This is a genomic window from Enterobacter vonholyi (assembly GCF_040834095.1).
GTDB lineage: Bacteria > Pseudomonadota > Gammaproteobacteria > Enterobacterales > Enterobacteriaceae > Enterobacter > Enterobacter vonholyi.
Genome location: NZ_CP162152.1, coordinates 1,544,921 through 1,991,431 on the forward strand (window position 1 = coordinate 1,544,921; position 446,511 = coordinate 1,991,431).

Below are 446,511 nucleotides of genomic sequence, written 5' to 3' on the forward strand. Positions count from 1 at the left end.
AGGGATGCAGCTCTACTTCGAGCGTCATGACGGCAGCGCGGCCACCTGCGACGATTTCGTGCAGGCGATGGAAGATGCCTCTAATGTCGATCTTTCCCACTTCCGCCGCTGGTACAGCCAGGCCGGTACGCCAATTGTTACCGTCAAAGACGACTACAATCCGGAAACCGAGCAGTACACGCTGACCATCAGTCAGCGCACGCCGCCGACGGCAGAGCAGGAAGAGAAATACCCGCTGCATATTCCGTTCAGCATTGAGCTGTACGATAACGAAGGCAAAGTCATCCCACTGCAGAAGGGCGGCCACCCGGTACACCACGTATTGAACGTGACCCAGGCCGAGCAGACCTTTATCTTTGATAACGTCTACTTCCAGCCGGTGCCTGCTCTGCTCTGCGAATTCTCCGCGCCGGTGAAGCTGGAGTACAAGTGGAGCGATCAGCAGCTGACGTTCCTGATGCGTCACGCGCGCAACGATTTCTCCCGCTGGGATGCGGCGCAAAGCCTGCTGGCGACCTACATCAAGATCAACGTAAACCGTCACCAGCAGGGCCAGCCGCTGTCGCTGCCTGTGCACGTGGCTGACGCGTTCCGCGCGATCCTGCTGGATGAGAAGATTGACCCGGCGCTCGCCGCTGAAATTCTGACCCTGCCGTCAGCAACGGAAATCGCCGAGTTGTTCGAGATTATCGATCCGATCGCGATCGTGGCGGTGCGTGAAGCGCTGACCCGTACGCTGGCTGCTGAACTGGCGGACGAGTTCCTCGCCATTTATAACGCCAACAAGCTTGACGCTTATCGCGTTGAGCACGCGGACATTGGTAAACGTTCTCTGCGTAATACCTGTCTGCGCTACCTGGCGTTTGGTGAAACCGAGCTGGCGAACACCCTTGTGAGCAAGCAGTATCATGAAGCGGATAACATGACCGACGCGCTGGCCGCGCTGGGTGCAAGCGTTGCCGCTGAGCTGCCGTGCCGCGACGCGCTGATGCAGGAGTACGACGACAAGTGGCATCAGGATGGCCTGGTGATGGACAAGTGGTTCATCCTGCAGGCGACCAGCCCGGCGGCCGATGCGCTCAGCAACGTGCGCAGCCTTCTGAAGCATCGTTCCTTTACACTGAGCAACCCAAACCGCGTGCGTTCGCTGATTGGCGCGTTTGCAAGCAGCAACCCGGCCGCGTTCCACGCCGAAGACGGCAGCGGTTATCAGTTCATGGTGGAAATGCTGACCGAGCTGAACAGCCGTAACCCGCAGGTGGCGTCGCGCCTGATTGAGCCGCTGATCCGTCTGAAACGCTACGATGCGAAGCGTCAGGCGAAAATGCGTGCCGCGCTTGAGCAGCTGAAAGGGCTGGAAAACCTGTCTGGCGATCTGTACGAGAAGATTGCTAAAGCCTTAGCGTAATAAAAGTTAACCCGGCCCTCTCCCTGTGGGAGAGGGCCGGGGTGAGGGCATCAGGCATTAGCCTTAGCTCGCTGTAACTCCGTACCTCCACGCTTCATCACCCGATCCAGCACTTCCGCTTCCAGCTCCGCCAGTCTTGCCGAGCCCACGCGACGAGGCCGCGGAAGATCTACCGTCAGATCCAGACCTATTTTGCCATCTTCTATTAACAGCACCCGGTCGGCCATTGCGACGGCTTCGCTCACGTCATGCGTCACCAGCAGTACCGTAAAGCCGTGTGCCTGCCAGAGAGATCCAATCAAATCCTGCATTTCGATTCGCGTCAGGGCGTCGAGCGCGCCCAGCGGTTCATCAAGCAACAGCAGGCCCGGACGGTGAATTAACGCGCGCGCCAGCGCCACGCGCTGCTTCTGCCCACCCGAAAGGGCTGCAGGCCATTCATCGGCTCGATTTTCCAGCCCAACGGCGGCCAGCGCCTGGCGGGCTTCATCCCGCCAGTTGCCCTTAAGACCGAGCCCGACATTATCGATAACCGATTTCCACGGCAGCAGGCGCGCGTCCTGGAACATCATGCGGGTATCGTCCTGGATATTCGAAAGCGGCGTTGTCCCTGCCAGAATATCGCCGCCGTTGGGGGCTTCCAGTCCGGCCAGAAGCCGTAGCAGGGTACTCTTTCCGCCGCCGCTGCGCCCGACAACTGCCACAAACTGTCCGGCGGGAATATGCAGATCCAGCCCGTTAAGAATGGTGTTATCGCCGTAGCGTTTGGTGACGCCGTTCAGCAGTAGCGGTGTCCCCTGATTCAGTCGTGCAGTATTCATGCTTTCGCCTCCTGAAGGGTATAGGCCGGGTTCCAGCGCAGCCAGCTGCGCTCCAGCCACTGGGCGCTAACGTCAGCGAGTTTGCCGAGCAGGGCATAAAGGATAATGGCAACCACCACCACGTCCGTTTGCAGGAATTCGCGGGCGTTCATCGCCAGGTAGCCAATCCCGGAGTTGGCCGAGATGGTTTCCGCCACAATCAGCGTTAGCCACATCAGGCCGAGCGCGAAACGCACCCCGACCATAATGGAGGGCAGGGCGCCCGGCAGGATCACGTGAATAAACAGGGAAAAACCGGACAAGCCGTAGCTGCGTGCCATCTCGACCAGACCGCGATCGATATTGCGGATGCCGTGCCAGGTGTTGATGTAAATGGGGAAAAGCGTGCCCAGCGCCACGAGGAAAATCTTGGCGCTCTCATCAATCCCAAACCACAGGATGACCAGCGGGATCAGCGCCAGATGCGGCACGTTGCGCAGCATCTGGATGGAGGTATCCAGCAGCCGCTCGCCCCAGCGTGAAAGACCGCTGATCAGGCCCAGAACCAGACCGATGCTGCCGCCGATGGAAAACCCGATCGCCGCGCGCCAGGAGCTGATCGCCAGGTGCTGCCACAGCTCACCGCTGACGCTCAGCGACCAGAACGCTTCTACAACACCCTCCGGAGAGGGCAGAATGCGGCTCGACAGCCAGCCGGTGGACGACGCGAGCTGCCAGAGAGCCACAATGCCGACGGGTAAAAACCACGGCGCGGCGCGCAGCAGCCATTTTTGTGAGGTGGCAGACATGGTCGCTCCTTAGCTCTGTGCGGCTTTACGTGGAATGAATTCGTTCGCCACGGCTTCGCCCTGCAGCTGGAGCTGCTGCGGCTGCGGAATTTCCGGAATGGCGACATCCAGGTGCGGGAATAACAGCTCGCCCACCTTGTAGGCCTCTTCCAGGTGCGGATAACCGGAGAGAATGAAGCTGTCGATACCCAGCTCGGCGTATTCGTTGATGCGCGCGGCCACGGTCGGTCCGTCGCCGACCAGCGCCGTGCCCGCACCGCCGCGCACCAGACCAACGCCCGCCCACAGGTTCGGGCTGATCTCCAGATTCTCGCGCTTGCCGTTGTGCAGGGATGCCATCCGGTGCTGCCCGACGGAGTCGGTTTTGGCAAATGCGGCCTGGGCTCTGGCGATCGTTTCATCATCCAGATGCGAGATCAGGCGGTCCGCCGCCTGCCAGGCTTCTTCACTGGTTTCGCGCACAATCACATGCAGGCGAATGCCGAAGCGCACCTTGCGGCCATGGGCGGCCGCCTTAGCGCGGACCTGGGCAATTTTTTCTTTCACCAGCGCAGGCGGTTCGCCCCAGGTCAGATAGAGATCGACCTGCTCTGCCGCCAGATCCTGAGCCACATCCGACGATCCGCCAAAATAGAGCGGCGGGCGCGGCTGCTGCACCGGCGGGAAGTAGAGTTTCGCGTCACGAACGTGGATATGCTTGCCTTTGAAGGTAACGGTTTCACCTTCCAGCAGGCGTCGCCAGACGCGGGTGAACTCGGCGGAAGCTTCATAGCGTTCGGTATGGTCAAGGAACACCCCATCGCCTGCCAGCTCCTGCGGATCGCTGCCCGTCACCAGGTTAAACAGGGCGCGGCCGTTGGATAGTCTGTCCAGCGTTGCCGCCTGACGTGCCGCCACGGTAGGGGAGACGACGCTAGGACGTAACGCAACCAGGAACTTCAGACGCTGGGTGACCGGAATCATTGATGCGGCGACCAGCCAGGCATCTTCACATGAACGTCCGGTCGGGATGAGCACCCCAGTGAAACCGATTCGGTCCGCCGCCTGCGCAATCTGCTGCAGGTAGCCGTGGTCAACCGGGCGCGAGCCCTCTTCTGTACCAAGATAGTGTCCATCACCGTGGGTGGGTAAAAACCAGAAAAGATTCAGACTCATGATTTAGCTCCTTCTTTGCCTGCAGGCTGCCAGATGCGTTCGCGAATAGTGACCTGTTTTGGCACGAGGTGGTTTTGATAGAAAAGGTCAGCCGTTTGTTGCTGAAGTGCGGCGACGTGTGCGTCCACCGGGGTAATGGTGGTCGGCGGACGGTGGTTGAGATAGCTCGCGATCACCGGCTCAGGTAAGCCCATGGTTTTCGCCAGCAGGGAAATGCTCTCCTGACGCTGGGTCTGGGTCAGGGCATCGGCCTGGGTAAAGGTATCCAGCACGCCCTGAATAAATGCGCCGTTCTTTTCCGCATAAGGACGCGCGGCCAGATAGAACGAGCCGGTCTGCTTCAGCGTGGTACCGTCTTTCAGCACGCGAACGCCGCCCTGCAGCAATGCGGCGGAGTAGTACGGGTCCCAGATGGCCCAGGCATCAACGTTCTTCTGCTGGAACGCGGCGCGCGCGTCAGCGGGAGTCAGGTAGACGGGCTGAATGTCGGTGAACTTGAGTCCGGCCTCTTGCAGAGCTCGCAGCAAAAGGTTGTGTGAGCTGGAACCTTTCTGGAAAGCAACTTTATGTCCTCTAAGGTCGGCGACGCTTTTAATGTCGCTGTTTTCAGGCACCAGGATCACCTCGGCCTTCGGCTTGGGCGGCTCAACGCCTACATAGACGAGGTCCGCTCCCGCGGCCTGTGCGAAGATCGGCGGAATATCGCCCGTGCTGCCAAGATCGATACTGCCCACGTTAAGGGCCTCCAGCATCTGCGGGCCGGCAGGGAACTCCACCCAGGAGAATTTGGTGTCCGGGAAGTGTTTTTCCAGAAGCTGGTGGCTTTTCGCCAGCACCATGCTGACGCTGCCTTTCTGATACCCGATGCGTAAACTTTCCGGAGCCGTTTCTGCGGCATGGGCCAGCGAGGTAAGGGCCATCAGACCTGCCAGACCGATACGGGTGAACGTTTTAAACATGTGCGACTCCTTGAGGCTGACCAAACGCCGGGGCCTGGATATCTCTGCGGTGAAGGGCATGCCAGAACGTCTCCAGGGCGTTATCGAGGCGGGTTTGCAGGTTGGGCGTAAAGTGTGGTTTGTGTTGATAATCGATAACCTGGGAGTCATCGGCGAAAACGCCGTGGAGGATCTCCTGCGCTTTCAGCGCGTTCAGTACCGGCTTCAGGGCGTAATCCACGGCCAGTAAATGGGCAACCGTACCGCCCGTTGCCAGCGGCAGTACGACTTTGCCGTCCAGGGCGCGTTCCGGAAGCAGATCGAGCAGGGTTTTCAGCGCGCCGGAAAAAGAGGCTTTATAAATGGGCGTTGCCACTATTAAGCCGTCAGCGCCGTTAAGCTGCTCAATGAGGGTTTTCAGCGCGGGGCTGTCGAAACGGGCGTAGAGCAAATCTTCAGGTTCGAAGTTATGCAGGTTCCAGTGGCACACTTCCACATCCAGAGCATTCAGTTTTTCACGGGCATATTCCAGCAGGGCGCTGGAGCGCGACGGGAATCGTGGACTTCCGGCCAGGGTAATGACGCGCATACTTCCTCCTTATAACTAATTGTTTGCTTTTATCTAACATTCATAACAATTTTCAGGAGTGTGACACCGCACGGTTATTCCACTAAATGATTTATCTGCAATTAAAATGCGAAAAAGTGCATAAGAAATAGACGGGAAGGTAAACGATTGCGTTTTGCGCTGATTTTTTGCCGCAGGTCAATTCCCTTTCGCGCCTGGATCGCCCATAATCCCCTCCCGGTTTGCACACCGGGAATCCAGGAGAGTTCATGTACTACCCCTTCGTTCGTAAAGCCCTTTTCCAGCTCGACCCTGAGCGCGCTCATGAATTTACATTCCAGCAATTACGTCGTATTACCGGAACGCCGCTGGCCGCTCTGGTACGTCAGAATGTGCCGGTAAAACCTGTGCAGTGCATGGGGCTGACCTTTAAAAATCCGCTGGGTCTGGCGGCCGGTCTGGACAAAAATGGCGAGTGCATTGATGCCCTGGGCGCGATGGGCTTTGGCTCCATTGAAATCGGTACCGTCACCCCGCGCCCGCAGCCGGGAAATGACAAGCCGCGCCTGTTCCGACTGGTGGAAGCCGAAGGGCTGATCAACCGCATGGGCTTTAATAACCTCGGTGTTGATCACCTGGTTGAGAATGTAAAAAAAGCCCATTTTGACGGGATATTAGGCATCAATATCGGCAAAAATAAAGACACGCCGGTAGAGCAGGGTAAAGATGACTATCTGATTTGTATGGAAAAAGTCTACGCCTATGCCGGTTATATTGCGGTGAATATTTCTTCACCCAATACCCCAGGGCTGCGCTCTTTACAATATGGCGAAGCGCTGGACGATCTTCTGAGTGCCATTAAAAATAAGCAAAATGAACTTCAGTCGATCCACCATAAATATGTTCCGGTCGCGGTTAAGATCGCCCCGGATCTTTCTCCCGAAGAATTGATCCAGGTTGCCGACAGTTTGGTTCGCCATAATATTGATGGTGTGATTGCAACCAATACCACCCTCGATCGTTCCCTCGTGCAGGGAATGAAAAACTGTGACGAAGCGGGTGGGTTAAGTGGCCGTCCGGTACAATTAAAAAGCACCGAAATTATTCGCGCCCTGTCTGCGGAATTAAAAGGTCGTCTGCCGATTATTGGCGTCGGCGGCATTGACTCCGTGATTGCTGCGCGCGAGAAAATGGCGGCGGGTGCGTCGCTGGTGCAGATCTATTCCGGCTTTATATTTAAAGGACCGCCGCTGATTAAAGAAATCGTTACTCATATCTAATCTTTTCTCTTAATCAGACAACCAGGGCTTTATTTCCAGCCCTGGTTGTTTTATATTCCGTCACTGTTGCTTATTTAGTCATTATAGTCTTTTATTAATGGTGTTATAAACGAGGCGGCAAACAGGACATTTTTAGTACAGGACGTTTGGGGACGGGAGAGACACATGCGAATTAAACCTGACGATAACTGGCGCTGGTATTTTTGCGACGAGCATGACCGAATGATGCTCGACTTAGCCAATGGCATGTTGTTTCGTTCTCGTTTTGCCCGCCGAATGTTAACCCCGGATGCGTTTTCCCCGTCGGGCTTTTGCGTTGACGATGCTGCGCTTTATTTCTCCTTTGAGGAAAAATGCCGCGATCTGGTGCTCTCTAAAGAGCAGCGCGCCGAGCTGGTATTAAATGCGCTGGTGGCTATCCGTTTCCTGAAACCGCAAATGCCAAAGAGCTGGCATTTCCTGCCCCACGGCATGAACTGGACCCCGGCAACGGGCGATGCGGCGAGCGTAAATCTGAGTGATACCGCAGAAGAGGTGAGCCTGCTGGTGGTTGAGCCTGGCGAAAATGCTGCACTCTGTCTGCTGGCGCAGCCCGGCGTAACGATTGCCGGGCGGACGATGCAGCTTGGGGATGCGATTAAGGTCATGAACGACAGGCTGAAGCCCCAGCTTCGCGTGGATGCCTTCAGCCTCGAGCAGGCGGTTTAAGCTTCCAGCTGTACGGACGTTTTCGGGACGCAGCTACAGCACAGAATTGTGCCGTCACTTCCAATTGCTGATTTTTTCAGCGCACTGACCTCTCCATCCACCAGCCTGATTCGGCAGCATCCGCAAATTCCGGCGCGACAGGAATAGGGGATGCGGATCCCTGCTTGTTCCAGCTGTTCAAGCAAAACCTGCTGGTTATTACCTCGGATCACGTTGCCCTGCCAGTGAATCTCTACCGCAGCGGCGACGTTTGTCTCAACGTCGACAAACTCCTCTTCCTGACCCGAGCCGTAAACCCTTGCTGGCCCACGGGCGAGCACTTCTACCTCATCACCGACGCGGATCGCGCCGCTGGAGCGCGGGATCAGGTTCTGGCCGAAATCGACATCGCCGTTGTCCTGCGCGGTGCGGAATGACTGCAATGTCTTCAACGGTTCGCCGGAAGGGTGCTTCTGGCCTTTCTCTGGGCTAACCGTCGTGAAAATGCAGCGGCTGCACGGCTTCACCACGTCAAAAATGACGCTGCCAATGCGGATCACTTTCCAGGTGTCTTCATCCCAGGCGTCGGCACCCGTCACTACCAGGTTCGGACGGAACTGTTCCATCTTAACGCTGGCTTTGCAGCGGCCTTGCAAATCACGCAGTGAAGCTTCGTTAGTCAGCAGGAACGGGAAGCCATCGGCGAAGGAGAGGGGAACGGCGTCGTGGCGCTTCACGCGACGCGTCAGTTCAGGCCCAACCCAGCGCAGCTGCACGTCGCGGGAGAAGAAGCCGCTCAGCCAGCGGTTGATCTCATCCGGGGCGATGCGCGCGGTAAAATGATTGCCCCACACTTCCGTCGGCGCATCGACGGGCGCAAAATCAGCAAAGCGAATCACCGCGCTGGAACCGTCCGGCGCGGTAAGGTGCAAACCGTCATGAAGCGGGGAAGGGGTAAAGCGAACCATCTGAGGGAACTGGCGTGCGGTAATGAACGTTCCGTCAGGCTCGGTGACCATAAAAATACGATCGAAGGCAAATCCGCTCATATCGGCCAGCGCGTGAGAGACGCCGATGCCGCGCATGGATTTCACCGGATGAATAAAAAGCCTGGATAACGTCGCCACTGCACACTCCCTCGAATGAAAATAAGCCTTCAACTTTATGACATACACGCCATATTAGCTATAATGCGCGACAATTTTCTAAGAGTAAAAGTGACGATATGAATTCTCTGTTTGCCAGTACGGCCCGTGGGCTGGAAGAGCTGTTAAAAACTGAACTGGAAAGCCTGGGCGCGCAAGAGTGCCAGGTGGTTCAGGGTGGTGTCCATTTTGAGGGCGACACGCGGCTTATTTACCAGAGCCTGATGTGGAGCCGCCTGGCGTCGCGCATCATGCTGCCGATGAAGGAGTGCAAGGTCTATAGCGACCTTGATCTCTATACCGGCGTACAGATGATCGACTGGACAGAGATCTTCACCCCGAATGCTACCTTTGCGGTACATTTCAACGGCGTGAACGACGAGATCCGCAACAGCCAGTACGGTGCCCTGCGCGTAAAAGACGCCATTGTGGACTGCTTTACCCGTAAAAATAAGGAACGTCCTAACGTCGATCGTGAAAACCCCGATCTGCGTATTAACGTCTGGCTGAACGGCGACACGGCGAGTATCTCCCTCGATCTGAGCGGCGCGGGCCTGCACCTGCGCGGCTACCGCGATCGTACCGGTATGGCACCCATCAAAGAGACCCTGGCGGCCGCGATTGTGATGCGCTCCGGCTGGCAGCCGGGCACGCCGCTGCTCGATCCGATGTGCGGTTCCGGTACGTTGCTGATTGAAGCGGCCATGCTGGCCACCGACCGCGCGCCGGGACTGCACCGCGGCCAGTGGGGCTTCAAAGGCTGGGCGCAGCACGATGAAGCGCTCTGGAAAGAGGTCAAAGACGACGCGCAGACCCGCGCACGTAAGGGGCTGGCGGAATATACCTCTCATTTCTACGGCTCCGATAGCGACCCGCGCGTCATTGAGCGCGCGCGCAGCAACGCCCGCCGTGCCGGTATCGGCGAGCTGGTCACCTTCGAAGTAAAAGACGTGGCAAACCTGACCAACCCGCTGCCAAAAGGCCCGTACGGTACCGTGATCAGCAACCCGCCATATGGCGAACGTCTCGATAGTGAACCGGCGCTGATTGCCCTGCACAGCCTGCTGGGCCGTAATATGAAGGACCACTTCGGCGGCTGGAACCTGTCTCTGTTTAGCGCCTCGCCGGAGCTGCTGAGCTGCCTGCAGCTGCGTGCCGATCGCCAGTTTAAGGCGAAAAACGGCCCGCTGGACTGCGTGCAGAAAAACTACCATCTGGCGGAGAAGGCGGCCGACAGCAAGCCGTCCGGCGTGGCGGAAGATTACGCTAACCGTCTGCGCAAGAATCTGAAGAAATTTGAGAAGTGGGCGAAGCAGGAGGGCATTGAATGCTACCGCCTGTATGATGCCGACCTGCCGGAGTACAACGTGGCGGTTGACCGCTACGCGGACTGGGTGGTGATTCAGGAATATGCGCCGCCGAAAACCATTGATGCGCAAAAAGCGCGTCAGCGCATGCTGGACGTCATTGCCGCCACCATCGCCGTGCTGGGTATTGCGCCAAACAAGCTGGTGCTGAAAACGCGTGAACGTCAGAAAGGCAAAAACCAGTATCAGAAGATGGGCGAGAAGGGCGACTTTATCGAAGTGGGCGAATACAACGCGCGCCTGTGGGTCAACCTGACCGACTATCTGGATACCGGTCTGTTCCTCGATCACCGTATCGCCCGCCGCATGCTGGGCCAGATGAGTAAAGGCAAGGACTTCCTGAATCTCTTCTCCTACACCGGCAGCGCCAGCGTGCATGCCGGTCTGGGCGGCGCGCGCAGCACTACCACGGTAGATATGTCCCGCACCTATCTGGAGTGGGCGGAGCGCAACCTGCGCCTTAACGGCTTAACCGGACGTCAGCATCGCCTGATGCAGGCCGACGTGCTGGGCTGGCTGCGCGATACCGATGAGCAGTTCGACCTGATCTTTATCGATCCTCCGACCTTCTCCAACTCCAAGCGTATGGAAGATAGCTTTGACGTTCAACGCGATCACCTGCGCCTGATGACCGACCTGAAGCGCCTGCTGCGCAAAGGCGGCACCATTATGTTCTCGAACAACAAACGCGGCTTCCGTATGGATCATGACGGCTTAGCAGCCCTGGGACTGAAAGCACAAGAAATCAGCCAAAAAACGCTGTCTCAGGACTTTGCCCGTAACCGTCAAATCCATAACTGCTGGTTGATTACCGCGGTCTGAAAGGAAAAATAAATGTCTTTAATTAGTATGCACGGCGCGTGGCTCTCTTTCAGCGACTCACCGCTTCTCGATAATGCAGAGCTGCACATCGAAGATAACGAGCGCGTCTGTCTGGTGGGCCGTAACGGCGCGGGTAAATCCACGCTGATGAAAATCCTTAACCGTGAACAGGGCCTGGATGACGGACGCATTGTTTACGAACAGGATCTGATCGTCTCCCGCCTCCAGCAGGACCCGCCGCGTCACGTGACCGGCAGCGTTTACGATTTCGTTGCGGAAGGGATCTCCGAACAGGCCGAATACCTGAAGCGCTATCACGAGATTTCGCATCTGGTGATGACCGATCCGAGCGACAAAAACCTCAACGAACTTGCAAAAGTGCAGGAGATGCTCGATCACCACGGTCTGTGGCAGCTTGAAAACCGTATTAATGAAGTGCTGGCACAGCTCGGTCTGGAACCCGATATGGAGCTGTCGGCGCTCTCCGGCGGCTGGCTGCGTAAGGCGGCCCTGGGCCGCGCGCTTGTTAGCGGGCCGAAGGTGCTGCTGCTGGACGAACCGACTAACCACCTGGATATCGAAGCGATCGACTGGCTGGAAGGCTTCCTGAAAACCTTCAGCGGCACCATTATTTTCATCTCACACGACCGTTCGTTTATCCGCAATATGGCGACGCGTATTGTCGATCTCGACCGCGGCAAGCTGGTCACCTATCCCGGCGATTACGACACCTATCTGCTGGAGAAAGAAGAAAACCTGCGCGTGGAAGAGCTGCAGAATGCCGAGTTCGACCGCAAGCTGGCGCAGGAAGAGGTCTGGATCCGCCAGGGCATCAAAGCCCGCCGTACCCGTAACGAAGGCCGCGTGCGCGCCCTGAAGGCGATGCGTCGCGAGCGCAGCGAACGTCGCGAAGTGATGGGCAGCGCCAAAATGCAGGTGGAAGAGGCGTCCCGCTCCGGCAAGATTGTCTTCGAAATGGAAAACGTCAACTACCAGGTTGACGGTAAAGTGCTGGTGAAAGACTTCTCCGCACAGGTCCAGCGCGGCGACAAAATCGCCCTGATTGGCCCGAACGGCTGCGGTAAAACCACGCTGCTGAAGCTGATGCTGGGCCAGCTGCAGGCCGACAGCGGCCGCATTCACTGCGGGACCAAGCTGGAGGTCGCCTACTTCGACCAGCACCGCGCGGAGCTGGATCCGGACCGTACGGTGATGGATAACCTCGCTGAAGGTAAGCAGGAGGTGATGGTAAACGGCAAGCCGCGCCACGTGCTGGGCTACCTGCAGGACTTCCTGTTCCATCCGAAGCGCGCCATGACGCCGGTGCGCGCGCTGTCAGGCGGTGAGCGCAACCGTCTTCTGCTGGCGCGCCTGTTCCTGAAGCCAAGTAACTTGTTGATTCTCGATGAACCAACGAACGACCTTGATGTCGAAACGCTGGAACTACTCGAAGAGCTGATCGACGGCTATCAGGGTACCGTGATGCTGGTTAGCCACGATCGTCAGTTCGTTGACAACACCGTGACCGAGTGCTGGATCTTCGAAGGTGAAGGGCGAATTGGTCAATACGTAGGCGGTTATCACGACGCAAAAGGGCAGCAGGCACAGTCGCTGGCGACGAAGCAGTCAAAGTCCAAAATTGGTCCTGAAGCTACTGTAACAAAAGCAGAAACTGTCAAGAAAACCTCGGCTAAACTAAGCTATAACCTGCAGCGCGAACTGGAGGGACTGCCGCAGCGTCTTGAAGAGCTGGAGGCCGCGCTTGAGGATCTGCAAAAACAGGTTACTGATGCGTCATTCTTTACCCAATCGCATGACTATACTCAGAAAGTACTATCAGAACTGTCCGCGGCTGAAAAAGCCCTGGAAGAAGCATTTGAGCGCTGGGAGTACCTTGAGTCTCTGAAAAACGGCGCATAAACAGGGATAACATATGTGTGACCAGCACCATGCCGACAGGCATATTTTATGCTCGCAATGCGATATGCTCGTGGCGTTGCCAGAGCTTGGTCACGGACATAAAGCCCTGTGTCCACGTTGCGGTGCGACGTTGACAACCGAGTGGGACGCGCCGCGGCAGCGTCCCACTGCTTACGCTCTTGCAGCACTTTTTATGCTGCTGCTCTCCAATCTCTTCCCCTTCATCTATATGAAGGTGGGTGGGATAACCAGCCAGGTGGATTTGCTTGAGATCCCGGGCGTGATGTTCTCAGAAGATTACGCCAGCCTCGGCACCTTTTTTCTCCTGTTTGTCCAGATAGTCCCGGCTTTTTGCCTGGTCGTAATCCTTTTGCTGGTCAACCGCGTCAGGATGCCCGCATCACTGAAAATCCGACTTGCGCGTATCCTTTTTCAGCTCAAAAGCTGGGGCATGGCCGAGATCTTTCTGGCGGGCATTCTGGTCAGTTTCGTGAAGCTGATGGCGTACGGCGACGTGGGGATCGGCAGCAGCTTTATTCCCTGGTGTCTGTACTGCGTCCTCCAGCTGCGTGCATTCCAGTGCGTTGACAGGCGCTGGGCGTGGGATGATATCGCCCCGGCACCGACGCTTGCGCAGACGGTAAAGGTCGGCGTACCCGGAATTCGTCAGGGGCTGCGTTCCTGCCCATGCTGTACCGCCGTGCTGCCCGCCGATCTCGACGTTTGTCCGCGCTGCGAAACGAAAGGGCACGTGCGGCGTAAAAATAGTCTTCAGTGGACGATGGCGCTGCTGGTCACGTCCATCATGCTGTATCTGCCTGCCAATATTCTGCCAATCATGATCACCGATTTGCTCGGTGACAAAATGCCCTCGACGATCCTGGCCGGGGTGATACTGCTTTGGGGCGAGGGTTCCTATCCGGTCGCTGGCGTTATCTTTATCGCCAGTATTATGGTGCCAACCTTAAAAATGATCGCCATCGCCTGGCTCTGTTGGGATGCGAAGGGCCATGGAAAACGCGACAGCGAACGTATGCACCTGATTTATGAAGTGGTCGAGTTTGTTGGACGCTGGTCAATGATAGACGTGTTTGTCATCGCCGTTCTCTCTGCGCTGGTGCGGATGGGCGGTTTGATGAGTATTTATCCCGCGATGGGGGCTTTAATGTTTGCACTGGTCGTGATCATGACCATGTTTGCGGCCATGACCTTCGACCCTCGTTTATCGTGGGATCGTGAGCCTGAATCAAGCCATGAGGAAGAGTAAGAGCATGGAAAATAAGAGTGGAGAGGCGAAAGTGCAGAAGGTCAAAAACTGGTCACCGGTGTGGATTTTTCCCATCGTGACCGCGCTGATCGGTGCATGGATCCTGTTTTATCATTACAGCCATCAGGGACCGGAAGTCACGCTGATAACCACCAATGCCGAGGGGATTGAGGGCGGTAAAACGACCATCAAAAGCCGTAGCGTGGATGTGGGCGTGGTCGAAAGCGCAACCCTGACCGACGATTTAACCCATGTGGAGATTAAGGCGCGCCTTAATGCCGGCATGGAGAAATTGTTGCATGGCGATTCCGTTTTCTGGGTCGTTAAACCGCAGGTGGGGCGTGAAGGGATCAGCGGCTTAGGAACGCTGCTTTCGGGCGCCTACATAGAGCTGCAGCCCGGCGCTAAGGGTAACCAGCCTGCCAAATACCAGCTTCTGGATTCACCGCCGCTTGCGCCGCCTGATGCCAAGGGCATCCGCGTGATCCTCGACAGCAAAAAAGCAGGTCAGCTCACGGCCGGCGACCCGGTCCTGTTCCGCGGCTACCGCGTCGGGTCAGTTGAGAAAAGCACGTTCGATCCGCAGAAACGCGCAATTAGCTATCAGCTCTTCATTAATGCGCCAAACGATCGCCTGGTCACCAGCAACGTCCGTTTCTGGAAAGACAGCGGGATCGCGGTGGATCTGACCTCGGCAGGCATGCGCGTTGAAATGGGTTCGCTGACCACGCTGTTTGGCGGCGGCGTGAGTTTTGACGTGCCGGAAGGCCTGGATTTGGGGCAGCCGGTTGCAGAGAACACCGCTTTCCGCCTCTTTGACGATCAAAAAAGCATTCAGGATGCACTCTATACCGATCACGTTGACTTCCTGATGTTCTTCAAAGACTCCGTTCGCGGCCTGCAGCCGGGGGCGCCCGTTGAGTTCCGCGGTATTCGCCTCGGTACGGTTGGGCAAGTGCCGTTCTTCGTCCCGGGTCTGAGCCAGATGCTGGATGATGACTATCGCATTCCGGTGCTGATCCGCATTGAACCAGAGCGTCTGCTTAACCAGATTGGTGAAAATCAGGATATCGCTACCCATATCACCCAACTGATGGAACGCGGTCTTCGCGGATCGCTGAAAACCGGCAACCTGGTAACCGGCGCGCTGTATGTGGATATGGACTTCTACCCGAAAGCACCGCCGATTACCGGTATCCGTGAATTCGGCGGCTACAAGATCATCCCAACGGTGAGCAGCGGTCTGGCGCAGATCCAGCAGCGTCTGATGGAGACGCTGGACAAGATCAACAATCTGCCACTGAATCCGATGATTGAAGCGGCGACAAACTCGCTAAGCGAAAGCCAGGCAACGATGCGCCGTCTGCAAACCACGCTGGATAACATCAACAAGATCACGGCGAGCCAGAGCATGCAGCAGCTGCCGCAGGACATGCAGAAAACGCTGCGTGAGCTGAACCGCAGTATGCAGGGCTTCCAGCCGGGATCTGCGGCCTATAACAAGATGGTGGCAGATATGCAGCGTCTTGATCAGGTCCTGCGTGAACTGCAGCCGGTGCTGAAAACGCTCAACGAGAAGAGCAATGCGCTGGTGTTCGAAGCGAAAGATAAAAAGGATCCTGAGCCGAAGAGGGCAAAAGAATGAAAAAATGGCTATTGATGGTTGGCGCTCTGCTGTTAACGGCGTGCAGTTCAGGGGGAGATAATAAAAGTTATTATCAGCTGCCTGTGGCAACCCACAGCGGTGGGCAAAGCACGGCGAGTCAGGGAAACCGCCAGCTGTGGGTTGAGCAGGTCGCCGTGCCGGATTATCTGGCAGGAAACGGCGTGGTCTATCAGACCAGCGACGTTAAATACGTGATTGCGACCAACAACCTGTGGGCCAGCCCGCTGGATCAGCAGCTGCGCAACACGCTGGTGGCTAACCTGGGCAGCCAGCTTCCGGGCTGGGTAGTCGCGTCGCAGCCGCTGGGTAACGATCAGGATACGCTGAACGTCACAGTAACGGGCTTCCACGGCCGCTATGACGGTGCGGTGGTGATCAGCGGGGAGTGGTTGCTGAACCATCAGGGGCAGCTGATTAAGCGTCCTTTCCATCTGGAGCTGAAGCAGCAGAAGGATGGCTATGACGAAATGGTGAAAGTCCTGGCTCAGGGTTGGGCGCAGGAGTCGGCCAGTATCGCGAGGGAGATTTCCCGGCTGCCATAAGTAAAATTCATCATTAAAACCGCAGTTGGCCTGTCGCTGATTGCGGTTTTTTTTTCGTTTTCAACTCAGGTTGTTACTTGTGCCACGTCACAATTTTTGTACAAATGAACTTCCATGTAGCTCACAGATATGACACCCGTATGAATTTTGAACATTGACGATGCGACTAATTCGGGGTATTCGTTATCTGTGCCTGTGCAGATAGTGCAGACACTGTTTTCTTTCCACCAGACAAAAGAATGAGGGAAACGAGGCATGAAGAGACAGAAACGAGATCGCCTGGAACGGGCTCATCAACGTGGTTATCAGGCCGGCATCGCTGGACGTTCTAAAGAAATGTGTCCTTATCAGACGATAAATCAAAGGTCACAATGGCTTGGAGGCTGGCGAGAAGCCATCGGCGACAGGGCACTCATAGCCTGATAACGTCTCTTTCAAAAAAGAAACCTCCGCATTGCGGAGGTTTCGCCTTTCCGGGGTTCGAAAAGCACGATCAGAACGCAGAAGTGTCCTGGAACAGGCCAACCTTCAGGTCGCTTGCGCTATAGATCAGACGACCGTCGACCAGTACTTCACCATCTGCCAGGCCCATAATCAGGCGGCGGTTTACGATGCGCTTGAAGTGAATACGATAGGTCACTTTCTTCGCTGTAGGCAGAACCTGGCCTGTGAATTTCACTTCGCCCACGCCCAGTGCGCGGCCTTTACCTTCGCCACCCAGCCAGCCCAGATAGAAGCCAACCAGCTGCCACATCGCATCCAGACCCAGACAGCCAGGCATTACCGGATCGCCAATAAAGTGGCAACCGAAGAACCACAGGTCCGGGTTGATATCGAGTTCTGCTTCTACGTAACCCTTATCGAAGTTGCCGCCGGTTTCGGTCATTTTCACGACACGGTCCATCATCAGCATGTTCGGGGCCGGCAACTGTGGGCCTTTTGCGCCAAACAGTTCGCCGCGACCAGAGGCAAGAAGATCTTCTTTTGTATAGGATTCGCGTTTATCTACCATGTTCTCAGTAAGCCTTATTTTAGTGAAGGACGCAGGATAGCTAACACGTGTACGCTGAACAAGTCCGATCAGTTCGAACTAAACCAGCCCAGCCAGCGTAACGGCCATGGATAACGGTGACGAGCATCCTGCTGTGTTGCCTGAGCAATGCGCTCCTGGATAGTCTGCATCAGGGTGGTTTGCCCTTCGCCATCCCATACCAGGTTTGTCAGTAAGGGTAGTGCATCCTCAATCCCTTCGATGGCCCAGATGGCGAACTGCTCTTGTTCAACCGCATCCAGAATCTCCTGGCTAAGGCTTAAATGGCGTGCGTTAGGAGCAGGAATAATTACACCCTGCTTGCCGTTTAAACCGCGCTGCTGGCAGATAGAGAAGAAGCCTTCAATTTTTTCGTTGAGGCCGCCGACAGGCTGGGCACGACCGAATTGGTCCACCGAGCCGGTGATCGCGATGTTCTGATTGATGGGGACTTCCGCCAGGGCGCTGATTAAGGCGCACAGTTCAGCCATAGAGGCGCTATCACCATCCACTTCGCTGTAGGACTGCTCAAACGTCAGCGAGGCCGAGAAGGGGATCTGCTGCTCAAGCTGCAGCTCAGACATCAAAAACGCCTGCATGATCATCATGCCTTTGGCGTGAATGTTTCCACCCAGCTCGGCTTTGCGTTCGATGTCGGTAAATTCGCCATCGCCAATATGCACAACGCAGCTGATACGGGACGGTTCCCCGAATGCGCGCGGATGGCCAGGAAATTCAATCACCGACAGGGCGTTGATCTGCCCGACGCGTTCGCCTTCGGTTTCCACCAGAATTTGTTCCAGCAGAATTTCATCCTGCATACGGTCAGCAAGATAGCCTTCTCGCCATTCTCGCTGAGCCAGCATCTGGGTGAGCTGCTCTCCGGTGAACGCACCGTTACCGCTAATCACACCCACTTCACGCAGCTGTTTACCTATCCAGAGCGGGCAGAGTGGCAGCGTTTCCTGGTCACCGGTATAGCGCACCGCTTCGCGTATCAGGCCTGGCCACGCGTCAGCCGCAGGCGTTGGCAGCGCAAAACGTTCTGCAACGGTCATCACCCACTGGCACCACTGCGCCATATCGTCGGCATCGGCAATCTGGATATTATCTTCGTATTCGCTATATACCGCCTGCTCAGCCAGTTCGGGCTCCATTTCCTGGAAGTCCGCCAGCGACTCACGGTCGCCCGTCAGCACGACGGTTAACGACAGCGGCATAGACGGAATCGAGACAGGCAGGGGACGAGACTCATCGTAGCCGACCCAGTCGAAACGCTGCTGATGCACGATGGTTTTCAGACGCATCCACAGCAGCGGCTGCGAGAGCAGGGTACGCAGTGAGATGATGAGAACACCGCCATTTGCGCGATGTACCAGCCCCGGCTGCAGCGAAAGTTCGCCGTTAAACTGGCGCAGACAACCAAAGAGTTGTTCCGCCTCGACCCAGTTAGCGGTAACCACTTCGCCCTTAGCGGCAAAAGCGCCATCGGCCTGCGCCGCAGGTTCGAAAGTGACATCATGTCCCGCAATACGATACTGCCCGCCAAAAACGGCGTTCGCTTCCGGCTTCAGCTGACGCACAGCATCACCGAGCAGCGTCAGGTATTCCGCTTCTTCCGGGGCTTTGAGCAGCATGAAGGGCGCAGTTGCCCAGGGGCTTAACACCTGCTCCAGCGCGTAATGCAAACGGGGCTGCGTATCGCTAAGGATGAATTCGTGTTCTTTTGCGAGATCTGGCTGTGCAAACAGTTCCTGATAACTTTCGGTATCCGGAACAAGGTCACGCCATGCAAGTTTCGTAATGGTCAAAGTTGATGTTTTTTAGTCAGATGTAAAAGCGTGGAGTATACCGTAAGCGGGGGGCTGTACCCAAGCAGGATTGGGGATTTCGACAGGGCGAATGGCTGCATTCACTCACAGGATATGATTTCTTTTCAGCAGATTGCTAAAAAACTGATATTCTGAACAGAGTTACGTGGTAACACTGAGATCGCAATGAAATATCAACAACTGGAAAATCTCGAAAGCGGCTGGAAATGGAAATACCTGGTCAAAAAGCACCGTGAAGGGGAGCTGATCACCTGCTACATCGAAGCCAGCGCTGCGCAAGAAGCCGTGGATATTTTGCTGACCCTCGAAAATGAACCGGTACAGGTTAACGGGTGGATTGAGAAACACATCAATCCTGCGTTGTTAAACCGGATGAAGCAAACTATCCGCGCGCGACGCAAACGGCATTTTAATGCTGAGCATCAGCACACTCGCAAAAAATCAATCGACCTTGAGTTCGTTGTCTGGCAGCGCCTGGCCGGGCTGGCACAACGACGGGGAAAAACGCTGTCGGAAACCATCGTGCAGCTGATTGAGGATGCAGAACATAAAGAGAAGTACGCCAACCAGATGTCGACGCTGAAGAACGACCTTCAGGCTCTGTTGGGTAAAAAGTAGATTTTTTACTTTTCTTCAGACAATAAAAAACCCCGCATGGCGGGGTTTTTTTATAAGGCGATAACTTATGCCGCTGGCTGAGTTACAACGTCTTTGATGCCTTTAACTTCGATCTCTACGCGACGATCTGGAGCCAGGCAGTCGATCAGTGCAGCGCGAGCTTTCACGTTGTCACAGGTGTTGCCAGTAACTGGGTTAGATTCGCCCATACCACGTGGGGAGATCTTGTTAGCTGGGATACCTTTAGAGATCAGGTAATCAACAACAGACTGAGCACGTTTCTCAGACAGTTTCTGGTTGTAAGCGTCAGAACCGATACGGTCGGTGAAGCCCAGAACCACTACAGAACCGTCTTTAGGATCCAGGTTGCTCAGCTGGGTGTACAGCTGATCCAGTGCCTGCTGACCTTCTGGTTTCAGAGTCGCTTTGTTGAAGTTGAACAGAACGTCAGACTTCAGAGTGAAGTGCTTGGTCTGTACTTCTGGAGCTGGAGCCGGCGCTGGAGCAACAACTGGTGCTGCTTCTTCCTGCTGGCCGAAACGGTAGGAAACACCTACGCTCAGCATGCCGTTGTCTGGACGAACACCAACGGTGTTGCCGTCGCCGATGTTGTTAACCCACTGGTATTCCAGACGGGTAGCGATGTCACGGGTCATAGCCCACTCAACGCCACCAGCGAATACTGGGGAAACACCGGTGTCATGGTTGTCGCCAGAAATGTTGTTGCTGGAGTCAGCACGCCATACCATGCCGCCCAGACGGGTGTACACGTCCAGATCGTCAGTGATTGGGTAGCCCAGTTTAGCGGTCAGTTGAACGCCCTGTGCTTTGAAAGCGCCGTTGATGGTGTCGCCTTTGTATGGCATACGACCTAACCAGTCGTAACCCATTTCAAAACCAACATACGGGTTAACCTGATAGCCACCGAACGCACCTGCACCAAGCTGGCTCTCGTGAGTTGGGCCATCATTGTTCAGGCTGCTGTTGTACCAGCCAGTGTCGTGGAACTGAGACCAGCCCAGTTTACCACCTGCATACCAGGTATTATCTTTCGGAGCGGCCTGCGCTACGGTAGCGAAGCCAGCCAGTGCCACTGCAATCGCGATAGCTGTCTTTTTCATTTTTTGCGCCTCGTTATCATCCAAAATTCGCCATGAAAGTCTCAAGAGAGAATCACGGTTAAATCCTTCACCGGGGGGCGTGGTCAAATATAAATCTACCGATATCTTCGGCTTAGGCCGAGCACCCCTGGCGATGTAAAGTCTACAACGTAGCTGAAAACTTACAAGTGTGAAGTCCGTCAGGCATATGAAAAAAAAAGTTCCGTATACCGATTATTTAACATTTTTCGAACGAATTTTGTGCAATAAAATTAAGGAGAACCGCACCAGACAAGCCTTGCCGCAATTTTTAGGTCGGGAACTTAAATCCCATCTTGCGGTCAAAAAAAATTCCAGGAAAAATCTTAATTTCACTCAATGATACAAATTTGAGTGAATTTTTAGCCCAGAAAGTTGTCCTCTGCGGTAAGAATCCGATCGAACCGGACGCATAATGAACCCGATCGCATTCCCTTCTTCAGCGGCTTCAGTCAGACGGAAATGTTCTTCTTCAGTCAATTCTTCCGGTAACCATCCAATCACCACGCTGTAATTCCCTGTGCGTAACGCGCGGATCATCGACTCAACGGTATCGCAAGGCGAGAGTTGATTAATTTGCATGACTTTCGTCAGCGGCAGGCCGGCGGACTGAACCCACTCACGGCTCAGCTTTTGCTGAGGCGTGAGCCAAAGCTGCCAGCGCGATTGCTGACCGAGCTGTTGTAATAACGGCAGTAACAGAAGTTGCGTTAACAAGGGCTGGTCTTCACGATAAACCACTTCACTGATAAGCCCCGTGGAAACACGCTCGATGGAATTCTGCGAGACATTGCCTGCAGCAGAAGAGAGAGAGGTAGCGCGATTTGCATAGCCTGAAGTGTGCATATTCATTCCAGCCCTGTAGTTACTGTATGGATATACAGTAACCCCTGTATGCCCAAAGATCAACCTCATTTTCGGAAAGCGACTCGCAAAATTCATTCAATCTTGATGCTCCTCGAAAAATCATCTTGCTCAACGACGTTAAGTTGCCTATTTTCCTGCTAACGGATCCGCTAGTAAGAAATTTAGTTGTTACTTTATGATTTTGAAGGGAAATATCATGAAAAAGATATCTTATGAACGGATTTATAAATCTCAGGAATACCTCTCCCCGTTGGGCGAGATTCATCACCGCGCGTTGTTTGGCGGCTATACCCTTGCGGTGGATGATGCTGTTTTTGCCATGGTCTCAGATGGCGAGCTTTACCTTCGCGCCTGTGAGGAGAGTGCCAAATACTGTGTAAAAAATGCCTCCTCTTTTTTGACGTTGATGAAGCGAGGCCGTCCGGTGCTGCTCAACTATTATCGTGTTGATGACGGATTATGGCAGGACAGGGAGCGGTTACTTCAGCTCTCCTCGTTTGCGCTCAGTGCGGCAAGAAAAGAGCGTTATCAGCGCCATCAACGAAACCGACTCAAGGATCTGCCAAACCTGACCTTTCAGCTTGAAGTCTTGCTCTTTGAAGCTGGCATCACCAATGAGGAAATGTTGCGGGAGCTTGGTGCAAGGGCGTGCTGGCTAAAGATGCGGGCAAAAAATAAAGCGCTGAGTATTAAAGTTCTCTTCGCGCTGGAAGGGGCTATCGAGGGGCTGCATGAAGCGGCACTCCCGGCAGACATTCGCCGGGAGCTCACGGAGTGGTTTAATGCGTTGACTGAGCCACAGGAGAATCACTCCTCCAGGTAGCGATGTGCTGTTGCAGCCGGCAAATTTCAGGCAGCAGAGCGATAAGCAGGCCTATCTGCTGAAGCACCAGAGGTGCTTTACTGTCGTTTCCCGGGTCTAGATGCGCAATGCGTTGAGCCAGTTCATCCAGCGCCTGTTCAACGCGCGGCTCATCGGCTGGTCGATGATGAAGCGCGTCATCGACATAACAGACGGCGTCATCGAGCAGGTTGAGAATACCCGGGTTGGTGAGTTTCTCACGGTGAGCGCCCAGCGTCGAAATATAGCTGGTGAACGTATGGTTCAGGCAGAGCAGGCGGAACGCGGTCTCACGAATATCCGCCGTGGCGCGAGGCTCCGTCGACATGTTAGAGACTACGGAGGCCAGTTCCGCATCACTGTTGTGCGCGTCGCGGCGGGCTATCCGGTAAGCCAGGCGGTTATCGCGGCCCTGATGATACTGCTCCAGGATCGCGTCAAGGTATCGACAGTTGGCGTTCATCGCCCTGTCTACCACGCGCGGCAAATTTCGGAAACGCCAGTCCGGCCAGATAAAGCTGACCGCGGCCCAGGCAATCGCACAGCCAATCAGGGTATCGATCACTCGGGGCAGGGCGACTTCAAACCCTTCACCCAGCAGGTTAAAGCAGAGCAGCACCAGCAGCGTGATGAACATGGTGGCATGGGCGTACTGCACGTTGCGAAACGCGAAGAACAACACGCCGGTGATCACGATCAGGATCAATTGACCTTCAACGGAGGGCACGAAATAGAGCACCGGAAGGCCAATCGCGACGCCAACCAGCGTGCCGATAATACGCAGCGCAAGACGATGTCGGGTGGCATTATAGTTCGGCTGGCAGACGAACAGGCTGGTCAGCAGGATCCAGTAGCCGTGATGCAGCCCGGTAATCTGGATAAAGGCATACCCCACGCACAGCACCAGCGACATTCGCACGGCGTGCCGAAAGAGAGCCGACTCCGGAGTAAAGTTGCGGCTCAGCCGTAGCCACATATCGCTAACGCTGTGTACGCTGTCATCAGCAAGCTGGTTTTCCACCTCACTGCCTGGCAGCGCCATCGCTTGTTCGGACTCAATGGTTGCCAGCTGGGCATCAATCGCACGCAGGTTGTTAAGCAGAAAACCCAGCGCTTTGATGTGTTCCGGTGACGTTCCGCTGGCCTGAACGCGGTCGAGTGCCGCATCAAGATGGCTGAATACGCGTTCAAAGCGGGGGTCATGCTGATAGGGCGTGCGCAGCAGAATGGAGTGAGAGAGCTGTTGGCACGCCTGGGATTGCATGGACAGCAGACGCTGGAAGCGGAACATCACGTCGCTGTAGCGGAACTTCTCGCGCAGGGCGGCATACTGAACGTGCGAGGAGCTGGCGCGTTCATGAATGTCCTGGGCTGCAAAATAGTAGTGAAGCGTCCGTCGTGTTCCGCGCTGACCGCGATCGCCGCGCAGACGGGTAAGCAGGGAAGCTTTTGTCTGATTAAGAGTGGCGACCAGCTGGCCATTTGCCAGGGCCAGATCGTAGAGCGGCGCCTGGCTTTCTTCCTCGATGTCCGGGTCGAACAGCCGGGATTTCAGTTCCAGATAGCGGGCTAGCTGCTCAAAGCTGCGGGCAAGGTTATCCTGCAGCGGGCGAACCGGGAAAATCAGATGACCGGTTAGCGTCAGCAGGTTATACCAGATGGCACCGAGCAACAGCAGAACCGGCTGCTGGTACCACTGGTCGTACAGGGAAACGCCCAGCATGGTGTAGATAGCGATCAGCAATGCACCAAACGCGATGGTGGCATAGCGCTGCCCAAGCCCGCCCAGCAAAATAAACCCGCTGGTTGAGAGCGTAAGGCCCAGGGCAAACAGCCAGGGCCACGGGAAAAGCAGCTCAACGGAAGCTGACGCAATAAAAAAGCAGACAAGCGTAATGACCAGGTTACGTAAGCGCCCGGCCAGACGGTCGTCCAGATCCGCCAGCGCCCCGGCGACCACCCCCAGCGTGAGCGGAATGGTGAGCTTGACATCATTCAGCCACCAGGGCAGGGCAACCGTGCCGCAAAGCGCGATAAATATCCTGACGTTATAAAGCCAGGTGCTGTTCCAGGTATAACGGCGAAGCAGTGGGCTTAGCATAAACGCGGCCAGTCCTTATTTACTGAAAACGACGGCGAGCGTTTGCTTCGCGCGCCGCTCTGGCCACTTCTACCGGAACAACCCTGCGACCAACGGGCCAAAGGGCGATAGCGGCGATCTTAAAGTTTGCGATCCCCACAGGAATACCAATAATCGTGATGCACTGTGCAATACCGGCAAAAATATGCATGATGCACAGCCACCAGCCAAAGAAAATCAGCCACAGAATGTTAAGCAGGGTTCCGCCCGTATTCATCAGGGCGTTTTTGCTCTCCGGATTCAGCTCGTCAACGTGGATGGCTTCATTCCCGTAGGGGATTAAGGAGAGTTTTGTGATTTCCCAGCAGGAACGGGTCAGGGGAAGCGTGAAAATCAGGACGATGCTCACCAGCGTGGCAAAAAGCCAGGAAAGGGTGGTGGCAAAACCGCCCAGCACAAAATTCAACACATTCAGAACGGTACGCATAAACGCTCACTTCCTTTCGATATAATTAACGCCCAATGATTGTAACGTTTTTTTAGGCTGGAGCACCTTAAAACTGGCAGTTAAACTGTCAGGTAAATTATCTCTTCGTGGATTTGGCGGAACATGGAACTGAAAGCAACGTCGCTGGGCAAACGCCTGGCACAACACCCTTACGACAGGGTTGTTCTCCTCAATGCCGGGGTGAAAGTCTCCGGGGAACGCCACGAATACCTTATTCCGTTTAATCAGCTTCTGGCTATTCATTGCAAACGCGGTCTGGTGTGGGGCGAGCTGGAGTTCGTTCTGCCTGACGATAAAGTCGTGCGCCTTCATGGCACCGAGTGGGCGGAAACCCAGCGTTTCCATCATCACCTGAACGCACTCTGGCAGCAGTGGAGCCAGGATATGAGCGTGATTGCCGCCCAGGTGCTGCAGCAGGTGCTGGACGATATCGCCCAGAGCAACGCGCAGCACGCGTGGCTGACCCGTCAGCAGACTGCCGGCCTGCAGCAAAAGATCCGGCAGGCACTCTCGGCGCTGCCGCTCTCCGTGACGCGTCTCGACGAGTTTGACAACTGTCGCGACGCCTGGCGCCAGTGTCAGGCCTGGCTGAATGAAAAGGATAAAAGCCGTCTCGCCCATAACCAGGCCTGGACGGATGCCATGCTTACCCAATACGCCGATTTTTTCAGTACGGTGGAATCTTCACCGCTCAATCCGGCTCAGGCGCGAGCGGTGGTCAACGGCGAGCAGTCGCTGCTGGTGCTGGCGGGAGCCGGTAGCGGTAAAACGTCGGTGCTGGTCGCGCGTGCCGGCTGGCTGCTGACGACCGGGGAAGCGGTCGCCGATCAAATTCTGCTTCTGGCCTTTGGCCGTAAGGCCGCGCAGGAAATGGACGAACGGGTCCAGGAGCGCCTGCACACCCGGGATATCACGGCCAGAACATTCCATGCTCTTGCGCTGCATATTATTCAGCAGGGCAGTAAAAAAGTGCCTTCCATCAGTAAGCTGGAAAACGACGCGCAGGCGCGTCAGGCGCTGTTCATCAAAACGTGGCGCCAGCAGTGCAGTGAGAAAAAGGCGCAGGCGAAAGGGTGGCGTCAGTGGCTGGAAGAGGAACTCAACTGGGAGGTGCCTGAGGGCAGCTTCTGGCAGGATGACAAACTGGCGCGTCGGCTGGGTTCGCGACTTGACCGTTGGGTCAGCCTGATGCGAATGCACGGTGGATCGCAGGCAGAGATGATTGAAAGCGCGCCGGAGGCAATCCGCGAGCTGTTTTCGAAGCGGGTCAAGCTGATGGCGCCGCTGCTGAAGGCCTGGAAAACAGCATTGAAAGAAGAAAATGCGGTCGATTTCTCCGGTTTGATCCATCAAGCCATCATCATTCTTGAAAAGGGACGTTTTGTCAGCCCGTGGAAACATATTCTGGTGGATGAGTTCCAGGATATTTCTCCACAGCGTGCGGCTCTGCTCTCGGCGCTGCGGGCACAAAATAAACATACCTCTCTGTTTGCGGTGGGGGATGACTGGCAGGCCATCTATCGCTTCAGCGGGGCACAGCTTTCGCTGACGACCGCATTCCACCACTATTTTGGCGAAGGCGATCGCAGCGATCTGGATACGACCTACCGCTTCAATTCACGGATTGGTGAAATCGCCAACCGCTTTATCCAGCAGAACCCGCATCAGCTGGCAAAACCGCTCAATAGCCTGCGGCCTGGGGATAAAAAAGCAGTGACCCTGCTGGCGGACGATCAGCTGGAACCGCTGCTGGACAAGCTCAGCGGCTACGCTAAGCCCGATGAGCGTATCCTGGTGCTGGCACGCTACCATCACATTAAACCTGAGGCGCTGGAAAAAGCCGCCACCCGCTGGCCGAAACTGCAGCTTGAATTTATGACGATTCATGCCAGCAAAGGGCAGCAGGCCGATTATGTGATCGTGGTGGGGCTGAAAGAGGGGAGCGACGGTTTCCCGGCCCCGGCCCGCGAGTCGGTGATGGAACAGGCCCTGCTGCCGGAGCCGGAAGATTTCCCGGATGCCGAAGAGCGGCGTTTGCTGTATGTGGCAATGACCCGCGCGCGCCATCGCGTGTGGCTGCTGTTCAATAAAGAGGAGCCATCCGTGTTTGTCGATATATTGAAGAGTATAGATGTGCCGGTGGCGCGGAAGCCATAACGCCGCCGGGCAAGGATGGGTAGGCCGGGTAAGGCGTAGCCGCCACCCGGCAAAAAAAAGCTACTTCAATCTCTCTGAAAGATAACGCTGATAGTCCGGAATAAGGATATCTACCGGTGAGTTAAACTGCGGCGATTCGATGATGAAATCCGCCGTCGAGAGGTTTGTCGCCACTGGAATATTCCACACCGTCGCCAGGCGCAGCAGCGCTTTGACATCCGGATCGTGCGGAACCGCGTTCAGCGGGTCCCAGAAGAAGATCAGCACATCAATTTTCCCTTCGGAAATCTGCGCGCCGACCTGCTGATCGCCGCCCATCGGGCCGCTCAGCATGGCATTCACCTGCAGACCCGTTTCGCGCTGGATCAGGTTACCGGTGGTGCCGGTCGCCGACAGGGCGTGCTTTTCCAGCGAAGACTGATGGCGGCGAACCCAGTTAAGCAGCATTTGTTTACAGTGATCGTGCGCCACAAGAGCAATGTGTTTGCGCTCAGGCAGCGTGCGTGTTGTCAATTCCATAATCATATCCATCAGGTTAACTGACTACACGATGACGGGAACCGTCTGACGCTGCAAGAGAAAGGCGTAAAAAATGTGGCTTATGATGAAGGTTGTTGTTTTGCCCACTGTAAAAATCGGGCCCGCGTGTCGGGATCGGCCTGCTGGAACCAGAATTTAAGGCGCTGTTCCGTCAGGGTCTGGGACTGGGGAGGAATGACATCCAGTTCGGAGACGCCGGACAAAAGCGTACTGTCGTCCGCCATCATGGTCGCAAACTGCGGAAGAGAGGCGCGTTTACCCGCTTTGTTATAGGTCTGGGTCGCTGCCTCGTAATCCGGGCCTTTCGGTGAGGTCGTCAACGCCAGAATATCCAGCTTCACCGGAATCGGCATCGCATCCCCGTCCAGCAGTTCAACGCGGGGTGAAGCGTCGAAGGCCGCAGACTCTTTCTCCGTTTCAAGGCGAGGCAGAGTGATGTTCACCTGACTGATTTGCCGGGTGTTAAAGCTGACGATCAGCGGCGGCGAGATGTACATCCTTTGCTCGTGATTCGCAAGCCCGATCGATTTTTCCACCCGGAAGACCAGCTGATGCGGCCCGTTATCCAATTCGATGCTGTCCGCACCCCGCAATAACGAGCTGGAGACCTTTTTTCCGTCCAGAACAAGGAGATCAATGTCGGTAGAGAGCCGGAGCGTGGTAGCAAAAACCCAGACCGGCATCACTAACGCAATCAGAGCCGTGGCAATACCGGTTTTCATAGAAGGCTCCCGTCAGAAATCCTGTCGCCGCATTAATGTATCTAAATTTTTCGATAATCACGTTTACTAACATATAGACATATTTCGCCGTTTTGCCCTCATGCATCTGTATGGGATGGATGGTTGAGATGTGCGGTTTGGCGTACACTTTTAAAAAAGCCAGGAGAAAAACCATGAAAGAGAACGATATTGCCGAGATTCTGACATCTACGCGTACCATTGCGCTGGTGGGCGCGAGCGATAAACCCGATCGCCCAAGCTATCGGGTGATGAAATACCTTCTCGATCAGGGCTATCACGTTATCCCGGTCTCGCCAAAAGTGGCGGGGAAAACCTTACTCGGTCAGCAGGGGTATGCCACGCTCGCTGACGTGCCGGAAAAAATTGATATGGTTGATGTCTTCCGAAACTCCGAGGCAGCGTGGGAAGTGGCGCAGGACGCTATCGCCGTAGGGGCGAAAACGCTGTGGATGCAGCTGGGTGTGATTAACGAGCAGGCAGCGGTACTGGCGCGGGATGCGGGGCTGAACGTCGTCATGGACCGCTGTCCGGCGATCGATATCCCCCGTCTGGGGCTGGCGAAGTAATAAAAAAAAGCCCGTTCATCGGGCTTTTTTACACGCTTAGTTCCGCAGGCGCGGAGCCTGTAACTGTTTGCGGATAGTCTGAGCAAGTTCATCCATAGTGGGTTGCTCCGGATGCTCTTCCTGCAGCTCGCTACTCAGCTGCGCTTCGGCAAGGTAGGTGTGGACGGGTTGCCCGTCATCACCTTCCATCACCACATGGTACCAGGGCGCGGCGCGAAGCTCTGCGTTCACCGCCAGCTCGTCTGCTGACGGTTCATCAAGGGAATACTCCGGGTCGATATCCACGACCACACCCAAATACCCGAGCAAAGTGTGGCGGACCTGCTGGCCGATACCGAATTTGCTGGCAATCATAGTCACCTCCCGGGAAATACGACTTACACGTTATGTGCGGGCAATATTTCTCTTTTCAAGTTACATGACGCGACAGGCAAACCCTTTCAGATACAGTCCTTCCGGGTAGGTAGCAATCACGGGATGATCGGCTGCCTGACGGAACTGCTCTATAAATTGTACATCACGGCCAGCATCTATTGCGGCATCGGCGATGATTTTCTGAAATAAATCTGTGGTCATCAGGCCGGAGCAGGAGAAGGTGAGCAGAACCCCGCCCGGGTTCAGCAGCTGGATGGCCAGCATGTTGATATCTTTATACCCACGGCACGCGCCCATCAGCTGGCTTTTGTTTTCCACAAACTTTGGTGGATCCATCACGATGACGTCGAACTTCTCGCCCTGATCGCGATATTTACGCAGCAGCTTGAACACGTCATCGCGTACAAATTCCGCTTTGCTCAGATCCAGCTTGTTCAGCTCGACGTTCTGTTTTGCCACGTCCAGCGCTTCCTGCGAGGTATCCACGCTGACAACCTGGGCACAGCCGCCCATCAGAGCTGAAACGGCAAAACCGCCGGTATAGGAGAAGCAGTTCAGCACGCGTTTGTCGGCAACGTACTGACGCGTAGCCAGACGGCTGTCGCGCTGGTCGAGGTAGTAACCGGTTTTGTGCCCGCCCTGAATATCCACCAGCAGCTTCATGCCGTGCTCTTCAATCGGCAGCAGGGCCGGTGGTAGTTCGCCCGTTACGGGCCCCTGAGTCAGCTCCATGCCTTCTTTTTTGCGCACCGCCACATCGCTGCGGTCGTAAATGGCGCATTCCGGGAACAGCGTTTGCAGCGCGCTGATCAGCGCGGCACGCTGGTATTCCGCTCCGGCGCTCAGGAGCTGCAGTACCAGGAAGTCACCGAAGCGATCGATGGTCACGCCCGGCAGGCCGTCGGACTCACCGGCGATCAGGCGGTAGCTGTCCAGCCCGTCACGTTTTGCCAGCCAGTCGCGCCACTGCTGCGCCTGCTGCAGGCGGCGAACGAAGAAGTCGATGTCAATGGTTTCATCTTTATCAAACGTCCAGACGCGGGCACGGATCTGGGACGCTGGCGAGTAGGCGCCTCGCGCTAACCATTTCCCCTGATGGTCAACGATATCAATGGTTTCACCGAGGCTGGCTTTGCCTTCCATACGGGCAACCGCGCCGGAAAAGACCCAGGGATGACGGCGCAGTAATGATTTCTCGCGCCCTTTGGCTAACACTAAACGTACACTCATAATTTGCTGTTCTGTCGATTTCAGGAAATGGCGCGTAGATTACCACATTCAGCAAGGCGCAATCATCTGCGGATGCCGTTGAGCGTTTCGGCACAAAATCAAATCGCTTAGGCACATTGGGGCATTGTTGCGTGCTTTATCTTAGGGCTTCCGGTTCAGCAAAGGAAATACCCATGAAAAAGCACAGTGTAATAGCCATAGCCGCTCTGGCGGCAATGAGTTCTCAGGTTTTAGCGGCAACGCCTTTCGGCATCACCAGCCGGGATATTTCCGGCGAACGGCGGTTAGCGACACAGCAGGTGTTTGAGGGGTTCGGCTGCCACGGTGGAAATACTTCACCACGGCTGGCATGGAAGAATCCCCCTGCCGGTACGAAAAGTTTTGCCGTTACGGTATATGACCCGGATGCACCTACCGGCAGCGGCTGGTGGCACTGGACAGTAGCCAATATTCCGGCGAAGACAATGACGCTTCCTGCTGATGCCGGTAATCCGAACGGCGAGAAATTACCTGCCGGCGCTGTGCAGGGGCGTAATGATTTCGGCTATTCTGGATTCGGCGGCGTATGTCCACCCGCCGGGGATAAGCCGCACCGCTATCAGATTACCGTCTGGGCGCTCGACGTGGATAAACTGCCCGTCGACAACAATGCCAGCGGCGCGCTGGTCGGTTTTATGCTCAATAGTCACGTTCTGGCAAAGGCTCAGTTAACAGCAACCTACAGCAGATAAGGATGGCAGGGTGCAGGAGTTTCATTTTCGACATAAACATCTTACGGCGGGTGAAGTGACTGCCAGCAAAATGCATCGCCTGCACCAGGTTAAACTTTTTTTTCCGGCTATTTGTCATATCACTCACGGCAGTAAGGTGATTGTTCAGGATGATAACCGCCTGGAGGCGACACGGGATGAGCTCATTATTATCCCTGCCAATACGTCGATGGAAATTATCAATCAGCCTGTAAACGGGCTGTTTCACTCGGATTTGCTAATGTTATCGCCGGAAATTGTTGCCGAGTTTAAAGCGCATTACCTGAAATCCTGGCCGCGCACGACGCTGCATTCGCTCTGTGCTCCGCTGAGCGAGGGGCTGGCATTTATGTGGGACAACCTGCTGCACGCCGTGCGTCAGGCGTTACCGGAAGCGCTACAAAAGCATCAGGCCTTCGGTCTGTTGCTGGCCCTGCTGCATGACGGTGTGGCGGGTCCGCTGCTTGTTGAGCGAAACAGTAACCTAACCGAGCAGGTGCGGCAGTTCATTATGCTGTCGCCCGCCAGAGACTGGACTGCGCAGGACGTTGCCAGCCGTCTCGCATTAAGCGTGCCGACGCTGCGCAGGCGGTTGCGTGAAGAGTCGCAGAGTTTTCGCCAGATTGTGGAGGAGGTGAGGATGGCCGTGGCTTTGTCACAGCTACAGTCAACCCGATTACCGATCGGCGAAATCGCATTACAATGTGGGTATCTTTCCAGCTCTCGTTTCACTGCCCGTTTCCGGCAACACTACGGCTGCTTACCGAAAACGCTACGTTAAGGAGAAGAAGAATGTCTAAAGTCTGCACTATTGCCTGGGTTCACGGCGTTGTTCAGGGCGTCGGGTTCCGCTACAGCACCCAGCGCGAAGCGGTTGAGCTTGGGCTAACGGGATACGCGCGCAACATGGACGACGGAAGCGTCGAAGTGGTCGCCTGCGGCGAAGCGGAGCAGGTCGACAAGCTGGTGGCGTGGCTGAAAGCGGGTGGGCCGCGCAGCGCGCGGGTTGATAAGGTCTTAACGGAACCCCATCAACCGGGGCGCGAATACGTAAATTTCGGTATTCGGTATTAAATACACTTCACCGGCTTAGGCAGGCCAGCAATTTTGGTGGCCTGTTTTGCCGGGCCTTTCGGGAACAGACGATACAGATAGCGGCTGTTGCCTTTCTCTTCACCGAACTTATTGGCCATCGCCTTGACCAGCATGCGGATGGCCGGAGAGGTGTTGAATTCAAGATAGAACTCGCGAACAAAACGCACCACTTCCCAGTGTTCTGGAGAGAGGGTTATCCCTTCGTTTTCCGCAATTTTCTCCGCCAGCGGTTCGCTCCACTGGCCACTCTCTTTCAGATAACCGTCGTTATCGGTCTCGATCTCTTTGCCTTCAAAACTCAACATAGTCATTCACGCGTCAGTCAAAAACCGCAGCAGTGTACCAAAAAACAAAGCCCCGCATAAGCGGGGCCAGGTTCACAGCGCTGCGGTTTAATCCCGACTGGCGAAGCCCAGGATGCTCAACAGGCTGACGAAGATGTTATACAGCGACACGTACAGGCTCACGGTGGCGCGGATATAGTTCGTCTCACCGCCGCGAATGATGTTGCTGGTTTCAAACAGGATCGCGCCGGAAGAAATCAGAATAAACACGGAGCTGATCGCCAGGTGCAGGGCAGGCAGCTGCAGGAAGATGTTAGCCACCATGCCCACCAGCACCACAACAACACCCGCCATCAGCATACCGCCGAGGAAGGACATGTCCTTACGGGTGGTCAGCACGTAGGCCGAGCAGCAGAAGAATACCAGCGCGGTACCGCCCAGCGCCATGCCGATAAGGTCGCCCATACCGGCAGACAGATACGCGTTCAGCATCGGTCCCAGGATGTAGCCCAGGAAGCCGGTGAAGGCAAAGGCCGACAGAATACCGACCGGTTTGTCAGCGGTTTTGTAGGTCAGGAACATCAGACCATACATACCCACCAGCGTCAGGATCAGCCCCGGAGACGGCAGCATCAGCAGGGTGCTGGCGGTGGCGGTGATCGCCGAAAACGCCAGCGTCAGGCTGAGCATGAAATAGGTATTGCGCAGCACCTTGTGGGTGCTGAGTAGCGATGTGCGGTCGCGTGAGGAAGTAATTATACGATCCATGAGTCACTCTCTTATGACAGATGTAATTAACGGAAAGAATAGGAAACGGGGCGCCAGTCTCAAAGTGGTTTTACCCATCTTTACTCAGCAGGTTAGCGCTGGAGCTGGTTGTTTCTTCTGCATAAATACATTTCACCAGTATGAACAGCGGTTTGGCGCGATTAATCAGATCAACCTCTTATAGGTTACTGAAAATTATTGCGTTATTACCATAAGGCCGCTAAGAGTTATTTCCGGATCGTCACAAAAACAGACAATAAGGCGAAGGAAATGAAACCACAAACACGCACGCGCTTTACGCTCTCTTTACTTACCGCAGGGATCCTGTGCGCCAGCACGGCTACCTGGGCGGCTAACGTGCCGGCAGGAACGCAGCTGGCCGATAAGCAGGAACTGGTCAGGAACAACGGTAATGAGCCCGCTTCGCTCGACCCGCATAAAGTCGAAAGCGACGTCGAATTCAATATTATCAGTGATTTATTCGACGGGCTGGTCAGCGTTTCCCCGTCGGGTGAAGTTCAGCCCCGGCTGGCGGAAAAATGGGAGAACAAGGACAACACCGTCTGGACGTTCCATCTGCGCCCGGGCATCACCTGGAGCGACGGCACTGCCATCACCGCGGAAGATGTGGTCTGGAGCTGGCAGCGTCTGGTTGATCCTAAAACCGCTTCACCGTATGCCAGCTATCCAGGCAACATGCACATCGTAAATGGTGCGGATATCGCTCAAGGGAAAAAAGCCCCCGATACGCTGGGCGTGAAAGCCATTAACGACACCACGCTGGAAGTGACATTGACTCAGCCTAATGCGGCATTCCTGGCAATGCTGGCGCACCCGTCACTGGTGCCTGTGGATAAAGTGCTGATTGGCCGCTTTGGCGACAAGTGGACCAAGCCTGAACATATCGTCACCAGTGGGGCGTATAAGCTTTCACAGTGGGTGGTCAACGAACGCATTGTGGCGGAGCGCAACCCGCGCTACTGGGATAATGCTCATACCGTGATCAACAAGGTGACGTATCTGCCTATCACCTCCGAAGCCGCGGATGTGAACCGCTATAAAGCGGGTGAAATTGATATCGTGTACACGGTGCCGATCAACCAGTTTGCCCAGCTTAAGAAGACTCTGGGCAGCCAACTGGATGTCTCTCCGCAGCTGGCGACCTATTACTACGAATTCAATACCACCCGACCGCCGTTCAACGACGCCCGGGTGCGCAAGGCGCTGAACATGGCGCTCGATAAAGACATCATTGCCGGGAAAGTGTTAGGGCAGGGGCAGCGCCCGGCGTGGCTCATCAGCCAGCCGGATATCGGCGGCGTTAAGCTTCAGAATCCGGACTACGCCAGCTGGCCGCAGGACAAGCGCATCGCTGAGGCGAAAAAACTGCTCAACGAGGCCGGGTACAACGAAAGCCACCCTCTGAGCTTCAACCTGCTCTATAACACCTCTGAATCGCACCAGCGTATCGCGATTGCGGCCAGTTCCATGTGGAAAAAGAACCTCGGCGTGGAGGCGAAGCTGCAAAATCAGGAGTGGAAAACCATGCTGGATACCATGCACACCCACAACTTTGACGCGGTGCGGTACGCGTGGATTGCCGATTACGACGATGCGGCGACCTTCCTGAACACCTTCCGCACCGGCGACAGCGAAAACACCAGCCAGTACAGCAATCCGGAATACGACCAGGCGCTGGTGAATGCCGCAAAAGCCAAAACAACGGAAGAGCGGGGTAAGTTCTACCAGCAGGCGGAAGATCTGCTGGGTCGTGATGTGCCGGCCATTCCGGTTTATCACTACGTTCGCACGCACCTGGTGAAACCGTGGGTGGGCGGGTTTACGCCGGATAAGCTGGGGTACTATTACACCAAAGACATGTACATCAAAAAACACTAAGCCTGAGCGCGGGAGACTGTGCTGATAAAATCGTCGATGTGTCGTCAGTTCAACCGATTAAACACGTTTTGACTATTTTTACAGCGAACGAGTGCAGCCACTCTTTACAGCACGCGGTGAGGTGTTTATAGTTCGCCTCACTTAGGAAGTGTGGCCGAGCGGTTGAAGGCACCGGTCTTGAAAACCGGCGACCCGAAAGGGTTCCAGAGTTCGAATCTCTGCGCTTCCGCCAGATATAAACCCCAGGTTACTTGTGAACCTGGGGTTTTTGTTTTGGATTCACCGATCCGCCTCACACTTTCAAGACCCCGTTATTTCCCCGCAAAAATCAGGCGCTATTATTCACCCCCGTAAATACCTTTTCATCTCTCATCGAGGCTTTGATGCTGGAGAATGTTTTCATCAGATAATCAGCTTCCCGCCCTTTTCAGGACGGACTGGTTATCGCTGCGCTTAAACCTTACGCACGCACCTGCGGGTGTGGGCTCGTTTTTACGCATGATGATTACACAGGTTTTCCAGTATGAATTTATCCCGTCAGGAACAACGTACCTTACACGTTCTCGCCAAAGGTGGGCGTATTGTGCACGTCCGCGACAGTTCCGGCCGCGTTACGTCCGTAGAGTGCTATACCCGTGAAGGGCTGATACTGAGCGACTGCACGCTCAGCGTCTTCAAAAAACTCCGCACCAAAAAGCTAATCCGCTCCGTGAACGGGCAGCCGTACCGGATCAACACCACCGGGCTGAACAACGTTCGCGCCCAGCTGGATAATCGTTAAGCGGAATAAACAACGCCACCCTCGGGTGGCGTTCATGCATTGAATGGAATATCGTGGCGGAATGTAGGCCGGATAAGCGTAGCGCCACCCGGCAATAAACGCGGCGTTATGAGCGGATAAAGGCCAGAATGTCCGCATTGATAGTATCCGCATGGGTGGTATGCATCCCGTGCGGGAAGCCCGGATAAATTTTCAGTACGCTGTTCGCCAGCAGCTTGTCCTGCAGCAGGGCGGCATTCTTATACGGCACGACCTGATCGTCGTCGCCCTGCATCACCAGAACGGGAACCGTGATGGTTTTTAAATCTTCCGTCTGATCGGTTTCAGAAAATGCCTTAATCCCCTCATAGTGGGCCTTGGCGCTGCCGATCATGCCCTGACGCCACCAGTTCTGAATCGTACCGTGTGAAATCTCGGCTCCCTCACGGTTAAAACCATAGAAAGGACCGCTGGCGACGTCGAGGTAAAACTGGGCGCGGTTAGCCGCCAGCGCTTTGCGGAAGCCATCGAAAACCTCGATCGGCGTTCCGCCGGGGTTAGTCTCCGTTTTGACCATGAGAGGCGGAACAGAGCTGACGAGCACCGCTTTGGCAACGCGCCCCTGCGGTTGGCCGTACCGGGCAACATAGCGGGCGACCTGGCCGCCGCCTGTGGAGTGACCGACGTGCACGGCATTACGCAGATCCAGGCTTTCAACCACGGCTGACGCATCGGCCGCATAATGATCCATATCGTGTCCTTCACTCACCTGGTCCGAACGCCCATGACCGCGGCGATCGATAGCGATAACGCGATAGCCTTCAGCAAGGAAGAAGAGCATCTGGTTATCCCAGTCATCGGCACTCAACGGCCAACCGTGGTGGAAGACAATGGGCTGGGCCTCTTTGGGGCCCCAGTCTTTGTAGTAAATGTTGACGCCGTCTTTCGTGGTTACGAATGCCATACTGCAGACTCCTCTGTTAAAGGCAAAACGATCGCAACCCGGGTGGAGAGCGAATCATTAATGCCTTAATTAAGTTGGCTTTTTTCTATTTCCCGTACCGACAGTACCCCTAAAGTGTAGGTGAAATAGTAAAAGCAGTGGGTTTCATTCCTGTGAAAGGCAGCGTTTTGCTTTCAGGCGGGAGGGGGAACGAAAAAAGGCTCTGGGGAGATCCTCCAGAGCCTTCAGGGCAGCATTAACTGCAGGGGCGTTTAGCGGTTTTCTTCAATATAGCGGGCCAGGTCAGCCGGGGTTTTCAGCACCGTCGCTACGTCAGTTGGCGGGATCATACAGCCGTAAACGTCCTGCACTTCCAGCACCATATCGACCGCCAGGATGGAGTCGAGAATGTCGGATTCAATCAGTTCATCGTGAAAGCCCACCTTACGGGATAACACTTTTTCGAACAGGGCGAGAATTTCTTGTTCCATAATTTTTCCTGGAGTCATTAATTTGTGCGGGCGTAAGCGTCCAGCAGCTTGCGGTCAATTTTGCCGTTGGGATTCAGCGGCAAAGCGTCTTTTACGATAATTTGTGAAGGCACCATATAGTGCGGAACCACCTTAGAAAGCGACGTTTTGATGGTATCCGGCGCCATATCGGTCACGCAGAACGCGGCAATGCGCAGCACGCTGCCGCAGGATTTCATCAGCGGCAGAACCACCGCTTCGTTGATGCCGGACATGGCCAGCAGGCGGTTTTCAATCTCGTTAATTTCAATACGGTAGCCATTCAGTTTGACCTGGCTATCGTTGCGGCCCTGGCAGTAGATAAGTCCCGCTTCATAGCCCAGATCGCCGGTCCGGTAGCCGCGAAATGCTTCATTTTCCCGACGGAGTAATTTTTCTGCGTTCTCCTGCGGTAGGCCCAGGTAGCCGCGCATGACGTTTTTACCCCAGATAATCAGCTCGCCTTCAGCGGAAATTTCCATTCTGCTCTCTGGCATCATGACCCCCACCGGCAGCACGGCGCTGTCGCTGTTCAGGATCTCATCCGTGATTTCAACCACGGTGGTCGCGATGGTCGCTTCCGTTGGACCATAGGAGTTAATGATTTTTGCCTGCGGGAAGCGGCGGCGAAGCTGTTTAACCAGCGCTTTATTCAACACTTCACCAATGAAGATAAAGACGTTGAGTTCAGGTAAATACTCGCTGTTAAACTGCGGGGAAAGCAGCTGCTGGTAAGCAAAAGAGGGGGTGGAAATCCAGGCGGAGACGGCATTGCTTTTCAGTCGTTCCAGCCAGTTCTCTTTTTGAATGTCTTCTTTGGCGTTCAGCACGATGTGTCCACCCATCGCCAGATTCGCCAGCAAAGGGATCAGGGAGAGGTCAAAACTGAACACCGCGTGGTTCATCAGCACTGGTTTTTCCGGCAGCGAAAAGTCCTGGCTGACCCATTTCATGAAGTGCCATACGCTTTCACGTCCAATCTGCACCCCTTTAGGCTTGCCGGTGCTGCCTGAGGTAAACATGATATAGGCCAAATCCTGCTCCTCCAGCACCTTGCCCGGTTCACCGGTGGCGATAAACTGCCGGGTCGCGACGTCGTAATAGTAAGGGGCGCTGGCCAGATGGCAGATCTCCCGCAGGCGCTCCTGCGGGTAAATGCAGTCCACCGGAATGTACGGAATGTTGTGCAGCAGGCAGCTATAAATCGCCACGGCGAACTCGGCCTGCTGGTGTCCGTACAAGACGACCGGCGTACCGGCAACAAGCTGGCAACGCTGATAGCGCTGCGCCCAGTCCGTCACGGCCGCGGAAAGCTGCAGCCAGCTTAAGGCTTCGTCGCTGCCGCTGATGGCCGGCTGCTGCGGGGAGGCGGGATCGCATAATGCCGCACGCAAGAAATCGTGCATTTCCTGAAGATCGGAGTGATTTTTCATAGAGGTGACATTCCACTAAAGATGTAAAGGGAGCCCGCGGCGCTTCCCAGCGTCAGAATGCGTCCCAAAAATGCAACGGCCGGATACTGCAAGCCCCGGTGCAATGCCGGGCTGCGTTTGGCTAACCACAGCAGCATGTTATGAGTGACGGAAATCGCGCCAAACAGCGCGCCGCTGATGACGTAATGGCGTTCCAGGCCATTCCATGCCCCCATGCAGAACAGGGTGCAAAAAATACCGATATTTTGCGCCAGCGTTTTGTTCTGACGGAAAAAGTTGAACTTCATCAGGTTCATATAAACGGGCATAAAGACCACATCGCGCAGCCATTCAGACAGGCTGATGTGGAAGCGGCGCCAGAAATCCTGCGGGTTCTTTGCCAGAAGCGGCATATTGAAGTTTGCCGGAATGTTGAGTCCAAACAGGCGGCCTGCGCCGATGGCCATATTGCTGTAGCCCGCAAAATCAAAGTACAGATAGGCGCTATAGGCAATCGACATCACCACGCCCACGGTCAGCGTAAACGGCTTATGGCTCCAGGGCTGCACGACGAGTGAATCAACCAGCATCGCAAACAGGAACTTCTGGACAATGCCGGTAATGATTTGCTCCAGCGCCACTAAAAACTGTTCGCGAGTAAGGGCAAAGACGGGCTTGCTGACGTCGCTCATCCATGTCCGCCAGCGGTACATTGGGCCCGCCAGAATAATAAAGGGCATAAACAGATAGCAGAAATAGTGCAGGAAATTCTGCCCTTCTTTTTTACTGCGATAGAGCAGTACGTCTACCGCGCGGAACGTCATAAAAGAGAGGCCGATCATGCCGAGATGATGATTAACGTGCAGTTTCACCAAAAATAAAGGAAGCAGCGTTAACACAATCGCCTGCCAGGTTTTTAACCATCCTTTTTCTTTTAACGCGGCGACAAGGTAAAAACTAAAAAAAACGACCGCGGGAACACGGTAATCACCCTGAAAAATATAGCCCCAGCCTAATGCGGCCAGGACGGATAAGGCCGATAAATACGTCAGGCGATGGCGTAATACGCGATTGACCAGCGCAAACGCCAGGGCGGATGAAAACAAATAGACAAAAAACATTCCTGAGCTATACATCATTCGGCCTCAGAACTTTTGATATTCAAAATGCAGCTGCATACTCATGCTGTCATCGACAGAGGTCCACGCGACGACGGTAATCGCCAGCAGGAGATAAAGGAAAAAAAGACGGATCGCAATTTTCATCATTTAAAACTCTGTGCAATAAAGCGAATCATAGGAACCCAGGCCAGTTCGGAAGGGTGCAAACGATCCCAGTTCCAGCCATTCTGATAAGGCATGGCGTACATATCTAAATAGGGGATCTGGTTCTTTTCCAGAATGGTTTTAATTTGCTTATCAACCGGGCGGAAGGTATCGGTGTTGTAAAGCGCCCAGGGGTTAACCGGGTCGACGATAGCAATCACCTGCACGTGATGTTCTTTCAGCAGCTGGACGGTTTTACTGAAAGCGGCGATTTGCGCAGGCACGACCGGCGTGTCGTCCCACTGTTGCCGCGTACCGTCCTCTTCGTAAATCGTTTTGTCCATCCACAGGGTGGCCGCGCTCTGCTGGCGTTTTTTATTTAACTCGCGGGCATTCGCCAGCTCTTTATCCCAGTCAGGGATAATGTGGGTGGCTGGCTGCGGCGGCCAGGTCTGAACCGTCTGGGGCCTAATGTTGAGCAGCGACAGCCAGTCGTTTTTTATCATGGTACAGACGTTCGCAAACTGGAAGCTCAGCTCCTCCCAGATCAGATCGGGATGCCAGCCAAAGACGTGCATTTGGCCAAAGGTTAAATGGCTTATTTCTTTACTATCAATATGCTTTAAATAATTAACCAGCAGCGGGCGCGCCTGCGGATCCTTCATCAGTGGATTAAAAATAGAGCCGGGGAAATTATCGGCATAAATAGCCGGTGGCAGCCCTTTTGAGTAAAAGCTGTCAGGCGCCAGCAGCAAAACAACTTTACTGTTTGCGTTAAGGCTATTTTTAAAGCGTGAGAATAGTAAAAATTGCGTTTCATCATCGACAAACGCATCGCCATACGCCACGACGGGTTTGTGTAATTGCTTATTAAAGTAATTATATACAGCGTAATGTTCATCTTCTGAGGTGGCAACCTCAGACGCGCCAATGAAGAAAATAGCATTCCCTTCTAAGGCATGAGAAATAGTGGCAATTTTTTCCGCCTGTTCTTTAGGCGTGCCCGCCATTGATTTAATCAGCGGCTGGAAGGTGAGCGGCGGATCGAAACTCGTCACCAGCGGGTGAACACAGAGAAACAAAATGGCCAGCGTCGCCATCAGGATATGTAAGCAAAGCGAATTTTTGATTTTCATCATCAACCAGTAACACTGCATGGCAGTAATTTCTAAATCTGTGGCTACTCAGATTTATAACAATTACACAACAAATGACCGTTTATTTTTGTGGCATTCTATACCAGAGCGTTTTAAAACGATGAGCGTTGCTATGTTACGGTATGTACAAGGTCGCGGAGAGTGATGTGAAGTCAGCGTTTGGGTGACTTTTTGCGCAGTCAAACGCCTGTGGGGAAAAATAGAAAAATTCCTGCTTTACAAGGCGCTAATAGATGTTTATAGTGCGCCTCACTTTGGAAGCGTGGCCGAGCGGTTGAAGGCACCGGTCTTGAAAACCGGCGACCCGAAAGGGTTCTAGAGTTCGAATCTCTACGCTTCCGCCAAATTCGAAAACCCTGCGATAGCAATATCGCAGGGTTTTTTCGTTTTACAGCCCAATCACCAGCTCCCCGGAATGGCTTCGCGAACAGCACAGCGCCACCTGCTGGTTCGTCGCACTTTTTTCCGCCTCCGACTGCACGCTATCCCGGTGATCCACCACGCCGTCAATCACCGGCGTCAGGCACGCGCCGCAGATCCCCATTTCGCATGACAGCGGAACGTCCACCCCGTTTTCCTGTAATACCTGGGCGATGGTCTTATCCGCAGGCACCGGCCAGCGCTCACCCGTGGAGGCCAGTTTGACCGTGAAGATCTCCCCGGTTTCACCGCCTGCGGCGGGCGCAACGGGCTGAAACGCCTCGCTGTGAAGGTGGGCGTAATCCCACCCTTTTGCCGTCGCGACCTCACGCACTTTTTCCATAAACCCTGCCGGTCCGCATATCCAGGCGTGAAGCCCCGCCTCGGGCGCGGGGAGATGCTCTGCCAGCGTTGTGCGCGGGCTGGCGGTATGAACGAGGCACTCGTCGAACCGGGAGAGTTCACGCGTAAACGCCGCGCTTTCCCGGTTCCTGACGTAGTAGTGCAGCGTGAACGGCGTTCCGGTCGCCTTCAGCTGCAGGGCCATCGCGTACAGCGGCGTAATGCCAATTCCCGCCGCCAGGAGCAAAACCCGCTCAGCCTGCTGAAGCGGAAACAGGTTGCGCGGGGCCGATATCATCAGCTTCTGCCCGGGACGCAGCGTCTCGTGAACGTAGCGCGACCCGCCGCGCGAGGCGGTTTCACGCCCCACGCAAATAAGATAGCTCTCGTCCCCACATGCCCCGGTCAGTGAATACTGGCGCACCACGCCGCAGGGCAGGTGGACATCAACGTGCGCGCCGGCCTGCCACGCCGGGAGCGCTTCGCCGTTTTCAGCCACCAGCCTGACGGCGAGGCTTTTGTCGCCCTCGCGCCACAGCCCGTCAACAATTACGCTCAGCATATCGGCCTCCGTCATACCAGGAAAAATTCGCCAAAGCCCATCTTCTTCAGCCCCCGACGGTAGGCAATTGAGCTTTTATCTGCGGGAATATGGGCTTCCAGCGTCAGATCCAGCGGCAGGCTTTCCGGGCGCTGGGTTTCGACCATCAGGCGATCCTCTTCAAAAATGCGCAGGTTAAAGGCATGCACATCCTCCACCGGAATATGCAGGTCAAAGTTGCGGGCGATAGGGGCGAACATGCGGGTCACGCGCGACGACACGGGCGACGCGGCGTTCATGATCACCAGCCGCGATTCACCCGGAAAATGAATCGTCAGGGTAGCGGTAAACGGCAGGTGCATTTCAAAATGGCGCAGCCACTGGAACCCTTCTGGTGCCTGCACGGGTGAACTGGCGGGATAGTTGCTCACGGAGCTCCAGTAATCCGCCACGAAGCCGAACGGCGTCTCCTGCGGCTGATAGGCAGGTACAAGCTGATTATTGGGGTCGGCAAAGGTATCGGTGTGGATCCACGCAAAGTGCGCTACGTCCAGAAACCCCTCTACCTGACGTCCGGCAAAGCCGTTTACCTCAAACGCCGGGCAGTTAATCTGCTGAAATCCCTCGTCATCCCAGTGCGGCATGGTGGGCAGCGGCGCGGGGTTTTCCGGATCAAAGGCCAGGCAGGTCCAGATCAGCCCGAACCGCTCTTCCACGGCGTAGTTAATCAGGTTCAGCTTCGCCGGAACGGGCTGGTCGGGGCTGGACGGAATACGGTTGCAGCGCCCGTCCTCCCCAAAGCGTAAACCATGATAGGGGCAGATAATCCCGAGCTCATCGTGAAAGCCGAGCGTCAGCGGCACGCCGCGGTGCGGGCAAACGTCACGGGCGACCACAACCTGGTCGTTTATCCGGTAAATCACCAGCTGTTCATCCAGCAGCGTCGCTTTGACCGGCGCCGGACCGACGTCGCAGGCGCGCGCGACCGGATGCCAGCATTTCGCCAGGCGCAGCCAGTCCTCTGGCTCAAACGTGCAGTGGGCGGATGGAGTCGGTTCTCTTTTCATCGTTGTCCCTCTTGCGTTCAGCCTAACGGGCCGCCCTGAATGGTCTCGCACAGACCGTTGATGATGCGCTCGCCGGTCTCCTCTTTGAGCTCCTGATACCAGGCCTGCGTCAGCGCCATGTCTTTCCCGTGGGTGACGTCGCAGCGTTTACGCGCCTTCAGGACCAGGTCGCGCACCCGGTCGCAGCGCAGCGCCTCGTACTGCCGCAGCGCCAGCGTAATGCTGTGGTTTTCGCGCAGGCACTCCCCCAGCACGACGGCGTCTTCCATCGCCGCACAGCCGCCCTGGCCGATATCCGGCGTGGTGCTGTGCGCGGCGTCGCCGAGCAGCGCGACGTTGCCGCGCACCAGGCTGTCGAACGGCTCAATGTCGTGGATTTCAATGCGGTTGGTGGTTTCAGGATCCAGCGCCGCGATAAGCTTCTGCACCGGCGGCGCCCAGCCGCGGAAGTAGCCCGTGAGATCGGCGCGCAGGGTGGTGCGATCTTCCGCCAGGCCTGCGGGCAGCGGCACGTCAAAAAAGAAGTAGAAGCGTCCGCCGGAGACGGGCATCAGCGACACGCGTTTGCCTTCGCCAACGAAGGTGGTCCACTGGTGCGCCGGGGCAATCTCTTCGTCAATCTTCACCAGCCCGTTCCAGTTTACGTACCCGGCGTATCGGCGCTCCGGGGTAAACCCCAGCACATACGGGCGAACCGCCGAGTGGCTGCCGTCGGCGGCGATCAGAAAATCGCCGGTTGCCGTGGTGCCATCGGTGAAGGTGACGTTCACGCCCGCGTCGTCTTCATGGACGTGTTCCACGCGCTTGCCGAACTGCACCCTGTCGCGCCCCCAGAAGTCCAGCATTTCGCGCTGGAGTTCAGCGCGCGAGACGGGGCAGGGACGTCCGCCGGTACGCTCAACCAGCGGGGCAAGGCTAAAGCGGGTCAGAGTCTCGCCGCGCCGGTAATCCTTGTAGGCCATAAAACGCATCGGCCCGCCCCAGGTCTCGATGATGTCGCCCATGCCGAGGTGCTGCATGCATTTCACGCCGTTAGGCCAGATGGAGATGGCCGCCCCGACGGGCCTGATCTCCTTTACGGCTTCAAACACGGTACAGTCGATGCCCGCTTTCTTCAGCGCCACGGCAGCGCTCAGGCCGCCAATACCCGCGCCAATCACGATTGCTTTCATGCTTCTCTCCTTTTGCAGGGTGTAAAGACATTCAGCAATTTGCGTACCAGGCTGCAGAGTGGCGAAAACGGCGTTGTAAGGGAGACGTTTGCACTGCTAAGGTGCGTAAACGCGGTGGGCGTGCCTTTTTATGAATCAAAAATTTCCAGTTGAGCTATACGGAATCGACTGTTTCACGCCCGCGTTCAGGGTGGCGTGGTTTGTGCAATAGTCTGGAGAAGGATAATAAAGGAGACACTATGATCGCACTGCACGACTTCAATCAGCTTCCTGAGAAAGATGCTCTTACGCTGCTTCAGCCCTGCGTGGCGATACCCGGCTGGGCCGACGCGCTGGCTCTGGGGCGGCCATACGCCAGCCGGGACGAATTACTCAGTACGGCAAACGCGCTGACGCAAAACTGGGACGAAGCGGCGCTGGCGCAGGCCCTGAGCGCCCATCCGCGCATCGGGGAAAAGCCCGCGGGTTCAGCGGCGGAGGCGGCGCTGTCGCGTCAGGAGCAGGGCGCTGTGAACGATCGCGATGGCGCCCTTGCCCAGGCGCTGCGCGAGGGGAATGCCCGCTACGAGGCCCGCTTCGGACGCGTGTTTCTGATCCGCGCGAAGGGTCGCAGCGGCGAGGAGATATTGCGGGCCCTGCACGCGCGGCTGGAGAACAGCGACGCGCAGGAAATCCGTGCCGCGCTGGAACAGCTGCGGGAAATTACGCTGCTTCGGCTGGAAGGAGTTGTTAGCGAATGAGCACACTCAGCACCCATATTCTCGATATCTCAACGGGCAAGCCCGCGGAGGGCGTAACGGTTCATCTGCAACAGGACGGGAAGACGCTGGCCACGGGCGTGACCAACGCGCAGGGGCGCATCGCAGCGTTCGCTCCCTCTCTGCCCGCAGGTCGCTATCGGCTGGTGGCGGAGATCGGGGCGTGGTTTAGCGAAACCGGTCGCGACACGCTCTATCCCAGTGCGCAAATTGATTTTGTGACGGGAGAAATGGCAGACGAGCATTTCCATCTGCCGTTTGTGATTGCCCCCGGCGGGTGGTCAACCTACCGGGGCAGTTGACCACACCTGCTCGCCGTTGACCCAGGTCTCGCTGATGTTGCGCTCGTCGCCGAGGGTCATCAGCACAAAAAGCTGCTCGTAGATATCCTGACAGCGGCGATTGCGCAGGCGCTGCAGCGGCGTCACGTCGGGATCGATGACCACAAAATCCGCCTCTTTGCCGGTTGTGAAGTTGCCAATCTTATCGTCCAGTTGGAGGGCGTGCGCGCCGCCCAGCGTGGCGTGGTAAAACGCCTCGCTGGCGCGCAGGCGGTAGCTCTGAAGCTGGCCGACCTTGTAGGCTTCCCCCAGCGTGCGCAGCATGCTGAAGGTCGTGCCCGCCCCAACGTCGGTGCCGATGCCCATCCGCACCCTGTGCTGCCAGCAGGCGGGCAGGCGAAACAGCCCGCTGCCGAGAAACAGGTTAGAGGTGGGGCAAAACGCCACCGCCGAGCCGGTGTCATGCAGGCACTGCCACTCGCTGTGGTGCAGATGGATCGCGTGGGCAAACACGCTGCGCTCGCCGGTCAGGCCGTAGTGGTGATACACGTCCAGATAGCGCTCGTGCTCCGGCCAGAGGTCGCTTACCCAGGCCACTTCGTTGGGGTTTTCGCTCAGATGGGTCTGCAGCCAGGTGTCCGGGAACTCCTCTCTGAGCAGGCTGACCGCCGCAAGCAGCTCGGGGGATGACGTCGGGGCAAAGCGCGGCGTAATGGCATAGCCCAGCCGTCCCCGGTGGTGCCAGCGCTGGATTAGCGCCCGCGTCTGCCGGTAGCTCTGCTTCGCGTCTTCGCTCAGGTAGTCCGGCACGTGTCTGTCCATCATCACCTTTCCGGCGATAAGGCGCATGTTCAGGCGCAGGGCCTCGGTAAACAGCGCTTCGACCGATTCCGGATGCAGCGTGCAAAACACCAGCGCGGTGGTGGTGCCGTTGCTGACCAGCTGCTGTATGAAAAATTCGGCGATCTCTTTCGCGTAGGCCTCATCGGCAAACTGGCTTTCCACCGGGAAGGTGTAGGTGGTCAGCCACTCCAGCAGCTGTTCGCCAAAGGCGCCGATCATCTCCGTTTGCGGGTAATGGACGTGGGTGTCGACAAAACCGGGCAGCAGCAGCCTGCCGCGCAGGTCGGTGTAGCCCTTGTGGGGGTCAAGATACTGCTCGCCCTCCTGCCACGGCATCTGCGCCAGAATTTTTCCGCTCTGTATAAACAGCAGCCCGTCCTCAAGGTAGCGCGCGTGTTGAGCAATGGCGTCTGCGCTGTCGCAGACCCGGGCAATATCAAAAAATGCACCGCGTATCGCAGTCTGGTATTCCATCATGGTTCCTGCCTTCGAGTTTGCGTAGCGGGGGTGAGAAGGCTCAGCAAGAACGGTGCCAGAATGAAAGGGCCGCAGATAAGCTGCGGCCGGAGGACGAGGGTTACTCTTTTTGCGTTGCCACGCGGGAGCTGAACGACGTCGCGTCCGCCGTCTCACGATCTTCCCGCGCCAGCCAGCGGTAGGTCACGCCGCCGAGGAAGACGCCGATAAACCAGCTGAAGTTCGCCACCTCATGCAGGGCCGGGATAAAGCTAATCACCAGGCCCACGGCAACGGATGGGATCAGCGCGCCAATGGCTTTCGGGTTAAAGCCGTTGCGGTACCAGTATTTACCCTTTGGCGTGTCGTCGAACAGATCGTCAACCGACACCTTGCCGCGCTTAATCAGGTAGAAGTCGGCAATCAGAATGCCGAACAGCGGGCCGATGAACGCCCCGAGCACGTCCAGGGTGTAGTGGATAAGCTCCGGCGAGTTGAACAGGTTCCACGGGGTGAGCAGGATCGAGCCGACGGCGGCAATCATCCCTCCGGTGCGGAAGCTGATTTTCTGCGGCGAGCAGTTAGAGAAATCAAACGCCGGCGAGACGAAGTTTGCCACGATGTTGATCCCTATGGTGGCGGTGATCATCGTCAGCAGGCCAATCGCCACGGCCAGATCGTTGCCCACGCGGCTGACGGTCTCAATCGGGTCGGTGATCATGCGGCCAAACAGCGACTGGGTGCCGGAGACAATGACTACGGTGACGATGGAGAACAGCAGGAAGTTAAACGGCAGGCCCCAGCGGTTGCCGCGGCGGATCTCGCCCATGCTTTTTCCGTAGCGGGAGAAGTCGCCAAAGTTGAGCAGCGGGCCGGAGAAGTAAGACACCACCAGCGCGGTCGCGGTGATCATCTGCCAGGTCTGCTCGCCCGCGCTCAGGGATTTGCTGGCGAGGGTAAAGGAGATCCCGTCAAAACCGGTCTTGTATACAATCCAGCCTGCGAGGGCAAGCATCACCACGTAGACCGCTGGACCGGCGATATCAATAAAGCGCTTGATGGCGCTCATGCCGTGCCAGAAGACCATCGCCTGCAGGACCCACATAATAGCGAAGCAGATCCAGCCCAGATGAGACAGGCCCAGGAACGCGCCGGCGGTGAGCGAAGAGAGCGATGGCCAGAACTTCAGCGCCACCAGCATCAGGGCGTTGGCGGCAAGATAGGTCTGGATGCCGTACCACGCGAAGGCAATCAGCCCGCGGATCACCGCCGGAATATTGGCTCCGAAGACGCCGAACGCCTGACGGCTGATCACCGCATAGGGCACGCCAGCCATCTGGCTTGGTTTGGCCACCAGGTTGGCGCACAGCTGCACGATGCAAATCCCCACCAGCAGGCAGAGCAGCACCTGCCAGCTTGCCAGCCCGAGCGTAAAGAAGCTCGCGGCGACAACATAACCCCCCATGCTGTGAACGTCCGACATCCAGAACGAAAAGATATTGTACCAGCTCCAGTTCTGGTCACGCGTCGGTGCCAGATCCTCATTGCAAAGACGTGGGCTGTAAACCGCACCGGAATCAGCGGCCGTACCTTGCTGTGCGTTTTGACTGTTTGGCATGAAACCTGCTCCTGTGAATGAAAACCCGTTAAGCGGGAGTGCAAACGGTGTTGCAGGATCCAGGCCAAAATAATAAATCTTGTATGCAATATTTTATTTTTATGTATACGATTTGATAACGAAGAGTAAAAGACGGAGTGGTGAATGAACAACATAAACGCCCTGCAGACCGCGCCAGACCTGCATGACAAAGACGAATCGATCTTTCAGGCGCTGATGACCGCGATTGTCGAACATCAGCTGCTGCCGGGGAGCAAATTGCCGGAAGAGGCGCTGGCCGAGGTGTTTGGCGTAAGCCGCACGGGCATCCGCAAGGTGCTTCAACGACTCGCCGCTGTGCAAATGGTCACCCTGACGCCCAAGCGTGGTGCACACGTCGCCAGCCCGACGGTGGAAGAGGCGCGACACATCTTTCGCACCCGCGCGCTGCTGGAGGTCGCTAACCTTCCGGACGTGCTGGCGCACTGCCAGCCGCCGCACCTTGCCGCGCTGGAGACCATTATTCGCCAGGAGCAGCAGGCGCACGAGGCCTATGACGGCCCGGCGGCGATTCGCCACTCCGCCAATTTCCACATTCAGCTGCAGGCCATCTCCGGCAACCAGGTGCTCACTGAGATGGTGACCAGCCTGAGCCAGCGTTCTTCGCTGGTGATTGCCACCTGGGGCGCGCCGTGGCGTCAGGGCTGCCGCTGCAACGATCACGAACAGCTTGTGGATCTGCTGCGCCAGAAGGCGCTTGAGCCATTAAGCGATGCCCTCATGCTCCATTTTGAACATATCGTCGCCAGCCTCTGCTTCGAGCGGGCGGGCGAGTGCCTGCCTGATTTTGCCCGGCTGTTTGCCGGCCACAAGGAGTCGTAATGTCTGTCTGTATACAAGTGATCAACCCCAACACCAGCCTCGCCATGACGGAAACCATCGGCGCGGCGGCCCGCGCGGTGGCGGCGCCGGGGACGGAGATCCTCGCGGTCTGCCCGTGCGCGGGCGTACCGTCCATAGAAGGCCACTTTGATGAGGCCATCGCCGCCGTCGGTGTGCTGGAACAGATCAAAAAAGGCAGGGAACAGGGCGTGTCGGGTCACGTGATTGCCTGCTTTGGCGATCCGGGCCTGCTGGCGGCGCGCGAGCTGGCCCAGGGGCCGGTTATCGGCATTGCCGAAGCCGCGATGCACATGGCGACGCTGGTGGCGACGCGTTTTTCGGTGGTTACCACGCTGCCGCGCACGCTGATTATTGCCCGTCATCTGTTGCACCAGTATGGCTTTCAGGACCATTGCGCGGAGCTGCACGCCATCGACCTTCCGGTGCTCGCGCTGGAGGATGGCAGCGGTCTGGCGCAGGAAAAAGTGCGCGCGCGTTGTATACAGGCGCTGAAAGAGGATGGCTGTGGCGCCATCGTGCTGGGCTGCGGCGGCATGGCGACGCTGGCGCAGGAGCTGACCCGCGAGCTGCGCGTGCCGGTGATCGACGGCGTCAGCGCGGCGGTGAAGATGGTGGAATCGCTGGTGGCGCTGGGGCTGTCGACCAGCAAGCACGGGGATCTGGCATTCCCGGAGAACAAACCGTTAAGCGGGCATTTTCAGGCATTGAATCCATTTTAATTTTTGGGGGTGGCAATGGGGCTTTTTGAACAGGATTATCCGCGGGATTTGCGCGGCTACGCGGGCAACCCGCCGCACGCGCGGTGGCCGAATCAGGCGCGCATCGCCGTGCAGTTTGTGCTCAACTATGAGGAAGGGGCGGAAAACCACGTTCTGCACGGCGATGCCGGATCCGAGCAGTTCCTGTCGGACATTATCGGCGCGGCCAGCTACCCGGATAAGCACATGTCGATGGACTCCCTCTACGAATACGGCAGCCGCGCCGGGTTCTGGCGGATCCACAATGAATTTCAAAAGCGCGGCCTGCCGCTGACGGTCTTTGGCGTGGCGATGGCGCTGGCGCGACACCCGGAGATCGTTGAGGCGATCAAAGCCGCGGATTACGACGTGGTCAGCCACGGCTGGCGCTGGATCCATTATCAAAACATGGACATCAGTCAGGAGCGCGAACACCTGCATAAGGCGGTGCACGTTCTGACCGACCTGTTCGGCAAGCCGCCAGCGGGCTGGTACACCGGGCGCGACAGCCCCAACACGCGCCAGCTGGTGGTGGAGCACGGCGGTTTTGACTACGACAGCGACTACTACGGCGACGATTTGCCCTTCTGGACGGAAGTGGCCTGCAGCGACGGCACCCGCAAGCCGCACCTGATTGTGCCGTATACGCTGGATGCGAACGACATGCGCTTCGCGACCGCGCAGGGGTTTAACACGGCCGAGCAGTTCTATACCTACCTGAAGGACAGTTTTGACGTGCTGTACGAAGAGGGGGAAAGCGCGCCGAAGATGATGTCCATCGGCATGCACTGTCGCCTGCTGGGCAGACCGGGGCGTTTTCGCGCGCTGCAGAAGTTCCTGGATTATGTGCAGCAGCACGAGCGGGTGTGGGTCTGTACCCGCCAGCAGATTGCCGACCACTGGCGGGAGGTGCATCCGTTTCAGAAATAACTGAGCCGTCTTTAGCCGGGTGGCGGCTGCGCCTTACCCGGCCTACGACTACGACATCAAACTCACCTGCGCCGCCACGATCCGCCACCCGTAGGCAAACCGTACCCACGTCTGCTGCTGGCGGCCAATGCGTTCCGTCCCCGCGCGGGTAAACTCGGTGCTGCACACGGCATAATCCTCCCCAAAGGTGGTAATCACTGTGTGGCGCAGCGTCCGCTGCAATCCGGCGGACGGGCGCGCCGCCCGAAAGGCGCGGATTTCATCAATCCCGTACAGGTTTTCACCCGCTCCGAGACGCACCGTGTTTTTGTCGTGCCAGAACAGCTCGTCCAGCACCGCAACGTTGTTGCTTACCAGCGCGTCCTCATAGCGGTAAAACGCGGCGGTCACCTCGGCAACCACCCACGGGAGGTTAATGTCATCGTGATTCATCATGCTGCTATCTCCGCCGGACGGGCATCGGTGATGCCGCTCTCTTCCAGAACCCGCGCGACGCGCAGGCAGGCCTGCTCGTTAAACGGCGCGGCAATCAGCTGCAGGCCGATGGGCGCACCCTGCGCGGTGCGCAGGGGAACGGTGGTCACCGGCAGGCCCAAAAACGAAATCGGCTGGGTCAGCATCCCCATGCTGGCGCGAATGGGGAGCAGCTGACCGTTGATTTCCATGGTTTGCGCGCCCGCCAGCGTGGCGCTGCGCGGAGTGGCCGGGGCGATCAGCACGTCCGCCTGCGCAAATAAGGTTTTGAACGCCTGCCGGGCGTGAGCGCGAAACCGCTGGGCCTGAATATACCAGGCTGAGGGGATCATCGCCCCGGCGAGCAGCCGTTCGCGAGAGTGCGGCTCAAAACGCGCCGGTTCATGGCGAAGCGCGGGCAGGTATTGATTTCCCCCTTCGGAGGCGCTGATGATAAACGCCGCCGAACGCGCCAGCTCGGCGTCAGGGAACTGCAGCTCATCCTGCACGTCGAGCGCTTTCGCTACCCGCGCCACGGCGGCTCTGGCGTCTGCGTCGCACCAGGTGGTGAAATAGCCGCCGAGCACCGCGCAGCGCAGGCTATCAAGCCCACGATCGAGCAGGGGGCGCGTCTGTTCCCGGGAGCACTCGGCCTGAAAACCGTCGCTGGTATCCCGTCCCTGCAGCGCATCATACACGGACGCCAGGTCGCACACGCGGCGGGCGAAGGGGCCGATATGATCCAGGCTCGCGACAAACGGATGGCTGCCGGATCGCGACAGGCGGCCAAAGGTGGGCTTCAGGCCATAGATACCGCACAGGGAGGCCGGAACGCGAATCGAGCCGTTGGTGTCGGTGCCGAGCGAAAAGTGCACCAGCCCGGCGGCCACCGCGGCGGCTGAACCGCCGGACGACCCGCCCGCAATGCGCGCCAGGTCGTGCGGGTTACGCGTCGTGCCGTAGTGACTGTTCTCGGTGGTAAAGCCGTAGGCGTAGGCGTCCATATTGACCATCCCGGTCAGCAGCCCGCCCGCGCTGCGCAGCTGGCGCACCGCAAAACTGTCAGCGGCGGCGGCAGGGCGCTGGCTGAACAATTCGGCTCCTGCGAGGGTGGTGTGACCGGCAACGTCGAACAGATTTTTTACCGCGTAGGGCACGCCCGCCAGCGGCGGCAGGGGGCGCTTTTCCCGTCGCAGGGTATCGATATTGTCGGCCTCGGCGAGCATGCGTGCTTCCGTCACGGCTGTCCAGGCGCCGATCTGCGGGTTAACGCGCGCAATCCCCTCCAGCGTCTGTCGGGCGATCTCGCGAGCGCTCAGCTCCCCAGCGCTCAGCGCCTGCTGAATAGCGCTGATACTCATCTCGTGTAGCGTCATGCTTTATATACTCCTGCGATCTCAAGACGGTCGTCGAGCGGCAGCGCCATCAGCGGGGCGGCCATGGTGGCTATGCGGCTGAACTGCAGCTGCAGCTCGGCGCGGCGGGCGTCATCCAGCGTCACGCCGAGTACAGTTTCCATTTGCGCCAGGTATGCCTGCCAGTCGGGTTGGTGTGTCGTCATTTTTTTTCTCCTCAGAATCCGGCGGCCGCGCCGTTGCTGCGCGGGTCAAATGCCCCTTCGAACAGCCCGTTGGGGTGGCGGACAATCGCGCCCGCGTGGCCCATGGCTTCACTAAAGTCAGGGAAAAGCTCCACCTCGTGACCGAGTGCCCGCAGGCGCACGACCGTCTCGGGTGAAAAACGTCCTTCAAGCTTTAGGGTGTCCGAGGTTTGTCCCCAGGTGCGCCCCAGCAGCCAGCGCGGGCGGGAAATGCTCTCCTGTAAAGGCACGCCCTGAATCGCGTAGCGGGTAAAGATCGCGGCCTGGGTTTGCGGCTGTCCGTCGCCGCCCATCGATCCGTAGACCATCACGCGACCGTCCTTCAGACGCGCCGCCGCCGGGTTCAGGGTGTGGAACGGCTGTTTGCCCGGCGCGAGGGCCAGAAGATGGGCAGGATCGAGGCTGAAAGATGCGCCGCGGTTCTGCCAGACGATGCCGGTATCGGGCAGGACAACGCCGCTGCCGAACTCGTGATAAAGGCTCTGGATAAACGACACGGCAAGCCCGCTGCTGTCTATCACCCCCATCCACACCGTATCGCCGGGGCCTTTTCCGGTTCCCCACGGTGCGGCCCGGCCGTCGTCAACCCTGTCGGCAAGCGCCTGCAGAGCGGCGGGATCCAGCAGATCCTGAATATCGGTTTTCAGCTCGCGCGGGTCGGTGATGTGGGCATCGCGCAGGCCAAAGGCCAGCTTGGTGGCTTCAACGATGCGGTGAAGGGTTTCGGCGTCGTCGGCCTCCGCCATGTTCAGGCGGTCGGTGATGCCGAGTATCGCCAGCGAGACCAGCCCCTGCGTCGGCGGAGCGTGGTTAAAGATCTCTCCCTGCTGATGCTGCAGCTTAAGCGGCGCGGTGCGTCGGGCTGCGTGGGCGTGTAAATCGGCCAGCGTAACGGGCAGGCCCAGCGTCTCCATGCCGTGCGCCAGCACGTCCGCCAGCGGGCCGCGATAAAAACTGTCCAGACCGTCTTCCGCCAGGCGCCTCAGGGTTGCAGCCATGGCGGGCTGATAAAAGCGGCTCCCGGCCTGCGGCGGCTTGCCGTCGACCAGCCAGGTTTCCGCGAAGCCCGGCACATCCTTCAGCTCGTCGAACTTGCTGGCAGTGGCGTGAGCCTGAGAGGCCGTGACCGGCGTGCCGTTCTGCGCGTAGTCAATGGCGTCGGCCAGCAGGCGGGCCAGCGGCAGCGACTTGCCGGTCATCGCACGGGAAACCTTCAGCGCCTCGTCCCAGCCGCTGACCGTGCCGGCGACGGTTAGCGCCGCCTGCGGTCCGCGATGGGGGATCTGCGTGAGCCCGTCGTAGGCGGCCAGCGTCGCGTGCGATCCCGCCGCGCCGCTGGCGTCAATGGCGATGGGGTCGCCTTCCGGCGGTACGATAAGCCAGAAGCCATCGCCGCCCAGCCCGTTCATATGCGGGTAAACCACGGCGATGGTGGCCGCCGCCGCGACCATCGCTTCTATCGCGCTGCCGCCTTCGCGTAGCACCGTCAGCGCGCTCTGGCTGGCGAGGTGGTGGGGCGCAACCGCCATACCGTGTGTGGAGACATTACTTTGCATGAAGAGTCCTCGTAACCCTGAAAGTCACAAGGCGCTGCAAAAGCTGTTCCAGTTCTGAAAGAAAAGTTTCAGTAAACTGGCACGTATAATGAAAGGTAGAATGAAAACCAAAATGTGATGAAACAAAAGTTACAGAGGCGCTATGGAACAACTGGATGAACGTCTGAAAGCACAATACCCGTCGCTGTCGCCGCAGGAGCAGCGGGTGGCGGACTTTATTTTTGATCATTTTGACGATCTTATTAGCTACAACAGCGCCGAGCTGGCGCAGCTGAGCGGGGTATCGAAAGCCACGGTGAGCCGTCTGTTTAAGCGTCTGGGCTATGAGAAATATAAGGATATGCGCGAAGAGCTGCGCACCCTGCGCCAGAGCGGGATGCCGCTCACCGATAATCGCGACGCGGTGCAGGGCAACACGCTGCTGGCACGCCACTACAAGCAGGAGATGGCAAACCTGACCCAGTGGGTCAATGCCCTCGACGCGCAGCAGTTTGCCGACGCCATGGCCTGCATGGTGAAGGCGCGGCGCATCGTTATTATCGGCATGCGTAACGCCTATCCGGCGGCGCTCCACCTGCGCCAGCAGCTGCTGCAGGCGCGCGGTCAGGTGCTGGTCCTGCCGCAGCCGGGGCAGAGCCTGAGCGAGGAGCTGGTGGACTTAACGCCGGAGGATCTGGTGGTCATGATGGCCTTCCGCCGCCGTCCGCGCATTATCCGCCCGCTGATGCAGCAGCTTCAGAGCAGCGGTATTCCGGTGCTGCTGATGTGCGAGCCGCAGGCCCACAGCCTGTTTCCGTTCGCCAGCTGGCAGCTCTGCGCCCCGCTGGATAGCGTCTCGGCCTATGACAGCTATTCCTCGGTTAACAGTCTGATCAACCTGCTGGCGAACGCCTTCCTGCATGAGATCCTCGATAAAGGCCGTCCGCGCATTCACGAGATTGCCTCCCTCTATCAGCAGCTGGACGAGCTCGAACAACGATAATGGGGCATCAGGCTGGTGCTTTGCATTAAAATGGTGCGTAATGGCGGGGCGAAAATGGAGAGCATTTCCGCCCCGTCCGCATTTTATCAGGCTTTACAAGAATATTTCCCGCTTCGCCTTATCTGGCACATTAGTTGCAAAATCACATTCAAAGAATCTTTTGTTTCATGTTAACGTTACGGGGAAGCACCATGAAAAAATTGTTGATTGCACTGGCCGGGGCAGCATGCCTTTTCACGCAGCTGCCGGCAAAGGCTGACCAGCTACAGGATATCGAGAAGCGCGGTACTATCCGTATTGCCGTTCCGCAGGACTTCCCGCCGTTTGGCTCGGTGGGGACCGATCTGCAGCCCCAGGGGTACGACATCGATATGGCGCGCTATCTGGCTAAACAGATGAAGCTCAAACTGCAGCTGGTGCCGGTGACCAGCGCCAACCGCGTGCCGTACCTGCAAACCGATAAGGTGGACCTGGTCATTTCCAGCCTCGGTAAAAACCCGGAGCGCGAGAAGGTGATCGACTTCAGCCGCGCCTACGCGCCGTTCTTCCTTGGCGTGTTTGGTCCAAAAGGGGCCGAGCTGAAGGACGCCGCCGCGCTGAGCGGAAAAACCATCGGCGTGACGCGCGGGGCGGTGGAGGACATGGTGCTGACTGGACTGGCGCCGAAAGACGCGGACGTGAAGCGCTACGAAGACAATAACACCACGCTCTCCGCTTACCTGTCGGGGCAGGTGCAGTACGTGGCAACCGGTAACCTCGTGGTGGCGGCCATTTCGCGCCAGAACGCGGATAAAGCCCCGGTGCCGAGCTTTATGCTGAAAGATTCGCCGTGCTTTATTGGCCTGAAGAAAAACGAACCGGCCCTGAAGGCAAAAGTGGATGCGCTGATTGAGCAGGGCATCAAGGACGGCACGCTAAACGGCCTGTCTGAGCAATGGCTGAAGGCCCCGCTGCCGGCAAACCTTGGCGCCTGAGCCGATGACTGAGCAACTTGATTTCTCCGCGCTCTGGCCGCACTGGCCAGAGCTGCTTGCAGGGCTGTGGGTCACCGTTCAGCTGACGGTGATGGCGACCGTCGGCGGGCTGGCGATAGGGATTTTCGGGGCGGCGATCCGCAGCGGACGCACGACCTGGTTCAGCCGGATCTGGGGCGGCTACGTGGAGATCATCCGCAACACGCCGTTTGTGGTACAGCTGTTTTTCATTGTCTTCGGCCTGCCAAATCTTGGCCTGAAGATGACGGCGGGTGAAGCGGCGCTGCTGGCCATGGTGGTAAACCTGGGCGCCTACAGCACCGAGATTATCCGCGCGGGCATTCAGGTCACGCCGAAAGGGCAGTGGGAAGCCGGACGCGTGCTGGGGCTCACCCGCCTGCAGACCTTTATTCGCGTGGTGCTGCCGCCCGCGCTGCAGCGCATTTACCCGGCGCTGGTGAGCCAGTGCATCATCGTGATGCTCGGCTCCTCGGTGGTGTCGCAGGTCTCCTATGAAGAGCTGACCTTCGCCGCCAACCTGATCCAGTCCAGAACGTTTTTGAGCTTTGAGGTTTATCTGGTGACAACCGGGATTTACCTGGCGCTGTCGATTACCCTGCGCCAGCTGATGATGGCGGCAGGACGCAAATGGCTGGGGGTGCAGGCATGATGACCACCTTTACCGACTGGGACATTATTCGCAACCTGCTGCTGGCCGGACGCTGGACGGTGCTGCTGTCGCTGGTGGCGTTCGTCGGCGGGGCGGTGGTAACGCTGCCGCTCCTGCTGCTGCGCCTGACGGGCGGGCGCACGGTGAAGCGCATTATCCGCGGCTATATTGAGCTGTTTCAGGGCACGCCGCTGCTGATGCAGCTGTTCCTGGCCTTCTTCGGCGTGGCGCTGTTCGGCATCGACGTCTCGCCGTGGACCGCCGCCTCGCTGGCGCTGACGTTTTACACCAGCGCGTTTCTGCTCGATATCTGGAACGGCTGCATTCGCGCTTTACCGAAGGGGCAGTGGGAAGCGTCGCGCTGCCTGGGGCTGACCTTCGGCCAGACCCTGTTTCGCGTCGTTGCCCCGCAGGCGCTGCGCATCGGCATCGCGCCGACGGTCGGCTTTGCCGTGCAGGTGATCAAAGGCACCGCGCTGGCGTCGATTATCGGCTTTATCGAGCTTACCAAGGCCGGGACGATGCTGACCAACGTGACGTATCAGCCGTTTAAGGTCTTTGCGCTGGTGGCGCTCGGCTACTTTATTCTGTGTTATCCGCTGTCGCGCTACAGCCGCTATCTGGAGACGAAATTCAATGCCTCTCATCACCATTAATCAGGTGCAGAAGTACTACGGCGATAACCACGTGCTCAAGGGCGTCGATCTGGATATCGACATGGGCCAGGTGATCTCCATTATCGGGCGCAGCGGATCGGGCAAAAGCACGCTGCTGCGCTGCATTAACGGTCTGGAAGGCTATCAGGACGGCAGCATCAAGCTGGGCGGCATGACCATTACCGACCGGGATTCCCAGGCGCGTGAAATCAGCCGCTCGGTGGGGATGGTGTTCCAGAGCTTCAACCTGTTCCCGCACATGACGGCGCTGGAAAACGTGATGCTCGCCCCGCGTCGGGTGCTGAAGAAAAGCGCCGCCGAATGCCGCGAGCTGGCGCAGCGCATGCTGGAGAAGGTTGGCCTCGGCGATCGTCTGGATTACTACCCGTCGAGCCTCTCCGGCGGCCAGCAGCAGCGCGTGGCGATTGCCCGCGCGCTGGCCATGTCGCCGAAAGTATTGCTCTGCGACGAGATCACCTCCGCGCTCGACCCGGAGCTGGTGGGCGAAGTGCTCAAAGTGCTGGAGCAGCTGGCGGCCGAGGGGATGACGCTCATACTGGTTACCCATGAAATGAATTTTGCCCGCGAAGTGGGCGACCGCGTGGTGTTTATGCACCAGGGGAAAGTCTGGGAGCAGGGCGACAGCAAAACGCTGTTCGCCAACCCGCAGACCACGGAACTGAAGCAGTTCATCTCCTCCGTGCGCGGCCTCAACTGATAAGGACTTAACAATGGATATCGCACACTTTCCGCAAATCAACCCGCCGCAGCGCCTGCTGATGGGGCCGGGCCCGATCAACGCCGACCCGCGCGTGCTGCGCGCCATGTCGAGCCAGCTGATCGGGCAGTACGATCCGGCCATGACCCACTACATGAACGAGGTGATGGCGCTCTATCGCGGCGTATTCCGCACCGAAAACCGCTGGACGATGCTGGTGGACGGCACCTCCCGCGCGGGAATTGAAGCCATTCTGGTCTCCGCCATCCGCCCGGGAGATAAGGTGCTGGTGCCGGTCTTTGGCCGCTTTGGCCACCTGCTGTGCGAAATTGCCCGCCGCTGCCGCGCGGAGGTGCATACCATCGAGGTGCCGTGGGGCGAGGTGTTTACCCCGGACCAAGTCGAGGATGCGATTAAGCGTATTCGTCCGCGCCTGCTGCTGACCGTGCAGGGCGACACCTCCACCACCATGCTGCAGCCGCTCGCCGAGCTGGGCGCGATCTGCCGCCGCTACGACGTGCTGTTTTACACCGATGCCACCGCGTCGCTCGGCGGTAACGCGCTGGAGACCGATGCCTGGGGGCTGGATGCCGTCTCGGCCGGGATGCAGAAATGCCTCGGCGGCCCGTCTGGCACCTCGCCGATCACCCTGAGCGCGCGCATGGAGGAGGCGATCCGCCGCCGCAAATGCGTTGAGGAAGGCATACGCACCGACGCCCACCGCGACGGCGACGAGGAGATGATCTACTCCAACTACTTCGATCTCGGCATGGTGATGGACTACTGGGGGCCGGAACGTCTTAACCACCACACCGAAGCCACCACCGCGCTGTTTGGCGCCCGCGAGTGCGCGCGTCTGATCCTGCAGGAGGGGCTGGATAACGGCATCGCTCGCCACAGGCTGCACGGCGATGCGCTGCTGAAGGGCATTCAGGCGATGGGGCTGGAGACCTTCGGCGACCTGAAGCACAAGATGAACAACGTGCTGGGCGTGGTGATACCGCAGGGCGTCAACGGTGACCAAGTGCGTAAGCTGATGCTGGAGGATTTCGGGATTGAAATCGGCACCTCGTTTGGCCCGCTGCACGGCAAAGTTTGGCGCATTGGCACCATGGGCTACAACGCACGCAAGGACTGCGTGATGACCACCCTGAGCGCGCTGGAGTCGGTGCTCAACTACCTGAAATTCTCCACCACGCAGGGGGCCGCCATGCAGGCCGCGTGGGACCACTATCGCCGCGAGACGCCGCAATGAGCCCGGCGGCAGAGCGGGTGATGGCGCGCGCCGACGCGCTGGCCGCCATCAGCGAAACCCCGGACGGCCTGACGCGGGTCTATCTCTCCACGCAGCATCTGCAGGCTAACCAGCTGGTCGGAGAGTGGATGCGCCAGGCGGGCATGACCGTCTGGCAGGACAGCGTGGGCAACATCTGTGGACGCTATGAGGGCGCGCAGGAAGGGGCGCAGGCGGTGCTGCTCGGCTCGCATCTTGATACCGTGCGCAATGCCGGGCGCTACGACGGTATGCTCGGCGTGCTTGCCGCCATTGAGGTGGTGGACAGCCTGCACCAGCAGGGTGTGCATCTGGCGCAGGCCATCGAGATTGTCGGCTTTTGCGACGAAGAGGGGACCCGCTTCGGCATTACGCTGTTAGGCAGCCGGGGCATCACCGGCACCTGGCCGCAGGGCTGGCTGGAGAAAGCCGACGCCAGCGGAATCAGCGTGGCGCAGGCGATGACCCTGGTGGGGCTCGATCCTGCACGCGTGTTGCATGCCGCGCGCCGTCAGGAGGATTTCAGCGCCTATCTGGAGCTGCATATTGAGCAGGGGCCGTGCCTTGAGCAGGAGGCGCTCGCCCTGGGCGTGGTGCAAGCCATTAACGGCGCGCGTCGTCTGAACTGCCGCTTTACCGGCGAGGCCGGGCACGCGGGAACCGTGCCGATGCACCACCGCAGGGATGCGCTGGCCGCCGCCGCCGAGTGGATGGTCATCATTGAAAACGCTACACGACAGCAGGGCGGAAACCTGGTGGCGACGGTTGGCGAACTGCGCTGCCTGCCGGGGGCGGTGAACGTGATCCCCGGCGAGGTTCAGCTCTCGCTGGATATTCGCGGCCCGCAGGATGCGCCGCTGGATCGGTTGCTTAACGAGCTGCTGGAGCATGCGCAGGCGATCGCATCGCGCCGCAATCTGGACTTCAGCGCCGAGGAGTTTTACCGCATTGCCGCCACGCCGTGCGATACCCACCTGCAAAACGTGCTGGAGGAGGCGGTCAAATCGGTACAGGGTCGCTCGCTATCGCTACCCAGCGGTGCGGGCCACGATGCGATTGCCATCGCGGAACGCTGGCCGGTCGGCATGCTGTTTGTGCGCTGCAAAGGGGGCGTCAGCCACCATCCGGCGGAATCGGTGATGGCTGAAGATGTCGCCCTGGCGATTGAGGCGTTTTCGCGAGCGGTGATCCAGCTGGCGGACCGCGTTACTCCAGCCCCAGCGTATATTGCGCGATCTTAAAGTAGATAATCAGCCCGGTACCGTCGATAAGCGTCGCAATAAACGGCGCGGAGACGACAGCCGGGTCAATGCCGCAGCGCTTGAGCACCATCGGAATGACGGACGACACAATCGCACTCCAGAGCGTAATGCACACCAGCGTCAGGCTGACGATGAGCGTAATCTCCAGCCCAATCCCCATCATCCAGGCGCGGATACACCCGGCGATACCGAGCGTGGCGGCAATCATCAGCGAGGTGGTCATCTCTTTACGTAGTACGCGGCCAACGTCGCGCAGACGCACTTCCCCCAGCGCCATGGCGCGCACCAGGGTGGAGGTGATCTGCGTCCCGCTGTTGCCGCCCGTGCCGATCAGCAGCGGAATAAAAAACGCCAGCGCGATGGCGGACTCCAGCGCCTCTTCGAAATGCTGGATCACCGAGCTGGTGTAGGCTTCTGCGACAAAAAGCAGCAGCAGCCAGACGGAGCGTTTCTTCCACAGGCTATACGGACTGGTATCCAGATAGGGCTTCTCCAGCGGTAGCGTCGCCCCCTGAAGCTGGGCGTCTTCGGTGACGTCATCTTCCAGCAGATGGGCGATTTCGCGCTCCGTCAGGCAGCCGACTAGCTTGCCGTGGGTGACCACAGGCACCACATCCGCGCCGCCGTGCGCCAGCAGTCCGGCAACGTCGGCACGTTCATCCTCCGGTTTGACCTGCAAAAACTGCGAAATCATCAGCGATTTCACCGGCTGGACCGTGTCGGCGGTTTGCAGCAATTTACGCACGGCAATCATGCCCGCCAGGCGACCATTGTCTTCAATAAAAATATAAGACGGAATATCGTCGTCTTTTAATTTTTCGAAGAATTGCTCGCGCGCCAGCGCTACGCATAATGAAATATCGAGGACAATAAAATCGGTATTCATATATTGCGCGACAGCGCTGTCATTGAATGCCAGGTTTTGATTGTGAATAGCGTAAGACATAGTGAATTCCCTTTGAATAATAACATCTCTCAGGGGCGAGCAAGACAGGGCATGTCGAAGAGGAGATCCCCACGTCCTGGGTTCAGCACTGTACACCGTATCCCGTGAGGGAAGTTATACTGACAAAGCCTTGATTCGACAGTGCCTGTTTTACCCTGTGCCGGTTCTCTCGAACCTACCAGAGCGATAACGTGTATTTGTACAGGAGCCTCGCCATAACGAGATCGTTGTAAAACGAGGAAAATAATACGCCTGTTTAAATTTACCGCTCAGGAAATTAAATAATGTTTAAGAACGGTTTAGATAAATATTATTAATAAAGCGTTGAGGGTTTATTTAGGTTTATTCATTTTAAATGGAGGATTAAATAATTAACGGAGGAGAGAGAATGGCGTGGCTTGATAATCTGCTGAATCATTTTGCGCTGTATCCGGCACATCTTTTCGCGCTGTTATTTGTGATGGCGCTGAGTAAATCGACTGTGCTGATCTCCTCCGTGCTGCCGCCCGCCTCGGTGATGCTGCTGGCGGGCATTACCGTCAGCCAGGGAAGCATGCATCCTGCGTTGGCATGGCTGGCCGTAGTGATGGGGGCAACGGCGGGATCGGTGCTGAACTACCACTTAGGGCAGCTGATGGGGCACACCCGGCTGGTCGCGCGCTTTACGTCGAAGCATGCCGCTACGTTTTTTCGGGTACAGCATCAGCTGCAAAAGAACGGCGTCATCGCACTGTTTACGTCGCGCTTTCTGGCGGTGCTGCGTTACATCGTGCCGCTGGCAGCGGGTATGCTCAGGCTGAACGCAGTTAAGGTCTACCTCGTCAGCCTGCTTTCCGCCTGCGCGTGGGCGGCGCTGTATGTCGGCGCGGTCACCGGCATCAGCGCCTTTTGAGTTACAGGCTCCCCATTCCGCCGTCCACCAGCAGCTCGGTTCCCACCGTGTAGCTCGACTCGTCGGACGCCAGATAGAGCGCGGCTTTTGCCAGCTCCGCCGTTGAGCCCATTCTGCCGAGCGGCACCAGCTTGATGATTTCCGCCATCATCGCGTTAAGCGCCTCGTCGCTTAAGCCCGTTTTGGTAAACGCCGGGGTCTCCACCGGACCGGGGCTCATGCCGTTGACGCGTATCCCGCGCGGCAGCAGTTCCGCCGAGAGCGTGCGCGCCAGCGACAGCAGGGCGGCCTTGCTCGCGGCATACACGCTGCTGGTGGGCAGGCCGATGCGCGCGCTCACGGAGCCGCAGAGGATCACCGACGACGGGTTATTCAGCAGCGGTAGCAGCGCCTGAATCAAAAAGAACGGTCCCTTCAGGTTGATGCCCATCAGGCGATCCCAGGTCTCTTCCCGCCACTCTTCCAGCGGCGCGTGCGTTACGTCGCCGGCGTTGAGAAACACCGCGTCCAGGCGCGGCCAGCGGGCGGCGAGGGTTTCCGCCAGGGCTTTTTGCGACGAGATATCGCCCGCATCGGTTGGGATTACCCAGGCCTTATCGCCAAGAATGCGTTCTGCTTCGGCGAGGGTGTCCGGGTTACGCCCGGTCACGGCGACGCGCGCGCCTTCGGCGATAAACGCCTGCGCGGTGGCGAGACCGATGCCACTGGTGCCGCCGGTAATCAGCGTATATTTATCTGTTAAACGACCCATATTCTTCTCCTGAAATGTCACTGGAGAAAGCACTATAGAAACGTTAGTATCGAAAGGAAACCAGGTACCAAATGGATACTAAAGAGGCAAGAGGTGTGCTATGGCAGAAATGCTGGAGGTGTGCTGTGAAAAAAAATCTGAGGCCTATACCTGCCCGATGACGCAGTTTGTGAACCTGATTTCCGGTAAATGGGCGATCCCCATTCTCTATCGCCTGATTGTCTTTAATACGCCCGTACGCTTTGGCGATCTGCTGCGGGCCGCAGCCCCCATCACCCAGAAAGAGCTGACGAAGCAGCTGCGCCTGTTTGAGCAGCGCGGGCTGGTGACGCGGACGGTCTACCCGGAGATCCCGCCGCGCGTGGAGTATCAGATAACCGAGCTGGGGTTAACCCTGCAGGACGCACTCTCCCCGCTGGCCGCCTGGATGAGCGAGTACGGCGACCAGCTTGAGCGTTAGGCTACTGTTTTACGTAGCGCGGTGCCGGAATGCCGGTGCGCGCGCTGTTGAACAGCTCAAGGCGCGCCGCTTCGTAGCGATCCCACAGGCCAGCGTCATGCATCGGCGGGATGGTGATCGGTTCACCCTGATCCAGACCCGCCAGCGACGCATCCACCATATCGTCGGTGGTCATCACCGATCCTTCCGGCAGATCGTCCACCGTGACGCCTGAATGGCTCCAGATTTCAGTCGCCGTGGCGGCAGGCAGTACGGCCTGAATGCGCACGTTGCTGTCGGCAAATTCTTCCTGTAACCCACGTGTAAAGCTCAATACCCACGCCTTGGTGGCGCTGTAAAGCGCGCTGCCCGCCCGGACGTGCAGGGCCAGCACGGACGCGATATTGATCAGCGTGCCGCGATTGTTCTGCGCCAGGCGCGGCAGGATGGCGTAGGTCAGACGCATCAGCGCCGTGGTGTTCAGGGTATTGATGGCCTGATGCTGCGCCACCTCGCCCGCGAGGAACGGTGCCATCTGCGCGGTGCCCGCGTTGTTAACGAGCGTATCAATGGCGGTATTGCTGCGCAGCTCTTCTTCCACGGCGCGGATCCCGGCTTCATCGGTGAGATCGGCAACCAGAATATCGACGGCCACGCCATAGCGCGCGCGAAGGTCGGCGGCGAGGATTTTCAGGCGATCCTCGCGACGGGCGACCAGCACCAGGTTAGCGCCGCGCGCGGCAAGGCGGTCAGCATAGACGGCACCGATCCCGGAAGAGGCACCCGTAATCAGGGCTGTGGTGATTTGCGTAGTCATCGTGTGTTACCTCAAAGCAAAGTGGGTTATTTGGTTTCAATATGAAACTGAATAAACTCTCTGCTATTTGGTTTTATAATGCAACCATATTTGCGAGCAATTTGTGCTTTTGCCGTCGGGAACGGTCAGGAGGGGAGTTTAGCCACGATCTCTTCAGGCGTCAGTTCGCGCCCGTCGTCGGCGATAAGCGCCAGTTTACGCAGAGGTTTGCGCTGTTCGGTATCGACCAGCACGGTGCCGCATTCGTTTTCCGCGAACAAAAACTCGTTGCCCCACTGGGAGAGGGCAACCAGCACCGTTTGCAGGGCGCGCCCTTTATCGGTCAGGACATACTCCTGCCAGGCGCTGCCGTCAGACGCGGGCTGAAGCCGGAGGATGCCCTCGTCGACCAGCAGTTTTAGCCGCGTAGTCAGCATATTTTTTGCGATACCGAGGCTTTTCTGGAACTCGCCGAAGCGTTTAATCCCGCGTAGCGCGTCGCGAACAATCAGCAGCGACCACCAGTCGCCTATAATATCCAGCGAACGGGCGACGGGGCAGGTGCTCTCTTCAAGGCGGGTACGTTTCACAGCGAATTCTCCGGTGGGGTGTGGTTTTATTATAAAACTAATCTGCACGCGTCGTAAGCATGTTAATCATCAGTTTGAGAAATGCTTCCCGGAAAATTGTCACGAATCTGTCACACTGAACGCGACATTTTAAAACGAGTGAGGAATTAGGGATGAGAAAAGCACTACTCGCGCTGGCAGTCGCCGGTTCCATTTCAGCAACGTTTGGCGTGCAGGCGCAAGAGACGCCGGAAGGGTATCAGCTGGAGCAAGTTTTAATCATGAGTCGCCATAACCTGCGCGCGCCGCTCGCTAATAACGGCAGCGTGCTGGAGCAGTCCACGCCGAAGCAGTGGCCGGAGTGGGAGGTGCCGGGCGGTCAGCTCACCACCAAAGGTGGCGTGCTGGAACTCTATATGGGCCATTACATGCGCGAGTGGCTGGCGCAGCAGGGGATGGTGAAGACGGGAGAATGTCCAGCGGCGGATAGCGTTTATGCTTACGCCAACAGCCTGCAGCGTACCGTCGCCACCGCGCAGTTCTTCATTACCGGCGCGTTCCCGGGCTGCGATGTGCCCGTGCACCATCAGGAAAAAATGGGCACCATGGACCCGACGTTCAACCCGGTGATTACCGATAACTCGCCGGAATTCCGCGAAAAAGCGCTCAAGGCGATGGAGACCGAGCGGCAGAAAATGCAGCTTGGCGAAAGCTATAAGCTGCTTGAGCAGATGACTAACTACGCCGATTCGCCGTCCTGCAAAGAGAAAAAAGTCTGCTCTCTGGCGGACGCAAAAGATACCTTCAGCGCCGACTATGAAAAAGAGCCTGGCGTATCCGGGCCGCTGAAGGTGGGTAACTCGCTGGTGGACGCGTTTACGCTGCAGTATTACGAAGGCTTCCCGGCCGACCAGGTGGCCTGGGGAGAAATCAAAACCGACCAGCAGTGGCGCGTGCTGTCGAAGCTGAAGAACGGCTATCAGGACTCGCTGTTTACCTCAACCGAGGTGGCGCAAAACGTAGCGAAGCCGCTGGTGAAATATATCGATAAAACGCTGGTCACCGACCAGGCTAAAGCGCCTAAGATCACCCTGCTGGTGGGACATGATTCGAACATTGCTTCCCTGCTGACGGCCCTGGATTTCAAACCGTATCAGCTGCACGATCAGCAGGAACGTACCCCGATCGGCGGCAAGATTGTCTTCCAGCGCTGGCATGACAAAAATGCCAACCAGGAGCTGATGAAAATTGAGTATGTCTATCAGAGCTCAGAGCAGCTGCGCAACGCCAGCGTGCTGTCGCTGCAGTCGCCTGCACAGCGCGTGACGCTGGAGCTGAAAGGCTGCCCGGTAGATGCGAACGGCTTCTGTCCTGTTGATAAATTCAATGCGGTGATGAATAACGCGGCGAAGTAAGAGAGACCCCCCCGCTGCGGCGGGGGGAAACGCTTAGACGTTTTTACGTTCGATGGTTTGCTCGCCCCAGAAGAGCGAGTCTTTATCCGTTTTTTCGAAGGCGCGCACCAGCACCTCATCGTTACCTTCCTCCCAAATCTGCTCGGCCAGCTTTTCATCGTATTTCGCGACTTCAAAGATAGCTTCGGCAATCTCCGGAGAGGTGTTGCGTAAACTTGCCCATTCGCCCACGTGGTGAGCTTTGGATTCTTGAGTTGGCATGCTTGTCCTCCTGTTGGGTGTTAGCCGTTCAGTTTTTTGGCCAGACCCGCGACGTATTCACCCTGATAGCGGGCGATAGACAGTTCTTCATTGCTTGGCTGACGTGAGCCATCACCACCGGCAATGGTGGTTGCGCCGTACGGCGTACCGCCACGCACCTGGGAAATGTCAAACAGCTCCTGCGCGCCGTAGCCAATCGGCACAATCACCATCCCGTGATGAGCAAGGGTAGTCCAGGTTGAGGTAATCGTCTGCTCCTGACCGCCGCCGGTGCCGGTTGAGCTGAATACGCTGGCGAGTTTGCCGTAGAGCGCGCCGGATGCCCAAAGCCCGCCGGTTTGATCGAGGAAGGTGCGCATCTGGCCTGACATATTGCCGAAGCGGGTCGGGGTGCCGAAGATAATGGCATCATAATCCGCCAGCTCCTGCGGGGTGGCGACCGGGGCGTTTTGCGTTTTCCCCCCGGCTTTCAGGAAGGCTTCCGCCTGCATGGTTTCCGGTACGCGTTTCACCACAACCTCAACGCCGTCAACCCTGTTTGCACCTTCTGCTACCGCGTGAGCCATGGTTTCAATGTGTCCATACATGGAATAATAGAGCACCAGAACTTTTGCCATTTTGCTTCACTCCTCGTTGGTTTCTCTGACAGCGGATCGCTGCGCTCTTTTAAAGATATGCCATCACGGCCAGACTGCAAAAATGAACGCCATTTATTTGATTTATAACAACATGAGTAGAAAAATGGCTTTGTAGCAAAATGATACAACTTTCCCGGTGCGGATTTTTAAAATGATAAGAAAGGCTTATGCATCCCCGCCGCGTCATCTCACCTGAAAGACTGAGATCATGTTGCAGGATATTACCTGTGGCTTGCCGGACAGCCTCAGTCCACTAAGCTTAGTTTCACGCGGCACAGATTGAGGCGTCGTCCTTGCGCCGCGAGGTGAAAGAATCCTCTTTTACTGAATGCAATATGATGTCTAATGTTTCACACTCTGGAGGTTAGAGATGGCAAACCATCGTGGTGGTTCAGGTAATTTCGCTGAAGACCGTGAAAGAGCATCAGAAGCAGGTCGTAAAGGTGGCCAGCACAGCGGGGGCAATTTTAAAAATGACCCTCAGCGCGCATCAGAAGCTGGTAAAAAAGGGGGGAAAAACAGCCACGGCAGCAGTAAGTAATACGCCGGGTTGAACCTCTGCCGCCGGGGTCTCCCGGCGGTTTTTTTATTTCTGCAACATTGAACTGTAACCAAAGGCAACGCACACTACAGAATTGTTTTCTCTTTCTGGTGTCGCATGTCTGTCTCACGCTTCAAATTCTCCGTTAAACCGCAGGAAGCCATCCTCATTCTCATCACCATGTTCTGGGGCGGGACGTTTCTGGCCGTTCAGTACGCGGTGACCCTCAGCGATCCGTTCTTTTTTGTTGGCCTGCGCTTTGCGACGGCGGCGCTTGCCGTGGGGCTAATTTCGCTTAAAACGCTGAGGGGGCTGACGCTGAAAGAGCTTAAGGCCGGCGTGGCGATTGGGGTGGCGATAGCGATGGGCTACAGCCTCCAGACGTGGGGATTGCAGACCATCTCCAGCAGCAAATCCGCATTTATCACCGCCATGTATGTGCCCCTGGTGCCGCTGCTGCAGTGGCTGTGCCTGGGCCGGCTGCCGGGGCTGATGTCCTGTATTGGCATCGTGCTGGCGTTTATCGGTCTGATTTTGCTGGCCGGGCCGGAAAATAACCTGCTGGCGCTGGGGCCGGGCGAAATCATTACCCTGATTGGGGCGATCGCCATTGCGGCGGAAATTATTCTGATTAGCGCCTGGGCGGGCAAGGTCGACGTCAAACGCGTAACGGTGGTGCAGCTCGCCACGGCGTCGCTGGTGGCCTTTGCGACGATGGTTCCGGCAGGGGAGTCCGTGCCGCAGATGTCCACCGGTCTGGTAGTGGTCGCACTGGGGCTGGGTATCTTCAGCGCCATTATCCAGGTCACCATGAACTGGGCGCAGCGCAGTGTCTCGCCGACGCGGGCAACGGTGATCTACACCGGTGAGCCGGTCTGGGCAGGCATTTTCGGGCGACTCGCCGGCGAGCGTTTGCCGCTGCTGGCCCTGGTGGGCGCGGCGTTTATTGTCGCCGGGGTGCTGGTGAGCGAGCTGAAGCTCAAGCGGAAGAAAAACGCGCTGCCAGAAGATGACAGCGCGACGTTAAATCACGAATCCTGACGCACCACCTCGCCCTGCGGCGCAGCGGCCATCCGGCGGCTCAGCAGGGCGTTAAGCAGGATCGCGCCGAAGGTTGCCGTGCCAATCCCGCCGATCGTAAACCCGCCCAGCGTCAGGGCAAAATCGCCTGCGCCCAGCACCAGCGTGACGGCCACCATAATCAGGTTGCCGTTCTGGCTGAGATCGACCCGATGCTGCACCCAGATACGCGCGCCGGCCACCGCGATCAGCCCAAACACCACGATTGAGGCCCCGCCGATGACCGGTGACGGAATGGTGTGGATCAGCGCGCCGAACTTCGGCGAGAAGCCGAGCAGCATCGCCATCACCGCCGCCGCGACAAAGACCAGCGTCGAATAGACTTTGGTTACCGCCATCACGCCGATGTTTTCGGCATAGGTGGTAACGCCGCTGCCGCCGACGGAACCGGAGAGCATGGTCGCCAGCCCGTCGCCGACGAAAGCGCGGCCCATGTACGGGTCCATACTGCGCCCGGTCATCCCCGCGACCGCCTTCAGGTGACCCAGGTTTTCCGCCACCAGGATCACCGCCACCGGTGCGATAAGCATCATCGCCTGGGTGTTAAAGGTGGGCGAGGTGATTTTCGGCAGGCCGAACCAGGCGGCCTGATGCAGCAGGGTAAAATCAACCGGCTTGCCCAGACCAAAAACGTTCGCCAGCACGGCGTAGACCAGACAGGCGAAAATCAAACCGACCAGGATCAGCAGCCGCTGGATCATGCCTCGCGTAAACACCGCCACCAGGCCGATGCACAGCACGGTCACGACGGCCATCCAGCTTTCAAACGGCGAGCCGGAGACGCTTTTCACTGCAATCGGCGCAAGGTTCAGGCCAATCGCCATCACCACCGCGCCGGTGACAACTGGAGGCATCATGCGTTCGATCCACCGCGTGCCGATCTTCATTACCACCAGACCTATCAGGGTATATACCAGACCGCAGGCGATGATGCCGCCGAGGGCCACGCTCAGGTTGGGGTTGATTCCCTGGCCGTTAAACCCGGTGGTGGCGATCACCACGCCGACAAAGGCGGCGCTTGATCCCAGATAGCTGGGCACGCGCCCGCCGGTGACAAAAAAGAACAGCAGGGTACCGATACCCGACATCAGAATAGAGAGGTTGGGATCCAGTCCCATCAGCATCGGCATCAATACCGTGGCGCCAAACATGGCGACCGCGTGCTGGACGCCCATCACCATCGTCTGCCCGAGCGGGAGTCGTTCATCCGGCGCGACCACGCCAGCTTCTGTGGAGGTCGATTTCAACTGCCAGTGGGGAAATCCGAACATGATCTGTCTCCTTAAAGCGGGTTAACAGGCGGGTCGCATAAGCGCGTGGTAGCCGCGGTCAAACCACACCAGGCCTTGCGGCGCGGGGTGGCGAATAATCGAAACGATGTCGCAAAAAAGAATGTCGTGCGTACCGACGCTCACGACCTGGCTGATCCGGCAGTCAAACGAGGCCAGCGCCTCCTCCAGGCGCGGACAGCCCGTGTCGCCCGTTTGCCAGCGGGCGGCGGCGAAGCGTTCTTCCATCGGCGTTTTGCCGCCAAACAGGTTTGAGAGCGGCTCCTGTCCGGCGCTGAGGGTATTGACGCACAGGGTGCGGTTTTCGCTGAACGTCGGCCAGACGGACGCGCCGCGGTTCAGGCACACCAGCAGGGTGGGCGGTGAATCCGTGACGCTGCACACCGCGCTGGCGGTGAAGCCTGCCATCCCCGCCGGGCCGTCGGTGGTGATGATATTCACCGCCGCGCCAACGCAGGCCATAGCATCGCGAAAGGTTTGTTTATCCGGTGTCATCATCATCGCTCCTTACGCCAGCCCGCAGGCATCGTCGAAGGTCAGGCGCGGCAGGCGCCCGTAAAGTTTGCCCGGGTCGCCGTAGCCAATGTTGATCAGCAGGTTGCTTTTAAGCGTCGTGCCGGTGAAAAAAGCCTCGTCGACCTTTTGGCGGTCAAAGCCCGACATCGGGCCGGTATCCAGCCCCAGCGCGCGACAGGCGAAAATCATGTAGGCGGCCTGCAACGAGCTGTTGCGAAAGGCGGTCTCTTCCGCCAGCGCGGGGCTTGCGGTAAACCAGCTTCGGGCATCGCCGTGCGGGAACAGTTCAGGCAGGCGCTCGTAGAATTCACCGTCCCAGGCGACAATCGCCGTGACCGGAGCGGTAAGCGTTTTCTCCAGGTTGCCGCTGGAGAGCGCCGGGCGCAGCTTCTCTTTTCCCTCAGCGCTTCGCACAAACACAATCCGCGCCGGGGAGCAGTTGGCGGACGTGGGCCCCCATTTCATCAGGTCGTAGATTTCGCGCAGCGTCTCGTCGCTGACGGCAATATCCTGCCAGCCGTTATGGGTGCGGGCGCCGGTGAACAGCGTTTCCAGCGCGGCGGGGGTAATGGCTTCGCTCATTAAAGCTCCTTATAAAGCGGGTTCAGGGCTGTGCAGCAGGCTGGCCAGCCCGTTGAGCAGCAGGGTGTTAAAGGTGTCCGGCTCGGTGACGTTGCAGGCATGCCCGCCCTGGCGCATCACCGCGCTGTGGCCGTGCGGGATCGCAGCCTGCAGTTCAGACGAGCAGACAGAGGGCACCAGCATGTCGTCGGCGGAACAGATGATCTGGACCGGGCAGCGGATGCGCGCCGCATGGCGGCTGAAGTCGGCCTTTTTCAGGGCGCTGAGCCGGCGCAGCAGGTTGGCTTTTCCCTGAAAATGGGCCAGCGCCAGCGCTTCTTCGGCCTCCAGGCGGGGCGCGCGAGCGGCCATCCAGTCTGCCGGGTAGAGAAACAGCGGCTGCGCCTCAACCCACGCCTGTGGGCCACCGTAATGCAGCAGGCGCTCGCGGATCTGAAAGCAGCGGCGGGTGTGGGCGTTGAGGGTCAGCCAGCCGTTGACGCACACCAGCGCGGTGAGGGCGTCGGGCCTGTCGAGGGCCAGCTGCAGGCCGACCAGGGCCCCCAGCGCGTGGCCGACGACGCTGTAGCGTGCAATTCCGGCCTCAGCCAGCGCCTGGTCCAGTTCGTCCGCCATCTCTGCAAGGCTGTACCCTTCCGGCAGGACGTCGGGGTTATTGCCCGTTCCACGCTGGTCATAGCACACCACCTGATATTCCGGCTCCAGCGCGGCCAGCTGTGGCAGCCAGTAGCTGCCGCTGCCGCCGAGCCCGGCAATAAGGACCACCACGGGCGCACCCTCATACGGGGACGGTGAGACGGAAAGTTTCATGCCTGCCTCACTTCGCGATGTGCGCAACGGTGGCGATCTCAACCAGCGCCTCCGGCTTCACCAGACCGCACTGAATGCAGAACCGGGCCGGCTTATCGCCGGGGAAGAACTCGGCGTAGATTTCGTTAATCGCGGCGTAGTTTTTCCAGTCGGTGATAAAGATGCTGTTGAAGGTCACGTCCTCCATCGTGCCACCGGCCGTTTCGATCACGGTTTTGATCGTCTCCAGCACGTGGCGGGTTTGCGCCTTTGGGTCGTTGATAAATACCACGTTGTTGTCTTTATCAAACGGCAGCGTGCCGGAGACGTACACCACGCCGTCGGCAAGGGTGCCGGGGACAAACGGGGCGATGGGCGTGCTGGTGCCCGGCGGGATGATTACGGATTTCGGCATCAGATGTCTCCTCAGGCGATACGGGCGAGCGGGGGATTCAGGGCGTCGCAGAACTCGGCGACGCTGCTGACCCAGCCAAAAAAGGTTTCGATATTGAACAGGGCCGCCTTCTGGGCGAATTCCGGCCCGGCCTGATGGGTCGCGTCTTCCAGCACCACGCCAAAATACTCGAGGAAAAAGCCGTCGCGCAGGGTCGACTCCACGCAGACGTTGGTGGCAATGCCGGTGAAGACCAGGTGGCGAATGCCCCGGCTGCGCAGCAGGCTGTCGAGCGGCGTGTTGAAAAAGCCGCTGTAGCGCGGTTTGGGCAGGACGATATCACCCGCCAGCGGGACCAGCTCATCCACCAGCTGATAGTCCCAGCCGCCTTTCGCCAGCAGCTTGCCCTGCAGTTCGGGCCGTTTACGCATGGTTTTCAGGGCGTTCGACTTGTGGAAGTTGGGCGAGCCGGGGCCGCCGGCCTCGACGTACTGCTCGTCCCAGCCGTTCTGGAACCAGATGATGAGCATGCCCGCGGCGCGCGCGGCGGCGACGGCGGTTTTAATGTTCTCGATAACCGGTCTGGTCGCGGAGACGTCGAAGCCCGCCAGATCAAGATAACCACCGGGGCTGGCGTAGGCGTTTTGCATGTCCACCACGATCAGCGCGCTCTGCTGTGGCGCGAAGGTAATGGCTTCCGGGCGTGCGTTAAGGGTCGTCATTACGCCACCTCCTTCGTGACGGCAGGAACGTGGGCGCGGCACTGCATCAGCGGCTGGATGCGCTCGCCGAAGGTTTCCACGCCGGTGAGGAAGTCATCGAAGGTCAGCAGGACGCCTTCCGCGCCGGGGACGGCCGCCACTTCGTCGAGCATTCTGGCAACGCTGGCGTACGAGCCGACCAGCGTGCCCATGTTGATATTGACGGCGGAGGTCGGGTCGGCCATCTGACGAACGTTGGTATCCGCGCCGGAGCGGGTATCCTTCTGGCTCTGCTCGGTAAGCCAGCTCAGGGCCTCCTCGTCGGCGCCGTCCTTATAGCGCTCCCATTTCGCGCGCGCGGCGTCGTCGGTTTCGTCTGCTATCACCATGAACAGCACGTAGGAGCCCACGTCGCGCCCGGTTTTGTCGGCGGCCTCTTTCATGCGAGCGGCGGTCGGGGCGAAGGCGGCAGGCGTGTTAACGCCTTTACCGAAGCAGAAGTTGAAGTCGGCGTATTTGGCGGAGAATTCCATCCCCGCGTCGCTCTGTCCGGCGCAAATCACCTTCATCGGCACCGACGGCTGCGGGCTGACGCGACAGTCGTTCATGGTGAAGAAGTCACCCTTAAAATCGCTTTTGCCGGTACCCCACAGGTCGCGCAGAACCTGCACGTATTCGGTCAGGTAGTCGTAGCGACGCGAGAAGTAATCGTCACCCGGCCAGAGCCCCATCTGCTCGTACTCGGGTTTTTGCCAGCCGGTAACCAGGTTGACGCCAAAGCGTCCGCCTGAGATGGAGTCAATGGTGGAGGCCATGCGCGCGACGATGGCCGGGGGCAGGGTAAGCGTGGCGGCGGTGGCGTAGATCTGGATCCGCGAGGTGACTGCCGCCAGCCCAGCCATCAGGGTGAAGGACTCCAGGTTGTGATCCCAGAATTCGGTTTTGCCGCCAAAGCCGCGCAGCTTGATCATCGAAAGCGCAAAGTCGAAATGGTAGTGCTCCGCTTTCTGCACGATGGCTTTATTGAGCTCAAAGGTCGGCATGTATTGCGGTGCAGTGGTCGAGATAAGCCAGCCGTTGTTGCCGATGGGTACAAATACGCCAATTTTCATCACGAACCTCTCTTCATTACGTCGCAGGTGTAACGGTGTTTTTGCAAAGGCAGTGCCAGTTTTGAAAATGGCTGTGTTATTAATGTGTTAATCAGAAGTTGGTGGATTGATGCAGCTAAATGTGGACTAACTGGTCAAAAACATTGCACAGAAAACAGGCATTCATGCGCGATCGGAGTGCAGGATGTCGTGGTGAGACGGGGGTTTTGCTATGCTGAGGGCAACGCAGAATAAGGAGAGCGGGAATGACACAAGGCGCAGTGAAAACACCAGGTAAACGTTCGCAGGCGGTGAGCGCCAAGAAGCAGGCGATCCTCAGCGCGGCGCTGGAGACGTTTTCGCAGTTTGGCATTCACGGCACGCGCCTGGAGCAGGTGGCGGAGCAGTCCGGGGTATCCAAAACCAATCTGCTCTACTATTACCCATCGAAAGAGGCGCTGTATGTCGCGGTGATGCAGCAGATCCTCGATATCTGGCTGGCGCCGCTGAAAGCGTTTCGCGAAGAGCTGGCCCCGCTGGTAGCGATCAAGGAGTACATTCGCCTGAAGCTGGAGGTGTCGCGCGATTACCCGCAGGCATCAAGGCTGTTTTGTCTTGAGATGCTGCAGGGCGCGCCGCTGTTGCAGGCGGAGCTGACCGGAGATTTAAAACAGCTGGTGGACGACAAGTCGGCCATTATTGCCGGATGGGTTGCCAGCGGAAAGCTGGCCCCGGTCGATCCGCATCATTTGATCTTTATGATTTGGGCCTCCACCCAGCATTACGCTGACTTTGCGGCCCAGGTCGAGGCGGTGACCGGAAAAACGCTCCAGGACGAAGCGTTTTTCCACAGCACCCTGGAAAACGTGCAGCGGATGATTATTGAAGGGATCCGCTTACGTTAGTTTGCCGGCGGGAGAGGGCAGCTTAAGTCGCCCTCTTCACACTGCATCAGCGAGGCCAGAAACGCTTCGCGCTCCACGGTTTTTTCCGCCAGGCACTGGTTAACAATCATTGGCTGAACGCTCCCGCCTTCCGTACCCGAACCGATAAACGCGCAGTCCGCATCGCGCAGGGTAATCCACGCCTGCTGCGCTTTTTTCAGTAGATCTCGCTGAGGGTCTGCCGCACGCTTAACGGCCGCCTGGTACGTCTGGTTGAGCTTTTTATCGGCAGCCTGGTACTGCTGCGCGCTACAGGTATTCAGTTCAAGCTGGGTGGTCGCTTTGTCGCACTCGTCGGCCAGCGCGCTGGCGCTCAGCAGCAGCGCTGCACTGGCGATAAGATATCGTTTCATATATTCCCCAATAAAATAAGGCTCCGTCTCCGGAGCCTTATTAGCACAGCGTTAACCTATTGTCATCAGACTGGCGTTACCGCCCGCCGCCGCGGTGTTGACGCTGAGCGAGCGCTCCACGTACAGACGCTCCAGCAGCAGGTTGGTTTCCCCGCGCGCAAAGCCCTGCACCGAAACAATCGCCCCGCTGCGGGCCGCAACCTGCTCGCACAGCTCGCGCAGCTGATCGGAATCACCGTGGTAGATCACCGCATCAAACGGCTGGGTCAGCAGGATATCGGCTTTCGCAAAGCGAATGCGGGCCGAGACCGCCTTCGGCAGCTGTTTGGCGAGATCGCGATGCAGAGCATCTTCCGGCCACAGCACTTCACAGCCGGTGGCCATGGCGGCGGCCAGCTGTACCAGCGCGTCCTGCTCGTTATCCGCCACGCACAGCACGCGCTCGCGCGGCATCAGCGTCCAGGTGTTGCGCTCGCCGGTTGGTCCCGGAAGCAGACGCTGCGTACCGGCCTGCGCCAGCTCGCCGTACTGCTGTGCGACAGCACGCAGTTCAGGACGTTTTTCCGCCCAGGCGATCAGCGCCTCCAGCGGCTGGGTCAGCACGGCTTTCAGCTGCGCATCCACCGGATACTCCGCATCCTGACGCGCCAGGGTGACGCCCAGCGCGTTCTCCGGACGGTTCGCCAGCAGACGGTACAGGTAGAGCGGACCGCCCGCTTTCGGACCGGTGCCGGAGAGGCCTTCACCGCCGAACGGCTGCACGCCCACGACCGCACCCACCATGTTGCGGTTAACGTACAGGTTGCCCACTTTGGCGCTGCCGGTCACCTGCGCGATGGTCTCGTCGATACGGGTATGCACGCCGAGCGTCAGGCCATAGCCGGAGGCGTTGATCTGCTCAACCAGCTCGTTGAGGTTGTTACGGTTGTAGCGCACCACGTGCAGTACCGGACCGAAGACCTCTTTTTTCAGCTCGTCGAAGCTTGCCAGCTCGATAAGCGTAGGTGGCACAAAGGTGCCGGTCCGCCACTCGCGGGCGTCTTCGCTGTTGTCTCGCACCGCCTGGAACACCGGGCGGCCTTTCGCGCGCATGGTCTGAATGTGGTTTTCGATGTTGGCTTTGGCTTCCGCGTCGATCACCGGCCCGATGTCGGTGGTGAGACGGCCCGGGTTACCCATGCGGCATTCGGCCATCGCGCCGCGCAGCATCTTCAGCGTGTGGTCTGCCACGTCATCCTGCAGGCACAGCACGCGCAGGGCGGAGCAGCGCTGACCGGCGCTGTCGAAGGCGGAGGCCAGTACGTCAACCACCACCTGCTCGGTGAGGGCGGAGGAGTCAACGATCATGGCGTTCATGCCGCCGGTTTCCGCGATGAGCGGCGTAGGACGACCCTGCGCATCCAGACGGGTGGCAATGTTGCGCTGCAGCAGCGAGGCCACTTCGGTCGAGCCGGTAAACATCACGCCGCGCACGCGGTTATCGGAAGTCAGTTTGGCTCCGACCGTTTCACCGCGGCCCGGCAGCAGCTGAACCACGCCCGCCGGTACGCCGGCTTCCAGAAGAATATTGATGCCCTGCGCGGCAATCAGCGGGGTCTGCTCTGCCGGTTTTGCCAGCACGCTGTTGCCTGCGGCCAGGGCGGCGGCAATCTGGCCGGTGAAGATCGCCAGCGGGAAGTTCCACGGGCTGATACAGACGACCGGACCCAGCGGACGGTGGGTTTCGTTATCGAAATCATCGCGCACCTGACCGGCATAGTAGTGCAGGAAGTCGACGGCCTCGCGTACTTCGGCGATGGCGTTGCTGAAGGTTTTACCCGCTTCGCGTACCAGAATGCCGATGAGCGACTGCATCTGATCTTCCATCAGCACCGCCGCGCGTTCCAGAATGGCGGCGCGCTCCTGCGGCGGCGTGGCGAACCAGATAGGGGCGTTATTCACCGCGCTGTCCAGCGCCTGATCCACTTCCGCTTCTGTCGCTTCACGCACGTAGCCGACGATATCTTTTGGCTCTGCCGGGTTGATGACCGGCTGCATGTCGCCGTCAGCAACGGGCTGCTCCAGCATCGGTTTGGCCTGCCACTTCTGCAGCGCGCTGTTGAGCAGGGCAGAGGAGAGGGACGCCAGACGGTGTTCGTTGGCGAGATCCAGACCCGCCGAGTTGACGCGACCTTTGCCGTACAGCTCGCGCGGCAGGGCAATTTTTGGATGCGGCAGACCAATCTGGCCTTCCTGCGCTGCCATCTTCTCAACGGCCTGTACCGGGTCGGCCACCAGCTCGTCCAGCGGCAGCGTGGTGTCGGCGATGCGGTTAACGAAGGAGGTGTTCGCGCCGTTTTCCAGCAGACGACGAACCAGGTACGCCAGCAGGGTTTCGTGCGTGCCCACCGGAGCATAGATACGGCACGGGCGGTTTAGCTTGCCGTCCGCCACTTTACCTGTGACCTGCTCGTAAAGCGGTTCACCCATGCCGTGCAGGCACTGGAACTCGTACTGGCCTGGATAGTAGTTTTGCCCGGCCAGACTGTAGATCGCCGCCAGGGTGTGGGCGTTATGGGTAGCGAACTGCGGATAGATCAGGTTTGGCACGCCGAGCAGCTTTTTCGCACAGGCGAGGTAAGAGACGTCGGTGTAAACCTTGCGGGTATAGACCGGGTAGCCTTCCAGACCTTCCATCTGGGCGCGTTTGATTTCGCTGTCCCAGTAGGCGCCTTTCACCAGACGGATCATCAGGCGACGGCGGCTGCGGGTGGCAAGGTCAATCAGGTAATCAATGACGAACGGGCAGCGCTTCTGGTAGGCCTGGATAACGAAGCCAATCCCGTTCCAGCCTGCCAGCTCCGGCTCGAAGCACAGTTTTTCCAGCAGATCGAGGGAGATCTCCAGACGGTCGGCCTCTTCGGCGTCGATGTTAATGCCGATGTCATACTGGCGCGCCAGCAGGGTCAGTGACTTCAGGCGCGGATAGAGCTCTTCCATCACCCGGTCATACTGCGCGCGGCTGTAGCGCGGGTGCAGGGCGGAGAGCTTTATCGAGATGCCCGGGCCTTCATAAATACCGCGACCGTTGGACGCTTTACCGATGGCGTGGATCGCCTGCTGGTAAGAAACCATGTAGGCCTGCGCGTCGGCGGCGGTCAGGGCCGCTTCACCGAGCATGTCGTACGAATAGCGGAAACCTTTGTCTTCCAGCTTGCGGGCGTTCGCCAGCGCTTCGGCAATAGTTTCCCCGGTCACAAACTGTTCGCCCATCAGACGCATCGCCATGTCCACGCCTTTGCGGATCAGCGGCTCGCCGCTCTTGCCGATGATGCGGTTCAGGGAGCGTGACAGGTTGGCTTCGTTATGGGTCGAAACCAGTTTGCCGGTAAACAGCAGGCCCCAGGTTGCCGCGTTAACGAACAGCGACGGGCTGCGGCCAATGTGCGAATGCCAGTTGCCGTTGCTGATCTTGTCGCGGATCAGCGCGTCGCGGGTGGCTTTATCCGGAATACGCAGCAGCGCTTCCGCCAGGCACATCAGCGCCACGCCTTCCTGAGAGGAGAGGGAGAACTCCTGCAGCAAACCCTGAACCATTCCGGCGCGGCCGGTGGCGGTTTTCTGGTTACGCAGCTTGTCGGCTAACTGATACGCCAGGCTGTGCGCCTGTGCGGCAATGGCGTCAGGCAGGCGAGCCTGCTCCAGCAGCATCGGCACGGCGTCGGTTTCGGCGCGGCGGTAGGCGCCGGTAATGGCGGCGCGGCTGACGGACTGCGGCAGGATCTGCTCGGCAAACTCAAGGAACGGCTGATGGCTTTCGTCGCCAGCGGCCGGCGCCTCTTCGCTTTCATTGGCGGCGCCGACGAGCAGGGCAGGCAGCTCCGGCAGGCCCTCATCGCTCTCGAGTCTTTCGAGATAGTTAAAAATCGCCTGCTTAATTAACCAGTGCGGCGTGCGGTCAATGCGGGTTGCTGCGGTCTTAATCCGTTCGCGGGTCGCGTCATCCAGCTTAACCCCCATGGTGGTCATACCCATGCCAAAGCTCCTGTTGTTCTGTAATAGCATTCTGTAGATAGCGTGAAATATCCCCCATGTTGCAACTTTGTGCAACCGTGTTAAATGTGACCTGGTTTGCAACCCAGAAAATGAATGGATTGTTAACGAATGGTTAGCTGGAAAAACGTGCTGGCTTTGACGCGGAAAGCCTGGTTTTATGCGGAAGTTAACACTTTTAAAAGGTGCAACCCGTAAAAGCGTGAGCGAGTGCAACCTATAGGAAACTCGTATCAAACCGGGGATGAAATTGATGTAAATGCAGTGTTAAATCGTTTGTCAGCGGAGGGCGCATACGGCAGGATAGCGCGCCCAACCGAAACACAAGATACCGTCACCTCGTTCCGGTGATCATATAACAAGGCAACCCGGACGGTTGTCGCTCGACACTTTTGGAGAATTTGAATGGCTATTAGCACACCGATGCTGGTGACATTTCTCGTTTATATTTTTGGCATGATCCTGATAGGGTTTTTGGCGTGGCGTTCCACGAAAAACTTTGACGACTACATTCTGGGCGGACGCAGTTTAGGCCCGATGGTGACCGCACTCTCTGCGGGCGCATCGGACATGAGCGGATGGCTGCTGATGGGTCTGCCGGGTGCGATTTTTATCTCCGGTATCTCGGAAAGCTGGATCGCCATCGGTCTGACCGTGGGCGCGTGGATCAACTGGAAGCTGGTGGCAGGCCGTCTGCGCGTGCATACCGAAGCCAACAACAACGCCCTGACGCTGCCGGATTACTTCACCGGACGTTTTGAAGATAACAGCCGCATCCTGCGTATTATCTCTGCGGTGGTTATCCTGCTGTTCTTCACCATCTACTGCGCCTCCGGCATCGTGGCCGGCGCGCGCCTGTTCGAAAGCACCTTCGGCATGAGCTACGAAACCGCTCTGTGGGCCGGTGCCGCTGCGACCATTCTCTATACCTTCGTGGGCGGTTTCCTGGCGGTAAGCTGGACCGACACCGTGCAGGCGAGCCTGATGATCTTCGCCCTGATCCTGACCCCGGTGATTGTGATTTTCACCGTTGGCGGCTTTGGCGAATCGCTGGAAGTGATCAAGCAGAAGAGCATTGAAAACGTCGACATGCTGAAAGGGCTGAACTTCGTGGCCATCGTCTCTCTGATGGGCTGGGGTCTAGGCTACTTCGGTCAGCCGCACATTCTGGCGCGCTTTATGGCGGCGGATTCTCACCACACCATCGTACATGCCCGTCGCATCAGTATGACGTGGATGATCCTGTGTCTGGCGGGTGCGTGCGCTGTTGGCTTCTTCGGTATCGCCTACTTCAGCAACAACCCGGCGCAGGCGGGTGCGGTGAACCAGAACGCCGAACGCGTGTTTATCGAGCTGGCGCAAATTCTGTTTAACCCGTGGATTGCCGGTATTCTGCTCTCCGCGATCCTGGCGGCGGTGATGTCCACCCTGAGCTGCCAGCTGCTGGTCTGCTCCAGTGCGATCACCGAAGACCTCTATAAGGCCTTCCTGCGTAAAAACGCAAGCCAGAAAGAGCTGGTGTGGGTCGGGCGCTTCATGGTGCTGGCGGTTGCGCTGGTGGCGATTGCGCTGGCGGCTAACCCGGAGAACCGCGTGCTGGGTCTTGTTAGCTACGCGTGGGCGGGCTTCGGTGCGGCATTTGGTCCGGTCGTCCTGTTCTCCGTCATGTGGTCCCGTATGACCCGTAACGGCGCGCTGGCGGGGATGATTATCGGTGCGGTGACCGTTATCGTCTGGAAACAGTTCGCCTGGCTGGGCCTGTACGAAATCATTCCTGGCTTCATCTTCGGCAGCATCGGTATCGTGGTGTTTAGCCTGCTGGGTAAAGCGCCGTCTGCCTCCATGCAGAAACGCTTTGCGGAAGCCGACGCGCATTACCACACTGCGCCGCCGTCTAAGCTTCAGGCAGAATAATTTTTCTCGCTGCACAATACAGGCCGGGTGAGCGCAAGCGCCACCCGGCTTTTTTCTTGCCAAAATCCGTAATTTCCTGTGATATCCATGTGCTTATAACAATGAGGATAGCGAAGCATGACAATCAAAACAGGGTTAATGGCGGCGGCATTATTGATGCTGGCGGGCTGCAACGCGCCATCGCAGCATGCGGCGGTGGAGACCTGCAAAGCGGATAACCAGATGCAGCAAACCACGCTCTATTTCGGCTTAAACCGTCCTGCCGGGGCACAGATTACCAGCAACGAGTGGCAGCAGTTTGTTGACCAGGACGTGACGCCGCGTTTCCGCGATGGCTTAACGGTGTTTGACGCGCGCGGGCAGTGGCTGGGGAACGACGGGAAAGTGGCGCGCGAACCCAGCAAAGCATTAATGCTGATCCACGGTAAAGATGCGCAGAGCGAGAAGAACATCGAAGCGTTGCGCGGGATTTATAAATCACGCTTCGCGCAGGAGTCGGTGATGCGCGTCGACCAGCCGGTGTGCGTGCAGTTCTAATAAAAACGGCGGGAAATCCCGCCGTTGCTGTATCGTAGGCCCGTGCAAGCGAAGCGCCGCCGGGCAAAAACACTTACAACACCAGCCCCGCAAAGCTCGCCGACAGCAGGCTCACCAGCGTCGCGCCGTACACCAGACGCAGACCAAACCGCGACACCACGTTCCCCTGCTGCTCGTTCAGGCCCTTAATCGCCCCGGCCACAATGCCGATGGACGCGAAGTTCGCGAAGGACACCAGGAAGACGGATAAAATGCCCAGCCCGCGCGGGGACATCTGATGCGCGATTTTTTGCAGCTCAATCATCGCCACAAATTCATTCGCCACCAGCTTGGTCGCCATAATACTGCCCGCGTTCAGGGCGTCACCCAGCGGAATACCCACCAGCCACGCCAGGGGATAAAATACATAGCCCAGAATCTGCTGGAAACTCATGCCAAATACGCTGGAGAAGAGGGCGTTAACGGCGCTAATAAGCGCGATAAAGCCAATCAGCATGGCCAGAATAATCATCGCCACTTTAAAACCGGCCAGAATATACTCGCCGAGCATTTCGAAGAAGCTCTGCGATTCATGCAGTTTTTCCAGCTTGATATCCGGCTCCGCTTCCGGGCGTGCCGGGTTGATGACCGAAAGAATAATAAAGGTGCTAAACATGTTCAGAATCAGCGCGGCGACGACAAATTTAGCGTCGAGCATGGTCATATACGCGCCGACAATCGACAGGGAGACCGTCGACATCGCCGTGGCTGCCATGGTGAAGAGACGACGGGAAGAGAGATCCCCCAGCACGCCCTTGTAGGCAATGAAGTTTTCCGACTGGCCGAGAATCAGCGAGCTAACCGCGTTAAAGGATTCCAGCTTACCCATGCCGTTCAGTTTCGACAGCAGCGTACCGATCACCCGAATAAAAATCGGCAGGATCCGCCAGTGCTGAAGAATACCAATCAGCGCGGAAATAAAAATAATTGGGCAAAGCACGCCGAGGAAAATGAACGCCAGCCCTTTTTCACCCATACCGCCAAAGACGAAATTGGTGCCTTCGCCAGCAAATTTGAGCAGTGACTCAAAAAATCCCGAGACGTATTTAATCAGGAATAACCCGCTTTCGGCGTGCAGGAAAAAGAACGCCAGGGCAATTTCAATGACAATCAGCTGTAAAACAAAACGAATGCGAATTTTTCGGCGGTCGAAACTTACCAGCCAGGCAAGCGCGAGAATAATAACCAGCGCCAGCAGGAAATGGACAATTTTAAACATAATTTATTTTCACCAGGTGTTTGAGGCGGATATTTAGCCACAGCCCTGAATCAGCGTAAATGAGCATTTTCGTTATAACTTATAAACTTAACGATAACGTATGTAACTATTATCAGGCTGGGCGTTTACAACTCGTTATCAAAACACCGCACATTTCGCTTGTTTTTCTTTTCGTCGTAATGATAATCACTATCACAAGAATTTACCTTTCTTTGCATCAGTTGACCGCGATAAACATTTAAGGTGTCGGCATGTTTGTTCCATTTCTCATTATGTTACGTGAAGGGCTCGAAGCCGCCCTTATCGTGAGCCTCATCGCCAGTTATCTGAAGCGAACCCAGCGCGGACGCTGGATTGGCGTCATGTGGGTCGGGGTATTCCTTGCCGCGGCGCTCTGCCTGGGCTTAGGTGTCCTCATCAACGAAACCACCGGCGAGTTCCCGCAGAAAGAGCAGGAGCTGTTCGAAGGGATCGTCGCCGTGATTGCGGTGGTGATCCTCACCTGGATGGTGTTCTGGATGCGTAAGGTCTCCCGTAACGTGAAGGTGCAGCTGGAGCAGGCGGTGGATAACGCGCTGCAAAAGGGGAATAACCACGGCTGGGCGCTCATTATGATGGTCTTTTTCGCCGTCGCGCGCGAAGGGCTGGAGTCTGTTTTCTTCCTGCTGGCGGCGTTTCAGCAGGATGTGGGGATCTGGCCGCCGCTGGGGGCCATGCTGGGCCTCGCCACGGCCGTGGTGCTCGGTTTCCTGCTGTACTGGGGCGGTATCCGCCTGAACCTGGGCGCTTTCTTCAAGTGGACCAGCCTGTTTATTCTGCTGGTGGCGGCAGGGCTGGCGGCAGGGGCGATTCGCGCCTTCCATGAAGCGGGCCTGTGGAACCACTTCCAGGACGTCGCGTTCGACCTTAGCAACGTGCTCTCCACGCACTCTCTGACCGGCACTCTGCTTGAAGGTATCTTCGGCTATCAGGAAACGCCGAGCGTCAGCGAAGTGGCGATTTACTTTATCTATCTGGTTCCGGCGCTGGTGCTGTTCGCAATGCCGCCGCGTACCGGCACGCAGGCGTCTCGCGTTACGCCATAATAGTTGATTTAGTTACAACATACTTTTTAAAGGGAAGAGTCATGGCAATTCAGTTCCGTCGTAGTGCGTTATGCGCAGGCATTGCCGCGCTGTTCGCTTCTGCATTCTCCGCCTGGGGCGCGGATGTTCCTCAGGTTAAAGTCACCGTTAATGATAAGCAGTGTGAGCCGATGACCCTCACGGTGAACAGCGGCAAAACCCAGTTTATTATTCAGAACCACAGCCAGAAGGCGCTGGAATGGGAGATCCTGAAAGGGGTTCTGGTGGTGGAGGAGCGCGAAAATATCGCTCCTGGCTTTAGCCAGAAGATGACCGCCAACCTGCAGCCGGGCGAGTATGAGATGACCTGCGGTCTGCTGACCAACCCTAAAGGGAAGCTTATTGTCAAAGGCGAAGCGACGGCCGATGCGGCGAAAGGCGCTGCGGTGCTGAGCCTGGGCGATGCGATTACCGCGTATAAAACCTACGTCACGAAAGAGACGGCGAACCTGGCGACGGCAACCAAAGCCTTTACCGATGCGGTGAAGGCCGGTGACATCGAAAAAGCGAAATCCCTCTATGCGCCAACCCGTCAGCACTACGAGCGTATCGAGCCGATCGCCGAGCTGTTCTCTGACCTTGATGGCAGCATTGATGCCCGCGAAGATGATTTCGAGCAGAAGGCCGCCGATCCGAAATTCACCGGTTTCCACCGTCTGGAGAAAGCCCTGTTTGGCGACAATTCCACCAAAGGGATGGAGAAATACGCTGAGCAGCTGAACGGCGACGTGCTGGAGCTGCAAAAGCGCATCAGCGAGCTGGCCTTCCCGCCGTCAAAAGTGGTGGGCGGCGCGGCCGGCCTGATTGAAGAAGTGGCCGCGAGCAAAATCAGCGGCGAAGAAGATCGCTATAGCCATACCGATCTGTGGGACTTCCAGGCCAACGTCGACGGCGCGCAGAAAATCGTTAACCTGCTGCGTCCTCAGCTGCAGAAAGAGAACGGCGAGCTGCTGGGCAAGGTGGATGCCAACTTCAAAAAAGTCGACACCATCCTGGCGAAGTACCGCACCAAAGACGGGTTTGAGACCTACGATAAGCTGACCGACGCCGACCGTAACGCGCTGAAAGGCCCGATTACCGCCCTGGCGGAAGATCTCTCCCTGCTGCGTGGCGTACTGGGTCTGGACTAAGCACGATGAATAAGCATAGCGAGAACGACGTGGTTGAGCCTTCACGTCGTCGGTTGTTAAAAGGGGTAGGGGCGCTGGGGGGCGCGCTTGCTCTGGCTGGCGGGTGTCCGGTAGCGCATGCGGCAAAACCGCAAAGCGCGCCCGGCACGCTGTCACCCAATGCCCGCATGGAGACGCAGCCGTTTTATGGCGAGCATCAGTCGGGCATCCTGACGCCGCAGCAGGCGTCCATGATGCTGGTGGCCTTTGATTCGCTGGCCAGCGATAAAGCCGATCTGGAACGTCTGTTCCGCCTGCTGACGAAGCGCATTGCGTTTCTCACCGCCGGTGGACCGGCGCCCGATACGCCGAACCCGCGTCTGCCGCCAATGGACTCCGGCATTCTGGGGCCGTTTATCGCCCCTGACAACCTGACCATTACCGTTTCGCTGGGGGAATCGCTGTTTGATACACGCTATGGGCTGGCAAAACAGAAGCCGAAAGCGCTGCAGAAAATGACGCGTTTCCCGAATGACTCGTTGGACGCTGCGCTGTGTCATGGCGACCTGCTTCTGCAAATTTGTGCCAACACCCAGGATACGGTGATCCACGCCCTGCGCGACATCATCAAGCACACGCCGGATCTGCTGAGCGTGCGCTGGAAGCGGGAAGGGTTTATCTCGGACCACGCCGCCCGCAGCAAGGGGAAAGAGACTCCGGTGAACCTGCTGGGCTTCAAGGACGGCACTGCCAATCCGGACAGCCACGATGGTGCGCTCATGAAGGAGGTGGTGTGGGTCACTGCCGATCAGGGCGAACCGGCATGGGCGGTGGGCGGCAGCTATCAGGCGGTGCGCATTATTCAGTTCCACGTGGAGTTCTGGGACCGCACGCCGCTGAAAGAGCAGCAGACGATCTTCGGTCGCGATAAGCAAAGCGGCGCGCCGCTCGGCATGAAGAACGAGCATGACGTGCCCGACTACGCCAGCGATCCTAATGGCGATGTGATTGCGCTGGACAGCCACATTCGTCTGGCCAATCCGCGCACCAAAGAGACGCAGTCCAGCCTGATGATGCGTCGGGGATACAGCTACTCGCTCGGCGTGACTAACTCCGGTCAGCTCGATATGGGGCTGCTGTTCGTCTGCTACCAGCACGATCTGGAAAAGGGCTTCCTCACCGTGCAGAAGCGCTTAAACGGAGAGGCGCTGGAAGAGTACATTAAACCTATCGGCGGAGGCTATTTCTTTGCCCTGCCGGGCGTGCGCGACAGCAGCGTGTATCTCGCGCAGGGTCTTATTGAAGCCTGATAATTGTCCCTGCGACGATTCGCAGGGACATTATTTTTTCATATGACTATCCTCCTGTTATATTTCTGTAATATTTCTATATGAGACTGATTTCAACTGTAGGGACAGTCCTAAAAGTTGCATTCAGGTAAAATAAATGTTGCATTTATGATAACTCCTGATGTACTTAAGATAAGACAGCGGTAGTTCCCGGCAGTGATGCTGAATCACTATGGAGATCGCGAATGGTTGCGTCCTGTACTGGACAAGGTAAACATAACAACCGCAGCACCCGTCGCGGAGGCTCAGACTCCGGCAGCGATTTCCTCACCACTAAATTTTCCCCCCTCCCTCAAGAATCTGATTCGACCGACGTGCAGAACGGTGCGCGTAGCTGTTCCGTATCGTCATCCGATAGTGCAAGCAATGGCTTACAAGGAAGCCAACCCTCTGATGTTCGTGCGCATAATCGTGCCGACGCTGGCGCGTGTGATGAATACCAACAACTCAAGGTGCTATCCATGGGAAGACAAAAAGCAGTGATCAAAGCTCGTCGCGAAGCAAAACGTGTGCTGAGACGGGATTCACGTAGCCATAAACAGCGTGAAGAAGAATCGGTCACCTCGCTTGTGCAGATGAGTGGCGTAGAAGCAATTGGCATGGCCCGAGACAGCCGTGATAATTCTCCAATTGTGGCGCGCAATGAGGCTCAGGCGCACTACCTGAATGCTATCGAGAGTAAACAGCTCATCTTTGCAACCGGTGAAGCCGGATGCGGGAAAACCTGGATCAGTGCAGCCAAAGCGGCGGAAGCGCTGATCCATAAGGACGTGGAAAGAATCATTGTTACCCGTCCGGTACTGCAGGCTGATGAAGATCTCGGCTTCTTGCCCGGTGATATTTCGGAGAAGTTTGCCCCGTACTTCAGGCCCGTCTATGACGTGCTGGTGAAGCGGCTGGGTGCATCCTTCATGCAGTACTGCCTGCGGCCAGAGATTGGCAAGGTGGAAATCGCGCCGTTCGCCTATATGCGCGGACGTACCTTTGAAAATGCGGTCGTCATTCTTGACGAGGCTCAGAACGTGACCGCTGCGCAAATGAAGATGTTTTTAACGCGCCTCGGGGAGAACGTGACGGTTATCGTTAACGGCGATATTACCCAGTGTGACCTGCCGTCCGGCGTGAAATCCGGACTGAGCGACGCCATGTCACGTTTTGAGGAAGATGAGATGATTGGGGTGGTACGTTTCACCAAAGAGGACTGCGTGCGATCGGCGCTCTGCCAGCGCACGCTGCAAGCGTATTACTGAGTTTGCTGTTGCGTTCAAGGCCCGGGAAACCGGGCTTTGTTTTTTGTGCGGGCAGCCTGTTCGCTGCGCTCACGGTCTGTCCAACTGGCTGCGCCAGTTGTCGAACCCCGGTCGGGGATTCTCATCCCCCCTTTTCGGAGAATATAAAAGAAAAAAGCCCGTACTTTCGTACGAGCTCTCATCTTAAATATGGCGGTGAGGGGGGGATTGACTCGCTTTGCTCGCCCTGCGGGCAGCCTGTTCGCTGCACTCACAGTCTGTCCAACTGGCTGCGCCAGTTGTCGAACCCCGGTCGGGGATTCTCATCCCCCCTTTTCGGAGAATATAAAAGAAAAAAGCCCGTACTTTCGTACGAGCTCTCATCTCAAATATGGCGGTGAGGGGGGGATTCGAACCCCCGATACGTTGCCGTATACACACTTTCCAGGCGTGCTCCTTCAGCCACTCGGACACCTCACCATATTGTTTTGCTGCCTGACCGCTTGGGGGGCAACGGGGCGCTACTATAGGGAGTTGCGCTGACACGGTCAAGCAGATTTTCAGCTTTAGTGCCTGTTCGGTTAAGCAATAATCAGCTCCACGGTTTATCGCCGTGGAGCAGGGGATTAACGCTGCGAATCGAGAACTTCACGGTTTAAGCGGGCGCTGGATCTCGGAGATCACAGCGGCAGTCCTCCTTTATTATGTTCAGATCTGGCCGAAGTGGCCGGAATTGAAATCACGAATGGCTTCATTGATTTCACTCTTAGTGTTCATCACAAACGGGCCATAGCCCACGATCGGTTCATTCAGCGGCTCGCCGGCCATCAGCAGCACTTTTGCATCGCTGTTCGCCTCCAGGTGCAGTTTGTCACCTTCCTGACTCAATACGACCAGCTGGGCTTCACCCGCCTGAGTTGCACCGTTCACCGTGATGCTGCCTTCAAGCACGACCAGCGCCGTGCTCCAGCCTTCAGGCTGATTGAGCGTCAGATGGCTTCCCTGGTTCAGCGCGATGTCCCAGACGTTAAGCGGCGAGAAGGTGTGCGCCGGGCCTGTCACCGTGTCGTAGCGACCGGCAATAACTCGCAGCGAACCGCTGTTATCCGGCAGCGTCACCACCGGGATGTCGGCTTTCGTGATGCTCTGGTAGCCCGGGGCCGCCATCTTGTCTTTCGCCGGCAGATTGACCCAAAGCTGCATCATTTTCAGTTCCCCGCCTTTCTGCGAGAACGCGCTGGAGTGGAACTCCTCGTGCAAAATGCCTGCCCCTGCGGTCATCCACTGCACGTCGCCAGGGCCAATGACGCCGCCTTTACCCGTGGAGTCGCGATGCTCCACTTCACCGGCATAGACGATAGTGACCGTTTCAAAACCCCGGTGAGGGTGTTGGCCTACGCCGCGTTTCGCACCATCAGCAGGAAAGGTATACGGGCCCGCGTAGTCCAGCAGCAGGAACGGGCTGAGCGGCTCGCCGTGCATCTGATAAGAAAACATTGAACGGACCGGGAAACCATCTCCAACCCAGTGCTGGCGGGGAGCGGTATAAACGCCTGTTACGTTTTTCATGATTAACTCCTGATGTTCTGTTGATGTAATTAGCTTATATTCAGGGTCAATATCCCGGTAGATAGTGAAAATGGCATTCACTGTTCTGAAAATAGAACGATGAGGTTTTATGCAGGATCTCAATGACTTTGTCTGGTTTGTGAAGGTGGTGGACTACGGTGGCTTTGCTGCGGCGGGAAGGGCGCTTGACCTGCCAAAGTCCAAGCTAAGCCGCCGGATTGCGCAGCTGGAAGAGCGGCTTGGCGTACGGCTCATCCATAGAACAACCCGGCATTTTACGGTAACCGAGGTCGGCCAGACGTTCTATCAGCACTGCAAAGCGATGATGGTGGAGGCCGAGGCTGCCGAGGAAGCCGTGGCGGCACTGCAGGCCGAACCGCGCGGTATCGTCAGGATCACGTGCCCGATAACCTTACTGCATGTCCACGTTGGTCCGATGCTGGCAAGATTTATGGCGCGCTACCCCGGGATCAATCTTCAGCTTGAGGCGACTAACCGGCGGGTAGATCTGGTGGGAGAGGGCGTGGATATCGCGATCCGCGTACGCCCGCGTCCGTTTGATGACAGTGACCTGGTGTTAAGGGTGCTGGCTGACAGAGGGCATTGCCTGGTGGCAAGCCCGGCGTTGATTGCCCGTCTGGGGGAACCGTCAATGCCGTCTGAACTCAGCGCCTGGCCGGGATTAAGTATGGGAGAGGGAAAGCACAACCATAAGTGGGCACTTTCCGGACCCGACGGGGCGAAAGCGGAGATCCATTACCATCCCCGTTTGATCAGTACGGATATGCTCGCGCTGCGTGAAGCCGCCATGGCAGGCATTGGCGTGGTGCAGTTGCCGATTTTGATGGTGAAGGAGCAGCTTGCGTCCGGTGAGCTGGTTCGGGTGCTTGAGGCATGGGAACCCAGACGGGAAGTGATTCATGCCGTTTATCCTTCAAGACGCGGTTTGCTGCCCTCCGTTAGGGCGCTGGTGGATTTTCTGACCGAAGAGTATGCGAAGATGGTGGAAGACTAGTTTTTTCCATGTCGGGTAAGCGCAGCGCCACCCGACATGAGTTTCGCACAGAGCCACAAGGTTCGAATCCCCCCTGCATGCGTACAATATGCGAAAAAAAAGCCCGCATTTTCATGCGAGCTCTTCTTTAAATATGGCGGTGAGGGGGGGATTCGAACCCCCGATACGTTGCCGTATACACACTTTCCAGGCGTGCTCCTTCAGCCACTCGGACACCTCACCATATTGTCATCCAGTTGTTGACGGGACGGGCGCTAATGTAAGGAAAAGCCGAACTGCCGTCAACTCACTTTTTCAGTAATTTAGCGCGTTTAGACAAACTTCAGGCAACATGATTCTTAAATGTGCATAAAATGCCTCTTTTATCAGCAACGCGGTTTCCTGATAAATTTGTTATGCTGACAATCCACTTGAAAATGAAAGCAAAACAGCGCAATAAAAGGCAGGAATGACCATGGATATTCTCTTCTATCACCCTACATTTGATAACTCTTACTGGATTGACGCACTTTCGGCGGCGCTGCCCGGCGCACGCGTACGCGAGTGGAAGCGCGGCGATAATGAACATGCTGACTATGCGCTGGTCTGGCATCCTCCGGTAGAAATGCTCCAGGGACGCAAGCTGAAGGCCGTTTTTGCCCTTGGAGCCGGCGTGGATTCCATTCTGAGCAAACTTAAGGCACACCCTGAAATGCTGCCGGAAGACGTTCCACTGTTTCGCCTGGAAGATACCGGAATGGGCCAGCAGATGCAGGAATATGCCGTGAGCCAGGTTCTGCACTGGTTCCGCCGCTTTGATGACTATCAGGCATTTAAGCAGCAGGCCCGCTGGGAGCCGCTGCCGGATTACCGTCGTGAGGACTTTACCATCGGCATCCTCGGCGCGGGCGTGCTGGGCTCAAAAGTGGCTGAAGCCCTTGCTCCGTGGGGCTTTCCGCTGCGCTGCTGGAGTCGCAGCCGCAAAGATTATCCGGGCGTAGAGAGCTTTGCCGGGACGGATGAACTCCCGGCCTTTCTGAACGGGACGCGCGTGCTCATCAACCTGCTGCCCAATACGGCGGAAACGGTCGGTATCATCAATGAAGCGTTGCTCAATCAGCTCGTCGATCGGAGCTACCTGATGAACCTGGCGCGCGGGGTGCATCTGGTCGAGCCCGATCTGCTGAAGGCGCTGGACAGAGGAAAGCTTAAAGGTGCCATGCTGGATGTCTATAGCCGTGAGCCGCTACCCGCGGAAAGCCCGCTTTGGGCGCACCCGCGCGTCGCGATGACCCCTCACGTGGCCGCCGTGACGCGTCCGGCAGAAGCGGTGGCGTATATATCACATACCATCAGCGAAATGGAAAAGGGTAACCCGGTCACCGGCCAGGTCGACAGACAGCGCGGCTACTGAGATAAACCCGGCGTTCGCCGGGTTTTTGCTAATATTCGCCGCTGATAACTGCTATCCTTTGGAAAAACCGCAGAGGAGAGAGAGATGTATCCCGTTGACCTGCATATGCACACCGTCGCCAGTACCCACGCTTATAGCAACCTCCATGATTATATCGCCCAGGCGAAGCTTAAAGGCATCAAGCTGTTCGCGATCACCGATCATGGCCCGGATATGGCTGATGCGCCGCACTACTGGCATTTTGTGAATATGCGGATCTGGCCACGTCTGGTGGACGGCATTGGGATACTGCGCGGCATTGAGGCAAACATCAAAAATACCGACGGTGAGATCGACTGCACCGGCCCGATGCTGACGTCTCTTGACCTTGTCCTCGCCGGCTTCCATGAGCCGGTTTTTGCTCCTCAGGATAAAGAGACCAATACCGCGGCGATGATTGCCACCATTGCCAGCGGCAATGTGCACATTATCAGTCATCCCGGTAACCCAAAATATCCGATTGATATTCAGGCTGTCGCGCAGGCGGCAGCGAAGCACCGCGTGGCGCTGGAGATTAATAACTCCTCTTTTGTTCACTCGCGTAAGGGCAGTGAAGCCAACTGTCGCGAAGTGGCGGCCGCCGTGCGTGATGCGGGCGGCATGGTGGCGTTGGGCTCAGATTCTCATACCGCGTTTACGCTGGGTGATTTCAGCGAGTGCCTGAAAGTGCTGAATGATGTTAACTTCCCGGAAGCGCAAATCCTGAACGTGACCCCACGCCGCATGCTCGATTTCCTTGAGTCCCGCGGAATGGAGCCGATTGCCGAATTTGCCGATCTTTAATTGTGTAATGGAATAATAAAAATGAACGAGTTTTCCATCCTCTGCCGCGTGCTGGGTACGCTCTATTATCGCCAGCCGCAAGACCCGCTGTTGGTTCCGCTTTTTACGTTGATTCGTGAAGGTAAACTGGCGCAGAACTGGCCGCTGGAACAGGATGATTTACTGGAACGTCTGCAAAAAAGCTGCGATATGCAGCAGATTGCGACGGACTACAATGCACTGTTCGTCGGCGATGAGTGCCGCGTTTCGCCATACCGCTCAGCCTGGCAGGACGGGGCGACGGAAGCGGAAGTCCGCGCTTTCCTCTCCACCCGCGGTATGCCGCTGAGCGATACGCCGGCGGATCATATCGGTACGCTGCTGCTTGCTGCCTCCTGGATCGAAGACAACGCCGGGGATGATGAGAACGAAGCTATTGAAACCCTGTTCGAAACGTACCTGCTGCCGTGGGTCGGAACATTCCTTGGTAAAGTCGAAGCGCATGCCACCTCGCCATTCTGGAGAACGCTGGCACCGCTCACGCGCGACGCGATCGCGGCGATGTGGGATGAGCTGGAAGAAGAGAATGAATAGTGATTTAGATCACATAAATTCTGCAACTACGCATTTCAATTTGCACATAATGTGCTTCTGATCGCATTTCTATGGTGCGCTTCTGCTAAGATGCGCGCCATGAACATATTACTTTGTATCGCAATAACGACGGGCATTCTCTCCGGGCTTTGGGGATGGGTGGCCGTGTCTCTCGGATTACTCAGCTGGGCCGGATTCCTTGGCTGTACGGCCTATTTCGCCTGCCCGCAGGGGGGCGCCAAAGGGCTCTTTATCTCTGGCTGCACCCTGATGAGCGGTGTTATCTGGGCGCTGGTGATCATGAAAGGCAGCGCGCTGGCGCCGCATCTGGAGATGCTGGGATACGTGATGACGGGCGTTGTTGCCTTTTTAATGTGCATCCAGGCTAAGCATCTGCTGCTTTCATTTGTTCCTGGAACCTTTATTGGGGCGTGTGCGACCTTTGCAGGGCAGGGTGACTGGAAGCTGGTGGTCCCCTCCCTGGCGCTGGGGTTGCTGTTTGGCTATGCCATGAAAAACAGCGGTCTTTGGCTGGCGTCGCGGCGGGAAAAAGCGCAAAACGTCACGGCTGTGAGCGAATAAAAAAAGGCGAGATAATCATCTCGCCTTTTTTATGCGCTTCCTGTCAGGATTCCGGAGGGACTGACATATCGCGGTATTTCACCAGTATCGGGTTCTGCACGTCTGCTTTGTTTTGCAGATCCCACAGCCCGCGGTCAATACCGTCGTTGATTAAGAAGATCACGCCGGTTTCAATGGCTGACATCAGACACATCATGACCGGCTCGTTGGAGGTGTAGCCAATTTCACCCTCCAGCAAACGCTGGTAATCGATGAAGCGGAATACCCCTGCCTGAACTTCATAGGACAGTATGGTTTTGCTGGTGTTCACCGAAGAGAGCACTTCGCCTGTACTGACGTTGACCACACGCAGGTTAACGGCAATTTGGTCGAGCTGGTATTGGGTATCCGCGCCGATACCGAAATACCGCGCGCCCGCTCCACCCGATTTAACATTACTTTCGTAGCCAATAATCGATCCTTCAATCATCACGTTCGCTGCCGCCAGAGATTCCAGAGGCGTACGGTTATTGGCCGCGACGGTACCATTTTCCTGTGCTGCACGAATGATTTTACGTTCATTCAACAGGTTCTGAAGACCTTGACGTTCCAGGGGAATAAACCAGTGCGAATCCTTGAGCGCGGTAACCAGCATCGCGGTGGCGCTTTGCGGCACGGCCGTGGAGAAGTTACTTGCCGGGTAAGGTTTGAATTGCCCGGTTTCATCCTGAATGTTGTATACGGAGACAAATATTTTCCCCGTTGGAGCAGGTAAATGCGTTAAATCACGATAACTCTGGGCCCGAGGCATTAATGTAGGTTTTGCAGCTTCTTTAGGTGGAGCAGTTAAACAACCGCTCAATAAGCACACTGCAACAAAAATCAGGAAGCGCTGCATGATCGTTGTCCTTATTTAGCTATTGTTTAAAAGTCAGTTGAATTACTTTGTAGACCGGAAACCTGAATGGTGGAGATTCTTCCGGTTTTACGATCGGTCACGTTCAACTGAAGCTGTCCGTCAGTGTTGGCGATATCAACGATAAAGTCGTTGGTCACCATCCGGCCGGGTTTACCGGTATTAATGTTGGTCAGTAACCCACCTAAAATCTGCGACTGAATAGCTTGAGTGAAGTTGTCCAGTGCGGACGGGGTATCAATGCTAAAATCCTTTAAGCTGGGATCCTTATAGGAGTTTTGCGCCTGAGCTTCATTCAGCAGGAACGCGCCGTTGTTAGGGTTACCGCCAAAGTTAGGGTTACGGAACTGAAACGTCATGTTTCCGGCCCAGCTTATGGGTGTTATCAGCATTATCGAAACAACTGCATATGCAATACGCATGACAGCCTCCGCATATCGGTTCGCTAGAACTCGTCTTTTGCTAAATCGCTGGTGCTTAATAGGGCTTTATCTATTTGCAGGCGATTAATAGCGTCTTCTGATTGTGCCAGTGCCAGGGCTACGTTTTTATCGAAGTCCATTTTTGTGGGGAATAAAAACGTTTGATAAATAACGTACTGATTAGCCGTTATTGTTATCCAACTTCCCCATCGTGCACTGGGCCGCTCGTTGATCGTTATATTTCCGGTATAAGTACTGTCCCATTTATCACTAAAGGCACGGTAAAAACTGTGCCCGACCGATGAAACAGTGTGGTCTGTTAACAATCCGGGAACTTCGACCTCGACGGCCTTCAGATTCCCGGCAGCGAGCAGGAAACTCGCTGCGGCGATCCAACTCAACGTGCGCTTCATGTGATTAACGCCTGAGGTTATCGTTTGCCCACGAAACAGCCTGAGTTCTGTTTTTCACAGCTATCTTCTTGAAAAGATTATAAAGGTGCGTCTTTACCGTATTTTCGCTGATAAATAACGAACGGGCGATTTCAATATTTGAAGCACCAATGCGTAACTTATTCAGGATCTCTTTCTCACGGTGCGTGAGCAGTGCTGACTCTGAGCTGTTATAACGATAATTTCCCGAGTGCGTGATGAGATAACTGGCAAGCTTTTGCGAAAAATAACACTCTCCGCGCAATATACCTTGCAGACCCTCAACTACCCGGTCTTCTTCTTCTGTGACGTAGAACACGCCATTGATATGCGGCCAGTTTTCAATATCTCTGAAAGGATATTCATCAGGCGTATTCAACAATAGCACGCGGATATTGTTGTTTTTCCTGCTTAAAATATCTTGCCAGTAATGGATAAGTTTTTTATCCGCTTCCATCATATCGAAAAGAATGATGCTGCCAGGTGCAATATCATCAAAAGAACGTTGAATATTATGCAATTTCCCGTTCAGTGATAAAGATTGCTTTAAATGTTGTAATAATGCTGTCGCTTGCAGAGAAGGTTTTGTGATCAACAGTAATGTATGACCATGTAAACTATGGACTTCATTATACATGATGAAACCCCACTTTATTTGGCACCTGGCAGCTGTCCTCCTGTTTAAAAGAGGACACCAGAAGTACTGACAGATGTTGCACTGCTGTGTGTAGAATCAGACCATAACCTCCACAGGGAGGTAAATATAAAACCAATTTCGTACATCTAATTTCAATCTAGCTTTTACGAAGTTTAAAGCAAGTGTTAAACATGTAACATAATGTAAAAATCAATATTAATTTGTGAAATTGAGTTGTTTTGAATGGCGAGAATTGATGAGAAAGTTGTACACATAAATAGAGCTGCACAGATTTTAAAAATCATACAAATATTTTTAATTGCATGATTTAAAAGGATATTTATTATTTTTATAAAGCAATAATTTAGTATGAGTTACAGGTTTTTACTAAGCCATCGAATGAGCAGCAGTCTGGCTTAAGAAAAGAGGCCTCGTGTCACGTGCTGAGAAAAAATGTTCTCATGCCGTTACGTTTAAACACCCCGGGAGGAGGCGTGGACAGCTTTTGTCTTGCTGTACAACCCTTTCGATAAATGCATTTAATAAAATATATAAGCTGGCCTGAATAAAGTGGTTTTTGATGTAAATTACGACTTTGTGGTGATCTGAAAAATAAAAATAAGCCGCGCGGGTGAGATATTTAAAATGTTTCAGCGGACATACTCTTCACCGTAACGACGCGTTAACACAATACGAATCGTTTTTACATGTGACACTGTTATAGGGTTATGGAGTTATTCAATAACCAGGTCCAGGGTGACAACATGAAATATACATCGCTATTTATGATGTTTACATTACTGGGTGCGCCTGGATTTGTATCCGCAGCGAATTCAGATTTAGCAAATGCTGAATATAACTTTGCGGTTAACGAATTAAGTCTTTCATCACTCAATCAGGCAGCCATTATTGGTCAACAGGGTGTTTTCAATGACGCTCAGGTTCGCCAGGAAGGTTCGAAACTATTGTCCATTGTTTCCCAGGATGGGGCAGGCAACAGAGCGAGAGTTGATCAATCAGGGAGTTACAATATAGCCTGGATCGATCAGAGCGGAAACGCGAATGATGCAGGTATTACGCAAGATGGATACGGTAATAGCGCGAAAATTATCCAGAAAGGGTCGGGTAATAGAGCAAATATTACGCAGTACGGTACGCAGAAAACCGCAGTTGTAGTGCAGAAACAGTCGCAAATGGCGATTAACGTTATTCAACATTAGCGCTTTCGCGACGACTTTAATCAATCCGATGGGGGTTTACCATGAAATTTCTCAAAGTGGCAGCGCTTGCAGCAATCGTAGTTTCTGGTAGTGCTATGGCGGGTTCTATTAATCAGGGCGGCTGGGGTCATGGGCATGGTCATGGCGGATACAGTGGTCCAAATTCAACCCTGAATATTTATCAGGACGGTGGCGGTAACTCCGCGGTTGCTCTGCAGACAGACGCCAGAAATTCCGTGCTGAATATTACCCAGAAAGGTGGCGGTAACGGCGCTGACGTTGGTCAGGGTTCTGATGACAGTAAAATCAACCTGACCCAGAAAGGATTCGGCAACAGTGCAACACTTGATCAGTGGAACAGTAAAAAATCTGTTATGAACGTTAGCCAGTCCGGCGGCTTTAACGGCGCACTCGTTGACCAGACTGCCTCTAACTCTACTGTCAACGTTACCCAGATCGGTTTTGGTAACCACGCGACAGCTCATCAGTACTGATACTGAAATCTGTGCTACAAAAAAACAGGGCATCAGCCCTGTTTTTTTTTCGGGAGTTTATCATGAATACCTTAATTCTCCTGGCCGCGCTTTCCAGTCAGATCACCTTCAAAACGTCGCAGCAGGAAAATATGACCACCATTATTCCTCAGGTCACTCTTACGCAGTCGTGTGATTGTCAGGTTCAGATTGTTTCTTTACGAGAAGGGCAGGGGGGGCAAAGTTCTTCCCGGCAGCAAAACACACTTTTTATACCAGCTAATCAGACGATTGATTTAATGCGCCTGAGTTTAAATATTAATGCAGGAGACACGGTAAAAATCGTTGTCACCGTTACAGATGGAAAATCGCTTCATTTATCACAACAGTGGTCGCCAGCGGAACGCCCGCTATAAAAATGTATTAAATCAATATGTTGTGAATGTGGCGGGTCTGTGCCGTTGAGCTATGCTGATATCAGGGACCAGGTCGTTATGTTCCGTAACGTGAAACTTCGTTTGCCGTAATAAATGAAGCGCGTTTACCCCTCATGGACGATTTTCATTGAGGAGTACCTATAATGAACAACTATTTTGCTCGACTCGTAGCAGGTCTGGGTCTGGTCGTTTCTGCTTTGAGTATCCCGGCTTATTCGGCCACAGTTGTTGACGGCGGTGTCATACATTTTCGCGGTGCTATCGTCGCCGACCCTTGTGAAGTCACTCCGCAGAAGCAACAATTTGCAATGTCATGTCCAAATAATAACCGTATGCAAACGCGTATGGTCAGCTATGAAGAGGCGCTTAACGGGAAAGTGAGCGACTCAAACCTGGCAACGCTCAATATGAAATACCTTAATCCTGAAAAAACGCTTGCAGTTATTGAAATCCAGTATCGCTAATGCGCGTTCTCCCCGCCCTGCGGTGGAAGAGGATTTTTTCTGATAGTTTTTTCTCCCGGTCACCTCTGCGATACACTTAAGAAAAAGGCGGATTGCAGAGGGGCTTTATGAAACCGCAAATTGAAATTATTCAAGGCGATATTACGACAATGCACGTCGACGTCATCGTCAATGCGGCCAATCCTTCCCTGATGGGGGGAGGCGGTGTGGACGGGGCTATTCACCGTGCTGCCGGACCGCAGCTGCTCGAAGCCTGTAAAACCGTGCGGCAACAGCAGGGCGAATGTCCTCCCGGTCATGCGGTAATTACGCTGGCGGGCAATCTGCCCGCCAGAGCGGTTATTCATGCCGTTGGGCCCGTCTGGCACGGTGGCGATCGGCACGAGGCGAGTATTCTGGAAGAGGCTTACCGGAACTGTCTGCGACTGGCCGCCGACAACGGTTATAAAACGATGGCGTTCCCGGCTATCAGCACCGGCGTGTATGGTTATCCTAAGGCGGCAGCCGCAACGATCGCTGTAGAAACCGTTTACCGCTATCTGTCGTTAAAACCGCTGCCAGAGAAGGTGATTTTTGTCTGTTTTGACGACGACACCACGCATCTTTATCAGCGGCTTCTGACTCAGCGCAAACAAGAGCTGGAAAGCTGAAGCAAACGCGGCGCATCTGGTGCGCCGCGTGGTTTATGAGGCTTTTGCCTGCGGTTTTCCTGAAAAGAGGAAACGCAGGAGCGGGATCCGCAGATGGATTTCGTAAAGTACGATCGCCACCCCTACCACAAAAACCAGCCCGGTAAAGAAGCCCAGCGTGTTGGAGGCGATGTGCGGTGTGATGTAAGCCCCGAAGAAAAGCGTCAACGGATGATGCACCAGATAGATAAACAGTGATGCATTAACGAAGTAAGTCACGCGGCTGGACTTAAAGTTCAGCAAACGATGGCCCAGCGCGAATACCACGTTCACCATCCACAGGCCCAGCAGCATCGTGATCACGCTTTCCGTTTCATACATCCAGGCGTCGCCGCTGCCGTAGCGCTGATTCAGCAGATATGCAGCGAACGCGAAGGTTGCCCCCAGCGCGCACCACGGTGACGGGGTGACAAACAGCGATTTAAGCTTTGGATGAATAAAAGCCAGCGCGCCGATTAAAAAGAACGGAATGTAGAACAGTGACTGCATCACCACGAAATTGAATAACCCGTCGCTCAAAATAGGCGGGTAAACGATAAGCAGCGTCCGTCGCACGGCGGCATAAGCGATCCCCAACAGCAAGAAGAGCACTGACAGTTTGCCCATCGTAACGTTGGCGAAGAAGGTGTCGGCTTTTGTGCTCAGATGGTGGCGCAGGCGGCTAAAAATCAACAGACTTACCGTTGTGAGCACCACAAGGACCAGCAGGAACCACAGGTGAGACACCAGCTCCCAGACCAGCGTATTGTACTTTTCATACAGCGTCAGATTCGGCCAGTTCTCCGCTTTGCCTTTGACGTATTGCAGCATAATGAACTGAGGCAGCGTCAGCAGCGGAATTGCGGTCAGCATGGGGATGCCCACGCGCTCCACGCGTACTTTCCACCATCGCTTAAGCGGGTATCGCAGAAACAGCATGTAAGAAAAATAGCCGGATATGACGAAGAAAACCTGCATACGAAAGGCGTGAATAAAGTCATTAAACAGCGTCAGCCACCAGGAGGGCATCTGACTATTCACGTGCCAGGTGTGGCTGGAGTAAATCAGTGAAATGTGAAAGGGGATCCCCAATAGCATCAGCCAGGCCCTGATCGAGTCGAGGAAATATTCACGTTCTGTTGGTGTTGTGCTCATATAACGTTGTGCATTCTCAGACTTTTCGTCTTATCCCTAAGACTCATAATGGTTACATTCGAAGCCAACCCTACACCAAGACCGACACCCTGTCTCCAGGATAAGCACGCAAAGTGAATAGCGGGTTCTTTCATTTGCTTAATCCATGAGCCAGCAGCTGAACAAAGCAGTGATAATGTTGTCGGATTGCCTGAGTTTCCATTAAAATGGATCGGATCGATATAAGCACACAAAGGGGGAAGTGCTTACTTATTATGAAACATAAACCACAGATGATGAAAATGCGTTGGTTGGGTGCTGCAGTGGTGTTATCACTGTATACCTCATCGGCACTGGCCTTTAACATCGACGATGTCGCAAAACAGGCAAAATCGATGGCAGGCAAGAGCTACGAAGCGCCGAAAAGTAACTTGCCCTCCGTTTTCCGCGACATGAAGTATGCGGACTATCAGCAGATCCAGTTCAATCACGACAAAGCGTACTGGAGCAATATTAAAACCCCGTTCAAGCTTGAGTTTTATCATCAGGGTATGTACTTCGATACGCCTGTTGCCATCAATGAAGTGACGGCAACAGCGGTACGTAAGATCAAGTACAGCCCGGATTACTTCAATTTTGGCAATGTGCAACACGACAAAGATACGGTGAAAGACCTGGGCTTCGCAGGCTTTAAGGTGCTTTACCCGATCAACAGCAAAGATAAAAACGACGAAATCGTCAGTATGCTTGGTGCCAGCTACTTCCGCGTGATTGGCGCGGGGCAGGTATACGGGCTTTCTGCGCGCGGACTGGCTATTGATACCGCGCTACCATCAGGTGAAGAGTTCCCACGTTTCCGTGAGTTCTGGATTGAACGTCCAAAACCAACGGATAAACGTCTGACTATTTACGCGCTGCTGGATTCGCCGCGTGCGACCGGGGCCTACCGCTTTGTGATTATGCCGGGCCGCGACACGGTGGTTGACGTACAGTCTAAGGTTTACCTGCGTGATAAAGTGGGCAAACTGGGCGTTGCGCCGCTGACCAGCATGTTCCTGTTTGGGCCGAACCAGCCGTCACCGGCAACCAACTTCCGCCCGGAACTGCACGACTCCAACGGTCTGTCGATTCATGCCGGTAACGGTGAGTGGATCTGGCGTCCGCTGAATAACCCGAAACATCTGGCGGTGAGCAGCTTCGCGATGGAAAACCCACAAGGTTTTGGCCTGCTGCAGCGTGGTCGTCAGTTCTCCCGTTTTGAAGATTTGGACGATCGCTATGACCAGCGTCCAAGCGCCTGGGTCACGCCAAACGGTGACTGGGGTAAAGGTAAGGTCGAACTGGTAGAAATTCCAACCAACGACGAAACCAACGATAACATCGTTGCTTACTGGACGCCGGATCAGCTGCCGGAAGCCGGTAAAGAGATGAACTTCAAGTACACCATTACCTTCAGCCGCGACGAAGATAAGCTGCATGCGCCGGATAACGCGTATGTGATGCAGACTCGCCGCTCAACGGGTGATGTGAAGCAGTCTAATCTGATTCGTCAGCCTGACGGCACCGTGGCGTTTGTCGTGGACTTCACAGGCCAGGATATGAAGAAACTGGCACCGGATACCGCCGTTGCCGCTCAGGCCAGCATCGGTGATAACGGTGAAATCGTTGAGAATACCGTGCGTTACAACCCGGTAACCAAAGGCTGGCGTCTGACCCTGCGCGTGAAAGTGAAAGATCCGAAACAGACCACTGAAATGCGTGCAGCGCTGGTCAGTAACGATCAGCCGCTGAGTGAAACCTGGAGCTATCAGCTACCTGCCAATGAATAATACATCTGAATATATTGATGCTATGCCGCTGACGGATATCGAAAAAGCGGCACTGCCTAAGAGCGACATCCGCGCGGTTCACGCCGCGCTGGATGGTGAACATCGTCAGTTTTCCCGTGATGATGATACGCCGCTTGGGTCAGTCAAGGCGCGTCTGGAGCAGGCCTGGCCGGACTCGCTGGCGGAAGGGCAGTTGATTAAAGACGATGAAGGACGCGATCAGCTTCAGGCGATGCCGAAGGCCACGCGTTCCTCTATGTTCCCCGATCCGTGGCGCACCAACCCGGTGGGTCGCTTCTGGGATCGCCTGCGTGGACGTGATGTGACGCCGCGCTATCTGTCACGCCTGACGAAAGAAGAGCAGGCGTCTGAACAGAAATGGCGTACCGTGGGGACAATCCGTCGCTATATCCTGCTGCTTCTGACGCTTGCGCAGACGGTCGTCGCGACCTGGTATATGAAAACCATCCTGCCGTATCAGGGCTGGGCATTCATAAACCCGACGGACATGATGGGCCAGGATCTCTGGGTCTCCTTCATGCAGCTGCTGCCGTATATCCTGCAGAGCGGCATCCTTCTGCTGTTCGCGGTTCTCTTCTGCTGGGTTTCAGCCGGCTTCTGGACCGCGCTGATGGGCTTCCTGCAGCTGCTGATGGGGCGTGACAAATACAGCATTTCGGCGTCAACGGTCGGGGATGAACCCCTCAATCCTGAGCACCGTACCGCGCTGATTATGCCTATCTGTAACGAAGACGTTGACCGCGTATTCGCGGGCCTGCGTGCCACCTGGGAGTCCGTAAAGGCCACCGGCAACGCGGAGCATTTCGACGTTTACATCCTGAGCGACAGCTACAACCCCGATATCTGCGTGGCAGAACAAAAAGCGTGGATGGAGCTGATTGCAGAAGTGCAGGGCGAAGGCCAGATCTTCTACCGCCGCCGTCGTCGTCGTGTGAAGCGTAAAAGCGGTAACATTGATGACTTCTGCCGTCGCTGGGGTAACCAGTACAGCTACATGGTGGTGCTGGATGCTGACTCCGTCATGAGCGGAGATTGCCTGAGTGGTCTGGTGCGTCTGATGGAAGCCAACCCGAACGCGGGTATTATCCAGTCCTCACCAAAAGCGTCCGGAATGGACACCCTTTATGCACGCTGCCAGCAGTTCGCCACCCGTGTTTACGGGCCGCTGTTTACGGCAGGTCTGCACTTCTGGCAACTGGGTGAATCGCACTACTGGGGTCACAACGCCATTATCCGCGTGAAGCCGTTCATTGAGCACTGTGCGCTGGCGCCGCTGCCGGGCGAGGGTTCGTTTGCCGGCTCTATTCTGTCGCACGACTTCGTAGAAGCGGCGCTGATGCGTCGTGCTGGCTGGGGCGTCTGGATTGCCTACGACCTGCCGGGATCGTACGAAGAGCTGCCGCCGAACCTGCTGGACGAGCTCAAGCGTGACCGCCGCTGGTGTCATGGTAACCTGATGAACTTCCGCCTGTTCCTTGTAAAAGGAATGCACCCGGTTCACCGTGCGGTGTTCCTGACTGGCGTGATGTCTTATCTCTCCGCACCGCTGTGGTTTATGTTCCTTGCGCTCTCCACTGCGCTGCAGGTCGTCCATGCCCTGACGGAGCCGCAATACTTCCTCCAACCGCGGCAGCTGTTCCCGGTTTGGCCGCAGTGGCGTCCGGAGCTGGCAATCGCGCTGTTTGCCTCGACCATGGTGCTGCTGTTCTTGCCTAAGCTGCTCAGCATCATCCTGATCTGGTGCAAAGGCTCGAAAGAGTACGGCGGTTTCTTCCGCGTGACCCTTTCACTGCTGCTGGAAGTCCTGTTCTCCGTGCTGCTGGCGCCGGTGCGTATGCTGTTCCACACCGTGTTTGTGGTCAGTGCGTTCCTGGGCTGGGAGGTGGTCTGGAACTCACCGCAGCGTGATGACGACTCCACGCCGTGGAGCGAAGCCTTTATGCGCCATGGTTCTCAGCTGCTGCTGGGTCTGGTGTGGGCGGCCGGGATGGCGTGGCTGGATCTGCGTTTCCTGTTCTGGCTGGCGCCGATTGTCTTCTCGCTAATCCTGTCGCCGTTTGTCTCCGTGATCTCCAGCCGTTCGACGGTGGGGCTGCGGACCAAACGCTGGAAGCTGTTCCTGATCCCGGAAGAGTATTCCCCGCCGCAGGTGCTGGTGGATACCGATCGTTACCTGGAGCAGAACCGCAATCGCACGCTGGATGACGGCTTCATGCACGCCGTGTTTAACCCGTCATTCAACGCCCTGGCAACGGCTATGGCGACGGCGCGCCACCGCGCAAGCCAGGTGCTGGAGATTGCCCGTGATCGTCACGTAGAGCAGGCGCTTAACGAGACTCCGGAAAAACTCAACCGCGACCGTCGTCTGGTCCTGCTGAGCGACCCGGTCACGATGGCGCGTCTTCACTATCGCGTGTGGTCCGCTCCGGAGAGATACTCTTCGTGGGTAAACTACTATAAGGAACTGAAACTTAACCCGCTGGCGTTGAAGGCGAAGTAAGTTGTTAAGTAGGGTGGGCAAGCGAAGCGCCTCCCGCCAAATAAAATACCGGCTTAATCGCCGGTATTTTTTTAGAGGTTACTCATGAAAATAATCATCGTCGTACTGATGGCATGCCTGCTCAGCGGCTGCGGCAGTATCATCAGTCGCACCATTCCAGGGCAAGGCCACGGGAATCAGTATTACCCTGGCGTGAAATGGGATCTCCGTGATTCCGCATGGCGCTACCTGACCGTGCTCGATCTGCCGTTCTCGCTGATTTTCGACACGCTGCTGCTGCCGATTGATGCCAGCCACGGCCCTTACGAATAACCTACATTAACGTTCGTCCCACTCATCGGCTGCGGTTTGACCTTCTTCCGTATCAAGCGGCGGCTCGAGCTGAAACTCACCCTCATCCCACTCGTGCAGGGTGTTCTCTTCCAGCCATTCCTGCCGAAGTTCGATTTCTTCATAGTCGCCGTCAAAGACGGCCTGCGCACCTTCACCACTTAATATCGGCAAACATTCCCCTTCTTCACCTTCATCGGCAAAGAATTCGGCCTGCCACATAATATCCCCATCCTGCAGAACGTATTTCTGGATATTAAGCTGTTGCACGTCAGCATCTTCTTCTTCAACGCCGGGGTTGTCGGCGAGGAACTCTTCACGAGCGGCATCAATAGCTTCTTCCAGCGTGGCGTACATGGTCATTGGTGTCTCCCTGTTTTCCAGAAGGTTTCAGGGAAAGAATAGCTGAATATCCGATTCTGCAAGTATGAATACGAAAATAAGCTGTCAGGCGTTCGTCTTATTCCGTCACCGGCCGTAACGCGCGGGATAAACTAAACCATGAATAAATGGCATTGAACAACACGACGCCCGCCGTCACGATAAAGACGGCGCGAAAACCGAAGCTGGCGGAGACCCCAGCCCCGAGCAGCGGTCCGGTGACGTTACCGATGTCCCGGAACGACTGGTTATAGCTGAAAATACGCCCGGCAATCTGGTTCGTGGAGTTGTAAACCAGCAGGGTCTGTACGGCGGGCAGTAACGCGCCGTCGGCGGCTCCCAGTAAAAAGCGCAGGACGCCCAGCTGCCATGGCGTTTGCACCATCGACATCGGGATAAGCAGCAGGACGGAAATCACCAGCGCGCAGATCAGTATTTTTTCCGGACCCACCCGGTCCCCCAGTTTTCCGAGCCTCGGGGCGCTCAGCAGCGCCGCTACGCCGGGCACGGATGCAATGAGTCCGCTGATGAATGCAATGTTGCTGACGTTACCCGCCAGATCGCGAACGTAAAGCGTCAGAATAGGGGCAATCGACCCGGTAGCCACCTGGATAATCATTGTCGTCACGAACAGGCTCAGCACCAGTCTGGGATTTTTGAGCGAGGTCAGCACTTCCCTGGCGTGGAGCATCTCTTTTTTGGCGACTGGCGTGAAGTTTTCACGAATACAGAGCAAGGTGACGATGAAGCACAGGAACAACACGCTGGCGGTGATAAAGAAAACCGGCCGCAGTCCATAGCTATCGGCCAGGAGTCCGCCGGCCAGTGGCCCCAGCAGGGCACCGCTCACGCCGCCGGTTGAGAGCGTGCCCAGCGCCCAGCCGCTTTTATGGCGGGGAATTTGTGTGGCAATCAGGGCGTTCGCGTTGGGAATAAATCCTCCCAGCAGGCCCAGCAGCGCGCGCAAAATCAGGAACTGCCAGACGTTTTGCGCCACGCCCATCAGCGCCATGATGATGGCCATCCCCAGCGCCGAACGCAGCAGCATGATTTTTCGCCCCTTGCGGTCGGCAAGGCCGCCCCAGAAGGGTGAGGCTATCGCGGAAAACAGGAACGTGATGCTGAATACCAGGCCGGACCACATATTGAGCGCACTGTGGCCCGTCACGCCCAGCTGTTCGACGTAGAGCGGCTGGAAAGGCATAACCAGGCTAAACGCCGCGCCGGTGAGGAAACAGCCAAGCCACGCAACCGTGAGGTTACGCTTCCAGTTTATGGGGGCATCTGAGGGTGACATAACAATCCGCATAATGAGGTGCTGAGCACCTGAAGCATGAAGTAATAAGCCTGCTAATTATGCGCCTGGGTTATGAATGCCGCAATGAGAGGGAGCTTTTAAAGCTAAAACAGCATGCGGCCCTGAGGGCCGCATGAGGATTAATAGCGAGACGGCGTGCCTTGTGGCCGCGTTTTAAAGCGGCGGTGCAACCACATGTACTGCTCGGGCGCCAGCATAATGCACTTCTCCACAACGCTGTTCATCCAGCGCGCGGTAGTTTCCGCATCGTCGAGCGGCGGCGCGAGTTCCGGCTCCAGCATCATCAGCTCGTAGCCTGAACCATCCGGCTTACGGCGGGGAACAAAAGGCACGATGGCGGCTTTGGACATCCGCGCCAGCATCCAGGTTCCGGTCGTTGTGGCGGCCTCTTCAACGGCGAAGAAGGGGACAAATACGCTGGCCTGCGGGCCATAGTCGTGGTCGGGGGCGTACCAGACCACTTCACCGGATTTCAGCGCGCGGATCATTCCCTTCAGATCTTTACGGTCGATCATGCTTTTGTTGGAGCGCATGCGGCCGTTGGTCTGGATTAAATCGATGACCGGGTTATCGTTAGGGCGATAAACGCCAATGCCCGGCGCCTGCATGCCGAACATGCGCGCCCCGATTTCGAGCGTCAGGAAATGGACGCCAATCAGCAGAACGCCCGTCTGGTTGGCCTGAAGCGTATGCACCGGATCCATGCCGGTGCCCGTCACCTCGCTCCAGCGAGCCATGCGTTTGTCCGGCCAGAACCACGCCATGCCGGTTTCCATAAGGCCCATCCCGACGGATTCGAAATTCTTCGCGACCATATCGTGACGCTCTGACTCGCTCATCTGCGGAAAACACAGCTCAAGATTGCGGTACGCGATTCTGGCTCGACGTTTCATAAACAGTTGCGCGAAGCGGCCCAGAAATTTACCCAACCGAAAAATAACAGGGTAGGGAAGCTGTACCAGAAGCCATAAAAAGCCGATGCCAAGCCAGGTCAACCAATAGCGGGGATGCAAAAGGGCGGCAGTAAATTTTGGTAACTGGGTCATGTCTTTCCTGTGTTCAAACGTCCTGTTTTGCTAGTGTCTCATTTTTTGAGACGTAGCCAAAATATCTGCTTTCGAAGCGTGCACGAATACAGCAATTGTTAAGCCTGATTAATCAGGGTGTGTGAAATGTAGCGTAAATTGTGTGGATGTAAATTGGTTTTGTTTGCTATATGATGCCGACCGATTTTTCATTCTCTCTAACGAATCCAGGACTGTACACCATGCCAGTGTTACATAACCGCGTTTCGAATGAGATGTTAAAAGCGCGTATGTTGGCTGAAACCGAACCGCGCACAACCATCTCATTCTATAAATACTTCACGATCGACGATCCGCAGGCGACCCGCGATGCGCTTTATCAGGCGTTCACGGCGCTTAACGTCTTCGGCCGCGTCTACCTTGCCCGTGAAGGCATCAACGCGCAGATTAGCGTACCGGAAAGCAAAGTCAGCGCCTTCCGTGACGTACTTTATCAGTTTGACCCTGCACTCGACGGCTTACGCCTGAACATTGCCCTGGATGATGACGGGAAATCCTTCTGGGTGCTGCGAATGAAGGTGCGTGAACGCATCGTGGCGGACGGTATCGACGATCCCGAGTTTAATCCGTCGGACGTCGGTGAATACCTCAAGGCGGCGGAAGTGAATGCGATGCTGGACGATCCGGATGCCGTATTCATTGATATGCGTAACCACTATGAGTACGAAGTGGGGCATTTCGAGAACGCGATGGAAATCCCGGCTGATACCTTCCGCGAGCAATTGCCCAAAGCGGTTGAGATGATGCAGGAGCATAAAGATAAAAAGATCGTTATGTACTGCACCGGCGGTATCCGCTGCGAGAAAGCCAGCGCGTGGATGAAGCACAACGGCTTCAATAAGGTCTGGCACATTGAAGGCGGCATTATTGAGTACGCTCGTCGCGCCCGTGAGCAGGGGTTGCCGGTACGCTTTATCGGGAAAAACTTTGTCTTTGACGAGCGGATGGGTGAGCGTATCTCTGAAGACGTTATTGCCCAGTGCCACCAGTGCGGCGCGCCGTGCGATACCCACACCAACTGCAAAAACGACGGCTGCCATCTGCTGTTCATTCAGTGCCCGGCCTGTGCCGAGAAGTTTAACGGCTGCTGTAGCGAGCTGTGCAGTGAAGAGAGCATCCTGCCGGAAGAAGAGCAGCGTCGCCGTCGCGCAGGACGTGAAAACGGCAACAAGATTTTTAATAAATCACGCGGTCGTCTGAATACCAAACTGGGTATCCCTGACCCGGAATGATAAAAAAGCCCGGCACGGTGAAAGCCAGCCGGGCGAAGTTATTATGATTTCTGCTGTACCCCTTCAACGGAAATAATCAGCTCCACGTCCTGAGACGCCGGGCCTAAATCCGTTGTGATATTAAAATCTTTCAGGTGAATTTTCCCTGCCGCTTCAAAACCTGCGCGTTTACCGCCCCACGGATCGTCACCCTGACCCAGTAATTTAGCATCAAGCGTGACTGGTTTTGTTACGCCGTTAAGCGTCAGGTTGCCGGTAATATTCAGCTTATCACCGTCTTTCTTCACCTCAGTAGAAGTGAAGGTCGCCTGCGGGAATTTCGCGACGTTGAGGAACTCCCCACTGCGCAGGTGTTTATCGCGCTCTGCGTGGTTCGTGTCGACGCTGTTCGTATTAATCGTCACATTGACTTTATCGGCCGCGGGATTTTTCTCGTCAAAGGTGAACGTGCCGTCAAAATCCTTAAAGGTGCCGTACAGCCAGCTGTAGCCCAGGTGCTGAATACGGAAATTGACGAAAGCGTGCTGGCCCTCTTTATCAATTTTATAATCCGCCGCCACGGCATTACCGGCGGTGAATAACAGAGAACCCAGGGCGATACCCAGCAGGTGTTTTTTCATTTTATGCTCCAGAGTCAACTGACGAGCGGCCAAGCATGCGCTTTAGCGTATCGTCTTTATCAATAAAATGGTGTTTGAGGGCGGCAAGCCCGTGAAGTACGGACAGGATCACCACGCTCCAGGCAAGCCAGAGGTGAACGACGCCCGCCGTGTCGGCCTGAGCCCCGGCATCGCTGAGCGTTGCCGGAACCTCGAACAGGCCAAAAACGTTAATCGGCTTACCGTCAGCCGTCGAAATGAGATAGCCGCTAATCAGGATGGCAAACAGCAGCGCATAGAGGGCAATATGCGCGGCGACTGCACTAACGCGGGTAAATTTGCTGTGTGACGTTGGCGCGGCGGGCGGCGGGGAGATATGTCGCCAGATCACGCGGAAGACCAGCCCCAGCATCAGCAGGACACCAATACTTTTATGCAACTCTGGCGCCTGGTGATACCAGCCATCGTAATAGCTGAGCGTGACCATCCAGAGCCCAAGTCCAAACATACCGTAGACGGCAAGAGCAAATATCCAGTGCAAACTTATGGATATTATTCCGTAGCGCCGGGAGGAGTTACGCAATTGCATCAGAATGTCCATTTTCATATTAACCGAAAGGTAAAAATGAACGGGAAGAGGTGATATTGCAACTGAAATAATTGTCTATTGATTTTTATTTTATTTATTTCAGCGTTTTTGAACAGGATCAATAAATGTAATTCAATGTCTTCGTGCAAGATGAAATTGAGAGTTTCAGCAAAGCTAAATAAACGTCAATTATTGTCAATCATGGTTTTCAATAAAATACGATGTAAACAAAATCAATAATGGCCAGCAGCGCCCACAGTAAGATATAGAGCATAAAATGCTCGCGAATATTATTCATAAGAAAGTTAACGATCCTGCGCATAACGCCCCAACATGCAGTGTAAATGAAACGGGCTCCGGGACGTCCGGAGCCCGTGGCGGATTATCCGTTAAATCGCGAGAGGGAGAAGGGCGTCAGATCAAACTGCGGCGTGATGCCCTGGGCAAACTGTGCGGCGATCTCGCCCAGCACGGACGCGAACTTAAAGCCATGGCCGCTCAGCCCGGTAATCAGCAGGACGTTGTCATGCCCCGGCAGGGTGTCAATGATAAAGTCTTCATCCGGCGTGTTGTCGTAGGTACAGGCCGCGCCATACAGCAAGCCACCGACGCCTGGAAGAATATTGCGCAGGAACGAGAAGGCCTCTGAACCATCCTGTGGGAAGGCGCCGAAGGGCTTACGCTCGTCAGGAGAGGCGATAGCCTGGCCCCCGTTGTGTTTACCGATTTTCAGCGCGTCTTTCTCGGAAGGGAAACCGTAGAACTGATCGCCATTCGGCAATTCGCCGGTAAAGGCCGGGAATTTATTCTGCGCGCTGTAGCGCCCATCCGACTGGAACCAGGAGAAGACCTTACGCACCGGCTGGACAGGCAGTTCCGGCAGCAGGCGCGTGACCCAGGTTCCTGCGCTGACGAGCAGGCGGGACGCTGAATAGTCGCCGTCAATAGTCGTTACCGTGACGCCATTCTCGTCATGGGTGATAGCCTCTACCGGACAGTTAAACAGCTGCGCGCAGCCGGCTTTCGCGGCAAGATCGATCCAGGTTTTGATCGCCGTTTCACAGTGCAGCACGCCGGAGTGGGCTTCAAAGAGGCCAATGTAATCGTCGGGGACGGTAATTTCAGGCCAGCGCGCGGTAACGCCCGTCGCGTCCAGCTTCTCGACATCAAGATTAAAGGCTTTTGCGCTGCGCTCGACGCTGGCGAGAAAATCAGAATTAGCAGGGCCAAGGTTGATAACGCCGGTACGCTCGAAAATACGCTCTTCGGTCTGCTTCGCCAGCTCGTCCCACAGCGTCTGGGCGCGAAGCACCAGCGGTACATAGCGCTCGCCTTCTCCATACGCGTGGCGCATGAGGCGGGTATCGCCATGATGGCTGCCCTCTGAATGAGGAGGAAGGTGGGCATCGATCATCAGGACCTTCAGGCCTGCCTGTGTTGCGTAATAACCGGCGGCGGAACCCACGGAGCCGCTACCAATAATGATTAAGTCGTATTTCATATGCATCTCATAAACTGACGTTTTGTTAGCAGAGTAATTAACAACGCGGGGTTAGACAAGGGAGAAATAAATAAGGCACCGCGAGGGTGCCTGTAGAGAGAAAAGTGGGCATAAGCTTAGTGCCGTTTATACTCATTTTCCTGATAGTCGCCAGATTCTATTTTTGCAATACCTGCTTCTAAAATAGAAATAAACTGACGGGCGACGTCTGTTGTTAGCCACAGCGTCTGTCCAACTTCCGCTTCTTCACGGTTGAGTTGATTCGGGGTCTGGTAGTGCAAACGCAGCATCAGCGCATCGTAGCTATCTACGGTACTGATATCCCAGCCTACAAGTGGATGGGTCTGGATCACTTCACTATTCTTTTCCATTATAACCCCCTTAATGCGTGTTAGAAGACAACGGCTTTGAGGTTCAATGCATGTTTTTCTGAAAGCATCTTCAGTATACCAAGTAATAAGGGTTCCGACGGGAAAAATAAACAGCTGGCAACACATTTTTCTGCTTTTTAGGATTGTTCGAACAATAAAACACCATCTTGTTCACGATTCTTAAAGAAGATGCCGAATTAATTTGAACTTGCAGGATTTTTAGACAAAAAAAAGCCGGGGCGACCCGGCAAAAAACACAATGAGGGAGCAGTGTTAATCTGTGATAAACCAGTCGTCTGCGCTTTCCCACGTTTCCTGCAGGATTTCGCTGATGCGATCTTTATCTTCTTTCGCAGCACCAATGACGGAGAGGTTGTTCGCCGAGGCGTAACGCACCGTTACGGCACCCGCGTTATCGGGAAAGGTGTTGTTAATACGGCGGGATAATTCGCCTGCCAGTGCATCAAGCGCGCCGGCAGGCAGAACGGTAGTTTTGGCTATGGTGACTTCAATACGCATAAATGCCCCCTGTGTAATATACTGTTTATTTATACAGGTATATTATCTTTTTGACAACAAGGGGGATTGATTTTTTAACGTTTTACCGTCCAGTTAACGGTTTCACCCGCCAGGAATGGGATCAGCGTATCATCCGTCAGGGCAATGGACTCCTCAATGTGGCTCGCTTTCCGCTCCAGCTCGATGAAGGTGTCGTTGACCGGCAGGCCGTAGAAGCGCGGGCCGTTAAGGGAGCAGAATGCTTCGAAATGTTCCAGCGCGTTCATCTCTTCAAATACGGTTGCGTAGCTGGCAAGCGCCGTTGGGGCGTTGAAGCAGCCTGCGCAGCCGCAACTCGCCTCTTTACGATGGCGGGCGTGAGGTGCGGAGTCGGTACCGAGGAACGCGCGGGAGAACCCGCTGGCGACCAGCTCGCGCAGCGCCTGCTGGTGGATGTTGCGTTTGAGGATAGGCAGACAGTAGAGGTGAGGGCGCACCCCGCCCACCAGCATGTGGTTACGGTTAAACATCAGGTGCTGTGGCGTAATGGTGGCAGCGATAAGATCGTTGCCGTCACGCACGTACTCTGCCGCGTCTTTGGTGGTGATATGCTCAAATACCACCTTTAGCGCGGGCAGGCGCTGGCGCAAAGGCTCCATCACGGTCTCGATAAAACGGGCTTCACGGTCGAAGATATCAATCTCCGCGCGCGTGACTTCACCATGGACCAGCAGCGGCATACCCAGTTTCTGCATGCGTTCCAGAACCGGCATGATGGCATCAATGCTGGTGACGCCGTGGCTGGAGTTGGTGGTGGCATTCGCCGGGTAGAGTTTCGCTGCCGTAAAGACGCCTTCGTTAAACCCACGCTCCACTTCGTTCGGGTCCAGCGAGTCGGTCAGATAGCAGGTCATCAGCGGGGTAAAATCGTGTCCCGCAGGCACGGCATCCAGGATGCGCTGGCGATAGGCTATCGCGGCATCGACGGTGGTGACTGGTGGAACCAGGTTAGGCATGACAATCGCGCGGCCATAAATTTCGCTGGTATAAGGCACGACGGTTTTCAGCATATCGCCATCGCGCAGATGGATATGCCAGTCGTCAGGGCGGCGGATTTTAAGAACCTGGGGTTGTGCAGTCATGGAAGCTCCGGCTTGTCAGGAATCAGTCATAAGGATGGCTGTTTTTGCCGGGCACAAATCATAAGCGGAAACGTTTTCGTTTGCACACTTTTCCGTGAAAAAAAAGGGCGCCGCAGCGCCCTTCAGGTTAATCGGTGAAAGGAATGATAATTTCGCCCGGTTTCACCTCTATGCCCTTTGCGTATTTTTTCGCCAGGGCTTCACCCTTGCTTTTGTCTTCACTTAAGACGTACGCGGGCTGCTGGTTAAAATAATTACGCAGCGACTGGTTCAGATAGGGCATCAGGGTTTGCAGAACCGGTGCCATCTTGTCCGGAGACACCTGCGCATCGACCACTTCCATCTCCTGCAGGAAAATCGCCCCTTTCTCTTTGTTGAAAACAGGGAGTGCCTTCAGCTTGAGCTTGATGTTGGCTTTCTGATTGCCAAACAGGGAGGACATATCGAGGTCCGCATCACCGGCCAGGGTGACTTTGTTTGGCTCTTCACGTCCGATCTGGCTACTCAGGTTTGTAAGCACGATATGCGCGTCTGCCAGCCCCGGCACGCCAATGTCTTTCGAGAAATTGTTATGTTTTTCCAGCGCCTGATTAATTTCCTGTTCACTGACGGCATATTGCGTGAGCTGGTTACAGCCAACCAGCAGGCCGCTGACAACTAATGCAGCGGCAAAGACAATTTTCTTCATACTGTTCCTCAACGAAAAATCGGCGCTTCTGTCCTGTTACGCCAGTATGTCAGCGTGAATGGGCAGAAACCAGCAGAAAAAACTGAGAAGTGGGGCGGGAGAGGCTCCCGCCCGAGGGAAAGGCTATGCGCCAGGCTCGAGCATGCCGCTCGCGCTGCGTTTCTGGCTGAACTGCCACCACAGGGCAAGGAGCGTCATAAAGCCCACCGCGCCCAGCATCATCCACGGGAGTTCAGGTTGATTTAACGCTTTGCCGGCATCAAACAACCAGCCGCCACCGGCGTAACCTAATGCCCCGCCGAGCGCCAGCCCCAGGCGGCTGAACCCCATATAGCTGCCGCGCGCACGCGCATCCGCAAGCGAGGCGCTCAGCGTCTCACGGGCAGGCTCGGCGATGATTGAGCCAATATAGAACGTGCAAATCAGCGTAAACAGCTGCTGGAGCGTATTCACGAGGCCGATCGGCATCATGCTCAGCGTCATCAGGAGCAGCCCGGCCATCAGGCGATGCTCCAGACGAAAATGCCGTTCGCTCCAGCGGGCAATCGGATAAAGCAGCGTTAACGACAGGCAGGCTTCGATAGCGTACATCCATTTAACGGCTGCAGGCGTGCCCGCAATGTCGTTAACCATGATCGGCAGCATCAGCATGACCTGCACAGCCAGCATGTAATAGCCCGTCAGGGTCAACACATAGGTGACAAAACGCCTGTCGCGCAGGACCCGGCCAAGCCCCTCCCGGACCGGCGCTTTGACCGTCGACAGCTTCCAGGCGGGCAGGAACAGGCCATTAAACAGCGCGCATAGAATAAAGAGCACCGCCCCAGCCGCACAGACCAGACGGAAGTCATACTGCAGCAGCCAGCTTCCCAGCAGGGCGCCGATAACCGCCCCGGCACTGTCCTGCATCATCAGAATCGAGAAGAAACGGCCGCGGTGCTGAGGGCGAATCAGCTTCACCACCAGCGCGGTACGTGGCGGATCGAACAGCGTGCCCCCGATGCCGGAGAGAAAGCAGGAGAACCAGAGCAGCCAGGGCTCCTGGGCGACCGCCATCGTGGCAAACCCTGCCGCGCGCAGCAGCATACCGGTAACGATCATCGGTTTAGCGCCAAAGCGGTCGGCAATGGCCCCGCCAAAGACGCCCAGACCCTGCTGGACAAACTGGCGTAGCCCCAGGGCAATGCCGACCATTAATGCCGCCCAGCCCATTTGATCGACAAAGCGGATCGATATAAGGGGAAAAACGACAAAAAAGCCGAGCACGACCAGCATGTTATCGACGAGCAGGAAATATTTACCCAGGCTCCTGGCCTGTGATACGCGGGACATTTTCCCTCCAGGGAAAATAAGATGGTGAGCACGCTAACATTCTGCGTTGTCGCCGCGTTTTTTCCCACCCCCGGGCGTGACAATATTTTTTTATCAAAAGGCTGCTTTGATAGAGAGTTCTCATCGAAAATAGTGAAAAGCGAGAAAAATGGTATGTCACTGTTTTCACAGACGGCGCAGGCGCAGGTATAGTAAAGCTAATGGGTAAGCAGAAGTGACGGGAAGGAGTGGGATCGATGTTTGGCTATCGCAGTAATGTGCCAAAAGTGCGTCTGACAACGGACAGGCTGGTCGTTCGTCTGGTGCATGAGCGTGATGCCTGGCGTCTGGCGGATTATTACGCCGAGAATCGCCAGTTTTTAAAACCATGGGAACCCGTTCGGGATGAGAGCCATTGTTACCCTTCCGGCTGGCAGGCGCGCCTCAGCATGATTACGGAATTTCACAAGCAGGGCAGCGCGTTTTATTTCGCGCTGCTGGATCCCGAAGAGAAAGAGATTATCGGGATCGCCAATTTTTCAAACGTGGTGCGCGGGTCGTTTCACGCCTGCTACCTTGGCTACTCCATCGGCCAGAAATGGCAGGGACAGGGGCTGATGTACGAGGCGTTAACGGTGGCGATCCGCTATATGCAACGCACGCAGCATATCCATCGCATCATGGCGAACTATATGCCGCATAATCAGCGCAGCGGCAATTTGCTGGCGCGTTTAGGGTTCGAGAAAGAGGGTTACGCCAAAGACTATCTGTTGATAGACGGAGAGTGGCGCGACCACGTTCTGACGGCGTTAACCACCCGGGACTGGACCGCAGGTCGTTAAGGAGAAAAGATGAAGTATCAGCTAAACGGTACAGAAGCGCGCGTGATTGGGTGCTTACTCGAAAAACAGGTCACCACGCCGGAGCAGTATCCGCTCTCCGTCAACGCCGTGACCATGGCCTGCAACCAGAAAACCAACCGCGAGCCGGTGATGAACCTCAGCGAGCATGACGTTCAGGACGTGCTGGATGCGCTGGTAAAACGCCACTATTTGCGCACCGTCAGCGGCTTCGGCAACCGCGTGACCAAGTACGAACAGCGCTTTTGTAACTCCGAATTCGGTGACCTGAAGTTGAGCAGCGCGGAAGTGGCGGTCATCACCACGCTGCTGCTGCGCGGGGCGCAGACGCCGGGAGAACTGCGCACGCGCGCTTCCCGTATGCATGAGTTCAGCGATATGCAGGAAGTTGAGCAGACCCTGGAAGGGCTGGCTTCTCGCGAAGACGGCCCGTACGTGGTGCGTCTGGCGCGCGAGCCGGGCAAACGTGAAAGCCGCTATATGCATCTGTTCAGCGGCGACGTCGATGTCGCTACCGTGGAGAGCGACGCGATATCCTCAGCAGGCACAGACACTCTTGCCGCGCGCGTAGAAGCGCTGGAAGAAGAGGTCGCCGGGCTGAAACAGCGTCTGGATGCCTTGCTGGCACATCTGGGAGACTGACGGTGAAAAAATTACGCGTAGGCGTGGTGGGGCTGGGCGGCATCGCGCAAAAAGCCTGGCTGCCTGTTTTAGGTGCGGCGACGGACTGGACCTTGCAAGGGGCATGGTCACCCACGCGAGAAAAGGCAGAACGTATCTGCGAAACCTGGCGCATTCCGTACGCTGCCTCCCTGCAGGATCTGGCCCGCGAGTGTGATGCGGTTTTTGTGCATACCTCAACGGCAACTCACTATCAGGTGGTGAGCGAGCTGCTCAATGCGGGGGTTCACGTCTGCGTGGATAAACCGCTGGCGGAAAATGTTCCGGACGCGGAACGTCTGATCGAACTGGCGGCGCGCAAAAAACTGACGCTGATGGTGGGCTTCAACCGTCGCTTCGCGCCGCTTTACCAGCAGCTTAAGGCGCAGTCGGACACGCTTGCCTCGCTGCGAATGGATAAGCACCGTACCGACAGCATTGGGCCAAACGATCTGCGGTTTACCCTTCTGGATGATTACCTGCATGTGGTGGATACGGCGCTGTGGCTGACCAACGGTAATGCGCAGCTGAAAAGCGGCACCCTCGTGACAAACGATCAGGGGCAAATGGTCTACGCTGAACACCACTTTTCCGTTGAGCATCTTCAGATTACCACCAGCATGCACCGCCGGGCGGGTAGCCAGCGTGAATCCGTGCAGGCGGTGACCGACGGCGCGCTGTACGACATTACGGACATGCGCGAGTGGCAGGAAGAGAAGGGCAGCGGCGTGGTGACGCTCCCGGCGCCAGGCTGGCAGAGCACCCTCGAGCAGCGCGGTTTCGCAGGATGCGCCCGCCACTTTATCACCTGCGTGCATAATCAGACGGTTCCTGAAACGTCCGGCGAGCAGGCCATTATGGCGCAGCGCATTGTAGAAAGGCTCTGGCGCGATGCCATGAGTGAATAACTCGCTGTAACATCTGCGGATAGTAATTCGTTGAAATCCGGGTAGACTAAGCGCCGCTTGTAGGCTTTGCCGGGTGGCGCTTACGCTTGCCCGTCCTGGAAATCCGTATGGTTCTGGAAATTCACGTTAATGAACTTATTAAAATCGCTGGCGGCCGTCAGCTCGATGACCATGTTTTCCCGCGTGCTGGGTTTTGCACGCGACGCCATTGTGGCAAGGGTATTTGGTGCAGGGATGGCCACGGACGCCTTTTTCGTCGCCTTCAAATTGCCGAACCTGCTGCGTCGTATTTTTGCTGAAGGGGCGTTTTCCCAGGCATTCGTGCCCATTCTGGCGGAATATAAAAGCAAGCAGGGTGAAGACGCGACGCGCGTCTTTGTTTCTTATGTCTCCGGGTTGCTGACGCTGGCTTTAGCTGTGGTGACCGTACTCGGGATGCTGGCCGCGCCCTGGGTAATTATGGTGACCGCACCCGGGTTTGCCGATACGGCTGACAAATTTGCCCTGACCTCGCAGCTTTTGCGCATTACTTTCCCCTATATTCTGCTCATCTCGCTGGCTTCGCTGGTGGGGGCGATCCTGAATACCTGGAACCGCTTCTCTGTACCGGCGTTTGCGCCGACGTTTCTTAACGTCAGCATGATCGGTTTTGCCCTGTTCGCCGCGCCGCACTTCAACCCGCCGGTGCTGGCGCTGGCCTGGGCGGTCACCGTCGGCGGCGTGCTGCAGCTGGCGTATCAGCTGCCGCATCTGAAAAAAATCGGCATGCTGGTGCTGCCGCGCATCAATCTCAAAGATGCCGGGGCGATGCGCGTGATCAAGCAGATGGGGCCCGCCATTCTCGGCGTCTCAGTCAGCCAGATCTCGCTTATCATCAACACCATCTTTGCCTCTTTCCTCGTGTCCGGTTCGGTTTCCTGGATGTACTACGCCGACCGCCTCATGGAATTTCCGTCCGGGGTGCTGGGCGTGGCGCTGGGGACCATTCTGCTGCCGTCGCTGTCGAAAAGTTTTGCCAGCGGCAACCATGATGAATATTGCCGCCTGATGGACTGGGGATTACGTCTCTGTTTCCTGCTGGCCCTGCCAAGCGCGGTGGCGCTGGGTATTCTGGCTAAACCGTTAACGGTGTCGCTCTTCCAGTACGGAAAATTCACCGCTTTTGATGCTGCCATGACCCAGCGCGCGCTGATTGCCTACTCGGTCGGATTGATGGGGCTGATCGTCGTCAAGGTGCTGGCGCCAGGGTTCTACTCGCGTCAGGACATCAAAACGCCGGTGAAAATTGCTATCGTGACGCTGATTATGACGCAGCTGATGAACCTGGCGTTTATTGGGCCGCTGAAGCATGCGGGCCTATCATTATCGATTGGTCTGGCGGCCTGTCTGAATGCCGGGCTGTTATACTGGCAGCTGCGCAAGCAGGATATTTTCACGCCGCAGCCGGGCTGGGGGAGTTTCCTGGTGCGTCTGATCGTTGCGGTACTGGTGATGTCTGCCGCGCTGCTTGGCATGATGTACGTGATGCCGGAATGGTCCTTGGGCACCATGCCATACCGTTTGATGCGGCTGATGGCCGTGGTAGGCGTTGGGGTGGTGGCTTATTTTGCCACGCTCGCGGTGCTGGGGTTCAAAGTGAAAGAGTTTGCCCGCCGTACGGCATAAACGCCAAAAGGGGAGTTCACCTTATGGTGCTCCCCGCTGCATGATTTGTCGCTCAGGCGTCAAATCGAAATCTTTTTAACTCCCGCAATACGCGCAGTCGCTGTCTGACCATCCGCACCGTACAGTCCGGTTTCTTTATGCGGTTTCAATACCTCAAGCGCCTGCTGGTTACGCTCAATCTGACCTTCCAGTAGCCAGCCGTTGTGCTGATTAAGATCGCGCAGATGCTGGGTTTTTTCGGTAATGGTTTGCCAGCGCTCAATAATATCGTCATTGGCGCTACGCTTAGGATCCTGCTCAGCGCGGCGCTGCTGCTCCAGATAATCCAGCGTCGCCAGGAGTGAACTCTTATCTTCAGTAATACGCTGCAGCGCACTGCCGTTGATGTGACCGGAAGAGAGATGCTGTTGTTCAGCGTCCATTACCGTTTTCAGGTCGTTAAGAACAACCGTCATTTGATCCAGTATTTCTGACAGTCGACTCATACGGTTAGTTACTCTGTAAGAAACTCTGTGCTTCCTGAATCAGGGCGTCAGCGATTTTGCTGGTGTCCATTTTCAGCTCACCGTTACGAATAGCCGTTTTCAGCGCTTCAACACGTTCCATATTGATATCGTTGCTGCCTGGCTGCATCAGTTTTGCCTGCGCGTCGCTCAGGGTAACGCTGGTGCTGTTGGACGTTGACGGTTTTTCCAGACGCGTTTTCTGCGCAGGAGCGTCATTCGTTTCGCGAGGTTGTACAGCGCTTACCGGCTTCAGGGCTGATGTACGATCAATGCTCATAGTGTTGTCCTCATCGAGGGTTCGCGGCGTTTGCGCCTGATATCATCATTAGTGGAATATTTATCGGCACGCGCAGCGAAATCTTTAAAAAGATTATAGGTTAATCAGAATATTCCCATCAGCATCGACGGTTCCGCTCACCACCTGGCCTGAGGACATTCTGACGCGGGCGTTTTGCGCCACCGCGGCATTGTTTAACGCTTTCCCTTCACTGTTGATGCTAAAGCCATCTCCGTTGGCCACCACCATCACCTGTTGACCCGCTTTTACCCGCCATGCCTGACGCAGCATTGAGAGCTGTATCGGCTGGCCGGGGGCGACATCACGCAGGCTGACGGCGTCCTGTGCCTGGTTCATATCGAGCATGGTGCGTGGCGGAAGCTGATCCAGACGCCCGCGTTTTAACGTCACGCTGTTCGTCTGCAGCACGCTGCCGCGCGCAATGGGCACGGCGGCGACAACATAATTGCCCGTCGCCTGAACTGCAACCTGTAAATAGCGTTTTTCGTTGGCGCAGCGTGCCAGCACGTTCACATTCCCCCAGAGCTTTGTGAACCCTACCACGCTGAAGGACGGCTGGTCACACGTCGGGTACAGATTCGGTGGCGTGCGCACGGTAACGGTAACGTCATCGCTAAAGCCTGCCAGTTTTTCAGCAAAAAAAGCCGTCAGCCGATCCTGTAAGCCATCAGCCTGCACCAGAGGACTAAACAGCAAGAAAGCTGCCACCAGGCCACGTTTTAACGTTTGCATCGCAAGTTCCACCGTTTCCAGAGTTGAATGAATTTTACCTGCAGTGGTTTTGCATCAACGCAATAAATAGCGACGCATTTTGCGCTTATTCCGTCGATAGGGGAGACCGGGTGAGATTTAAGCTGTGAACTGAAATTTTGCCATCAGCGGAGGAGACATGCTCGATAAACTCGACGCCGCGTTACGTTTTCAGCAGGAAGCGCTCAACTTACGCGCCCAGCGGCAGGAGATTTTAGCCGCCAACATCGCTAACGCCGATACCCCAGGGTTTCAGGCGCGCGATATTGATTTTTCCAGTGAACTCAAAAAGGTGATGGAGCGTGGACGTGCCGAAGGAACGGGTGTTGCACTCGCCATGACATCCTCTCGCCATATTCCTGCTCAGGCGATGACCGCGCCAGCGACCGATTTACTTTACCGCATTCCCGATCAGCCCTCACTCGACGGTAACACCGTGGATATGGACCGGGAGCGTACGCAGTTTGCCGATAACAGCCTGAAATACCAGACGGGCCTGACCGTACTCGGCGGACAAATCAAAGGCATGATGAACGTCCTGCAGGGGGGGAACTGATAGATGGCCTTGTTGAATATTTTTGATATTGCCGGTTCGGCGTTAACCGCGCAGTCCAAACGCCTGAACGTGGCCGCCAGTAACCTGGCGAACGCCGACAGCGTAACCGGACCCGACGGCCAGCCTTATCGTGCCAAACAGGTTGTCTTTCAGGTCGATGCGGCGCCAGGCGCGGCGACGGGCGGTGTGAAGGTGTCTGATGTGGTAGAGAGCCAGGCGCCGGACAGGCTGGTGTATGAGCCGGGTAACCCGCTCGCGGATGCCAGCGGATACGTGAAAATGCCAAACGTGGATGTGGTGGGTGAGATGGTGAACTCCATGTCGGCTTCCCGTAGCTACCAGGCCAACGTCGAAGTGCTTAATACCGTGAAGAGCATGATGCTCAAAACACTCACTCTCGGCCAGTAAAGGAGACATGCATGTCCATCGCCGTAAATGTGAATGATCCTACGAACTCGGGTGTTAATAACACGAAGAGTACGACGGGTTCTAACTCCCTGACCGGGAGCAATGCCTCCGATCTTCAGGGCAGCTTTCTGACGCTGCTGGTGGCGCAGCTTAAGAACCAGGATCCCACCAACCCAATGCAGAATAACGAACTGACCACGCAGCTTGCGCAGATCAGCACCGTGAGCGGCATTGAGAAGCTCAACACTACCCTCGGTGCCGTTTCCGGCCAGATTGGCAGCAGCCAGTCTCTGCAGGCAGCGAGCCTGATTGGTCACGGGGTGATGATCCCTGGAACCACGATTCTGGCGGGCACCAGCACCACTGAAGGGAACACCACAACGACCACCACGCCGTTTGGCGTTGAGCTGCAGCAGGCGGCGGAGAAAGTTACCGCAACCATCACCGACAGCAACGGCACGGTCGTGCGCACCATTGATATCGGTGAGCTGAAGGCGGGCGTTCACACCTTTACGTGGGATGGCAGCCTGACCGACGGCACTAAAGCACCAAACGGTTCTTACAAAGTAGCGATCAGCGCCAGCAACGGGACGACCCAGCTGGTGGCGCAGCCGCTGCAGTTCGCGCTGGTCCAGGGCGTGATTAAAGGAAGCGACGGCAACAAACTGGATTTGGGAACCTCTGGTTCCACCACACTCGACGAAGTTCGGCATATTATCTAAGCCTTAACACTTATCAGGAGTAAGTCATGGCCTTTTCTCAAGCGGTCAGCGGCCTGAATGCTGCGGCCACCAACCTGGACGTCATTGGCAACAACATCGCCAACTCCGCGACCTATGGTTTTAAATCCGGTTCTGCTTCTTTTGCAGACATGTTTGCCGGTTCCAAAGTGGGTCTGGGCGTAAAAGTTGCAGGCATCACTCAGGACTTTAGCGACGGCACCACCACCAACACCGGCCGTGGCCTGGACGTTGCCATCAGCCAGAACGGGTTCTTCCGTATGGTCGATTCTAACGGTTCTGTGTTCTACAGCCGTAACGGCCAGTTCAAACTGGATGAAAACCGTACGCTGGTTAACATGCAGGGCATGCAGCTGACGGGCTACCCGGCAGCAGGAACGCCTCCAACCGTTCAGACCGGTGCGAATCCTCAGGCGATTACTATCCCGAATACCCTGATGGCGGCGAAATCAACCACCACCGCCACGCAGCAGATCAACCTGAACTCAACCGATCCTGTTCAAACCGCCCCCTTCGATGCGACCAACCCGGATACCTATAACAAAAAAGGTACCGTGACCGTATTCGACAGCCAGGGTAACGCCCATAACATGTACGTCTACTACGTTAAGACGGCCAACAATAAATGGGATCTTTACACTCAGGACGGCAGCGTTGCGGGTTCTGCTGCGACGAAAGCGGCGCAGATGAACTTTGATGCGAACGGTAACCTGGCGGGTGTGTATAACTACGACGCAGCGGGCGTGCTGAGCGCAGCGCCAAACGCCACGCCGGCCATTAACATCACCACGGGTTCTGTCAGCGGTGCGACGGCGGCGACCTTCTCCCTGAGTTTCCAGAACTCCATGCAGCAGAACACCGGTGCAAACAGCGTGGTGGCAACCAATCAGAACGGCTACAAGCCTGGCGACCTGGTGAGCTACCAGATCAACGACGATGGCACCGTGGTGGGAAGCTACTCTAACGAACAGTCTCAGGTTCTGGGTCAGATCGTGCTGGCAAACTTCGCCAACAACGAAGGCCTGAAGTCTGAAGGCGACAACGTCTGGTCTGCCACACAGTCTTCCGGCGTGGCGCTGCTGGGCACCGCAGGCACCGGTAACTTCGGCAAGCTGACCAACGGCGCGCTGGAAGCCTCCAACGTGGATATGAGTAAAGAACTGGTTAACATGATCGTCGCGCAGCGTAACTATCAGTCGAACGCGCAGACCATCAAAACCCAGGACCAGATCCTCAACACGCTGGTTAACCTGCGTTAAGCGGCTAACAGGAAAGCGCAATGGATCACGCAATATATACCGCGATGGGCGCGGCAAGTCAGACGCTCAATCAGCAGGCCGTTACCGCCAGCAACCTGGCAAACGCCTCAACGCCGGGCTTTCGCGCCCAGCTTAATGCGCTTCGCGCGGTGCCGGTAGAAGGGCTTTCCCTGCCGACCCGTACGCTGGTGACAGCATCAACCCCTGGCGCCGATATGACGCCTGGGCAGATGGATTACACCTCACGCCCGCTGGACGTTGCCTTGCAGCAGGACGGCTGGCTGGCGGTGCAAACCGCGGACGGCAGCGAAGGCTATACCCGTAACGGCAACATCCAGGTGAGCGCGACGGGCCAGCTGACGATTCAGGGGCATCCGGTGATGGGGGAAGCAGGTCCGCTGACCGTGCCGGAAGGCTCTGAGCTCACTATCGCTGCGGACGGCACCATTTCGGCGCTGAATCCGGGCGACCCGGCCAACACCGTTGCGCCCGTCGGACGTCTGAAGCTGGTGAAGGCGGAAGCCAAAGACGTGCAGCGTGGCGACGACGGCATGTTCCGCCTGACCCAGGCGGCTCAGGCGACGCGTGGCGCCACGTTACAGGCCGATCCGAGCATCCGCGTGATGTCCGGCGTTCTGGAAGGCAGTAACGTCAAGCCGGTCGAAGCCATGACCGACATGATCGCCAGCGCCCGTCGTTTTGAAATGCAGATGAAGATCATCAGCAGCGTGGATGAAAACGCGGGCAAGGCTAACCAACTTCTGGCTATGAGTTAACAGGACTCCTTATGATCAGTTCTTTATGGATCGCGAAAACTGGCCTGGACGCCCAGCAAACCAATATGGACGTGATTGCCAACAACCTGGCAAACGTGAGCACCAATGGTTTCAAGCGCCAGCGCGCCGTTTTCGAAGATTTGCTTTATCAAACCATCCGCCAGCCGGGGGCGCAGTCTTCTGAACAGACGACGCTGCCGTCGGGCCTGCAGATTGGTACCGGCGTTCGCCCGGTGGCTACCGAGCGTCTGCACAGCCAGGGCAACCTGTCTCAGACCAACAACAGTAAAGACGTGGCAATCAAAGGCCAGGGCTTCTTCCAGGTGCAGCTGCCTGACGGGACCTCTGCCTATACCCGCGACGGTTCGTTCCAGGTCGATCAGAACGGCCAGCTGGTGACGGCGGGCGGTTTCCAGGTTCAGCCTGCGATTACCATCCCGGCGAACGCCCTGAGCATCACCATCGGACGTGACGGTGTGGTCAGCGTGACCCAGCAGGGACAGGCCGCGCCGGTTCAGGTCGGGCAGCTCAACCTGACCACCTTCATGAACGATACCGGCCTGGAAAGCATTGGTGAGAACCTCTACACCGAAACGCAATCCTCCGGTACGCCGAATGAGAGCACCCCGGGCCTGAACGGCGCGGGTCTGCTGTACCAGGGTTATGTTGAAACGTCCAACGTGAACGTGGCGGAAGAGCTGGTGAATATGATCCAGGTCCAGCGCGCGTATGAAATTAACAGTAAAGCAGTGTCGACGACCGACCAGATGCTGCAGAAACTGACGCAACTCTAAGGTGTAGCCCGGTGCGGTAAACGCCGCGCCGGCTCCCTGTTTTCGAAGATGAAGGCAATGCAAAAAAACGCGGCGTTTCGTTATCCGATACTGACTGTTCTGGCTGTCACCCTTAGCGGGTGTGCTTTGATCCCGTCTAAACCATTGGTCCAGGGTGCGACGACTGCCCAACCCGTTCCTGGCCCCGCGCCAGTGGTAAACGGCTCCATTTTCCAGACCGCGCAGCCGATTAATTACGGCTATCAGCCGCTGTTTGAAGATCGCCGCCCGCGTAACGTCGGCGATACATTGACCATTGTGCTGCAGGAAAACGTCAGCGCGAGCAAGAGCTCGTCGGCGAACGCCAGCCGCGATGGCAAAACCAATTTTGGCTTCGATACCGTGCCACGCTATCTGCAGGGCCTGTTCGGCAATGCCCGTGCGGATGTTGAGGCCTCCGGCGGCAACACCTTTAACGGTAAAGGCGGCGCGAACGCCAGCAACACCTTCAGCGGCACGCTGACGGTCACGGTTGACCAGGTACTGGTTAACGGCAACCTGCACGTTGTGGGTGAAAAACAGATCGCCATCAACCAGGGCACTGAATTCATTCGCTTCTCGGGCGTGGTTAACCCTCGCACCATCAGCGGCACCAACACCGTTCCATCTACCCAGGTGGCGGATGCGCGCATTGAGTACGTCGGGAACGGCTATATCAATGAAGCGCAAAATATGGGTTGGCTGCAGCGCTTCTTCCTTAATTTATCGCCAATGTAAGCGAGGTGACCCATGTTTAAATCGATCTTCGCCGTGGCGCTCGCGCTGGTGGCAACATTTGCCCAGGCTGACCGTATTCGCGACCTCACCAGCGTTCAGGGAGTACGTGAAAACTCCCTGATTGGCTATGGCCTGGTGGTTGGTCTGGATGGTACCGGTGACCAGACCACCCAGACGCCGTTCACTACCCAAAGTCTGAACAACATGCTTTCCCAGCTAGGCATTACCGTGCCGGCGGGAACTAACATGCAGCTGAAAAACGTGGCCGCGGTAATGGTCACCGCGTCCTACCCGGCGTTTGCTCGTCAGGGGCAAACCATTGACGTGGTGGTCTCCTCAATGGGTAATGCCAAAAGCCTGCGCGGCGGTACGCTGCTGATGACCCCGCTGAAAGGCGTCGACAGCCAGGTCTATGCACTGGCGCAGGGGAACATTCTGGTTGGCGGTGCGGGCGCTTCCGCAGGCGGGAGCAGCGTGCAGGTGAACCAGCTTAACGGTGGACGTATCACCAACGGGGCGATCATTGAGCGTGAACTGCCGACCCAGTTTGGCGCGGGCAACACCATCAACCTGCAGCTCAATAATGAAGACTTCACCATGGCGCAGCAAATTGCCGATACCATCAACCGCAGCCGCGGCTACGGTAATGCAACGGCACTCGATGCGCGCACCGTGCAGATCCGTACCTCTACCGGCAGCAGCAACCAGGTGCGCATGCTGGCAGATATCCAGAATATGGAAGTGAACGTTCCGGTTCAGGATGCCAAGGTGATCATCAACTCCCGTACCGGCTCGGTGGTCATGAACCGGGAAGTGTCGCTGGACAGCTGTGCCGTAGCGCAGGGCAACCTCTCCGTAACGGTAAACCGCTCCGCGAACGTGAGCCAGCCGAATACGCCATTTGGTGGCGGTCAGACGGTGGTGACGCCGCAAACGCAGATTGATATGCGTCAGAGCGGCGGGTCGCTGCAGAGCGTTCGCTCCAGTGCCAACCTGAACAGCGTGGTGCGAGCCCTGAACGCCCTGGGTGCAACGCCGATGGACCTGATGTCCATTCTGCAATCCATGCAAAGCGCGGGCTGCCTGCGCGCCAAACTGGAAATCATCTAATGCTGACCGATAGCAAACTGTTGACCAGTGCAGCCTGGGATGCCCAGTCGCTCAACGAACTGAAAACCAAAGCAGGAAAAGACCCGGCGGCGAACATCCGCCCGGTCGCCCGCCAGGTGGAAGGGATGTTTGTACAGATGATGCTGAAAAGCATGCGTGAAACCCTGCCGAAAGACGGGATGTTCAGCAGTGATTCAACGCGTCTCTACACCAGCATGTATGACCAGCAGATTGCGCAGCAGATGACCGCCGGTAAAGGCCTCGGTCTGGCTGACATGATTGTGAAACAGACCGAAGCCGCGCAGGGCATTCAGCCTCAGGAACAGACGCAGCAGGTGCCGATGAAGTTCGACCTGGAAACGGTGACCAGTTATCAGAACCAGGCTCTGACGCAAATGGTGCGTAAAGCGATGCCAAAAGCCACGGGCAGTGGCGATGAGCCGCTCTCCGGTGACAGCAAAGACTTCCTGGCGCAGCTTTCTCTGCCCGCGCGCCTTGCCAGCGAACAGAGCGGCGTGCCGCATCATCTGATTCTGGCGCAGGCCGCGCTGGAGTCGGGCTGGGGCCAGCGCCAGATCCGCAAGGAAAACGGCGATCCGAGCTTCAACATCTTCGGCGTGAAGGCCACCTCCAGCTGGAAGGGGCCAACAACGGAGATCACGACCACCGAATACGAGAACGGTGCGGCGGTGAAGGTCAAAGCAAAATTCCGCGTCTACAGCTCTTATCTGGAAGCATTGTCCGACTACGTTGGCCTGCTGAGCCGAAATCCGCGTTATACCGCCGTTACGCAGGCGGCGACGGCGGAGCAGGGCGCTCAGGCCTTACAAAACGCGGGCTACGCGACTGACCCGAACTATGCACGCAAGCTCACCAGCATGATCCAGCAGCTGAAATCCATGGGGGAGAAGGTCAGCAAAGCCTATAGCACAGATATTGAAAATCTGTTCTGAAAGTTCTCAAGTCCCGGTGGAGGTTGCCGATAACCTTCATCAGGACTCGTGTCTGAACGTATAAAAGGAACCCCCATGTCCAGTTTGATTAACAGCGCCATGAGTGGCCTCAGTGCTGCGCAGTCGGCACTCAATACCGTCAGTAATAATATTTCAAGCTATAACGTGGCAGGTTACACCCGCCAGACCACGGTGCTGGGCGCATCTAACAGCACGCTGACCGGCGGTGGCTGGGTGGGTAACGGGGTGTATGTCTCCGGTGTCCAGCGTGAGTATGACGCCTTCATCACCAACCAGCTGCGCGCCGCGCAGACGCAGAGCAGCGGTCTGACGACGCGCTATCAGCAGATGTCAAAAATCGACGATGTGCTCTCTGATACCACCAACTCGCTTTCCACCACCCTGCAGGATTTCTTCAAAAGCCTGCAAACGCTGGTGAGCAACGCGGAAGACCCGGCTGCACGTCAGACGGTGCTGGGTAAAGCGGGTGGTCTGGTCAATCAGTTCAAAACCAACGATCAGTATCTGCGCGATCAGGATACGCAGGTCAATACCGCCATTGGGACCAGCGTGTCTCAGATCAACAACTATGCCAAACAGATTGCGAACCTGAACGATCAGATCTCTCGTCTGACCGGCGTCGGCGCGGGCGCATCGCCTAACGATCTGCTCGACCAGCGCGATCAGCTCGTCAATGAGCTGAACAAAATCGTCGGCGTGGAAGTGTCTGTTCAGGATAGCGGTACGTTTAACATCTCTTTCGGCAACGGTTACAGCCTGGTTCAGGGCAGCAAAGCTAACCAGCTGGCTGCCGTGAAGTCGAGTGCAGATCCGGCTCGTACCACCGTGGCCTATGTCGACGACGTAGCGGGTAATGTCGAGATCCCGGAGAAGATGATTACCACCGGTTCTTTGGGCGGTTTACTGACCTTCCGCACGGAAGATCTTGATAAAGCTCGTAACACCCTGAACCAGATGGCGCTGGCCTTTGCAGATTCAATGAACACGCAGCATGAAGCCGGCTTTGATGCGAACGGTGATGCGGGCGGTAAGCTGTTCAACTTCGGTTCTCCGGCGGTCCTGTCCAGCAGCAAGAACGGCGGTTCGGCGGTTGTTACGGCTTCTGTAGCGGACAGCAAGCAGGTCCAGGCGACAGACTATAAGCTGCAGTTTAACGGCACTGACTGGACGGTTACCCGTACTTCAGACAAAACCAGCTTTACGATGAGCCCGGATGCCAGCGGCAATCTGTCGTTTGATGGCCTTAACGTCAACGTGAGCGGTACGGCAAACACCAAAGACAGCTTTACCGTGAAGCCTGTTTCCAACGTCATCATGAACATGGAACTCGCGATCAGCGACGAGTCCAAGCTGGCGATGGCATCGGTGCAGAACGGCGGCGAGAGTGATAACCGTAACGGCCAAAAACTGCTCGATCTGCAAAACGGCAAAGTGGTGGGTGGAAACAAAACCTTCAACGATGCGTATGCCTCTCTCGTCAGTACCGTCGGTAGCTCAACGGCGTCACTGAAGGTGAGCAGCCAGACGAAAGCCAACGTGGAGACGCAGTTAATCAAGCAGCAGCAGACCATCTCTGGGGTAAACCTCGACGAAGAGTATGGCAATTTGCAGCGTTATCAGCAGTATTACCTGGCGAACGCCCAGGTTCTCCAGACTGCCAGTACGCTCTTCGATGCAATTATCAACATTCGTTAAGGTTGAGGTGAACAATGCGTATTAGCACCCAGATGATGTACGAGCAGAACATGCGTGGGATCACCGATTCCCAGAGCAGATGGCTGAGCTACGGTGAGCAGATGTCCACCGGCAAGCGCGTCAATCGTCCTTCGGACGATCCTATCGCCGCGTCGCAGGCCATCGTTCTGTCACAGTCTCAGTCGCAAAACAGCCAGTTTGCGCTCGCGCGCACCTTTGCTACACAGAAGGTCTCGCTGGAAGATAACGTGTTAACCCAGGTCAACACCGCGATCTCGAGCGTGCGCGAGAAGCTCGTTTATGCGTCGAACGGCACGTTAAGCGATGACGACCGTCTTTCTCTGGCGACCGATATTCAGGGGATCCGCGATCAGCTTATGAACCTGGCCAACACGACGGATGGTAATGGTCGCTTTATCTTTTCGGGATACAAAACCGAGAGCGCACCGTTTGATGCCGCGACCGGGGATTACAACGGCGGCGCAGAGGCCATCACGCAGCAGGTTGATACGGCGCGAAATATGACCATTAGTCATACCGGCCAGCAAATTTTCGAAAGCATTACCAGTAATGCAGAACAGCTGCCGGGCGGTGGATATGGCCAGACGAACATGTTCAAAATCCTGGATTCTGCGATTGCGTCGCTGAAGACGCCGATTGAAAACGATCCGGCTGCTGCCACGGCGCAAAGCCAGGTGATTGCCAATGCGCAAATCGGCATCAAAAACTCCCAGAACAATGTCCTGACGGTCGTTGCGGATGTGGGAACCAAGATGAACGAGCTGGAAAAACTCGATACGCTGGGTGATGACCGCGCGCTGGGTCAGACCAAGCAGATGAGCGACCTGGTGGATGTTGACTGGAACGAAGCGATTTCCTCTTACACCATGCAGCAGGCGGCCTTGCAGGCGTCTTATAAAGCGTTTAGCGATATGCAGGGCATGTCTCTGTTCCAGCTGAACAAATAACATCTTGACCTCTTGGAACATGTCTTGAAACTGGGCATGTTTTACTGCCCAATCTGCCTGGATTGGGCATTTTTTTTATGCAACTTCTGCTGATGCGGAGGCGACACGTGCGCTTTCAATCAGACGAATTGCCAGTGCAATGACGCCACAGACTGTCGCCAGCGCGACCACACCCGTCCAGCCAGCCAGCGAGTAGATATTGCTGCCTAACGCGGAACCCAGCGCCATTCCGATAAAGACCACCGTAAAGAGCAGGGCGTTGAGACGACCCCGAGCCTGCGGTTCAAGGCTGTATACCAGGTTCTGGTGAGCGACCAGGCTTGACTGCAGACCCAGGTCGAACCCGACGGCAGAGATGGCGATCAGAATCAGCTGTCCATGAACGCCCAGCGCGGGCATCAGGAACATCAGGGCAAATGAGACGGTCACCAGAACGGCACCAAGCTGCGTGACTTTTCCTGCGCCCAGTTTATCCGCCAGACCCCCTGCCAGCGGGGCAGCTAACGCACCGGCGGCACCTGCAATACCAAAACCACCCGCTACGGCACTGCCCAGGTGATAGTGCTCAAGCAGCATGACCGCAAGCGTAGACCAGAAGGCGCTAAAGGCAATCGACAGAAAGCCCTGAGCCAGCGCCGCACGGCGCAGCGCCGGATAGCGACGCCACAGGTGTTCCATTGAGCGCATCAGCGCGGGGTAGCTCAGCGTGGAGTGAATGGCAAAACGGGGAAGCACAAACCACATCATCACGCCGATGAACGCAATGCTCGCCGCCGCCAGCTGGTACATGACGCGCCAGCCAAACGCTTCACCCACCACGCCGCTCACGGTTCTTGATAATAAGATACCCATCAGCAGCCCGGTCATTACCGTGCCCACGGTTTTCCCCTGTTTACCTTCCGGCGCAAGGATGGCCGCGGCAGGGACGATATCCTGTGCCATGGTGGCGGCCATGCCGATGAGCAGGCTTGCCAGCAGCAGAGAGTGGATCTGCCCGGTCAGGCTACAGCCGAGAAGAAACAGCGCCAGCGCCGCACTCTTTATCAGGATTAACGTCCTGCGGTCGTGGCGATCGCCGAGCGGAAGCAGGAACAGGATCCCCAGGGCATATCCCGCCTGGGTGAGCGTCGGGACCATGCCCATTCCTTCGATGCTCAGGTGAAGGTCTGCGCCCATCAGCGGCAGCAGAGGCTGGGCATAATAGATTGATGCCACGCTGAAACCTGCACCGATCGCCAGCATTAAAATCACCCAGCGGCTCACGGCATGGGCGGCGGTTGTTGTGTTCATAAGAAGTTCCTCATTCGTCGTGTGAGGCTATTTTTTATCAGTACGCCTTGCGACGGTAGCGGGCCCGGTGGTAAAACGCTTATACGTTGAACGTATAAGTGAAAAGGCAATGAAAAGAGCTGAGCGTATAGACAGGGTGGAGTTAATGCGGACGTTTGTTCGCATCGTGGAGGCGGGTTCCCTCTCTGCGGCGGCACGGCAGCTGGCCACCACCCAGGCCACTGTGAGCAGACGGTTACAGTCGCTTGAGACCATGCTGGGCGTACGCCTGATATTGCGCACCACCCACACGACGCGGCTGACGGATGACGGCGAGCGCTGCTATCAGCACGCCCGTCGGGTGATTGACAGCTGGCTGGCGCTGGAAGATGAGGTGGGGCAGACGGAAGATGAGCCGGTAGGCGTGCTGCGGGTGCGCGCTCCCCACGCGTTTGGTCAGGATCAGCTTCTTAAACCCGTAACCGAATTTTTGCAACGCTATCCGCAGCTTTCGATTGAGTGGATGCTCAACGACAGGTCGGCGGATTTCCTCGGCGACAACCTGGACTGTGCTATTCGGGTAGGCGTGGAGGTCGATCCGGCGACCGTGTCCGTGCTGCTGGCGGAGGTGCCGCGCTCGGTGGTGGCTTCACCGGCACTGCTGGCCCGTTTTCCAACGGTTAACGCGCCGGAGGATTTGCAGCAGTTTCCCTGGATAGCCATCAGCTCTTTCTACCAGCGCCATGTGGAGCTTTTTCACGATACTTCGCCCGCCACCGCGCGGATTGCTATTACGCCACGGCTAAGTACCGACAGCCTGTATGTCGCACGTAACACTGCACTCACCGGGCTTGGCGTGGCGGTGGTCTCCAGCTGGACGGTACAGAACGATATTCAGGACGGACGGCTGGTGCATTTGCTGCCGGAGTGGCAGCCAGCGGCGCTACCGGTGCATCTGGTTTATCCCTGGTCCCGTTATTATCCGGCACGCTTGCGGCGTTTTCTGGAGTTGATGCGGCAGGTCATGCCGGAGGTGACCGGGATGAGGAAGCCCGTGCAGCAGCCATAAAAAAAGCCGACCCTCAGGTCGGCTTTTTACTTTCAGCGTTGTTTGTCGTTATTCGACAGACTGTGGACGCGTTGCCGGTGCAGTCGCCTGATGCGTTGCACTGTGGCCACCGGCTGCGCCTTTACCTTCGAAGCTGAATGCCGGGCGAACCCAGTCGCTGTGACGCGGTGCTTCAGGCACGTAATCCGGCGCCGGAGCGCGCGTCATTGGTGCTGTCGCCACGTGGGCAGCGGCTGGCGCAGAAACAACCGGCTCAGGTTTCACTTCAGGCGCTTTCGGTTCTTCAACAACCGGTTCAACCTCAATCTCAACGTCCTGAACGATTTCTTCAGCGGTCGTTTCGACGATGGCTTCAGCGGTGTCTTCCACTGCGGCTACAGGTTCAGCTTCTTCAGCGATTTCCTCAGCCACCACGACATCTTCTTCAGCAATAAGCTGCGGTGCGGCATCAACCGGCGCGGCAATCACTTCCGGATGCGTGGTTTCGACTTCAGCTGCCTGAGGGGCTGCAGTTTCAACAACCTGAGGTTCTACCACGGTTGCCGCTTCAGTCACGACCTCTTCTACCGCTGCCGCAGGTGCAATAACCTCTTCGGTTACTGGCTGTTCTTCAACAACCTGCTCCGGACGCGCTACCGGGTAGCGGATCCAGACTTTGCCGGAGGCCATTTCTGGTGAAGCACAGGCAATGGTCAGCGGCATTGGCGACTGAGTTGGGTAACGCTCGTCACGATAGCGACGACGGCGCTGGCCGCTGACGCGCAGATGACGTGGGGAACGACGTGAACGGCGCGGCATGCCGGCGTTATCACGGTTTTCACCGTTATCATCCTGCTCAACGTTGTTATCAACGACCGCTGGCAGGTCAACTTTTGCAAGCTGAGTACCGGCTGCGCTCTCGCGGGTTTCAACCGGGACAATTGCTGACTCTTCGGTTGCTTCGGAGGCGAAACGAACTTTCTGAGCAAGCTGGCGCTGCTTACGACGCGGCATGACCTGAGTACGTTCTTCCTGCTCGCCGTCCTGCTGTTCAACAGGCTCTTCGCGGTTCAGGTTTTTGACTTCCTGCTGTGCCTGACGCTTCTCGTCGTTACGGCGACGGTTGCGTTCACGGCGCGGCTGCTGGTCGTCACGCTGTTTGCTCTTCTCAGACTCATCGCCCGCCTGCTGGCGAATTTCACGATCTTCAACATTCTGCTGTTGTTTCTCGCGACGGTTGCGACGGTTGTCTTCGCGTTGCTCACGGCCTTCGTTATTCTCAGAGCGGTTATCACGGTTGTCACGACGCTCGCTGCGGTCATTGCGCTCGCTACGGTCGTTACGGTCGCGGCGGTTGTTCTGACGCTTACGGCGGTCCTGCTGACGCTCAGGCTTGGCCGCTTTTGGCTCTTCTTTCGGCTGCTCTGGCTGAACTTCCTCACCGGCAAACATCTTCTTAAGCGCGCCGAAGAAGCGGCTCAGCAGACCAGGCTGCGCCGGCTGGGCTTTCGCTGCCGTTGCTTCAGGTTTCTGCGCCGCAGGTTTGGCCGCCGGTTTTTCCAGGGCTGCTTCAGGCGGTGCTTCAGGCATAATGAAGGTCGCTAACGCAGGCTGCTCAGGCAGCTTGCGCTCGGCTGGCTCTTCATCTGAAGGCAGGGCCATCTCTTCTTCGTGCAGCTTCGGCAGCAGGTAGCTGAGCGTTGACGTCTCTTCGCCTTTACGGACACGCAGCACGTGATAGTGCGGGGTTTCCATCTGATCGTTTGGCACGATGATGCAGCGAACGCCACCCTGACGCGCTTCAATGGCACTGACCGCAGCACGTTTTTCGTTCAGCAGGTAAGAGGCAATTGGCACAGGGACAATCGCGTGAACCTCTTTGGTATTCTCTTTCAGCGCTTCTTCTTCAATCAGACGCAGAATCGAGAGGGACAGCGATTCGTTATCACGCACGGTACCGGTGCCGGAGCAGCGTGGGCAGACGTGATGGCTGGACTCACCCAGCGACGGGCTCAGACGCTGACGGGACATCTCCAGCAGGCCAAAGCGTGAGATATGGCTAATCTGAATACGCGCTCTGTCCTGACGCACCGCTTCGCGCAGACGGTTTTCAACCGCACGCTGGTGGCGAACAGGGGTCATGTCGATGAAGTCGATAACAATCAGACCACCCAAGTCGCGCAGGCGGAGCTGGCGGGCGATTTCATCAGCGGCTTCGAGGTTAGTGTTGAAAGCAGTCTCTTCGATATCGCCACCGCGAGTTGCACGCGCGGAGTTGATGTCGATAGCGGTCAGCGCTTCAGTGGTATCAATAACGATAGAACCGCCGGATGGCAGACGTACTTCACGCTGGAAGGCGGACTCAATCTGGGATTCGATCTGATAGTGGCTGAACAGCGGTATTTCACCGGTGTACAGTTTAATTTTGCTGGTGAAATCCGGACGACCCAGCGCGGCAATGTGCTGGCGCGCCAGCTCAAGTACTTTCGGGTTATCGATCAGAATTTCACCGATGTCCTGACGCAGGTAGTCACGGAAGGCACGCACGATAACGTTGCTTTCCTGGTGGATCAGGAACGGAGCAGGGCGGCTTTCCGCTGCTTTCTGGATGGCTTCCCAGTGCTTCAGACGGAAGCTCAGGTCCCACTGCAGCGCTTCGGCGGATTTGCCAACGCCTGCGGTACGCACGATAAGCCCCATGCCATCAGGCAGCTCGAGGCTTGCCAGCGCTTCTTTCAGCTCGGTACGGTCATCACCTTCGATACGGCGAGAGATGCCACCCGCACGCGGGTTGTTTGGCATCAGAACCAGATAGCTCCCTGCCAGGCTGATAAAGGTTGTTAGTGCGGCACCTTTGTTGCCGCGCTCTTCTTTATCAATCTGAACGATAACTTCCTGACCTTCACGCAGCACATCTTTGATGTTTGGGCGGCCATGGGCGTTGTAGTTTGCAGGGAAATATTCGCGGGCAATTTCTTTCAGAGGGAGGAAACCATGACGCTCAGCACCGTAATCGACAAATGCAGCTTCAAGGCTTGGTTCAATGCGGGTGATTTTACCTTTGTAAATGTTCGCTTTTTTCTGTTCGTGTCCAGGACTTTCGATATCCAGATCGTACAGGCGCTGCCCATCCACAAGGGCGACACGCAACTCTTCTTGCTGAGTTGCGTTGATTAACATTCTTTTCATCGTAACTTACTCGTTATTCTTACATTGACGACAAAGCTGCGGGCAAGGTGACGCTTTCCGGGGTATGAACCGATGGCCTCGTGTCTGTTCACGTCGCCAACCTCACGGTTGTCGCTCGCTTAAGAGGCGCAGAGTGTCGGTTGCCTGTATTTCATACGGAAACACAGCGCAATTATCAGGGGAATTGCCTGGGTAGAACTCTCCAGAGAACAATCCTTATACCGGGAAGTACTGCAACCCGCAGCCCGCTAACTGCCTGAAAGATCAATACGTCTTACGCCATTGCTGCGTGGATGATCGGTCAGACAAAATTGGTCATTCCGTCAACATCCTTACTTAACCAGGATTTAACACGGAAAACAGCCTCATTATTCCACTGCTCGCCGGGTTATAGCAAGATGACTTTTACCAATTATCACCCGGTTACTCACAGTTTCTTCACTTCAGAATGGCGATTGGTTTAATAACCACCAAATCGGTTGCGCGAAACGGGTAGCAGGCCGGATAAAAGTAAATATAAGCATAGAAAAATGAGTGGCGCTAATGGCTGACGATATTTAGAATCGCCAACCATGAAAACAGAGACTCCAGCCGTAAAAATGGTTGCCATTGCCGAAGATGAAGCGGGGCAGCGTATCGATAACTTTTTGCGCACCCAGCTAAAAGGGGTGCCAAAGAGCATGATTTACCGCATTCTGCGTAAGGGCGAGGTGCGGGTTAACAAAAAACGCGTGAAGCCCGAGTACAAACTCGAAGCCGGTGACGAAGTGCGTATTCCACCGGTGCGCGTGGCAGAGCGTGAAGAAGAGACCGTATCACCGAAGCTACAGAAAGTGGCGGCCCTGAGTGATGTGATCCTTTATGAAGACGACCACATTCTGGTGCTGAACAAACCGTCAGGGACGGCTGTTCATGGCGGTAGCGGTCTGAGCTTCGGGGTGATTGAAGGGCTGCGTGCCCTGCGCCCGGAAGCGCGCTTCCTTGAACTGGTGCATCGTCTTGACCGCGACACCTCTGGCGTTCTGCTGGTGGCGAAAAAGCGTTCCGCGCTGCGTTCTCTGCATGAACAGCTGCGTGAAAAAGGGATGCAGAAAGACTATCTGGCGCTGGTGCGCGGCCAGTGGCAGTCCCATGTTAAAGTGGTGCAGGCGCCGCTGCTGAAAAATATTCTGCAAAGCGGTGAGCGTATTGTCCGCGTGAGCCAGGAAGGGAAACCGTCTGAGACGCGCTTTAAGGTTGAAGAGCGGTATGAGTTTGCCACGCTGGTGCGCTGCAGTCCGGTGACCGGCCGCACCCACCAGATCCGCGTGCATACGCAGTTTGCAGGGCATCCCATCGCGTTTGATGACCGCTATGGCGACCGCGAGTTTGATAAGCAGCTGGCGGGAACGGGGCTGTCGCGTCTGTTCCTGCATGCGGCAGCGCTGAAGTTTACCCATCCGAATACCGGTGAAGTGATCCGTATTGAAGCGCCGCTGGATGAGCAGCTGAAACGCTGTCTTAAGGTTTTGCGCGGCTGATTTTGCCTTCCTCCCTCTCCCTGTGGGAGAGGGGCGGGTGAGGGCATCAGGCCGCAACGTCCCAGTCACATCGTCAGCGGATTACACTCTTCTCGTCTTAACATCTGACACAGGGCAATTAGCGGTAACCCCACCAGGGTGTTGGGATCCCGACCGTCCAGCTTGTCGAAAAGTGCAATCCCCAATCCTTCACTTTTAAAGCTCCCCGCGCAGTTCAGCGGTCGCTCACGGCGCACATAATCCATAATCTCCTGCTCGCTGAGATGGCGGAAGTGCACGTCGAACGGTTCGCATTCAGTTTGCAGATGACCGGAAGCGGAGTTGTAAAGCGCCAGGCCGGTATAAAAGGTCACGATACTGCCTCGTGCACATAGAAGCTGCTGGCAGGCGTTCTCCTCCGTATGGGGCTTGCCGGTGATTTCGCCGTCCAGTACGCAAACCTGATCGGAGCCTATAATCAAATGTGCGGGGTAACGTGCTGCCAGCGACTGCGCTTTCTCTTTAGCGAGACGCGTCACCAGATGACGCGGTGATTCACCCGGCTGTGGCGTCTCATCAACCTCTGGCGCGGCGCATTCAAACGGGATCCCGAGCTTTTCCAGCAGCATTCGGCGATAGGGAGACGTGGAAGCAAGGACGAGATTTGGCATATTTTTATCACCAGATATAGCGTATCGATGCCAGCCATTTTAAACTACAGGCCGCAATGTGTGCGAATAATTGGCAAAAGGCAGCTCTGGTTGCCTTTTTCTTTGACTCTATGACGTTACAAAGTTAATATGCGCGCCCTATGCAAAAGGTAAAATTACCCCTGACTCTTGATCCGGTTCGTACGGCTCAAAAACGCCTCGATTATGAAGGTATCTATACTTCCGATCAGGCTGAGCGTATTGCCGAATCCGTAGTCAGTGTGGACAGTGATGTAGAATGCTCCATGTCGTTCGCTATCGACAACCAGCGTCTCGCCGTATTAACCGGTGATGCGAAGGTAACGGTAACGCTCGAGTGTCAGCGTTGCGGGAAACCGTTTGTACAGCATGTTCACACAACGTATTGTTTCAGTCCGGTCCGTTCTGACGAACAGGCTGAAGCACTCCCGGAAGCGTATGAGCCGATTGAGGTTAACGAATTCGGTGAAATCGATCTTCTGGCTCTGGTTGAAGATGAAATCATCCTCACCTTGCCAGTAGTTCCGGTGCATGATTATGAACACTGTGAAGTGTCCGAGGCGGACATGGTCTTTGGGGAACTGCCTGATGAAGCGCAAAAACCAAACCCATTTGCCGTATTAGCCAGCTTAAAGCGTAAGTAATTGAGGAGTAAGGTCCATGGCCGTACAACAGAATAAACCAACCCGTTCCAAACGTGGCATGCGTCGTTCCCATGACGCGCTGACCGCAGTTACCAGCCTGTCTGTAGACAAGACTTCTGGTGAGAAACACCTGCGTCACCACATCACCGCTGACGGTTTCTACCGCGGCCGCAAGGTTATCACTAAGTAATCACGCGCAAGCGTGATTAGGCTTAGTGAGGATTTCCCCGTGTAAACGGGGAATTTACCGAACCAGGCTGCGACGATACCTTGACACGTCTAACCCTGGCGTTAGATGTCATGGGGGGAGATTTTGGCCCTTCCGTGACAGTGCCTGCAGCATTGCAGGCACTGAATTCTAATTCGCAACTCACACTTCTTTTAGTCGGCAATCCCGACGCAATCACGCCATTACTCGCAAAAGCTGACTTTGAACAACGTTCGCGTCTGCAGATTATTCCTGCGCAGTCAGTTATTGCCAGTGATGCCCGACCCTCGCAGGCTATTCGCAATAGTCGTGGCAGCTCTATGCGGATAGCGCTGGAGTTGGTGAAAGAAGGGCGAGCCCAGGCTTGCGTTAGCGCGGGGAATACTGGCGCGCTGATGGGGCTGTCGAAATTACTGCTCAAACCTATTGAAGGTATTGAGCGCCCGGCGCTGGTGACGGTATTACCGCATCAGCAGAAGGGCAAGACGGTGGTGCTCGATTTAGGCGCTAACGTCGACTGTGATAGTACTATGCTGGCACAGTTTGCCGTGATGGGATCGGTGCTGGCAGAAGAAGTTGTCGGGATCAACACTCCCCGTGTTGCGTTACTGAACATTGGTGAAGAAGAGACCAAAGGCCTGGACAGCATTCGCGAAGCGGCTGAATTGCTCAAACAGGTTCCCTCCATCAACTATATTGGTTATCTCGAAGCCAATGAGTTGTTGACGGGTAAAACGGATGTTCTGGTGTGCGATGGCTTCACCGGAAACGTCACGTTGAAGACCATGGAAGGGGTCGTGCGCATGTTTCTTTCTCTGCTGAAATCTCAGGGAGAAGGCAAAAAAAGCGCCTGGTGGCTGATTTTATTGAAGCGTTGGCTACAAAAGAGCCTGACGCGGCGATTCAGTCACCTCAACCCCGACCAGTATAATGGCGCCTGTCTGTTAGGATTGCGCGGCATCGTGATTAAGAGTCATGGCGCCGCCAATCAGCGAGCATTTGCTGTCGCGATTGAACAGGCAGTGCAGGCGGTGCAGCGACAAGTCCCTCAGCGGATTGCCGCTCGCCTGGAATCTGTATTAGCTAAAAGTGACTGAGCGTACATGTATACGAAGATTTTAGGTACCGGCAGCTACCTGCCAAAACAAGTGCGTACCAACGCCGATCTGGAAAAAATGGTAGATACGTCTGACGAGTGGATTGTCACGCGCACAGGTATCCGTGAACGTCGTATTGCCGCGCCAGACGAAACCGTGTCGACCATGGGTTACGAAGCCGCACAGCGTGCTATCGAAATGGCGGGCATTGATAAAGAACAGATTGGTTTGATCGTGGTCGCCACGACGTCTGCCACGCATGCATTCCCAAGTGCAGCGTGCCAGGTGCAAAACATGCTCGGCATTAAAGGCTGTCCGGCGTTTGACGTCGCTGCAGCGTGCGCAGGCTTCACCTATGCGCTGAGCGTTGCCGATCAGTACGTGAAATCTGGTGCCGTTAAATATGCGCTGGTGATCGGTGCTGACGTGCTGGCGCGCACCTGCGATCCAACCGATCGCGGAACGATCATTATTTTTGGTGATGGCGCAGGCGCGGTGCTGCTGGGGCAGTCCGAAGAGCCGGGTATCATCTCTACGCATCTGCATGCTGATGGCAGCTACGGCGAGCTGTTGACTCTGCCTAACGCCGATCGCGTTAATCCGGACAACTCGATTTACCTGACCATGGCAGGGAACGAGGTGTTCAAGGTGGCGGTGACTGAGCTGGCACACATCGTTGATGAAACGCTGGAAGCGAATAACCTTGAGCGTTCCTCGCTCGACTGGCTTGTGCCGCATCAGGCGAACCTGCGCATCATCAGCGCGACCGCGAAAAAGCTGGGCATGTCGATGGATAACGTTGTTGTGACCCTGGATCGTCACGGCAACACTTCTGCGGCGTCGGTACCGTGCGCATTTGATGAAGCGGTACGCGATGGACGAATCAAACGGGGCCAGCTGGTCTTGCTTGAAGCCTTCGGTGGCGGGTTCACCTGGGGTTCCGCGCTGGTTCGTTTCTAGGATAAGGAATAAAAAATGACGCAATTTGCTTTTGTGTTCCCGGGCCAGGGCTCTCAAACCGTTGGGATGTTGTCTGAAATGGCAGCAAACTATCCGGTCATTGAAGAGACTTTCCGTGAAGCTTCTGATGCACTGGGTTATGATTTATGGGCGCTGACCCAGCAGGGGCCGGCCGAAGAGCTGAACAAAACCTGGCAGACCCAGCCAGCGCTGCTGACCGCATCTGTTGCGCTGTGGCGCGTCTGGCAGCAGCAGGGCGGTAAAGCGCCAGCGCTGCTCGCAGGCCATAGCCTGGGTGAATACTCTGCGCTGGTGTGCGCCGGCGTGATCGCGTTTGCTGACGCGGTACGTCTGGTGGAACTGCGTGGTAAATTCATGCAGGAAGCGGTGCCGGAAGGCACGGGCGGCATGTCTGCCATTATCGGTCTGGATGATGCTGCAATTGCAAAAGCGTGTGAAGAATCTGCTGAAGGCCAGGTTGTCTCGCCGGTGAACTTCAACTCGCCCGGTCAGGTGGTTATCGCAGGTCATAAAGAAGCGGTTGAACGTGCCGGTGCGGCCTGTAAAGCAGCGGGCGCTAAGCGTGCGCTGCCGCTGCCTGTCAGCGTGCCGTCTCACTGCGCGCTGATGAAGCCTGCTGCCGAGAAGCTGGCGGTTGAGCTGGAAAAAATTACCTTTAACGCACCGACGATTTCTGTCGTGAACAACGTCGATGTGAAATGCGAAACCGCGCCGGAAGCTATCCGTGACGCGCTGGTTCGCCAGCTCTATAGCCCGGTACAGTGGACCAAAACCGTTGAGTTTATGGCCGCACAGGGCGTTGAGCATCTGTATGAAGTCGGCCCAGGTAAAGTCCTCACCGGTCTGACAAAACGTATTGTTGACACCCTGACAGCCTCGGCGATTAACGAGCCGGAAGCGATGTCAGCGGCACTCTCGCAATAAAAGAGGAATACCATGAGTTTTGAAGGAAAAATCGCCCTGGTCACTGGCGCAAGCCGCGGTATCGGGCGTGCAATTGCTGAAACACTGGTTGCGCGCGGCGCGAAGGTGATTGGTACAGCAACCAGCGAGAATGGCGCTCAGGCCATCAGCGAGTATCTGGGTGCAAACGGTAAAGGTCTGGTACTGAATGTGACTGAACCTGCATCTATCGAATCTGTTCTGGAAAATATTCGCGCAGAGTTTGGCGAAGTGGATATTCTGGTAAACAATGCCGGGATCACTCGCGATAACCTGTTAATGCGAATGAAAGACGACGAGTGGAACGATATTATCGAAACCAACCTGTCATCTGTATTCCGTCTGTCAAAAGCGGTAATGCGCGCTATGATGAAAAAGCGTCATGGTCGTATTATCACTGTCGGTTCTGTGGTAGGTACCATGGGAAATGCTGGTCAGGCTAACTACGCTGCGGCGAAAGCAGGTCTGATTGGTTTCAGTAAGTCGCTGGCGCGTGAAGTTGCGTCCCGCGGTATTACGGTAAACGTTGTTGCTCCGGGCTTTATTGAAACGGACATGACGCGTGCGCTGACTGATGAGCAGCGTGCGGGTACGCTGGCGGCAGTTCCGGCGGGTCGTCTTGGCGACCCTAAAGAAATCGCCAGTGCGGTTGCATTTTTAGCCTCTGACGAAGCGGGTTACATCACTGGTGAGACCCTCCACGTCAACGGCGGGATGTATATGGTTTAACCACGATAAAAAAATTTGCGTTATTTGGGTAAAAGGCCTCAAAATAACGTAAAATCGTGGTAAGAACTGCCGGGATTTAGTTGCAAATTTTTCAACATTTTATACACTACGAAAACCATCGCGAAAGCGAGTTTTGATAGGAAATTTAAGAGTATGAGCACTATCGAAGAACGCGTTAAGAAAATTATCGGCGAACAGCTGGGCGTTAAGCAGGAAGAAGTTGTGAACTCCGCTTCCTTCGTTGAAGACCTGGGCGCAGATTCTCTTGACACCGTTGAGCTGGTAATGGCTCTGGAAGAAGAGTTTGATACTGAGATTCCGGACGAAGAAGCTGAGAAGATCACCACCGTTCAGGCTGCCATTGATTACATCAACGGTCACCAGGCGTAAGTGAACATCTCCAGGCGGTCATTCGACCGCCTGAGTTTTATCTTTTTTAGTCCCACGAATCTCTTTTTTTATCCCTCCCTGGAGGACAAACGTGTCTAAGCGTCGTGTAGTTGTGACCGGACTTGGCATGTTGTCTCCTGTCGGCAATACCGTAGAGTCCACCTGGAAAGCTCTCCTTGCCGGTCAGAGCGGCATCAGCCTAATCGACCATTTCGATACTAGCGCCTATGCAACGAAATTTGCTGGCTTAGTAAAGGATTTTAACTGTGAAGAGATCATCTCGCGCAAAGAACAGCGCAAGATGGATGCCTTCATTCAATATGGAATTGTCGCTGGCGTTCAGGCCATGCAGGATTCTGGCCTTGAGATTACGGAAGAGAACGCAACCCGTATCGGCGCCGCTATCGGCTCTGGGATTGGCGGTCTTGGCCTGATCGAGGAAAACCATACATCTCTGATGAATGGCGGCCCGCGTAAGATCAGCCCGTTCTTCGTTCCGTCCACGATTGTTAATATGGTGGCAGGTCACCTGACCATCATGTTCGGCCTGCGTGGGCCAAGCATTTCTATCGCGACCGCCTGTACGTCTGGCGTACATAACATCGGCCAGGCCGCGCGCATTATTGCGTACGGCGATGCAGATGCTATGGTTGCCGGCGGTGCTGAAAAAGCCAGTACCCCGCTGGGTGTTGGCGGTTTCGGCGCAGCCCGTGCGCTGTCTACCCGTAATGATAACCCGCAGGCGGCAAGCCGTCCGTGGGATAAAGACCGTGACGGCTTCGTGCTGGGCGACGGGGCGGGCATGATTGTACTGGAAGAGTACGAACACGCGAAAAAACGCGGTGCGAAAATTTATGCTGAAGTCGTTGGCTTTGGTATGAGCAGCGATGCGTACCACATGACGTCTCCTCCGGAGAACGGTGCAGGTGCTGCGCTGGCGATGGAAAACGCAATCCGTGATGCGGGTATTACCCCGGCTCAGATTGGCTATGTTAACGCGCACGGCACGTCTACTCCTGCAGGCGATAAAGCTGAAGCTCAGGCGGTTAAATCTATCTTCGGCGAGTCTGCCAGCCGCGTACTGGTAAGTTCAACGAAATCCATGACCGGTCACCTGCTGGGCGCGGCGGGTGCAGTAGAGTCAATCTACTCCATCCTTGCGCTGCGCGATCAGGCTGTTCCGCCAACCATCAACCTGGATAACCCGGATGAAGGTTGCGATCTGGACTTCGTTCCTCACGAAGCGCGCCAGGTCAGCGGTATGGAGTATACCCTGTGTAACTCCTTCGGCTTTGGCGGTACCAACGGTTCTCTGATCTTCAAAAAGATCTGATCCTGACGTCCCGATAGCTTTTAAAAAGGTCCGCTTGCCGGGCCTTTTTTATTAAGGCTAATCTTCTTGTCGGCTGCATGACATCCTGCCAGACTAAACGCCCACGCATAAGGAGCCACCATGTTTTTAATCAATGGCCTTGAGCAGGACACGCTGCCTGCCAGCGACAGGGCGATACAGTTCGGTGATGGTTGCTTTACGACGGCGCGCATTCTGGATGGCGATGTCTGCCTGCTGGAGGCGCATATTCGACGCCTGCAGCATGGCTGTGAAAAGCTAATGATCCCTTTTACGCACTGGGACATGCTGCGCCAGGAAATGTGCCAGCTGGCTACGGGGAAGGACAGCGGCGTACTCAAAGTCATTATCAGCCGCGGTAGTGGTGGCCGGGGTTATAGCGCTGCATCGTGTCTCAACCCAACGCGAATCCTCTCCGTATCAGCTTATCCCGCGCATTACTCTCGCTGGCGAGAAGACGGCGTCACGCTGACGCTGAGCCCGGTGCGACTGGGACGAAACCCGATGCTGGCCGGGCTTAAGCATCTCAATCGCCTGGAGCAGGTGCTCATTCGTACTCATCTTGAACAGACGGACGCCGATGAGGCGCTGGTTCTTGACAGCGAAGGGTTCATTACGGAATGCTGTGCGGCTAATTTACTCTGGCGGCAGGGAGGAGAGGTGTTCACTCCGTCGCTGGAACACGCTGGCGTAAATGGGTTAATGCGTCAGTTTTGTCTGGAACAGTTGGCACGCTCTGGCTTTCGCGTTGTCGAAGTTAGTGCAGGAGAAACCGCGCTAAAGGCCGCAGATGAAGTCATCATCTGCAACGCGCTGATGCCTGTTGTACCCGTCCGTGCGTATGGCCAACAACGCTGGTCCTCGCGCGAGCTGTTTCAGTTTTTAGCCCCGATATGTGAGCAAATCAGATAGTCATGAAAAAAATGTTGCGCTTTGTCCTTATCCTCATCGTCGCGCTGGGCATCGCTGGCGGAGCAGGCGTATGGAAAGTTCGCCAGCTGGCTGACAGCAAGATCCTGGTTAAAGACGAAACGATCTTTACCCTGAAAGCGGGAACCGGCCGTCAGGCGCTTGGGGAACAGCTCTATGGCGACAAGATTATTAATCGTCCACGGGTCTTCCAGTGGTTATTGCGCGTGGAGCCTGAGCTGTCACATTTCAAAGCCGGGACCTATCGCTTTACGCCTGGAATGACCGTCAGAGAGATGCTGCAGCTGCTCGAAAGCGGCAAAGAAGCCCAGTTCCCTCTGCGGTTTGTGGAAGGGATGCGCCTGAGCGATTACCTTAAACAGCTGCGCGATGCGCCGTATATCAAACATACGTTAAAAGACGATAGCTATCAGACTGTAGCAGAAGCGCTGAAGCTTGAGCATCCGGAATGGGTGGAAGGCTGGTTCTGGCCAGACACCTGGATGTACACGGCAGGCACGACCGATGTGGCCATCCTTAAGCGGGCGCACAAAAAAATGGTCGCCGCAGTGGATGCCGCCTGGCAGGGGCGAATGGAAGGATTGCCTTACAGCGATCAGAACCAGTTCGTAACCATGGCCTCGATCATTGAGAAAGAGACCGCCGTTGCCGCCGAGCGCGATCGGGTGGCGTCGGTGTTTATCAACCGTCTGCGTATCGGCATGCGTCTGCAAACCGATCCTACCGTTATCTACGGCATGGGCGAGAGCTACGCCGGCAAGATCTCACGAAAAGATCTGGAGACGCCAACGGCGTATAATACCTACGTGATTAGCGGTTTACCGCCAGGCCCGATTGCCACGCCGAGCGAGGCGTCGCTAAAAGCAGCCGCGCATCCGGCTAAAACACCGTATCTCTATTTTGTGGCTGATGGAAAAGGGGGGCATACCTTTAACACCAACCTTGCCAGCCACAACCGCTCTGTTCAGGACTATCTGAAGGCACTTAAGGAAAAAAATGCGCAGTAAATACATTGTCATTGAGGGACTTGAAGGGGCGGGTAAAACCACTGCCCGCAACGTCGTAGTGGATACGCTCAAATCACTTGGCGTGGCGGACATGGTGTTTACCCGTGAGCCGGGCGGCACGCAGCTGGCTGAAAAGCTGCGCAGCCTGGTGCTGGATATTAAATCCGTCGGCGACGAAGTTATCACTGACAAAGCCGAAGTGCTGATGTTCTACGCGGCGCGCGTGCAGCTGGTTGAGACGGTGATCAAACCCGCCCTGGCCGAGGGTAAGTGGGTGATCGGTGACCGTCACGATCTGTCGACTCAGGCGTATCAGGGCGGCGGACGCGGCATCGACCAGACCATGCTGGCAACGCTGCGTAATGCCGTACTGGGAGATTTTCGCCCCGACCTGACGCTCTATCTGGATGTAACCCCGGAAGTGGGCCTCAAGCGTGCCCGCGCGCGCGGCGAGCTGGACCGCATAGAACAAGAGTCGTTTGATTTCTTTAACCGCACCCGTGCGCGCTATCTTGAACTGGCCGCACAGGACAGCTCAATTTGTACCATCGATGCGACGCAATCCCTGGACGACGTCACGCGTGACATTCAGCAAACCGTGACGCAGTGGGTGCAGGAGCAGCAGGCATGAAATGGTATCCATGGTTGCGCCCGCACTTTGAACAGCTGATCGGCAGCTATCAGGCGGGGCGGGGGCATCATGCGTTACTGATTCAGGCATTGCCGGGAATGGGCGATGACGCGTTGATTTATGCCATCACCCGTTTTCTGATGTGCCAGCAGCCGGAAGGGCATAAGAGCTGCGGCAAATGCCGCGGCTGCCAGCTGATGCAGGCGGGTACACATCCTGACTACTACACCCTTGAGCCTGAGAAGGGTAAAAGCGCGCTGGGTATCGATGCCGTGCGGGAAGTCAGTGAAAAATTGTATGAACACGCGCGGCTGGGCGGCGCTAAAGTGGTCTGGCTTAAAGACGCCACGCAGCTGACCGAGGCGGCCGCTAATGCCCTGCTGAAAACCCTGGAAGAGCCACCGGTGAAAACGTGGTTTTTCCTCTCGTGCCGCGATCCGGGACGATTACTGGCGACGCTGCGTAGCCGCTGTCGTCTTCATCACCTTGCGGTTCCTCATGAATCGTGGGCGCTGAGCTGGCTGGAACGAGAGGTGACAACGTCACCTGAGAGCGCGCTGTCCGCCTTGCGCCTGAGCAGCGGCGCGCCTGCGGCGGCGCTGGCATTACTGCAGCCTGACGTCTGGTCAGAGCGAGAAACGCTCTGCCGTGCCATCGAAACGGCACTGAATAACCACGACTGGCTAAGTTTACTGCCTGCGCTTAACAGCGATCGGGCCGTTGATCGGCTGCACTGGCTGGCCTCCTTGCTGCTGGATGCGCTCAAAATCCAGCAAGGGGCAACGCTTTTGACCAACCCGGACGCGTGGCCGCTGGTGAATACGCTGGCGAACCGCCTCTCAGGGACGGTTCTTCACGCTATGCTTCATGAAATTTGCCAAAGCCGTGAACAGCTTTTAACCGTGACGGGGCTTAATCGCGAGCTTTTACTGACCGACCAGTTACTGCGTATCGAACATTACCTGCAACCCGGCGTCACACCGCCTGTTTCCCATCTCTGAGAGAGACATTATGTTTTTAGTCGACTCACACTGCCATCTTGATGGCCTGGATTATCAATCCCTGCATAAAAACGTGGATGACGTGCTGGCAAAAGCCGCTGCCCGCGATGTGAAATTTTGCCTTGCGGTGGCGACGACGCTGCCGGGCTATCGCTCCATGCGTGAGCTGGTGGGCATTCGCGATAACGTGGTGTTCTCCTGCGGCGTGCACCCGCTGAATCAGGACGAGGCCTACGACGTTGAGGATCTTCGCCGCCTGGCAGCAGAAGAGGGCGTGGTGGCGATGGGCGAAACCGGTCTGGACTATTTTTACACGCCGGAAACCAAATCTCGCCAGCAGGAGTCCTTCCGCAACCATATTCGCATTGGCCGCGAACTGAATAAGCCGGTTATCGTCCACACTCGCGATGCACGTGCGGATACGCTGGCGATCCTCCGGGAAGAAAACGTGACGGATTGCGGTGGCGTACTACACTGTTTCACAGAAGACAGAGAAACGGCGGGTAAACTGCTTGATTTGGGGTTTTATATCTCGTTTTCGGGGATCGTGACGTTCCGTAACGCTGAGCAGCTGCGTGATGCTGCACGTTATGTTCCGCTCGATCGCATTCTGGTGGAGACAGATTCTCCGTACCTGGCACCGGTACCGCATCGCGGTAAAGAGAACCAGCCCGCAATGACCAGAGATGTGGCTGAGTATATGGCCGTTCTGAAGGGCGTCAGTATCGATGAGCTGGCCCGCGTGACGACGGAAAACTTCTCCGCGCTGTTCCATATTGACCCCGCCCGCCTGCAATCTGTCTGATACACCTGTTTTTTTTAGGCTCGTAATTAATAAGTAAAGCGAGTAAAGTTCACCGCCTCATTTGGGGCGGTGAGGGTGTTTTTAGACACATCCGGACATGCTTTTTGTAAATAACTGAAAGTTTTTCGACCGCCTTAAGCTGAAACGTGATAGCCGTCAAACAAACTCAGAGGGAATTATTTTACTCTGTGTAATAAATAAAGGGCGCTTAGATGTCCTGTCCACGGCACGGTACTCCCCCCGGGCCAATGCGTGAAAGCGTAAAAAAAGCACAAATACTCAGGAGCACTCTCAATTATGTTTAAGAATGCATTTGCTAACCTGCAAAAGGTCGGTAAATCGCTGATGCTGCCAGTATCCGTACTGCCTATCGCAGGTATCCTGCTGGGTGTCGGTTCTGCTAACTTCAGCTGGCTGCCAGCCGTAGTGTCCCACGTGATGGCCGAAGCAGGCGGTTCTGTCTTTGCTAACATGCCACTGATCTTCGCGATCGGTGTGGCTCTGGGCTTCACCAATAACGACGGCGTTTCTGCGCTGGCTGCAGTGGTTGCCTACGGCATCATGGTGAAAACCATGGCTGTTGTTGCGCCGCTGGTTCTGCATTTACCGGCAGAAGAGATCGCCGCGAAACACCTGGCAGACACCGGTGTTCTGGGCGGTATCATCTCCGGTGCGATTGCAGCGTATATGTTTAACCGCTTCTATCGCATCAAGCTGCCTGAGTATCTGGGCTTCTTTGCGGGCAAGCGTTTCGTTCCGATCATTTCTGGTCTGGCAGCGATTTTCACTGGCGTGATCCTGTCCTTCATCTGGCCACCAATCGGCTCTGCTATCCAGACCTTCTCTCAGTGGGCTGCTTACCAGAACCCGGTTGTGGCGTTTGGTATCTACGGCTTCATCGAGCGTTGCCTGGTGCCATTCGGTCTGCACCACATCTGGAACGTTCCTTTCCAGATGCAGATTGGTGAATTCACCAACGCGGCAGGCCAGGTATTCCACGGCGATATCCCACGTTACATGGCGGGCGACCCAACTGCAGGTAAACTGTCTGGTGGCTTCCTGTTCAAAATGTACGGTCTGCCAGCAGCGGCGATTGCTATCTGGCACTCTGCTAAGCCAGAGAACCGTGCAAAAGTGGGCGGTATTATGATCTCCGCAGCGCTGACCTCGTTCCTGACCGGTATCACCGAGCCGATCGAGTTCTCCTTCATGTTCGTTGCGCCGATCCTGTACGTTATCCACGCGATTCTGGCGGGCCTGGCGTTCCCAATCTGTATCCTGCTGGGTATGCGTGACGGTACGTCCTTCTCTCACGGCCTGATCGACTTCATCGTTCTGTCCGGTAACAGCAGCAAACTGTGGCTGTTCCCAATCGTGGGTGCGTGCTATGCCGTTGTTTACTACACCATCTTCCGCGTGCTGATTAAAGCACTGGACCTGAAAACTCCGGGTCGTGAAGATGCGACAGAAGACAGCAAAGCTGGCGCTACCAGCGAAATGGCTCCGGCACTGGTCGCAGCGTTCGGCGGTAAAGAGAACATCACTAACCTGGACGCGTGCATCACTCGTCTGCGTGTGAGCGTTGCCGACGTAGCGAAAGTAGACCAGCCGGGTCTGAAAAAACTGGGCGCAGCGGGCGTAGTTGTTGCAGGTTCTGGTGTACAGGCAATCTTCGGTACCAAATCCGATAACCTGAAAACCGAAATGGATGAGTACATCCGCAGCAACTAAGTTGTGACCTGGGGAGACTAAGGCAGCCGAATGGCTGCCTTTTTTATTTGTGTCTTAAAAACGCCACTGAGGCACAAGAGCGGTCACTCTTCAGTCAGCTGATGAACATTCAGGAAAGAAATCGAGGGAGGAGGTTGAAAGGACAGGATAAACTCGCTCATACTCTTGCATTGTGTCACACACCGATCCCGGGAGTGTGTTTACAGCGGACGCATTGCGCCAGATTAAACAAAAAAGGAAAAGGTCATGGCTGAAGAAACGATTTTCAGTAAAATTATCCGCCGCGAAATTCCGTCGGATATCGTCTATCAGGATGAACTGGTGACGGCTTTCCGGGACATTTCCCCTCAGGCCCCGACGCACATCCTTATTATTCCCAATATTCTGATTCCGACTGTAAACGACGTAAAAACCGAGCATGAAGTGGCGTTAGGTCGTATGCTGACGGTGGCCGCGAAAATCGCTGAACAGGAAGGCATTGCACAAGACGGTTATCGTCTGATCATGAACTGCAACCGTCACGGTGGTCAGGAAGTTTATCATATTCACATGCATCTGCTGGGTGGTCGTCCTCTGGGACCGATGCTGACACATAAAGGTCTTTGACATGCTTAAAGGGCGTATTGCAGCGCTGATAATGACGATGATGATTGTGGGGTGCAGCTCGCGCCCGGCGATCCCCGTGAATGATGAACAGACGCTGGTCATGGAATCCTCCGTGCTTGCCGCGGGCATCACGGCGCAACAGCCCGCGTTGACTATCAGTGAAATCAACTCATCTGCCTCCTCTACGCTCTTTAATGAAAGACATGAGCCCGTGACGGTCCACTACCGTTTTTTCTGGTATGACGTAAGAGGTCTTGAAATGCATCCGCTGGAGGCGCCTCGCAGCGTCACCATTCCGGCCAGGTCGTCGGTAACGCTCTATGGCAGCGCCAACTATCTGGGTGCACATAAGGTGAGACTTTATCTTTATCTCTGAGGGGTGAACCTTGATTAAAAATTTGAGCCGCTATGCGCTCGTGACAGCTTTCGCTCTGTTCCTGGCAGGGTGTGTGACCCGAACTGAACAGCCAGCGCCGGTGGAAGAGGCGAAACCGGGCACTGAACAGCCGACGCCGCCAACGCAGCAGCAGCCAACCGTGCCGTCTGTGCCGTCTATTCCGTCACAGCCAGGCCCGATTGAACATCCGGACCAGACGTCACAACCCACGCCGCGCGTGCGCCATTACGACTGGAACGGCGCAATGCAGCCCATGGTCGGCAAAATGCTGCAGGCACAGGGCGTGACGGCAGGGAGCGTGTTGCTGGTCGACAGCGTGAACAACCGTACCAACGGTTCGCTGAATGCGGGTGAAGCGACGGAAACTCTGCGCAATGCCCTGGCAAACAACGGTAAGTTTACGCTGGTCTCAGCTCAACAGCTCGCGGTAGCCAAACAGCAGCTGGGCCTTTCGCCGCAGGATAGCCTCGGTACCCGCAGCAAGGCGATCGGTATTGCCCGTAACGTTGGCGCACAGTATGTGCTTTACTCTAACGCCACCGGTAACGTGAATACACCAGCCCTGCAGATGCAGCTGATGCTGGTTCAGACAGGCGAAATTATCTGGTCAGGTAAAGGTGCGGTTACGCAACAATGACAGCACGCTTGAAGAGATTCTGACGCGCTATTTTCCTCAGTACCGCCTTATCGCGCCGCAGGCCCATTCCGGGCTTGGCGGCGCGAGTTGCATTATAGCGCAGGGCGAACAACGTCTGGTCTTGCGGCAAAACCATGACCCCGATGCGCCTGCCTCCCATTTCCGTCGTCAGTTTCGCGCCCTGAGGCGTCTACCGTCAGATCTCGTGCCTGCCCCTCGTTTTTTCAGACAGGGCTGGATGGCCGTCGACTATCTGGAAGGTGATGTTAAAAGCGCGCTGCCGGACACGCCTGTGCTCGCGGCGATGCTGTATCATCTGCACCAGCAGCCACGACTGGGATGGCGAATTACGTTATTCCCGCTGCTTGAACACTACTGGCAGCAGGCCCTGCCTGACAGGCGCACCCCAATGTGGCTGGCGCATCTCAAGCGGCTGCATAAAACGGGCGAGCCGCAGCCGATACGGCTCTCGCCGCTGCACATGGATGTTCATGCCGGAAATATTGTGCATACGTCAGCGGGCATCAGGCTTATCGACTGGGAATATGCCGGAGATGGCGATGTGGCGCTGGAGCTGGCGGCCGTCTGGACGGAGAGTGAAGCCGCGCGGCAGATGCTCATCATGGACTACGCCCAGGTAGCACACATTAACGCCGACGCGCTGAAGCGTCAGGTTAAACGCTGGCGACCCTGGGTCGTCATGTTAATGGCTGGCTGGTTTGAAATGCGCTATCGGCAGTCCAGAGACAAACAATTTATTGCGCTGGCAGACGATGCCTGGCGTCAGTTACAAACTAAAGGATAAGAGAGGTGGATGTGGGTCCAGTCATGTTGGATGTAGAAGGGTTTGAGCTGGATGCGGAGGAGCGTGAAATTCTGGCGCATCCGCTGGTGGGGGGGCTTATCCTGTTTACCCGCAACTATCACGATCCGGCGCAGCTGCGTGAGCTGGTGCGTCAGATCCGCGCCGCGTCGCGCAACCATCTGGTGGTCGCCGTCGATCAGGAAGGCGGACGCGTGCAGCGTTTTCGCGAAGGATTTACCCGCCTGCCGGCAGCCCAGTCTTTTGCCGCGCTGCTCGGCACGGAAGAGGGCGGGAAACTGGCGCAGGAGGCCGGCTGGCTGATGGCTAGCGAAATGATTGCCATGGATATCGACATCAGTTTTGCCCCGGTTCTGGACGTGGGGCATATCAGCGCCGCCATTGGCGAGCGCTCGTACCATGACGATCCGCGTATTGCGCTGACCATGGCGACCCGGTTCATTGACGGCATGCACGAAGCCGGAATGAAAACCACCGGCAAACACTTCCCGGGCCATGGGGCCGTGACGGCGGACTCGCATAAAGAGACCCCTCGCGATCCGCGCCCGGAAGCGGAAATTCGCGCCAAAGATATGTCGGTGTTCAGGTCGCTTATCACCGACAACAAGCTTGATGCCATCATGCCTGCGCACGTGATTTATAGCGACGTTGACCCGCGCCCTGCCAGCGGCTCTCCGCACTGGCTGAAAACCGTTTTGCGTCAGGAGCTGGGCTTCAATGGCGTGATCTTCTCTGATGATTTATCGATGGAAGGGGCGGCGATCATGGGCAGCTACGCTGAGCGCGGTCAGGCGTCGCTGGATGCAGGTTGCGATATGATCCTGGTCTGCAATAATCGTAAAGGTGCCGTTAGCGTGCTGGATAACCTGTCGCCGATCAAAGCTGAGCGTGTTACAAAATTGTATCATAAAGGTTCATTTAGCCGTCAGGAGCTGATGGATTCGGCGCGCTGGAAGACGGTCAACGCCCGGCTTGAAGACCTGAATGAGCGCTGGCAGGCACATAAAGCCAGCCTGTAAACCCTCCCGGAAGGCGTAGCGTGGTGAGAAGACGATGATCATCTATTTACACGGTTTTGACTCAAACAGCCCTGGTAATCATGAGAAGGTGCTGCAGCTGCAGTTTATCGATCCGGATGTACGGTTGATCAGCTACAGCACGCGCCATCCGAAGCACGATATGCAGCATCTGCTCAAAGAGGTAGACAAGATGTTGCAGCTCAACGTCGACGATCGCCCGTTGATCTGCGGCGTGGGGCTGGGCGGCTACTGGGCGGAGCGCATTGGCTTCCTGTGCGACATCCGTCAGGTAGTATTCAATCCTAACCTGTTCCCGAACGAGAACATGGAAGGCAAAATTGACCGCCCGGAAGAGTATGTCGATATTGCAACCAAGTGCGTGAGTAATTTTCGTGAGAAAAACCGTGACCGCTGTCTGGTGATCCTGTCGCGTAACGATGAGGCGCTCAACAGCCACCGGGCGGCAGAGCTGCTGCATCATTATTACGAAATTGTCTGGGACGAAGAACAGACCCACAAGTTCAAAAACATCTCCCCGCACCTGCAGCGTATCAAGGCATTTAAAACGCTGGGTTAATTCCTTGCCTGCAGGCGTCGAAGCCCGGCCGTGAAAGCGTGCCGGGCTTTCTTTTTGACCAGAATTGTCTACTTTTAAGCCATCAAAACTTGATGCATATCAATTTTGGTATGACCAATGCGCCTGACGTGGTATTCTCAATGCACCTGAATGGTTTCAGTGCTGTAACCTGTTGTTAATTAAGGGTTATTTTTATAACTTTTAATTAACAATTGGTTAATAATTTGAGGGGGTCACGTTGACTACGCCATTGAAAAAGATAGTGATTGTAGGCGGTGGTGCTGGCGGGCTGGAGCTGGCGACACAGTTGGGCAAGAAGCTGGGTCGCGGTAAAAAAGCCAAAATCACGCTCGTGGATCGTAACCACAGCCACCTGTGGAAACCGCTGCTGCACGAAGTGGCGACCGGCTCTCTGGACGAGGGCGTGGACGCGCTCAGCTATCTGGCGCACGCGCGCAACCACCATTTCCAGTTCCAGCTGGGCTCGGTGGTGGACATCAACCGTGAAAGCAAAACCATCACCCTGGCAGAGCTGCGCGATGAAAAAGGGGAGCTGCTGGTTCCCGAGCGTAAACTGGCGTATGACACGCTGGTCATGGCGCTGGGCAGTACCTCCAACGACTTCAACACGCCGGGCGTGAAAGAGCACTGTATCTTCCTCGATAACCCGCACCAGGCGCGTCGTTTCCATCAGGAAATGCTGAACCTGTTTCTGAAGTACACCAGCAATATGGGTGCGAATGGTAAGGTGAATATCGCCATTGTTGGCGGCGGTGCGACGGGCGTTGAGCTGTCTGCGGAGCTGCACAATGCGGTGAAGCAGCTGCACAGCTACGGTTACAAAGGATTAACGAATGAAGCGCTGAACGTCACGCTGGTCGAAGCCGGTGAACGCATTCTGCCTGCGCTGCCTCCGCGTATTTCCGGTGCGGCGCACAATGAACTCACCAAGCTGGGCGTGCGGGTGCTGACGCAGACCATGGTGACCAGCGCCGACGAAGGCGGCCTGCACACCAAAGACGGCGAGTATATCAAAGCGGATCTGATGGTCTGGGCGGCCGGCATCAAAGCGCCTGACTTTATGAAAGATATCGGCGGTCTGGAAACCAACCGCATTAACCAGCTGGTAACCGAGCCAACGCTGCAAACCACGCGTGATCCTGAAATCTTTGCTATCGGTGACTGCGCCTCCTGCGCGCGTCCTGAAGGTGGATTTGTGCCGCCGCGCGCGCAGGCCGCACACCAGATGGCAAGCCTGGTCCTGCACAACATTCTGGCGCAGTACAAAGGCAAGCCAATGAAGGCCTATGTCTACAAAGACCATGGTTCTCTGGTGTCTCTGTCAAACTTCTCTACCGTCGGCAGCCTGATGGGTAACCTGATGCGCGGCTCGATGATGGTAGAAGGGCGCATTGCCCGCTTCGTGTATATCTCCCTCTACCGTATGCACCAGATTGCGCTGCACGGCTATTTCAAAACCGGGCTGATGATGCTGGTCGGCAGAATCAACCGCGTGATCCGTCCGCGTCTGAAGCTGCACTAATCTTTCACTCCCTCCGGGCTCTCCGGAGGGAGTTTTTAGCATTTCATGCTGTAGATCACAGATTGAGTGCTTAAGAGTTCTCCTAAATACAATATATCTCCTCTGAACGCCCCTTTTTTGATCCTTTATCTGATTGGCGAAGCCGTGCCTCCATTGCAAAATTGTTACCAATAGCAACAAAGGAGGAAGTCCCGTGAATAAATCAATGTTGGCGGGTATAGGGATTGGCGTCGCGGCTGCGTTAGGTGTGGCTGCCGTTGCCAGTCTCAACGTATTAGATCGCGGCCCGCAGTATGCGCAGGTGGTTTCTGCTACACCGATTAAAGAAACGGTAAAAACGCCTCGTCAGGAGTGCCGTAACGTCTCCGTGACGCATCGTCGTCCGGTGCAGGATGAAAACCGTATCGCCGGTTCTGTTCTGGGCGCGGTAGCGGGTGGCGTGATTGGTCACCAGTTCGGCGGCGGCCGGGGTAAAGATGTGGCGACCGTGGTCGGCGCGCTGGGTGGCGGCTATGCCGGTAACCAGGTGCAGGGCGCGATGCAGGATAACGATACCTACACCACGACTCAGCAGCGCTGCAAAACCGTCTATGACAAGTCGGAAAAAATGCTGGGCTATGACGTGACGTACAAAATTGGCGATCAGCAGGGCAAAATCCGCATGGATAAAGACCCGGGCACGCAAATTCCACTGGATGGAAATGGCCAGCTGGTTCTGAATAACAAAGTGTAAAAAAGATGTTCTCTGAATTTAGCTCCTCATGCGCTCAGGCTGAGGAGCTTTTTTTGCTTCAGATTTTCAGTAGCTCAGGCCACAGCCGCAGCGTGGTTTCGCTTATATTCTGCAGTTTTTCCAGCGTAGCCCCTTCACGGGCGCTGATCGACATCCCCTGCAAAATACAGCTCAGGTATTGCGCCAGCAGCTGTGGGTTGCACTGGGCAGGGATTTCACCGCGCTGCTGGCGCTGAGCCAGAAATGCGCTAAGCGTCTCCTCCTGCATGGCATGCCGCGATTTCACCGTATTGGCAATCTCTTTAGAGGACGCCGCCAGGGTGGCAGAGGTATTAATCATAAAGCAGCCCGCAGGCGTCTCTTTACTGGTGAAGCAGGTCGCGACGGCGGTGAAATAATCCCGAAGCGCCTGTTCGACGCTTTTCTCTTCACAAAACAGCTGGGCTTCGTGTTTCGCCGCAAATCGCGAAATGTATCTGTCCAGCACCGCCCTGAACAGCCCCTCTTTATTGGTAAATTCGGCATACAGCGTCGGCGCTTTTGCTCCGGTAGCTTCTACCAGATCGGAAAGCGAGGTTGCTTCATACCCATGTTGCCAGAAGAGAGTCATGGCCTTATCAAGCGCTGCATCCCTGTCAAACACTTTTGGTCGGCCACGGCTTTTCTTCGCACAACTCGTGACGTCGGTTGTCATGTGCCGTTGGTCCTCTGTTGGTTTGTTGAATGACCATTATAAAAATAAACGCAAGTCACCACCAGCGCTGAATGCTTAAAAATAAATTAATCATATGAGTATGAAAAATAACGACTTTAAAATTAAGTTAATGGTCATTATAAAATTATGTTGACGCGTGATATGGATCACATTTATGATTTACCTATCGATCGTTAACTAAATGATTAACGACCTCCAAATTCATCTGCTAAAGGTAAACATCATGAAAAACGTAAAAACCCTCATCGCTGCCGCTGTTCTGAGTTCACTCTCTTTCGCAAGCTTTGCTGCTGTACAGGTGCAATCCACCCCTGCTGACCAGCATAAAGTCGGGACGATCTCTGCCTCTGCCGGGACTAACCTGGGTTCCCTGGAAGATCAGCTGGCGCAAAAAGCGCAAGAGATGGGCGCAAAATCTTACCGCATCACCTCTGTGACCGGTCCTAACACCCTGCACGGCACCGCCGTCATCTACAAATAAGCCGGGCATAAACCCTCATTTATGCCACTGCAATAGAAAACGCCCTGCTCAGCAGGGCGTTTTTTTATTTCTGATTTACATCGACTGCTGGACGACGCCGTGATGCCGGGTGACATCGGTCGGCATGCCTGAGCGGGCCTCCATTGCGCGCTCCATCACCTCGCTGTTGGTATTCGCATTCGTTTTGAAGCTTACCATCGCGGCATTCAGGTTAATGGGCAGCGTCTGCGGATCGTCGCCAATGTTTTTCGATAGCGGCTGATGAATTTCAACCAGCCGCACGCCGCCCGGCTCCTCAGAAACCTTAATCGGCGTATTGATAATATTCACTTTGGTACCCGGCGTAACGACGTTAAACAGCGTTTTGATATCGTCATCGCGCAGACGAATGCAGCCGGAGCTGACGCGCATGCCGATGCCAAAGTCCGCATTCGTTCCGTGCAGCAGGTAAACGCCGCCGTAGGCCGCCAGACGGATTGCGTGGTGACCCATCGGGTTATCCGGGCCTGCTGGCACCACGGCCGGAAGATCGATGCCCTGAGCTTTATAACGGGCACGAATATTGGCCGTCGGGGTCCAGGTTGGATTCGCGCGTTTATCCGAGACGGTGGTGACCATCGTCGGCGTCAGGGTGTCGCCGCCCAGCTGACCAATACCAATCGGGTAGACGGTCACCTCATTTTTACCCGGCGGATAATAGTACAGGCGTAGCTCCGCCAGGTTTATCACGATCCCCTCGCGCGGGGCGTCCGGAAGGATAGTCTGTAACGGGATTGTCAATACGCTGCCCGCGCGTGGGACGTACGGGTCGACGCCGGGGTTCGCCTGCAGCAGAGCCAGAAAACCGACATTATATTTTTTGGCAATGGCTTCCAGCGAACCGCCATTATTTTCAACCACATGAAAGCGGTTTTCCCCCACCACCTTGCTGCCGGGCGGAGGGAGGGGCCAGGTATTTGCGCGAGCGGGAAGCGCCACCGCGACGGTGGCTGCCAGCGCAATCAGGGTTAACCAGCGAGTAAAACGCGAAGAGGTCATCATCACCATAATCCATGCAAATGATAAGGTTATTGTTTTATAAGGCGTTACGATAATTATGGCGAATGGGTGTGTCGGGAAGATCGGGTGAAGTGCAAAGAGTTTGTAAATTGTCCCCCGTTAGCGCTGGGCTAACGGGGGAAGGGAGGTCAGGCGATCGCGTTCTCTTCCAGCTGGCGCATAAAGTTACGCACCCAGTCCATGCGGGTTTTGCGCTCCGTCAGCTCCTGGGTAAATTTCAGACGCGTTGGGCCATCCAGACGGAAATGCTGCGGCTGTTTTTGCAGCAGGCCGATCAGCCACATCGGGTTGACGTGGTTCTTCTCCGCGAACTCAATCACGCCGCCTTTTTCGTTGCCTTCGAGCTTACGAATGCCCAGCTTCTGCGCCTGCTGGCGCAGGCGCGCGATATCCAGCAGATTTCGCGCCGCATCGGGCAGCAGACCAAAGCGGTCGATCAGCTCAACCTTAATCTCTTCCAGCTCGTTTTCCGTCTTCGCACTGGCGATGCGCTTGTAGAACGACAGTCGGGTATTCACGTCCGGAATGAAATCGTCCGGCAGCAGGGAAGGCATACGCAGCTCGACCTCGGTCTGCTGGCTGGTGAGATCTTCCAGCGACGGCTCGCGACCGGCCTTCAGGGCATCAACCGCGTTCTCAAGCAGCTCCATATAGAGCGAGAAGCCGATGGTCTCCATGGAGCCGCTCTGGTCCTCACCCAGCAGCTCGCCGGCGCCGCGGATCTCGAGATCGTGCGTGGCCAGCGCGAAGCCTGCGCCGAGGTCTTCCAGCGAGGCGATGGCTTCCAGACGCTTTTGCGCGTCGGTGGTCATCGCTTTCGGATGCGGCGTCAGCAGCCAGGCGTAGGCCTGATGGTGCGAACGCCCGACGCGGCCGCGCAGCTGGTGAAGCTGCGCCAGACCAAAGTGATCCGCGCGTTCAATAATGATGGTGTTCGCCGTCGGAATGTCGATCCCCGTTTCGATGATAGTGGTGCACACCAGCACGTTAAAGCGCTGGTGGTGGAAGTCGTTCATCACCCGTTCCAGCTCGCGCTCGCGCATCTGCCCGTGACCGATAGCAATGCGCGCTTCCGGCACCAGCTCCGCCAGCCTGTCGGCCGCTTTCTGGATGTTTTCCACGTCGTTGTACAGGTAATAGACCTGACCCCCGCGCAGGACTTCACGCAGTATTGCCTCACGCACCACCAGATTATCGTACTCGCGGACGAAGGTTTTTACCGCCAGACGGCGCGCCGGCGGCGTGGCAATAATCGACAGATCGCGCATGCCGCTCATCGCCATGTTCAGGGTTCTCGGGATCGGCGTTGCGGTCAGGGTCAGGATGTCGACGTCGGCGCGCATCGCTTTGATGCGCTCTTTATGGCGCACCCCGAAGCGGTGCTCTTCGTCGACGATCAGCAGCCCCAGATCTTTCCACTTCACGTCGCTTTGCAGCAGCTTGTGGGTGCCGATCAGAATATCGATTTTGCCTTCGCTTGCCTGTTCGAGGATCTGCGTCTGTTCTTTGGTGCTGCGAAAACGCGACAGCATCTCGATGCGTACCGGCCAGTTGGCGAAGCGGTCGCGGAAGTTGTCGAAGTGCTGCTGAGCGAGCAGGGTGGTCGGCACCAGCACCGCCACCTGCTTGTTGTTTTCCACCGCAAGGAAGGCGGCGCGCATCGCCACTTCGGTTTTACCGAAGCCGACGTCGCCGCACACTAAACGGTCCATTGCCAGCGGCTGGCACATATCGCTCAGCACGGCGTTAATAGCCTGAGCCTGATCCGGCGTGGTTTCAAACGGGAAGCTGTCGCAGAACAGCTGATACTGTTCCTTATCATGCTTAAAGGCGAATCCCTCTTTGGCCGCGCGCTGGGCGTAGATATCCAGCAGCTCGGCGGCCACGTCGCGCACTTTTTCCGCGGCCTTCTGGCGCGCGCGCGCCCAGGCGTCGCCGCCCAGCTTATGCAGCGGCGCGTTCTCTTCGGCACCGCCCGCGTAGCGGCTGATCAGATGCAGGGACGACACCGGAACATACAGTTTGGCGTCGTTCGCGTAGGTGAGCATCAGGTATTCACCTTTAATACCGCCCGCTTCCAGCGTGGTCATCCCCTGATAGCGTCCAACGCCATGCTCCAGGTGAACAATCGGCTGGCCCGGATGCAGCTCGGCCAGGTTACGGATCAGCGTGTCCGGGTTGATGGTTCGACGGCTGTCCTGACGGCGGCGCGCGACGCGCTCGCCCAGCAGGTCGCTTTCGCAAATCAGCGCCAGGTTGTTGAGCGTGTCGATAAAACCGTGCTCGGCGGCGCCAATCATCAGGTAACGGCCGTTTCCGGTCGCTTCGCTCAGGCGCAGGATGCGCTTCGGCGCCACCTTAATGCGTCCCAGCAGCTCACCCAAAGCTTCGCGGCGGCCTTCACTCTCAACGGAGAACACCACCGGGCCGGTAAAGGACTCCAGGAACTTGCGCAGATTATCCAGCGGGGATTTCTGCTGCGCCTGGACGGCCAGGTCCGGCAGCGTCCGGAAGGCGAGGTTGGTGTTGGCGGCCTTGTCGGCAAGCGAATCGGTTTTCAGCTGCATGCGCGGCCAGCGCTTCAGCTCGGCGTTGAGCTCGTCGGTACGCAGCCACAGCGCTTCCGGCGGCAGCAGCGGACGCATCGGGTCAACGCCCCGGTTTTCAAAGCGGGCGCGGGTTTCGCTTTCAAAGCGGCTGGCGCTGGCGTCGATATCGCCGGTGTTAACAATCAGCGTATTCGCTGGGAAGTAGCTGAACAGGGCAGGCAGCGGCTCGTTAAAGAATAGCGGCTGCCAGTATTCGATCCCGGCAGGCAGCGTGCCTTTGCTGACCTGCTGATAAATATGTTCCGCGTCGCGCTTCACCTCGAACCTATCGCGCCACTGGCTGCGGAACAGTTCGATAGCGGTTTTGTCCGTGGGGAACTCATGCGCGGGCAGTAAATTGATGGACTCCACTTCCTCCAGCGTGCGCTGCGTGTCGGCGTCAAAGACGCGCAGGCTGTCGATTTCATCATCAAAGAAGTCCAGACGATACGGCTGGTCGCTGCCCATCGGGTAAAGGTCGAGCAGCGCGCCGCGGGTCGCGTATTCCCCATGTTCCATGACCTGATCGACGTGGCGATAGCCGGCCCCGTCAAGCTGCGCCCGCAGGGCATCACGGGACAGGCGCTGGCCTTTTTTCATCACCAGCGCGTGGCCGTGCAGGTAGCTGTGCGGACAGACGCGCTGCATCAGGGTGTTCACCGGTACAATCAGCACGCCGCGCTGCATGGTCGGAAGCTGGTAGAGCGTCGACAGGCGCGAGGAGATGATCTCCTGGTGCGGAGAGAAGCTGTCGTACGGCAGCGTTTCCCAGTCGGCCAGGCTGAACACCAGATTATCGGTGAACTGGCGAATTTCATCGTGCAGGCGCAGGGCGTTTTGCATATCCGGGGCAACCAGGATCACCGGCCCTTGATGACGCTCGGCGATTTCCGCCACCAGCGTGGCGCACGCCGCGCCCGTGAGTTCACCCAGCTGGCGCTGGTCGCCCGCTTTGACAGGCAAGGAATAACGATAGTGTTCAGGCATGGCTATGTCAGAGTCTCTTATGGATATACCAACAGTATTGGGGCATATCACTGATACGCAATGTCTTTATTATCCTCGATCGTTTTGCATAAGCAAATCGCAACCGCACGGCAGGGCTAAACGCCCCCGAAACGGGGGCGGAGAGGGCATTAACGCGTTGAGGGGGACAGGGTCAGCGTAGACGGAGGAGAGAAGAAAACGTCGCCAAACAGCGCGGTGGAAATTTTACGCACCCCGAGCCCGGCCAGGGTACAGATCAGCAGGCTGGCAAACGGGTAGACCAGAATTAAGGTGAGTTCAGCCCAGACCGGCCAGTAAGCGGCATTCATCTCGCCAATCAGGAACAGGCTGAAGGCCTCAATTAAGATGCGGTGGGTGGTATAAATCGCAATGGTATTGGAGCCAATCACGTTCAACAGGTTGTCAGGGTGAACGGCATAGCGCTGCTCAAAGCTGTAGAATAGCTTCATAATCAGCACAATCGACAGCAATGAGAGCAGCAGCGGAACGTTAGCAAACCACAGCACCACGGAGACGGCGGCGAAAGCGACGGTTGCCAGCCAGAGGCGGCGCAGGCTGACGCTTTTCATCCACGCCATCAGCGTCGCGCCATACCACGCCCCGAGGCTGTAGTAGATCATGTTGCGGACCACGCTGTTCATTCCCCACCACGGTAGCGGCAGGAAGTTGATCGCGATGCTTGCCAGCGCCAGCAGTCCCAGCATCGGCAGCTTCCAGCGGCTCAGCAGTTTACACAGCGTGAAGTACACGACCAGGGCATACAGATACCACAGGCTGGTACTGGCAGTGAGCATGCCTTGCACAAATCCCGAGAGCGAGTCGGCGTAGGCCGCGTTCGACGAGGTGACAAGCTCGCGATCGGGCGCCAGCCAGGCATTCAGGTGGGTCAGCGCCTGCCATTGCAAAATCCCCCACAGCGCCAGCACCCAGACAATGCTCCAGATTCGCTTGTCGAGACTGGTTCGCCAGTCCACCTCGTCAATATAACGACGGATCAGATAGCCGGAGATAAAGAAAAAGACCGGCATACGGAAGGGGGCAAGATAGAGATTAAAATAGACCCAGCATTTGGCGAGAAGGCCGGAGAGCGGGTGTTGCAGCCCGATCAGATGCGGATAAAACGTGATAACCGAATGATAGATAACCACCAGGCAGATACACAGCCCTTTTATCTGGTTAATCCATAATGCTTTTTGCTTCATTGTTCGCAACTACCTTATTGCCATAGACGAACGAGCAATTGTTGTTAAACGAAACCGTGCTGTAATGGGTAACAGTCTGTATCAGGAGGTTTTTCGGAAAAGGTGGAGGTTGCGAGGAGCGGTTTCAGATATTAGTATCCTGATTTATCTGAGTTTTTTGGAAAAATGATTACCAAAGCTTACGGTTTCAGTCATTTACGCTTAACGGATTCGCTTATATACTCGTGGGTCTGCTATCAGCAAACAGACGGACTTCATGTATCAACCTGTCGCACTCTTCATAGGCTTACGCTACATGCGTGGGCGCGCCGCGGACCGCTTCGGTCGCTTTGTCTCCTGGCTATCGACTATTGGCATTACGCTTGGCGTGATGGCTCTGGTGACGGTGCTTTCCGTCATGAATGGCTTTGAGCGCGAGCTGCAAAACAACATCCTGGGGCTGATGCCGCAGGCCGTACTCTCATCCACTAACGGCTCGGTTAACCCGCAGCAGCTGCCGGAAAGCGCGGCGAAGTTACAGGGCGTCACGCGCGTAGCGCCGTTGACCACCGGCGACGTGGTGCTGCAAAGCGCCCGCAGCGTGGCGGTCGGCGTGATGCTGGGTATCGACCCGGCGCAAAACGATCCGCTGACGCCGTATCTCGTTAACGTGAAGCAGACCGACCTGGAAGCCGGGAAATATAACGTGATTCTGGGCGAGCAGCTTGCCGGACAGCTTGGCGTTAACCGTGGCGATCAGCTGCGCGTAATGGTCCCTTCTGCCAGCCAGTTTACGCCGATGGGGCGCCTGCCAAGCCAGCGCCTGTTCAACGTGATTGGTACCTTTGCCGCCAACAGCGAAGTCGATGGCTACCAGATGCTGGTTAACATTCAGGACGCGTCACGCCTGATGCGCTACCCGGCAGGAAATATCACCGGCTGGCGCCTGTGGCTCGACGCGCCGCTGAAGGTCGATACTCTCAGCCAGCAAAAACTGCCGGACGGCACCAAATGGCAGGACTGGCGCGAGCGTAAAGGCGAGCTGTTCCAGGCTGTGCGGATGGAGAAAAACATGATGGGGCTGCTGCTGAGCCTGATCGTCGCCGTGGCGGCATTTAACATCATCACCTCGCTGGGTCTGATGGTGATGGAGAAGCAGGGCGAAGTCGCCATTCTGCAAACCCAGGGGCTCACGCCGCGCCAGATCATGGCGGTGTTTATGGTGCAGGGCGCCAGCGCCGGTATCATCGGCGCGCTGCTCGGCGCCGTGCTGGGTGCGCTGCTTGCCAGTCAGCTTAATAACTTAATGCCGATCATCGGCGCCCTGCTCGACGGCGCGGCGCTGCCGGTGGCTATCGAGCCGCTGCAGGTGGTCGGTATTGCGCTGGCCGCGATGGCCATTGCGCTGCTTTCTACGCTTTATCCTTCCTGGCGCGCCGCCGCCACTCAACCCGCTGAGGCTTTACGTTATGAATAAGATCCTGTTGCAATGCGACAACCTGTCCAAACGCTATCAGGAAGGCACTGTGCAAACCGACGTGCTGCACAATGTGAGCTTCAGCGTGGGCGAAGGCGAAATGATGGCGATTGTCGGCAGCTCCGGCTCGGGCAAAAGTACGCTGCTGCATCTGCTGGGCGGGCTGGATACGCCAACCAACGGCGACGTGATTTTCTCCGGCCAGCCGATGAGCAAAATGTCCTCGGCGGCGAAGGCCGAGCTGCGCAACCGCGAGCTGGGCTTTATCTACCAGTTCCACCATCTGCTGCCGGACTTCACGGCGCTGGAAAACGTCGCGATGCCGCTGCTGATTGGCAAAAAGAAACCGGCAGAGATTAACGCTCGCGCCAGCGACATGCTGAAGGCGGTAGGGCTGGGTCATCGCGGTAACCACCGTCCGTCGGAGCTCTCCGGCGGCGAGCGCCAGCGCGTGGCGATTGCCCGTGCGCTGGTCAACAACCCGCGTCTGGTACTGGCGGATGAGCCCACCGGGAACCTGGACGCCCGTAATGCGGACAGTATTTTCCAGCTTCTGGGCGAGCTGAACGCCTCGCAGGGCACCGCGTTTCTGGTCGTAACCCACGATCTGCAGCTGGCAAAACGCATGGGACGTCAGCTTGAGATGCGCGACGGCCATCTGAACGCGGAACTGACCCTGATGGGAGCAGAGTAATGGCGTCACCGTTATCGTTACTCATCGGTTTACGTTTTAGCCGCGGCCGCCGTCGCGGCGGCATGGTGTCGCTGATCTCCGTTATCTCGACCATCGGTATTGCGCTGGGTGTGGCGGTGCTGATTGTGGGCTTAAGCGCCATGAACGGCTTCGAGCGTGAGCTGAATAACCGCATTCTGGCGGTGGTGCCGCACGGGGAGATCGAGCCGGTTAACCAGCCGTGGACGAACTGGAGCGATGCGCTCGCCAAAGTTGAAAAAGTGCCGGGCATCGCCGCGGCCGCGCCCTACATTAACTTTACCGGGCTGGTGGAAAGCGGGGTAAACCTGCGCGCCATTCAGGTGAAAGGGGTGAACCCGGCGCAGGAAGCGCGTCTCAGCGCGCTGCCAAACTATGTGCAGAACGGCGCGTGGGCCAACTTTAAGGCTGGCGAGCAGCAGATCATCATGGGTAAAGGCGTTGCCGATGCTCTGAAGGTGAAGCAGGGCGACTGGGTGTCAATCATGATCCCGAACGCCAGCACCGACCACAAACTGCAGCAGCCAAAACGCGTGCGCCTGCACGTTACCGGTATTCTTCAGCTGAGCGGTCAGCTTGACCACAGCTTTGCGATGGTGCCGATGGAGGATGCGCGGCAGTATCTCGACATGGGCAACAGCGTGACGGGCATTGCCATTAAGGTGAACGACGTCTTTAACGCCAACAAACTGGTGCGTGACGCGGGCAGCGTGACCAATAACTATGTCTACATCAAAAGCTGGATCGGCACTTACGGGTATATGTACCGTGATATCCAGATGATCCGCGCCATCATGTATCTGGCGATGGTGCTGGTGATTGGCGTGGCGTGCTTTAATATCGTTTCGACGCTGGTGATGGCGGTCAAGGACAAGAGCGGCGACATCGCCGTGCTGCGTACGCTGGGGGCGAAAGACGGTCTTATTCGCGCCATCTTCGTCTGGTACGGTTTGCTGGCAGGGCTGTTTGGCAGCCTGTGCGGCGTAGTGATTGGCGTGGTGGTTTCCCTGCAGCTGACGCCGATTATCAACGGGATTGAAAAGCTTATTGGCCACCAGTTCCTGTCGGGTGACATCTATTTTATTGACTTCCTGCCGTCTGAACTGCACTGGCTGGATGTTTTTTATGTGCTGCTTACAGCACTTTTACTGAGTCTGCTGGCAAGCTGGTATCCGGCGCGTCGCGCAAGCCGAATTGATCCGGCGAGGGTATTAAGTGGCCAGTAATTACGTCATGATCTAGCGGCTTTCGGGCCGCCAGGTTAAAAGAGGAATGCGTTATGTATTACGGATTTGATATTGGCGGCACCAAGATTGCGCTCGGCGTGTTTGATAAAAACCTCAAACTGCAGTGGGAAACCCGCGTTCCCACGCCGCGCGAAAGTTATGACGAATTTTTAACCGCCATTGCCGCGCTGGTGGCTCAGGCGGATGAACGCTTTGGGGTCAAAGGCAGCGTCGGCATTGGTATTCCGGGCATGCCCGAAACCGACGACGGCACGCTGTATGCGGCCAACGTGCCTGCCGCTAGCGGTAAACCGCTGCGCGCCGATCTCTCCGTGCTCCTTGAACGCGACGTGCGTTTAGACAACGATGCCAACTGCTTCGCGCTCTCTGAAGCCTGGGATGATGAATTCCGTCAATATTCTCTGGTGATGGGGCTGATCCTCGGTACCGGCGTCGGCGGAGGAATCGTCATCAACGGTAAGCCCATCACCGGCCGCAGCTACATTACCGGCGAGTTTGGCCATATCCGCCTGCCGGTGGACGCGCTGGAAGTGGTGGGGCGTGATTTCCCGCTGACACGCTGCGGCTGTGGGCAGCACGGCTGTATTGAGAACTACCTGTCAGGCCGCGGGTTTGCATGGCTTTACGAACACTTCTATCATCAGAAACTTGAGGCCCCTCAAATCATTACCCTGTGGGAGCAAGGGGATGCGCAGGCGCGTGAGCACGTCGAGCGCTATCTGGATCTGCTGGCGGTGTGTCTGGGAAATATTCTCACCATCGTCGACCCGGACCTGCTGGTGATCGGGGGAGGGCTTTCAAACTTTACCGCGATTACGGAACGGTTGTCCGGGCGTTTGCCCCGACATTTATTGCCGGTTGCCCGCGTGCCGCGTATTGAATGCGCGCGACACGGGGACGCAGGAGGCATGCGCGGAGCCGCATTCCTTCATCTCACCGATTAGTTTACGAGGTTTCTATGCTGTCGCGTCGCCAGGGTCGACTCAGCCGTTTTCGCAAAAACAAACGCCGCTTGCGTGAGCGCTTGCGCCAGCGGATCTTTTTCAGAGACAGAATGATGCCAGAAGCGATGGATAAACCCAGAGTGGTGGTGCTGACCGGAGCGGGGATCTCGGCCGAGTCAGGAATTCGAACCTTCCGCGCGGCGGACGGGCTGTGGGAAGAGCACCGCGTGGAGGATGTCGCCACGCCGGAAGGCTTTGCCCGCGACCCGGATCTCGTGCAGGCGTTTTACAACGCACGCCGTCGTCAGCTTCAGCAGCCTGACGTCGCGCCGAATGCGGCGCATCTGGCGCTGGCAAAGCTGGAAGAGGCGCTGGGCGATCGTTTTCTGCTGGTGACGCAGAATATCGACAATCTCCACGAACGGGCCGGTAACAAGAACATCATCCACATGCACGGCGAGCTGCTCAAGGTTCGCTGCTCCTGGAGCGGTCAGGTGCTGGACTGGAAAGAGGACGTGCTGCCAGAGGATAAGTGCCACTGCTGCCAGTTCCCGTCGCGCCTGCGTCCGCACGTGGTCTGGTTCGGCGAAATGCCGCTGGGAATGGATGAGATCTACAGCGCGCTGGCGATGGCCGACGTGTTTATCGCCATCGGAACATCCGGCCACGTTTACCCTGCGGCGGGGTTTGTTCACGAGGCGAGGCTGCACGGTGCGCATACGGTAGAGCTCAACCTTGAGCCAAGCCAGGTGGGCAGCGAGTTTGAAGAGAAACACTATGGCCTGGCAAGCACGGTCGTCCCGGAGTTTGTCGACAAGCTGCTGAAAGGGCTGTAACGGCAATCGCCTGAAAAGGCACCCGCCGGGCGGGTGCCTTTTTATTTATGAATGGAAGAACGCCAGCGTCTTCTCCAGCGATTTAGCCTGCTCATCCAGCGAGAGCGCCGCAGCGGAGATCTGCTGAACCAGAGAGGCGTTCTGCTGGGTGGTGCTGTCCATCTGGTTAACGGCGGTACTGACCTGGCTTATCCCGCGGTTCTGCTCGTCCAGCGCCTGAACAATGTCGTTGATGACCAGATGCACGTGCGACACCGCCTCAATCACCTGTTTCATCATTACGCCGGTTTCATTGACCAGCTCAACGCCTTTGCTGACGCGGCCTGAGGACTCGGCAATCAGCTGAGAGATCTCTTTTGCCGCGTTGGCGCTTCGCTGGGCCAGGTTGCGCACTTCACCTGCGACCACTGCGAAACCGCGCCCCTGTTCGCCCGCGCGCGCCGCTTCAACGGCCGCATTCAGCGCCAGGATATTGGTCTGGAAGGCGATGCCGTCGACGATGCTGTTAATCTCACCGATCTTACGCGCGCTCTCGTCAATCTCTCCGATCACCATCACCACGTCGTTTACCAGCGTTTCGCCATGCCCGGCGAGGCTCGCGGCGCGATCGGTCAGCGTGGTCGCCTTGTGGGCGTTGTCGGCATTATTTTTCACCGTGACCGAAATCTCTTCCATGCTGGCTGCTGTTTCAACAATCGCCGCCGCCTGTTCTTCGGTACGTGAGGCGAGGTCAAGGTTGCCCGCCGAAATTTCGCTGGTGCCGCCGTGCACGGAGTGGCTGGCTTCGCTGATGTTGTCGACGATGCGCTTGAGCTGCGTCTGCATGGTGTGCAGGGCATAAAAAATGCTGTGGGTATCCCCGGAACGTACCGGGATGGTGTTGTTCAGATCTCCCCGGGCAACGGCCAGGGCGATCCCGGCGGCCTCCGAAGGTTCCCCTCCAACCGGACGGTCAACCTTGCGGGTAAAGATCTGGGCCATCACCAGGCTGACCGCAACGATGCTTAACATCATCATGATGATGGCTTTCAGTAAAAATGCCCGCGCTTCGGCCATCACTTCGCTAACCGGAGTAATAATGGCCAGCTTCCACGGCGTCTGGCTGTTACCGACGGCGATGTCCTGCCAGGTGATGAACACCTCTTCCATCAGCAGCGGATCGTTTACCCGGGTGACGTCATGACCGGCAATCTGACCCGCGTATGGCTTGCCTGCCGCCTGTTTGTCCGGGCTGGACACCACGTTATTACCCGCTGAGAGGAGCAGGGCGTAGCCTGTGCCGTTCCACGGTTTAATCGCGCCGATCGTGGACTGCAGCGTGGCGAGGGAGAAGTCAGAGGTGACCGAACCCAGAAACTGTCCGTCACGCATGATGGGTGCGGCAATCGAGGTGAGCATCACGTCCACGCCGTTGTAGGGGTAAATATAGGGCTCGATGATCACATCTTTATGCCGCTGTTTCGGCAGCAAATAATAATCACCGCTGCCGGGTGTTTCGATGTCAGTCAGCAGGTGTAATGCCGGTTTGCCGGTGGCATCGCGGTCGACGTAGCGGGCGTAGCGTCCGGCAGGATCTTCACCGCTCTGACCGGCAAAGGCGGCATCTTTATCGTCGAACGCGTTGGGCTCAAAGGCCATCGACATGGAGAGAAACTGTGGGTGAGCCGAGAGGTAGTGGATAAGCAGCTGGTTCAGGCTCTGGCGGTCGGATACGCCCGCCTCGCGCAGTGCCAGGGCGCTGTTGCCCATATCCCGGGCGGCAGTCAGGGCGGAATCCAGCTGTTTGCTGACCTGTAAAGCCTGTACCTCGGCTATCTGGCGGATATGTTTTTTGGCCAGCACCTCCTGCTGCGCCATCCACTGCCACATCATAAACCCGATCGTTGCCGTAAAGCCCACCGTCACGGTGAGGAAAATGGACAATAGCATCAACGTCTTGACTCTTATTTTTTGTTTTCGGACCATGGCGTCTTTCATTCTCATCTCCCGTAATGTTGTGCATGTCGGGCAGGCACACAGTACTTATCGGATATTTCATCCTCTTTCTGTAGAGCGCCGGATATATTTAATTTAAATTCCAGAATATTTAATCCCGTTAATTAGTGTGGATGCTTTTATTTTGTGCATTCAATCAAAATAGCGCTCGATAATGCTCGTTATCATCGTGTAGAAAGAGGATGCTAATAAATATTAAGTGGTAAAGGAGGATGGGATATGTACGGATTTATTGCGCGACAACCCATTTTTAACCCTGAGATGAAGACGGTGGCCTATGAGCTGCTCTTCAGAGACGGGATGACAAACCGTTTTCCGGATGTGTCGGCGGAATATGCCACCTCCAGAATGATATCCGATCAGTTTTTATGCGTGCCGTCCCAGCGCATCGCCGGGGCTCATACGTCGTTTATTAATTTCCCTTCGCGAATGGTCATAGACCGCAGTGGAGAAGCGCTGGATAAAGAGAGCGTGGTCATTGAGATCCTTGAAGATGCTGTGCCGGGAGCGGAACTGCTGCAGGCCGTCAGGGAGATGAATGCGCATGGTTATCAGTTTGCGCTTGATGATTTCACGCTTGCACCAGAATGGGATGCTTTTTTACCCTATATTTCAATACTGAAATTTGACGTCAGAAATTACACCTTAGCGCAAATTAAACAGTATCTGAAAACGCGTAAACATCTGACCGGTCATATTAAATATCTCGCTGAAAAAATTGAGACTAAAGAGGAATTCAACCAATACAGGGACGAAGGGTTTTCCCTTTTTCAGGGCTATTTTTTCTGCCGCCCGGAGGTCATTAAATATAAACGGCTGTCGCAAAATCAGCTGGCGATTTTTCGACTGCAAATGGAGGTCGGACGCAATAAGCCTGATTTTCGAATTATCGAGTCGTTGATAAAAACCGATCTCACGCTCTCTTATAAAATCATGCGCTATATGAAGCATACGGCGTTTAAGCATGTCGGCGCCTGTAATTTCAGCAAGTTAACCCTGAGCGAGGTGCTCAGGTATCTTGGCGAAAATCAGCTCCGACGGTTTGTTGCCGTCGTGGTCCTCGCCAGTGCGGGCAATGATACCGTCAGCGAGCTTTATCCGCTGAGCATGATGCGCGGCAAGTTCTGCGAGCTGATCGCAGAGACGATGAACGAACCGATTCTGGCTGAAAATGCGTTCATGTGCGGCCTGTTTTCTCTTCTGGATACCCTCCTTGAGCTGCCGATGGCAGAGTTGATGAAGCAAATTGCGGTCCCGCAGAGCGTAAGCAACGCGCTTTGTCATCAGGAGGGACGGTTAGCCGATATGATTAACCTTTGCCGTTACTATGAACAGCAGCAGTGGGACGAAGCGACCAGAGTACGTCAGAGGCTGGGGCTGTCGGATGAAGAAGTGGTTGAGGCGATGCGAAAGGCGACGATCTGGGCAGGAGAGAATGCGGTCAGTTAATCCTTCCTCACGCCGTACAGGCGGCGTGAGGAAGAACGCGATACCGTTACCGGCCCGCTTTTAACTTCTGGTAATACTCTTCGTAGAGGCGGCTGGCGTCGCCGACATCGTTCTGCCATTCGCCTTTGCTGATGGTTTCGGCATCCGGATAGAGCGATTTATCGTTAGCCACTTCAGGCTTCAGCAGCTTGCGTGCGGCGAGGTTTGGCGTCGGGTAGCCAATCGTCTCGGCAACCTGTTTCGCCACGTCCGGGCGCAGCAGGAAGTTAATCAGCTTATGCGCCCCTTCAACGTTTTTCGCATTGGCCGGAATAGACAGGCTGTCCATCCAGAAAATCCCACCTTCTTTCGGCCAGACCACCTCAAGCGGCGTACCGGCCTGACGGGCAACATACGCGGAGCCGTTCCAGACCATCCCCAGATTCACTTCGCCTTCCATATACGGGTTTGCCGGGTTATCAGAGTTGAATGCCGCCACGTTAGGCATCAGCTTTTTCAGCTCGGCATACGCCGCTTCAATCTCTTTAGGATCCGTCGTATTGCCCGAGTAGCCCAGCTTGCGCAGTGCCACCTGGAACACTTCGCGTGCGTCGTCGGTCAACAGCAGGCTGCCCTTGTATTCCGGTTTCCACAGATCGGCCCAGCTTGTCACCGATTTCGGATCGACGGCCTCGCTGTTAACGCCAATCGCGGTTGCCCCCCAGATATACGGAATGGAGTAGTCGTTATTCGGGTCGAACGGCTTGTTGAGCATCTCAGGATCGAGGTTTGAAAAATGGGTAAGCTTCGTTTTGTCGATCCTCTGGATCATGCCCTCTTTGCGCATTTTGTCGACAAAGTAGGTGGAAGGAACCACCAGATCGTACGCGCCATCTTTGTAAGTTTTCAGCTTGGCGTACATGGTTTCATTCGACTCGTAGGTCGAGTAGATCACTTTGATGCCCGTCTCCTTTGTGAACTGTTCCAGCAGGCCCGGCGGCACGTACTCAGTCCAGTTGTAGAAGTAGAGCGTTTTGCTGTCATCAGCGTGCGCGGCACCCATGCCGAGCACCAGCGCCGCAGCGGCGAGCATTTTTTTCATTTCATTGTCCCCTGAGATTTTGTTTTATCACGAGCAATAACCTGGCTGGCGATCACCAGAACCAGCGAAAATACCAGCAGAATGGTCGCCAGCGCGTTCACCTCGGGTGAAACGCCGACTTTCACCATCGAATAGATTTTCAACGGCAGAATTTCATAGCTCGGCCCGGTCACGAAGGAGGAGACCACCACGTCATCCATCGACAGGGTAAAGCTCAGCAGCCATCCGGCCGCCACGGCGGGCATCGCCAGCGGCAGGATGATTTTGCGCAGGATGGTCATCTCGCTGGCGCCCAGATCTTTCGCCGCCTCCAGCATGCGCACGTCGAACCCTTTCAGGCGCGCAAAGACGGTCACCACCACAAACGGCAGGCAGAAGGTGATATGGGAAAACAGCAGCGACCAGAAGCCAAGCTGTACGCCCAGCAGCATAAACAGCACCAGCAGCGAAATCGCCATCACGATATCCGGCGACATCATCACCACAAACAGCATGCCGCTGACGAACGGTTTACCGCGAAAGCGGTAGCGGTAGAGCGCCACGGCGGTCAGTGAACCAATTAGCGTGGCGAAGGTGGCGGAGAAGATCGCCATCGTCAGCGAGTGCTGAGCGGCCTGCAGCAGGCTGTCGTTGTTCATCAGCAGGCTGTACCAGCTGGTGGTAAAGCCCTGCCAGTTAATCCCGAAGCGTGAGCTGTTAAACGAGTTCACGATCAAAATAACGATCGGGATATACAGGTAAGCGTAAATGGCGGTCATAAAACCGCCGCGAAGCAGTCGACCGATCATTCGAGTTCCACCTTCTTGTTCAGCAGCCGTGAAGCGCGCCAGTAGACCAGCAGCATCAGACCCATCACCACCGTCAGCGTGATGCTGGTGGCGGACCCGAACGGCCAGTCACGAATGTTCAGGAACTGACTCTTGATCACATTCCCAATCAGCAGGTTTTTCGCGCCACCCATCAGGTCAGAAACGTAGAACAGACCCATGGCCGGAAGCATGACCAGCAAACAGCCCGCGATAATACCGGGCATAGTCAGCGGGATGATAATGCGGATAAAGGTCTGGAGCTTGTTGGCACCCAGATCTCTTGCCGCTTCCAGCAGCGGTTTATCCAGCTTCTCTATGCTGGAGTAGAGCGGCATTACCATAAACGGCAGCAGGATATAGACCAGGCCGATAATGACCGCGCTCGGGGTAAACATGATGCGGATCGGCGTATCAATCACCCCCAGCCACAGTAGAAACTCATTGAGGTAGCCTTTGGTGCTGAGGAAGATTTTCAGCCCGTAGATGCGGATTAACGAGTTGGTCCAGAATGGAACAATCAGTAAAAACAGCAGCAGGGGCCGCACCTTTTGCGGCAGGCCCGCCAGGAACCATGCGAAGGGATACCCGAGCACCAGGCAGGCAACGGTGGCAATTAGCGCCATATTGAGCGAGTGCAGCAGCACGTCAAAATAGAGCGGATCGAGCAGGTGCGCGTAGTTATCCAGCGTAAAGACCAGCGAAACGAAGTTAGCGTCGTCGCGGGTCAGGAAGCTGGTGGCGATGATCATCAGGTTGGGTAAAAAGACAAACAACACAAGCCAACCGACGATCGTGGCAATCACCACATTCTGGAACTTACTTGTGTTCTTCATCAGCCAGCACAACCTCCCAGCTTTCTACCCAGTTGACAACCATTTTCTGGTCGAGCGAGTGGTCGAAGTCAGGGTCATCCTCGTTAAAGAACTCGCTGACCATCACCATTTTGCCGTTCTCCAGCTCGACGACAGACTCCAGGGTCATGCCTTTGTAGTTGCGCTCGCGGATATAGCCGATTAACCCTTCGGCCTCGGTATTGCCGTGGATTTCATCGACGCGCAGATCTTCCGGGCGCAGCAGAACGTTGAGCTTTTGTCCCTTCTCGACGGGGAAATTCACCGTGATATTGCATTCGCGTCCTTCGACGCTGGCGAGCACGCGCTGGTCGTCCAGACGTTCAATCACCGTGGCGTCAAAGATATTGATCTCGCCAATGAAGCTGGCGACAAACAGGTTCTTCGGCTCTTCGTAGATTTCGCGCGGCGTGCCGTCCTGCTCGATTTTGCCGTCGCGCATCACCACGATGCGGTCTGACATGGTCAGGGCTTCTTCCTGATCGTGGGTGACGAAGACAAAGGTAATGCCGAGTTTGCGCTGCAGGGCTTTGAGCTCGTTTTGCATCTGTTTGCGCAGCTTGTAATCCAGCGCGGAGAGGGATTCATCCAGCAGAAGCAGACGCGGCTTGTTAACCACGGCGCGGGCGATGGCCACGCGCTGCTGCTGGCCGCCGGAAAGCTGATGGGGTTTACGCTGGGCAAATGTCTCAAGCTGTACCATGCGCAGGGCATCGGTGACGCGCGGTTCGATCTCATGCGCCGGGGTTTTTTGCATCCGCAGGCCAAACGCCACGTTTTCAAAAACGGTCATGTGCGGGAACAGGGCATAGCTCTGAAAGACGGTATTAACGTGGCGATCTTCGGCAGGAACCCGGGTAATGTCCTGGTTCTCTAGATGGATATGGCCGTTATCGACGCTTTCCAGCCCGGCGATAAGGCGCAGTACGGTTGTTTTGCCGCAGCCGGAGGGGCCAAGCAGCGTCAGAAACTCACCGTCATTGATGGTGAGAGTGAGGTCGGAAATAACGTCTTTGCCATCAAAACTTTTACGAATTCGTTCCAGTTTCACCAGCGGTGAACGGGTTTGTGTATTCAATTTTTGCGCTGTCCCATATAGACGCCTCAGGCAGCAGACTGAAGCGGGGTTTGTGTGTAACCACCTTGGTGACTCGTAATGAGGGCGGACATTCTACGGCAATCCCCGGTAATCGCCAATCCTTGTCACTGATTCATAAGCTACATTTACTAACGCATAACGATATAAACGGAAAATATTCTCGTTTGCGGGATAAAAGTGACCTGACGCAATATTTGCGTTTTGATGCTTATTGATAATGTTGTCACAAAAAGTGAGGGTGACTGCATGGATAAATTACTTGAGCGTTTTTTACAGTACGTTTCGCTGGATACCCAATCTAAGCCGGGTGTTCGCCAGGTGCCGAGCACCGAAGGCCAGTGGAAGCTATTAAACCTGCTGAAAGAGCAGCTTGACGCCATGGGGCTTGTCAACGTCACGTTAAGCGAGAAAGGCACTGTGATGGGAACGCTGCCGGCGAATGTCCCGGGTGACATTCCGGCGATTGGCTTTATCTCCCATGTCGACACCTCTCCTGATTTTAGCGGTAAAAATGTGAACCCGCAGATTGTGGAAAATTACCGCGGCGGCGACATTGCGCTGGGCATTGGCGACGAAGTGCTCTCGCCCGTGATGTTCCCGGTGCTGCATCAGCTGCTGGGCCAGACGCTGATCACCACCGACGGGAAAACCCTGCTGGGGGCGGATGACAAAGCGGGGATCGCGGAAATCATGACGGCGCTGGCGGTGCTGAAGGGCAAAGATATTCCGCACGGCGACATCCGCGTGGCCTTTACGCCGGATGAAGAGGTCGGCAAGGGCGCGAAGCACTTCGACGTGGACGCCTTTAACGCCCAGTGGGCCTACACCGTCGACGGTGGCGGCGTCGGTGAGCTGGAATATGAAAACTTCAATGCCGCGTCCGTCACGATCAAAATTGTCGGCAACAACGTTCATCCCGGTTCGGCGAAAGGCGTCATGGTGAACGCGCTGTCGCTGGCGTCGCGAATTCATGCGGAAGTCCCGGCGGAAGAGAGCCCCGAACAGACCGAGGGGTATGAAGGTTTCTATCACCTGACCAGCATCAAAGGCACCGTGGACAGCGCGCAGATGCACTACATCATCCGCGATTTCGACCGTAAAGCCTTTGAGGCACGCAAGCGTAAGATGATGGAGATCGCCAAGAAGGTGGGTAAGGGCCTGCATCCCGATTGCTACATTGAGCTCATCATCGAAGACAGCTATTACAATATGCGCGAGAAGGTGATGGCGCATCCGCATATTCTCGATATCGCCCAGCAGGCGATGCGCGACTGCGATATTGAACCGACATTAAAACCGATTCGTGGCGGCACCGACGGCTCTCAGCTGTCATTCATGGGGCTACCGTGCCCGAACCTGTTTACCGGTGGCTACAACTACCATGGCAAGCATGAGTTTGTGACGCTGGAAGGAATGGAAAAAGCGGTGAAGGTGATAGTGCGGATAGCGGAGTTGACCGCTAAGCGGTAAGAAAAGCCCGGTGGCGAAGCGCCACCGGGCATTAAGGCGACTCAGTCCTCAAAGAACCAGTACCCGCTGTTAACCAGCGCGGCAAGCATCGCGAGGAAAGACGGGTCTTCCAGCGCATCGCCAAAGGTATCGGCAGTCAGCACCAGATGGCTGGCAATGGATTCGAGCGCTGGACGGTGCGGAGAGTCCAGCTTCTCGCCGTTGACGAATACCTCCTCGCCAATGCGCAGCACGCGCAACCCGCCCAGACGTACCAGCTTGTCGCCCTGCTGGAGCGCATCATAAATCTCGTCAGCCTGATAAGGCGGCTCCGGTGGCGCAACGTCCAGCTCATGACGAGACTGGCTGATAAACTCGCCAAACCACTGACGGAAATGTTCCGGTTCGTTGATCAAATCCAGCATCATGCCGCGCAGCTTATCCAGCTCTGCGGGCAGGATATCGGCCGGATGCTCGCGTGCAGGCACATCGGGGTCGCTGTAACGATAGCTGCCCAGCTCGCGTTGCAGAACGTAGTCGGCAAATCCGCTGATCATCTCGCGGCCGCTTGGCGCGCGGAACCCCACGGAGTAGTTGAGGGAGTTTTCCAGGGAGTAACCCTCGTGAGGGAATCCAGGCGGAATGTAGAGAATATCGCCCGGCTCCAGCTCTTCGTCGATAATCCCTTCAAACGGATCAACCTGCAGCAGGTCCGGATGCGGGCAGTGCTGCTTCATCGGCACTTTTTCGCCCACGCGCCAGCGGCGGCGGCCCGTACCCTGAATGATGAATACGTCGTACTGGTCCAGATGCGGACCCACGCCGCCGCCAGGCACGGAGAAGGAGATCATCAGATCGTCCATGCGCCAGTCGGGCAGGGCGCGGAACGGACGCATTAAGGCGGCAGTCGGCTCGTGCCAGTGGTTGACCGCCTGCACCAGCAGCGACCAGTTGTTTTCACCGAGGTGATCGTAGCTTTCGAAAGGACCGTGGCTAACCTGCCATTTCCCGTCCTGGTGGCTGACCAGACGGCTGTCGACTTCGTTTTCCATGGCCAGACCTGCCAGCTCGTCAGGCGAGATAGGGTCGACAAAATTGCTGAATCCGCGTTTCAGAACCACCGGGCGTTTTTGCCAGTAACGTTCAATAAACTCGGGCCAGTTAAGCGTTAAGTGATAATCCATAATTTTTTTATTCCGCAGGCTCTTACTGACTCGGATTATAACGGAAGCTCAGCCCCCCGGCTGCGAGATCCTCGCATTTTTCACATAACGGGTTAACTATCGCTCAATGTGGGCTGCTGGCGACCAAAAATGACCTCCATTCTGGCGCCGCCCAGCAGGCTCTCGCTGGTTTCGATTTTCCCGTCGTACTGGTCGACAATCTCGCGCGCGACGGCTAATCCTACGCCCTGGCCAGGACGTAGCGTATCGGCGCGCTGACCGCGATCGAACACCACGTCACGCTTATTGCGCGGGATCCCCGGGCCATCATCCTCAACGATAATATGCAGCTCGGTTTCCGTCTGGCGCGCAGATACTTCCACGAACTCCAGGCAGTATTTGCAGGCGTTATCCAGCAGGTTACCCATCACTTCCATGAAGTCATTTTTTTCACCCACAAAGCTTATCTCTGGCGAGATATCGAGGCTGATATTCACCCCTTTACGCTGATACACCTTGTTGAGGGCGGACGTGAGGTTATCCAGAAGCGGGGCAACCGGGTGCAGCTCGCGGCTCAGCAGCGCGCTGCCGGAACGCATGCTGGCGCGATGCAGGTAATAGCCAATTTGCTGTGAAATACGGCTGATCTGTTCCAGCATCACCGGCTCAGCATCGTCGACGCTCAGCTTCGAACTGCGCATTGAACGGAGGGTACTTTGCATGACCGCGAGCGGGGTTTTCAGGCTGTGGGTCAGGTCGGTAAGCGTCGTACGGTATTTATCATAGCGTTCGCGTTCGCTTTTCAGCAGGCGGTTGAGGTTTCGCACCAGGCTGGTGAGCTCGCGCGTGGTTTCCGGGTTCAGCTTCTCGCGATGATGTTCCTCCAGCTCGCGAACCTCTTTCGCCAGTGATTCAATGGGGCGCAAGCTCCACCATGCCGCCACCCACAGCAGCGGGATCACCAGCAGGAGATTCGCAGCCAGAACATAGATGAACCAGCTCCAGACCATATAAGAACGCTTCAGCTCGACCGGAATGGTGTCGATCACCACAATGGTCAGCTGCGGCATGTTTAGCGTCGCCGGATAGAGGTTAATCGCGACGGAGTGCGTCATCTCCGTTTCGGCATTGTCGGCGCGGATCTCGTTCAGCTTTTGCTGCAGGGAGCGATCTTCACGGATCAGCGAGCTGGTGGTGTTGAGATCGGCTTCAATTTCATGAAACCCGTTGGTTCTGAGCCAGTCCGGACGAATGCTTTTGACCAGCCATGGGATGTCACGCTGCGCCCACAGTAGCTTGCCCTTTTCGTCATAAATCAGGGCCAGCGTTGGACTCTGCTGGTTGAGGTTTTCCGGCATTTCGACGGTGATTTGATTGTTTTCCCACTTCGCCAGGGTATAAAAAAGATTGCTTTCGCCACGCAGCAGCCGAAAGGTGGTTTTATCAAAGCTGACGCTATAGCCCACCAGGGCGACCATGCCGTAGGAGAGTGACAGCACCAGCACGACGGCGGCCGTTGCCAGTAAGAAACGAACCCGCAGCGAGAGGGGCAGAATGTGGCGCAAAATCACTCTCATTTAGCGTAATTCGAACAGGTAGCCCTGACCACGGACGGTGGTGATCACATCCTGCGGATACTGCGCCTGAATTTTCTTGCGCAAACGCCCCATCAGCACGTCAATGGTATGGCTCTCGCGCAGTTCCGCATCAGGGTAAAGCTGGAGCATTAAGGAATCTTTGCTTACCACTTTGCCGTTGTTACGGATCAGCGTTTCCATAATGGTGTATTCGAAGGCGGTAAGCTTGATCACTTCATCATTGATCGCTAACTCCCGACGGGAAAGATCGACCTGGAAAGGCGGGATGGAGATAACCTGAGACGCCAGACCGCTGTTGCGGCGTAACAGCGCCTGCATGCGCGCCGCCACCTCTTCAATATGAAACGGCTTGGTGACGTAATCATCCGCACCCGCGCTGAGCACTTCGACCTTATCCTGCCAGCCTTCACGGGCGGTCAGAACCAGAACCGGTAGGGAGACATCGTGGCTGCGCCAGCGGCGAATCAACGACAGACCGTCTTCGTCAGGCAGCCCTAAATCGACAATGGCGATATCCGGCAGGTGTTCATTGAGATAATAATCGGCTTCTTTTGCGTCTTCAGCATCGTCCACCTGATGTCCCATCTCCTGAAGCTGAACCTTCAGGTGATGACGTAGCAATGCGTTATCCTCAACAACCAATACGCGCATCATCTCTTCTCCCTAAATAATTGGTATGAATAGTTTAACGCTGATTATGTTGTTTTGGGGATAAACATTGAGTAAACCGGGGAAAAGCATCCCCCTTTTCGGGCGAAAAGGGGGAGAGGGGCGTTACTTTAGCTCGTCAACCATGGTGATGGCGCGGCCAATGTAGTTCGCAGGGGTCATCGCCTTCAGGCGCGTTTTCTCTTCTTCCGGCAGCGCCAGACCGTCGATAAACTGCTTCATGCCTTCGGCGTCAACGCGTTTGCCGCGGGTCAGCTCTTTCAGCTTCTCATACGGTTTTTCGATACCGTAACGGCGCATCACGGTCTGGATTGGCTCCGCCAGAACTTCCCAGTTGTGATCCAGCTCGTCCAGCAGACGGTCACGGTTCACTTCCAGCTTGCTCACGCCTTTCAGGGTGGACTGATACGCGATCAGCGCATAGCCAATACCCACGCCCAGGTTACGCAGTACGGTGGAGTCGGTCAGGTCGCGCTGCCAGCGGGATACCGGCAGTTTGCTCGCCATATGCTGCAGCACGGCGTTCGCCAGGCCCAGGTTGCCTTCTGAGTTTTCGAAGTCGATAGGGTTTACTTTGTGCGGCATGGTGGAAGAGCCGATTTCACCGGCGATGGTTTTCTGCTTGAAGTGGTTCAGGGCGATGTAGCCCCACACGTCACGATCGAAGTCGATCAGGATGGTGTTGAAGCGCGCGATGCAGTCAAACAGTTCGGCGATATAGTCGTGCGGCTCAATCTGGGTAGTGTACGGGTTCCACTGAATGCCCAGAGAGGTCACGAACTCTTCGCTGAACTGGTGCCAGTCCACTTCCGGGTAGGCGGCGATGTGGGCGTTATAGTTACCGACCGCGCCGTTGATTTTGCCAAGAATTTCAACCTGTTCCAGCTGACGATACTGGCGCTCCATACGGTACGCTACGTTGGCCATCTCTTTACCCATCGTGGACGGGGTGGCTGGCTGGCCGTGGGTACGGGAGAGCAGCGGAATATCGCGGTATTCCACGGACAGCGCTTTCACCGCGTCGATGATTTTACGCCAGTAAGGCAGCACTACCTCTTTGCGCGCGGTGGAGAGCATCAGCGCATGGGACAGGTTGTTGATGTCTTCAGAGGTACAGGCGAAGTGGATGAACTCAGACACGGCGTGCAGCGCAGGGACGCTTTCCACTTTCTCTTTCAGGAAGTACTCAACCGCCTTAACATCGTGGTTGGTGGTGCGTTCAATGGTTTTAATGCGCGCGGCGTCTTGTTCGCTAAACTCGGCAACGATTTTATCAAGGTAATCGTTTGCCTTTTCGTCAAAAGCAGGAACTTCCTTGATTGCTGCCTGGGCGGCCAGCTTTTGCAGCCAGCGTACTTCAACCTGAACACGGAACTTCAGCAAACCATATTCGCTGAAGATCCCGCGCAGCGCGCTGACTTTATCGCCGTAGCGTCCATCGACAGGGGATACGGCGGTCAGTGAGGATAATTCCATAATTCGCAACTCCGGGAGGTTAACAATGAGCAAGAATTTGTTTTGCCTGAGTGGTCAGGCGATTACGAGAAAACATTAACTGCAGGCGGCCACCACCGACCTGGTGCCACAGCACTGCAGCGCGGATACCTGCCAGCAGGGACGCGCGCACTTTTGCCTGTACCTGCGGGCTTTGCAGCACGGCAGGAGACCCGGTGACCTGAATACGCGGGCCCAGCGGGCTGATGACGTCAACATAAATGCCGGCCATCGCGCTGAGCAGCGTTTCGGACTGCAGATCAAAATGGTCGAGCTGACGCTGTAACCCGGCAATGCGATCGCCCAGGGTATTAAGCGCGCCTTTTGCTGCGCTCAGCTTACGCTCCAGCACCATCAGGCTCAACGTGTAGCGGGTCAGCTCTGCGTTTAATCCCTGACGGCTGCTGGCGTTAAGCACGCCAAGCAGGGTTTCAAGACCGAGACGAAGATTGGTTTCACTGCCGCCGAACACGCCCAGGGTCGAGCCGGGGTTAAGATCGATAACGCTGTTCAGTGAAACGTGCAGGGCATCAGCGTCGCAATGACCCTGATGCGCGAGCTGTTGCACCAGACGGGCTGACTGGCAAATTCCCGCCAGTGCCAGGGTGATGTCATAATAGTTCTTCGCCACACGGTCTCCTTTATGTGTGCAATCGTATTAAACAGCAGGCAGCGGCAGGCGCTGTTCAATGATCCCGCCGCCCAGGCAGATCTCACCGCTGTAGAAGACAGCAGACTGACCTGGGGTGACGGCGGCAACCGGCTCGTCGAAGCGCACGTCAATGCGATCGTCATCGAGCGCGGTAACGGTGCAAGGAATATCGGTCTGACGGTAGCGTGTTTTCACCGTGCAGCGCAGCGTGCCTTTCAGCGGCTCACGATCGACCCAGTGCAGCTGTTGCGCGATCAGGCCAACGGACATCAGACGCGGATGGTCGTGACCCTGAGCAACAACCAGAATATTGTTTTCGACATCTTTGTCGACTACGTACCACGGATCTTCGCTACCTTCTTTCGTTCCGCCGATACCCAGGCCTTTACGCTGGCCGAGCGTGTGGTACATCAGCCCCTGGTGCTGGCCAATCTCTTCCCCGTCGACGGTGACAATTTTACCCGGCTGTGCGGGCAGGTAACGTCCGAGGAAATCGCGGAATTTGCGCTCGCCGATGAAGCAGATACCGGTAGAGTCTTTTTTCTTCGCGGTGATCAGGTCCAGCTCTTCGGCGATTTTACGCACCTGCGGCTTTTCCAGCTCGCCGACCGGGAACAGGCTCTGGGCGATCTGCTCGTGGCTCAGCGTATAGAGGAAATAGCTTTGATCTTTGTTGCCGTCCAGACCGCGCAGCAGCTGGCTTTTACCATTCACGTCTGCACGACGCACATAGTGGCCGGTCGCGATGTAGTCAGCGCCCAAATCTTCCGCGGCGAATTCCAGGAAGGCCTTAAATTTGATCTCTTTGTTGCACAGAATATCCGGGTTCGGCGTGCGGCCCGCTTTGTACTCTTCCAGGAACAGTTCAAAAACGTTGTCCCAATATTCTGCAGCAAAGTTAACGGTGTGCAGTTCAATGCCGAGCTTATCGCATACGGCCTGCGCGTCGGCAAGATCCGCTGCGGCAGTGCAGTATTCCTCGCCATCATCTTCCTCCCAGTTCTTCATGAACAGGCCCTCCACCTTATAGCCCTGTTGCTGTAACAGGTAGGCGGAAACGGAGGAATCGACACCGCCGGACATGCCGACGATCACTTTTTTCTGGCTGTTATCTGACATGGAATACTCACGACATTGAACTTCAAGGCGACGTATTCTATCACGCCCCCCCACCATTGGCACCCTCTGTAAACGGCCAGTTAAATGCGCCGATGACATCCAGCGGCAGGCATGCGCCTGACTGCCAGCAGCGAATGCTTTCCGCAACCAGCGGGGAGCGCAGGTTTGGCGCATTCAGGATCTCGTCGGCGGTGACCCACAGACAGCGGTCTATATCGTCATCCTGCGGCTCAGTGGCGCACGTTTCGCTAAGCTCAACGGCGAATAAAAAGCGCAGGAACGGGGTGCTGTCGGGCGCAATCCACTGGTGCATACGGATGAAGTGCTGGGGTTCAGCGTGAATGCCTGTCTCTTCCCACAGCTCGCGTTTTGCTGCCTCCAGCAGGGTTTCATTGGCTTCAAGGTGTCCGGCAGGCTGGTTCCACAGCGCTTTGCCGTTAATGCTCTCTTCGACAACCAGGAATTTACCCCGGGCGTGGACCACGCAGGCAACCGTAACATGAGGTTTAAACATCATTTCTCCTTAAGGGGCAGCGTCGCGCCATTCGCCGTTTGCCAGCGTATCCAGCGTGTAGCTGCCCATGGCGTAGCGGATCAGACGCAGGGTAGGGAAGCCGACGTGTGCGGTCATGCGGCGAACCTGACGGTTGCGGCCTTCGTAAAGGGTGATTTTGAGCCAGCTTGTCGGGATGGATTTGCGTTCACGAATCGGCGGATTGCGCGGCCACAGCCACTCCGGTTCATTCACGCGTTCAATACCTGCGGGCAGTGTTGGGCCGTCGTTCAGCGTGACGCCTTTGCGCAATTTTTCCAGCGTTTGTTCGTCCGGCTCGCCTTCGACCTGGACGAAGTAAATTTTGCCGGTGCGTTTGCCCGGCTGCGTGAGCCTCGCCTGCAGCGCGCCGTCGTTGGTTAAGACCAGCAGGCCTTCGCTGTCGCGGTCCAGACGCCCGGCTGCGTAGACGCCATGAACGGGAATAAAATCCTTCAGCGTGCTGCGCCCGGCTTCATCGGTAAACTGCGGCAAAACATCGTAGGGTTTATTGAACAAAATAACCCGCTTTGGCTGGGTTTCTTGCGGTCTTCTGGCGGCTTGTCGTGAGCTGAATCGCTCAACCCGGTGTTTTGTAAAAGAAGTTTTCTTCATGGTATTTTCAGGCGTTATCAATTGCCGCATTATAGCCTAATAACGAAGACCTTTCATGGCGCAGGACAATCAGGTACTATCGAAGGGCTCATTACAATTTATTAACATAAGATCAGTAACAACCAGAAGCGCTCGAAGGAGAGGTTAATGGAAAGCAAAGTAGTTGTTCCGGCGGAAGGTAAAAAGATCACCCTGCAAAACGGCAAGATTAACGTTCCTCACAATCCGATTATCCCGTTCATTGAAGGTGACGGAATCGGTGTAGACGTTACCCCGGCGATGCTGAAAGTGGTTGATGCCGCTGTTGAGAAAGCCTACAAAGGCGAGCGTAAAATTTCCTGGATGGAAATTTACACCGGTGAGAAATCTACTCAAGTTTATGGCCAGGACGTCTGGCTGCCAGCAGAAACGCTGGACCTGATCCGCGACTACCGCGTTGCTATTAAAGGCCCACTGACGACGCCAGTTGGCGGCGGTATCCGTTCCCTGAACGTGGCACTGCGTCAGGAGCTGGACCTGTACGTGTGTCTGCGTCCGGTTCGTTACTATCAGGGCACCCCAAGCCCGGTTAAGCACCCTGAACTGACCGATATGGTTATCTTCCGCGAAAACTCAGAAGACATCTACGCGGGTATCGAATGGAAAGCGGACTCTGCTGACGCAGAAAAAGTGATTAAATTCCTGCGCGAAGAGATGGGCGTGAAGAAAATTCGCTTCCCTGAGCATTGTGGTATCGGCATCAAGCCATGTTCCGAAGAAGGGACCAAGCGTCTTGTGCGTGCGGCGATTGAATACGCTATCACCAACGACCGCGACTCTGTGACCCTGGTTCACAAAGGCAACATCATGAAGTTCACCGAAGGCGCGTTCAAAGACTGGGGCTACCAGTTGGCGAAAGAAGAGTTCGGCGGTGAGCTGATCGACGGCGGCCCATGGCAGAAGATCAAGAACCCGAACACCGGCAAAGAGATCGTCATTAAAGATGTGATCGCCGATGCGTTCCTGCAGCAGATCCTGCTGCGTCCTGCAGAATACGACGTGATTGCCTGTATGAACCTGAACGGTGACTACATTTCTGACGCCCTGGCAGCGCAGGTTGGCGGTATCGGTATCGCTCCTGGCGCGAACATCGGTGATGAATGCGCCCTGTTCGAAGCGACACACGGTACTGCACCAAAATACGCGGGTCAGGACAAAGTGAACCCAGGCTCTATCATCCTGTCTGCAGAGATGATGCTGCGTCATATGGAATGGTTCGAAGCCGCAGACCTGATCGTTAAAGGTATGGAAGGTGCGATTAACGCGAAAACCGTAACTTACGATTTCGAACGTCTGATGGAAGGCGCTAAGCTGCTGAAATGCTCAGAGTTTGGCGACGCGATTATCGCGAACATGTAATCCAGATTCTGGGTTAAACAAGAGCGGGGGCCTGAGGGTTCCCGTTTTTTTTGCCTCTGCCTGCGGGAGACAACACGATGCTAGCTACTCTTCTTATCGCTGTCGTTGCACTCATCCATCTCTACATTCTTGTGCTGGAAATGTTTCTGTGGAATACCAAAACAGGGCACAAGGCCTTTAATCTGCGTCCTGATTTTGCGCGCGATACCCGCGTACTGGCCGCGAATCAGGGGCTGTATAACGGTTTTCTGGCGGCAGGTCTGCTCTGGAGCCTCTGGCTCGGCGAAAAGGGTATTCAGGTGGCCATCTTCTTCCTGGCCTGCGTGCTGATCGCCGGGCTCTTTGGCGCAGCCACCGCCAGCCGGAAAATTTTGTATGTACAGGCCGTACCCGCTCTCGCGGCGCTGCTTGCGTTGCTCATCTGAAGCAATGCTTTGGTTGAGATAAGGCGTCCGATATACTGATGGCTTCACCCTTACAGGTTAGCGACGAGACAGTTATGAACAACGATATCCCACTGAAATATTATGACATTGCCGATGAGTACGCGACGGAAGCCGCAGAGTCCGTCGCTGAGTCAGAGCTCGACGCGCTGGCACATTATTTCCAGCTGCTGCTTACCCGTTTATCGAATAACGAGGAGATTAGCGAGGAAGCCCAGCAGGAGATGGCCGCTGAGGCCGGGATCCGTGCGGGGCGCATTGATGATATTGCGAACTTCCTCAATCAGTGGGGAAATGAATAGCCTGCTTCAAAAACCGTTATGCTGATGCTTTGCGATACAGCTAAGCATCACGCTATCGGACCACATGCACTTTTTCCGCAGAATATGCGAAGCGGGGGCGTCGATAAACAGCGCGAAAATAACGGTCAGGCAAAAGAGTACCACTGGGAATAGTAAGGATAATTTCACGTTTTTAACCAAAATATGAGTGTGCTTCAGGGTAATCTACCGTCTGATTGTGACGACTATATGTTTTTGCGTAAAAAATTGAAATGCCCGACTGGAAAAAACGGGCACGCCAGTTTTGGATTACGGTGTGACGCCGGTGAGTTGCTTCGCCAGTTCGCTGCGGGTGAGTGCTTTTGAAAAATACCATCCCTGGATCAGGGCATCGGGATATCTGTCCGCAATAAAGCGATATTGAATTTCATTTTCCACGCCCTCGAATACAAGCGTTTTATTCAATCTTGCAAGAGCATCGCTGAAGATAGCGAAGATGTTTTGCTTATAATGCTCGCTGATGCCGTCCACCAGCGACTTATCAATTTTGATTTCATCATATTCAAGCAGCGACAGGCGGGCGAGGTTCGAGTTTTGCACGCCAAAATCATCTATTGATATTTTAACGCCGAGCGATTTGAGCTCCCGACAGAATCCCTCTAGGATATCTGCCGTTGAAACGGCTTTCTCAGAGAGTTCGACCTTCATCAGGGAAAGGGGTAGGTGATTGGCAAAACACGCACGACGCAAAATGGTAATGAACTGTCCATCTTCAATTTCCTTCCGCCCAACGTTGATTGAGACTATCAGCTGGTGTTTTATCGCCAGTGGGGCAATTTCGGAAAGGGATTTTTCGATAATATTACTATAATATTTTTTATACAGACCAATCTTCTTAATTAATGGAATAAACAGCTCCGGAGAGACGTCCCCGTGCTTTTGATCGCACCATCTCGACAGAACTTCAACACCCACGATTTTTTTATCGTGAATGCGGATAATGGGCTGATAGTTAACGCAGATGGTATTCGTGATGACGGCTTTGATCAGCGTGCGTTCCAGAGAAAAACGATCTTCATAGATTCGGAAGATAAACAACGTAATCGCGATCCAGATCAAACAGAGAATGACCGCAAGAAGCGCAAAGATAAACGGAGGTAACGAGGCCAGCCCAGCGTCATGATGCTTCACGATGACGCACAGGTCCCAGAAGGCGCTGCACTGCGTCAGGGTCAGGGTAAACAACGTCGAATGCAGCCAGCTCTGCTGATTTAGCTCCGGAGCGGCCGAAAAAAAGACTCTGCCGAAGTCTTTCGTGGTAGCACTTAGCGAATAACTTGCGGTAACCGGGCTGAATTTATCGTAAGCATAGCGGGAGGTGAAGATAATAATATTGTTATAAATTGCCGCGTTGCCCGTGAAAAAGTCTTTTCGCGAAAACTGGGCCAGGAGAAAGCCTCTCGGCGTTTTATGCAGTTCTGCAGGAAGTGCAACGGGCGTTGCGAGTTTCCCCCAAAAAGCGGTACAGACTATTTTTCCCTTTTCGATAAAACCAATATCGCCAAAATAAAGATTATTAAGCTTGATTTGTCTGTAGCTATCAAGGCTGGCTTTATCACATCCCTGCGTCGTTATGCTTTTTAGGCCCAGCGCAACGTTTTGGGACAGGTCTTCTGAATAATGTAAAAGGGTTCGGGATATTTCGAGCTGTTTGCTCTTCTGCTGTCCTGTGATGACAGCATTGACGGCATAAAGAGACAGGAAGACCAGAAGCGTTGAAACGATAGCAACGGCAATGCGCTTTTTCATTTTCCAGATATCCAGTCCGCTCCCTGATTTCACAAAGCTTAACACAGCTTGGGCAAGGAACAAGCCTGATAGTCACGTCATGTGAGCAAATTCAGGCAGGTGAACTCATACGAAAGCATCAGTTTTTTAAGACAATTCTCAGCTAAGCTATTTTCATTGTCATAAGCAACGCCGGATTAGCACAGGCTTTTCTTCTAGTACATCCATGCTTGTTTTTTCTATTAAGGAAAACATCATGCGCAACGTGATGATCCCTATTATGAGTGCCCTGTTTCTTTTTCTGAGCGGCATTCTGATTATTAACTGGCAGCTATGGCAGATGGCGAAGCTGAGTAATAGTCATGCCGCGACGGCAAGCACCCAAAAAATAGAAAGTATTCTGGCTGAAGCAGTCAGTGCGGCCAGCACGGCGAAGCGCGTTGCGGAGCAGGGGTGTACCAGTAGCGGACAGCTGGCGTTGGGGACGGAAGCCGCGCTAAAACCGCATCTGCGCGCCATCATGATCCAGCAGCAGGGCAGAATCATCTGTACTTCCCTTCCCGGGAATGGCGTATTGATTATTCACCCTGAGACCTTACCTGCCGAAAAGTTGATGCTGCTACCCGGCAATCGGCTGGTGAACGGCATGCCGGTGCTTGTCTTTCAGATGCCCGTTGCGGGAGGGCGCGTCATGGTCAGCATCAGCGACGCGCATTTGCAGGATGCCATTACGAGCGCATCAAATAGCGTTGGCCTGGGACTGGTTGTCGGCGAAAGAATGTTTACCCGCAGCGGTGATGTGACCGGCTGGAAAGCGGCCTCGTGGGCGGGGTCACTTACGACATCTTCGCAGTTCCCCTTTAGCCTGGCCTGGCAGCCTCCTGCCTTTTTTAGCCTGACGCGGCTACTGCACCAGGGATGGAGCCTGATACTGCTTATTCTTGCATTATCCGTGGCGGTGGGCATTTTGATTCGTCGTTACAAGGGGAAAAGCACCTCATTCGAAGACGATTTGCGCAAAGCCATTTTGCAGGGGGAGATCGAGCCTTATTATCAGCCCATCGTGAACGGGGATACCGGCGGGTTGTACGGCGTTGAGGTCCTGGCGAGATGGAAACATCCAAAGTCAGGCTTTATCCCGCCGGATGTCTTTATTCCGATTGCCGAACGTAGCGGTTTAATTATCCCGTTAACCAAAGGGTTGATGGCGAAAGTGGTCGCACAGCTTAAACCATTGTTGCCTAAGCTACCGGACGGGTTTCATATCGGGGTGAACATCAGCGCCAGACACATCAATGCACCTTCCTTTATCGGGGACTGTCGCGTCTTCGGTAAGGGGTTTCAGGGTAAAGAAGTCAAACTGGTTCTCGAGGTGACCGAGCGTGAACCGCTGATCGATAATCCTCACCTGGTGGAAAACCTCAACATGCTGCATAACGCCGGTTTTGTTATTGCCCTTGATGATTTTGGTACGGGTTATTCCGGGCTGTCATGCCTTAATGCGCTTGCCATTGATTATATTAAAATTGATAAAAGCTTTGTGAACCGGGTTTCAGAGGAAAAGGACTCAACGATCCTGCTGGACTGCGTCATTGATCTGGCGAAAAAACTCTCATTGCGCATTGTAGCTGAAGGAGTAGAAACAAAAGAGCAGCTGGAGTATCTCAGCCGTAATGAGATTACCCTGTTACAGGGATATTATTTTGGTAAGCCCGTCTCCTATATCGATTTTATTAAAGTCATTTTATCTAAACCCAGGGAGATCGTAAGTTTGTAAATCAAAATAAAGGCAAGCTTCCGTTGTCTGCTTAAGTGCAATTCATTTTCCTCTTATCCCGAGCTTTGTTACAGTGACAAGAGTTGTCAGCCAGGGATGTCAGGCGTGATAAGGTGGAAAAGCTCGTGCATGTGAAAAATACTTTTTACACAACAACCATTACCGTCATCATTGTTTCATTGATCCTCTCGCTGTCGCTCGCCGTCCAAATAGCCACGTCCAGACAGCAGTCAATCCAGCAAATTAATACCAGCGTTGCTAACCTGAGCCATACCCTTGATGTCTACACCGAGGGGATCATGCGCCAGAGTGAGATGTTAATTACTACCGTTTCCGACATAATCGAAATTTATGGTATGACCCCGCAGCAGGCGACCAATATTCAGCACATGATCAATAATCAGGATAACCTTCTTACCCAGATTAATAATGTGGTTGTTTACAACGCTCAGGGCGATATCTTCACCGCACTGCATGAAAGTTTTACCGGATCACGCAAAGGCTCGGACAGAGAGTTTTTTATCTATCACAAAGAAAATAAAACTCAGCAGATTTTTATTGGGGAGCCGGTGGTAAGCAGAACCAATGGCAAATGGGTTATCACCATCAGTCGACGCCTTGAAACCGAGAGCGGGGCATTTAACGGAGTGGTGGTGGTGACGCTGGGTATCGAAAATTTTCTGGCACTCTACGGGCAGATTAATATCGGTCACTCGGGCGTCATCGGCTTAACGACGCAATCAGGCGTGCTGCTGGTCCGTTATCCCTTTAAAAATACTTATATCGGCACGATTGTTTCTGATTCACCGCTATTCAGGAAATATCTCAAGGTACAAAATTCGGGGATAGCCAGCTCCATCTCCCGGTTTGATAAAATCGAGCGCATTTATGCCTACGAGAAAAACAGACGCTACGGACTGGTCACCACCGTGGCCGTTAGCATTGATGAAGCACTTGCACCCTGGCGCAAACAGGCCATTCAGCTGGCGGTGCTCATTTTCGTGTTCACGGCGATCCTCATCGTGGCGTCATACTTCCTGTATTCCGACCTGTCCCGAAAAACAAGGGATAACAAAGCGCTGAAGATTATTGCCTCAGAAGATGCGTTGACCGGGCTGTACAACCGCCGCTTCTTTGATGAAAAAATCCTCTCGGAAATCACTATGTGTGCTGAGCATGACGCACCGATTTCGATACTGATCGTGGACGTGGATTACTTCAAAAAATACAACGATAACTATGGTCATCCGGAAGGGGACCGGTGTCTGGCAATGCTCGGAAACAGCCTCAGGGAGAGCCTTACGCGTGATAATCAGATTGTGGCGCGATACGGCGGAGAAGAGTTTGCGCTGATATTGCCGGATACGGATATTCAGGATGCGCTCCGACTGGCGCAGACGATTATTCGCAATGTCTTTTCCCTGCAAATTGCGCATGCTTTTAGCCCCTTCGGACGGGTAACGGTCAGCGTCGGGATTTCTACCGCACGTGCTGTCGACATCGCTGGCAGCCAGCAAAATATCATTATTGCCGCTGACCAGGCGCTCTATCAGGCAAAGCGCGCAGGACGTAACCGTTACGCGTTTGTTGGGGTATGAGCAGAAAAAAAAGCCCACTCAGGAGTGGGCAAGAAAAACTGGAAGCAATGTGAGCAATGTCGTACTGAATACCTGAGTATTTCGCTCAACTATTCAGTGTTGAGAAAGATAATCTTTCTCAACAAAAGATGCAACCCCACAGTTTATGTGGCACGCTCTTTTTGTTGATGAATAATGAGTCACTCTCTCATTGTGATGCCTATCACAAATTTCCTTTCTGAAATCCTGTGCTATTCTTTTTTGTGTCGTTGATTTAATGACAAAAACCATACAGAGAGGAAAGTTATGGGAATTTTATCCTGGATTATCTTTGGGCTTATTGCGGGTATTCTGGCGAAGTGGATCATGCCGGGCAAAGATGGCGGTGGGTTTATCGTCACCGTAATACTGGGTATTGTCGGCGCAGTAGTCGGCGGCTGGATCAGTACGCTGTTCGGTTTTGGCAAAGTCGATGGCTTTAACTTCGGCAGTTTCGCCGTCGCGGTGATTGGTGCGCTGGTTGTTCTGTTTATCTACAGAAAAATCAAAAGCTAAGGCTTAAAAGCGTTGAAAAAAGGCTGCCAGATGGCGGCCTTTTTACGTATTGGCGTTTACCACCAGCCAAGCTGGGTGCCGGCAAACGCCGCGATGGCAACGATCAGCATAATGAGGGTCGTTTTTCTCATTTATGCCCCAGGCGCCGCGTAACCACCGACAAAAAACCACGCTAAAAAAATCACCGCCGTTATAAAAATAACGACCGGGAAGAGGATCCCTATTCTCATATCATCACCTGTTTCGGTTTTTGTAACGCCGTAGAGTGTACGGGGTTAATCCATAGTGAGAAAGCGTGTTTTGCTTTTTCCTTTCTTATCCTGATACATCGCGACATCCGCGCCGCGTAATGCGCTGTCAGGATCGGTTGCGGCAGGGTCCACTTCGATAACGCCGAGGCTGGCGCCCGGATAAATAATATGAACGCTGCCCAGCCAGTATTCGCCTGCGATACAGGCGCTGAGGCGCGTTTTGAGCAGCGTAACCTGCGCGTTATCTCCGTCCTCGTGGAGCTGGCTCAGCGATGCGACCAGAAATTCATCACCGCCCAGTCGGCCGATAATATCGTCCTCCTGTTTCTCTTCCGTCAAACGCTTGCCCACTTCTATCAGGAACTGGTCGCCAGCCTCATGGCCGTAACGATCGTTAATCAGTTTGAAATCATTCAGATCGATGAACGCGATGATGGCGTTACGCTTAAGGTGCCGGGCCAGAGAAAACAGCGTGGTCAGATCTTCAAAAATGGCGCGACGGTTGGGTAAACCGGTAAGGGCATCCGTGTAGGAGTGCGCGATGAGGGCCGCATTGGCTTCGCGAAGCTGGGTTACCAGCGACTCTTTCTGGATGGACTGGGCGATCAGCCCGGCGAAGAGCTTCAGAACCTGTTCCCCGCGCTCGCTAAGCGGCTTTCTGGCCGTGCTGGTGGCGCAGAGCGTACCGTAGAGTGAACCATCCGCAAGATGGACAGGTATACTCATGTAGGTCGTAATGCCAAGCGCTTTTGCGGCTTCACACTCGGGCCAACGTTCGGGTACGTCATTGCTGAATAACGTGTCACTGTCCAGCGCACGCTTGCACAGCGTCTCGTCCCATGGGACGCTCAGACCCTCCGGGATCGTCATCTGCTTGCTGTTGCGGGCGTAGAGGATGTGCTGCAGCCGCGCCTCGATATCGACCTTCGTCAGGTAGGTCGACTCCATGTCGGTGACAATCTCCAGCATCTCCAGCAGCTGGCGAACGAGGCTTTCAAGGGACTGCTCGGTGGCAAGGGTTTCTGAAACGCGAGCGAGGATAAGATCCGACATGACGTAGAATGACTCCCAGGCAGAAGACGTCTGCATCTGCATGTTATGCTGAGTTTTTAGGCTTCAGGCATAGTAAAACATGAATACAGAAAATTTAATATATGCAGGAAGCGGGGAGCAGGCGAGAAAAAAAGCCCCGTTGTTGAGACCGGGGCAAAGACATCTTGATTACGGAATGATGTTCTCTGGTCAAATCGAGAACATGCCACACTATAGTGCTGAAAAGTGCAGTTAAAATGGAGAAATCATGGAGAACGCGGCGATGACCCGTTACCCTTAGGGTGTAATGACGTCAAAAGGATCAATGAGATGAGATTTCTGCTTCTGGCGCTGGCGCTTCCCCTGACCGCCTGTACCGCAAAACCCACGCCACCCGATGCGCCAAAACCGCCGCACGCTATTGGTATGGCGAACCCGGCCTCCGTCTACTGCCTGGAGAAAGGCGGGGAACAGATCCCAATTCAAAGCCCGCAGGGCGTTCGCACCGAGTGCAAATTACCGGGCGGGGAAGTGATCGATGAATGGACGCTCTATCGTCGCGATCGTCCGCAACCCACCAGGTGACAGACGGATACCGCCTGCGATACACTTCTCTTTAGGATTAATCTTAGCCAGTTTCTGGCATTCGTTTCCGCGAGAGAAGTATGTTTCAGCTAAAACCGGGCAGCATGGCGATGATCGTGGGTGCCCGCACGGCGTCAGGCCGTCGCAATATTGGTAAATCTGTTGAGCTATTTGGCCTCTGCCAGCCTGGCCTGCGTTTTGTTAACCCGGTCAACGGCGTGATGACGCAATTACCGGCCACCGCAGATCGCGCGCTTTGGCTGGTGACGGGTGATGTCTACGCCTTTGACAACCAGCACGGCTTTGCGTTTGTACGCGCCGAACATCTGATGCCGCTCACCCCGGATGAAGCGCCGCAAATTCTGGATGAACTGACGATCGGCTGATCACAGATGACGCAGCCAGTCGGCTAAGATCAGGGCGTGATTTTGCTCCGCGTTTTTGGCAGCAAAGAGCAGGGTGACGGTCTGCCTGCGCGCCAGCGTCGCCAGACGCACTCCCTCGTCAGCATGTTTCGCAAGCTCTTCCCGATAGGCCTGACTGAAGGCGGTGAAATCAATGGTTTCGCTATGAAAGGCCTTGCGTAGTTCATTCGAGGGCGTGAGCGCTTTACACCATTCATCATAGACGAGGTCCGTTTTTTTAAGCCCGCGAGGCCAGAGCTTGTCCACCAGCACCCGATAGCCGTCGTCCGGACCTGCCTGTTCGTAAACGCGTTTGCACTGAATCATGATTCCACCCTCCCAATTTAAGGTATTGTGATAACTGCAAAAGATCGGTAGTCTGAGGTTCCTTATGTTATCTGATAATACTCTGGCATAAGGAACCTTTCATGGAACACCTCCCGGTTAAAACGACGCTGCGCATTGCGCTGGTTGGCGATTACAATCCCAATGTTATTGCGCATCAGGCGATCCCGTTGGCCATTGACGACGCTGCAGCAGTCCTTGACCTCACCGCCGATTACGACTGGCTGGCCACCACGGAGCTGACTAGCCCTGAAGATCTGGTGGGCTACGATGCCATCTGGCTGGTTCCTGCCAGCCCCTACAAAAACACCGAGGCCGCTTTTATTGCCGCGCGCTACGCCCGTGAAAACAGCATCCCGTTCCTGGGCACCTGCGGCGGATTCCAGCATGCGCTGATTGAGTATGCCCGAAACGTGCTGGGCTGGGCCGATGCGGCACACGCTGAGACGGATACCGAAGGCACCATGGTGATTGCGCCGCTGACCTGCTCGCTGGTGGAAAAAACCGATGCGATTGAACTGCGCAAAAATACGCTGATCGCCAAAGCATACGGCAAGCCGGAAATTGAAGAGGGGTATCACTGTAACTATGGTGTGTCGCCGGCGTTTGCACAGGCGCTGGAAAGCGGTGATATGCATGTTACGGGCTGGGACGATCAGGGGGAAATTCGCGCCGCGGAGCTGGTTACGCACCCGTTCTTCGTGATTACCTTATTCCAGCACGAGCGTGCCGCGCTCGAAGGGCGTCCGGTCGTGCTGGTGCAGGCGATGCTGCGCGCCGCTCGCGGGTAAAAAAGGCAGACCCGAGGGTCTGCCACACAGTTTAACGGGGCGCGATCTCCCGGTCTCGCCCGGCTAAGATACCGCAGAGGGCCATTATCACGGCGGCCAGGGCGCAGCCCAGAAGCGGGATTTGCCAGTCTCCTGCGCTATCGTGAATTTTTCCCATCAGCGGGGGACCGCAGGCGGCGAGCAGATAGCCAATCGACTGCGCCATGCCGGACAACGCCGCCGCCTGGTGCGCAGAACTGGCGCGCAGACCGATGAACGTCAGGCCGAGGATCATCGTTGCCCCTGTGCCAAAGCCAAACACCAGCGTCCACATCACCGCCATACCCGGCATAAACCATAATCCCGCCGCGCTTATCGCGCACATCAGCGCCACCGCGCCTGCGATCGCCCGCTGGTCTTTCAGGCGGTGGAGGATCAGCGGAACGGCGAGTCCCGGAACGGCCGTAGCCAGCTGCAATAGACCGTGCACCGAGCCAGCCTGGGCTTCGCTGTAGCCGTGGCTCAGCAGTATCGCCGGCAGCCAGCCGATGATGACGTAGTAAATCAGCGAGTTTATCCCCAAAAAGAGCGTGACCTGCCAGGCGAGGGCCGAGCGCCAGATCGCGCGGTTATGTAGCGCGCCTGCGGCCGTTACCGTTGCGACGTGTTTCTGACGCCACTGGGGCAGCCAGAGCAGCAGCGCGACCAGCGGAAACGCCATCAGCATCAGCAGCGCGCCATGCCAGCCCGCACTCCCTTGTGCCAGGGGAACAATCATCGCTGAGCCAAACGCCGCCGAGACGCCCATCGTCAGGGAATAGGCTCCGGTGAGCTTCGCCACCTGGCCGGGAAAATCACGCTTAATTAATCCGGGTAACAGCACGTTCCCGAGCGCAATACCGCAGCCGACGATCGCCGTTCCGGTGAAAAGCAAAGCGGCGGAAGGAAGGGAGCGAACGGCAATCCCGACGCAAATCAGCAGCAGGGCGATAAACAGGCTGCGCTCCATGCCGATACGCCGGGCAACGCCCGCGGCGAGCGGCGAGACAATGGCGAAAGCCAGCAGGGGCAGGGTGGTCAGCAGACCGGTTTGCGCCGTACTTAAGCCATAATCAAGACGAATTGTATCGAGCAGCGGCGCTGCGCCGGTAAAGGTGACGCGAAGCGTAGTGGCAATTATCAGGATGCCTGCAATCAACAGCGCGCCGTGTTTTCCTGAGGTGCGAATAGCAGTAGTCATTATGTTCTCATACGTTCAAGCGAGCGCACACAATACCCATTTTATCAGCGGTTGAAATCAGGCTAAAATGACAGTTTATCGCTAATATCGGACAAACTGATGATTGGTCTGGGACTGGAAGGCTACGATCCTGATAGCCAGTACGATGCGGCCGTCGCATTTCGCATTCAGGTAGTGGCGGAGGAACAGTATATTCCCCGGCATCATCACCGTAAGGGGCAGCTGATTCTGGCCCTCGGCGGCGCAATCACCTGTGAAGTGGAAAATGCCATGCTGATGGTTCCGCCTCAGTATGCCGTCTGGATCCCCGGCCAGATGCCTCACAGCAACAGGGCCACGCCGGGCGCGCAGCTCTGCTTTTTGTTTATTGAACCTGGGACGGCAAGCTTGCCCGACCGCTGCTGCACCCTGAAAATCTCTCCTCTGGTGCGGGAGCTAATTTTATCCCTGGCGGAAAAGTCGCGTGAACAACTCCCACTTGCGGCCACATCGCGCCTGGTGGACGTTCTGTTTGACGAGCTGCCGCTCCAGCGGCAGGAGCATCTGCAGCTGCCCGTCTCGCCCCATCCTAAAATTCGGCTGATGAGCGAGAAGATGGCGGAAGAGCCTGCCGCCTGGCAGACGCTGGCGCAGTGGGCGAGCCACTTCGCCATGAGCGAACGCAGCCTGGCGCGGCTGGTGGTGAAAGAGACCGGTTTAAGCTTTCGCCGCTGGCGTCACCAGCTGCAGCTGATTGTGGCATTAAAGCACCTGATCGGCGGGAAATCGGTACAGCAGGTGGCCCAGTCACTGGGCTATGACTCTACCACCGCGTTTATCACCATGTTCAGAAAGGGACTGGGCCAGACGCCAGCGCGTTATATGGCCAGCCTGACTACGACTTCCCGATAAACAGAGAGACAAGGCCTGCCGCAATGAGCGGGCCGACCGGTACGCCACGAAAGAGCGCCACGCCCAGCACGGTGCCCACCAGCAGACCCGCCACCAGCGAGGGCTGGCTGCTCATCAGCGTAACGCCGCGTCCCCCCAGCCACGAAACAAAAATCCCCACCGCGATCGCCACCAGCGATTTCCAGTTTACAAACGAGTGCAGCAGGGTTGATGCGGGAAGGGTGCCGCTGGCAATCGGCGCCATCACCCCAATGGTTAAGATGATAATCCCGATGGTGAGGCCTTGTTTTTCTATCCACGGGAAAAAGGTATTTAACGGGGTCACGCGCACAATGATCAGCACCAGAATCGAGATGGCGACGGTGGTGTTATGGCTGACAAAGCCGAGCGCGGCCAGTGCCAGAAGTATGAGCAGAGTAGGGTCAAACATAGGGAATCCTTGCCAGAAAAATTGTTCTGTTTACTGTAAGCGCAAACGCGGCAGAGAACAGTTTTAAAAAGATTTTGTCGTTGTCATAACCTTGTCATTTACGCGGATTAAAACGAAAGCAGATATCGCAAAAGGGTCGCCATCATGAACGATCACATGTTTGTTGAAACGCTGATTATCTCCTCATCGTTTTTCGCTATTGCCGTTATTCTCGTCGCCTCCGTGCTGTTTCTGGAACGAAAAGGCTGACAGGGCGTCAGCCATCGCAGTTACGCTTTATGGAAGGTGACGAGCTCAGGACGGGCGATGCGCAGGTAATCCTGGGTATCCATAATCACGGATTTCTCCAGCAGGCCGGCGTTAAACGCGATTTCGTCAAAACGCTCGAACAGCAGCGGGTCGGCAACCAGCGCCAGGTCAGGATGGAAGCTAAAGGGCGGGATAGCGCCGAAAACGCAGGCGGTCAGGGCATCGACTTCCGCCGGGCTGGCGAGGGAGGCTTTTAGCCCGCCAAAATGGCTGGCAAGCTGGCTTAGGTCAGCCTGCAGATCGGCGGCGAGGATCGCCAGAACGTGTTTTTTTACGCCGTTTCCCTTCACCTTGCAGACCAGGGCTTTTGCGCCTTGCCGCAGGTCGGTCCCGCGAATTTCACTTACCGCTTCACATTTCCCGACAGCCTCGTGCTCCATGACGCGAAACCGCGCGCCCTGCTCGGTGAGTAAGGTAATCAGTTGCTGGTGGGTTCCTGCCTCAATAACGTCGTCAGTCATAACGATTTCCCGGTGATAATCCAGTATGCAGCATTCTACATTAGCACGGGATGAGCGGGGTCGAAAGAAAACAGCCAGCGGGCTCGCTGGCTGTTGGGTTATGCGTTGCTGGTAGCAGACTGTTTGTGGAACAGCTCTCTGAACACCGGATAAATATCATCCTGGTCACGGATATGCTGCATGGCAAAATTGTCGAACATCGCCTGCAGATGCTCATATTCTCGCCACAGGGTCTGGTGCGCGCGGCGGGTGATTTCGATATAGCTGTAGTAACGCACCACAGGCAGAATTTTCTTCGCCAGAATCTCGTGACACAGCGGTGAGTCGTCGGCCCAGTTATCGCCGTCCGACGCCTGCGCGGCATAAATATTCCACTGCGCCGGGTCGTAGCGCTCTTTGACCACTTCATCCATCAGCTTCAGCGCGCTCGAGACGATGGTCCCCCCGGTTTCCTGAGAGTAGAAGAACTCATGTTCATCCACCTCCTTCGCCTGGGTGTGGTGGCGGATATAGACCACCTCCACGTTCTTATAGGTTCTGCTCAGGAACAGGTAGAGCAGGATATAAAAACGCTTCGCCATATCCTTGGTTGCCTGATCCATCGAGCCGGACACGTCCATCAGACAGAACATCACCGCCTGGCTAGAGGGCTCAGGGCGTTTTTCGTAGTTCTTGTAGCGCAGGTCAAAGGTGTCGATAAACGGTACCCGTTCGATCTTCGCCCTCAGCTCTGCAATCTCTTTACGCAGGCGCTCCTCTTCCAGCAGTTGCGCCGGTTCCGTGTTTTCCACCACCTTCAGGCTGCTCTCCAGCTCGCGCAGCTCGCGACGTTTTCCTGCCGTCATGGCCGTACGCCGCGCCAGCGAATTCTGCAGCGAACGTACGACGCTGATGTTGGCGGGCACGCCGTTGGCGGTATAGCCCGCGCGGTGAGTTTTATATTCATTAAGCTGACGATGCTGATTCTTCTTCAGATTCGGCAGCGCCAGGTCTTCGAACAGCAGGTCGAGATATTCATCTTTTGAAATCTGGAAGACAAATTCGTCCTGACCTTCACCGTCCTGGCTGGCCTGTCCCTGACCGCTTCCTGAACCACCTCCGCCGCCCTGAGGGCGCTCAATTCTGTCGTTCTGAACGAAGTGGTCATTACCTGGGTGTACGCGATGGCGCAGGCCGCCTCGCCCCTGATGAAACATCGGTTCGCTGATGTCATCAGTGGGGATGGAGACAGACTCGCCGCTGTCGACGTCGGTCACCGAGCGTTTGTTGATGGCCTCGGAGATAGACTGTTTAATTTGCGCTTTATAACGACGCAAGAAGCGCTGGCGGTTCACCGTGCTCTTGTTTTTGCCGTTAAGACGCCGGTCAATAAACCAGGTCATATACCCCCCGTACTGCATTTGCCAACTTGCATTTTGTAGGCCCGGCAGGCTCTAAGCGCCGCCGGGCACTTGTTTTAAGACGATTTACGCACGCGCAGGTACCATTCGCAGAGCAGGCGCACCTGTTTGCGGGTGTAGCCTTTTTCCATCATACGGTCGACAAAATCGTCGTGTTTTTTCTGTTCATCGGTTGAGGTTTTGGCGTTAAACGAGATCACCGGCAGCAGCTCTTCGGTATTGGAGAACATTTTCTTCTCAATGACCGTGCGCAGCTTCTCGTAGCTGGTCCAGTTTGGATTGCGCCCGTTGTTATGCGCTCTGGCGCGCAGGACGAAGTTCACAATCTCATTACGGAAGTCTTTCGGGTTGCTGATCCCGGCAGGCTTCTCGATTTTTTCCAGCTCCGCGTTCAGGGATTCACGGTCAAAAAGCTGGCCGGTATCCGGGTCGCGGTACTCCTGATCCTGGATCCAGAAGTCAGCGTAGGTGACGTAACGGTCAAAAATGTTCTGCCCGTACTCTGAATAGGATTCAAGGTAGGCCGTCTGGATCTCTTTGCCGATGAACTCGGCGTATTTCGGGATCAGGTAACCTTTCAGGAACTCAAGATAGCGTTCAGCCTGCTCCTGCGGGAACTGTTCGCGTTCGATTTGCTGTTCCAGCACGTAGAACAGGTGAACCGGGTTGGCCGCCACTTCCGCATGGTCGAAGTTAAAGACGCGGGAGAGGATCTTAAACGCGAAACGCGTGGACAGACCGTTCATCCCCTCATCAACCCCGGCATAGTCGCGGTATTCCTGATACGACTTCGCTTTCGGGTCGGTATCTTTCAGGCTCTCACCGTCATAGACGCGCATTTTTGAGTAAATGCTGGAGTTTTCCGGCTCTTTCAGGCGCGAAAGAATGGAGAAGCGTGACAGCGTTTCCAGCGTGCCCGGCGCGCAGGGAGCGTGCACCAGCTCACTGTGGTTAAGCAGTTTCTCGTAAATTTTGATCTCTTCGGAGATCCGCAGGCAGTAAGGCACCTTGACGATGTACACGCGGTCAAGGAAGGCCTCATTGTTTTTGTTATTACGGAAGGTCACCCATTCAGATTCGTTCGAGTGGGCGAGAATAATCCCGTTAAACGGCAGGGCGGAGATACCTTCCGTCCCGTTGTAGTTGCCTTCCTGGGTAGCCGTCAGCAGCGGATGCAGCACTTTAATCGGTGCTTTAAACATCTCGACGAACTCCATGATCCCCTGGTTAGCCCGGCACAGCGCGCCTGAGTAACCGTATGCATCCGGATCGTTTTGCGCGAAGTTTTCCAGCTTGCGGATGTCAACTTTACCCACCAGCGCCGAGATGTCCTGGTTGTTCTCATCACCGGGTTCAGTTTTGGCGATGGCGATCTGTTCAAGGATAGATGGCCAGACCTTCACCACGCGGAATTTGGTGATATCGCCACCAAACTCGTGCAGGCGTTTTGCCGCCCACGGCGACATGATGGTGCCGAGGTAGCGACGCGGAATACCGTATTCTTTATCCAGAATCTGCGCATCTTCCTGCGGATTGAACAGGCACAGCGGATGGTCATTCACCGGGCTGCGCTCGCCGTTGGCGCTCAGCACATAGATAGGCACGCGCTGCATCAGCGACTTCAGGCGTTCCGCCAGCGAGGATTTACCGCCGCCCACGGGGCCGAGTAAATAGAGGATCTGTTTCTTCTCTTCCAGACCCTGAGCGGCATGCTTCAGATAGGAGACAATCTGTTCGATGGCATCTTCCATACCATAGAACTCTTCAAACGCCGGATATCGGGCGACCACCCGATTCGAAAAGAGACGGGAAAGCCGGGGTTCCAGGGCAGTGTCAACCATGTTTGGCTCACCAATAGCCATCAATAGCCGTTCTGCCGCATTGGCATAGGCACTGCGATCTTGCCGACAGATGGTAAGAAACTCCTGCAGTGTGAACTCTTCGTCCTTGGCAGCTTCATAGCGCTGGCGATAGTGATCGAATATATTCATGGCATGCCGTCCTTTCGTTTTTTAGCACAGGATAAGAGCCGTTCGTATGAGTAGTGGAGGCTCCCGGAAGAGAATCTCTCGCACCTCACTGCCAGAGCAGCAACCTGTATGCCAGGTCAGACGCTAAGAACCGCAGGGTGTTCAGGAAAACTCTTCTTAAATTAAAGCGTAGATGGCATTTGCAAAACTTGCATGCCCACAAAATCTACTTTCAATGACATATCAATAACTCATCCAAAAATTTCCACTGTCGTTATAAGACAAATGCACGTTTTTCATTCAGCGGTCATATAAATGAAAGCGTGTTGTCATCTGAAAAGTTAAGAATAACGGGTTAATCAGACTGATTAGCAGGCAAAAAATTTTGGGATGTACGGGAATGGCGGTTACACTTCATCCGCTGATTATTTGACTACAGGAAAGAATGGATTGTGACCAAACTCAAACTTCTGGCATTAGGCATCCTTGCCGCGACCGCAGTAAGTACCGCACAGGCGGAAAGTCAGTGGACGCTTGGCGCGGGTGTTGGCGTCATTAACAGCCCGTACAAACAGTATGACCGTGATGTGTATCCTGTTCCGGTTATCACCTATGAAGGGGATAACGTCTGGTTCCGCGGGCTCGGCGGCGGCTACTATCTCTGGAACGACAAGGCCGATAAGCTCTCCATCATGGCCTACTACGATCCAACGCACTTCAAGCCGGGTGACAGTGATAGCCACGCGCTTCGCCAGCTCGACAAGCGTAAAAGCTCGATGATGGCCGGCCTCTCATACGTGCATAACACCCAGTATGGCTTCCTGCGTACGGCCCTGGCGGGTGACACGCTGGATAACAGCAACGGCTTTATCTGGGACCTGGCGTGGCTGTACCGCTATACCAACGGTGGGCTGACCCTGACGCCGGGTATTGGTGTGCAGTACAACAGCGAGAACTACAACGACTATTACTACGGCGTCTCTAAAAACGAGTCCCGCCGCAGTGGTCTGAAAAGTTATAGTGCAGATGACGGCTGGGATCCTTACCTGGAGCTGACAGCGAGCTACAACTTCCTTGGCGACTGGAGCGTGTACGGTACCGGCCGCTACGAGCGTCTGAGCGACGAAGTGAAGGATAGCCCGATGGTCGATAAGTCCTGGGCAGGCATCTTCTCTGTGGGTGTGAGCTACAAGTTCTGATTGTGCATTAATTTAGTGCAATCTATGCATCAAAACGGGGCGCTTGCGCCCCGTTTGCTTTAGTGTGGTGCAGAGAAATTATCGCTTCACAATGCGAATCGTCTGCCCTAAACGAGACGGTTTTTCTTCACTCGCTTTCTGCGGGTTGGTCACGCGAGCCGTTTCCACGCAGACAAACGTTTTATAACCCTCATCCGTCATGTCGGCCATGCTGACGGACAGCGCAGGACCCGGGTTCCAGCCCACCACATCGCTGTGATGATGATGGACCACTTCAATGCCGCGGTTCAGGGCGCCGTCGTGGATCACGCTGCACGCTTCCGGGTGCAGGTAGACGCGGTCGGTACGGTCAGGGAATGCCTGAACGCCGTCGCTCAGTTTGCCTCCTTTCGCGTTATCGACTTTATCGATATAGGTATCGCCCAGGCCGCTCACCTTCACTGCGCTGATATCACCCACGTTGAAATAGGTGTGCAGGGCAGAGGTGGTCTCGAACTCGCCGTGAGCTTCCAGTTCGATTTCGCAGGTTTTACCCAGCTTGAAGCGGGCATACAGGGTGAAATCGTGCGGCCACAGGGCGCGGGTTTCATCATTAGCCTGCAGCTCAAAGGTCAGCACGGCGCCGTTATCGTCTTCGTTGTGCGCTTTCAGGGTCCACTGCTGGTTACGGGCAAAACCGTGAGAAGGCAAACCCTGCTGGGCGGACGGGCCAAACCACGGCCAGCAGATAGGCACGCCACCGCGGATTGCGGCCCCTTTTTTGAAGGAGGTCGCATCGCTCAGCCACAAACCTTCAGCTTCGCCTTCCGGTTTCCAGGAGAGCAGGTGAGCGCCGTTCAGCGCCACGGACGCTTTAACACGCGGATGGTCAACGACGATGATATCAGCACCGTCAATCTGACGGCGGGAGAGCACAGGGGTAAGCTGTTCGACTACCGGAAGTGCAAAAATTTTATTAATCATTAAGCAATCCTCTGTCTTATAAATAAAAAAAGGCGACCGAAGTCGCCTTTTTGGATCAAGCACTCATCTCAACTTATTTGGAGATGTGAGCGATCAGGTCCAGTACTTTGTTAGAGTAGCCAGTTTCGTTGTCGTACCAGGAAACCAGTTTAACGAAGTTGTCGTTCAGTGCGATACCAGCTTTAGCATCGAACACGGAAGTGCATACTTCGCCGTTGAAGTCGGTAGAAACAACGTCGTCTTCGGTGTAGCCCAGAACGCCTTTCATTGCGCCTTCGGAAGCAGCTTTGATTGCTTTCTTAATTTCTTCATAAGAAGCAGCTTTTTCCAGACGAACGGTCAGGTCAACAACAGATACGTTTGGAGTTGGAACGCGGAACGCCATACCAGTCAGTTTGCCATTCAGTTCTGGCAGTACTTTACCTACAGCTTTAGCAGCACCGGTAGAGGATGGGATGATGTTCTGAGCCGCGCCACGGCCGCCGCGCCAGTCTTTGTGAGACGGGCCATCAACGGTTTTCTGAGTAGCGGTGGTCGCGTGAACGGTAGTCATCAGACCTTCGATGATGCCGAAGTTGTCGTTGATAACTTTAGCCAGTGGTGCCAGGCAGTTGGTGGTGCAGGATGCGTTAGAGACGATATCCTGGCCAGCGTAAGTTTCGAAGTTTGCACCACGAACGAACATTGGGGTGTTGTCTTTGGAAGGACCAGTCAGAACAACTTTCTTCGCACCAGCGGTGATGTGTTTACGCGCAGTTTCGTCGGTCAGGAAGATACCGGTTGCTTCAGCAACAACGTCAACACCGATTTCGTTCCATTTCAGGTTAGCTGGGTCTTTTTCAGCAGTAACGCGGATGGTTTTGCCATTAACAACCAGGTGGCCGTCTTTCACTTCAACGGTGCCGTCGAAACGACCGTGAGTTGAGTCGTACTTCAGCATGTACGCCATGTATTCAGCGTCCAGGAGATCGTTGATACCAACGATTTCGATGTCAGAACGTTTCTGAGCAGCACGGAAAACAATACGGCCGATACGGCCAAAACCGTTGATACCTACTTTGATAGTCATATATTCCACCAGCTATTTGTTAGTGAATAAAAGGTTGCCTGTAAAATTACAAAAACCTTACGCAGCGTCAAGCGGAATCGTGTCAATCATTGCGACAAATCAATCCTGTGACTAACGTTTGTGCGACTGACTCGCCTCACTTTCCCTTTGAGCTTGCACCCATATGGGGGCTGCGCCGGGATTTTAAAGTCCTCGCAGGATAAAAATGTGAACGTGATCACAATTGCCTGACCGCTTATTCGCGACACATAAGTTTAGATCAAAAGTGCACGCAAGGGTGTTAATGTTTTGTTAGAATCCGGGTTGAAAGATGTCTGTTTCTACAGCGAGATGTAAGCATATGTCGAACCAACGTAACCCTGACGATTTGAAAAAAAACCTCACAGAAATGCAGTTTTACGTGACGCAGAATCACGGAACGGAACCGCCGTTCACCGGGCGTTTACTGCACAACAAGCGGGACGGCGTCTACCACTGCCTGGTCTGTGATGCCCCGCTGTTTAATTCACAAACGAAATTTGATTCTGGCTGCGGCTGGCCGAGTTTCTATGAGCCGGTGAGCGATGAGGCAATCCGCTATCTGACCGACTCGTCGCACGGCATGGTGCGTACGGAAATTCGCTGCGGCAACTGCGACGCGCACCTTGGGCACGTTTTCCCGGATGGACCTCAGCCTACCGGCGAGCGTTTCTGCGTAAATTCAGCCTCAATGAGCTTCACCGATGATGAAAACGGTGACCAGATTAAGGGTTGAAAAAACGATTCAGCAAATTATTCCTTTGAAAGGGCGCGAGTGTGAATATTGATGACATGATTAGCGGCATGACGCCGGAGATTTATCAGCGTCTGGTGACCGCCGTGGAGCTTGGAAAATGGCCCGACGGCGTTGCGCTGACGCCGGAGCAAAAAGAGAACAGTTTGCAGCTGGTGATGCTGTGGCAGGCGCGCAACAACACCGACGCACAGCACATGACGATCGACACCAAAGGCCAGATGGTGATGAAGAGCAAGCGCGAGCTGAAAGAGGACTTCGGTATCACGCCGAAGCCGATTGCGACGATTAAAATGCAATAATGGTGCGGGTTGATGCCCTCTCCCACAGGGAGAGGGCGTAAAAGACTATGCCTGCGTTTCCAGCCAGTCTTCGAGCGTATACAGGGTTGCGCCTTCCGCAGCCATATCCATAAACGCCTGAGCGCTATCCTGTGGTTGAATGTTCACCCCGCGGCAGCCGTCGGTGATGACGCTGACGGTGTAGCCAAGCTGAAGCGCATCCAGCACGGTGAACTTCACGCAGTAGTCCGTCGCCAGGCCCAGTACGATCAGCTCCGTGATTTCGTGGTGACGCAACCAGGCGTCCAGCGCCGTTTTCTGGCGATGCCCGTTATCAAAAAACGCGCTATAGCTGTCGATAGCCGGGTTTTCACCTTTATGGAACACCGCATCGATGGCCTTTTGATTCAGAAGCGGATGCAGCGCCGCGCCTTCCGTCTGCTGTACGCAGTGATCCGGCCAGAAAGTTTGCGCCAGCCCGTCGAGTTCACCCTGGGTGAAGGGCTCTACGTTGTGCTGGCTGGCAAAGCTGCCGTGATTTGCCGGGTGCCAGTCCTGGCTTGCGACAACTGCTTCACCACGGGCTTTGCACCAGTCAATGAGCTTGTTGGCCACGTCAACGGTGCTGTCACCTTCGGCGACCGCCAGCGCACCGCCCGCGCAGAAATCATTTTGCAAATCGACCAGTAGCAGGGCGCGTTGCTTCATGAGACCTCCTTATTCGTCCGGGGTCAGTTCGCCGCGCAGGTTTTGCATCATCGCGCTGCGAATGGACTGAATGTCCAGATCCTGACTCAGTAAATAGTGAAGTTTAGTCAGCGTTGCCTCAACGGTCATATCGAAGCCGCTGATCACACCCGCATGCGCCAGCGCGTTGCCGGTGGCATAGCCCCCCATATTCACTTTACCGGACATACACTGGGTCAGGTTAACGACCACAATTCCGCGCTCGCTGGCTTCCTGAAGCTCTTTCAGAAACTCGCCGTTTTGCGGCGCATTGCCCACGCCATAGGAGCGCAGGATAAGCGCCTTCACCGGCTGGCGCAGGAAGTTACGCACCACGTCCGCAGAGATACCCGGATAAATGGTGACCACGCCAATCGGTTGCGGGGTAATCGGATGCACAATCAGCTCGCCCGCGGTGTTCGGCGCAGGAGGGGTTCCCAGACGACGGATATGAATCCCGGCCTCCAGCAGCGGCTGCAGGTTGGGTGAGGCAAAGGCGTCAAAGCCGTCGGCGTGGGCTTTGGTGGTGCGGTTCCCGCGATACAGACGGTTGTTAAAGAACAGCGACACTTCGTTAATCGGGTAATTCGCCGCCACGTACAGGGAGTTCAGCAGGTTGATCTGCCCGTCCGAGCGCAGCTCCGCCAGCGGAATTTGCGACCCGGTAACGATAACCGGCTTGCTCAGGTTCTCCAGCATGAAGGAGAGCGCCGAGGCGGTAAACGCCATGGTGTCGGTGCCGTGCAGGATCACGAAGCCGTCGTACTGGTCGTAATGGGCTTTAATATCATCCGCGATATGCTGCCAGTCTTCCGGCGTCATGTCGGAGGAGTCCATCAGCGGCTCGTATTCGTGGATGGTAAAGTCAGGCATTTCCGGACGGTGGAATTCGGGCATCAGCGCAAGCTGACGCTGCAGGTGGCCGGAGACGGGGATATAGCCGTTTTCGGAGCGCTGCATACCGATGGTACCGCCAGTGTAGGCTACATAAATCGATTTCTTCTGCATGGTAGTGAGTTCTTGTTCTTCAAAAGAAAAAAATCCCCTCTTCGCGGGAAGAGGGGACGGTTTTAACGGACGTTCGCGCAGGTCAGGCAAAACGCGTAACGACTCTGTGGATCGTTAAAGGCCGCAAGCTTATCGCTTTCTGCCTTCATCGCTTTTGCCGCCGTGGCGACCGGCGCAGGCAGGTAAGCCTGCAGCGCCTCCGGCAGCATGGCACGTACCGAGCCGGACATGCTGTCCATGACCATATCGAAGAACGACGGTTCGTCCTGATAATACTCGATATGCCACTGCTTCAGCTTCGCCAGTTCGGCGGCTTTCTTCACCGCGTCATCGAAGTCACCCAGACTGTCGACCAGACCGTTGCTCTTCGCATCCTGGCCGGTCCAGACGTGGCCCTGTGCAATCTGGTCGATCTGCTCAGGCGTCTTTTTACGCGAGTCCGCGACCAGGGTGATAAAGCGTTTATAGCCGTTCTCAATGCTGAGCTGCATCATCTCAGAAACTTCCGGCGGCAGGGATTTGGTCACCGACACATCCGCCAGCGGAGAGGTTGCTACACCATCGGTATGCACGCCCAGAGAATCCAGGCTGTTTTCCACGGTGTTGATCACCCCGAAGATGCCAATCGAGCCGGTCAGCGTGCTTGGGTTAGCCACGATGTAGTTGGCTGGCGTGGAGATCCAGTAACCTCCGGACGCGGCCATTCCGCCCATTGAGACGACGACCGGCTTGCCTGCGGCGCGGGCCGCGGCCAGTTCAGCACGGATCACCTCTGAGGCGCTGACGCTGCCGCCAGGGCTGTTGACCCGCAGGACAATTGCCTTCACTTTCGGATCGAGGCGAGCATCGCGGATTTGCGACGCGGTAGTATCGCCGCCCACGTTCCCCGGGGTCTCCTGACCGTCCATGATCGCACCGTTGGCAAAGACCACCGCGACGCTGTCACCATTCTCATCCGGTTTTTTCGTCGAGTAATCATACATGCTGATGGCGCTGTAATTTTTGTCCTCTTTGCTCCAGCCAAACTGTTTGCTCAGGGATTTTTCAATCTCGGCGCTGGTGCCCAGGGCATCAACCAGTTTGTTATCGAGCGCATATTTTGCGGTATCACCGTCAACCTTACGCAGGCCTTCGAGCACGCCCTGCGCGCCAGGGAACACCTGCTCAGGCGTAATCTGACGGTTAGCGGCAACGGTGCCGAGATAGTTCTGCCACAGCTCGCCAATCCAGCGGCTATCTGCTTCGCGGGCGGCAGGGGACATATCGTCGCGGATAAACGGCTCCACGGCGGATTTATACGTGCCGACGCGGAAGACGTGGGTGGTGACCTTCAGCTTGTCGAGCAGCGATTTATAGTACAGGCCGTTGGTGGCAAAGCCGTGCAGATCGACCGTGCCCTGCGGGGAGAGCCAGATCTTATTGGCAAAGCTCGCCAGATAATATTGCCCCTGGCTGTAGCTGTCGCCCACGGCAATCACCGGCTTGCCGCTGTCGCGGAACTCGCGCAGCGCTTTACCGATGTACTGCATAGACGGCTGATCGCCACCGGCAAAATCTTTCAGATCCAGCACGATGCCGGTGATGTTACGGTCATCTTTGGCCTGACGGATGGTATCGACGATATCGAACAGGGAATTTTCCTGCAGGCGGTCTGATGTTGCGCCAAACAGCTGACGGCTGATTACGCCCAGACGGCTGCTGGCGGAAGGTTTATCAACAATAACCCCGGTGATATCGAGTAACAGCGCCCCGCGAGTCGAATGCTGCGCCTGATTCGCGTTGCTGATGTGCATCCAGATTCCCGCGCAAACCAGAACCAGAAAAATGAAGAAGATGTTCATCACCAGGTTGCGGACGAAGTTGAGCAGTCGCCACGTCCATTTAAAGAAACCGGCAATGATTCGCCAAAGGGTTCGCATGTATTCTCCCTAACCAGAAAATGACTGTTTCCGTCGCCACTGGACGGTAATGTTGGGTTATCGTAATGACCCAACCGCCACTTGTCAGCAGGAATCGCCTGCCAGGCTGTAACAAAATCTGCCGTCGTGTTAATTTTGTGAGTAAATTTCAAGAAAGGAGTTAACCAATGGACGCACTCGAACTGCTTGTTAACCGCCGTAGCGCTTCCCGTCTGGCCGAACCTGCCCCGGCAGGCGAGCAGCTGGAGAACATTCTGCGTGCCGGCATGCGTGCCCCCGATCATGGCACACTGCAGCCGTGGCACTTCTTTGTAATTGAAGGCGAAGGCCGCGATCGTTTCAGCCAGCTGCTGGAGCAGGGTGCGGTGGCCGCCGGGCAGGATGAGAAGGGCATCGACAAGGCGCGCAATGCCCCGTTCCGTGCACCGATGATTATTGCTGTCGTGGCGAAATGCCAGGCCGACCATAAGGTGCCGGTCTGGGAGCAGGAAATGTCCGCGGGCTGTGCGGTAATGGCGATGCAAATGGCCGCCGTCGCGCAGGGCTTCAATGGCATCTGGCGCACCGGGCCGCTGACGGAGAGCGCAGCCGTACGGGAAGGATTCTCCTGTGGCGAGCATGACAAAATTGTCGGCTTCCTCTATCTCGGTACTCCGCAGCTTAAAGCCTCCAGCACCATCAGCGTGCCGGACACCACGCCTTTCGTCAGCCGTTTCTGATAACGCGCGCTAAACTGTCTGGATTCTGAGCATCTGCCGCAGAATTCAGACAGTCATACTTACCTCTTTATGGAATGAGCGCTACCATAGCGCGATTGAGATGACAGGAGACGTCCATGAGCGAGCAAACCATTCGTTTAACGCAGTACAGCCACGGAGCCGGTTGCGGTTGTAAAATTTCCCCGAAAGTGCTGGAGACCATCCTGCACAGCGAACAGGCGAAGTTTGTCGACCCGAACCTGCTTGTCGGCAACGAAACGCGTGACGATGCAGCGGTTTATGACTTAGGTAACGGCACCAGCATTATCAGCACCACCGACTTCTTTATGCCGATTGTCGACAACCCGTTCGACTTCGGACGCATTGCGGCCACCAACGCCATCAGCGATATCTTCGCAATGGGCGGTAAGCCGATTATGGCGATCGCCATTCTGGGCTGGCCGATCAACACCATCCCGCCGGAAGTGGCCCGTGAAGTGATTGATGGCGGCCGTTTCGCCTGCCAGCAGGCGGGAATTGCGCTGGCCGGCGGTCACTCTATTGATGCGCCGGAGCCTATCTTCGGCCTGGCCGTTACCGGCGTGGTGCCGACCGAACGCGTGAAGCGCAACAGCACTGCGCAGGCGGGCTGCAAGCTGTTTCTCACCAAGCCGCTGGGCATTGGCGTGCTGACCACCGCCGAGAAAAAATCCCTGCTGAAACCGGAGCACAAAGGGCTGGCAACCGAAGTCATGTGCCAGATGAACCTTGCCGGTGCGGCGTTTGCCAATATCGACGGCGTGAAGGCGATGACCGACGTGACCGGTTTTGGTCTGCTGGGACACCTCTCCGAGGTGTGTCAGGGCGCGGGCGTGCAGGCGCAGGTCTGGTATCAGGACGTGCCGAAGCTGCCGGGCGTGGAAGAGTATATTGCTCAGGGCGCGGTTCCGGGCGGTACCCAGCGTAACTTCGCCAGCTACGGTCACCTGATGGGCGAAATGCCTGAGGAGTGGCGCAACCTGCTGTGCGATCCGCAAACCTCCGGCGGCCTGCTGCTGGCGGTGACGCCGGAATCCGAAGCCGAGGTTCAGGCTACGGCCGCCGAGTTCGGCATTACCCTGACGGCGATCGGCGAGTTGGTGACCGCGCGCGGCGGTCGTCCGATGATTGAGATCCGTTAATTCGATGCGGTTGTTTATTGCCGAAAAGCCGAGCCTGGCCCGTGCCATCGCCGACGTGCTGCCTAAGCCGCATCGCAAAGGCGACGGCTTTATCGAATGCGGTAACGGGCAGGTGGTCACATGGTGTATTGGTCACCTGCTTGAGCAGGCGCAGCCGGATGTCTATGACAGTCGCTACGCCCGCTGGAATTTGAACGATCTGCCCATCGTGCCTGAAAAATGGCGCCTGCAGCCACGACCTTCGGTGACCAAACAGCTCAACGTGATCAAGCGCTTCCTGCATGAAGCCGATGAAATCGTGCACGCGGGTGACCCGGACAGGGAAGGACAGCTGCTGGTGGATGAAGTGCTGGACTATCTTGAGCTGGCGCCGGAAAAGCGCCAGCAGGTGCAGCGCTGCCTGATCAACGACCTCAACCCGCAGGCCGTTGAGCGGGCGATTTCGCGCCTGCGCGCCAACAGCGAATTTATTCCGCTGTGCGTCTCCGCGCTGGCGCGCGCGCGCGCGGACTGGCTGTACGGTATCAACATGACCCGTGCCTACACCATCCTCGGGCGCAACGCGGGCTATCAGGGCGTGCTCTCCGTGGGGCGCGTGCAGACGCCGGTGCTGGGGCTGGTCGTGCGTCGCGATGAAGAGATTGAAAACTTCGTCGCCAAAGATTTCTTTGAGGTGAAAGCGCATATCGTCACGCCTGAAGACGAGCGTTTTACCGCCGTCTGGCAGCCGAGCGATGCCTGCGAATCGTATCAGGATGAAGAGGGGCGTCTGCTGCACCGTCCGCTGGCGGAGCACGTGGTTAACCGCATTACCGGACAGCCCGCTATCGTCACCAGCTATAACGATAAACGGGAATCAGAACCCGCGCCTCTGCCGTTCTCGCTGTCGGCCCTGCAGATTGAGGCCGCGAAGCGCTTTGGCCTCAGCGCGCTGAACGTGCTGGATATCTGCCAGAAGCTCTATGAAACCCACAAGCTGATCACCTATCCGCGTTCGGACAGCCGCTATCTGCCGGAAGAGCACTTTGCCGGTCGTCATTCGGTGATGAACGCCATCAGCGTGCACGCGCCGGATCTGCTCCCGCAGCCGGCGGTGAATCCGGATACCCATAACCGCTGCTGGGACGATAAAAAAGTCGATGCCCACCACGCGATTATCCCGACGGCGCGCGCCAGCAGCGTCAACCTGACGGATAACGAAGCGAAGGTCTACAACCTGATCGCTCGTCAGTACCTGATGCAGTTCTGCCCGGACGCGGTGTTCCGCAAATGCGTGATCGAGCTGGAAATCGCAAAAGGGAAGTTTATCGCCAAAGCCCGTTTCCTCGCGGAAGCAGGCTGGCGTACCCTGCTGGGGAACAAAGAGCGTGACGAGGAGAACGACGGCACGCCGCTGCCCGTCGTCGCTAAAGACGATGAGCTGCTGTGTGAAAAAGGGGAAGTGGTGGAACGCCAGACCCAGCCGCCGCGCCATTTCACCGATGCGACGCTGCTGTCGGCGATGACCGGGATCGCACGGTTCGTGCAGGATAAAGATCTGAAGAAGATCCTGCGCGCCACCGACGGTCTGGGTACGGAAGCGACGCGAGCGGGGATCATCGAGCTGCTCTTTAAGCGCGGTTTTCTTGAGAAGAAGGGGCGCTATATCCATTCGACCGAGCCGGGACGCGCGCTGATTCATTCCCTGCCGGAGCTGGCCGCCAGGCCGGACATGACCGCGCACTGGGAATCGGTGCTGACGCAGATCAGCGAGAAGCAGTGTCGCTATCAGGACTTTATGCAGCCGCTGGTCGGGACGCTTTACCAGCTGATCGATCAGGCGCGCAGCACGCCGGTGAAAACGTTCAGAGGGATGGTTGCACCCGGTGGTGGCGCGAAGAAACCGTTTAAAAAGAAAAAGAGCGCGGCCTGATACACCCGGCCGCACGCTATAAACCTTAAATCACACCCTGCCCAATCATCGCATCCGCTACCTTCACGAATCCGGCGATATTCGCCCCGCGCACGTAGTTGGTTTGCGATGCCTCGCCGCCGTACTCCACGCAGGCATGGTGAATATCCAGCATGATGTGATGCAGGCGGGCATCCACTTTTTCCGCCTTCCAGCCGAGACGCGCGGCGTTTTGCGCCATCTCCAGGCCGGACGTCGCCACGCCGCCCGCGTTAGCGGCCTTGCCCGGTGCAAACAGCACGCCCGCTTCCAGGAACAGATCCGTCGCTTCGATTGTGGTCGGCATGTTCGCCCCTTCGGCTACCGCCTTCACGCCATTGCTAATCAGCGTGCGCGCGGCGTCTGCATCCAGCTCGTTCTGCGTGGCGCACGGCAGGGCGATATCCACCGGCACGCCCCACGGCTGTTTCCCTTCAAGATACGTCAGGCCAAACTCCCGGGCATAATCTGCAAGACGGCCATCGCGGCTGGCTTTAATTTCGCACAGGCGTGCCAGCTTCTCTGCCGTGAAGCCCGCTTCATCCACCACCGTTCCGCTGGAGTCAGAGGCGGTTACCACGCGAGCGCCAAACTGCATCGCTTTCTCAATCGCGTACTGCGCCACGTTACCGGAGCCGGACACCGCGACGCGCATGCCTTCAAAGCCTAAACCGTGGCGCTTGAGCATGGCCTCGGTGAAGTAAACCAGGCCGTACCCGGTCGCTTCCGGGCGGATCAGGCTCCCGCCAAACGACAGCCCCTTACCGGTAAAGACGCAGGCGCTGTTGTTGGAGAGCTTTTTCATCATCCCGGCCATAAAGCCTACTTCACGCCCGCCCACGCCGATATCACCGGCAGGCACGTCGGTGTCAGGACCAAGATGGCGATAGAGTTCGGTCATCAGCGCCTGGCAGAAACGCATGATTTCACCTTCGCTTTTGCCTTTCGGGTCGAAATCGCTGCCGCCTTTCCCGCCGCCCATGGGCAGCGTGGTGAGGGCGTTTTTAAAGGTCTGCTCGAAGCCGAGGAATTTCAGAATCGACAGGTTCACGGACGGATGGAAACGCATGCCGCCCTTAAACGGGCCGATGGCCGAGTTGAACTGTACGCGCCACGCGCGGTTAACCTGCACCTGATTGCGATCGTCAACCCACGTCACGCGGAACTGGATCACGCGCTCTGGCTCGACCAGGCGTTCGAGCAAAGACATCTGGCGATAGCGCGGGTTTTGTTCAAGGAAGGGCCACAGGGTGGTCATCACTTCACGCACGGCCTGCGCGAACTCGCTTTGGTGCGGGTCGCGCTGCTGAACGTGGGCAAGGAAACTTTCCAGAGAGCGTGTCTGATCCATAGATATAAGAACCTCTTATAATAATGTTTGTATATGACTTATGCGATTTGTGTTGTTTTTTTGACTATAACACCCGTACTGCTTTGTCTGGCAAGCAGAAATTTAGGACGAAAGGGAAATTAATGAGAGCGCGGGCGTCATAACCAAAAGCGATGACGAGATAAATTAAAGGTTCCGCGCGGGTTTACCGTTATAGTCATTATCAAGGGAACAACAGGAAGATGTGTCTATGAAACGTTATCTATTAACCGCGTTATGTCTGATCTTCACCGCTGGCGCGCAGGCTGACCGCATTCGTCCGGACGTGGAAGTGAATGTGCCGCCGGAAGTGTTTAGCTCCAGCGGCCAGAATCAAACGGTGCAGCCCTGTAATCAGTGCTGCATCTATCAGAATCAGAACTACTCGGAAGGCGCCGTGGTGAAAGCGGACGGCATTCTGCTGCAGTGCCAGCGCGACGAGCGCGCCATCAGCACGAACCCGCTGGTCTGGCGTCGCGTAAAACAATAAACGCTTCCAGCAGGGGAATATCCGCGGGGGCTAAGGTGTAGCCGAACGCCTCTTCCGGCGTACACCACGCCAGCGCGCTGTGGTAGTGCGCCGTGAGCGCACCGCTAAACGCAGGAACGTGCCAGGCGTGCAGGTTGATTAACCGCTGCGAGACCTCGCGCTGGTGGCTTGCCACGTATTGCGCGGGCAGCGCTTCAATACCCAACTCTTCACGCAGCTCGCGGATAAGCGCCTCGGGCTGGGTTTCACCCGCCTCGACTTTGCCGCCTGCAAATTCCCACATGCCCGGCTGGTCGGCGTGGGCAGGGCGCTGTGCCAGTAAAATTTTGTCGTCTTTTTCGATGATGGCGGCAACGACATCGAGTGTTTTCAGCATGGTCGTCAATAATTGATGGCGAAAAAAGACATATTATCGTGCCCTTTCTCAGAGTCCAGCTATCAGGAGAATCAGGTGAAAGAGACTACCGCCTGGGTTGCCCCTATCGAATCCCTTCCCGCCAGCCTTAAACCCATTGCCGTGATGCAAAAAAAGCATTTTGGCGCCGTGCTAAATCCCACGCGCTGGTGGGGGCGCATGCCGCGTCTGTTCTGGCTGGTGGCGCTGTTCGTCGGTTTTCTGGAGCGTCGTCGCGCGCGCCTGACGCCCGTTCTTCGTTCGCTGCTCATGACGCGGGTATCCCAGCTCTGCCATTGCGCTTTCTGTATTGATGCCAACAGCCTGCGGCTGGCCGAGCGCTGCGGGGCGCTGGATAAGGTGCAGGCCGTGAGCGACTGGCAGGATTCAGCCTTGTTCACGGAGCAGGAGCGCGCGGCGCTGGCCTACGCCGAGGCGGTGACCGCCACCCCGCCCCGGGCGGATGAGGCCATCAGAGCGGCGCTGAAGCGCCACTTTACGGATGACGCCATCACCGAGATGACGGCGCTCATTGCCTTTCAGAATCTCTCCGCCCGCTTTAACGCCGCGCTGGATATTCCGGCGCAGGGGCTGTGCGCCACATTTAACGAGACGCCTCATGCTTGATCGCCATCTTCACCCTCGGATAAAACCCGCTCTGAATTTTATGGTCTCCGTGCTGGACCGACCGGGCATTACGCCCGACGGATTGACCCTGACAGGGTTTGCCATCGGCGTGCTGGCGCTGCCGTTTCTGGCCCTCGGCTGGTATCCGGCGGCGCTGGTCGCCATCGTGCTTAACCGCCTGCTGGACGGGCTGGACGGGGCGCTGGCGCGCCGCAGAGGGCTGAGCGATGCGGGGGGATTTCTCGATATCTCGCTCGATTTTCTTTTCTACGCCCTGGTGCCGTTTGGCTTTGCGCTGGCTGCTCCGGCAGAGAATGCGCTGGCGGCTGCCTGGCTGCTGTTTGCGTTTATCGGGACCGGCAGCAGTTTTCTGGCGTTTGCGACGCTGGCCGCAAAGCACGACATCGACAACCCCGGCTATGCGCACAAGTCGTTTTATTACATCGGTGGGTTAACGGAAGGAACGGAGACCATCGCGCTGTTCGTGCTGTGCTGCCTCTTCCCGGCGCACTTTACGCTGTTCGCGTGGGTATTCGGCGCGCTGTGCTGGCTGACCACCACAACGCGCGTCTGGAGCGGCTATGTTACGCTGAAGTCACTCAACCCTTAGAGAGCGCTCTCTGGCCCGCGCTCTCCGCTGGTGACCGGGTTCTGCGGATGACTGCTCCATTCGTACCAGCCGCCGTCATAGACGGCGACATTCTTCCAGCCCATCGCCCGGGCGTACATAAAGGTTTCGGACGCCCGCCAGCCGGTGCCGCAGTAAAACGCGACGTGCTGTTCCGGCAGAATATTCCAGCGCTTCCACTGGGCGGCGATATCGTCCGCGCTGCGCATGGTGCCATCCGGGTTATGGAAATCCTCCATGTGGGTAGCATCGCTGCCCGCGTGACCCCAGCGGGCACCGGCAATTTCACCTTTTGGCTTGATGTAGCTGTAGCCGCTGGTTTCGCCGATGAACTCCGGCCACGAGCGAATGCTGACCAGGGAGGCATCCTGACGGTGCAGCATGCCGCGCGCCTGTTCCATATCCACCATCAGCTGCGGCTGGCCGGGGATCGGCGCGCCAAAATCGGGGGCGGGTTTGACGGGGCCGGGCACTCCGCCCTGTACCAGCAGTCCCGAATCAGACCATGCCTTCCAGCCGCCGTCCAGAAGACGTACATCTTTCACGCCGGCGTAGAGCATTATCTGGGCCACACGGGCGGCGGCGTAAACGTCGCGACCATACAGAATAACGGTAGTGTCATGGCGGATCCCGTGTTTCTCCAGCATCGCTTTCAGCTTGTCGTCAGAAACTTTATTCCACAGCGGTTCGCTTTCAACCTCGTTAGTATCGATGTAGCCCGCCCCGGGAATATGGCCGAGCAGATAAAATTTAGGCCCCCCCCAGCCGGCTTCTATAATCTTCCAGTCGGCTGATGGTGCCGCGGTGATACGTTCCCCTTGTTGCAGGCGATGGATCCACTCCGGGTAAACCAGCTGTTCAAAGTGCGGCAGACGCTGAAGGCGGCCGGGGGTCTGCAGAGCATCGCTGAGCAGCGAAACGTGGCGATATCCTGCTTTCTCCAGACGGGCTTTCACCGCCAGGTTATCCCTATCGTCACCGTACAGGGCGATGGCCGTCGCAGGGGGCAACTGATGCTGTTTTGCCCAAAGCGCAAGCTGCTCGTCACTCATTGCGCTAAGCCAGGCGGCAGCAAGGTTGAGTGCGGCGGGTTCATGCCCGGAGGGGCCGCTGAGCGTCTGCGGCCAGCCGTTATAAAACGCGCTGGCGCGGGTGTCGACAGGCGTGCCGTGCTGCGCCTGAAGCTGAGACAGCGTGATGGCGTTGGGCATATCAGCCGCCAGAGAGGAAAAAGAAGCGAGGCCGCAGAGCAGGGCCAGCGCGGTCAGTTGAGAAACACGTTTCATCGAATAACCTGACGTCAATAAAAGAGGGGTGCATTGTCGTCTCTCCCGAAACGTAAAACATTGCGTTAGCACATTATTGCCAGCGAGAAATCTCAATCAGCTTGCCGCCGGGCGGAATATCGTCCTCATCGTGCGTGACCAGCACTACTGGAATATTGCGCGCGCGGACGGCGTCAAACACCCATGCCCGAAATGAGGCTCGTAACGCTTTATCGAGGCGCCCGAACGGTTCATCCAGCAGCAGCGCCTGCGGCTCCGCGAGCAGGGCGCGCAGCAGGCTAACCCGGGCGCGCTCCCCACCGGAAAGGGTGGCCGGGTCGCTGGCGTAATGACCGCTCAGCCCCGCGGAATTCAGAGCCTGCTCGACCGCTTCCCGACGCGCGCGTCCGGTGATGCGCTCGGGCAGCGCCAGCAGCAAATTCTGCCCGACGCTGAACTGTTCGAACAGCAGCGCGTCCTGGAAGAGAATACCCAGCCCGCGGGATTCCACGGGGAGACCGTCGCAGCGACGCGCGTCCAGCCACAGTTCGCCCCGCGCCTGGAAATCGTCTGACAGCGCGCCGACCATCCAGGCAAAAAGGGTCGATTTTCCGCTGCCGGACGGCCCCATCAGGGTGACGATCTCCCCGCGGGGCACGCAAAAACTGACCTCGCGGAAAAGCGGTTCGACGGTGAGATTGTTTACCTTCAGCATTAACGTAATCCTTGTCGGTAGCGGCCTACGAGCCGGGACAACAGGGCAGCAAGACCAAACACCGTGCCCGTGACCAGCATTAGTCCCAGCGCCCGGTTAGCGAGGATCGGGATGCTGCCCCCGCTGCTGAGCGCGACGGTTTCGGTGGTCAGGGTGGCGAAACGCCCGGTGCCGAGCCAGAGCGTCGGCATGTATTGCGCCATGCTGACGGAAAAGCCGGTGGCAAAGGCCAGAAGCGCAGGGCGCACCAGCAGGGGACATTTCAGCAGCAAGAATATTTTTCCCCGTCGCCAGCCGAGCGTTCTGGCGGTGAGGATGAGCCGGGGATCGATCCGCCGCCAGGCGGGCTGCAGCACCAGCAGCGTCCACGGCAATACCCACAGGAGGTGGCTCCAGAGCACGGCGGCGTAGTGCCCGTCGATGCCCAGGTGCAACGCAATCGCATACTGACCGGTGACGAGCGGGAGGGCCGGAAGGGCGAGCGGTAACCATACCCACAGCGTGCCACGCTGCGGACCCCATTCCAGCCAGAGCAAGCCGACGACCAGGGCAATCAAGGCTGAAAGCAGACCGAAGGAAAGGCTGCTTCCCACCGGGCCAACGTCATTCCTTTGCGCCAGCATCAACAGCACCACGGCGCACAGCACGCCGCACGCGGGGAGGAACCCGCTCAGTGCTCGCTCAGGCAGGAGGCGCTGAGACCGGGGACGCGTCCCCGCGACTTCCGGAATGGTGCGACGCCATGCTTTCCAGAGGCCGTACCCGAGGGCGGCAAGCGCGGACAGCAGCAGAAGGAGAAGCAGGCACAGCAGCGTCCCTTTTGCCTGCTGCTGCGCGTCGCCCTGGCTCAGCCACTGCCAGGCCAGCACGGCCAGGGTAGGCGGGTTGCCGGGCCCGAGAACGATCGCTACGTCCACGACCGAGAGCGACCACGCCAGCACCGCCAGCATCACCGCCCCGAGAACGGGCGCGATGGCCGGGAGAATCAGCCAACTGAGCGTCTGAAAACGCCCGTAGCCAAAGGTTTGCAGGACGATCTTCTGCTGCGCGAGCCGCTTCTCCGGCAGCACGGCGTAAATCGCCCACAGCACAAACGCGCTCTCTTTGACCGCGAGCGTCAGGCCCAGCCCGGTGCCGTATCGGTCAAACGGCGGCGAACAGACGGTGCAGATCTGATAAAACAGACCGCCCTCGGCAAAAAGCAGTAATGCGCCGGTGGCGAACGCCACATGGGGGATCGCCAGTAGCCATGGCAGGCGGGTAGTGAGACGGCGCCAGCGCTTACCGGGCCATAAAAGGCTGACGAGGAAAAGGGCAATCAGCAACGCCCCCAGCGTGGCGATGAGCGTTGAGACCAGCGTGGCGACGGCCGCCTGCGGGAGTTGCGGATCGTTCACCAGCCGCTGCCAGTTTGTCAACGAAAACGCCGGTGCCAACAGCATGGCGCCTGCGGGCAGGAGCGGTAGATAAATTACCGCCATCGCCAGCCAGACTAGCCCGCTCAGCGGGTGCCGTAACGACGCAGCCATTCCTGCTCCAGCGCGTTCACCCAGGCGGACTGCGGCTCTGCAAGCACCTTCGGCAACTCCTGAGGCGTGTGGGCCAGCAGCTGTTTGGCTTCACCTTCGGGCAGCGTTTTGGCATCCAGCACGCTCGGATCGCCCCAGATGGCCGGGTCGGCCTTGCGGATCTGCGCCTGCGGTGACAGCAGGAAATTAGCGACCACTTTTGCACCCGCGCTGGCGCCGGCATTGGCCGGAATCGCCACAAAATGGACGTTACCTAGCATCCCACTCTGGAAACCAAAGCTGTAGCTGTCGGCAGGCAGTTCGCCGCTCGCTATTTTTTGCTGACCATGGGCCGGGTTAAAGGTCAGGGACAGGTTCAGGCTGCCGCTGGCAAGCAGGGCATCCATCCGTGCAGGGGAAGGGGGGAAATCTTTCCCTTCGCGCCACAGCTGCGGGTGGAGTTTGTCCAGATAATCCCAGAGCGGTGCCGTCACCTCGGCAAAGGTGCTATCGGGAGCCTTTTGCAGCGCGTCCGGGTGAACGGTCAGCGTCAGCAGCAGCTGCTCAAGAAATGCCGTGCCGGTAAAATCGGGCGGGCGCGGATAGCTGATCTTGCCGGGGTGCTGCTGCGCGTAAGCCAGCAGCGCCTGAGGATCCACAGGCGGCGTCGGCATGCTGGCCTTGCGGGCGATAAAGGTCAGCTGCGCGCCGCCCCATGGCGATTCCGCCCCGTCGGTTGGGACGGCAAAATCTTCCGTAACCGGTTTGCGCGTATCAACATAGCGCCAGTTTGGCAGCGTCTGCGCCCATCCGGTTTGCAGCAGGTTCGCCTCTTTCAGCGTGCGGAAGTTTTCGCCGTTAATCCACAGCAGGTCAACCGAGCCGTTGGTCTTACGCCCCGCGGCGGCTTCGGTCTGAATACGTTTTACGGCGTCGGCAGCATCCGCCAGCGGGACGATTTTTAGGGTAATGGCATAGTGCGTTTGCATCTCATCGCTGACCCATTCCAGATAGCGGTTGACCGCCGGATCGCCGCCCCAGGCGTTAAACCAGACGGTCTGGCCTTTAGCCTGTTGCTGAATGGCCTGCCAGCCGTTGGCGGCAAATAGGGGGGCTGCCAGCAGCAGACCGGTCAGAAACGTGCAAAAACGCACACGGCGCATAATGCCTCACTTTTTAGCAGACGGGAGAAAACGGGAAAACAGCCGGCGGGTGACCAGCGGTAATAACCCCAGTAGTGTAAAGGCGAATAGCATGCCCGGCGACAAAATATCGCGCAGCGAAGTCACTTTTCCCAGCTCGCGCCCGGCGTTCAGAAAGATAATCGTGGCGGGCAGCATGGCGACCTGGCTGACCCACCAGTAGCGGCAGACGCCCATGCGGGTCAGCCCCATCAGCAAATTCACCAGAAAAAACGGGAACAGCGGCATCAGGCGCAGGGCAAAAAGAAAGTTCGCGCCGTCGCGTGCCATGCCAGCGTTTACCGTTTTCATCTGCTGAGCAAACCGCTGCTGAACCCAGTCGCGCAGCAGATAACGGCTTGCGAGCATCGCAAGCGTCGCCCCGAGGGTGGAGGCAAACGAGACCAGCACGGTGCCTTCCCACAGGCTAAACAACGCCCCGCCCAGCAGGGTGAGGATCGCCGCGCCGGGAATCGAGAGGGCGGAGACCGCCACATAGATCGCAAAAAAGGTCAGCGCGCTGCGCAGCGGCGCGTGGTCAACATGGGAGAGGAGTGCCTGCTGGTGGGTTTTAATCCCTTCCAGGGAGAGGGTTCCCGGGGAAAGCATGACAAACGTCAACATAAATGCGCCCAGAAGGGCGCACAGGAAGAGTGTTTTTGGAATGTTCACGCGTCATTACAGCTTGAATTTAGCCCACACCGGCGCGTGGTCAGATGGTTTTTCCATGCTGCGGATGTCGTAGTCGATCCCGGTTTCGATGCAGCGCTCTGCCAGCGGCGAACTGGCCAGCAGCAGGTCGATACGCAGGCCGCGGTTGTCGTCAAAGCCTTTTGAGCGGTAGTCAAACCAGGAGAAGCGATCCTGCGTTTCCGGGTTGGCGTTGCGGAACGTGTCCACCAGGCCCCAGCCCAGCAGGCGCTCCATCCACTCACGCTCTTCCGGCAGGAAGGAGCATTTGCCGGTGCGCAGCCAGCGTTTGCGGTTCTCTTCGCCAATACCGATATCGAGATCCCTCGGGCTGATATTCATGTCGCCCATGATCAGCACCGGATTCTCTTTTTTGAGTTCGGTGGTCAGGTAGTCCTGCAGATCCTGATAAAACTTCGCTTTCGCCGGGAATTTGGTTTCATGGTCACGGCTCTCACCCTGCGGGAAATAGCCGTTGATGACCGTGATATTCCCGATCGCAGAAGGGACTTCCGCCATGATGATGCGGCGCTGCGCTTCTTCACCGTCGCCGGGGAAGCCGCGACGCACGGAAACCGGCGGCGCTTTGGTGAGCAGCGCGACGCCATAGTGACCTTTCTGGCCGTGATAAAAGACGTTGTAGCCGAGTTTCGCCACCTCTTCGAGGGGGAACATGTCGTCGTGAACCTTTGTCTCCTGCAGGCCGATCACATCTGGCTGATGTTGCTCAACGATAGCTTCAAGCTGATGAGGGCGGGCACGCAGGCCGTTGATATTAAAAGAGACAAATTTCATAGTCGCTGCCAGTGCAAGGTGAATAGTGCAGGGATGGTAGCAGAATTTGCGTCAACTGTTACCGGCTTCGGCCAATAACTGCAACAGATAATGCCGGTGGTGCAATATTTGCACCATTCTGACGCGCCTCGCCCTCAAACAGGGCGTAAATGACCGATAAATTTCGCGAGCGATCACAATTCCAGAATTATATTTGGCCTGTGCATACTCTTTCTGATTTTAATGCGGCAAAGCGCCGCTTGTCGTAAAAATATTCACTTTTTATGCACTAAAGGTGAATAACTCCATATTGTAACTTATTGATATTCTGTTACCTCAACCCGTTTATGCAATTTTATCGCTGGCTGGCACGAAGGCTGCAATCTACATTCACAGTGCAAACACTCAATTATTTAACATTCAAATAACCTTTTATTTACCGGATGAGGTCGCTATGTCTCTGTCAATTACGCGTGAAAATTTCGATGAATGGATGATGCCGGTTTACGCTCCGGCGGCTTTTATTCCGGTTCGTGGGGAAGGCTCGCGCCTGTGGGATCAGCAGGGTAAAGAGTATATCGACTTTGCAGGTGGGATTGCGGTCAACGCGCTGGGTCATGCGCACCCGGCGCTGCGTCAGGCGCTCAATGACCAGGCGGCGAAGTTCTGGCATACCGGCAACGGCTTTACCAACGAGCCCGCGCTGCGCCTGGCCAAAAAACTGATCGACGCGACGTTTGCGGAGAAGGTCTTTTTCTGTAACTCGGGGGCGGAAGCCAACGAAGCGGCGCTGAAGCTGGCGCGCAAATATGCGCACGATAAATTTGGTACCCACAAGAGCGGCATCGTGGCGTTTAAAAATGCCTTCCACGGGCGCACGCTCTTTACCGTCAGCGCGGGCGGCCAGCCTTCATACTCGCAGGATTTCGCCCCGCTGCCGCCGGATATCCGTCACGGTATTTATAACGATCTGCAGTCCGCCAGCGAGCTGATTAACGACACCACCTGCGCGGTGATCGTCGAGCCGATGCAGGGCGAGGGCGGCGTGCTTCCGGCGAAAAAGGAATTCCTGCAGGGGCTGCGCGAGCTGTGCGATCGTCATAACGCGGTGCTGATTTTCGACGAAGTCCAGACCGGCGTGGGCCGCACCGGCGAGCTGTATGCCTATATGCACTACGGCGTCACGCCGGACGTGCTTTCGACCGCCAAAGCGCTGGGCGGCGGCTTCCCGATTGGCGCGACGCTGACCACCGATAAATTCGCCAGCGTGATGACCGTCGGCACCCACGGCACCACCTACGGCGGCAACCCGCTGGCCACCGCCGTCGCCGGGCAGGTGCTCGACATCATTAACACCCCTGAGGTGCTGAAGGGCGTTAAGCAGCGCCACGACTGGTTTGTTGAGCGTCTGAACGCCATCAACGGCAAAACGGGGCTGTTTAAAGAGATCCGCGGCCTGGGGCTGTTAATCGGCTGCGAGCTCACAGCTGAGTTTGCCGGGAAAGCTAAACTTATTTCACAGGAAGCGGCAAAAGTGGGCGTGATGGTGCTGATTGCCGGTGCCAACGTAGTGCGTTTTGCTCCCGCGCTGATCGTCAGCGAGGAAGAGGTGCAAACCGGTCTGGACCGCTTTGCGCTGGCGTGTGAAAAAGTGAAATCCGGGGTGTCATCATGATGGTCATCCGTCCCGTTGAGCGCGGCGACCTCGCCGGGCTCATGCAGCTTGCCGGTAAGACGGGAGGCGGGCTGACCTCGCTTCCTGCCGATGAAAATACGCTGTCGGCGCGCATTGAGCGCGCCCTGCAAACCTGGCAGGGGACGTTGCCAAAAAGCGAACAGGGGTATGTGTTCGTGCTGGAAGACACCGACACGGGAACCGTGGCCGGGATCTGCGCCATTGAAGTGGCCGTCGGGCTTAACGATCCGTGGTACAACTACCGCGTCGGCACCATGGTTCACGCCTCGAAAGAGCTTAACGTCTATAACGCGCTGCCCACGCTGTTTCTCTGCAATGACCACACGGGCGCCAGCGAGCTTTGCACGCTGTTTCTCGACCCGGCGTGGCGAAAAGAGGGCAACGGCTATCTGCTCTCCAAATCGCGCTTTATGTTTATGGCCGCCTTCCGCGATCGCTTTAACGAAAAAGTGGTTGCGGAGATGCGCGGCGTGATCGACGACACCGGCTACTCACCGTTCTGGGAGAGCCTGGGCGAGCGCTTCTTCTCGATGGAGTTCAGCCGGGCGGACTATCTCTGCGGCACCGGCCAGAAAGCCTTTATTGCCGAACTGATGCCGAAGCATCCTATTTATACCCATTTCCTCAGCCCGGAAGCACAGGCGGTGATCGGCGAAGTGCATCCGCAAACCGCACCCGCCCGCGCGGTGCTGGAGAAAGAAGGCTTCCGCTACCGCAACTATGTCGACATCTTTGACGGCGGGCCTACGCTTGAGTGCGATATCGACCGCGTGCGCGCGATCCGTAAGAGCCGGCTGGTTGAGGTCTCTGAAGGCCAGCCCGCGCCGGGCGACTGGCCGGCGTGCCTGGTGGCGAACGAAAATTATGCCAACTTCCGCGCCATGCTGGTGCGTACCAACCCCAAATGTGAACGTCTGGTGCTGACGGCTGCAGAACTGGATGCCCTGAAATGTAACGCCGGCGATACGGTTCGCCTGGTGCGTCTCTGCCCTGAGGAGAAAACAGCATGACATTATGGATTAACGGTGACTGGGTCACGGGCGAAGGCGAACAGCGCGTAAAGACCAATCCGGTAGGAAAAGAGGCGCTCTGGAAGGGGAATGACGCCAGCGCCGCGCAGGTGGAACAAGCCTGCCATGCCGCCCGCCGCGCGTTTCCGGCGTGGGCAAAACAGCCTTTCGCCGTGCGCCAGGAAATTGTTGAAAAGTTTGCCGGGCTGCTGGAGGCAAACAAGGCCGAACTGACGCGCATCATCGCGTCTGAAACCAGTAAACCGCGCTGGGAAGCGACAACCGAAGTGACGGCGATGATCAACAAAATCGCCATTTCGGTGAAGGCGTACCACACCCGTACCGGCGAACAGCACACCGACATGCCGGACGGCGCGGCCACGCTGCGCCACCGTCCGCACGGCGTGCTGGCGGTGTTTGGTCCGTACAACTTCCCGGGGCATCTGCCGAATGGGCACATTGTGCCCGCGCTGCTGGCGGGCAATACCGTCATCTTCAAACCGAGCGAGCTCACGCCATTAACCGGCGAAGCGGTGGTTAAGCTGTGGGAACAGGCAGGCCTGCCGCCGGGCGTGCTAAACCTGGTGCAGGGCGGACGGGAAACCGGTCAGGCGCTGAGCGCGCTGAGCGATATCGACGGCCTGCTGTTTACCGGCAGCGCCGGGACGGGCTATCAGCTGCACCGCCAGCTGGCGGGGCAGCCGGAAAAAATTCTGGCGCTGGAGATGGGGGGCAACAACCCGCTGATTGTGGAAGACCCGGATGATATTGACGCCGCGGTGCACCTGACGATTCAGTCCGCCTTTATAACCGCCGGACAGCGCTGCACCTGTGCCCGCCGTCTGCTGGTGAAAAGAGGTGCGCAGGGGGATGCTTTCCTGAAACGTCTTGTAGAGGTAAGCGCGCGCCTGGTGCCAGCCGCGTGGGATGCCGATCCGCAGCCGTTTATCGGCGGACTGATTTCCGAACAGGCCGCGCTGAACGTGCTGAAGGCCTGGCAGGACCACGTCGCGCGCGGCGCGAAAACCCTGCTGGAGCCGAAGCTGGTTCAGCCGGGAACCTCGCTGCTGACGCCGGGCATCGTAGAGATGAGTGGCGCGAGCAACGTCCCGGATGAAGAGGTCTTTGGTCCGCTGCTGTGCGTCTGGCGTTACGACGATTTTGATGCGGCGATTGCGATGGCCAATAACACCCGCTACGGCCTGTCGAGCGGGCTGATTTCGCCTCATCGCGAGAAGTTTGATCGGCTGCTGCTGGAAGCGCGCGCCGGGATTGTGAACTGGAATAAACCGCTGACCGGGGCCGCGAGCACCGCGCCGTTCGGCGGCGTGGGCGCATCGGGCAACCATCGCGCCAGCGCGTGGTATGCCGCCGATTACTGTGCCTGGCCGATGGCGAGCCTGGAAACCCCGGCGCTGACGCTGCCGGAGACGCTTAATCCGGGGCTGGACTTTACCGGAGGGGACCGTCATGAAAGCGCGTGAAGTCAACTTTGACGGGCTGGTGGGGCTGACGCACCACTACGCCGGTCTCTCTTTTGGTAATGAAGCCTCGACGAAGCACCGCTTTCAGGTTTCCAACCCGAAGCTGGCGGCAAAACAGGGGCTGCTGAAGATGAAAGCGCTGGCGGATGCCGGTTTCCCGCAGGCGGTGATCCCGCCGCAGGAGCGTCCGAACGTGGCGGTGCTGCGCCAGCTCGGCTTTAGCGGCACCGATGAGCAGGTAGTTGAAAAAGCGGGTACGCAGACGCCGCACCTGCTCTCGGCGGCAAGCTCCGCCTCTTCGATGTGGGTCGCCAACGCGGCAACCGTCGCGCCGTCAGCCGATACGCTGGATGGCAAAGTCCACCTGACGGTGGCGAACCTGAATAACAAGTTTCACCGCGCCACCGAAGCGGAAACCACCGAGCGCGTGCTGCGCGCCATTTTCAACCAGGACGCCCATTTTGCGGTGCATCAGGCCCTGCCGCAGGTGGCGATGTTCGGCGACGAAGGCGCGGCCAACCATAACCGCCTGGGGGGCGATTATGGCGATCCGGGCCTGCAGCTGTTTATCTACGGGCGAGAAGAGGGCAGCCACGCCGCGCCAACCCGTTATCCTGCTCGTCAGACGCTGGCGGCCAGCCAGGCGGTTGCCCGCCTGAATCAGGTTAATCCTTCCCAGGTGTTTTTTGCCCAGCAAAACCCGCATGTGATTGACCAGGGCGTATTCCACAACGACGTGATCGCCGTTTCTAACCGCCAGGTGCTGTTCTGCCACGAGCAGGCGTTTGCCCATCAGGAGAAACTGCTCGCCACGCTGCATGAGCGCGTGCGCGGCTTTACGCCAATTCAGGTGCCCACGGAGGCGGTGAGCGTGCAGGACGCGGTAGAAACGTATCTGTTCAATAGCCAGCTGCTGAGCCGCGATGACGGCAGCATGATGCTGGTTCTGCCGCAGGAGTCCCGGGATCATCAGGGCGTGTGGCGCTATCTGACCGAGCTGGTGAAGGCCGATAACCCCATTTCCGAACTGCGCGTGTTTGACCTGCGCGAAAGCATGGCCAACGGCGGTGGTCCCGCCTGTTTACGTCTGCGCGTGGTCTTGACCCAGGACGAAATGCAGGCGGTGAATCCGGCGGTCATGATGAACGATACGCTCTTTACGCGGCTGAATGACTGGGTCGATCGCTACTATCGCGATCGGTTAACGCAGGCGGATCTGGTTGACCCGCAGCTTCTACGCGAAGGTCGCGAGGCGCTGGACGCGTTATCGGCAATCCTGCAGCTGGGATCGGTTTACCCGTTCCAGCGCTGAAGGAGTGGATATGGAAAATTTACTGGCGCTGACCCTGGCCGATGAGACACCGGAACAGAAAGAGGGGGAGGGCCCCTCATTTCGCTGGCGGTGGCTGGGCCGCGGGGTGCTTGAGCTGACGCCGACAGCAAAAAGCGATCTCTCGCTGCTGCTTTCAACGGGTATCCACGGGAATGAAACGGCGCCCGTTGAGATTGTCGATCTGCTGCTGCGCGCGCTGTATCGCGATGAGATTACCCTGAAGTGCCGCGTGCTGGTGGTGCTCGGCAATCCGCCTGCGCTGGCGCAAAACAAGCGGTATCTGGTCAGCGATATCAACCGCATGTTCGGCGGGCGCTGGTCGCAGTTTCCGCAGAGTGACGAAACGGCGCGGGCACAGTGGCTGGAGAACATCGTGACCCCGTTTTTTGCCGCTGCGGGACCCGTGCGCTGGCATCTGGATCTGCACACGGCAATTCGCGCGTCCTACCACGTTCGCTTCGGCGTTCTGCCGCAGCGCAATCAGCCGTGGGAGGAAGATTTCCTGGGCTGGCTGGGAGACGCCGGGCTGGAGGCGCTGGTGTTTCACCAGTCGCCGGGCGGAACCTTTACGCACTTCACCTGTGAGCACTTTGGGGCGTTGTCCTGTACGCTGGAGCTGGGGAAAGCGCTGCCGTTTGGGCAAAACGATCTTACCCGCTTTGCGCCAACGCATCTCGCCCTGCGGGCGCTGCTGGGCGGGTTGGCTCCCGAGCCTACGCATCAGACCGTTGAGCGTTACCGGGTCGTACAGCAGATCACGCGCCGCAGCGACGCCTTCCTGCTCCACATGGCCGCACACACACTCAACTTCACCCCGTTCCGCAAAGGGGCGCTGCTGGCCGAGGATGGCGAGGAACGTTACGAGGTGCAGAAAACCACCGAGTATGTTTTATTCCCTAACCCAACCGTCGCGTTTGGCCTGCGGGCCGGGCTGATGCTGGAAAAAATATCCTGAACCTTTCCCCTCTCATCATCCGGGAGGGGAAGTTAAATACCTTTTCTTAGCAATTAAAGCGCGTGAACGTGTTTTGCAGAATATTCCTGGTGAATTGCTTTATTATTCACCTTCACTCCGTTATACTTCTGCAAAATCGCTTTAAAATCATCGTATTGAATATTTTTGGTTGCAACTCTCCACGCTTTATCCTTATTTCCTCCACATTTGGCGAAAATTTGTTTTTTACACTTTCATTGTTTTACCGTTGCTCTGACTAATTGACGATAAACCCCGTAAAGTTAATCTCGTCAACACGGCATAGCGCCGAAGAATAACTGAAAGAAAGGAAATAAATTATGCGTAAGTTTACTGCACTGTTTGTTGCTTCTACCCTGGCTCTGGGCGCTACCAGCATGGCGTTCGCCGCAGATACTGCGACCACTGCACCTGCCGCGCCTGCTGAAGGCAAAATGATGATGCATCATAAAGGTCCGGGTATGCACAACGAGATGATGATGTTTAAGGATCTCAACCTGACGGATGCGCAGAAGCAGCAGATCCGCGACATCAGAAAAGGCGAACGCGACCAGATGAAACGTCCACCGCTTGAAGAGCGTCGCGCGATGCATGACATCATCGCCAGCGACAGCTTCGATAAGGCGAAAGCCGAAGCGCAGATCGACAAAATGGCCGAGGAGCACAAAGCCCGCATGCTGGCTCACATGGAAACCCAGAACAAGATCTACAACATTCTGACCCCTGAACAGAAAAAACAATTTAATGCGAATTTTGAGAAGCGTCTGACAGAACGTCCGGCGATGGAAGGTAAAATGCCAGCACCAACCGAATAATCGGTTCACTCTCTTAAGACCGCCGGGATCCTGTCCACAAAAGCGCAATCGCTGTGGACAGGACCGGCGGTTTTTCTTTCCTGCCCTCTTGTCTGCCGCCGCCAGCGCGGTATGCTCCTGTAGTCGCATCAGAGAATGTTTGTAGAGTCATGGCGTTAGAATTTTTATTAACGTTCCGCTAAGGCCTGCCCGCTCTGCTGCCGATACTGTTTCTGTGAATACCCAACGATAACAAACAAGACAGCAACGATAGCAATATCCTTGCCCTGGCACGGGTTGTGCCATTCAGGAGTGGTGATGGAGTTCTTTGATATCCGTAAGATGCCGGTCAGCCTCTGGCGCAATGGTGCGGGTGAAACGCGTGAGATTTGTTGTTTCCCTCCCGCGACGCGGGATTTTCAATGGCGTGCCAGTATCGCGACTATTGCAAGCAACGGCGAATTTTCCTCGTTTCCAGGCGTTGACCGGGTGATCACGTTACTGGAAGGAGGGGAGGTGACGCTGGATGCCGGTCAGGCATTTTTCCATACCCTCAAGCACCATCAGCCCTACAGCTTTGCCGGCGATCTGCCGGTGAAAGCGCTGCTGTCCGATGGGCGGATGGCGATGGACTTCAACATCATGACCCGGCGCGACTGCTGCCGGGCGAAGGTGCGCGTGGCTGACCGTACCTTTACCACCTTTGGCTCACGCGGGGGCGTGATATTTGTGTTAAGCGGGGCGTGGCAGCTGGGTGATAAATTTCTGACGGCCGATCAGGGCGCCAGCTGGGAGGAGGGTACCCATACGCTGCGTCTGCTGGAGGCTCAGGGCACCTTATTGTTCAGCGAAATCACGTGGCTGCCAGGTCATTGAGCACAATGATCTCAAATTTACCGGCTAATACCGGCTTACAGAGAATTTTATAGCCATCGTGGTCAAATCCGGCGGGCGTGCGCAGCAGGGTTGCCGCGTCGTTGATGTCGTCGACAGCGCCCAGCCAGAGCCAGTTATTGACGATGTGATACTGGGTCATCGCGTCACCCACTTCTTTTAGCGCAACGGCGCTTTCCCAGGGCCAGCACTTCACGCTGATGGCCCCCAGACCGGAGAGGAGCCGGGCGTGGTGCGCCTCAATGCTCTCTTTCCCACAGCAGGCACCGGCGCAGCGCTTCAGCGCGGATCGGAAACAGGCGCGTCCGCGGGTGGTTGCCTCCAGACCTAAAAGGCTGTAGCAAAGCTGCAGCTCGTCCGCCAGCGTCTGCAGCGCCTGGAGCGCGGCGCGTTTATTGGCGAACAGCCCATAGAGATTGGGGGCATGTGAAAAATCGACCTCGCGCGCGTAGACGACCTGCGGCTTGCCATCGTTGATCTGCAGGGAGCAGAGCTGACGGTTGCGGCGCAGGCGCTTATTGAACAGCGGCTGCTGCTCTTTAATCAAACGCGCTTCCAGCAATAGCGCGCCCATTTCTCCGGCCGTCTGGAACCAGGTAATGCGTCGCGACTGGCGCAGCATGGCGGCCTCGTCCGGGGTACGCAGATGGGATAACACCCGACTGCGAATGTTAACGCTCTTGCCAATGTAGAGCGGCAGGGTGTCGCTTTCGCCGTGAAAGATGTACACGCCCGGCTGTTTAGGCAATGCTTCAAGCCAGGGGCGAAGGTGCTCGGGATATTCGTAGATAGCCGCCGCTTCAAACTCAAGACGCGGGGCGGATTGACGCCTGCTCACATACTGCTCCATATACTGTTCAGGTATACAGTGTAGCAGGAGTGTGGTGGTTAAAAAAGAGCCGGGTGGCGGCGACGCCTTACCCGGCCTACAAAACGGGGTTACCGTTTTGCTTTATTTTTTCCAGAAGTCGTCAAACACCGTAATGGGCGTGTGGCGCTTGTGCTCGGTTTTCAGATACCAGCCTTCGATGATTTTCGCGGTACGTTCATCCAGCTTTTTGCCTTCCAGATAATCATCAATGTTGTCATAGGTGACGCCAAGCGCTGCTTCATCCGGCAGGGAAGGGCGATCGTCCTCCAGATCGGCTGTCGGCGCTTTCTTATACAGATGCTCAGGACAGCCCAGCGCGGCAAGCAGCTGCTTGCCCTGACGCTTGTTGAGACGGAAGATAGGGTTAATGTCGGTGCCGCCGTCGCCGTATTTGGTGAAGAAACCGGTGATCGCTTCTGCCGCATGGTCGGTGCCGACCACGACGCCTTTGGTCATCCCTGCGATGCTGTACTGTGCTTTCATACGTTCGCGGGCTTTCTCGTTGCCGCGAACAAAATCGCTCAGCTCAATGCCCGCTTCGCGAAGCGCCTGCTCGCTTGCCAGCACCGAGCCCTTAATATTCACGGTCAGCACGCGGTCAGGCTGAATGAAGGCAATGGCATCCTGGCAATCCTGCTCGTCCGCCTGTACGCCGTAAGGAAGGCGCACAGCGATAAACTGCAGCGTCTCATCGCCCGTCTCTTCGCGAAGCTCTGAAATCGCCATCTGGCAGAGTTTACCGGTCAGGGTAGAATCCTGGCCGCCGCTGATGCCCAGCACCAGGGATTTCAGGAAAGCGTTCTTTTTTAAGTACGATTTTAAAAAATCCACGCTGCGGCGGATCTCTTCATGTGCATCTACCGTAGGCTTCGCGCCCAGTGCCTGAATAATCTCTTGTTGCAGAGCCATCACGCCCTCCATATGCAGTACATAAACAGAATGTGTTAGCTGTTAAAACTAACCCTTTGGGCGAGAAACGACAAGGATCACAGTTTCGAGTGCGCTAATTTGCGCCGATTTAGCAGCTTATCGTTGTTTTATTAGAATTTTCCGAAATTCGTCTGGCGTAACTCACAAAGTTGAACAATAGTACTTTTTATCCCATGCTTAGATAACACGCTGATAAACAAGAGGACGGAATATGAACAAGAACGTAGCAGGAATTCTTAGCGCAGCGGCGGTACTGACTATGCTGGCAGGGTGTACGGCTTACGATCGCACTAAGGATCAGTTTACGCAGCCCGTAGTAAAAGACGTTAAAAAAGGGATGACCCGTTCGCAGGTGGCTGCGATTGCCGGTAAACCTTCTTCTGAAGTGACCATGATTCATGCGAAAGGGACCTGCCAGACCTATATCCTGGGTCAACGTGATGGTAAGGCAGAAACCTACTTTGTCGCCCTGGATGATACCGGCCATGTGATTAACTCCGGCTATCAGACCTGTGCTGAATACGATACCGATCCGCAGGCACCTAAGGCGCAGTAACCCTGCTTGCCTGAGGATGTAAAAAACCGGCCCCCAGGGCCGGTTTTTTTATGCATCAGAAAATCTTATTTCTTTGCGCGAATTATTTGCCCGAAATGTGAAGGGAGTCAACAAGCCAGGTCAATGAGAGACAATTTGAGTCTATCCAGAATTATCCCCTGTCTGTACCATTGCGTATACTCACTCCAACGATAAACAACAGTACGCAAGCTACCTGTCTGCTGGGACAGCGAGTCGAGTGATAGCGCGATGGCAGGTAGTCATACAAGAGGGAAATCACGATGGAAAAGAAACATATCTACCTGTTCTGCTCAGCGGGCATGTCAACCTCGCTTCTGGTTTCAAAGATGCGTGCGCAGGCTGAAAAGTATGAAGTCCCTGTGGTGATTGAAGCGTTCCCCGAGACGCTGGCGGGCGAAAAAGGTCAGAGAGCCGATGTCGTTTTACTGGGACCGCAAATCGCCTATATGTTGCCCGAAATTCAACGACTGTTACCGAATAAACCGGTCGAAGTGATCGACTCGGGGCTGTACGGCAAAATTGATGGTTTAGGTGTTCTTAAAGCTGCTGTGGCAGCCATTAAAAAAGCTGCTAATTAATTTTTATTTTTCCCGTCAAAGAGTTATTTCACACACAATACGCCGTAACATGCGTTACGGCATTTAAGGGTATTTTCCTATGAGTAAAGTCATCGCTTCACTTGAAAAGGTACTCCTTCCTTTTGCTGTTAAAATAGGAAAGCAGCCTCACGTTAATGCCATCAAAAACGGCTTTATTAAATTAATGCCGTTGACGCTGGCCGGGGCCATGTTCGTTTTAATTAACAACGTTTTTCTGAGCTTTGGTGAAGGTTCCTTCTTTTATTCATTAGGAATTCGGTTAGACGCTTCTACTATTGAAACCCTTAATGGTTTTAAAGCCATCGGCGGCAACGTCTATAACGGTACGTTGGGGATTATGTCGCTGATGGCGCCTTTCTTTATTGGGATGGCACTGGCAGAAGAGCGTAAGGTGGATCCGCTGGCCGCCGGGTTATTATCCGTCGCCGCCTTTATGACCGTAACGCCATACAGCGTGGGTGAAGCCTATGCCGTCGGTGCCAACTGGCTGGGCGGGGCCAACATCATCTCCGGTATTGTTATCGGTCTGGTGGTGGCAGAGATGTTCACCTTTATTATCCGCCGCAACTGGGTTATCCGCCTGCCGGATAGCGTACCGGCTTCTGTTTCTCGTTCATTTTCCGCGTTGATTCCGGGCTTCATTATTCTCTCCATCATGGGGATTATCGCCTGGGCGCTCTCCCACTGGGGCACAAACTTCCACCAGATCATCATGGACTCTATCTCTACGCCGCTGGCGTCGATGGGTGGCGTGGTCGGTTGGGCGTATGTGATTTTTACCTCTCTGCTGTGGTTCTTTGGCGTGCATGGTTCACTGGCACTGGCCGCGCTGGACAGCGGAATTATGACCCCATGGGCACTGGAAAACGTTGCGCTTTACCAACAGTACGGCTCCGTTGACGCGGCGCTGGCAGCGGGTAAAACCTTCCATGTGTGGGCGAAGCCGATGCTTGACTCCTATATCTTCCTGGGCGGTACCGGGGCGACCTTGGGTCTGATCATCGCGGTCTTTATTGTCTCTCGCCGTGCTGACTACCGTCAGGTCGCTAAGCTGGCGCTGCCATCAGGCATCTTCCAGATTAACGAACCGATTCTGTTCGGTCTGCCAATCATCATGAACCCGGTAATGTTCATTCCGTTCATCCTGATTCAGCCGCTGCTGGCCGCTATCACCCTGACGGCGTATTACATGGGCATCATCCCACCGGTCACCAACATTGCGCCGTGGACCATGCCGGCGGGTCTGGGCGCCTTCTTCAACACCAACGGCAGCGTCGCGGCCTTCCTGCTGGCGATATTCAACCTCGGAGTTGCCACCCTGCTGTACATGCCGTTCGTGGCGATTGCCAACAAAGCCGCCACCATCATTGATGAAGAAGAGAGCGAAGAGGATATTGCCCTCTCACTGAAATTCTAAGATTGACCGGCGCGGGGAAACCCGCGCCAGCCACAAGGAGCTTAAACATGTTAGATTTGGATAGTATTGTCGCAGACGAAGCCGTTGAGAACGATCTCGAAGAAGTGGTGATGGGGCTTATCATCAACTCCGGGCAGGCCCGCAGCCTGGCCTATGGCGCACTGAAGCAGGCCAAGCAGGGGGATTTCGCCGCGGCAAAAACCATGATGGAACAGTCCCGCACGGCGCTTAACGAAGCGCATCTGGTGCAAACAAAGCTGATTGAAAGCGATCAGGGCGAAGGAAAGATGAAGGTCAGCCTGGTGCTGGTCCACGCGCAGGATCACCTGATGACCTCGATGCTGGCGCGCGAGCTGGTGGCGGAGCTCATTGAGCTTCACGAGAAGATGCAGTAAGTCAGACTGAGTAGCAGGAGGTCAGCACGATGGAAATCAAAACCGCGCTTGAACAGCAGCTGTTTAACGGCAAAAATTTTCACGTGGTTATCTACAACAAAACGGAGAGCGCCAGCGGTCTGCACCAGCATGACTACTACGAGTTCACGATTGTTCTGACCGGTCGCTACTACCAGGAGATCAACGGTAAGCGCGTCCTGCTTGAACGAGGGGATTTCGTCTTCCTGCCGATGGGGTCTTACCACCAGAGCTTTTACGAATTTGGTGCCACCCGCATTCTGAACGTGGGCGTCAGCAGACGTTTCTTCGAGAAGCACTATCTGCCGCTGGTGCCGTTCTGCTTTGTGGCCTCTCAGGTCTATCGGGTCAAAAACGAGTTCATGACCTGGATTGAAACGGTTATCGCCTCGCTTAACTTCCGCGACAATGAATTTGATGAGTTTATTGAAACGGTGACCTTCTACGTGATGAACCGGCTGCGCCACCATCGGGAAGAGCAGCAGGTAACGGATGATATTCCACAGTGGCTGCGCAGCACCGTTGAGCTGATGCACGATAAAGGCCAGTTCAGCGAAAATGCGCTGGAAAATATGGTCTCCCTGTCGGGGAAATCCCAGGAATATCTGACCCGCGCGACGCAGCGTTATTATCGTAAAACGCCCGTGCAAATTATTAATGAAATCCGCATTAATTTTGCTAAAAAACAGCTGGAAATCACCAACTATTCTGTCACCGATATTGCATACGAGTCAGGATACAGCAGTCCCAGCCTGTTTATTAAAACCTTTAAGAAATTGACGTCATTTACCCCGAACAGTTACCGGAAAAATTTAACGGTAATTAATTAACTGTCGGCGGATTACCCGCCACGAATATTGCTTTAATGGCTTGCCCAAATAGCGGGAAGAGCACGCTATACCTTGCAGGCGATTAACCTGATACGCTAAGGGAGATATTATGCAGAATAAATTAAAAGTCGTAACCATTGGTGGCGGCAGCAGCTATACCCCGGAATTACTGGAAGGCTTTCTGAAACGTTATCATGAATTACCAGTCAGCGAATTATGGCTGGTGGACGTTGAGGAAGGTCAGGAAAAGCTGAATATTATTTTCGACCTGTGCAAGCGCATGGTGGAAAAAGCCGGCGTGCCTTTGACCGTGCATAAAACCCTCGATCGTCGTCTGGCGCTGAAAGATGCGGATTTCGTGACCACCCAGCTGCGCGTCGGCCAGCTGAAAGCGCGTGAGCTGGACGAACGTATTCCCCTGAGCCATGGCTATCTGGGGCAGGAGACCAACGGCGCGGGCGGCCTTTTTAAAGGCCTGCGTACCATCCCGGTCATTTTCGACATCGTCAAAGACGTGCAGGAGATCTGCCCGAACGCGTGGGTGATTAACTTCACCAACCCGGCCGGGATGGTGACCGAGGCGGTCTATCGGCATACGAACTTCAAACGTTTTATCGGCGTCTGTAATATTCCGATCGGCATGAAGATGTTCATCCGCGACGTGCTGGAGCTGACCGACAGCGACGACCTCTCCATCGATTTGTTCGGCCTGAACCACATGGTGTTCATTAAAGACGTTATCGTGAACGGTAAATCACGGTTTGCCGAACTGCTGGACGGCGTGGCTTCCGGTCGCCTGACGGCGGCATCGGTGAAAAACATCTTTGACCTGCCGTTTAGCGAAGGGTTGATCCGCTCGCTGAATCTGCTGCCTTGCTCGTATTTGCTTTACTACTTCAAGCAGAAAGAGATGCTGGCCATCGAAATGGGCGAGTACTATAAGGGCGGCGCGCGTGCGCAGATCGTTCAGAAGGTCGAGAAGCAGCTGTTCGATTTGTATAAAGATCCGAACCTGAACGTCAAACCGAAAGAGCTGGAGCAGCGCGGCGGGGCCTACTACTCCGATGCGGCGTGCGAAGTGATCAACGCCATCTACAACGACAAGCAGGCGGAGCACTATGTGAATGTGCCGCATCATGGACATATCGACAATATTCCGGCTGACTGGGCGGTTGAGATGACCTGCATCCTGGGGCGCGAGGGTGCTAAACCGCATCCCCGTATCACCCGCTTCGATGACAAGGTCATGGGCCTGATTCATACCATCAAAGGCTTTGAAGTGGCGGCAAGCAATGCGGCGCTAAGCGGCGAACTCAATGACGTGCTGCTGGCGTTGAACCTTAGCCCGCTGGTGCATTCCGACCGCGACGCGGAGCAGCTGGCCAGCGAGATGATCCTGGCGCATGAGAAATGGTTGCCAAACTTTGCCGCTACGATCGAGAAGCTGAAGTTCAAACAGCAATAAGAGGACGCACAATGGAAAACCTGCTGATCGTTAATGCTGATGATTTTGGCCTCTCGAAAGGCCAGAACTACGGCATTATTGAAGCCTGTCGCCGGGGTGTGGTGACCTCTACCACGGCGCTGGTTAATGGTGAGGCGGTTGAACACTCGGCGCAGCTGAGCCGCGAGGTGCCGGAGCTGGGCGTCGGCATGCATTTTGTACTGACGCTCGGGATGCCGCTTTCTCCAATGCCGGGCCTGACGCGCGACGGCCAGCTGGGCAAATGGATTTGGGAACTGGCAGAGCAGGGTGCTCTGCCGCTCGAAGAGATTGCCCGCGAGCTGGAGAGTCAGTTCAACCGCTTTGTTGATGTGTTTGGTAGGGCGCCGACGCACATCGATAGCCATCACCACGTGCATATGATCCCGACGATTTTCCCGATTGTCGCTGATTTCGCAAAGCGCAACGGCGTCGCGATGCGCGTAGATCGGGAGGTGCGCGGATTGCCGGACTGCGCTGTCACCACCACAGAGGGGTTCAGCAGCGCATTTTACGGCGACGAGATTGACGACGCGCTGTTCCTGAAGGTGCTGGATGATTCCGCCGCGCGAGGGGAACGGTCGCTGGAGGTCATGGCGCATCCTGCCTTTGTCGATAACACCGTGCATAAAAGCGCCTACTGCTGGCCGCGCCTGGCGGAGCTGGATGTCCTGACGTCGCCGTCGTTGAAATACGCGATTGCCGAGCGAGGGTATCGTTTGGGGACGTTCGGGGATCTTTGAAATAAAGCCCGGTGGCGGCTTTACCTTACCGGGCCTACAAAACCAATCGAATGTAGGCCGGGTAAGCGCAAGCGCCACCCGGCTTTTTTTACGCCGGTATCTGGTCAATCTTGCTGCTTCGCGACCAGACGCGGTGCGCGGCGAGCAAAACAAACAGCTTCGTCATAAAGGCATCGTCAACGTTATCTCCCTCGACAATGCCGTCCTCACCCTGATCGGCAACCTTCAGCTGCGCCTTAAACTGTCGCGCGTCGCCGGACAGCGCGATCGGCTTCAGGTGCTTATAGGCTTCCAGCAGATAATAGACGGCGTCGCCGTTGGTCAGCAGGCTGGCAATATCCCCGCCCGGCACAATTACCGCATCGACGGTCAGCGATGGCGCACCGGCAAAGGTCGCCGCGACCGGCAGCACAGAACCATCGTCGGCCGTCACTTCACCCATGCGGGAATAGAGCAGTTTGGCATGCACGCCCTGGGTTTTAAGCGCCTGCATAATTCCCAGCACGTCGCTGGCGCGGGTTTTGTCGTTCAGCAGAACGGCGACCACGCGGCCTTTAATCGAGCCGCCCGGCACCGCATACAGGCTCAGAGACGGATCTTTTTTCACCCCGTTAACCTCTTTCGGCGGGGCAAGATTGCGCTGCTCGTCGGTCAGCGTAATGCCCAGGTTATCCGCAACGCTCTGGGCTAGCTGAATATCAATATGCGCCAGCTGATCGACTACCCGCTCGCGGATGTAGGTGCGCACCACTTTGCTCAGCTCAAAGCTGAAGCCGCCGATGATGTGCTGTTGCTCAATCGGCGTCTGGCTGTTCCAGAACAGGCGAGGGTGGGCGTAATATTCGCCGTACGAGGGGCTACGCTCGCGAATTTTGTTGCCATCGATACGCTCCTGGTACGATTCGAAGCCACCGCGTTTCGGCCCGGGAGGGGTTTCACGCGGCCAGTTATCGTTGATGGAGTTCGGCTCATAGTTAGCCGGGTTGGTATCAATATCCTGACGGTGCATCCCGTCGCGCTGGAAGTTATGGTACGGGCAGGTTGGGCGGTTAATCGGAATTTCGTGGAAGTTCGGCCCGCCGAGTCGGCTGATCTGCGTATCGGTATAGGAGAACAGGCGTCCCTGAAGGAGCGGATCGTTGGTGAAGTCCAGCCCCGGCACGATATGCCCCGGGTGGAACGCGGCCTGCTCGTTTTCGGCAAAGAAATTATCCGGGTTGCGGTTGAGCACCATTTTACCTACCAGCTGCACCGGTACCAGCTCTTCCGGGATCAGCTTCGTCGGGTCCAGAAGATCGAAATCGAACTTAAATTCGTCCTCTTCCGGGATGAGCTGCAGACCCAGCTCGTACTCCGGGAAGTCGCCCGCTTCAATGGACTCCCACAGCTCGCGGCGATGGAAGTCCGGATCGCGCCCGGTCAGCTTCTGCGCCTCGTCCCACACCAGCGAGGCTTTACCCGCTACCGGCTTCCAGTGGAAGCGCACAAACGTGGCTTTCCCCTCGGCGTTGATCATCCGGAAGGTGTGGATGCCAAACCCTTCCATGGTGCGGTAGCTGCGTGGAATGCCGCGGTCTGACATCGCCCACATCACGTTGTGCAAGGTTTCAGGCTGCAGGGAGACGTAGTCCCAGAAGGTGTCGTGCGCACTTTGTCCCTGCGGTATGGCCCAGTGGGGCTCCGGTTTTACCGCATGGACAAAGTCAGGAAATTTATGCGCATCCTGAATGAAGAACACCGGGGTGTTGTTGCCGACCAGATCGAAAATCCCCTCTTCGGTATAAAATTTGGTGGCAAAGCCGCGGATATCCCGGACGGTATCTGCCGACCCCGCACCGCCCTGCACGGTGGAGAAACGCACAAACACCGGGGTGATTTTATCCGGGTCGGAGAGGAAATCCGCTTTAGTGATCGCTTTCAGACTCTTATAGGGCTGGAAGTAGCCGTGCGCAGCGGAACCGCGCGCGTGGACGATACGTTCCGGTATCCGCTCGTGGTCGAAGTGGGTAATTTTTTCCCGCAGGATAAAGTCTTCCAGCAGGGTAGGCCCGCGCGCGCCTGCGCGAAGGGAGTTCTGATCGTCAGCAATGCGTACGCCCTGATTGGTGGTGAGCGCAAAACCTTCGCCGCCTTTACGGTGTGGCTCAAGAGATTTCAGCTTCTCGTTTCCCGTATCCGGCGATTTCATGCTTCCCGGTGCGGTAGGCTGTTCTCCCGGCGCGGAAGGGCCAGGCGAGGGGCGGTGAGAGCCGTCAGCAGGGGCGAGAGAGTCCATACCCGGTTGAGATTCTTCAGTGCCATGAATCGGTGATTGATGTGTTTTATCTTTGTTCGACATTGCACGCTTCTCCTTTATCCATTGCTAAAAACCCTATTAAGGATAGAACAATGTCGCGAGATGGCTCGCGAACTAAGAGTTTTCATATGACGTGATTAACGAAAGGAGCCCTCTCACCCACTCGGGGCGCGACGGAAGGCAGCAGGATCGGCTATCATAGAGTTTTCCTGCTTCAAGAATTTGCTTTAGTGAACCAGTCGCTTATGAAACCTCTTCGTCAACAAAACCGCCAGGTAATTAGCTATGTGCCCCGCGTTGAGCCCGCGCCGCCTGACCATGCCCTGAAAGTGGAGGGTTTTCGCGATGTCTGGCTGCTGCGGGGGAAATACGTGGCCTTTGTGCTGATCGGCGAACATTTCCGTCGCTCACCCACCTTTACGGTGCCGGAGTCAGCGCAGCGATGGGCGATGCAGATCCGCCAGGATGAAGAGGTTGAGGAATAACAGCCATAAAAAAACCGCCATCAGGCGGTTTTTTTATTTCAGACGGTGATTAACGGTGCGCCAGCTCGGCGTCGTCTTCACTTTCCAGAATCGTTTTGTCGGTCTGCTTCAGCCACTGGCTGGTCAGCGTGCCGGCGGTCATGGAGCCGCTCACGTTCAGCGCGGTACGACCCATGTCGATCAGCGGTTCAACGGAGATCAGCAGGGCGACCAGCGTCACGGGCAGACCCAGCGCAGGCAGCACAATCAGCGCGGCGAAGGTTGCGCCACCGCCAACACCCGCAACGCCTGCGGAGCTTACGGTAACAATCCCGACCAGCGTGGCGATCCAGACCGGATCAAGTGGGTTGATGCCGACTGTAGGAGCAACCATCACCGCCAGCATCGCCGGGTACAGACCCGCACAGCCGTTCTGACCAATGGTAGCACCAAAGGAGGCAGAGAAGCTGGCGATGGATTCAGGCACGCCCAGACGACGGGTCTGCGCTTCCACGTTCAGCGGGATAGACGCGGCGCTGGAGCGGCTGGTGAAGGCAAAGGTCAGTACCGGCCAGACTTTACGGAAGTACTTCAGCGGGCTGACGCCGTTCACGCCCAGCAAGATGCCGTGCACCACGAACATAATGCCCAGGCCCAGATAAGAGGCGACAACGAAGCTGCCCAGCTTGATGATGTCCTGCAGGTTAGAGCCGGCAACCACTTTGGTCATCAGCGCCAGCACGCCGTACGGGGTCAGCTGCATCACCAGACGTACCAGCTTCATCACCCAGCTTTGCAGGGTATCAATCGCGGTCAGCACGCGTTCGCCTTTAGGCGCGTCGTCTTTCAGCAGCTTCAACGCCGCTACGCCCAGGAACGCGGCGAAAATAACCACGCTGATGATCGAGGTTGGGCTCGCACCGGTCAGGTCAGCAAACGGGTTCTTCGGAATGAAGGAGAGCACCATCTGCGGCACGGTCAGATCAGCCACTTTACCAACGTAGTTGGTTTGAATCGCGGTCAGACGCGCCGTTTCAGCGGTACCCTGAACCAGGCCTTCTGCGGTCAGGCCAAACAGGTTGGTGACCAGCACACCCACCAGCGCGGCAATCAGCGTGGTGAACAGCAGCGTACCTATGGTCAGGAAGCTGATTTTTCCCAGCTGAGTCGCGTTATGCAGGCGGGCAACGGCGCTCAGAATAGAGGCGAACACCAGCGGCATAACGATCATCTGCAGCAGCTGGACATAGCCGTTACCGACGATGTTGAACCACTGAATGGAATCTTTAAGAACTGGATTATCGGAGCCATAAATTGCCTGTAATGCCAGACCAAATACGACACCCATGGCCAGACCAACCAGCACCTTTTTCGCCAGGCTCCACTGTTTGTGGCGCGCCTGCGCGAGAAGCAATAGCAATACAGCGAACACAACGACGTTCGCGATGAGTGGAAAATTCATCCCCGTTCTCCTGATTTATTATCGGGTCGGTTTTTACCGATCCTGTTGGCGGAAGGTTAGCAGAAGTGTGATGTAGCGCTTATATCCAAATGGAATGGGTTATGACAAATGGGATAAATTTGTTGGTTTACTGTTCAATCTGGTGATGAATAAAGCGATTAAACTGAAATTGCAGCGAATTAATCATCTGGGAAGACCAGCGGACTGCACTGTTTTCGGGCAACGTTTGCGGCATCCAGACGGCGTAAGCAAACAGCGCCATGCACAATACCCGCTCAAGCTGGTTACCTTTTTGCGGCGCAAGGATGGGAAAACGGAAACGCCAGCGGCAGGGCCAAAGTAGCGGCACGCCCGCAGGCGTCAGCATATCGGCAAGGATATGGCTTAAATAGCCCAGCACCATCCCCTGGATAGCGTCAGCGGGGACGATCCAGCTTTCGGGCACTTTTAAATAGAACAGCGTCAGCAGGCCAAACACGGCCAGCAGGCTGTGCGTAAACCCCCGGTGGCCGAACGCGCGGGCGATGGGTTTAGACACCCACTTCAGGCGCTGTCCCAGGAAGGACTTGGGGTGGTCGATGTCGGGCAGCAGACAGGTCAATACGGCGGAAGGAACAATATGCCACCAGTCCCCCTGTGCCAGCACGGGGGTAAGTTCAGCGTTTTTGGCAAATACTGCGCACGCGATTGAAAAAAGCAGGTGGCCTTCCGCCGTCATGATAAAACCCACAAAACTGTCAATTCATACAGTATAGGGTTTTTATACAGTAGGCGGAAGAGGTGACGGTGTAACTGTTTGTCACAAACCGGAGGAGGGCGTTAACCGCCCTGCAGATGATGCGCCGTGAGTTCTGCCAGTGAATTTAGCTTCACATCGGCGAGGGCAAACCGGGGATCGTGGCGTCCTTCTTCCGCAGGCACCACAATGGAGCGCATCCGCGCGGCTTTAGAGGCGACCATGCCGTTAACGGAGTCTTCCAGCGCAACGCAGTTGAGGGGATCCAGGCCGAGCTTAGCGGCGCAGTCTAGATAGACCTGCGGGTGCGGCTTGCTGTAAGGCAATTTTTCAGCGGACGCCAGCGCGTCGAAACTGTCGCGCAGTTCAAACATGACGAGCACTTTTTCCAGCATATGCAGCGGTGAAGCCGAGGCCAGTCCGACCTTCAGCCCCTGGGCTTTACACAGCGCGACGGCCTCACGTACGCCGGGCAGCAGCGGCTTGTTCTCTTCCACCAGCGAAATGGCACGGCTGATAATGCGTGCGGTCACCTCGTCTCGCCCCGGTCCAGTCCACGGCTGTTGGGCAAACCACAGGTCAACCACCATGTCGATGCGCAGGCCCAGCGTATCGGGTAGTTCATTACGGCGGCTGATATCCACGCCCAGGCTGGCCATAACGTCCAGTTCGGCGCGATCCCACAGCGGTTCGGAATCGATCAGTAATCCATCCATGTCAAAAATTGCGGCAAGTATTTGGCGCGGTGTCGACATCACAACGTCTCCTTATCCAGGGTGTACGACAGACGATAAGTGCTAAGCACAATCTGCAATTTAGCATATTGCTTTTAAAGAGCGGGCGAAATTGATGACCAGCAGGTAGACTTAGGCACAAATAACGCGTCTTTATGAAGAGGAACTGATGACGTATCAACAAGCTGGACGCATTGCGGTCTTAAAACGTATTGCAGGCTGGGTGATTTTTATTCCTGCCGTCATTTCTACGCTGATTTCTGTACTCAAATTTATGTACGACCACAGCGAAAAACAGCCGGGTATCAATGCGGTAATGCTTGATTTTGCGCATGTTATGATTGAGATGATGCGTTTCAATACGCCATTTTTGAATGTCTTCTGGTTTAACTCACCCACCCCGGATTTTCATCAACAGCTGAATATCGGCTTTTGGGTGATATACGCCCTGATCTTTGTCGCGCTGGCACTGCAGGCCTCTGGGGCGCGAATGAGCCGTCAGACGCGCTTTTTACGCGAAGGCGTTGAGGATCAGTTGATTCTGGAGCAGGCCAAAGGCCCGGAAGGCATGAGTCGGGAGCAGATTGAATCCCGCATTGTTGTGCCGCGTCACACCATTTTCCTGCAAATTTTCCCGCTCTATATTCTTCCCGTGATTATCATTGTGGCGGGATATTTCTTCTTCTCACTGCTCGGTTTTCTGTAAGCGACACGGGTGGCTGCATAGCCACCCGTTCGCGTCTCAGGCGGCAAGCATACGCTCAAGTGCCCGCTGCGCGTTAACAAGGTGTTCTCCGCCAAAAAGAATGGCTCGGTTCATCAGGGTATAAAGCTGATACACCGGCTGCCGGTCGAGAAAACCGGGCGGCAGGGGGGAAACAGACTGGTATCCGTCGTATATCTGCGGCGGCTGCTCCGGATGAAGCGGCAGCATGGCAAGATCGCACTCTCTGTCACCCCAGTAGCAGGCCGGGTCAAAGATGTAGGGGCCGTTGGGACCCAGCGCGCAGTTATCGGACCACAAATCGCCGTGGAGCAGAGACGCCTGAGGCTGGTGGGAGGCCAGGCGCTGCTGCACGTGCTCGACGATGGCATCAATATTGCCAAATTCCAGCCCTTTTTCGGCGGCAAGTTCAAGCTGCCAGCCAATGCGCTGCTCGGCAAAAAAAGTCGACCAGCGACGCTGCCAGGCATTGGGTTGTGGCGTGGTGGAGAGGTCGTTGTCAAAATCGAGCCCAAACTGCGGCTGGTCGCTCCACTGATGGAGGCGCGCTAGCTGCTGGCCAAGAATGAATGCATTATGCGCGTCCAGCGGACGGGCGGGGAGGTACTCCATCACCAGGAAACTGTAATCGCGGTCGCTACCTACGGCCAGAACCTGTGGGACCGTCACCGTTTTACTGCGCGACAACAGCTCCAGCTGATCGGCTTCGGCGGTAAATATCGGAAGCAGCTCTCGTTCATCGCATTTAACGAAAAGATCGCGCCCTGCGTAGCGTAAATGCCACGCGGCGTGGATCTCACCGCCTGGCAGTTCGTTACGCAGTTCAATTTCACCTTCACCCAGCTGCTCACGTAAAAGATGACTGATAGCCTGCCACATGTTCACTCTCCCATGTTGTCTGCCAGATCATAAAGTTAGCGCATAATTGCGGTAAAAAAATACGAACTAACGCACACCTGAGCGGTTTAAATTCATGCAGCGCACTTATTGTTCTTTTTTTCGCCAGCTTTCCCAGGTTTCCACGTTAATTTCGCCAGGCTTGTCGGTCACGCTCTCCACCAGACTGGCGGCCAGCGCTTGAACCTCTTCCTGGCTCAGGGCGCCGATCAGACCAAATGTCAGGGTGCCTAAATCATGAATATTGCCTTCGTCATCCGTCAGCGTGAGGAGAAAATTAGCCCGGGTAAACGCATTGTTGAGCTCATTCAGCTCGGTCAGCGATGCCTCATGAAGGTTGATGGTCACGACGTAGCGTGTGATGTCACCACTGCTCATAATTCACCTCATTGTTATCATGGAAGTTTTCTTAGCATAGTCGATAGTTTGCGTTTGGCGACTCGGTGATGACATTCCCCTCCGTAAAGACGAAGGGGAACAGGCGTTAATTTCGGGACAGGTAATCGACGATTTTTTGCGTATCGGCAAGTGAACAGAGACGCGTGCCCTGGTTGATGGTGGCGGCGCTACCCGCCGCCACGCCGTAGCGTGTCATTTCGAGCAGAGACGCGCCCTGCGCCAGTTTGAGCGTCATCGCGCCCACCATGCTGTCACCCGCGCCAACCGTGCTCTGACTCTTCATCGGCGGCGGAACAACCTGAACGGATGACGATTCATCAACTGCAAGCGCCCCCTGAGGGCCAAGGGAGACGACTACGCGCCGCGCTTTGCCGCTGCGCACCAGCTCCTGCGCGGCGGTGCGAACATCGTCAGGCTGCGTCAGTTCGCGGTTGACCAGCGCGCTTAACTCTTTCTGGTTGGGTTTGACCAACTCCAGATTGCCCGGCACCAGTGCCGCCTGCAGGGCCTCGCCGCTGCTGTCAACGATGCAGCGGATACCGCGTTGCTGTGCAGCCTGAATCAGCGCCGTCAATTTTTCCGTGCTGACGCCAGGCGGCAGGCTGCCGCTTACCACCAGCAGCGCGCCGCTTTCTATCGTCAGCACTTTTTCTTCAAGCTGACGGAACTCGTCATCGGTAAGTTTCGCGCCCGGCATGACAAACCGGTACTGTTCGCCGCTGGATCCCACGTGGACATGCAGGTTTTGCCGCGTCCAGTCTTTCGCCTCGACGGTGTCTACGGCCACCTGTTCATCGGCCAGCAGAGAGACCAGGTGTTCACCGGTAGCACCACCTGCGGGAAAAATGGCCGTGGCTTTGCCGCCGAGATGGGTAATGGCGCGTGCCACGTTGATCCCGCCGCCGCCAGGCTCAAAGACCGGGGCGCTACAGCGCAATTTACCTTCCGGGTAAATCTGCGGCGTCAGGGTGGCGGAATCAAGGGAAGGGGAGAGCGTCAGGGTGTAGATAGAAACCATCATTACCTCCTTTTAGCATGGGTTCCTTTTAGTCTGGCACCATTTGTCAGGAAGGCAATGTAAATAACAGTATGATTTTAAATATGAATACTGAATAAAAGTCAGGCCGGAGATATATAAAATAAAACGCTTTTTGAGATCGTTCTTATTCAAAAAATGAAATAAGAAAACATTGCTATGTTATTTGCGGCTTTTTATAATTTGTTACCTTTCTCTGGACGCCTTGTCATTGATCCTCAAGAAAGATTCCGGGACCGTGTGGTCTCTTTTTTTGTTGTACGGACTCCTTAATAAAATGAAGCTTTTAAAGACAGTGCCCGCTGCACTGATGCTGGCGGGTGGCGTGTTTGCGGCTATGAACGCGACCGCTGATGATTCCGTTTTTACTGTCATGGACGATCCATCCACCGCGAAAAAACCGTTTGAAGGTAACCTGAATGCTGGGTACCTGGCACAATCCGGTAACACGAAAAGCTCTTCTCTGACGGCGGACAGTACGCTCACATGGTACGGTAATACTACCGCCTGGTCTCTGTGGGGTAATGCCAGCAACACTTCCGCTAACGACGAACGCTCTTCCGAGAAATATGCGGTAGGCGGACGTAGCCGTTACAACATGACCGACTATGACTATCTGTTTGGTCAGGGGAGCTGGTTAACTGACCGTTACAACGGTTATCGCCAGCGCGATGTCTTCACCGCCGGTTATGGTCGTCAGTTCCTGAACGGACCGGTACACAGCTTCCGTTTTGAATTCGGTCCGGGTGTGCGGTATGACGAATACACCAATGGCGATACCAAAACTCAACCGCTCGGTTACGCTTCCGGTACCTATGCCTGGCAGATGACTGACAACACCAAATTTACCCAGGGTGTTTCTGTATTTGGTGCCGACGATACGACGTTGAACTCTGAGACGGCGCTTAACGTGGCTATCAACGAACACTTTGGTCTGAAACTCGCCTACAACGTGACCTGGAACTCTTCACCACCAGAATCTGCGCCGGATCATACCGACCGCAGAACCACGGTTTCACTGGGTTATAGAATGTAATAAAAGCGGGCCGATGATGATGTCGGCCCGTTTATTGTCTGTAACTTTTTGATGTCCCTTCTGATGACCTGCATTCGCACCTAGCCCCAAATCATTGCCGCCCAACGGAGTAGCAGCATTGCGCCGCAGATGGCAATCAGCACCAGCACCATTTTCCAGTGTTTTACGGCAAATCGTTTTGTTGGCATAACCTAATCCTTGTTCGTTAATATCCACAGTCTACCAAACAGGGCCGAAATATGCCCCTTTTCAGGATCGATTGGGTTATGCCAGCGTAGGGTTTGGCTCAGAACCAGTGGAATCGTTCGGCGAGAATCAACAATAAACCTGTGGCGGAAAGGATGTTCAATATCACAACCGTTCTACTGGATACGTTCATGGTATGCACCTTTGGGTTTAAGGACCTGTTCAAGAGTAGCCCAGCATCTTCGAAATGCGAGCGCAGGGGAGAAGCAACCTGCAAATTCGTACGAAAGTGCCAGCCCATCAATCTGGCCGCAGAGGGTGCAATCTCCTTTCCGTTAGTGTTAACATTACGTCGCTTGCCGTAAATCCGAATTAATCTGAATTCGGCAGGTAAATGATGACGAACCAATTTGACGATTGTTGGTCAGATGGTTTCGTAATCTATTGTCAAATCACGATTATTTTCTTTGTATATGCTCTTATGTGTGGGGCATCACTGCAAATAAGGATATAAAATGCCTGTAATTACTCTTCCTGATGGCAGCCAACGCCATTTCGACCGTGCTGTTAGCCCAATGGATGTTGCCCTGGACATTGGACCTGGTCTCGCGAAAGCGACTATTGCTGGCCGTGTTAACGGTGAGCTGGTGGATGCCTCCGACCTGATTGAAAACGATGCGACGCTTGCCATCATCACCGCGAAAGACGAAGAAGGTCTGGAGATCATTCGTCACTCCTGCGCGCACCTGTTAGGTCATGCCATCAAACAGCTGTGGCCAAACACCAAAATGGCGATCGGTCCGGTTATCGACAATGGTTTCTACTACGACGTTGACCTTGACCATACTCTGACTCAGGAAGATATCGACGCGCTCGAAAAACGTATGCACGAGCTCGCCGAAACGAACTATGACGTCATCAAGAAGAAAGTCAGCTGGCACGAAGCGCGTGAAACCTTCGTGAAGCGCGGCGAGAGCTATAAAGTCTCTATTCTTGACGAAAATATTTCCCATGATGACAAGCCTGGCTTGTACCATCACGAAGAATACGTCGACATGTGCCGTGGACCGCACGTGCCGAACATGCGCTTCTGTCATCACTTTAAGCTGATGAAGATCGCCGGCGCCTACTGGCGCGGTGACAGCAACAACAAGATGTTGCAGCGTATCTATGGTACCGCGTGGGCCGATAAAAAAGCCCTGAACGCGTACCTGCTGCGCCTGGAAGAGGCGGCGAAGCGTGACCATCGTAAAATCGGCAAGCAGCTTGACCTGTACCACATGCAGGAAGAAGCGCCGGGTATGGTGTTCTGGCATAACGACGGCTGGACCATCTTCCGTGAGCTCGAAACGTTCGTACGCTCCAAGCTGAAAGAGTACCAGTATCAGGAAGTAAAAGGCCCGTTCATGATGGACCGTGTGCTGTGGGAAAAAACCGGCCACTGGGACAACTACAAAGATGCGATGTTCACCACCTCGTCTGAGAACCGTGAATACTGCATCAAGCCAATGAACTGCCCGGGTCACGTTCAGATCTTTAACCAGGGTCTGAAATCCTACCGCGACCTGCCGCTGCGTATGGCGGAGTTCGGTAGCTGCCACCGTAACGAACCATCAGGTGCGCTGCACGGTCTGATGCGTGTTCGTGGCTTTACTCAGGATGATGCGCATATCTTCTGTACTGAAGATCAGGTTCGTGACGAAGTTAACGCCTGTATTCGTATGGTCTACGATATGTACAGCACCTTTGGCTTCGAGAAGATCGTGGTCAAACTCTCAACGCGTCCGGAAAAACGTATCGGCAGCGATGAGACCTGGGATCGCGCAGAAGCGGATCTCGCCGTGGCGCTGGAAGAGAACGGCATTCCGTTCGAATACCAGCTGGGTGAGGGCGCATTCTACGGTCCGAAAATTGAATTTACCCTGTATGACTGCCTCGATCGCGCATGGCAGTGCGGTACTGTACAGCTGGACTTCTCCCTGCCGCAGCGTTTAAGCGCCTCTTATGTTGGCGAAGACAACGAACGTCAGGTACCAGTAATGATTCACCGTGCTATTCTCGGTTCTCTGGAGCGCTTCATCGGCATCCTGACCGAAGAGTTCGCTGGCTTCTTTCCAACCTGGCTTGCGCCAGTGCAGGTCGTGGTGATGAACATTACCGATTCTCAGGCGGATTACGTTAAAGAATTGACGCAGAAACTACAAAATGCGGGCATTCGCGTAAAAGCAGACTTGAGAAATGAGAAGATTGGCTTTAAAATCCGCGAGCACACTTTACGTCGTGTCCCGTATATGTTGGTCTGTGGTGATAAAGAGGTGGAAGCAGGCAAAGTTGCCGTTCGCACCCGCCGTGGTAAAGACCTGGGCAGCCTGGACGTAAGTGAAGTGATTGAGAAGCTGCAACAAGAGATTCGCAGCCGCAGTCTTCAACAACTGGAGGAATAAGGTATTAAAGGCGGAAAACGAGTTCAAACGGCACGTCCGAATCGTATCAATGGCGAGATTCGCGCCCAGGAAGTTCGCTTAACAGATCTTGAAGGTGAACCACTGGGGATTGTGAGTCTGAGAGAAGCGATCGAAAAAGCTGAAGAAGCTGGAGTAGATTTAGTTGAAATCAGCCCTAACGCCGAACCGCCAGTTTGTCGTATCATGGACTACGGCAAGTTCCTTTATGAAAAGAGTAAGTCTTCTAAGGAACAGAAGAAAAAGCAAAAAGTTATCCAGGTTAAGGAAATCAAATTCCGTCCTGGTACCGACGATGGCGATTATCAGGTAAAACTCCGCAGCCTGATTCGCTTTCTGGAAGATGGCGATAAGGCCAAGATCACACTGCGTTTCCGCGGTCGTGAGATGGCCCACCAACAGATTGGTATGGAAGTGCTTAACCGCGTCCGTGACGATCTGAGTGAACTGGCAGTAGTCGAATCCTTCCCTACGAAGATCGAAGGCCGCCAGATGATCATGGTGCTCGCTCCTAAGAAGAAACAGTAAGGCCTTCAAGCAGCAAAATCTGTGGAGCCTTCGGGTTTCATAGGTTTTGTTCGCCTATGTTTCGTTTATTTAACAATGCGAAGTGGAAGTTATTAAGATGCCAAAAATTAAGACCGTACGCGGTGCTGCTAAGCGCTTCAAAAAAACCGGTGGTGGTGGATTTAAGCGTAAGCACGCAAACCTGCGTCATATTCTGACCAAAAAATCTACTAAGCGTAAACGTCACCTGCGTCCAAAAGGCCTCGTTTCTAAAGGCGATCTGGGTCTGGTTATCGCGTGCCTGCCGTACGCATAAGCCGTTAACGTTTAATTTTTTACTAAGAATATAGATACAGGAGAGCACATATGGCTCGCGTAAAACGTGGTGTAATTGCACGTGCACGTCACAAGAAAATTTTGAAACAAGCTAAAGGCTACTACGGTGCGCGTTCACGCGTTTACCGCGTTGCCTTCCAGGCTGTTATCAAAGCAGGTCAGTACGCTTACCGTGACCGTCGTCAGCGTAAGCGTCAGTTCCGTCAACTGTGGATTGCGCGTATCAACGCAGCAGCACGTCAGAACGGTATTTCTTACAGCAAATTCATCAACGGCCTGAAAAAAGCCTCTGTTGAAATCGACCGTAAGATCCTGGCTGACATCGCAGTATTCGACAAAGTAGCGTTCACCGCTCTGGTCGAAAAAGCGAAAGCAGCACTGGCATAAGCCAGTTGAGAGAGGGGGCCTGGCTCCCTCTTTTCATATAACCCTGTAAGAAGATTGACATTTACCCGTGCAGGCTTTTCAATAAGGTCTTAACGGTTTTTACCAGACAAGGTAACGCAAGCATGAATGCTGCTATTTTCCGCTTCTTCTTTTACTTTAGCACCTGACTTCAGGAGGCTAGCGCGTGAAAGATGAAACGAAAAACAGCGCCAGATAAGCCTCCCGATGGAGGCTTTTTTTGTGCCTGAATTTGAGAGAATAACTCCACCAAATCGGTGTCTGCACCGACATAATGAGGAAAATCATGTCACATCTCGCAGAGCTGGTTGCCAATGCAACAGCCGCCATTAATCAGGCCTCAGATGTTGCCGCGTTAGACAATGTCCGCGTCGAATATCTTGGGAAGAAAGGGCACCTGACCCTTCAGATGACAACCCTGCGTGAGCTGCCGCCAGAAGAACGTCCGGCAGCGGGAGCGGTGATTAACGAAGCCAAGGAGCAGGTACAGCAGGCGCTTAACGCACGTAAAGCCGAGCTGGAAAGCGCTGTGCTGAATGCGCGTCTGGCTGCCGAGACGATCGACGTCTCTCTGCCGGGTCGCCGCATCGAGAACGGCGGTCTGCACCCGGTTACCCGCACCATCGATCGCATTGAAAGTTTCTTCGGTGAGCTCGGCTTTACCGTGGCGACTGGCCCGGAAATCGAAGATGATTACCATAACTTCGACGCCCTGAACATTCCTGGCCATCATCCGGCACGCGCTGACCACGACACTTTCTGGTTTGACGCAACGCGTCTGCTGCGTACTCAGACCTCCGGCGTTCAGATCCGTACCATGAAGGAGCAGGAACCGCCGATCCGTATTATCGCGCCGGGCCGCGTCTATCGTAACGACTACGATCAGACCCACACCCCAATGTTCCACCAGATGGAAGGCCTGATTGTTGATAAAAACATCAGCTTCACCAACCTGAAGGGCACGCTGCACGATTTCCTGAACAACTTCTTTGAGGAAGATCTGCAGGTTCGTTTCCGTCCGTCCTACTTCCCGTTCACCGAACCGTCTGCGGAAGTTGACGTGATGGGCAAAAACGGCAAGTGGCTGGAAGTGCTGGGCTGCGGCATGGTGCATCCAAACGTGCTGCGCAACGTAGGTATTGATCCGGAAGTCTACTCCGGCTTTGCCTTCGGTATGGGCATGGAGCGTCTGACCATGCTGCGCTACGGCGTGACCGATTTACGTGCATTCTTCGAAAACGATCTGCGTTTCCTCAAACAGTTTAAATAAGGGCAGGACAGAACAATGAAATTCAGTGAACTGTGGTTACGCGAGTGGGTGAACACCACGCTGGACAGCGACGCGCTTTCTAACCAGATCACCATGGCGGGCCTGGAAGTGGACGGCGTTGAGCCGGTTTCCGGCGCATTCAACGGCGTGGTCGTCGGTGAAGTGGTAGAGTGCGGCCAGCACCCTAACGCTGACAAACTGCGCGTGACAAAAGTGAACGTGGGCGGTGACCGTCTGCTGGATATCGTCTGCGGTGCGCCAAACTGCCGTCAGGGCCTGAAGGTGGCCGTGGCGACCGTCGGGGCGGTACTGCCGGGCGATTTCAAAATTAAAGCGGCTAAGCTGCGCGGCGAGCCGTCTGAAGGCATGCTGTGTTCCTTCTCCGAGCTGGGTATTTCCGACGATCACAACGGCATCATTGAGCTGCCGCTGGATGCGCCAATCGGCACCGATATCCGTGAATACCTGAAGCTTGACGACAACACTATTGAAATCAGCGTCACGCCAAACCGTGCCGACTGCTTAGGTATTATCGGCGTGGCGCGCGACGTGGCCGTGCTGAACCAGACCGAACTGAACGCGCCGGAGATCGCGCCGGTTGAAGCGACCATCAGTGACGTGCTGCCTATTCAGGTTGACGCTGCGGATGCCTGCCCGCGCTACCTCGGTCGCGTGGTGAAAGGCATCAACGTGAAAGCGCCAACTCCGCTGTGGATGAAAGAGAAGCTGCGCCGCTGCGGTATTCGCTCTATCGACGCCGTGGTCGACGTGACCAACTACGTCCTGCTGGAGCTGGGCCAGCCAATGCACGCGTTCGATAAAGATCGTATCGACGGCGGCATCGTTGTGCGCATGGCGAAAGAGGGCGAAACCCTGGTTCTGCTGGACGGCAGCGAAGCGAAACTGAACGCCGACACTTTGGTGATTGCTGACCACAGCAAGGCGCTGGCAATGGGCGGTATTTTCGGAGGCGAGCATTCAGGCGTCAACGACGAGACGCAAAACGTGCTGCTGGAATGTGCGTTCTTCAGCCCGCTCTCCATCACCGGTCGCGCACGCCGTCACGGCCTGCATACCGATGCCTCTCACCGCTACGAGCGCGGCGTTGACCCGGCGCTGCAGTATAAAGCGATGGAACGTGCGACCCGCCTGCTGATCGACATCTGCGGCGGTGAAGCGGGCCCGGTTATCGACGTCACCAACGAAGCGACGCTGCCGAAGCGTGCGACCATCACCCTGCGCCGCAGCAAGCTGGATCGTCTTATTGGTCACCACGTTGCCGATGCGCAGGTGACCGATATCCTGAAGCGTCTGGGCTGTGAAGTAACCGAAGGCCAGGACGAATGGAAAGCCGTTGCGCCGTCATGGCGTTTCGACATGGAAATTGAAGAAGATCTGGTGGAAGAAGTGGCCCGTGTTTATGGCTACAACAACATCCCTGACGAGCCTGTGCAGGCAGGTCTGGTGATGGGCACCCACCGTGAAGCCGACCTGTCCCTGAAGCGTGTGAAAACCATGCTGAACGACAAAGGCTACCAGGAAGTGATCACCTACAGCTTTGTTGATCCAAAACTGCAGCAGCTGATCCATCCGGGCCAGGAAGCGCTGATCCTGCCAAGCCCAATCTCCAGCGAAATGTCCGCGATGCGTCTGTCCCTGTGGACGGGTCTGCTGGGTACTATCGTTTATAACCAGAATCGTCAGCAAAACCGCGTGCGCATTTTCGAAAGCGGTTTGCGCTTTGTACCGGATAATCAGGCAAATTTAGGCATCCGTCAGGATCTCATGCTGGCTGGCGCCATCAGCGGTAACCGCTATGAAGAGCACTGGGACCTGGCAAAAGGGACGGTTGATTTCTACGATATGAAGGGCGATCTGGAAGCGATTCTGGATCTGACCGGTAAATTATCTGAAATTGAATTCCGCGCAGAAGCCATCCCGGCCCTGCATCCGGGCCAGAGCGCTGCCATCTATTTAGACGGCAAACGCGTTGGTTTTATTGGGGTTGTTCACCCTGAGCTGGAGCGTAAACTGGACCTGAACGGCCGTACCATCGTGTTCGAGCTGGAATGGAACCCGGTGGCTGACCGCGTGATTCCTCAGGCTCAGGACGTCTCCCGCTTCCCGGCAAACCGCCGTGATATCGCGGTTGTGGTCGCGGAAAATGTGCCCGCAGCAGATATTTTGGCCGAATGTAAGAAAGTTGGCGTAAATCAGGTAGTTGGCGTAAACTTATTTGACGTGTACCGCGGCAAGGGCGTAGCAGAAGGTTTCAAGAGCCTCGCTATTAGCCTTATCCTTCAGGATACCAGCCGTACACTCGAAGAAGAGGAGATTGCCGCTACCGTCGCCAAATGTGTAGAGGCATTAAAAGAGCGATTCCAGGCATCATTGAGGGATTGAACCTATGGCGCTTACAAAAGCTGAAATGTCAGAATATCTGTTTGATAAGCTTGGGCTTAGCAAACGGGATGCCAAAGAGCTGGTAGAGCTGTTTTTCGAAGAGATCCGTCGTGCTCTGGAAAATGGTGAGCAGGTAAAACTCTCCGGTTTTGGCAATTTTGATTTGCGAGACAAAAACCAACGTCCGGGCCGCAACCCGAAGACGGGGGAAGATATTCCCATTACAGCCCGCCGCGTGGTGACCTTCAGACCCGGCCAGAAGTTAAAAAGCCGTGTCGAAAACGCAACGCCTAAAGCAGAGTAATATGAACTAACTAAAAAGGCCGCCCATGCGGCCTTTTTTCTTTGCGCTCTTCGGCAAACCCGCCGTAAAATCAATTACATCTCACGCTACTAAAACCGTACACATGCTTGATTATGCCCATCACCAGCACCGTTCCGATCGGCGTCACCTGCTTTTGCTGGTGCTGTTGCTCATTGCCTCCGCGGGCGTGAGCCTCTGCGCGGGCGACAGATGGATTGGGCCTGAAAGCTGGTGGGGGCCTGACGGGCAGCTCTTCGTCTGGCAAATTCGCCTGCCGCGCACCGTCGCGGTGGTTCTGGTCGGTGCCGCGCTGGCGCTATGCGGCACCATAATGCAGGCGTTGTTTGATAACCCTCTGGCGGAGCCGGGGCTGCTCGGCGTGTCGAACGGAGCGGGCGTAGGCCTGATAGCGGCGGTAATGCTGGGAGGAGGAGAACTCTCGGGATGGCGTATTAGCCTGAGCGCTATTCTCGGTGCACTGCTGATCACAGCGATCCTTCTTCGTTTCGCCAGACGGCACTTATCGACCAGCCGTCTGCTGCTTGCCGGCGTGGCGCTGGGGATCATCTGTAGCGCGTTGATGACCTGGGCGGTCTACTTCTCAACATCCTTTGACCTGCGACAGCTCATGTACTGGATGATGGGCGGTTTTGGCGGCGTTGACTGGCACCAGGGCTGGCTGATGGCGCTGCTGGTACCGGTCATCGTGTGGGCTGCCCTGCAGGCGCAGCCGCTGAATATGCTCGCGCTGGGTGAAACCTCTGCCCGCCAGCTCGGTATGCCGATTGGATTCTGGCGCAATGTGCTGGTAATAGCCATTGGCTGGCTGGTCGGCGTCAGCGTGGCTCTGGCGGGCGCGATCGGTTTTATCGGGCTGGTGATCCCGCACATGCTGCGTCTGTGTGGCCTCACGGACCACAGAACCCTGCTTCCGGCCTCGGCGGTTGCCGGGGCCGTCACGCTGCTGGTGGCCGACGTCATCGCCCGGCTTGCCCTGACGGCCGCAGAGCTGCCCATTGGCGTGGTGACCGCCACGCTGGGCGCGCCGGTATTTATCTGGCTACTATTAAAAGCTGGACATTAAATCGACAACCTGAGGAAATGCTATGCAGTCAGATATCCTGAATACTGAAGTGACCACCATTGATGGCGATAAAACCACGCTGGAACGCTACAAAGGCAACGTGCTGCTTATCGTCAACGTGGCATCCAAATGTGGCCTGACGCCGCAGTACGAGCAGCTGGAAAATATTCAGAAGGCCTGGGAGAAAGACGGTTTTACCGTGCTGGGCTTCCCGTGCAACCAGTTCCTGGGCCAGGAGCCGGGCAGCGAAGAAGAGATTAAAACCTTCTGCAGCACCACCTATGGCGTGACGTTCCCGATGTTCAGCAAAATCGATGTCAACGGCGAAGACCGCCATCCGCTGTATGCGAAGCTGATCGCTGCCGCGCCGAAGGCCGTTGCGCCTGAAGGAAGCGGTTTTTATGAACGCATGGCCAGCAAAGGCCGCGCGCCGCTTTACCCGGACGATATCCTGTGGAATTTTGAAAAATTCCTGATTGGTCGCGATGGCCAGGTCGTTCAGCGTTTTTCGCCCGATATGACCCCAGAAGATCCGATCGTCATGGAATCGATCAAGCTGGCGCTGGCGAAATAATGTCTTTGCTGATGCAGCTCATGGACGTTGCCGAGAGGGGACGTCTTGAGCCGATGACCGGCGCCGTCAATGCGGGAGAAATCCTGCATCTTGTCGGGCCGAACGGCGCAGGAAAGAGCACGCTGCTGGCACGGATGGCAGGCATGACTGACGGAGAAGGGCAGATAACGCTGCTTGAGCATACGCTCGCCGACTGGTCACCGGTCTCGCTGGCGCATCGGCGCAGTTACCTCGTGCAGCAGCAGATGCCGCCCTTTGCGATGCCGGTCTGGCATTATCTGATGCTGCATTTGCACGACAAACAACATACGGCACTGCTGACTGACGTGGCCGCGGCCCTCGGGCTGGAAGATAAACTGTCCCGGCACGCCAGCCAGCTTTCCGGCGGAGAGTGGCAGCGGGTGCGACTGGCGGCTGTCATCCTTCAGATCCACCCGGCAGGCAATCCTCACGGGCGGATGCTGCTTCTCGATGAACCCATGAGCGGTCTGGATGTGGCGCAGCAGGCAGCACTGGATACGCTTTTAAGCGCCCTGAGCCGACAAGGTATCGCCGTGGTGATGAGCAGTCATGACCTCAACCACACCCTGCGTCATGCCCACCGGGTGTGGCTGCTGTCGCAGGGAAAGATGATCGCCAGCGGCGCGCGGGATCGGGTGCTTACGCCGCCCCATCTTGCCCGCGCGTACAACATGTCGTTCCGCAGGCTGGATATTGAGGGACATAAGATGCTGATTTCTACCGGGCAGAAGTAACCGTTTCTTGCCTCTTAGCACAATTGCACGCTAAATTACGAAAAGAACAAAAAAAGCAGAGGATTCGTCTGAAAATGCGATTCTGGTTTCTCCTGATGGCCACACTTTTTCTTGCGGGATGCAGTAGCCATCGTGCGCCGCCGCCTAACCCACGGCTTTCAGATTCGATCACCGTCATTGCCAGCCTTAACGATCAGCTGAGCAACTGGCGCGGTACGCCTTATCGCTACGGCGGCATGAGCCGCGGCGGCGTGGATTGCTCCGGCTTCGTTCTGATGACGTTCCGCGACAAGTTTGATTTACAGCTTCCGCGCGAAACGCGCAAGCAGGCCGAAATTGGCACTGAAATTGATAAAGACGATCTTCTGCCCGGTGACCTGGTTTTCTTCAAAACCGGATCGGGTGAAAGCGGTCTTCATGTGGGGATATATGATACAGACAATCAGTTCATTCACGCCTCGACAAGCCGCGGCGTGATGCGCTCTTCTCTTGATAATGTTTACTGGCGTAAAAATTTCTGGCAGGCTCGACGTATATAGTCTTTGTCAGACACTTCTCTTATGACGGCATGGTATCTAATAAATCATGCCGTTTTTTCTCAAATAAGATGCTTAAAGTTAAATTTATCTAAAATTAGCGAATCCTGCATGTGTCTGTTTTATCTAAAACTGGCTATTATTTTGCAACCAGGATAAAATTATTTTAGATTCAGGGATAAATCTGAAAATAAATACGGAACTAATGAAATTAATCTTATTAAAATCAAGACAGTGGAATTGTGTCGGCAATTGCTCCAGGATGTCCTCTCTCATCTGTAATGCGGAGCGAGTGCAATGATTATTACGCTAGATAATGCTTACCAGTCTGAACTGCTGCTTCTGCCCGCCCGTAATAGCGCAGGGGAGCTTAAAGGTTTAGAGGTTCTGGTTAACTTTACTGGCGTCGGCAGCGATGTGAGGATCCCCACTGAACTCGTTATCCCTCGGCTTTCAGCAGCTGAAGAGTTAGTGCTTTTTAACGAAAAACTGCAATTGCTTGATACTTGTAAACTGTTTTTTATTCAGCATCAGTTAATTGCATGGATCAATATTACACCTGCAATAGTTGAATTTTTATTAAGTAATGGAAACGCTGTTTCAATTCTTGAGCGTTATCCGTTTCTTGAGTTTACTGTTAATGAGAATTATCCAGGTTTAAATAACGGCAAGGACGATCTGCAGCTGGCGAGAATGGCAATCCATTTCCCGTTGGTGCTGGCAAACTTTGGCGCAGGCGCCGCCTCGCTCAAAGCTGTCTATGATGGATTATTTAAACGGGTTATCCTCGATAAAGGATTCATTCAGCAGCGCGCACCGGAGCTCTCTTTTGAGCCTTTTATGCGCGCCATCCTCTGGCAAATCACACCGCATTGCCAGTCAGTGATCGTCTCGGGCATTGACGATCACAGCCTGTTGCAACGCGTGTTGTCCTTCAATTTTGGCGCCATGCAGGGCGCACTTTGGCCAGCCGTCTCTGCCGAGCACGTTACAACGCTGGTTCAGCAGCGATAACCCTTGCTTTCGCCCGTGTTTAAGTCCGGGTAAACCCTCTACACTAAAAGCAGGAGGACCTATGACCCTGTCTTTTACTGCTCAATGGCATGACGAGTTGCCCGGCTTTTACACCGCACTCAAACCAACACCGTTACAAAATTCACGCCTTATCTGGCATAACGATTTGCTGGCAGAAGAACTGGCCATTCCGCCTGAGCTGTTTCAGCGTTCAGAGGGCGCTGGCGTCTGGGGAGGCGAAACGTTACTCGCCGGAATGCAACCACTGGCCCAGGTTTATAGCGGACATCAGTTTGGCGTCTGGGCGGGTCAACTGGGCGACGGCAGGGGGATCCTGCTCGGTGAACAACGGCTTCCCAACGGGGAGACGGTTGACTGGCACCTGAAAGGCGCGGGCCTGACGCCCTATTCGCGAATGGGCGACGGGCGTGCGGTTCTGCGTTCAACGATCCGCGAATGCCTGGGCTCCGAAGCGATGCATGCCCTGGGGATCCCCACCACCCGCGCGCTGTCGATCGTTACCAGCGATACGCCGGTTGTGCGCGAAACCGTGGAAAAGGGCGCAATGCTGATGCGTATCGCGCAAAGCCATCTGCGCTTCGGTCATTTTGAGCACTTTTACTATCGTCGCGAGCCGGAAAAGGTGCGCCAGCTGGCAGACTTTGCCATTCGCCACCACTGGGCGCATCTGATGGACGAGGCGGATAAATACGTGCTCTGGTTCAGGGATGTGGTGGCCCGTACCGCAACCCTGATTGCCCGCTGGCAAACGGTAGGCTTTGCCCATGGCGTGATGAATACGGACAACATGTCGCTTCTCGGGTTGACCTTCGACTACGGCCCGTTTGGTTTCCTGGACGATTATCAGCCGGGGTATATCTGCAACCACTCCGACTATCAGGGGCGCTACAGCTTTGACAATCAGCCCGCGGTGGGCCTGTGGAACCTGCAGCGGCTTGCGCAAACCCTGTCGCCGTTTATCGACGTTGATGCCCTGAATGATGCGCTCGACAGCTATCAGGACATATTACTGCGGGAATATGGCACGCTGATGCGCAACAAGCTGGGGCTGGTGACGCAGGAGAGGGGCGATAACGACATCCTCAATGGCCTGTTTGCCCTGATGGCGCGCGAGGGCAGCGATTATACGCGTACCTTCCGGATGCTGGGGCAGACGGAGCAGCACAGCGCCACCTCGCCGCTGCGCGATGAGTTTATTGACAGACAGGCGTTTGACGACTGGTTTGCATCGTACCGCGCGCGGCTGCAGCAGGAAGAGGTAGATGATGCGACTCGCCAGACGCAGATGAACGCCACGAACCCCGCAATGGTGTTGCGCAACTGGCTGGCGCAGCGGGCGATTGAGCAGGCGGAGCAGGGCGAGTACGACGAGTTACACCGTCTGCACGTGGCGCTGCGCACGCCGTTTGCCGACCGGGATGATGATTACGTCAGCCGCCCGCCTGACTGGGGCAAGCGGCTGGAGGTCAGTTGCTCAAGCTAGAGATTTTTTGCCGGGAGGCGGCTTCGCCTTATCCGGCCTGAACGTCACTGCGCGACCCAGCCGCCATCCATATTCCACGCTGCGCCGCGAACGTTAACGGCGCTGTCGCTGCACAAAAACAGCGCCAGTTCGCCCAGCTGCTCCGGGGTAACAAACTCGCCCGAAGGCTGTTTCTCCGCCAGAAGCTGTTCCCGAGCCTGCTCCGGCGGAATGCCGTCGGCGATACGCTTGTCGATTTGCTGTTGCACCAGCGGCGTCAGTACCCAGCCGGGACAGATCGTATTGGCGGTAATGCCGGTGCGCGCGGTTTCCAGCGCCAGCGATTTCGTAAAGCCCACTACGCCATGCTTGGCAGCCACGTAGGCCGACTTCTCTTTTGACGCGACCAGCCCGTGAACGGAGGCGATATTAATGATGCGCCCCCAGTTTTTCTCGCGCATGGCAGGCAGCGCCAGCCGGCTGGTGTGAAACACCGACGAGAGGTTAATGGCGATAATGTCGTTCCATTTCTCTACCGGAAACGCGTCAACCGGCGCCACGTGCTGTATGCCCGCGTTGTTGACAAGAATGTCCACGCCGCCAAACTGCGATTCGGCATAGCGCATCATGGCTTCAATTTGCAGCACGTCACGCAGGTCCGCATCGTGATAGCCCGGCTTTTTGCCCAGGTGCGCAATAGCTTCTCTTGCTGAGTCGCTATCGCCGAAACCGTTGAGGATAAGCTGCGCCCCGGCCTTCGCCAGTACGCGGGCGATCCCAAGGCCAATGCCGCTGGTCGAGCCGGTGACCAGGGCGGTTTTACCGTTCAGATTCATCTTTCTCTCCTTACACAATGCCGGTCAGATAAAACACGGCAATGACAAAAAGCACTGCCAGACTTTTAATGATAGTGATAGCGAAAATGCCGCCGTAGGCCTGGCGATGGCTCAGGCCTGTAATCGCCAGCAGGGTAATCACCGCGCCGTTATGGGGAAGGGTATCCATCCCCCCGCTCGCCATTGACGCCACGCGGTGCAACACCTCTAGCGGGATATTGGCGGCATGGGCGGCGGCAATAAACGTGTCGGACATAGCGGCGAGTGCAATACTCATCCCGCCGGACGCCGAGCCGGTGATCCCAGCGAGAACGGTCACGCTGATGGCTTCATTCAGCAGCGGATTCGGAATAGCCGCCAGCGCGTGGGATAACACCAGAAAACCGGGCAGGGCGGCGATAACCGCGCCGAAACCGTACTCCGAGGCGGTATTCATCGCCGCAAGAATGGCGCCGCTCACCGCCGTCCGGCTGCCTTCCGCCAGGCGCCCCTGGATATTGCGAAAGCCAAAAATCAGCACCAGCAAAATACCGGCGATCAGCGCCACTTCCACGGCCCAGATGGCGGTGATCTTGCCCACCTCGGTCACGATCGGTTTCGCCAGACCGGGCAGGGTCAGCTCGTGGGTCGTGCCGTACCAGACGGGGATCCAGCGGGTAAACAGCAGGTTCAGTATGCCCACCACCAGCAGCGGGGCGATGGCAATCAGCGGATGCGGAAGGTTAATGTTGTCCGGCGTTTCCGGTTCATTTTTCAGATCCGTGCCGTAACCTTCATTGTTATTGAACGCCTTACGACGCTGGCGCTCCAGCCAGAGCAGGCCAAAGACGATAATAAACAGAGAGCCGATAAGCCCCAGCCACGGTGCGGCCCAGGCGTTGGTACCAAAGAAGTTTGTGGGGATGATGTTCTGGATCTGCGGCGTACCGGGCAGGGCATCCATGGTAAACGAGAAGGCCCCGAGCGCCACGGTGGCCGGGATCAGCCGTTTAGGGATGCCGCTCTGGCGGAACAGTTCGGCGGCAAACGGATAAACCGCAAATGCCACCACGAACAGCGACACGCCGCCGTAGGTTAACAGCGCGCACACCAGAACAATCACCGGGATGGCGTGGCGACGGCCCAGGATCTGAATCGCGGCGGCGACGATGGAGCGCGAGAAGCCGGAAAGCTCAATCAGTTTGCCAAACACCGCCCCCAGCAGGAACACCGGGAAGTAGAGCTTGACGAAGCCCACCATCTTTTCCATGAACAGGCCGGTAAAGGTCGGGCCGACGGCGCCCGGGTCGGTCAGCAGTACGGCACCGAGCGCCGCAATTGGCGCAAACAAAATCACGCTATATCCGCGATAGGCCGCCAGCATCAGCAGCCCCAGCGCCGCCAGGGCAATTAACACGCTCATTACGACTCCTCACTTTAATTATTATTCGGGTACCAACGAGATGCTTAACGTTCAACGGTGAGGGCGATGCCTTGCCCGCCGCCTACGCACAGGGTGACGAGTCCTTTTTTAACGTCACGGCGCTGCATTTCGTATAGCAGCGTCACGAGGATGCGGCAGCCGGAGGCGCCAATCGGATGGCCCAGGGCGATAGCGCCGCCGTTAACGTTCACCTTTCGCTCATCCCAGCCGAGCTGCTTGCCCACCGCCAGCGCCTGCGCGGCAAAGGCTTCATTGGCTTCAATGAGGTCCACGTCATCGAGCGTCCAGCCCGCTCGTGCCAGCGCGGTCTGGCAGGCGCAGACCGGACCGATGCCCATCACCGACGGATCAACGCCCGTCACGGCGTAACTCACGATGCGGCCCAGGATCGGCAGTCCGCTCGCCCGTGCGTTTTCGCCGCTCATCAGCAGCACCGCAGCGGCACCGTCGTTGAGCGTGGAGGCATTTCCGGCCGTGACCGTGCCTTCCTCCTGCAAAAAGGCGGGGCGCAGCTGCGCAAGCTGCTCGGCGGTGGTGCCTGGCCGGGGCTGCTCGTCACGGCTGACAATAAGCGGAGGCTTTTTACCCTGTTTCACCGTCACCAGCGCAATCTCCGGGTCAAAACGACCCGCTTCGGCGGCGGAAGCCGCTTTCTGCTGCGACCGGGCAGCGAAGGCGTCCTGCTCTTCGCGGGAAACGCCAAACTGCCGGGCGACGTTTTCAGCGGTGATCCCCATGTGGTAATCGTTGAACGCATCCCACAGGCCGTCCGTAATCATGCTGTCCTGCAGGCCCGTATGGCCAAAACGCAGCCCTGAACGCGCGCCGTCCAGTAGATAGGGGGCGTTGCTCATGCTCTCCTGACCGCCTGCGATAATCGCGTCCGCGTCGCCGCATCGGATCGCCTGCGCGGCGAGCTGCACCGCTTTCAAGCCCGCGCCGCAGACCAGGTTGACCGTTGTCGCCGGCGTGCTGACGGGCAATCCGGCGGCGATGGCCGTCTGGCGCGCAGGGTTTTGTCCGCATCCCGCCGTCAGCACCTGGCCGAAAATCACCTCGTCTATCGTCTCTGCTGGAAGACCGCTGCTTTCAAGCAGACGATGAACCGCGACGGCTCCCAGCTCGGCCGCAGAGAGGGGCGCGAGCGATCCGCGAAAACTGCCAATGGGGGTTCGCGTGGCCCCGACAATCATGACCTCTTTCATGGTGAGTCCTCAGCTAAAGCGCATCTCGCGAACGTCGTCCGCCACAATCATTTTTCCGGCCGTCTTAGCCGCTATTTCGTCGATACTGACGCCGGGGGCGTATTCCCGCAGGATGAACGCGCCGTCCTCTATCTCCAGCAACGCGAGGTCGGTTAAGACCCGGCGGATACAGCCCGCCCCCGTGAGCGGCAGCGTGCAGCGCGACAGCAGCTTTGACTCGCCGCTTTTCGACGCGTGGGTCATCACCACAATGATGTTCTGCGCTCCGGCGACGAGATCCATCGCGCCGCCCATACCCTTCACCATCTTTCCGGGGATCATCCACGAGGCGATATTGCCTTCGACATCCACCTCAAACGCGCCCAGCACCGTCAGGTCAACATGGCCGCCACGGATCATGGCAAACGACTGGGCCGAGTCGAAAATGGCCGCGCCTGTCCGTGCGGTCACGGTCTGTTTACCGGCGTTGATCATGTCCGCATCAAGGCTCTGTTCGTCAGGAAACGCGCCCATCCCCAGCAGTCCGTTTTCCGACTGAAGCATCACGTCCATTCCTTCCGGAATGTAGTTCGCCACCAGGGTAGGAATACCGATCCCCAGGTTGACGTAATATCCGTCCCGCAGCTCGCGGGCGACGCGCATGGCCATCTGTTCACGGGTTAACATCGTCACACTCCTTCCGCGCGCAGGGTGCGCTGTTCAATACGTTTTTCAAACTGGCCGACAATCAGTCTGTCGACGTAAATGCCCGGGGTATGAATGGCCGACGGGGGCAGCTCGCCCGGGGGAACAATCTCTTCCACCTCGACGACCGTTATCCGGCCCGCCGTTGCCATCAGCGGATTAAAATTTTGCGCAGTATGCCGGTAGACGACGTTGCCGTACCAGTCCGCTTTCCAGCCCTTGATCAGCGCGAAATCACCGGTAATGGCCTCTTCGAGGATGTAGTGCTTACCGGCAAACTGGCGCACGTCTTTGCCGGTAGCCACGGGCGTGCCGTAGCCGGTGGCCGTGTAAAATGCCGGGATACCCGCACCGCCCGCGCGCACCTTTTCCGCCAGCGTGCCCTGAGGCGTGAGTTCAATCTCCAGTTCGCCGCTCAGCACCTGCTGCTCGAACAGCGCGTTTTCGCCGACGTAAGAAGCCACCACCTTACGCACCTGCCGCGTCTCAAGCAGAAGCCCAAGACCGAAGCCGTCCACGCCGCAGTTGTTTGATACCACCGTCAGATCTTTCACCTGACGGCGTCTGACCTCTGCTATCAGGTTCTCCGGAATACCGCACAGGCCGAAGCCGCCCGCCAGCAAAGTCATTCCGTCCGTCAGCCCATCCAGCGCCTGCGCATAGCTGTCGACGCGCTTATCCAGTCCCGCCATCGTCATTCCTCCTCTTAACCGTGGCGGTATCATTAGGGGCGGCGACTCATTTGTTAATTTTGAATTTGTGACCCACTCATTTGGTTTTTTTATTAATTTCCTGTTAACTAAATTTTTTCAATTAGTTAACAAGGTGAAAAATGAGAATGAGTGTCAAACAGTTACGCGCGTTTTTAGCGGTAGCTCACACTCTCAATTTCGCGCACGCCAGCGAACGGCTGAATCTTTCCCAACCGGCCCTGAGCCTGACGATTAAAGCGCTGGAGGACGCGCTCGGCGGACCGCTGCTGCAGCGGAGCACGCGCAAGGTCGCGCTGACGCAGGAGGGCGAGACGTTTTTGCCGATGGCGCGCCAGCTGCTTGCCGACTGGGATAACGTCGAAGAGGCGATGCACCAGTGCTTTACCCTGCAGCGCGGTAAAATTTCGGTTGCCGCCATGCCGTCGTTTGCCGCGAATGTCCTGCCCGAGGTGCTGAAAGCGTTTCGCGATCGCCATGCCGGAATCAACGTCACCGTGCATGACGTTATCAACGAGCAGGTGATAGAGATGGTGCGGGAAGGGCGCGTGGAGATGGGCATCGCCTTTGAGCCCGCGCCCACGCACAACCTGCTGTTTACCCCGCTGGGCCTCGACAGGTTTGTAGCCATTGTGCCGAAAGATTCCCCGCTGGCGGGCAAGAAGCGCCTGACATGGGAAGCGCTGCTGACGCTGGATTTCATCACCCTGCAGCGCCCCTCAGCGGTACGTCTGATGATGGAGGAGGAGCTGGCGCGAAGCGGCAGAAAGCTGGACGTCGCGCTGGAGAGCCATCAGCTGGTTACGGTCGGGCGAATGGTCGCGAGCGGGCTGGGCGGCAGTGCCGTCCCGGCGCTCTGCGAGGCGCAGATGACGGCGCTGGGCGCGGTCTGTATTCCGCTGGATAACCCGTCGATTGAAAAGTGCATCGGGGCGATCCATCCCGGGCACACGCAGCTCTCTAAAGCGGCGCATGCCCTGCTGGAAACGCTGAAGGATTTTTATCAGCCGGGTCAGGCGGTGTGACCCGGCTGACCCGCATGTTTCAGAAGCGGGTATCTACTGCTGCAGCCAGCTTTTCCAGCAGCAGCTCGCTGTCTTCCCAGCTCAGGCACGGGTCGGTGATCGACTGGCCGTAAACCATCTGCTGTCCGGCAACGATTTTCTGCGTGCCTTCCTTGATGAAGCTCTCGGCCATAATCCCGGCAACGGCGGTCGAGCCGCTGCGGATCTGCTGGCAGATCTCATCGCAGACGTCCAGCTGGCGGCGATGCTGCTTCTGGCAGTTGCCGTGGCTGAAATCCACTACCAGATGTTCCGGCAGGGCGAATTCGGCCAGCGTTTCACAGGCCGCCGCAATATCTTGTGCATGGTAATTGGGTTTCTTCCCGCCGCGCATAATGATGTGCCCGTAAGGGTTACCGCTGGTCTGGTAGATGGTCATATGACCGCTCTTGTCCGGCGACAGGAACATGTGGCTGGCACGGGCAGCGCGGATGGCATCAACCGCAATACGGGTGTTGCCATCGGTCCCGTTTTTAAAGCCGACCGGGCAGGAGAGGGCGGAGGCCATCTCGCGGTGGATTTGGCTTTCGGTGGTGCGTGCGCCAATTGCGCCCCAGCTGATCAGATCGGCGATAAACTGCCCGGTCACCATATCAAGAAACTCGGTCGCCGTCGGCACGCCCAGCTCGTTGACCTGCAAAAGCAGCTTACGCGCCAGCTCGATGCCGTGGTTCACGCGATAGCTGCCGTTGAGGTCAGGATCGGAGATCAGCCCTTTCCAGCCCACCACGGTCCGCGGTTTTTCAAAGTAGGTGCGCATAACAATCTCAAGGCGGTGCTGATACTTATCCCGCAGGCCCTGAAGCCGTTTTGCATAATCCATCGCGGCATCCAGGTCGTGGATGGAGCAGGGACCAATCACCACCAGAAGACGCTTGTCTTCACCATTGAGGATTTTTTCAATGCGGCGGCGGGAGGCCGTCACGTGTTCCGCAACGGCAGCGGAAACAGGATGCCGCTGGGCCAGTTCAGCCGGCGTAACCAGGCTGTCAATGCGCGCAGTGCGGAGTTCATCGGTTTTATTCATGGAATGTCTCAGAAAATTTTTGCTTCATCGGCAGACTACCGGGAAGTGATGGGCATCACCTTAAACCAATCCCTGCTGATTTCAAGTTCGGGGCGACACCGCCCCGTGGTTGCCGATCATGATACTTGAATCTGAGTTAATGTACTAGCATATTAGTACATGCGGCGGTTTAGCCCCATGATGTCGAGAATTTTTGTGGCAATTTCTTCCACCGAATAGTTGGTGCTGTTCAGCCATGGGATCTGATTTTTGCGGTACAGGGCTTCCACTTCGGAGACCTCCATCCGGCACTGGCGCATGGAGGCGTAGCGGCTGTTCTCGCGGCGCTCTTCGCGGATAGCGGCAAGGCGCTCTGGATTAATGGTCAGCCCGAACAGCTTGTGCTGCAGCGGCTTGAGGGCGGCGGGCAGCACCAGGTTATCCATATCGTCAGCGATAAACGGGTAGTTGGCGGCGCGAATGCCGAACTGCATCGCCAGGTAGAGACTCGTCGGGGTTTTGCCGCAGCGCGACACGCCAAGCAGGATCACCTGCGCCTGGTCGAGATTGCGCAGCGAGATACCGTCGTCGTGCGCGAGGGTGTAATCGATGGCGGCGATACGGGCATCGTACTTGGTCAGGTTGCCGGGGTTCAGCCCGTGGGTACGGTGGGCGATAGGGGTCGGGTCGAGCTTCAGCTCGCTTTGCAGCGGAGCCACCAGCGCCTGCACGATATCCTGGCAGAAGCCTTCACTCTGCAGAATGATGGAGCGAATCTCGGGGATAACGATGGAGTAGAACACCAGCGGGCGGACGCCGGTCTGCTGGTAAATGGCGTCGATCTGGTCCTTCACCGCTTTGGCGCGGCTCTCATTTTCGACAAACGGCAGCGTAATGCTGTTGATCGATACGGGAAACTGCGACATCACCGCGTGGCCCAGCACCTCGGCGGTAATCGCCGTACCATCAGAAATATAAAAAACGTGACGATCGACAGCACTATCCATTTTACCCACCCTGAATATCAGACGTAATTGTCTGAAAGCATAAATTAAAAAAGTAATTTACACAGCAAAGAACTTATCCTAATTATGAGTGAAACACTGTTTTTGATTTTCCTGAAAAGTGGATTTCATTTTTCAAATAGCGACTTTATTTTTGGGGTTTCTGGCTGAATATAGAGGAATCATCGGGTTAATCGTTGATGGGAAAGTATCCGAAAAGTTGAAATTTTAAATTGCTTACACGATTCACCGTTTTTTTAGCGGAAATAAATATGCCAGTATAAAAACGTAGTCAGGTGTTACTTACTCCGATCAAATATCACAAAAGGATTGTTTCGATGTCCAACAATGGCTCGTCACCGCTGGTGCTTTGGTATAACCAACTCGGCATGAATGATGTAGACAGAGTTGGGGGCAAAAATGCCTCCCTGGGTGAAATGATTACAAACCTCTCGGGTATGGGTGTCTCCGTACCGAACGGGTTTGCCACCACCGCCGATGCCTTTAACCTGTTTTTAGACCAGAGCGGTGTTAACCAGCGCATTTACGACCTGCTGGATAAAACGGATATTGATGACGTCACCGAGCTTGCCAAAGCCGGGGCGCAGATCCGCCAGTGGATCATCGACACACCTTTCCAGCCGGAACTGGAAAAAGCCATTCACGACGCGTACAACCAGCTCTCCGCTGACGATGCGCAGGCCTCCTTTGCCGTACGTTCCTCTGCGACCGCAGAAGATATGCCGGACGCCTCGTTTGCCGGACAGCAGGAAACCTTCCTGAACGTCCAGGGTTACGATGCGGTGCTGGTGGCGGTGAAGCACGTGTTTGCTTCCCTGTTCAACGACCGTGCCATCTCCTATCGCGTGCATCAGGGCTACGACCATCGCGGCGTGGCGCTCTCCGCTGGCGTACAGCGCATGGTGCGCTCGGACGTGGGCTCATCCGGCGTGATGTTCTCCATTGATACCGAATCCGGCTTCGACCAGGTGGTGTTTATCACCTCCGCGTGGGGTCTGGGTGAGATGGTTGTGCAGGGGGCGGTTAACCCTGACGAATTCTATGTTCATAAGCCTACGCTGGCCGCTGGCCGTCCGGCGGTAGTGCGCCGCACCATGGGCTCGAAAAAAATCCGCATGATCTATGCCCCGACGCAGGAGCATGGCAAGCAGGTTAAAATTGAAGACGTACCGCAGGAGCAGCGCGACCGCTTCTCCCTCACCGACGCTGAAGTTCAGGAGCTGGCGAAGCAGGCGGTGCAGATTGAAAAACACTACGGCCGTCCGATGGACATCGAATGGGCGAAAGACGGTAACACCGGCAAGCTGTTTATCGTGCAGGCGCGTCCGGAAACCGTCCGCTCTCGCGGTCAGGTGATGGAGCGTTATACGCTGCACGCCCAGGGCAAAATCGTGGCGGAAGGCCGTGCTATCGGTCACCGCATCGGTGCCGGTCCGGTTAAAGTGATCCACGACATCAGCGAGATGAACCGTATTGAGCCAGGCGACGTGCTGGTGACCGACATGACCGACCCGGACTGGGAACCGATCATGAAGAAAGCGGCGGCTATCGTTACCAACCGCGGCGGTCGTACCTGCCACGCGGCGATCATTGCCCGCGAGCTGGGTATTCCTGCGGTTGTCGGCTGCGGTGATGCCACCGAGCGCATGAAGGACGGCCAGAACGTGACCGTATCCTGTGCCGAAGGCGATACCGGCTACGTGTATGCCGATATCCTCGACTTCAGCGTGAAGAGCTCCAGCGTGGATACCATGCCTGACCTGCCGCTGAAGATCATGATGAACGTCGGCAACCCGGACCGCGCGTTCGACTTCGCCTGCCTGCCGAACGAAGGCGTAGGCCTGGCGCGCCTGGAATTTATCATCAACCGTATGATCGGCGTTCACCCGCGTGCGCTGCTGGAGTTTGACGACCAGGATCCGAAGCTGCAGAACGAAATCCGCGAGATGATGAAAGGCTACGACTCGCCGAAAGAGTTCTACGTCGGTCGTCTGACCGAAGGGATCGCGACGCTCGGCGCCGCTTTCTATCCGAAACGCGTGATTGTGCGTCTGTCTGACTTTAAGTCTAACGAATACGCCAACCTGGTCGGCGGCGAGCGCTACGAGCCGGAAGAAGAGAACCCGATGCTGGGCTTCCGCGGGGCCGGACGCTACGTGTCCGACAGCTTCCGCGACTGTTTCGCGCTGGAGTGCGAGGCGGTGAAGCGCGTGCGCAACGACATGGGGCTGACCAACGTCGAAATCATGATCCCGTTTGTGCGTACCGTCGATCAGGCTAAAGCCGTTGTTGACGAGCTGGCGCATCAGGGTCTGAAGCGCGGCGAGAACGGGCTGAAGATCATCATGATGTGCGAAATCCCGTCCAACGCCCTGTTGGCCGAGCAGTTCCTGGAACATTTCGACGGCTTCTCTATCGGCTCGAACGACATGACGCAGCTGACGCTGGGTCTGGACCGTGACTCCGGCGTGGTCTCCGAGCTGTTCGACGAGCGCAACGAGGCGGTGAAAGCGCTGCTTTCTATGTCCATCCGCGCGGCGAAGAAGCAGGGTAAATACGTCGGGATTTGCGGTCAGGGTCCATCCGACCATGAAGACTTTGCCGCCTGGCTGATGGAAGAGGGGATCGATAGCCTGTCCCTGAACCCGGATACCGTGGTGCAAACCTGGCTGAGCCTGGCGGAACTGAACAAGTAACGCCACGCTGACCCGAAAAGGCGAGGATATTATTCCTCGCCTTTTTTATTTCCGCCCGAATATGCTCCCCATCACAAATAAAGTAAAAAACTAAATATCATAATTTGCCTGTTAATTTAGACAATTGTTAGCGCGCAACGCGTTGCTAATACTTGAGCCTTACTGCGCATTTCCCTTCAGGTGATGCGCAACTGGTTGAAATACGTTTTAACCTGATAAAAAGGCAAATAACAATGACACTTTCCTCTGTATTGCGTACCAAAGATAAAATAGGTTATGGCTTAGGTGATATGGCCAGCGCGCTGGTCTGGCAAACGGCAACGTTATTTCTCGCTTATTTCTATACGGACGTTTTTGGGCTTCCCGCCGCGATTATGGGCACCATGTTTTTAGTGGTGCGCGTGGTCGATGCGTTTGTCGACCCGTGCATTGGCGCGCTGGTTGACCGCACCCAGACGCGTCACGGACGTTTCCGTCCCTGGCTGCTGTGGTTCGCCATCCCGTTTGGCGTAAGCTGCCTTATCACTTTCTATGTACCGGACGTGGGGCCGACGGCGAAAATCGTCTATGCCTGCGTGACCTACGCAATTTTAAGCCTGATTTACTCCGCGATTAACGTGCCTTACTGCGCCATGCCCGGCGCGCTGACGCTGGATCCGCGCGAGCGTCACTCCCTGCAGTCGTGGCGCTTTGGCCTGTCGTTTATCGGCGGGTTGATTGTGACGGTTATTGCCCTGCCGCTGGTCTCATTGTTAGGCCAGGGCAACGTGCAGAAAGGCTATTTCTATGCCATGAGTCTGATGGGCCTGCTGGGAATCGTTCTGTTCTTCTGCTGTTTCCTGATGACCCGCGAGCGCTATTCGCCGCGCAATGATACCTCCGGCTCGATGCTCACCGATTTAAAACTGTTGGCCGGGAACAGCCAGTGGCGTATTGTTTTCCTGTTTAATATTTTGCTGTTAACGGCGGTGGTGACGCGCGGTTCCGCCACGATGTATTACGTGAACTATGTGCTGTTGCGCCCGGATCTGGTTTTTGCCTTTATTGTTTCCGGCATGGTTGCCTCCTTAAGCGGCGCATTATTATCTGAACGGCTGCTGGGAAAATTTGACCGCGTGCGCGCCTATCAGTGGACGATAATTTCCTTCGTGATTTTTGGTGCGCTGATTTTCTTCCTGCCGCCTTCGCAGGTGTGGCTGATCTTTGGCCTCAACATCGTCTTTAGCTTTATTCAAAACCTCACCACGCCGCTGCAGTGGACCATGTTCTCCGATGTGGTCGACTACGAGGAGCATCGCAGCGGCCGCCGCCTGGACGGGCTGGTCTTCTCCACCGCGCTGTTTGCCATCAAATTCGGCCTGGCGCTGGGCGGCGCGGTGGTCGGCTGGGTGCTTGGCATGGTGGATTACGCGCCGGGACAGGCAACCCAGGCGCCAGGCGTTCTCTCGACCATCAACGCGCTGTTCACCCTTATCCCTTGCGCGCTGTTCCTCTGCATGGTCGCGCTGCTTGCCATCTACAAGCTCAACAGCCGGCTGGTTGATTCCATCGCCCGTGAGCTGGCCAGCAAACGTGAGGTCAGACCCGAAGCGGGGCAGCTCAGCCCGGCAACCCCTTCCGCACTACAGGAGTAAAACATGACAGCTATCTATAAGGACGCGGGACGTCCCGTGCACGAGCGCGTCGCCGATTTACTGGCGCGTATGACCCCGGAAGAGAAGTTCGCCCAGATGCATGCGTACTGGCTGATCCTCGATGAAAACGGCAACCACCGCGAGCGCAGCGACCTCAGCGATGAATTCGCGGGCGTGAGCGAGCAGGCAGCGCTGAGTGAACGGCTAAAGCTGGGCGTCGGGCAGATCACCCGTCCGCTCGGTACCCACATCGTTGACGCGAAAACCGGCGTGCGCGCCGCGAACCGCCTGCAGCGGATGATGATGGAAGAGACGCGTCTCGGCATTCCGGCCTTGTTCCATGAAGAGTGCCTGGTGGGGCTGCTGTGTAAAGACGCCACGCTGTTCCCGTCGTCGCTGAACTACGGTTCGACCTGGGATCCTGAACTGGTACAGCGCGCGGCGGAGCAGATCGGGAAAGAGGCGCGATCCGTCGGCTGTCAGCAGGGGCTGGCGCCGGTGCTGGACGTTTCCCGCGACGTGCGCTGGGGGCGAACCGAAGAGACCTTCGGGGAAGATCCCTGGCTGGTGGGGGTGATGGCGACCGCCTGGGTGAAAGGATTGCAGGGCGATAATCGCGACCTGCTGGCGACGCTCAAGCACTACGTGGGCCACTCGTTCAGCGAAGGGGCGCGCAACCACGCGCCGGTACACCTGGGGTTCAGCGAGCTGAATGACACCTTCCTGCTGCCGTTTGAAATGGCGGTGAAGCTGGCCAATGCCGGGTCGGTGATGCCCGCCTATCACGATATCGACAATCAGCCGGGGCACAGCGACAGCTTCCTGCTGACTACCGTCCTGCGCGAACAGTGGGGATTCGACGGGATTATTGTCGCGGACTACGGCGGCATCAGCCTGCTGCACCAGCATCACGGGATTTCCCACGATGCGGCGGAATCCGCCGCGCTGGCGTTCAACGCGGGGCTGGACGTTGAGCTGCCGAAAGACGACTGCGCGCGGCATCTGGCAGACGCCGTTGAGCGCGGGCTGATCTCTATGGCGAAAGTGGATGAGATCGTGGCGCGCGTGCTGACGGAAAAATTCCGCCTGGGCCTGTTTGAAAAGCCGTACGCGGATGAGAACGGTATCGATCTGCAAAACGACATGACCCGCCAGGTCGCGCGGGAGGTGGCGACGAAATCGCTCACGCTGCTGGAAAATAACGGTATTTTACCGCTCGGCGGTAAGCCCCGCGTGGCGGTGGTGGGGCCGACGGCAGACGATCCGCTGGCGTTACTCAGCGGCTACAGCTTCCCGGTGCATCTGATCATCAGCGATATGGTTGAAGAGACCTCGCAGGTGACGACCCCGCGCGCGGCCCTGGAACACTACCTCGGCGCGTCGCAGGTCCGCTATGCCAAAGGGTGTCACATTATCGAGAAACGGATGGCGGGTGCGCCGGTCTTCCCGGGCGACAGCGGCGGCAAACCGATGCAGCAGTCGCCGGTGTCGCAGAGTACCGCGCTGATCCCCGAGGCCGTGAACGCCGCCCAGGAGAGTGACGTGGTGGTGGCCTGCGTGGGCGATCTTGCCGGGCTGTTCCAGAGCGGCACCGTGGGGGAAGGTTCCGATACCGATTCCCTGAACCTCCCTGGCGTGCAGCAACAGCTGCTGGAAGCGCTGGTGGCGACGGGCAAACCGGTGATCGTCGTGATGACCGGCGGGCGCCCGTACAACCTTCAGGGGCTGGAGGATAAGGTCGCGGCGCTGCTGGTGGCGTGGGCGCCGGGGCAGGAAGGGGGCTGGGCGATTGCGGACGTGCTAACGGGACGCGCAGAGCCGCAGGGGCGTCTGGTGGTGAGCGTGCCGAAAAGCGCCGGGGCCATGCCGTATTACTACAATCACAAGCTCAAAAGCGGCGGCACGCCGTTTGCGTTCCACTTCGGTTCACGTTATCCGTTTGGCTTCGGCCTCGGCTGGACGACGTTTAGCTGGGGGGCTGCCCGCCTCGCTGAAAGCAGCGTGCCGATCGACGGCGAGGTGACGCTGAGCGTAGATATCGCCAATACCGGGGAGCGCAGCGGCAGCGAGGTGGTGCAGGTTTACGTCAGGGATAAGGTCGCCACCCAGGTACGGCCGCTTCAGGAGCTGAAGGCGTTCCAGCGCGTCACGCTCTCGCCGGGCGAATCCGCCACGCTCAGCTTTACGCTACCGGTTGAGATGTTCAACTTTACCCGCCGGGACGGGAAGCGCATCGTTGAGCCGGGCGAGTTTGAACTGCAGGTTGGCGCATCGTCGGCGGATATCCGCGAGGCGGTGACGGTCAATGTGTCCGGGGAAACGCGGGTGCTGCCAGCGGAGTGGCGGATGCTCAGTGCCTGTGAGATTAAGCGCACGTAGTCAGGATAAAAAAAAGCCCATCGTGGGAGATGGGCAAAGACTACACACAGCAATTCGTTGTTTCACTCAGGGGATTTCCATGCTTATAAATCAAGGTGTTGATTTATAACCGTGTGCTAATAGTAGGCATGTCATCTTTGAGCGTCGATCGGATTCGTCTCAATAGTTAAAGAGACGTAAAGATTTCTTGAGGTTAAGAGCAGAATGAGTGCATGAATAGCGTGTCTGACCAGTGAGCAACGAACAAATACTTTAGCAGCGTTAAAGTATTGTGAGGGGGAATGTAGGCCGGGTGCGCGTTAGCGCCACCCGGCATAAAACTTAATGCGTGTTTTTCTCTTCCAGCTCTTCCAGTTCGCTCAGGATCACGTCCGGGTCGGTTCCCGGCGGCGGAATTTCATGCACCCAGGCGGAGAACAGACGCCATGTGACGGCGAGCAGCACCGGGCCAATAAACAGGCCGATCATGCCAAAGGCAATCAGTCCGCCAATGACTCCGGAGAGGATCAGGATCAGCGGCAGGTCTGCACCCATGCGGATGAGGATCGGACGAATGACGTTATCCATGGTGCCGACCACGCAGCTCCAGACCAGCAGCACCGTTCCCCACGTGGTGTCACCCGTCCAGTAGAGCCAGATAATACTAGGGACCAGCACCAGCAGCGGTCCCAGTTGCGCAAGACAGGTCATCAGCATGACAACGGTGAACACGGTGGCGTACGGTACGCCGGAAATCGCCAGACCGATACCGCCCAGCACCGCCTGCACCAGCGCGGTCACCACCACGCCCAGCGCAACCGCGCGCACGGCCTGCGCAGCCAGCAGTACCGCAGCGTCACCGCGTTTGCCCGCCAGGCGGGTGGCGAAGTGACGAACGCCTAATGCCACCTGCTCGCCGCGCCAGTAGAGCAGGGCGCTGAAGAGCAGCATCAGGGTACAGTGCATCATAAAGCGGCCGATATGCGCCGCCTGACCCACAAACCAGGTGGTGGTAGTGCCAATATACGGGCGGACTTTTGCCATCAGCGCGCTGCCGCCCATCTCCAGCAGGCTATGCCAGCCGCTGTAGAGCTTGGCGCCCACCACCGGAATGCTGTTCAGCCAGGCGAGATCCGGCAGCGTCAGGTCACCGCTGCTAATGGCGCGAATAACGGGGCCGCTGGAATCCACCAGGCTATTGACCAGCAGAGCAATCGGAATAATAAACAGCAGGAACAGCAGGAGCGTCATGACCAGCACGGCTAACCCGCGGCGGCCGAACAGCAGCTTCTGCAAGCGCAGCAGCAAAGGCCACGTGGCAACGACAACGGTCGCAGCCCACGCGAAGCCGAGAATAAAGGGTTGAACAATCCACAGACACGCAATAATCATGAGGGCCAGAAACAGCACCGACAGCAAAATTTGCGCAACATCCCTGGGCTGGCGAAGATTGACCATAAATGAAACTTTCCTTAAAAGAACGCCAGTACAACTGGCGGGAACGGAAAACCGCGTCTCTTTAATCATTAATGATCTCAGCGGTTTTTGACAGGCGGATTTTGCCTGTAATTCAGCAGAGATTATAAGAAAAAAATGTGATAAAACTTTTAAGATACACGCAAACGATTTCATACAACTCTAATTAGGGTCGACAGTCATGATCCCACAGATTTCTCAGGCACCTGGCGTCGTTCAGCTGGTGCTTAATTTTTTGCAAGCACTGGAGCAACAGGGTTTTACAGGTGATACCGCCACGAACTATGCCGACAGGCTGACGATGGCGACCGATAACAGTATTTACCAACTTCTTCCCGATGCGGTGGTTTTCCCTCGTTCCACGGCCGACGTCGCGCTGATTGCCCGGCTGGCAACGCAGGAGCGCTTTGCCTCTCTGGTCTTTACGCCGCGCGGCGGCGGCACCGGGACCAACGGTCAGGCGCTGAATCAGGGCATCATTGTTGATATGTCGCGCTATATGAACCGCATCATTGAGATCAACCCGGAAGAGGGGTGGGTGCGGGTCGAAGCGGGCGTTATCAAAGATCAGCTTAACCAGTACCTCAAGCCTTACGGTTACTTTTTTGCCCCGGAGCTTTCCACCAGTAACCGCGCGACCCTCGGCGGGATGATCAACACGGATGCCTCCGGTCAGGGCTCGCTGGTCTACGGCAAAACCTCCGATCACGTGCTGGGCGTGCGTGCCGTTCTTCTGGGCGGCGATATTCTCGATACGCAGCCGATGCCGGTCGAACTCGCGGAAACCCTTGGCAAAGATAACACCGCCAGCGGACGCATCTATCGTACCGTACTGGAGCGCTGCCGCGACAACCGCCAGCTTATTCTCGATAAGTTCCCCAAACTGAACCGCTTCCTGACCGGGTACGACCTGCGTCACGTCTTTAACGACGACCTGACCCAGTTCGATTTAACCCGCGTGCTGACCGGTTCCGAAGGGACGCTGGCCTTTATCACCGAGGCGCGGCTGGATATCACCCGCCTGCCGAAGGTGCGTCGGCTGGTGAACGTCAAATATGACTCCTTCGACTCTGCGCTGCGCAATGCGCCGTTTATGGTGCAAGCTAAAGCGCTCTCGGTGGAGACGGTCGACTCCAAAGTGCTCAACCTGGCCCGGGAGGATATTGTCTGGCACTCCGTCAGCGATCTCATTACCGACGTGCCGGATAAAGAGATGCTCGGCCTCAATATCGTGGAGTTCGCCGGCGACGACGCGGCGCTGATTGAGCGCCAGGTCACCACGCTCTGCCAGCGGCTGGATGAGCTGATTGCGCAGGGGGAAGGCGGCGTGATCGGCTGGCAGCTCTGTAACGATCTGGCCGGGATTGAGCGTATCTATGCGATGCGTAAAAAAGCCGTGGGGCTGCTCGGCAATGCGAAAGGGGCGGCGAAGCCGATTCCTTTTGCCGAAGATACCTGCGTGCCGCCTGAGCATCTGGCGGATTATATCGTCGAGTTTCGCGCCCTGCTGGACAGCCACGGCCTAAGCTACGGCATGTTCGGCCACGTCGATGCCGGGGTACTGCACGTGCGTCCGGCGCTGGATATGTGCGATCCGCAGCAGGAGATCCTGATGAAGCAGATCTCAGACGATGTGGTGGCCTTAACCGCCAAATACGGCGGCCTGCTCTGGGGGGAGCACGGGAAAGGGTTCCGCGCGGAATACAGCCCGGCATTCTTCGGCGAACAGCTCTACGCGGAGCTGCGCAAGGTGAAAGCGGCGTTTGACCCGCATAACCGCCTCAACCCGGGCAAAATCTGCCCTCCTGAAGGCGTGGACGCGCCAATGCTGCAGGTGGATGCCGTCAAGCGCGGCACGTACGACAGACAGATCCCGATTGCGGTGCGCTCGTCCTGGCGCGGCGCGATGGAGTGCAACGGCAACGGCCTGTGCTTTAACTTTGATGTGAAAAGCCCGATGTGCCCGTCGATGAAAATCACCAGCAACCGTATCCACTCGCCGAAAGGGCGGGCGACGCTGGTGCGCGAGTGGCTGCGTCTGCTGGCCGATCGCGGGGTTGATCCGCTCAGGCTGGAGCAGCAGCTCCCGGAAAAACGGGCCAGCCTGCGCTCGCTGATTGAGCGCACCCGCAACAGCTGGCATGCCAACAAGGGCGAGTATGATTTCTCCCATGAGGTGAAAGAGGCGATGTCCGGCTGTCTGGCCTGTAAAGCCTGCTCCACCCAGTGCCCGATTAAAATCGACGTGCCGGAATTCCGCTCGCGTTTCCTGCAGCTTTACCACACCCGATACCTCCGCCCGGTGCGCGACCATCTGGTGGCGACGGTGGAAAGCTACGCGCCGCTGATGGCGCGTGCGCCAAAGACCTTTAACTTCTTTATCAACCAGCCGCTGGTGCGCAAGCTCTCCGAAAAACATATCGGTATGATCGATCTGCCGCTGCTGTCGGTGCCGTCTCTGCAGCGCCAGCTTGTCGGCCACCGTTCGGCGAACATGACCCTCGAACAGCTGGAGGCGCTCGCTCCGGAGCAAAAAGCGAAGGTGGTGCTGGTGGTGCAGGATCCGTTTACCAGCTACTACGATGCGCAGGTGGTCGCGGATTTCATCCGCCTGTCGGAAAAGCTAGGGTATCAGCCGGTGGTTCTGCCGTTCTCACCCAACGGCAAGGCGCAGCACATCAAGGGCTTCCTGACGCGCTTTGCAAAGACCGCGCAGAAAACGGCTGACTTCTTAAACCGCGTTGCGCAACTCGGGATACCAATGGTCGGCGTCGATCCGGCGCTGGTGCTTTGCTATCGCGATGAATACAGGCAGACGCTCGGCGACAAGCGCGGTGATTTCAACGTAATGCTGGTGCACGAGTGGCTGCCGGTGGCGCTGGAAGATAAGGCGGTACAGGATGTCAGCGGGGAACCATGGTATCTGTTCGGACACTGCACGGAAGTCACCGCGCTGCCGGGTGCCCCCGCGCAGTGGGCGTCCGTTTTTGCCCGCTTCGGTGCGAAGCTGGAGAGCGTCAACGTAGGCTGCTGCGGGATGGCCGGAACCTACGGACACGAAGTGAAAAACCACGCCAACTCGCTCGGCATCTATGAGCTGTCCTGGCATCAGGCGATGCAGCGTTTGCCGAGAAACCGCTGTCTGGCGACGGGCTACTCCTGCCGCAGCCAGGTAAAACGGGTAGAAGGTAACGGTGTGCGTCACCCATTGCAGGCTTTACTGGAGATAATTGGATGATCTGGAAACGTGCCGTCACGCTGCAGGCGCTGAACGCCATGGGCGAGGGGAATATGGTGGGGCTGCTGGATATCCAGTTCATCCGCATTGGCGACGATGAGATTGAGGCCACCATGCCGGTCGATAGTCGCACCCACCAACCGTTTGGTTTATTGCACGGCGGGGCCTCCGTCGTGCTGGCCGAAACGCTGGGCTCGGTGGCGGGGTATCTCTGTACCGAAGGGGAGCAGAAGGTTGTCGGACTCGAGGTGAATGCTAACCACATTCGCTCGGTGCGCAGCGGGCGCGTGCGCGGTGTATGCCGCGCGCTGCACGCCGGAAGCCGCCATCAGGTGTGGCAGATCGATATTCTCGATGAGCAGGATCGCCTGTGCTGCTCATCGCGGCTGACCACGGCGGTTGTGTAAAGTTTTCAGATGTTTTGCCTTTGGTCAAAAACTAGCCAGCCCGTTGTGATATACTGGTCAGGTTTTGTACATAAGCGAGGACATCATGGATACTGAAATAACCCCAACACAGCTGGCAATTGAATATTTACGTCGCGATAAGAGCAACCTGTCTCCGGCGCAGTACCTGAAAAAGCTGAAACAGCTTGAGCTGGAATTTACAGATTTGCTGGCGCTCTCTTCGAATGAACTGAAAGAAGAGATCTACTTTGCCTGGCGGTTGGGCGTTCACGTCCATTGAGCACATGAGAATAAAAGGGCCGCGAGTGCGGCCTTTTTTGTGTCTGAAATTCAGTATCGGGAGGCGGTGACGCCACCCGATATTTTCCTCAGACATTGACGGCGTTGATCAGCCGCGACTTCATGGACTGATATGCAGACGCTGCATAGTCCTCCGCCCAACGCTGATCCTCTATCGCCTCTAGCTGCACCGCGCAGTACTTCGTTTCCGGCGTTTTGGAGATGGGATCGAGGTTATCCTGGGTCAGCTCGTTGCAGGCGCCAATCCACCACTGATAGGTCATGTAAACGGCCCCGGTGTTGATACGCTCGCTGATGCTGGCGCGGGTAATCACTTTGCCGCGGCGTGAACGTACCCAGACCAGCTGCCCGTCAGTAATGCCCAGCTTTTCTGCATCGGCAGGGTTCATTTGCACCCGGCCCGGCTCGTCGGCCAGGCTTTGCAGCGCGGCGCAGTTCCCGGTCATGGAGCGACAGGAATAATGTCCCACCTCGCGTACCGTACACAGCACCAGCGGGAAATCTGCATCCGGGGTTTCAGCCGGCGCGCGCCACGGTGCGGCAAAGAGTTGCCCTTTACCGCTCGGGGTGTCGAACTGATTGTCTTTGTACAGGTACGGCGTGCCGGGGTGATCCAGCGTCGGGCACGGCCACTGCACGTGGCCCATCTCGCCCATTTTTTCATACGTCACGCCGTAGAAAAGCGGGCACAGCTCGCGCATCTCATCCCAGATCTGCTGGTTGGAGTCATAATGCATCGGGTAGCCCATCTCGGTGGCGAGCAGGCTGATGATTTCCCAGTCGCGCTTCACGTTGCCGCTGGCCTCGATGGCTTTGCCAAAACGCTGGAAGCCGCGATCGGCACAGGTAAAGACGCCGCCGTGCTCACCCCAGGATGTGGCCGGGAGCAGAACGTCCGCCACCTCTGCCGTTTTGGTCATAAAGATGTCCTGAACCACAACAAAGTCGAGCGCCTCAAAACCGCTGCGCACCAGGCCGAGATCGGCTTCGGTCTGAAGCGGATCCTCCCCCATGATGTAGTAGGCCTTAACCTTGCCTTCCAGCGCCAGATGGGGCACCTCGGTAATGCGCGTCCCGACCCGATCGTCCATTTTGTTGACGTCAATCCCCCAGGCATCGGCGAACTTCTGCCTGACCGCCGGATCGGTCACATCCTGATAGCCCGGGAACATATTCGGCAGAACGCCCATATCGCAGGCGCCCTGAACGTTGTTTTGTCCGCGCACCGGCCCGACGCCGACGGCGGGTCGACCCAGGTTGCCGGTCAGCAGCGCCAGGCTGGAAAGCCCTTTGACCACATCCACGGCCTGACCAAACTGGGTCACGCCCATCCCCCACATCACGGTGGCGGAAGGGGCCGCCGCGAAGGTGCGCATTGCCTGACGAACGTCGCGGGCGGGAATGCCGGTAAGATGCTCAACCGTCTCTGGCGCATAGTCTTTCACCGTCTGGCGATAGGCCTCAAGCCCCTCGGTAAAGCGCGCCACGTAGCTTTTGTCGTAGAGCTCCTCTTCCAGCAGCACGTAGCCAAAGGCGTTTACCAGCGCCATGTTGCTGCCGTTTTTCAGCTGCAGATGCTGGTCGGCAATGCGCGCCGTTTCAATGCGCCGCGGATCGCAGACGATAATTTTTGCGCCGTTTTCACGCGCTTTCAGCACGCGCCGGGCGACGATGGGGTGGGAGTCCGCGCAGTTATAGCCAAACACCAGCAGGCATTTTGAGTTTTCAATATCGTTGATTGAGTTGCTCATCGCGCCGTTGCCGAGCGTCTCCTGTAAACCGGCCACGGAAGGGCCGTGACAGACGCGCGCACAGCAGTCCACGTTGTTGGTGTTCAGCACCGCGCGGGCAAATTTTTGCATCACATAGTTTGTTTCATTGCCGGTTCCGCGAGAGGATCCGGTGGTCATGATCGACCGCGGCCCGTGCTGCGCTTTAATGCTGCTGAGTTTGTGCGCGGTGTAGCGGATAGCCTCTTGCCAGGTAACGGGAGTGAATGCCTCGCCTTTATGGTAGCGGATCATCGGCTGGGTCAGGCGCGGGGTGAGCAGACGGGTATCGTTGAGGAAGTCCCAGCCGTAAAAGCCTTTCAGACACAGGGTACCCTGGTTTGTGATGCCTTCTGCGGCTTCGGCACGGATGATACGGTTATTTTCAACGACAAGGTTTAATTTACAGCCTGCACCGCAGTAGGGGCAGACGCTGGCGATCTTTTTCATCAATAACAGACCTGTTAAGAAATGAAGCAAAGTTGACTGGAAAACCCAGTCCCGTAAGCAGAGGTAAGCAGGAACCGTGCCAGGTTGGCTTTGCTGGTTTAACAGGGTGTCAAGCGGGGAAGGCGCGTGTCATCGTCAGAACATTCGTCAGTTTTGACGATGACACGAATGCAGGATGAGTGGCCGTGAAATTACAGGTCGTCCATGGTGTAGCCCACGACAATTTCCAGCGTCTTGCGAATCACATCCGCCTGAACCACGTCGTGAGTGGCTTCCAGCGTCTGAATGAGCCAGAGGATAATCGCTTTATTGGACAGATGACCTTCGGAGGCCAGAACACAGCGTACTGCAGTAGAAAAAACAGCGGACTCTTCAGCAAAACGATCGCCTGCGTGACGGAAGTATTCCGACAGCGCACTGTCTAAAAAAGCAGAATGATATTCGGGTTGAAGCTGAATATTTTGTCTCATTTGTTCTCACCGTAGCTGTTAATTGCAGTCAATGTATTTTCTTTGGATCGGACGGTTTTCCACTTCCAAACAACGGCACAACATTGTCCCGGTTATCGTTGAGAGGTCCCTCTCCTTTCGTTCGTCCTTGCGCGGTTCTGCGACGTGTAAAGGCGATGCTGTTTGAGCCGATCTCGGCAATCACCACCGCAAGTGTCTCCCGCCGCCGGGGATCCTTTTCATGTTCTTTCATGATCCGCAGACGCTGAAGCAATCCTTCGGTTGTTACCGGTCCCCGCTCTTTCAAAAGAGAGAGAACGGCTTCACCGATAAGCGTGTCGATCAGTTTGTCTGCGTTACTGCTCTTCATATCCTTACCGTTCGAAGAGCAGACCAAGCAGCTTGTGGTAATGCTCTTCCTCTTCCGGGCCATCGGCCTTTTCGAGGCGGCTGAGCAATTTTGTACAAAGCGATTTGCGATTCAGATTTCGCCCGTCGCTGAGAATTTCAACAACCACCTGGCCCAGCGTCTCCTGCTGGGTAGGAAGCACGGCTTTTTCGAAGTACTGTGCGATTGCTGCTGCGGAATCTGCGACGTAACCTTTCTGCTGCATGTTTCGCTCCTGTAAAATTTTGTCATCACTAGCGTTACAATTAAGGTATACATAATTTCCAAATCTGTACATTAAAAATGTACAGATTTTTAATATTTCTTCGATATATTTTATAAAGTTATTTATATTCAGTTAGTTGCGCTTGGGTGGTGGAGAGGTAATATTACAGGATATATTGTACAAAATGGTCGAGGGCTGTTAAGTTGTACAGCCAGGAAAAACGTTTCTTAAATTGCCGTAAACGGTTGAGATGTAAATTATTTGTCAGGCAATTAATGTGCTATAAATGAACCTTATCCACCTCTTTTGTGGCCAACCCCTAACCCCAGGAATCGCATGCTCACCACCATCATTTACCGCAGTCATATCTGCGAGGACGTACCAGTGAAAGCCCTGGAAGTCATGGTTGCTGCTGCAAATAGTAAAAACCAGCAATCCAATATCACGGGGATCCTGCTGTTTAATGGCACACATTTTTTTCAGCTGCTTGAAGGGCCAGTGGAACACGTTTCTGCCATCTATGAGCAGATTTGCAACGACCCTCGCCACCACAACGTAGTGGAGCTGATGCGCGATCACGGACCTGTCCGTCGTTTTGGCAACGTGGGCATGGAGCTTTTTGATTTACGCCACTTCGACAGGGACGAGGTGCTGCAAGAGGTGCTCAACAGGGGGACGACGCGCTATCAGCTGACGTACAACGACCGCCCGCTGCAGTTTTTCCGCACCTTTGTCGAGGCTACGGAAAAAGCGAACTATTTTGAACTGCCTCCTGCGGATTCCTGGGAATTCGTGCGCGAAGAGACGCGCTTGTCCGCGCAGCCCGAGGTGGTCGCGAAAGGGGCGGATTGCAGCTTCGCGTTCCAGCCGATAGTCGATCCGTTTATGCAGCAGGTTGTCTCCTGGGAGGCGCTTTTGCGCACCCCGTCCGGCGACTCGCCAGGGGCTTATTTCGCCAGCCTTCCGAATGAGGAAGTGTACGCGTCTGATTTGCAAAGCAAGCAGGTGGCGCTCTCCATGGCCAGCGCGCTGGGGTTACAGGACCAGACGTTATCCCTGAACCTGCTGCCTATGACGCTGGTTAACATTCCCAACGCCGTGGACTTTCTGCTCACCGCGATTGAAGCCAATGGGTTTGTACCCGAGCAAATTGTGGTGGAGTTCACCGAGAGCGAAGCCATTTCCCGATTCGATGAATTCACGGATTCGGTCAGGCAGTTAAAAAGCGCGGGCATCAGCGTGACGATCGATCACTTTGGTGCCGGATTTGCCGGGTTGCAGCTGCTGGCTCAGTTTCAGCCGGACAGAATTAAGATTAATCGCGATCTGGTCGCAAACGTGCACAAAAGTGGTCCCCGACAGGCCATTATCCAGGCGATTATCAAATGCTGTGCCTCGCTTGAGATCCAGTTCTGCGCGGTGGGGGTAGAGAAGGCTGAAGAGTGGATGTGGCTGGAGTCAGCGGGAATATCCCAGTTCCAGGGGCATCTTTTTGCCAGCCCGCGACACGGCGGTATTCCCGCGATTGCGTGGCCGGAGAAAAAGTTCGAATTCTGATAAAGCTGTACACAATCCGGCAGAGTTAACTGTACGAACGGCAAATTTTATACAACAATGTATTAACAGGTGGATGGAAAAGAACCCCGTTCACCGGTTCAAAATGCGGTCTTAGTTATACAAATAGTGTGTACAATCTGATAAGGTTGGTGCAGTTAGGTATGGAAGTTCTGAGCGTGAGGGAGTTAATGGCCTATTACAGTATCGGCGAAGTGGCCGAACGATGCGGTATCAACCCCGTTACGCTGCGTGCCTGGCAGCGCCGTTATGGATTGTTGAAGCCGCAGCGCAGCGAAGGGGGCCATCGTCAGTTTGACGATGAAGATATCCTGCGTATCGAAGAGATCAAACGCCTGATGAAAAGCGGCGTCTCGGTCGGAAAAGTCAAAGCCTTGCTGGAAAACAAAGAAGTTTTGACGCAGGGCAACTGGGTTTCATTCCAGGAAGAGATGATGACCGTTCTGCGTTACGCCAGCCCGGCAAAGCTGCGTGCCAAAATTGGCGAGTTCCGCCGCGATCACGCGATAGACGCGCTGATTGACAATATTATTTCTCCCGTCCGTCAGCGCATGAACCAGGACCAAAATACCGTGCGTCACATGGCAAGCCTGTTAGACGGAGTTCTGATTGAATTCGCGATTGCAAGCCTGGCGGAGTCCCGCAAGAAAGCCGGTAAAGACGCACTGTTGATTGGCTGGGAATGCGATGACCGCACCCACCTGTGGCTGGAAGCCGCGCGCCTGGCGCAGAAGGGCTGGCACATAGACGTCCTGGCGGAACCTATTGATTCGCCGCGCCCTGAACTCTTCCCGGGGCAAAAAATCTTCGTCTGGACGGGGAAATCCCCAACGCCTCGCCAGCAGGAACAGCTCGACCACTGGCGTGAACAGGGGTTTGCTGTCTCATTTCATCACTGAGTGTAAGAGGCCTTGAGGGCCTTTTTTGTTTTTATCACTTTCTGCGCAAAATCTATCTCAAAAATAGGCATTTCCGATGCATATTTTACTTTTCTTCTCTTCGTTATGAATGCCGCGACGAAATGCATTATTAATCAATGCATTGAACAAATACATCCATCCTGACTGCATCCTCTCACAGGGTCTATGCTTAATAAAACCAGGCAAAAAGGGCGCTTTAGCCGAATGCCCCTGCTGACAGAGGGTTGAAGTGATAATCGTTATCACTAACATGGTGTTATGCCCTGATGGCTTATCAGATGAGGTGGACCTATGGAACTGCATTCAGAAACCTTTAATCCTGCCGATTTCGCCTGGCGCGGCTTAACGCTCACGCCAGCGGCGGCGGCACATATTCACGAGCTGGTGGCGAAAAAGCCCGAGATCCTCGGCGTGCGTTTAGGCGTCAAACAGACCGGCTGCGCAGGTTTCGGCTACGTGCTCGACACCGTCACCGAACCCGAGAAAGATGACCTGGTGTTCGAGACTGACGGCGCGAAGCTGTACGTCGCGCTGCAGGCCATGCCGTTTATTGACGGCACCGAAGTGGACTACGTCCGCGAAGGCTTAAACCAGTTATTCAAATTTCATAACCCGAAAGCCCAGAACGAATGCGGCTGTGGCGAAAGCTTTGGGGTATAGGCGGTACTATGTCTCGTAATACTGAAGCAACGAGTGATGTAAATACCTGGAGCGGTGGGCACCTCAACTATAAAGAGGGGTTCTTCACCCAGCTCCAGACAGATGAGCTGGCGAAAGGCATTAACGAAGATGTCGTGCGGGCGATCTCGGCGAAACGTAACGAGCCCGAGTGGATGCTGGAGTTCCGCCTGAGCGCCTTCCGCGCCTGGCTGGAGATGGAAGAGCCGCACTGGCTGAAAGCGCACTACGACAAGCTGAACTATCAGGATTACAGCTACTATTCTGCGCCCTCCTGCGGCAGCTGTGACGATACCTGCGCCTCGCAGCCCGGCGCGGTGCAGCAAACTGGCGCTGAAAACAGCTTCCTCAGCAAAGAGGTGGAAGAGGCCTTTAACCAGCTTGGCGTGCCCGTGCGTGAGGGGAAAGAGGTGGCGGTGGACGCCATTTTCGACTCCGTCTCGGTGGCCACCACCTACCGCGAGAAGCTGGCAGAGCAGGGGATCATTTTCTGCTCCTTCGGCGAAGCGATTCACGATCATCCAGAACTGGTGAAAAAGTACATTGGGACCGTGGTGCCTTCAAACGATAACTTCTTTGCGGCTCTTAACGCGGCGGTGGCCTCGGACGGCACCTTTATCTATGTACCGAAAGGCGTGCGCTGTCCGATGGAGCTTTCCACCTATTTCCGCATCAATGCCGAAAAAACCGGCCAGTTCGAACGCACGATTCTGGTCGCGGATGAAGGCAGCTACGTCAGCTATATCGAAGGGTGCTCCGCCCCGGTTCGCGACAGCTACCAGCTGCACGCGGCGGTGGTGGAGGTCATCATCCATAAAGATGCCGAGGTGAAATACTCCACGGTGCAAAACTGGTTCCCGGGCGACGGCAATACCGGCGGTATCCTGAACTTCGTCACCAAGCGCGCGCTGTGCGAAGGCGAAAACAGCAAGATGTCGTGGACCCAGTCTGAAACCGGCTCGGCCATCACCTGGAAATACCCGAGCTGCATTCTGCGCGGGGATAACTCCATCGGTGAGTTTTACTCCGTGGCGCTGACCAGCGGCCACCAGCAGGCCGATACCGGCACCAAGATGATCCACATTGGTAAAAACACCAGGTCGACCATCATCTCGAAAGGGATCTCTGCCGGGCACAGCCAGAACAGCTATCGCGGGCTGGTGAAAATCATGCCGACGGCCACCAATGCGCGAAACTTTACCCAGTGTGATTCGATGCTGATCGGCGCAGACTGCGGGGCGCACACCTTCCCGTACGTTGAGTGCCGTAACAATACGGCCCAGCTTGAGCACGAGGCGACGACGTCACGCATTGGGGAAGATCAGCTCTTCTACTGCCTGCAGCGCGGGATCAGCGAAGAAGACGCCATCTCGATGATCGTTAACGGCTTCTGTAAGGATGTGTTCTCTGAACTGCCGCTGGAATTTGCCGTTGAAGCCCAGAAACTCCTCGCCATTAGTCTTGAACACAGCGTCGGTTAAGGAAAGCACATGTTAAGCATTAAAGATTTACAGGTCAGCGTAGAAGACAAAGCCATCCTGCGTGGCCTCAATTTTGACGTCAAGCCGGGTGAAGTTCACGCCATCATGGGGCCGAATGGTTCCGGGAAAAGTACGCTTTCCGCGACGCTGGCGGGCCGCGAAGATTATGAGGTAACCCACGGCTCGGTCGAGTTCAACGGCAAAGATCTGCTGGAAATGTCACCGGAAGATCGCGCGGGAGAGGGCATCTTCATGGCCTTCCAGTACCCGGTCGAAATTCCGGGCGTCAGCAACCAGTTCTTCCTGCAGACGGCGCTGAATGCGGTGCGCAAGTATCGCGGCCTGGAGGCGCTCGATCGCTTCGACTTCCAGGATTTAATGGAAGAGAAAATCAAGCTGCTGAAAATGCCGGAAGATTTGCTCACCCGCTCGGTGAACGTCGGTTTTTCCGGCGGCGAGAAAAAGCGTAATGACATTCTGCAGATGGCCGTTCTGGAGCCCGAGCTGTGCATTCTGGATGAGACCGACTCCGGTCTGGACATCGACGCCCTGAAGATTGTCGCTGACGGCGTCAACTCCCTGCGCGACGGCAAGCGTTCATTCATCATCGTCACCCACTATCAGCGCATTCTGGACTACATCAAGCCGGATTACGTTCACGTGCTTTATCAGGGGCGTATTGTCAAATCCGGTGATTTCACGCTGGTTAAACAACTGGAGGAGCAGGGCTATGGCTGGCTTACCGAACAGCAGTAATGCGCTCCAGCAGTGGCACCGGCTGTTTGAAGCCCAGGGCGGCACGCGCTCGGCGCAGGCGCAGCAGCATCTGCAGCAGATGCTGCGTCTTGGTCTGCCGACGCGTAAGCATGAGAACTGGAAATATACTCCGCTCGATGGCCTGCTAAACGCCGAGTTTGTGACCCGTCTGGCGGATATCACCCCGGCGCAGCGTGACGCGCTGGCCGTAAACGTGGATGCCGTGCGCCTGGTTTTTGTCGACGGTGAGTTCCGTCCGGAACTGAGCGACGCCCTTCAGGGGAGCGGATTTGAGATTGAGATAAACGACGATCGCCAGCCACTGAGCGCCCCGGTTCAGCCTGAGGTTTTCCTGCACCTGACCGAGAGCCTGGCCCGCAGCGTGACGCATATCGGCGTGAAGCGTAACCAGCGTCCGGCAAAGCCGCTGCTGCTGATGCACATCACCCAGGGGCTGGGCGGCGACGAAATCAACACCGCGCACTATCGCCATCATCTTGAGCTGGCGGAGGGGGCTGAGGCCACGGTGATTGAACATTACGTCAGCCTCAACGAGACGCGCCATTTTACCGGGTCGCGTCTGACGATGAACGTGGCGGCCAATGCCCAGCTACACCATATCAAGCTGGCGTTTGAGAATGCGCAGAGCCACCACTTTGCCCATAACGACATTGTCCTGGGCCAGGATGCGGCGGCGTACAGCCATAGCTTCCTGCTCGGCGGGTCGGTGCTGCGCCACAATACCAGCACGCAGCTTAACGGTGAAAACACCACGCTGCGTATCAACAGCCTGGCGATGCCGGTTAAATCTGAGGTGTGCGACACGCGCACGTGGCTGGAGCACAACAAAGGCTACTGCAACAGCCGCCAGCTGCACAAAACCATCGTGAGTGATAAAGGGCGAGCGGTGTTTAACGGTCTGATTAACGTGGCGCAGCACGCCATTAAAACCGACGGGCAGATGACCAACAACAATCTGCTGTTGGGCCGACTGGCGGAGGTGAACACCAAACCGCAGCTGGAGATCTACGCCGACGACGTGAAGTGCAGCCACGGTGCGACGGTCGGGCGAATCGACGACGAACAGATGTTCTACCTGCGTTCCCGCGGCATCGGCAAGCAGGCGGCGCAGAAAATGATTATCTATGCGTTTGCCGCCGAACTGACGGAAGCGCTGCACGATGGTCAGTTAAAACAGCAGGTGCTGGCGCGTATCGGTCAGCGTCTGCCTGGAGGCGAAGCATGAGTTTTCCCGTAGAGAAAGTACGGGCAGATTTCCCGGTTCTGACCCGTGAAGTGAACGGTCTTCCTCTGGCCTATATGGACAGCGCGGCCAGCGCGCAGAAGCCGAATCAGGTGGTGGATGCCGAAGCCGAGTTTTATCGCCATGGCTATGCCGCCGTGCATCGCGGTATTCATACCCTGAGCGCCGAGGCGACCCAGCGGATGGAAAACGTACGCACGCAGCTTGCCGCCTTCCTCAATGCACGTTCGCCGGAAGAGCTGGTCTTCGTGCGCGGAACCACCGAAGGGATCAACCTTGTCGCTAACAGCTGGGGCAACGCACAGGTCCACGCGGGGGATAACATCATCATCACCCAGATGGAGCATCACGCCAATATCGTGCCGTGGCAGATGCTCTGCGAGCGCGTTGGTGCGCAGCTGCGGGTGATCCCGTTGAACGCCGATGGGACGCTGCAGCTCGAGCAGCTAGACGCACTGCTAGACGATAAAACGCGGCTGGTGGCGGTCACCCAGGTCTCCAACGTGCTCGGGACTGAAAACCCGGTGGCAGCGATTGTCGAAAAAGCCCGTCAGGTGGGCGCAAAAGTCCTGATTGACGGCGCCCAGGCGGTGATGCACCACGCGGTTGACGTTCAGGCGCTGGACTGTGATTTCTACGTCTTTTCAGGCCACAAGCTCTATGGGCCGACCGGGATAGGCGTGCTGTATGTAAAAGAAGACATTCTGCAGGCGATGCCGCCGTGGGAAGGGGGCGGGTCGATGATCGCCACCGTCAGCCTGACGGAAGGCACGACCTACGCGCGCGCGCCGTGGCGTTTTGAAGCGGGCACGCCCAACACCGGTGGGATTATCGGTCTGGGGGCGGCGGTCTCTTACGTCTCTGCCATCGGTCTTGATGCCATTCAGGAGTATGAACGGCTGCTGATGCACTATGCGCTTGCGGAGCTTGCCAGCGTGCCGGATTTGACCCTCTACGGGCCTGTCGACCGGCAAGGGGTGATCGCGTTCAATCTCGGGAAACACCACGCCTATGACGTGGGCAGTTTCCTTGATAACTACGGCGTGGCTGTCCGCACCGGGCACCACTGCGCCATGCCGCTGATGGCGTTTTACCAGGTGCCGGCAATGTGCCGCGCGTCGCTGGTGATGTACAACACGACGGAAGAGGTCGACAGGCTGGTGGCGGGGCTTAAGCGCATACACCAGCTGCTGGGCTAACGGAGAGGCAAACGATGGCAGAACTGCCGGACAGAGACAAATTGCTGCGCAACTTTGGGCGTTGCGCAAACTGGGAAGAGAAGTACCTTTATATCATCGAGCTGGGGCAGCGTCTGCCGCCGCTCGGTGAAGAGGCGCATAACCCGGAAAACAGTATTCAGGGCTGTCAGAGTCAGGTGTGGATTGTGATGGAGCAGTCTGACGACGGCACGATAGCACTGCACGGCGACAGCGATGCGGCCATTGTAAAAGGGCTTATTGCGGTCGTCTTTATTCTTTACCACCGGATGTCGGCGCAGGATATTGTTGCGTTTGACGTCCGCCCGTGGTTTGAAAAAATGGCCCTGACCCAACACCTCACCCCGTCACGCTCCCAGGGACTGGAAGCGATGATTCGCGCGATCCGCGCCAAAGCTGCAATCCTTAGCTAGACTTACAGAACAGCATTCATTCTGTTTCGCGAGGTGGTTCCCGCCTCGCTGGTTTTTCAGCTTTCTGGCGTCCTGCCAGTGAATAAGGAATCTCAGCATGAAGCGCGCGTCTCTCATAACTCTATTACTCCTCAGTTCGCTCGGTGCCCTTAATTCGGCCCGCGCGATGGACTATCCGTTGCCGCCCGCGGGCAGTCGTCTGATTGGGCAAAATCAAACCTACACGATACAGGAAGGGGATAATAAGCTGCAGACCATCGCCCGTCGGTTTAATACGGCGGCGCAGGTGATCCTGGAAACCAACAATACCATTGCGCCGGTTAACCCTGCGCCGGGAACCGTCATTACCATTCCGTCGCAAATGCTGTTGCCGGACACGCCGCGCGAGGGGATTGTGGTGAATCTCGCAGAGCTTCGGCTCTACTACTTCCCGCCGGGAGAAAACATTGTTCAGGTCTTCCCGCTCGGCATCGGACAGCTGGGGCTGGAAACGCCGGTGACGACCACGCGGGTGAGCCAGAAGATCCCGAATCCCACCTGGACACCCACGCCGGGCATCAGAGCACGCTCTCTGGAGCAGGGCATTAAATTGCCTCCGGTGGTACCTGCCGGGCCAAACAACCCGCTGGGGCGCTTTGCACTGCGTTTAGGCGTGGGCAACGGGGAATATCTCATCCACGGCACCAGCGCGCCGGACAGCGTGGGCCTGCGGGTCAGCTCCGGTTGTATGCGGATGAACGCCCCGGATATCAAAGCGCTGTTCGAACAGGTGCGGGTTGGCACGCGGGTACAGATTATTAATGAACCCGTGAAGTTCTCCGTGGAGCCGGACGGTAAACGCTATATTGAGGTCCACCGTCCGCTGGCGCAGGTTGAGGGGGAAAATCCGCAGGTCTCGCCAATTGCCCATTCCGCGGACTTTGCGACTTTTGTTTCTCAGGCGGGAAGCGATAAGGCGCTGATTGAGAAAGCCCTGGCACGTCGTGCGGGCATCCCGGTTATCGTGTCGTCAGGGAGCGGTCCTTCAGCCAGCAATAGCGTATTGTCGGTGCAGAACAGCCGGGTGTCTGCTGCGGTAGCGGAAGATGAAGTGGAGAAGGTGACGCAGTAGCCGTTTGACTCAGGCAAAAAAAATGGCGCACAATGTGCGCCATTTTATTAACAGGTACTATTACTTACGGTATTTAGTAGCCTGGTTGTCCAGACGCTGGTTAGCGCGAGCTGCGTCGTCTTTAGCAGCCTGAACGTCGGAACGCATTGCGTTCACGTCGTTGCTCAGCTGGTCAACTTTAGCGTTCAGAGTCTGAACGTCAGAAGACAGCTGATCGATTTTAGCGTTGCTGGAGCAACCAGCCAGCAGAGTAGAACCCAGGATTACCGCGCCCAGTACCAGTTTAGTACGATTCATTATTAATACCCTCTAGATTGAGTTAATCTCCATGTAGCGTTACAAGTATTACACAAAGTTTTTTGGGTTGAGAATATTTTTTTGATGGGAATACACCTATTTTTGATCGTTCGCTCAAAGAAGCATCGAATCAGCCCTTTTCGGGCAAAAATCTAAGGAAAAAAAGGCATTTATCATCGGATTCATCTTAGATAAATCGCAATTAAATAGAAAAACCCGATTTGCATTTTGAATGACTTTGGCTAATACGAGGAATAAAAAAAGCGCCCGGAGGGCGCTTTTTATCCAAATTAATTGGTTCGGGAATTATTACAGCACGTGAACAGATGCGGTATTGGTTGTGCCGCTTGGTACCAGTGCGCCAGAAACCATGACCACAACGTCACCTTTCTGTGCCAGACCGCGATCCACCAGCTCCAGAGCTACTTCTTTACCCAGACGGTAGAAATCATCCGTAGACGCGATCTCTTTCACCAGGTGAGGGATCACGCCTTTGCTCAGCACCAGCTGACGAGCCGTGGTTTCGTTGGTAGTCAGCGCCAGGATAGTTGCATCCGGGAAGTATTTACGCACCGCGCGAGCTGATTTACCACCCTGGGTGGCAACCACGATCAGTGGTGCTTCCAGTTTCTCAGCCGTTTCTACCGCACCGCGGCAAACCGCTTCGGTGATGCGCAGCTTGCGGCTGTCGTTGTTGTAGTCCAGACGGCTTTTCATTACGCGGTCGGTACGTTCGCAGATGGTAGCCATGATGGTCACCGCTTCCAGCGGGTATTTACCCTTCGCGGATTCGCCGGACAGCATAACCGCATCAGTACCGTCGAGGATGGCGTTTGCCACGTCGCCTGCTTCTGCGCGGGTTGGGCGTGGGTTTTTGATCATGGAGTCCAGCATCTGCGTTGCGGTGATAACCACTTTACGCGCGCGAACACATTTCTCGATCATCATCTTCTGCGCGAAGATCACTTCTTCAACCGGGATTTCTACACCCAGGTCGCCACGTGCAACCATGATGCCGTCAGACGCTTCGAGGATTTCGTCGAAGTTGTTCAGGCCTTCCTGGTTTTCAATTTTGGAGATGATCTGGATCTTCTCGCCGCCGTGCGCTTTCAGGTGCTCACGAATTTCAACTACGTCAGAACGCTTACGGATGAAGGATGCCGCAACAAAGTCAACGCCTTGTTCGCAACCGAAGATCAGGTCCTGTTTGTCTTTTTCAGCCAGCGCTGGCAGTGCGATAGAGACGCCTGGCAGGTTAACGCCTTTGTTTTCGCCCAGGTCGCCGTTGTTCAGCACTTTACAGATAACCTTGTTGCCTTCGATCGCGGTGACTTCCATACCGATCAGACCATCGTCTACCAGCACGGTGTTACCGACGGACAGGTCGTTGGTGAAGCCTTCATAGGTCACTGCAACGATTTCGCTGTTGCCGACAACGGATTTGTCGGTGGTGAAGGTGAAGGTCTGGCCTGCTTTCAGAGAGACATCGTTACCGCCTTCCAGTTTGATAGTACGGATTTCTGGACCTTTGGTATCCAGCAGGATCGCGGCTTTTTTACCGGTCTTGCTCATCACGTTGCGCAAGTTCTGGATACGCTGACCGTGTTCTGCGTAGTCACCGTGGGAGAAGTTCAGACGCATCACGTTCATGCCGGCATCCAGCATTTTGCTCAGCATCTCTTCAGATTCGGTTTTCGGGCCGATAGTACAAACAATTTTCGTCTTTTTCATGACAGTCTTAGTCTTTAAGTTGGGAAGGATATGGAAATCTCGCTCCGGGGGCGCACCGCCGCGGAGTCAAACCTGTGTTGCAAAAGAGTATATGACACGCACTAAGGATAGGAGACATCAAATGAGCGTGCAGAAGAAAGTGTGCCTGAGTGACAGCCCAACGAAGGAGAGGAGAAGTTGTACGTTGTTTTTTGTATTCCAAGCGCTGAAACCATTCACCAGGGATTAGGCGCGCATTATACGCTGATTTGAAGATAAAAGGAAAATGGAAACGGTGTTTCAGAAATAATCTGTGCAGTTTCACATAATATTGTTATCAATGCGTTAAGCCATGATGACAACTTGTGGCGGCAGGTGAGGGACCTGCCGCATTTTGCTTATTTTTGCAGCGCCTGGCTGAGGTCGGCAATCAGGTCTTTGGGATCTTCAATCCCGACTGACAGGCGGATCAGCTGCGGCACAATGCCGTTTGCCAGGCGTTGCTCGAGCGGAATCGACGCGTGGGTCATGCTGTAAGGCTGGCTCACCAGACTTTCCACGCCGCCCAGGCTCTCCGCGAGGGTGAACAACTTCAGGTTGCGAATCACCTCGGCGGCGCGTTGCGCATCGCCTTTTACCACGACGGAAATCATGCCACCGGGCAGGGCCATCTGGGTGCGGGCAAGCTGATATTGCGGATGCGACTCCAGGCCGGGATAGAACACCTTTTCGACCAGAGGGTGTTGCTCCAGCCATTGCGCAATCGCCAGCGCGTTGGTGCTGTGCTTTTCGACCCTCAGCGCGAGCGTGCGAATACCGCGCAGCGTCAGGAAACTGCTGAACGGATCCAGAACGCCGCCCACCGCGTTTTGCAGATAGCCCAGCTTGTCCGCCAGTTCCTTGTTATCCCCGACAATCGCCAGCCCGGCGACCACGTCAGAGTGGCCGTTAAGGTATTTGGTGGCGGAGTGCACCACGATATCGAAACCCGACTCCAGCGGACGGTGGATCACCGGCGACGCGAAGGTGTTATCCGCCACGCTGATGACGTTATGACGACGGGCGATTGCCGCGATGGCCGCCAGATCCGCCAGCTTCAGCAGCGGATTGGTTGGCGTTTCGACCCACACCATGCGGGTATCCGGGCGGATGGCGGCCTCGAGCCCGGCGAGGTCGTCCGGTTTAACCCAGCTGACCTGCAGGCCGGTGCTGCGCTTGCGCACGTTTTCGATCAGGCGGTACGTCCCGCCGTAAACGTCATCAATGGCAACGATATGGCTGTCTTTATCCAGCAGTTCGAGCACCGTGGAGATGGCCGCCAGACCGGAGGCGAAGGCGTAGCCGCGCGCGCCGCCCTCCAGTTCGGCGATCGCGGTTTCCAGCGCGTGGCGGGTAGGGTTGCCGCTGCGCGAATACTCATAGCCGGTATGCTCGCCGGGTGACGGTTGCGCAAACGTCGAGGTGGCGTAAATCGGCGGCATGACGGCGCCGTGCTGGTCGTTGAACTCGCCGCTGTGGACGCTCAGGGTAGCCAGGTTTTTCATCATCTGTTCCTTTATTGCTGAAGACGGTTGCGCCAGGCGGTCAGAACGTCGCTGCGCGTAATCAGACCGAGAAAACGGTCGTTGTCATTAATGACGGCCACCAGGCCGCGGTCGAAGATGGCGTGCAGGGAGCTTTCCGGGGCGTGTTTATCAAGAAACTCCACCTGACGCGTCATGGCTGCCGTCACCGGCAGCGCGAAGCGATCGCCGTCGCCGCCGATATGCCGCAGGAGATCCCACTCGTCGATAATGCCGACCACCTTGCCGTTCTCCAGCACCGGCAGCTGGGAGATGTCATACAGACGCATGCGTGCCAGAACGGTGGAAAGCGTGTCGTCCGGGGCCGCGGTAACGGTGGCGCCTTCATCGTGGCGCAGGGCGATGTAGTCAGAGAGGTCGCCGGCCTGAGGACGCGTGATGAGCCCCTGCTGTCGCATCCAGTCGTCGTTGAACATCTTCGAGAGATATTTATTGCCGCTGTCGCAGGCGAAGGTCACCACGCGCTTCGGCGTGGTCTGCGCCTGGCAATACTTCAGCGCGGCCGCCAGCAGCGTGCCGCTGGAGGAACCCGCCAGAATGCCCTCCGTTTTCAGCAGCTCGCGCGCGGTGGTGAAGGCTTCGCGGTCGGTGATGCGCCAGGCGCGATTCACCCCTTCAATGTGGGCCAGCGGCGGAATAAAGTCTTCACCAATTCCCTCAACCAGCCAGGAGCCCGCGTCGTGGTAGCGTCCGGTTTCCACCTGGTCGGCCAGAACGGATCCGGCCGGGTCTGCCAGGACAAATTCAGTATGCGGAGAGTGCTCGGCGAACCACGCCTGCAGGCCGCCCAGCGTGCCGCCTGAGCCGACGCCCACGACGATGGCGTCGATCCGGCCGTCAAGCTGTTCATACAGTTCCGGCGCCGTGGTGGTGCGGTGCGCCAGCGGGTTGGCTTCGTTGTTGAACTGGTCGATGTAAAACGCGCCGGGCAGCTCACTGGCCAGGCGCTGGGCGTAATCCTGGTAATAGGCCGGGTGGCCCTTATTGACGTCGGAGCGGGTCAGCACCACCTGGGCACCCAGCGCGCGCAGGTGGAAAATCTTCTCGCGGCTCATTTTGTCCGGCACCACCAGGATCAGCGAGTAGCCTTTCTGGGCGGCGATCAGGGCCAGACCGAGGCCGGTATTGCCCGCCGTAGCCTCAATTATCGTGCCGCCAGGCTTCAGCTTACCGGTACGTTCCGCTTCGTTAATCATCGACAGCGCAACGCGATCCTTAATCGAACCGCCCGGGTTCTGGTTTTCCAGCTTCAGAAAGAGCGAGCAGGGACCGGTATCAAGCTTATGCAGCTGGATCAGCGGGGTACGACCAATCAGTTCGGTGACGGAGTGATAAATCGTCATGATGTTTTCCTTTCTGGATGTCATGACGGGATGATAGGGCGGTGAAATTTTCTCAATAAAGAACCATTCACTGCCGTTTAGAACAGAAAGGAATATAAATGCCATTTCTGGATGGCAGGACAGCAAGACGTAAAGTTGTCTGGATGTGAGGATGGCTATATCGGGATAAAATGCTGCAAAAATGACCGTTTTTTGCGCCCGTCCGCCAGCAGATATGCATCCGGCAGATAATCATTGCTGAAATTGGTCTAAATGCTTCCCACCCGGTAAATCCGCTGTTTATTTCGGAAAGTTATAACACATTCTTTTTTGTTCATTTAAAAGCGGGTAACGGCTGTTTACTATCGTTTGGACATCCATACTGCTAAACCGCCACGGGCGGCACGGATAATGAATAAGAATGATTGTACTGAGCAATATTTCGAAAGTTTTTGACAACGGAAAGGTGGCACTCACAGCCGTTGATAACGTCAATTTGACGATAGCACAGGGACAGATATACGGGATCATTGGTTACAGCGGCGCAGGTAAAAGTACGCTTATCCGCCTGCTCAACGGGCTGGAAAAACCGAGCAGCGGCAGCGTAACCATCAACGGGCAGAACATTTCTGCCGCAAAAGGTGAAGCGCTGCGCCAGGCGCGTCTGAAGATCAGCATGGTGTTTCAGCACTTTAACCTGCTGTGGTCGCGCACGGTCAGCGAGAATATTGCGTTCTCGATGCAAATTGCCGGCGTACCGAAAGCCGAAATTAAGGCCCGCGTGGCCGAGCTTATTGAACTCGTTGGCCTGAAAGGCCGCGAGCATGCCTATCCGTCGCAGCTGAGCGGTGGTCAAAAGCAGCGCGTGGGTATTGCGCGTGCGCTGGCTAATCGCCCGGATGTGCTGCTCTGCGATGAAGCCACCTCCGCGCTTGACCCGCAGACCACCGATCAGATCCTCGATCTGCTGCTGGATATTAACCGCCGCTTTAAGCTGACCATCGTGCTGATCACCCACGAGATGCACGTGGTGCGCAAAATCTGCGACCGCGTGGCGGTAATGGAGAACGGTAAGGTGGTGGAAGAGGGAGACGTGCTGAGCGTCTTTACCCATCCGCAGCAGCCGATTACGCAGCAGTTTGTGCGTCAAGTGAGCCAGTACGCTGAAGAAGAAACGTTCAATACCGAACTGGCAAACGATCTGGAAGGGACGGTCATCAGGCTGACCTTTACCGGGCACAGCACGCATAAGCCGATTGTGGGCGAACTGACGCTGCGCTACGGCCTGCCGTTTAACATCCTGCACGGAAAAATGACCCAAACCGCTCACGGCGTGTTTGGTCAACTCTGGGTGCACGTCGTGGCATCTGACGAACAACTGAACAATATCCTCGCCGACCTGCAGCACAGCGATATTGAAGGCGAGGTGATTAAACATGGCTGAGAATCTCTTTCCGCATCTCAAGTGGGATCAGCTCTGGGCGGCGACGCTTGAGACGCTGTACATGACCGCGCTGTCCGGCGTGGCGACCTTTGTGCTGGGCATCGTGCTGGGTCTGGCGCTGTTTTTAACCGCGCGCGGCGGTCTGTTCCATAACCGCACGGTCTACAGCGTGATTTCGATTGTGGTGAACGTGTTCCGCTCGATTCCGTTCATCATTTTGATTGTGCTGCTGATCCCGTTCACCAAGACCGTCGTCGGCACCATTCTTGGCGCCAACGCGGCGCTGCCGGCCCTGATAGTGGGTGCCGCACCGTTCTACGCACGCCTGGTGGAGATCGCCCTGCGTGAAGTGGATAAAGGCGTGATTGAAGCGACGCGCTCGATGGGCGCACGACTGAGCACGCTCGTGTTTCGGGTTTTACTGCCGGAATCATCACCCGCACTGGTATCAGGTATTACGGTGACGCTGATTGCGCTGGTGAGCTACAGCGCAATGGCGGGGGTGATTGGCGCCGGTGGTTTGGGAAATCTGGCTTATCTGGAAGGATTCCAGCGCAACCATGGTGACGTCACGCTGGTGGCAACGGTGACCATTCTGATCATCGTTTTCATTATCCAGTTCTGTGGCGATGTCATTACTTCACTGTTAGATAAACGCTAATAAATACACACAGGAACCACATCATGAAAAAGACACTGACACTGATCGCCGCTGCAACCCTGAGCGCCCTGAGCTTCGCCTCCTGGGCCGACACCCTGACCGTGGGTGCATCCAACACGCCGCATGCGGAAATTCTGGAGCAGGCAAAGCCGATTCTGGCGAAGCAGGGTATCGACCTGGAGATTAAACCGTTCCAGGATTACATTCTGCCGAATACCGCGCTGGCGGGTCATGACATCGACGCGAACTATTTCCAGCATATTCCTTACCTGAACAGCGTGCTGAAAGATCATGCGGGCGATAAGGACTACGATTTTGTCAGTGCGGGCGCGATCCACATTGAGCCAATCGGCATCTACTCCAAAAAATACAAGTCGCTGAAAGACCTGCCGGAAGGCGGCAAGATCATCATGCGTGACGCGGTTTCTGAAGAGGGGCGTATTCTTTCCATCTTCGAGAAAGAGGGCGTGATCAAGCTGAAGCCGGGCATCGATAAAGTGACCGCGCGCATCAGCGACATCGTCGAGAACCCGAAAAAGCTGAAGTTCACGCCTAACGTTGAAGCGTCTCTGCTGCCGCAGATGTACAACAACAACGAAGGCGATGCGGTGGTGATCAACGCCAACTACGCGATTGACGCCGGTCTGGATCCGGTTCACGACCCGATTGCGGTAGAGAGCGGTGAAAACAACCCGTACGCCAACATCATTACCGTACACCGCGGTGACGAGAAGAAGAAAGATATCGTCGCGCTGGTGAACGTGCTGCACTCGAAAGAGATTCAGGACTGGATCCGCACCAAGTACAAAGGCGCGGTTATTCCTGTAAACAACTAATTTACTGATTTTGCTGATGAAGCCCGGCGAGTCTCTCGCCGGGCTTCTTTTTTGTATCCGGCTGGAGAATCATTTAAGCTCAACGTTTAAAAGGCAATGGAGTGATGACGATGGGTAACGTGACCAAAGATGAAGCGCTGTACCAGGAGATGTGCCGGGTGGTCGGAAAGGTGGTGCTCGAGATGCGTGATTTAGGGCAGGAGCCAAAGCATATTGTCATTGCCGGGGTACTGCGTACCGCGCTGGCGAACCAGCGCGTTAAACGCAGTGAATTGACAACCGAAGCAATGGAAACGGTGGTTAAAGCGCTGGCCGGGTAAGGCGCCAGCGCTTCGCAAGCTGCTCGAGCGAGCAGCAGAGCAGGTAGTAAACCACGCCCGTAAAGATAAAAATGGCCGCCGGGTAGATTTGCACCCGGTTGTTGACCTGTCCCGCCACCGTGGTCAGTTCAGGGACGTTCACGATAAACGCCAGCGACGTATCCTTCAGCAGGCTGATAAAAATCCCCACCAGCGACGGTAGAATATTCCTCAGCGCCTGCGGCAGCAGCACGTGCAACAGGGTTTGTTGGGTGCTGAAGCCCTGAGACAGCGCGGCCTCATACTGCCCGGTCGGCAGTGCGCTCAGCCCGGCCAGCACCGAGTGCATCACGGTGGCCGCCGTAAACCAGGCCAGTGCCAGCATGACGGTCAGCGCCCCGGGCAGATCGCCTCCGGTGATGAGCGGCAGGAGATACCACATCCAGAAAATCACGAAGATAAGCGGGATACCGCGAATCAGCTCTGCCCATAAAAAGAGGACTTTTCGCACGAGCCCGGTAAAGCGCCAGGCCAGGCACGCGAGCAGTATCCCTCCGGGCAGAGCGATAACCGCAGCGCCTGCTGCCATCATTAACGAAAGCAGTACGCCTCCCGGTTCACCCGTTGCCGCGCGTCCCCACAGCAGATAATCGAGGTTATCGGTGATGACATTAAGTCCGGCAATCATGTTTTTCACTCCCTGCGATGACGACGTTCGGGCGTTTACGTTTCGCCTGTGGCCCAAGGCGTACCAGCACCATCCCCATGGCCAGGCCGGTCAGCAGATAGAGCACGGTACCGAGGGTAAACGCCTCCAGCGCGTGCGCGTTATAGCTTTCGATCTGCCTGACCTGATAGGTGAGCTCGGCGAAGCCAATCCCGCTGGCGAGCGAGGAGAGCTTCATCAGATTGAGATACTGGCCCACAACGGGCTGCCAGGCGTTGGCCAGGCCCTGCGGCAGAAGGATGAAGCGAAACAAGCGCCACGCGGAGAATCCCTGGGCGAGCGCCGCCTCCCGCTGCCCGGCGGGCACGGAACGCAATCCTGCTTCCACCTCTTCGATTAAAAACGCCGAGGTAAAAACGCCCAGCCCCCAGGCAGAGCATAAAAATTCGGGCGTAAACCACCAGACGTCGCCGGGCAGAATCGACCAGCTGTGATCGGCGTTGACCGCTTCGCGAAACGCCTGCGGCAGCCCGTTCCAGGAGGCAAAATACCAGAACAGTAGCTGCACCAGCAGCGGGGTATTGCGAAAGAGTGATACCCAGCCGCTGACGATCGCTTTCCCGACGCGTCCGCCGGACAGGCGCAGGAGCATAAAGAGCAGTGCGAGCAGGCTGGCCAGCGCGATCCCCGCCAGCGTCACCCACAGGGTGGTGAGGAATCCGGAGAGTATCCACTGCAGAGGCTGTCCGGTCAGTACCCCCTGCCAGTCGAGCGCGGGCATTACAGATGCTCCTGATGCAGCGGGTTGAGCACCTTTTGCAGGAAGCGCTGCGCGCGCGGATGCGCTGGCTGGCTGAAAAACTGCGCCGGCGGCGCGGTTTCCATAATTTGCCCGCCGTCGATAAAGACAATCCGGTCGGCGATTTCCCGGGCAAACTGCATCTCATGGGTTACCACGATCATCGTGATCCCGCTGTGGGCGAGGGCTTTCATCACGAACAGCACTTCACCAATCATCTCCGGATCCAGCGCGGAGGTGGGTTCATCGAACAGAATGATTTGCGGTGAAGAGGCGAGGGCGCGGGCTATCGCCACGCGCTGCTGCTGCCCGCCGGAAAGCTCCGCCGGGTAATGGTGGGCTTTTTCCAGCATCCCGACTTTCTCCAGCAGGGCCAGCGCGCGCTCCTGAGCAGGATGCGGCTTCCAGCCGTGAACGTGCTCCAGTGCCAGGGTGATGTTCTGGCTGGCGGTGAGATGGGCATAGAGATTGAACTGCTGGAACACAAACCCCACGCGGCTTCGCAGCTGACGCAGCCCGGTACCGGAGAGCTTTCCGGTAGGCTTGTTGTCGACCAGAATCTCCCCGCCGCTCAGGGTTTCAAGCTGGTTGATAAGACGGATCAGGGTGGATTTACCGGAGCCTGAAGGGCCGAGGATGGCAACCACTTCTCCGGGCGTGATGGTGAGGTTAATATCGTTTAAAACCTGATGGTCACCGTAGCGTTTGTCCACATGACGAAACTCGACGCTGGCCTGTTCCAGATGTGAAAAATCCGCGGCACCGGCCGCGGAGTGTGAAAATAAACCTGAGAGCATAATTACCTGGCTTCTATTTTAAAGGCGCGCGGCTGTGGAGCAGGGGTGCCAGGACCAAACCAGGCATCATAGATTTTTGCCGCCTGACCGGTCTTCTCGAGATTAACCAGTTCGTCGTTAACGGCCTTCAGCAGCGCCGTTTCACCTTTCTTCACCCCCACGCCAATCTCTTCTTTACTGAGCAGATCGGGCAGGATTTTGAAGTTGGCTTTGTCCGGCGCCTGCGCCAGCAGGCCGGCCAGAATGGTGCTGTCCTGGGTAATGGCCTGGACGTTGCCATTGCGCAGTGCGGTCAACGCCAGCGGGATGTCGTCATAAGAGAGGACGCGGGACTGCGGGAAACGCTGGTGCAGCGCCTGCTCGCCCGTCGTTCCTTTGACTGCGCCAATGCGCGCCCGGCTATAGTCATCAAGCTTGTCCGGTGATTTTGCCGGAACGAGGAACTGCTGGCCGGTAACGAAGTAAGGCGTAGAAAAATCAATGACCTGTGCGCGTTCCGGGGTGATGGTGATATCCGCCACGATCAGGTCGGCTTTGCCGGACTGCAGCAGCGGAATGCGGTTGGCCGGATTGGTGGCAACCAGTTCAAGCTTCACGCCGAGCGATTTTGCCAGCGCTTTGGCAAAGTCCACGTCATAACCCACGATCTCATGCGTTTTGGCATCAATCGAGCCAAACGGCGGGTTGGCGTCAAACGTGGCCACTTTCACCACCCCTGCTGCCTTAATATCCGCCAGCCGATCGGCCTGTGCCTGCGCTGAAAGCAGGCTCCCCGCCGCCAGTAATCCCAGAACCAGTGTCCGTTTGGTAAACCCTTTCATATTTGCTGCCATAGTCATTCGCCATCCCGTTGTTTTTGTTTTACCCCGTTACGCTCCCATAAGGGAAAGCTATCGCCAAATAAGAAATCGTTCTTTGCTATGAGCAAAAAAGCATTAGTGAACAAGGTGTTAATGAAGCGTGAAAAGGACGAGGTGCTATTTGCAGATCCTGCACATAGACAGTGGATTTTGGTATTTCCCCTGCACGGGATTTGGGTGCTTAACTGAGGTCAGACACGGCGAGAGAGGGTAAGACGATGAAAAAGTGGATCAGCACGTTACGGCGGTTTTTTGCGGCCCGGCCAGCGAATGCGGAGAACAGCGCGCAACGTGTTCTTGAGTCGATACTGCCTGTCGCCAGCCTGTATGGCGTAGACGTTGCCAACATTGACCCGGAGTGGTTCCATGATAAAACGTCACGCTGAACTGCGCCGCACGCGCGAAACCTACTGGAACGAGGTGTGCGTGACGTTTAACGAGTGAAATAAAAAAAGCACCGGTTTCCCGGTGCTTTTTTTATTAGATCTTGCAGGCGTCGCCGCAGTCGTCGTCGGCGACAATCGCCTGCGCTTTTTTGTCTGCATCGTCCAGACGTTCCGCATTACGCTCTTCTGCTTCATCCAGACCGTTAAAGACTAAGTTATCGAGATCAATTTCCATGTTGCACCTGCTCTGTTCAGTTTTCGATAATGGCACAGTATAGGGCAAAAAAAGCCAGCAATGTACCTCGCAGCACATAAGGATAATCCCTGCCATACTCAGTGCTTTATCGCTGAGGAGAGCACATGATTACACTCTGTAAAACCTGCGGGACCGCCTACGATACGCAGCCTGACAGATGCCCGATTTGTGAGGATGAACGCCAGTATGTGCCCATCACGGGGCAGGCGTGGACCGATCTCGATACCGTCACCGCCACGCACAGCAACAAATGGCAGCAGCTGGAGCCGCGATTATTCGGTATCAAAACGGTTCCTGCGTTTGCGATTAACCAGCGGGCGCTGCTCCTGCAAACGCCCCACGGCAATATCCTCTGGGACTGCATCGCCAACCTCGATCCCGCAACCCAAACCCTCATCGCCGCCCTTGGCGGCATCAGCGCGATTGCGATTTCACATCCGCACTATTACACCACGATGCAGGAGTGGGCTGCGGCGTTTGATGCGCCGGTGTACCTGCACGCCAGCGACAAAGAGTGGGTGATGCGCGACAGCCCGGCCATTCATTTCTGGGAGGGGGATACGCAGGAGATTTTCCCGTCGGTGACCCTGCTGCGTCTGGGTGGGCATTTTGCCGGGGGAACGGTGCTGCACTGGCAGGAGGGGGACGGGGTATTGCTGGTTGGCGATATTCTGCAGGTCACGCCGGGTAAAGACGCCGTCTCGTTTATGTGGAGCTACCCGAATTATCTCCCGCTGCCGGCCCGAACGGTGGCGTCGGTGGTGAGTCATCTCGAAGGCAAAACCTTTGAACGTCTTTACGGCGCGTTCGAAGGGCAGAACATCCTGGCCAGTGCGGACGAGATCGTGCAGCGGTCGGGCCAGAAATATATTGCTTGTCTGAAGTAAACCACGATGGGTAAACTTTACGAGTGTGATCTCGATCATGCCTAAACTAAAACAGATAAAAGAGACATTGCTATGCAACATATCATTGAAGGTTTTCTCAGCTTTCAAAAAGAGATTTTCCCGCAACGTAAAGAACTCTTCCGCAGTTTAGCGTCCAGCCAGAATCCCAAAGCGCTGTTCATCTCATGCTCCGACAGCCGTCTGGTCCCGGAACTGGTCACCCAGCAAGAGCCTGGACAACTCTTTGTCATTCGTAATGCTGGCAACATTGTGCCGCCGTTCGGACCGGAGCCAGGCGGTGTGTCCGCAACCATCGAATACGCCGTCGTGGCGCTGGGCGTCACGGATATCGTGATTTGCGGTCACTCCAACTGCGGCGCGATGAAGGCGATTGCCGATAACGCGAACCTGGAGCCGATGCCTGCCGTGTCACACTGGCTGCGCTATTCCGACGCGGCAAAAGCCGTGGTAGAGAAGAAAACCTGGGATAAGCCGATCGATAAGGTCAATGCGATGGTGCAGGAAAACGTCTTTGCGCAGCTGAGCAACATCAAGACCCATCCGTCCGTTGCGGTGGGCCTGCGTAATAACTCCATCCGACTGCACGGCTGGGTGTACGATATTGAAAGCGGCGAAATCCTCGCGCTGGATAAAGCGACGAAAAGTTTCGTTTCGCTGTCGGAAAACCCGGAAGTCTTCTTCGAGTAATTACCAACAGCAGGGCATGGAAGCCCTGTCAGATCTCAATATACGGTAACCTTCTCCGCGATCCCGACGCGGGTTTTTCAGCCGCCTTCGCCATCGCTTCTGCAATCTCAGCACATTCCGCCAGCCCCTGAACGAAGGGACGGTCGTGCATCAGCCACGGTATCGCGCCGAAGGCGATGCGTCCGCGCACGGTGTCAGGCGCTTTTAAGGTGTAATCCTCGCCGATATCGTGTATCCGATCTCCCGTTGCTTCCAGCTGTTTTCGCAGCGTCGGGAAGGGCAGATCTTTCGTTTTGAGCGGCTTTTGTCCGCGTGCGTCAATAAATACGTCGAAACGATAGACGGTCTCTTTTGTGGTTATCACCGTTCGATCGCTGCCAACGTCGAGCGTGTAGTCGTCACCGAGCGCGGCCACGCTGATGATGCCGGCTTCGCGAAGTGCGAGCAGCCTGCGGATAGACTGCGGAGGAATGGCGGCATAATTGTCGATAAATACCCGAGCCAGCCCCTGACTGAAGCGTTCACCGTCTTGCTCATCGAGATGGGGGACGATTTCCTGAACCACTTCATGCAGCCGAAGCACGGTATAGCGCCAGGCCACGGTACGGCGTTCCCGTTTGTTGCGTTCAACCTCGTTGAGATTCTCTTCCGCCCAGGTAAAGGGGCCGTGGCGTTTACGATCCTCAAACCAGGCCTCACGAATAGTGTCCGCATTCAGCGTATGCAGAGACATTTTCTCGCACCATGCCGGATCGGCAAGCTGAAGCTCTTTGACCATCAGGGCAAAAATGCGGTCAAGCAGGCCATCCGGTCCTTTGGCTATCTCGCTTTCCACCACGAATTCGGTCAAAACCGACAGCGGTTCGTAAGGAATAGGGCAGTAAAAATCGGCTTCCGGCAGAATGCCCGTCCGGGACATCAGCGTAATGTGTAACCCTTCGCTGCCGTTGTCGAGGATGAATTTACCGTCACGAAACTCACCGTGCTGCATCACCACCGCCATAGCCGCGTCGAGACCGCTCAACGAGGTGCCCATAATGCCCACGCGGCAAGGGGGAATGCGGGCGTCCATCAGACCGGACCACGGACTTGGGAAGAACGTGCGCGTGGCTTCATCCTCCTCTGGCCAGACGTGGCCGGTGGCGATAACCGCCAGGTCGAATTTATCCGGTAGGGCGCGGTCGTTGACCGAAATCGTCACGCCGGTTGTCGAAGGGTTGATGTCGGTGACCTTCGCTGATTCATGGATCTCAACCTGGAACCCCAGCTTTTTCGCCTCTTTTACGATTGATCGAAAGCTGTCGCGAAAATACTCCCCCAGCAGGATCCTCGGCAGGAACTGCCGATCGTGCAGGCTGGCTTTATCAACCTTAAAACGCGACAGATGGGCGTCGCTCTGTTCCTTGAGCCAGTCGAGGTAGGTCATAAAAATGGGCGGGATTTCAATGCTCGCAATGTTCGCCAGCATCAGCCGGGAATTATCGTCGTCGTTATAGGGCATTCCCACGCCGGCTTCATCGGCCTGTTCGAAAACGGAAACGGAGAGCGGCGTGCTGTTCTTAAGCAGGTGATAAAAGGTGTAAATCCCTGTGGGGCCGGAGCCGATAATCGCGATCTTCTTCATCAACACGTTTCCTGTGTTTTTTTCCATAGGAAAAGCGTAGCAGGAGAACAATGAAGAAAATAAGGGATTAGGAAAATTCAGGATATCAGAAGAGGAGTTGCACCATTTCAGGACTGAAATGGTGCGTCCGAGTGGACTCGAACCACCGACCCCCACCATGTCAAGGTGGTGCTCTAACCAACTGAGCTACGGACGCAGAATGGTGCGTTCAATTGGACTCGAACCAACGACCCCCACCATGTCAAGGTGGTGCTCTAACCAACTGAGCTATGAACGCAACGTGTTGTCGGTGACAACGGGGACGAATATTAGCGGCACAGCATCGAGGTGGCAAGAGGGAAAATGCAATTTTCTCTCTGATTTCACGCGATTGCTGTATTACCGCGCAAAGTGAAGAGAAAGTAGCCGCCAGGCGGCGGCTACTGCGTCGTTAACGTGCAGCGCGTTGCAAAATGACCGTTGATGGCTGGCGCTGCAGGAAGCGCATGCGCATCATCATCATAATCGCCGCCGAGGTCAGGCCGATGATAAAGCCCATCCAGAACCCTGCCGGCCCCATGCGCTCAACCACCAGGTCGGTCAGGGCCAGAATATAGCCACACGGCAGACCCAGCACCCAGTAGGCGATGAAAGTGATAAAGAAGATGGAACGCGTGTCTTTATAGCCGCGCAGCACGCCGCTGCCAATCACCTGAATGGAGTCAGAAATCTGGTAAATCGCGGCCAGCAGCATCAGGTGCGATGCCAGCGTGACGACTTCCGGATTGTCGTTATAGAGCAGAGCGATCTGCTCGCGTAATGCAACGGTAAAGAGCGCAGTACAGATCGCCATGCAGACGCCGACGCCCAGTCCGGTTCGGGCGGCCGTTTGCGCATCGAGCGTTGAGCCCTGGCCCAGGCGGAAGCCTACGCGAATCGTCACCGCCGCCGCCAGCGACATCGGCAGGACGAACATCAGGGAGCTAAAGTTCAGCGCGATCTGGTGCCCGGCGACGTTCACAATGCCCAGCGGGGAGACCAGCAGGGCGACCACGGCAAATAGGGTCACCTCAAAGAACAGCGCGAGGGCGATCGGCAGCCCTAACTGCACCAGACGCGTCATGATGTTCCAGTCCGGCATGCTGAATCTGTGCTCGTTACGAATATCGCGCATGGAGCGGGCGCGCTTCAAGAAGGTAAGCATCGAGAAGAACATTACCCAGTAAACGGCGGCCGTCGCCACGCCGCAGCCGACGCCGCCCAGCTCCGGCATCCCGAAATGACCGTAAATAAAGATATAGTTAACGGGAATGTTGACCAGCAGCCCGATAAAGCCCATCACCATGCCGGGCTTGGTTTTCGCCAGGCCTTCACACTGGTTACGCGCCACCTGGAAGAAGAGGTAGCCAGGCGCACCCCAGAGCAGCGCGCGCAAATAACCCACGGCTTTGTCTGCCAGTGCCGGGTCAATATTATGCATAGCGCGAATGATATGGCCCGCGTTCCAGAGCACGACCATAATCAGCACCGAGACAAATCCTGCCAGCCAGAAGCCCTGGCGGACCTGATGGGCAATGCGCTCGCGGCGCCCCGAACCATTGAGCTGAGCGATAACAGGGGTGAGTGCGAGCAGCAGACCGTGGCCGAACAGGATGGCCGGAAGCCAGATTGACGTGCCGATAGCAACGGCCGCCATGTCGGTGGCGCTGTAGCCACCTGCCATTACCGTATCCACAAATCCCATTGCGGTCTGGGCCACCTGCGCGACGATCACTGGTATAGCCAGTGCCAATAGCTGGCGCGCTTCATTCATGTACTTCTGCACGTGAACACCTTTATTTTGTAGTTATATGAGAGACTAAAAAAGCCGCCGAAACTGGCAGCAAGAAGAAAATGCAGGGGGGTGCCAGCTATTGTAGCGGGCTTTAGCTATTTATCTAGTGAAAAAATCGCCAGAAAATGCGCTCTGCTGGCAACCTGTTTTTCCAACTGTTATTGTGGAGGGATTAAACGGTGCCACCACCGTCTGGAAAAAACAGGAGTTGTAAGCATGTTTACTGGTATTGTGCAGGGCACTGCCAAAGTGGTGTCCATTGATGAAAAACCTAATTTCCGTACTCATGTTGTTGAGCTGCCGGAATATATGCTTGAGGGCATTGAAACCGGCGCGTCGATTGCCCATAACGGCTGCTGCCTGACCGTTACCGAAATTAACGGCAACCAGATTAGCTTTGATTTAATGAAAGAGACGCTGCGGATCACTAACCTGGGCGAGCTGGTGGTAGGCGATACCATCAACGTTGAGCGCGCGGCGAAGTTCAGCGATGAGATTGGCGGTCATCTTATGTCGGGGCACATCATGACCACCGCCGAAGTGGCGAAAATCGTGACCTCGGAAAATAACCGTCAAATCTGGTTTAAAATGCAGGACCCGTCATTAATGAAATACATTCTCTATAAAGGATTTATTGGCATTGACGGGATTAGCCTGACGGTAGGGGAAGTGACGCCAACGCGTTTTTGCGTGCATTTAATTCCTGAAACGCTGCAGCGCACCACGCTGGGCGCGAAAAAACTGGGGCATCGCGTGAATATCGAAATCGATCCGCAGACCCAGGCTGTGGTTGATACGGTTGAGCGCGTGCTGGCAGCAAAAGAAGCCGCAATAATAAAGACCGCCGAAGAAGAATAAAAAATAACCCCGGATATCCGGGGTTATTTTTTTAGCGTGCGACACGCAGTCCGTGTTCTATCCCACGGCTGAATACCACCTGCCAGAGCTGAATATCCCGTGCGCGAAACGCCCCCGCGCAGGCATTCAAATAATAGCTAAACATTCGTTTGAATCGTTCAGAATAGTTGTCCGCAATCTCTGGCCAGGCTTTCTGGAAACGTTCATGCCATGCCATTAAGGTGGTGTCGTAGTCCGCGCCAAAGTTATGCCAGTCTTCCATCACGAAATGGGGTTCACTGGCGTTGGCAATCTGGCGAACGGACGGTAAACAGCCATTCGGAAAGATGTATTTGTTGATCCACGGGTCAACGTTGTTGTCGGTCCGCTTAGAGCCGATGGTGTGCAGCAGGAAGATGCCGTCCGGTTTCAGATTCCGGTCCACCACCTCAAAATAGGTATCGTAGTTTTTTGGCCCCACGTGCTCGAACATGCCGACGGAAACAATCCGGTCAAACTGTTCATTCAGGTCACGGTAGTCCTGCAGCCTGATATCCACATCGAGATCCTGGCAGCGCTCCCGCGCCATTTTTTGCTGTTCCGCTGAGATCGTCACGCCGACCACGCTGACGCCATAATGCTTCGCCATAAAATATGCCAGCCCACCCCAGCCGCAGCCGATATCCAGCACGCGCATGCCGGGCTGTAGCTGCAGCTTCTCGCTAATCAGACGCAGCTTCGCCTGCTGAGCCTCTTCAAGCGTCGAGGCCTCTTTCCAGTAGGCGCAGGAGTATTGCATGAAAGGGTCCAGCATGCGGCTGAACAGGTCATTGCCGAGATCGTAATGCTCTTTGCCGACGATCCAGGCGCGTTTTTTACTTTGCAAGTTAAACAGTCGGGCAGAGGCGACACGCAAAGTGTCTTTCAGATTGCGGGGGAGTTGATTTTCCAGACCGGCACGCAACACGCTGGCAAAAAAGATATCCAGCCGTTCACAATCCCACCAGCCGTCCATATAACTTTCTCCCAGGCCTAACGACCCTTCCCGCAACACGCGTTTAAAAAAGTCGGGATGTTTAACCTGGGGATCGGATGGCGAAGATCCGTTGATAGTGATGCCTGCTCGACCTAACAGTTCACTGACGATCCGGGACCAGTTGTCGTCCGGAACGCTGACTTCTTCTATACACGATGAACTCATAGCTTCTCCATCACCCTGATGTGATCAGAACCTTCAAACAGCGTAGACGCTTTTTTTGGTTTGTGAGAAATCTCACGGTAAATACCGCGAGGCTAGTATCCGACGTAGAACAGAGGAAGGGAGATAACCCTTGCCGAAATGCCTTCCATGGTAAAACGGGAGCACTCCGGCTCCCGTTAACACTTAATATTTATCGTATTTAATCGAACCAAATTTAGTATAGGCTTCAAAATTTGGTGATTCAATAGAAAATTGTTAGCAACCTAATCACTGAAATATAACATGATTTCTGGCGCAATCAGGCATGCGAGGTTTCCACCTGAGCACCGTTATCCTGCTCACGCTGCGCGGAGGCCTGCATGCGATAGCCCAATACCGCCAGCGCTACGGTGAACAGCATCACGCTGGTGGTGGTCAAAAGCGGCGTAGCAATCAGCGCCGAGACCACCAGGCTTGCCAGGAAGCACAAACCCAGCTGCAGGGTGTTCTGCAGCGCGGCGGCGCGGCCTGTTGCCTGCGGGAATGGACGCAGCGCCTGCGCCACAACGATAGGGTAAATCGCCCCGTTCGCAATGGCCATCACGCAGAACGGGATCAAAATTTCGGCCAGACCGGCACCCGGAATAAAGCCAACGGCCCAGGTCCCGATGACGCTCAGCGCATAGAGCACCAGCAGCCATGGCAGCATCTGCTGGCCTTCCCATTTTTGCAGCGCCGCGCGACAGCCGTACCCGCCCACAAGGAACGCGATTGTCTGCGGAACATAGCTCAGGCCGATGGCTGCCGGGCTGTAGCCCATATCGTGCAGAATGAACGGCGAGCCGGTGAGCCATGCGAAGAAGCTTGCCGAGCAGGCGGCATAGATCAGGACATTCCCGCGATACGCTTTGGCGCTCAACAGTGAGGTGAAGGTAATCGGCTTCGCGTCGGCATGCGCCTCTTTTTTATGCGCAGGCTTGAGGGCAAACGCCGGCAGCATCAGCACCAGCGTGATGGCAAACAGCGTGGCAAAAATGGCCTGCCAGTCAAAGTGCGCGAGGATCCAGCTGCCCAGCAGCGGAGCCAGGGCAGGGGAGAGGCCCACCAGCGGCATAATGGTGGCGAAAATACGGTTTGTGCGGTTAGCCGGGTAGTAGTCAGTCACCAGCGCCTGCCAGGTCACGGCCGCGGCACAGACGCCCACGGCCTGAACGAAGCGCAGCACCAGCAGCCAGGTGGCGTCGCGTACCCATAACATCCCCAGGCACCCCACCGCAAAAATGGCCAGACCCAGCAGCAGTACCGGTTTACGACCAAAGCGATCCGAGAGCGGTCCCCAGAGCAGCTGTGCAAAAGCAAAACCGGCGAGGAACAAACTCAGGCTGGCACTGATGGCGGCAGCGGGGGTTTGCAAATCTTCCTGCATCGCGGCAAAAGCCGGCAGGTACATATCGGTGGCCAAAAAGCCCAGCACGCTTAAGCCGCCGAGCCAGACTAAAAAACCGTTCCTGGGTTGCATTATTTTATTCTCCTGAGGAGGCAGGTATACATTGGCGCTGAGTGTAGGGAGTGCAAAGCCGCTTGTGAAACGCTAATATTTGGCGGGTGCATTCAAATTTTTTGCAGGCAGAAAATGTGGTCAGATTATTCTCTTGAAGTGGTCGATGCTGTCGCGCGTAACGGCAGCTTCAGCGGTGCGGCGCAGGAGCTGCACCGCGTCCCTTCGGCCATCAGCTACACGGTGCGTCAACTGGAGGAGTGGCTGGCGGTTCCGCTGTTTGAGCGGCGGCATCGTGACGTGGAATTGACGCCCGCCGGGGCGTGGTTTTTGAAGGAAGGGCGTTCTGTTATCAAAAAAATGCAGATCACCCGCGAACAGTGCCAGCAGATCGCCAACGGCTGGCGGGGACATCTTTCCATCGCGGTGGATAACATCGTGAAGCCGGAACGCACCCGACAGATGATTGTCGATTTCTATCGTCATTTCTCTGACGTTGAGCTGCGGGTCTCGCAGGAGGTGTTCAACGGGGTGTGGGATGCGCTGGCGGACGGCAGGGCGGAGATGGCGATTGGCGCGACGCAGGCGATCCCGGTCGGGGGACGTTACGCCTTTCGCGACATGGGGATGCTGAGCTGGAAATGCGTGGTGGCCAGCGATCATCCTCTGGCAGCGATGGACGGGCCGCTTAGCGACGATACGCTGCGCAACTGGCCCTCGCTGGTGCTGGAGGATACGTCCCGTTCATTGCCCAAGCGTATCACCTGGCTTCTGGACAACCAGCGGCGGGTGGTGGCTCCGGACTGGGAATCGTCGGCGACGTGCCTCAGTGCCGGACTGTGCGTCGCGATGGTGCCCGTTCATTTTGCGCGTCCGCGCATCAATACCGGCGAATGGGTTGAACTGACGCTGGAAAATCCGTTCCCGGACGCGGCCTGCTGCCTGACCTGGCAACAAAATGATGTCTCGCCCGCCATGGCCTGGCTGCTGGATTATCTGGGGGACAGCGAAACGCTGAACCGGGAATGGTTACGGGAGCCAGCGTAGCTGGCCCCGTAAAGGGATTAACGACGGTAGTCGCGGAACGGACCGTCCGCAACGGAACGGCGTTCAATCAGGCGCGGGTGAACTTCAATGGACTGCGACTCTTCGCGCTTGTTGACGATCCTGTCGAGCAGCATATTGAAGGCCGTTTCGCCCAGCGAATCTTTCGGCTGGTGAATGGTGGTCAGCGCTGGGGTGAAGAAGCGCGCGTTACGCACGTTGTCATACCCGATCACGGAAATATCCTGCGGTACGCGCAGACCCAGTTCATCGGCGGCGCAGAGCGCGCCCATGGCCATGATGTCACCCCCGCAGAAAACGGCGGTCGGACGGTGCGGCTGGGAAACGATCTGCTGCATTGCGCGGTAGCCTGATTCCGGCTCAAAGTCGCCCTGCACGATCCAGTTTTCCGGCACGGTGATCAGCGCTTCTTCCATCGCTTTCATAAAACCGGCAAGACGGCCCGCCCCGGTGTTGCGCTCCAGCGGACCCGGGATCACGCCAATCTCGCGGTGACCGCGTTCGATCAGGTAACGGCCGGCCATATAACCGCCTTCAAAGGCATTGTCGATAACGGAGTCGGTGAAATCTGCACGCGCTTCGCCCCAGTCCATAACGACCATGGGGATGTGGCGATACTCTTCGAGCATCGACAGCACGGATTCCGGGTACTCGGAACACATCACCAGCAGGCCGTCAACGCGCTTCTGAGCCATCATCGACAGGTAGGCGCGCTGTTTTTCAATGCTGTTCCACGCGTTGCCCAGAATCAGGGTATAGCCTTTCTGGAAGCAGTTTTTTTCAACCGCTTCAATGATCTCGGCAAAATAGGCCGCTTCACTACTGGTCGCCAGCAATCCAATGGACTTGGTGTGATTAACCTTAAGGCTACGCGCGACCGCACTTGGCGAATAATGCAGCTCCTTGATCGCTGCCCAGACGGCGTTGCGCGTCTCTTCCGCCACAAAGCGGGTTTTGTTAATTACATGTGATACGGTTGTAGTGGAAACGTTTGCGCGTTTTGCTACGTCTTTAATTGTTGCCATTAAATGTCACTCCAGACCATATCCTAAACTCCTGAAAAACTTGAAGGTAAACGTTTGCCTTCTCTCACCCTTATCACGCAATCTTGAATTGCGGCACGCCGGGAAAACGACACGGGACGTCAGGAGGGGGTCAATGGCCGGTACGCTAATAAATTTAGCGTGGAATTTTGTCCTATCTTGATGAAAAGGGGAAGAGGTAAAGTGGTTCTCAGTATAAATCCAGGAAGATTTTTGACGTAATCTGTGCAAAAATGAGCAAGCTCACTTTTCGTGTGGGGATTAAAAGGAGAAAAATTGATGAGTTCCGATCTTAAGTTTTCGCTGTTCACCACCGTTGTTGTGCTGGCTCTGATTGTTGCGGCCGGTCTGACGGCTGCGCTGCACTGATTTACGCGGAGGGAGAGCCTTCCCTCCCGACTCCCCGGATTGTTACTTCTCTGGCAAAAATCTTTTGCCATTTTGTTAACTTCTCATTTTTTGTGATTGATGTCATGCTTTCCGCTTCTTTGTTCTGTGTCACCACATGACACGGCATCCGGAGTTGACGCATGAAAATCAATTTTCCCCTGCTGGCCCTGGCGATTGGCGCTTTTGGGATTGGCACCACTGAATTCTCCCCGATGGGGTTACTGCCCGTCATCGCCCGCGGCGTGGACGTCTCGATCCCTGCGGCTGGCATGTTGATCAGCGCCTACGCTATCGGCGTGATGGTGGGGGCGCCGCTGATGACGCTTCTCCTTTCTCATCGCGCGCGCCGCAATGCGCTGATTTTCCTGATGGCGATTTTCACCCTCGGCAACGTGCTTTCGGCCATTTCGCCGGACTACACCACGCTGATGCTGTCGCGTATTCTGACAAGCCTCAACCACGGCGCGTTCTTTGGGCTGGGGTCGGTCGTGGCGGCAAGCGTGGTGCCAAAACATAAGCAGGCGAGCGCCGTGGCCACCATGTTTATGGGTCTGACCATCGCTAACATCGGCGGTGTTCCTGCTGCAACCTGGCTGGGAGAAGCGATCGGCTGGCGTATGTCTTTCCTGGCGACGGCCGGGCTGGGCGTGGTCGCGATGGTGGCATTGTTCTTCTCCCTGCCGAAAGGCAGCGCCGGAGAACGTCCGGAAGTGCGTAAGGAGCTGGCGGTGCTGATGCGCCCGCAGGTGCTTTCCGCGCTGCTTACCACCGTTCTCGGGGCAGGGGCGATGTTTACCCTCTATACCTATATTTCACCGGTACTGCATGACATTACCCACGCAACGCCTCTCTTTGTGACCGCGATGCTGGTGCTGATTGGCGTGGGCTTCTCGATTGGCAACTATCTCGGCGGGAAATTTGCCGACCGTTCCGTGAGCGGGACGCTGAAGGGCTTCTTAACCCTGCTGATTGTCATCATGATCGCCATTCCGTGGCTGGCGCGTAACGAGTTTGGCGCCGCGATGGCGATGGTCGTCTGGGGTGCAGCAACGTTCGCCGTGGTGCCACCGCTGCAGATGCGCGTGATGCGTGTTGCGCATGAAGCGCCGGGCCTCTCATCCTCGGTCAATATCGGTGCCTTTAACCTGGGCAATGCGCTCGGTGCGGCGGCCGGTGGGGCCGTGATTTCAGGTGGTCTGGGATACAGCTTTGTGCCGGTGATGGGGGCAATCATTGCCGCGCTTGGCCTGCTGTTGGTGATGATGTCGGGTCGTAAACAGCCAGAAGCAGCCTGCGCTGCGGAATAAACCAAAAACGCAGAAGGGCGAACCCTTCTGCGTGTCTTTTACGCGGCGAAGTTCTTCGCCACAAAGTCCCAGTTAACCAGTGCCCAGAAGTGTTCCAGGTAGTTCGGGCGCGCGTTACGGTAATCGATGTAGTAAGCGTGTTCCCATACGTCCACGGTCATCAGCGGCTTCGCGCTGGTGGTCAGCGGGGTGCCCGCGTTAGAGGTGGATACGATAGCCAGTTTGCCATCCGCCTCTTTAACCAGCCACGTCCAGCCTGAACCGAAGTTCTTGATGGCTGCATCGGTAAATTTCGCTTTGAAATCTGCGAAGCTGCCAAATGCGGCGTTGATAGCGGTAGCCAGTTCACCGACAGGTTCACCGCCGGCATTCGGCGCCAGGCAGTGCCAGTAGAAGGTGTGGTTCCACACCTGAGCGGCGTTGTTGAATACGCCACCCTCAGAGCTGCGGACGATCTCTTCCAGCGTTTTGCCTTCAAAATCGGTGCCCTTGATCAGGTTGTTCAGGTTGGTGACGTAAGTCTGGTGATGTTTGCCGTAGTGATATTCCAGGGTTTCCGCAGAAATGTGCGGTGCCAGGGCGTCTTTTGCATACGGTAGTGCAGGTAATTCGAACGACATTGCTTCTCTCCTTATTGTATTTTGCGTTGCCAATAACCACACAGACAACAAGGACAGGATAGCAAATTGAAAGGGTATGCAAAAGAGGAACTTACCCTGCCACGGGTGTGGCAGGGCAGGGGTTAGCGAATGGTTTTCGGCGTCATCACGCGGCGTGCGCCGACGTAGTGGCGTACCCAGTAGTCTTCACTGAGAGAGGTGATCTGAATATCCTGACCGCTACGTGGAGACTGGATGAATTTTCCGTTGCCTACATAGACGCCAACGTGGTCAGCCGTCCCGCGGCCTTGGGTGCGGAAGAACACCAGATCGCCATTTTCCAGCTCACCGCGGTCAACCGGTGAGGCATCGCGCAGGTGGTACATTTCGTTGGCGGTGCGCGGAATGCGGAACTTGACCAGATCTTTATAGGCGTAATAGACGAGGCCGCTGCAGTCAAAACCGGTACGCGGCGAAGTCCCACCCCAGTGATAAGGTTTACCAATCTGCCCCATCAGTTTATTCATTGCGGTTTTTTGCGCTTTCTGTACGCGCACTTTATGCACTTCCGCAATTTTCGTGACCTTCGTGCATTTCGCCTTATGGCCTTTACGCGTGATGCATTTTTCAGTAACGAGGTTAGCGGCGGTTTGCGAAGCTTTACTTTTGGCAGAGTGGGCAGTGCGGGAAGGTTTTGTTTTCGTTTTGCTGGAAGCGGTCTGTTTCGTCTGAGCCGGTGTTTTTTTCTTGTCGTTCTTAGCGGTGGTTTTTTTCTTACGTTCTGTGGCTTTCACCAGATGGTTTTTTTGTACAGCAGAATGCCGCGCCTGCTGAGAGGCGTTTGCCACTGGCGTGAAAGTGAGTGAAGTAAACAGTAAAGCACAGAGCGTGATCGAGATTTTATTTATCCGCGCCACTGGGCAGTCCCCTGATAAATGCAGGTCATCAATAATACCCGCGTGTGATTTACAAAGCCCGTCGATTCTAATCTATAAAAAGCCAGAAAGTTAATAGCATTTTTCAATCTACAATCGTGTTTCGTTAGCAAGTGCAAAAAAATTCATCGTTCTGTCGCACATTTGCCCGCTCCCTAAGCAAAACCCTGACTGCCGCAGGGGTAAACACCATTTGCAATGCAACTTTTCGTGACTCGGGGTAGAATGTATAAACGTGACAAAAATGTTATTTTCCGATGCCAGTCTGAACCGCTACAATGTCAGACGAATGCCGTAACAGAAGTTAAAGGAAGCAAGACATGAGCACCACTATTGAAAAAATCCAGCGCCAGATCGCTGAAAACCCGATTCTGCTGTATATGAAAGGTTCTCCGAAGCTGCCAAGCTGCGGCTTCTCCGCACAAGCGGTTCAGGCGCTGTCAGCCTGTGGTGAGCGTTTTGCTTACGTTGATATCCTGCAGAATCCGGACATCCGCGCTGAGCTGCCTAAGTACGCTAACTGGCCGACTTTCCCACAGCTGTGGGTTGACGGCGAACTGGTTGGCGGCTGCGATATCCTGATTGAAATGTATCAGCGCGGCGAACTGCAGCAGCTGATCAAAGAGACGGCGGCGAAGTACAAAACGGAAGAGCCGGACGCAGAGTAATTTTCTGCGCAAATAAAAAAGCGACCAGATAAGGTCGCTTTTTTTTATTCTTCGCAGTCACCCATCGGCAGCGGCCAGCCGCCAAGACGCTTCCAGCGGTTGACGATCTCACAGAACAGCTCTGCGGTGCGCTCCGTATCGTATAGAGCGGAGTGCGCCTGCGTTCCGTCGAACGGAATGCCAGCCGTAATGCAGGCTTTAGATAACACCGTTTGTCCCAGCGCCAGGCCGCTCAATGCGGCGGTGTCGAAGGTGACAAAAGGGTGGAAGGGGTTGCGTTTGAGCGACGCGCGCTCCGCGGCAGCCATGGTAAAGCTGTGATCGAAGGTGGCGTTATGGGCCACCATAATGGCGCGGCTGCAGTTGCTCTCTTTCATGCCTTTACGCACCATTTTAAAAATGGCGTGCAGCGCATCATATTCACTGACGGCACCGCGCAGCGGGTTATGCGGATCGATACCGTTAAACGCCAGCGCTTCTGGCTGTAAGTTTGCCCCTTCGAAAGGTTCAACGTGGAAATGCAGCGTGGTGTCCGGTGTAAGCCAGCCCTGTTCATCCATCTTCAGCGTGATGGCGGCAATTTCGAGCAGCGCATCGGTTTTAGCGTTAAATCCGGCTGTTTCTACATCAATGACAACGGGATAAAAACCACGAAAACGGTCGCACAGACCGCTAAATTGAGCGTTATCGGACATCAGGGTCTCTTACATGGGGAAAAAGCAGAGCGCATTATGGCAAATTTTGCGGGGTGATGCAGTAAAACTACGGGCGCACGTTGCGCCCTGAGGGATCAGTTGCCCAGACCGCGACCGGCGTCTTTGGCTTCAATCAGCTCGATTTTGTAACCGTCCGGATCTTCCACAAACGCAATCACGGTGGTGCCGCCTTTTACCGGGCCCGCTTCGCGCGTAACGTTACCGCCATTTTTGCGAATGCGTTCGCACGCATCGGCCGCGTTATCCACTTCCAGCGCGATATGGCCGTAGGCCGTGCCCAGCTCATAGCTGTCAACGCCCCAGTTGTAGGTCAGCTCGATCACTGCTTCATCCGTTTCCGGGCCGTAACCCACGAACGCCAGCGAGTATTTGTATTCCGGGTTTTCGCTGGTGCGCAGCAGCTTCATGCCCAGGACGTTAGTGTAGAAATCGATAGAACGTTGCAGGTCGCCAACGCGCAGCATGGTGTGAAGTAGGCGCATAATTTCCTCATTAACCAATGGAATAAAAAAGCTTTTTGATCAGAAACGATGTTTTAGTATAGCGGCGAACTGTCGCCGCTATCAATGAACAATGGCGAGATTACAGTGAAGGGTAGTCGGTGTAGCCTTCCGCGCCGCCGCCGTAGAAGCTTTCCGGACGCTGCGGGTTGAGCGCTGCTTTTTTCTGCAGACGAGCAACCAGATCCGGGTTGGCGATGTAGTCACGGCCAAACGCGACGGCATCAATCAGCCCTTTATTAATCAGATCTTCGGCTTTCTCCGGCGTATACGCCCCTGCACCAATGATGACCCCGTGGAAACGTTCGCGCACTTTCTGACGGAAAGCCTCAGTGTATGGCTTGCCGCCGGCCCAGTCCGGCTCGGACATGTGCAGATAAGCGATGCCACGTTTAGCCAGTTCTTCGATCAGGTACAGTGCATCGGCTTCTTCGTTCGGACCGTTGTCGACGTTCTGGAAAGAACCGATTGGGGAAACGCGGATCCCGATACGATCCGGGCTCCACTCCTGACATACGGCATCAACCACTTCCAGTACCAGGCGAGCGCGATTTTCGACGCTGCCGCCGTACTGGTCGGTGCGATGGTTAGACGACGGTGACAGGAACTGGTGCAGCAGGTAGCCGTGCGCGGAGTGCAGCTCAATCAGGTCAAAACCGGCTTCACGAGCGTTGGCCACGGCCTGGCGGAAGTCGTTAACGATACCCGGGATTTCATCCAGCTCCAGGGCACGTGGCATAGAGGTATCCACGCGGATCGCATTACCGTTTTCATCACGCAGGGAAGTGCGGGTATTTGCACTGAGGGCCGAAGCGGAGACCGGAGCCTGGCCGCCAGGCTGAATGCTGCTGTGAGAGATACGACCGGTATGCCACAGCTGGACCGCAATGCGACCCTCTTCAGCGTGAACGCCTGCGGTAATTTTCTGCCATGCGGCGATCTGTTCCGGGCTGTGAAGGCCCGGCGCGCCCGCATAACCCTTCGCCTGAGCAGAAATCTGTGTGGCTTCCGTAATGATCAGGCCAGAGCTTGCGCGCTGACGATAGTATTCGCCCATCAGGGGGGTGGGGATGTCACCCGGCTCAATGCTGCGCAGACGGGTCAGCGGAGCCATAAACACGCGGTTTGGCGCCGTGACGGCACCCACTTTCAATGGGGTAAACAGTTTTTCAGCTGACATAAAGACTCCTGAGTAGACCAGTCGACTAGTAATAAGGTAAATAAAAAGCGCCCGTTATACGCCTGGCGCAGTAATACTGTTTTTCACATGTGCCAGCGCGCTTTCCAGCGGCAGGGCACTGCGCGAAATTTTTGCCTGCAGGTTGGCTCCTAACCAGAGGGAGTAGAGCACCTGAGACTGCATTAAGGGGTCGCCGGAAAAGGCCAGCGTTTTTTCTTCGCGACCTTTTTCCAGCGCCTGGGCCAGCAGGGCGATTACGCCGCGGGCGCCCTTATCCATCGCCGAGCGCATATCTTCGGAAAGATCGCACACTTCGGCAGACAGTTTGACCGTCAGGCATCCGCTGATAATGCCCTGCTGACAGAACTGGTTCAGCGTTTCCTGATAGTAATTCAGAACACGATCCCGGTAGTTCCCCTCACCCGACGCAAAGTGGGTCGCCAGACGCTGGTGGTAGCCAGCATAATGACGCTCCAGCATCGCCACGCCAAAGGCCTCTTTGGAACGGAAGTAGTGATAAAACGACCCCTTCGGTACCTCAGCGGTTTTTAATAACTCGCTCAACCCCATACCGGTAAACCCGCGATGCATGCAAAGCTGCTCGCCGGTTGCCAGTAGATGTTCGCGGGTATCGTGTTCAGTATTTCTGCTCATGGCCGCACTCTAATAGACCGTTCGGTCTAATGCAAGCGAGTTTACTGACGACATGCACTCAGTATATCCAGCTGCGGTTGATAAGTCGTTGATTTCACGTCCATCATACCCAATACGGTTGAGAACAAATTGTCCTGGGAAACCGCATTTTTTGCTGCCTGGTCACGCAAACACTGTCCGTTGATGCCAAAGTTTTTTGCATAATCCGGTGACAGCCAGAACATAAACGGAATATGAGTTTGCTGCTCCGGCGCCAGCATGTACGGCGTGCCGTGCAGATAAATACCGCTTTCACCCAGTGATTCACCGTGATCCGAAAGGTAAATCAGCGCGGTGTTCATGCTTGCCTGTCGCGCTTTCAGCGCATCAATGGTTTTGCTGACCATGCTGTCGGTATAGAGGATAGTGTTGTCATAGGTGTTTACCAGCGCCTGATGGTCGCAATCCTGAATTTCATTGGTGTCGCAGGTTGGGGTGAATTTCCGGAAATTGTCCGGGTAACGGCGATAGTACGCCGGTCCATGACTCCCCATCAGGTGGATAACCAGCACCGTATCTTGCTTCACGCCATCCAGCACGTTGTCCAGACGGTAGAAGTTCACGTCGTCAATACAGGATTTATCTTTGCAGAACTGATCCAGATTCCACTGCGTCATATCGGTATGGGGGATGCGATCGCAGGCACCTTTACACCCGCCGTCGTTGTCGCGCCACAGCAGATTGATTCCCGCATGCTTCAGCACATCGAGCAGACCTTCCTGATGGTGTGCAAGGTCGGCATCGTACTTGCTGCGCGTCATGCCGGAGAACATGCACGGAACGGAAACCGCGGTTTCAGTGCCGCATGAGGAGGCCTGCGGGAAGTTAATCACATCCTGCTTTTTTAGCTCCGGGTTGGTTTCACGATCGTAACCGTTCAGGGAGTAGTTTGCCGCGCGAGACGCTTCGCCGACGACAAGCACCAGAACGGTTTTCTTTTGTTGACCGGAAATCAGTGGCCCTTTATGGGCATCTTCACCAATCCGCACCAGCGTCTGATCGCCGGCAAACCAGCGCATCTTGCTGTACTTCACCACGGCGCTGACATAGTTGGCCGGGGTCACCATTTTGACGATGCTTTTGTTGTTGCGAAACAGCGAGGCGTAATCTTTATAAAACACGGCGGCAATCAGGATAATTACCAGCAGGGCGCCGAGCATCGCGGCAACCCGCGTCAGCAGGGCATACCACCATTTCCCGGTACGAATGTGGGTAAGAGCCAGCACCACCGAGGGAACAAGGCCTGCGATAACAATCCACAGAATCATCTGCGGGGTCACCAGGGCGGTCGCTTCCTGAGAGTTGGTTTCGAAGACGTTCACAATCATATTCTGATCGATCACCGCGCCGTAGGTGTACATAAAATACGTCGCAGCGGCGCAACCGATGGTTAAAACAATCAGCAGCGGTTTACGGATATACGGGATATTAAGCAGGCTAAAGACAATCACCCAGCCGCAAAACAGCACCAGCGGTACGGAGGCGGCAAAGAGGAAGTCGTGCAGATGAATTGGGCCGATAATGGCCCAGCTGCGCTGGATAAACAGCCCGTTGATTAACGTAAAGAAGAGAGCACAACCCAGAGTAAATTTAATGTCGTTACAGTGTAACTTTTTGATTGACCACATCGATCGGTAAACCTGTTATTGTCATGATGGGCCGAGTATAGAGAGGGAAGATTAGTGAAACCTTAATGCCACAAATCTGTGCTATAGGCCTTGCACGTGGCGCGTTTAGCGTCTTCACTGTAGGTGAGAGTGGCTATCTGGAGGTGAGTGTGGCAGAGCAGCTGGAGTTTTTCCCCATCCAGAGCCCGTGCCGGGGTATTTGTCAGGTGGATGAACGCGGATATTGCCGTGGATGCATGCGTACCCGTGACGAGCGTTTCAACTGGCAAAACTTTAGCGACACGCAAAAGCAGGAGGTACTACGCCTCTGTCGACAGCGCCTTCTGCGCAAAATACGCGCAAACAAAGCGGGTGAGACCGAAGAACCCCAGCAACCTTCACTTTTTTAACACGGTAATTGCGTATACTCATGACATCACGTCCTTGAGGAAAATGTTATGGTTCAGCGAATTACCCTTGCCCCCCAGGGGCCAGAATTCTCCCGTTTTGTGATGGGCTACTGGCGCCTGATGGACTGGAATATGTCTCCGCTCCAGCTGGCGAGCTTTATTGAAGAGCACCTCGATTTAGGCATCACCACGGTCGATCATGCTGATATTTACGGTGGCTACCAGTGCGAGGCCGCGTTCGGCGAGGCGCTTAAGCTGGTTCCGGCACTGCGCGATCGCATGGAAATTGTCACGAAGTGTGGGATTGCCACCACGGCAAAACCTGAACACGCCCTCGGTCATTACATCACCGACAGCGCGCATATCATCAAGAGCGCCGAGCAGTCGCTGGTCAATCTGGCGACCGATCGTATCGACCTGCTGTTAATCCACCGCCCCGACCCGCTGATGGATGCTGACGAGGTGGCCGAAGCTTTCTTGAACCTCCATCAGAGTGGGAAAGTGCGTCATTTCGGCGTTTCTAACTTTACCCCGGCGGAGTTTGCGCTTCTTCAGTCTCGTCTGCCGTTTACCCTGGCCACAAACCAGGTTGAGATCTCCCCGGTTCACCAGCCGCTGCTGCTGGATGGTACCCTCGATCAGCTACAACAGCTGCGCATTCGCCCGATGGCCTGGTCCTGCCTGGGGGGCGGACGCCTGTTTAATGATGATGAATTCCAGCCGCTGCGCAACGAGCTTGAGACGATCGCCCGCGAACTGAACGCGGAAAGCATCGAACAGGTGGTTTACGCGTGGATCCTGCGCCTGCCGTCAAAACCGCTGCCCATTATCGGTTCCGGCAAAATAGAACGCGTGCGTTCTGCACTGGCCGCTGAAGAGCTGCAGATGACCCGCCAGCAGTGGTTCCGCATCCGCAAAGCCGCTCTGGGTTACGACGTGCCATAAACCGCCAGAAGGTGACTTTCCGGTGAAATCTTTGCCCCTGGTATACACTTAAGGGGCAAAAAATAACCCGCGGAGGTCATATGAAGCGTTTTGCTCTGGCACTGATCACGCTGGTTGTTTGCGCAGGGGCGCAGGCAGCCAGCGACGAAGTGGAAATGAATCTCGTCACCCCACAAGGAGTGGGTCAGTCCATCGGGACGGTGAAAATCACGGAAACCGATAAAGGACTGGAGTTTGCCCCCAGCCTCAAAGCACTCCCGCCCGGTGAGCATGGTTTCCATGTTCATGCCAAAGGCAGCTGTCAGCCCGCTTTAAAAGAAGGTAAACCGTCGGCGGCGGAAGCGGCAGGGGGGCACCTCGATCCCCAGCATTCCGGTAAGCATGAAGGCCCGGATGGAATGGGGCATTTAGGCGATCTGCCCGTGCTGGTGGTCAATAACGACGGTAAAGCCACCGAACCCGTCGTCGCGCTGCGTCTGAAAAAGCTGGATGAGGTGAAAGGCAAAGCGCTGATGATCCATGTCGGCGGCGACAATATGTCCGATCGGCCTAAACCGCTTGGCGGCGGAGGGGCACGCTATGCGTGCGGCGTGATCTGATCTCCAATCGTTCCCGGCGGTGGTGCCTGCTCCAGCTGCGACAGCGAGCAGTGCAGCCGCCAGATTATCGAGGCCAAATCACGGGCTGCGGGCAGATGATGCTGTGCAAGCGTATCGCAGATCCGCTGCAGTTCATTCAGCGTGGTTGCCAGCGGGCGCTGCTGAACACCGCGTTCGCTCATCACATCGCGCAGCAGGGATATGCAAACATCACGAACCTGCGACAGCGGGTCGGAACGCGTTTCCCACCCGCGAAGCTGCCAGACCACGTGCGAGCAGTTCAACAGCACCACGCCCCAGCGCAGTAGCCAGCGCCGGGAAAGTGCGTCCTGGCTGCTGTTCAGCTGGCTGACGTGATGATAAACCAGCGATTCATATTCGTTTTCACTCATGTGTGGTTTACGGCTGAGCTGGTCGACAAACCCTCTGCGTAACTCTCGGATATGCCTGCGGCTCTTGCGTGCATCGGAGCCGGGACGCAACACCGCGAATGCCAGCCACGCCAGCCCCACGCCAAGGATCTTTGCCAGGTTGTCATTGAGAAAGTCGGCGTAATCATAAACCGGCGGATTCGTTACGGAGATAAACGAGCCCATAAAGACAATCAGCTGTCCCCAGAGGCCCGCCAGCTTCGGCATCTGCAGCTTCAGAAGCTGCATGGTGGTCAACAGGGGAAACAGGAACAGCAGGAACTGCCAAAGATCGCTTATCTGCACCATCAGGCCAAATTTCACCACGAAGCTGAACAGCGATAGCAGCACCAGCGTGCGCAACAGGAGAGTAAGAGAGTTGAACGGCGATGCCGCGACGGAGTATAGCACGCAGCTGATGGCGGCAAGCGTCAGGGCTGCCGTACCGGACTCCCACTGCGTGGTAATGCTCCATGCTCCCACCAGCATCAGCGCGCAGAAGGTGCGAAAACCGCTCCACAACGCTTCAAGATAGTCGGTATGGCGTGCAAGTGCCGGGCTGCCGGGGACGTTGAACTCCGTCAATGGGGTCGCATTTTCGACGGCCATAATCCAGCGGCTGCTGCGCAGGTACAGACGGCAGAAGTAGTTCAGGCGCTGCCAGAAGGCGCGATGGCGGTAGTCGTACTCATCAACAGGGGCGAGCGGGGCGATGATCTTCGCAACGGTGTAGATGTCCGCATCCGGGCGCGCAAGTGCCGCGAGCAGCGTTTCGATAACGGCACGGGTGTTATCCGGCGGCGTCGGCCAGTTGAGCAGCATCCGGCGCAGGCTGGATATGGCGCTGGTCATGCGCAGCTGCTGATGCAGCAAATAGTTAAGTAGGGTGTTCTGGCGGCGAAAGCGGTAGTGACTCCAGAACGCCTGAATACGCAACAGATTCATCGTCAGAATCTGTCCGATAACCTTTTCATGCGCGAGGCGGATATCGTCGCTGTTATCCGGTTGCCACAGCAGGCTCGCGTGTTCCAGTAGCCGGGTGTGCATGGTTTTTAGCGCAGTGATAAGCGCTGTGCCGTCGGATGTGCTGGGGAGGATCATCATCATGAAGCCGCCGCTGAGGATCCCGACAATCACTTCACAGACGCGCGCCTGGGCGATATTCCACAGCTCGGTGGTGTCGAGCACGTTAACTACCGGAAAGGCGATAATGGCGGCGGTATAGCCCGCCAGCTGAAAAGCGTAGGCGACGTTATTAGTAAAATGGGCGCAGGCCCAGGTACAGCCCCCCAGCCATGCCGCCATACTGAGCAGGAACAGCCACGGATCGTTCAGCGTATGCCCGGCGATAATTAACGCTGCGGTGGCGCCCAGCAGGCTGCCTGCGATACGGCCAAGGCTTTTACTGATCACCCCGCCCACCGTTGGGAAACTAACCACCGCCGCAGACGTCATCGCCCAGTAGGGCGCATCCAGGTTCAGGTAATAGGCGACGGTCAGCGCCAGACACATGGCAATGCCGTTACGTAGGGCGTAGCGCCACTGTGGGCGCGTCGCTTTCATCCACGGCGTGTTTTGCCAGGCGATCCCCTGCAGCTTCATTAACGGGTTCCAATGGAGACTGTGCAGGTGGTGCCGGACACCAGCGTAATGTCCTGCGGTAAACGGTCAAACTCCACGCGAACCGGAACGCGCTGGGCCAGACGCACCCAGGGTACGTTCGGCTTAATATCCGGCACAAGACCTGAATCCGTTTCAACGCTTTGATCGTAAATGGCACGGCCAACGCTGGATACGTGACCCTGTAACCTCTGAGAGCCGCTGTAAAGCGTTATCGTGGCTGGCGAGCCCTCGCGAATATGCCGAAGCTTGGTCTCTTCGAAATAGCCCACGACGTAGAAGGAGTGACTGTCGACGAGGGCGAATATCGGTTGTCCCGTGGTGGCATAATTCCCCACGCGGGCGGAGAGGTTGGTCACCCATCCATCGACAGGTGCTGTAATCACAGTTTGGGTCAGCTGCCACTGCGCCTGCTTCAGCGTCGCCTCCGCCACGTTGACGTTAGCCTGCATTGCCTTCACGTTGATATTGGCGGTATCTAAGTCTTCCGCTGAGATGTAGTTTTGCGACAGGTGACGGCGGCGATTGGCCTCGTTGTTGGCCTTTGCCAGATCCGACTGGGCTTTTGCCAGCTGGGCCTGGGCGTTCAGAATCGCAATGTGGTACGGGGTATCGTCGATACGGAATAAAACGTCCCCCTTTTTGACAAACTGGTTATCCTTAACTAAAAGCGTTGTGATACTTCCCGACACCTGAGGAGTAATGCTGACCTGTTCAGCGCGAACTTTGCCGTCACGCGTCCAGGGCGACTGCATATAAAAATTCCACATCCACCACCCCGCAACCAGCGCGAGGGCAAGGACAAAAAGGGTGGAAAAGTACTTTAGCGTTTTCAAGGACATATTCACCACACAGTCAAAACGGCAAGGCCCAGGCATACGGAAAGGGCAAACAGGGAAAGATCCATCAGCATGGGATGCCAGATTTCACCGGAGTACATCCAGTCGCGAAGCAGACGATGCGCGATGAGCCAGAGCAGAAAACCCACCAGAACGGCCTTAAACAGCGGAGGAAAATAGACTGACGCACCGAAGATCAGGTCCTGAAGGGGCAACCCCTCTGAGCGATGAAAAAACGTCACGGGCAGAAATCCTTTGCAGTGAACAGAATGCCGCGTTGGCTTGTCTTAGTATGATGAAGCATAACAATTCAGTGTAAGTCATACTTTTAAGTTCGATGAATGCAGTATTGCATTTGTTTTGGCAATACAAATGCTGCACACTATTCTAAAATCAGTATAATAACTTAGCAAGCTAATTATAAGGAGATGAAATTGGAATCGCCATTAGGTTCTGATCTGGCAAGGTTGGTACGCGTCTGGCGTGCTCTGATTGACCATCGCCTGAAACCTCTGGAACTCACACAGACGCATTGGGTCACGCTGCACAACATCCATCAGCTGCCGCCCGATCAGTCGCAAATTCAGCTGGCAAAAGCGATAGGGATTGAGCAACCGTCGCTGGTGCGCACGCTTGACCAGCTGGAAGAGAAGGGGTTGATCTCGCGGCAAACCTGCGCCAGCGATCGTCGCGCCAAGCGGATTAAACTCACCGAGAAAGCGGCGCCAATCATCACGGAAATGGAAGCCGTGATCACCAGGACGCGCGGTGAAATCCTGTCAGGCGTTTCACCCGCGGAGCTGGAAATGCTCATCAGCCTTATTGCTCGCCTTGAGCAAAACATCCATGAGCTGCATTCTCGCGACTAATAAACACCAAGGCCTTGCAGCAGCAAGGCCTTTTTTTATTTAAAGACGACCACACGATTACGTCCCGTCTCCTTCGCTTCATACATCGCTTTGTCGGCGTTTTCCACGCACGTTTCTGCGGCTATCGCGGGTGACGTCGCCGTATACACCCCCATGCTGATGGTGACTGGCTCCGGTAGTTGACCGCCGCTGCTGGTGTTATCGAAGCTGCTCAGATTTAACCGTATGCGCTCCGCCACCTGGTGCGCTGCTTCTGATGAGGTGTTGGCCAGCATCAGAACAAACTCCTCACCACCGATACGGGCCGCGATGTCCTGCGGGCGTACGGAATCCATCAGCAGGTTAGCGACAAACTGAAGGACTTTGTCGCCCTGAAGATGCCCGTAGGTGTCGTTGATACGCTTGAAGCGATCGAGATCGCTGACGATGACGGAAACAGGGCGGCTGGGTTTGGCAATATCCAGCGCCTGCTTTAATGTTTCATAAAAATAGCTGCGGTTATAAAGGCGCGTCAGCGGGTCGCGAATTGAGTTCTGGTACGACTGCTGATACTTGACGTGCGAGTCGCGATACAGCCTGAAAACATCGTAGAGCAGAACAAAAATGAGCAGCAGCGTGGCGACAGTCTCAAATAAGCGGGCGCGATACCAGGAGACATCTTCGACATTTCCACCCGCTAACAGCATTGTGAGCGTGACGATATAGCAGACGCACAGAAAATTACCGCCCACCCAGAATAAGTTGCGTATGCGCGTAATAAACATCAGCGTTCCTAATGTCACCACCCAGAGTGCAATTAATGCAATATTAATGAAGTGGCTCCAGAGAACCATAAACTCACGGGTTTCATTATCCACCAGATCAATGGATAAAAATGAAGAGTGACTGGAATACATCCAGGCCAACCCAACTGCAAAGACGGTAAAGAGAAACTCGCCGCCCACAATAAGGATATGCGCCAGTCGTGAAAGAGGACAATTGCGCGTGGTATAGAGTATTGCCGAAACGATTATTAGCACCGCCATTAAAAGATGGCGGAACATATAGAAGATCATCGCATCGTTGTAGTTTACAGCGTTGAACTGATAGAGGTCCAGCCAGGCGGGAAAGCAGGACAACGTTCCGACCATCAGCGATGCCGCCCCGGCAAAGGCAAAAGCGATCGCTACCAGATACAACCGTTTTCGGTCACACCAGTATTTCATTGCCATAAAGAAGGCAATAAACAGGTTAAACACCAGCAAAAAAATGGTGAGCGTAGGGAACAAATGAGACGAGAAGCTAGGTACCCATTCGGCAATTTTCGAAAACAGGGCGTGTAATATGCCAATGACAACAATACAACCCAGACAGAACGAGGTATAACGACCCTTTACGGAACGATGATTAGAAAACATATACGTTTTTAATGGCTTTATAATGAATTAAGGTGAGGTAATTGCGAGAGTTTAATCAATTAGCCTGCTAAATACTTTGCGCAAAAACAATATATGATGTGGTTAAAAATTGGCGGGGTGAATTTATTTTGTAAATATATTTGTGGGAGTGATATATATTGTAAATGGATGTGGTCCGATGACCACATCCATTTTTAATTAACGTGGAGAAACGGTCACCTGGCTTCCGTTGCTTGCCAGAACGACGCGCTGGCCTGCAGAGAAGCGAGTGTTGCCTTGTTTCTGGACAACCATGATAGTGCTGCCATCGTCTTTACGAATTTCCAGCTCTACGCCCTGAGTTTTGTTCATTGCGCCCTGAACGCCCTGGCCAGCTACACCACCTGCAACGGCGCCTGCGGCCGTCGCCAGCGAGCGGCCAGTGCCACCGCCGACGGTATTACCCAGGAAACCACCCAGGACGGCACCGCCGATTGCGCCCATCACGTTGTTTTCATCACCACCCTGGATCTGTACAGGGCGTGCGTTAACAACGGTACCGTAAGTTACGTTCTGAACCTGTTTCGCTTCAGAAGCGCTGTAAACGTCGCCAGAGAGTGAACTGTCATTCACACAGCCAGCCAGAGTTAAACCAATCAGCGAAACGCCCAGTACACGTAAAATCATTTGAATCTCCTGTTCACCAAAAACGCCCGGTTGGGGCATCCGTTATGGCTAAATTATATGGCATAAGGAGCCATAGTTCATATCTTTGCACTAACAATAAGAAAATTGTACTTGAATTTGACTTAACGAGAGATAAACAGGAACCGCCCGCGTTACGCGTCTGACATTGTTAAAAAATATTATCGCCGGATGGCAAAGCTGCGCCGTTTATGGTTGAGTGGGTATCCTTAGCCCACGCAACGTAAGGAAAGCGCATGAAATCGGGTCGCTACATTGGTGTGATGTCAGGCACCAGTCTGGATGGGGTAGATGTCGTTCTGGCCGCCATTGACGAAAACATGGTGGCACAGCAGGCGAGCCTGACCTGGCCAATCCCCATTTCACTGAAAGAGGATATTCTGAGCATTTGTCAGGGGCAGCAGCTGACCCTCTCCCAGCTTGGACAGCTTGATGTTCGCCTGGGGGCGCTGTTTGCGGATGCGGTGTTGGCTTTAATGCAGAAAGAACATCTTCGCCCGCAGGATGTGGTGGCCATCGGGTGTCATGGACAAACGGTCTGGCATGAACCAGGAGGAGATGCCCCGCATACGCTGCAAATCGGTGATAACAACCAGATTGTGGCGAAGACGGGCGTGACGGTGGTTGGCGATTTCCGTCGTCGCGATATCGCCCTTGGCGGACAGGGCGCGCCGCTGGTGCCTGCGTTCCATCAGGCGCTACTGGCGCACCCTTCAGAACGTCGTATGGTGCTCAACATTGGTGGGATCGCCAATCTGTCGATGCTGATCCCGGGGCAGCCGGTGCGCGGCTACGATACCGGCCCGGGCAATATGCTGATGGATGCCTGGATCTGGCGTCAGTGCGGTCAACCTTATGATAAAAACGCGGAGTGGGCGAGCGAGGGTAAGGTGATTATCCCGCTGCTGCAGTCCATGCTGAGCGACCCTTATTTTGCCTTACCGGCACCGAAAAGTACGGGGCGTGAATACTTCAACTTTGGCTGGCTTGAGCGCCAGCTGGCATCATTCCCGGCGCTTGCACCGCAGGATGTCCAGGCGACGCTTGCCGAGCTCACGGCCGTGTCGATTTCCGAACAGGTGCTCCTCAGCGGCGGATGCGAACGCCTGCTGGTGTGCGGCGGGGGAAGCCGTAACCCGCTGGTGATGGCGCGTCTTGCGGGGCTACTGCCGGGTACCGAAGTGTCTACGACCGATGAGGCTGGCATCAGCGGGGATGACATGGAGGCGCTGGCTTTCGCCTGGCTTGCCTGGCGCACCATTGCCGGGCTGCCGGGCAATTTGCCGTCGGTAACCGGTGCTCGCGAGGCGAGCGTTCTTGGGGCGATTTTCCCGGCGAATCCGCGTCATAATCAGAGTTAACTGAAATTCAGCGCGGTGCGTCGCCGTTAGAATGGAACGAAACAGGAGGGCGGACATGCCCTCCAGGACCAGGAAAGTCTTCGGAATACGCCCATGAAAAAACTTCTTCTTATTGCCGCTCCTTTGTTGCTGTCAGGATGCAGCGTCTACAACCAGCTCCTTGAGCGCATGCAGACCGATACGCTGGAGTATCGCTGCGACGAAAAACCGCTGACCGTGAAGCTGAACAATCCACGCCAGGAAGCCAGTTTTGTTTACGACAATAAATTGCTTACGCTGAAGCAGGGCATGTCAGCCTCAGGCGCCCGCTACACTGACGGTATCTATGTCTTCTGGTCGAAAGGCGACAGCGCCACGGTCTACAAACGCGACCGCATTGTGCTGAACAATTGCCAGCTTGAAAATCCGAAGCGTTGAGATTTTTACAGGGGCGGCGCACAATAGCGCCACCCACTCTCAATGTCAGCTAACGCCATGTCAGATAACGACGAACTGCAGCAAATTGCGCATCTGCGCCGTGAATACACCAAAGGCGGCCTGCGTCGCCAGGATCTTCCCGCTGAACCCCTCGTGCTTTTTGAACGCTGGCTGAAACAGGCCTGCGAAGCGAAGCTCGCCGACCCAACGGCCATGGTTGTCGCGACGGTGGATGAAAACGGTCAACCCTATCAGCGCATCGTATTGCTCAAGCATTATGACGAGAAAGGACTGGTGTTCTACACCAACCTTGGCAGCCGCAAAGCGCACCATCTGGAAAACAATCCGCGTATCAGCCTGCTGTTCCCGTGGCACATGCTGGAACGTCAGGTCATGGTGACCGGCAAAGCGGAACGTCTTTCGACGCTGGAAGTGGTGAAGTATTTCCACAGCCGCCCGCGTGACAGCCAGATTGGCGCCTGGGTATCAAAACAGTCGAGCCGCATTTCCGCACGCGGCGTGCTGGAAAGTAAATTCCTGGAGCTGAAGCAGAAGTTCCAGCAGGGTGAAATCCCGCTGCCGAGCTTCTGGGGTGGTTTCCGCATCCCGATAGATCAGATTGAGTTCTGGCAGGGGGGCGAACATCGCCTGCACGACCGCTTTTTATACCAGCGCGAGAATGGCGGCTGGAAAATCGACAGACTGGCACCGTAATCCCCGAAATTTGTTGATTTTAGCGCTAGCGCACGCCGCGCTTGCGCTTTATTCTATGGGTCCTTTCGCATCAGGCGAAAAGTCGTGTACCGGCAAAGGTGCAGTCGTTTATACATGGAGAATTTGATGGCAAGCAGTAACTTGATTAAACAATTGCAAGAGCGGGGCCTCGTGGCCCAGGTGACGGACGAGGAAGCGTTAGCAGAGCGACTGGCGCAAGGCCCGATCGCGCTCTATTGCGGCTTCGATCCCACCGCTGACAGCTTGCATTTGGGGCATCTTGTTCCATTGTTATGCCTGAAACGCTTCCAGATGGCGGGCCATAAGCCTGTTGCCCTGGTGGGCGGCGCGACCGGTCTGATTGGTGACCCAAGCTTTAAAGCCGCTGAGCGTAAACTGAACACCGAAGATACCGTGCAGGAGTGGGTGGATAAGATCCGCAAACAGGTTGCGCCGTTCCTCGACTTCAACTGTGGTGATAACGCCGCGATTGCCGCCAACAACTACGACTGGTTTGGCAGCATGAACGTGCTGACCTTCCTGCGTGACATCGGCAAACACTTCTCTGTTAACCAGATGATTAACAAAGAGGCTGTGAAGCAGCGTCTGAACCGTGACGACCAGGGTATCTCCTTTACCGAGTTCTCCTACAACCTGCTGCAGGGGTATGACTTTGCCTGCCTGAACAAACTGCACGGCGTTTCCCTGCAGATTGGCGGTTCTGACCAGTGGGGCAACATCACCTCCGGTATCGATCTGACCCGTCGTCTGCACCAGAACCAGGTGTTTGGTCTGACCGTTCCGCTGATTACCAAAGCAGACGGCACCAAATTTGGTAAGACTGAGGGCGGCGCGGTATGGCTCGATCCGAAGAAAACCAGTCCGTACAAATTCTACCAGTTCTGGATCAACACGGCGGATGCCGATGTTTATCGCTTCCTGAAGTTCTTCACCTTCATGGATATCGCAGAGATCAACGCGCTGGAAGAAGAAGATAAGAACAGCGGTAAAGCGCCACGCGCGCAGTACGTGCTGGCGGATGAAGTGACCAAACTGGTTCACGGTGAAGAAGGTCTGGCCGCGGCAAAACGCATTACCGCTAGCCTGTTTAACGGCACCCTGAGCGATCTGAGCGAAGCGGACTTTGAACAGCTGGCGCAGGACGGCGTGCCAATGGTTGAGATGGAGAGAGGGGCTGACCTGATGCAGGCGCTGGTGGACTCTGAGCTCCAGCCTTCCCGCGGTCAGGCGCGTAAAACCATCGCGTCTAACGCGATCACCATCAACGGTGAGAAACAGGCCGACCCGGAATACACCTTCGTTGACGGCGATCGTCTGTATGGTCGCTACACGCTGCTGCGTCGCGGCAAGAAAAACTACTGCCTTGTCTGCTGGAAGTAATTAGCAGTCTCCAGGGGCGTGGGAAACCACGCCCCTTTTGTTTTTTCAGGGTTTGGTAAGAAAATAATGAAGAACATCCTCGCCATTCAGTCCCACGTCGTTTTTGGACATGCTGGCAATAGCGCAGCGGAATTCCCGATGCGTCGCCTCGGCGCCAACGTCTGGCCCCTCAATACCGTCCAGTTTTCCAATCACACGCAGTACGGCAAATGGACCGGCTGCGTGATGCCGCCTTCGCACCTTACCGAGGTTGTGCAGGGCATTGCCGATATCGACCAGCTCAAGCGCTGTGATGCCGTACTGAGCGGTTATCTTGGTTCAGCGGAGCAGGGGGAGCATATCCTCGGCATCGTACGCCAGGTGAAAGCCGCAAATCCGTCGGCAAAATACTTCTGCGACCCGGTTATGGGTCATCCGGAAAAAGGCTGCATCGTGGCGCCAGGCGTTGCGGAGTTCCACGTCCGCCACGCTTTGCCCGCCAGCGATATCATTGCGCCAAACCTGGTAGAACTGGAGATCCTCTGCGAGCATCCGGTTAACAGCGTAGAAGAGGCAGTAACTGCATCTCGCGAGCTGATCGCGCAGGGGCCTGAGGTTGTGCTGGTAAAACATCTCGCACGCGCAGGGCTAAGTCAGGATCGCTTTGAGATGCTGCTGGTGACGAAAGACGATGCCTGGCACATCAGCCGTCCGCTGGTGGATTTTGGCAAACGCCAGCCGGTGGGCGTGGGGGATGTGACCAGCGGCCTGCTGCTGGTGAAATTACTTCAGGGGGCAACGCTGCGCGATGCGCTGGAGCATGTGACTGCGGCAGTATACGAAATTATGATGGCGACGAAAGAAATGCAGGAATATGAACTGCAGGTGGTCGCAGCACAGGATCGAATCGCGAAGCCGGAGCACTATTTCAGCGCAACCCAGCTTTAAACGATACCGGGTGGCGCTGCGCGTGAGGGGCTGTGAATTTTGTAGGCCGGGTAAGCGCAGTGCCACCCGGCAACAGAGGCCGCTCGGTTAGTTCAACCCTTCCGCTTTCAGCGCCGCAGCCACCGCAGGACGCTCTGCCACACGCTTCATATACGATGCAATGTGGTCTAACCCTTTCAGATTCAGCTTAATCGCGCGCGCCCAGCGCAGCACGGTGAACAGATACGCATCGGCAATCGTGAAGCGCGACCCGCCAATCCACTGTTCGTCTTTCAGCGATTCGTTAACGTACTGCAGCTTTTTCTCAAGCAGGGCACGCAGGGTAGGCTTAAACTCTTCCGGCGTATCCGGGCGGAACAGGGGGGTAAAGCCTTTGTGCAGCTCGGTGGCAATGTAGTTCAGCCATTCCAGCGTTTTATAGCGCGAAATGGTGCTGACCGGGGCCAGCAGCTGGCGATCGGGCACGCTATCGGCCAGGAACTGCATAATCGCCACGCCCTCGGTCAGCAGAGTACCGTCATCCAGCAGGAGCGCCGGAACTTGTCCTTTCGGGTTAATGGCAAGAAAGTCATCGCCATTTTCCAGGCGCTTTTTCATCAGATCAACGCCATCCAGCGTGAAATCTTTGCCGCTCTCGCGCAGGGTGATATGGGAAGCAAGAGAGCACGCGCCCGGTTTGTAGAACAGTTTCATCGGTAACTCCTTTTTGCTGAGGTTTCAGCTATGTTAGTGCGCGAACGGCCAAAAAAAAAGCCGCTAATGCATTAGCGGCTTCTGTTCAGTCGTTTCTCAATAATCTTACGCAGTAGCGGTTTTGGTCGCTTCAGCCGTCTTGTCGTCGTCCTGAGTCATATGATTCAGTTTCGGCGCGGTCAGCAGCATCAGCGCAGCGATCACCGCTGTCGCGATACCAATCTGCATGAACACGGTACCGTAGACGTTCAGGGAGACGAGTGGGTCAGTGACGTTTTCAGGCACAGCCATCAGGTTCGCAATTTTACCCGCAATGATTGCCGCACCGGCAGTGGTCAAGAACCAGCTACCCATAATGAAGCCCATCAGACGCTGCGGCACCAGCTGTGCAACCATCGCCAGGCCCAGACCGGAGATCATCAGTTCGCCGATAGACTGCAGCGCGTAGCTCAGGATCAGCCAGTTAACGGAGACGATGCCTGCGTCAGTGGCAAACTTGGTACCCAGCGGCAGCACCAGGAACGCGCCTGAGCACAGTACCATACCGATTGCGAACTTGTGCGGCATTGGCAGACGGTCACCCATCTTGTTATAGATAGCCGCCAGAATCGGGCTACCAATCATGATCCAGAACGGGTTCAGCGCCTGATACTGCTCCGGCTCGAACGCGATGCCCAGAATAGAGTGCTCAACGTTACGAATGGCGAAGAAGTTCAGTGAGGTTGGCATCTGGCTGTACAGCACGAAGAAGATAATCGCTTCCAGCATCAGAATGAACGCCACAATCATCTTACGACGGGCAGCACCCTGCATGGCGAACGCTTCTTTCGCAAAGATAACCACGATACCCAGCGCAACCACGCCCAGAACGGCGCGAGCAATACCCTGGTTGTGCAGTAGCCAGGTGGCGATTGCCGCGAGGACAACAACGCCCACGATAGTCGCCAGCAGTTTGCCCATGTGTACAGGCTCGAAGTCAGGTTTTGAACCGTAGTCTTTCACCCAGCTGCGGCAGAACAGGAAGTTCACAACGGTGATCAGCATACCCACGAAGCTCAGCGCAAACGCCACGCTCCAGCCGAATTTCGCGGCGAGCCATGGGGTTGCCAGCATCGAGAAGAATGAACCGATGTTGATGGACATGTAGTACATGGTAAATGCACCGTCCAGACGCGGGTCATCTTTGCTGTAGCAGGTAGAGAGCAGGGAAGACGGGTTTGCTTTGAACAGACCGTTACCCACGGCGATCGTTGCCATGCCCATATACACGACAGCGGCATCGTGCCCTGACCATGCAACCAGGCCATAGCCAATTGCCAGTACAATAGCGCCCAGCATAATGACGCGCTTAGTACCCAGAACTTTATCACCCAGCCAGCCGCCGATAGCAACCAGACCATAGACAAGGGCACTGAAGGAGGAGAACAGCGTGATGGAATCAGCTTCAGACATACCCAGCTGTTTGACCAGGTAAACCGCCATGATCCCTTGCAGGCCGTAATAACCAAAACGCTCCCATAACTCGATAGAGAAGATGAGATAGAACGCTTTAGGCTGTTTAAAAGCGTTAAGACTCACGCTTTCATCTGTTGGTTTATTGTTTGCAGTAGACACATATACCTCTTTTTTTACATCCCATATTAACGGGGGTGTTCATAGCGTGATGGCCGTAGTCCATACGCCTTATAGTTATATTGGGAGGAGAAACGGCGGGTAATGTTCACTATCCTGCCCCATCTGGCAATACGTTTGTAATAATCTGTTACATATATCTGAAGTGGTATAATCGTCGGTTCATGCAAATGTTATTCAGCGTTAAATTTTATACGATGTATAAAGGTAGTTTTTTCGACTGGCAGAGCCCCGTCAGGACCGGTGTTTGGCGATATGTTCTGCTATTTGCTGCTTCTGGCAGTGATATAGCCCATATTCTGAAAAATAGATGGTCTTATCGTCGGCAAAAAAAGAGGAGTGTCTTGTCAGATAAAGGGTTTAGGCTGATTTTGACAACAAAAATACAACATGAAGTTATCAGGGTGATCGCGATCACAGATGTATAGAAATTTTTGGCTATGAAAAAACTATTAACCAGTTTGAGCGTTAAACAACCGAAGAAGTGACAGGTGAGGGTAAACGAAAGGCGGACAAATAGCGGGAAAAAGAAGGACTTCTGGTAGCCCTTGTTTTGGTAAGGGATTGTGACATTCAGGGATACACTTTTTCTTTGTATTCGCAGAGATCTTCAATAATACAGGAGCCGCAGCGAGGCTTACGGGCAATACACGTGTAACGACCGTGCAGAATCAGCCAGTGATGGCAATCAACCTTAAACTCAGCCGGAACCACTTTAAGCAGCTTCTCTTCGACCTGCTCGACATTTTTCCCCGGCGCGAAGTTGGTTCGGTTAGAGACGCGAAATATATGCGTATCTACGGCAATCGTGGGCCAGCCAAACGCGGTGTTGAGCACCACGTTGGCAGTCTTACGCCCCACGCCCGGTAAGGCTTCCAGCGCGGCGCGATCTTCCGGCACTTCCCCTCCATGCTGTTCGAGCAGGATCCGGCAGGTCTTAATGACGTTCTCGGCTTTGCTGTTAAACAGGCCGATGGTTTTGATATACGACTTCACGCCTTCCACGCCCAGCTCCAGCATGGCCTTCGGCGTATTGGCGACCGGATAGAGCAGGGCGGTGGCTTTATTGACGCTCACGTCGGTAGCCTGTGCGGAGAGCAACACGGCGATCAGCAGCTCAAACGGGGAGGTAAAATTCAGCTCCGTCGTCGGGTGCGGGTTCTCGTCCCGCAGACGGGTCAGGATCGCAATGCGCTTTTCTTTATTCATGAAGCCTTCTCGGGTGTCCCTTCCAGAACGCTGCGCTCAGCCGCGCGGCGCTTACGTTTCTCATCAATCAGGTATTTTATCGCCAGCATCATGCCAAGGCCAATAAACGCGCCAGGCGGCAGCATCGCCAGCAGGAACGGCGTATCGGTGTGAAACACTTCAATGCGCAGGGCTTTGGCCCAGCCGCCCAGCAGGGCATCTGCGCCGTCGAACAGCGTACCGTTGCCGAGGATTTCACGCAGGGAGCCCAGCACGAACATGGCGCAGGTGGCGCCCATGCCTATGGAAAAACCGTCCAGCGCCGACATGGCGGGGCTATTTTTCACCGCGAACGCTTCCGCACGCCCAACGACGATACAGTTGGTGACGATAAGAGGAATAAAGATCCCGAGCGACTGGTACAGGCCGAACGCGTAGGCGTTAATCAGCATCTGAACAATACTGACCACCGACGCAATGATCATGACGTAAATCGGAATACGAATTTCCGACGGCGTCCAGCGTCGCAGGGCAGAGATGGAGAGGTTGGTCAGGGTCAATACCAGGGTGGTTGCCAGACCCAGACCGAGCGCGTTGGTGGCGGTGGACGTTACCGCCAGCAGGGGGCACATCCCCAGAAGCTGCACCAGCGCGGAGTTGTTCTTCCACAACCCCTGGACAATAACCTCTTTAACCTGGCTCATGATTACTCCTCACAGACCGGAAGATTGTTGATCTGCGCGGGCAGCGTTTCAGCGAACAGCCCGGCTCGTTTTACGGCATTTACCACCGCGCGTGGGGTGATGGTCGCACCGGTGAACTGGTCGAACTCGCCGCCATCTTTTTTCACCGCAAACGCGGTGTCACCTTCGCCATGGATCGCTTTACCGGCAAAGTGCAAAATCCAGTCGCTAAGACGGGTTTCAATTTTATCGCCAAGACCCGGCGTTTCATGGTGTTCCGTCACGCGGGTGCCCAGTATGGTGCCGGAGAAATCGCTGCCCACGAGCAGCTGAATGGCGCCGGAATAGCCGTCAGGCGCCGTCGCTTCCATCACCGCGCCAACCGGTTTATCCCCTTTGCGGGCGATAAAGAGGCGGTGCGGGCCATTCCCTAGCTGCGGCGCGTCTACCACAAAGCAGCTTTTTTGCAGATCGTTATCGTAGAAATCGGACGGGATCACCTGATCGAACAGCGCCTTTTGCTGCTTCGAGGCCTGTTCTTCGATGGTCGTTTTGGTCAGCGCATTAACCAGTGCCGTCAGCCCCGTCAGCACCGCGGCGAAGACAGCCAGCGTGACGCCGTGTTTTTGCATCGTTTTTAACATGGCGAAACCCCTAGCGATGGCCATACACGCGAGGGCGCGTGTAGTAGTCGATGAGCGGAACGGTAATGTTGGCAAGCAGGACGGCAAAGGCCACGCCGTCCGGGTACCCGCCAAAGCTGCGGATGAGCCAGACCAGCAGGCCCGCCAGCGCGCCGAAGATCAGGCGGCCGCGGTTAGTCGTTGACGCCGTCACCGGATCCGTCAGGATAAAGAAGGCTCCTAACATGGTGGCACCGGAGAGCAAATGCATCTGCGGGCTGGCCAGTGATTCAGGAGAAAAGACCCATCCCAGCGTGGCGCACACCGCCAGCGTCACGAGGAAGCTGACCGGAATATGCCAGCGGATGGCTTTCTGCTGCAGCAGGAACAGGCCGCCCAGCAGATACGCCAGGTTGACCCACTGCCAGCCCGCGCCCGCCAGCATGCCGCTGTAGATCGCGGACTTCATGATCTGCTCAACGCTGTGCCCGGCATGCAGGGATGTTTTAAAGGTATCGAGAGGCGTCGCCTGGCTGATACCGTCTACGCCCATGCGCAGCGCGTTCATATCCGCACCGAGTGCCGTATGGCCGGTAAAGATGACGTGCAGGGCATCCATAAAGCCCGGAACCGTGGCCGCAATCTCGTGCGGTGGCAGCCAGCTGGTCATCTGCACCGGGAAGGAGATCAGCAGCACCACGTAGCCAATCATCGCCGGGTTAAACGGGTTATGACCGAGCCCGCCGTACAGCTGTTTGGCAATGATCACCGCAAACACGGTGCCGAGCACTACCATCCACCACGGGGCAAACGGCGGAATACTGATGGCGAGAAGCAGGCCGGTCAGCAGCGCGGAGTTGTCGGCAAGAATACGGGAGACAGCCGCCTTGCGCAGCTTAAGGACAAGCGCTTCCGCCGCTAAGGCGCTGGCACAGCCCAGGATTATCTGGAACAGGGTTCCCCAGCCGAAAAACCAGCACTGAACGGCAATGCCCGGCAGCGCGGCCAGGCAGACCAGCATCATAATGCGCGACGTCTGGCGCTGATTGTGGGTGTAAGGGGAGCTTGCGATTCTGAAAACCATTTAATCCTCGTTAACTGCTTGCTGTGCGGCTTTCTTCGCCTGAACGCGCGCGATGGCGGCGGCCACGGCGGCTTTGCGCGGGTCATCGTTGGCGGCCTGCGGCTGCTCTTCCTGCTGCGCCGCCTTACGGGCTTTAGCCCGGGCAATCGCCGCTTCGACGGCGGCTTTACGCGGGTCGACCGGTGCTTCTGTTTCTGGAGCTGGCGTCTGCTGCGCCGCCTTGCGCGCTTTGGCCCGGGCAATCGCCGCTTCGACGGCCGCTTTGCGAGGGTCGACCGCTTCCTGCTCAACCACCACGTTCTGCTCGCCGGCTTTGCGCGCTTTGGCGCGGGCTATTGCCGCTTCAACGGCCGCTTTACGCGGGTCAACCTCGGCATCCGTCTGGACCGTTTGCGCTTTTTCAGCCTGACGAGCGCGAGCCTGGGCTTTGCGAGCTTCACGCGCCGCGATGGCTTCACTGTTGTCAGGCTTCTCGCCGGCCGGGATCACCACAGGCTGCGCAGCTGTCGCTTTTTTCTCACGAACGCGCGCCAGTGCGGCGTTAATGGCATCCTGATCTTTCTCGCCGGGCTGAACCGCGGCCTGCTTATGGCGCTCCTGACGGGCGATTTTTTCGCGCTCCAGTCGCGCCTGGCGCGCTTCGAAACGTGCCTTAGCTTCCGCGGCGCGTTTTTCTTCCATGGAGATAGCATAAATCTCAGCCTTCTCCTGGCGGAAATACTGCACCAGCGGGATGTTGCTTGGGCAGACCCAGGCGCAGGCGCCGCATTCGATGCAGTCGGCCAGGTTATGGGCTTTTGCCTTGTCGTGCAGCTGCCCTTTGCTGTACCAGTACAGCTGTTGCGGCAGCAGATCCGCCGGGCAGGCATCGGCGCAGGCGCTGCAGCGGATGCAGCCTTTCTCTTCCTGCTCTTCGCCCATCTCGGTCGGGGAAGGGGCGAGCAGACAGTTGGTAATTTTCACTACAGGCACATCGAGCCACGGCAGGGTAAAGCCCATCAGCGGGCCTCCCATGATCACCATCTGGTCGCTGCCCGGGCAAAACTCAGCCTGCTCCAGCAGGTGACGCACCGGCGTACCCAGTCGTGCCCAGACGTTGCCCGGACGAGAGACCGATTCCCCGGTCAGCGTTACCACGCGCTCGGTCAGCGGCTCGCCGTCGATCACCGCGCGCTTCACGGCGTACGCGGTGCCGACGTTCTGCATCAGCACGCCGATATCCGAAGAGCGTCCGCCGTGCGGCACCTGCTTACCGGTAAGGATTTGCGTCAGCTGTTTAGCACCGCCAGAGGGGTACTTGGTCGGGATGACGCGCAGGCTGATATCGTGGCTACCGGCCAGCACGGCGCGCAGCATCGAGATAGCCTGAGGTTTATTGTCTTCGATACCGATCAGCACTTCCCGCGGCTGCAGAATGTGCGCCAGGATGCGGATGCCTTCCACCACCTGGGCGGCGCAGTCCTGCATCAGACGATCGTCAGCGGTAATGTACGGTTCGCATTCGGCGGCGTTGATAATCAGCGTCTGAATATTATCGCCACCGCCGCGCAGCTTGACGCCTGTCGGGAAGCCTGCGCCGCCGAGGCCGGCAACGCCGAACTGATGAATACGTTCGATGAGTGCTTCGCGGCTCTGGCTGCGGTAATCGCTCCAGCCATCACGGTCGATCCAGCGGTCTTCACCGTCGGCTTCAATAATCACGCTCAGCTCTGAAAGCGCTGACGGATGGGCCACCGTATGGGGTGCGATGGCGACCACCTTACCGGAGGTGGGAGCGTGCACCGGCAGCATACGTCCGCGGCCAAAGGTCAGCGGCTGACCGCGAAGGACCGTATCGCCTTCTTTGACGCACAGCTCACCCTCAGCGCCGATGTGCTGCTTGAGCGGCATAACGAAACGGGTCGCCAGCGGAATTTGACGCAGCGGCGTGCCGCTAGACTGGGTTTTCATCTCCGGTGGGTGAATACCCCCGTCAAAATCCCAAATCTTCTCTTTTCTGAAAGCAGAAAATAACTTAAGCATGTTGTTCCACAGGAATATTGCGAACCGGAATGGTTTGAAGATCCCACTTCCAGCTTTCGGTAGTCGTTTCAACCGGGCGCAGCTCGATACATTGCGTCGGGCAGGGTGCTACGCAGAGGTTACAGCCGGTGCACAGGTCCGCCACCACGGTGTGCATGGCGCGCGTTGCGCCAACAATGGCGTCGACCGGGCAGGCCTGAATACATTTGGTGCAGCCGATGCAGTTGGCCTCGTCGATCACGGCCAGGGCACGGACCGGCTCCTGCACGTCCGCGTCGCCGTCAACGGGCTGCGGGTCAACGTTAAGCAGGGCCGCGATTTTCAGCATCACCGCTTCGCCACCGGGCGCACAGCGGTTAATTTTTTCACCCTGAATCCCTACCGCTTCGGCATAGGGGCGACAGCCCGGGTAGCCGCACTGCCCGCACTGGCTTTGCGGCAGAAGCTCATCAATTTTCTCAACAACGGGATCGTCCTCTACCGCGAAACGGCGGGAGGCGTAGCCCAGGATAAGGCCAAACACCAACCCCAGAACGCTGATAGAGGCGATGGCAATCCAGATAGCATTCATTACAACTTCACCAGACCACTAAAGCCCATAAAGGCCAGAGACATTAAACCTGCGGTCACCAGCGCAATCGCGTTACCGCGGAAGGGGGCGGGGATATCCGCTGCTGCCAGGCGCTCGCGAATAGAGGCAAACAGCACCATGACCAGCGAGAAACCGACGGCCGCAGAAAAGCCATACAGCGCCGACTGCATAAAATTATGGCCAAGGTTGATGTTCAGCAGCGCCACGCCGAGAACGGCGCAGTTGGTAGTGATCAGCGGCAGGAAGATACCCAGCAGGCGATAGAGCGCCGGGCTGGTTTTGCGCACCACCATTTCGGTAAATTGCACTACCACCGCGATAACCAGAATAAAGGCCAGCGTCCGGAGATAGGTTAACCCCAGCGGAATGAGGATCCAGGTATCAATCCACCACGCGCAGATGGACGCCAGCGTCATGACGAAGGTCGTCGCTAGCCCCATGCCCATTGCCGTTTCCAGCTTTTTGGAAACGCCCATAAACGGACACAGGCCAAGGAACTTCACCAGAACGAAGTTGTTAACCAGCACGGTGCCGACAAAGAGCAGTAAGTAATCGGTCATTATTTAGCCTGAAATAAAAAAGCCGCCTATTATCGGACAAACACACGCAGGCGACAACAGGTTATCTGTAGGGTTATTACGGGTTCACGAAGGTGTTTTTCACCCGCGTCGAACGCTTGAAGTAGGGTACCAGCAGCGCCGCGGCCAGCAACGGGAAAAGTAGCTGACGAACGGCCAGCGCGTCTGAAACGGGCGAAAAAGCAAACGCCTTAACCGCCAGCAGGACCGAAACCAGCAGCCAGATAATGTAGTGCTTAGGCACATTCTTACGGCGCTTAAAGAAGGCGATGGTCAGCCACAGCGTGTAGTACCACATCCCGATCGCGAAAACGAATGACACAAACCACAAAGCAATATTCAGCACGTTTTGCGACATCAGGGTCTGGATGGCGTGAGGGGTAATCAGTGCGGTGGTATAAAGCAGCAGCGCAAGTGATGCGCTTAATAAGGCAACCAGCAGCCATGCCAGTGGGGCGATTAACCAGCCTCCAATGCGTTCTCCAGGCGTTGCGGTCATGAACTCTCCCATAATCTGCGCGAAATGTTTTACAGCCAGTTGGCAGGGCGGAGAGTATATAACATTTCGCGCGGATGGCTACTTTCTTATAAAACGTAGCGCCATACGGACTTAGGCACTTCACCCACGTTGAACAAACGACCGCCGGAAACCAGCTCCGCACGGCGATGGTCAGCGGCACGATACATATTAATGATGTCCTGATTATCAGACAGGGTGTAGTTCAGATGGTCAAACAGTTTTTCCAGGCTCTCAAGCGAATTGATCTTGCGAAATTTTAATAAATAGTCCTGAACTGTCATATTAATAAGTTTCCATATAAAAGTGAGTAATACCAGTTAAGGTAATTCGTTCGAATAATAAACGGATTAATAAAGACGTAAACAGCCCACTCAGGTAACGCGACGAAATTAGGAGTTTTCTTTGCTGAAATTCAGGCATCAGACGATGCCTGGAAGAGAAGGTTAACCGTGTTCACCAGGGCTGGCAATAAGTAACTGACATATTATGTCACTCTTTATTGCGGTAACCGGTTACTTGGGTTGGGCGACTGTGACAGGCTCCGGCGGCTGGTAGTTATCGATATGGCTGGCAACACCCAGCAAAATGACCGAAACCCCAAGGACAATCCATCCCGCTAATTCAATGATTCGATTAATAATTGACGTCATGATTCGTAGTTGTACTTTATCCTTAAATACAGGGTGCAAATGTTACAGCGACGTTTCCCCGGCCGCAAGCGCTTTGGGAACGGTTCCCTTAAACAAAATCAGTAGGTTAATACTATGTAACAAAAACAACCCGTACGACCTGCTATTTTAAGTCATATGGCACATTATTAATCTGTGGTAATGCCAGGCTAGCCAGTGTGAAATAAGAACGTCATAAAAGAGGATGGCACTATGAGTGATAATATCCGCGTTGGGCTTATCGGCTACGGGTATGCAAGCAAAACGTTTCATGCGCCTCTGATAGCCGGGACGCCGGGAATGGCGCTGGCAGCGGTAACCAGCAGCGATGCCGCTAAAGTCCATACAGACTGGCCTTCCGTGCCGGTTGTCTCTGAGCCAAAACACCTTTTCAACGATCCGAATATTGATTTAATCGTTATCCCCACGCCGAACGACACCCACTTTCCACTGGCAAAGGCCGCGCTGGAAGCTGGCAAGCACGTGGTTGTCGATAAGCCCTTTACCGTTACGTTGTCTCAGGCGCGCGAGTTGGATGCGCTGGCAAAGAGTCTGGGCAGGTTGCTGTCGGTGTTCCATAACCGCCGCTGGGACAGCGACTTTTTAACGGTAAAAAGGCTTCTCAGTGAGGGCACATTAGGGGAGATCCTCTTTTTTGAATCGCACTTTGACCGCTTCCGTCCGCAGGTACGAAACCGCTGGCGCGAGCAGGCCGGTCCGGGCAGCGGCATCTGGTACGATTTAGCCCCGCATCTGCTGGATCAGGCCGTCAATCTTTTTGGTCTGCCGGTGAGCATGACGGTCGATCTGGCCCAGCTCAGGCCCGGAGCACAGACGACCGATTACTTCCACGCGGTGCTGAGTTACCCGCAGCGGCGGATTGTGCTCCACGGTACGATGGTCGCGGCCGCGGAATCGGCCCGCTATATTATGCACGGCACGCGCGGGAGCTACGTGAAGTTTGGTCTCGACCCGCAGGAAGACCGGCTGAAAAGCGGTGAACGTTTACCGCAGGAAGACTGGGGCTATGATATGCGCGACGGCGTAGTGACGCGGGTGGAAGGCGAGGAGCTGGTCGAGGAGACCTTTCTGACGATACCGGGTAACTATCCGGCCTATTATGCGGGCATCCGCGATGCGCTGAACGGTACGGGCGAAAATCCGGTTCCGGCCAGCCAGGCGATACAGATTATGGAGCTGATTGAGCTGGGTATTGAATCTGCCAAACATCGCGCGACGCTCTGTCTGGCATAATTTTAAATATTTTAGTAGGCCGGGTAAGCGTTAGCGCCACCCGGCAGCGGAGTTAACCGCGAGCCACTTTATCTTTCAGCGCCTGCTTCTCTGCAGGCGTCAGGAAGGCACTCTCCAGCCCGTTGATCTGCGCCTGACGGATCTGCTCGCGGCTCAGACCCGCCTGAGGTGCGGCGATGTTGTACTCATGGATGATATCCACGCCCTGTACCGCCGGATCGTCAGTGTTCAGAGAGGCCAGTACGCCGTGCTCAAGGAACGTTTTCAGCGGGTGCTGCGCCAGCGTTGCCACGGTGCTGGTCTGAATGTTAGACGTCAGGCACGACTCAATCCCGATACGCTGCTCCGCCAGGAAATCCATCAGCGCGCGATCTTCGACCGCCTTCACGCCGTGACCGATACGCTCGGCGCCCAGCTCGCGGATGGCCTGCCAGATGCTTTCCGGGCCAGCCGCTTCACCCGCATGTACGGTAATGTGCCAGCCGGCATCGCGCGCGCGGTTGAAGTGGGAGAGGAACAGGCTGCCCGGGAAGCCCAGCTCGTCACCGGCGAGATCGACGGCGGTGATGGCATCGCGATGGGCCAGCAGCGCCTCCAGCTCCTGCAGGCAGGCGGCTTCACCGAACGTACGGCTCATGATGCCGATCAGGCGAGCCTGAACGTCGAAGGTTTTACATCCTTCGCGCACGCCTTCAATGACGGCTTCCACGACGCCTGCAACGGGCAGGCTGTGGGTCATTGCCATATAGCCCGGCGAGAAGCGCAGCTCGACGTAGTGCAGGCCGTTGCGGGCGGCATCTTCGATGTTCTCAAACGCCACGCGGCGGCAGGCCTCCAGCGACGCCAGCATCTTCACACCCCAGTCGAGTTTGCTCAGGAAGCTGACCAGGTCCGGTTCATTAGAGGTCACCTGTACGTGAGGGATCAGGGACTCAAGGGTCTGAGCAGGAAGCGTTAAATTGAACTGGCGGCCAAGATCGAGGATGGTTTGGGCACGAATGTTACCGTCAAGGTGACGATGAATATCAGTTAAAGGCAGGCGTGTATCAATCATGGTCGCACTCTTTTCTGGTTAAAGTGCGCCATATTATAAAAACAAAACGGGGTAAAAAGCTATTTGCGCAAGGGAATATTCCGTTGCGCAAATTGATTACAGGAGCGTATTAATCCCGGCAATCAGGCGTTGAACCCCTTGCTCAAGCTTGCTTCGCGGGCAGCCTGCATTCAGGCGTACGAAGCCATTTCCCTCTATTCCATAGGTATATCCCGGCATGATGGCGACCTTTTGCTGCTCGATCAGCACTTTTTGCAGCGCCCGATCGTCAATGTTCAGCGGGCGCAGATCGATCCAGGCCAGATAGGTCGCTTCCGGCGGCTGCCAGTTTAGTTTCGGAAAAGCGTGGTTTACTTCCTGCGCGATATACGACAAATTCCCTTCGAGATAACCCCGCAGGGCATCCAGCCACGGCTCCCCCTGCTGATAGGCCGCGATATGGGCCGTAAGCGCCAGCACGGAAGGGGAAGAGAGTCCGTCCCGTCCTTTTAGCGCGCTGAGATAACCGTTACGGCTCTCTTCATCGCCAATCAAGCCGTAAGCGCCCGTAAGAGCTGGAATATTAAAGCTTTTCGAGCCGGAAGTGAGAAGCGCCCATTTCCAGCGCGCCACCGCGATCCACGGCGTGTGACGATGCTCTCCCCACACCATATCCATATGAATTTCATCGCTGATCACCGCCACGTCATAGCGTGCGCACAGTTCCGCCATGTGCGTCAGCTCATCCCGCGTCCAGACCTTACCGGTCGGATTCTGCGGGCTGCACAGCAGCAAAATTTTGTTTTCCGGTTTCGCCAGCGCCGCTTCGAGGGCCGCCATATTGCCCTGCCAGCCTGCCGCCTGCTTTTCCATCTCAACCGCCACAACACGACGCGCGTTACCCTCTATGGCCTTATAAAACGCATCGTATGCCGGGGTGTGTACCACCACGCCGTCGCCGGGGTTTGACCAGAGGCGTATCAGTTCAGAGACCATGTAGATGACGGAGGGGCCATAAACCACGGTTTCCGTATCAATCTGGTTGTTAAAGCGCTGCTGGAACCAGTGCGCGACGGCTGCGAGAAACTCGTCGTTTTTCCAGCGGCTATAGCCAAACACGCCGTGATGAATGCGCTGATGCAGCGCGTCGATTATGCAGGGGGCGGTGGCGAAATCCATATCCGAGATGGTGAAGGGCAGCAGATCGTCCGCGCCAAAACGGTCGGCGACGTAGTCCCACTGCGTACACCAGGTGCCGTGTCGATCCACGACGGTTGAGAAATCAAACATGCTTTAATCCTTAACGTAAAACCCCCTCATGGAGAGGGGGCTGAGGCATCAGGCTTCTACTGTTCGCATCAGGGTAGCCAGCTCATCTTTCACTGACTGTACCTGCGGGCCGATAACCACCTGTAAATTGTGCTGATTTAACTGTACCACGCCGATGGCCCGGTTGGCTTTCAGGGCGTTGGTGTCGACTTTTGACATATCCGCCACCGACAAACGCAGGCGGGTAATGCAGTTATCCAGCGAGGTAATGTTATCTGCACCGCCCAGCGCTGCCAGAATTGCTGGGGTGTTATAGCCGGATTTGCCCACGGTACCGGCTACCGCCTGCTCAACGCTGGTGGCCGTATCGGTATCGCGGCCAGGCGTTTTCAGGTTAAAGCGGGTGATGGCGAAGCGGAAGATGCCGTAGTACACCACGAACCAGATCGCCGCCACGACCGGCACCAGATACCACTTGGTGGAGAGGCCGTGCAGGATCCCGAACACCACGAAGTCGATCACGTTGCCGTCGGTGTTGCCGATGGTAACGCCCAGCACCGCCATCACGGTAAAGCCCAGACCGGTCAGCACAGCGTGAATCAGATACAGCACTGGCGCGACGAACAGGAACAGGAACTCGATAGGCTCGGTGGTACCGCCCACGACGCAGGCGATCACGCCGGAAATCAGCAGACCTTTAATTTTATGACGGTTTTCCGGGCGCGCGCAGTGGTACATCGCCAGCGCGGCACCCGGCAGGCCGCCGAGGAAGGCCGGCATTTTACCCTGAGACAGGAAGCGGGTTGCGCTCTCGGAGAAGCCGTGGGTGGTCGGGCAGCTCAGCTGCGCCTGGAAGATAGTCAGCGCGCCGCTCACATCGTGACCGCACACCTCCATGGTGCCGCCCGCTTCGGTGAAGCGAATCAGAGCCACCAGGATATGCTGCAGGCCAAACGGCAGGAGCAGACGCTCGCCGGTGCCGAAGATCATCGGACCAAAATCTCCCGCGCCGTTGATGATGCGGCCAATACCGTTAATGCCCATCGCAAAGACCGGCCAGATCAGCGGAATGATCAAACCAAACAGACCCATGACCACCAGGGTCACAATCGGCACAAAGCGGGTACCGCCGAAGAAGGCCAGGGCATCCGGCAGACGAATATTGTGGAAGCGCTCGTGCAGCATCCAGATAATCACGCCCGCGATCACTGCACCGAGGATCCCGGTATCAATAGACTGGATACCGATCACGCTTTGAATGTTGTTAGCTTTCAGCACGGCAGCGTCGGTTGTCGGCAGAATGCCTTTCGCGGTCAGCCAGAAGTTAACCGCCAGGTTCATCACCGCGTAACCCACAAAACCGGCAAACGCCGCGACGCCTTTGTTCTCGCGGGCCAGGCCCAGCGGGATAGCGATACAGAACATGACGGGCAGGAAGCTAAACGCAAAAGAGCCGACTTTACTCATCCAGATAAAGATCGCCTGCAGCAAGGGGGTGCCGAGGAACGGGATCAGCGTAATGACGTCTTTACTGCTGAGTGAACTGCCGATCCCCAGCATGATCCCGCAGAACGAGAGAAGTGCCACGGGCAGCATGAAGGTTTTACCCAGTTGCTGGAAAAATTCCCACAGCGATATTTTTTGTGCTGCTTTCGCCGTCATAAAACGACTCCTTTATTGTTAAAATCAGTTTGTCTGCCTCAATGCTGCGAGAAGATAAAACGTTTTATCAAAGTTTAGTGCGCGCTAAATCACATTCTCAGGCTTTGACTGGTAGTATAAAGATAACGTATTGATAAAACGTTTTACCGATCTCATTTTCAGGGAGTCACGCCAACACATGGCCGTAGCGAAAAAAGTCACCATCAACGATGTCGCGCTGGCGGCGGGGGTTTCCGTCAGCACCGTTTCTCTGGTACTGAGCGGAAAAGGGCGCATCTCTCCCGCGACCGGTCAGCGGGTGAACGAGGCGGTTGAACAGTTGGGCTTTGTGCGTAACCGCCAGGCGTCGGCGCTGCGCGGGGGGCAAAGCGGGGTGATTGGCCTGATCGTTCGTGACCTGACGTCACCTTTCTATGCGGAGTTGACGGCCGGGTTAACCGAAGCGCTTGAAGCGCAGGGGCGGATGGTCTTTCTGCTTCACGGCGGCCGCGAAGCCGATCAGCTGCTTTCCCGGCTCGATATGCTGCTGAACCAGGGGGTGGACGGGGTGATCGTCGCAGGGGCGTCGGGCGTGGGCAGCGAGCTGTGCGAGCGTGCCGCCGAAAAGGGCGTGCCGCTGGTGTTTGCCTCGCGCGCCAGCTACCTCGACGAAACCGATACGCTGCGTCCGGATAACATGCAGGCCGCGCAAATGCTGACCGAGCATCTTATTCGTCGCGGTCATCAGCGCATTGCCTGGCTGGGCGGGAAAAGCTCGTCCCTGACCCGCGCCGAGCGGGTCGGCGGCTACTGTGCGACGCTGATTAAATACGGCCTGCCGTTCCACAGCGAGTGGGTCGTGGAGTGTGAGTCCAGCCAGAAGATGGCGGCGGAAGCGATAGGCGCGCTGCTGCGAAGCAGCCCGACGATCAGCGCCGTGATTTGCTATAACGATGTGATCGCTATGGGGGCCTGGTTTGGCCTGATCCGCGCCGGGCGTCAGAGCGGCGAGGGCGGGGTGGAAACCTTCTTCGGCCACCAGGTGGCGCTGGGGGCGTTCGCCGACGTCGGTGAAAACGCGCTGGACGATCTGCCGATCGTCTGGGCCACTACCCCCGCGCGGGAGATGGGTTACACCCTGGCGGACAGAATCATGCAGCGTATCGAAAATACGGATGTGCAGGCCGGGCACCAGATTGTGGCGGCGCGCCTGGTGCCGGTGAAATAATGTCGCCCGGCGGCGCTGCGTTTGCACGGGCCTTCAAGGGCCCGGAATCGTAGGCCGGGTAAGGCGTAGCCGCCACCCGGCTAAAATATCACCGACACTAAACTTCCCGGGCATTTCAATACAGGAATATATAAATGCATGTTTTATATTCCATTAACCATCAACCTTGGTACTGGTCGTTCGATACTTTTTGCCACGTCTGAATCAAAAAAACAGCCATGCTTCCGGCCAGGTTAACAGCTAAAAGAGCGTGCCTATCTGCTGGTTTAGGTGGTTTTTTACCTATCCCATGCGCATCACCATATTTATTTCTCAGCGTGCCGAGACCATTAACAACTGATGAGCATCCTTTCAGTATTTGCTTAAAGATCTGCTCTCCATGCTGGTCAGGGGCTAAATTTAGCTCTTTGGAAGTTAGTTTATACAATTCACTCATGTCAAAATTACGGTCATAAGGAATTTTTAAGTCATCGAGTATATGTTTACATACAGTTTCAACTAAGGTTCTGGCGGAAGTGATAGCTCCTTCTGGGTCTGAGTTCCTGCGTTCTAAAGCCTTCGTCCAAGCCTCATTTACCCCCCGTTCGTCGTAACTCCTCAAACCATCAGTGATATGAATATCTATTGGTGTTGTATTGACCCCTTCGAAAAAATCAAAAAGAGGGGTGAATTCAGTTGAAATGAAATTTTCGCGTTCTCTATAGGATGAGTATGCTGGCTGTATGAATCCCCAAAACTGTTTAAGAGTTCTGCATTCTCTAACAAAAGCTGGGAGAAGGGATTTTAGTGCGGAATTTTGAACGAAGTGAGACCTGAGAGAGATGAAACATTCACTATTATCCCGAGGCCCACCGCGAGCAACATCAATTAGCAAATTTTCCAGGTGTCTGGCGCGTTCTTCATCAGACGTAAACTCATTCAGAAAATCATCCATCGATTTATTCCTTTTTACTTATGACTGAAATGTAATGCTGGAAATTAAAAATGCTCATCATTTTTCAAGTATGAAAAACGAAGTATTCCATATCTGGAAGCATCCTCGCAAACCTGTTAGAAACACCATGTAAACCCGAATTCATTATTTATTTCCACCTATAACGAGCTTACAGTTCCCCCACTGCGGCAAATTCCGCAGTCAGGTGTGGAAACCTGATCTATCACACGACGACACAGTTTTAGTGTCGGGGCAGCGCATAACCTTGTAAAATCAACGGTGGCGCTGATAGGGCAGTCGAAAGACTGGCTGAAGACCGTGTGATTCAGTTTCCACCCCTGTCAGCGCCGCCACCCTCTGAGCGTGGAAACTTAGACGGTGGCCTTAAAACATCACACGGAGGCTGCCATATGGCTACGATACCAACCCTTGCTCACCCCCATTCTACCGACAGTATTGCATGCCAACTACTTGAGCTGCCAATATTCTCAACGCTGGATCTCTTCGAACTGACGGATTGCTGCTGCGCTTTTGTTAACGTGCTGCTGGAAACCCAAAACAAAGCAGAGCGCTTAGCGCTGTGTGGCCGTCTGGCTTTTACTCTCGATGAGCTAAAAAACCGATGCGATGAAGATTTACCGCCTCATCTGGTAGAGCGACTGAGTACCGCGTTACCTGCGCAATCCTGTGTTCCGGATTGCTGGCAAGATACTGCGATGCTAGTGGGATATGCTCAGGCACTTAATCAGGCATTGTTGAGCCAGACTCTGGCAAGTGCTGTCTCGCAAGAACTTACTGGCTTATTACATGACCTGGTTTATCTCCTGGCTGACTTTGTCAGAGAACCTTACCTGCCGCGCTGAGGTCACGCCCGGCGGCGCTGCGCTTGCACGGGCCTACAACGGCTCGGGATCGTAGGCCGGGTAAGCGTCAGCGCCACCCGGCAATAAAAAACCCCTCATGCGAGGGGTTTTGCTGTTTACTGCTGCGGTGCCGCCGGTTCGGCTGGCGCTGCCGGTTCAGCCGGTTCCGGCATCCCCAGAGCAGGCATACCAAACATGCCGACGAAGTCTTCCAGCGGCATTTTGTCGCCGTTGAGCGTGACCTGTCCGTTGGCGTACTGCAGGCTGGTGGAAATCGCGTTGTTGTCCACCTTCGTGATGCGGAACATCTGGCCCATTGCCGCCAGACCTTTCACCTGCTGGTTCGCCAGCTTGCCGGCGTCTTCATCGCCGTAGCCTTCCAGCTTCGCAATCTGGGTCATGAACTCGGTTGCCATATCCATCGGAATGGTCAGCTTGCTGTCGAGCGACTTCACGCTGCGATCCACTTCCTGCGCCAGCGTCTGCGGTTCACCCGTTGCGGTGGCCGGATCTTTCAGGAACAGCGACAGGTTGAAGCTGGTTTCGCCTTTGCTGTTTTTCCAGCTCAGCGGCGCAACGGTGACCACCGGCTCACCTTTCAGCAGGATCGGCAGGTTGTTGAACAGCACCGCCATCGCCTGCTGCTGGTAGACTTCCGGGTTTTGCTGCAGTGCGGCATCGGTCAGCAGCGCCTGGCTCTCTTTGCTGTATTTCTGGCTAAACTCGTGCCACGCCTGACCGTCGATATTGCCGATCTTGAGCGAGAGTTTGCCGGTGCCCAGATCCTGATTCTGCACTTTCAGGCTCTTCAGCGTGTAATCCAGCTGGGTATTGATGCTCTTACCGTCTTTAGAAACGTCGGATTTTCCGTTGACGTCCATGCCTTCCAGCACGGCCATCTCTTTTCCTTCAACAGCAATGGCGACTTTGTCGAGAGACAGTTTCTGATCGCCGATACGCTCCTGGAAATCGGTCATGCGGCTGTTGCCGTCGGCTTTCAGGTTATTGAAGGTGAGCTGAACTTTTTGGTTATATTCGTTCACGGCATTGACCAGGCCGCTTTCCGCTTCACCCGTCAGGGAGAACACGTTTCCATCGCGGTCAGCATCGAGTTTGAAGTGACCGCCGCTGAAGGCGACTTTCTCATTCTCTTTCTCGTAGTTCAGCGCTTTCAGAGCAATATCGGAACTCGTGTCACCGGAATAGCTAATGCGGGTATTAATGTCGAAAGGCGATTCATTCTTCGCCAGGTCAAAAAGCGGTTTGGTGACGTCATTATTCACCAGCACGGTATGGACGGACGCCATCGACGGGATCAGGTTAAAGGACTTCAGCTGCGCCAGCGGCAGGGGACCGTGGCTCACCACCTCGTCCAGCACCACGCTCTGGCCCGGTTTCAGCCAGCCGTTTGCAGCACCGGCAACCGGCTTCACTACCAGCTGCATGCGGCTGGTAAACACGCCGCGATGATAATTCTGGTAGCTCAGTTCCAGACCGGCTTCCGGCGCGCTGCGCTTAATCTCTCCGTTAGCCTGCGCCACCATCTCAGCCAGACGGCCTTCCAACTGTTTCCCGGTAAACCAGGAGGCACCCGTCCAGACCACGCCTAACGCTACAATCACTCCAACCGCTACGACCGATTTTTTCATTGCGACTATCCCTAAAATGAAACCAGGCGGTAAAAACCGCCTGGAGATATTAAGCCTGCAACTAGCTTAGCAAGAGTTGTTAAAAAATTCAGTAAGTGGTTAAAGCTTATTGAAAACGCGCGCCAGACGACCGGTGCCGCTTACGCTAACCGGAGACTCATTGGCTGCAACGAAGGCTGACTCACCGGGCTTAAGCACCAGACGCTGTTCGCCTTTGCGCAGTGTCGCTTCGCCCTCGGCGCAGAACAGGATCGCCGCGCTCTCCTGCGCGATGGTGGTTTCGGCCTGGCTCAGGTCGTGCAGGGAAAAGGCAAAATCTTCAACCGGAATCGGGAAGTCCAGCTCTGCGCCGTTTTTCACCGGCTGAGTCAGCAGCTCCGCGGCAGGTTTCGCCACGAACTTCACGTTGGCTACCAGTTCAGGGATGTCGATGTATTTTGGCGTCAGGCCCGCGCGCAACACGTTATCGGAGTTGGCCATCACCTCCAGCGCCACGCCCTGAAGGTAGGCGTGCGGGGTTTCCGCGAAGAGGAACATCGCTTCACCCGGATTGAGCTTCACCACGTTCAGCAGCAGAGGGGAGAACAGGCCGCTGTCGTCCGGATAGAATTCGGAAATCAGACGGATGGTCTCCCACGGTTCACCTTGCTGGCTGTCCAGGGCGGCTTTCAGCACCGCCAGGGCGTGGGTTTTCTCTTCATCCTGCATATTCAGCAGGCTGGCAAACAGCTGGCTCAGCGCATCGGCGTTCGGGTTTTCAAGGAAATGCGCGATGGCTTTATGGGCACCCGCGACCGGCTGCAGCAGGGAGATAATTTCTGAAAACTCGCGGAACGCGTTCATCGCCAGGAACGGCGTCAGCGCGAACACCAGCTCAGGCTTGTGGTTAGGATCTTTGTAATTACGCTCGGCAGCATCTAACGGAATACCCGCCGCGTTCTCTTTCGCAAACCCGATTTCTGAGGCTTTCTTGTTCGGGTGAACCTGGATGGAGAGCGGCTGGTCAGCGCACAAAACTTTAAACAGGAACGGCAGTTCGCCAAAGCGCTGAGCGACTTTGTCACCCAGCAGCGCGGCTTTATCGGCATTAATCACGTCGCGCAGGCTGCGTACCTGGCCGCTGGCGTCTTCAATTTTTGAGCTGCTCTTCGGGTGCGCACCCATCCACAGTTCCGCCATCGGCAGGTTGTTCGGGTTCGCGATACCGTAGAGATCCGTTAACGCAGTTTTACTTCCCCAGGCGTAGTTTTGCACTGAGTTAATGAGTTTTTGCATTATCAAGCCCTGATTCAATTGTGGAATTAACTCCGGGTATTAAAGCAATAAACCTCATGGAAGTAACCTGTGGATGTAAAAAGTCGTACTAGTCTCAGTTTTTGTTAAAAAATTGTGTAGGATAAGCTGACTCGCTTTTAAGCCGGGCAGCGGAACATCTGCCCTGAATAAACAGACCGAAGCAGTAAGTGAGAGACCAATGTCGAATAAACCCTTCCATTATCAGGATCCTTTCCCCCTCAGTAAGGATCAGACCGAGTATTACCTGTTAACCCGCGATCACGTCTCCGTCTCTGAATTTGAAGGACAAGAGATCCTCAAGGTGGATCCGCAGGCGCTGACGCTGCTGGCGCAGCACGCTTTCCACGACGCCTCGTTTATGCTCCGTCCTGCGCATCAGCAGCAGGTGGCCGATATTCTGAGCGACCCGGAAGCCAGCGAAAACGATAAGTACGTTGCCCTGCAGTTCCTGCGTAACTCCGATATCGCGGCGAAAGGCATTCTGCCAACCTGTCAGGATACCGGCACGGCGATCATCGTCGGTAAAAAAGGGCAGCGCGTCTGGACCGGCGGCGGTGACGAAGCGGCGCTGGCACACGGCGTTTATAACACCTACACCGAAGACAACCTGCGCTATTCGCAAAACGCGGCGCTGGACATGTATAAAGAGGTCAACACCGGCACCAACCTGCCTGCACAGATAGACCTCTACAGCGTCGACGGGGACGAGTACAAATTCCTCTGTATCGCCAAAGGCGGCGGTTCGGCCAACAAAACCTATCTCTATCAGGAAACCAAAGCGCTGCTCACCCCGGGTAAGCTGAAGAACTACCTGGTTGAGAAGATGCGCACCCTCGGCACCGCGGCGTGCCCGCCGTACCATATCGCGTTTGTGATTGGCGGCACGTCGGCTGAAAGCACGCTGAAGACTGTGAAGCTAGCCTCAACCAAATACTACGACGGCCTGCCAACCGAAGGTAACGAGCACGGCCAGGCGTTCCGCGACGTTCAGCTTGAGCAGGAGCTTCTGGAAGAAGCGCGTAACCTGGGTCTTGGCGCGCAGTTTGGCGGCAAATACTTTGCCCACGACGTGCGCGTGATCCGTCTGCCGCGTCACGGTGCTTCCTGTCCGGTCGGGATGGGCGTCTCCTGCTCTGCGGATCGCAACATCAAGGCGAAGATCAACCGCGAAGGCGTGTGGATCGAAAAACTGGAAAACAACCCGGGCAAATATATCCCGGAAGAGCTGCGCAAAGCGGGCGAGGGGGAAGCGGTCCGCGTTGACCTGAACCGTCCGATGAAAGAGATTCTGGCGCAGCTTTCGCAGTATCCGGTCTCGACCCGTCTCTCCCTGAACGGCACGATTATCGTGGGCCGCGACATCGCGCACGCGAAGCTGAAAGAGCGTCTGGACAACGGCGAAGGGCTGCCGCAGTACATTAAAGATCACCCGATCTACTACGCCGGCCCGGCGAAAACGCCTGAAGGCTACGCCTCTGGCTCGTTAGGCCCAACCACGGCGGGCCGTATGGACTCGTACGTTGACCAGCTGCAGGCCAACGGCGGCAGCATGATCATGCTCGCGAAAGGCAACCGCAGCCAGCAGGTGACGGACGCCTGCCACAAGCACGGCGGCTTCTACCTCGGCAGCATCGGCGGCCCGGCTGCGGTTCTGGCGCAGGGCAGCATCAAGAGCCTGGAGTGCGTGGAATACCCGGAACTGGGTATGGAAGCGATCTGGAAAATTGAGGTGGAAGATTTCCCGGCGTTCATCCTCGTGGATGACAAAGGCAACGATTTCTTCAAGCAGATCCAGTCGTCCCAGTGTTCGGCGTGTGTGAAGTAAATCTGTAAATTGCCGGGTGGCGCTGACGCTTACCCGGCCTGGATTCTCGTAGGTCGGGTAAGGCGTAGCCGACACCCGACATCAAAAAGAGCGCACAAAGCGCCATAACGTTTCTCAGAAGTCATCAATACTTATCCCTTAAGCATGTGAGCAATCCCTCTTTTGTTATCAAGGAGAAAGTAATGACCACGGTACGCCATGAGAAAGACTCGATGGGCGCCATCGACGTCCCGGCCGACAAGCTATGGGGCGCGCAAACCCAGCGTTCGCTGGAGCATTTCCGTATCTCGACTGAAAAAATGCCCGTCTCGCTGATTCAGGCGCTGGCGCTCACCAAACGTGCAGCCGCGAAAGTGAACCAGGATTTAGGCCTGCTGACGGCAGACAAAGCGACCGCCATCATCAACGCCGCCGACGAAGTGCTGGCGGGCAAGCATCCCGATGAATTTCCCCTCGCTATCTGGCAGACCGGTTCCGGCACCCAGAGCAATATGAACATGAACGAAGTGCTGGCGAACCGGGCAAGCGAACTGCTGGGCGGCGTGCGCGGCATGGAGCGCAAGGTTCACCCGAACGATGACGTCAACAAAAGCCAGAGTTCTAACGACGTCTTCCCGACGGCCATGCACGTGGCGGCGGTGATTGCTATCCGCGAGCAGCTTATCCCGCAGCTCAACGTCCTGAAGTCTACGCTCAACGAGAAGGCGCAGGCCTTCCGCGACATCGTCAAAATTGGCCGTACGCACCTGCAGGACGCCACGCCGCTGACGCTCGGCCAGGAGATTTCCGGCTGGGTGGCGATGCTGGAACACAACCTGAAGCATATTGAGAACAGCCTGCCGCATCTGGCGGAGCTGGCGCTCGGCGGGACGGCGGTTGGGACCGGGTTGAACACCCATCCGGAGTATGCGGTGCGCGTGGCGGAGGAGCTGGCAAACATCACCGGGCAGCCGTTCGTCACGGCGCCCAACAAGTTCGAGGCGCTGGCGACCTGCGATGCGCTGGTCCACACCCACGGCGCGCTGAAAGGGCTGGCGGCCTCGCTGATGAAAATCGCCAACGACGTGCGCTGGCTGGCCTCGGGCCCGCGCTGCGGCATCGGTGAAATCAGCATTCCGGAAAACGAGCCGGGCAGCTCCATCATGCCGGGTAAAGTCAACCCGACCCAGTGCGAAGCCATGACCATGCTCTGCTGCCAGGTATTGGGCAACGACGTGGCCGTCAACCTGGGCGGTGCGTCCGGCAACTTCGAGCTGAACGTCTATCGCCCGATGGTGATCCACAACGTTCTGCAATCGATTCGTCTGCTGGCGGACGGCATGGAGAGCTTTAACGAACACTGCGCGGTGGGGATCGAGCCAAACCGCGAGCGCATCAGCCAGCTGTTGAACGAATCGCTGATGCTGGTGACCGCGCTCAATACCCATATTGGCTACGACAAAGCCGCCGAGATCGCCAAAAAAGCGCATAAGGAGGGGCTGACGCTGAAAGACTCCGCCCTGGCGCTGGGCTATCTGACGGAGGCGGAGTTCGATGCCTGGGTACGTCCCGAGGCGATGGTTGGCAGCCTGAAATAATCAACTCGCTACGTACAGGTGCAGCCGCGGAATAATCAGCTGAAGCGGCTGCGCCTGAGGTCGGTAACGGTGCTGGACATTTTCAGCATCGTAATTCAGCAATTCACCAATATCCGGCACGATAGCCCCCCGATCGTCATCATAGAGCGCAATCAGCGGCGTTGGGCAGGCATACTGCACCTGTTTTTGCTGGCCGGAATACCAGACGCGGGCGATAGGCTGAACCTTCACCGGGCGCTTAATTTTGAGGCGCGTGTCCGCCGGCAGCGAGGCGATGCTGTGGTACTCCTGTTCGAGGCGCTCAATCCACTGCTCACGCGACCACGGCGCGACGGTGCGCGGCGTCTTCAGGCTTTTTTCCAGCTGCGCCAGAATTTCATCCCGGGTGAAGTTTTTAATGATGTGCTTATTCGCCCAGCCGAAGCGCAGCGTGGCGGGATGACGTAGTACCGTCAGCGTGCGATAGGCATTCAGGGTAATTAACCCCGGAAGCTGACGGTGCACCCACTCAAACCGGGCGGCGGGGGCCAGGCCCGACTCTTCGGTAACGATTTTCTCAAATGCCGCTTTCAGGGTGTTGATATGGGTAATCTGGCTTTCCAGCGCGTCGCGCGCTGCGGCATCGGTTTGCAGGCAGATCACGCCGGGCAGCCGCACCGCCGCCTTGCTGCTGCGCTGTTCAGACTGCTGCTGGATAAAAAGATGGCGATAGTGCTTCATCGCCAGCTCCAGTGCGGCCTTGCCGATGTGCTGCTTCACGTCGATGGTGTCCAGCGGATCGTGCTCGGCCCCTTTGACCACCTCGGGCAGGGTAAAGACGCGCGCGGCCAGCAGGCGGCAGGTCTGCAAACGTTCTGTCAGGGTTAGCAGCTCGTGTTCTATTTCCCGGAACGTGCTGTTCAGCCGTTCGATGAGATCGTAGGTCGCCATAAATACTCTCATTAGTTACAACATACTTATCATATAGCACAGCACGCCGGGTCAGGCCAGCGTGCGCTTGAAGTCAGGCAGGTACGGGAAGGGCGATGTTATGGTACACCGGCCAGCTAAAGCAGAAGCGCGCGCCGCCGAGCTCGCTCTCCTCGCAATGCACCGTACCGCCCATGGCCTGGGCGATAGAGTAGACAATGGCCAGCCCCAGGCCGCATCCTCCGGTGGCGCGATCGCGGCTGGGATCGAGGCGGACAAACGGTTCAAACACGGTTTCGCGTGCCTCCGGGGCAATCCCCGGTCCGTCATCCTCTACCGTCAGGCTGGCCTGGTTTCCCTGCAAATCCAGCCCAATCTGCAGCGTACTTTCGCTGTAGCGCATGGCGTTGTTCATCAGGTTGTCCAGCACGCGCTCCATCAGGCGCATATCAAGCGCGCCGTAATCACCCGGCGTGACGCGCGTCAACAGCGTGCGCTGCGGGTTTACGCTCTGAACATCGTCAATATGGGTTTGCAGCCACGCGGGCAGATCCGGCGTGCTGAGGTTCAGTTCGTTTTGCGGGCGATCGAGGCGCGCATAGGTCAGCAGCTCTTCAATCAGCGCTTCAAGCTGGCCAATATCGCGGTTCAGGGCCTGAGATTCCGCTTCCGTCAGATTCTCGCTCATCTCCAGACGATAGCGCAGGCGAACCAGCGGCGTGCGCAGCTCATGTGCAATCCCGTCGATCAGCTGCTTCTTACTGGCTATCAGGGCATTAATGTTATCGGCCATCTGGTTAAAGGCCACGCCAAGGCGTTCAAAGCTGGAACCGCTGTCGAAGTGAATGCGTTCGGTGAAATGCCCTTCGCCAAAACGCTGCGCGGCGGATTCCAGTTTCAGCATGTCCTGCCAGTGGGGGCGCATCCAGATAAAGACCGGAAACGCGAGCGAAATGGCGATAAAGGCCATCAGCGCCATGTCCAGCAGACGCATCTGGTGCAGATAATAGAGATAGGGCACCGGCCCGACGGCAAGCACGTAATGGCTGCGAGGAATACGCTGGATAAAGGTGTATTTCTCATCCAGCGCGACGATGTCCCCGTCGCGCAGACGCTGCATGGCGGGTGGGTCCAGATCGAAATCTTTCAACGGCTCGATGCGTAAATCGAATGACAGATTCAGATCCAGCTCTTTCAGGGTTTTCGCCCAGTCGTGTGGCGGGATCTCTCTTAGCTCGCTGCGCATCAGATAGAGCGAGCTTTTCATCAGATCGTCCAGCGACTGCCTGCCAGCACGTTCGGCGGTAAATTTATAAACCAGCCCGACCAGCATGGTCATCACCAGGAAGCAGACAAACAGTAAAAGATAAAACTGCACAAACAGCTTTTTCATTGGATCTCACCGCAAAAACGCTATGTGCAGAATATACATGAAAACCCTTCGAGTTTTTCACGTCTGTCGAGCGTGTTATATGGCTTTCGCGCTGTTTTTTACCTTGGCGATGAGTTTTTCGGTCATCGCCAGTCCTTCAGCAATATGCGTATCAATCACATCCGTCCCGTATTCGCTGATGAGGTCCAGCAGTATTTCGTAAGACTGGATGAGTTCCAGCAGGTCAAAGAGCGCTTTTTGATCGGTTCGTGAGGGGGTGACGTGGTTAAGGGTTGCCTGATTAACAATCCACTCAAGATTCGTTTTTATCGCTTCTACCTGACCGTAGCTATACATATGTCATGGGCTTAAATCCTCACTTCAAGATTTGTTGGAGTGATGTCGTGAAAGCTTCACGGCGAAAATGAGTAAAACGATCGCAAGAGCGGGGCGAGCTGAAGAAAGGAGAGTCGAGAAGGTAATTATGAAATAGTTCGCGTGCTTAGCAAGTAAATTGTTGCGCAAACGTAAAAATAAACGTGCGAAAGAGAAGGCATCGTCGCGCAATGCCTTCATTTATGTCAGGTTATCTTCTCAGGTTTCCCATGCATGTGGGGCAAACAGATAACCCTTATTACGCACGGTTTTAATGCGGTAGGGCTCGGTGGCGTTATCCTGCAGTTTTTTGCGCAGGCGCGAAATCGCCACGTCAACGCTGCGGTCCATTCCGTCATAGCTCACGCCACGCAGGTTTTTCAGCAGCGCGTCACGGTCCATAATCTGTCCGGCATGCGTTGCCAGCTCCCACAGCAGGTCAAAGTCTGCGGTGGAGAGGGCGATAAGCTCGCCGGAGAGCAGCACCTGGCGGTTAATAGGGTCGATAGACAGCGTACCGAAGCGCATCGCTTTGTGCGGCGTCAGAGAAGGCGCGGGCGCTTCGCGTTCGATGCTGGCGTGCTGGCGCAAATGCAGGCGCAGGCGGGCAAGCAGGACGGCAGGCGGTGTGGTTTTCAGAATGTAGTCATTTGCGCCCATCTCCAGCGACAAAATGTGGTTCATATCGCTGTCCAGTGAGGTGAGCAGGACAATAGGGCCCTCCCACCGGGCGCGCAGGTCACGGCAGAGCGTCATGCCGTCTTTGCCTGGCAACATGATATCCAGCAGCACCAGATCCGGGTTTTCACGGACGACCACCTCTTCGGCACGATCGCCGCGAGGTTCAACAATGACGTCCATATCATGTTTACCCAGATAGGCGGCGATCAGCTGCCCGACTTCGGGTTCGTCTTCAACATAAACAATCTTATTCATACAGCGTCTGTTTTCGTGAAAAAAGCCAACATACACCGCGAAACCTTAACCTTCCATTAATCTTTCAAAATTAACGCCGGTTCCGTAATTCTGGCTGTTATTCGCTTTCACTAGCGCAGCGGACGGCCACCGTCCACGGCAAAGGTTCTGCCGGTGACGTAGCAGCTGGTGAGCAGGTAATCCACGAGGTCGATGACCTCTTTCTCGCCGGGGGCGATTTTCATGAGCGACTTATTCAGCGCCTGCTGGCGATACTCTGCATCATCGTTTTCGTTAAACAAAATCATCGCCGGGGCGATGGCATTCACCTTCACCTCGGGGGCGAGCTTGCGGGCAAACGAGCGGGTCATGTTATCCAGCGCGGCTTTACTGGCCGCGTAGGCGATGTGCTTGTCGCTGCCGCGCTCCACTACATAATCGGTGAAGTGAATGATGTCGCCCGCAGCGTGCCCGTGGCCGCGCAGCAGGTCCTGCAGAGCGTGGTTAAGCAGATAAGGGGCATTGACGTGGATCTGCAGCATGGAGGAGAGCGTTTCGCTAAGTGACGTACCGGGTTTTTCGGCACGCCATGCGCTGGCGTTATGGATCACGGCGCGCAGCCCCGTCGTGGTGGCTTTTACCGTTTCCGCGAAAGCCAGAATGCCTTCATCGGTTGAAAAATCAGCCTGAATGCAGACCGCCCCCGCTTTGCGTAACCCTTCAATCGACGGGTATTCCGTACGGTAGCTGACAATGACCGGATGGCGAAGGTTGAGAAAGTGATGGGCGAGGGCGAGGCCGATACGGCGGCCTCCACCGGTAATCAGTATTGGGCGAAGCGGTGCATTTCCCATCGTATTCTCCTTTACAGTTCAACAATGGGAAAGGCGATGCTATCCCATTAACATCCAGGTTGCCGGTAGGGCAGCAACCAGTAACAGTCCAATCAATGCCATCTCACGGCGTTTCAGCGCGTTCTCCAACTGATGCGTGCGGCGGGCATAGATAAACACCAGCAGACCCGGTGCGTACAGCACCACCGACAGCAGCAGATGCATAGGACCGGAAGCATACAACAACCACAGGCCGTAAATACAGGCTCCGACACCCACAACATAATGCGCCGGGCGTGTGGCAATTTTTAACAGATACGCACCCACTAAGAAATAGGGTACCAGAATCATCTCCGAGGCGATGGTCAGCAGGGTGTTATAGTCTGAACCTGTGAGCCAGATCAGCACCAGACAGACCTGAACGCTGATGTTGGTCAGCCAGAGCGATGCCGACGGCGCGCTGTTTTGGTTTTGACGGGCGAAAAGGCGTGGAAACGCTTTGTGCGTCGCGGCCAGGAAAGGAACTTCAGCCGCCATGATGGTCCAGCTCAGGTACGCGCCGCAGACGGAGATGATAAGGCCAGCCGCAATCACCACGTCGCCCCAGGGGCCGAGCATTTTCACCATCAGCCCTGCCATTGACGGGTTACGCATTTCAGCCAGTTCAGGACGCGCCACCACGCCCAGCGACAGCAGCGTTACCAGCAGATAGACCCCGAGCGCAGCGAGTACGGCCAGCAGCGTGGCGCGGCCCACATCGCGTTTATTTCGGGCTCGGGCAGAAACCACGACCGCGCCTTCTACACCGATGAACACCCACAGGGTAATCAGCATCGTGTTTTTCACCTGCTCCCAGACGGGGACGCCCAGCGCAACACCGCTGAAATCAAGCTTAAACACGTCCATACGGAACGCAATGAAGGCCAGAACGATAAACAGGCCGAGCGGAACCAGCTTCGCGAGCGTCGCTACCAGGTTGATGCTGGCGGCCGTTTGTACGCCACGTAACACCAGCCAGTGGACGAACCACAATAACACCGAGGCGCCCACAATAGACTGCCAGGTATTTCCGTCGCCAAAGAGGCGCAGCTCAGGCGTATCGGTAAAGAAACTGAGCGCCGAGAAGACGATTACCAGATAGGAGACGTTGGCGATAACGGCACACAGCCAGTATCCCCACGCGGAACAGAAGCCAATCAGCTCGCCGAAACCTTCACGCGCATAGGTGAAAATGCCGCCGTCCAGATCCGGGCGAATGCGGGTGAGCAGCAGCATAGCGAAGGCCAGCAGCAATATTCCGACACCCGTAATGCCCCAGCCAATGATGAGCGCAGAAGGGCTCGCGACTGCCGCCATATTTTGCGGCAAACTGAATACGCCCGCACCCAGCATTGAGCTTAAAACGAGTGCAGTCAGAGCACTCAGGCCAAGTTTCTTTTCCATTGGCTTCCTGTTATGAAAGGTCAAAATCCAGAATAATTATTTCGCTCAGGCGCATAAAAATGGTGGATCACACTAAGGCGCGGGATTTTACGGAGTGTAACGAAAGCATGCAATGACGTGAGGCAGAAATTCAAAAAAAGTAACAAAAAAGGCGGCATTGCGCCGCCTTTCGTAAACGACTTTTGTTACTTGTACAGATCGGCGCTGATGGTCACGTTGTTACCACGTTCCTGCCACTGGCGGGTGATGTGGTAGTACTTCGCCCCTTTCTTCGCCGCACGCTTCGCGACCTGGTAAGAGACTTCCGTCATGTTGCCGTAGTTGCCGGTAAATTTGATGCTGTCGAACGGCACCATCTGCCCTGCAGTGGCGTTGTTCAACTCTTCAATTTTGGTACCGTCCGGCAGCGTAACGGAGTAACGGCCACCTTTCGTGGACTGCGTTTCAAAGAAACGACCCACTTCAGCGCTTGGGGCCGCCGTCGTTGCGACGCCTGGAATTTCAACTTTCTTCGCGGCTTCGCCACCTTTCGCTATCGCCGCGCGACCCGCTTCTGAATTCGCCGGGATGGCATCCGGGCTTTGCAGAACACGTTTTTTCGCATCTTTTTTATAGATGAACGCGGTAATGCGCTGGTTGCCACCCTGGTTAGCATCGACCTGACGCACGATGTAGAAAGAATAAGCTCCTTTCTCTTTCGCGGCTTTGGTGATGGCATCGTTCACTTCAGGCTGGCTGCGGTAAAAGCCCTGAACGGTGACGGTGTCGTAGGGTTCCAGCTCAATCGCCTGATCTTTCGGCAGTTCAACAACACCGTTGATCACGCGGTTTTTCGGTGCGTCAGCTTTTGGCGCATTGTCTTTGAATAGCGCGATGGTCACGCGCAGGTTACCGCTGTTGCCGTAATCGGACTGGTCAACGACATAAAACGAGGCCGCCCCGTTTTTATCAGCAGCTTTTGATGCAGCGGCGACGGCGTCGCCAATAGAATTATAACGACCCACAATGACCGTATGGTCAAAAGGTTTTAACGCTGCCGCTTGCTCCGGCGTTAACTCTGTTGCGGCATTCGCAGACAGGGCGGTCGCGGAAAGAAGTGCGGACGCCAGGAGTGTGTTCTTAAGCTTCATAAAAATGATCCTTCGCCTTGCGCAAACCATGTACTGGTATTGTTGTTAATTTAAGACGGTCCCGATTATTGCATTTAAAACCCGTCGCTGTCTGCGCCATTTTTCACTGCCTGTGCTCACTGAATCACCTTATTCGATAACATTTAGTGATATGTTGAAAAAACACGCGTTTGACAAGTAAAACTGATAAAGCATATGACTTTTGCAAGTTAATTTAATGTTAATAAGTTGTTCTCTTACGGCGCTATATCATGTTTTTACCGCTTCGCTTGCGCGATTTATCGGTTCCGGCGATGAATTTAAGGTAAATATCACTGTCAGTGACGCCGATCGCTTATTTTTCACAGATAAAGTAAGAAATAGTGTTTTCTGGCGGTAGATCACGGGCGCTATTTTCAGTAGGTTATAGACAGTTTGTTACTGTTTTATTTTCCGGGGTTAATCATATCTCGTCGCTGGCGCGATGGTGAAAATTGATACAAACCGCGGGCATTTATCGATAAACCATCATCAAGAACCGATGGAAGGGAAAACTATGCGTATTGGGGTACCAAAAGAACGGTTAGCCAATGAAACCCGCGTAGCGGCAACACCGAAAACGGTGGAGCAACTGCTTAAGCTGGGTTTTACGGTCGCGGTTGAAAGCGGCGCGGGCAAACTGGCGAGTTTCGATGACGAGGCCTTTATCCAGGCTGGCGCGGAAGTGGTCGACGGTGCTGACGTCTGGCAGTCGCAGGTGATTCTGAAGGTCAACGCACCGGAAGAGGGTGAGATTGCGCTGCTGAATCCGGGGACAACCCTGGTGAGCTTCATCTGGCCTGCGCAAAACCCGGAGCTAATGGAGAAGCTGGCGGCCCGTGGCGTGACCGTAATGGCGATGGACTCCGTGCCGCGCATTTCGCGCGCGCAGTCGCTGGATGCCTTAAGCTCCATGGCAAACATTGCTGGCTACCGCGCCATTGTTGAAGCAGCCCACGAATTTGGTCGCTTCTTTACCGGTCAAATCACCGCCGCGGGTAAAGTCCCTCCGGCGAAAGTCATGGTGATTGGCGCGGGCGTGGCGGGCCTTGCTGCAATCGGTGCGGCAAATAGCCTGGGCGCTATCGTACGCGCCTTTGACACCCGTCCTGAAGTAAAGGAACAGGTCCAGAGTATGGGCGCCGAATTCCTTGAGCTGGACTTCAAGGAAGAAGCCGGCAGCGGCGACGGTTACGCGAAGGTGATGTCCGAAGCCTTTATCAAAGCCGAAATGGAACTCTTCGCCGCTCAGGCGAAAGATGTCGACATTATTGTCACCACCGCGCTTATCCCGGGTAAACCTGCGCCGAAGCTGATCACCCGTGAGATGGTTGATTCCATGAAGCCGGGCAGCGTGATTGTCGACCTGGCCGCCCAAAACGGCGGTAACTGTGAATATACCGTACCGAATCAGGTGACCACGACCGCTAACGGCGTGAAGGTGATCGGCTATACCGATCTGCCGGGCCGTCTGCCAACGCAGTCTTCTCAGCTGTACGGCACTAACCTCGTCAACCTGCTTAAGCTGCTCTGCAAAGAGAAAGACGGCAACGTCACCGTTGATTTCGACGATGTGGTGGTGCGTGGTGTGACCGTGGTCCGTGAAGGTGAAATTACCTGGCCTGCGCCGCCTATTCAGGTATCTGCTCAGCCTCAGGCGGCACCGAAAGCGGCGCCTGAGCCAAAAGAATCTGCTAAACCGGCTTCACCGTGGCGTAAATACGCGATCATGGCGCTGGTGATTATTCTGTTCGGCTGGCTGGCTGACGTCGCGCCAAAAGAGTTCCTCGGCCATTTTACCGTCTTCGCGCTCTCCTGCGTCGTAGGTTACTACGTGGTTTGGAACGTCTCCCATGCGCTGCACACGCCGCTGATGTCGGTAACCAACGCCATCTCCGGGATCATCGTGGTGGGGGCGTTACTGCAGATTGGTCACGGCGGCTGGATCAGCTTCCTGAGCTTTATCGCGGTACTGATCGCCAGTATCAATATTTTCGGTGGTTTCACCGTGACTCAGCGCATGCTGAAAATGTTTCGTAAAGGCTAAGGGGTAGCATATGTCTGGAGGATTAGTGACAGCCGCATACATTGTTGCTGCAATCCTGTTTATTTTCAGTCTGGCGGGGCTTTCCAAACACGAAACGTCTCAGCAGGGGAATAACTTTGGTATCGCCGGGATGGCGATTGCGCTGATTGCCACCATCTTCGGGCCGGATACCGGCAACGTAGCGTGGATCCTGGTGGCGATGATCATCGGTGGCGCGATTGGTATTCGTCTGGCAAAACGCGTTGAAATGACCGAGATGCCGGAGCTGGTTGCCATTCTGCACAGCTTTGTGGGTCTGGCCGCGGTGCTGGTGGGCTTCAACAGCTACCTGTATCACGAACCGGGTCTGGAACCGATTCTGGTCAACATCCACCTGACTGAAGTGTTCCTGGGTATCTTCATCGGTGCGGTGACCTTCACGGGCTCCATTGTCGCGTTCGGTAAACTGCGCGGGAAGATCTCCTCTAAACCGCTGATGCTGCCAAACCGTCATAAGCTGAACCTGGCGGCGCTGGTGGTGTCATTTGTTCTGCTGGTGATCTTCGTGCGTACCGAAAGCGTCGGTCTGCAGGTGCTGGCGTTGCTGGTAATGACCATCATCGCGCTGGCATTCGGCTGGCACCTGGTGGCATCCATCGGTGGTGCGGATATGCCGGTAGTTGTCTCGATGCTGAACTCCTACTCCGGTTGGGCGGCAGCGGCGGCAGGCTTTATGCTGAGCAACGACCTGCTGATCGTCACCGGTGCGCTGGTGGGTTCTTCCGGCGCGATCCTGTCTTATATCATGTGTAAGGCGATGAACCGTTCGTTCATTAGCGTAATCGCCGGTGGTTTCGGGACAGATGGCTCTTCTTCCAGTGCTGATGAAGAAGTGGGTGAGCACCGTGAAATTTCTGCGGAAGATACCGCAGACATGCTGAAAAACTCGCATTCTGTGATCATCACCCCCGGCTACGGCATGGCGGTGGCGCAGGCGCAGTATCCGGTTGCGGAAATCACCGAGAAGCTGCGCGCGCGGGGCATCAAGGTTCGCTTTGGTATTCACCCGGTGGCAGGGCGTCTGCCTGGCCACATGAACGTGCTGCTGGCGGAAGCGAAAGTGCCTTACGACATCGTGCTGGAAATGGATGAGATCAACGATGATTTCGCCGACACCGACACCGTGCTGGTCATTGGTGCCAACGATACCGTTAACCCTGCTGCACAGGACGATCCGGGTAGCCCAATCGCCGGTATGCCGGTTCTGGAAGTGTGGAAGGCGCAGAACGTAATCGTCTTCAAACGTTCTATGAATACCGGTTATGCCGGGGTGCAGAACCCGCTGTTCTTCAAAGAGAATACCCACATGCTGTTTGGCGATGCTAAAGCCAGCGTGGATGCGATTCTGAAAGCGCTGTAAGTTGCGCTGAAACGAAAAAACCGCCGAATTTGGCGGTTTTTTTATTGTCGGGCGGCGTCAGGTGTTAATCGTCTTCCGGATCGTCCAGCTCAACCGGCGTCTGGTACTCATCCGGCTTAATGACCAGCAGGTCGCAGCGCAGATGGTCGATCACCTGTTCGGCGGTATTGCCGAGGAAGGCGGCAGAAATACCGGTCCGGCCGATAGTACCCAGCACCACAATCCCCGCCTGCAGGTGTTCCGCCAGGTCCGGGATCACCTCTTCAGGCAACCCTTTTTCCACGTGGGTCATTTTCTCATCAATGCTGAATTTCTGGCGCAGCGCTTTCATGGCCAGCAGATGCTGACCGCGGATCGCGTCGTTGTACACGCTTGGGTCAAATTCAGGTAGCTCAATGGCAATGTTAATAGGGGTGACCGGATAGGCACCTACCAGGTGCACTTCAGTATGATTGACCTGGTCGGCAAGCTGGATGGTCTCCTTCACCAGCTTCTCGTTCAGGGAGTTGTGGTAATCCTCTTCGCTAGCGAGGTTTACCGCCACAACGGCTTTCCCGCCTTCAGGCCACGGCTGGTCTTTAACCATCCAGACCGGGCAAGGGCATTTGCGCAGCAGGTGCCAGTCGGTCGGGGTGAAGATCACGGATTCCAGCTTGTCGTGCTGGTGCGCCATCTTCAGCAGCAGATCGTGCCCACCGGCGACAACTTCCTGGATGATGGCTTCGAAAGGTCGGTTGTGCCAGACCACTTTAATATCAATGGGAACACCCGCTTCCAGGTAATACTTCGCCTGTTCTCGGATCCACGCGGTACGCTGGCTGATGACGCCCTGACGCATAGCGGTGCGCTCGTCAGGCGACAGAAGGGTGGTCATCTCATACGAGAAGTCATAGATCGGCAAAAACGCTTTGATTTTGCCACCAATCCGTTGATGTAAATACACAGCACGTCGTAATGCCGGCTGATCGTCCTGGTTCGGATCGATAGCTACCAGCATGTTTTGATACTTGGCCATACAGGTCTCCTTACTACTGTCACCACAGTCTGTAATTAAAAGAGTAACCTATATATCCTGAATGAAACAGAGGGGAGGTTTTGCCAGATCAATATTTCATGAAAATTTATCAGAGGAAAAGTACCGTGGTCGTCACCGCGATAAACGCAATAAACAGCAGCACCATCACTGCTATCGCAAAGGTCGTGGAGTCCTGGACGTAGGTTTTTTCTTCCCCCTTCATTGGGCCGACAAGCATGATCCAGATGAAGATAAAGGTCACTGAGGCAATCACGACTGAAACGAAAAACAAACTTTCTCTCAATTCATAACCTCAACGAGAACCTTTCGGGCGCTGTGTGGGGGTGTGCTACGGTGAAAAGGTCAGATAAATGACGGGGTAATATGCCAGACCAATGAATCAGGAAAATTTATCGGTCTGGCAGTATACGTATGGCGTTTACGCCACGTTACGGGCGTGCCCGGCAAGAACGGCCAGCGCTTCACCGTTTTCGATAGTGATATATTTACCCTTAACGGCCAGCATCCCGCTTTTCTGGAAACGACCCAGCAGACGGCTGATGGTTTCCACGGTCAGACCCAGGTAGTTGCCGATATCGCCACGCGTCATCGTCAGACGGAATTCACGCGGCGAGAAGCCACGCTCGGCGAAGCGGCGGGAGAGGTTGTAGATAAACGCGGCCAGGCGCTCTTCGGCATTCTTTTTAGAAAGCAGCAGGATCATGTCCTGATCGCCTTTGATCTCACCGCTCATCAGACGCATCATCTGCTGACGCAGGTTAGGCATCTTGCCGGACAGATCGTCCAGGGTTTCAAACGGAATTTCGCAAACCATCGAGGTTTCGAGTGCCTGAGCAAAGCTCGGGTGGTGGCCCGTACCGATGGCATCAAAGCCTACCAGGTCACCCGCCAGATGGAAGCCGGTGATCTGCTCATCGCCCTGTTCGGTGATGGTGTAGCTCTTGATGGTGCCAGAACGGATAGCATAGAGCGATTTCAGTTCGTCTCCCGCTTTAAACAGCGTCTGCCCTTTCTGAATAGGCTTCTTACGCTCGATAATATTATCAAGCTGATCGAGTTCATGCTCATTCAGGGTAAACGGGATACAGAGCTGGCTGATGCTGCAATCCTGGCAATGGATAGCACAACCGCCAGACTGAATGCGTCGTATAATTCGCTTTTCCGGGATCATAGGTTTGCTCAAGCCTTAATTGATATTGGTCAATTTTAACATCTTTTTGGTAAGTACGTAAGCCTGACAAACCCTCAATAAGGACAAGAGACGACAATGCGTCGCCATCTTCTTGAAATTCCACAGCTTGATTATGGATTTTTAGCCTAACCGGTAGAAAATTAAGCACAAAAAGCCTGGGAACTAGAGCAAGAGATACCCTTCGTGACGCAGCAACCACTCTTTTCGCTGCACGCCACCGGCATAGCCTGTCATGGTACCGTTGCGGCCAATGACGCGATGGCAGGGCACCACTATGCTGACCGGGTTAGAGCCGTTAGCGGCACCCACCGCGCGTGCAGCGCCTGCGCGACCTAACTGCTCCGCGAGCTGGCCGTAATGCATGACCTGCCCGCACGGAATCGACCGCAGCGCCTGCCACACTTCGCGCTGAAAAGGCGTGCCAGCCGTGGCGGTCGGCAGAGTATCAATGATGCTGAGATCGCCTTCGAAGTACGCCGCAAGCTTGTCGCTCAGCCCACCCGGGTTGGTTGCGCTGATACGTTCATAACCCTGCAAGCGGTAATGAATATTGAGCAGCTCTTCCATGCGGTCGCTGTGCTCTTCCCACTCAACGGCGCGCAGATTGAACGTCTCATCCGCGATAACCCACAGCGGTCCAAGCGGCGTCGCAATCTTATCTTCGAGTAATCTCAGCATCCTCATTCCTTCAGTTCAGCCTCGGGTATATTCCCGGCCCAATCGGCAGGCCGACAAGATACCATGCCACCAGCATCACCAGCCATACCCCTAAAAAGATAAGCGGGTAGGGTAAAACCAGCGAATAGTAGGTACCCAGTTTGGCCTCGGGTTTATAGCGCTGGAGGAAGCCTAAAAACAGCGGAACAAACGGCGAGACCGGCGCCAGCGGTATCACCGAGGAGTCCGCGATACGGAACAGGATCTGGGCAAACGCCGGGTGAAAACCCAGCATCATAAACATCGGCACGAAGATCGGGGCCAGAATCGACCAGATGGCGGAGCCGCTGGCGATAAACATGCACAGCAGGGATGACAGCAGCGCCAGGCCGACAAACGCCGGTACGCCGCTTAGCCCGGCAGCCTCCAGCGCGTCGGTCAGGCCCACGGCCATAAACTTGCCCATGTTGCTACAGTTAAACATCGCCACAAACTGGGCCAGCGGGAACACCATCACGATAAAACCCGCCATCTCCTTCATCGGCTCGATCATCAGCTGCGGCAGATCGCCCTGGCGGCGGATTTTACCGGTGGCGATACCGTAGGCGAGCGAGACGACAAAGAAAAACAGAATAATCAGCGGCACGATGCCCTGGATAAACGGCGAAGGCAGGACCGTATGTTTAACCGGATCGCGCAGTATGCCGTTTTCCGGCACCACCATCAGCGCCACCAGCGCGATAAAGGCCAGCGAGACCACGCCCGCCACGCGCAGGCCAAAGCGCTGCGTTTCGCTCAGCGTCTCCAGCTTTTCATCACTGCGGCCTTCCCATTTGCCCAGGCGCGGCTCGACGATCTTATCGGTAATCAGCCCGCCGACAATCGTCAGGACAATGACCGAGCTTGCCATAAAGTACCAGTTGTCGATCACGCTGACGTGCATGGCCGCATCAATGGTTTTCGCCGCCTCCGTACTGATGCCCGAGAGCAGCACGTCGGTGGTGACGATCAGCAGATTGGCGGTGAATCCACAGCCCACGCCCGCAATCGCCGACAGCAGGCCCGCCACGGGGTGGCGCCCGACGGCGAGGAAGATCAGCGCCCCCATCGGCGGCATGATCACCAGCGCGGCGTCGGAGGAGATATGGCTAAAGAAGGCGATAAACAGCACCATGTAGCTGGCGTACCGCGCGCTGACGTGAGAAGCCATCTTTACCATCAATGCGGGCAGCAGGCCCACGCGTTCGGCCAGTCCGGCACCCAGCACCAGCGCCAGAATGGCGCCCAGCGGGGCGAAGCCGCTGAAGTTTTTAATCACGTTGGGTAAAAACCAGTGCAGCCCCTCAACGCTGAGCAGGTTTTTCACCGCCACCAGGCTGCCGTCGGCCGGACTGCGCACGCTGACGTCAAAGGCGGAGAGCACGGCAGTGGCGACCATCAAAATCACAATCAGATAGATAAACAGCAGGAAAGGGTGCGGCACTTTATTGCCGATCCTTTCAACCCAGCCATAGAGCTTACCGGATGGGGAATGCGAAGGTATGGATGACATACTCATGGGCGTTCCTCGGGAGTGTTGTTGTGTTGTGTTATGTTTTTTTATTTTAAAGGTGACGGTGTCACGCCCCGTGGGATCGGACACGCGTACGGTTTTTCTTGTATTTGCTGTTCAAACTCTTCACGGCATTTTTTCAGCAGCGATGCGTCCTGCAGCAGATTGAGCGCGGTTGCGCCCATCACTTTTCCGGCCAGCAGCATGCCTTTGTGGGCAATAGAGGTTCGCCCCTGAGACACCAGCTGCCAGGTGTGCAGCGGCGTGCCGACGGTAAAGCAGGGGCTGAAGCACTGGGCCACCGGCATTTTCCAGCTGACGTCGCCCACGTCGGTTGAACCCGCCAGCACGTTGTCGGTGACGGCGTAAGGCGCGACTTCATCTACCAGCAGCGTCGCCTGATGACGACGGGCAAAGGCTTTACCCGCGTCGCCACCCGTGGCGGCAATATTTTTCAGGCTGTTTTGCAGATCGTTGGGCGTCAGCGTGGCGCGGATCTCGCGGGCAAATTTTCGCTCTTCTTCGGTCCACTGCGGCGTGCCGTAGTGCTGCAGGGCGCGATACATCGCCGCCTCGAGCGTGCGGTTCGGCAGGTAGCTTGAGCAGGCTTTATCAAAGCGACACTCGACGGTGGTTTCGGTCATCATCGCCGCGCCCTGGGCAATTTTCTCGATGCGTTCGTAGATCTGCTGCGCATCGGCCATCTCCGGGGCGCGGATCAGGTACAGCACTTCGGCCTGCGCCTGTACCACGTTGGGGGAAATCCCGCCGGTGTCGGTGATGGCGTAATGGACGCGCGCTTTCTCAATGATGTGTTCGTTGAGGAAGTTGGTGCCGGTGGTCATCAGCGTCACGGCGTCCAGAGCGCTGCGTCCCAAATGGGGGGAGTTGGCCGCGTGCGCCGCCACGCCGTGAAAACGCCAGGCGGCCTGAATATTCGCCAGCGTGCTGACGTTAAACATCCCGGCAAAGGCTTCCGGGTGCCAGGTGACGGCGGCATCGACGTCATCAAACAGCCCTTCGCGCACCATAAAGGTTTTCCCGGAGCCGCCTTCCTCGCCGGGACAGCCGTAAAAACGCACCGTTCCGCTGCCGCTGTGCTGCTCCAGCCAGCTTTTCACCGCCACCGCGCCCGCAAGTGCCGCGGTGCCTAAGAGGTTATGCCCGCAGCCGTGGCCGTTAGCCCCCGGCGTGGCGGTTTGCGCGGTCGCGCAGTGTGCCTGCTGGCTTAACCCGGCCAGCGCGTCGTACTCGCCCAGCAGGGCGATAACCGGTTTTCCGCTGCCGAAGCTGGCGATAAAGGCATTTGGAATACCGCCTGCCTCGCGGGTCAGCGTGAAGCCTTCTGCTTCCAGCTCGCTGGCCAGCCGTTCGGCGGACCAGAACTCTTCAAAGCGGGTTTCGGGACGATCCCAGATCGCGTCGGCAATATCGGTTAACGTCCGACATCGCGTGTCGATCGCATCGGCAATAAAAGCGTAGTTCTCCTGCATTACACACCTCGCGTCCACGGGAAATTAAGCGCAGTTCGCGCCAGCGTTTCGATGGCGACAGGCATCACCTGCTCATCGAAGTCGAATTTTTCGTTGTGATGCCCGGCGCTCAAATCCGTGCCAAACACCATATAGGACGCCATGCCGCCGTTCTGCTGCACGCGGGCCATCATCAGCGTGGCGTCTTCGGAGCCCGCTGGCGCTTTCACCTTATCGATGGCGTGAACAACCCCGGAAACTCGGCTCGCCTGTTCGCGCAGATAATCCACCCACGCCGATGTCGGCGCGCTGGAGGTGGCAGCCCCCATCAGGCGCATCTCCGCGCTCACGCCGTAGAGCGCCGCCGCGCCGGTAATCACCGCCTTCGCGCGTTCAAAGACGTACTGATTAATCGCTTCGCTTTCGCCGCGGGTTTCAACCTTAATCAGCGCATTCGCGGGGACCACGTTGCGCCCGCTGCCCGCCTGCATCACCCCGACGTTCACCCGGGATGCGCCGTCGCTGTGCGGGGCGATGCTGTGCAGGGCGAGGGCGGCCTGCGCGGCGGCGAGCAGGGCGTTACGACCGTCCTCCGGCTTACCGCCCGCGTGCGCGGCCACGCCGGTGAAGCTCACGTCGAACTTGGTGGTGGCCATAAAGTTATCGCTGCCGCAGATTACCGTCCCGGCAGGTACGCCGGTGCCAATGTGAATGGCTGTGAAATAGTCCACGTCATCCAGCGCCCCGGCGGCAACCATGGCGCGCGCGCCGCGCGTTCCTTCTTCGGCAGGCTGGAAGATCAGCTTGATGGTGCCGTTGAGCCGGGCTTCATTCTGCTTTAGCACCTGTGCCAGTCCCAGACCAATCGTGGTGTGGCCGTCGTGCGCGCAGGCGTGCATCATGTCCGGATTGCAGGAGGCAAACCCGTCGCGGAACGGGCGATGGCTGTCGTCAAGCGCTTCGCTTAAATCAAGGGCGTCCATGTCGACGCGAAACGCCAGGGTTGGGCCCGGGCGGCCGGTATTCAGGGTGGCGACAATGCCGGTAAACCCGCCTTCAAACGGCGCCAGCCATTTCTCAGGCGCGCCCTGCGCGCGCGCGCGGGCAAACTCTCGCGCCAGGGTTGTGTCATCGGGTAACCCCATCCGGCTTTCGGCATCGACCACGTCGCGGCCCATCGCCAGTGCGTAACCCAGCGAGTCCAGTATTTCCGCGACTTTCGCGGCGGTACGAAACTCTACCCAGCCGGATTCCGCAAAATGGTGAAAATCGCGACGCCACGCGCTCAGCTGCGGCGTTAACGTCTGGATGTACTGCGCCAGTGTGTCCATATCTGTTCCTGTCATCATTAAAATATGTGAACTGCTTCACGCTGTGATAGTTTTTACTTATCACTAACCGATTTTTCACAGTTTCAACCGTTCAGGAATTACCCTCGCACATCCCTTTCCATTAAAGTAGATGACAGTTTCTTTACTCTGATAAACAACGGTTATCGGTTGGGCTATGACATTCCAGATTAAATTTCATCAAATCCGGGCGTTTGTTGAGGTTGCGCGTCAGGGCAGCATTCGCGGTGCCAGCAGGACGCTGAATCTTTCGCAGCCGGCGCTGACCAAATCCATTAAAGAACTGGAGGAGGGCATGGCGGCGCAGCTTTTCGTGCGCAGGAGTAAGGGCGTCGCGTTGACCGAATGCGGTGAGGGCTTTTACCAGCGCGCCAGGTTGATTCTGGAAGAGCTGCGCGCGGCGCAGGATGACATCCGTCAGCGGCAGGGGGAGCTGGCCGGGCAGATCAACATCGGGATGGGGGCCAGCGTTTCACGCACGCTTATGCCCGCCGTTATCACCCGCTTCCATGCGCAGCATCCGCAGGTCAAGGTGAGGATTATGGAAGGGCAGCTGGTGTCGATGATCAATGAATTACGCCAGGGCGAACTGGACTTCACCATCAACACTTATTATCAGGGGCCTTACGACCAGGAGTTTACGTTTGAAAAGCTCTTCGAAAAACCGTTTGCGGTATTTTGTCGTGAAGGTCACCCGGCAATGGGAGCAACGTCAATTAATGAACTCCTGCATTATAACTGGACAATGCCGACGCCGCGGGGAAGTTATTATAAGCAATTAGAGGAGGTATTTAGCGATCGTTCGCAAATACCGCGAATTGGTGTGGTTTGCGAAACATTTTCTTCCTGTATTAGCCTGGTTGCGCAAAGTGACTTTTTAAGCATATTGCCGCAGGAGCTAGGGTGTGACCCGCTGCTGGCGCACCGGCTGGTCATGCTGCCGGTTGTCGAATCGCTTCCTAAAGCAACCTATTATTTAATTCAGCGCCGTGATTCACGTCAGACTCCCCTTGCTGAGTCATTAATTACGCAGTTCAGAAGGGAGGTGAGGAAAATAGTCATCGCCTGAAATGCATATAAAAAAAACAGGATCTGTCCGACATCAAACAGACCCTATAGTACACACAGCAGTGCGTCCTTTCGCCAATCCTGAGTATTATATCCATGAGGCAGGTATATTTAGGTATAACACCTTTTCCGAAAAATGAAAGGCAGGCGAGTAATTGATTTAATGAATTTTTAACATAAATCACGTAATTTAACTTTGCTGAAGTTTTAGTTAAGTGTGGTTTAACTTTCTTTAATAATGACTATATATATTCATCAGGTTAATATTATTGCCACGTATCGCCCTGTAACGGTGATTGAGGCCTGTCTCGGGCGCAGGTATAGTACAGTCCTCAGATGTAGCCGGAGGATGTCCATGAACCCTGACGACAAATCATTTTTTCTTGACGCCATGGAAGATGTCCAGCCACTGAAGCGCTGCGCGGATATTCACTGGCAGCCCAGCCGCAATACGCGGGCGCGCGAGGAGGTGGATAGCGAACAGCTGGATAACTTCCTGACGCTGGATTTTCTCGACGTGCTTCCCCTGGAAGAACCGCTGGCGTTCCAGCGCGAAGGGGTACAGCAGGGCGTTATTGATAAGCTGCGCGCGGGTAAATATGCCCGCCAGGCCAGCTTAAACCTCCTGCGCCAGCCCGCCGAACGCTGCCGTCAGATGCTCTATTCTTTTATTCGTCAGGCCGGACGCGACGGGTTACGCAATCTGATTATCATTCACGGGAAAGGGCGCGAGCAGAACTCGCATCCCAATGTGGTGCGCAGCTATCTGGCGCGCTGGTTAACCGAGTTTGAGGAAGTGCAGGCTTTCTGCGTGGCGCTGCCGCATCACGGCGGCAGCGGGGCATGTTATGTTTCACTGCGAAAATCGGATGAAGCAAAACAGGAAAACTGGGAGCGGCACGCCAAGCGCAGCCGCTAGCAGGCGATCTCCTCGCCCGCCGATGACTCAGAACGTTTCCCAGTTGCTGTCGGTAGAGGCGGTAGTTGTCGCCGGGCGCAGCAGCTGTGGCGTTTTCAGACTGGCCGGGCGCGGGGCGACCGCTTTTTCTTTGCCGTTCAAGCGAAACGCGGCCACCGCCTGGCGCAGCTGCTCGGACTGATCTTCCAGCGCCGCAGCCGCCGTGGCGGACTCCTGCACCAGCGCGGCGTTTTGCTGCGTCACGCTGTCCATCTGCGAAACGGCCAGGCTCACCTGCTCAATACCGCGGCTCTGCTCGTCAGAGGCAGATGAAATCTCACCCATGATATCGGTCACGCGGGTGACGGCGGCGACAATTTCCTTCATGGTGGTGCCGGCCTCGCTAACCTGCTCAGAACCGGTATTCACCCGGCTGACAGAGTTCTCGATAAGCCCTTTGATCTCTTTCGCCGCCTGCGCGCTGCGGCTCGCCAGCGTACGGACTTCGCCTGCAACAACCGCAAAACCACGGCCCTGTTCCCCGGCGCGTGCCGCTTCCACCGCGGCGTTAAGCGCCAGAATGTTGGTCTGGAACGCAATGCTGTCGATCACGCCGGTAATATGCGCAATTTGCTGCGAACTGTCGGCGATTTCGTTCATGGTGCGAACCACGTTATCCACGACGTGACCGCCGCGCGCGGCCGTTTCAGAGGCGTTTTTCGCCAGCAGCGTGGCCTGACGGGCGTTATCGGAGTTCTGTTTAACCGTCGCGGTCAGCTCTTCCATGCTGGCAGCGGTCTCTTCGAGCGAGGCGGCCTGCTGCTCGGTGCGGGCGGAAAGATCGTTGCTCCCCGCGGCAATTTCACCTGCGCCGGTGTAGATGGAATCGGTACTTCCGCGTACGGCGCTGACGGTGGTTACCAGCGACTGCTGCATCTCATGCAGGCCGGCGGCCAGCTGACCCATCTCATTGCGACCCGAGATAGCGATCTCCTGCGTCAGGTCGCCCCCTGCAATGGCGCGAATATGGTTCATAATGGAGTGGAGTGGTTTTAACAGCAGATGTTGTAAACCCTGCCAGATGACCACCAGAACCGCGATCACGGCCAGCAGAATTGCCGCCAGCGTCCACTGCATCTGCGTGAAGCTGCTCTGGTTCTCTTCGGTTGCGGCCTTCAGCAGGGTGTTGTTTTCGGCGCGCCAGCGGTTATAGACCGCTTCCATATCGTCCTGCGCCTGCTGCGCATCCAGATCGCCATAGGCCTGATAGTTGTCGGCGCGCAGATACTCAATCGATAAACGCATGACTTCATGCATCTGGTTCCAGGATTTCTGCATCTCGTCGGTCAATGCCGCCTCCTGGCCCTTAACCTGCGGCAGCTTCTGCCACTCTTTGTTATAGGCTTCGGCTTTTGCCAGCGAGTCGCCTGCGGTGCCAAGCAGTTTGTTGATCGCTGCCAGGGAAGCCGGGTCACGCTGGTTTTTCAGGTAGCGGATCGCCACGCGGGTGACGGTGACGCGCGTTTTCACCAGCGTGTTCACGCTGTCGCTCAGGCTTTCCTGCTGGGCATTGAGCACGCCGGAATTCTGGAAGTTATGGCGATCGTTGCTGACGGCAGAGTAGAACAACCCTCCCGTGACAACTTGCAGCAGACAGAATATGGTGAGAGCAAAGATAATACCGGTAATCACGTGCAAATTTTTCAGCATAGCGGTCGTCCGTTAGAAAGGATGCAGAGGTACACCAATACTATCGTCGTATAGAATTTAAACTTTAATTTAACTCGCGCTTAACTAAGGGCTCCGGTGAGGAACCTGTTGTAAATCCGGATCATTTTTATGAGGAAGGTTAACATGAGCAGCATTGATAAAAGCGGGACGTACGCGCTCGGGACGCGGACGGTTAAAAGACTGGGCTACGGTGCGATGCAGCTCGCCGGGCCGGGCGTCTTTGGCCCACCGAAGGATAAGCAGGCCGCGCTGGACGTGCTGCGCGAGGCGGTGACGGCGGGGGTGAACCATATTGATACCAGTGATTTTTATGGTCCTCATGTCACCAACCAGCTGATCCGCGAGGCGCTTCATCCTTACCGGGACGATCTGACGATCGTCACCAAGATTGGCGCCCGTCGCAACGACAAAGGCGCCTGGCTGCCGGCCTTTTCCGCACAGGAACTGACGCAGGCGGTGCATGACAACCTGCGTAATCTGCAGCTGGACGTGCTGGACGTGGTGAATCTGCGGATCATGTTTAGCGCACACGGGCCTGCGGAAGGGTCGATTGCTGAACCGCTCTCCACCCTGGCAGAATTACAGCGGCAGGGGCTGGTGCGGCATATTGGCCTGAGCAACGTCACGGCCACCCAGGTTGCGGAAGCGCAGAAGATGGTGCCGGTGGTGTGCGTGCAGAACATGTACAACATTGTTAACCGGGGTGATGATGCGCTGGTGGATCTGCTCGCGCAGCAAGGGATCGCGTATGTACCGTTCTTCCCGCTGGGCGGCTTTACGCCGCTGCAATCTTCCGGGCTTAAGGCTGTCGCGGATTCACTGGGCGTCACGGCAATGCAGGTTGCGCTGGCATGGCTGCTGCAGCGTTCTCCGAATATTCTGCTGATCCCGGGCACCTCTTCCGTGGCGCATCTGCGGCAAAACCTCGCGGCGGGGGAACTGCAGCTGCCGCCTGACGCGCTGGAAACATTGAATACGCTGATGGACTGATCGTCACAGGCGCAAAGCCCGACATGCGCTTCCGGGCTTTGCGCGTTTTAAATCTTCTGACACTTCAACGCGTTTGGGTCCGCTTCCGGAAATGACCTTGATCCTTGTCCATAATCCGTAATACTGTATTTATATACAGTATTCGGCGAGAAAGGCATTATGGACACTCTCTTTTCTTATCAACCAAAACAAATCATTGAATTACCTTTGTTTTTAGAACGTGTTGCCTGTGGGTTCCCCAGCCCGGCACAGGATTATGTGGAGGATCGTCTCGATCTTAACCGGCTGGCAGTAAGGCACCCCAGTGCGACCTATTTTATTAAGGTGAGTGGAGACTCCATGATTGGGGCGGGGATCGGCGATGGCGATCTGCTGGTGGTTGACCGCTCGTTAAATGCCGAACACGGAGATATCGTCGTGGCGTCGGTCGCCGGTGAGTTTACGGTGAAGGAGCTACAGACGCGCCCGGTTCTGAGGTTGTTGCCACATAATGTCCGCTATCAGCCGATTACCTTTCAGTCCGAAGAGGAGCTGCAGATCTTCGGCGTCGTCACCCACACGCTTAAAACGCATAGACATGTTCGCGCTGGTTGATGTGAACAGCTTCTATGCCTCCTGCGAGCGGGTCTTCCGCCCCGATCTGGAGGGGAAGCCCATCGTGGTGGTTTCCAATAACGACGGCTGCATTATTTCACTGTCGCGGGAGGCAAAGCAGTTCGGCATAAAAATGGGTGAGCCGTATTTTAAATTCAAACAAAAACTATATCCGTCAAAAGTTTACGTCTTTAGCTCGAATTATGCGCTGTATGCCGATCTCAGCAGTCGGGTAATGCAGACGCTGACCGATCTCGCCCCGGCAATAGAGATTTACTCCATTGATGAGGCGTTCGTGAACGTTTCAGGAGTCAGTCACTGCCTGTCACTGGAAGCGTTTGGTCACCAGATGCGCTCGCAGGTCTTTAAAAATACGGGATTAACCGTTGGCGTCGGTATTGCCCCGACCAAAACGCTGGCGAAGCTGGCCAACTATGCGGCGAAACGGTGGTCCGGCACCGGCGGCGTGGTCGATCTCTCAGGCCGCGAGCGGCAGCGTAAACTGCTGGAAAAGGTTCCGGTAGAGGAGGTGTGGGGGGTAGGCCGACGCATCACGAAAAAGCTCAACGCGATGGGGATCACCACGGCGCTGGAGCTGGCGGAGGCCTCCTCGTGGGTCATTCGCAAACATTTTAACGTGGTGCTGGAGCGTACGGCCCGCGAGCTTCGCGGTGAGCCTTGCCTTGACCTGGAGGAGTTCACCCCCACGAAGCAGCAAATTATCTGTAGCCGTTCGTTTGGACACCGTATTATGCAGTACGAGGAAATGCACCAGGCGATTTGCGCCTACGCGGAACGCGCCGCAGAGAAATTGCGCGGCGAGCATCAATACTGTCGTTTTATCAGCGTGTTTGTGCGCACCAGCCCGCATGCGGACAACGAAATTTATTACGGCAATCAGGCTTCGGTCACCCTGATGACGCCCACCAATGACTCGCGCGATATCATCCGCGCCGCCACGGAAGCGCTGGGGCGGATATGGCTCGACGGGTATCGCTATATGAAGGCCGGGGTCATGCTGGCGGACTTTTTCAGCAGCGGTGTCGCCCAGCTTAACCTGTTTGACGATAATCGCCTGCGCGCCAACAGCGCGGCGCTGATGGAAACGATCGACAGCCTGAATCATTCCGGCAAAGGGAAGATATGGTTTGCCGGGCAGGGTATTGAGAAACCGTGGGCGATGAAACGGGAAATGTTGTCACCGGCCTATACAACGCGGTACGCCGATTTGCCGGTGGCGAGGTAGAGTATCGTTGCGTTATTTCTTTTGAATCAACCAGGTTGCCGCAGCCGCCAGCACGCCGATCAGCGGCATTTCGCCCGCACCGGCCAGGAAGTTATGACGATCGATCTCACTATTTTTACGGATATCGGTAAGGCGAGTAAGCGCCTCTTTTTCATCCGCGGCGCCGATCTCCTCGAACTGTTTTTCGAACCCCTGGGCGATGAGCTGTGCAGCCGCATCGGTGTTTGCGCTTTCGATTGCTATGAGGTTTGGGCCTTTTTGGAAAAAACAGTACTCCGGCATAAGTGCTCCAGAAAAAGGGGATACGGTAAAAATACTCTATTCCTGGCGGTTGAAAAATGCACGTAATTTACGGGGGGGAATCATCAGCATTTCTTTATTATTTCAGGCAGTAACTGCTCAATCACGCTGACGACCTTTCTGACGCGCTGCGGAATAAAGCGGGCATCAGGATAAACGGCATAGAGGAAGCGATCGGGTAACCGCCAGTCGGGCAGCACCGGTACCAGCGTGCCCACCTGCAGCGCTCTGGCCACGAGCGGTCGCTGCATGCCGCCGATACCCATGCCGGATTCCAGCGCCTGCAGCAGCGCGTCGCTGGTGTTGGCACGGAAAACGGTATTCACGTTGACCTCGACCGTTTCCTCGTCAGAAATCAGGCGCAGGGGGGCATCCAGCGGAATGCCGCTGAACCGCACGTGTGGGAGCGTCGCCAGCTCGCTGACGGCGTGTACCGCCTGAAAATCGGGAGCGGCAAACAGCGCCGCCTCAATACGCCCCAGCACGCGAGCCGCATGCGCCTGCGGAGGCTCGCTGCCCAGCCGTATCGCGATATCCACGCCCTCCGTCACCAGATCGGCAAGGCGGTCATCGAGAGAAATCATCAGCTGCAGTTCGGGATGCAGGCGCTGCAGCGCCAGCAGATGCGGTAAAAAGATCTGACCCAGGCCGCTCGGTAACTGGACATGGACGCGTCCCTGAACGCTATGATCGGCAGGATGTAAACGCCTCTCCGCTTCCCCCATGGCGTCCAGCACAAGCTGCATATCACGCCGGTAACGTTCACCCTGTTCGGTCAGCTTCATCGTACGCGTCGTTCGGTGCAGCAATACCACACCAAGCGCTTCCTCAAGCGCCGCGATCTGTTGACTGACGGCGGACTGCTTAATCCCGGTCTGACGGGCGGCCGCTGAGAACGAGCCTGCTTCAGCGACGCGTAGAAAGGTAGAAATGGCGGTGAGCTTGTTATTCATTTAATGATTCTGCTTATAAGTGCCATCGATTTCAGGGAGTATTTGCAGAAAAAATAATATATCACACTGTGGCTGTCACCCTTTCCGGAGAAACACCATGAGTAAGAGGCAGCAACACAACGTCGCCCTGGTCGCGGGCGCCAGCGGCATTGTCGGCAGGCAGCTGGTCAACACGCTCCTGAACCATCAGTGGGAGGTGATTGGCCTCAGCCGTCATGCCGGATCGCATCCTGACGGCATTCCGATGGTCAAGGTCGATTTACTGGATGAACAGGACAGCGCCCGGGCGCTGCGCTCCCTGAACGGTGTCACCCACATCTTTTACAGCGCCTGGGCGAACGCGGCGAACTGGACGGACATGGTTGAGCCGAACGTCACCATGCTGCGCAATCTGGTCAGCACCCTCGAAACAGCGGCACCTTTGCAGACGATAAGCCTGATGCAGGGGTACAAGGTCTACGGCGCGCATCTGGGGCCGTTTAAAACCCCGGCGCGGGAAAGCGATCCCGGCGTGCCGGGGGCCGAGTTTAACGCCGCACAGCTCACGTGGCTCAGCCAGTTTCAGCGGGGAAAACGCTGGCACTGGAATGCCATCAGGCCGGGCGTGGTGGGGAGCGCGGTGCCGGGCAATGCCATGAACCTTGCGCTGAGCATCGCCCTGTACGCCTCCCTGTGCAAGGCGTTGGGTTTACCGCTGCGTTTTCCCGGTTCAGAACAGACCTGGCACAGCATTGTGGATCATACCGACGCCGGGCTGCTGGCCGAGGCCACGCTGTGGGCCGCCGCGTCACCTGCGGCACAGAATCAGGCCTTCAACGTAAACAATGGCGATATCTGGCGCTGGAGCGAGCTGTGGCCGCGCATCGCACGCTGGTTTGAACTGGACTCTGCGCCGCCGGTGAGGCTGTCATTTCATCAGCTGTTTAACGACTATCGCGGCGTATGGCGCGAACTTGCCGAAGAGCGGCTGGTGGAAGCGGATATTCTGCAGCTGAGCGACGGGCGGTTTGCCGATTTTGTCTTTAGCTGGGATTACGACATGTTCGGTGACGGGAGCAAGCTGCGCAGGGCGGGTTTTACGCAAATGCAGGCGACCGATGAGATGTTTTTCAGCCTGTTCGCGCAGATGAGAGCCGCGCGGATTATTCCCTGAGAACACAGGGCGTCCTGATAACCGTCAGGACGCCAGGGGCTTACTCAACCGCTAACATATTGACGATCTCGGCCACGCTTTTCACGCTGTGGATGTTCCCAATCCCCGTGCCGAGCGCGATATAGCCTTCATCGGTGTTATCTTCCAGCATGCCCAGGCGCAGGCCCCGTAATCCTCCCATCGCCTTGCCCAGCGCTTCGTTGCTTGCGCCTGCTTTATCCATCGCCGCCAGTTTTTCCGCCAGCTTGCCGGGTAGAGAGCGGTAGTAATGGGGCACGGTCCGGAAAAGCAGCAGGTCCAGGCCGTTGGCGGCAACAATTTTCTCTTTGACTCCCTGCGGCACGCGGCTTTCTTCGCTGCTGATAAAGACCGAACCGGCAAACACGCCTTCAGCGCCTAACGCATGCGCCGCTCTGGCGGTGCGATTATCGGTAATGCCGCCCGCGGCCATCACCGGAATATGCTTCACGGCGTCGGCAATCAGCGGCACGATGGAAAAGGTGCCAAGCACCGTTGCGGGCAATGTTCCGCCCTCGTCAAAACCGGTGGCGACGATAATGTCTGCCCCCATCTCTTCAGCCAGAAGGGTGTTTTCCGGCGTTGGGTTGATGTCGCGGTAGATAATGGCGATACCTGCCTCTTTTAACTCATTGAACAGCGCGGGAATAATGCTGCCTTCCCCGTAGCCCGTATACACCACGACCCTGACGCCTTCCTCTTTTACCACCTGAAGGATAGGCCCTGTCCAGACGTCATTAACGGCGGTAGGGATCAGGTTCACACCAAACGGTTTTTCGGTCAGCCGTTTGGTTTTTCGAATTTCTTCACGCATTTTTTCGGCGGTCTCTTCCGGCGTGGAAACCGCGGTATCGGCGGTTAACCCAGCGTTGGGCCCCAGCACGCCGAGCCCTCCGGCATTGCTGACCGCAGCGACCAGGCGGGCGTCAGTAAGCCAGGACAATGGCCCCTGAATAACAGGTTTTTCGATACCCAGGATCTGACAAATACGGTTATTTTTCATAGCAGACTCTCCCTTACGTTTGAATGGGGAAGAGTGTAGGGCGCAGTATTGTTAGGAAAAATAGCCAAAAATATTCATCACTGTTATAAGATTAATAACAATAACTTTATCCTGCTCGCGGCAAAAACATCCCTTATGCAAATAAACCTCTTTGAATCTATTCGGATTTTTATTGAAATTGTCGAGTCAGGCAGTCTTACCCAGGCGGCGGAGAATCTGCAGATCCATCGCCCGGCGGTCACCAAAGCGCTGCAGCTTCTTGAGCAACACAGCGGCACGCGGCTCCTGCAGCGCACCACGCGTCGGATTAACCTGACGCCGGATGGGGAAGCGTTTTATCGCCGCAGTAAACCCCTGCTGGCGCAGGCGGACGAATTACTGGAGTCGTTTGGTACGGATCGGGCAATACATGGCCAGCTTAGAGTCGATATGCCGGTCTCGTTTGCAACGCTGCGGGTGATACCCAATCTGCCTGACTTTTATCGTCAGCATCCCGGGATCGACATCATTCTGAGCAGCTCTGACCGCCGTCGGGATATGCTGCGGGATGGACTGGACTGCGTGCTGCGGGTGGGTGAGCTGGAGGACGGCGATTATATTGCGCGTAAAATCGGGAATATCAAAATCACGACCTGCGCCAGCCCGGCCTGGCTGGCAAAACACGGTACGCCAGAAACGCCGGATGATTTACGCAAGCATCAGGCCATCAACTGGATTAATAACCGCAGCAGACACATTCATCCGTGGACGTTTACCACGCCAGAAGGCATCGCGGAGATTACCCTGCCCGGTAAGCTTGTCGTGGATAACTCCGAGGCCTACATCGCGGCAGGCCTGGCCGGGCTGGGGTTAATGCAGGGGATGAATCTTTTTCTCCAGCCTTACATAGACCGCGGTCTTCTGGTTGAAGTCTTGCCAGGCTATCGCTCGCCGGACCGCAAGCTGTCACTGCTCTATCCACACCGTCACCTCTCCCGCAAGGTGCGGGTTTTTACCGAGTGGCTGGAGAGTCTTGTGTGAAAACGGCCAGCTCGTGGCACAGCGCACCAATTTGTTCCACGGCGTTCAGCAGGCGGGGCGTGGGTTCGTTTGCGCAGTTCAGCCGCAGAAAGTGCGTTAATTCGGCGGCAGGGGAAAACAGGGGACCGGGGCTGACGCCTATACCCAGCGCCAGCGCGCGACGATGCACCTCCAGCGCGTTGACCTGCTGAGGCAGTTCTACCCACAGCAGGAAACCGGCAGCGGGCACGTTAACGCATGTACCGGGTGGAAAGCTCGCCTTGACCTGTGCCACGACGGCGCGAACGCCCTCTGCGATCCGCCGCTTCAGCCGCCGCAGGTGACGATCGTAGTCGCCGCTTGCCAGGACGTCGCTCGTCGCCGCTTCCAGCAGCGGCGCACCGGCCCAGTCTCCGGCCATGCGGGCCTGCAAGACCTGCGGGGAGTAGCGTCCGGCGGCAATCCAGCCGATTCGCCACCCCGGCGCAAGCGTTTTAGACAGGGAGCTGCAGTAGATCACATTTCCGCTCTGGTCGAATGCCTTGCAGGCCGGAGGGCGTTGCCCCTCGCCGACCAGGTCACCGTAAACGTCGTCCTCAATCAGAGGAATACCGGCTTCTTCAAGCAGAGAAACCAGTTCCTGCTTGCGCGCGACGGGCATGCTGGCACCCAACGGGTTTTGCACGGTGGGCGAGGCCAGAACGGCCGCGGGGCGGTGGCAGCGGATGGCGTCCGCCAGCGGTTCCAGCAGCAGGCCTTCTGCAGGGTCGGTGGGGACCGCTAAGGCCTTCAGGCCTAAATCCTCCAGCAGCAGGAGCGTGCCAAAGTAGGCGGGCTGCTCAATCGCCACCACATCTCCCGGCTGGCATACGGCCCGAAGGGCCAGGCGCAGCGCCTGCGTCGCGCCTGCGGTAATAATGAGATCGTCCGCACTGAAACGGGCTCCCCACTGCGCAGAGCGCGCGGCAATTTTACTTCGCAAATCCCGCCTTCCCGGAGGCAGGCTGTAGCTCTGTCCATGTGCGTCCAGACGACGGCCCGCAGAGTGTAACGCCCGCTGCAGCGCATCTCCCGGCAGCCACGCGGGATCGGGCAGGGCGGCGCCCAGCGGGATCAGCCGGGCTTCTGCACTGCTGAACAGCGACCGGGCCACGGCGGACATCGTGACGGGGACCGGGCCGGGTGGGGAACGCGCGGGCTCCGCACGCGGAGGCTGGCTGGTCAGACGGATGTAATAGCCTGAACGCGGGCGCGCAACGATCAGCCCCTCAGCCTCAAGGCAGCGAAGGGCCTCCAGCGCCGTCGGAAGGCTAACGCGCTCGCGTTCGGCCAGTTTGCGCGCGGAGATCATCCTGTCACCGGCGCGCAGCGCGCCGGACGTAATGGTAAGACGCAGCATATCCGCAATACGGCGATAGTGAGGAGAGGACCGGGACGGGGCAGACATGGGTAACTGTTCAGGCTAATTTTCGATAAAACTGACTATACAGCCATTGATGCGCGCCATCTATAGTGTCCGGCATGTTCAGGACAAGGAGGCATTATGCAAAGCGATAACTTCAACATTTCCACCTATTTCAAACGCATAAACTATACCGGACCGGCGGGTGCCGATACGGCCACCCTGCATGCACTCATGCGCCGTCAGCTCTTTTCCGTTCCCTTTGAAAATCTGGACGTTCAGGCGGGGAAAATTGTCTCGCTGGCGCCAGACGATATCGCCGATAAGGTGTTAACGCAGGGGCGCGGCGGCTACTGCTATGAGGTAAACGGGCTTTTTGCCATGGCGCTGGAGGCGTTAGGGATCCCTTACCGCTTCGTGGCGGCGCGCCCGATGTTCTACCCCGCGCGGCGGCCGAAAACCCACATGGCGATCGTTGCTGAGGTAGATAGCCGACAGTGGCTTTGCGACCTCGGTTTCGGCAGCTACGGTATTCGTGCGCCGATGGCGCTGGACACGCTTGATGTTGAGATCGTACAGGATTTCGACACGTTCCGACTGAGCCGCAGCGCGGAGGGTGAGTATTTGCTTGAGGCGAAGGTTGAGGGAGAGTGGGCCCGGCAGTACGGCTTTGATCTCACCCCTCAGGAATGGATTGATTTCGTTCCGGCCAACTACCTTAACTCCACGCACCCGGATGCCATCTTTGTGCAGAAGAGGGTGGTGGTGCAGCACAGCCCGGAGGGACGCCAGATTTTGCTGGGCGATGTGCTGAAAACCATCACGGCGAACGGCACTGAAACGCGGCAGCTGGCGGAGGAGGAAATCCGCCATGTCCTGAAAGACCGTTTTGCGCTGACCGCCGCGTAATCTGCCGGGAAACGGTGGAGCCTCAGCGCAGTCCGTCTTCTGCGGCGTTGCGCTGAGCTCCCCACTGTAACAGCAGGCTAAACGACGCGGGTAACACGGTCAGCGTCACCAGCGTCGCAGCCAGCAGCCCGCCGATAATGGCATAGGCCATTGGCCCCCAGAAGACCTGATGAGAGATCGGGATCATGCCCAGAATGGCGGCGCAGGCGGTCAGACAGATGGGTCTGGCCCGGTGCTCCGCGGCCGCCATAATTGCGGCATCGTTTGCCATCCCCTGAGCAAGATTGCTGTCAACTTCGCTAATCAGTATCACCGCGTTGCGCACGATCATCCCCGCCAGGGCGATGACGCCCAGCAGCGCGACAAACCCCATCGGCGTGCCGCCGGGCAGCATAGCCAGCACGATCCCCGGCAGGCCAAACGGGGCCATCAGGAGGGCCAGCAGCATCCGGGAATATCGCCGCAGCTGAAGCATCAGCAGCAACAGCATGAGGGCCAGCGTTACCGGAAGAACGGTAAAGACGGAGCTGTTCCCCTTGTCCGATTCGGCAACCGCGCCGCCCTCTTCAATGCTGTAACCTGCGGGCAGGCTCGCGCGCAGCTTGTCGACCGCCGGACGCAGCGCCGCGGATACCGCTTCAGCCTTCAGGCCCGGGGCAAGGTCGGTTTGCACCGTGATAAAGGGCACGCGCTGGCGACGCCAGATGACCGGATCGTCCACGCCCCAGGCCGGCGTCGCGACGGCGCTGAGCGGAATTTTTTTACCGTCATTCCCCTGAATCGTGAGCGAGGAGAGGGTGGCGGTGCTGTGACGTGCATCGTCCGTGGCCCGCAGCACCACGTCGACAAGGCGGTCGTTATCCCTGATGGAGGTGACAACGCTGCCGGACCAGACGGTGTTCAGCGTGCGGGCGAGGCTTTCTGACGATATTCCCGCCGCCCTGGCCGTCGTCTGATTCACCTTAAGGGTGATGACCCTTTCAGGCTCTCCGGCCGTCTGGTTAACGTCGCGTGAGAACGGGGAGCGGCCAATCGCGTCCGTGAGACGGTTCGCCAACGCCCGAACCTGCAGATAATCCGGCCCGCTCACCCGGTATTTGATGGGCCAGCCGACGGGCGGCCCCAGCTCAAGGGGCGACACGCGCGTGATGATGTCGCTAAACTGCGTCGCCAGGAGCCTGTTGAGCTGCGCATGCAGACGATCCCGCGCCTCAAGATCCTTAGCCACCACGACCATCTGGGCGATATTTTCATTTTCCAGCAGCACGTCCATCGGCAGGTAAAAACGGATGGCGCCCGACCCGACGTACGTCGAATAGCGATCGATGTTGCCGTTGCCGGCCAGCGCCTTTTCCAGCTTTTCCACCTCTCTTAGCGTTTCCGGCTGCGACGCGTTAGCCGGAAGCGTCAGGCTGACCAGCAGCTCGGGCCGATCCGAGGCGGGGAAAAACTCGCCCTGCATAAACGTCGTGCCGTACGCTGACAGCCCCAGCGCGGAAAGGGCGAGCAGCACGGTAGCGACCCGGTGACGCAATGCCAGGCGTAAAAGCCGTCCGTACACGCGCGCGATCCTTCCGGGTTCTGCCGCGTGATGTCTGACTGTTTCCGGCAGCAGCCACGTGCCCGTTAGCGGGGAAAACAAGATCGCGACAACCCAGGAGCAGAGCAGGGCAATGAGCACCACCGCAAAGAGGGAAAAACAGTATTCACCGGCGCTGGAGGCCGCAAAACCAACGGGAATAAAACCGGCAATCATTACCAGAGTCCCGGTGAGCATCGGGAAGGCCGTCGTTTTGAATGCATAGGTGGCCGCGTGCCGACGGGAATCCCCCGCTTCCAGCCGGGAGACCATCGTTTCGACGGCGATCATGGCGTCATCCACCAGCAGGCCCAGGGCGATGATCAGCGCCCCGAGCGAGATACGCTGAAGGCCAATACCTGCGAGCATCATGCCGGCAAACGTCATGGCGAGCACCAGCGGAATGGCCGTCGCCACCACCAGTCCGGCCCGTAAACCCAGCGAGACAAATGAAACCGCCAGCACGATAACAACGGCTTCGATAAGCACCCGGATAAACCCGCTTACCGCGTCACTCACCACCGCGGACTGATCGGCGACTTTCACCATCTCGATACCGTGCGGCAGCCCGGCGCTGAGGGTCGCCATTCTGGCATTCAGCGCAGCGCCGAAACGCAGCATGTTGCCTGTCGGCGCCATCGACACCGCCAGCCCGATAGCCGGCTTGCCGTTCACCCGGTAGGCCGGAGCCGGTGGCTCGGCGATTTCACGGGTGACGGTGGCAATATCGGTCAGCGGAATATAGCGATTGTTAACGTGCAGCGTGACGGCGCGTAAGCTCTCTTCGGTGGTGAGCGCTCCGCTGACCTTTATCGCCATGTTCTCCTGCCCGGTTCGCATAACGCCAGCCGGGACAACCGCGTTTTGCGCCCGGAGGGCGTCGGCAACTTCCTGAATATCGAGCCCCATACCGGCCAGACGTGCCGGAGAAAAGGCGAGGACCCACTGCTCCTGCTGTTCGCCCAGCAGGGTGGTCTTACCCATATCCGGCAGGGACATGAGCTCGCGACGTATTGTCTCTGCGCGATCCCGCACCTCCCGCAGGGTAAAACCGTCGGGAATAAAGGCATAAATAGTGCCGAACGTGTCGTCAAACTCGTCGTCCACGGCAGGGCCCTGCACCCCGTCAGGCAGGGACGGCGCGATGTCCTGCATTTTTTTGCGAACCTGATACCAGATATCGGGCACGCGTTGCGGGGGCGTATCGTCACGGAGGTTGACGTGGATAACGGTGCGTCCGGCACGGGTTTCACTTTCGAGATAGTCCAGCCAGGGCGTTTCCTGCAGCTTTTTTTCAAGCGTATCGGTCAGCAGGCGGGTGGTATCCGTCACGGAGGCTCCCGGCCACTGCGCGGAGACGACGGCCGTTTTAATGGTGAACGCCGGATCTTCGTTACGCGGCAGCTTCTCATAGCAGAACACGCCCATCGCAATCACCAGCAGCATGAAAAAGCTGACCATCTGCTGGTTCTTAAGCGCCCAGGCGGAGAGGTTAAATTTGGCTTCCGCTCCGGTACTCATGGCTGAACCTCCCCTGGCACCACCGGCTCGCCGGATCGTAATGTGCTCACGCCCGCCGTAATCACCCTGTCGCCGGGCTCAAGGCCGGAGGCAATCATGACGGAGGAGGCCGTATAGCTCGCGGGCACTACCGCGCGCAGCTGCGCCTGCGACCGCGGGGTAATGACAAAAACGGCCGGTTTGTCGCCGACGCGGGTCAGCGCCGACGCGGGAAGGGGGTACCCGTGCGGGGCGGCGGAGGGCAACGTCACGGTGACGCTGGCACCCAGCGCCATGGCCTCCGGCGGGTTTTGCAGGGTCGCTCTGACGCGCCAGGTGCGGGTCTGAGGATCGGCCTGCGGGGTAATATCCCGCAGTACGGCAGAGGCCTGTACCGACGGGTCGCTGAGGAGGGAAACCCGCAATTCTGTCTTATCCAGAGGCGGAATCGCATCCGGAGTAGCAATATCAAACGCCACGTCGCGACCTTCTCCGGTCGCCAGCGTCAGCACGGACTGGCCGTCGCTGACAACCTGCCCCGCTGAGGCGCTCACGGCCGTGATGACGCCCGCTTGTGGCGCGATCAGGCGCGTCCAGCCGAGGCTTTCGCGAGCATTTCGCCAGGCGGCCTCGCTGCTTTTTAAGCGCGCGCGGGCGACAAGCCAGTCCGCACGGGCGCTGTCGAGCTGCGTGCGGGCTATCGCACCCGTTGGCATAAGCTTTTGCATGCGACTGACGTTAATCGCGGCGACCTGAGCAGAGGCTTTGGCACCTTCATAGTCGGCCGCGGCGCTGTCGAGCTGGTTTTTCCCGGTCGTATTATCAAGCGTGGCCAGTAGCTGTCCGGCAGTGATCCGGTCGCCAATATCAACGCTGCGCGTCAGTATCCGGCCTCCGGTACGAAAGCTCAGGGTCGTTTCATCATGGGCATGGATCTCACCGGTTCTTTCCAGCGCGGGAGGGGATTGGGCGGAGCCAACGACGACGTAGCGTACCTTACGCACTGGGTCAGGTTTGTTTTCGTGTTTATCACCGCAGCCGGTCAGCGGAAAAATCGCCAGCGCAAGCAGGGCCAGGGGAAGAAAATGCAGCCAGGAAAGGTTGCGCGCCACGCCGTACAAATGATGCAGGCAGTGGCGGAGGGAGAGAAAAAATTCGTCTGACATAACGCCGCTCCATAAAGGGAATGGCGTTATTAAATGCGCGCTACGTCGAGAAAGATTCGACGTTCTGTCAAGGCTTTATCAAGAGTGGATATTTTCATTACCGGACGGGTGCCAGGGCAAAAAAATGCGCACGGCGAGGCCGCCCGTTTTGGATAATGACGCGCTAATCTCACCCCCATGCGCCTGGCAAATCGCCCGGGCGATGGACAAACCGAGGCCGCTGCCGCCGGAATGCCGCGCGCGGGACTGCTCCTCGCGGCTAAAGCGTTTAAACATTTCCGGTAAGAACTGGGGCGACACGCCCGGCCCGTCATCGGTAAATTCGAGGATGTAATGACCGCTGGCGTAGTGCAGCGCCACCTCAAGGTGGCCGCCATCGCGCCCGTAACGTAGCGCATTTTCCATGAGGATGGTAACGACCTGTCCAAGACGGAACGCATCGCCTCTGAAGGGGCTGGTGCGCGGGTTGCGAAACGTTATCCGAAAATGATGCGCGTCAGCCTCGGGCATGATCCAGGCAGCTCGCTCCTGAATCAGCTCATCGAGGCAAAACGGCTGGTCCTCCAGCACGAGGTTACCCGCGTCGGCGAGCGAGAGAAGGTGAAGCTCATCGGTGAGGCGGTTGAGGTGCTGAAGCTGTTTCATCACCATGCCCAGCTGTGCCGGGCTGGCATCAAACACGCCGTCCAACATGCCCTGCAGACGACCAATGGCGGCCGTCAGGGGCGAGCGCAGCTCGTGCGCCATCGCGACGTGCGAGGCGCGGAGCTCTTTTTCATAGCGGGCGAGTTGCCCCGTCATGGAGTTAAAGTCGGTCGCAAAGCTGACCATTTCCGCCGGTGCATCCTTGATGAGCTCAGCCTGACGGCCAAACTGCCCGTCGGCGACATCCTTTGCCGCATCGCGAAGGCGGCTGAACTGCAGTGCCAGCGGTCGGGCGTGTTTGAGCCCCATCACCACGATAAACGGGATCATCACCAGCACCAGCAGGGCCACCGTAACCCAGTCCGCAGAGGCGATGGAGGGTGTGGAATAGCTCAGGCCCCACCAGGTGTCCACAATCGAGTGGAAGCGGGCCGGATTGGCCTGCGGGTTCTGGCTGAGCGTAAGAAACTCCTGCCGGACCGCCGGTGGCATCCTGCCCATGATCCAGTAGTTCTGGACCGCATAGCGCAGCCACATGCAGGTGGCAATGACGATCACGCTGCCGATAGCCAGCGCCAGGATGCGCGCGCAAATCCAGCGCCACAGAGAGGAGTGCCGGTTTTTTATCATGGCTGTCTGAACCTGTAACCCACGCCGCGAACGTTAATCAACACGCCGGAGATGCCCGCCGCTTCGAGTTTTCTACGCAGGTTATAAATATGGGTGTCCACCACGCGCTCCAGCGCCTCGCTTTCCGGCAGACAGTGTTCCAGCAGGTACTGACGGGAAAAGGGGCGTGCGGGAGAGCGCAGCAGCGTTGCCAGAAGCGAGAATTCCGTTGGCGTAAGATCGAGCATCACGGGCGCGTCGTCGCCGTTGTCTACGCTCGCCACAATGGCGGCGACATCCACCGCCAGCGTTTGCCAGCGGAGGATCTCTTCGTCAGCCTCTTTTTTACTGCTGCGCCGCAGCACCGCCTGCACCCGAGCCACCACTTCGCCCGGATGATAAGGCTTCACAACGTAATCATCGGCACCGTACCGCAGGGCGCCAATGCGATCGGGAGTATCCCCCATGGCCGTGACCATAATCACCGGCACATCGCTTTTACGACGCAGGCCAGCCAGCACTTCGGTGCCGTTAAGCCCCGGCAGCATCACGTCCAGCAGAATGAGGTCTGGCTTCCACCGCTGTGCTATATCCAGCCCGGAATGACCGTCCCCGGTAATGGTCACGTCGTAATTTTCCCGCCGTAAATAGGCTTCGAGCACGCCGGCCGCATCGGCGTCATCTTCAATAATAAGCACTCTTCTGGACAACATCCGTTCACCTTGACCATTTCTTAACACTATCCCGACGATTCATTGATTCAGCCAAATCATACTGCGCCAACATTGTGTGGCCGCCCCCGTATCAGGAGGCGCCAGCGTCCGTATGGAGAGCAGTATGATAGCGATAAATAAAGTCCTGTATATGTCCGTCCCGCTTCTGATGGCCGTGGCTTCCGGCTCGCAGGCGGATGATGGCACCGCTTCCGATTCCCTAACCGTCGGGCTGGGAGGGCAATACGCCCCGCGTTACTCAGGCTCAGACAAGCAGGTGTGGCAGGTGGTTCCTGTGCTGCAGGGACGCAAAGGCGCTTTCTTCGTTGATGCGCAAAAAGGGGTGGGGTATGACCTGCAAAACGACAGCGGCTGGTATTTCGAACACACGCTGGGCTACGACTTCGGAAGGGCTGATAAAAATTCTGGCTGGCGTGAGGGCGCAAACAATCTGAAAGGAATGGGGGACATTGATGCCACCCTGAATACCGGCCTTGCCGTCGGCTGGCAGGCCGCGCCATGGCTGAGTATGGAAGGCAAAGCGACGCTGCCGTTAACCGACAGCCAGGGGGCAAGCTATCAGGCCTCCGTTACGCTGATCCCGGTACAAAATAACCAGGACACGATCGCCTTGCAGTCTGCGGCCCTGTTTGGCGACAGCCGTTATCTGAATACCTGGTATGGGGTCAGCGAGCAGCAGAGCCGCCGCACCGGCTATCGCCGCTATGCTGCGCCGGGTGGATTTTACGGCGTCGACACCAGCCTGACCTGGAGCCACCAGTTCAATGCCCACTGGGGGACGGTCCTGAGCGCGGACTATACCTGGCTTGGCGACCATGCCAATGACAGCCCGATAGTGATGCGGCGTAATGAGGGGTCTGCAACCGCCGCTATCACCTGGACATTCTAAATTCGCGGATCACGATGTGAGCGAGGGGGCGAGAGGATTACTTCTTCTTATCCATCATCGCCTTTAAATCGGCAAACGGGTTAAACGTGGCGACGCCCACGTCTTTTTGCGCGTCTTCCCCGGCGACCACGGTGGTGCCGTACCGATCCGCTTCGGTGTATTTCGAATGCTCGTGATCGTGGCAAAACAGGCACAACAGCTCCCAGTTGCTGCCATCTTCCGGGTTGTTGGTATGGTCGTGATCGATATGGTGAACCGTGAGTTCGCGAAGATTGGAATAGACAAACTCGCGCGAGCAGCGTCCACACACCCATGGATAGATTTTTAATGCTTTTTCGCGATAGCCGCTTTCCAGCCGCGCGTAGTTTTTGGGGATCAAAGCCATTGCCGGTTTTACCTGCCATGAAAAGAGTGGGGAAGATTATATCCCATTATGGGGCGGAATGAAGAACCGCGCTATTCTGTCAATTTATTTGATGCTTTCCGTTAAATAAACGGCATTTATTCTTATCGGGTAATGCGTAAAGTGGACAGAACGCAACGTATTATCAGGAAAAATGGTTATGAAAAAGATCGGATTTTTATCCTTTGGTCACTGGACGCCTTCGCCGCAGTCGGGCACGCGCTCGGCGGCAGACACGCTGCTGCAGTCCATTGATTTAGCCGTGGCGGCTGAGGAGCTGGGCGCAGACGGCGCCTATTTCCGCGTGCACCACTTCGCCCGACAGCTTAGCTCGCCGTTCCCTCTGCTGGCCGCTATTGGTGCAAAAACGAAAACCATCGAAATCGGCACCGGCGTGATCGACATGCGTTACGAAAACCCGATGTACATGGCCGAGGATGCGGGCGCGGCGGATTTGATTTCCGGCGGTCGCCTGCAGCTCGGCATCAGCCGCGGCTCCCCGGAGCAGGTTATTGATGGCTGGCGTCATTTCGGCTATGTCCCGCAGGAAGGGGAAAACGAGTCGGACATGGCGCGTCGTCATACCGAGGTGCTGCTTGAGGTGCTGCGTGGGGAAGGGTTTGCCAAACCGAACCCGCAGCCAATGTTCCCTAATCCGCCGGGGCTGCTGCGCCTGGAGCCGTATTCTGAAGGGCTGCGCGAGCGTATCTGGTGGGGCGCAGGTTCCAATGCGACGGCCGTATGGGCCGCAAAACTGGGCATGAACCTGCAAAGTTCAACCCTGAAGGACGATGAAACCGGTGAGCCGTTCCATATTCAGCAGGCAAAACAGATCCGCGCGTACCGTCAGGCCTGGAAAGACGCAGGGCATACGCGCGAGCCGCGGGTGTCGGTCAGCCGCAGTATTTTTGCGCTGATGGACGACCGTGACCGGATGTATTTCGGTGCCAGCCGGAACGACAGCGATAGCGTGGGTTACCTTGATGAGAAAACGCGCGCCATCTTCGGGCGAAGCTATGCCGCGGAGCCGGACAAGCTGGTTGAACAGCTGAAAAAAGACGAGGCGATTGCCGAGGCGGACACGCTCTTACTGACCGTACCGAACCAGCTGGGTGTGGATTATAATGCGCACGTGATTGAGTCTATTCTCAAGCATGTCGCACCGGCAATGGGCTGGCGCGAGTAGTTCCGCTATCAGCCTTGAGATCGTAATGGAAAATCTGGCCCTCTGGTATCGCCGTTTTGGCGAGCCAGAAACCGTTCTGCAACCTGAAACCACGCCCCCGGGCGCGCTTGCGCCGGGACAGCTCCGCGTGCGGATGCTATTTTCTCCGGTGAACGCGTCCGATCTTATCCCCATCACCGGTGCCTATCGCCACCGAACCCCGTTACCGGCGGTCGCGGGGTATGAGGGTGTTGGGGTTGTCATCGAGGCGCCCGCCTCGTTTAAGCATCTTGTGGGTCAGCGAGTCCTGCCGCTGCGCGGTCAGGGAACCTGGCAGCGCTATGTTGATTGCCCGGCAGAGTATGCGATACCCGTTCCGGACACCGTCGCCGCACATCTGGCCGCACGGGCCTATATCAACCCGCTGGCGGCGCAGATGATGCTGACCCGCTACCCGCCTCGTGGAAAGCGGGTCTTGCTCACGGCTGCCGGATCGGATTGCGCCATTCTGCTGGGGCAGTGGGCGCGTCAGGCGGGGGCGGAAGCGGTGTATGGCATTCACCGTTCTGCCGTGCATGCTGAACGGCTGGAAGCGATGGGCATCACGCCTGTCGCGCAGCATGACGCAAACAGAATCGGCATCGTCGCCGCCCGTAGCGATATCGTCTACGATGCCACCGGCGGGCCGCTTGCGGAAGCGATCCTCAGCGTGATGCCCGAGCAGGGCATGTTTGTCTGCTACGGGCTGCTCTCCGGGCAAGCCTTCACACAGCGGCGGCCTGCGCCGCGCGTGACGTGGTTCCATATCCGAAACGGTCTGGATGCGCTCGGCGTTGAGGCGTGGCGCGCGGAGTTCGAGCGCATCTGGCGGATGTTGCCTGGCAGTGAGTACAGCGACGTTACGGTGTACCCGCTGGCGGAGTGGCAGAGGGCGCTCAGCGCTTATCGTGAAGGTGGAAGGACCCGCAAGCCCCTCCTGTCGATGGAGGACTGAGCGCTATTTATGGCTCATATCGCTCAGCAGCACGGCGATACTTTGCCCGCCTGCCGTCTGTTCCAGACCAATCTTGACGATGATGGTGAGTGGAACGGAGAGCAGCATCCCAACGGGCCCGAGCAGCCAGCCCCAGAAAATCAGGGACAAAAAGACCACCAGCGTGGAGAGCCCCAGGCCACGACCCATCATGCGTGGCTCAAGAATGTTACCGAACACAAGATTGATGACCAGGTATCCGGCAAGCAGGATCAGCGCGTCATAAAGCCCGCTGAAAACCAGCACCTGGAGGATAGGGGGGATCGCCGCCAGCACGGAGCCAATGTTGGGAATGTAGTTGAGCGCAAACGCCAGCAACCCCCAGACAAACGCAAAGCGAACGTCCAGCGCCAGAAGCATCAACCAGACGACAACGCCCGTCACCAGGCTAATGGCGGTTTTCAGCACCAGATAGCGGGAAACGCTGTCCAACGCGCGTTGAATCGCCCCCATTCCTTCGACCGGACGGACCATCATCTGCTGCAGCTTTGCTGGCAGCTGCGGCACCTCCAGCAGCATGAAAACCACCGTTAAAAACAGCAGGAAAATGGAGGTCATGGCATTGGAAAGCTGTGCCAGCAGGCTGGTGACGATCGTCATCGCCGCGTTGGGGTCGATATATTTCAGCAGTTCTTCCACCGAGACTTCGATACCCGCCCGCTGCAGCCAGGGCTCCAGCTGCAGCAGCGGTATTGCCAGCGAAGAGCGGTATTTTGGCAGCGTTCGCGCCAGTTCATTGAGCGAGGTACCCAGATAAGCCACCAGCAGTACCATCGCCACAATAATGATGCTGATAAGCAGCGTGATGGCCAGCACGCGCGGAATGCGTAGCCGCGTCATGCGCTGCACCAGCGGGTTGAGGATCACCGCAATAAACAGGGCCAGAATAAAGGGCACAATAATGTCGGCGGCGAAGCGCACGCCTGTCAATATGATCACCAGCATGCCCAGCATGATGACAATTTTTAACCCGTTCAGGGTAATGATGGGTTTAGCCATGGTGACTCCGAAATTTTCTTTATATTTATAATAAAGGTGAAAGGCTTTGCAATAAACTAACCAAAATCAAACGGAGTGGGTAAAGAATTGCAAAGACTTTGAGTAAAATCCTGGCTTATGGTACAAATTCGGTGTGTTTAACTACCGAGGACAATTTTCATCCGCAAAGACGAGAAGCAACAACGCGGATAATTGTAATTTTATGGACAATATGTTCAGGACGTACTCTTCAAACAATACTGCTGTATACTCCACTTCTTTCTGCCTGCTTTCTGGTGAGCAACACTGGCGCACCGCACTATAGTCATTTCTTCTGCCTGAGCTGGCGCTAAGCGCTTAGCTGTCTGATTTCAATTCGTATTTTTGGGTTTGCTGCACGCAGCGGGCCACGATGGATTATATTCTCAAGCAGGAGAAAAACATGTTTTACTGGATTTTATTAGCGCTGGCTATTATCGCTGAAATTACCGGCACGCTGTCTATGAAGTGGGCAAGCGTCAGCGATGGCAACACCGGTTTTATTTTGATGCTGGTGATGATTTCACTGTCTTATATTTTCCTCTCGTTTGCAGTGAAAAAAATTGCGCTGGGCGTCGCGTATGCCCTGTGGGAGGGGATCGGTATTTTGTTGATTACGCTGTTCAGCGTGCTGATATTTGACGAAACATTAACAACAATGAAGGTCGCCGGTTTAACGACGCTGGTCGCGGGTATTGTGCTGATTAAGTCCGGTACCCGTAAACCTGGCAAACAGCAGAAGGAGCAGAACCATGCAACAGTTTGAGTGGGTTCATGCTGCCTGGCTGGGGTTCGCCATCGTGCTTGAGATCCTGGCGAACGTTCTGCTGAAATTCTCCGATGGTTTTCGTCGTAAATTCTACGGCCTGATGTCGATTGCGGCGGTTCTGGGGGCGTTCAGCGCGCTGTCCCAGGCGGTAAAAGGTATCGATCTTTCGGTCGCCTATGCGTTATGGGGCGGTTTTGGTATCGCCGCCACGCTGGCTGCAGGCTGGGTGCTCTTCGGCCAGCGCTTAAATAACAAGGGCTGGATGGGGCTCATCCTGCTGCTTGCCGGCATGATCATGATAAAACTCGCCTGACAGTCCTCAATCCATGATTTACAGGCAGCGAAATTCGCTGCCTGTATTACGCTTAGAAAAGCAAAACATGAAGAGGATGGCTGATGTATCGCACATTAAGCTGGCGCAATATTCCCAATGCGAGAACGTTGTTTGCCATGGTCTTTATGGCGGGCATCGGCTTAATCATCTCCGTCGTCGCACTCCTCTATCTTTCCCTGAATCTTATCAGCACCAAAACCAATGAAATTGATGAACACCGCACGGCGCTTTCCGTGCAGGGGGCTATTCAGACATCGGTTAACCGCGTCTCATCTCTGGTGCTTGACAACGCCGTCTGGGACGATGCTGTGCGGGAAGCCTACCGTCCCACGCTTAATACCGACTGGCTGTACGACACCTGGGGCACCGGCTTTAAAATTAATAACCTCTATGACGGCACCTTCGTGCTGGATGAACATTTCAACGTCCTCTGGGGATCGTTTAAAAGTCAGCCTTTTCAGGAGACGAATCTCGATTTTTTCGGTGAGGGGCTGAAAGCCCTTATTGCTCAGCATGCGCGCGCCTTATCAGGCGATAAAAATATCTATGCCGGGATCAGCAAAACGCGAAGCGGCGTCGCCTTTGTGGGCATTGGGCTGATTCGCCCAATGGTCGGAAGATTACAGGTTACCGACGGAACGCGCCGCTATCTGGTGATTACCCGTCATCTGAACGCCAGAATCTTATCCGACCTGGGGGCGACCTTTCAGATCGATAACCTTCACTTTACGCCAGATAAAGTTAACGAGATGAGTATGCCGCTGCGCAGTTCGGCTGGGGAGCTGCTGGGCTATCTGAACTGGCAGGCGCGGCTTCCGGGGGCGCAGGCCGCCCGGGCGGCATCCTCTGATATCACGCAGATTGTTGTGCTGGCATCGGCCCTGATCCTGCTCTTTATTCTGGTGAGCAGCGTGGGGCTGTACAAGCTTGCGCGAGGAGAAAGCCAGGCACGTCTGGTGGCCAGAACGGACTGGTTAAGCCATCTGCCGAACCGGCGAGCGCTTATCGAGGCGCTGGATCGGGTGAGCTTACGCGGAGATATCGACGTCAAAAGCGTGGTGTTTATCGATCTGGATGGTTTTAAAGATGTGAATGATATCTACGGCCACAGCGTGGGGGACGATCTCATCGTGGCGATTGCGAAAACGCTGAGTGAACGGGTGCCGCCGGGCGGGATGCTGGCCCGCATGGGCGGGGATGAGTTTGCCATGACAATCGGCGGTGATGATGCAGAGGCCCGAGCCACAGCCTTTGCCGTTTCGGTGCTGGATTTCCTCGCCACCCCGGTTCAGCTGGGGGAACGCACCATCCATATCGGGGCCAGCATCGGTATCGCCAGCGGAACTCTGATTGAATGCACCAGCTCAGAACTGTTTCGCCGCGCCGATATTGCCATGTATCACGCCAAAATGAGTGGAAAAGGGCGGATTACCCACTACGATGCGGAGCTGAACAGCGTCCGGGAACGCAAGCTGGCGATTGAAAATCAGATCCGTAGCGGTCTGGAGCGCGATGAGTTTGAGGTCTGGTATCAGCCGATCGTTGACGCCCGCACTCAGACGATGAGCAGCGTCGAAGCGTTGGTCCGCTGGCCGCGTCGCCCGGAAGGGCCGCTGTGCCCGGATACCTTCATCGCCATCGCGGAGACCAGCGGTCTGATTTACAAACTGGGCCAGTTTGTGTTGCAGCGCGCCTGTCAGGATCTCCAGCCATACGGTGACTTAAAGCTTTCCGTTAATATCTCTCCCGCGCAATTTCGCGATCCCGCCTTCGAAGACAAAGTGGCCAGCGTGCTGGAGAGTACCCGTTTCCCGGCCCACCGGCTGCAGCTTGAGGTAACGGAGAGCTATGTGCTGGAAAATCCGGATCGTGCCCGCATGGCAATAGCCAATCTTAAAGCGCTGGGTACCGCGGTGGCGCTGGATGACTTTGGCACCGGCTATTCCAGCATTGGCTATTTGCGGCGTTTTAACTTCGACACCATCAAGATCGATAAATCCCTGGCCGGGCTGGTGGACAACGATGAACAGGCAGCCGCGCTGGTGAGCGGCACGGTGCGGATCGCCAACGCGCTGGGGATGGCGGTGGTCGCCGAAGGGGTGGAAACCGAGAAGCAAATGAAACTGCTGCGGCTGGCTGGCTGCGATCAACTGCAGGGTTTTTGGTTCAGCCAGCCGATGCCGATTGAGTCAATCAGGGCACTGCATCAGGTCAGACGATGCTGATTTATTGCTGTGCCAGCGCTTCCAGCTTGTCGCGAAAACCGGTCACGGACAAGGCCCGGTTATCTGCGCGCCAGCGATCTTTCGCCGCCGGTGCAGAGCTCTGCACGCCAATCAACTGCCAGCCGTTATCTGTTTTCAGCATCAGCGGTGAACCACTGTCACCCGGCAACGTATCGCACTGGTGCGAAAGTACGCTGTTTTGCGCCCAGCCCGTCACAATACAGTCGGTGTGGGTGTAAAGCGTATCCAGATGGTCGACAGGATAGCCGGACTGCGTCACCTTTCGGTCAGCGGCTTTCAGGGCAGCGGTGAGTGCGTCTTTGTCGCCGTCAAATAACGGCAGCGGCGTAATGCCGGAAGGGGGGTAGCGTAAAACGATCAGGCCAAAGTCCCATGAGGCGGCCGCCGGTGGCACGATCCAGCCGTCACCATCCGGCTTCAGGCGTTTGCCGAGAGACGGATCGACACGGCCTTCAATACCGTGGATTTCATAGCGCCAGGTCCCTTTTTGCGACACAAACCGCAAGGCCACCGCTTTATCCGGCTTGCCGTTTGGCGGCGTTAACAGACAGTGGCCTGCCGTCAGGGCAAGCTGAGGGGTGATCAACGTCGCAGTACATAAGTTACCGCTGGCGGTTTCCAGTTGACCTATAGCATCCCAGGGCGCCTGGGTGGGATCGGTGACGCGCGTGCGGTCGTCATGATTGAAAAAAAGCGTCTTGAGCTCTTTCGCGCTAATGGTGTCATCACCGCCATCATCCGCATGTGAGAATCCAGAAAAAAGACCAAACGTTCCCAGTAACAACACAACAGATTTACGCATATCTCACTCTGGTGGGGGGTAATTATGATTATTAAAAGTGAACCCTATGAAAATACTATAGACGGGACAGCGCTAAAGTGGGAGTAAAATCAGCGTGCTACAATCAGGAAAGATAAAAATGGCTGGCAATGAGCGCGCATAAAATAAGCAGGATCAGAATCAGCTCAAACCGATAGCGTCGCAGCATACGCCCTCCGGATAAAAAAAACGGCGCGGAACCTGTCCGGTTCAGCGCCGGTTTACCAACGTGCCCCGAAGGGCACGGTTAAGCTTGTACTCTTACGCAGCTGGCTGTGCAGCTGGTTTAGCAGCTTCGTGTTTTACTGCTTTTTTGTGATGCTTTTTAGCAGCCTGAGCTTTCTGTTCTACAGCCGGTTTGGTCGCTTTTTTGTGATGCTTTTTAGCAGCCTGAGCTTTCTGTTCTACAGCCGGTTTGGTCGCTTTTTTGTGGTGCTTTTTAGCAGCCTGAGCTTTCTGCTCTACAGCCGGTTTAGCGGCTTTATGATGTTTCTTGTGATGGACAGTTTTTGCTGGCGCCGCGGTGGTCGTTGCAGCAGGTGCCGCAGCAGCCGGTGCAGCAGTGGTTTCAGCAGCGAACGCAGCAGAAGACAGACCCATAGCAGCGGCAACAACCAGAGCTAATACTTTTTTCATGTTCATACCCTCGAATTTGGTTTTTCATTTAACCCCACTGCGGGGCCGTTGAAATAACTATATCCCTGTAAATTCGGGGTTTCCGTGAGTGATTGGTATCGGCGTGTAACCATATGTACATTGCTGGGGTCCTGCACAGACGGCTCCCTCTCCCATGAGGGGGCACGGGCTGGGGTGAGGGGGAACATACGGCTCTTTTACCTGAGGTCCCTCACCCCCGGCCAAACAGATTACAAATAACGGGAGGTCAGATGCTCGCGGAAGTAACGAATATTCAGATCTTCACCCGTCGCCTGGGTGATTAGCTGCGACGTGCTGAAGCGACTGCCGTGCTGCCAGATGTTCTGACGCAGCCAGTCAAAGAGTGCGGAAAAATCACCCTCAGCGATGGAGGCCTGCAGACCCGGAAGCGCCGTTTTCGCGGCGTGGAACAGCTGTGCGGCATACATGGCCCCCAGCGTATACGACGGGAAGTAGCCAAAACCGCCGTCGGTCCAGTGAATATCCTGCATACAGCCGTTGCGGTAGTTGTCTTTGGTGGATAACCCGAGCCAGGCCTGCATTTTCTCGTCCCACAGGGCAGGGATATCGTCCACTTCGATCTCGCCGTTGATCAGCGACCGCTCAATCTCATAGCGCAGCACCACGTGTGCCGGGTAGCTCACTTCGTCCGCATCGACGCGGATATAGCCCGGCTTCACGCGCTGGTTCCAGGCAATAAAGTTCTCTTCGCTGAACGCCGCCTGGCTGCCAAAACGAGCGTGCACCGCAGGGAGAAGATGTTTGAGGAAGGCTTCACTGCGGCCCAGCTGCATCTCAAAGAACAGGCTCTGGGATTCGTGGATCGCGGTTGAGCGGGCCAGCGCAATCGGCTGTCCTGCCCACGCGCGCGGCAGGTTTTGTTCGTAGCGCGCGTGTCCGGTTTCGTGGATCACGCCAAACAGCGCGCTGAGCAGTTCTTCCTCGTCATAGCGCGTGGTGATGCGCACGTCCTCCGGTACGCCGCCGCAGAACGGGTGCGCGCTTACGTCGAGGCGACCGCCGTTAAAATCGAAGCCGAGCATCTTCATGGCTTCCAGGCCCAGTTCACGCTGTGTTGCCGTCGGGAAAGGCCCCTGAGGAGGAACAAACGATCGCTGAGCCTGCTTTTCCACGACGTTTGCCAGCAGGTCCGGCAGCCAGGACTTCATGTCGCCGAACAGCACGTCCAGACGGGCGCTGGTCATGTCGGGTTCAAAAATGTCCAGCAACGCATCGTATGGCGTACAGCCTTTGGCTTCCGCCCGCAGGCGCGCCTCTTCACGGCTGAGTTTGACCACCTCTTTCAGGTTGGCGGAAAAACCCTGCCAGTCGTTGGCGGGACGCTGGGTGCGCCAGGCATGTTCACACCTGCTGCCCGCCAGGGATTTGGCTTCCACCAGCGATTCCGGCAGCAGGGTCGCCTGCTGGTAGTAGCGCGTCATTTCGCGCAGGTTGGCCTGTTCGACGTCATTCAGATCTTCCCCTGCCGCCGCGGCTAACAGGTCGCCGACTTTTTTATCGGTCAGGATCTGGTGCTGCAGGACGCTCATCTCTGCCAGCGCCTCGCCGCGCGCGGCGCTGCCGCCGGGCGGCATCATGGTGAACATGTCCCAGCTGGCGATGGAGGAGAGGTGCGAGAAGCGGGAGAGACGCTGGAAGGTTTTCACAAGTGACTGATAGGCTGATGTTTTTTGCAATTCTTATTTCCTCATGCCGGGGATGTGTTTCAGGGAGCATACAATGAAACCGAGCAAATTCCCCAACATTTCCCACACGGAGGAAATCTGTGCCGATCTCCTCCGTTGAAACCGTCCCCGGCATTCCGGGAGACGGTTTTCGGTGGGCACTCAGGACTTATCGCGCATAACCTGTTGCAGGATCGCCAGCGCCTGGTTGAACTGGGCATCCGGAATGGTCAGCGGATAAAGGAAGCGGATCACGTTGCCGTACTGGCCGCAGATCAATAACAGCAGGCCCTGGGCGAGGGCCTTTTGCTGGATCGCCTGCGCGATGGCGGCCGACGGTTCACGGCTCTCGGGATCAAAAAACTCCGCCGCGATCATCGATCCTCTTCCCCTTATCGCCACGAGCGCAGGGAAGATGCCCTGAATCTCCTCCAGCGTGGCTTTCAGCCGATCGCCAAGCTGACGGGCGCGCGCGCACAGCGACTCGTTGTCGATAATCTTCAGCACCGCGTGCGCGGCGGCCACCGCAAGCGGGTTGCCGGCATAGGTCCCCCCCAGACCGCCGGGAGCCGGCGCGTCCATGATTTCGGCGCGGCCCACCACGCCGGACAGCGGCATTCCGCCTGCCAGGCTTTTAGCCATCGTCATCAGGTCGGGTTTGTCCGCGTAGTGTTCCATCGCAAACAGCTTACCCGTTCGGGCGAAGCCGCTCTGCACTTCGTCGGCAATCATCACGATCCCGTGCTCATCACAGATACGACGGATGGCGGCCACCAACTCTGGCGGGGCGACGTTGAATCCGCCTTCACCCTGAATGGGTTCAAAAATGATCGCCGCCACCTGTTTCGCCTCAATATCCGCTTTGAACAGGCGCTCTATCGCCGTGATGGCATCCTGCGTCGTGATGCCGTGCAGCTCGGAGGGATACGGCACGTGATAAACCGACCCCGGGAAGGGGCCAAATCCCAGCTTGTAAGGCGCGACCTTGCCGGTTAACGCCATGGTCATATAGGTGCGGCCGTGAAAGCCTCCCCCGAAGGCAATCACGCCCGGTCTGCCGGTGTGGGCCCGGGCGATTTTAACGGCGTTTTCCACCGCTTCCGCACCCGTTGTGAAGAACGCCGTTTTGGCCGGGCTCTCCACCGGGGCCAGCTCGTTAAGTTTTTCGGCCAATGAAACGTAGCTTTCATACGGCACAATCTGGTAAGCCGTGTGGGTGAACTGGTGAAGCTGTTTTTCCACTGCGGCCACCAGTTCAGGATGGCGATGGCCGGTATTCAGTACCGCGATCCCGGCGGCGAAATCAATATAGTCGTTGCCTTCCACGTCGGTAAGCGTGGCATTCTCCGCCGAGCGGGCAAAGAAATTACACATTACGCCAACGCCGCGCGGGGTGGCAGAAAGTCTGCGCTGATGAAATTCCTGGTTACTCATGTCAGATACCCTTTTGTCGAAACGATCATACGCCAAGACGATCGCGCAGGCTGTAGTACGCCGCGCCCATCGCCGTAAATGGAATCCGCAGGCTGCGGCCGCCCGGGAAGGGGTAGTGCGGGAGGTTAGCAAACGCATCAAAGCGCTCTGCGTCACCGCGCAACAGTTCCGAGATCAGCCGTCCGGCCAGGTGGGTGCAGGTCACGCCGTGGCCGCTGTAGCCCTGCATGTAATAGATGTTTTTATCCAGACGACCAAACTGCGGCATACGGGACAGGGTCAGCAGGAAGTTGCCCGTCCAGCGGTAGTCGATTTTGACGCCCGCCAGCTGAGGGAAAGTTTTGAGCAGCTTTGGCATTACCAGGCGCTCGACATCGTCCGGATCGCGCGCGCCATACACTACGCCACCGCCGTACAGCAGGCGGTTGTCGGCGGTGAGACGGTAGTAATCCAGCAGGTAGTTACAATCTTCCACGCAGTAGTTATTGGGGATCAGCGTGCGGGCGACCTCTTCCGGCAGCGGGGCGGTGGTTACAACCTGGGTGCCGCAGGGCATGCTGCGTTTTGCCAGTTCCGGTTCGATCTTATCGCCGAGATAGGCATTCCCGGCGACGATCACGTAGCGGGCCGTGACCTGGCCATGCTGCGTGCTCACCACGGCCGGGCTGGTGTGCTGAATGGCGGTCACCGGGGACTGTTCATATACACGCCCGCCGTTCAGGCGAATGGCGTCCGCTTCGCCGATCGCCAGGTTCAGCGGATGAATGTGCCCACCGCTGCGGTCCAGCAGCGCGCCGGTATAGCGTTCGCTGTCGACTTCCCGGCGAATGGCGCTGGCGTCCAGCAGCTCCAGCTGCGTGTTGCCGTAGCGTTCCCAGTTGGCTTTTTGCTCCTCCAGCGTCTCCAGCTGCTTATGGTTAAGCGCCACAAACAGCCCGCCGGGACGATAGTCGCACTGGATCTGATAGCGCTGGATGCGTTCCCGGATGATTTCCCCGCCTTCAAACATCATGCTCCCGAGCATTCTGGCGGCATCGGGGCCGTAGTTTTTCTCGATCACGTCGATATCGCGGCTGTAGGAGTTAACCAGCTGGCCGCCGTTGCGTCCGCTGGCGCCGAAGCCGATGCGCGCCCCTTCAAGGAGCACCACGTCATAGCCCATTTCGGCGAGATGCAGCGCGGAGGAGAGGCCGGTATAGCCGCCGCCCACCACGCACACGTCACAGCTGATCGACTCGTTAAGCGTCGGGAAAGGTTCGTAAGCGTTCGCGCTGGCCGCGTAGTAGCTGGTGGTATGTTCGGTCATGATTGAGGCTCCAGGGCAATCCAGATGGTTTTCAGTTCGGTAAATTTTTCCAGCGCGTGCAGGGACTTATCGCGACCGTTGCCGCTCTGCTTATAGCCGCCAAAGGGAACGGTCATATCACCGTCGTTATAGTTATTGACGAAGACCGAGCCGGCCTTCAGGCGGCGGCTCATGCGGTGCGCGCGGGAAAGATCGCGGGTCCATACCGCTGCGCCAAGCCCGTATTCACTGTCGTTGGCCAGCGTTAAGGCTTCCTCTTCGGATTTAAAACGGGTGACGACCAGCACCGGCCCGAAAATTTCTTCCCGGCACAGCGGGGAGGCGGGGTCGATGTCGACAAAAATGGTTGGACCGACAGCGGAAGGCCATGATTGTTCCCGCCCGTCCAGCAGAAGCGTGCCTTTCCGGGTTCCCTCGCGAATGAACGTGTGGACGGTATCGGCGTGCGCAGCGTCGATGAGCATGCCCATCGTGCTGTCCGGGTCGAGCGGATCGCCCGGCTGCCAGTGACGAGCCTGCGCTTTTAGCCTGGCCAGGAACTCATCGGCGATGCTGTCTTCGAGCAGCAGACGGGTACCGGCGATACAGACTTGCCCCTGGTTATAAAAAATCCCGGCGGCGGTCGCGCTCACGGCCTTGTCCAGGTCCGGACAGTCGGCAAAGATAATGTTGGCGCTTTTGCCGCCCGCCTCCAGCCAGACGCGCTTCATGTTGCTTTCTCCCGCGTCCTTCAATAGCTGCTTGCCGGTACGGGTAGAGCCGGTAAACGTCAGCACCTCGACCTCCGGATGCAATGCCAGCGCCTGGCCCGCTTCGTGGCCGTAACCGCTTATCACGTTCAGCACGCCGTCAGGCAGGCCCGCCTCTTTCGCCAGTCCGGCCAGCCGCAGGGCGGTGAGGGGCGATTTCTCCGACGGTTTCAGTATCACGCTATTACCCGCGATCAGCGCCGGGCCCAGCTTCCAGCAGGCCAGCAGCAGCGGGAAGTTCCAGGGGACGATGGCCGCGACAACCCCGATGGGTTCGCGCACGATCATCGCCAGCTCGCCCGGACCCGTAGGCGCCACTTCGCCGTAGACTTTATCCGCTGCTTCGGCGTACCAGCGAATGGCGCGCGCCGCGCCGGGAATATCGTCGCGCAGGCTGTGGCGGATGGGTTTACCGGTGTCCAGCGTTTCGAGTAGGGCCAGCTCTTCGCTATGGCGATCCATTAAATCGGCGAGCGTATTTAGCACGGCCTTGCGCTGCGCCGGAGACGCCTGCGACCAGTCACCGCGCTCAAATACCTCACGCGCGGCCTGAACCGCGCGGTCCACGTCCGCCTGCTTGCCCCGGGCGACGTTCGCCAGCGTCTGCTGGGTCGCGGGATTGACGGTTGCAAACGTGGTGTTATCGGCGGCGTCACAATAGGCGCCGTTAATAAATAACCGGGTCTCAATGACGCTGTTTTTTGCTTTATCCTGCCAGTAAGTCAGGTGCTGAAAATGCATATTCACTCCTTTCTTTCGCAATCAGATAAATAAAGGCATGGCCGTTTCAGGCAATACGAAGCCGTGGGGCATTCCGGGAATTAACCCGTTAAATGCCGACAGAGATCGTTTTTATATTTCCCGGCGTAAGCGCGCTTACGCCGGGACTGAGTGGTAATTAGAACGTGGTGGGGGTGTGGGCACTGATAATGCGGCAGACGCCTGCCGAGGTGTTGCTGAAGCTGTGCGGTATGCCGGTATTGATGGCATAGCTTTGCCCCGCAACCAGGTGATATTGCTGGCCATTAATGGTCAACAATATTTCACCTTCCAGTATCGTACCGATCTCCTCACCCTGATGTTTGATCCTCTCTCCGGTCGTGGTTCCAGGCTGGTAAGTTTCAAAAATCATCGCCAGCGTACGGTTCGGATTTCCGTTATGAACCAGCTTCATCGAAACCCCCTGACTGCCTATTTCGATAAGGTCTTCCTGATTAATAACCACCTGCGGTTCATCAGGTTTTTCCGGTTCCGAAAAGAATTCCGAGAGCGACAGCCCATAAACTTTCAGCAGCTTCTGTAGCGTACTGATGGCAGGACTGACTTTGTCCTGCTCAATGGTGCTGATGGCACTGTGTGTTAACCCAGACAGTTCGGCGGCACGCCGCTGCGAGAGACCCAGCTGCTGGCGGATCTCAGACAGACGTTTCCCTGGCGCCAGTCCGTCATCGCTCATAGTTGCATTTCCTTTACGGTAGTGGTCAAAGCCGCTGCTTCTCGGCAATGTGGCTTTGACAGGCGGTGATAAAACCTTCAAACAACATACGGGACAGGGCGTACTCGCTGCTGTTCCATTCGGGGTGCCATTGCACGCCGAGGGCAAAAGGGTGGTCATAAACGCTGACCGCCTCGACCAGCCCATCCGTCGAACGGGCCTCCACGCGAAGCCGTGCTCCTAACGTTCGTGCACCTTGCCCGTGTAACGAGTTTACCCAAAATGTGTTACAGCCTGGTATTAATTGAGACAGCAGTCCTCCCTCCTGAACCTGAACTTCATGAGACGGAGCGTATTGTAGCTCAACCGGCAGTTCAGGATCTTCCCGGTGCTCGAGCAGGTCGTTCTGCTCGAACAGGCGGCGATACAGCGTCCCCCCCGTCGCAACAACCAGCTCCTGCAGCCCCCGGCAGATGGCGAAAATGGGGATGCGCCTTTCGAGCGCGGCGGCAATCAGCGCCATACTCAGAAGATCTCGCCCGGGATCGGCGTTAGGCTCATCGCCGTTTTCACCATAAAGGTGCGGCTGCACGTTACTTGGGCTGCCCGGCAGGTAAATCCCGTCCAGGGTTGGCAGCAGAGCGGTGAGCAGCTCTGGCTCTGCCAGCGCATGCGGTAAGGCAATCGGTAAACCCCCCGCGTTAATGATGGCGTTCAGGTACTTTTCTTGCAGGGTCTGGGTCTCATGACCCTTGAGCCTGTTTCTACACATCACCACGCCAATAACTGGCTTGTTCATTATATTTTCCATGATCGCCCTCACAAAGTGGACTAAATTTAGGCCATTATCGCCTGCAAAACGGCCTTTTCGTTCAATATTTTCTCAATCTAGCAACGGGATCTGCCTTTTGCAAACTTAATTTAACATTTGACAAACAATTTATTTGCATACAGATTCGATAGGGTGGACATTATATTTGACAGTCCAGAGCAGCGAACGCAAATCCCAAAAACGGTGGTAAATCATGGAAACCAATATCGTAGAAGTTGAGAACTTTGTGCAGCACACGGATGAGAGGCGGGGCAGCGCCTTTACGCTGGAAGTGAAGCGCTATTTAGAAAAGTATCCTGACACCCAGTTTATTGATGTCCTCCTGACCGACCTGAACGGCTGTTTTCGCGGCAAACGCATCCCGGTTGCCGGACTGAGCAAACTTGAAAAAGGCTGCTATTTCCCGGCATCGGTTTTCGCCATGGACATTTTGGGTAACGTCGTGGAAGAGGCGGGCCTGGGACAGGAGCTCGGCGAGCCGGACTGTATCTGCGTGCCGGTACCGGGCACCCTGACGCCGTCCGCCGCCGACCCGGAATACATTGGTCAGGTGCAGCTCACCATGGTCGATGAAGATGGCGCTCCCTTTGACGTTGAGCCGCGGAACGTACTCAACCGACTCTGGCAGCAGCTGCGCCAGCGCGGCCTGTTCCCCGTGGTAGCGGTAGAGCTGGAGTTCTATTTACTTGACCGTAAACGCGATGCCGACGGCTATCTGCAGCCACCCTGCGCGCCGGGCACCGACGTGCGCAACACGCAGAGTCAGGTCTACTCGGTTGATAATCTGAACCACTTTGCTGACGTGCTGAACGACATTGACGAACTGGCGCAGCTGCAGCTGATCCCCGCCGACGGGGCAGTGGCTGAGGCCTCTCCGGGCCAGTTTGAGATAAACCTGCACCATACGGAAAACGTGCTCGATGCCTGCGATGATGCGCTGGCGCTAAAACGTCTCGTCAGGCAGATGGCAGAAAAACATAAGATGCACGCCACGTTTATGGCAAAGCCGTATGAAGAACATGCGGGCAGCGGGATGCACATCCATATCAGCATGCAAAACAACCGAGGCGAAAACGTGCTCGCAGACGCCAGCGGCGAGGATTCCGCGCTGCTGAAACGCGCGCTGGCCGGGATGATCGACCTGATGCCTGCGTCCATGGCGCTGCTGGCACCGAACGTCAACTCCTACCGCCGTTTCCAGCCGGGAATGTACGTGCCGACGCAGGCGTCATGGGGACACAATAATCGCACCGTTGCCCTGCGTATCCCCTGCGGCGATCGCCATAACCATCGGGTCGAGTATCGGGTAGCGGGCGCTGACGCGAATCCGTATCTGGTGATGGCGGCGATTTTTGCCGGCATTTTACATGGCCTGGATAACGATTTACCGCTGCAGGAAGAAGTGGAAGGCAATGGTCTGGAGCAGGACGGACTGCCGTTCCCGATCCGTCAGAGCGATGCGCTGTGGGAATTTATGCAAAACGATAGCCTGCGCGAGCGGCTGGGCGAACGCTTCTGCCACGTCTATCACGCCTGCAAAAACGATGAATTACTGCAGTTTGAACGCCTGATTACCGAAACGGAAATTGAGTGGATGCTGAAAAACGCCTGATGACGTGCCCCGGTAAGGGGCCGCTTTGTTTCATCTCATACGTAATACCAAACGGCCTGCGCGGAGCCTGGCCTAACTGTTTGCTGGCACGCCAGCTATCTCCCGGGAGTCGCGTTATGGAGCGCAGGCGGCACAGGGATTTTCTTAACGACACTGTGTGACGAGGTAGGAAATGATGCAGATGTTCAACTATCCGCAGGGCGAAGGGGGCCAGTCAGGCGCCTGCTGTGAGTGCGAGCCAGAGACGGTGCGCTGGTACGATCGCGTGTGTTCTTTACAACTTCCCCCTTTGCTAAGCAGGTTTGCGTTAAGGACAGCGCGATTGCAAACCACGGTAAGCATGGGGGGGACGGTTTATGGCGACTAACACCTCTCTTGACTCGCCGGGCATGGCCGGAAGAACCCGGCTGCGCAGTTCCCTCAAGCTCTGGCAGGTGGTCATGATGGGGCTGGCTTATCTCACCCCCATGACCGTGTTTGATACCTTCGGCATTGTGTCCGGTATCAGCAACGGCCACGTGCCCGCCTCGTATCTCCTGGCGCTGGCTGGCGTCATGTTTACCGCCATCAGCTACGGTAAACTGGTACGACAGTTCCCGGAAGCAGGCTCTGCGTATACCTACACGCAGAAATCGATCGGACCCCACTTAGGCTTTATGGTCGGCTGGTCATCGCTGCTGGATTATCTCTTCCTGCCGATGATCAACGTGCTGCTGGCGAAGATCTACCTTTCCGCGTTGTTCCCTGAAGTCCCGCCGTGGGTTTGGGTGGTGGGGTTTGTAACGATCCTGACGCTGGCGAACCTCAAGAGTGTGAATCTGGTCGCCAACTTTAACACCCTGTTTGTGCTGGTGCAGATCGCCATCATGGTGGTGTTTGTCATACTCGTGGTGCACGGTCTGCACAAGGGGGAGGGCGTCGGCACCGTCTGGTCGCTCCAGCCGTTTATCAGCGAGAACGCACACCTGATCCCGATTATTACCGGCGCGACTATCGTCTGCTTCTCTTTCCTCGGCTTTGACGCGGTCACCACGCTGTCGGAAGAGACGCCAAACGCGGCGCGGGTGATCCCCAAAGCGATTTTCCTCACCGCTCTGTATGGCGGGCTGATATTCATTGTTGCCTCGTTTTTCATGCAACTCTTTTTCCCGACGATCGCGCGCTTCAAGAACCCGGACGCCGCGCTGCCGGAAATAGCGCTGTACGTGGGCGGCAAGCTCTTCCAGTCGGTGTTTCTGTGTACCACGTTTGTGAATACGCTCGCTTCAGGCCTGGCCTCGCACGCCAGCGTCTCGCGCTTACTGTATGTGATGGGGCGTGACAACGTGTTTCCGGAGCGGGTGTTTGGCTACGTGCATCCGAAATGGCGTACGCCGGCCCTGAACGTCATTATGGTTGGGATAGTGGCGCTGTCGGCCCTGTACTTCGATCTCGTGACCGCGACGGCGCTGATCAATTTTGGCGCGCTGGTGGCGTTTACGTTTGTTAATCTCTCGGTGTACAACCATTTCTGGCGGCGTAAGGGGCTGAACAAAACGTGGAAAGATCGTTTCCACTATCTCCTGCTGCCGCTCATCGGTGCCGTCACGGTCGGCGTGCTGTGGATAAACCTCGAAGCGACGTCCCTGACGCTTGGCCTCATCTGGGCGGCACTGGGGATCCTTTACCTGACGTGGCTCACGCGCCGTTTCCGCAAACCGCCTCCGCAGTTTGAAGCCGGTAAGATAGAGCAGGCCTGGGATTCCTGAACGTGAAACGGCACCAGTACGCTGGTGCCGTTTTTGTGGATGGCGCGTCTTAACGGACATCAGCCCGCAGGCGTATTATCTCAGACGTTTATGAAGACTTGCGCCAACCAGCAGCGCGGCGCACAGCATCAGCGCGATAAACCCGCCCACGCCGTTCCAGCCGTAGTTATGCCAGAAGACACCGCCGAGCGTCCCGGCGATGCTGGATCCCAGGTAATAGCTAAACAGATACAGCGACGATGCCTGACCTTTGGCGCGACGGGCGCGCGGTCCAATCCAGCTGCTGGCGACCGAATGCGCGGCGAAGAACCCTGCGGAGAAGAGCAGCATGCCGGCAAAAATCAGCCACAGGGAGGAGAAGAGCGTCAGCAACAGGCCGACCAGCATCATCGCCGTGAAGAACAGCATGACCGGGCCGCGGCCATAGCGTGCGGTCATCGCCCCGGCCTTCGGCGAGCTCCAGGTGCCGGTAAGGTACGCCACGGAAAGCAGGCCGACCACCGCCTGGCTCAGATGCCACGGCGAGAGCATCAGGCGGTAGCCAATATAGTTAAACAGCGTGACGAACGAGCCCATCAGCAGGAAGCCGGTCAGGAACAGGCGCGGCAGCCCCTTGTCGCGCCAGTGCAGACGAAAGTTGATAAACAGCGTTTTCGGACGCAGCGATGTCGGGCGGAAATGACGCGATTCCGGCAGAATTTTCCAGAACATCAGGGCAGATGCCAGCGCAAAACACCCGATGACTGCCAGCGCAATACGCCAGTTAAAGAAGTCCGTGAATACCCCGCTCAGCAGACGTCCGCTCATTCCGCCAATCGAGTTCCCGCTGATGTAAAGCCCCATAGAGAAGGCAACAAAGCTCGGGTGGATCTCCTCGCTGAGATAGGTCATCCCGACCGCCGCCACGCCGCTGAGCGAGAGCCCAATCAGCGCGCGCATCACCAGAATACCGTGCCAGCTGGTCATCATGGTCGAGAGTAACGTACAGACCGAGGCCAGCATCAGCGCGGTTACCATCACCGGTTTACGGCCAATGGCGTCGGACAGCGGCCCGGTAAAGAGCAGGCCAATCGCCAGCATGCCGGTAGAAATAGAGAGTGAAACGCTGCTGCTGGCAGGCGATACGCCAAACTCATGGGAGAGAACGGGCAGGATCGGCTGTACGCAATAGAGCAGGGCGAAGGTTGCCAGACCGGCGGAAAAGAGCGCCAGCGTGACGCGCATAAATTGGGGAGTACCACGTTTAATGAACTGAACCGGCTGCGATGCTGCGGGTAAATCATTGATATCTCTGGCCGGATCGATATCAATAGTAGTTGTACGACTCACACAGTTTCCTTGCTTAAACATCCCCGTGATTTCTGGTGACGGGTATGACCACCTGATAAGGGTAGGAAAATGTAAATATTCTGTCTAATATATTAATAATCTTAAATGATACTTTAGAAATATGAATATCGAGCTGCGTCATCTCCGCTACTTTGTCGCCGTCGCCGAAGAGCTGCATTTTGGCCGCGCGGCGGCACGGCTAAACATCTCTCAGCCACCGTTAAGCCAGCAGATTCAGATCCTGGAGCAGCAGGTCGGGGCGCGCCTTCTGGCCCGCACCAACCGCAGCGTGAGCCTGACGGCGGCGGGTAAGCAGTTTCTGAACGACAGCCGACAAATTCTGAGCATGGTCGATGACGCCGCCGCTCGGGCAGAACGGCTCTATCTCGGGGAAGCCGGAGAGTTGCGCATCGGGTTTACCTCGTCCGCGCCGTTTATCAGCGCCGTCTCGGAAACCCTGTCGTCATTCCGCCGCCATTTCCCGGATGTTCACATTCAAACGCGCGAGATCAACACCCGCGAGCAGATCGCGCCGCTGAATGAAGGCTCGCTGGATCTGGGGCTGATGCGCAATACCCAGCTGCCGGACTCGCTGGAGTGGGAGGTGATCCTGCGCGAGCCGCTGATGGCCATGATCCCGCACGATCACCCGCTGGCGTCGCGTCCGACGGTTTCGCTGGCTGAGCTGGCAAAAGAGCCGTTTGTCTTTTTTGACCCGCAGGTTGGAACAGGTCTGTATGACGATATTCTGGGGCTGATGCGCCGCTACGATCTTGCCCCGGTCATCACCCAGGAAGTCGGGGAAGCGATGACGATTATCGGCCTGGTCGCTGCCGGGCTGGGCGTCTCTATTCTTCCAGCCTCCTTTAAACGGGTACAACTGCGCGAAATGCGCTGGGTAACCATTGCCGAAGAGGATGCCGTTTCAGAGATGTGGCTGGTCTGGTCAAAACATCGAGAACAGAGTCACGCCGCGCAGCGCTTCAAACAGCAGTTGATGAACGCCTCTGCCGGGCAGCATTTTCAGGCAAAAGTGGGCAAAAATGTGCGGTAAATCACATGGCTAAGTAAATATTTGACGGCAGCCATACAAGTGCTTCACCATAGCCAACAGTTTATTTCGAAGCTCGAAAATAAGGGAGTACGAGGTGGTCGCGGATAGTCAGCCAGGGCATATTGATCAGATTAAGCAGACCAACGCTGGCGCGGTGTATCGCCTGATTGATCAGCTTGGTCCGGTTTCGCGTATCGATCTTTCGCGCCTGGCACAGCTGGCACCTGCCAGTATCACCAAGATAGTCCGCGAGATGCTGGAAGCACACCTGGTTCAGGAGACGGAAATTCAGGAGCCGGGCAGCCGTGGCCGTCCGGCCGTTGGGCTGGTGGTGGAGACGGAGGCCTGGCACTATCTGTCGCTGCGCATCAGCCGGGGGGAGATCTTCCTTGCGCTGCGCGACCTGAGCAGCAAGCTGGTGGTGGAAGACCGTCTTGAACTGCCGCTCAACGCCGAGGAGTCGCTCCTTGAGGCGATAGTCTCGCACATCGATCGCTTCTTTATCCGCCATCAGCAGCGCCTTGAACGCTTAACGGCGATCGCCATCACCATGCCGGGTATTATTGATACCGAAAATGGTATTGTTCACCGCATGCCGTTCTACGACGATGTGAAAGAGATGCCGCTGGGAGAGGTGCTGAAAAACCATACCGGCGTGCCGGTCTATATTCAGCATGACATCAGCGCCTGGACGATGGCGGAAGCGCTGTTCGGCGCGTCCCGGGGCGCGCGGGATGTGATTCAGGTGGTTATCGACCATAACGTCGGCGCGGGGGTGATTACCGACGGACGGCTTCTCCACGCCGGAAGCAGCAGCCTGGTGGAAATCGGCCACACCCAGGTCGACCCTTACGGCAAGCGCTGCTACTGCGGGAACCACGGCTGTCTCGAGACCATTGCCAGCGTGGAAAGCGTGCTGGAACTGGCGCAGGTCCGGCTCAGCCAGTCCATGAGCTCCTCGCTGCACGGACAACCCTTAACGGTGGATTCTCTCTGCGCCGCCGCGCGCCAGGGCGATCTGCTGGCGAAGGACATTATTACTGGAGTAGGGAATAACGTTGGCCGCATTCTGGCCATTATGGTGAACCTCTTCAACCCGCAAAAAATCCTCATTGGCTCACCGCTGAGCCAGGCGGCGGAAATCCTCTTCCCGGCGATCTCGGCCTGTATCCATCAGCAGTCGCTTCCTGCCTACAGCAAAAATATTGCGGTAGAAAGCACCCAGTTTTCCAACCAGGGCACGATGGCAGGCGCGGCGCTGGTCAAAGATGCCATGTATAACGGCTCGCTGTTGATCCGCCTGCTACAGGGTTAACTCTTTTCCGCTGATGTAAGAAAAATTGCGCTATCTCAAGCCGGGTAGCGCATGCATCCCGTAGACTTCCTCCACTGAATTATTTACCTGGTTTATATTTTCGAAGCATACCCAAGAGGTGGAGTGAGTCATGCTTAAGCGTTTCTTTGTTACTGGTACAGATACCTCTGTCGGCAAGACCGTCGTATCCCGCGCATTGCTGCAGGCGCTGGCAGCAAGCGGTAAACGCGTGGCAGGGTACAAACCGGTCGCAAAAGGGAGTAAAGAGACGCCAGAGGGATTGCGTAATAAAGACGCCCTGGTGCTGCAAAGCGTCTCGTCACTGGAGTTGCCTTATCACGCGGTCAATCCCATCGCGTTAAGCGAAGAGGAGAGCAGCGTGGCGCACAGCGGCCTGATTAATTATCCCCTGTTGTCCGACGGACTGGCGAACCTGAGCGAGAAGGTTGACCACGTAGTGGTTGAAGGGACGGGCGGCTGGCGCAGCCTGATGAATGATTTGCGCCCGCTGTCTGAATGGGTTGTGCAGGAGCAGCTTCCGGTGGTAATGGTGGTGGGGATCCAGGAAGGGTGCATCAACCACGCGCTGCTGACGGCGCAGGCGATTGCCAATGACGGCCTGCCGCTGATTGGCTGGGTGGCAAACCGCATCAACCCGGGCCTGGCGCACTACGCCGAGATTATTGACGTGCTGAGCACCAAACTGCCTGGCCCATTAGTCGGCGAGCTGCCTTATTTGCCACGCGCCGAGCAGCGCGAGCTAGCGCAGTACATCGATCTCTCTGCCCTCGGTGGCGTGCTGACCGTAGATCGAGTCGTGGCGTAACGTCCGCGACGATACGGACGCCACCACGCAGGCGATCAGCAGGCCGGGCAGTAAAAAATACTGTCCGGTCATTTCACAGACCATCAGTGCCGACATAATGGGCGCATGCGTGGTCGCGGCGAGTAGCGTTGCCATCCCTGCCAGCCCCAGCAAAATAGCCGTTTCAGAACCCGGCAGCCACAGCGCGAAAAACTGCGCGAATAGCATGCCTGTTGCCATGCCGACAAACAGCGTGGGCGTGAACACCCCGCCCGGCGCACCCGATCCGCTGCTCGCCAGTACAGCCAGCAGCTTACAGATGAACACTCCGGCAATCACCGACAGCAGCGGCGGCGCGAGCAGAAAAGCCTGAACCACGCTGTAGCCATTCCCCCACACCTTCGGCGTCAGAAGAGACAGCAGCCCAACGATCGCACCGCCCAGCGCTAATTGCCACGGAGGCGAGAGTTTTAAGTGCAGGAAAAGACCGTGGCTGAATGCCATCAACCCCATTAGCAGCGGTCCGCAAAGCCCTGCCAGCAGCCCCATGGCGACCAGCAGGGCATAATCGGCTGCGGTGAGTGTGCCGCTCAAATGGACCGCGTAGAGCGTGCCGGTACCCGGCGCCAGGAGCTGCGTGGTGAGCAGCGCCACCACCGCCGCGATAATGACGGGGCCGAGCGAGGCCAGCATCAGGGTGCCAAACAGAATCTCCGCAATAAACAGGCTTCCGGCTAATGGAGCATGGTAGGCGCTGGCCATCCCGGCCGCGGCGCCGCAGGCGATCCATAACTTCCATTCGGATTTGGGCGTAAAGCGCCGGGCAAAAAAGGAGGCGGCGAGGGCAGCAAGCAGGATCATCGCCCCTTCACGTCCGATGGCGCTGCCGCTGGCAACGACAAGCAGAGAGGCAAGAGATTTCACCAGGCTGGCGCCGTAGTCAAACTGACCGTCGCCCGTCTCCAGCGCTTCCATGTAATCGGTAGGGGCATGAGGCCGCTGGGCGGTCAGGCGCTGCCATCCCCAGAGCAGCAGCCCGGCAGCCAGCCCGCCCAGCGCGGGCGTCAGCGCGCGCCGCCAGGGTGAGAGCGACGCGGCGGCATTCACCAGGCTGCCGCTGTCGTTGCTGAGAAGCAGCCACTCCAGCAGATACATGCTGTGGCGGAACACCGCAACGGCCAGCGCGGCCAGCACGCCGGTGACGGTTGCAATCAGCAGTCGACGAAACATCGCGCGGATGTCGGGGTAAGTATGAAGACGTTGCATGAGTCGCGAGTAAACGGGAAAGATACGATATTGTGGCGGCTAATCGCGGGGTTAGCAAAAGGTATGCGTGCGGAAAAGCCGGGCGATGCCCGGCCAGAAAGGTTAGCTGTCGGTGTGAATATTCAGCGCCCGGCGCGTACGACCTGAACTCAGATACTCGGCAATATAGTCCTGAGAAATCTCGCCGTTGTAGCGCCCGTCCTCATCCACGATCGGCATCCAGCTGGTGTTGCTCTCATACAGGCGTGACAGCACCACGCGCAGGTTGTCTTCCGCCTTGCCGGTCATGCGGAACGGATGCAGGATGTCGGCGCAGGTCCCGCTGGCGTTACGCGCTTCGCGACGCTTCACAAAGCCCAGCGGCTTGCCGTGCTCGTCGACTACGGTAATTGCGCGAATATCATTATCATCCATGGTCGCAAAGGCTTCGGAAAGCGGAGTAGAGCCCCGCACCGTAATGGTCGGCTGCTGGTCGGTGACGTCGCCCGCCGATACCAGCAGCAGGCGCTTCAGGGTGCGGTCCTGACCGACAAACGAGCCGACAAACTCGTTTGCTGGTTTCGCCAGCAGTTCGTCCGGGCTGGCGCACTGCACGATTTTCCCCTGACGGAACACCGCGATACGGTCGCCGAGCTTCAGGGCTTCGTCGATATCGTGGCTCACCAGCATGACGGTTTTTTTCAGCTTGCGCTGCATCTCCAGGAACTGGTTCTGGATCACCTCGCGGTTGATCGGGTCCACCGCGCCGAAAGGTTCATCCATCAGCAGTACCGGAGGATCCGCCGCCAGGGCGCGGATCACGCCGATACGCTGCTGCTGGCCGCCGGACATCTCACGCGGATAGCGATTCAGGAACTTATGCGGATCCATCGCCACCATATCCATCAGCTCTTCGGCGCGGGTTTTACAGCGCGCTTTATCCCAGCCCAGCATGCGCGGCACGACGGTAATGTTCTCTTCGATGGTCATGTTAGGGAACAGGCCAATCTGCTGGATCACGTAGCCAATGTTGCGGCGCAGGGTGACGGTGTCCATCCCGCTGGTGTCTTCGCCGTTGATCAGGATCGTCCCGCTGCTTGGGGTAATGAGGCGGTTAATCATCTTCAGTGTGGTGGTCTTCCCGCAGCCGGACGGGCCCAGCAGCACACACATTTCCCCTTCAGGCACGTTCAGGTTGACGTTGTCGACGGCCTTAAAGGTCTGGCCGTGCTTCTGTGAAAATTGTTTGGTGAGGTTTTCCAGTTTTATCATTATCGAATCCCCTTTGGAGTCAGAACCACCTGCAGACGGTGCAGCAGCCAGTCGAGCACAATCGCTAAAAGACAAATCATCAGCGCGCCCGCAATCAACATGCGGATATCACTTCCGCCGATGCCGTTGAGCAGCAGCAGGCCCAGACCGCCCGCGCCGATCACCGCGGCAATCGCCATCACGCCGATGTTCATCACCACGGCGGTGCGGATCCCGCCGAAAATCACCGGCAGCGCCATCGGGATTTCGACCCAGCGCAGGCGCTGCCAGAAGGTCATGCCGATGCCGCGTCCGGCTTCATGCAGGCCGGGCGGCAGGCTGTCGAGCGCCGTATGGGTGTTACGCACGATCGGCAGCAGCGAGTAGAGAAACACCGCCGTAATGGCGGGCAGGGCGCCAATTCCCTGACCGATCAGCGAAAACAGCGGGATCATCAGGCCAAACAGCGCAATGGACGGAATGGTCAGCACGATGGTGGCAATCCCCAGCACCGGCGTTGCCAGCCACTTGTGGCGAACAATCAGAATGCCGAGCGGGACCCCGATGAGAATGGCTAAGCCCACGGCCAGCGCCACCAGCCACAGATGCTGCAGCGTCAGGGTTAACAGGTAGTCCCAGTTGTCCAGAATGTAGTGAATCGTCTCCATAGTGCCTCCTACAGCAGCTGTTTGCTACGCAGGAAATCGCGGGCGACCTGCTGCGGTGACTGATGGTCGATATCCACCTTCTTGTTCAGTTCGGTGATAACGTCGTTGTTGAGCTGGGCAGAGAGGGTGTTGAGCGCCTCTTCCAGGCCCGGATTGGCCTCCAGCGTGTCCTTACGGACTACCGGGGTGACGGCATAGCTCGGGAAGAAGCCTTTATCATCTTCCAGCACCTTGAGGTCGAAGCCCTTCACGCGCCCGTCGGTGGTGTAAATCAGCCCGGCGTCGACGAAGCCGTCGCGCACCGCGTTATAGACCAGACCGGGGTCCATCTGACGGATCTGCGGGCGGTCCAGGTCCATCTTATAGGCGGCCTGAAGCGGCTTCATGCCGTCGCTGCGCCCGGCAAATTCCAGGTCTAAACCCAGCAGCCAGTTTTTGTCCGGGTTGGTTTTACGGATCTGCTCAATCTTGGCCACCATCTCCGACATGGTGTTGATATGTTCCGCCTCGGCGCGCTTGCGCTGCATGGCGAACGCATAGGTGTTGTTCATGTCGGCGGGCTTGAGCCAGACCAGACCGTGCTTCGCGTCCAGACGTTTCACCGTCTCGTAAGACTCCTCTGGCGACATGCGCTTGTTGATGTGGTTAAAGATGATTAATGACGTGCCGGTGTACTCCCAGGTCATGTCAATCTGCTTGTTGATCATCGCGTTACGGGAAATCACCGTGGCGATATTGGTTTGCGGCTGAACCTGGAATCCTTTCTTTTGCAGGTACTGCACGGTCATCGCCGAGAGAATATGCTGCTCGGTAAAGCTCTTGGTTGCCAGAATCAGCGGGGCCGCCATCGCCTGGCTGGTGAACAGCGCCGCGGCACACAGCGCCGTCAGGCCGGAAAACAGTCTCATAAAAGCTCCTTGTTATTGTTATCGAGCGAGATGGGGACTCATCACGCGACCCAGCGCCGCCAGCAGGGTATCGAGGATCAGGGCGAACAGGGCGGTGGCCGCCGCGCCGAGGATCAGGGTCGGGAAATCGTTCAGATAAATGCCGGGGAAAATCAGCTCGCCGTAGCTGCTGGCACCAATCAGGAACGCCAGCGGCGCGGTACCGACGTTAATGGCGGTCGCAATGCGAATGCCGGAGAGCATGACCGGCCAGGCGGCAGGCAGCTCAACCTGACGCAGACGCTGCCATTTGGTCATGCCAATCCCGTTTGCCGCTTCCAGCAGCGACGGCGGGACCGAGCACAGCCCGGCATAAGTATTACGCACGATCGGCAGCAGCGAGGCGAGGAACAGGGCGATGATGGCGGGCGTATCGCCAATGCCAATCACCACCATCGCCAGGGCCAGCACGGCCAGCGGCGGCAGCGTGTTGCCTACGTTGAAGATTTGCATCACATATTCGGAGATTCCCCGCGCGGCCGGGCGGCTCAGCAGAATACCCGCCGGAATACCCACCAGCAGGGCAAAGAACATTGATGAGAAAACCAGAATCATATGCTGTTGCCCGAGATAGATCAGGTCAACCTTACGCGCCTTGATCGTTTCCAGCCCGATCCCCCAGACGAGGAGGGCGAGAACCACGATAATGGCGCCGACAAACAGCAGCGAACGTTTGAGTAATGGGTGCATTGCGGTGTGTCTCCCTGTGCGCATGCGTTATAGCAACCACCGGTTGCCTGTTGTTATGCCATGTTTCGGCAGGGGTATTTCACCTATAGCAAGCGTTTGGGAAGGGTTCCAGCGAAGGGGTAAAATCAGTAACCCTATGAAAACAGTGACAACCTTAAGCCAGGCCTTACGGCGTAAGGCCTGATTGTGTTGCGGGCAGAATAGTCCTAAAGCGAACCTTTAGAAGTGACAACGTCACATCTAAAGGGATCTTACACCGAAAAAAGGTCATTATCTTCATAGAGTGGCACGCACCCGTCGAACCCGCGACGAGACGGTGATAATTGATACCACGGCGACAACCGCAAGCATCAACCCCAGTGCTAGCATGGCGTTGAAGCCAATCCATCTGAACAGCAGCAGCCCCGCGATACCACCCGTAATGAACGAAAACAGGGTGGTTAAGTGGGTTTTTAGCTGACTTTTTTGCGCCGCCGTATCTTTGGAGTAATCCCTGCGCAGCATCGCGACCATTACGGAGGCCAGGGAAATCCCCGCGTCCGTTAGCGTGCCGGTAATGTGCGTCGATCTCACTCGTCCGCCGGAAAGCTGCGTGGAGGTGGAATTATGAATGCCCATCAGAAAGCAGAGAAAAAGAATAATTTCGCGGTTGCTGTTGAGCGCATGGAAATACATTTCGTAGAAGGAAACGCCGGTCAGTAATATCCCCTCGACAAAAAGGATCTGGCAAAAAACCAGCCTGACGTTATGGATAATACCCCATATGACAATTGTGCGCGCAATAATGGCGCCAGCCACAAATGAGAGAATAATCGAGCCGAAGAAAATAATATCGCTCAGATCGGTAGAAGAAACTTCGCTGGATAACTGTGAGGTGTTGCCGGTCATGTGTGAGGGAAAAAAACCAAATGCCCCAAGGGCGATGGCGTTAAGCAAACCTGCCGAGGTCGCCAGCCAGAGAGCAAGCCGGCGATCCTCCTTATGCGTTCGTTCTTTCTTGAGTCTTATCAGCAAGAATACCTCCGGGTTGAGCTTTGCCTGCCTATTCAGGCTAGCAAAGCGATTCAACGGGCTGTCCAGGATATGGCTTAATTATTATTCCCTCTGACGACTTTCAGGGTTTCGTAATTAAATAAAACAGCCTCGTTGCGGTATTCATTCAGGCATTAAGTTTTACACCATGCCGTTATTGCCGTGACGCAAAAATGCCGGACGCTGGTTAAGGCGCTCGAACCACGCCTCAATGGCGGGCACGTCTGGCTTATCAAACGGCGTCATTTTCCAGCGATTCACCGACAGCCCAAGCACCACGTCCGCAAGGGTAAACGTCTCGCCCGCCGCAAAAGCCCCGGTGCGCTGCAGCTGGTTTTCCAGAATGGTGATGCAGTGGTTCCACTCTTTGATTCCCGCCGCAATGCGCTCAGGGTCGTTAAAGTCCGGGTTTTTACGCCCCAGGGCCGGGAAGACATAGCGCCAGGCGTTGTTAAATTCAGTGGCCTGCCAGTCCATCCAGCGCTCAACGTTGGCGCAGGCCTGCGGTTCTGCGGGCAGCAGATCGTGACGTTCGGCCTTGCGCGCCAGATAACGGCAGATGGAATTGGACTCCCACAGCACGAAATCGCCATCAATCAGCACCGGCACCATGGCGTTGGGGTTCAGGGCGCGGAAGGCATCCGTTTCCGTCGAGGCAAAACCGCTGCCGTAATCTTCCTGCTGATAGGCTATGCCCGCTTCTTCGCAGGTCCAGAGCACTTTACGAACGTTGATGGAGGTGGTTTTGCCGAGGATGGTGATCATTGCGCAGGTGTCCTTTAGAGGAATGAATTGTCTAAAACAATACACCCGTTGTGCGTCAGAGGCTGGGGCAAAATTTGGTGGGGGCAGCTGAAGGTAGTAGTGCGAAGCACTTTCGGAGAGCACTTCGCAGTCTAAAACTGATTTAAACAGGCTGTTGGCTACAGTGGCTGGTGTAGAAACTTATACCGTTTCCATCCGGATCCTGCAGGGAAAAATAATGATGTCCAAATAGCGTTTCCTGCGCAATTTCCTGAGCTGAATATCCCTTTGCGATGAGGCCAGTTCGATACGTTTCAAGTTCCGATCTGGAATGGCCCGCGATCATGAGATCAATTTTTTCTGCAGCAAAATCTGGCCGCTGACCAACGCGGCTGATATGCAGACTCTGCGTTTCAGGCACATCCTTTTCGGTCAACAACAAATGGGTGCCGCCGCGTAACTCAATAATCGCCATGCCCGGAAATTTGTCGAGCGCACGCAGGCCTAGCCCCTGGTAAAATGCATAGCTGGCATCAACATCGTTCACTTTCATCACAAAATGTGCGAGTGCTGCAGAGGGTAATAATTCATTCAATTTCTTGCCTTTCATAGGTTTATCAGGGAATGAACGCATTGCAATCTTGTCGGGCAAGGCTTGCAGTGCTAATGTGACTGGCCAGTCGAAAACATTATTCGACTGATCAGTCGAATTAAGCAAGGGGAAATCGTGACGCGCAAAAAAGAAATCGATCGGGAGCTGGTTTTAGATGCTGCTGAAAGCATCATCCTTGAGTCTGGAGGGCGCGTATTTACGCTGGATGCCGTCGCGGAACGTGCTGGCATCAGTAAAGGCGGCCTTGTGTATACCTTTTCATCAAAGGATGGCCTGATTTACGCCGTGCTTGAGCGCGAAGTGACGCGTTTCCAGCAGGCAGTCAGTCAGCGTCTTACAGCTACCGCCGCAGGGCCACGAGAATTAATTCTTGCGCACATCGAGGAAGCGCTGGAGGAAGAGGATGCTGTAACACAGATGGCGGCGTTTCTTATTACGGCTCTCGTGCATGCGCCAGGTATGCTGGCGCCCGCTCGCAACCTGTATCGCACACTCCTCGAACCGCTACGCGAGGCTGGAGAGGAGATGGCCGATGTCAGGCACGCGTTTCTCGCTGTAGAAGGCATATTCCTGCTACGCGGACTGGGGCTCGCTGATATCCCGGCAGGCGAAATAAAATCGGTATTGCGTCACGCGCGTGAAATGATTTTGGCGGCGTTGGCACGAACCTGCTGAGACAATACAATAAAAGCACCTGTTCAATAGATGCTTTTATTCAGAAAATATGTCTTAGATTTTGCCCAGCAGAATATTCAACATGCGGCGCAAGGGCTCCGCCGCTCCCCACAGTAGCTGATCGCCAACCGTCAGAACCGAATATATTGGATCGTTGTTGAGAGACATTTTCTTGTAACGGCCAATACCAACCTGAAGCGAACCGCTGATATAAGCCGGGGTCAATTTACTGACGCTTTCAACCTTGTTATTGGGCACATAGTTAACCCAGGGATGAGAATGCGTCACTAACGCTGCAAATTCTTCTTCGCTGACGTCACGCCTGAGCTTCATGGTGATTGCGGCGCTGTGGCAGCGTATCACGCCAACACGAATACACAATCCATTTACCGGGATCGCACCAGGAGACAAACCAAGAATTTTGTTTGTTTCGGCTTCACCTTTCCACTCTTCACGGCTATTACCATCCCCTAAATCGCTGTCAATCCACGGTATAATGCTGCCCATTAAAGGCGCGCCGAAATTCTGTATCGGCATGTCAGCGCTGTTAATTAACGCACTGACTTTATTGACTAAAGGCAGCACTGAACCTGATGATGCCAGTTCATCAGAGGACAAATGCTCACTGATCCAGGCACTTTGAACAATTAATTCCCTGACATATTGCGCTCCCGCACCTGATGCAGACTGATAGGTCATAACGCTCATCCATTCGATCAGGTCAGCCTTAATCAACCCTGCCAGCCCCATAAGACTCAGCGTGATGGAACAGTTGCCACCGACAAAAAGTTTAATTCCCTCTTTAACGGCACGATCAATCGTGGGGCGATTGACGGGGTCGAGAATAATGCAGGCTTTCTCATCCATCCGTAGCGCTGAGGCCGCGTCAATCCAGTAGCCTTGCCAGCCACAATTAATCAAAGCAGGATAGATTGCTTTTGTGTAATCACCGCCCTGACAGGTAATGATGATATCCATTTCGGCCAGGTCACTGATAGAATTAGCATCTTTGAGTGTGTAGCTGACGCCGCCAATGACTGGACCGGCGGCCCCGGCGCTTGAAGTACTGTAAAAATGCGCTGAGATATCGTCGAAGTCGTTCTCTTCGACCATTCTCTGTAATAAAACAGAACCAACCATTCCTCGCCAACCAACAATACCAACCTGCTTCATTTGTTTAGCCTTATCAACGTTACAAGAATGTTAATTTCCGCAGCAGGTTATATCTCATCCAAACATGAAGATCACTACGAACTGCAGCTAATTCCTTCATTATTAAAATGTTTCATAAGACATCAGCAATATTTATACCTGATGCAGCCATCAGTTAAAAAACGATCGCAGGCATGACGTGCAATGACTGTAAATTAAGAATGAAAGAGCAATTATTAAGAAACGAATCTCTGGCAAAGGGGGAGCCCGGAATTGGCTGCCGGGCCTGGTGAATAGTTCAAAATTGGTGATGATTGTTCAGACAATCAGGCCGCTTTCACAGCCCTAATTTTTTTCGTGTCAGCCGCATCGGATTCTGTTTTATCCGCTACCGCTGGAGCAGTGAGATCGGGAAGCTTGCTGGTACGAAGAATATGCTGCACGGTCTCTTTCTGCTCGGCGAGATACAGGCCAAGATTTTCAGCCTGCGTTTCATCCATCTGCATTCCGCTTTGCAACAGCCAGTCGGTGAACGCGTCGGCCATATCGAGCAGCTTGTCGTGAGCGTCAGCCTCTTTCTTACTGGCAAATGTCATTTTCTCTTCACCTTTTCTTACGACAACAAATTTTGTTTCAACAGCCATCGTGCACCTCGCTATACTGTATTTATATACAGTATATCAGCAACGGATCGATGTTGCAGCAAAATATGCATTACTGGCGAAGCTGCTGTGTTTCCGGGCTACCCATACTGCGTCGCCACGCTCCGGGCGCCTGACCATACTGACGCTTAAAGCTGCGGTTGAAGGACTGCTGGGAGTCAAAGCCCAGCGCGATCGCCACGTTCAGAATCGGTTCGTCGCTGTGGGATAACCGCTCAACCGATTTTTGCAGCTTTTGCGCACGAATATACCCGGCGAGGGGATAGCCCGTATGCTCTTTGAACAGGCGCTGGAGGTGCCATTTCGAGTAGCCGGAACGCCTGGCGACGGTCTCAATGTCCAGGCGACTGTCCAGGTTGTTGTCGATCCAGTCGAGTAAATCATGCATAAATGCGCCAGTGTTCATCTGGTTACCCCCACGCAGCGGATGAAAAAGTATCTTTGTCTGTTGCATTTAAAGGTGGCGCGTTTTTTCAGTAATTGCAAGTTTTATTGTTGCATTTAAAACCCTGACCGAAACGGGTCTTTTCACATCCGCTCAAATAGCACATAAAGTGCAACAATTATTCTTGCACTTAGTTAAGCGCCTTCCTACAATCGCCGCGAATAGTGTATTCGCAACTGTTACAGTTTTGTGGCGATGAACGACACAAATGGCCTTAAGACAGCCCCCGGACAAAGGAAGTGGCGCGGTGCCTCCTGCTGCGTCTTGCCCGGTGGCGACAATTATCGGAATAAAAATAATGAGCCTGCAAAAAACCTGGGGTAACTCTCCTCTGAGCGCGCTGGGGGCAATATTGCTCTCCGTGCTGCTCGTCGGATGCGATAACAGCGTCGCGCAAAATGCCGCGCCACCTGCGCCTGCCGTGAGTGCCGCTGACGTGGTGGTGAAATCGATTAGCCAGTGGGATAGCTTTAACGGCCGGATTGAAGCGGTGGAGAGCGTTCAGCTGCGCCCGCGCGTTTCCGGCTACATTGATAAGGTGAATTACACCGACGGCCAGGAAGTGATGAAGGGCGAGGTGCTGTTCACCATTGATGACCGTACCTATCGCGCCGCGCTGGAACAGGCGCAGGCGAACCTGGCAAGAGCCAAAACGCAGGCCAGCCTCGCGCAAAGTGAGGCTAACCGTACCGATAAGCTGATCAATACCCATCTGGTCTCCCGGGAAGAGTGGGAGCAGCGTCGCTCGGCTGCCGTTCAGGCGCAGGCCGACATCCGCGCCGCGCAGGCGGCGGTTGACGCTGCCCAGCTCAACCTGGACTTCACCAAAGTGACCGCGCCTATCGACGGTCGCGCCAGCCGGGCGCTGATCACCAGCGGTAACCTGGTGACTGCGGGCGATACCGCCAGCGTCCTCACCACGCTGGTCTCGCAGAAGACGGTGTACGTCTACTTTGACGTGGACGAGTCAACCTATCTTCACTATCAAAATCTGGCCCGCAGCGGGCAGGGGGCGTCCAGCAATCACACGGCGCTGCCGGTTGAGATTGGCCTGACGGGCGAGGAGGGTTATCCCCATCAGGGCAAAGTGGATTTCCTGGATAACCAGCTCACGCCGAGCACCGGGACAATCCGCATGCGCGCGCTGCTGGATAACTCACAGCGTCAGTTCACGCCGGGACTGTTTGCCCGCGTACGCCTGCCGGGCAGCGCGGAATTCAAAGCCACGCTGATTGACGACAAGGCGGTGCTGACCGATCAGGATCGTAAATACGTTTATATCGTCGATAAAGAGGGGAAAGCGCAGCGTCGCGACATTACGCCGGGTCGTCTGGCAGACGGTTTACGCATCGTGCGGCAGGGGCTGAATCCTGGCGACAAAGTCATCGTCGAGGGGTTACAGAAAGTGTTTATGCCGGGTATGCCGGTTAACGCCAAAACCGTTGCCATGACCGCCACCAGCGCCCTCAACTGATCCCTTGACCTGAGAATCCAACCCATGGACTTTTCCCGCTTTTTCATCGACAGGCCGATCTTTGCTGCCGTCCTGTCGATTCTGATTTTTATCACAGGGTTAATCGCCATCCCGCTGCTGCCGGTGAGCGAATATCCTGACGTCGTGCCGCCAAGCGTGCAGGTGCGCGCGGAGTACCCGGGCGCTAACCCGAAAGTGATTGCCGAGACCGTGGCGACGCCGCTGGAAGAGGCGATCAACGGCGTTGAGAACATGATGTACATGAAATCCGTCGCGGGCTCGGACGGCGTGCTGGTGACCACCGTCACCTTCCGTCCGGGGACTGACCCCGATCAGGCGCAGGTTCAGGTACAAAACCGCGTCGCGCAGGCCGAGGCGCGTCTGCCGGAAGACGTGCGGCGTCTGGGCATTACCACCCAGAAGCAGTCGCCCACGCTGACGCTGGTGGTGCATCTGTTTTCGCCAAACGGTAAGTACGATTCGCTGTATATGCGCAACTACGCCACGCTGAAGGTGAAGGACGAGCTGGCGCGTCTGCCCGGCGTCGGCCAGATCCAGATTTTCGGCTCAGGCGAATACGCGATGCGCGTGTGGCTGGACCCAAATAAGGTGGCGGCGCGCGGGCTGACCGCTTCGGACGTGGTCACGGCGATGCAGGAGCAAAACGTACAGGTCTCCGCCGGTCAGCTTGGCGCCGAGCCGCTGCCGAAAGAAAGCGATTTCCTGATCTCCATTAACGCCCAGGGGCGTCTGCACACCGAAGAAGAGTTTGGCAATATTGTCCTGAAAACGACGGAGGACGGTACTGTCGTCCGCCTGCGCGACGTGGCGCGGATTGAAATGGGCTCCGGGAGCTATGCTCTGCGTTCCCAGCTTAACAATAAAGATGCGGTCGGGATTGGTATCTTCCAGTCGCCGGGGGCGAACGCCATCGATCTGTCTAACGCGGTGCGCGCGAAAATGGACGAACTGTCGACGCGCTTCCCGGCGGACATGAAGTGGGCGGCACCTTACGATCCGACGGTCTTCGTGCGCGATTCGATCCGTGCGGTGGTGCAGACCCTGCTGGAAGCCGTGGTGCTGGTCGTGCTGGTGGTCATTCTGTTCCTGCAAACCTGGCGCGCGTCGATCATTCCGCTGATCGCGGTGCCGGTATCGGTGGTGGGTACCTTCAGCATTCTTTACCTGCTCGGCTTCTCGCTGAATACCCTCAGCCTGTTCGGGCTGGTGCTCGCCATCGGTATCGTGGTGGACGACGCCATCGTGGTGGTGGAAAACGTCGAGCGAAATATCGAAGAGGGGCTTGCGCCGCTTGCGGCCGCGCACCAGGCGATGCGTGAAGTGTCCGGGCCGATTATCGCGATTGCGCTGGTGCTGTGCGCGGTGTTTGTGCCGATGGCGTTTCTGTCGGGCGTTACCGGTCAGTTCTACAAGCAGTTTGCGGTGACGATCGCGATATCGACGGTGATCTCCGCTATTAACTCGCTGACGCTCTCTCCGGCGCTGGCGGCACTGCTGTTAAAGCCGCACGGCGCGCCGAAGGATTTCCCGACCCGGCTTATCGATCGTCTGTTCGGCTGGATTTTCCGTCCGTTTAACCGCTTTTTCCTCCGCAGCTCAAACGGCTATCAGGGACTGGTGGGTAAAACGCTGGGACGACGCGGCGCGGTATTCGTGGTTTATCTGCTGCTGCTCTGTGCCGCAGGCGTCATGTTTAAAGCGGTGCCCGGCGGGTTTATTCCGACGCAGGATAAGCTTTACCTGATTGGCGGTGTGAAGATGCCGGAAGGCTCTTCGCTGGCGCGTACCGACGCGGTGATCCGCAAAATGAGCGAAATCGGGATGAATACCGAAGGCGTGGACTATGCGGTCGCGTTTCCGGGGCTGAACGCGCTGCAGTTCACCAATACGCCGAATACCGGTACGGTGTTCTTTGGCCTGAAGCCGTTCGATCAGCGTAAACATTCCGCTGCGGAAATTAATGCGGAAATTAATGCGAAAATCGCGCAAATCCAGGAAGGCTTTGGCTTCTCCATTCTGCCGCCGCCGATTTTAGGGCTGGGTCAGGGGTCGGGCTATTCCCTGTACATCCAGGATCGCGGCGGTCTGGGCTATGGCGCGCTGCAGAACGCGGTGAACACCATGTCCGGTGCGATTATGCAGACCCCGGGAATGCATTTCCCGATCTCAACCTACCAGGCTAACGTTCCGCAGCTGGACGTCCAGGTTGACCGCGATAAGGCGAAAGCGCAGGGCGTGTCGCTGACCGATCTTTTCGGGACGCTGCAAACCTATCTGGGGTCGTCGTACGTCAATGACTTCAACCAGTTCGGACGAACCTGGCGCGTGATGGCGCAGGCCGACGGGCAGTTCCGCGACAGCGTGGAAGATATTGCGAATCTGCGCACCCGCAACAGCCAGGGCGAAATGGTGCCGATTGGCAGTATGGTGAAAATCACGACCACCTACGGGCCGGATCCGGTGATTCGCTATAACGGCTATCCGGCGGCGGATTTGATTGGCGATGCCGACCCGCGCGTGCTCTCATCTGCGCAGGCGATGACGCAGCTGGACGCGATGTCTAAGCAGATCCTGCCAAACGGGATGAACATTGAATGGACGGATCTGAGCTTCCAGCAGGCCACTCAGGGCAATACGGCGCTGATCGTCTTCCCGGTGGCGGTGCTGCTGGCGTTCCTGGTGCTGGCGGCGCTGTATGAAAGCTGGACGCTGCCGCTGGCGGTGATCCTCATCGTGCCGATGACCATGCTCTCCGCACTGTTTGGCGTCTGGCTGACCGGGGGCGATAACAACGTCTTCGTGCAGGTGGGGCTGGTGGTGCTGATGGGGCTGGCCTGTAAAAACGCCATTCTTATCGTGGAGTTTGCCCGCGAGCTTGAAATTCAGGGCAAAGGCATCATGGAGGCCGCGCTGGAGGCTTGCCGCCTGCGTTTACGCCCGATTGTGATGACCTCCATCGCCTTTATCGCCGGGACCATTCCGCTGATCCTCGGTCACGGCGCTGGCGCAGAAGTGCGCGGCGTCACGGGGATCACGGTATTCTCCGGCATGCTGGGGGTGACGCTGTTTGGTCTGTTCCTGACGCCGGTGTTCTACGTGACGCTGCGTAAGTTCGTGACGCGTGGGAAAAAAGAGGAAAGGGACGTTCTGCCCGCGTAAGGACGTTGCCGATAATAAAAAACCGCCTTCATAGTGAAGGCGGTTTTTTTTCGCATCAGGTAAAACGTTATGACGTTTTTTGATACTGGGCAATAAGGTCGGGGAGTGGATCCCATCCGCTGCTGTCGGCGTTTTTCACCGCTTCCAGGGCGCTTGCCACGGTATGGCGAGCCAGTACTGCTAACGAAGCCTCTTCGGCTTCTTCAGAAATGGATTTGAAGTACCAGCAGGCGTTGGCGCTGACCACGCAGCGGGCCGGCACGTCAGGGCGGGAGGCCCACAGCTTTTTATCTTCGATGACCGAAAGGTAGATGTCGCGCAGGGTGATCTCTTCCGGCGGGCGACCAAGATGAATGGAGCCGTTACGGCCAAGCGTTGAGACGATAATGCCGTCTCGCGTCAGCGGAACCATCAATTTGCGGATGAAGCTCGGGTTCGCTTCCAGACCGTAGGCCAGAATCGCACTCGTCGAACGTTCACCCAATTGCTCCGCCATCGCTACGCTGAGAACCATCTGCAAAGCTGTCGGGAAGCGGTAATCTAACATTTCTCTGTCCTGGGTTGCGGTGAATCTTGTTCTTTTTGGCACCGCAGAGGTGAATAAGCAATAAACAACAATATAACAAACACGGTAATTTTTTTGAAGCAATCTGCGGCATTTGCGATCAAACCCCCTGTTCTGCTTTAGCTAAACGTGCGGTTCGGGAAGTCTACCGTCACCAGGAGGCCACCTTCTGCAGAGGTTGTCAGGTTTACGCTGCTGTTGTGTTGCTGCGCCACCGCTTTAACGATGGCAAGCCCCAGCCCGCTGCCGCTCTGCACCTGATTGGGATCGCGGAAAAAGCGGTCGAACATGCGCTCCTGCAGCTCGACCGGAATACCAGGGCCCGCATCGGAGACGCGCAGCTGGACGACGCGATCGCCCGCCCGCACGTCGACCTGAATCCGCCCGCCCTCGGGGCTGTACTTCACCGCATTCTCAATAAGATTATCAATCAGCGACACCAGGCGTTCCCTGGCGCCGGGGATCCAGACTTCATCCTCGGCAAAGAATTCCAGCTCGATCCTGCGCGCAGACGCTAAGGGTTCAAGCTCGGCCATGCGCTCCTGGACGAGGGTCGTCAGCGGCACGGGCTCCATGACCGTATCAATACTCGCTTCACTGTGCATCATCAGCAGAAGCTGATTGACGAGACGCGCGGCGCGGCTGTTGCTGCGGATCACGCCGGCAAGCAGCTCCTGCTGGCTTTCGCTGATGACCCAGGACTGCAGCGCCTCCACGTTGATGCGCATCGCCGCGAGGGGCGTACGCAGCTCGTGCGCGGCATCCGCGATGAAAACTCGCTCCCTTTCCGCGCTTTCACGCACCCGGGCAAGGAAGTCATTGATCGCGTCCACCATCTGGCGAAGCTCTCTGTGCTTCGGTACGGCTTTTAACGGAGAGAGATCGTCCGGCGTGCGTAACGTAATTTCATTGACCACCTTATTCCACGGACGCATCG

445 protein-coding genes, 6 tRNA genes, 2 other RNA genes, 1 pseudogene, 1 riboswitch and 1 other annotated feature (2 of these 456 only partly in view) are annotated in these 446,511 nt (G+C 56.3%); of the genes and pseudogenes, 222 read left to right on the plus strand and 232 right to left on the minus strand.

What is annotated here, in order from left to right; all coding sequences use genetic code 11:
- Window positions 1-1,408, plus strand: partial view of an aminopeptidase N gene (gene pepN / locus AB3N39_RS07215; protein ID WP_115874643.1) — the 3' portion only. It extends 1,205 nt beyond the left edge of the window; the window shows 1,408 of its 2,613 coding nt (coding positions 1,206-2,613); its start codon lies beyond the left edge, outside the window; it ends in the stop codon at window positions 1,406-1,408.
- 50 nt (window positions 1,409-1,458) lie between these two features.
- Here pepN and ssuB read toward each other — a convergent pair whose 3' ends face one another.
- The 5 genes from ssuB to ssuE are packed head-to-tail and all read right to left on the minus strand — an operon-like array spanning window position 1,459 to window position 5,699.
- Window positions 1,459-2,229 (minus strand): aliphatic sulfonates ABC transporter ATP-binding protein, encoded by a 771-nt coding sequence (gene ssuB, locus AB3N39_RS07220; RefSeq protein WP_133294108.1) that lies wholly within the window; start codon window positions 2,227-2,229, stop codon window positions 1,459-1,461.
- Entirely contained in the window at window positions 2,226-3,017 is a 792-nt protein-coding gene (gene ssuC, locus AB3N39_RS07225) for an aliphatic sulfonate ABC transporter permease SsuC (protein ID WP_115874645.1), read from the minus strand. The genes ssuB and ssuC overlap by 4 nt, the downstream gene beginning before the upstream one ends.
- 9 nt (window positions 3,018-3,026) lie before the next feature.
- Window positions 3,027-4,172, minus strand: a complete 1,146-nt coding sequence (ssuD, locus tag AB3N39_RS07230) for an FMNH2-dependent alkanesulfonate monooxygenase (protein ID WP_133294109.1) — start codon at window positions 4,170-4,172, stop codon at window positions 3,027-3,029.
- A complete protein-coding gene (locus AB3N39_RS07235; RefSeq protein ID WP_252092708.1) occupies window positions 4,169-5,131 on the minus strand; it encodes a sulfonate ABC transporter substrate-binding protein in 963 nt (320 codons plus the stop codon). The genes ssuD and AB3N39_RS07235 overlap by 4 nt, the downstream gene beginning before the upstream one ends.
- The gene (gene ssuE / locus AB3N39_RS07240) at window positions 5,124-5,699 is read right to left on the minus strand and encodes an NADPH-dependent FMN reductase (RefSeq protein ID WP_008499940.1); all 576 of its coding nucleotides are present in this window, start codon (window positions 5,697-5,699) and stop codon (window positions 5,124-5,126) included. Before ssuE ends, AB3N39_RS07235 begins: the two co-directional genes overlap by 8 nt.
- Window positions 5,700-5,947: 248 nt before the next feature.
- Between ssuE and pyrD the strand changes: the two genes are divergently transcribed.
- Both pyrD and zapC read left to right on the plus strand, forming a co-directional pair.
- Entirely contained in the window at window positions 5,948-6,958 is a 1,011-nt protein-coding gene (gene pyrD / locus AB3N39_RS07245; protein ID WP_111964548.1) for a quinone-dependent dihydroorotate dehydrogenase, read from the plus strand.
- A gap of 165 nt (window positions 6,959-7,123) precedes the next feature.
- Complete coding sequence (gene zapC, locus AB3N39_RS07250) at window positions 7,124-7,666, plus strand: cell division protein ZapC (protein WP_032651189.1); 543 nt, start codon at window positions 7,124-7,126, stop codon at window positions 7,664-7,666.
- Here zapC and AB3N39_RS07255 read toward each other — a convergent pair.
- Window positions 7,663-8,772, minus strand: coding sequence for a YcbX family protein (locus AB3N39_RS07255; protein WP_252092710.1), 1,110 nt, complete (start codon window positions 8,770-8,772; stop codon window positions 7,663-7,665). The two genes, zapC and AB3N39_RS07255, sit on opposite strands and share 4 nt — an antisense overlap.
- 98 nt (window positions 8,773-8,870) lie before the next feature.
- Here AB3N39_RS07255 and rlmKL point away from each other — a divergent pair, with 98 nt between their 5' ends.
- From rlmKL to rmf, 6 genes are all read left to right on the plus strand, one after another.
- Window positions 8,871-10,979 carry a bifunctional 23S rRNA (guanine(2069)-N(7))-methyltransferase RlmK/23S rRNA (guanine(2445)-N(2))-methyltransferase RlmL gene (gene rlmKL, locus AB3N39_RS07260; protein WP_021240859.1) on the plus strand — a complete coding sequence of 703 codons (2,109 nt, stop codon included), beginning with the start codon at window positions 8,871-8,873 and terminating at the stop codon, window positions 10,977-10,979.
- Between the two features lie 12 nt (window positions 10,980-10,991).
- Complete coding sequence (locus AB3N39_RS07265) at window positions 10,992-12,899, plus strand: ABC transporter ATP-binding protein (RefSeq protein ID WP_133294113.1); 1,908 nt, start codon at window positions 10,992-10,994, stop codon at window positions 12,897-12,899.
- A gap of 13 nt (window positions 12,900-12,912) precedes the next feature.
- A complete protein-coding gene (gene pqiA, locus AB3N39_RS07270) occupies window positions 12,913-14,166 on the plus strand; it encodes a membrane integrity-associated transporter subunit PqiA (RefSeq protein WP_023335152.1) in 1,254 nt (417 codons plus the stop codon).
- Between the two features lie 4 nt (window positions 14,167-14,170).
- A complete protein-coding gene (gene pqiB, locus AB3N39_RS07275) occupies window positions 14,171-15,811 on the plus strand; it encodes an intermembrane transport protein PqiB (RefSeq protein WP_111964544.1) in 1,641 nt (546 codons plus the stop codon).
- On the plus strand, window positions 15,808-16,374 hold the full coding sequence (pqiC, locus tag AB3N39_RS07280; RefSeq protein WP_008499932.1) for a membrane integrity-associated transporter subunit PqiC: 567 nt from the start codon (window positions 15,808-15,810) through the stop codon (window positions 16,372-16,374). The genes pqiB and pqiC overlap by 4 nt, the downstream gene beginning before the upstream one ends.
- 255 nt (window positions 16,375-16,629) lie before the next feature.
- On the plus strand, window positions 16,630-16,797 hold the full coding sequence (rmf, locus tag AB3N39_RS07285; RefSeq protein ID WP_013097261.1) for a ribosome modulation factor: 168 nt from the start codon (window positions 16,630-16,632) through the stop codon (window positions 16,795-16,797).
- Window positions 16,798-16,867: 70 nt separating this feature from the next.
- Here the strand turns inward: rmf and fabA are convergent, their stop codons facing one another.
- Complete coding sequence (gene fabA, locus AB3N39_RS07290) at window positions 16,868-17,386, minus strand: 3-hydroxyacyl-[acyl-carrier-protein] dehydratase FabA (RefSeq protein ID WP_008499931.1); 519 nt, start codon at window positions 17,384-17,386, stop codon at window positions 16,868-16,870.
- Window positions 17,387-17,454: 68 nt separating this feature from the next.
- Window positions 17,455-19,215 (minus strand): Lon protease family protein, encoded by a 1,761-nt coding sequence (locus AB3N39_RS07295; protein WP_143344902.1) that lies wholly within the window; start codon window positions 19,213-19,215, stop codon window positions 17,455-17,457.
- Window positions 19,216-19,401: 186 nt separating this feature from the next.
- On the opposite strand from AB3N39_RS07295, the gene matP reads away from it, so the two are divergent.
- On the plus strand, window positions 19,402-19,854 hold the full coding sequence (gene matP, locus AB3N39_RS07300; protein WP_008499929.1) for a macrodomain Ter protein MatP: 453 nt from the start codon (window positions 19,402-19,404) through the stop codon (window positions 19,852-19,854).
- Window positions 19,855-19,919: 65 nt separating this feature from the next.
- Here matP and ompA read toward each other — a convergent pair whose 3' ends face one another.
- Window positions 19,920-20,975: a porin OmpA gene (gene ompA / locus AB3N39_RS07305; protein WP_023311028.1), complete on the minus strand. Its 1,056-nt coding sequence runs from the start codon at window positions 20,973-20,975 to the stop codon at window positions 19,920-19,922.
- Window positions 20,976-21,329: 354 nt separating this feature from the next.
- Complete coding sequence (gene sulA / locus AB3N39_RS07310) at window positions 21,330-21,839, minus strand: SOS-induced cell division inhibitor SulA (RefSeq protein ID WP_111964573.1); 510 nt, start codon at window positions 21,837-21,839, stop codon at window positions 21,330-21,332.
- 217 nt (window positions 21,840-22,056) lie between these two features.
- Here sulA and AB3N39_RS07315 point away from each other — a divergent pair, with 217 nt between their 5' ends.
- The gene (locus AB3N39_RS07315; protein WP_127730297.1) at window positions 22,057-22,683 is read left to right on the plus strand and encodes a TfoX/Sxy family DNA transformation protein; all 627 of its coding nucleotides are present in this window, start codon (window positions 22,057-22,059) and stop codon (window positions 22,681-22,683) included.
- Here AB3N39_RS07315 and yccS read toward each other — a convergent pair.
- Together yccS and AB3N39_RS07325 are read right to left on the minus strand one after the other, a co-directional pair.
- Window positions 22,640-24,802, minus strand: coding sequence for a YccS family putative transporter (yccS, locus tag AB3N39_RS07320; RefSeq protein ID WP_133294117.1), 2,163 nt, complete (start codon window positions 24,800-24,802; stop codon window positions 22,640-22,642). The two genes, AB3N39_RS07315 and yccS, sit on opposite strands and share 44 nt — an antisense overlap.
- 19 nt (window positions 24,803-24,821) lie before the next feature.
- Window positions 24,822-25,268, minus strand: a complete 447-nt coding sequence (locus AB3N39_RS07325) for a YccF domain-containing protein (protein ID WP_111964540.1) — start codon at window positions 25,266-25,268, stop codon at window positions 24,822-24,824.
- A gap of 123 nt (window positions 25,269-25,391) precedes the next feature.
- On the opposite strand from AB3N39_RS07325, the gene helD reads away from it, so the two are divergent.
- A complete protein-coding gene (helD, locus tag AB3N39_RS07330; protein ID WP_367897177.1) occupies window positions 25,392-27,446 on the plus strand; it encodes a DNA helicase IV in 2,055 nt (684 codons plus the stop codon).
- Window positions 27,447-27,506: 60 nt separating this feature from the next.
- Here helD and mgsA read toward each other — a convergent pair whose 3' ends face one another.
- Window positions 27,507-27,965 carry a methylglyoxal synthase gene (gene mgsA / locus AB3N39_RS07335; protein WP_048991031.1) on the minus strand — a complete coding sequence of 153 codons (459 nt, stop codon included), beginning with the start codon at window positions 27,963-27,965 and terminating at the stop codon, window positions 27,507-27,509.
- An 80-nt stretch (window positions 27,966-28,045) separates the two neighbouring features.
- Window positions 28,046-28,708 carry a DUF2057 family protein gene (locus AB3N39_RS07340; RefSeq protein WP_127730303.1) on the minus strand — a complete coding sequence of 221 codons (663 nt, stop codon included), beginning with the start codon at window positions 28,706-28,708 and terminating at the stop codon, window positions 28,046-28,048.
- Window positions 28,709-28,881: 173 nt separating this feature from the next.
- On the opposite strand from AB3N39_RS07340, the gene AB3N39_RS07345 reads away from it, so the two are divergent.
- Complete coding sequence (locus tag AB3N39_RS07345) at window positions 28,882-29,295, plus strand: CoA-binding protein (protein WP_008499920.1); 414 nt, start codon at window positions 28,882-28,884, stop codon at window positions 29,293-29,295.
- Window positions 29,296-29,331: 36 nt separating this feature from the next.
- Here AB3N39_RS07345 and hspQ read toward each other — a convergent pair whose 3' ends face one another.
- The gene (gene hspQ / locus AB3N39_RS07350; protein ID WP_008499919.1) at window positions 29,332-29,649 is read right to left on the minus strand and encodes a heat shock protein HspQ; all 318 of its coding nucleotides are present in this window, start codon (window positions 29,647-29,649) and stop codon (window positions 29,332-29,334) included.
- A gap of 60 nt (window positions 29,650-29,709) precedes the next feature.
- Window positions 29,710-30,900 carry a 23S rRNA (cytosine(1962)-C(5))-methyltransferase RlmI gene (gene rlmI, locus AB3N39_RS07355; RefSeq protein WP_096150520.1) on the minus strand — a complete coding sequence of 397 codons (1,191 nt, stop codon included), beginning with the start codon at window positions 30,898-30,900 and terminating at the stop codon, window positions 29,710-29,712.
- Window positions 30,901-31,073: 173 nt separating this feature from the next.
- On the opposite strand from rlmI, the gene AB3N39_RS07360 reads away from it, so the two are divergent.
- The 3 genes from AB3N39_RS07360 to yccX are packed head-to-tail and all read left to right on the plus strand — an operon-like array spanning window position 31,074 to window position 32,723.
- The gene (locus AB3N39_RS07360) at window positions 31,074-31,631 is read left to right on the plus strand and encodes a kinase inhibitor (protein WP_143344905.1); all 558 of its coding nucleotides are present in this window, start codon (window positions 31,074-31,076) and stop codon (window positions 31,629-31,631) included.
- A gap of 10 nt (window positions 31,632-31,641) precedes the next feature.
- Window positions 31,642-32,430, plus strand: coding sequence for a helix-turn-helix transcriptional regulator (locus AB3N39_RS07365; RefSeq protein WP_367897178.1), 789 nt, complete (start codon window positions 31,642-31,644; stop codon window positions 32,428-32,430).
- Window positions 32,431-32,441: 11 nt separating this feature from the next.
- Entirely contained in the window at window positions 32,442-32,723 is a 282-nt protein-coding gene (gene yccX, locus AB3N39_RS07370; protein ID WP_029739909.1) for an acylphosphatase, read from the plus strand.
- On the opposite strand, the gene tusE is transcribed toward yccX, so the two are convergent.
- Together tusE and yccA are read right to left on the minus strand one after the other, a co-directional pair.
- Window positions 32,720-33,049 carry a sulfurtransferase TusE gene (tusE, locus tag AB3N39_RS07375; RefSeq protein WP_032658335.1) on the minus strand — a complete coding sequence of 110 codons (330 nt, stop codon included), beginning with the start codon at window positions 33,047-33,049 and terminating at the stop codon, window positions 32,720-32,722. The genes yccX and tusE overlap by 4 nt on opposite strands.
- 87 nt (window positions 33,050-33,136) lie before the next feature.
- On the minus strand, window positions 33,137-33,796 hold the full coding sequence (gene yccA, locus AB3N39_RS07380; protein ID WP_367897179.1) for an FtsH protease modulator YccA: 660 nt from the start codon (window positions 33,794-33,796) through the stop codon (window positions 33,137-33,139).
- 270 nt (window positions 33,797-34,066) lie between these two features.
- On the opposite strand from yccA, the gene AB3N39_RS07385 reads away from it, so the two are divergent.
- From AB3N39_RS07385 to AB3N39_RS07395, 3 genes are all read left to right on the plus strand, one after another.
- Window positions 34,067-35,695, plus strand: a complete 1,629-nt coding sequence (locus AB3N39_RS07385; protein WP_133294121.1) for an ABC transporter substrate-binding protein — start codon at window positions 34,067-34,069, stop codon at window positions 35,693-35,695.
- Between the two features lie 144 nt (window positions 35,696-35,839).
- Window positions 35,840-35,927: transfer RNA gene (locus tag AB3N39_RS07390), tRNA-Ser, on the plus strand.
- Between the two features lie 291 nt (window positions 35,928-36,218).
- The gene (locus tag AB3N39_RS07395; protein WP_063453335.1) at window positions 36,219-36,476 is read left to right on the plus strand and encodes a YjhX family toxin; all 258 of its coding nucleotides are present in this window, start codon (window positions 36,219-36,221) and stop codon (window positions 36,474-36,476) included.
- A 106-nt stretch (window positions 36,477-36,582) separates the two neighbouring features.
- Here the strand turns inward: AB3N39_RS07395 and AB3N39_RS07400 are convergent, their stop codons facing one another.
- The 6 genes from AB3N39_RS07400 to AB3N39_RS07425 all read right to left on the minus strand — a co-directional run bounded on the left by AB3N39_RS07400 (window position 36,583) and on the right by AB3N39_RS07425 (window position 41,720).
- Window positions 36,583-37,419: an alpha/beta fold hydrolase gene (locus AB3N39_RS07400; protein ID WP_213751053.1), complete on the minus strand. Its 837-nt coding sequence runs from the start codon at window positions 37,417-37,419 to the stop codon at window positions 36,583-36,585.
- Window positions 37,420-37,670: 251 nt separating this feature from the next.
- Window positions 37,671-37,889: an acyl carrier protein gene (locus tag AB3N39_RS07405; protein WP_008499867.1), complete on the minus strand. Its 219-nt coding sequence runs from the start codon at window positions 37,887-37,889 to the stop codon at window positions 37,671-37,673.
- 17 nt (window positions 37,890-37,906) lie between these two features.
- The gene (locus AB3N39_RS07410; RefSeq protein ID WP_367897180.1) at window positions 37,907-39,340 is read right to left on the minus strand and encodes an AMP-binding protein; all 1,434 of its coding nucleotides are present in this window, start codon (window positions 39,338-39,340) and stop codon (window positions 37,907-37,909) included.
- A complete protein-coding gene (locus AB3N39_RS07415; RefSeq protein WP_111964522.1) occupies window positions 39,337-40,455 on the minus strand; it encodes an MBOAT family O-acyltransferase in 1,119 nt (372 codons plus the stop codon). The genes AB3N39_RS07410 and AB3N39_RS07415 overlap by 4 nt, the downstream gene beginning before the upstream one ends.
- Before the next feature lie 9 nt (window positions 40,456-40,464).
- The gene (locus AB3N39_RS07420; RefSeq protein WP_256371422.1) at window positions 40,465-40,587 is read right to left on the minus strand and encodes a hypothetical protein; all 123 of its coding nucleotides are present in this window, start codon (window positions 40,585-40,587) and stop codon (window positions 40,465-40,467) included.
- Window positions 40,584-41,720, minus strand: a complete 1,137-nt coding sequence (locus AB3N39_RS07425) for a D-alanyl-lipoteichoic acid biosynthesis protein DltD (protein ID WP_325849123.1) — start codon at window positions 41,718-41,720, stop codon at window positions 40,584-40,586. Before AB3N39_RS07425 ends, AB3N39_RS07420 begins: the two co-directional genes overlap by 4 nt.
- A gap of 277 nt (window positions 41,721-41,997) precedes the next feature.
- Between AB3N39_RS07425 and AB3N39_RS07430 the strand changes: the two genes are divergently transcribed.
- Window positions 41,998-42,085: transfer RNA gene (locus tag AB3N39_RS07430), tRNA-Ser, on the plus strand.
- A 44-nt stretch (window positions 42,086-42,129) separates the two neighbouring features.
- Here the strand turns inward: AB3N39_RS07430 and AB3N39_RS07435 are convergent.
- The 3 genes from AB3N39_RS07435 to hpxO are packed head-to-tail and all read right to left on the minus strand — an operon-like array spanning window position 42,130 to window position 45,283.
- Complete coding sequence (locus AB3N39_RS07435; RefSeq protein ID WP_133294123.1) at window positions 42,130-43,065, minus strand: PDR/VanB family oxidoreductase; 936 nt, start codon at window positions 43,063-43,065, stop codon at window positions 42,130-42,132.
- Window positions 43,066-43,076: 11 nt separating this feature from the next.
- Window positions 43,077-44,111, minus strand: coding sequence for a molybdenum cofactor-independent xanthine hydroxylase subunit HpxD (hpxD, locus tag AB3N39_RS07440; protein ID WP_367897181.1), 1,035 nt, complete (start codon window positions 44,109-44,111; stop codon window positions 43,077-43,079).
- A gap of 17 nt (window positions 44,112-44,128) precedes the next feature.
- Window positions 44,129-45,283, minus strand: a complete 1,155-nt coding sequence (gene hpxO / locus AB3N39_RS07445) for an FAD-dependent urate hydroxylase HpxO (protein WP_136194649.1) — start codon at window positions 45,281-45,283, stop codon at window positions 44,129-44,131.
- 239 nt (window positions 45,284-45,522) lie between these two features.
- Here hpxO and uraD point away from each other — a divergent pair, with 239 nt between their 5' ends.
- Together uraD and uraH are read left to right on the plus strand one after the other, a co-directional pair.
- The gene (uraD, locus tag AB3N39_RS07450; RefSeq protein ID WP_136194650.1) at window positions 45,523-46,023 is read left to right on the plus strand and encodes a 2-oxo-4-hydroxy-4-carboxy-5-ureidoimidazoline decarboxylase; all 501 of its coding nucleotides are present in this window, start codon (window positions 45,523-45,525) and stop codon (window positions 46,021-46,023) included.
- A complete protein-coding gene (uraH, locus tag AB3N39_RS07455) occupies window positions 46,020-46,343 on the plus strand; it encodes a hydroxyisourate hydrolase (RefSeq protein ID WP_136194651.1) in 324 nt (107 codons plus the stop codon). Before uraD ends, uraH begins: the two co-directional genes overlap by 4 nt.
- Here uraH and guaD read toward each other — a convergent pair.
- Window positions 46,323-47,642 (minus strand): guanine deaminase, encoded by a 1,320-nt coding sequence (gene guaD / locus AB3N39_RS07460; protein ID WP_367897182.1) that lies wholly within the window; start codon window positions 47,640-47,642, stop codon window positions 46,323-46,325. The genes uraH and guaD overlap by 21 nt on opposite strands.
- A 100-nt stretch (window positions 47,643-47,742) precedes the next feature.
- Entirely contained in the window at window positions 47,743-49,239 is a 1,497-nt protein-coding gene (locus tag AB3N39_RS07465; protein ID WP_288460042.1) for an NCS1 family nucleobase:cation symporter-1, read from the minus strand.
- A 144-nt stretch (window positions 49,240-49,383) separates the two neighbouring features.
- Between AB3N39_RS07465 and AB3N39_RS07470 the strand changes: the two genes are divergently transcribed.
- The 3 genes and pseudogenes from AB3N39_RS07470 (at window position 49,384) to puuE (AB3N39_RS07480) (ending at window position 51,788) form a co-directional block, all read left to right on the plus strand.
- Complete coding sequence (locus AB3N39_RS07470) at window positions 49,384-50,100, plus strand: GntR family transcriptional regulator (RefSeq protein WP_143344911.1); 717 nt, start codon at window positions 49,384-49,386, stop codon at window positions 50,098-50,100.
- Window positions 50,100-50,971, plus strand: a pseudogene (gene hpxA, locus AB3N39_RS07475) (allantoin racemase). Before AB3N39_RS07470 ends, hpxA begins: the two are co-directional and overlap by 1 nt.
- Window positions 50,889-51,788: an allantoinase PuuE gene (gene puuE, locus AB3N39_RS07480; RefSeq protein ID WP_232057393.1), complete on the plus strand. Its 900-nt coding sequence runs from the start codon at window positions 50,889-50,891 to the stop codon at window positions 51,786-51,788. Before hpxA ends, puuE (AB3N39_RS07480) begins: the two are co-directional and overlap by 83 nt.
- A 48-nt stretch (window positions 51,789-51,836) precedes the next feature.
- Here puuE (AB3N39_RS07480) and hpxZ read toward each other — a convergent pair whose 3' ends face one another.
- The 4 genes from hpxZ to hpxW are packed head-to-tail and all read right to left on the minus strand — an operon-like array spanning window position 51,837 to window position 55,397.
- Window positions 51,837-52,223 (minus strand): oxalurate catabolism protein HpxZ, encoded by a 387-nt coding sequence (hpxZ, locus tag AB3N39_RS07485; protein WP_133294131.1) that lies wholly within the window; start codon window positions 52,221-52,223, stop codon window positions 51,837-51,839.
- On the minus strand, window positions 52,220-53,617 hold the full coding sequence (locus AB3N39_RS07490) for an AtzE family amidohydrolase (RefSeq protein ID WP_367897183.1): 1,398 nt from the start codon (window positions 53,615-53,617) through the stop codon (window positions 52,220-52,222). Before AB3N39_RS07490 ends, hpxZ begins: the two co-directional genes overlap by 4 nt.
- The gene (hpxX, locus tag AB3N39_RS07495; protein WP_045334723.1) at window positions 53,614-53,802 is read right to left on the minus strand and encodes an oxalurate catabolism protein HpxX; all 189 of its coding nucleotides are present in this window, start codon (window positions 53,800-53,802) and stop codon (window positions 53,614-53,616) included. Before hpxX ends, AB3N39_RS07490 begins: the two co-directional genes overlap by 4 nt.
- A gap of 11 nt (window positions 53,803-53,813) precedes the next feature.
- On the minus strand, window positions 53,814-55,397 hold the full coding sequence (gene hpxW, locus AB3N39_RS07500) for an oxamate amidohydrolase (RefSeq protein ID WP_367897184.1): 1,584 nt from the start codon (window positions 55,395-55,397) through the stop codon (window positions 53,814-53,816).
- A 142-nt stretch (window positions 55,398-55,539) separates the two neighbouring features.
- Between hpxW and hpxU the strand changes: the two genes are divergently transcribed.
- The 7 genes from hpxU (at window position 55,540) to hpxK (ending at window position 61,911) form a co-directional block, all read left to right on the plus strand.
- Entirely contained in the window at window positions 55,540-56,379 is an 840-nt protein-coding gene (gene hpxU, locus AB3N39_RS07505) for a MurR/RpiR family transcriptional regulator HpxU (protein WP_136194658.1), read from the plus strand.
- Between the two features lie 191 nt (window positions 56,380-56,570).
- Complete coding sequence (locus tag AB3N39_RS07510; protein ID WP_023311064.1) at window positions 56,571-57,353, plus strand: transporter substrate-binding domain-containing protein; 783 nt, start codon at window positions 56,571-56,573, stop codon at window positions 57,351-57,353.
- 4 nt (window positions 57,354-57,357) lie between these two features.
- The gene (locus AB3N39_RS07515) at window positions 57,358-58,023 is read left to right on the plus strand and encodes an amino acid ABC transporter permease (protein ID WP_111964571.1); all 666 of its coding nucleotides are present in this window, start codon (window positions 57,358-57,360) and stop codon (window positions 58,021-58,023) included.
- A complete protein-coding gene (locus AB3N39_RS07520; protein WP_164850651.1) occupies window positions 58,023-58,679 on the plus strand; it encodes an amino acid ABC transporter permease in 657 nt (218 codons plus the stop codon). The genes AB3N39_RS07515 and AB3N39_RS07520 overlap by 1 nt, the downstream gene beginning before the upstream one ends.
- On the plus strand, window positions 58,660-59,397 hold the full coding sequence (locus AB3N39_RS07525; protein WP_008499843.1) for an amino acid ABC transporter ATP-binding protein: 738 nt from the start codon (window positions 58,660-58,662) through the stop codon (window positions 59,395-59,397). The genes AB3N39_RS07520 and AB3N39_RS07525 overlap by 20 nt, the downstream gene beginning before the upstream one ends.
- A gap of 13 nt (window positions 59,398-59,410) precedes the next feature.
- A complete protein-coding gene (locus AB3N39_RS07530) occupies window positions 59,411-60,652 on the plus strand; it encodes an alanine--glyoxylate aminotransferase family protein (protein WP_136194660.1) in 1,242 nt (413 codons plus the stop codon).
- Window positions 60,649-61,911 (plus strand): allantoate amidohydrolase, encoded by a 1,263-nt coding sequence (gene hpxK / locus AB3N39_RS07535; protein WP_325813313.1) that lies wholly within the window; start codon window positions 60,649-60,651, stop codon window positions 61,909-61,911. Before AB3N39_RS07530 ends, hpxK begins: the two co-directional genes overlap by 4 nt.
- Here the strand turns inward: hpxK and AB3N39_RS07540 are convergent.
- Window positions 61,877-62,878, minus strand: a complete 1,002-nt coding sequence (locus AB3N39_RS07540) for a magnesium transporter (RefSeq protein WP_133294136.1) — start codon at window positions 62,876-62,878, stop codon at window positions 61,877-61,879. The two genes, hpxK and AB3N39_RS07540, sit on opposite strands and share 35 nt — an antisense overlap.
- Before the next feature lie 60 nt (window positions 62,879-62,938).
- Window positions 62,939-63,108, minus strand: a riboswitch (M-box (ykoK) riboswitch).
- Window positions 63,109-63,266: 158 nt separating this feature from the next.
- Between AB3N39_RS07540 and AB3N39_RS07545 the strand changes: the two genes are divergently transcribed.
- Window positions 63,267-63,770: a DedA family protein gene (locus AB3N39_RS07545; RefSeq protein WP_133294137.1), complete on the plus strand. Its 504-nt coding sequence runs from the start codon at window positions 63,267-63,269 to the stop codon at window positions 63,768-63,770.
- Window position 63,771: 1 nt separating this feature from the next.
- Here the strand turns inward: AB3N39_RS07545 and AB3N39_RS07550 are convergent, their stop codons facing one another.
- A complete protein-coding gene (locus AB3N39_RS07550) occupies window positions 63,772-64,521 on the minus strand; it encodes an SDR family oxidoreductase (protein ID WP_133294138.1) in 750 nt (249 codons plus the stop codon).
- Between the two features lie 100 nt (window positions 64,522-64,621).
- Between AB3N39_RS07550 and AB3N39_RS07555 the strand changes: the two genes are divergently transcribed.
- Window positions 64,622-64,981, plus strand: coding sequence for a helix-turn-helix domain-containing protein (locus tag AB3N39_RS07555; protein ID WP_023335206.1), 360 nt, complete (start codon window positions 64,622-64,624; stop codon window positions 64,979-64,981).
- A gap of 1 nt (window position 64,982) precedes the next feature.
- On the opposite strand, the gene AB3N39_RS07560 is transcribed toward AB3N39_RS07555, so the two are convergent.
- Window positions 64,983-65,777 (minus strand): SDR family oxidoreductase, encoded by a 795-nt coding sequence (locus tag AB3N39_RS07560; RefSeq protein ID WP_248173411.1) that lies wholly within the window; start codon window positions 65,775-65,777, stop codon window positions 64,983-64,985.
- 125 nt (window positions 65,778-65,902) lie between these two features.
- Entirely contained in the window at window positions 65,903-66,346 is a 444-nt protein-coding gene (locus AB3N39_RS07565; protein ID WP_111964502.1) for a helix-turn-helix domain-containing protein, read from the minus strand.
- A gap of 152 nt (window positions 66,347-66,498) precedes the next feature.
- Here AB3N39_RS07565 and agp point away from each other — a divergent pair, with 152 nt between their 5' ends.
- On the plus strand, window positions 66,499-67,740 hold the full coding sequence (agp, locus tag AB3N39_RS07570) for a bifunctional glucose-1-phosphatase/inositol phosphatase (RefSeq protein ID WP_133294140.1): 1,242 nt from the start codon (window positions 66,499-66,501) through the stop codon (window positions 67,738-67,740).
- A gap of 33 nt (window positions 67,741-67,773) precedes the next feature.
- On the opposite strand, the gene AB3N39_RS07575 is transcribed toward agp, so the two are convergent.
- Both AB3N39_RS07575 and wrbA read right to left on the minus strand, forming a co-directional pair.
- On the minus strand, window positions 67,774-68,001 hold the full coding sequence (locus AB3N39_RS07575; protein ID WP_008499832.1) for a YccJ family protein: 228 nt from the start codon (window positions 67,999-68,001) through the stop codon (window positions 67,774-67,776).
- Window positions 68,002-68,021: 20 nt separating this feature from the next.
- Window positions 68,022-68,618, minus strand: coding sequence for an NAD(P)H:quinone oxidoreductase (gene wrbA / locus AB3N39_RS07580; protein WP_023311076.1), 597 nt, complete (start codon window positions 68,616-68,618; stop codon window positions 68,022-68,024).
- Between the two features lie 391 nt (window positions 68,619-69,009).
- Between wrbA and AB3N39_RS07585 the strand changes: the two genes are divergently transcribed.
- Together AB3N39_RS07585 and AB3N39_RS07590 are read left to right on the plus strand one after the other, a co-directional pair.
- Window positions 69,010-69,180: a general stress protein gene (locus tag AB3N39_RS07585; protein ID WP_023311077.1), complete on the plus strand. Its 171-nt coding sequence runs from the start codon at window positions 69,010-69,012 to the stop codon at window positions 69,178-69,180.
- 117 nt (window positions 69,181-69,297) lie between these two features.
- Complete coding sequence (locus AB3N39_RS07590) at window positions 69,298-70,221, plus strand: DMT family transporter (protein WP_133294141.1); 924 nt, start codon at window positions 69,298-69,300, stop codon at window positions 70,219-70,221.
- On the opposite strand, the gene rutG is transcribed toward AB3N39_RS07590, so the two are convergent.
- Genes rutG through rutA form a run of 7 tightly spaced genes read right to left on the minus strand, consistent with a single transcriptional unit; the run spans window position 70,209 to window position 75,643 of the window.
- A complete protein-coding gene (gene rutG / locus AB3N39_RS07595; protein WP_133294142.1) occupies window positions 70,209-71,531 on the minus strand; it encodes a pyrimidine utilization transport protein G in 1,323 nt (440 codons plus the stop codon). The genes AB3N39_RS07590 and rutG overlap by 13 nt on opposite strands.
- A 21-nt stretch (window positions 71,532-71,552) precedes the next feature.
- Complete coding sequence (gene rutF, locus AB3N39_RS07600; RefSeq protein ID WP_133295414.1) at window positions 71,553-72,047, minus strand: NADH-dependent FMN reductase RutF; 495 nt, start codon at window positions 72,045-72,047, stop codon at window positions 71,553-71,555.
- A gap of 9 nt (window positions 72,048-72,056) precedes the next feature.
- The gene (locus AB3N39_RS07605) at window positions 72,057-72,647 is read right to left on the minus strand and encodes a malonic semialdehyde reductase (protein WP_111964497.1); all 591 of its coding nucleotides are present in this window, start codon (window positions 72,645-72,647) and stop codon (window positions 72,057-72,059) included.
- Between the two features lie 9 nt (window positions 72,648-72,656).
- Window positions 72,657-73,457: a pyrimidine utilization protein D gene (gene rutD / locus AB3N39_RS07610; RefSeq protein WP_133294143.1), complete on the minus strand. Its 801-nt coding sequence runs from the start codon at window positions 73,455-73,457 to the stop codon at window positions 72,657-72,659.
- Between the two features lie 7 nt (window positions 73,458-73,464).
- Complete coding sequence (gene rutC / locus AB3N39_RS07615) at window positions 73,465-73,851, minus strand: pyrimidine utilization protein C (RefSeq protein ID WP_010429508.1); 387 nt, start codon at window positions 73,849-73,851, stop codon at window positions 73,465-73,467.
- Window positions 73,852-73,862: 11 nt separating this feature from the next.
- Window positions 73,863-74,552, minus strand: a complete 690-nt coding sequence (gene rutB / locus AB3N39_RS07620) for a pyrimidine utilization protein B (RefSeq protein ID WP_133294144.1) — start codon at window positions 74,550-74,552, stop codon at window positions 73,863-73,865.
- Entirely contained in the window at window positions 74,552-75,643 is a 1,092-nt protein-coding gene (gene rutA, locus AB3N39_RS07625) for a pyrimidine utilization protein A (protein WP_111964494.1), read from the minus strand. The genes rutB and rutA overlap by 1 nt, the downstream gene beginning before the upstream one ends.
- Window positions 75,644-75,888: 245 nt before the next feature.
- Here rutA and rutR point away from each other — a divergent pair, with 245 nt between their 5' ends.
- A complete protein-coding gene (rutR, locus tag AB3N39_RS07630) occupies window positions 75,889-76,527 on the plus strand; it encodes an HTH-type transcriptional regulator RutR (protein ID WP_008499819.1) in 639 nt (212 codons plus the stop codon).
- Here rutR and AB3N39_RS07635 read toward each other — a convergent pair.
- Together AB3N39_RS07635 and putA are read right to left on the minus strand one after the other, a co-directional pair.
- On the minus strand, window positions 76,524-76,919 hold the full coding sequence (locus tag AB3N39_RS07635) for a lysozyme inhibitor LprI family protein (protein ID WP_133294146.1): 396 nt from the start codon (window positions 76,917-76,919) through the stop codon (window positions 76,524-76,526). The genes rutR and AB3N39_RS07635 overlap by 4 nt on opposite strands.
- A 51-nt stretch (window positions 76,920-76,970) precedes the next feature.
- Window positions 76,971-80,933: a trifunctional transcriptional regulator/proline dehydrogenase/L-glutamate gamma-semialdehyde dehydrogenase gene (gene putA / locus AB3N39_RS07640; protein WP_367897185.1), complete on the minus strand. Its 3,963-nt coding sequence runs from the start codon at window positions 80,931-80,933 to the stop codon at window positions 76,971-76,973.
- A 423-nt stretch (window positions 80,934-81,356) separates the two neighbouring features.
- On the opposite strand from putA, the gene putP reads away from it, so the two are divergent.
- Both putP and AB3N39_RS07650 read left to right on the plus strand, forming a co-directional pair.
- Window positions 81,357-82,865, plus strand: a complete 1,509-nt coding sequence (gene putP / locus AB3N39_RS07645) for a sodium/proline symporter PutP (protein ID WP_111964491.1) — start codon at window positions 81,357-81,359, stop codon at window positions 82,863-82,865.
- 117 nt (window positions 82,866-82,982) lie between these two features.
- Window positions 82,983-83,402 carry a DUF3574 domain-containing protein gene (locus tag AB3N39_RS07650; protein ID WP_032648964.1) on the plus strand — a complete coding sequence of 140 codons (420 nt, stop codon included), beginning with the start codon at window positions 82,983-82,985 and terminating at the stop codon, window positions 83,400-83,402.
- Window positions 83,403-83,475: 73 nt separating this feature from the next.
- On the opposite strand, the gene AB3N39_RS07655 is transcribed toward AB3N39_RS07650, so the two are convergent.
- Complete coding sequence (locus AB3N39_RS07655) at window positions 83,476-84,660, minus strand: NupC/NupG family nucleoside CNT transporter (protein ID WP_127730349.1); 1,185 nt, start codon at window positions 84,658-84,660, stop codon at window positions 83,476-83,478.
- A gap of 251 nt (window positions 84,661-84,911) precedes the next feature.
- On the opposite strand from AB3N39_RS07655, the gene efeU reads away from it, so the two are divergent.
- From efeU to phoH, 4 genes are all read left to right on the plus strand, one after another.
- The gene (gene efeU, locus AB3N39_RS07660; protein WP_111964489.1) at window positions 84,912-85,745 is read left to right on the plus strand and encodes an iron uptake transporter permease EfeU; all 834 of its coding nucleotides are present in this window, start codon (window positions 84,912-84,914) and stop codon (window positions 85,743-85,745) included.
- 41 nt (window positions 85,746-85,786) lie between these two features.
- The gene (gene efeO / locus AB3N39_RS07665) at window positions 85,787-86,914 is read left to right on the plus strand and encodes an iron uptake system protein EfeO (protein WP_367897186.1); all 1,128 of its coding nucleotides are present in this window, start codon (window positions 85,787-85,789) and stop codon (window positions 86,912-86,914) included.
- A 5-nt stretch (window positions 86,915-86,919) separates the two neighbouring features.
- On the plus strand, window positions 86,920-88,203 hold the full coding sequence (gene efeB, locus AB3N39_RS07670; protein WP_133294149.1) for an iron uptake transporter deferrochelatase/peroxidase subunit: 1,284 nt from the start codon (window positions 86,920-86,922) through the stop codon (window positions 88,201-88,203).
- A gap of 500 nt (window positions 88,204-88,703) precedes the next feature.
- Window positions 88,704-89,492: a phosphate starvation-inducible protein PhoH gene (gene phoH, locus AB3N39_RS07675; RefSeq protein WP_024908976.1), complete on the plus strand. Its 789-nt coding sequence runs from the start codon at window positions 88,704-88,706 to the stop codon at window positions 89,490-89,492.
- A gap of 190 nt (window positions 89,493-89,682) precedes the next feature.
- Here phoH and AB3N39_RS07680 read toward each other — a convergent pair.
- From AB3N39_RS07680 to AB3N39_RS07690, 3 genes are all read right to left on the minus strand, one after another.
- Window positions 89,683-89,819: non-coding RNA, RtT sRNA (locus tag AB3N39_RS07680), on the minus strand.
- A gap of 44 nt (window positions 89,820-89,863) precedes the next feature.
- Window positions 89,864-89,951: transfer RNA gene (locus tag AB3N39_RS07685), tRNA-Ser, on the minus strand.
- A gap of 228 nt (window positions 89,952-90,179) precedes the next feature.
- Entirely contained in the window at window positions 90,180-91,040 is an 861-nt protein-coding gene (locus tag AB3N39_RS07690) for a pirin family protein (protein WP_367897187.1), read from the minus strand.
- Between the two features lie 109 nt (window positions 91,041-91,149).
- On the opposite strand from AB3N39_RS07690, the gene AB3N39_RS07695 reads away from it, so the two are divergent.
- Entirely contained in the window at window positions 91,150-92,055 is a 906-nt protein-coding gene (locus tag AB3N39_RS07695; protein ID WP_367897188.1) for a LysR family transcriptional regulator, read from the plus strand.
- Window positions 92,056-92,189: 134 nt separating this feature from the next.
- On the opposite strand, the gene AB3N39_RS07700 is transcribed toward AB3N39_RS07695, so the two are convergent.
- Window positions 92,190-92,277: transfer RNA gene (locus tag AB3N39_RS07700), tRNA-Ser, on the minus strand.
- A 232-nt stretch (window positions 92,278-92,509) separates the two neighbouring features.
- Between AB3N39_RS07700 and ghrA the strand changes: the two genes are divergently transcribed.
- The 4 genes from ghrA (at window position 92,510) to AB3N39_RS07720 (ending at window position 95,425) form a co-directional block, all read left to right on the plus strand.
- Window positions 92,510-93,448, plus strand: a complete 939-nt coding sequence (gene ghrA / locus AB3N39_RS07705; protein WP_325813318.1) for a glyoxylate/hydroxypyruvate reductase GhrA — start codon at window positions 92,510-92,512, stop codon at window positions 93,446-93,448.
- Window positions 93,449-93,532: 84 nt separating this feature from the next.
- The gene (locus tag AB3N39_RS07710; RefSeq protein ID WP_367897189.1) at window positions 93,533-94,270 is read left to right on the plus strand and encodes a phosphatase; all 738 of its coding nucleotides are present in this window, start codon (window positions 93,533-93,535) and stop codon (window positions 94,268-94,270) included.
- 21 nt (window positions 94,271-94,291) lie between these two features.
- Window positions 94,292-94,843 carry a molecular chaperone gene (locus AB3N39_RS07715; RefSeq protein ID WP_367897190.1) on the plus strand — a complete coding sequence of 184 codons (552 nt, stop codon included), beginning with the start codon at window positions 94,292-94,294 and terminating at the stop codon, window positions 94,841-94,843.
- Window positions 94,844-94,942: 99 nt separating this feature from the next.
- On the plus strand, window positions 94,943-95,425 hold the full coding sequence (locus AB3N39_RS07720; protein WP_288462128.1) for a DUF1097 domain-containing protein: 483 nt from the start codon (window positions 94,943-94,945) through the stop codon (window positions 95,423-95,425).
- A 43-nt stretch (window positions 95,426-95,468) separates the two neighbouring features.
- Here the strand turns inward: AB3N39_RS07720 and csgG are convergent, their stop codons facing one another.
- From csgG to csgD, 4 genes are read right to left on the minus strand one after another with little or no spacing between them, the layout of a single operon-like run.
- Window positions 95,469-96,302, minus strand: coding sequence for a curli production assembly/transport protein CsgG (gene csgG / locus AB3N39_RS07725; RefSeq protein ID WP_021240792.1), 834 nt, complete (start codon window positions 96,300-96,302; stop codon window positions 95,469-95,471).
- Between the two features lie 26 nt (window positions 96,303-96,328).
- On the minus strand, window positions 96,329-96,742 hold the full coding sequence (gene csgF / locus AB3N39_RS07730; RefSeq protein ID WP_023311106.1) for a curli production assembly/transport protein CsgF: 414 nt from the start codon (window positions 96,740-96,742) through the stop codon (window positions 96,329-96,331).
- Between the two features lie 23 nt (window positions 96,743-96,765).
- Window positions 96,766-97,155 carry a curli production assembly/transport protein CsgE gene (csgE, locus tag AB3N39_RS07735; protein WP_008500845.1) on the minus strand — a complete coding sequence of 130 codons (390 nt, stop codon included), beginning with the start codon at window positions 97,153-97,155 and terminating at the stop codon, window positions 96,766-96,768.
- A 4-nt stretch (window positions 97,156-97,159) separates the two neighbouring features.
- A complete protein-coding gene (gene csgD, locus AB3N39_RS07740; protein ID WP_367897191.1) occupies window positions 97,160-97,810 on the minus strand; it encodes a biofilm master transcriptional regulator CsgD in 651 nt (216 codons plus the stop codon).
- Window positions 97,811-98,574: 764 nt separating this feature from the next.
- Between csgD and csgB the strand changes: the two genes are divergently transcribed.
- From csgB to ymdB, 5 genes are all read left to right on the plus strand, one after another.
- Window positions 98,575-99,030 carry a curli minor subunit CsgB gene (gene csgB / locus AB3N39_RS07745; protein WP_248173434.1) on the plus strand — a complete coding sequence of 152 codons (456 nt, stop codon included), beginning with the start codon at window positions 98,575-98,577 and terminating at the stop codon, window positions 99,028-99,030.
- Window positions 99,031-99,071: 41 nt separating this feature from the next.
- Window positions 99,072-99,524 (plus strand): curli major subunit CsgA, encoded by a 453-nt coding sequence (csgA, locus tag AB3N39_RS07750; protein WP_008500842.1) that lies wholly within the window; start codon window positions 99,072-99,074, stop codon window positions 99,522-99,524.
- A gap of 62 nt (window positions 99,525-99,586) precedes the next feature.
- Window positions 99,587-99,919, plus strand: coding sequence for a curli assembly chaperone CsgC (gene csgC, locus AB3N39_RS07755; protein ID WP_133294153.1), 333 nt, complete (start codon window positions 99,587-99,589; stop codon window positions 99,917-99,919).
- A 164-nt stretch (window positions 99,920-100,083) separates the two neighbouring features.
- Window positions 100,084-100,404, plus strand: a complete 321-nt coding sequence (locus AB3N39_RS07760) for a type 1 fimbrial protein (RefSeq protein WP_047742227.1) — start codon at window positions 100,084-100,086, stop codon at window positions 100,402-100,404.
- Window positions 100,405-100,511: 107 nt separating this feature from the next.
- Window positions 100,512-101,054, plus strand: a complete 543-nt coding sequence (ymdB, locus tag AB3N39_RS07765) for an O-acetyl-ADP-ribose deacetylase (RefSeq protein WP_133294154.1) — start codon at window positions 100,512-100,514, stop codon at window positions 101,052-101,054.
- Window positions 101,055-101,087: 33 nt separating this feature from the next.
- Here the strand turns inward: ymdB and mdoC are convergent, their stop codons facing one another.
- Window positions 101,088-102,227 carry a glucans biosynthesis protein MdoC gene (mdoC, locus tag AB3N39_RS07770; RefSeq protein WP_115874712.1) on the minus strand — a complete coding sequence of 380 codons (1,140 nt, stop codon included), beginning with the start codon at window positions 102,225-102,227 and terminating at the stop codon, window positions 101,088-101,090.
- Window positions 102,228-102,481: 254 nt separating this feature from the next.
- Here mdoC and mdoG point away from each other — a divergent pair, with 254 nt between their 5' ends.
- From mdoG to AB3N39_RS07785, 3 genes are all read left to right on the plus strand, one after another.
- Window positions 102,482-104,035, plus strand: coding sequence for a glucans biosynthesis protein MdoG (gene mdoG / locus AB3N39_RS07775; protein ID WP_111966168.1), 1,554 nt, complete (start codon window positions 102,482-102,484; stop codon window positions 104,033-104,035).
- Window positions 104,028-106,556: a glucans biosynthesis glucosyltransferase MdoH gene (gene mdoH, locus AB3N39_RS07780; RefSeq protein WP_248173443.1), complete on the plus strand. Its 2,529-nt coding sequence runs from the start codon at window positions 104,028-104,030 to the stop codon at window positions 106,554-106,556. The genes mdoG and mdoH overlap by 8 nt, the downstream gene beginning before the upstream one ends.
- Window positions 106,557-106,640: 84 nt before the next feature.
- Complete coding sequence (locus AB3N39_RS07785; RefSeq protein WP_032650824.1) at window positions 106,641-106,868, plus strand: YceK/YidQ family lipoprotein; 228 nt, start codon at window positions 106,641-106,643, stop codon at window positions 106,866-106,868.
- Window positions 106,869-106,874: 6 nt separating this feature from the next.
- Here the strand turns inward: AB3N39_RS07785 and AB3N39_RS07790 are convergent, their stop codons facing one another.
- The 3 genes from AB3N39_RS07790 to AB3N39_RS07800 all read right to left on the minus strand — a co-directional run bounded on the left by AB3N39_RS07790 (window position 106,875) and on the right by AB3N39_RS07800 (window position 109,631).
- The gene (locus tag AB3N39_RS07790) at window positions 106,875-107,249 is read right to left on the minus strand and encodes a MysB family protein (RefSeq protein ID WP_115874714.1); all 375 of its coding nucleotides are present in this window, start codon (window positions 107,247-107,249) and stop codon (window positions 106,875-106,877) included.
- A 97-nt stretch (window positions 107,250-107,346) separates the two neighbouring features.
- A complete protein-coding gene (gene mdtG / locus AB3N39_RS07795; protein ID WP_367897192.1) occupies window positions 107,347-108,564 on the minus strand; it encodes a multidrug efflux MFS transporter MdtG in 1,218 nt (405 codons plus the stop codon).
- Window positions 108,565-108,704: 140 nt separating this feature from the next.
- The gene (locus AB3N39_RS07800) at window positions 108,705-109,631 is read right to left on the minus strand and encodes a Kdo(2)-lipid IV(A) acyltransferase (protein WP_115874716.1); all 927 of its coding nucleotides are present in this window, start codon (window positions 109,629-109,631) and stop codon (window positions 108,705-108,707) included.
- Between the two features lie 221 nt (window positions 109,632-109,852).
- On the opposite strand from AB3N39_RS07800, the gene AB3N39_RS07805 reads away from it, so the two are divergent.
- Window positions 109,853-110,902, plus strand: a complete 1,050-nt coding sequence (locus AB3N39_RS07805) for a rhodanese-related sulfurtransferase (RefSeq protein WP_111965842.1) — start codon at window positions 109,853-109,855, stop codon at window positions 110,900-110,902.
- A 41-nt stretch (window positions 110,903-110,943) separates the two neighbouring features.
- Here the strand turns inward: AB3N39_RS07805 and AB3N39_RS07810 are convergent, their stop codons facing one another.
- From AB3N39_RS07810 to mdtH, 9 genes are all read right to left on the minus strand, one after another.
- Entirely contained in the window at window positions 110,944-111,522 is a 579-nt protein-coding gene (locus AB3N39_RS07810; RefSeq protein WP_133294157.1) for a YceI family protein, read from the minus strand.
- A gap of 1 nt (window position 111,523) precedes the next feature.
- Window positions 111,524-112,090, minus strand: coding sequence for a cytochrome b (locus AB3N39_RS07815; protein ID WP_111965848.1), 567 nt, complete (start codon window positions 112,088-112,090; stop codon window positions 111,524-111,526).
- Between the two features lie 208 nt (window positions 112,091-112,298).
- Window positions 112,299-112,412: a YceO family protein gene (locus tag AB3N39_RS07820; RefSeq protein ID WP_032639612.1), complete on the minus strand. Its 114-nt coding sequence runs from the start codon at window positions 112,410-112,412 to the stop codon at window positions 112,299-112,301.
- Window positions 112,413-112,472: 60 nt separating this feature from the next.
- On the minus strand, window positions 112,473-113,591 hold the full coding sequence (solA, locus tag AB3N39_RS07825) for an N-methyl-L-tryptophan oxidase (RefSeq protein ID WP_133294158.1): 1,119 nt from the start codon (window positions 113,589-113,591) through the stop codon (window positions 112,473-112,475).
- A 116-nt stretch (window positions 113,592-113,707) separates the two neighbouring features.
- Window positions 113,708-113,962, minus strand: a complete 255-nt coding sequence (gene bssS / locus AB3N39_RS07830) for a biofilm formation regulator BssS (protein WP_008500827.1) — start codon at window positions 113,960-113,962, stop codon at window positions 113,708-113,710.
- Window positions 113,963-114,235: 273 nt separating this feature from the next.
- Window positions 114,236-114,481 (minus strand): DNA damage-inducible protein I, encoded by a 246-nt coding sequence (dinI, locus tag AB3N39_RS07835; protein WP_133294159.1) that lies wholly within the window; start codon window positions 114,479-114,481, stop codon window positions 114,236-114,238.
- Between the two features lie 74 nt (window positions 114,482-114,555).
- A complete protein-coding gene (pyrC, locus tag AB3N39_RS07840; RefSeq protein ID WP_367897193.1) occupies window positions 114,556-115,602 on the minus strand; it encodes a dihydroorotase in 1,047 nt (348 codons plus the stop codon).
- A gap of 127 nt (window positions 115,603-115,729) precedes the next feature.
- Window positions 115,730-116,290: a lipoprotein gene (locus AB3N39_RS07845; RefSeq protein ID WP_367897194.1), complete on the minus strand. Its 561-nt coding sequence runs from the start codon at window positions 116,288-116,290 to the stop codon at window positions 115,730-115,732.
- Window positions 116,291-116,413: 123 nt separating this feature from the next.
- Window positions 116,414-117,622, minus strand: coding sequence for a multidrug efflux MFS transporter MdtH (gene mdtH / locus AB3N39_RS07850; RefSeq protein WP_367897195.1), 1,209 nt, complete (start codon window positions 117,620-117,622; stop codon window positions 116,414-116,416).
- Window positions 117,623-117,858: 236 nt separating this feature from the next.
- Between mdtH and rimJ the strand changes: the two genes are divergently transcribed.
- The 4 genes from rimJ to murJ all read left to right on the plus strand — a co-directional run bounded on the left by rimJ (window position 117,859) and on the right by murJ (window position 121,694).
- Window positions 117,859-118,443, plus strand: coding sequence for a ribosomal protein S5-alanine N-acetyltransferase (rimJ, locus tag AB3N39_RS07855; RefSeq protein ID WP_008500822.1), 585 nt, complete (start codon window positions 117,859-117,861; stop codon window positions 118,441-118,443).
- 9 nt (window positions 118,444-118,452) lie between these two features.
- Window positions 118,453-119,103, plus strand: a complete 651-nt coding sequence (locus AB3N39_RS07860) for a YceH family protein (protein WP_136194678.1) — start codon at window positions 118,453-118,455, stop codon at window positions 119,101-119,103.
- A gap of 2 nt (window positions 119,104-119,105) precedes the next feature.
- Window positions 119,106-120,029, plus strand: coding sequence for a Gfo/Idh/MocA family protein (locus AB3N39_RS07865; protein ID WP_252092732.1), 924 nt, complete (start codon window positions 119,106-119,108; stop codon window positions 120,027-120,029).
- 129 nt (window positions 120,030-120,158) lie between these two features.
- Window positions 120,159-121,694, plus strand: a complete 1,536-nt coding sequence (murJ, locus tag AB3N39_RS07870; RefSeq protein ID WP_023311131.1) for a murein biosynthesis integral membrane protein MurJ — start codon at window positions 120,159-120,161, stop codon at window positions 121,692-121,694.
- Between the two features lie 59 nt (window positions 121,695-121,753).
- Here murJ and flgN read toward each other — a convergent pair whose 3' ends face one another.
- The 3 genes from flgN to flgA all read right to left on the minus strand — a co-directional run bounded on the left by flgN (window position 121,754) and on the right by flgA (window position 123,230).
- Window positions 121,754-122,179, minus strand: a complete 426-nt coding sequence (flgN, locus tag AB3N39_RS07875) for a flagella biosynthesis chaperone FlgN (protein ID WP_008500818.1) — start codon at window positions 122,177-122,179, stop codon at window positions 121,754-121,756.
- Window positions 122,180-122,183: 4 nt separating this feature from the next.
- The gene (gene flgM / locus AB3N39_RS07880) at window positions 122,184-122,477 is read right to left on the minus strand and encodes a flagellar biosynthesis anti-sigma factor FlgM (protein WP_023311133.1); all 294 of its coding nucleotides are present in this window, start codon (window positions 122,475-122,477) and stop codon (window positions 122,184-122,186) included.
- 93 nt (window positions 122,478-122,570) lie between these two features.
- Window positions 122,571-123,230 carry a flagellar basal body P-ring formation chaperone FlgA gene (flgA, locus tag AB3N39_RS07885; protein ID WP_115874724.1) on the minus strand — a complete coding sequence of 220 codons (660 nt, stop codon included), beginning with the start codon at window positions 123,228-123,230 and terminating at the stop codon, window positions 122,571-122,573.
- 157 nt (window positions 123,231-123,387) lie between these two features.
- Between flgA and flgB the strand changes: the two genes are divergently transcribed.
- The 11 genes from flgB (at window position 123,388) to flgL (ending at window position 133,284) form a co-directional block, all read left to right on the plus strand.
- Complete coding sequence (gene flgB, locus AB3N39_RS07890) at window positions 123,388-123,804, plus strand: flagellar basal body rod protein FlgB (RefSeq protein WP_023311135.1); 417 nt, start codon at window positions 123,388-123,390, stop codon at window positions 123,802-123,804.
- A gap of 3 nt (window positions 123,805-123,807) precedes the next feature.
- Window positions 123,808-124,212, plus strand: a complete 405-nt coding sequence (gene flgC / locus AB3N39_RS07895; protein WP_008500814.1) for a flagellar basal body rod protein FlgC — start codon at window positions 123,808-123,810, stop codon at window positions 124,210-124,212.
- A gap of 11 nt (window positions 124,213-124,223) precedes the next feature.
- Window positions 124,224-124,934 carry a flagellar hook assembly protein FlgD gene (gene flgD / locus AB3N39_RS07900; RefSeq protein WP_367897196.1) on the plus strand — a complete coding sequence of 237 codons (711 nt, stop codon included), beginning with the start codon at window positions 124,224-124,226 and terminating at the stop codon, window positions 124,932-124,934.
- Between the two features lie 26 nt (window positions 124,935-124,960).
- A complete protein-coding gene (gene flgE, locus AB3N39_RS07905) occupies window positions 124,961-126,211 on the plus strand; it encodes a flagellar hook protein FlgE (protein ID WP_111965534.1) in 1,251 nt (416 codons plus the stop codon).
- Window positions 126,212-126,231: 20 nt separating this feature from the next.
- Window positions 126,232-126,987, plus strand: coding sequence for a flagellar basal body rod protein FlgF (locus AB3N39_RS07910; RefSeq protein WP_033145205.1), 756 nt, complete (start codon window positions 126,232-126,234; stop codon window positions 126,985-126,987).
- 11 nt (window positions 126,988-126,998) lie between these two features.
- On the plus strand, window positions 126,999-127,781 hold the full coding sequence (flgG, locus tag AB3N39_RS07915; RefSeq protein WP_008500810.1) for a flagellar basal-body rod protein FlgG: 783 nt from the start codon (window positions 126,999-127,001) through the stop codon (window positions 127,779-127,781).
- Between the two features lie 57 nt (window positions 127,782-127,838).
- Entirely contained in the window at window positions 127,839-128,537 is a 699-nt protein-coding gene (flgH, locus tag AB3N39_RS07920; protein WP_023311139.1) for a flagellar basal body L-ring protein FlgH, read from the plus strand.
- A 12-nt stretch (window positions 128,538-128,549) separates the two neighbouring features.
- On the plus strand, window positions 128,550-129,647 hold the full coding sequence (locus AB3N39_RS07925; protein ID WP_029740346.1) for a flagellar basal body P-ring protein FlgI: 1,098 nt from the start codon (window positions 128,550-128,552) through the stop codon (window positions 129,645-129,647).
- Complete coding sequence (gene flgJ / locus AB3N39_RS07930; protein ID WP_023311141.1) at window positions 129,647-130,600, plus strand: flagellar assembly peptidoglycan hydrolase FlgJ; 954 nt, start codon at window positions 129,647-129,649, stop codon at window positions 130,598-130,600. The genes AB3N39_RS07925 and flgJ overlap by 1 nt, the downstream gene beginning before the upstream one ends.
- Window positions 130,601-130,675: 75 nt before the next feature.
- Complete coding sequence (gene flgK / locus AB3N39_RS07935) at window positions 130,676-132,316, plus strand: flagellar hook-associated protein FlgK (protein WP_111965536.1); 1,641 nt, start codon at window positions 130,676-130,678, stop codon at window positions 132,314-132,316.
- 14 nt (window positions 132,317-132,330) lie between these two features.
- A complete protein-coding gene (flgL, locus tag AB3N39_RS07940) occupies window positions 132,331-133,284 on the plus strand; it encodes a flagellar hook-associated protein FlgL (RefSeq protein ID WP_252092733.1) in 954 nt (317 codons plus the stop codon).
- A 75-nt stretch (window positions 133,285-133,359) separates the two neighbouring features.
- On the opposite strand, the gene AB3N39_RS07945 is transcribed toward flgL, so the two are convergent.
- Complete coding sequence (locus AB3N39_RS07945) at window positions 133,360-134,574, minus strand: MFS transporter (RefSeq protein WP_115874725.1); 1,215 nt, start codon at window positions 134,572-134,574, stop codon at window positions 133,360-133,362.
- A 109-nt stretch (window positions 134,575-134,683) separates the two neighbouring features.
- Here AB3N39_RS07945 and AB3N39_RS07950 point away from each other — a divergent pair, with 109 nt between their 5' ends.
- The gene (locus tag AB3N39_RS07950) at window positions 134,684-135,622 is read left to right on the plus strand and encodes a LysR family transcriptional regulator (protein ID WP_367897197.1); all 939 of its coding nucleotides are present in this window, start codon (window positions 134,684-134,686) and stop codon (window positions 135,620-135,622) included.
- Between the two features lie 48 nt (window positions 135,623-135,670).
- Here the strand turns inward: AB3N39_RS07950 and rne are convergent, their stop codons facing one another.
- A complete protein-coding gene (rne, locus tag AB3N39_RS07955) occupies window positions 135,671-138,790 on the minus strand; it encodes a ribonuclease E (protein ID WP_133294164.1) in 3,120 nt (1,039 codons plus the stop codon).
- Window positions 138,791-139,362: 572 nt separating this feature from the next.
- Between rne and rluC the strand changes: the two genes are divergently transcribed.
- Complete coding sequence (gene rluC / locus AB3N39_RS07960) at window positions 139,363-140,310, plus strand: 23S rRNA pseudouridine(955/2504/2580) synthase RluC (protein ID WP_021240761.1); 948 nt, start codon at window positions 139,363-139,365, stop codon at window positions 140,308-140,310.
- A 65-nt stretch (window positions 140,311-140,375) separates the two neighbouring features.
- Here rluC and AB3N39_RS07965 read toward each other — a convergent pair whose 3' ends face one another.
- Window positions 140,376-140,960 (minus strand): nucleoside triphosphate pyrophosphatase, encoded by a 585-nt coding sequence (locus AB3N39_RS07965; protein WP_367897198.1) that lies wholly within the window; start codon window positions 140,958-140,960, stop codon window positions 140,376-140,378.
- Window positions 140,961-141,100: 140 nt separating this feature from the next.
- Between AB3N39_RS07965 and yceD the strand changes: the two genes are divergently transcribed.
- The 22 genes from yceD to AB3N39_RS08075 all read left to right on the plus strand — a co-directional run bounded on the left by yceD (window position 141,101) and on the right by AB3N39_RS08075 (window position 159,760).
- Window positions 141,101-141,622: a 23S rRNA accumulation protein YceD gene (gene yceD, locus AB3N39_RS07970; RefSeq protein ID WP_367897199.1), complete on the plus strand. Its 522-nt coding sequence runs from the start codon at window positions 141,101-141,103 to the stop codon at window positions 141,620-141,622.
- A 16-nt stretch (window positions 141,623-141,638) separates the two neighbouring features.
- Window positions 141,639-141,812, plus strand: coding sequence for a 50S ribosomal protein L32 (gene rpmF, locus AB3N39_RS07975; protein ID WP_003857964.1), 174 nt, complete (start codon window positions 141,639-141,641; stop codon window positions 141,810-141,812).
- 80 nt (window positions 141,813-141,892) lie between these two features.
- Window positions 141,893-142,927: a phosphate acyltransferase PlsX gene (gene plsX / locus AB3N39_RS07980; RefSeq protein ID WP_060568787.1), complete on the plus strand. Its 1,035-nt coding sequence runs from the start codon at window positions 141,893-141,895 to the stop codon at window positions 142,925-142,927.
- Window positions 142,928-142,933: 6 nt separating this feature from the next.
- A complete protein-coding gene (locus AB3N39_RS07985) occupies window positions 142,934-143,887 on the plus strand; it encodes a beta-ketoacyl-ACP synthase III (protein ID WP_115874729.1) in 954 nt (317 codons plus the stop codon).
- A gap of 15 nt (window positions 143,888-143,902) precedes the next feature.
- Window positions 143,903-144,832 (plus strand): ACP S-malonyltransferase, encoded by a 930-nt coding sequence (gene fabD, locus AB3N39_RS07990; protein ID WP_111965541.1) that lies wholly within the window; start codon window positions 143,903-143,905, stop codon window positions 144,830-144,832.
- A 12-nt stretch (window positions 144,833-144,844) separates the two neighbouring features.
- Window positions 144,845-145,579: a 3-oxoacyl-ACP reductase FabG gene (gene fabG, locus AB3N39_RS07995; RefSeq protein ID WP_008500795.1), complete on the plus strand. Its 735-nt coding sequence runs from the start codon at window positions 144,845-144,847 to the stop codon at window positions 145,577-145,579.
- Between the two features lie 153 nt (window positions 145,580-145,732).
- The gene (gene acpP, locus AB3N39_RS08000) at window positions 145,733-145,969 is read left to right on the plus strand and encodes an acyl carrier protein (RefSeq protein WP_003857954.1); all 237 of its coding nucleotides are present in this window, start codon (window positions 145,733-145,735) and stop codon (window positions 145,967-145,969) included.
- A 91-nt stretch (window positions 145,970-146,060) separates the two neighbouring features.
- The gene (fabF, locus tag AB3N39_RS08005; RefSeq protein ID WP_032639670.1) at window positions 146,061-147,302 is read left to right on the plus strand and encodes a beta-ketoacyl-ACP synthase II; all 1,242 of its coding nucleotides are present in this window, start codon (window positions 146,061-146,063) and stop codon (window positions 147,300-147,302) included.
- 120 nt (window positions 147,303-147,422) lie between these two features.
- The gene (gene pabC, locus AB3N39_RS08010) at window positions 147,423-148,232 is read left to right on the plus strand and encodes an aminodeoxychorismate lyase (RefSeq protein ID WP_133294166.1); all 810 of its coding nucleotides are present in this window, start codon (window positions 147,423-147,425) and stop codon (window positions 148,230-148,232) included.
- 2 nt (window positions 148,233-148,234) lie between these two features.
- Window positions 148,235-149,257 carry a cell division protein YceG gene (gene yceG / locus AB3N39_RS08015; RefSeq protein WP_111965543.1) on the plus strand — a complete coding sequence of 341 codons (1,023 nt, stop codon included), beginning with the start codon at window positions 148,235-148,237 and terminating at the stop codon, window positions 149,255-149,257.
- Window positions 149,247-149,888, plus strand: a complete 642-nt coding sequence (gene tmk / locus AB3N39_RS08020) for a dTMP kinase (protein ID WP_133294167.1) — start codon at window positions 149,247-149,249, stop codon at window positions 149,886-149,888. The genes yceG and tmk overlap by 11 nt, the downstream gene beginning before the upstream one ends.
- Complete coding sequence (gene holB / locus AB3N39_RS08025) at window positions 149,885-150,889, plus strand: DNA polymerase III subunit delta' (RefSeq protein WP_288462176.1); 1,005 nt, start codon at window positions 149,885-149,887, stop codon at window positions 150,887-150,889. The genes tmk and holB overlap by 4 nt, the downstream gene beginning before the upstream one ends.
- 10 nt (window positions 150,890-150,899) lie before the next feature.
- The gene (locus AB3N39_RS08030) at window positions 150,900-151,694 is read left to right on the plus strand and encodes a metal-dependent hydrolase (protein ID WP_248173490.1); all 795 of its coding nucleotides are present in this window, start codon (window positions 150,900-150,902) and stop codon (window positions 151,692-151,694) included.
- 297 nt (window positions 151,695-151,991) lie between these two features.
- Window positions 151,992-153,425 (plus strand): PTS glucose transporter subunit IIBC, encoded by a 1,434-nt coding sequence (gene ptsG / locus AB3N39_RS08035; RefSeq protein ID WP_023311158.1) that lies wholly within the window; start codon window positions 151,992-151,994, stop codon window positions 153,423-153,425.
- A 246-nt stretch (window positions 153,426-153,671) separates the two neighbouring features.
- Entirely contained in the window at window positions 153,672-154,031 is a 360-nt protein-coding gene (hinT, locus tag AB3N39_RS08040; RefSeq protein WP_367897200.1) for a purine nucleoside phosphoramidase, read from the plus strand.
- Window position 154,032: 1 nt separating this feature from the next.
- Window positions 154,033-154,407, plus strand: coding sequence for a YcfL family protein (locus AB3N39_RS08045; protein ID WP_111965547.1), 375 nt, complete (start codon window positions 154,033-154,035; stop codon window positions 154,405-154,407).
- Window positions 154,408-154,417: 10 nt separating this feature from the next.
- Entirely contained in the window at window positions 154,418-155,065 is a 648-nt protein-coding gene (gene lpoB / locus AB3N39_RS08050; protein ID WP_047650878.1) for a penicillin-binding protein activator LpoB, read from the plus strand.
- On the plus strand, window positions 155,046-155,870 hold the full coding sequence (gene thiK / locus AB3N39_RS08055; protein ID WP_136194686.1) for a thiamine kinase: 825 nt from the start codon (window positions 155,046-155,048) through the stop codon (window positions 155,868-155,870). The genes lpoB and thiK overlap by 20 nt, the downstream gene beginning before the upstream one ends.
- A gap of 11 nt (window positions 155,871-155,881) precedes the next feature.
- On the plus strand, window positions 155,882-156,907 hold the full coding sequence (gene nagZ / locus AB3N39_RS08060; RefSeq protein WP_136195008.1) for a beta-N-acetylhexosaminidase: 1,026 nt from the start codon (window positions 155,882-155,884) through the stop codon (window positions 156,905-156,907).
- A gap of 34 nt (window positions 156,908-156,941) precedes the next feature.
- A complete protein-coding gene (ycfP, locus tag AB3N39_RS08065; protein WP_008500781.1) occupies window positions 156,942-157,484 on the plus strand; it encodes an alpha/beta hydrolase YcfP in 543 nt (180 codons plus the stop codon).
- A 238-nt stretch (window positions 157,485-157,722) separates the two neighbouring features.
- Window positions 157,723-159,027 carry an NAD(P)/FAD-dependent oxidoreductase gene (locus AB3N39_RS08070; protein WP_127730402.1) on the plus strand — a complete coding sequence of 435 codons (1,305 nt, stop codon included), beginning with the start codon at window positions 157,723-157,725 and terminating at the stop codon, window positions 159,025-159,027.
- Between the two features lie 193 nt (window positions 159,028-159,220).
- Window positions 159,221-159,760: a glycine zipper 2TM domain-containing protein gene (locus tag AB3N39_RS08075; RefSeq protein ID WP_008500779.1), complete on the plus strand. Its 540-nt coding sequence runs from the start codon at window positions 159,221-159,223 to the stop codon at window positions 159,758-159,760.
- A 58-nt stretch (window positions 159,761-159,818) separates the two neighbouring features.
- Here AB3N39_RS08075 and AB3N39_RS08080 read toward each other — a convergent pair whose 3' ends face one another.
- The gene (locus AB3N39_RS08080; RefSeq protein WP_024909039.1) at window positions 159,819-160,454 is read right to left on the minus strand and encodes a TetR/AcrR family transcriptional regulator; all 636 of its coding nucleotides are present in this window, start codon (window positions 160,452-160,454) and stop codon (window positions 159,819-159,821) included.
- 244 nt (window positions 160,455-160,698) lie between these two features.
- On the opposite strand from AB3N39_RS08080, the gene bhsA reads away from it, so the two are divergent.
- Window positions 160,699-160,956 (plus strand): multiple stress resistance protein BhsA, encoded by a 258-nt coding sequence (gene bhsA / locus AB3N39_RS08085; protein WP_023616599.1) that lies wholly within the window; start codon window positions 160,699-160,701, stop codon window positions 160,954-160,956.
- 75 nt (window positions 160,957-161,031) lie between these two features.
- Here the strand turns inward: bhsA and AB3N39_RS08090 are convergent, their stop codons facing one another.
- The 3 genes from AB3N39_RS08090 to AB3N39_RS08100 form a co-directional block, all read right to left on the minus strand.
- Complete coding sequence (locus AB3N39_RS08090) at window positions 161,032-161,997, minus strand: L,D-transpeptidase family protein (protein ID WP_133294173.1); 966 nt, start codon at window positions 161,995-161,997, stop codon at window positions 161,032-161,034.
- A 146-nt stretch (window positions 161,998-162,143) separates the two neighbouring features.
- On the minus strand, window positions 162,144-165,590 hold the full coding sequence (mfd, locus tag AB3N39_RS08095; RefSeq protein ID WP_111965551.1) for a transcription-repair coupling factor: 3,447 nt from the start codon (window positions 165,588-165,590) through the stop codon (window positions 162,144-162,146).
- Between the two features lie 149 nt (window positions 165,591-165,739).
- Entirely contained in the window at window positions 165,740-166,813 is a 1,074-nt protein-coding gene (locus AB3N39_RS08100) for an acyltransferase family protein (RefSeq protein ID WP_367897201.1), read from the minus strand.
- A gap of 256 nt (window positions 166,814-167,069) precedes the next feature.
- Between AB3N39_RS08100 and lolC the strand changes: the two genes are divergently transcribed.
- The 5 genes from lolC to cobB are packed head-to-tail and all read left to right on the plus strand — an operon-like array spanning window position 167,070 to window position 172,008.
- Complete coding sequence (gene lolC, locus AB3N39_RS08105; RefSeq protein WP_024908607.1) at window positions 167,070-168,269, plus strand: lipoprotein-releasing ABC transporter permease subunit LolC; 1,200 nt, start codon at window positions 167,070-167,072, stop codon at window positions 168,267-168,269.
- Window positions 168,262-168,963 (plus strand): lipoprotein-releasing ABC transporter ATP-binding protein LolD, encoded by a 702-nt coding sequence (gene lolD, locus AB3N39_RS08110; protein WP_008500772.1) that lies wholly within the window; start codon window positions 168,262-168,264, stop codon window positions 168,961-168,963. The genes lolC and lolD overlap by 8 nt, the downstream gene beginning before the upstream one ends.
- Complete coding sequence (gene lolE, locus AB3N39_RS08115; protein ID WP_127730412.1) at window positions 168,963-170,207, plus strand: lipoprotein-releasing ABC transporter permease subunit LolE; 1,245 nt, start codon at window positions 168,963-168,965, stop codon at window positions 170,205-170,207. The genes lolD and lolE overlap by 1 nt, the downstream gene beginning before the upstream one ends.
- Window positions 170,208-170,260: 53 nt before the next feature.
- Window positions 170,261-171,172 carry an N-acetylglucosamine kinase gene (nagK, locus tag AB3N39_RS08120; RefSeq protein WP_136194688.1) on the plus strand — a complete coding sequence of 304 codons (912 nt, stop codon included), beginning with the start codon at window positions 170,261-170,263 and terminating at the stop codon, window positions 171,170-171,172.
- Window positions 171,173-171,186: 14 nt separating this feature from the next.
- Complete coding sequence (gene cobB / locus AB3N39_RS08125; protein WP_136194689.1) at window positions 171,187-172,008, plus strand: Sir2 family NAD+-dependent deacetylase; 822 nt, start codon at window positions 171,187-171,189, stop codon at window positions 172,006-172,008.
- A gap of 45 nt (window positions 172,009-172,053) precedes the next feature.
- Here cobB and AB3N39_RS08130 read toward each other — a convergent pair whose 3' ends face one another.
- On the minus strand, window positions 172,054-173,985 hold the full coding sequence (locus tag AB3N39_RS08130) for a methyl-accepting chemotaxis protein (RefSeq protein ID WP_136194690.1): 1,932 nt from the start codon (window positions 173,983-173,985) through the stop codon (window positions 172,054-172,056).
- A gap of 237 nt (window positions 173,986-174,222) precedes the next feature.
- Between AB3N39_RS08130 and AB3N39_RS08135 the strand changes: the two genes are divergently transcribed.
- A complete protein-coding gene (locus tag AB3N39_RS08135) occupies window positions 174,223-175,452 on the plus strand; it encodes an EAL and HDOD domain-containing protein (RefSeq protein WP_115874747.1) in 1,230 nt (409 codons plus the stop codon).
- A 46-nt stretch (window positions 175,453-175,498) separates the two neighbouring features.
- On the opposite strand, the gene potD is transcribed toward AB3N39_RS08135, so the two are convergent.
- Genes potD through potA form a run of 4 tightly spaced genes read right to left on the minus strand, consistent with a single transcriptional unit; the run spans window position 175,499 to window position 179,301 of the window.
- On the minus strand, window positions 175,499-176,533 hold the full coding sequence (potD, locus tag AB3N39_RS08140) for a spermidine/putrescine ABC transporter substrate-binding protein PotD (protein WP_367897202.1): 1,035 nt from the start codon (window positions 176,531-176,533) through the stop codon (window positions 175,499-175,501).
- Window positions 176,530-177,321 carry a spermidine/putrescine ABC transporter permease PotC gene (gene potC, locus AB3N39_RS08145; RefSeq protein ID WP_033145228.1) on the minus strand — a complete coding sequence of 264 codons (792 nt, stop codon included), beginning with the start codon at window positions 177,319-177,321 and terminating at the stop codon, window positions 176,530-176,532. The genes potD and potC overlap by 4 nt, the downstream gene beginning before the upstream one ends.
- Window positions 177,318-178,175 carry a spermidine/putrescine ABC transporter permease PotB gene (potB, locus tag AB3N39_RS08150; RefSeq protein ID WP_136194694.1) on the minus strand — a complete coding sequence of 286 codons (858 nt, stop codon included), beginning with the start codon at window positions 178,173-178,175 and terminating at the stop codon, window positions 177,318-177,320. Before potB ends, potC begins: the two co-directional genes overlap by 4 nt.
- Complete coding sequence (gene potA / locus AB3N39_RS08155) at window positions 178,159-179,301, minus strand: spermidine/putrescine ABC transporter ATP-binding protein PotA (protein ID WP_181574049.1); 1,143 nt, start codon at window positions 179,299-179,301, stop codon at window positions 178,159-178,161. Before potA ends, potB begins: the two co-directional genes overlap by 17 nt.
- A gap of 237 nt (window positions 179,302-179,538) precedes the next feature.
- Here potA and pepT point away from each other — a divergent pair, with 237 nt between their 5' ends.
- Window positions 179,539-180,762, plus strand: coding sequence for a peptidase T (gene pepT, locus AB3N39_RS08160; RefSeq protein WP_133294179.1), 1,224 nt, complete (start codon window positions 179,539-179,541; stop codon window positions 180,760-180,762).
- A gap of 41 nt (window positions 180,763-180,803) precedes the next feature.
- On the opposite strand, the gene AB3N39_RS08165 is transcribed toward pepT, so the two are convergent.
- The 8 genes from AB3N39_RS08165 to rluE all read right to left on the minus strand — a co-directional run bounded on the left by AB3N39_RS08165 (window position 180,804) and on the right by rluE (window position 188,613).
- Complete coding sequence (locus AB3N39_RS08165; protein WP_111965561.1) at window positions 180,804-181,925, minus strand: cupin domain-containing protein; 1,122 nt, start codon at window positions 181,923-181,925, stop codon at window positions 180,804-180,806.
- Window positions 181,926-182,017: 92 nt separating this feature from the next.
- Window positions 182,018-183,481, minus strand: a complete 1,464-nt coding sequence (gene phoQ, locus AB3N39_RS08170; protein ID WP_133294180.1) for a two-component system sensor histidine kinase PhoQ — start codon at window positions 183,479-183,481, stop codon at window positions 182,018-182,020.
- Window positions 183,482-184,153: a two-component system response regulator PhoP gene (gene phoP, locus AB3N39_RS08175; protein ID WP_028019015.1), complete on the minus strand. Its 672-nt coding sequence runs from the start codon at window positions 184,151-184,153 to the stop codon at window positions 183,482-183,484.
- A gap of 123 nt (window positions 184,154-184,276) precedes the next feature.
- A complete protein-coding gene (gene purB / locus AB3N39_RS08180; protein ID WP_008500757.1) occupies window positions 184,277-185,647 on the minus strand; it encodes an adenylosuccinate lyase in 1,371 nt (456 codons plus the stop codon).
- A 19-nt stretch (window positions 185,648-185,666) separates the two neighbouring features.
- The gene (gene hflD / locus AB3N39_RS08185; protein ID WP_013097081.1) at window positions 185,667-186,296 is read right to left on the minus strand and encodes a high frequency lysogenization protein HflD; all 630 of its coding nucleotides are present in this window, start codon (window positions 186,294-186,296) and stop codon (window positions 185,667-185,669) included.
- A gap of 27 nt (window positions 186,297-186,323) precedes the next feature.
- The gene (gene mnmA, locus AB3N39_RS08190; RefSeq protein WP_021241033.1) at window positions 186,324-187,436 is read right to left on the minus strand and encodes a tRNA 2-thiouridine(34) synthase MnmA; all 1,113 of its coding nucleotides are present in this window, start codon (window positions 187,434-187,436) and stop codon (window positions 186,324-186,326) included.
- A gap of 40 nt (window positions 187,437-187,476) precedes the next feature.
- Window positions 187,477-187,950: an NUDIX hydrolase gene (locus AB3N39_RS08195; protein WP_248174085.1), complete on the minus strand. Its 474-nt coding sequence runs from the start codon at window positions 187,948-187,950 to the stop codon at window positions 187,477-187,479.
- Between the two features lie 9 nt (window positions 187,951-187,959).
- On the minus strand, window positions 187,960-188,613 hold the full coding sequence (gene rluE, locus AB3N39_RS08200) for a 23S rRNA pseudouridine(2457) synthase RluE (protein ID WP_133294181.1): 654 nt from the start codon (window positions 188,611-188,613) through the stop codon (window positions 187,960-187,962).
- Between the two features lie 117 nt (window positions 188,614-188,730).
- Here rluE and icd point away from each other — a divergent pair, with 117 nt between their 5' ends.
- From icd to AB3N39_RS08215, 3 genes are all read left to right on the plus strand, one after another.
- Window positions 188,731-189,981: an NADP-dependent isocitrate dehydrogenase gene (gene icd / locus AB3N39_RS08205; protein WP_023292761.1), complete on the plus strand. Its 1,251-nt coding sequence runs from the start codon at window positions 188,731-188,733 to the stop codon at window positions 189,979-189,981.
- 77 nt (window positions 189,982-190,058) lie between these two features.
- On the plus strand, window positions 190,059-190,406 hold the full coding sequence (locus AB3N39_RS08210; protein WP_133294182.1) for a DUF1304 domain-containing protein: 348 nt from the start codon (window positions 190,059-190,061) through the stop codon (window positions 190,404-190,406).
- 74 nt (window positions 190,407-190,480) lie between these two features.
- Window positions 190,481-190,726, plus strand: a complete 246-nt coding sequence (locus AB3N39_RS08215; RefSeq protein ID WP_111965567.1) for a DUF2543 family protein — start codon at window positions 190,481-190,483, stop codon at window positions 190,724-190,726.
- Window positions 190,727-191,014: 288 nt separating this feature from the next.
- On the opposite strand, the gene AB3N39_RS08220 is transcribed toward AB3N39_RS08215, so the two are convergent.
- The gene (locus AB3N39_RS08220) at window positions 191,015-192,514 is read right to left on the minus strand and encodes an EAL domain-containing protein (RefSeq protein WP_367897203.1); all 1,500 of its coding nucleotides are present in this window, start codon (window positions 192,512-192,514) and stop codon (window positions 191,015-191,017) included.
- 235 nt (window positions 192,515-192,749) lie between these two features.
- Here AB3N39_RS08220 and AB3N39_RS08225 point away from each other — a divergent pair, with 235 nt between their 5' ends.
- The 3 genes from AB3N39_RS08225 (at window position 192,750) to AB3N39_RS08235 (ending at window position 196,402) form a co-directional block, all read left to right on the plus strand.
- On the plus strand, window positions 192,750-194,270 hold the full coding sequence (locus AB3N39_RS08225) for a cyclic diguanylate phosphodiesterase (RefSeq protein WP_136194695.1): 1,521 nt from the start codon (window positions 192,750-192,752) through the stop codon (window positions 194,268-194,270).
- 125 nt (window positions 194,271-194,395) lie between these two features.
- Window positions 194,396-195,868, plus strand: coding sequence for a sensor domain-containing diguanylate cyclase (locus AB3N39_RS08230; RefSeq protein WP_111965763.1), 1,473 nt, complete (start codon window positions 194,396-194,398; stop codon window positions 195,866-195,868).
- A gap of 285 nt (window positions 195,869-196,153) precedes the next feature.
- Window positions 196,154-196,402: a GlsB/YeaQ/YmgE family stress response membrane protein gene (locus AB3N39_RS08235; RefSeq protein WP_008500746.1), complete on the plus strand. Its 249-nt coding sequence runs from the start codon at window positions 196,154-196,156 to the stop codon at window positions 196,400-196,402.
- A 131-nt stretch (window positions 196,403-196,533) separates the two neighbouring features.
- Here AB3N39_RS08235 and AB3N39_RS08240 read toward each other — a convergent pair whose 3' ends face one another.
- Complete coding sequence (locus AB3N39_RS08240; protein ID WP_029739841.1) at window positions 196,534-196,632, minus strand: YoaK family small membrane protein; 99 nt, start codon at window positions 196,630-196,632, stop codon at window positions 196,534-196,536.
- 45 nt (window positions 196,633-196,677) lie between these two features.
- Complete coding sequence (locus AB3N39_RS08245; RefSeq protein WP_143345715.1) at window positions 196,678-197,706, minus strand: sensor domain-containing diguanylate cyclase; 1,029 nt, start codon at window positions 197,704-197,706, stop codon at window positions 196,678-196,680.
- Window positions 197,707-198,015: 309 nt separating this feature from the next.
- On the opposite strand from AB3N39_RS08245, the gene AB3N39_RS08250 reads away from it, so the two are divergent.
- On the plus strand, window positions 198,016-198,270 hold the full coding sequence (locus AB3N39_RS08250) for a DUF333 domain-containing protein (protein WP_133294185.1): 255 nt from the start codon (window positions 198,016-198,018) through the stop codon (window positions 198,268-198,270).
- Window positions 198,271-198,350: 80 nt separating this feature from the next.
- Window positions 198,351-198,656, plus strand: a complete 306-nt coding sequence (locus AB3N39_RS08255; protein ID WP_045401563.1) for a periplasmic protein — start codon at window positions 198,351-198,353, stop codon at window positions 198,654-198,656.
- Here the strand turns inward: AB3N39_RS08255 and AB3N39_RS08260 are convergent, their stop codons facing one another.
- On the minus strand, window positions 198,657-199,001 hold the full coding sequence (locus AB3N39_RS08260) for a DUF488 domain-containing protein (RefSeq protein WP_133294186.1): 345 nt from the start codon (window positions 198,999-199,001) through the stop codon (window positions 198,657-198,659).
- 101 nt (window positions 199,002-199,102) lie between these two features.
- On the opposite strand from AB3N39_RS08260, the gene AB3N39_RS08265 reads away from it, so the two are divergent.
- Window positions 199,103-199,810, plus strand: a complete 708-nt coding sequence (locus AB3N39_RS08265) for a CTP synthase (protein ID WP_133294187.1) — start codon at window positions 199,103-199,105, stop codon at window positions 199,808-199,810.
- Between the two features lie 31 nt (window positions 199,811-199,841).
- On the opposite strand, the gene AB3N39_RS08270 is transcribed toward AB3N39_RS08265, so the two are convergent.
- On the minus strand, window positions 199,842-201,029 hold the full coding sequence (locus AB3N39_RS08270) for a CynX/NimT family MFS transporter (RefSeq protein WP_367897204.1): 1,188 nt from the start codon (window positions 201,027-201,029) through the stop codon (window positions 199,842-199,844).
- Between the two features lie 99 nt (window positions 201,030-201,128).
- Between AB3N39_RS08270 and AB3N39_RS08275 the strand changes: the two genes are divergently transcribed.
- Window positions 201,129-201,920, plus strand: coding sequence for a helix-turn-helix transcriptional regulator (locus tag AB3N39_RS08275; RefSeq protein ID WP_367897205.1), 792 nt, complete (start codon window positions 201,129-201,131; stop codon window positions 201,918-201,920).
- Here AB3N39_RS08275 and AB3N39_RS08280 read toward each other — a convergent pair.
- Window positions 201,904-202,350, minus strand: coding sequence for a DUF441 domain-containing protein (locus AB3N39_RS08280; protein ID WP_024908579.1), 447 nt, complete (start codon window positions 202,348-202,350; stop codon window positions 201,904-201,906). The genes AB3N39_RS08275 and AB3N39_RS08280 overlap by 17 nt on opposite strands.
- A gap of 144 nt (window positions 202,351-202,494) precedes the next feature.
- On the opposite strand from AB3N39_RS08280, the gene yoaI reads away from it, so the two are divergent.
- Window positions 202,495-202,599 (plus strand): small membrane protein YoaI, encoded by a 105-nt coding sequence (gene yoaI / locus AB3N39_RS08285; protein ID WP_010430055.1) that lies wholly within the window; start codon window positions 202,495-202,497, stop codon window positions 202,597-202,599.
- A gap of 20 nt (window positions 202,600-202,619) precedes the next feature.
- Here yoaI and AB3N39_RS08290 read toward each other — a convergent pair whose 3' ends face one another.
- The 3 genes from AB3N39_RS08290 to yeaG form a co-directional block, all read right to left on the minus strand.
- On the minus strand, window positions 202,620-203,120 hold the full coding sequence (locus tag AB3N39_RS08290) for a YbaK/prolyl-tRNA synthetase associated domain-containing protein (protein ID WP_133294189.1): 501 nt from the start codon (window positions 203,118-203,120) through the stop codon (window positions 202,620-202,622).
- Between the two features lie 98 nt (window positions 203,121-203,218).
- Window positions 203,219-204,502: a YeaH/YhbH family protein gene (locus AB3N39_RS08295; protein WP_032651499.1), complete on the minus strand. Its 1,284-nt coding sequence runs from the start codon at window positions 204,500-204,502 to the stop codon at window positions 203,219-203,221.
- Window positions 204,503-204,576: 74 nt separating this feature from the next.
- A complete protein-coding gene (yeaG, locus tag AB3N39_RS08300) occupies window positions 204,577-206,511 on the minus strand; it encodes a protein kinase YeaG (RefSeq protein ID WP_008500713.1) in 1,935 nt (644 codons plus the stop codon).
- Window positions 206,512-206,942: 431 nt separating this feature from the next.
- Between yeaG and AB3N39_RS08305 the strand changes: the two genes are divergently transcribed.
- Window positions 206,943-207,689, plus strand: a complete 747-nt coding sequence (locus AB3N39_RS08305; protein WP_115874791.1) for a MipA/OmpV family protein — start codon at window positions 206,943-206,945, stop codon at window positions 207,687-207,689.
- A gap of 78 nt (window positions 207,690-207,767) precedes the next feature.
- Here the strand turns inward: AB3N39_RS08305 and AB3N39_RS08310 are convergent, their stop codons facing one another.
- Entirely contained in the window at window positions 207,768-208,652 is an 885-nt protein-coding gene (locus AB3N39_RS08310) for a D-hexose-6-phosphate mutarotase (protein ID WP_325813337.1), read from the minus strand.
- Window positions 208,653-208,725: 73 nt separating this feature from the next.
- Window positions 208,726-209,721 (minus strand): glyceraldehyde-3-phosphate dehydrogenase, encoded by a 996-nt coding sequence (gene gapA / locus AB3N39_RS08315; RefSeq protein ID WP_014831506.1) that lies wholly within the window; start codon window positions 209,719-209,721, stop codon window positions 208,726-208,728.
- Window positions 209,722-210,061: 340 nt separating this feature from the next.
- Between gapA and msrB the strand changes: the two genes are divergently transcribed.
- Window positions 210,062-210,475, plus strand: a complete 414-nt coding sequence (gene msrB, locus AB3N39_RS08320) for a peptide-methionine (R)-S-oxide reductase MsrB (RefSeq protein ID WP_008500710.1) — start codon at window positions 210,062-210,064, stop codon at window positions 210,473-210,475.
- 41 nt (window positions 210,476-210,516) lie between these two features.
- Window positions 210,517-210,795: a YeaC family protein gene (locus AB3N39_RS08325; RefSeq protein ID WP_111965579.1), complete on the plus strand. Its 279-nt coding sequence runs from the start codon at window positions 210,517-210,519 to the stop codon at window positions 210,793-210,795.
- Between the two features lie 45 nt (window positions 210,796-210,840).
- On the opposite strand, the gene pncA is transcribed toward AB3N39_RS08325, so the two are convergent.
- The 3 genes from pncA to sppA form a co-directional block, all read right to left on the minus strand.
- Entirely contained in the window at window positions 210,841-211,482 is a 642-nt protein-coding gene (pncA, locus tag AB3N39_RS08330) for a bifunctional nicotinamidase/pyrazinamidase (protein ID WP_136194698.1), read from the minus strand.
- Between the two features lie 9 nt (window positions 211,483-211,491).
- A complete protein-coding gene (gene ansA, locus AB3N39_RS08335) occupies window positions 211,492-212,508 on the minus strand; it encodes an asparaginase (protein ID WP_008500705.1) in 1,017 nt (338 codons plus the stop codon).
- A 62-nt stretch (window positions 212,509-212,570) separates the two neighbouring features.
- Window positions 212,571-214,427 carry a signal peptide peptidase SppA gene (sppA, locus tag AB3N39_RS08340; protein ID WP_111965581.1) on the minus strand — a complete coding sequence of 619 codons (1,857 nt, stop codon included), beginning with the start codon at window positions 214,425-214,427 and terminating at the stop codon, window positions 212,571-212,573.
- A gap of 167 nt (window positions 214,428-214,594) precedes the next feature.
- Between sppA and AB3N39_RS08345 the strand changes: the two genes are divergently transcribed.
- The 3 genes from AB3N39_RS08345 (at window position 214,595) to AB3N39_RS08355 (ending at window position 218,218) form a co-directional block, all read left to right on the plus strand.
- Window positions 214,595-215,146: an NAD(P)H nitroreductase gene (locus AB3N39_RS08345; RefSeq protein WP_143344991.1), complete on the plus strand. Its 552-nt coding sequence runs from the start codon at window positions 214,595-214,597 to the stop codon at window positions 215,144-215,146.
- Window positions 215,147-215,262: 116 nt separating this feature from the next.
- Window positions 215,263-216,306 (plus strand): selenide, water dikinase SelD, encoded by a 1,044-nt coding sequence (gene selD / locus AB3N39_RS08350; protein ID WP_008500702.1) that lies wholly within the window; start codon window positions 215,263-215,265, stop codon window positions 216,304-216,306.
- 4 nt (window positions 216,307-216,310) lie between these two features.
- Window positions 216,311-218,218, plus strand: a complete 1,908-nt coding sequence (locus AB3N39_RS08355) for a DNA topoisomerase III (protein ID WP_367897206.1) — start codon at window positions 216,311-216,313, stop codon at window positions 218,216-218,218.
- Between the two features lie 25 nt (window positions 218,219-218,243).
- On the opposite strand, the gene gdhA is transcribed toward AB3N39_RS08355, so the two are convergent.
- Window positions 218,244-219,587, minus strand: coding sequence for an NADP-specific glutamate dehydrogenase (gdhA, locus tag AB3N39_RS08360; protein WP_133294195.1), 1,344 nt, complete (start codon window positions 219,585-219,587; stop codon window positions 218,244-218,246).
- A 229-nt stretch (window positions 219,588-219,816) separates the two neighbouring features.
- On the opposite strand from gdhA, the gene AB3N39_RS08365 reads away from it, so the two are divergent.
- The gene (locus AB3N39_RS08365; RefSeq protein WP_115874800.1) at window positions 219,817-220,095 is read left to right on the plus strand and encodes a DUF1496 domain-containing protein; all 279 of its coding nucleotides are present in this window, start codon (window positions 219,817-219,819) and stop codon (window positions 220,093-220,095) included.
- On the opposite strand, the gene AB3N39_RS08370 is transcribed toward AB3N39_RS08365, so the two are convergent.
- A complete protein-coding gene (locus tag AB3N39_RS08370; protein ID WP_136194702.1) occupies window positions 220,055-220,471 on the minus strand; it encodes a pyrimidine (deoxy)nucleoside triphosphate diphosphatase in 417 nt (138 codons plus the stop codon). The genes AB3N39_RS08365 and AB3N39_RS08370 overlap by 41 nt on opposite strands.
- A 75-nt stretch (window positions 220,472-220,546) precedes the next feature.
- On the opposite strand from AB3N39_RS08370, the gene AB3N39_RS08375 reads away from it, so the two are divergent.
- Both AB3N39_RS08375 and AB3N39_RS08380 read left to right on the plus strand, forming a co-directional pair.
- On the plus strand, window positions 220,547-221,116 hold the full coding sequence (locus tag AB3N39_RS08375) for a carboxymuconolactone decarboxylase family protein (protein ID WP_136194703.1): 570 nt from the start codon (window positions 220,547-220,549) through the stop codon (window positions 221,114-221,116).
- Window positions 221,109-221,726, plus strand: coding sequence for a CDP-alcohol phosphatidyltransferase family protein (locus AB3N39_RS08380; RefSeq protein WP_136194704.1), 618 nt, complete (start codon window positions 221,109-221,111; stop codon window positions 221,724-221,726). The genes AB3N39_RS08375 and AB3N39_RS08380 overlap by 8 nt, the downstream gene beginning before the upstream one ends.
- Here AB3N39_RS08380 and AB3N39_RS08385 read toward each other — a convergent pair.
- The 6 genes from AB3N39_RS08385 to xthA form a co-directional block, all read right to left on the minus strand.
- Window positions 221,723-223,030, minus strand: coding sequence for a sulfurtransferase (locus AB3N39_RS08385; RefSeq protein WP_136194705.1), 1,308 nt, complete (start codon window positions 223,028-223,030; stop codon window positions 221,723-221,725). The genes AB3N39_RS08380 and AB3N39_RS08385 overlap by 4 nt on opposite strands.
- Window positions 223,031-223,103: 73 nt before the next feature.
- Window positions 223,104-223,724, minus strand: a complete 621-nt coding sequence (locus tag AB3N39_RS08390; protein ID WP_133294199.1) for an ATP-binding cassette domain-containing protein — start codon at window positions 223,722-223,724, stop codon at window positions 223,104-223,106.
- Window positions 223,724-225,253, minus strand: a complete 1,530-nt coding sequence (locus AB3N39_RS08395) for a thiamine ABC transporter permease (RefSeq protein WP_136194706.1) — start codon at window positions 225,251-225,253, stop codon at window positions 223,724-223,726. Before AB3N39_RS08395 ends, AB3N39_RS08390 begins: the two co-directional genes overlap by 1 nt.
- Entirely contained in the window at window positions 225,226-226,395 is a 1,170-nt protein-coding gene (locus AB3N39_RS08400; protein ID WP_232057382.1) for an ABC transporter substrate-binding protein, read from the minus strand. The genes AB3N39_RS08395 and AB3N39_RS08400 overlap by 28 nt, the downstream gene beginning before the upstream one ends.
- 6 nt (window positions 226,396-226,401) lie before the next feature.
- Entirely contained in the window at window positions 226,402-227,085 is a 684-nt protein-coding gene (locus tag AB3N39_RS08405) for a TVP38/TMEM64 family protein (RefSeq protein WP_133294201.1), read from the minus strand.
- Window positions 227,086-227,091: 6 nt separating this feature from the next.
- Window positions 227,092-227,898, minus strand: coding sequence for an exodeoxyribonuclease III (xthA, locus tag AB3N39_RS08410; protein ID WP_367897207.1), 807 nt, complete (start codon window positions 227,896-227,898; stop codon window positions 227,092-227,094).
- A gap of 433 nt (window positions 227,899-228,331) precedes the next feature.
- On the opposite strand from xthA, the gene AB3N39_RS08415 reads away from it, so the two are divergent.
- The 7 genes from AB3N39_RS08415 to ves all read left to right on the plus strand — a co-directional run bounded on the left by AB3N39_RS08415 (window position 228,332) and on the right by ves (window position 236,043).
- Complete coding sequence (locus AB3N39_RS08415) at window positions 228,332-229,552, plus strand: aspartate aminotransferase family protein (protein WP_111965596.1); 1,221 nt, start codon at window positions 228,332-228,334, stop codon at window positions 229,550-229,552.
- Complete coding sequence (astA, locus tag AB3N39_RS08420; protein ID WP_115874811.1) at window positions 229,549-230,583, plus strand: arginine N-succinyltransferase; 1,035 nt, start codon at window positions 229,549-229,551, stop codon at window positions 230,581-230,583. The genes AB3N39_RS08415 and astA overlap by 4 nt, the downstream gene beginning before the upstream one ends.
- The gene (astD, locus tag AB3N39_RS08425; protein ID WP_133294203.1) at window positions 230,580-232,067 is read left to right on the plus strand and encodes a succinylglutamate-semialdehyde dehydrogenase; all 1,488 of its coding nucleotides are present in this window, start codon (window positions 230,580-230,582) and stop codon (window positions 232,065-232,067) included. The genes astA and astD overlap by 4 nt, the downstream gene beginning before the upstream one ends.
- On the plus strand, window positions 232,054-233,379 hold the full coding sequence (gene astB, locus AB3N39_RS08430) for an N-succinylarginine dihydrolase (RefSeq protein WP_143344993.1): 1,326 nt from the start codon (window positions 232,054-232,056) through the stop codon (window positions 233,377-233,379). Before astD ends, astB begins: the two co-directional genes overlap by 14 nt.
- A gap of 10 nt (window positions 233,380-233,389) precedes the next feature.
- Window positions 233,390-234,355, plus strand: a complete 966-nt coding sequence (gene astE, locus AB3N39_RS08435; RefSeq protein ID WP_143344994.1) for a succinylglutamate desuccinylase — start codon at window positions 233,390-233,392, stop codon at window positions 234,353-234,355.
- A gap of 338 nt (window positions 234,356-234,693) precedes the next feature.
- The gene (spy, locus tag AB3N39_RS08440; protein WP_143344995.1) at window positions 234,694-235,188 is read left to right on the plus strand and encodes an ATP-independent periplasmic protein-refolding chaperone Spy; all 495 of its coding nucleotides are present in this window, start codon (window positions 234,694-234,696) and stop codon (window positions 235,186-235,188) included.
- Between the two features lie 297 nt (window positions 235,189-235,485).
- Window positions 235,486-236,043: an environmental stress-induced protein Ves gene (gene ves, locus AB3N39_RS08445; RefSeq protein WP_348942677.1), complete on the plus strand. Its 558-nt coding sequence runs from the start codon at window positions 235,486-235,488 to the stop codon at window positions 236,041-236,043.
- Here the strand turns inward: ves and cho are convergent.
- Window positions 236,021-236,899 (minus strand): excinuclease Cho, encoded by an 879-nt coding sequence (cho, locus tag AB3N39_RS08450; protein WP_133294207.1) that lies wholly within the window; start codon window positions 236,897-236,899, stop codon window positions 236,021-236,023. The genes ves and cho overlap by 23 nt on opposite strands.
- Window positions 236,900-237,013: 114 nt before the next feature.
- Window positions 237,014-237,841, minus strand: a complete 828-nt coding sequence (gene nadE / locus AB3N39_RS08455; RefSeq protein WP_111965602.1) for an ammonia-dependent NAD(+) synthetase — start codon at window positions 237,839-237,841, stop codon at window positions 237,014-237,016.
- A gap of 232 nt (window positions 237,842-238,073) precedes the next feature.
- On the opposite strand from nadE, the gene osmE reads away from it, so the two are divergent.
- The 7 genes from osmE (at window position 238,074) to chbG (ending at window position 243,924) form a co-directional block, all read left to right on the plus strand.
- Window positions 238,074-238,418 (plus strand): osmotically-inducible lipoprotein OsmE, encoded by a 345-nt coding sequence (gene osmE / locus AB3N39_RS08460; RefSeq protein WP_010430142.1) that lies wholly within the window; start codon window positions 238,074-238,076, stop codon window positions 238,416-238,418.
- 281 nt (window positions 238,419-238,699) lie between these two features.
- A complete protein-coding gene (gene chbB / locus AB3N39_RS08465) occupies window positions 238,700-239,017 on the plus strand; it encodes a PTS N,N'-diacetylchitobiose transporter subunit IIB (protein ID WP_111965603.1) in 318 nt (105 codons plus the stop codon).
- A gap of 79 nt (window positions 239,018-239,096) precedes the next feature.
- Complete coding sequence (gene chbC / locus AB3N39_RS08470; RefSeq protein ID WP_032657878.1) at window positions 239,097-240,455, plus strand: PTS N,N'-diacetylchitobiose transporter subunit IIC; 1,359 nt, start codon at window positions 239,097-239,099, stop codon at window positions 240,453-240,455.
- Window positions 240,456-240,502: 47 nt separating this feature from the next.
- Window positions 240,503-240,850, plus strand: a complete 348-nt coding sequence (gene chbA / locus AB3N39_RS08475; protein ID WP_111965604.1) for a PTS N,N'-diacetylchitobiose transporter subunit IIA — start codon at window positions 240,503-240,505, stop codon at window positions 240,848-240,850.
- A gap of 29 nt (window positions 240,851-240,879) precedes the next feature.
- Complete coding sequence (gene chbR, locus AB3N39_RS08480) at window positions 240,880-241,698, plus strand: transcriptional regulator ChbR (protein WP_029740446.1); 819 nt, start codon at window positions 240,880-240,882, stop codon at window positions 241,696-241,698.
- Between the two features lie 109 nt (window positions 241,699-241,807).
- The gene (locus tag AB3N39_RS08485; RefSeq protein ID WP_133294208.1) at window positions 241,808-243,163 is read left to right on the plus strand and encodes a 6-phospho-beta-glucosidase; all 1,356 of its coding nucleotides are present in this window, start codon (window positions 241,808-241,810) and stop codon (window positions 243,161-243,163) included.
- Window positions 243,164-243,174: 11 nt separating this feature from the next.
- On the plus strand, window positions 243,175-243,924 hold the full coding sequence (chbG, locus tag AB3N39_RS08490) for a chitin disaccharide deacetylase (protein ID WP_133294209.1): 750 nt from the start codon (window positions 243,175-243,177) through the stop codon (window positions 243,922-243,924).
- An 88-nt stretch (window positions 243,925-244,012) separates the two neighbouring features.
- On the opposite strand, the gene katE is transcribed toward chbG, so the two are convergent.
- Window positions 244,013-246,262, minus strand: a complete 2,250-nt coding sequence (katE, locus tag AB3N39_RS08495) for a catalase HPII (protein WP_367897208.1) — start codon at window positions 246,260-246,262, stop codon at window positions 244,013-244,015.
- A 203-nt stretch (window positions 246,263-246,465) separates the two neighbouring features.
- Here katE and cedA point away from each other — a divergent pair, with 203 nt between their 5' ends.
- Window positions 246,466-246,705 carry a cell division activator CedA gene (cedA, locus tag AB3N39_RS08500; protein ID WP_024909438.1) on the plus strand — a complete coding sequence of 80 codons (240 nt, stop codon included), beginning with the start codon at window positions 246,466-246,468 and terminating at the stop codon, window positions 246,703-246,705.
- A 49-nt stretch (window positions 246,706-246,754) separates the two neighbouring features.
- On the opposite strand, the gene AB3N39_RS08505 is transcribed toward cedA, so the two are convergent.
- From AB3N39_RS08505 to hxpB, 3 genes are all read right to left on the minus strand, one after another.
- Entirely contained in the window at window positions 246,755-248,146 is a 1,392-nt protein-coding gene (locus AB3N39_RS08505) for an L-cystine transporter (RefSeq protein WP_111965608.1), read from the minus strand.
- A 127-nt stretch (window positions 248,147-248,273) separates the two neighbouring features.
- Complete coding sequence (locus tag AB3N39_RS08510; RefSeq protein ID WP_014883483.1) at window positions 248,274-248,864, minus strand: metal-dependent hydrolase; 591 nt, start codon at window positions 248,862-248,864, stop codon at window positions 248,274-248,276.
- Window positions 248,865-248,965: 101 nt separating this feature from the next.
- Window positions 248,966-249,637 carry a hexitol phosphatase HxpB gene (hxpB, locus tag AB3N39_RS08515; RefSeq protein ID WP_127730474.1) on the minus strand — a complete coding sequence of 224 codons (672 nt, stop codon included), beginning with the start codon at window positions 249,635-249,637 and terminating at the stop codon, window positions 248,966-248,968.
- A 148-nt stretch (window positions 249,638-249,785) separates the two neighbouring features.
- On the opposite strand from hxpB, the gene AB3N39_RS08520 reads away from it, so the two are divergent.
- Window positions 249,786-250,322, plus strand: coding sequence for a YniB family protein (locus tag AB3N39_RS08520; protein ID WP_023311291.1), 537 nt, complete (start codon window positions 249,786-249,788; stop codon window positions 250,320-250,322).
- 36 nt (window positions 250,323-250,358) lie between these two features.
- Here AB3N39_RS08520 and AB3N39_RS08525 read toward each other — a convergent pair whose 3' ends face one another.
- From AB3N39_RS08525 to pfkB, 3 genes are all read right to left on the minus strand, one after another.
- A complete protein-coding gene (locus AB3N39_RS08525) occupies window positions 250,359-251,219 on the minus strand; it encodes a fructosamine kinase family protein (RefSeq protein WP_024909435.1) in 861 nt (286 codons plus the stop codon).
- Window positions 251,220-251,324: 105 nt separating this feature from the next.
- Window positions 251,325-251,615, minus strand: coding sequence for a type V toxin-antitoxin system endoribonuclease antitoxin GhoS (gene ghoS, locus AB3N39_RS08530; protein WP_136194712.1), 291 nt, complete (start codon window positions 251,613-251,615; stop codon window positions 251,325-251,327).
- 106 nt (window positions 251,616-251,721) lie between these two features.
- Window positions 251,722-252,654, minus strand: coding sequence for a 6-phosphofructokinase II (pfkB, locus tag AB3N39_RS08535; RefSeq protein ID WP_127732767.1), 933 nt, complete (start codon window positions 252,652-252,654; stop codon window positions 251,722-251,724).
- Window positions 252,655-252,949: 295 nt separating this feature from the next.
- On the opposite strand from pfkB, the gene AB3N39_RS08540 reads away from it, so the two are divergent.
- Window positions 252,950-253,708, plus strand: coding sequence for a YdiY family protein (locus tag AB3N39_RS08540; RefSeq protein ID WP_111965612.1), 759 nt, complete (start codon window positions 252,950-252,952; stop codon window positions 253,706-253,708).
- An 80-nt stretch (window positions 253,709-253,788) separates the two neighbouring features.
- Here the strand turns inward: AB3N39_RS08540 and yniD are convergent, their stop codons facing one another.
- Both yniD and yncL read right to left on the minus strand, forming a co-directional pair.
- Window positions 253,789-253,896 (minus strand): small membrane protein YniD, encoded by a 108-nt coding sequence (yniD, locus tag AB3N39_RS08545; RefSeq protein WP_008500658.1) that lies wholly within the window; start codon window positions 253,894-253,896, stop codon window positions 253,789-253,791.
- Between the two features lie 98 nt (window positions 253,897-253,994).
- Window positions 253,995-254,195 carry a stress response membrane protein YncL gene (yncL, locus tag AB3N39_RS08550; RefSeq protein ID WP_047651957.1) on the minus strand — a complete coding sequence of 67 codons (201 nt, stop codon included), beginning with the start codon at window positions 254,193-254,195 and terminating at the stop codon, window positions 253,995-253,997.
- Between the two features lie 214 nt (window positions 254,196-254,409).
- Between yncL and thrS the strand changes: the two genes are divergently transcribed.
- The 14 genes from thrS to selO all read left to right on the plus strand — a co-directional run bounded on the left by thrS (window position 254,410) and on the right by selO (window position 267,048).
- Complete coding sequence (thrS, locus tag AB3N39_RS08555) at window positions 254,410-256,338, plus strand: threonine--tRNA ligase (RefSeq protein ID WP_008500657.1); 1,929 nt, start codon at window positions 254,410-254,412, stop codon at window positions 256,336-256,338.
- A 3-nt stretch (window positions 256,339-256,341) separates the two neighbouring features.
- Window positions 256,342-256,884: a translation initiation factor IF-3 gene (infC, locus tag AB3N39_RS08560; RefSeq protein ID WP_014069901.1), complete on the plus strand. Its 543-nt coding sequence runs from the start codon at window positions 256,342-256,344 to the stop codon at window positions 256,882-256,884.
- A gap of 97 nt (window positions 256,885-256,981) precedes the next feature.
- The gene (gene rpmI / locus AB3N39_RS08565; protein WP_003030583.1) at window positions 256,982-257,179 is read left to right on the plus strand and encodes a 50S ribosomal protein L35; all 198 of its coding nucleotides are present in this window, start codon (window positions 256,982-256,984) and stop codon (window positions 257,177-257,179) included.
- Window positions 257,180-257,229: 50 nt separating this feature from the next.
- On the plus strand, window positions 257,230-257,586 hold the full coding sequence (rplT, locus tag AB3N39_RS08570; RefSeq protein WP_000124850.1) for a 50S ribosomal protein L20: 357 nt from the start codon (window positions 257,230-257,232) through the stop codon (window positions 257,584-257,586).
- 117 nt (window positions 257,587-257,703) lie between these two features.
- Window positions 257,704-257,828, plus strand: a sequence feature (Phe leader region).
- Complete coding sequence (pheM, locus tag AB3N39_RS08575; protein WP_001386830.1) at window positions 257,709-257,753, plus strand: pheST operon leader peptide PheM; 45 nt, start codon at window positions 257,709-257,711, stop codon at window positions 257,751-257,753. Its footprint overlaps the feature before it by 45 nt.
- 62 nt (window positions 257,829-257,890) lie before the next feature.
- Window positions 257,891-258,874 carry a phenylalanine--tRNA ligase subunit alpha gene (gene pheS, locus AB3N39_RS08580; RefSeq protein ID WP_133294212.1) on the plus strand — a complete coding sequence of 328 codons (984 nt, stop codon included), beginning with the start codon at window positions 257,891-257,893 and terminating at the stop codon, window positions 258,872-258,874.
- A gap of 15 nt (window positions 258,875-258,889) precedes the next feature.
- Window positions 258,890-261,277, plus strand: a complete 2,388-nt coding sequence (pheT, locus tag AB3N39_RS08585; protein ID WP_133294213.1) for a phenylalanine--tRNA ligase subunit beta — start codon at window positions 258,890-258,892, stop codon at window positions 261,275-261,277.
- A 4-nt stretch (window positions 261,278-261,281) separates the two neighbouring features.
- On the plus strand, window positions 261,282-261,581 hold the full coding sequence (ihfA, locus tag AB3N39_RS08590; RefSeq protein ID WP_003857805.1) for an integration host factor subunit alpha: 300 nt from the start codon (window positions 261,282-261,284) through the stop codon (window positions 261,579-261,581).
- Between the two features lie 103 nt (window positions 261,582-261,684).
- Entirely contained in the window at window positions 261,685-262,665 is a 981-nt protein-coding gene (btuC, locus tag AB3N39_RS08595; RefSeq protein ID WP_325813348.1) for a vitamin B12 ABC transporter permease BtuC, read from the plus strand.
- A 22-nt stretch (window positions 262,666-262,687) separates the two neighbouring features.
- Window positions 262,688-263,239 carry a glutathione peroxidase gene (locus AB3N39_RS08600; RefSeq protein WP_111965614.1) on the plus strand — a complete coding sequence of 184 codons (552 nt, stop codon included), beginning with the start codon at window positions 262,688-262,690 and terminating at the stop codon, window positions 263,237-263,239.
- Complete coding sequence (gene btuD / locus AB3N39_RS08605) at window positions 263,239-263,994, plus strand: vitamin B12 ABC transporter ATP-binding protein BtuD (protein ID WP_367897209.1); 756 nt, start codon at window positions 263,239-263,241, stop codon at window positions 263,992-263,994. Before AB3N39_RS08600 ends, btuD begins: the two co-directional genes overlap by 1 nt.
- A 74-nt stretch (window positions 263,995-264,068) precedes the next feature.
- On the plus strand, window positions 264,069-264,533 hold the full coding sequence (locus tag AB3N39_RS08610) for a C40 family peptidase (protein ID WP_023335377.1): 465 nt from the start codon (window positions 264,069-264,071) through the stop codon (window positions 264,531-264,533).
- Window positions 264,534-264,827: 294 nt separating this feature from the next.
- On the plus strand, window positions 264,828-265,544 hold the full coding sequence (locus AB3N39_RS08615; protein WP_111965617.1) for an EAL domain-containing protein: 717 nt from the start codon (window positions 264,828-264,830) through the stop codon (window positions 265,542-265,544).
- Window positions 265,545-265,605: 61 nt separating this feature from the next.
- The gene (gene selO / locus AB3N39_RS08620) at window positions 265,606-267,048 is read left to right on the plus strand and encodes a protein adenylyltransferase SelO (RefSeq protein ID WP_367897210.1); all 1,443 of its coding nucleotides are present in this window, start codon (window positions 265,606-265,608) and stop codon (window positions 267,046-267,048) included.
- A gap of 44 nt (window positions 267,049-267,092) precedes the next feature.
- Here selO and AB3N39_RS08625 read toward each other — a convergent pair whose 3' ends face one another.
- From AB3N39_RS08625 to AB3N39_RS08645, 5 genes are read right to left on the minus strand one after another with little or no spacing between them, the layout of a single operon-like run.
- Window positions 267,093-267,863 carry a 3-hydroxybutyrate dehydrogenase gene (locus AB3N39_RS08625; RefSeq protein WP_136194717.1) on the minus strand — a complete coding sequence of 257 codons (771 nt, stop codon included), beginning with the start codon at window positions 267,861-267,863 and terminating at the stop codon, window positions 267,093-267,095.
- A 10-nt stretch (window positions 267,864-267,873) separates the two neighbouring features.
- Window positions 267,874-269,265: a GntP family permease gene (locus AB3N39_RS08630; RefSeq protein WP_367897211.1), complete on the minus strand. Its 1,392-nt coding sequence runs from the start codon at window positions 269,263-269,265 to the stop codon at window positions 267,874-267,876.
- A gap of 44 nt (window positions 269,266-269,309) precedes the next feature.
- Window positions 269,310-270,491, minus strand: a complete 1,182-nt coding sequence (locus AB3N39_RS08635) for an acetyl-CoA C-acetyltransferase (RefSeq protein WP_367897212.1) — start codon at window positions 270,489-270,491, stop codon at window positions 269,310-269,312.
- Window positions 270,492-270,500: 9 nt separating this feature from the next.
- Window positions 270,501-271,157 (minus strand): CoA transferase subunit B, encoded by a 657-nt coding sequence (locus AB3N39_RS08640; RefSeq protein ID WP_115874834.1) that lies wholly within the window; start codon window positions 271,155-271,157, stop codon window positions 270,501-270,503.
- 2 nt (window positions 271,158-271,159) lie between these two features.
- Window positions 271,160-271,867, minus strand: a complete 708-nt coding sequence (locus AB3N39_RS08645) for a CoA transferase subunit A (RefSeq protein WP_115874835.1) — start codon at window positions 271,865-271,867, stop codon at window positions 271,160-271,162.
- A 140-nt stretch (window positions 271,868-272,007) separates the two neighbouring features.
- Between AB3N39_RS08645 and AB3N39_RS08650 the strand changes: the two genes are divergently transcribed.
- Window positions 272,008-272,910, plus strand: coding sequence for a LysR family transcriptional regulator (locus AB3N39_RS08650; protein WP_168708000.1), 903 nt, complete (start codon window positions 272,008-272,010; stop codon window positions 272,908-272,910).
- A gap of 19 nt (window positions 272,911-272,929) precedes the next feature.
- Here AB3N39_RS08650 and aroH read toward each other — a convergent pair whose 3' ends face one another.
- Both aroH and AB3N39_RS08660 read right to left on the minus strand, forming a co-directional pair.
- Window positions 272,930-273,976, minus strand: coding sequence for a 3-deoxy-7-phosphoheptulonate synthase AroH (aroH, locus tag AB3N39_RS08655; protein ID WP_367897213.1), 1,047 nt, complete (start codon window positions 273,974-273,976; stop codon window positions 272,930-272,932).
- 152 nt (window positions 273,977-274,128) lie between these two features.
- The gene (locus tag AB3N39_RS08660) at window positions 274,129-274,962 is read right to left on the minus strand and encodes a pyruvate, water dikinase regulatory protein (RefSeq protein WP_023311315.1); all 834 of its coding nucleotides are present in this window, start codon (window positions 274,960-274,962) and stop codon (window positions 274,129-274,131) included.
- A gap of 335 nt (window positions 274,963-275,297) precedes the next feature.
- Between AB3N39_RS08660 and ppsA the strand changes: the two genes are divergently transcribed.
- The 3 genes from ppsA (at window position 275,298) to AB3N39_RS08675 (ending at window position 281,689) form a co-directional block, all read left to right on the plus strand.
- A complete protein-coding gene (ppsA, locus tag AB3N39_RS08665) occupies window positions 275,298-277,676 on the plus strand; it encodes a phosphoenolpyruvate synthase (protein WP_367897214.1) in 2,379 nt (792 codons plus the stop codon).
- Between the two features lie 233 nt (window positions 277,677-277,909).
- On the plus strand, window positions 277,910-279,310 hold the full coding sequence (locus tag AB3N39_RS08670) for an MFS transporter (RefSeq protein ID WP_048977420.1): 1,401 nt from the start codon (window positions 277,910-277,912) through the stop codon (window positions 279,308-279,310).
- A gap of 3 nt (window positions 279,311-279,313) precedes the next feature.
- The gene (locus AB3N39_RS08675) at window positions 279,314-281,689 is read left to right on the plus strand and encodes a glycoside hydrolase family 3 N-terminal domain-containing protein (RefSeq protein ID WP_367897215.1); all 2,376 of its coding nucleotides are present in this window, start codon (window positions 279,314-279,316) and stop codon (window positions 281,687-281,689) included.
- A 5-nt stretch (window positions 281,690-281,694) separates the two neighbouring features.
- Here AB3N39_RS08675 and rprA read toward each other — a convergent pair.
- Both rprA and ydiK read right to left on the minus strand, forming a co-directional pair.
- Window positions 281,695-281,802: antisense sRNA RprA (gene rprA / locus AB3N39_RS08680), an RNA gene on the minus strand.
- A gap of 208 nt (window positions 281,803-282,010) precedes the next feature.
- Entirely contained in the window at window positions 282,011-283,126 is a 1,116-nt protein-coding gene (gene ydiK, locus AB3N39_RS08685) for an AI-2E family transporter YdiK (RefSeq protein ID WP_045910283.1), read from the minus strand.
- A gap of 199 nt (window positions 283,127-283,325) precedes the next feature.
- On the opposite strand from ydiK, the gene AB3N39_RS08690 reads away from it, so the two are divergent.
- The 3 genes from AB3N39_RS08690 to AB3N39_RS08700 all read left to right on the plus strand — a co-directional run bounded on the left by AB3N39_RS08690 (window position 283,326) and on the right by AB3N39_RS08700 (window position 287,069).
- Complete coding sequence (locus tag AB3N39_RS08690; RefSeq protein WP_252092785.1) at window positions 283,326-286,382, plus strand: FAD-binding and (Fe-S)-binding domain-containing protein; 3,057 nt, start codon at window positions 283,326-283,328, stop codon at window positions 286,380-286,382.
- The gene (gene menI / locus AB3N39_RS08695) at window positions 286,379-286,789 is read left to right on the plus strand and encodes a 1,4-dihydroxy-2-naphthoyl-CoA hydrolase (RefSeq protein WP_023311321.1); all 411 of its coding nucleotides are present in this window, start codon (window positions 286,379-286,381) and stop codon (window positions 286,787-286,789) included. The genes AB3N39_RS08690 and menI overlap by 4 nt, the downstream gene beginning before the upstream one ends.
- Before the next feature lie 85 nt (window positions 286,790-286,874).
- The gene (locus AB3N39_RS08700; RefSeq protein WP_003857766.1) at window positions 286,875-287,069 is read left to right on the plus strand and encodes a YdiH family protein; all 195 of its coding nucleotides are present in this window, start codon (window positions 286,875-286,877) and stop codon (window positions 287,067-287,069) included.
- A gap of 88 nt (window positions 287,070-287,157) precedes the next feature.
- Here AB3N39_RS08700 and fdhF read toward each other — a convergent pair whose 3' ends face one another.
- From fdhF to ycgZ, 4 genes are all read right to left on the minus strand, one after another.
- Window positions 287,158-289,308 (minus strand): formate dehydrogenase subunit alpha, encoded by a 2,151-nt coding sequence (gene fdhF / locus AB3N39_RS08705; RefSeq protein ID WP_133294224.1) that lies wholly within the window; start codon window positions 289,306-289,308, stop codon window positions 287,158-287,160.
- Window positions 289,309-289,499: 191 nt separating this feature from the next.
- Window positions 289,500-289,778, minus strand: a complete 279-nt coding sequence (locus tag AB3N39_RS08710) for a biofilm/acid-resistance regulator YmgB/AriR (protein ID WP_023311323.1) — start codon at window positions 289,776-289,778, stop codon at window positions 289,500-289,502.
- Window positions 289,779-289,806: 28 nt separating this feature from the next.
- Complete coding sequence (locus tag AB3N39_RS08715; RefSeq protein ID WP_248173608.1) at window positions 289,807-290,127, minus strand: hypothetical protein; 321 nt, start codon at window positions 290,125-290,127, stop codon at window positions 289,807-289,809.
- A gap of 4 nt (window positions 290,128-290,131) precedes the next feature.
- Window positions 290,132-290,371, minus strand: a complete 240-nt coding sequence (gene ycgZ, locus AB3N39_RS08720) for a regulatory protein YcgZ (protein ID WP_023311324.1) — start codon at window positions 290,369-290,371, stop codon at window positions 290,132-290,134.
- A gap of 336 nt (window positions 290,372-290,707) precedes the next feature.
- Between ycgZ and AB3N39_RS08725 the strand changes: the two genes are divergently transcribed.
- The 9 genes from AB3N39_RS08725 (at window position 290,708) to AB3N39_RS08765 (ending at window position 299,786) form a co-directional block, all read left to right on the plus strand.
- Complete coding sequence (locus AB3N39_RS08725; protein WP_133294226.1) at window positions 290,708-291,928, plus strand: diguanylate phosphodiesterase; 1,221 nt, start codon at window positions 290,708-290,710, stop codon at window positions 291,926-291,928.
- A 188-nt stretch (window positions 291,929-292,116) separates the two neighbouring features.
- Window positions 292,117-292,845, plus strand: a complete 729-nt coding sequence (locus tag AB3N39_RS08730; protein WP_133294227.1) for a MerR family transcriptional regulator — start codon at window positions 292,117-292,119, stop codon at window positions 292,843-292,845.
- Window positions 292,846-293,157: 312 nt separating this feature from the next.
- Window positions 293,158-293,526 (plus strand): Fe-S cluster assembly scaffold SufA, encoded by a 369-nt coding sequence (gene sufA / locus AB3N39_RS08735; RefSeq protein ID WP_008500631.1) that lies wholly within the window; start codon window positions 293,158-293,160, stop codon window positions 293,524-293,526.
- An 8-nt stretch (window positions 293,527-293,534) separates the two neighbouring features.
- A complete protein-coding gene (gene sufB, locus AB3N39_RS08740; protein WP_023311328.1) occupies window positions 293,535-295,025 on the plus strand; it encodes a Fe-S cluster assembly protein SufB in 1,491 nt (496 codons plus the stop codon).
- Window positions 295,026-295,034: 9 nt separating this feature from the next.
- The gene (gene sufC, locus AB3N39_RS08745) at window positions 295,035-295,781 is read left to right on the plus strand and encodes a Fe-S cluster assembly ATPase SufC (RefSeq protein ID WP_014831592.1); all 747 of its coding nucleotides are present in this window, start codon (window positions 295,035-295,037) and stop codon (window positions 295,779-295,781) included.
- On the plus strand, window positions 295,756-297,027 hold the full coding sequence (gene sufD / locus AB3N39_RS08750) for a Fe-S cluster assembly protein SufD (protein ID WP_367897216.1): 1,272 nt from the start codon (window positions 295,756-295,758) through the stop codon (window positions 297,025-297,027). Before sufC ends, sufD begins: the two co-directional genes overlap by 26 nt.
- On the plus strand, window positions 297,024-298,244 hold the full coding sequence (gene sufS / locus AB3N39_RS08755) for a cysteine desulfurase SufS (RefSeq protein ID WP_367897217.1): 1,221 nt from the start codon (window positions 297,024-297,026) through the stop codon (window positions 298,242-298,244). Before sufD ends, sufS begins: the two co-directional genes overlap by 4 nt.
- Before the next feature lie 14 nt (window positions 298,245-298,258).
- Complete coding sequence (gene sufE / locus AB3N39_RS08760; protein ID WP_023311331.1) at window positions 298,259-298,675, plus strand: cysteine desulfuration protein SufE; 417 nt, start codon at window positions 298,259-298,261, stop codon at window positions 298,673-298,675.
- Window positions 298,676-298,772: 97 nt separating this feature from the next.
- Window positions 298,773-299,786: a L,D-transpeptidase family protein gene (locus AB3N39_RS08765; RefSeq protein ID WP_248173622.1), complete on the plus strand. Its 1,014-nt coding sequence runs from the start codon at window positions 298,773-298,775 to the stop codon at window positions 299,784-299,786.
- A 60-nt stretch (window positions 299,787-299,846) separates the two neighbouring features.
- On the opposite strand, the gene lpp is transcribed toward AB3N39_RS08765, so the two are convergent.
- From lpp to AB3N39_RS08785, 4 genes are all read right to left on the minus strand, one after another.
- The gene (gene lpp, locus AB3N39_RS08770; protein WP_001082307.1) at window positions 299,847-300,083 is read right to left on the minus strand and encodes a murein lipoprotein Lpp; all 237 of its coding nucleotides are present in this window, start codon (window positions 300,081-300,083) and stop codon (window positions 299,847-299,849) included.
- Window positions 300,084-300,392: 309 nt separating this feature from the next.
- Complete coding sequence (gene pykF / locus AB3N39_RS08775) at window positions 300,393-301,814, minus strand: pyruvate kinase PykF (RefSeq protein WP_367897218.1); 1,422 nt, start codon at window positions 301,812-301,814, stop codon at window positions 300,393-300,395.
- A 377-nt stretch (window positions 301,815-302,191) separates the two neighbouring features.
- Window positions 302,192-303,337, minus strand: coding sequence for a PLP-dependent aspartate aminotransferase family protein (locus AB3N39_RS08780; RefSeq protein ID WP_127732769.1), 1,146 nt, complete (start codon window positions 303,335-303,337; stop codon window positions 302,192-302,194).
- A gap of 11 nt (window positions 303,338-303,348) precedes the next feature.
- The gene (locus AB3N39_RS08785; protein WP_367897219.1) at window positions 303,349-304,719 is read right to left on the minus strand and encodes a pyridoxal-phosphate dependent enzyme; all 1,371 of its coding nucleotides are present in this window, start codon (window positions 304,717-304,719) and stop codon (window positions 303,349-303,351) included.
- 400 nt (window positions 304,720-305,119) lie between these two features.
- Here AB3N39_RS08785 and AB3N39_RS08790 point away from each other — a divergent pair, with 400 nt between their 5' ends.
- From AB3N39_RS08790 to fumD, 4 genes are all read left to right on the plus strand, one after another.
- Window positions 305,120-306,142, plus strand: coding sequence for a methionine ABC transporter ATP-binding protein (locus AB3N39_RS08790; RefSeq protein ID WP_045910313.1), 1,023 nt, complete (start codon window positions 305,120-305,122; stop codon window positions 306,140-306,142).
- Window positions 306,135-306,803, plus strand: a complete 669-nt coding sequence (locus AB3N39_RS08795; protein WP_008500617.1) for a methionine ABC transporter permease — start codon at window positions 306,135-306,137, stop codon at window positions 306,801-306,803. The genes AB3N39_RS08790 and AB3N39_RS08795 overlap by 8 nt, the downstream gene beginning before the upstream one ends.
- A gap of 23 nt (window positions 306,804-306,826) precedes the next feature.
- A complete protein-coding gene (locus tag AB3N39_RS08800; RefSeq protein WP_008500616.1) occupies window positions 306,827-307,639 on the plus strand; it encodes a MetQ/NlpA family ABC transporter substrate-binding protein in 813 nt (270 codons plus the stop codon).
- Window positions 307,640-307,749: 110 nt separating this feature from the next.
- Window positions 307,750-307,959 (plus strand): fumarate hydratase FumD, encoded by a 210-nt coding sequence (gene fumD, locus AB3N39_RS08805; protein ID WP_008500615.1) that lies wholly within the window; start codon window positions 307,750-307,752, stop codon window positions 307,957-307,959.
- Here fumD and AB3N39_RS08810 read toward each other — a convergent pair.
- From AB3N39_RS08810 to AB3N39_RS08825, 4 genes are read right to left on the minus strand one after another with little or no spacing between them, the layout of a single operon-like run.
- Complete coding sequence (locus AB3N39_RS08810; RefSeq protein WP_367897220.1) at window positions 307,940-308,626, minus strand: amino acid ABC transporter permease; 687 nt, start codon at window positions 308,624-308,626, stop codon at window positions 307,940-307,942. The two genes, fumD and AB3N39_RS08810, sit on opposite strands and share 20 nt — an antisense overlap.
- Entirely contained in the window at window positions 308,610-309,386 is a 777-nt protein-coding gene (locus AB3N39_RS08815; protein WP_367897221.1) for an amino acid ABC transporter permease, read from the minus strand. The genes AB3N39_RS08810 and AB3N39_RS08815 overlap by 17 nt, the downstream gene beginning before the upstream one ends.
- Complete coding sequence (locus tag AB3N39_RS08820) at window positions 309,386-310,201, minus strand: amino acid ABC transporter ATP-binding protein (protein ID WP_133294235.1); 816 nt, start codon at window positions 310,199-310,201, stop codon at window positions 309,386-309,388. Before AB3N39_RS08820 ends, AB3N39_RS08815 begins: the two co-directional genes overlap by 1 nt.
- Before the next feature lie 2 nt (window positions 310,202-310,203).
- The gene (locus AB3N39_RS08825; protein WP_288459889.1) at window positions 310,204-311,034 is read right to left on the minus strand and encodes an ABC transporter substrate-binding protein; all 831 of its coding nucleotides are present in this window, start codon (window positions 311,032-311,034) and stop codon (window positions 310,204-310,206) included.
- A 245-nt stretch (window positions 311,035-311,279) separates the two neighbouring features.
- Between AB3N39_RS08825 and AB3N39_RS08830 the strand changes: the two genes are divergently transcribed.
- Entirely contained in the window at window positions 311,280-311,447 is a 168-nt protein-coding gene (locus AB3N39_RS08830) for a hypothetical protein (protein WP_038419198.1), read from the plus strand.
- A gap of 94 nt (window positions 311,448-311,541) precedes the next feature.
- On the opposite strand, the gene AB3N39_RS08835 is transcribed toward AB3N39_RS08830, so the two are convergent.
- Window positions 311,542-311,682, minus strand: a complete 141-nt coding sequence (locus tag AB3N39_RS08835; RefSeq protein WP_003857665.1) for a hypothetical protein — start codon at window positions 311,680-311,682, stop codon at window positions 311,542-311,544.
- A 125-nt stretch (window positions 311,683-311,807) separates the two neighbouring features.
- On the opposite strand from AB3N39_RS08835, the gene AB3N39_RS08840 reads away from it, so the two are divergent.
- Both AB3N39_RS08840 and AB3N39_RS08845 read left to right on the plus strand, forming a co-directional pair.
- Window positions 311,808-312,590: an MBL fold metallo-hydrolase gene (locus AB3N39_RS08840; protein WP_248173635.1), complete on the plus strand. Its 783-nt coding sequence runs from the start codon at window positions 311,808-311,810 to the stop codon at window positions 312,588-312,590.
- A 72-nt stretch (window positions 312,591-312,662) separates the two neighbouring features.
- Window positions 312,663-313,298, plus strand: coding sequence for a carbonic anhydrase (locus AB3N39_RS08845; RefSeq protein ID WP_109844381.1), 636 nt, complete (start codon window positions 312,663-312,665; stop codon window positions 313,296-313,298).
- 28 nt (window positions 313,299-313,326) lie between these two features.
- Here AB3N39_RS08845 and AB3N39_RS08850 read toward each other — a convergent pair whose 3' ends face one another.
- From AB3N39_RS08850 to mdtK, 4 genes are all read right to left on the minus strand, one after another.
- Window positions 313,327-314,922 carry an FAD-NAD(P)-binding protein gene (locus AB3N39_RS08850; RefSeq protein ID WP_367897222.1) on the minus strand — a complete coding sequence of 532 codons (1,596 nt, stop codon included), beginning with the start codon at window positions 314,920-314,922 and terminating at the stop codon, window positions 313,327-313,329.
- 119 nt (window positions 314,923-315,041) lie between these two features.
- Window positions 315,042-315,118 (minus strand) — tRNA-Val (locus AB3N39_RS08855).
- A gap of 4 nt (window positions 315,119-315,122) precedes the next feature.
- Window positions 315,123-315,199 (minus strand) — tRNA-Val (locus AB3N39_RS08860).
- A gap of 153 nt (window positions 315,200-315,352) precedes the next feature.
- Window positions 315,353-316,726 (minus strand): MdtK family multidrug efflux MATE transporter, encoded by a 1,374-nt coding sequence (gene mdtK / locus AB3N39_RS08865; RefSeq protein ID WP_367897223.1) that lies wholly within the window; start codon window positions 316,724-316,726, stop codon window positions 315,353-315,355.
- A 225-nt stretch (window positions 316,727-316,951) separates the two neighbouring features.
- On the opposite strand from mdtK, the gene AB3N39_RS08870 reads away from it, so the two are divergent.
- Window positions 316,952-317,593 carry a riboflavin synthase subunit alpha gene (locus AB3N39_RS08870; RefSeq protein ID WP_095442481.1) on the plus strand — a complete coding sequence of 214 codons (642 nt, stop codon included), beginning with the start codon at window positions 316,952-316,954 and terminating at the stop codon, window positions 317,591-317,593.
- Window positions 317,594-317,624: 31 nt separating this feature from the next.
- Here AB3N39_RS08870 and cfa read toward each other — a convergent pair whose 3' ends face one another.
- The gene (gene cfa / locus AB3N39_RS08875; protein WP_133294239.1) at window positions 317,625-318,773 is read right to left on the minus strand and encodes a cyclopropane fatty acyl phospholipid synthase; all 1,149 of its coding nucleotides are present in this window, start codon (window positions 318,771-318,773) and stop codon (window positions 317,625-317,627) included.
- A 298-nt stretch (window positions 318,774-319,071) separates the two neighbouring features.
- The gene (gene punC, locus AB3N39_RS08880; protein ID WP_143345013.1) at window positions 319,072-320,271 is read right to left on the minus strand and encodes a purine nucleoside transporter PunC; all 1,200 of its coding nucleotides are present in this window, start codon (window positions 320,269-320,271) and stop codon (window positions 319,072-319,074) included.
- 114 nt (window positions 320,272-320,385) lie between these two features.
- Between punC and punR the strand changes: the two genes are divergently transcribed.
- On the plus strand, window positions 320,386-321,297 hold the full coding sequence (punR, locus tag AB3N39_RS08885; protein ID WP_136194735.1) for a DNA-binding transcriptional activator PunR: 912 nt from the start codon (window positions 320,386-320,388) through the stop codon (window positions 321,295-321,297).
- A 17-nt stretch (window positions 321,298-321,314) separates the two neighbouring features.
- Here punR and purR read toward each other — a convergent pair whose 3' ends face one another.
- On the minus strand, window positions 321,315-322,340 hold the full coding sequence (gene purR, locus AB3N39_RS08890; RefSeq protein WP_008500597.1) for an HTH-type transcriptional repressor PurR: 1,026 nt from the start codon (window positions 322,338-322,340) through the stop codon (window positions 321,315-321,317).
- A 297-nt stretch (window positions 322,341-322,637) separates the two neighbouring features.
- Here purR and AB3N39_RS08895 point away from each other — a divergent pair, with 297 nt between their 5' ends.
- Both AB3N39_RS08895 and AB3N39_RS08900 read left to right on the plus strand, forming a co-directional pair.
- Entirely contained in the window at window positions 322,638-322,727 is a 90-nt protein-coding gene (locus tag AB3N39_RS08895; RefSeq protein ID WP_008500596.1) for a YnhF family membrane protein, read from the plus strand.
- Between the two features lie 161 nt (window positions 322,728-322,888).
- Window positions 322,889-324,055 (plus strand): MFS transporter, encoded by a 1,167-nt coding sequence (locus AB3N39_RS08900; protein ID WP_115874859.1) that lies wholly within the window; start codon window positions 322,889-322,891, stop codon window positions 324,053-324,055.
- 38 nt (window positions 324,056-324,093) lie between these two features.
- Here AB3N39_RS08900 and sodB read toward each other — a convergent pair whose 3' ends face one another.
- Entirely contained in the window at window positions 324,094-324,675 is a 582-nt protein-coding gene (gene sodB, locus AB3N39_RS08905) for a superoxide dismutase [Fe] (protein ID WP_029739795.1), read from the minus strand.
- A 122-nt stretch (window positions 324,676-324,797) separates the two neighbouring features.
- Entirely contained in the window at window positions 324,798-325,571 is a 774-nt protein-coding gene (locus tag AB3N39_RS08910) for a C40 family peptidase (RefSeq protein WP_136194737.1), read from the minus strand.
- Window positions 325,572-325,909: 338 nt separating this feature from the next.
- Here AB3N39_RS08910 and grxD point away from each other — a divergent pair, with 338 nt between their 5' ends.
- Window positions 325,910-326,257 carry a monothiol glutaredoxin 4 gene (grxD, locus tag AB3N39_RS08915; RefSeq protein ID WP_003832760.1) on the plus strand — a complete coding sequence of 116 codons (348 nt, stop codon included), beginning with the start codon at window positions 325,910-325,912 and terminating at the stop codon, window positions 326,255-326,257.
- A 44-nt stretch (window positions 326,258-326,301) separates the two neighbouring features.
- On the opposite strand, the gene rnt is transcribed toward grxD, so the two are convergent.
- From rnt to eptA, 5 genes are all read right to left on the minus strand, one after another.
- Entirely contained in the window at window positions 326,302-326,952 is a 651-nt protein-coding gene (gene rnt / locus AB3N39_RS08920) for a ribonuclease T (RefSeq protein ID WP_133294244.1), read from the minus strand.
- 95 nt (window positions 326,953-327,047) lie between these two features.
- The gene (gene gloA / locus AB3N39_RS08925; RefSeq protein WP_008500591.1) at window positions 327,048-327,455 is read right to left on the minus strand and encodes a lactoylglutathione lyase; all 408 of its coding nucleotides are present in this window, start codon (window positions 327,453-327,455) and stop codon (window positions 327,048-327,050) included.
- 100 nt (window positions 327,456-327,555) lie between these two features.
- Window positions 327,556-328,653, minus strand: coding sequence for an alkene reductase (locus AB3N39_RS08930; protein ID WP_115874861.1), 1,098 nt, complete (start codon window positions 328,651-328,653; stop codon window positions 327,556-327,558).
- Between the two features lie 54 nt (window positions 328,654-328,707).
- Window positions 328,708-329,307, minus strand: coding sequence for a TetR/AcrR family transcriptional regulator (locus AB3N39_RS08935; protein ID WP_111965654.1), 600 nt, complete (start codon window positions 329,305-329,307; stop codon window positions 328,708-328,710).
- 41 nt (window positions 329,308-329,348) lie between these two features.
- Entirely contained in the window at window positions 329,349-330,974 is a 1,626-nt protein-coding gene (eptA, locus tag AB3N39_RS08940) for a phosphoethanolamine transferase EptA (protein WP_367897224.1), read from the minus strand.
- 149 nt (window positions 330,975-331,123) lie between these two features.
- Here eptA and AB3N39_RS08945 point away from each other — a divergent pair, with 149 nt between their 5' ends.
- The 3 genes from AB3N39_RS08945 (at window position 331,124) to sodC (ending at window position 332,907) form a co-directional block, all read left to right on the plus strand.
- Window positions 331,124-331,363 carry a DUF1289 domain-containing protein gene (locus tag AB3N39_RS08945; RefSeq protein ID WP_008500587.1) on the plus strand — a complete coding sequence of 80 codons (240 nt, stop codon included), beginning with the start codon at window positions 331,124-331,126 and terminating at the stop codon, window positions 331,361-331,363.
- Window positions 331,364-331,411: 48 nt separating this feature from the next.
- The gene (locus AB3N39_RS08950; protein WP_133294246.1) at window positions 331,412-332,308 is read left to right on the plus strand and encodes an aldo/keto reductase family oxidoreductase; all 897 of its coding nucleotides are present in this window, start codon (window positions 331,412-331,414) and stop codon (window positions 332,306-332,308) included.
- 80 nt (window positions 332,309-332,388) lie between these two features.
- Window positions 332,389-332,907 carry a superoxide dismutase [Cu-Zn] SodC gene (sodC, locus tag AB3N39_RS08955; protein WP_143345016.1) on the plus strand — a complete coding sequence of 173 codons (519 nt, stop codon included), beginning with the start codon at window positions 332,389-332,391 and terminating at the stop codon, window positions 332,905-332,907.
- Here the strand turns inward: sodC and AB3N39_RS08960 are convergent.
- Genes AB3N39_RS08960 through AB3N39_RS08970 form a run of 3 tightly spaced genes read right to left on the minus strand, consistent with a single transcriptional unit; the run spans window position 332,886 to window position 336,018 of the window.
- A complete protein-coding gene (locus AB3N39_RS08960; RefSeq protein WP_143345017.1) occupies window positions 332,886-334,919 on the minus strand; it encodes an FUSC family protein in 2,034 nt (677 codons plus the stop codon). The genes sodC and AB3N39_RS08960 overlap by 22 nt on opposite strands.
- Window positions 334,919-335,779, minus strand: coding sequence for an HlyD family secretion protein (locus AB3N39_RS08965; RefSeq protein ID WP_115874865.1), 861 nt, complete (start codon window positions 335,777-335,779; stop codon window positions 334,919-334,921). The genes AB3N39_RS08960 and AB3N39_RS08965 overlap by 1 nt, the downstream gene beginning before the upstream one ends.
- 2 nt (window positions 335,780-335,781) lie before the next feature.
- Entirely contained in the window at window positions 335,782-336,018 is a 237-nt protein-coding gene (locus tag AB3N39_RS08970) for a DUF1656 domain-containing protein (protein WP_111965660.1), read from the minus strand.
- Between the two features lie 186 nt (window positions 336,019-336,204).
- Here AB3N39_RS08970 and slyA point away from each other — a divergent pair, with 186 nt between their 5' ends.
- Window positions 336,205-336,645 carry a transcriptional regulator SlyA gene (gene slyA / locus AB3N39_RS08975; protein ID WP_111965661.1) on the plus strand — a complete coding sequence of 147 codons (441 nt, stop codon included), beginning with the start codon at window positions 336,205-336,207 and terminating at the stop codon, window positions 336,643-336,645.
- Between the two features lie 35 nt (window positions 336,646-336,680).
- On the opposite strand, the gene AB3N39_RS08980 is transcribed toward slyA, so the two are convergent.
- Both AB3N39_RS08980 and slyB read right to left on the minus strand, forming a co-directional pair.
- Window positions 336,681-338,042, minus strand: a complete 1,362-nt coding sequence (locus tag AB3N39_RS08980; RefSeq protein ID WP_143345018.1) for a GGDEF domain-containing protein — start codon at window positions 338,040-338,042, stop codon at window positions 336,681-336,683.
- A gap of 198 nt (window positions 338,043-338,240) precedes the next feature.
- The gene (gene slyB / locus AB3N39_RS08985; RefSeq protein ID WP_047348789.1) at window positions 338,241-338,708 is read right to left on the minus strand and encodes an outer membrane lipoprotein SlyB; all 468 of its coding nucleotides are present in this window, start codon (window positions 338,706-338,708) and stop codon (window positions 338,241-338,243) included.
- 254 nt (window positions 338,709-338,962) lie between these two features.
- Here slyB and anmK point away from each other — a divergent pair, with 254 nt between their 5' ends.
- The 5 genes from anmK (at window position 338,963) to pdxY (ending at window position 343,546) form a co-directional block, all read left to right on the plus strand.
- A complete protein-coding gene (gene anmK, locus AB3N39_RS08990) occupies window positions 338,963-340,087 on the plus strand; it encodes an anhydro-N-acetylmuramic acid kinase (protein WP_111965663.1) in 1,125 nt (374 codons plus the stop codon).
- 93 nt (window positions 340,088-340,180) lie between these two features.
- Entirely contained in the window at window positions 340,181-340,504 is a 324-nt protein-coding gene (gene mliC / locus AB3N39_RS08995; protein ID WP_023335447.1) for a C-type lysozyme inhibitor, read from the plus strand.
- Window positions 340,505-340,561: 57 nt separating this feature from the next.
- Window positions 340,562-341,218, plus strand: a complete 657-nt coding sequence (gene pdxH / locus AB3N39_RS09000) for a pyridoxamine 5'-phosphate oxidase (protein ID WP_111965664.1) — start codon at window positions 340,562-340,564, stop codon at window positions 341,216-341,218.
- Window positions 341,219-341,344: 126 nt separating this feature from the next.
- On the plus strand, window positions 341,345-342,619 hold the full coding sequence (gene tyrS, locus AB3N39_RS09005) for a tyrosine--tRNA ligase (protein WP_136194739.1): 1,275 nt from the start codon (window positions 341,345-341,347) through the stop codon (window positions 342,617-342,619).
- Window positions 342,620-342,685: 66 nt separating this feature from the next.
- Window positions 342,686-343,546: a pyridoxal kinase PdxY gene (gene pdxY / locus AB3N39_RS09010; protein WP_115874868.1), complete on the plus strand. Its 861-nt coding sequence runs from the start codon at window positions 342,686-342,688 to the stop codon at window positions 343,544-343,546.
- A gap of 87 nt (window positions 343,547-343,633) precedes the next feature.
- On the opposite strand, the gene gstA is transcribed toward pdxY, so the two are convergent.
- The 12 genes from gstA to blr form a co-directional block, all read right to left on the minus strand.
- On the minus strand, window positions 343,634-344,239 hold the full coding sequence (gene gstA, locus AB3N39_RS09015; RefSeq protein WP_367897225.1) for a glutathione transferase GstA: 606 nt from the start codon (window positions 344,237-344,239) through the stop codon (window positions 343,634-343,636).
- Window positions 344,240-344,344: 105 nt separating this feature from the next.
- Window positions 344,345-345,853, minus strand: coding sequence for a dipeptide/tripeptide permease DtpA (dtpA, locus tag AB3N39_RS09020; protein ID WP_367897226.1), 1,509 nt, complete (start codon window positions 345,851-345,853; stop codon window positions 344,345-344,347).
- Window positions 345,854-346,444: 591 nt separating this feature from the next.
- Window positions 346,445-347,080 (minus strand): endonuclease III, encoded by a 636-nt coding sequence (gene nth / locus AB3N39_RS09025; protein WP_008500570.1) that lies wholly within the window; start codon window positions 347,078-347,080, stop codon window positions 346,445-346,447.
- Window positions 347,077-347,763 (minus strand): electron transport complex subunit E, encoded by a 687-nt coding sequence (locus AB3N39_RS09030; RefSeq protein ID WP_008500569.1) that lies wholly within the window; start codon window positions 347,761-347,763, stop codon window positions 347,077-347,079. The genes nth and AB3N39_RS09030 overlap by 4 nt, the downstream gene beginning before the upstream one ends.
- A 2-nt stretch (window positions 347,764-347,765) precedes the next feature.
- Complete coding sequence (gene rsxG / locus AB3N39_RS09035) at window positions 347,766-348,386, minus strand: electron transport complex subunit RsxG (RefSeq protein WP_133294251.1); 621 nt, start codon at window positions 348,384-348,386, stop codon at window positions 347,766-347,768.
- A 10-nt stretch (window positions 348,387-348,396) separates the two neighbouring features.
- Window positions 348,397-349,449, minus strand: coding sequence for an electron transport complex subunit RsxD (rsxD, locus tag AB3N39_RS09040; RefSeq protein WP_032651036.1), 1,053 nt, complete (start codon window positions 349,447-349,449; stop codon window positions 348,397-348,399).
- The gene (rsxC, locus tag AB3N39_RS09045; protein ID WP_367897227.1) at window positions 349,450-351,471 is read right to left on the minus strand and encodes an electron transport complex subunit RsxC; all 2,022 of its coding nucleotides are present in this window, start codon (window positions 351,469-351,471) and stop codon (window positions 349,450-349,452) included.
- On the minus strand, window positions 351,464-352,042 hold the full coding sequence (gene rsxB / locus AB3N39_RS09050) for an electron transport complex subunit RsxB (RefSeq protein ID WP_008500565.1): 579 nt from the start codon (window positions 352,040-352,042) through the stop codon (window positions 351,464-351,466). The genes rsxC and rsxB overlap by 8 nt, the downstream gene beginning before the upstream one ends.
- Window positions 352,042-352,623: an electron transport complex subunit RsxA gene (gene rsxA, locus AB3N39_RS09055; protein ID WP_008500564.1), complete on the minus strand. Its 582-nt coding sequence runs from the start codon at window positions 352,621-352,623 to the stop codon at window positions 352,042-352,044. Before rsxA ends, rsxB begins: the two co-directional genes overlap by 1 nt.
- Window positions 352,624-352,699: 76 nt before the next feature.
- On the minus strand, window positions 352,700-353,140 hold the full coding sequence (locus tag AB3N39_RS09060; protein WP_115874872.1) for a DUF2569 domain-containing protein: 441 nt from the start codon (window positions 353,138-353,140) through the stop codon (window positions 352,700-352,702).
- An 86-nt stretch (window positions 353,141-353,226) separates the two neighbouring features.
- A complete protein-coding gene (ydgT, locus tag AB3N39_RS09065; RefSeq protein WP_013096896.1) occupies window positions 353,227-353,442 on the minus strand; it encodes a transcription modulator YdgT in 216 nt (71 codons plus the stop codon).
- Window positions 353,443-353,673: 231 nt separating this feature from the next.
- Window positions 353,674-353,799 (minus strand): division septum protein Blr, encoded by a 126-nt coding sequence (blr, locus tag AB3N39_RS09070; RefSeq protein ID WP_168112406.1) that lies wholly within the window; start codon window positions 353,797-353,799, stop codon window positions 353,674-353,676.
- Window positions 353,800-354,042: 243 nt separating this feature from the next.
- Here blr and AB3N39_RS09075 point away from each other — a divergent pair, with 243 nt between their 5' ends.
- The gene (locus AB3N39_RS09075; protein ID WP_133294253.1) at window positions 354,043-355,083 is read left to right on the plus strand and encodes an oxidoreductase; all 1,041 of its coding nucleotides are present in this window, start codon (window positions 354,043-354,045) and stop codon (window positions 355,081-355,083) included.
- Window positions 355,084-355,135: 52 nt separating this feature from the next.
- Here AB3N39_RS09075 and add read toward each other — a convergent pair whose 3' ends face one another.
- From add to malX, 3 genes are all read right to left on the minus strand, one after another.
- Window positions 355,136-356,137, minus strand: a complete 1,002-nt coding sequence (gene add, locus AB3N39_RS09080) for an adenosine deaminase (protein WP_127730541.1) — start codon at window positions 356,135-356,137, stop codon at window positions 355,136-355,138.
- Window positions 356,138-356,233: 96 nt separating this feature from the next.
- Complete coding sequence (locus AB3N39_RS09085) at window positions 356,234-357,406, minus strand: MalY/PatB family protein (protein ID WP_133294254.1); 1,173 nt, start codon at window positions 357,404-357,406, stop codon at window positions 356,234-356,236.
- 48 nt (window positions 357,407-357,454) lie between these two features.
- Window positions 357,455-359,047 (minus strand): maltose/glucose-specific PTS transporter subunit IIBC, encoded by a 1,593-nt coding sequence (gene malX, locus AB3N39_RS09090; RefSeq protein WP_367897228.1) that lies wholly within the window; start codon window positions 359,045-359,047, stop codon window positions 357,455-357,457.
- A 178-nt stretch (window positions 359,048-359,225) separates the two neighbouring features.
- Between malX and AB3N39_RS09095 the strand changes: the two genes are divergently transcribed.
- On the plus strand, window positions 359,226-360,254 hold the full coding sequence (locus AB3N39_RS09095; RefSeq protein WP_136194743.1) for a Mal regulon transcriptional regulator MalI: 1,029 nt from the start codon (window positions 359,226-359,228) through the stop codon (window positions 360,252-360,254).
- A gap of 160 nt (window positions 360,255-360,414) precedes the next feature.
- Here the strand turns inward: AB3N39_RS09095 and AB3N39_RS09100 are convergent, their stop codons facing one another.
- Window positions 360,415-361,188 carry an abortive infection family protein gene (locus AB3N39_RS09100; protein WP_115874878.1) on the minus strand — a complete coding sequence of 258 codons (774 nt, stop codon included), beginning with the start codon at window positions 361,186-361,188 and terminating at the stop codon, window positions 360,415-360,417.
- A 410-nt stretch (window positions 361,189-361,598) separates the two neighbouring features.
- On the opposite strand from AB3N39_RS09100, the gene AB3N39_RS09105 reads away from it, so the two are divergent.
- Window positions 361,599-362,051: a hypothetical protein gene (locus AB3N39_RS09105; protein ID WP_115874879.1), complete on the plus strand. Its 453-nt coding sequence runs from the start codon at window positions 361,599-361,601 to the stop codon at window positions 362,049-362,051.
- 116 nt (window positions 362,052-362,167) lie between these two features.
- On the opposite strand, the gene AB3N39_RS09110 is transcribed toward AB3N39_RS09105, so the two are convergent.
- Window positions 362,168-363,700: a YdgA family protein gene (locus AB3N39_RS09110; RefSeq protein WP_274242947.1), complete on the minus strand. Its 1,533-nt coding sequence runs from the start codon at window positions 363,698-363,700 to the stop codon at window positions 362,168-362,170.
- A 99-nt stretch (window positions 363,701-363,799) separates the two neighbouring features.
- On the minus strand, window positions 363,800-364,975 hold the full coding sequence (manA, locus tag AB3N39_RS09115; RefSeq protein WP_133294260.1) for a mannose-6-phosphate isomerase: 1,176 nt from the start codon (window positions 364,973-364,975) through the stop codon (window positions 363,800-363,802).
- A 199-nt stretch (window positions 364,976-365,174) separates the two neighbouring features.
- Here manA and fumA point away from each other — a divergent pair, with 199 nt between their 5' ends.
- Window positions 365,175-366,821, plus strand: coding sequence for a class I fumarate hydratase FumA (gene fumA / locus AB3N39_RS09120; protein ID WP_024909338.1), 1,647 nt, complete (start codon window positions 365,175-365,177; stop codon window positions 366,819-366,821).
- A 182-nt stretch (window positions 366,822-367,003) separates the two neighbouring features.
- The gene (gene fumC, locus AB3N39_RS09125; protein ID WP_115874882.1) at window positions 367,004-368,398 is read left to right on the plus strand and encodes a class II fumarate hydratase; all 1,395 of its coding nucleotides are present in this window, start codon (window positions 367,004-367,006) and stop codon (window positions 368,396-368,398) included.
- Here fumC and tus read toward each other — a convergent pair whose 3' ends face one another.
- From tus to ydgH, 7 genes are all read right to left on the minus strand, one after another.
- Window positions 368,399-369,328 (minus strand): DNA replication terminus site-binding protein, encoded by a 930-nt coding sequence (gene tus, locus AB3N39_RS09130; RefSeq protein WP_133294263.1) that lies wholly within the window; start codon window positions 369,326-369,328, stop codon window positions 368,399-368,401. It abuts the gene before it with no gap.
- A 73-nt stretch (window positions 369,329-369,401) separates the two neighbouring features.
- The gene (gene rstB / locus AB3N39_RS09135) at window positions 369,402-370,700 is read right to left on the minus strand and encodes a two-component system sensor histidine kinase RstB (RefSeq protein WP_045910344.1); all 1,299 of its coding nucleotides are present in this window, start codon (window positions 370,698-370,700) and stop codon (window positions 369,402-369,404) included.
- Window positions 370,701-370,775: 75 nt separating this feature from the next.
- On the minus strand, window positions 370,776-371,036 hold the full coding sequence (locus AB3N39_RS09140) for a hypothetical protein (protein WP_111965686.1): 261 nt from the start codon (window positions 371,034-371,036) through the stop codon (window positions 370,776-370,778).
- Window positions 371,037-371,273: 237 nt separating this feature from the next.
- Entirely contained in the window at window positions 371,274-371,990 is a 717-nt protein-coding gene (gene rstA, locus AB3N39_RS09145; protein ID WP_021241154.1) for a two-component system response regulator RstA, read from the minus strand.
- A gap of 110 nt (window positions 371,991-372,100) precedes the next feature.
- Complete coding sequence (gene folM / locus AB3N39_RS09150) at window positions 372,101-372,823, minus strand: dihydromonapterin reductase (protein WP_111965687.1); 723 nt, start codon at window positions 372,821-372,823, stop codon at window positions 372,101-372,103.
- Window positions 372,824-372,862: 39 nt separating this feature from the next.
- Window positions 372,863-374,245 carry an amino acid permease gene (locus AB3N39_RS09155; protein ID WP_115874886.1) on the minus strand — a complete coding sequence of 461 codons (1,383 nt, stop codon included), beginning with the start codon at window positions 374,243-374,245 and terminating at the stop codon, window positions 372,863-372,865.
- A 185-nt stretch (window positions 374,246-374,430) separates the two neighbouring features.
- The gene (ydgH, locus tag AB3N39_RS09160) at window positions 374,431-375,375 is read right to left on the minus strand and encodes a DUF1471 family protein YdgH (protein WP_367897229.1); all 945 of its coding nucleotides are present in this window, start codon (window positions 375,373-375,375) and stop codon (window positions 374,431-374,433) included.
- Window positions 375,376-375,910: 535 nt separating this feature from the next.
- Here ydgH and pntA point away from each other — a divergent pair.
- A complete protein-coding gene (gene pntA / locus AB3N39_RS09165; protein WP_133294265.1) occupies window positions 375,911-377,440 on the plus strand; it encodes a Re/Si-specific NAD(P)(+) transhydrogenase subunit alpha in 1,530 nt (509 codons plus the stop codon).
- Window positions 377,441-377,450: 10 nt separating this feature from the next.
- A complete protein-coding gene (pntB, locus tag AB3N39_RS09170; protein WP_133294266.1) occupies window positions 377,451-378,839 on the plus strand; it encodes a Re/Si-specific NAD(P)(+) transhydrogenase subunit beta in 1,389 nt (462 codons plus the stop codon).
- A gap of 64 nt (window positions 378,840-378,903) precedes the next feature.
- On the opposite strand, the gene uspE is transcribed toward pntB, so the two are convergent.
- The 7 genes from uspE to AB3N39_RS09205 all read right to left on the minus strand — a co-directional run bounded on the left by uspE (window position 378,904) and on the right by AB3N39_RS09205 (window position 386,079).
- Complete coding sequence (uspE, locus tag AB3N39_RS09175; protein WP_032640084.1) at window positions 378,904-379,854, minus strand: universal stress protein UspE; 951 nt, start codon at window positions 379,852-379,854, stop codon at window positions 378,904-378,906.
- Between the two features lie 109 nt (window positions 379,855-379,963).
- Window positions 379,964-380,146, minus strand: coding sequence for a hypothetical protein (locus tag AB3N39_RS09180; RefSeq protein WP_014883604.1), 183 nt, complete (start codon window positions 380,144-380,146; stop codon window positions 379,964-379,966).
- 147 nt (window positions 380,147-380,293) lie between these two features.
- A complete protein-coding gene (gene fnr / locus AB3N39_RS09185) occupies window positions 380,294-381,046 on the minus strand; it encodes a fumarate/nitrate reduction transcriptional regulator Fnr (RefSeq protein ID WP_006174991.1) in 753 nt (250 codons plus the stop codon).
- A 183-nt stretch (window positions 381,047-381,229) separates the two neighbouring features.
- The gene (gene ogt, locus AB3N39_RS09190) at window positions 381,230-381,745 is read right to left on the minus strand and encodes a methylated-DNA--[protein]-cysteine S-methyltransferase (RefSeq protein ID WP_045401311.1); all 516 of its coding nucleotides are present in this window, start codon (window positions 381,743-381,745) and stop codon (window positions 381,230-381,232) included.
- 10 nt (window positions 381,746-381,755) lie between these two features.
- Complete coding sequence (abgT, locus tag AB3N39_RS09195; RefSeq protein ID WP_367897230.1) at window positions 381,756-383,282, minus strand: p-aminobenzoyl-glutamate transporter; 1,527 nt, start codon at window positions 383,280-383,282, stop codon at window positions 381,756-381,758.
- A gap of 41 nt (window positions 383,283-383,323) precedes the next feature.
- Window positions 383,324-384,769, minus strand: coding sequence for a M20 family metallopeptidase (locus tag AB3N39_RS09200; RefSeq protein ID WP_252092813.1), 1,446 nt, complete (start codon window positions 384,767-384,769; stop codon window positions 383,324-383,326).
- The gene (locus tag AB3N39_RS09205; RefSeq protein WP_136194752.1) at window positions 384,769-386,079 is read right to left on the minus strand and encodes a M20 family metallo-hydrolase; all 1,311 of its coding nucleotides are present in this window, start codon (window positions 386,077-386,079) and stop codon (window positions 384,769-384,771) included. The genes AB3N39_RS09200 and AB3N39_RS09205 overlap by 1 nt, the downstream gene beginning before the upstream one ends.
- A gap of 175 nt (window positions 386,080-386,254) precedes the next feature.
- Here AB3N39_RS09205 and AB3N39_RS09210 point away from each other — a divergent pair, with 175 nt between their 5' ends.
- The gene (locus AB3N39_RS09210) at window positions 386,255-387,166 is read left to right on the plus strand and encodes a LysR family transcriptional regulator (RefSeq protein ID WP_136194753.1); all 912 of its coding nucleotides are present in this window, start codon (window positions 386,255-386,257) and stop codon (window positions 387,164-387,166) included.
- Window positions 387,167-387,520: 354 nt separating this feature from the next.
- Window positions 387,521-388,084 carry a DNA endonuclease SmrA gene (gene smrA / locus AB3N39_RS09215; protein WP_032640096.1) on the plus strand — a complete coding sequence of 188 codons (564 nt, stop codon included), beginning with the start codon at window positions 387,521-387,523 and terminating at the stop codon, window positions 388,082-388,084.
- Between the two features lie 27 nt (window positions 388,085-388,111).
- Here the strand turns inward: smrA and AB3N39_RS09220 are convergent, their stop codons facing one another.
- Complete coding sequence (locus AB3N39_RS09220; protein ID WP_136194755.1) at window positions 388,112-389,773, minus strand: methyl-accepting chemotaxis protein; 1,662 nt, start codon at window positions 389,771-389,773, stop codon at window positions 388,112-388,114.
- 144 nt (window positions 389,774-389,917) lie between these two features.
- Between AB3N39_RS09220 and AB3N39_RS09225 the strand changes: the two genes are divergently transcribed.
- The 3 genes from AB3N39_RS09225 to umuC all read left to right on the plus strand — a co-directional run bounded on the left by AB3N39_RS09225 (window position 389,918) and on the right by umuC (window position 392,624).
- A complete protein-coding gene (locus AB3N39_RS09225; protein WP_136194756.1) occupies window positions 389,918-390,784 on the plus strand; it encodes an aldo/keto reductase family oxidoreductase in 867 nt (288 codons plus the stop codon).
- Between the two features lie 159 nt (window positions 390,785-390,943).
- Window positions 390,944-391,378: a translesion error-prone DNA polymerase V autoproteolytic subunit gene (gene umuD / locus AB3N39_RS09230; RefSeq protein WP_133294273.1), complete on the plus strand. Its 435-nt coding sequence runs from the start codon at window positions 390,944-390,946 to the stop codon at window positions 391,376-391,378.
- On the plus strand, window positions 391,362-392,624 hold the full coding sequence (gene umuC / locus AB3N39_RS09235; RefSeq protein WP_136194757.1) for a translesion error-prone DNA polymerase V subunit UmuC: 1,263 nt from the start codon (window positions 391,362-391,364) through the stop codon (window positions 392,622-392,624). The genes umuD and umuC overlap by 17 nt, the downstream gene beginning before the upstream one ends.
- Before the next feature lie 12 nt (window positions 392,625-392,636).
- Here umuC and AB3N39_RS09240 read toward each other — a convergent pair whose 3' ends face one another.
- Together AB3N39_RS09240 and AB3N39_RS09245 are read right to left on the minus strand one after the other, a co-directional pair.
- Window positions 392,637-392,906, minus strand: a complete 270-nt coding sequence (locus AB3N39_RS09240) for a hypothetical protein (protein WP_126303207.1) — start codon at window positions 392,904-392,906, stop codon at window positions 392,637-392,639.
- 83 nt (window positions 392,907-392,989) lie between these two features.
- Window positions 392,990-393,877: a LysR family transcriptional regulator gene (locus AB3N39_RS09245; RefSeq protein WP_133294275.1), complete on the minus strand. Its 888-nt coding sequence runs from the start codon at window positions 393,875-393,877 to the stop codon at window positions 392,990-392,992.
- A gap of 97 nt (window positions 393,878-393,974) precedes the next feature.
- Between AB3N39_RS09245 and AB3N39_RS09250 the strand changes: the two genes are divergently transcribed.
- The gene (locus tag AB3N39_RS09250; RefSeq protein WP_133294276.1) at window positions 393,975-395,030 is read left to right on the plus strand and encodes an SDR family oxidoreductase; all 1,056 of its coding nucleotides are present in this window, start codon (window positions 393,975-393,977) and stop codon (window positions 395,028-395,030) included.
- 40 nt (window positions 395,031-395,070) lie between these two features.
- On the opposite strand, the gene AB3N39_RS09255 is transcribed toward AB3N39_RS09250, so the two are convergent.
- A complete protein-coding gene (locus tag AB3N39_RS09255; RefSeq protein WP_367897231.1) occupies window positions 395,071-396,051 on the minus strand; it encodes an NAD(P)H-dependent flavin oxidoreductase in 981 nt (326 codons plus the stop codon).
- Window positions 396,052-396,186: 135 nt separating this feature from the next.
- Between AB3N39_RS09255 and AB3N39_RS09260 the strand changes: the two genes are divergently transcribed.
- Window positions 396,187-397,071 (plus strand): LysR family transcriptional regulator, encoded by an 885-nt coding sequence (locus AB3N39_RS09260; protein WP_367897232.1) that lies wholly within the window; start codon window positions 396,187-396,189, stop codon window positions 397,069-397,071.
- On the opposite strand, the gene AB3N39_RS09265 is transcribed toward AB3N39_RS09260, so the two are convergent.
- Window positions 397,043-398,497: a PLP-dependent aminotransferase family protein gene (locus AB3N39_RS09265; RefSeq protein ID WP_367897233.1), complete on the minus strand. Its 1,455-nt coding sequence runs from the start codon at window positions 398,495-398,497 to the stop codon at window positions 397,043-397,045. The two genes, AB3N39_RS09260 and AB3N39_RS09265, sit on opposite strands and share 29 nt — an antisense overlap.
- A gap of 96 nt (window positions 398,498-398,593) precedes the next feature.
- On the opposite strand from AB3N39_RS09265, the gene AB3N39_RS09270 reads away from it, so the two are divergent.
- The gene (locus AB3N39_RS09270) at window positions 398,594-399,361 is read left to right on the plus strand and encodes an arylamine N-acetyltransferase (protein ID WP_367897234.1); all 768 of its coding nucleotides are present in this window, start codon (window positions 398,594-398,596) and stop codon (window positions 399,359-399,361) included.
- A 22-nt stretch (window positions 399,362-399,383) separates the two neighbouring features.
- Here the strand turns inward: AB3N39_RS09270 and AB3N39_RS09275 are convergent, their stop codons facing one another.
- The 4 genes from AB3N39_RS09275 to AB3N39_RS09290 all read right to left on the minus strand — a co-directional run bounded on the left by AB3N39_RS09275 (window position 399,384) and on the right by AB3N39_RS09290 (window position 405,573).
- Window positions 399,384-402,461 carry an efflux RND transporter permease subunit gene (locus tag AB3N39_RS09275; protein WP_367897235.1) on the minus strand — a complete coding sequence of 1,026 codons (3,078 nt, stop codon included), beginning with the start codon at window positions 402,459-402,461 and terminating at the stop codon, window positions 399,384-399,386.
- On the minus strand, window positions 402,458-403,606 hold the full coding sequence (locus AB3N39_RS09280) for an efflux RND transporter periplasmic adaptor subunit (protein ID WP_136194762.1): 1,149 nt from the start codon (window positions 403,604-403,606) through the stop codon (window positions 402,458-402,460). Before AB3N39_RS09280 ends, AB3N39_RS09275 begins: the two co-directional genes overlap by 4 nt.
- A gap of 78 nt (window positions 403,607-403,684) precedes the next feature.
- Complete coding sequence (locus AB3N39_RS09285) at window positions 403,685-404,881, minus strand: cell wall metabolism sensor histidine kinase WalK (RefSeq protein WP_133294283.1); 1,197 nt, start codon at window positions 404,879-404,881, stop codon at window positions 403,685-403,687.
- Window positions 404,878-405,573 (minus strand): response regulator, encoded by a 696-nt coding sequence (locus AB3N39_RS09290; RefSeq protein WP_133294284.1) that lies wholly within the window; start codon window positions 405,571-405,573, stop codon window positions 404,878-404,880. The genes AB3N39_RS09285 and AB3N39_RS09290 overlap by 4 nt, the downstream gene beginning before the upstream one ends.
- A gap of 124 nt (window positions 405,574-405,697) precedes the next feature.
- On the opposite strand from AB3N39_RS09290, the gene AB3N39_RS09295 reads away from it, so the two are divergent.
- Entirely contained in the window at window positions 405,698-406,483 is a 786-nt protein-coding gene (locus AB3N39_RS09295; RefSeq protein WP_367897236.1) for a MipA/OmpV family protein, read from the plus strand.
- Between the two features lie 37 nt (window positions 406,484-406,520).
- On the opposite strand, the gene yajD is transcribed toward AB3N39_RS09295, so the two are convergent.
- Window positions 406,521-406,868: an HNH nuclease YajD gene (yajD, locus tag AB3N39_RS09300; RefSeq protein ID WP_023617218.1), complete on the minus strand. Its 348-nt coding sequence runs from the start codon at window positions 406,866-406,868 to the stop codon at window positions 406,521-406,523.
- Window positions 406,869-407,046: 178 nt separating this feature from the next.
- Between yajD and AB3N39_RS09305 the strand changes: the two genes are divergently transcribed.
- Window positions 407,047-408,072 carry an LLM class flavin-dependent oxidoreductase gene (locus tag AB3N39_RS09305; protein WP_008500518.1) on the plus strand — a complete coding sequence of 342 codons (1,026 nt, stop codon included), beginning with the start codon at window positions 407,047-407,049 and terminating at the stop codon, window positions 408,070-408,072.
- 25 nt (window positions 408,073-408,097) lie between these two features.
- Window positions 408,098-409,045 (plus strand): zinc-dependent alcohol dehydrogenase family protein, encoded by a 948-nt coding sequence (locus tag AB3N39_RS09310; protein ID WP_325813402.1) that lies wholly within the window; start codon window positions 408,098-408,100, stop codon window positions 409,043-409,045.
- Between the two features lie 3 nt (window positions 409,046-409,048).
- On the opposite strand, the gene AB3N39_RS09315 is transcribed toward AB3N39_RS09310, so the two are convergent.
- Window positions 409,049-410,083, minus strand: a complete 1,035-nt coding sequence (locus tag AB3N39_RS09315; protein WP_111965717.1) for an AI-2E family transporter — start codon at window positions 410,081-410,083, stop codon at window positions 409,049-409,051.
- A gap of 421 nt (window positions 410,084-410,504) precedes the next feature.
- Here AB3N39_RS09315 and mdtJ point away from each other — a divergent pair, with 421 nt between their 5' ends.
- The 3 genes from mdtJ to AB3N39_RS09330 all read left to right on the plus strand — a co-directional run bounded on the left by mdtJ (window position 410,505) and on the right by AB3N39_RS09330 (window position 413,429).
- Window positions 410,505-410,867: a multidrug/spermidine efflux SMR transporter subunit MdtJ gene (mdtJ, locus tag AB3N39_RS09320; protein WP_029739354.1), complete on the plus strand. Its 363-nt coding sequence runs from the start codon at window positions 410,505-410,507 to the stop codon at window positions 410,865-410,867.
- The gene (gene mdtI, locus AB3N39_RS09325; RefSeq protein WP_045910373.1) at window positions 410,854-411,183 is read left to right on the plus strand and encodes a multidrug/spermidine efflux SMR transporter subunit MdtI; all 330 of its coding nucleotides are present in this window, start codon (window positions 410,854-410,856) and stop codon (window positions 411,181-411,183) included. The genes mdtJ and mdtI overlap by 14 nt, the downstream gene beginning before the upstream one ends.
- An 83-nt stretch (window positions 411,184-411,266) precedes the next feature.
- Entirely contained in the window at window positions 411,267-413,429 is a 2,163-nt protein-coding gene (locus AB3N39_RS09330) for an EAL domain-containing protein (protein ID WP_367897237.1), read from the plus strand.
- Window position 413,430: 1 nt separating this feature from the next.
- On the opposite strand, the gene AB3N39_RS09335 is transcribed toward AB3N39_RS09330, so the two are convergent.
- The 8 genes from AB3N39_RS09335 to puuD form a co-directional block, all read right to left on the minus strand.
- Window positions 413,431-414,252: a serine protease gene (locus AB3N39_RS09335; protein ID WP_127730589.1), complete on the minus strand. Its 822-nt coding sequence runs from the start codon at window positions 414,250-414,252 to the stop codon at window positions 413,431-413,433.
- 279 nt (window positions 414,253-414,531) lie between these two features.
- Window positions 414,532-414,906, minus strand: a complete 375-nt coding sequence (gene asr / locus AB3N39_RS09340; protein ID WP_032668244.1) for an acid resistance repetitive basic protein Asr — start codon at window positions 414,904-414,906, stop codon at window positions 414,532-414,534.
- Window positions 414,907-415,136: 230 nt separating this feature from the next.
- The gene (locus tag AB3N39_RS09345) at window positions 415,137-416,624 is read right to left on the minus strand and encodes a carboxypeptidase M32 (RefSeq protein ID WP_367897238.1); all 1,488 of its coding nucleotides are present in this window, start codon (window positions 416,622-416,624) and stop codon (window positions 415,137-415,139) included.
- A 150-nt stretch (window positions 416,625-416,774) separates the two neighbouring features.
- Window positions 416,775-418,046: a 4-aminobutyrate transaminase gene (gene puuE / locus AB3N39_RS09350; protein WP_367897239.1), complete on the minus strand. Its 1,272-nt coding sequence runs from the start codon at window positions 418,044-418,046 to the stop codon at window positions 416,775-416,777.
- A 25-nt stretch (window positions 418,047-418,071) separates the two neighbouring features.
- Window positions 418,072-419,352, minus strand: coding sequence for an FAD-binding oxidoreductase (locus AB3N39_RS09355; RefSeq protein WP_063621496.1), 1,281 nt, complete (start codon window positions 419,350-419,352; stop codon window positions 418,072-418,074).
- On the minus strand, window positions 419,349-420,842 hold the full coding sequence (puuC, locus tag AB3N39_RS09360) for an aldehyde dehydrogenase PuuC (RefSeq protein WP_367897240.1): 1,494 nt from the start codon (window positions 420,840-420,842) through the stop codon (window positions 419,349-419,351). The genes AB3N39_RS09355 and puuC overlap by 4 nt, the downstream gene beginning before the upstream one ends.
- A gap of 157 nt (window positions 420,843-420,999) precedes the next feature.
- Window positions 421,000-421,557, minus strand: a complete 558-nt coding sequence (gene puuR / locus AB3N39_RS09365; protein WP_111965724.1) for an HTH-type transcriptional regulator PuuR — start codon at window positions 421,555-421,557, stop codon at window positions 421,000-421,002.
- A gap of 25 nt (window positions 421,558-421,582) precedes the next feature.
- Complete coding sequence (puuD, locus tag AB3N39_RS09370) at window positions 421,583-422,347, minus strand: gamma-glutamyl-gamma-aminobutyrate hydrolase (protein ID WP_136194769.1); 765 nt, start codon at window positions 422,345-422,347, stop codon at window positions 421,583-421,585.
- A gap of 214 nt (window positions 422,348-422,561) precedes the next feature.
- Between puuD and AB3N39_RS09375 the strand changes: the two genes are divergently transcribed.
- Entirely contained in the window at window positions 422,562-423,980 is a 1,419-nt protein-coding gene (locus AB3N39_RS09375) for a glutamine synthetase family protein (protein ID WP_139963511.1), read from the plus strand.
- A gap of 356 nt (window positions 423,981-424,336) precedes the next feature.
- A complete protein-coding gene (locus AB3N39_RS09380; RefSeq protein ID WP_045284883.1) occupies window positions 424,337-425,728 on the plus strand; it encodes an APC family permease in 1,392 nt (463 codons plus the stop codon).
- A 75-nt stretch (window positions 425,729-425,803) separates the two neighbouring features.
- On the opposite strand, the gene AB3N39_RS09385 is transcribed toward AB3N39_RS09380, so the two are convergent.
- Window positions 425,804-427,057, minus strand: a complete 1,254-nt coding sequence (locus tag AB3N39_RS09385) for an MFS transporter (protein WP_111965727.1) — start codon at window positions 427,055-427,057, stop codon at window positions 425,804-425,806.
- Between the two features lie 121 nt (window positions 427,058-427,178).
- Between AB3N39_RS09385 and AB3N39_RS09390 the strand changes: the two genes are divergently transcribed.
- The 3 genes from AB3N39_RS09390 to bioD all read left to right on the plus strand — a co-directional run bounded on the left by AB3N39_RS09390 (window position 427,179) and on the right by bioD (window position 430,252).
- Window positions 427,179-428,111, plus strand: a complete 933-nt coding sequence (locus AB3N39_RS09390; protein WP_223582034.1) for a LysR family transcriptional regulator — start codon at window positions 427,179-427,181, stop codon at window positions 428,109-428,111.
- A 94-nt stretch (window positions 428,112-428,205) separates the two neighbouring features.
- Window positions 428,206-429,426 carry a sugar metabolism global transcriptional regulator Mlc gene (mlc, locus tag AB3N39_RS09395; protein WP_111965729.1) on the plus strand — a complete coding sequence of 407 codons (1,221 nt, stop codon included), beginning with the start codon at window positions 428,206-428,208 and terminating at the stop codon, window positions 429,424-429,426.
- Window positions 429,427-429,556: 130 nt separating this feature from the next.
- The gene (gene bioD / locus AB3N39_RS09400) at window positions 429,557-430,252 is read left to right on the plus strand and encodes a dethiobiotin synthase (protein ID WP_111965730.1); all 696 of its coding nucleotides are present in this window, start codon (window positions 429,557-429,559) and stop codon (window positions 430,250-430,252) included.
- On the opposite strand, the gene clcB is transcribed toward bioD, so the two are convergent.
- The 8 genes from clcB to AB3N39_RS09440 form a co-directional block, all read right to left on the minus strand.
- On the minus strand, window positions 430,187-431,497 hold the full coding sequence (clcB, locus tag AB3N39_RS09405; RefSeq protein ID WP_367897241.1) for a voltage-gated ClC-type chloride channel ClcB: 1,311 nt from the start codon (window positions 431,495-431,497) through the stop codon (window positions 430,187-430,189). The two genes, bioD and clcB, sit on opposite strands and share 66 nt — an antisense overlap.
- Before the next feature lie 102 nt (window positions 431,498-431,599).
- Window positions 431,600-432,748, minus strand: a complete 1,149-nt coding sequence (osmV, locus tag AB3N39_RS09410) for an osmoprotectant ABC transporter ATP-binding protein OsmV (RefSeq protein ID WP_367897242.1) — start codon at window positions 432,746-432,748, stop codon at window positions 431,600-431,602.
- Window positions 432,748-433,395 carry an osmoprotectant ABC transporter permease OsmW gene (osmW, locus tag AB3N39_RS09415; RefSeq protein ID WP_332961703.1) on the minus strand — a complete coding sequence of 216 codons (648 nt, stop codon included), beginning with the start codon at window positions 433,393-433,395 and terminating at the stop codon, window positions 432,748-432,750. The genes osmV and osmW overlap by 1 nt, the downstream gene beginning before the upstream one ends.
- A gap of 8 nt (window positions 433,396-433,403) precedes the next feature.
- Window positions 433,404-434,303: an osmoprotectant ABC transporter substrate-binding protein OsmX gene (gene osmX / locus AB3N39_RS09420; protein ID WP_048030685.1), complete on the minus strand. Its 900-nt coding sequence runs from the start codon at window positions 434,301-434,303 to the stop codon at window positions 433,404-433,406.
- 18 nt (window positions 434,304-434,321) lie between these two features.
- Complete coding sequence (gene osmY, locus AB3N39_RS09425; RefSeq protein ID WP_133294296.1) at window positions 434,322-435,032, minus strand: osmoprotectant ABC transporter permease OsmY; 711 nt, start codon at window positions 435,030-435,032, stop codon at window positions 434,322-434,324.
- A gap of 276 nt (window positions 435,033-435,308) precedes the next feature.
- On the minus strand, window positions 435,309-436,046 hold the full coding sequence (locus tag AB3N39_RS09430; RefSeq protein WP_133294297.1) for a YoaK family protein: 738 nt from the start codon (window positions 436,044-436,046) through the stop codon (window positions 435,309-435,311).
- A gap of 159 nt (window positions 436,047-436,205) precedes the next feature.
- Window positions 436,206-436,829, minus strand: coding sequence for a glutathione S-transferase family protein (locus AB3N39_RS09435; protein WP_235403502.1), 624 nt, complete (start codon window positions 436,827-436,829; stop codon window positions 436,206-436,208).
- A gap of 142 nt (window positions 436,830-436,971) precedes the next feature.
- Window positions 436,972-437,526: a VOC family protein gene (locus tag AB3N39_RS09440; protein ID WP_367897243.1), complete on the minus strand. Its 555-nt coding sequence runs from the start codon at window positions 437,524-437,526 to the stop codon at window positions 436,972-436,974.
- Window positions 437,527-437,535: 9 nt separating this feature from the next.
- On the opposite strand from AB3N39_RS09440, the gene AB3N39_RS09445 reads away from it, so the two are divergent.
- Window positions 437,536-438,096 (plus strand): TetR/AcrR family transcriptional regulator, encoded by a 561-nt coding sequence (locus AB3N39_RS09445; RefSeq protein ID WP_136194774.1) that lies wholly within the window; start codon window positions 437,536-437,538, stop codon window positions 438,094-438,096.
- A gap of 54 nt (window positions 438,097-438,150) precedes the next feature.
- Here the strand turns inward: AB3N39_RS09445 and asd are convergent, their stop codons facing one another.
- The 3 genes from asd to AB3N39_RS09460 all read right to left on the minus strand — a co-directional run bounded on the left by asd (window position 438,151) and on the right by AB3N39_RS09460 (window position 440,316).
- Window positions 438,151-439,269 carry an aspartate-semialdehyde dehydrogenase gene (asd, locus tag AB3N39_RS09450; RefSeq protein ID WP_111965739.1) on the minus strand — a complete coding sequence of 373 codons (1,119 nt, stop codon included), beginning with the start codon at window positions 439,267-439,269 and terminating at the stop codon, window positions 438,151-438,153.
- Window positions 439,270-439,574: 305 nt separating this feature from the next.
- Complete coding sequence (locus AB3N39_RS09455) at window positions 439,575-439,892, minus strand: YebG family protein (RefSeq protein ID WP_059365166.1); 318 nt, start codon at window positions 439,890-439,892, stop codon at window positions 439,575-439,577.
- A gap of 70 nt (window positions 439,893-439,962) precedes the next feature.
- Window positions 439,963-440,316, minus strand: a complete 354-nt coding sequence (locus AB3N39_RS09460; RefSeq protein ID WP_133294301.1) for a helix-turn-helix domain-containing protein — start codon at window positions 440,314-440,316, stop codon at window positions 439,963-439,965.
- Window positions 440,317-440,653: 337 nt separating this feature from the next.
- Here AB3N39_RS09460 and AB3N39_RS09465 point away from each other — a divergent pair, with 337 nt between their 5' ends.
- Window positions 440,654-441,829: an efflux RND transporter periplasmic adaptor subunit gene (locus AB3N39_RS09465; RefSeq protein WP_367897244.1), complete on the plus strand. Its 1,176-nt coding sequence runs from the start codon at window positions 440,654-440,656 to the stop codon at window positions 441,827-441,829.
- Window positions 441,830-441,853: 24 nt separating this feature from the next.
- Entirely contained in the window at window positions 441,854-445,009 is a 3,156-nt protein-coding gene (oqxB, locus tag AB3N39_RS09470) for a multidrug efflux RND transporter permease subunit OqxB (RefSeq protein ID WP_149366796.1), read from the plus strand.
- Between the two features lie 67 nt (window positions 445,010-445,076).
- Here oqxB and AB3N39_RS09475 read toward each other — a convergent pair whose 3' ends face one another.
- Together AB3N39_RS09475 and AB3N39_RS09480 are read right to left on the minus strand one after the other, a co-directional pair.
- Window positions 445,077-445,556 carry an Rrf2 family transcriptional regulator gene (locus tag AB3N39_RS09475; protein ID WP_029739386.1) on the minus strand — a complete coding sequence of 160 codons (480 nt, stop codon included), beginning with the start codon at window positions 445,554-445,556 and terminating at the stop codon, window positions 445,077-445,079.
- Between the two features lie 137 nt (window positions 445,557-445,693).
- A protein-coding gene (locus AB3N39_RS09480; RefSeq protein ID WP_367897245.1) for a sensor histidine kinase crosses the window boundary here: on the minus strand, window positions 445,694-446,511 show its 3' portion. Its footprint extends 571 nt past the window's final position; only the last 818 of its 1,389 coding nucleotides appear in the window; its start codon lies beyond the right edge, outside the window — the gene reads right to left on this strand; it ends in the stop codon at window positions 445,694-445,696.

Excerpts from the sequence above, each read along its gene's own strand:
- ssuB (WP_133294108.1), bottom strand. The coding sequence starts at position 2,229 with ATGAATACTGCACGACTGAATCAGGGGACACCGCTACTGCTGAACGGC.
- ssuC (WP_115874645.1), bottom strand. The coding sequence starts at position 3,017 with ATGTCTGCCACCTCACAAAAATGGCTGCTGCGCGCCGCGCCGTGGTTT.
- ssuD (WP_133294109.1), bottom strand. The coding sequence starts at position 4,172 with ATGAGTCTGAATCTTTTCTGGTTTTTACCCACCCACGGTGATGGACAC.
- AB3N39_RS07235 (WP_252092708.1), bottom strand. The coding sequence starts at position 5,131 with ATGTTTAAAACGTTCACCCGTATCGGTCTGGCAGGTCTGATGGCCCTT.
- ssuE (WP_008499940.1), bottom strand. The coding sequence starts at position 5,699 with ATGCGCGTCATTACCCTGGCCGGAAGTCCACGATTCCCGTCGCGCTCC.
- pyrD (WP_111964548.1), top strand. The coding sequence starts at position 5,948 with ATGTACTACCCCTTCGTTCGTAAAGCCCTTTTCCAGCTCGACCCTGAG.
- zapC (WP_032651189.1), top strand. The coding sequence starts at position 7,124 with ATGCGAATTAAACCTGACGATAACTGGCGCTGGTATTTTTGCGACGAG.
- rlmKL (WP_021240859.1), top strand. The coding sequence starts at position 8,871 with ATGAATTCTCTGTTTGCCAGTACGGCCCGTGGGCTGGAAGAGCTGTTA.
- AB3N39_RS07265 (WP_133294113.1), top strand. The coding sequence starts at position 10,992 with ATGTCTTTAATTAGTATGCACGGCGCGTGGCTCTCTTTCAGCGACTCA.
- pqiA (WP_023335152.1), top strand. The coding sequence starts at position 12,913 with ATGTGTGACCAGCACCATGCCGACAGGCATATTTTATGCTCGCAATGC.
- pqiB (WP_111964544.1), top strand. The coding sequence starts at position 14,171 with ATGGAAAATAAGAGTGGAGAGGCGAAAGTGCAGAAGGTCAAAAACTGG.
- pqiC (WP_008499932.1), top strand. The coding sequence starts at position 15,808 with ATGAAAAAATGGCTATTGATGGTTGGCGCTCTGCTGTTAACGGCGTGC.
- rmf (WP_013097261.1), top strand. The coding sequence starts at position 16,630 with ATGAAGAGACAGAAACGAGATCGCCTGGAACGGGCTCATCAACGTGGT.
- fabA (WP_008499931.1), bottom strand. The coding sequence starts at position 17,386 with ATGGTAGATAAACGCGAATCCTATACAAAAGAAGATCTTCTTGCCTCT.
- matP (WP_008499929.1), top strand. The coding sequence starts at position 19,402 with ATGAAATATCAACAACTGGAAAATCTCGAAAGCGGCTGGAAATGGAAA.
- ompA (WP_023311028.1), bottom strand. The coding sequence starts at position 20,975 with ATGAAAAAGACAGCTATCGCGATTGCAGTGGCACTGGCTGGCTTCGCT.
- sulA (WP_111964573.1), bottom strand. The coding sequence starts at position 21,839 with ATGCACACTTCAGGCTATGCAAATCGCGCTACCTCTCTCTCTTCTGCT.
- AB3N39_RS07315 (WP_127730297.1), top strand. The coding sequence starts at position 22,057 with ATGAAAAAGATATCTTATGAACGGATTTATAAATCTCAGGAATACCTC.
- yccS (WP_133294117.1), bottom strand. The coding sequence starts at position 24,802 with ATGCTAAGCCCACTGCTTCGCCGTTATACCTGGAACAGCACCTGGCTT.
- AB3N39_RS07325 (WP_111964540.1), bottom strand. The coding sequence starts at position 25,268 with ATGCGTACCGTTCTGAATGTGTTGAATTTTGTGCTGGGCGGTTTTGCC.
- helD (WP_367897177.1), top strand. The coding sequence starts at position 25,392 with ATGGAACTGAAAGCAACGTCGCTGGGCAAACGCCTGGCACAACACCCT.
- mgsA (WP_048991031.1), bottom strand. The coding sequence starts at position 27,965 with ATGGAATTGACAACACGCACGCTGCCTGAGCGCAAACACATTGCTCTT.
- AB3N39_RS07340 (WP_127730303.1), bottom strand. The coding sequence starts at position 28,708 with ATGAAAACCGGTATTGCCACGGCTCTGATTGCGTTAGTGATGCCGGTC.
- AB3N39_RS07345 (WP_008499920.1), top strand. The coding sequence starts at position 28,882 with ATGAAAGAGAACGATATTGCCGAGATTCTGACATCTACGCGTACCATT.
- hspQ (WP_008499919.1), bottom strand. The coding sequence starts at position 29,649 with ATGATTGCCAGCAAATTCGGTATCGGCCAGCAGGTCCGCCACACTTTG.
- rlmI (WP_096150520.1), bottom strand. The coding sequence starts at position 30,900 with ATGAGTGTACGTTTAGTGTTAGCCAAAGGGCGCGAGAAATCATTACTG.
- AB3N39_RS07360 (WP_143344905.1), top strand. The coding sequence starts at position 31,074 with ATGAAAAAGCACAGTGTAATAGCCATAGCCGCTCTGGCGGCAATGAGT.
- yccX (WP_029739909.1), top strand. The coding sequence starts at position 32,442 with ATGTCTAAAGTCTGCACTATTGCCTGGGTTCACGGCGTTGTTCAGGGC.
- tusE (WP_032658335.1), bottom strand. The coding sequence starts at position 33,049 with ATGTTGAGTTTTGAAGGCAAAGAGATCGAGACCGATAACGACGGTTAT.
- yccA (WP_367897179.1), bottom strand. The coding sequence starts at position 33,796 with ATGGATCGTATAATTACTTCCTCACGCGACCGCACATCGCTACTCAGC.
- AB3N39_RS07385 (WP_133294121.1), top strand. The coding sequence starts at position 34,067 with ATGAAACCACAAACACGCACGCGCTTTACGCTCTCTTTACTTACCGCA.
- AB3N39_RS07395 (WP_063453335.1), top strand. The coding sequence starts at position 36,219 with ATGAATTTATCCCGTCAGGAACAACGTACCTTACACGTTCTCGCCAAA.
- AB3N39_RS07400 (WP_213751053.1), bottom strand. The coding sequence starts at position 37,419 with ATGGCATTCGTAACCACGAAAGACGGCGTCAACATTTACTACAAAGAC.
- AB3N39_RS07405 (WP_008499867.1), bottom strand. The coding sequence starts at position 37,889 with ATGGAACAAGAAATTCTCGCCCTGTTCGAAAAAGTGTTATCCCGTAAG.
- AB3N39_RS07410 (WP_367897180.1), bottom strand. The coding sequence starts at position 39,340 with ATGAAAAATCACTCCGATCTTCAGGAAATGCACGATTTCTTGCGTGCG.
- AB3N39_RS07415 (WP_111964522.1), bottom strand. The coding sequence starts at position 40,455 with ATGTATAGCTCAGGAATGTTTTTTGTCTATTTGTTTTCATCCGCCCTG.
- AB3N39_RS07420 (WP_256371422.1), bottom strand. The coding sequence starts at position 40,587 with ATGATGAAAATTGCGATCCGTCTTTTTTTCCTTTATCTCCTGCTGGCG.
- AB3N39_RS07425 (WP_325849123.1), bottom strand. The coding sequence starts at position 41,720 with ATGAAAATCAAAAATTCGCTTTGCTTACATATCCTGATGGCGACGCTG.
- AB3N39_RS07435 (WP_133294123.1), bottom strand. The coding sequence starts at position 43,065 with ATGCTGAGCGTAATTGTTGACGGGCTGTGGCGCGAGGGCGACAAAAGC.
- hpxD (WP_367897181.1), bottom strand. The coding sequence starts at position 44,111 with ATGAAAAGAGAACCGACTCCATCCGCCCACTGCACGTTTGAGCCAGAG.
- hpxO (WP_136194649.1), bottom strand. The coding sequence starts at position 45,283 with ATGAAAGCAATCGTGATTGGCGCGGGTATTGGCGGCCTGAGCGCTGCC.
- uraD (WP_136194650.1), top strand. The coding sequence starts at position 45,523 with ATGATCGCACTGCACGACTTCAATCAGCTTCCTGAGAAAGATGCTCTT.
- uraH (WP_136194651.1), top strand. The coding sequence starts at position 46,020 with ATGAGCACACTCAGCACCCATATTCTCGATATCTCAACGGGCAAGCCC.
- guaD (WP_367897182.1), bottom strand. The coding sequence starts at position 47,642 with ATGATGGAATACCAGACTGCGATACGCGGTGCATTTTTTGATATTGCC.
- AB3N39_RS07465 (WP_288460042.1), bottom strand. The coding sequence starts at position 49,239 with ATGCCAAACAGTCAAAACGCACAGCAAGGTACGGCCGCTGATTCCGGT.
- AB3N39_RS07470 (WP_143344911.1), top strand. The coding sequence starts at position 49,384 with ATGAACAACATAAACGCCCTGCAGACCGCGCCAGACCTGCATGACAAA.
- hpxZ (WP_133294131.1), bottom strand. The coding sequence starts at position 52,223 with ATGATGAATCACGATGACATTAACCTCCCGTGGGTGGTTGCCGAGGTG.
- AB3N39_RS07490 (WP_367897183.1), bottom strand. The coding sequence starts at position 53,617 with ATGACGCTACACGAGATGAGTATCAGCGCTATTCAGCAGGCGCTGAGC.
- hpxX (WP_045334723.1), bottom strand. The coding sequence starts at position 53,802 with ATGACGACACACCAACCCGACTGGCAGGCATACCTGGCGCAAATGGAA.
- hpxW (WP_367897184.1), bottom strand. The coding sequence starts at position 55,397 with ATGCAAAGTAATGTCTCCACACACGGTATGGCGGTTGCGCCCCACCAC.
- hpxU (WP_136194658.1), top strand. The coding sequence starts at position 55,540 with ATGGAACAACTGGATGAACGTCTGAAAGCACAATACCCGTCGCTGTCG.
- AB3N39_RS07510 (WP_023311064.1), top strand. The coding sequence starts at position 56,571 with ATGAAAAAATTGTTGATTGCACTGGCCGGGGCAGCATGCCTTTTCACG.
- AB3N39_RS07515 (WP_111964571.1), top strand. The coding sequence starts at position 57,358 with ATGACTGAGCAACTTGATTTCTCCGCGCTCTGGCCGCACTGGCCAGAG.
- AB3N39_RS07520 (WP_164850651.1), top strand. The coding sequence starts at position 58,023 with ATGACCACCTTTACCGACTGGGACATTATTCGCAACCTGCTGCTGGCC.
- AB3N39_RS07525 (WP_008499843.1), top strand. The coding sequence starts at position 58,660 with ATGCCTCTCATCACCATTAATCAGGTGCAGAAGTACTACGGCGATAAC.
- AB3N39_RS07530 (WP_136194660.1), top strand. The coding sequence starts at position 59,411 with ATGGATATCGCACACTTTCCGCAAATCAACCCGCCGCAGCGCCTGCTG.
- hpxK (WP_325813313.1), top strand. The coding sequence starts at position 60,649 with ATGAGCCCGGCGGCAGAGCGGGTGATGGCGCGCGCCGACGCGCTGGCC.
- AB3N39_RS07540 (WP_133294136.1), bottom strand. The coding sequence starts at position 62,878 with ATGTCTTACGCTATTCACAATCAAAACCTGGCATTCAATGACAGCGCT.
- AB3N39_RS07545 (WP_133294137.1), top strand. The coding sequence starts at position 63,267 with ATGGCGTGGCTTGATAATCTGCTGAATCATTTTGCGCTGTATCCGGCA.
- AB3N39_RS07550 (WP_133294138.1), bottom strand. The coding sequence starts at position 64,521 with ATGGGTCGTTTAACAGATAAATATACGCTGATTACCGGCGGCACCAGT.
- AB3N39_RS07555 (WP_023335206.1), top strand. The coding sequence starts at position 64,622 with ATGGCAGAAATGCTGGAGGTGTGCTGTGAAAAAAAATCTGAGGCCTAT.
- AB3N39_RS07560 (WP_248173411.1), bottom strand. The coding sequence starts at position 65,777 with ATGACTACGCAAATCACCACAGCCCTGATTACGGGTGCCTCTTCCGGG.
- agp (WP_133294140.1), top strand. The coding sequence starts at position 66,499 with ATGAGAAAAGCACTACTCGCGCTGGCAGTCGCCGGTTCCATTTCAGCA.
- AB3N39_RS07575 (WP_008499832.1), bottom strand. The coding sequence starts at position 68,001 with ATGCCAACTCAAGAATCCAAAGCTCACCACGTGGGCGAATGGGCAAGT.
- wrbA (WP_023311076.1), bottom strand. The coding sequence starts at position 68,618 with ATGGCAAAAGTTCTGGTGCTCTATTATTCCATGTATGGACACATTGAA.
- AB3N39_RS07585 (WP_023311077.1), top strand. The coding sequence starts at position 69,010 with ATGGCAAACCATCGTGGTGGTTCAGGTAATTTCGCTGAAGACCGTGAA.
- AB3N39_RS07590 (WP_133294141.1), top strand. The coding sequence starts at position 69,298 with ATGTCTGTCTCACGCTTCAAATTCTCCGTTAAACCGCAGGAAGCCATC.
- rutG (WP_133294142.1), bottom strand. The coding sequence starts at position 71,531 with ATGTTCGGATTTCCCCACTGGCAGTTGAAATCGACCTCCACAGAAGCT.
- rutF (WP_133295414.1), bottom strand. The coding sequence starts at position 72,047 with ATGATGACACCGGATAAACAAACCTTTCGCGATGCTATGGCCTGCGTT.
- AB3N39_RS07605 (WP_111964497.1), bottom strand. The coding sequence starts at position 72,647 with ATGAGCGAAGCCATTACCCCCGCCGCGCTGGAAACGCTGTTCACCGGC.
- rutD (WP_133294143.1), bottom strand. The coding sequence starts at position 73,457 with ATGAAACTTTCCGTCTCACCGTCCCCGTATGAGGGTGCGCCCGTGGTG.
- rutC (WP_010429508.1), bottom strand. The coding sequence starts at position 73,851 with ATGCCGAAATCCGTAATCATCCCGCCGGGCACCAGCACGCCCATCGCC.
- rutB (WP_133294144.1), bottom strand. The coding sequence starts at position 74,552 with ATGACGACCCTTAACGCACGCCCGGAAGCCATTACCTTCGCGCCACAG.
- rutA (WP_111964494.1), bottom strand. The coding sequence starts at position 75,643 with ATGAAAATTGGCGTATTTGTACCCATCGGCAACAACGGCTGGCTTATC.
- rutR (WP_008499819.1), top strand. The coding sequence starts at position 75,889 with ATGACACAAGGCGCAGTGAAAACACCAGGTAAACGTTCGCAGGCGGTG.
- AB3N39_RS07635 (WP_133294146.1), bottom strand. The coding sequence starts at position 76,919 with ATGAAACGATATCTTATCGCCAGTGCAGCGCTGCTGCTGAGCGCCAGC.
- putA (WP_367897185.1), bottom strand. The coding sequence starts at position 80,933 with ATGGGTATGACCACCATGGGGGTTAAGCTGGATGACGCGACCCGCGAA.
- putP (WP_111964491.1), top strand. The coding sequence starts at position 81,357 with ATGGCTATTAGCACACCGATGCTGGTGACATTTCTCGTTTATATTTTT.
- AB3N39_RS07650 (WP_032648964.1), top strand. The coding sequence starts at position 82,983 with ATGACAATCAAAACAGGGTTAATGGCGGCGGCATTATTGATGCTGGCG.
- AB3N39_RS07655 (WP_127730349.1), bottom strand. The coding sequence starts at position 84,660 with ATGTTTAAAATTGTCCATTTCCTGCTGGCGCTGGTTATTATTCTCGCG.
- efeU (WP_111964489.1), top strand. The coding sequence starts at position 84,912 with ATGTTTGTTCCATTTCTCATTATGTTACGTGAAGGGCTCGAAGCCGCC.
- efeO (WP_367897186.1), top strand. The coding sequence starts at position 85,787 with ATGGCAATTCAGTTCCGTCGTAGTGCGTTATGCGCAGGCATTGCCGCG.
- efeB (WP_133294149.1), top strand. The coding sequence starts at position 86,920 with ATGAATAAGCATAGCGAGAACGACGTGGTTGAGCCTTCACGTCGTCGG.
- phoH (WP_024908976.1), top strand. The coding sequence starts at position 88,704 with ATGGGAAGACAAAAAGCAGTGATCAAAGCTCGTCGCGAAGCAAAACGT.
- AB3N39_RS07690 (WP_367897187.1), bottom strand. The coding sequence starts at position 91,040 with ATGAAAAACGTAACAGGCGTTTATACCGCTCCCCGCCAGCACTGGGTT.
- AB3N39_RS07695 (WP_367897188.1), top strand. The coding sequence starts at position 91,150 with ATGCAGGATCTCAATGACTTTGTCTGGTTTGTGAAGGTGGTGGACTAC.
- ghrA (WP_325813318.1), top strand. The coding sequence starts at position 92,510 with ATGGATATTCTCTTCTATCACCCTACATTTGATAACTCTTACTGGATT.
- AB3N39_RS07710 (WP_367897189.1), top strand. The coding sequence starts at position 93,533 with ATGTATCCCGTTGACCTGCATATGCACACCGTCGCCAGTACCCACGCT.
- AB3N39_RS07715 (WP_367897190.1), top strand. The coding sequence starts at position 94,292 with ATGAACGAGTTTTCCATCCTCTGCCGCGTGCTGGGTACGCTCTATTAT.
- AB3N39_RS07720 (WP_288462128.1), top strand. The coding sequence starts at position 94,943 with ATGAACATATTACTTTGTATCGCAATAACGACGGGCATTCTCTCCGGG.
- csgG (WP_021240792.1), bottom strand. The coding sequence starts at position 96,302 with ATGCAGCGCTTCCTGATTTTTGTTGCAGTGTGCTTATTGAGCGGTTGT.
- csgF (WP_023311106.1), bottom strand. The coding sequence starts at position 96,742 with ATGCGTATTGCATATGCAGTTGTTTCGATAATGCTGATAACACCCATA.
- csgE (WP_008500845.1), bottom strand. The coding sequence starts at position 97,155 with ATGAAGCGCACGTTGAGTTGGATCGCCGCAGCGAGTTTCCTGCTCGCT.
- csgD (WP_367897191.1), bottom strand. The coding sequence starts at position 97,810 with ATGTATAATGAAGTCCATAGTTTACATGGTCATACATTACTGTTGATC.
- csgB (WP_248173434.1), top strand. The coding sequence starts at position 98,575 with ATGAAATATACATCGCTATTTATGATGTTTACATTACTGGGTGCGCCT.
- csgA (WP_008500842.1), top strand. The coding sequence starts at position 99,072 with ATGAAATTTCTCAAAGTGGCAGCGCTTGCAGCAATCGTAGTTTCTGGT.
- csgC (WP_133294153.1), top strand. The coding sequence starts at position 99,587 with ATGAATACCTTAATTCTCCTGGCCGCGCTTTCCAGTCAGATCACCTTC.
- AB3N39_RS07760 (WP_047742227.1), top strand. The coding sequence starts at position 100,084 with ATGAACAACTATTTTGCTCGACTCGTAGCAGGTCTGGGTCTGGTCGTT.
- ymdB (WP_133294154.1), top strand. The coding sequence starts at position 100,512 with ATGAAACCGCAAATTGAAATTATTCAAGGCGATATTACGACAATGCAC.
- mdoC (WP_115874712.1), bottom strand. The coding sequence starts at position 102,227 with ATGAGCACAACACCAACAGAACGTGAATATTTCCTCGACTCGATCAGG.
- mdoG (WP_111966168.1), top strand. The coding sequence starts at position 102,482 with ATGAAACATAAACCACAGATGATGAAAATGCGTTGGTTGGGTGCTGCA.
- mdoH (WP_248173443.1), top strand. The coding sequence starts at position 104,028 with ATGAATAATACATCTGAATATATTGATGCTATGCCGCTGACGGATATC.
- AB3N39_RS07785 (WP_032650824.1), top strand. The coding sequence starts at position 106,641 with ATGAAAATAATCATCGTCGTACTGATGGCATGCCTGCTCAGCGGCTGC.
- AB3N39_RS07790 (WP_115874714.1), bottom strand. The coding sequence starts at position 107,249 with ATGACCATGTACGCCACGCTGGAAGAAGCTATTGATGCCGCTCGTGAA.
- mdtG (WP_367897192.1), bottom strand. The coding sequence starts at position 108,564 with ATGTCACCCTCAGATGCCCCCATAAACTGGAAGCGTAACCTCACGGTT.
- AB3N39_RS07800 (WP_115874716.1), bottom strand. The coding sequence starts at position 109,631 with ATGACCCAGTTACCAAAATTTACTGCCGCCCTTTTGCATCCCCGCTAT.
- AB3N39_RS07805 (WP_111965842.1), top strand. The coding sequence starts at position 109,853 with ATGCCAGTGTTACATAACCGCGTTTCGAATGAGATGTTAAAAGCGCGT.
- AB3N39_RS07810 (WP_133294157.1), bottom strand. The coding sequence starts at position 111,522 with ATGAAAAAACACCTGCTGGGTATCGCCCTGGGTTCTCTGTTATTCACC.
- AB3N39_RS07815 (WP_111965848.1), bottom strand. The coding sequence starts at position 112,090 with ATGCAATTGCGTAACTCCTCCCGGCGCTACGGAATAATATCCATAAGT.
- AB3N39_RS07820 (WP_032639612.1), bottom strand. The coding sequence starts at position 112,412 with ATGCGCAGGATCGTTAACTTTCTTATGAATAATATTCGCGAGCATTTT.
- solA (WP_133294158.1), bottom strand. The coding sequence starts at position 113,591 with ATGAAATACGACTTAATCATTATTGGTAGCGGCTCCGTGGGTTCCGCC.
- bssS (WP_008500827.1), bottom strand. The coding sequence starts at position 113,962 with ATGGAAAAGAATAGTGAAGTGATCCAGACCCATCCACTTGTAGGCTGG.
- dinI (WP_133294159.1), bottom strand. The coding sequence starts at position 114,481 with ATGCGTATTGAAGTCACCATAGCCAAAACTACCGTTCTGCCTGCCGGC.
- pyrC (WP_367897193.1), bottom strand. The coding sequence starts at position 115,602 with ATGACTGCACAACCCCAGGTTCTTAAAATCCGCCGCCCTGACGACTGG.
- AB3N39_RS07845 (WP_367897194.1), bottom strand. The coding sequence starts at position 116,290 with ATGAAGAAAATTGTCTTTGCCGCTGCATTAGTTGTCAGCGGCCTGCTG.
- mdtH (WP_367897195.1), bottom strand. The coding sequence starts at position 117,622 with ATGTCCCGCGTATCACAGGCCAGGAGCCTGGGTAAATATTTCCTGCTC.
- rimJ (WP_008500822.1), top strand. The coding sequence starts at position 117,859 with ATGTTTGGCTATCGCAGTAATGTGCCAAAAGTGCGTCTGACAACGGAC.
- AB3N39_RS07860 (WP_136194678.1), top strand. The coding sequence starts at position 118,453 with ATGAAGTATCAGCTAAACGGTACAGAAGCGCGCGTGATTGGGTGCTTA.
- murJ (WP_023311131.1), top strand. The coding sequence starts at position 120,159 with ATGAACTTATTAAAATCGCTGGCGGCCGTCAGCTCGATGACCATGTTT.
- flgN (WP_008500818.1), bottom strand. The coding sequence starts at position 122,179 with ATGAGTCGACTGTCAGAAATACTGGATCAAATGACGGTTGTTCTTAAC.
- flgM (WP_023311133.1), bottom strand. The coding sequence starts at position 122,477 with ATGAGCATTGATCGTACATCAGCCCTGAAGCCGGTAAGCGCTGTACAA.
- flgA (WP_115874724.1), bottom strand. The coding sequence starts at position 123,230 with ATGCAAACGTTAAAACGTGGCCTGGTGGCAGCTTTCTTGCTGTTTAGT.
- flgB (WP_023311135.1), top strand. The coding sequence starts at position 123,388 with ATGCTCGATAAACTCGACGCCGCGTTACGTTTTCAGCAGGAAGCGCTC.
- flgC (WP_008500814.1), top strand. The coding sequence starts at position 123,808 with ATGGCCTTGTTGAATATTTTTGATATTGCCGGTTCGGCGTTAACCGCG.
- flgD (WP_367897196.1), top strand. The coding sequence starts at position 124,224 with ATGTCCATCGCCGTAAATGTGAATGATCCTACGAACTCGGGTGTTAAT.
- flgE (WP_111965534.1), top strand. The coding sequence starts at position 124,961 with ATGGCCTTTTCTCAAGCGGTCAGCGGCCTGAATGCTGCGGCCACCAAC.
- AB3N39_RS07910 (WP_033145205.1), top strand. The coding sequence starts at position 126,232 with ATGGATCACGCAATATATACCGCGATGGGCGCGGCAAGTCAGACGCTC.
- flgG (WP_008500810.1), top strand. The coding sequence starts at position 126,999 with ATGATCAGTTCTTTATGGATCGCGAAAACTGGCCTGGACGCCCAGCAA.
- flgH (WP_023311139.1), top strand. The coding sequence starts at position 127,839 with ATGCAAAAAAACGCGGCGTTTCGTTATCCGATACTGACTGTTCTGGCT.
- AB3N39_RS07925 (WP_029740346.1), top strand. The coding sequence starts at position 128,550 with ATGTTTAAATCGATCTTCGCCGTGGCGCTCGCGCTGGTGGCAACATTT.
- flgJ (WP_023311141.1), top strand. The coding sequence starts at position 129,647 with ATGCTGACCGATAGCAAACTGTTGACCAGTGCAGCCTGGGATGCCCAG.
- flgK (WP_111965536.1), top strand. The coding sequence starts at position 130,676 with ATGTCCAGTTTGATTAACAGCGCCATGAGTGGCCTCAGTGCTGCGCAG.
- flgL (WP_252092733.1), top strand. The coding sequence starts at position 132,331 with ATGCGTATTAGCACCCAGATGATGTACGAGCAGAACATGCGTGGGATC.
- AB3N39_RS07945 (WP_115874725.1), bottom strand. The coding sequence starts at position 134,574 with ATGAACACAACAACCGCCGCCCATGCCGTGAGCCGCTGGGTGATTTTA.
- AB3N39_RS07950 (WP_367897197.1), top strand. The coding sequence starts at position 134,684 with ATGAAAAGAGCTGAGCGTATAGACAGGGTGGAGTTAATGCGGACGTTT.
- rne (WP_133294164.1), bottom strand. The coding sequence starts at position 138,790 with ATGAAAAGAATGTTAATCAACGCAACTCAGCAAGAAGAGTTGCGTGTC.
- rluC (WP_021240761.1), top strand. The coding sequence starts at position 139,363 with ATGAAAACAGAGACTCCAGCCGTAAAAATGGTTGCCATTGCCGAAGAT.
- AB3N39_RS07965 (WP_367897198.1), bottom strand. The coding sequence starts at position 140,960 with ATGCCAAATCTCGTCCTTGCTTCCACGTCTCCCTATCGCCGAATGCTG.
- yceD (WP_367897199.1), top strand. The coding sequence starts at position 141,101 with ATGCAAAAGGTAAAATTACCCCTGACTCTTGATCCGGTTCGTACGGCT.
- rpmF (WP_003857964.1), top strand. The coding sequence starts at position 141,639 with ATGGCCGTACAACAGAATAAACCAACCCGTTCCAAACGTGGCATGCGT.
- AB3N39_RS07985 (WP_115874729.1), top strand. The coding sequence starts at position 142,934 with ATGTATACGAAGATTTTAGGTACCGGCAGCTACCTGCCAAAACAAGTG.
- fabD (WP_111965541.1), top strand. The coding sequence starts at position 143,903 with ATGACGCAATTTGCTTTTGTGTTCCCGGGCCAGGGCTCTCAAACCGTT.
- fabG (WP_008500795.1), top strand. The coding sequence starts at position 144,845 with ATGAGTTTTGAAGGAAAAATCGCCCTGGTCACTGGCGCAAGCCGCGGT.
- acpP (WP_003857954.1), top strand. The coding sequence starts at position 145,733 with ATGAGCACTATCGAAGAACGCGTTAAGAAAATTATCGGCGAACAGCTG.
- pabC (WP_133294166.1), top strand. The coding sequence starts at position 147,423 with ATGTTTTTAATCAATGGCCTTGAGCAGGACACGCTGCCTGCCAGCGAC.
- yceG (WP_111965543.1), top strand. The coding sequence starts at position 148,235 with ATGAAAAAAATGTTGCGCTTTGTCCTTATCCTCATCGTCGCGCTGGGC.
- tmk (WP_133294167.1), top strand. The coding sequence starts at position 149,247 with ATGCGCAGTAAATACATTGTCATTGAGGGACTTGAAGGGGCGGGTAAA.
- holB (WP_288462176.1), top strand. The coding sequence starts at position 149,885 with ATGAAATGGTATCCATGGTTGCGCCCGCACTTTGAACAGCTGATCGGC.
- AB3N39_RS08030 (WP_248173490.1), top strand. The coding sequence starts at position 150,900 with ATGTTTTTAGTCGACTCACACTGCCATCTTGATGGCCTGGATTATCAA.
- ptsG (WP_023311158.1), top strand. The coding sequence starts at position 151,992 with ATGTTTAAGAATGCATTTGCTAACCTGCAAAAGGTCGGTAAATCGCTG.
- hinT (WP_367897200.1), top strand. The coding sequence starts at position 153,672 with ATGGCTGAAGAAACGATTTTCAGTAAAATTATCCGCCGCGAAATTCCG.
- AB3N39_RS08045 (WP_111965547.1), top strand. The coding sequence starts at position 154,033 with ATGCTTAAAGGGCGTATTGCAGCGCTGATAATGACGATGATGATTGTG.
- ycfP (WP_008500781.1), top strand. The coding sequence starts at position 156,942 with ATGATCATCTATTTACACGGTTTTGACTCAAACAGCCCTGGTAATCAT.
- AB3N39_RS08080 (WP_024909039.1), bottom strand. The coding sequence starts at position 160,454 with ATGACAACCGACGTCACGAGTTGTGCGAAGAAAAGCCGTGGCCGACCA.
- bhsA (WP_023616599.1), top strand. The coding sequence starts at position 160,699 with ATGAAAAACGTAAAAACCCTCATCGCTGCCGCTGTTCTGAGTTCACTC.
- AB3N39_RS08090 (WP_133294173.1), bottom strand. The coding sequence starts at position 161,997 with ATGATGACCTCTTCGCGTTTTACTCGCTGGTTAACCCTGATTGCGCTG.
- mfd (WP_111965551.1), bottom strand. The coding sequence starts at position 165,590 with ATGCCTGAACACTATCGTTATTCCTTGCCTGTCAAAGCGGGCGACCAG.
- AB3N39_RS08100 (WP_367897201.1), bottom strand. The coding sequence starts at position 166,813 with ATGAAGCAAAAAGCATTATGGATTAACCAGATAAAAGGGCTGTGTATC.
- lolC (WP_024908607.1), top strand. The coding sequence starts at position 167,070 with ATGTATCAACCTGTCGCACTCTTCATAGGCTTACGCTACATGCGTGGG.
- lolD (WP_008500772.1), top strand. The coding sequence starts at position 168,262 with ATGAATAAGATCCTGTTGCAATGCGACAACCTGTCCAAACGCTATCAG.
- lolE (WP_127730412.1), top strand. The coding sequence starts at position 168,963 with ATGGCGTCACCGTTATCGTTACTCATCGGTTTACGTTTTAGCCGCGGC.
- nagK (WP_136194688.1), top strand. The coding sequence starts at position 170,261 with ATGTATTACGGATTTGATATTGGCGGCACCAAGATTGCGCTCGGCGTG.
- cobB (WP_136194689.1), top strand. The coding sequence starts at position 171,187 with ATGCTGTCGCGTCGCCAGGGTCGACTCAGCCGTTTTCGCAAAAACAAA.
- AB3N39_RS08130 (WP_136194690.1), bottom strand. The coding sequence starts at position 173,985 with ATGAAAGACGCCATGGTCCGAAAACAAAAAATAAGAGTCAAGACGTTG.
- AB3N39_RS08135 (WP_115874747.1), top strand. The coding sequence starts at position 174,223 with ATGTACGGATTTATTGCGCGACAACCCATTTTTAACCCTGAGATGAAG.
- potD (WP_367897202.1), bottom strand. The coding sequence starts at position 176,533 with ATGAAAAAAATGCTCGCCGCTGCGGCGCTGGTGCTCGGCATGGGTGCC.
- potC (WP_033145228.1), bottom strand. The coding sequence starts at position 177,321 with ATGATCGGTCGACTGCTTCGCGGCGGTTTTATGACCGCCATTTACGCT.
- potB (WP_136194694.1), bottom strand. The coding sequence starts at position 178,175 with ATGAAGAACACAAGTAAGTTCCAGAATGTGGTGATTGCCACGATCGTC.
- pepT (WP_133294179.1), top strand. The coding sequence starts at position 179,539 with ATGGATAAATTACTTGAGCGTTTTTTACAGTACGTTTCGCTGGATACC.
- AB3N39_RS08165 (WP_111965561.1), bottom strand. The coding sequence starts at position 181,925 with ATGGATTATCACTTAACGCTTAACTGGCCCGAGTTTATTGAACGTTAC.
- phoQ (WP_133294180.1), bottom strand. The coding sequence starts at position 183,481 with ATGAGAGTGATTTTGCGCCACATTCTGCCCCTCTCGCTGCGGGTTCGT.
- phoP (WP_028019015.1), bottom strand. The coding sequence starts at position 184,153 with ATGCGCGTATTGGTTGTTGAGGATAACGCATTGCTACGTCATCACCTG.
- purB (WP_008500757.1), bottom strand. The coding sequence starts at position 185,647 with ATGGAATTATCCTCACTGACCGCCGTATCCCCTGTCGATGGACGCTAC.
- mnmA (WP_021241033.1), bottom strand. The coding sequence starts at position 187,436 with ATGTCAGATAACAGCCAGAAAAAAGTGATCGTCGGCATGTCCGGCGGT.
- AB3N39_RS08195 (WP_248174085.1), bottom strand. The coding sequence starts at position 187,950 with ATGTTTAAACCTCATGTTACGGTTGCCTGCGTGGTCCACGCCCGGGGT.
- rluE (WP_133294181.1), bottom strand. The coding sequence starts at position 188,613 with ATGCGGCAATTGATAACGCCTGAAAATACCATGAAGAAAACTTCTTTT.
- icd (WP_023292761.1), top strand. The coding sequence starts at position 188,731 with ATGGAAAGCAAAGTAGTTGTTCCGGCGGAAGGTAAAAAGATCACCCTG.
- AB3N39_RS08210 (WP_133294182.1), top strand. The coding sequence starts at position 190,059 with ATGCTAGCTACTCTTCTTATCGCTGTCGTTGCACTCATCCATCTCTAC.
- AB3N39_RS08215 (WP_111965567.1), top strand. The coding sequence starts at position 190,481 with ATGAACAACGATATCCCACTGAAATATTATGACATTGCCGATGAGTAC.
- AB3N39_RS08220 (WP_367897203.1), bottom strand. The coding sequence starts at position 192,514 with ATGAAAAAGCGCATTGCCGTTGCTATCGTTTCAACGCTTCTGGTCTTC.
- AB3N39_RS08225 (WP_136194695.1), top strand. The coding sequence starts at position 192,750 with ATGCGCAACGTGATGATCCCTATTATGAGTGCCCTGTTTCTTTTTCTG.
- AB3N39_RS08235 (WP_008500746.1), top strand. The coding sequence starts at position 196,154 with ATGGGAATTTTATCCTGGATTATCTTTGGGCTTATTGCGGGTATTCTG.
- AB3N39_RS08240 (WP_029739841.1), bottom strand. The coding sequence starts at position 196,632 with ATGAGAATAGGGATCCTCTTCCCGGTCGTTATTTTTATAACGGCGGTG.
- AB3N39_RS08245 (WP_143345715.1), bottom strand. The coding sequence starts at position 197,706 with ATGTCGGATCTTATCCTCGCTCGCGTTTCAGAAACCCTTGCCACCGAG.
- AB3N39_RS08250 (WP_133294185.1), top strand. The coding sequence starts at position 198,016 with ATGAGATTTCTGCTTCTGGCGCTGGCGCTTCCCCTGACCGCCTGTACC.
- AB3N39_RS08255 (WP_045401563.1), top strand. The coding sequence starts at position 198,351 with ATGTTTCAGCTAAAACCGGGCAGCATGGCGATGATCGTGGGTGCCCGC.
- AB3N39_RS08260 (WP_133294186.1), bottom strand. The coding sequence starts at position 199,001 with ATGATTCAGTGCAAACGCGTTTACGAACAGGCAGGTCCGGACGACGGC.
- AB3N39_RS08265 (WP_133294187.1), top strand. The coding sequence starts at position 199,103 with ATGGAACACCTCCCGGTTAAAACGACGCTGCGCATTGCGCTGGTTGGC.
- AB3N39_RS08270 (WP_367897204.1), bottom strand. The coding sequence starts at position 201,029 with ATGACTACTGCTATTCGCACCTCAGGAAAACACGGCGCGCTGTTGATT.
- AB3N39_RS08275 (WP_367897205.1), top strand. The coding sequence starts at position 201,129 with ATGATTGGTCTGGGACTGGAAGGCTACGATCCTGATAGCCAGTACGAT.
- AB3N39_RS08280 (WP_024908579.1), bottom strand. The coding sequence starts at position 202,350 with ATGTTTGACCCTACTCTGCTCATACTTCTGGCACTGGCCGCGCTCGGC.
- yoaI (WP_010430055.1), top strand. The coding sequence starts at position 202,495 with ATGAACGATCACATGTTTGTTGAAACGCTGATTATCTCCTCATCGTTT.
- AB3N39_RS08290 (WP_133294189.1), bottom strand. The coding sequence starts at position 203,120 with ATGACTGACGACGTTATTGAGGCAGGAACCCACCAGCAACTGATTACC.
- AB3N39_RS08295 (WP_032651499.1), bottom strand. The coding sequence starts at position 204,502 with ATGACCTGGTTTATTGACCGGCGTCTTAACGGCAAAAACAAGAGCACG.
- yeaG (WP_008500713.1), bottom strand. The coding sequence starts at position 206,511 with ATGAATATATTCGATCACTATCGCCAGCGCTATGAAGCTGCCAAGGAC.
- AB3N39_RS08310 (WP_325813337.1), bottom strand. The coding sequence starts at position 208,652 with ATGATTAATAAAATTTTTGCACTTCCGGTAGTCGAACAGCTTACCCCT.
- gapA (WP_014831506.1), bottom strand. The coding sequence starts at position 209,721 with ATGACTATCAAAGTAGGTATCAACGGTTTTGGCCGTATCGGCCGTATT.
- msrB (WP_008500710.1), top strand. The coding sequence starts at position 210,062 with ATGTCGAACCAACGTAACCCTGACGATTTGAAAAAAAACCTCACAGAA.
- pncA (WP_136194698.1), bottom strand. The coding sequence starts at position 211,482 with ATGAAGCAACGCGCCCTGCTACTGGTCGATTTGCAAAATGATTTCTGC.
- ansA (WP_008500705.1), bottom strand. The coding sequence starts at position 212,508 with ATGCAGAAGAAATCGATTTATGTAGCCTACACTGGCGGTACCATCGGT.
- sppA (WP_111965581.1), bottom strand. The coding sequence starts at position 214,427 with ATGCGAACCCTTTGGCGAATCATTGCCGGTTTCTTTAAATGGACGTGG.
- AB3N39_RS08345 (WP_143344991.1), top strand. The coding sequence starts at position 214,595 with ATGGACGCACTCGAACTGCTTGTTAACCGCCGTAGCGCTTCCCGTCTG.
- selD (WP_008500702.1), top strand. The coding sequence starts at position 215,263 with ATGAGCGAGCAAACCATTCGTTTAACGCAGTACAGCCACGGAGCCGGT.
- AB3N39_RS08355 (WP_367897206.1), top strand. The coding sequence starts at position 216,311 with ATGCGGTTGTTTATTGCCGAAAAGCCGAGCCTGGCCCGTGCCATCGCC.
- gdhA (WP_133294195.1), bottom strand. The coding sequence starts at position 219,587 with ATGGATCAGACACGCTCTCTGGAAAGTTTCCTTGCCCACGTTCAGCAG.
- AB3N39_RS08365 (WP_115874800.1), top strand. The coding sequence starts at position 219,817 with ATGAAACGTTATCTATTAACCGCGTTATGTCTGATCTTCACCGCTGGC.
- AB3N39_RS08370 (WP_136194702.1), bottom strand. The coding sequence starts at position 220,471 with ATGCTGAAAACACTCGATGTCGTTGCCGCCATCATCGAAAAAGACGAC.
- AB3N39_RS08380 (WP_136194704.1), top strand. The coding sequence starts at position 221,109 with ATGCTTGATCGCCATCTTCACCCTCGGATAAAACCCGCTCTGAATTTT.
- AB3N39_RS08385 (WP_136194705.1), bottom strand. The coding sequence starts at position 223,030 with ATGAAACGTGTTTCTCAACTGACCGCGCTGGCCCTGCTCTGCGGCCTC.
- AB3N39_RS08390 (WP_133294199.1), bottom strand. The coding sequence starts at position 223,724 with ATGCTGAAGGTAAACAATCTCACCGTCGAACCGCTTTTCCGCGAGGTC.
- AB3N39_RS08395 (WP_136194706.1), bottom strand. The coding sequence starts at position 225,253 with ATGGCTGCGTCGTTACGGCACCCGCTGAGCGGGCTAGTCTGGCTGGCG.
- AB3N39_RS08400 (WP_232057382.1), bottom strand. The coding sequence starts at position 226,395 with ATGCGCCGTGTGCGTTTTTGCACGTTTCTGACCGGTCTGCTGCTGGCA.
- xthA (WP_367897207.1), bottom strand. The coding sequence starts at position 227,898 with ATGAAATTTGTCTCTTTTAATATCAACGGCCTGCGTGCCCGCCCTCAT.
- AB3N39_RS08415 (WP_111965596.1), top strand. The coding sequence starts at position 228,332 with ATGTCTCTGTCAATTACGCGTGAAAATTTCGATGAATGGATGATGCCG.
- astA (WP_115874811.1), top strand. The coding sequence starts at position 229,549 with ATGATGGTCATCCGTCCCGTTGAGCGCGGCGACCTCGCCGGGCTCATG.
- astD (WP_133294203.1), top strand. The coding sequence starts at position 230,580 with ATGACATTATGGATTAACGGTGACTGGGTCACGGGCGAAGGCGAACAG.
- astB (WP_143344993.1), top strand. The coding sequence starts at position 232,054 with ATGAAAGCGCGTGAAGTCAACTTTGACGGGCTGGTGGGGCTGACGCAC.
- astE (WP_143344994.1), top strand. The coding sequence starts at position 233,390 with ATGGAAAATTTACTGGCGCTGACCCTGGCCGATGAGACACCGGAACAG.
- spy (WP_143344995.1), top strand. The coding sequence starts at position 234,694 with ATGCGTAAGTTTACTGCACTGTTTGTTGCTTCTACCCTGGCTCTGGGC.
- ves (WP_348942677.1), top strand. The coding sequence starts at position 235,486 with ATGGAGTTCTTTGATATCCGTAAGATGCCGGTCAGCCTCTGGCGCAAT.
- nadE (WP_111965602.1), bottom strand. The coding sequence starts at position 237,841 with ATGGCTCTGCAACAAGAGATTATTCAGGCACTGGGCGCGAAGCCTACG.
- osmE (WP_010430142.1), top strand. The coding sequence starts at position 238,074 with ATGAACAAGAACGTAGCAGGAATTCTTAGCGCAGCGGCGGTACTGACT.
- chbB (WP_111965603.1), top strand. The coding sequence starts at position 238,700 with ATGGAAAAGAAACATATCTACCTGTTCTGCTCAGCGGGCATGTCAACC.
- chbC (WP_032657878.1), top strand. The coding sequence starts at position 239,097 with ATGAGTAAAGTCATCGCTTCACTTGAAAAGGTACTCCTTCCTTTTGCT.
- chbA (WP_111965604.1), top strand. The coding sequence starts at position 240,503 with ATGTTAGATTTGGATAGTATTGTCGCAGACGAAGCCGTTGAGAACGAT.
- chbR (WP_029740446.1), top strand. The coding sequence starts at position 240,880 with ATGGAAATCAAAACCGCGCTTGAACAGCAGCTGTTTAACGGCAAAAAT.
- AB3N39_RS08485 (WP_133294208.1), top strand. The coding sequence starts at position 241,808 with ATGCAGAATAAATTAAAAGTCGTAACCATTGGTGGCGGCAGCAGCTAT.
- chbG (WP_133294209.1), top strand. The coding sequence starts at position 243,175 with ATGGAAAACCTGCTGATCGTTAATGCTGATGATTTTGGCCTCTCGAAA.
- katE (WP_367897208.1), bottom strand. The coding sequence starts at position 246,262 with ATGTCGAACAAAGATAAAACACATCAATCACCGATTCATGGCACTGAA.
- cedA (WP_024909438.1), top strand. The coding sequence starts at position 246,466 with ATGAAACCTCTTCGTCAACAAAACCGCCAGGTAATTAGCTATGTGCCC.
- AB3N39_RS08505 (WP_111965608.1), bottom strand. The coding sequence starts at position 248,146 with ATGAATTTTCCACTCATCGCGAACGTCGTTGTGTTCGCTGTATTGCTA.
- AB3N39_RS08510 (WP_014883483.1), bottom strand. The coding sequence starts at position 248,864 with ATGACGGCGGAAGGCCACCTGCTTTTTTCAATCGCGTGCGCAGTATTT.
- hxpB (WP_127730474.1), bottom strand. The coding sequence starts at position 249,637 with ATGTCGACACCGCGCCAAATACTTGCCGCAATTTTTGACATGGATGGA.
- AB3N39_RS08520 (WP_023311291.1), top strand. The coding sequence starts at position 249,786 with ATGACGTATCAACAAGCTGGACGCATTGCGGTCTTAAAACGTATTGCA.
- AB3N39_RS08525 (WP_024909435.1), bottom strand. The coding sequence starts at position 251,219 with ATGTGGCAGGCTATCAGTCATCTTTTACGTGAGCAGCTGGGTGAAGGT.
- ghoS (WP_136194712.1), bottom strand. The coding sequence starts at position 251,615 with ATGAGCAGTGGTGACATCACACGCTACGTCGTGACCATCAACCTTCAT.
- pfkB (WP_127732767.1), bottom strand. The coding sequence starts at position 252,654 with ATGGTTTCTATCTACACCCTGACGCTCTCCCCTTCCCTTGATTCCGCC.
- AB3N39_RS08540 (WP_111965612.1), top strand. The coding sequence starts at position 252,950 with ATGAAGCTTTTAAAGACAGTGCCCGCTGCACTGATGCTGGCGGGTGGC.
- yniD (WP_008500658.1), bottom strand. The coding sequence starts at position 253,896 with ATGCCAACAAAACGATTTGCCGTAAAACACTGGAAAATGGTGCTGGTG.
- yncL (WP_047651957.1), bottom strand. The coding sequence starts at position 254,195 with ATGGGCTGGCACTTTCGTACGAATTTGCAGGTTGCTTCTCCCCTGCGC.
- thrS (WP_008500657.1), top strand. The coding sequence starts at position 254,410 with ATGCCTGTAATTACTCTTCCTGATGGCAGCCAACGCCATTTCGACCGT.
- rpmI (WP_003030583.1), top strand. The coding sequence starts at position 256,982 with ATGCCAAAAATTAAGACCGTACGCGGTGCTGCTAAGCGCTTCAAAAAA.
- rplT (WP_000124850.1), top strand. The coding sequence starts at position 257,230 with ATGGCTCGCGTAAAACGTGGTGTAATTGCACGTGCACGTCACAAGAAA.
- pheS (WP_133294212.1), top strand. The coding sequence starts at position 257,891 with ATGTCACATCTCGCAGAGCTGGTTGCCAATGCAACAGCCGCCATTAAT.
- pheT (WP_133294213.1), top strand. The coding sequence starts at position 258,890 with ATGAAATTCAGTGAACTGTGGTTACGCGAGTGGGTGAACACCACGCTG.
- ihfA (WP_003857805.1), top strand. The coding sequence starts at position 261,282 with ATGGCGCTTACAAAAGCTGAAATGTCAGAATATCTGTTTGATAAGCTT.
- btuC (WP_325813348.1), top strand. The coding sequence starts at position 261,685 with ATGCTTGATTATGCCCATCACCAGCACCGTTCCGATCGGCGTCACCTG.
- AB3N39_RS08600 (WP_111965614.1), top strand. The coding sequence starts at position 262,688 with ATGCAGTCAGATATCCTGAATACTGAAGTGACCACCATTGATGGCGAT.
- btuD (WP_367897209.1), top strand. The coding sequence starts at position 263,239 with ATGTCTTTGCTGATGCAGCTCATGGACGTTGCCGAGAGGGGACGTCTT.
- AB3N39_RS08610 (WP_023335377.1), top strand. The coding sequence starts at position 264,069 with ATGCGATTCTGGTTTCTCCTGATGGCCACACTTTTTCTTGCGGGATGC.
- AB3N39_RS08615 (WP_111965617.1), top strand. The coding sequence starts at position 264,828 with ATGATTATTACGCTAGATAATGCTTACCAGTCTGAACTGCTGCTTCTG.
- selO (WP_367897210.1), top strand. The coding sequence starts at position 265,606 with ATGACCCTGTCTTTTACTGCTCAATGGCATGACGAGTTGCCCGGCTTT.
- AB3N39_RS08625 (WP_136194717.1), bottom strand. The coding sequence starts at position 267,863 with ATGAATCTGAACGGTAAAACCGCCCTGGTCACCGGCTCGACCAGCGGC.
- AB3N39_RS08630 (WP_367897211.1), bottom strand. The coding sequence starts at position 269,265 with ATGAGCGTGTTAATTGCCCTGGCGGCGCTGGGGCTGCTGATGCTGGCG.
- AB3N39_RS08635 (WP_367897212.1), bottom strand. The coding sequence starts at position 270,491 with ATGAAAGAGGTCATGATTGTCGGGGCCACGCGAACCCCCATTGGCAGT.
- AB3N39_RS08640 (WP_115874834.1), bottom strand. The coding sequence starts at position 271,157 with ATGTTAACCCGTGAACAGATGGCCATGCGCGTCGCCCGCGAGCTGCGG.
- AB3N39_RS08645 (WP_115874835.1), bottom strand. The coding sequence starts at position 271,867 with ATGGCGGGACTGGATAAGCGCGTCGACAGCTATGCGCAGGCGCTGGAT.
- AB3N39_RS08650 (WP_168708000.1), top strand. The coding sequence starts at position 272,008 with ATGAGAATGAGTGTCAAACAGTTACGCGCGTTTTTAGCGGTAGCTCAC.
- aroH (WP_367897213.1), bottom strand. The coding sequence starts at position 273,976 with ATGAATAAAACCGATGAACTCCGCACTGCGCGCATTGACAGCCTGGTT.
- AB3N39_RS08660 (WP_023311315.1), bottom strand. The coding sequence starts at position 274,962 with ATGGATAGTGCTGTCGATCGTCACGTTTTTTATATTTCTGATGGTACG.
- ppsA (WP_367897214.1), top strand. The coding sequence starts at position 275,298 with ATGTCCAACAATGGCTCGTCACCGCTGGTGCTTTGGTATAACCAACTC.
- AB3N39_RS08670 (WP_048977420.1), top strand. The coding sequence starts at position 277,910 with ATGACACTTTCCTCTGTATTGCGTACCAAAGATAAAATAGGTTATGGC.
- AB3N39_RS08675 (WP_367897215.1), top strand. The coding sequence starts at position 279,314 with ATGACAGCTATCTATAAGGACGCGGGACGTCCCGTGCACGAGCGCGTC.
- ydiK (WP_045910283.1), bottom strand. The coding sequence starts at position 283,126 with ATGGTCAATCTTCGCCAGCCCAGGGATGTTGCGCAAATTTTGCTGTCG.
- AB3N39_RS08690 (WP_252092785.1), top strand. The coding sequence starts at position 283,326 with ATGATCCCACAGATTTCTCAGGCACCTGGCGTCGTTCAGCTGGTGCTT.
- menI (WP_023311321.1), top strand. The coding sequence starts at position 286,379 with ATGATCTGGAAACGTGCCGTCACGCTGCAGGCGCTGAACGCCATGGGC.
- AB3N39_RS08700 (WP_003857766.1), top strand. The coding sequence starts at position 286,875 with ATGGATACTGAAATAACCCCAACACAGCTGGCAATTGAATATTTACGT.
- fdhF (WP_133294224.1), bottom strand. The coding sequence starts at position 289,308 with ATGAAAAAGATCGCCAGCGTCTGCCCCTACTGCGGTGCAGGCTGTAAA.
- AB3N39_RS08710 (WP_023311323.1), bottom strand. The coding sequence starts at position 289,778 with ATGAGACAAAATATTCAGCTTCAACCCGAATATCATTCTGCTTTTTTA.
- AB3N39_RS08715 (WP_248173608.1), bottom strand. The coding sequence starts at position 290,127 with ATGAAGAGCAGTAACGCAGACAAACTGATCGACACGCTTATCGGTGAA.
- ycgZ (WP_023311324.1), bottom strand. The coding sequence starts at position 290,371 with ATGCAGCAGAAAGGTTACGTCGCAGATTCCGCAGCAGCAATCGCACAG.
- AB3N39_RS08725 (WP_133294226.1), top strand. The coding sequence starts at position 290,708 with ATGCTCACCACCATCATTTACCGCAGTCATATCTGCGAGGACGTACCA.
- AB3N39_RS08730 (WP_133294227.1), top strand. The coding sequence starts at position 292,117 with ATGGCCTATTACAGTATCGGCGAAGTGGCCGAACGATGCGGTATCAAC.
- sufA (WP_008500631.1), top strand. The coding sequence starts at position 293,158 with ATGGAACTGCATTCAGAAACCTTTAATCCTGCCGATTTCGCCTGGCGC.
- sufB (WP_023311328.1), top strand. The coding sequence starts at position 293,535 with ATGTCTCGTAATACTGAAGCAACGAGTGATGTAAATACCTGGAGCGGT.
- sufC (WP_014831592.1), top strand. The coding sequence starts at position 295,035 with ATGTTAAGCATTAAAGATTTACAGGTCAGCGTAGAAGACAAAGCCATC.
- sufD (WP_367897216.1), top strand. The coding sequence starts at position 295,756 with ATGGCTGGCTTACCGAACAGCAGTAATGCGCTCCAGCAGTGGCACCGG.
- sufS (WP_367897217.1), top strand. The coding sequence starts at position 297,024 with ATGAGTTTTCCCGTAGAGAAAGTACGGGCAGATTTCCCGGTTCTGACC.
- sufE (WP_023311331.1), top strand. The coding sequence starts at position 298,259 with ATGGCAGAACTGCCGGACAGAGACAAATTGCTGCGCAACTTTGGGCGT.
- AB3N39_RS08765 (WP_248173622.1), top strand. The coding sequence starts at position 298,773 with ATGAAGCGCGCGTCTCTCATAACTCTATTACTCCTCAGTTCGCTCGGT.
- lpp (WP_001082307.1), bottom strand. The coding sequence starts at position 300,083 with ATGAATCGTACTAAACTGGTACTGGGCGCGGTAATCCTGGGTTCTACT.
- pykF (WP_367897218.1), bottom strand. The coding sequence starts at position 301,814 with ATGAAAAAGACGAAAATTGTTTGTACTATCGGCCCGAAAACCGAATCT.
- AB3N39_RS08780 (WP_127732769.1), bottom strand. The coding sequence starts at position 303,337 with ATGAAAAACCTGGCTACCCTGAGCGTCCACAGCGGCGAGTTCAACGAC.
- AB3N39_RS08785 (WP_367897219.1), bottom strand. The coding sequence starts at position 304,719 with ATGACGATTTATCACTCCGTCACCGAACTGATTGGTCGTACCCCGCTG.
- AB3N39_RS08790 (WP_045910313.1), top strand. The coding sequence starts at position 305,120 with ATGATTGTACTGAGCAATATTTCGAAAGTTTTTGACAACGGAAAGGTG.
- AB3N39_RS08795 (WP_008500617.1), top strand. The coding sequence starts at position 306,135 with ATGGCTGAGAATCTCTTTCCGCATCTCAAGTGGGATCAGCTCTGGGCG.
- AB3N39_RS08800 (WP_008500616.1), top strand. The coding sequence starts at position 306,827 with ATGAAAAAGACACTGACACTGATCGCCGCTGCAACCCTGAGCGCCCTG.
- fumD (WP_008500615.1), top strand. The coding sequence starts at position 307,750 with ATGGGTAACGTGACCAAAGATGAAGCGCTGTACCAGGAGATGTGCCGG.
- AB3N39_RS08810 (WP_367897220.1), bottom strand. The coding sequence starts at position 308,626 with ATGATTGCCGGACTTAATGTCATCACCGATAACCTCGATTATCTGCTG.
- AB3N39_RS08815 (WP_367897221.1), bottom strand. The coding sequence starts at position 309,386 with ATGCCCGCGCTCGACTGGCAGGGGGTACTGACCGGACAGCCTCTGCAG.
- AB3N39_RS08820 (WP_133294235.1), bottom strand. The coding sequence starts at position 310,201 with ATGCTCTCAGGTTTATTTTCACACTCCGCGGCCGGTGCCGCGGATTTT.
- AB3N39_RS08825 (WP_288459889.1), bottom strand. The coding sequence starts at position 311,034 with ATGGCAGCAAATATGAAAGGGTTTACCAAACGGACACTGGTTCTGGGA.
- AB3N39_RS08830 (WP_038419198.1), top strand. The coding sequence starts at position 311,280 with ATGAAAAAGTGGATCAGCACGTTACGGCGGTTTTTTGCGGCCCGGCCA.
- AB3N39_RS08835 (WP_003857665.1), bottom strand. The coding sequence starts at position 311,682 with ATGGAAATTGATCTCGATAACTTAGTCTTTAACGGTCTGGATGAAGCA.
- AB3N39_RS08840 (WP_248173635.1), top strand. The coding sequence starts at position 311,808 with ATGATTACACTCTGTAAAACCTGCGGGACCGCCTACGATACGCAGCCT.
- AB3N39_RS08845 (WP_109844381.1), top strand. The coding sequence starts at position 312,663 with ATGCAACATATCATTGAAGGTTTTCTCAGCTTTCAAAAAGAGATTTTC.
- AB3N39_RS08850 (WP_367897222.1), bottom strand. The coding sequence starts at position 314,922 with ATGAAGAAGATCGCGATTATCGGCTCCGGCCCCACAGGGATTTACACC.
- AB3N39_RS08870 (WP_095442481.1), top strand. The coding sequence starts at position 316,952 with ATGTTTACTGGTATTGTGCAGGGCACTGCCAAAGTGGTGTCCATTGAT.
- cfa (WP_133294239.1), bottom strand. The coding sequence starts at position 318,773 with ATGAGTTCATCGTGTATAGAAGAAGTCAGCGTTCCGGACGACAACTGG.
- punC (WP_143345013.1), bottom strand. The coding sequence starts at position 320,271 with ATGCAACCCAGGAACGGTTTTTTAGTCTGGCTCGGCGGCTTAAGCGTG.
- punR (WP_136194735.1), top strand. The coding sequence starts at position 320,386 with ATGTGGTCAGATTATTCTCTTGAAGTGGTCGATGCTGTCGCGCGTAAC.
- purR (WP_008500597.1), bottom strand. The coding sequence starts at position 322,340 with ATGGCAACAATTAAAGACGTAGCAAAACGCGCAAACGTTTCCACTACA.
- AB3N39_RS08895 (WP_008500596.1), top strand. The coding sequence starts at position 322,638 with ATGAGTTCCGATCTTAAGTTTTCGCTGTTCACCACCGTTGTTGTGCTG.
- AB3N39_RS08900 (WP_115874859.1), top strand. The coding sequence starts at position 322,889 with ATGAAAATCAATTTTCCCCTGCTGGCCCTGGCGATTGGCGCTTTTGGG.
- sodB (WP_029739795.1), bottom strand. The coding sequence starts at position 324,675 with ATGTCGTTCGAATTACCTGCACTACCGTATGCAAAAGACGCCCTGGCA.
- grxD (WP_003832760.1), top strand. The coding sequence starts at position 325,910 with ATGAGCACCACTATTGAAAAAATCCAGCGCCAGATCGCTGAAAACCCG.
- rnt (WP_133294244.1), bottom strand. The coding sequence starts at position 326,952 with ATGTCCGATAACGCTCAATTTAGCGGTCTGTGCGACCGTTTTCGTGGT.
- gloA (WP_008500591.1), bottom strand. The coding sequence starts at position 327,455 with ATGCGCCTACTTCACACCATGCTGCGCGTTGGCGACCTGCAACGTTCT.
- AB3N39_RS08930 (WP_115874861.1), bottom strand. The coding sequence starts at position 328,653 with ATGTCAGCTGAAAAACTGTTTACCCCATTGAAAGTGGGTGCCGTCACG.
- AB3N39_RS08935 (WP_111965654.1), bottom strand. The coding sequence starts at position 329,307 with ATGAGCAGAAATACTGAACACGATACCCGCGAACATCTACTGGCAACC.
- eptA (WP_367897224.1), bottom strand. The coding sequence starts at position 330,974 with ATGTGGTCAATCAAAAAGTTACACTGTAACGACATTAAATTTACTCTG.
- AB3N39_RS08950 (WP_133294246.1), top strand. The coding sequence starts at position 331,412 with ATGGTTCAGCGAATTACCCTTGCCCCCCAGGGGCCAGAATTCTCCCGT.
- sodC (WP_143345016.1), top strand. The coding sequence starts at position 332,389 with ATGAAGCGTTTTGCTCTGGCACTGATCACGCTGGTTGTTTGCGCAGGG.
- AB3N39_RS08960 (WP_143345017.1), bottom strand. The coding sequence starts at position 334,919 with ATGAAGCTGCAGGGGATCGCCTGGCAAAACACGCCGTGGATGAAAGCG.
- AB3N39_RS08965 (WP_115874865.1), bottom strand. The coding sequence starts at position 335,779 with ATGTCCTTGAAAACGCTAAAGTACTTTTCCACCCTTTTTGTCCTTGCC.
- slyA (WP_111965661.1), top strand. The coding sequence starts at position 336,205 with ATGAAATTGGAATCGCCATTAGGTTCTGATCTGGCAAGGTTGGTACGC.
- AB3N39_RS08980 (WP_143345018.1), bottom strand. The coding sequence starts at position 338,042 with ATGTTTTCTAATCATCGTTCCGTAAAGGGTCGTTATACCTCGTTCTGT.
- slyB (WP_047348789.1), bottom strand. The coding sequence starts at position 338,708 with ATGATTTTACGTGTACTGGGCGTTTCGCTGATTGGTTTAACTCTGGCT.
- anmK (WP_111965663.1), top strand. The coding sequence starts at position 338,963 with ATGAAATCGGGTCGCTACATTGGTGTGATGTCAGGCACCAGTCTGGAT.
- mliC (WP_023335447.1), top strand. The coding sequence starts at position 340,181 with ATGAAAAAACTTCTTCTTATTGCCGCTCCTTTGTTGCTGTCAGGATGC.
- pdxH (WP_111965664.1), top strand. The coding sequence starts at position 340,562 with ATGTCAGATAACGACGAACTGCAGCAAATTGCGCATCTGCGCCGTGAA.
- tyrS (WP_136194739.1), top strand. The coding sequence starts at position 341,345 with ATGGCAAGCAGTAACTTGATTAAACAATTGCAAGAGCGGGGCCTCGTG.
- pdxY (WP_115874868.1), top strand. The coding sequence starts at position 342,686 with ATGAAGAACATCCTCGCCATTCAGTCCCACGTCGTTTTTGGACATGCT.
- gstA (WP_367897225.1), bottom strand. The coding sequence starts at position 344,239 with ATGAAACTGTTCTACAAACCGGGCGCGTGCTCTCTTGCTTCCCATATC.
- nth (WP_008500570.1), bottom strand. The coding sequence starts at position 347,080 with ATGAATAAAGAAAAGCGCATTGCGATCCTGACCCGTCTGCGGGACGAG.
- AB3N39_RS09030 (WP_008500569.1), bottom strand. The coding sequence starts at position 347,763 with ATGAGCCAGGTTAAAGAGGTTATTGTCCAGGGGTTGTGGAAGAACAAC.
- rsxG (WP_133294251.1), bottom strand. The coding sequence starts at position 348,386 with ATGTTAAAAACGATGCAAAAACACGGCGTCACGCTGGCTGTCTTCGCC.
- rsxD (WP_032651036.1), bottom strand. The coding sequence starts at position 349,449 with ATGGTTTTCAGAATCGCAAGCTCCCCTTACACCCACAATCAGCGCCAG.
- rsxC (WP_367897227.1), bottom strand. The coding sequence starts at position 351,471 with ATGCTTAAGTTATTTTCTGCTTTCAGAAAAGAGAAGATTTGGGATTTT.
- rsxB (WP_008500565.1), bottom strand. The coding sequence starts at position 352,042 with ATGAATGCTATCTGGATTGCCATCGCCTCTATCAGCGTTCTGGGGTTG.
- rsxA (WP_008500564.1), bottom strand. The coding sequence starts at position 352,623 with ATGACCGATTACTTACTGCTCTTTGTCGGCACCGTGCTGGTTAACAAC.
- AB3N39_RS09060 (WP_115874872.1), bottom strand. The coding sequence starts at position 353,140 with ATGACCGCAACGCCTGGAGAACGCATTGGAGGCTGGTTAATCGCCCCA.
- ydgT (WP_013096896.1), bottom strand. The coding sequence starts at position 353,442 with ATGACAGTTCAGGACTATTTATTAAAATTTCGCAAGATCAATTCGCTT.
- AB3N39_RS09075 (WP_133294253.1), top strand. The coding sequence starts at position 354,043 with ATGAGTGATAATATCCGCGTTGGGCTTATCGGCTACGGGTATGCAAGC.
- add (WP_127730541.1), bottom strand. The coding sequence starts at position 356,137 with ATGATTGATACACGCCTGCCTTTAACTGATATTCATCGTCACCTTGAC.
- AB3N39_RS09085 (WP_133294254.1), bottom strand. The coding sequence starts at position 357,406 with ATGTTTGATTTCTCAACCGTCGTGGATCGACACGGCACCTGGTGTACG.
- malX (WP_367897228.1), bottom strand. The coding sequence starts at position 359,047 with ATGACGGCGAAAGCAGCACAAAAAATATCGCTGTGGGAATTTTTCCAG.
- AB3N39_RS09095 (WP_136194743.1), top strand. The coding sequence starts at position 359,226 with ATGGCCGTAGCGAAAAAAGTCACCATCAACGATGTCGCGCTGGCGGCG.
- AB3N39_RS09100 (WP_115874878.1), bottom strand. The coding sequence starts at position 361,188 with ATGGATGATTTTCTGAATGAGTTTACGTCTGATGAAGAACGCGCCAGA.
- AB3N39_RS09105 (WP_115874879.1), top strand. The coding sequence starts at position 361,599 with ATGGCTACGATACCAACCCTTGCTCACCCCCATTCTACCGACAGTATT.
- AB3N39_RS09110 (WP_274242947.1), bottom strand. The coding sequence starts at position 363,700 with ATGAAAAAATCGGTCGTAGCGGTTGGAGTGATTGTAGCGTTAGGCGTG.
- manA (WP_133294260.1), bottom strand. The coding sequence starts at position 364,975 with ATGCAAAAACTCATTAACTCAGTGCAAAACTACGCCTGGGGAAGTAAA.
- fumA (WP_024909338.1), top strand. The coding sequence starts at position 365,175 with ATGTCGAATAAACCCTTCCATTATCAGGATCCTTTCCCCCTCAGTAAG.
- fumC (WP_115874882.1), top strand. The coding sequence starts at position 367,004 with ATGACCACGGTACGCCATGAGAAAGACTCGATGGGCGCCATCGACGTC.
- tus (WP_133294263.1), bottom strand. The coding sequence starts at position 369,328 with ATGGCGACCTACGATCTCATCGAACGGCTGAACAGCACGTTCCGGGAA.
- rstB (WP_045910344.1), bottom strand. The coding sequence starts at position 370,700 with ATGAAAAAGCTGTTTGTGCAGTTTTATCTTTTACTGTTTGTCTGCTTC.
- AB3N39_RS09140 (WP_111965686.1), bottom strand. The coding sequence starts at position 371,036 with ATGTATAGCTACGGTCAGGTAGAAGCGATAAAAACGAATCTTGAGTGG.
- rstA (WP_021241154.1), bottom strand. The coding sequence starts at position 371,990 with ATGAATAAGATTGTTTATGTTGAAGACGAACCCGAAGTCGGGCAGCTG.
- folM (WP_111965687.1), bottom strand. The coding sequence starts at position 372,823 with ATGGGAAATGCACCGCTTCGCCCAATACTGATTACCGGTGGAGGCCGC.
- AB3N39_RS09155 (WP_115874886.1), bottom strand. The coding sequence starts at position 374,245 with ATGGAAAAGAAACTTGGCCTGAGTGCTCTGACTGCACTCGTTTTAAGC.
- ydgH (WP_367897229.1), bottom strand. The coding sequence starts at position 375,375 with ATGAAGCTTAAGAACACACTCCTGGCGTCCGCACTTCTTTCCGCGACC.
- pntA (WP_133294265.1), top strand. The coding sequence starts at position 375,911 with ATGCGTATTGGGGTACCAAAAGAACGGTTAGCCAATGAAACCCGCGTA.
- pntB (WP_133294266.1), top strand. The coding sequence starts at position 377,451 with ATGTCTGGAGGATTAGTGACAGCCGCATACATTGTTGCTGCAATCCTG.
- uspE (WP_032640084.1), bottom strand. The coding sequence starts at position 379,854 with ATGGCCAAGTATCAAAACATGCTGGTAGCTATCGATCCGAACCAGGAC.
- fnr (WP_006174991.1), bottom strand. The coding sequence starts at position 381,046 with ATGATCCCGGAAAAGCGAATTATACGACGCATTCAGTCTGGCGGTTGT.
- ogt (WP_045401311.1), bottom strand. The coding sequence starts at position 381,745 with ATGCTGAGATTACTCGAAGATAAGATTGCGACGCCGCTTGGACCGCTG.
- abgT (WP_367897230.1), bottom strand. The coding sequence starts at position 383,282 with ATGAGTATGTCATCCATACCTTCGCATTCCCCATCCGGTAAGCTCTAT.
- AB3N39_RS09200 (WP_252092813.1), bottom strand. The coding sequence starts at position 384,769 with ATGCAGGAGAACTACGCTTTTATTGCCGATGCGATCGACACGCGATGT.
- AB3N39_RS09205 (WP_136194752.1), bottom strand. The coding sequence starts at position 386,079 with ATGGACACACTGGCGCAGTACATCCAGACGTTAACGCCGCAGCTGAGC.
- AB3N39_RS09210 (WP_136194753.1), top strand. The coding sequence starts at position 386,255 with ATGACATTCCAGATTAAATTTCATCAAATCCGGGCGTTTGTTGAGGTT.
- smrA (WP_032640096.1), top strand. The coding sequence starts at position 387,521 with ATGAACCCTGACGACAAATCATTTTTTCTTGACGCCATGGAAGATGTC.
- AB3N39_RS09220 (WP_136194755.1), bottom strand. The coding sequence starts at position 389,773 with ATGCTGAAAAATTTGCACGTGATTACCGGTATTATCTTTGCTCTCACC.
- AB3N39_RS09225 (WP_136194756.1), top strand. The coding sequence starts at position 389,918 with ATGAGCAGCATTGATAAAAGCGGGACGTACGCGCTCGGGACGCGGACG.
- umuD (WP_133294273.1), top strand. The coding sequence starts at position 390,944 with ATGGACACTCTCTTTTCTTATCAACCAAAACAAATCATTGAATTACCT.
- umuC (WP_136194757.1), top strand. The coding sequence starts at position 391,362 with ATGTTCGCGCTGGTTGATGTGAACAGCTTCTATGCCTCCTGCGAGCGG.
- AB3N39_RS09240 (WP_126303207.1), bottom strand. The coding sequence starts at position 392,906 with ATGCCGGAGTACTGTTTTTTCCAAAAAGGCCCAAACCTCATAGCAATC.
- AB3N39_RS09245 (WP_133294275.1), bottom strand. The coding sequence starts at position 393,877 with ATGAATAACAAGCTCACCGCCATTTCTACCTTTCTACGCGTCGCTGAA.
- AB3N39_RS09250 (WP_133294276.1), top strand. The coding sequence starts at position 393,975 with ATGAGTAAGAGGCAGCAACACAACGTCGCCCTGGTCGCGGGCGCCAGC.
- AB3N39_RS09255 (WP_367897231.1), bottom strand. The coding sequence starts at position 396,051 with ATGAAAAATAACCGTATTTGTCAGATCCTGGGTATCGAAAAACCTGTT.
- AB3N39_RS09260 (WP_367897232.1), top strand. The coding sequence starts at position 396,187 with ATGCAAATAAACCTCTTTGAATCTATTCGGATTTTTATTGAAATTGTC.
- AB3N39_RS09265 (WP_367897233.1), bottom strand. The coding sequence starts at position 398,497 with ATGTCTGCCCCGTCCCGGTCCTCTCCTCACTATCGCCGTATTGCGGAT.
- AB3N39_RS09270 (WP_367897234.1), top strand. The coding sequence starts at position 398,594 with ATGCAAAGCGATAACTTCAACATTTCCACCTATTTCAAACGCATAAAC.
- AB3N39_RS09275 (WP_367897235.1), bottom strand. The coding sequence starts at position 402,461 with ATGAGTACCGGAGCGGAAGCCAAATTTAACCTCTCCGCCTGGGCGCTT.
- AB3N39_RS09280 (WP_136194762.1), bottom strand. The coding sequence starts at position 403,606 with ATGTCAGACGAATTTTTTCTCTCCCTCCGCCACTGCCTGCATCATTTG.
- AB3N39_RS09285 (WP_133294283.1), bottom strand. The coding sequence starts at position 404,881 with ATGATAAAAAACCGGCACTCCTCTCTGTGGCGCTGGATTTGCGCGCGC.
- AB3N39_RS09290 (WP_133294284.1), bottom strand. The coding sequence starts at position 405,573 with ATGTTGTCCAGAAGAGTGCTTATTATTGAAGATGACGCCGATGCGGCC.
- AB3N39_RS09295 (WP_367897236.1), top strand. The coding sequence starts at position 405,698 with ATGATAGCGATAAATAAAGTCCTGTATATGTCCGTCCCGCTTCTGATG.
- yajD (WP_023617218.1), bottom strand. The coding sequence starts at position 406,868 with ATGGCTTTGATCCCCAAAAACTACGCGCGGCTGGAAAGCGGCTATCGC.
- AB3N39_RS09305 (WP_008500518.1), top strand. The coding sequence starts at position 407,047 with ATGAAAAAGATCGGATTTTTATCCTTTGGTCACTGGACGCCTTCGCCG.
- AB3N39_RS09310 (WP_325813402.1), top strand. The coding sequence starts at position 408,098 with ATGGAAAATCTGGCCCTCTGGTATCGCCGTTTTGGCGAGCCAGAAACC.
- AB3N39_RS09315 (WP_111965717.1), bottom strand. The coding sequence starts at position 410,083 with ATGGCTAAACCCATCATTACCCTGAACGGGTTAAAAATTGTCATCATG.
- mdtJ (WP_029739354.1), top strand. The coding sequence starts at position 410,505 with ATGTTTTACTGGATTTTATTAGCGCTGGCTATTATCGCTGAAATTACC.
- mdtI (WP_045910373.1), top strand. The coding sequence starts at position 410,854 with ATGCAACAGTTTGAGTGGGTTCATGCTGCCTGGCTGGGGTTCGCCATC.
- AB3N39_RS09330 (WP_367897237.1), top strand. The coding sequence starts at position 411,267 with ATGTATCGCACATTAAGCTGGCGCAATATTCCCAATGCGAGAACGTTG.
- AB3N39_RS09335 (WP_127730589.1), bottom strand. The coding sequence starts at position 414,252 with ATGCGTAAATCTGTTGTGTTGTTACTGGGAACGTTTGGTCTTTTTTCT.
- asr (WP_032668244.1), bottom strand. The coding sequence starts at position 414,906 with ATGAAAAAAGTATTAGCTCTGGTTGTTGCCGCTGCTATGGGTCTGTCT.
- puuE (WP_367897239.1), bottom strand. The coding sequence starts at position 418,046 with ATGAGTAACCAGGAATTTCATCAGCGCAGACTTTCTGCCACCCCGCGC.
- AB3N39_RS09355 (WP_063621496.1), bottom strand. The coding sequence starts at position 419,352 with ATGACCGAACATACCACCAGCTACTACGCGGCCAGCGCGAACGCTTAC.
- puuC (WP_367897240.1), bottom strand. The coding sequence starts at position 420,842 with ATGCATTTTCAGCACCTGACTTACTGGCAGGATAAAGCAAAAAACAGC.
- puuR (WP_111965724.1), bottom strand. The coding sequence starts at position 421,557 with ATGAGCGATGACGGACTGGCGCCAGGGAAACGTCTGTCTGAGATCCGC.
- puuD (WP_136194769.1), bottom strand. The coding sequence starts at position 422,347 with ATGGAAAATATAATGAACAAGCCAGTTATTGGCGTGGTGATGTGTAGA.
- AB3N39_RS09375 (WP_139963511.1), top strand. The coding sequence starts at position 422,562 with ATGGAAACCAATATCGTAGAAGTTGAGAACTTTGTGCAGCACACGGAT.
- AB3N39_RS09380 (WP_045284883.1), top strand. The coding sequence starts at position 424,337 with ATGGCGACTAACACCTCTCTTGACTCGCCGGGCATGGCCGGAAGAACC.
- AB3N39_RS09390 (WP_223582034.1), top strand. The coding sequence starts at position 427,179 with ATGAATATCGAGCTGCGTCATCTCCGCTACTTTGTCGCCGTCGCCGAA.
- bioD (WP_111965730.1), top strand. The coding sequence starts at position 429,557 with ATGCTTAAGCGTTTCTTTGTTACTGGTACAGATACCTCTGTCGGCAAG.
- clcB (WP_367897241.1), bottom strand. The coding sequence starts at position 431,497 with ATGCAACGTCTTCATACTTACCCCGACATCCGCGCGATGTTTCGTCGA.
- osmV (WP_367897242.1), bottom strand. The coding sequence starts at position 432,748 with ATGATAAAACTGGAAAACCTCACCAAACAATTTTCACAGAAGCACGGC.
- osmW (WP_332961703.1), bottom strand. The coding sequence starts at position 433,395 with ATGGAGACGATTCACTACATTCTGGACAACTGGGACTACCTGTTAACC.
- osmX (WP_048030685.1), bottom strand. The coding sequence starts at position 434,303 with ATGAGACTGTTTTCCGGCCTGACGGCGCTGTGTGCCGCGGCGCTGTTC.
- osmY (WP_133294296.1), bottom strand. The coding sequence starts at position 435,032 with ATGCACCCATTACTCAAACGTTCGCTGCTGTTTGTCGGCGCCATTATC.
- AB3N39_RS09435 (WP_235403502.1), bottom strand. The coding sequence starts at position 436,829 with ATGATCACCATCCTCGGCAAAACCACCTCCATCAACGTTCGTAAAGTG.
- asd (WP_111965739.1), bottom strand. The coding sequence starts at position 439,269 with ATGAAGCAGGTTGGTATTGTTGGTTGGCGAGGAATGGTTGGTTCTGTT.
- AB3N39_RS09455 (WP_059365166.1), bottom strand. The coding sequence starts at position 439,892 with ATGGCTGTTGAAACAAAATTTGTTGTCGTAAGAAAAGGTGAAGAGAAA.
- AB3N39_RS09460 (WP_133294301.1), bottom strand. The coding sequence starts at position 440,316 with ATGAACACTGGCGCATTTATGCATGATTTACTCGACTGGATCGACAAC.
- AB3N39_RS09465 (WP_367897244.1), top strand. The coding sequence starts at position 440,654 with ATGAGCCTGCAAAAAACCTGGGGTAACTCTCCTCTGAGCGCGCTGGGG.
- oqxB (WP_149366796.1), top strand. The coding sequence starts at position 441,854 with ATGGACTTTTCCCGCTTTTTCATCGACAGGCCGATCTTTGCTGCCGTC.
- AB3N39_RS09475 (WP_029739386.1), bottom strand. The coding sequence starts at position 445,556 with ATGTTAGATTACCGCTTCCCGACAGCTTTGCAGATGGTTCTCAGCGTA.